The 461,373-nt window shown below is 71.8% G+C and carries 369 protein-coding genes, 3 tRNA genes, 12 pseudogenes and 3 riboswitches (2 of these 387 only partly in view); of the genes and pseudogenes, 231 read left to right on the forward strand and 153 right to left on the reverse strand.

Translation table 11 applies throughout. The features are described 5' to 3' along the window. Window positions 1-1,769 carry the 3' portion of a hypothetical protein gene (locus ACU6P3_RS22755; protein ID WP_447193889.1) on the forward strand. It extends 304 nt beyond the left edge of the window, so only the last 1,769 of its 2,073 coding nucleotides appear in the window; its start codon lies off the left edge, out of view; its stop codon occupies window positions 1,767-1,769. Between the two features lie 461 nt (window positions 1,770-2,230). Here the strand turns inward: ACU6P3_RS22755 and ACU6P3_RS22760 are convergent, their stop codons facing one another. Both ACU6P3_RS22760 and ACU6P3_RS22765 read right to left on the reverse strand, forming a co-directional pair. Then, window positions 2,231-3,070, reverse strand: a complete 840-nt coding sequence (locus tag ACU6P3_RS22760) for a transglutaminase family protein (protein ID WP_447198020.1) — start codon at window positions 3,068-3,070, stop codon at window positions 2,231-2,233. Window positions 3,071-3,096: 26 nt separating this feature from the next. Further along, window positions 3,097-4,251 (reverse strand): GNAT family N-acetyltransferase, encoded by a 1,155-nt coding sequence (locus ACU6P3_RS22765; protein ID WP_447193890.1) that lies wholly within the window; start codon window positions 4,249-4,251, stop codon window positions 3,097-3,099. A 140-nt stretch (window positions 4,252-4,391) separates the two neighbouring features. On the opposite strand from ACU6P3_RS22765, the gene fdxA reads away from it, so the two are divergent. Further along, on the forward strand, window positions 4,392-4,712 hold the full coding sequence (gene fdxA, locus ACU6P3_RS22770) for a ferredoxin (RefSeq protein ID WP_003985062.1): 321 nt from the start codon (window positions 4,392-4,394) through the stop codon (window positions 4,710-4,712). 110 nt (window positions 4,713-4,822) lie between these two features. Further along, on the forward strand, window positions 4,823-5,923 hold the full coding sequence (locus ACU6P3_RS22775; protein ID WP_447193891.1) for a bifunctional succinyldiaminopimelate transaminase/glutamate-prephenate aminotransferase: 1,101 nt from the start codon (window positions 4,823-4,825) through the stop codon (window positions 5,921-5,923). Window positions 5,924-6,080: 157 nt separating this feature from the next. Here ACU6P3_RS22775 and ACU6P3_RS22780 read toward each other — a convergent pair whose 3' ends face one another. Together ACU6P3_RS22780 and ACU6P3_RS22785 are read right to left on the reverse strand one after the other, a co-directional pair. Next, complete coding sequence (locus ACU6P3_RS22780) at window positions 6,081-6,386, reverse strand: ATP-binding protein (protein ID WP_447193892.1); 306 nt, start codon at window positions 6,384-6,386, stop codon at window positions 6,081-6,083. Window positions 6,387-6,573: 187 nt separating this feature from the next. Continuing rightward, window positions 6,574-7,734 carry a hypothetical protein gene (locus ACU6P3_RS22785; RefSeq protein WP_447193893.1) on the reverse strand — a complete coding sequence of 387 codons (1,161 nt, stop codon included), beginning with the start codon at window positions 7,732-7,734 and terminating at the stop codon, window positions 6,574-6,576. A 117-nt stretch (window positions 7,735-7,851) separates the two neighbouring features. On the opposite strand from ACU6P3_RS22785, the gene dapE reads away from it, so the two are divergent. Together dapE and ACU6P3_RS22795 are read left to right on the forward strand one after the other, a co-directional pair. After that, a complete protein-coding gene (gene dapE / locus ACU6P3_RS22790) occupies window positions 7,852-8,931 on the forward strand; it encodes a succinyl-diaminopimelate desuccinylase (protein ID WP_447193894.1) in 1,080 nt (359 codons plus the stop codon). 101 nt (window positions 8,932-9,032) lie between these two features. Further along, entirely contained in the window at window positions 9,033-9,788 is a 756-nt protein-coding gene (locus tag ACU6P3_RS22795) for an LOG family protein (RefSeq protein WP_030754795.1), read from the forward strand. A 77-nt stretch (window positions 9,789-9,865) separates the two neighbouring features. Here the strand turns inward: ACU6P3_RS22795 and folP are convergent, their stop codons facing one another. Then, window positions 9,866-10,738 carry a dihydropteroate synthase gene (folP, locus tag ACU6P3_RS22800; RefSeq protein ID WP_447193895.1) on the reverse strand — a complete coding sequence of 291 codons (873 nt, stop codon included), beginning with the start codon at window positions 10,736-10,738 and terminating at the stop codon, window positions 9,866-9,868. A gap of 146 nt (window positions 10,739-10,884) precedes the next feature. Here folP and ACU6P3_RS22805 point away from each other — a divergent pair, with 146 nt between their 5' ends. Together ACU6P3_RS22805 and ACU6P3_RS22810 are read left to right on the forward strand one after the other, a co-directional pair. After that, on the forward strand, window positions 10,885-11,238 hold the full coding sequence (locus ACU6P3_RS22805) for a hypothetical protein (RefSeq protein WP_030754799.1): 354 nt from the start codon (window positions 10,885-10,887) through the stop codon (window positions 11,236-11,238). Then, a complete protein-coding gene (locus ACU6P3_RS22810) occupies window positions 11,235-11,828 on the forward strand; it encodes a DNA-3-methyladenine glycosylase I (RefSeq protein WP_447193896.1) in 594 nt (197 codons plus the stop codon). The genes ACU6P3_RS22805 and ACU6P3_RS22810 overlap by 4 nt, the downstream gene beginning before the upstream one ends. 112 nt (window positions 11,829-11,940) lie before the next feature. Here ACU6P3_RS22810 and chcB read toward each other — a convergent pair whose 3' ends face one another. Beyond that, window positions 11,941-12,744, reverse strand: a complete 804-nt coding sequence (gene chcB, locus ACU6P3_RS22815) for a 2-cyclohexenylcarbonyl CoA isomerase (RefSeq protein ID WP_447193897.1) — start codon at window positions 12,742-12,744, stop codon at window positions 11,941-11,943. A gap of 313 nt (window positions 12,745-13,057) precedes the next feature. Here chcB and ACU6P3_RS22820 point away from each other — a divergent pair, with 313 nt between their 5' ends. Next, window positions 13,058-13,225, forward strand: a complete 168-nt coding sequence (locus ACU6P3_RS22820; protein WP_003966491.1) for a DUF3117 domain-containing protein — start codon at window positions 13,058-13,060, stop codon at window positions 13,223-13,225. Window positions 13,226-13,499: 274 nt separating this feature from the next. Here the strand turns inward: ACU6P3_RS22820 and ACU6P3_RS22825 are convergent. Next, window positions 13,500-14,163, reverse strand: a pseudogene (locus ACU6P3_RS22825) (O-methyltransferase). Window positions 14,164-14,305: 142 nt separating this feature from the next. On the opposite strand from ACU6P3_RS22825, the gene sigE reads away from it, so the two are divergent. The 5 genes from sigE to ACU6P3_RS22850 all read left to right on the forward strand — a co-directional run bounded on the left by sigE (window position 14,306) and on the right by ACU6P3_RS22850 (window position 19,577). Continuing rightward, window positions 14,306-15,064 carry an RNA polymerase sigma factor SigE gene (gene sigE, locus ACU6P3_RS22830; protein ID WP_447193898.1) on the forward strand — a complete coding sequence of 253 codons (759 nt, stop codon included), beginning with the start codon at window positions 14,306-14,308 and terminating at the stop codon, window positions 15,062-15,064. Next, on the forward strand, window positions 15,061-15,945 hold the full coding sequence (locus ACU6P3_RS22835; RefSeq protein ID WP_447193899.1) for a zf-HC2 domain-containing protein: 885 nt from the start codon (window positions 15,061-15,063) through the stop codon (window positions 15,943-15,945). Before sigE ends, ACU6P3_RS22835 begins: the two co-directional genes overlap by 4 nt. Before the next feature lie 147 nt (window positions 15,946-16,092). Beyond that, the gene (locus ACU6P3_RS22840; protein ID WP_447193900.1) at window positions 16,093-18,069 is read left to right on the forward strand and encodes a S1C family serine protease; all 1,977 of its coding nucleotides are present in this window, start codon (window positions 16,093-16,095) and stop codon (window positions 18,067-18,069) included. A 175-nt stretch (window positions 18,070-18,244) separates the two neighbouring features. Next, window positions 18,245-18,787: a sec-independent translocase gene (locus ACU6P3_RS22845; RefSeq protein WP_447193901.1), complete on the forward strand. Its 543-nt coding sequence runs from the start codon at window positions 18,245-18,247 to the stop codon at window positions 18,785-18,787. Window positions 18,788-18,905: 118 nt separating this feature from the next. Further along, window positions 18,906-19,577, forward strand: coding sequence for a hypothetical protein (locus ACU6P3_RS22850; RefSeq protein WP_447193902.1), 672 nt, complete (start codon window positions 18,906-18,908; stop codon window positions 19,575-19,577). Window positions 19,578-19,721: 144 nt separating this feature from the next. Here ACU6P3_RS22850 and ACU6P3_RS22855 read toward each other — a convergent pair whose 3' ends face one another. The 3 genes from ACU6P3_RS22855 to ACU6P3_RS22865 form a co-directional block, all read right to left on the reverse strand. Further along, window positions 19,722-20,882, reverse strand: coding sequence for an Mrp/NBP35 family ATP-binding protein (locus tag ACU6P3_RS22855; RefSeq protein WP_344270295.1), 1,161 nt, complete (start codon window positions 20,880-20,882; stop codon window positions 19,722-19,724). 81 nt (window positions 20,883-20,963) lie between these two features. Further along, window positions 20,964-21,512, reverse strand: coding sequence for a DUF1003 domain-containing protein (locus tag ACU6P3_RS22860; protein ID WP_447198021.1), 549 nt, complete (start codon window positions 21,510-21,512; stop codon window positions 20,964-20,966). Between the two features lie 55 nt (window positions 21,513-21,567). Continuing rightward, on the reverse strand, window positions 21,568-23,058 hold the full coding sequence (locus tag ACU6P3_RS22865; protein WP_447198022.1) for a magnesium transporter MgtE N-terminal domain-containing protein: 1,491 nt from the start codon (window positions 23,056-23,058) through the stop codon (window positions 21,568-21,570). 230 nt (window positions 23,059-23,288) lie between these two features. Between ACU6P3_RS22865 and ACU6P3_RS22870 the strand changes: the two genes are divergently transcribed. Beyond that, window positions 23,289-24,089, forward strand: coding sequence for a hypothetical protein (locus tag ACU6P3_RS22870; protein WP_344270303.1), 801 nt, complete (start codon window positions 23,289-23,291; stop codon window positions 24,087-24,089). Window positions 24,090-24,238: 149 nt separating this feature from the next. Here the strand turns inward: ACU6P3_RS22870 and ACU6P3_RS22875 are convergent, their stop codons facing one another. The 4 genes from ACU6P3_RS22875 to ACU6P3_RS22890 form a co-directional block, all read right to left on the reverse strand. Beyond that, window positions 24,239-24,817 carry a hypothetical protein gene (locus tag ACU6P3_RS22875; RefSeq protein ID WP_447193903.1) on the reverse strand — a complete coding sequence of 193 codons (579 nt, stop codon included), beginning with the start codon at window positions 24,815-24,817 and terminating at the stop codon, window positions 24,239-24,241. A 155-nt stretch (window positions 24,818-24,972) separates the two neighbouring features. Then, window positions 24,973-25,359, reverse strand: a complete 387-nt coding sequence (locus ACU6P3_RS22880) for a hypothetical protein (protein ID WP_447193904.1) — start codon at window positions 25,357-25,359, stop codon at window positions 24,973-24,975. A gap of 99 nt (window positions 25,360-25,458) precedes the next feature. Continuing rightward, window positions 25,459-25,854, reverse strand: a complete 396-nt coding sequence (locus tag ACU6P3_RS22885) for a hypothetical protein (RefSeq protein WP_447193905.1) — start codon at window positions 25,852-25,854, stop codon at window positions 25,459-25,461. Between the two features lie 94 nt (window positions 25,855-25,948). Then, window positions 25,949-32,461 carry an RHS repeat domain-containing protein gene (locus ACU6P3_RS22890; RefSeq protein ID WP_447193906.1) on the reverse strand — a complete coding sequence of 2,171 codons (6,513 nt, stop codon included), beginning with the start codon at window positions 32,459-32,461 and terminating at the stop codon, window positions 25,949-25,951. A gap of 360 nt (window positions 32,462-32,821) precedes the next feature. On the opposite strand from ACU6P3_RS22890, the gene ACU6P3_RS22895 reads away from it, so the two are divergent. Then, complete coding sequence (locus tag ACU6P3_RS22895) at window positions 32,822-35,914, forward strand: VCBS repeat-containing protein (protein ID WP_447193907.1); 3,093 nt, start codon at window positions 32,822-32,824, stop codon at window positions 35,912-35,914. Between the two features lie 73 nt (window positions 35,915-35,987). On the opposite strand, the gene ACU6P3_RS22900 is transcribed toward ACU6P3_RS22895, so the two are convergent. Beyond that, a complete protein-coding gene (locus ACU6P3_RS22900; protein WP_344270320.1) occupies window positions 35,988-37,106 on the reverse strand; it encodes a magnesium and cobalt transport protein CorA in 1,119 nt (372 codons plus the stop codon). 507 nt (window positions 37,107-37,613) lie between these two features. Here ACU6P3_RS22900 and ACU6P3_RS22905 point away from each other — a divergent pair. Further along, window positions 37,614-38,237: a suppressor of fused domain protein gene (locus ACU6P3_RS22905; protein ID WP_447193908.1), complete on the forward strand. Its 624-nt coding sequence runs from the start codon at window positions 37,614-37,616 to the stop codon at window positions 38,235-38,237. 86 nt (window positions 38,238-38,323) lie between these two features. On the opposite strand, the gene ACU6P3_RS22910 is transcribed toward ACU6P3_RS22905, so the two are convergent. Further along, the gene (locus ACU6P3_RS22910) at window positions 38,324-39,598 is read right to left on the reverse strand and encodes an MFS transporter (protein WP_447193909.1); all 1,275 of its coding nucleotides are present in this window, start codon (window positions 39,596-39,598) and stop codon (window positions 38,324-38,326) included. Window positions 39,599-39,784: 186 nt separating this feature from the next. Here ACU6P3_RS22910 and ACU6P3_RS22915 point away from each other — a divergent pair, with 186 nt between their 5' ends. Beyond that, window positions 39,785-40,423, forward strand: coding sequence for a DUF6758 family protein (locus ACU6P3_RS22915; protein ID WP_447193910.1), 639 nt, complete (start codon window positions 39,785-39,787; stop codon window positions 40,421-40,423). 212 nt (window positions 40,424-40,635) lie between these two features. Beyond that, window positions 40,636-41,505, forward strand: a complete 870-nt coding sequence (locus ACU6P3_RS22920) for a PHP domain-containing protein (protein WP_447193911.1) — start codon at window positions 40,636-40,638, stop codon at window positions 41,503-41,505. Window positions 41,506-41,594: 89 nt separating this feature from the next. On the opposite strand, the gene ACU6P3_RS22925 is transcribed toward ACU6P3_RS22920, so the two are convergent. Beyond that, the gene (locus tag ACU6P3_RS22925; RefSeq protein WP_344270335.1) at window positions 41,595-41,747 is read right to left on the reverse strand and encodes a DUF8834 family protein; all 153 of its coding nucleotides are present in this window, start codon (window positions 41,745-41,747) and stop codon (window positions 41,595-41,597) included. Between the two features lie 378 nt (window positions 41,748-42,125). Between ACU6P3_RS22925 and ACU6P3_RS22930 the strand changes: the two genes are divergently transcribed. Further along, entirely contained in the window at window positions 42,126-42,959 is an 834-nt protein-coding gene (locus ACU6P3_RS22930) for an NYN domain-containing protein (protein ID WP_234314965.1), read from the forward strand. 143 nt (window positions 42,960-43,102) lie between these two features. On the opposite strand, the gene ACU6P3_RS22935 is transcribed toward ACU6P3_RS22930, so the two are convergent. Continuing rightward, window positions 43,103-43,954 carry an alpha/beta fold hydrolase gene (locus ACU6P3_RS22935; protein WP_447193912.1) on the reverse strand — a complete coding sequence of 284 codons (852 nt, stop codon included), beginning with the start codon at window positions 43,952-43,954 and terminating at the stop codon, window positions 43,103-43,105. A gap of 254 nt (window positions 43,955-44,208) precedes the next feature. Continuing rightward, the gene (locus ACU6P3_RS22940) at window positions 44,209-46,242 is read right to left on the reverse strand and encodes a DEAD/DEAH box helicase (protein ID WP_447193913.1); all 2,034 of its coding nucleotides are present in this window, start codon (window positions 46,240-46,242) and stop codon (window positions 44,209-44,211) included. A gap of 506 nt (window positions 46,243-46,748) precedes the next feature. Between ACU6P3_RS22940 and ACU6P3_RS22945 the strand changes: the two genes are divergently transcribed. Next, complete coding sequence (locus ACU6P3_RS22945) at window positions 46,749-47,558, forward strand: ferritin-like fold-containing protein (RefSeq protein ID WP_447198023.1); 810 nt, start codon at window positions 46,749-46,751, stop codon at window positions 47,556-47,558. Between the two features lie 169 nt (window positions 47,559-47,727). Here the strand turns inward: ACU6P3_RS22945 and ACU6P3_RS22950 are convergent, their stop codons facing one another. From ACU6P3_RS22950 to ACU6P3_RS22965, 4 genes are all read right to left on the reverse strand, one after another. After that, window positions 47,728-47,997: a hypothetical protein gene (locus ACU6P3_RS22950; RefSeq protein ID WP_447193914.1), complete on the reverse strand. Its 270-nt coding sequence runs from the start codon at window positions 47,995-47,997 to the stop codon at window positions 47,728-47,730. Between the two features lie 208 nt (window positions 47,998-48,205). Continuing rightward, the gene (locus ACU6P3_RS22955) at window positions 48,206-48,433 is read right to left on the reverse strand and encodes a DUF3107 domain-containing protein (protein ID WP_030754850.1); all 228 of its coding nucleotides are present in this window, start codon (window positions 48,431-48,433) and stop codon (window positions 48,206-48,208) included. Window positions 48,434-48,597: 164 nt separating this feature from the next. Beyond that, window positions 48,598-49,239, reverse strand: a complete 642-nt coding sequence (locus ACU6P3_RS22960) for a TetR/AcrR family transcriptional regulator (protein WP_030754851.1) — start codon at window positions 49,237-49,239, stop codon at window positions 48,598-48,600. A 238-nt stretch (window positions 49,240-49,477) separates the two neighbouring features. Continuing rightward, window positions 49,478-49,759 (reverse strand): Rv3202a family protein, encoded by a 282-nt coding sequence (locus ACU6P3_RS22965; protein ID WP_447193915.1) that lies wholly within the window; start codon window positions 49,757-49,759, stop codon window positions 49,478-49,480. Between the two features lie 168 nt (window positions 49,760-49,927). On the opposite strand from ACU6P3_RS22965, the gene ACU6P3_RS22970 reads away from it, so the two are divergent. From ACU6P3_RS22970 to ACU6P3_RS23025, 12 genes are all read left to right on the forward strand, one after another. Next, on the forward strand, window positions 49,928-50,887 hold the full coding sequence (locus tag ACU6P3_RS22970) for an alpha/beta fold hydrolase (protein WP_447193916.1): 960 nt from the start codon (window positions 49,928-49,930) through the stop codon (window positions 50,885-50,887). An 8-nt stretch (window positions 50,888-50,895) separates the two neighbouring features. Further along, a complete protein-coding gene (locus tag ACU6P3_RS22975; RefSeq protein ID WP_447193917.1) occupies window positions 50,896-52,401 on the forward strand; it encodes a DUF3152 domain-containing protein in 1,506 nt (501 codons plus the stop codon). A gap of 56 nt (window positions 52,402-52,457) precedes the next feature. Beyond that, window positions 52,458-52,559, forward strand: coding sequence for an Ms4533A family Cys-rich leader peptide (locus tag ACU6P3_RS22980; protein WP_324604757.1), 102 nt, complete (start codon window positions 52,458-52,460; stop codon window positions 52,557-52,559). Window positions 52,560-52,937: 378 nt separating this feature from the next. Further along, window positions 52,938-54,662, forward strand: coding sequence for an ABC transporter substrate-binding protein (locus ACU6P3_RS22985; protein WP_447193918.1), 1,725 nt, complete (start codon window positions 52,938-52,940; stop codon window positions 54,660-54,662). Window positions 54,663-54,736: 74 nt separating this feature from the next. Beyond that, entirely contained in the window at window positions 54,737-55,879 is a 1,143-nt protein-coding gene (locus ACU6P3_RS22990) for an ABC transporter permease (RefSeq protein ID WP_447198024.1), read from the forward strand. Then, a complete protein-coding gene (locus tag ACU6P3_RS22995) occupies window positions 55,876-56,865 on the forward strand; it encodes an ABC transporter permease (protein ID WP_030754862.1) in 990 nt (329 codons plus the stop codon). Before ACU6P3_RS22990 ends, ACU6P3_RS22995 begins: the two co-directional genes overlap by 4 nt. Window positions 56,866-56,978: 113 nt before the next feature. Then, a complete protein-coding gene (locus ACU6P3_RS23000) occupies window positions 56,979-58,733 on the forward strand; it encodes a dipeptide ABC transporter ATP-binding protein (RefSeq protein ID WP_447198025.1) in 1,755 nt (584 codons plus the stop codon). 695 nt (window positions 58,734-59,428) lie between these two features. Continuing rightward, window positions 59,429-60,433, forward strand: a complete 1,005-nt coding sequence (locus ACU6P3_RS23005) for an SDR family oxidoreductase (protein ID WP_447193919.1) — start codon at window positions 59,429-59,431, stop codon at window positions 60,431-60,433. Further along, window positions 60,421-61,344, forward strand: coding sequence for a spherulation-specific family 4 protein (locus ACU6P3_RS23010; RefSeq protein WP_447193920.1), 924 nt, complete (start codon window positions 60,421-60,423; stop codon window positions 61,342-61,344). The genes ACU6P3_RS23005 and ACU6P3_RS23010 overlap by 13 nt, the downstream gene beginning before the upstream one ends. A 73-nt stretch (window positions 61,345-61,417) precedes the next feature. Then, window positions 61,418-62,596 (forward strand): adenylyltransferase/sulfurtransferase MoeZ, encoded by a 1,179-nt coding sequence (gene moeZ / locus ACU6P3_RS23015; RefSeq protein ID WP_447193921.1) that lies wholly within the window; start codon window positions 61,418-61,420, stop codon window positions 62,594-62,596. Between the two features lie 176 nt (window positions 62,597-62,772). Beyond that, window positions 62,773-63,720: a hypothetical protein gene (locus ACU6P3_RS23020; protein ID WP_447193922.1), complete on the forward strand. Its 948-nt coding sequence runs from the start codon at window positions 62,773-62,775 to the stop codon at window positions 63,718-63,720. A gap of 27 nt (window positions 63,721-63,747) precedes the next feature. After that, complete coding sequence (locus ACU6P3_RS23025; protein ID WP_447193923.1) at window positions 63,748-63,999, forward strand: hypothetical protein; 252 nt, start codon at window positions 63,748-63,750, stop codon at window positions 63,997-63,999. Between the two features lie 103 nt (window positions 64,000-64,102). Here ACU6P3_RS23025 and ACU6P3_RS23030 read toward each other — a convergent pair whose 3' ends face one another. Beyond that, window positions 64,103-65,713: an alpha/beta hydrolase gene (locus tag ACU6P3_RS23030; protein WP_447193924.1), complete on the reverse strand. Its 1,611-nt coding sequence runs from the start codon at window positions 65,711-65,713 to the stop codon at window positions 64,103-64,105. A gap of 283 nt (window positions 65,714-65,996) precedes the next feature. After that, complete coding sequence (locus ACU6P3_RS23035; RefSeq protein WP_447193925.1) at window positions 65,997-69,032, reverse strand: lysylphosphatidylglycerol synthase domain-containing protein; 3,036 nt, start codon at window positions 69,030-69,032, stop codon at window positions 65,997-65,999. Window positions 69,033-69,217: 185 nt separating this feature from the next. Here ACU6P3_RS23035 and ACU6P3_RS23040 point away from each other — a divergent pair, with 185 nt between their 5' ends. The 5 genes and pseudogenes from ACU6P3_RS23040 (at window position 69,218) to nudC (ending at window position 80,142) form a co-directional block, all read left to right on the forward strand. Continuing rightward, window positions 69,218-69,607, forward strand: a complete 390-nt coding sequence (locus ACU6P3_RS23040) for an MGMT family protein (RefSeq protein WP_447193926.1) — start codon at window positions 69,218-69,220, stop codon at window positions 69,605-69,607. Window positions 69,608-70,036: 429 nt separating this feature from the next. Then, entirely contained in the window at window positions 70,037-73,519 is a 3,483-nt protein-coding gene (locus tag ACU6P3_RS23045) for an ATP-dependent helicase (RefSeq protein ID WP_447193927.1), read from the forward strand. 144 nt (window positions 73,520-73,663) lie between these two features. After that, a pseudogene (locus tag ACU6P3_RS23050) lies at window positions 73,664-77,491 on the forward strand (ATP-dependent helicase); the annotation flags it as partial. A gap of 223 nt (window positions 77,492-77,714) precedes the next feature. Then, window positions 77,715-79,109 (forward strand): dipeptidase, encoded by a 1,395-nt coding sequence (locus tag ACU6P3_RS23055; RefSeq protein ID WP_447193928.1) that lies wholly within the window; start codon window positions 77,715-77,717, stop codon window positions 79,107-79,109. Between the two features lie 97 nt (window positions 79,110-79,206). Continuing rightward, a complete protein-coding gene (nudC, locus tag ACU6P3_RS23060; RefSeq protein ID WP_447198026.1) occupies window positions 79,207-80,142 on the forward strand; it encodes an NAD(+) diphosphatase in 936 nt (311 codons plus the stop codon). Window positions 80,143-80,294: 152 nt separating this feature from the next. On the opposite strand, the gene ACU6P3_RS23065 is transcribed toward nudC, so the two are convergent. After that, on the reverse strand, window positions 80,295-80,537 hold the full coding sequence (locus ACU6P3_RS23065) for a mycoredoxin (RefSeq protein ID WP_344283424.1): 243 nt from the start codon (window positions 80,535-80,537) through the stop codon (window positions 80,295-80,297). A gap of 250 nt (window positions 80,538-80,787) precedes the next feature. Here ACU6P3_RS23065 and ACU6P3_RS23070 point away from each other — a divergent pair, with 250 nt between their 5' ends. The 4 genes from ACU6P3_RS23070 (at window position 80,788) to ACU6P3_RS23085 (ending at window position 84,403) form a co-directional block, all read left to right on the forward strand. Further along, the gene (locus ACU6P3_RS23070) at window positions 80,788-83,010 is read left to right on the forward strand and encodes an ATP-dependent DNA helicase UvrD2 (protein ID WP_447193929.1); all 2,223 of its coding nucleotides are present in this window, start codon (window positions 80,788-80,790) and stop codon (window positions 83,008-83,010) included. 185 nt (window positions 83,011-83,195) lie between these two features. Next, a complete protein-coding gene (locus tag ACU6P3_RS23075) occupies window positions 83,196-83,540 on the forward strand; it encodes a hypothetical protein (RefSeq protein WP_447193930.1) in 345 nt (114 codons plus the stop codon). Window positions 83,541-83,711: 171 nt separating this feature from the next. After that, a complete protein-coding gene (locus ACU6P3_RS23080; protein WP_447193931.1) occupies window positions 83,712-84,080 on the forward strand; it encodes a WhiB family transcriptional regulator in 369 nt (122 codons plus the stop codon). Beyond that, window positions 84,077-84,403, forward strand: a complete 327-nt coding sequence (locus tag ACU6P3_RS23085; protein ID WP_030754911.1) for a putative WhiB-interacting protein — start codon at window positions 84,077-84,079, stop codon at window positions 84,401-84,403. Before ACU6P3_RS23080 ends, ACU6P3_RS23085 begins: the two co-directional genes overlap by 4 nt. Window positions 84,404-84,492: 89 nt before the next feature. Here ACU6P3_RS23085 and ACU6P3_RS23090 read toward each other — a convergent pair whose 3' ends face one another. Together ACU6P3_RS23090 and ACU6P3_RS23095 are read right to left on the reverse strand one after the other, a co-directional pair. Then, a complete protein-coding gene (locus ACU6P3_RS23090) occupies window positions 84,493-85,902 on the reverse strand; it encodes an ABC1 kinase family protein (protein ID WP_447193932.1) in 1,410 nt (469 codons plus the stop codon). A 137-nt stretch (window positions 85,903-86,039) separates the two neighbouring features. Next, the gene (locus ACU6P3_RS23095; protein WP_447193933.1) at window positions 86,040-87,200 is read right to left on the reverse strand and encodes a TOMM precursor leader peptide-binding protein; all 1,161 of its coding nucleotides are present in this window, start codon (window positions 87,198-87,200) and stop codon (window positions 86,040-86,042) included. A gap of 226 nt (window positions 87,201-87,426) precedes the next feature. Between ACU6P3_RS23095 and ACU6P3_RS23100 the strand changes: the two genes are divergently transcribed. From ACU6P3_RS23100 to ACU6P3_RS23115, 4 genes are all read left to right on the forward strand, one after another. Next, window positions 87,427-88,059, forward strand: coding sequence for a M48 metallopeptidase family protein (locus ACU6P3_RS23100; protein ID WP_037804687.1), 633 nt, complete (start codon window positions 87,427-87,429; stop codon window positions 88,057-88,059). Window positions 88,060-88,200: 141 nt separating this feature from the next. Then, entirely contained in the window at window positions 88,201-89,904 is a 1,704-nt protein-coding gene (locus ACU6P3_RS23105; RefSeq protein WP_447193934.1) for a TerD family protein, read from the forward strand. Window positions 89,905-89,917: 13 nt separating this feature from the next. Next, window positions 89,918-90,598, forward strand: coding sequence for an AIM24 family protein (locus ACU6P3_RS23110; protein ID WP_447193935.1), 681 nt, complete (start codon window positions 89,918-89,920; stop codon window positions 90,596-90,598). Window positions 90,599-90,617: 19 nt separating this feature from the next. Next, a complete protein-coding gene (locus ACU6P3_RS23115) occupies window positions 90,618-91,376 on the forward strand; it encodes an AIM24 family protein (protein ID WP_447193936.1) in 759 nt (252 codons plus the stop codon). A gap of 169 nt (window positions 91,377-91,545) precedes the next feature. Here ACU6P3_RS23115 and ACU6P3_RS23120 read toward each other — a convergent pair whose 3' ends face one another. Together ACU6P3_RS23120 and ACU6P3_RS23125 are read right to left on the reverse strand one after the other, a co-directional pair. Then, window positions 91,546-92,088 carry an NUDIX hydrolase gene (locus ACU6P3_RS23120; RefSeq protein WP_447193937.1) on the reverse strand — a complete coding sequence of 181 codons (543 nt, stop codon included), beginning with the start codon at window positions 92,086-92,088 and terminating at the stop codon, window positions 91,546-91,548. Further along, window positions 92,085-93,605, reverse strand: a complete 1,521-nt coding sequence (locus ACU6P3_RS23125; RefSeq protein WP_447193938.1) for a zinc-dependent metalloprotease — start codon at window positions 93,603-93,605, stop codon at window positions 92,085-92,087. Before ACU6P3_RS23125 ends, ACU6P3_RS23120 begins: the two co-directional genes overlap by 4 nt. 401 nt (window positions 93,606-94,006) lie before the next feature. Here ACU6P3_RS23125 and ACU6P3_RS23130 point away from each other — a divergent pair, with 401 nt between their 5' ends. From ACU6P3_RS23130 to ACU6P3_RS23145, 4 genes are all read left to right on the forward strand, one after another. Then, window positions 94,007-95,119 (forward strand): SDR family oxidoreductase, encoded by a 1,113-nt coding sequence (locus tag ACU6P3_RS23130; protein ID WP_447193939.1) that lies wholly within the window; start codon window positions 94,007-94,009, stop codon window positions 95,117-95,119. A 111-nt stretch (window positions 95,120-95,230) separates the two neighbouring features. Continuing rightward, complete coding sequence (locus ACU6P3_RS23135; protein ID WP_447193940.1) at window positions 95,231-95,689, forward strand: molybdenum cofactor biosynthesis protein MoaE; 459 nt, start codon at window positions 95,231-95,233, stop codon at window positions 95,687-95,689. A gap of 235 nt (window positions 95,690-95,924) precedes the next feature. Then, a complete protein-coding gene (locus ACU6P3_RS23140) occupies window positions 95,925-96,107 on the forward strand; it encodes a hypothetical protein (RefSeq protein ID WP_030754945.1) in 183 nt (60 codons plus the stop codon). A gap of 97 nt (window positions 96,108-96,204) precedes the next feature. Then, window positions 96,205-97,293, forward strand: coding sequence for a YlbL family protein (locus tag ACU6P3_RS23145; RefSeq protein WP_447193941.1), 1,089 nt, complete (start codon window positions 96,205-96,207; stop codon window positions 97,291-97,293). Between the two features lie 106 nt (window positions 97,294-97,399). On the opposite strand, the gene ACU6P3_RS23150 is transcribed toward ACU6P3_RS23145, so the two are convergent. After that, window positions 97,400-97,972: a PPA1309 family protein gene (locus ACU6P3_RS23150; RefSeq protein WP_447193942.1), complete on the reverse strand. Its 573-nt coding sequence runs from the start codon at window positions 97,970-97,972 to the stop codon at window positions 97,400-97,402. A gap of 149 nt (window positions 97,973-98,121) precedes the next feature. On the opposite strand from ACU6P3_RS23150, the gene ACU6P3_RS23155 reads away from it, so the two are divergent. The 4 genes from ACU6P3_RS23155 to ACU6P3_RS23170 all read left to right on the forward strand — a co-directional run bounded on the left by ACU6P3_RS23155 (window position 98,122) and on the right by ACU6P3_RS23170 (window position 104,211). Continuing rightward, window positions 98,122-101,169 carry a UPF0182 family membrane protein gene (locus tag ACU6P3_RS23155; RefSeq protein WP_447198027.1) on the forward strand — a complete coding sequence of 1,016 codons (3,048 nt, stop codon included), beginning with the start codon at window positions 98,122-98,124 and terminating at the stop codon, window positions 101,167-101,169. A gap of 42 nt (window positions 101,170-101,211) precedes the next feature. Further along, a tRNA-Met gene (locus ACU6P3_RS23160) sits at window positions 101,212-101,285 on the forward strand. A 202-nt stretch (window positions 101,286-101,487) separates the two neighbouring features. After that, window positions 101,488-104,001 (forward strand): tetratricopeptide repeat protein, encoded by a 2,514-nt coding sequence (locus ACU6P3_RS23165; RefSeq protein WP_447193943.1) that lies wholly within the window; start codon window positions 101,488-101,490, stop codon window positions 103,999-104,001. A 136-nt stretch (window positions 104,002-104,137) separates the two neighbouring features. Continuing rightward, window positions 104,138-104,211: transfer RNA gene (locus ACU6P3_RS23170), tRNA-Met, on the forward strand. Window positions 104,212-104,341: 130 nt separating this feature from the next. Here the strand turns inward: ACU6P3_RS23170 and ACU6P3_RS23175 are convergent. Then, window positions 104,342-104,758: a Fur family transcriptional regulator gene (locus tag ACU6P3_RS23175; protein WP_447193944.1), complete on the reverse strand. Its 417-nt coding sequence runs from the start codon at window positions 104,756-104,758 to the stop codon at window positions 104,342-104,344. Window positions 104,759-104,915: 157 nt separating this feature from the next. Between ACU6P3_RS23175 and ACU6P3_RS23180 the strand changes: the two genes are divergently transcribed. Continuing rightward, window positions 104,916-106,367 carry a catalase gene (locus ACU6P3_RS23180; protein ID WP_447193945.1) on the forward strand — a complete coding sequence of 484 codons (1,452 nt, stop codon included), beginning with the start codon at window positions 104,916-104,918 and terminating at the stop codon, window positions 106,365-106,367. 113 nt (window positions 106,368-106,480) lie between these two features. Here ACU6P3_RS23180 and ACU6P3_RS23185 read toward each other — a convergent pair whose 3' ends face one another. Then, complete coding sequence (locus ACU6P3_RS23185; RefSeq protein WP_030754964.1) at window positions 106,481-106,882, reverse strand: CBS domain-containing protein; 402 nt, start codon at window positions 106,880-106,882, stop codon at window positions 106,481-106,483. Between the two features lie 373 nt (window positions 106,883-107,255). Beyond that, window positions 107,256-108,062, reverse strand: a complete 807-nt coding sequence (gene hisN / locus ACU6P3_RS23190; protein WP_447193946.1) for a histidinol-phosphatase — start codon at window positions 108,060-108,062, stop codon at window positions 107,256-107,258. Between the two features lie 194 nt (window positions 108,063-108,256). Here hisN and ACU6P3_RS23195 point away from each other — a divergent pair. After that, a pseudogene (locus tag ACU6P3_RS23195) lies at window positions 108,257-108,736 on the forward strand (TetR/AcrR family transcriptional regulator); the annotation flags it as partial. A 496-nt stretch (window positions 108,737-109,232) separates the two neighbouring features. Here ACU6P3_RS23195 and ACU6P3_RS23200 read toward each other — a convergent pair. The 4 genes from ACU6P3_RS23200 to ACU6P3_RS23215 all read right to left on the reverse strand — a co-directional run bounded on the left by ACU6P3_RS23200 (window position 109,233) and on the right by ACU6P3_RS23215 (window position 112,943). Beyond that, window positions 109,233-109,556, reverse strand: coding sequence for a DMT family transporter (locus tag ACU6P3_RS23200; RefSeq protein ID WP_447193947.1), 324 nt, complete (start codon window positions 109,554-109,556; stop codon window positions 109,233-109,235). Between the two features lie 139 nt (window positions 109,557-109,695). After that, window positions 109,696-110,706, reverse strand: a complete 1,011-nt coding sequence (gene rsgA, locus ACU6P3_RS23205; protein WP_447193948.1) for a ribosome small subunit-dependent GTPase A — start codon at window positions 110,704-110,706, stop codon at window positions 109,696-109,698. A 4-nt stretch (window positions 110,707-110,710) separates the two neighbouring features. Next, the gene (gene aroA / locus ACU6P3_RS23210; protein WP_447193949.1) at window positions 110,711-112,111 is read right to left on the reverse strand and encodes a 3-phosphoshikimate 1-carboxyvinyltransferase; all 1,401 of its coding nucleotides are present in this window, start codon (window positions 112,109-112,111) and stop codon (window positions 110,711-110,713) included. A 109-nt stretch (window positions 112,112-112,220) separates the two neighbouring features. Beyond that, the gene (locus tag ACU6P3_RS23215) at window positions 112,221-112,943 is read right to left on the reverse strand and encodes a M50 family metallopeptidase (protein ID WP_420707799.1); all 723 of its coding nucleotides are present in this window, start codon (window positions 112,941-112,943) and stop codon (window positions 112,221-112,223) included. 63 nt (window positions 112,944-113,006) lie between these two features. On the opposite strand from ACU6P3_RS23215, the gene ACU6P3_RS23220 reads away from it, so the two are divergent. The 8 genes and pseudogenes from ACU6P3_RS23220 to def all read left to right on the forward strand — a co-directional run bounded on the left by ACU6P3_RS23220 (window position 113,007) and on the right by def (window position 121,466). Continuing rightward, on the forward strand, window positions 113,007-113,822 hold the full coding sequence (locus ACU6P3_RS23220) for an SOS response-associated peptidase (RefSeq protein WP_447193950.1): 816 nt from the start codon (window positions 113,007-113,009) through the stop codon (window positions 113,820-113,822). Window positions 113,823-114,131: 309 nt separating this feature from the next. Next, on the forward strand, window positions 114,132-114,734 hold the full coding sequence (locus ACU6P3_RS23225) for an alpha/beta hydrolase family protein (RefSeq protein WP_447198028.1): 603 nt from the start codon (window positions 114,132-114,134) through the stop codon (window positions 114,732-114,734). 376 nt (window positions 114,735-115,110) lie between these two features. After that, a complete protein-coding gene (locus tag ACU6P3_RS23230) occupies window positions 115,111-115,794 on the forward strand; it encodes a sigma-70 family RNA polymerase sigma factor (protein ID WP_030754214.1) in 684 nt (227 codons plus the stop codon). Then, window positions 115,791-116,132, forward strand: a complete 342-nt coding sequence (gene rsrA, locus ACU6P3_RS23235) for a mycothiol system anti-sigma-R factor (protein ID WP_447193951.1) — start codon at window positions 115,791-115,793, stop codon at window positions 116,130-116,132. Before ACU6P3_RS23230 ends, rsrA begins: the two co-directional genes overlap by 4 nt. Window positions 116,133-116,464: 332 nt before the next feature. Continuing rightward, window positions 116,465-117,808 (forward strand): annotated as a pseudogene (locus ACU6P3_RS23240) (HD-GYP domain-containing protein); the annotation flags it as partial. Between the two features lie 344 nt (window positions 117,809-118,152). Continuing rightward, window positions 118,153-119,463 carry an HD-GYP domain-containing protein gene (locus ACU6P3_RS23245; protein WP_447193952.1) on the forward strand — a complete coding sequence of 437 codons (1,311 nt, stop codon included), beginning with the start codon at window positions 118,153-118,155 and terminating at the stop codon, window positions 119,461-119,463. Window positions 119,464-119,517: 54 nt separating this feature from the next. Then, window positions 119,518-120,564, forward strand: coding sequence for a tetratricopeptide repeat protein (locus ACU6P3_RS23250; protein WP_447193953.1), 1,047 nt, complete (start codon window positions 119,518-119,520; stop codon window positions 120,562-120,564). 215 nt (window positions 120,565-120,779) lie between these two features. Continuing rightward, window positions 120,780-121,466: a peptide deformylase gene (gene def, locus ACU6P3_RS23255; RefSeq protein ID WP_447193954.1), complete on the forward strand. Its 687-nt coding sequence runs from the start codon at window positions 120,780-120,782 to the stop codon at window positions 121,464-121,466. 134 nt (window positions 121,467-121,600) lie between these two features. Here def and ACU6P3_RS23260 read toward each other — a convergent pair whose 3' ends face one another. Then, on the reverse strand, window positions 121,601-122,566 hold the full coding sequence (locus ACU6P3_RS23260) for a helix-turn-helix domain-containing protein (protein WP_447193955.1): 966 nt from the start codon (window positions 122,564-122,566) through the stop codon (window positions 121,601-121,603). A gap of 92 nt (window positions 122,567-122,658) precedes the next feature. On the opposite strand from ACU6P3_RS23260, the gene ACU6P3_RS23265 reads away from it, so the two are divergent. Then, window positions 122,659-122,880, forward strand: a complete 222-nt coding sequence (locus tag ACU6P3_RS23265) for a hypothetical protein (RefSeq protein ID WP_447198195.1) — start codon at window positions 122,659-122,661, stop codon at window positions 122,878-122,880. A 22-nt stretch (window positions 122,881-122,902) separates the two neighbouring features. On the opposite strand, the pseudogene ACU6P3_RS23270 reads toward ACU6P3_RS23265, so the two are convergent. The 3 genes and pseudogenes from ACU6P3_RS23270 to ACU6P3_RS23280 all read right to left on the reverse strand — a co-directional run. After that, window positions 122,903-123,178, reverse strand: a pseudogene (locus ACU6P3_RS23270) (ribosomal maturation YjgA family protein); the annotation flags it as partial. 55 nt (window positions 123,179-123,233) lie between these two features. After that, entirely contained in the window at window positions 123,234-124,190 is a 957-nt protein-coding gene (locus ACU6P3_RS23275) for a ribonucleotide-diphosphate reductase subunit beta (protein ID WP_447198029.1), read from the reverse strand. A 113-nt stretch (window positions 124,191-124,303) separates the two neighbouring features. After that, the gene (locus tag ACU6P3_RS23280; protein WP_447193956.1) at window positions 124,304-126,841 is read right to left on the reverse strand and encodes a ribonucleoside-diphosphate reductase subunit alpha; all 2,538 of its coding nucleotides are present in this window, start codon (window positions 126,839-126,841) and stop codon (window positions 124,304-124,306) included. A gap of 146 nt (window positions 126,842-126,987) precedes the next feature. Further along, window positions 126,988-127,112, reverse strand: a riboswitch (cobalamin riboswitch). A gap of 109 nt (window positions 127,113-127,221) precedes the next feature. Here ACU6P3_RS23280 and ACU6P3_RS23285 point away from each other — a divergent pair. Continuing rightward, complete coding sequence (locus ACU6P3_RS23285; RefSeq protein WP_447193957.1) at window positions 127,222-127,806, forward strand: Uma2 family endonuclease; 585 nt, start codon at window positions 127,222-127,224, stop codon at window positions 127,804-127,806. A 64-nt stretch (window positions 127,807-127,870) separates the two neighbouring features. Here ACU6P3_RS23285 and mctP read toward each other — a convergent pair whose 3' ends face one another. The 3 genes from mctP to ACU6P3_RS23300 all read right to left on the reverse strand — a co-directional run bounded on the left by mctP (window position 127,871) and on the right by ACU6P3_RS23300 (window position 130,737). Further along, a complete protein-coding gene (mctP, locus tag ACU6P3_RS23290) occupies window positions 127,871-129,502 on the reverse strand; it encodes a monocarboxylate uptake permease MctP (RefSeq protein ID WP_447193958.1) in 1,632 nt (543 codons plus the stop codon). Beyond that, window positions 129,499-129,756 (reverse strand): DUF3311 domain-containing protein, encoded by a 258-nt coding sequence (locus ACU6P3_RS23295; protein ID WP_447193959.1) that lies wholly within the window; start codon window positions 129,754-129,756, stop codon window positions 129,499-129,501. The genes mctP and ACU6P3_RS23295 overlap by 4 nt, the downstream gene beginning before the upstream one ends. A gap of 216 nt (window positions 129,757-129,972) precedes the next feature. Further along, the gene (locus tag ACU6P3_RS23300) at window positions 129,973-130,737 is read right to left on the reverse strand and encodes a GntR family transcriptional regulator (protein WP_344278167.1); all 765 of its coding nucleotides are present in this window, start codon (window positions 130,735-130,737) and stop codon (window positions 129,973-129,975) included. Window positions 130,738-131,135: 398 nt separating this feature from the next. Here ACU6P3_RS23300 and ACU6P3_RS23305 point away from each other — a divergent pair, with 398 nt between their 5' ends. The 4 genes from ACU6P3_RS23305 (at window position 131,136) to ACU6P3_RS23320 (ending at window position 135,887) form a co-directional block, all read left to right on the forward strand. Then, window positions 131,136-132,410: an extracellular solute-binding protein gene (locus ACU6P3_RS23305; RefSeq protein WP_344278035.1), complete on the forward strand. Its 1,275-nt coding sequence runs from the start codon at window positions 131,136-131,138 to the stop codon at window positions 132,408-132,410. Window positions 132,411-132,522: 112 nt separating this feature from the next. Continuing rightward, window positions 132,523-133,503, forward strand: coding sequence for a carbohydrate ABC transporter permease (locus ACU6P3_RS23310; RefSeq protein ID WP_344278038.1), 981 nt, complete (start codon window positions 132,523-132,525; stop codon window positions 133,501-133,503). Continuing rightward, complete coding sequence (locus ACU6P3_RS23315; RefSeq protein WP_030754178.1) at window positions 133,500-134,330, forward strand: carbohydrate ABC transporter permease; 831 nt, start codon at window positions 133,500-133,502, stop codon at window positions 134,328-134,330. Before ACU6P3_RS23310 ends, ACU6P3_RS23315 begins: the two co-directional genes overlap by 4 nt. A gap of 6 nt (window positions 134,331-134,336) precedes the next feature. Beyond that, on the forward strand, window positions 134,337-135,887 hold the full coding sequence (locus ACU6P3_RS23320; RefSeq protein WP_447193960.1) for a glycoside hydrolase family 3 protein: 1,551 nt from the start codon (window positions 134,337-134,339) through the stop codon (window positions 135,885-135,887). A gap of 82 nt (window positions 135,888-135,969) precedes the next feature. On the opposite strand, the gene nagB is transcribed toward ACU6P3_RS23320, so the two are convergent. After that, window positions 135,970-136,752: a glucosamine-6-phosphate deaminase gene (gene nagB / locus ACU6P3_RS23325; RefSeq protein WP_447193961.1), complete on the reverse strand. Its 783-nt coding sequence runs from the start codon at window positions 136,750-136,752 to the stop codon at window positions 135,970-135,972. 229 nt (window positions 136,753-136,981) lie between these two features. Between nagB and ACU6P3_RS23330 the strand changes: the two genes are divergently transcribed. Both ACU6P3_RS23330 and ACU6P3_RS23335 read left to right on the forward strand, forming a co-directional pair. After that, complete coding sequence (locus tag ACU6P3_RS23330) at window positions 136,982-138,052, forward strand: SIS domain-containing protein (protein ID WP_447193962.1); 1,071 nt, start codon at window positions 136,982-136,984, stop codon at window positions 138,050-138,052. A gap of 412 nt (window positions 138,053-138,464) precedes the next feature. Continuing rightward, window positions 138,465-139,964 carry a histidine kinase N-terminal domain-containing protein gene (locus ACU6P3_RS23335; RefSeq protein WP_447198030.1) on the forward strand — a complete coding sequence of 500 codons (1,500 nt, stop codon included), beginning with the start codon at window positions 138,465-138,467 and terminating at the stop codon, window positions 139,962-139,964. Between the two features lie 289 nt (window positions 139,965-140,253). Here ACU6P3_RS23335 and ACU6P3_RS23340 read toward each other — a convergent pair whose 3' ends face one another. Both ACU6P3_RS23340 and ACU6P3_RS23345 read right to left on the reverse strand, forming a co-directional pair. Further along, on the reverse strand, window positions 140,254-140,511 hold the full coding sequence (locus ACU6P3_RS23340) for a WhiB family transcriptional regulator (RefSeq protein WP_004937597.1): 258 nt from the start codon (window positions 140,509-140,511) through the stop codon (window positions 140,254-140,256). A gap of 329 nt (window positions 140,512-140,840) precedes the next feature. Continuing rightward, window positions 140,841-141,809, reverse strand: coding sequence for a diacylglycerol/lipid kinase family protein (locus tag ACU6P3_RS23345; protein WP_447193963.1), 969 nt, complete (start codon window positions 141,807-141,809; stop codon window positions 140,841-140,843). A 268-nt stretch (window positions 141,810-142,077) separates the two neighbouring features. Between ACU6P3_RS23345 and ACU6P3_RS23350 the strand changes: the two genes are divergently transcribed. Continuing rightward, on the forward strand, window positions 142,078-142,527 hold the full coding sequence (locus tag ACU6P3_RS23350) for a hypothetical protein (RefSeq protein WP_030754163.1): 450 nt from the start codon (window positions 142,078-142,080) through the stop codon (window positions 142,525-142,527). A 103-nt stretch (window positions 142,528-142,630) separates the two neighbouring features. On the opposite strand, the gene ACU6P3_RS23355 is transcribed toward ACU6P3_RS23350, so the two are convergent. The 3 genes from ACU6P3_RS23355 to ACU6P3_RS23365 form a co-directional block, all read right to left on the reverse strand. Then, window positions 142,631-143,734, reverse strand: coding sequence for an RNA polymerase sigma factor SigF (locus ACU6P3_RS23355; RefSeq protein WP_447198031.1), 1,104 nt, complete (start codon window positions 143,732-143,734; stop codon window positions 142,631-142,633). Continuing rightward, window positions 143,623-144,036 carry an ATP-binding protein gene (locus ACU6P3_RS23360; protein ID WP_344278052.1) on the reverse strand — a complete coding sequence of 138 codons (414 nt, stop codon included), beginning with the start codon at window positions 144,034-144,036 and terminating at the stop codon, window positions 143,623-143,625. Before ACU6P3_RS23360 ends, ACU6P3_RS23355 begins: the two co-directional genes overlap by 112 nt. 261 nt (window positions 144,037-144,297) lie before the next feature. Further along, on the reverse strand, window positions 144,298-144,558 hold the full coding sequence (locus tag ACU6P3_RS23365) for a UBP-type zinc finger domain-containing protein (protein WP_344278055.1): 261 nt from the start codon (window positions 144,556-144,558) through the stop codon (window positions 144,298-144,300). A 219-nt stretch (window positions 144,559-144,777) separates the two neighbouring features. Here ACU6P3_RS23365 and ACU6P3_RS23370 point away from each other — a divergent pair, with 219 nt between their 5' ends. Continuing rightward, window positions 144,778-146,379, forward strand: a complete 1,602-nt coding sequence (locus ACU6P3_RS23370; RefSeq protein WP_447193964.1) for a Na+/H+ antiporter — start codon at window positions 144,778-144,780, stop codon at window positions 146,377-146,379. Between the two features lie 205 nt (window positions 146,380-146,584). Here ACU6P3_RS23370 and ACU6P3_RS23375 read toward each other — a convergent pair whose 3' ends face one another. Beyond that, the gene (locus ACU6P3_RS23375) at window positions 146,585-147,538 is read right to left on the reverse strand and encodes a 1-aminocyclopropane-1-carboxylate deaminase/D-cysteine desulfhydrase (RefSeq protein WP_447193965.1); all 954 of its coding nucleotides are present in this window, start codon (window positions 147,536-147,538) and stop codon (window positions 146,585-146,587) included. Window positions 147,539-147,657: 119 nt separating this feature from the next. Continuing rightward, complete coding sequence (locus tag ACU6P3_RS23380; RefSeq protein WP_447193966.1) at window positions 147,658-148,248, reverse strand: N-acetylmuramoyl-L-alanine amidase; 591 nt, start codon at window positions 148,246-148,248, stop codon at window positions 147,658-147,660. Window positions 148,249-148,582: 334 nt separating this feature from the next. On the opposite strand from ACU6P3_RS23380, the gene ACU6P3_RS23385 reads away from it, so the two are divergent. The 3 genes from ACU6P3_RS23385 (at window position 148,583) to ACU6P3_RS23395 (ending at window position 151,720) form a co-directional block, all read left to right on the forward strand. Continuing rightward, on the forward strand, window positions 148,583-149,986 hold the full coding sequence (locus ACU6P3_RS23385; RefSeq protein WP_447193967.1) for a family 2B encapsulin nanocompartment shell protein: 1,404 nt from the start codon (window positions 148,583-148,585) through the stop codon (window positions 149,984-149,986). A 129-nt stretch (window positions 149,987-150,115) separates the two neighbouring features. After that, window positions 150,116-151,183 (forward strand): family 2 encapsulin nanocompartment cargo protein polyprenyl transferase, encoded by a 1,068-nt coding sequence (locus ACU6P3_RS23390; RefSeq protein WP_447193968.1) that lies wholly within the window; start codon window positions 150,116-150,118, stop codon window positions 151,181-151,183. A gap of 93 nt (window positions 151,184-151,276) precedes the next feature. Next, a complete protein-coding gene (locus ACU6P3_RS23395) occupies window positions 151,277-151,720 on the forward strand; it encodes a DUF6304 family protein (protein ID WP_447193969.1) in 444 nt (147 codons plus the stop codon). A gap of 179 nt (window positions 151,721-151,899) precedes the next feature. Here ACU6P3_RS23395 and ACU6P3_RS23400 read toward each other — a convergent pair whose 3' ends face one another. Together ACU6P3_RS23400 and snpA are read right to left on the reverse strand one after the other, a co-directional pair. Then, on the reverse strand, window positions 151,900-152,601 hold the full coding sequence (locus ACU6P3_RS23400; protein ID WP_447193970.1) for a polysaccharide deacetylase family protein: 702 nt from the start codon (window positions 152,599-152,601) through the stop codon (window positions 151,900-151,902). 85 nt (window positions 152,602-152,686) lie between these two features. Beyond that, window positions 152,687-153,358, reverse strand: coding sequence for a snapalysin (gene snpA / locus ACU6P3_RS23405; protein ID WP_447193971.1), 672 nt, complete (start codon window positions 153,356-153,358; stop codon window positions 152,687-152,689). 307 nt (window positions 153,359-153,665) lie between these two features. Between snpA and ACU6P3_RS23410 the strand changes: the two genes are divergently transcribed. From ACU6P3_RS23410 to ACU6P3_RS23430, 5 genes are all read left to right on the forward strand, one after another. After that, on the forward strand, window positions 153,666-154,655 hold the full coding sequence (locus ACU6P3_RS23410) for a LysR family transcriptional regulator (protein ID WP_447193972.1): 990 nt from the start codon (window positions 153,666-153,668) through the stop codon (window positions 154,653-154,655). A 408-nt stretch (window positions 154,656-155,063) separates the two neighbouring features. Next, window positions 155,064-155,501 carry a RidA family protein gene (locus ACU6P3_RS23415; protein ID WP_447193973.1) on the forward strand — a complete coding sequence of 146 codons (438 nt, stop codon included), beginning with the start codon at window positions 155,064-155,066 and terminating at the stop codon, window positions 155,499-155,501. A gap of 307 nt (window positions 155,502-155,808) precedes the next feature. Further along, window positions 155,809-156,249: a DUF5994 family protein gene (locus ACU6P3_RS23420; RefSeq protein ID WP_447198032.1), complete on the forward strand. Its 441-nt coding sequence runs from the start codon at window positions 155,809-155,811 to the stop codon at window positions 156,247-156,249. A gap of 213 nt (window positions 156,250-156,462) precedes the next feature. Beyond that, entirely contained in the window at window positions 156,463-156,600 is a 138-nt protein-coding gene (locus ACU6P3_RS23425) for a hypothetical protein (RefSeq protein ID WP_447193974.1), read from the forward strand. Window positions 156,601-156,881: 281 nt separating this feature from the next. Further along, window positions 156,882-157,370: a DUF5994 family protein gene (locus ACU6P3_RS23430; RefSeq protein ID WP_447193975.1), complete on the forward strand. Its 489-nt coding sequence runs from the start codon at window positions 156,882-156,884 to the stop codon at window positions 157,368-157,370. Window positions 157,371-157,407: 37 nt separating this feature from the next. On the opposite strand, the gene ACU6P3_RS23435 is transcribed toward ACU6P3_RS23430, so the two are convergent. Continuing rightward, window positions 157,408-158,676, reverse strand: a complete 1,269-nt coding sequence (locus tag ACU6P3_RS23435; protein ID WP_447193976.1) for an ATP-binding protein — start codon at window positions 158,674-158,676, stop codon at window positions 157,408-157,410. 707 nt (window positions 158,677-159,383) lie between these two features. On the opposite strand from ACU6P3_RS23435, the gene ACU6P3_RS23440 reads away from it, so the two are divergent. Then, window positions 159,384-160,019: a DUF5994 family protein gene (locus tag ACU6P3_RS23440; protein ID WP_447193977.1), complete on the forward strand. Its 636-nt coding sequence runs from the start codon at window positions 159,384-159,386 to the stop codon at window positions 160,017-160,019. Between the two features lie 75 nt (window positions 160,020-160,094). Here the strand turns inward: ACU6P3_RS23440 and ACU6P3_RS23445 are convergent, their stop codons facing one another. Then, window positions 160,095-161,336, reverse strand: a complete 1,242-nt coding sequence (locus ACU6P3_RS23445; RefSeq protein ID WP_447193978.1) for a PP2C family protein-serine/threonine phosphatase — start codon at window positions 161,334-161,336, stop codon at window positions 160,095-160,097. Between the two features lie 384 nt (window positions 161,337-161,720). Here ACU6P3_RS23445 and ACU6P3_RS23450 point away from each other — a divergent pair. Then, window positions 161,721-162,131: pseudogene (locus ACU6P3_RS23450) on the forward strand (class I SAM-dependent methyltransferase); the annotation flags it as partial. Here the strand turns inward: ACU6P3_RS23450 and sodN are convergent. After that, the gene (gene sodN, locus ACU6P3_RS23455; RefSeq protein ID WP_030754121.1) at window positions 162,083-162,478 is read right to left on the reverse strand and encodes a superoxide dismutase, Ni; all 396 of its coding nucleotides are present in this window, start codon (window positions 162,476-162,478) and stop codon (window positions 162,083-162,085) included. The pseudogene ACU6P3_RS23450 and the gene sodN sit on opposite strands and share 49 nt — an antisense overlap. 272 nt (window positions 162,479-162,750) lie before the next feature. On the opposite strand from sodN, the gene sodX reads away from it, so the two are divergent. Next, window positions 162,751-163,212: a nickel-type superoxide dismutase maturation protease gene (sodX, locus tag ACU6P3_RS23460; protein WP_447193979.1), complete on the forward strand. Its 462-nt coding sequence runs from the start codon at window positions 162,751-162,753 to the stop codon at window positions 163,210-163,212. Here the strand turns inward: sodX and ACU6P3_RS23465 are convergent. Further along, window positions 163,116-163,745: a CGNR zinc finger domain-containing protein gene (locus ACU6P3_RS23465; RefSeq protein ID WP_447193980.1), complete on the reverse strand. Its 630-nt coding sequence runs from the start codon at window positions 163,743-163,745 to the stop codon at window positions 163,116-163,118. The two genes, sodX and ACU6P3_RS23465, sit on opposite strands and share 97 nt — an antisense overlap. Window positions 163,746-163,846: 101 nt before the next feature. Between ACU6P3_RS23465 and ACU6P3_RS23470 the strand changes: the two genes are divergently transcribed. Continuing rightward, the gene (locus tag ACU6P3_RS23470) at window positions 163,847-164,668 is read left to right on the forward strand and encodes a class I SAM-dependent methyltransferase (RefSeq protein WP_447193981.1); all 822 of its coding nucleotides are present in this window, start codon (window positions 163,847-163,849) and stop codon (window positions 164,666-164,668) included. Window positions 164,669-164,777: 109 nt separating this feature from the next. On the opposite strand, the gene ACU6P3_RS23475 is transcribed toward ACU6P3_RS23470, so the two are convergent. From ACU6P3_RS23475 to ACU6P3_RS23485, 3 genes are read right to left on the reverse strand one after another with little or no spacing between them, the layout of a single operon-like run. Beyond that, complete coding sequence (locus tag ACU6P3_RS23475) at window positions 164,778-165,578, reverse strand: amino acid ABC transporter ATP-binding protein (RefSeq protein WP_447193982.1); 801 nt, start codon at window positions 165,576-165,578, stop codon at window positions 164,778-164,780. Continuing rightward, window positions 165,575-166,525 (reverse strand): amino acid ABC transporter permease, encoded by a 951-nt coding sequence (locus tag ACU6P3_RS23480; RefSeq protein ID WP_447193983.1) that lies wholly within the window; start codon window positions 166,523-166,525, stop codon window positions 165,575-165,577. The genes ACU6P3_RS23475 and ACU6P3_RS23480 overlap by 4 nt, the downstream gene beginning before the upstream one ends. Before the next feature lie 45 nt (window positions 166,526-166,570). Then, window positions 166,571-167,569 carry an ABC transporter substrate-binding protein gene (locus tag ACU6P3_RS23485; RefSeq protein WP_447193984.1) on the reverse strand — a complete coding sequence of 333 codons (999 nt, stop codon included), beginning with the start codon at window positions 167,567-167,569 and terminating at the stop codon, window positions 166,571-166,573. Between the two features lie 611 nt (window positions 167,570-168,180). Between ACU6P3_RS23485 and ACU6P3_RS23490 the strand changes: the two genes are divergently transcribed. The 5 genes from ACU6P3_RS23490 (at window position 168,181) to ACU6P3_RS23510 (ending at window position 174,657) form a co-directional block, all read left to right on the forward strand. Further along, on the forward strand, window positions 168,181-169,464 hold the full coding sequence (locus ACU6P3_RS23490) for an NAD(P)-dependent malic enzyme (protein WP_447193985.1): 1,284 nt from the start codon (window positions 168,181-168,183) through the stop codon (window positions 169,462-169,464). Window positions 169,465-169,813: 349 nt separating this feature from the next. Then, window positions 169,814-170,776 carry a zinc-binding dehydrogenase gene (locus tag ACU6P3_RS23495; protein WP_447193986.1) on the forward strand — a complete coding sequence of 321 codons (963 nt, stop codon included), beginning with the start codon at window positions 169,814-169,816 and terminating at the stop codon, window positions 170,774-170,776. A gap of 234 nt (window positions 170,777-171,010) precedes the next feature. Then, window positions 171,011-172,204: a Clp protease N-terminal domain-containing protein gene (locus ACU6P3_RS23500; RefSeq protein ID WP_447193987.1), complete on the forward strand. Its 1,194-nt coding sequence runs from the start codon at window positions 171,011-171,013 to the stop codon at window positions 172,202-172,204. Window positions 172,205-172,427: 223 nt separating this feature from the next. After that, window positions 172,428-173,915, forward strand: a complete 1,488-nt coding sequence (locus ACU6P3_RS23505) for a sensor histidine kinase (RefSeq protein WP_447193988.1) — start codon at window positions 172,428-172,430, stop codon at window positions 173,913-173,915. A gap of 88 nt (window positions 173,916-174,003) precedes the next feature. Continuing rightward, window positions 174,004-174,657, forward strand: coding sequence for a response regulator (locus tag ACU6P3_RS23510; RefSeq protein WP_447193989.1), 654 nt, complete (start codon window positions 174,004-174,006; stop codon window positions 174,655-174,657). 271 nt (window positions 174,658-174,928) lie between these two features. Here ACU6P3_RS23510 and ACU6P3_RS23515 read toward each other — a convergent pair whose 3' ends face one another. Both ACU6P3_RS23515 and ACU6P3_RS23520 read right to left on the reverse strand, forming a co-directional pair. Further along, window positions 174,929-175,891 carry a PadR family transcriptional regulator gene (locus ACU6P3_RS23515; protein ID WP_447193990.1) on the reverse strand — a complete coding sequence of 321 codons (963 nt, stop codon included), beginning with the start codon at window positions 175,889-175,891 and terminating at the stop codon, window positions 174,929-174,931. A 1-nt stretch (window position 175,892) separates the two neighbouring features. After that, on the reverse strand, window positions 175,893-176,804 hold the full coding sequence (locus tag ACU6P3_RS23520; protein WP_447193991.1) for a DUF4097 family beta strand repeat-containing protein: 912 nt from the start codon (window positions 176,802-176,804) through the stop codon (window positions 175,893-175,895). Window positions 176,805-177,041: 237 nt separating this feature from the next. Here ACU6P3_RS23520 and ACU6P3_RS23525 point away from each other — a divergent pair. Continuing rightward, window positions 177,042-178,017: pseudogene (locus ACU6P3_RS23525) on the forward strand (STM4015 family protein). Between the two features lie 63 nt (window positions 178,018-178,080). Here ACU6P3_RS23525 and ACU6P3_RS23530 read toward each other — a convergent pair. After that, on the reverse strand, window positions 178,081-178,260 hold the full coding sequence (locus tag ACU6P3_RS23530) for a DUF6104 family protein (RefSeq protein ID WP_014048295.1): 180 nt from the start codon (window positions 178,258-178,260) through the stop codon (window positions 178,081-178,083). Window positions 178,261-178,425: 165 nt separating this feature from the next. Between ACU6P3_RS23530 and ACU6P3_RS23535 the strand changes: the two genes are divergently transcribed. The 8 genes from ACU6P3_RS23535 to fxsT all read left to right on the forward strand — a co-directional run bounded on the left by ACU6P3_RS23535 (window position 178,426) and on the right by fxsT (window position 192,959). Beyond that, window positions 178,426-179,007, forward strand: coding sequence for a CU044_2847 family protein (locus ACU6P3_RS23535; protein ID WP_447193992.1), 582 nt, complete (start codon window positions 178,426-178,428; stop codon window positions 179,005-179,007). Further along, window positions 179,004-181,277, forward strand: a complete 2,274-nt coding sequence (locus tag ACU6P3_RS23540) for a VMAP-C domain-containing protein (protein WP_447193993.1) — start codon at window positions 179,004-179,006, stop codon at window positions 181,275-181,277. Before ACU6P3_RS23535 ends, ACU6P3_RS23540 begins: the two co-directional genes overlap by 4 nt. A gap of 280 nt (window positions 181,278-181,557) precedes the next feature. Continuing rightward, the gene (locus ACU6P3_RS23545) at window positions 181,558-182,601 is read left to right on the forward strand and encodes an AAA family ATPase (RefSeq protein ID WP_447193994.1); all 1,044 of its coding nucleotides are present in this window, start codon (window positions 181,558-181,560) and stop codon (window positions 182,599-182,601) included. A 6-nt stretch (window positions 182,602-182,607) separates the two neighbouring features. Continuing rightward, window positions 182,608-186,399, forward strand: coding sequence for an SAV_2336 N-terminal domain-related protein (locus ACU6P3_RS23550; protein ID WP_447193995.1), 3,792 nt, complete (start codon window positions 182,608-182,610; stop codon window positions 186,397-186,399). 115 nt (window positions 186,400-186,514) lie between these two features. After that, window positions 186,515-186,760, forward strand: coding sequence for an FxSxx-COOH cyclophane-containing RiPP peptide (fxsA, locus tag ACU6P3_RS23555; RefSeq protein ID WP_447193996.1), 246 nt, complete (start codon window positions 186,515-186,517; stop codon window positions 186,758-186,760). Window positions 186,761-187,183: 423 nt separating this feature from the next. Further along, entirely contained in the window at window positions 187,184-188,323 is a 1,140-nt protein-coding gene (locus tag ACU6P3_RS23560; RefSeq protein WP_447198033.1) for an FxsB family cyclophane-forming radical SAM/SPASM peptide maturase, read from the forward strand. Further along, complete coding sequence (locus ACU6P3_RS23565) at window positions 188,320-189,747, forward strand: aKG-HExxH-type peptide beta-hydroxylase (RefSeq protein WP_447193997.1); 1,428 nt, start codon at window positions 188,320-188,322, stop codon at window positions 189,745-189,747. The genes ACU6P3_RS23560 and ACU6P3_RS23565 overlap by 4 nt, the downstream gene beginning before the upstream one ends. Window positions 189,748-189,938: 191 nt before the next feature. Then, the gene (fxsT, locus tag ACU6P3_RS23570; RefSeq protein WP_447193998.1) at window positions 189,939-192,959 is read left to right on the forward strand and encodes an FxSxx-COOH system tetratricopeptide repeat protein; all 3,021 of its coding nucleotides are present in this window, start codon (window positions 189,939-189,941) and stop codon (window positions 192,957-192,959) included. Between the two features lie 79 nt (window positions 192,960-193,038). Here the strand turns inward: fxsT and ACU6P3_RS23575 are convergent, their stop codons facing one another. The 4 genes from ACU6P3_RS23575 to ACU6P3_RS23590 form a co-directional block, all read right to left on the reverse strand. Further along, entirely contained in the window at window positions 193,039-196,842 is a 3,804-nt protein-coding gene (locus ACU6P3_RS23575) for a multifunctional oxoglutarate decarboxylase/oxoglutarate dehydrogenase thiamine pyrophosphate-binding subunit/dihydrolipoyllysine-residue succinyltransferase subunit (RefSeq protein WP_447193999.1), read from the reverse strand. 311 nt (window positions 196,843-197,153) lie between these two features. After that, window positions 197,154-198,221: a HAMP domain-containing sensor histidine kinase gene (locus tag ACU6P3_RS23580; protein WP_344284812.1), complete on the reverse strand. Its 1,068-nt coding sequence runs from the start codon at window positions 198,219-198,221 to the stop codon at window positions 197,154-197,156. Window positions 198,222-198,610: 389 nt separating this feature from the next. Continuing rightward, on the reverse strand, window positions 198,611-199,348 hold the full coding sequence (locus tag ACU6P3_RS23585; protein WP_344284780.1) for a response regulator transcription factor: 738 nt from the start codon (window positions 199,346-199,348) through the stop codon (window positions 198,611-198,613). 104 nt (window positions 199,349-199,452) lie between these two features. Further along, a complete protein-coding gene (locus ACU6P3_RS23590; protein WP_447198034.1) occupies window positions 199,453-200,166 on the reverse strand; it encodes a spermidine synthase family protein in 714 nt (237 codons plus the stop codon). Window positions 200,167-200,533: 367 nt separating this feature from the next. On the opposite strand from ACU6P3_RS23590, the gene lon reads away from it, so the two are divergent. Next, window positions 200,534-202,969 carry an endopeptidase La gene (gene lon, locus ACU6P3_RS23595; RefSeq protein WP_447194000.1) on the forward strand — a complete coding sequence of 812 codons (2,436 nt, stop codon included), beginning with the start codon at window positions 200,534-200,536 and terminating at the stop codon, window positions 202,967-202,969. 175 nt (window positions 202,970-203,144) lie between these two features. Here the strand turns inward: lon and ACU6P3_RS23600 are convergent, their stop codons facing one another. Continuing rightward, the gene (locus ACU6P3_RS23600; RefSeq protein ID WP_447194001.1) at window positions 203,145-203,687 is read right to left on the reverse strand and encodes a UTRA domain-containing protein; all 543 of its coding nucleotides are present in this window, start codon (window positions 203,685-203,687) and stop codon (window positions 203,145-203,147) included. 183 nt (window positions 203,688-203,870) lie between these two features. Further along, window positions 203,871-204,848: a lysozyme gene (locus ACU6P3_RS23605; protein ID WP_447194002.1), complete on the reverse strand. Its 978-nt coding sequence runs from the start codon at window positions 204,846-204,848 to the stop codon at window positions 203,871-203,873. Between the two features lie 236 nt (window positions 204,849-205,084). Between ACU6P3_RS23605 and ACU6P3_RS23610 the strand changes: the two genes are divergently transcribed. Next, entirely contained in the window at window positions 205,085-205,552 is a 468-nt protein-coding gene (locus tag ACU6P3_RS23610) for a MarR family winged helix-turn-helix transcriptional regulator (RefSeq protein WP_030754038.1), read from the forward strand. Window positions 205,553-205,778: 226 nt separating this feature from the next. Here ACU6P3_RS23610 and ACU6P3_RS23615 read toward each other — a convergent pair whose 3' ends face one another. Then, the gene (locus tag ACU6P3_RS23615; RefSeq protein ID WP_447194003.1) at window positions 205,779-206,561 is read right to left on the reverse strand and encodes a protein phosphatase 2C domain-containing protein; all 783 of its coding nucleotides are present in this window, start codon (window positions 206,559-206,561) and stop codon (window positions 205,779-205,781) included. A 430-nt stretch (window positions 206,562-206,991) separates the two neighbouring features. Between ACU6P3_RS23615 and ACU6P3_RS23620 the strand changes: the two genes are divergently transcribed. From ACU6P3_RS23620 to ACU6P3_RS23635, 4 genes are all read left to right on the forward strand, one after another. Then, window positions 206,992-210,300, forward strand: coding sequence for a sensor histidine kinase (locus ACU6P3_RS23620; RefSeq protein ID WP_447194004.1), 3,309 nt, complete (start codon window positions 206,992-206,994; stop codon window positions 210,298-210,300). After that, complete coding sequence (locus tag ACU6P3_RS23625) at window positions 210,297-210,788, forward strand: roadblock/LC7 domain-containing protein (protein ID WP_447194005.1); 492 nt, start codon at window positions 210,297-210,299, stop codon at window positions 210,786-210,788. The genes ACU6P3_RS23620 and ACU6P3_RS23625 overlap by 4 nt, the downstream gene beginning before the upstream one ends. A gap of 122 nt (window positions 210,789-210,910) precedes the next feature. Continuing rightward, the gene (locus ACU6P3_RS23630; protein ID WP_447198035.1) at window positions 210,911-211,324 is read left to right on the forward strand and encodes a DUF742 domain-containing protein; all 414 of its coding nucleotides are present in this window, start codon (window positions 210,911-210,913) and stop codon (window positions 211,322-211,324) included. A gap of 160 nt (window positions 211,325-211,484) precedes the next feature. Continuing rightward, window positions 211,485-212,108, forward strand: coding sequence for a GTP-binding protein (locus tag ACU6P3_RS23635; RefSeq protein ID WP_447198036.1), 624 nt, complete (start codon window positions 211,485-211,487; stop codon window positions 212,106-212,108). A gap of 151 nt (window positions 212,109-212,259) precedes the next feature. Here the strand turns inward: ACU6P3_RS23635 and ACU6P3_RS23640 are convergent, their stop codons facing one another. The 8 genes and pseudogenes from ACU6P3_RS23640 to ACU6P3_RS23675 all read right to left on the reverse strand — a co-directional run bounded on the left by ACU6P3_RS23640 (window position 212,260) and on the right by ACU6P3_RS23675 (window position 222,061). Further along, window positions 212,260-213,792 carry a C40 family peptidase gene (locus ACU6P3_RS23640; protein ID WP_447194006.1) on the reverse strand — a complete coding sequence of 511 codons (1,533 nt, stop codon included), beginning with the start codon at window positions 213,790-213,792 and terminating at the stop codon, window positions 212,260-212,262. 153 nt (window positions 213,793-213,945) lie between these two features. Further along, window positions 213,946-214,284 carry a DUF8847 domain-containing protein gene (locus ACU6P3_RS23645; protein ID WP_447194007.1) on the reverse strand — a complete coding sequence of 113 codons (339 nt, stop codon included), beginning with the start codon at window positions 214,282-214,284 and terminating at the stop codon, window positions 213,946-213,948. A 145-nt stretch (window positions 214,285-214,429) separates the two neighbouring features. Further along, window positions 214,430-215,377, reverse strand: coding sequence for an AurF N-oxygenase family protein (locus ACU6P3_RS23650; RefSeq protein WP_447194008.1), 948 nt, complete (start codon window positions 215,375-215,377; stop codon window positions 214,430-214,432). Window positions 215,378-215,523: 146 nt separating this feature from the next. Continuing rightward, window positions 215,524-216,783 (reverse strand): amidase family protein, encoded by a 1,260-nt coding sequence (locus ACU6P3_RS23655; protein WP_447194009.1) that lies wholly within the window; start codon window positions 216,781-216,783, stop codon window positions 215,524-215,526. Window positions 216,784-216,823: 40 nt separating this feature from the next. Beyond that, window positions 216,824-216,982 carry a hypothetical protein gene (locus ACU6P3_RS23660; RefSeq protein WP_447194010.1) on the reverse strand — a complete coding sequence of 53 codons (159 nt, stop codon included), beginning with the start codon at window positions 216,980-216,982 and terminating at the stop codon, window positions 216,824-216,826. Between the two features lie 323 nt (window positions 216,983-217,305). Then, window positions 217,306-218,733, reverse strand: a pseudogene (locus tag ACU6P3_RS23665) (FtsW/RodA/SpoVE family cell cycle protein); the annotation flags it as partial. Between the two features lie 38 nt (window positions 218,734-218,771). Further along, window positions 218,772-220,361 (reverse strand): ATP-binding protein, encoded by a 1,590-nt coding sequence (locus tag ACU6P3_RS23670; protein WP_447194011.1) that lies wholly within the window; start codon window positions 220,359-220,361, stop codon window positions 218,772-218,774. Then, window positions 220,358-222,061: a hypothetical protein gene (locus ACU6P3_RS23675; RefSeq protein ID WP_447194012.1), complete on the reverse strand. Its 1,704-nt coding sequence runs from the start codon at window positions 222,059-222,061 to the stop codon at window positions 220,358-220,360. Before ACU6P3_RS23675 ends, ACU6P3_RS23670 begins: the two co-directional genes overlap by 4 nt. A gap of 208 nt (window positions 222,062-222,269) precedes the next feature. On the opposite strand from ACU6P3_RS23675, the gene ACU6P3_RS23680 reads away from it, so the two are divergent. Further along, on the forward strand, window positions 222,270-223,253 hold the full coding sequence (locus tag ACU6P3_RS23680) for a nuclease-related domain-containing protein (RefSeq protein ID WP_447194013.1): 984 nt from the start codon (window positions 222,270-222,272) through the stop codon (window positions 223,251-223,253). A 100-nt stretch (window positions 223,254-223,353) separates the two neighbouring features. On the opposite strand, the gene ligD is transcribed toward ACU6P3_RS23680, so the two are convergent. Then, a complete protein-coding gene (ligD, locus tag ACU6P3_RS23685) occupies window positions 223,354-224,247 on the reverse strand; it encodes a non-homologous end-joining DNA ligase (protein WP_447194014.1) in 894 nt (297 codons plus the stop codon). Between the two features lie 41 nt (window positions 224,248-224,288). Between ligD and ku the strand changes: the two genes are divergently transcribed. The 7 genes from ku to ACU6P3_RS23720 all read left to right on the forward strand — a co-directional run bounded on the left by ku (window position 224,289) and on the right by ACU6P3_RS23720 (window position 233,155). Then, window positions 224,289-225,269 (forward strand): non-homologous end joining protein Ku, encoded by a 981-nt coding sequence (ku, locus tag ACU6P3_RS23690; RefSeq protein WP_447194015.1) that lies wholly within the window; start codon window positions 224,289-224,291, stop codon window positions 225,267-225,269. Window positions 225,270-225,540: 271 nt separating this feature from the next. After that, window positions 225,541-225,612, forward strand: a tRNA-Arg gene (locus ACU6P3_RS23695). Between the two features lie 673 nt (window positions 225,613-226,285). After that, window positions 226,286-227,866 (forward strand): type I restriction-modification system subunit M, encoded by a 1,581-nt coding sequence (locus ACU6P3_RS23700; RefSeq protein WP_447194016.1) that lies wholly within the window; start codon window positions 226,286-226,288, stop codon window positions 227,864-227,866. 22 nt (window positions 227,867-227,888) lie between these two features. Then, window positions 227,889-228,662, forward strand: a complete 774-nt coding sequence (locus ACU6P3_RS23705; RefSeq protein ID WP_447194017.1) for a hypothetical protein — start codon at window positions 227,889-227,891, stop codon at window positions 228,660-228,662. Next, window positions 228,659-229,894 carry a restriction endonuclease subunit S gene (locus ACU6P3_RS23710; RefSeq protein WP_447194018.1) on the forward strand — a complete coding sequence of 412 codons (1,236 nt, stop codon included), beginning with the start codon at window positions 228,659-228,661 and terminating at the stop codon, window positions 229,892-229,894. Before ACU6P3_RS23705 ends, ACU6P3_RS23710 begins: the two co-directional genes overlap by 4 nt. Continuing rightward, on the forward strand, window positions 229,891-233,007 hold the full coding sequence (locus tag ACU6P3_RS23715; RefSeq protein WP_447194019.1) for a type I restriction endonuclease subunit R: 3,117 nt from the start codon (window positions 229,891-229,893) through the stop codon (window positions 233,005-233,007). Before ACU6P3_RS23710 ends, ACU6P3_RS23715 begins: the two co-directional genes overlap by 4 nt. Then, window positions 232,982-233,155, forward strand: a complete 174-nt coding sequence (locus tag ACU6P3_RS23720; protein WP_447194020.1) for a hypothetical protein — start codon at window positions 232,982-232,984, stop codon at window positions 233,153-233,155. The genes ACU6P3_RS23715 and ACU6P3_RS23720 overlap by 26 nt, the downstream gene beginning before the upstream one ends. Window positions 233,156-233,338: 183 nt before the next feature. Here the strand turns inward: ACU6P3_RS23720 and ACU6P3_RS23725 are convergent, their stop codons facing one another. Further along, window positions 233,339-233,662 (reverse strand): hypothetical protein, encoded by a 324-nt coding sequence (locus ACU6P3_RS23725; RefSeq protein WP_447194021.1) that lies wholly within the window; start codon window positions 233,660-233,662, stop codon window positions 233,339-233,341. A 159-nt stretch (window positions 233,663-233,821) separates the two neighbouring features. Beyond that, window positions 233,822-234,151, reverse strand: a complete 330-nt coding sequence (locus ACU6P3_RS23730; RefSeq protein ID WP_447194022.1) for a hypothetical protein — start codon at window positions 234,149-234,151, stop codon at window positions 233,822-233,824. A gap of 127 nt (window positions 234,152-234,278) precedes the next feature. On the opposite strand from ACU6P3_RS23730, the pseudogene ACU6P3_RS23735 reads away from it, so the two are divergent. Beyond that, window positions 234,279-235,022 (forward strand): annotated as a pseudogene (locus tag ACU6P3_RS23735) (type I restriction endonuclease subunit R); the annotation flags it as partial. A 50-nt stretch (window positions 235,023-235,072) separates the two neighbouring features. Here the strand turns inward: ACU6P3_RS23735 and ACU6P3_RS23740 are convergent. Continuing rightward, entirely contained in the window at window positions 235,073-235,486 is a 414-nt protein-coding gene (locus ACU6P3_RS23740; protein ID WP_447194023.1) for an ATP-binding protein, read from the reverse strand. Window positions 235,487-235,743: 257 nt separating this feature from the next. Here ACU6P3_RS23740 and ACU6P3_RS23745 point away from each other — a divergent pair, with 257 nt between their 5' ends. The 3 genes and pseudogenes from ACU6P3_RS23745 to ACU6P3_RS23755 all read left to right on the forward strand — a co-directional run bounded on the left by ACU6P3_RS23745 (window position 235,744) and on the right by ACU6P3_RS23755 (window position 238,408). Further along, window positions 235,744-236,595 carry a helix-turn-helix domain-containing protein gene (locus ACU6P3_RS23745; protein ID WP_447194024.1) on the forward strand — a complete coding sequence of 284 codons (852 nt, stop codon included), beginning with the start codon at window positions 235,744-235,746 and terminating at the stop codon, window positions 236,593-236,595. Window positions 236,596-236,604: 9 nt separating this feature from the next. Continuing rightward, complete coding sequence (locus tag ACU6P3_RS23750) at window positions 236,605-236,796, forward strand: hypothetical protein (RefSeq protein WP_447194025.1); 192 nt, start codon at window positions 236,605-236,607, stop codon at window positions 236,794-236,796. An 82-nt stretch (window positions 236,797-236,878) separates the two neighbouring features. Further along, window positions 236,879-238,408 (forward strand): annotated as a pseudogene (locus ACU6P3_RS23755) (protein kinase domain-containing protein). A gap of 17 nt (window positions 238,409-238,425) precedes the next feature. Here ACU6P3_RS23755 and ACU6P3_RS23760 read toward each other — a convergent pair. After that, the gene (locus ACU6P3_RS23760) at window positions 238,426-240,528 is read right to left on the reverse strand and encodes an AIPR family protein (protein WP_447194026.1); all 2,103 of its coding nucleotides are present in this window, start codon (window positions 240,526-240,528) and stop codon (window positions 238,426-238,428) included. 27 nt (window positions 240,529-240,555) lie between these two features. Then, window positions 240,556-241,980: a hypothetical protein gene (locus ACU6P3_RS23765; RefSeq protein WP_447194027.1), complete on the reverse strand. Its 1,425-nt coding sequence runs from the start codon at window positions 241,978-241,980 to the stop codon at window positions 240,556-240,558. Window positions 241,981-242,232: 252 nt separating this feature from the next. Between ACU6P3_RS23765 and ACU6P3_RS23770 the strand changes: the two genes are divergently transcribed. From ACU6P3_RS23770 to ACU6P3_RS23800, 7 genes are all read left to right on the forward strand, one after another. Beyond that, window positions 242,233-242,442 carry a hypothetical protein gene (locus ACU6P3_RS23770; protein ID WP_447194028.1) on the forward strand — a complete coding sequence of 70 codons (210 nt, stop codon included), beginning with the start codon at window positions 242,233-242,235 and terminating at the stop codon, window positions 242,440-242,442. Then, complete coding sequence (locus ACU6P3_RS23775; RefSeq protein ID WP_447194029.1) at window positions 242,439-242,852, forward strand: DNA-binding protein; 414 nt, start codon at window positions 242,439-242,441, stop codon at window positions 242,850-242,852. Before ACU6P3_RS23770 ends, ACU6P3_RS23775 begins: the two co-directional genes overlap by 4 nt. Window positions 242,853-243,048: 196 nt before the next feature. Beyond that, window positions 243,049-243,672, forward strand: coding sequence for a TetR/AcrR family transcriptional regulator (locus tag ACU6P3_RS23780; RefSeq protein WP_447194030.1), 624 nt, complete (start codon window positions 243,049-243,051; stop codon window positions 243,670-243,672). A gap of 642 nt (window positions 243,673-244,314) precedes the next feature. Beyond that, entirely contained in the window at window positions 244,315-246,297 is a 1,983-nt protein-coding gene (locus ACU6P3_RS23785) for a flavin-containing monooxygenase (protein ID WP_447194031.1), read from the forward strand. A 44-nt stretch (window positions 246,298-246,341) separates the two neighbouring features. Then, window positions 246,342-247,958, forward strand: coding sequence for a hypothetical protein (locus tag ACU6P3_RS23790; protein WP_447198037.1), 1,617 nt, complete (start codon window positions 246,342-246,344; stop codon window positions 247,956-247,958). 137 nt (window positions 247,959-248,095) lie between these two features. Next, entirely contained in the window at window positions 248,096-248,863 is a 768-nt protein-coding gene (locus tag ACU6P3_RS23795; RefSeq protein ID WP_447194032.1) for an SDR family NAD(P)-dependent oxidoreductase, read from the forward strand. A 220-nt stretch (window positions 248,864-249,083) separates the two neighbouring features. Continuing rightward, the gene (locus ACU6P3_RS23800) at window positions 249,084-249,749 is read left to right on the forward strand and encodes a TetR/AcrR family transcriptional regulator (RefSeq protein ID WP_447198038.1); all 666 of its coding nucleotides are present in this window, start codon (window positions 249,084-249,086) and stop codon (window positions 249,747-249,749) included. Window positions 249,750-249,782: 33 nt separating this feature from the next. On the opposite strand, the gene ACU6P3_RS23805 is transcribed toward ACU6P3_RS23800, so the two are convergent. Next, complete coding sequence (locus ACU6P3_RS23805; RefSeq protein ID WP_447194033.1) at window positions 249,783-249,926, reverse strand: hypothetical protein; 144 nt, start codon at window positions 249,924-249,926, stop codon at window positions 249,783-249,785. Between the two features lie 51 nt (window positions 249,927-249,977). On the opposite strand from ACU6P3_RS23805, the gene ACU6P3_RS23810 reads away from it, so the two are divergent. Together ACU6P3_RS23810 and ACU6P3_RS23815 are read left to right on the forward strand one after the other, a co-directional pair. Next, window positions 249,978-250,580, forward strand: a complete 603-nt coding sequence (locus tag ACU6P3_RS23810; protein WP_447194034.1) for a MarR family winged helix-turn-helix transcriptional regulator — start codon at window positions 249,978-249,980, stop codon at window positions 250,578-250,580. 412 nt (window positions 250,581-250,992) lie between these two features. After that, window positions 250,993-252,435 carry a S1 family peptidase gene (locus tag ACU6P3_RS23815; protein WP_447194035.1) on the forward strand — a complete coding sequence of 481 codons (1,443 nt, stop codon included), beginning with the start codon at window positions 250,993-250,995 and terminating at the stop codon, window positions 252,433-252,435. Between the two features lie 343 nt (window positions 252,436-252,778). On the opposite strand, the gene ACU6P3_RS23820 is transcribed toward ACU6P3_RS23815, so the two are convergent. Next, entirely contained in the window at window positions 252,779-253,408 is a 630-nt protein-coding gene (locus tag ACU6P3_RS23820) for an ATP-binding protein (protein WP_447194036.1), read from the reverse strand. Between the two features lie 189 nt (window positions 253,409-253,597). On the opposite strand from ACU6P3_RS23820, the gene ACU6P3_RS23825 reads away from it, so the two are divergent. Then, window positions 253,598-254,470, forward strand: a complete 873-nt coding sequence (locus ACU6P3_RS23825) for a helix-turn-helix domain-containing protein (RefSeq protein ID WP_447194037.1) — start codon at window positions 253,598-253,600, stop codon at window positions 254,468-254,470. Beyond that, the gene (locus tag ACU6P3_RS23830) at window positions 254,467-254,670 is read left to right on the forward strand and encodes a DUF397 domain-containing protein (RefSeq protein WP_447194038.1); all 204 of its coding nucleotides are present in this window, start codon (window positions 254,467-254,469) and stop codon (window positions 254,668-254,670) included. Before ACU6P3_RS23825 ends, ACU6P3_RS23830 begins: the two co-directional genes overlap by 4 nt. 141 nt (window positions 254,671-254,811) lie before the next feature. Here ACU6P3_RS23830 and ACU6P3_RS23835 read toward each other — a convergent pair whose 3' ends face one another. Beyond that, the gene (locus ACU6P3_RS23835; RefSeq protein WP_447194039.1) at window positions 254,812-255,999 is read right to left on the reverse strand and encodes a right-handed parallel beta-helix repeat-containing protein; all 1,188 of its coding nucleotides are present in this window, start codon (window positions 255,997-255,999) and stop codon (window positions 254,812-254,814) included. A gap of 287 nt (window positions 256,000-256,286) precedes the next feature. Here ACU6P3_RS23835 and ACU6P3_RS23840 point away from each other — a divergent pair, with 287 nt between their 5' ends. The 9 genes from ACU6P3_RS23840 (at window position 256,287) to ACU6P3_RS23880 (ending at window position 266,342) form a co-directional block, all read left to right on the forward strand. Next, complete coding sequence (locus ACU6P3_RS23840) at window positions 256,287-256,556, forward strand: type II toxin-antitoxin system Phd/YefM family antitoxin (protein ID WP_447194040.1); 270 nt, start codon at window positions 256,287-256,289, stop codon at window positions 256,554-256,556. Next, window positions 256,546-257,004 carry a type II toxin-antitoxin system VapC family toxin gene (locus ACU6P3_RS23845; RefSeq protein WP_447194041.1) on the forward strand — a complete coding sequence of 153 codons (459 nt, stop codon included), beginning with the start codon at window positions 256,546-256,548 and terminating at the stop codon, window positions 257,002-257,004. Before ACU6P3_RS23840 ends, ACU6P3_RS23845 begins: the two co-directional genes overlap by 11 nt. Before the next feature lie 63 nt (window positions 257,005-257,067). Further along, window positions 257,068-257,252: riboswitch (cobalamin riboswitch) on the forward strand. A gap of 199 nt (window positions 257,253-257,451) precedes the next feature. Next, entirely contained in the window at window positions 257,452-258,474 is a 1,023-nt protein-coding gene (locus ACU6P3_RS23850) for an ABC transporter substrate-binding protein (protein WP_447198039.1), read from the forward strand. A 236-nt stretch (window positions 258,475-258,710) separates the two neighbouring features. Further along, window positions 258,711-259,769: a FecCD family ABC transporter permease gene (locus ACU6P3_RS23855; RefSeq protein WP_447198040.1), complete on the forward strand. Its 1,059-nt coding sequence runs from the start codon at window positions 258,711-258,713 to the stop codon at window positions 259,767-259,769. Window positions 259,770-259,888: 119 nt separating this feature from the next. Continuing rightward, window positions 259,889-260,782 carry an ABC transporter ATP-binding protein gene (locus ACU6P3_RS23860; RefSeq protein WP_447198041.1) on the forward strand — a complete coding sequence of 298 codons (894 nt, stop codon included), beginning with the start codon at window positions 259,889-259,891 and terminating at the stop codon, window positions 260,780-260,782. A gap of 78 nt (window positions 260,783-260,860) precedes the next feature. Then, window positions 260,861-261,412 carry a GNAT family N-acetyltransferase gene (locus tag ACU6P3_RS23865; protein ID WP_447198042.1) on the forward strand — a complete coding sequence of 184 codons (552 nt, stop codon included), beginning with the start codon at window positions 260,861-260,863 and terminating at the stop codon, window positions 261,410-261,412. A 212-nt stretch (window positions 261,413-261,624) separates the two neighbouring features. After that, window positions 261,625-263,259: an ABC transporter substrate-binding protein gene (locus tag ACU6P3_RS23870; protein WP_447194042.1), complete on the forward strand. Its 1,635-nt coding sequence runs from the start codon at window positions 261,625-261,627 to the stop codon at window positions 263,257-263,259. Then, window positions 263,256-265,097, forward strand: a complete 1,842-nt coding sequence (locus tag ACU6P3_RS23875; protein ID WP_447194043.1) for an ABC transporter permease subunit — start codon at window positions 263,256-263,258, stop codon at window positions 265,095-265,097. Before ACU6P3_RS23870 ends, ACU6P3_RS23875 begins: the two co-directional genes overlap by 4 nt. A gap of 6 nt (window positions 265,098-265,103) precedes the next feature. Then, complete coding sequence (locus tag ACU6P3_RS23880) at window positions 265,104-266,342, forward strand: MDR family MFS transporter (protein WP_447194044.1); 1,239 nt, start codon at window positions 265,104-265,106, stop codon at window positions 266,340-266,342. A gap of 112 nt (window positions 266,343-266,454) precedes the next feature. On the opposite strand, the gene ACU6P3_RS23885 is transcribed toward ACU6P3_RS23880, so the two are convergent. Then, a complete protein-coding gene (locus tag ACU6P3_RS23885; protein ID WP_447194045.1) occupies window positions 266,455-266,826 on the reverse strand; it encodes a hypothetical protein in 372 nt (123 codons plus the stop codon). Between the two features lie 202 nt (window positions 266,827-267,028). Here ACU6P3_RS23885 and ACU6P3_RS23890 point away from each other — a divergent pair, with 202 nt between their 5' ends. From ACU6P3_RS23890 to ACU6P3_RS24010, 25 genes are all read left to right on the forward strand, one after another. After that, the gene (locus ACU6P3_RS23890; protein WP_447194046.1) at window positions 267,029-267,559 is read left to right on the forward strand and encodes a response regulator; all 531 of its coding nucleotides are present in this window, start codon (window positions 267,029-267,031) and stop codon (window positions 267,557-267,559) included. A 55-nt stretch (window positions 267,560-267,614) separates the two neighbouring features. After that, window positions 267,615-268,700 carry an ArgS-related anticodon-binding protein NrtL gene (gene nrtL / locus ACU6P3_RS23895; RefSeq protein WP_447194047.1) on the forward strand — a complete coding sequence of 362 codons (1,086 nt, stop codon included), beginning with the start codon at window positions 267,615-267,617 and terminating at the stop codon, window positions 268,698-268,700. A 171-nt stretch (window positions 268,701-268,871) separates the two neighbouring features. Next, complete coding sequence (gene lysA, locus ACU6P3_RS23900) at window positions 268,872-270,272, forward strand: diaminopimelate decarboxylase (RefSeq protein ID WP_447194048.1); 1,401 nt, start codon at window positions 268,872-268,874, stop codon at window positions 270,270-270,272. A 147-nt stretch (window positions 270,273-270,419) separates the two neighbouring features. After that, window positions 270,420-271,709, forward strand: coding sequence for a homoserine dehydrogenase (locus ACU6P3_RS23905; RefSeq protein WP_344268810.1), 1,290 nt, complete (start codon window positions 270,420-270,422; stop codon window positions 271,707-271,709). Between the two features lie 7 nt (window positions 271,710-271,716). After that, complete coding sequence (thrC, locus tag ACU6P3_RS23910) at window positions 271,717-272,787, forward strand: threonine synthase (protein WP_447194049.1); 1,071 nt, start codon at window positions 271,717-271,719, stop codon at window positions 272,785-272,787. Between the two features lie 567 nt (window positions 272,788-273,354). Further along, entirely contained in the window at window positions 273,355-274,272 is a 918-nt protein-coding gene (gene thrB / locus ACU6P3_RS23915) for a homoserine kinase (protein WP_447194050.1), read from the forward strand. Between the two features lie 388 nt (window positions 274,273-274,660). Next, complete coding sequence (rho, locus tag ACU6P3_RS23920) at window positions 274,661-276,700, forward strand: transcription termination factor Rho (protein ID WP_447194051.1); 2,040 nt, start codon at window positions 274,661-274,663, stop codon at window positions 276,698-276,700. 392 nt (window positions 276,701-277,092) lie between these two features. Then, window positions 277,093-278,193, forward strand: coding sequence for an LCP family protein (locus tag ACU6P3_RS23925; protein WP_447194052.1), 1,101 nt, complete (start codon window positions 277,093-277,095; stop codon window positions 278,191-278,193). 149 nt (window positions 278,194-278,342) lie between these two features. After that, the gene (gene rpmE, locus ACU6P3_RS23930) at window positions 278,343-278,567 is read left to right on the forward strand and encodes a 50S ribosomal protein L31 (RefSeq protein ID WP_030753907.1); all 225 of its coding nucleotides are present in this window, start codon (window positions 278,343-278,345) and stop codon (window positions 278,565-278,567) included. A 118-nt stretch (window positions 278,568-278,685) separates the two neighbouring features. Beyond that, entirely contained in the window at window positions 278,686-279,765 is a 1,080-nt protein-coding gene (gene prfA, locus ACU6P3_RS23935; RefSeq protein ID WP_447194053.1) for a peptide chain release factor 1, read from the forward strand. Window positions 279,766-279,996: 231 nt separating this feature from the next. Then, window positions 279,997-280,836: a peptide chain release factor N(5)-glutamine methyltransferase gene (gene prmC / locus ACU6P3_RS23940; protein WP_199814100.1), complete on the forward strand. Its 840-nt coding sequence runs from the start codon at window positions 279,997-279,999 to the stop codon at window positions 280,834-280,836. 137 nt (window positions 280,837-280,973) lie between these two features. Next, entirely contained in the window at window positions 280,974-281,621 is a 648-nt protein-coding gene (locus ACU6P3_RS23945) for an L-threonylcarbamoyladenylate synthase (RefSeq protein ID WP_344268484.1), read from the forward strand. Continuing rightward, the gene (locus ACU6P3_RS23950; protein ID WP_447194054.1) at window positions 281,618-282,334 is read left to right on the forward strand and encodes an arsenate reductase/protein-tyrosine-phosphatase family protein; all 717 of its coding nucleotides are present in this window, start codon (window positions 281,618-281,620) and stop codon (window positions 282,332-282,334) included. Before ACU6P3_RS23945 ends, ACU6P3_RS23950 begins: the two co-directional genes overlap by 4 nt. A 117-nt stretch (window positions 282,335-282,451) precedes the next feature. Next, window positions 282,452-283,759: a serine hydroxymethyltransferase gene (gene glyA / locus ACU6P3_RS23955; RefSeq protein ID WP_447194055.1), complete on the forward strand. Its 1,308-nt coding sequence runs from the start codon at window positions 282,452-282,454 to the stop codon at window positions 283,757-283,759. 200 nt (window positions 283,760-283,959) lie between these two features. Beyond that, the gene (locus ACU6P3_RS23960) at window positions 283,960-285,342 is read left to right on the forward strand and encodes an MraY family glycosyltransferase (RefSeq protein ID WP_447194056.1); all 1,383 of its coding nucleotides are present in this window, start codon (window positions 283,960-283,962) and stop codon (window positions 285,340-285,342) included. A 273-nt stretch (window positions 285,343-285,615) separates the two neighbouring features. Then, complete coding sequence (locus ACU6P3_RS23965) at window positions 285,616-286,053, forward strand: Cg1360 family ATP-synthase-associated protein (RefSeq protein WP_447194057.1); 438 nt, start codon at window positions 285,616-285,618, stop codon at window positions 286,051-286,053. A gap of 228 nt (window positions 286,054-286,281) precedes the next feature. After that, on the forward strand, window positions 286,282-287,100 hold the full coding sequence (gene atpB, locus ACU6P3_RS23970) for a F0F1 ATP synthase subunit A (protein WP_514414738.1): 819 nt from the start codon (window positions 286,282-286,284) through the stop codon (window positions 287,098-287,100). Between the two features lie 73 nt (window positions 287,101-287,173). Then, complete coding sequence (atpE, locus tag ACU6P3_RS23975) at window positions 287,174-287,419, forward strand: ATP synthase F0 subunit C (protein WP_030749165.1); 246 nt, start codon at window positions 287,174-287,176, stop codon at window positions 287,417-287,419. 41 nt (window positions 287,420-287,460) lie between these two features. Continuing rightward, entirely contained in the window at window positions 287,461-288,015 is a 555-nt protein-coding gene (locus ACU6P3_RS23980; protein ID WP_030749167.1) for a F0F1 ATP synthase subunit B, read from the forward strand. After that, window positions 288,012-288,827 carry a F0F1 ATP synthase subunit delta gene (locus ACU6P3_RS23985; RefSeq protein WP_344268502.1) on the forward strand — a complete coding sequence of 272 codons (816 nt, stop codon included), beginning with the start codon at window positions 288,012-288,014 and terminating at the stop codon, window positions 288,825-288,827. Before ACU6P3_RS23980 ends, ACU6P3_RS23985 begins: the two co-directional genes overlap by 4 nt. Window positions 288,828-289,024: 197 nt before the next feature. Beyond that, entirely contained in the window at window positions 289,025-290,620 is a 1,596-nt protein-coding gene (gene atpA / locus ACU6P3_RS23990) for a F0F1 ATP synthase subunit alpha (protein ID WP_447194058.1), read from the forward strand. Between the two features lie 20 nt (window positions 290,621-290,640). After that, a complete protein-coding gene (locus tag ACU6P3_RS23995; RefSeq protein ID WP_447194059.1) occupies window positions 290,641-291,558 on the forward strand; it encodes a F0F1 ATP synthase subunit gamma in 918 nt (305 codons plus the stop codon). Beyond that, window positions 291,558-293,000, forward strand: a complete 1,443-nt coding sequence (atpD, locus tag ACU6P3_RS24000; RefSeq protein WP_344268511.1) for a F0F1 ATP synthase subunit beta — start codon at window positions 291,558-291,560, stop codon at window positions 292,998-293,000. The genes ACU6P3_RS23995 and atpD overlap by 1 nt, the downstream gene beginning before the upstream one ends. A 133-nt stretch (window positions 293,001-293,133) precedes the next feature. Further along, window positions 293,134-293,508: a F0F1 ATP synthase subunit epsilon gene (locus ACU6P3_RS24005; protein WP_030749181.1), complete on the forward strand. Its 375-nt coding sequence runs from the start codon at window positions 293,134-293,136 to the stop codon at window positions 293,506-293,508. 164 nt (window positions 293,509-293,672) lie between these two features. Beyond that, on the forward strand, window positions 293,673-294,119 hold the full coding sequence (locus ACU6P3_RS24010) for a DUF2550 domain-containing protein (RefSeq protein ID WP_344268515.1): 447 nt from the start codon (window positions 293,673-293,675) through the stop codon (window positions 294,117-294,119). A 97-nt stretch (window positions 294,120-294,216) separates the two neighbouring features. On the opposite strand, the gene ACU6P3_RS24015 is transcribed toward ACU6P3_RS24010, so the two are convergent. The 3 genes from ACU6P3_RS24015 to ACU6P3_RS24025 all read right to left on the reverse strand — a co-directional run bounded on the left by ACU6P3_RS24015 (window position 294,217) and on the right by ACU6P3_RS24025 (window position 298,251). Continuing rightward, a complete protein-coding gene (locus ACU6P3_RS24015; protein WP_447194060.1) occupies window positions 294,217-296,064 on the reverse strand; it encodes a glycosyl hydrolase family 18 protein in 1,848 nt (615 codons plus the stop codon). Between the two features lie 262 nt (window positions 296,065-296,326). Beyond that, window positions 296,327-296,980: a response regulator gene (locus ACU6P3_RS24020; RefSeq protein ID WP_344268521.1), complete on the reverse strand. Its 654-nt coding sequence runs from the start codon at window positions 296,978-296,980 to the stop codon at window positions 296,327-296,329. Then, entirely contained in the window at window positions 296,977-298,251 is a 1,275-nt protein-coding gene (locus tag ACU6P3_RS24025) for a sensor histidine kinase (protein ID WP_447198044.1), read from the reverse strand. Before ACU6P3_RS24025 ends, ACU6P3_RS24020 begins: the two co-directional genes overlap by 4 nt. A gap of 118 nt (window positions 298,252-298,369) precedes the next feature. Here ACU6P3_RS24025 and ACU6P3_RS24030 point away from each other — a divergent pair, with 118 nt between their 5' ends. Then, the gene (locus tag ACU6P3_RS24030) at window positions 298,370-298,957 is read left to right on the forward strand and encodes a hypothetical protein (RefSeq protein WP_447194061.1); all 588 of its coding nucleotides are present in this window, start codon (window positions 298,370-298,372) and stop codon (window positions 298,955-298,957) included. 27 nt (window positions 298,958-298,984) lie between these two features. On the opposite strand, the gene ACU6P3_RS24035 is transcribed toward ACU6P3_RS24030, so the two are convergent. After that, window positions 298,985-299,557 (reverse strand): cob(I)yrinic acid a,c-diamide adenosyltransferase, encoded by a 573-nt coding sequence (locus tag ACU6P3_RS24035; RefSeq protein ID WP_447194062.1) that lies wholly within the window; start codon window positions 299,555-299,557, stop codon window positions 298,985-298,987. A gap of 509 nt (window positions 299,558-300,066) precedes the next feature. Between ACU6P3_RS24035 and ACU6P3_RS24040 the strand changes: the two genes are divergently transcribed. The 3 genes from ACU6P3_RS24040 to ACU6P3_RS24050 all read left to right on the forward strand — a co-directional run bounded on the left by ACU6P3_RS24040 (window position 300,067) and on the right by ACU6P3_RS24050 (window position 304,799). After that, window positions 300,067-300,915, forward strand: coding sequence for a 3-hydroxyacyl-CoA dehydrogenase family protein (locus tag ACU6P3_RS24040; protein WP_447194063.1), 849 nt, complete (start codon window positions 300,067-300,069; stop codon window positions 300,913-300,915). Window positions 300,916-301,101: 186 nt separating this feature from the next. Then, window positions 301,102-301,425: an STAS domain-containing protein gene (locus ACU6P3_RS24045; protein ID WP_030749213.1), complete on the forward strand. Its 324-nt coding sequence runs from the start codon at window positions 301,102-301,104 to the stop codon at window positions 301,423-301,425. A 497-nt stretch (window positions 301,426-301,922) separates the two neighbouring features. Next, on the forward strand, window positions 301,923-304,799 hold the full coding sequence (locus ACU6P3_RS24050; protein ID WP_447194064.1) for an ATP-binding protein: 2,877 nt from the start codon (window positions 301,923-301,925) through the stop codon (window positions 304,797-304,799). Between the two features lie 167 nt (window positions 304,800-304,966). On the opposite strand, the gene nucS is transcribed toward ACU6P3_RS24050, so the two are convergent. Next, window positions 304,967-305,638 carry an endonuclease NucS gene (gene nucS, locus ACU6P3_RS24055; RefSeq protein WP_447194065.1) on the reverse strand — a complete coding sequence of 224 codons (672 nt, stop codon included), beginning with the start codon at window positions 305,636-305,638 and terminating at the stop codon, window positions 304,967-304,969. Window positions 305,639-305,847: 209 nt separating this feature from the next. Here nucS and ACU6P3_RS24060 point away from each other — a divergent pair, with 209 nt between their 5' ends. Then, complete coding sequence (locus tag ACU6P3_RS24060) at window positions 305,848-306,240, forward strand: SCO5389 family protein (protein ID WP_030749221.1); 393 nt, start codon at window positions 305,848-305,850, stop codon at window positions 306,238-306,240. Between the two features lie 253 nt (window positions 306,241-306,493). Here ACU6P3_RS24060 and ACU6P3_RS24065 read toward each other — a convergent pair whose 3' ends face one another. Next, complete coding sequence (locus ACU6P3_RS24065) at window positions 306,494-307,636, reverse strand: LLM class flavin-dependent oxidoreductase (RefSeq protein WP_447194066.1); 1,143 nt, start codon at window positions 307,634-307,636, stop codon at window positions 306,494-306,496. A gap of 211 nt (window positions 307,637-307,847) precedes the next feature. On the opposite strand from ACU6P3_RS24065, the gene ACU6P3_RS24070 reads away from it, so the two are divergent. Further along, window positions 307,848-308,177, forward strand: coding sequence for an Rv1322 family protein (locus ACU6P3_RS24070; protein ID WP_447198045.1), 330 nt, complete (start codon window positions 307,848-307,850; stop codon window positions 308,175-308,177). A 73-nt stretch (window positions 308,178-308,250) separates the two neighbouring features. Here ACU6P3_RS24070 and ACU6P3_RS24075 read toward each other — a convergent pair whose 3' ends face one another. The 7 genes from ACU6P3_RS24075 to mce form a co-directional block, all read right to left on the reverse strand. After that, window positions 308,251-309,123: an ABC-2 transporter permease family protein gene (locus ACU6P3_RS24075; protein WP_447194067.1), complete on the reverse strand. Its 873-nt coding sequence runs from the start codon at window positions 309,121-309,123 to the stop codon at window positions 308,251-308,253. Beyond that, window positions 309,120-310,259 (reverse strand): ABC transporter ATP-binding protein, encoded by a 1,140-nt coding sequence (locus ACU6P3_RS24080; RefSeq protein ID WP_447194068.1) that lies wholly within the window; start codon window positions 310,257-310,259, stop codon window positions 309,120-309,122. Before ACU6P3_RS24080 ends, ACU6P3_RS24075 begins: the two co-directional genes overlap by 4 nt. Before the next feature lie 148 nt (window positions 310,260-310,407). Beyond that, window positions 310,408-311,187 (reverse strand): ABC transporter permease, encoded by a 780-nt coding sequence (locus ACU6P3_RS24085; protein WP_447194069.1) that lies wholly within the window; start codon window positions 311,185-311,187, stop codon window positions 310,408-310,410. A 1-nt stretch (window position 311,188) separates the two neighbouring features. Continuing rightward, entirely contained in the window at window positions 311,189-312,196 is a 1,008-nt protein-coding gene (locus ACU6P3_RS24090; RefSeq protein ID WP_447194070.1) for an ABC transporter ATP-binding protein, read from the reverse strand. 172 nt (window positions 312,197-312,368) lie between these two features. Then, complete coding sequence (locus tag ACU6P3_RS24095) at window positions 312,369-313,304, reverse strand: coiled-coil domain-containing protein (RefSeq protein ID WP_030749233.1); 936 nt, start codon at window positions 313,302-313,304, stop codon at window positions 312,369-312,371. Between the two features lie 319 nt (window positions 313,305-313,623). Beyond that, window positions 313,624-317,346 (reverse strand): polarized growth protein Scy, encoded by a 3,723-nt coding sequence (gene scy, locus ACU6P3_RS24100; protein WP_447194071.1) that lies wholly within the window; start codon window positions 317,344-317,346, stop codon window positions 313,624-313,626. Between the two features lie 172 nt (window positions 317,347-317,518). Next, window positions 317,519-317,947 (reverse strand): methylmalonyl-CoA epimerase, encoded by a 429-nt coding sequence (gene mce / locus ACU6P3_RS24105; protein ID WP_447194072.1) that lies wholly within the window; start codon window positions 317,945-317,947, stop codon window positions 317,519-317,521. A gap of 146 nt (window positions 317,948-318,093) precedes the next feature. Here mce and ACU6P3_RS24110 point away from each other — a divergent pair, with 146 nt between their 5' ends. After that, the gene (locus ACU6P3_RS24110) at window positions 318,094-319,293 is read left to right on the forward strand and encodes an acetyl-CoA C-acetyltransferase (RefSeq protein ID WP_447194073.1); all 1,200 of its coding nucleotides are present in this window, start codon (window positions 318,094-318,096) and stop codon (window positions 319,291-319,293) included. A gap of 112 nt (window positions 319,294-319,405) precedes the next feature. Next, window positions 319,406-320,377 carry a methylmalonyl Co-A mutase-associated GTPase MeaB gene (gene meaB, locus ACU6P3_RS24115; RefSeq protein WP_447194074.1) on the forward strand — a complete coding sequence of 324 codons (972 nt, stop codon included), beginning with the start codon at window positions 319,406-319,408 and terminating at the stop codon, window positions 320,375-320,377. A gap of 273 nt (window positions 320,378-320,650) precedes the next feature. Here the strand turns inward: meaB and ACU6P3_RS24120 are convergent, their stop codons facing one another. Beyond that, the gene (locus tag ACU6P3_RS24120; protein ID WP_447194075.1) at window positions 320,651-321,304 is read right to left on the reverse strand and encodes a PepSY domain-containing protein; all 654 of its coding nucleotides are present in this window, start codon (window positions 321,302-321,304) and stop codon (window positions 320,651-320,653) included. Between the two features lie 124 nt (window positions 321,305-321,428). Here ACU6P3_RS24120 and ACU6P3_RS24125 point away from each other — a divergent pair, with 124 nt between their 5' ends. Further along, window positions 321,429-322,091 carry a response regulator transcription factor gene (locus ACU6P3_RS24125; RefSeq protein ID WP_447194076.1) on the forward strand — a complete coding sequence of 221 codons (663 nt, stop codon included), beginning with the start codon at window positions 321,429-321,431 and terminating at the stop codon, window positions 322,089-322,091. A gap of 8 nt (window positions 322,092-322,099) precedes the next feature. Next, window positions 322,100-323,581 (forward strand): sensor histidine kinase, encoded by a 1,482-nt coding sequence (locus ACU6P3_RS24130; RefSeq protein ID WP_447198046.1) that lies wholly within the window; start codon window positions 322,100-322,102, stop codon window positions 323,579-323,581. A gap of 44 nt (window positions 323,582-323,625) precedes the next feature. Here ACU6P3_RS24130 and ACU6P3_RS24135 read toward each other — a convergent pair whose 3' ends face one another. From ACU6P3_RS24135 to ACU6P3_RS24150, 4 genes are all read right to left on the reverse strand, one after another. Further along, window positions 323,626-324,102 carry a MarR family winged helix-turn-helix transcriptional regulator gene (locus ACU6P3_RS24135; protein WP_447194077.1) on the reverse strand — a complete coding sequence of 159 codons (477 nt, stop codon included), beginning with the start codon at window positions 324,100-324,102 and terminating at the stop codon, window positions 323,626-323,628. Between the two features lie 114 nt (window positions 324,103-324,216). Continuing rightward, entirely contained in the window at window positions 324,217-325,005 is a 789-nt protein-coding gene (locus ACU6P3_RS24140) for an AIM24 family protein (RefSeq protein WP_447194078.1), read from the reverse strand. Next, window positions 325,002-325,652 (reverse strand): AIM24 family protein, encoded by a 651-nt coding sequence (locus ACU6P3_RS24145; protein WP_447194079.1) that lies wholly within the window; start codon window positions 325,650-325,652, stop codon window positions 325,002-325,004. Before ACU6P3_RS24145 ends, ACU6P3_RS24140 begins: the two co-directional genes overlap by 4 nt. Next, entirely contained in the window at window positions 325,652-326,245 is a 594-nt protein-coding gene (locus ACU6P3_RS24150) for an AIM24 family protein (RefSeq protein ID WP_447198047.1), read from the reverse strand. The genes ACU6P3_RS24145 and ACU6P3_RS24150 overlap by 1 nt, the downstream gene beginning before the upstream one ends. A gap of 285 nt (window positions 326,246-326,530) precedes the next feature. On the opposite strand from ACU6P3_RS24150, the gene ACU6P3_RS24155 reads away from it, so the two are divergent. The 9 genes and pseudogenes from ACU6P3_RS24155 to ACU6P3_RS24195 all read left to right on the forward strand — a co-directional run bounded on the left by ACU6P3_RS24155 (window position 326,531) and on the right by ACU6P3_RS24195 (window position 333,355). Further along, window positions 326,531-326,875, forward strand: a complete 345-nt coding sequence (locus tag ACU6P3_RS24155; RefSeq protein WP_344268593.1) for a DUF3817 domain-containing protein — start codon at window positions 326,531-326,533, stop codon at window positions 326,873-326,875. After that, window positions 326,872-327,165, forward strand: coding sequence for an MTH1187 family thiamine-binding protein (locus ACU6P3_RS24160; RefSeq protein ID WP_447194080.1), 294 nt, complete (start codon window positions 326,872-326,874; stop codon window positions 327,163-327,165). The genes ACU6P3_RS24155 and ACU6P3_RS24160 overlap by 4 nt, the downstream gene beginning before the upstream one ends. A 155-nt stretch (window positions 327,166-327,320) precedes the next feature. Next, window positions 327,321-327,863 (forward strand): MarR family winged helix-turn-helix transcriptional regulator, encoded by a 543-nt coding sequence (locus ACU6P3_RS24165; RefSeq protein ID WP_447194081.1) that lies wholly within the window; start codon window positions 327,321-327,323, stop codon window positions 327,861-327,863. 226 nt (window positions 327,864-328,089) lie between these two features. Next, window positions 328,090-328,422 (forward strand): DUF3817 domain-containing protein, encoded by a 333-nt coding sequence (locus ACU6P3_RS24170; protein ID WP_030749284.1) that lies wholly within the window; start codon window positions 328,090-328,092, stop codon window positions 328,420-328,422. A gap of 87 nt (window positions 328,423-328,509) precedes the next feature. Continuing rightward, window positions 328,510-330,210: a coenzyme B12-dependent isobutyryl-CoA mutase large subunit gene (gene icmA / locus ACU6P3_RS24175; RefSeq protein WP_447194082.1), complete on the forward strand. Its 1,701-nt coding sequence runs from the start codon at window positions 328,510-328,512 to the stop codon at window positions 330,208-330,210. Window positions 330,211-330,506: 296 nt separating this feature from the next. Then, on the forward strand, window positions 330,507-331,028 hold the full coding sequence (locus ACU6P3_RS24180; protein ID WP_447194083.1) for a DUF6232 family protein: 522 nt from the start codon (window positions 330,507-330,509) through the stop codon (window positions 331,026-331,028). Further along, the gene (locus ACU6P3_RS24185; RefSeq protein ID WP_447194084.1) at window positions 331,025-331,375 is read left to right on the forward strand and encodes a hypothetical protein; all 351 of its coding nucleotides are present in this window, start codon (window positions 331,025-331,027) and stop codon (window positions 331,373-331,375) included. Before ACU6P3_RS24180 ends, ACU6P3_RS24185 begins: the two co-directional genes overlap by 4 nt. A 2-nt stretch (window positions 331,376-331,377) precedes the next feature. Then, window positions 331,378-331,616: pseudogene (locus ACU6P3_RS24190) on the forward strand (ABC transporter permease); the annotation flags it as partial. Between the two features lie 41 nt (window positions 331,617-331,657). Next, on the forward strand, window positions 331,658-333,355 hold the full coding sequence (locus ACU6P3_RS24195; protein WP_447194085.1) for an NnrS multi-domain protein: 1,698 nt from the start codon (window positions 331,658-331,660) through the stop codon (window positions 333,353-333,355). Here the strand turns inward: ACU6P3_RS24195 and ACU6P3_RS24200 are convergent. Next, window positions 333,306-333,974: a TetR/AcrR family transcriptional regulator gene (locus ACU6P3_RS24200; protein WP_447194086.1), complete on the reverse strand. Its 669-nt coding sequence runs from the start codon at window positions 333,972-333,974 to the stop codon at window positions 333,306-333,308. The genes ACU6P3_RS24195 and ACU6P3_RS24200 overlap by 50 nt on opposite strands. Before the next feature lie 222 nt (window positions 333,975-334,196). Here ACU6P3_RS24200 and ACU6P3_RS24205 point away from each other — a divergent pair, with 222 nt between their 5' ends. The 4 genes from ACU6P3_RS24205 to ACU6P3_RS24220 all read left to right on the forward strand — a co-directional run bounded on the left by ACU6P3_RS24205 (window position 334,197) and on the right by ACU6P3_RS24220 (window position 338,655). Beyond that, window positions 334,197-335,171, forward strand: a complete 975-nt coding sequence (locus ACU6P3_RS24205; RefSeq protein WP_447194087.1) for a tetratricopeptide repeat protein — start codon at window positions 334,197-334,199, stop codon at window positions 335,169-335,171. A 735-nt stretch (window positions 335,172-335,906) separates the two neighbouring features. Beyond that, complete coding sequence (locus tag ACU6P3_RS24210; protein WP_447194088.1) at window positions 335,907-336,545, forward strand: DUF6230 family protein; 639 nt, start codon at window positions 335,907-335,909, stop codon at window positions 336,543-336,545. A gap of 99 nt (window positions 336,546-336,644) precedes the next feature. Beyond that, window positions 336,645-337,184 carry a DUF6114 domain-containing protein gene (locus ACU6P3_RS24215; RefSeq protein WP_344268618.1) on the forward strand — a complete coding sequence of 180 codons (540 nt, stop codon included), beginning with the start codon at window positions 336,645-336,647 and terminating at the stop codon, window positions 337,182-337,184. After that, window positions 337,174-338,655, forward strand: coding sequence for a hypothetical protein (locus tag ACU6P3_RS24220; protein WP_447194089.1), 1,482 nt, complete (start codon window positions 337,174-337,176; stop codon window positions 338,653-338,655). Before ACU6P3_RS24215 ends, ACU6P3_RS24220 begins: the two co-directional genes overlap by 11 nt. Here the strand turns inward: ACU6P3_RS24220 and ACU6P3_RS24225 are convergent. Beyond that, on the reverse strand, window positions 338,640-339,332 hold the full coding sequence (locus ACU6P3_RS24225) for an ATP-binding protein (RefSeq protein WP_447194090.1): 693 nt from the start codon (window positions 339,330-339,332) through the stop codon (window positions 338,640-338,642). The two genes, ACU6P3_RS24220 and ACU6P3_RS24225, sit on opposite strands and share 16 nt — an antisense overlap. A 267-nt stretch (window positions 339,333-339,599) precedes the next feature. On the opposite strand from ACU6P3_RS24225, the gene ACU6P3_RS24230 reads away from it, so the two are divergent. Together ACU6P3_RS24230 and ACU6P3_RS24235 are read left to right on the forward strand one after the other, a co-directional pair. Further along, window positions 339,600-340,484 (forward strand): helix-turn-helix domain-containing protein, encoded by an 885-nt coding sequence (locus ACU6P3_RS24230; protein WP_447194091.1) that lies wholly within the window; start codon window positions 339,600-339,602, stop codon window positions 340,482-340,484. A 5-nt stretch (window positions 340,485-340,489) separates the two neighbouring features. Continuing rightward, entirely contained in the window at window positions 340,490-340,690 is a 201-nt protein-coding gene (locus ACU6P3_RS24235; RefSeq protein WP_344268627.1) for a DUF397 domain-containing protein, read from the forward strand. Window positions 340,691-340,764: 74 nt separating this feature from the next. Here ACU6P3_RS24235 and pyk read toward each other — a convergent pair whose 3' ends face one another. From pyk to pta, 3 genes are all read right to left on the reverse strand, one after another. Then, window positions 340,765-342,204, reverse strand: a complete 1,440-nt coding sequence (gene pyk, locus ACU6P3_RS24240; RefSeq protein ID WP_447194092.1) for a pyruvate kinase — start codon at window positions 342,202-342,204, stop codon at window positions 340,765-340,767. Window positions 342,205-342,278: 74 nt separating this feature from the next. Further along, complete coding sequence (locus tag ACU6P3_RS24245) at window positions 342,279-343,556, reverse strand: acetate kinase (RefSeq protein ID WP_447198048.1); 1,278 nt, start codon at window positions 343,554-343,556, stop codon at window positions 342,279-342,281. A 179-nt stretch (window positions 343,557-343,735) separates the two neighbouring features. Continuing rightward, window positions 343,736-345,811 (reverse strand): phosphate acetyltransferase, encoded by a 2,076-nt coding sequence (gene pta, locus ACU6P3_RS24250; RefSeq protein WP_447194093.1) that lies wholly within the window; start codon window positions 345,809-345,811, stop codon window positions 343,736-343,738. 381 nt (window positions 345,812-346,192) lie between these two features. On the opposite strand from pta, the gene ACU6P3_RS24255 reads away from it, so the two are divergent. The 4 genes from ACU6P3_RS24255 to ACU6P3_RS24270 all read left to right on the forward strand — a co-directional run bounded on the left by ACU6P3_RS24255 (window position 346,193) and on the right by ACU6P3_RS24270 (window position 349,233). Further along, window positions 346,193-347,218, forward strand: coding sequence for an ATP-dependent 6-phosphofructokinase (locus tag ACU6P3_RS24255; RefSeq protein WP_447194094.1), 1,026 nt, complete (start codon window positions 346,193-346,195; stop codon window positions 347,216-347,218). A gap of 256 nt (window positions 347,219-347,474) precedes the next feature. After that, the gene (locus ACU6P3_RS24260) at window positions 347,475-347,909 is read left to right on the forward strand and encodes a hypothetical protein (protein WP_447194095.1); all 435 of its coding nucleotides are present in this window, start codon (window positions 347,475-347,477) and stop codon (window positions 347,907-347,909) included. A gap of 8 nt (window positions 347,910-347,917) precedes the next feature. Then, the gene (locus tag ACU6P3_RS24265) at window positions 347,918-348,955 is read left to right on the forward strand and encodes a hypothetical protein (RefSeq protein WP_447194096.1); all 1,038 of its coding nucleotides are present in this window, start codon (window positions 347,918-347,920) and stop codon (window positions 348,953-348,955) included. Further along, window positions 348,952-349,233 (forward strand): hypothetical protein, encoded by a 282-nt coding sequence (locus ACU6P3_RS24270; RefSeq protein WP_447194097.1) that lies wholly within the window; start codon window positions 348,952-348,954, stop codon window positions 349,231-349,233. Before ACU6P3_RS24265 ends, ACU6P3_RS24270 begins: the two co-directional genes overlap by 4 nt. Before the next feature lie 50 nt (window positions 349,234-349,283). On the opposite strand, the gene ACU6P3_RS24275 is transcribed toward ACU6P3_RS24270, so the two are convergent. The 5 genes from ACU6P3_RS24275 to ACU6P3_RS24295 all read right to left on the reverse strand — a co-directional run bounded on the left by ACU6P3_RS24275 (window position 349,284) and on the right by ACU6P3_RS24295 (window position 355,409). Next, complete coding sequence (locus ACU6P3_RS24275; RefSeq protein ID WP_447194098.1) at window positions 349,284-350,111, reverse strand: carbohydrate ABC transporter permease; 828 nt, start codon at window positions 350,109-350,111, stop codon at window positions 349,284-349,286. Window positions 350,112-350,142: 31 nt separating this feature from the next. Beyond that, on the reverse strand, window positions 350,143-351,030 hold the full coding sequence (locus ACU6P3_RS24280) for a carbohydrate ABC transporter permease (RefSeq protein ID WP_447198049.1): 888 nt from the start codon (window positions 351,028-351,030) through the stop codon (window positions 350,143-350,145). Between the two features lie 124 nt (window positions 351,031-351,154). Further along, window positions 351,155-352,519, reverse strand: coding sequence for an extracellular solute-binding protein (locus ACU6P3_RS24285; RefSeq protein WP_447198050.1), 1,365 nt, complete (start codon window positions 352,517-352,519; stop codon window positions 351,155-351,157). A gap of 269 nt (window positions 352,520-352,788) precedes the next feature. Continuing rightward, window positions 352,789-353,460, reverse strand: a complete 672-nt coding sequence (locus ACU6P3_RS24290) for a response regulator (protein WP_447198051.1) — start codon at window positions 353,458-353,460, stop codon at window positions 352,789-352,791. Window positions 353,461-353,645: 185 nt separating this feature from the next. Further along, window positions 353,646-355,409, reverse strand: a complete 1,764-nt coding sequence (locus ACU6P3_RS24295; protein ID WP_447194099.1) for a sensor histidine kinase — start codon at window positions 355,407-355,409, stop codon at window positions 353,646-353,648. Between the two features lie 154 nt (window positions 355,410-355,563). Between ACU6P3_RS24295 and ACU6P3_RS24300 the strand changes: the two genes are divergently transcribed. Together ACU6P3_RS24300 and ACU6P3_RS24305 are read left to right on the forward strand one after the other, a co-directional pair. After that, the gene (locus ACU6P3_RS24300) at window positions 355,564-356,949 is read left to right on the forward strand and encodes a cation:dicarboxylate symporter family transporter (RefSeq protein WP_447194100.1); all 1,386 of its coding nucleotides are present in this window, start codon (window positions 355,564-355,566) and stop codon (window positions 356,947-356,949) included. A 360-nt stretch (window positions 356,950-357,309) separates the two neighbouring features. After that, on the forward strand, window positions 357,310-357,957 hold the full coding sequence (locus ACU6P3_RS24305; RefSeq protein WP_447194101.1) for a TetR/AcrR family transcriptional regulator C-terminal domain-containing protein: 648 nt from the start codon (window positions 357,310-357,312) through the stop codon (window positions 357,955-357,957). Window positions 357,958-358,244: 287 nt separating this feature from the next. Here ACU6P3_RS24305 and ACU6P3_RS24310 read toward each other — a convergent pair whose 3' ends face one another. From ACU6P3_RS24310 to ACU6P3_RS24320, 3 genes are all read right to left on the reverse strand, one after another. Continuing rightward, on the reverse strand, window positions 358,245-358,985 hold the full coding sequence (locus tag ACU6P3_RS24310) for an SDR family NAD(P)-dependent oxidoreductase (RefSeq protein ID WP_447194102.1): 741 nt from the start codon (window positions 358,983-358,985) through the stop codon (window positions 358,245-358,247). Window positions 358,986-359,180: 195 nt separating this feature from the next. After that, window positions 359,181-360,389, reverse strand: a complete 1,209-nt coding sequence (locus ACU6P3_RS24315; protein ID WP_447198052.1) for a cytochrome P450 — start codon at window positions 360,387-360,389, stop codon at window positions 359,181-359,183. Window positions 360,390-360,773: 384 nt separating this feature from the next. Further along, window positions 360,774-361,043, reverse strand: coding sequence for a hypothetical protein (locus ACU6P3_RS24320; protein ID WP_447194103.1), 270 nt, complete (start codon window positions 361,041-361,043; stop codon window positions 360,774-360,776). A 218-nt stretch (window positions 361,044-361,261) separates the two neighbouring features. Between ACU6P3_RS24320 and ACU6P3_RS24325 the strand changes: the two genes are divergently transcribed. After that, on the forward strand, window positions 361,262-363,124 hold the full coding sequence (locus tag ACU6P3_RS24325; protein ID WP_447194104.1) for a serine/threonine-protein kinase: 1,863 nt from the start codon (window positions 361,262-361,264) through the stop codon (window positions 363,122-363,124). Window positions 363,125-363,195: 71 nt separating this feature from the next. Here ACU6P3_RS24325 and ACU6P3_RS24330 read toward each other — a convergent pair whose 3' ends face one another. Next, window positions 363,196-363,792, reverse strand: a complete 597-nt coding sequence (locus ACU6P3_RS24330; protein ID WP_447194105.1) for a dihydrofolate reductase family protein — start codon at window positions 363,790-363,792, stop codon at window positions 363,196-363,198. A 352-nt stretch (window positions 363,793-364,144) separates the two neighbouring features. Then, entirely contained in the window at window positions 364,145-364,522 is a 378-nt protein-coding gene (locus ACU6P3_RS24335) for a hypothetical protein (protein WP_344268668.1), read from the reverse strand. A gap of 377 nt (window positions 364,523-364,899) precedes the next feature. Between ACU6P3_RS24335 and ACU6P3_RS24340 the strand changes: the two genes are divergently transcribed. Beyond that, window positions 364,900-366,114 (forward strand): phospholipase D-like domain-containing protein, encoded by a 1,215-nt coding sequence (locus ACU6P3_RS24340; protein WP_447194106.1) that lies wholly within the window; start codon window positions 364,900-364,902, stop codon window positions 366,112-366,114. Between the two features lie 111 nt (window positions 366,115-366,225). On the opposite strand, the gene ACU6P3_RS24345 is transcribed toward ACU6P3_RS24340, so the two are convergent. After that, window positions 366,226-367,704, reverse strand: a complete 1,479-nt coding sequence (locus ACU6P3_RS24345; RefSeq protein WP_447194107.1) for a glycoside hydrolase family 16 protein — start codon at window positions 367,702-367,704, stop codon at window positions 366,226-366,228. A 366-nt stretch (window positions 367,705-368,070) separates the two neighbouring features. On the opposite strand from ACU6P3_RS24345, the gene ACU6P3_RS24350 reads away from it, so the two are divergent. After that, a complete protein-coding gene (locus ACU6P3_RS24350) occupies window positions 368,071-370,356 on the forward strand; it encodes a HelD family protein (protein ID WP_447194108.1) in 2,286 nt (761 codons plus the stop codon). Window positions 370,357-370,570: 214 nt separating this feature from the next. On the opposite strand, the gene glgB is transcribed toward ACU6P3_RS24350, so the two are convergent. The 4 genes from glgB to ACU6P3_RS24370 form a co-directional block, all read right to left on the reverse strand. Further along, a complete protein-coding gene (gene glgB / locus ACU6P3_RS24355) occupies window positions 370,571-373,102 on the reverse strand; it encodes a 1,4-alpha-glucan branching enzyme (protein WP_447198053.1) in 2,532 nt (843 codons plus the stop codon). Between the two features lie 613 nt (window positions 373,103-373,715). Next, a complete protein-coding gene (locus ACU6P3_RS24360; protein ID WP_447194109.1) occupies window positions 373,716-375,197 on the reverse strand; it encodes a maltokinase N-terminal cap-like domain-containing protein in 1,482 nt (493 codons plus the stop codon). A gap of 245 nt (window positions 375,198-375,442) precedes the next feature. Then, window positions 375,443-377,170, reverse strand: a complete 1,728-nt coding sequence (gene treS / locus ACU6P3_RS24365) for a maltose alpha-D-glucosyltransferase (RefSeq protein ID WP_447194110.1) — start codon at window positions 377,168-377,170, stop codon at window positions 375,443-375,445. Next, complete coding sequence (locus tag ACU6P3_RS24370; RefSeq protein WP_447198054.1) at window positions 377,167-379,155, reverse strand: alpha-1,4-glucan--maltose-1-phosphate maltosyltransferase; 1,989 nt, start codon at window positions 379,153-379,155, stop codon at window positions 377,167-377,169. The genes treS and ACU6P3_RS24370 overlap by 4 nt, the downstream gene beginning before the upstream one ends. Window positions 379,156-380,170: 1,015 nt before the next feature. On the opposite strand from ACU6P3_RS24370, the gene glgP reads away from it, so the two are divergent. Further along, entirely contained in the window at window positions 380,171-383,011 is a 2,841-nt protein-coding gene (gene glgP, locus ACU6P3_RS24375; RefSeq protein ID WP_447194111.1) for an alpha-glucan family phosphorylase, read from the forward strand. A 143-nt stretch (window positions 383,012-383,154) separates the two neighbouring features. On the opposite strand, the gene ACU6P3_RS24380 is transcribed toward glgP, so the two are convergent. Together ACU6P3_RS24380 and ACU6P3_RS24385 are read right to left on the reverse strand one after the other, a co-directional pair. Beyond that, window positions 383,155-383,694, reverse strand: coding sequence for an SMI1/KNR4 family protein (locus ACU6P3_RS24380; RefSeq protein ID WP_447194112.1), 540 nt, complete (start codon window positions 383,692-383,694; stop codon window positions 383,155-383,157). Between the two features lie 193 nt (window positions 383,695-383,887). After that, window positions 383,888-384,988, reverse strand: a complete 1,101-nt coding sequence (locus ACU6P3_RS24385) for a serine/threonine dehydratase (RefSeq protein ID WP_447194113.1) — start codon at window positions 384,986-384,988, stop codon at window positions 383,888-383,890. Window positions 384,989-385,037: 49 nt separating this feature from the next. On the opposite strand from ACU6P3_RS24385, the gene ACU6P3_RS24390 reads away from it, so the two are divergent. Continuing rightward, window positions 385,038-385,679 carry a TetR/AcrR family transcriptional regulator C-terminal domain-containing protein gene (locus tag ACU6P3_RS24390; protein WP_447194114.1) on the forward strand — a complete coding sequence of 214 codons (642 nt, stop codon included), beginning with the start codon at window positions 385,038-385,040 and terminating at the stop codon, window positions 385,677-385,679. 199 nt (window positions 385,680-385,878) lie between these two features. Here ACU6P3_RS24390 and ACU6P3_RS24395 read toward each other — a convergent pair whose 3' ends face one another. From ACU6P3_RS24395 to glgX, 5 genes are all read right to left on the reverse strand, one after another. Continuing rightward, a complete protein-coding gene (locus ACU6P3_RS24395; RefSeq protein ID WP_447194115.1) occupies window positions 385,879-387,906 on the reverse strand; it encodes a M4 family metallopeptidase in 2,028 nt (675 codons plus the stop codon). Window positions 387,907-388,344: 438 nt separating this feature from the next. Further along, a complete protein-coding gene (locus ACU6P3_RS24400) occupies window positions 388,345-388,851 on the reverse strand; it encodes a metallophosphoesterase family protein (RefSeq protein WP_447194116.1) in 507 nt (168 codons plus the stop codon). A gap of 54 nt (window positions 388,852-388,905) precedes the next feature. Then, window positions 388,906-390,876 (reverse strand): ABC transporter ATP-binding protein, encoded by a 1,971-nt coding sequence (locus tag ACU6P3_RS24405; RefSeq protein WP_447194117.1) that lies wholly within the window; start codon window positions 390,874-390,876, stop codon window positions 388,906-388,908. After that, entirely contained in the window at window positions 390,873-392,774 is a 1,902-nt protein-coding gene (locus tag ACU6P3_RS24410; protein ID WP_447198055.1) for an ABC transporter ATP-binding protein, read from the reverse strand. Before ACU6P3_RS24410 ends, ACU6P3_RS24405 begins: the two co-directional genes overlap by 4 nt. A gap of 422 nt (window positions 392,775-393,196) precedes the next feature. Then, window positions 393,197-395,554, reverse strand: a complete 2,358-nt coding sequence (glgX, locus tag ACU6P3_RS24415) for a glycogen debranching protein GlgX (RefSeq protein WP_447194118.1) — start codon at window positions 395,552-395,554, stop codon at window positions 393,197-393,199. A gap of 149 nt (window positions 395,555-395,703) precedes the next feature. Here glgX and ACU6P3_RS24420 point away from each other — a divergent pair, with 149 nt between their 5' ends. The 11 genes and pseudogenes from ACU6P3_RS24420 to ACU6P3_RS24470 all read left to right on the forward strand — a co-directional run. Next, window positions 395,704-396,927, forward strand: coding sequence for a L,D-transpeptidase (locus ACU6P3_RS24420; RefSeq protein ID WP_447194119.1), 1,224 nt, complete (start codon window positions 395,704-395,706; stop codon window positions 396,925-396,927). Between the two features lie 556 nt (window positions 396,928-397,483). Further along, window positions 397,484-398,644, forward strand: coding sequence for a L,D-transpeptidase (locus ACU6P3_RS24425; RefSeq protein WP_447198056.1), 1,161 nt, complete (start codon window positions 397,484-397,486; stop codon window positions 398,642-398,644). 131 nt (window positions 398,645-398,775) lie between these two features. Continuing rightward, window positions 398,776-399,552: an enoyl-CoA hydratase/isomerase family protein gene (locus tag ACU6P3_RS24430; protein ID WP_447194120.1), complete on the forward strand. Its 777-nt coding sequence runs from the start codon at window positions 398,776-398,778 to the stop codon at window positions 399,550-399,552. A 307-nt stretch (window positions 399,553-399,859) separates the two neighbouring features. Then, window positions 399,860-400,375, forward strand: coding sequence for an ATP-binding protein (locus ACU6P3_RS24435; RefSeq protein WP_447194121.1), 516 nt, complete (start codon window positions 399,860-399,862; stop codon window positions 400,373-400,375). A gap of 66 nt (window positions 400,376-400,441) precedes the next feature. Beyond that, window positions 400,442-401,365 (forward strand): polysaccharide deacetylase family protein, encoded by a 924-nt coding sequence (locus ACU6P3_RS24440; RefSeq protein WP_447194122.1) that lies wholly within the window; start codon window positions 400,442-400,444, stop codon window positions 401,363-401,365. Window positions 401,366-401,373: 8 nt separating this feature from the next. Then, window positions 401,374-402,591, forward strand: coding sequence for a YncE family protein (locus ACU6P3_RS24445; RefSeq protein ID WP_447194123.1), 1,218 nt, complete (start codon window positions 401,374-401,376; stop codon window positions 402,589-402,591). Window positions 402,592-402,793: 202 nt separating this feature from the next. Then, window positions 402,794-403,444 (forward strand): ADP-ribosyltransferase, encoded by a 651-nt coding sequence (locus ACU6P3_RS24450; RefSeq protein ID WP_447194124.1) that lies wholly within the window; start codon window positions 402,794-402,796, stop codon window positions 403,442-403,444. A gap of 117 nt (window positions 403,445-403,561) precedes the next feature. Beyond that, entirely contained in the window at window positions 403,562-403,780 is a 219-nt protein-coding gene (locus ACU6P3_RS24455; RefSeq protein ID WP_030749434.1) for an EF-hand domain-containing protein, read from the forward strand. A gap of 110 nt (window positions 403,781-403,890) precedes the next feature. Beyond that, window positions 403,891-404,913: a CopD family protein gene (locus ACU6P3_RS24460; protein WP_447194125.1), complete on the forward strand. Its 1,023-nt coding sequence runs from the start codon at window positions 403,891-403,893 to the stop codon at window positions 404,911-404,913. Between the two features lie 421 nt (window positions 404,914-405,334). After that, on the forward strand, window positions 405,335-406,384 hold the full coding sequence (locus ACU6P3_RS24465; RefSeq protein WP_447194126.1) for a lytic polysaccharide monooxygenase: 1,050 nt from the start codon (window positions 405,335-405,337) through the stop codon (window positions 406,382-406,384). Window positions 406,385-406,456: 72 nt separating this feature from the next. After that, window positions 406,457-407,563, forward strand: a pseudogene (locus tag ACU6P3_RS24470) (pyridoxal phosphate-dependent aminotransferase); the annotation flags it as partial. A 171-nt stretch (window positions 407,564-407,734) separates the two neighbouring features. Here the strand turns inward: ACU6P3_RS24470 and ACU6P3_RS24475 are convergent. Both ACU6P3_RS24475 and ACU6P3_RS24480 read right to left on the reverse strand, forming a co-directional pair. Next, window positions 407,735-408,769 (reverse strand): alcohol dehydrogenase catalytic domain-containing protein, encoded by a 1,035-nt coding sequence (locus tag ACU6P3_RS24475; RefSeq protein WP_447194127.1) that lies wholly within the window; start codon window positions 408,767-408,769, stop codon window positions 407,735-407,737. A 198-nt stretch (window positions 408,770-408,967) separates the two neighbouring features. Then, the gene (locus ACU6P3_RS24480) at window positions 408,968-409,387 is read right to left on the reverse strand and encodes a (R)-mandelonitrile lyase (protein ID WP_344268736.1); all 420 of its coding nucleotides are present in this window, start codon (window positions 409,385-409,387) and stop codon (window positions 408,968-408,970) included. 441 nt (window positions 409,388-409,828) lie between these two features. Between ACU6P3_RS24480 and ACU6P3_RS24485 the strand changes: the two genes are divergently transcribed. From ACU6P3_RS24485 to ACU6P3_RS24495, 3 genes are all read left to right on the forward strand, one after another. Next, entirely contained in the window at window positions 409,829-414,094 is a 4,266-nt protein-coding gene (locus ACU6P3_RS24485; RefSeq protein WP_447194128.1) for a LamG-like jellyroll fold domain-containing protein, read from the forward strand. A 192-nt stretch (window positions 414,095-414,286) separates the two neighbouring features. Next, window positions 414,287-421,144, forward strand: a complete 6,858-nt coding sequence (locus ACU6P3_RS24490) for a polymorphic toxin-type HINT domain-containing protein (protein ID WP_447194129.1) — start codon at window positions 414,287-414,289, stop codon at window positions 421,142-421,144. Window positions 421,145-421,152: 8 nt separating this feature from the next. Continuing rightward, window positions 421,153-421,521, forward strand: a complete 369-nt coding sequence (locus ACU6P3_RS24495; RefSeq protein ID WP_447194130.1) for a hypothetical protein — start codon at window positions 421,153-421,155, stop codon at window positions 421,519-421,521. Between the two features lie 142 nt (window positions 421,522-421,663). On the opposite strand, the gene ACU6P3_RS24500 is transcribed toward ACU6P3_RS24495, so the two are convergent. From ACU6P3_RS24500 to ACU6P3_RS24510, 3 genes are read right to left on the reverse strand one after another with little or no spacing between them, the layout of a single operon-like run. After that, the gene (locus tag ACU6P3_RS24500; protein WP_447194131.1) at window positions 421,664-422,971 is read right to left on the reverse strand and encodes a tyrosine-type recombinase/integrase; all 1,308 of its coding nucleotides are present in this window, start codon (window positions 422,969-422,971) and stop codon (window positions 421,664-421,666) included. After that, window positions 422,971-423,162 (reverse strand): helix-turn-helix domain-containing protein, encoded by a 192-nt coding sequence (locus tag ACU6P3_RS24505; protein WP_447194132.1) that lies wholly within the window; start codon window positions 423,160-423,162, stop codon window positions 422,971-422,973. Before ACU6P3_RS24505 ends, ACU6P3_RS24500 begins: the two co-directional genes overlap by 1 nt. Further along, window positions 423,159-424,892 carry a replication initiator gene (locus ACU6P3_RS24510; RefSeq protein ID WP_447194133.1) on the reverse strand — a complete coding sequence of 578 codons (1,734 nt, stop codon included), beginning with the start codon at window positions 424,890-424,892 and terminating at the stop codon, window positions 423,159-423,161. The genes ACU6P3_RS24505 and ACU6P3_RS24510 overlap by 4 nt, the downstream gene beginning before the upstream one ends. A 292-nt stretch (window positions 424,893-425,184) precedes the next feature. Here ACU6P3_RS24510 and ACU6P3_RS24515 point away from each other — a divergent pair, with 292 nt between their 5' ends. After that, entirely contained in the window at window positions 425,185-425,640 is a 456-nt protein-coding gene (locus ACU6P3_RS24515; protein WP_447194134.1) for a winged helix-turn-helix domain-containing protein, read from the forward strand. Window positions 425,641-426,041: 401 nt separating this feature from the next. Here the strand turns inward: ACU6P3_RS24515 and ACU6P3_RS24520 are convergent, their stop codons facing one another. Together ACU6P3_RS24520 and ACU6P3_RS24525 are read right to left on the reverse strand one after the other, a co-directional pair. Continuing rightward, a complete protein-coding gene (locus ACU6P3_RS24520) occupies window positions 426,042-426,395 on the reverse strand; it encodes a hypothetical protein (protein ID WP_447194135.1) in 354 nt (117 codons plus the stop codon). Then, window positions 426,392-426,871 carry a hypothetical protein gene (locus ACU6P3_RS24525; protein ID WP_447194136.1) on the reverse strand — a complete coding sequence of 160 codons (480 nt, stop codon included), beginning with the start codon at window positions 426,869-426,871 and terminating at the stop codon, window positions 426,392-426,394. The genes ACU6P3_RS24520 and ACU6P3_RS24525 overlap by 4 nt, the downstream gene beginning before the upstream one ends. 454 nt (window positions 426,872-427,325) lie before the next feature. On the opposite strand from ACU6P3_RS24525, the gene ACU6P3_RS24530 reads away from it, so the two are divergent. Next, window positions 427,326-427,625, forward strand: a complete 300-nt coding sequence (locus tag ACU6P3_RS24530; protein ID WP_514414749.1) for a DddA-like double-stranded DNA deaminase toxin — start codon at window positions 427,326-427,328, stop codon at window positions 427,623-427,625. Between the two features lie 62 nt (window positions 427,626-427,687). Here the strand turns inward: ACU6P3_RS24530 and ACU6P3_RS24535 are convergent, their stop codons facing one another. The 5 genes from ACU6P3_RS24535 to gcvT form a co-directional block, all read right to left on the reverse strand. Continuing rightward, window positions 427,688-428,374: a hypothetical protein gene (locus tag ACU6P3_RS24535; protein ID WP_447194137.1), complete on the reverse strand. Its 687-nt coding sequence runs from the start codon at window positions 428,372-428,374 to the stop codon at window positions 427,688-427,690. A gap of 172 nt (window positions 428,375-428,546) precedes the next feature. Further along, window positions 428,547-429,929, reverse strand: coding sequence for an L-serine ammonia-lyase (locus ACU6P3_RS24540; protein ID WP_447194138.1), 1,383 nt, complete (start codon window positions 429,927-429,929; stop codon window positions 428,547-428,549). A gap of 176 nt (window positions 429,930-430,105) precedes the next feature. Beyond that, window positions 430,106-431,374, reverse strand: a complete 1,269-nt coding sequence (glyA, locus tag ACU6P3_RS24545; RefSeq protein ID WP_447194139.1) for a serine hydroxymethyltransferase — start codon at window positions 431,372-431,374, stop codon at window positions 430,106-430,108. 133 nt (window positions 431,375-431,507) lie between these two features. Then, window positions 431,508-431,885 (reverse strand): glycine cleavage system protein GcvH, encoded by a 378-nt coding sequence (gene gcvH / locus ACU6P3_RS24550; RefSeq protein WP_447194140.1) that lies wholly within the window; start codon window positions 431,883-431,885, stop codon window positions 431,508-431,510. A gap of 191 nt (window positions 431,886-432,076) precedes the next feature. Next, entirely contained in the window at window positions 432,077-433,225 is a 1,149-nt protein-coding gene (gene gcvT, locus ACU6P3_RS24555) for a glycine cleavage system aminomethyltransferase GcvT (RefSeq protein WP_447194141.1), read from the reverse strand. 215 nt (window positions 433,226-433,440) lie between these two features. Then, window positions 433,441-433,538: riboswitch (glycine riboswitch) on the reverse strand. Window positions 433,539-434,101: 563 nt separating this feature from the next. Between gcvT and ACU6P3_RS24560 the strand changes: the two genes are divergently transcribed. The 10 genes from ACU6P3_RS24560 (at window position 434,102) to ACU6P3_RS24605 (ending at window position 446,278) form a co-directional block, all read left to right on the forward strand. Further along, the gene (locus ACU6P3_RS24560) at window positions 434,102-434,821 is read left to right on the forward strand and encodes an AAA family ATPase (RefSeq protein WP_447198058.1); all 720 of its coding nucleotides are present in this window, start codon (window positions 434,102-434,104) and stop codon (window positions 434,819-434,821) included. 129 nt (window positions 434,822-434,950) lie between these two features. Next, the gene (locus ACU6P3_RS24565) at window positions 434,951-435,682 is read left to right on the forward strand and encodes an enhanced serine sensitivity protein SseB (RefSeq protein WP_447194142.1); all 732 of its coding nucleotides are present in this window, start codon (window positions 434,951-434,953) and stop codon (window positions 435,680-435,682) included. 368 nt (window positions 435,683-436,050) lie between these two features. Next, the gene (locus ACU6P3_RS24570; RefSeq protein ID WP_447194143.1) at window positions 436,051-436,842 is read left to right on the forward strand and encodes an enhanced serine sensitivity protein SseB C-terminal domain-containing protein; all 792 of its coding nucleotides are present in this window, start codon (window positions 436,051-436,053) and stop codon (window positions 436,840-436,842) included. 798 nt (window positions 436,843-437,640) lie between these two features. Further along, on the forward strand, window positions 437,641-438,639 hold the full coding sequence (locus tag ACU6P3_RS24575; RefSeq protein ID WP_344285148.1) for an ABC transporter permease: 999 nt from the start codon (window positions 437,641-437,643) through the stop codon (window positions 438,637-438,639). Between the two features lie 46 nt (window positions 438,640-438,685). Further along, the gene (locus ACU6P3_RS24580) at window positions 438,686-440,443 is read left to right on the forward strand and encodes an ABC transporter substrate-binding protein (protein ID WP_447194144.1); all 1,758 of its coding nucleotides are present in this window, start codon (window positions 438,686-438,688) and stop codon (window positions 440,441-440,443) included. Between the two features lie 147 nt (window positions 440,444-440,590). After that, a complete protein-coding gene (locus ACU6P3_RS24585; protein ID WP_447194145.1) occupies window positions 440,591-441,601 on the forward strand; it encodes an ABC transporter permease in 1,011 nt (336 codons plus the stop codon). Further along, on the forward strand, window positions 441,598-442,728 hold the full coding sequence (locus ACU6P3_RS24590) for an ABC transporter ATP-binding protein (RefSeq protein ID WP_447194146.1): 1,131 nt from the start codon (window positions 441,598-441,600) through the stop codon (window positions 442,726-442,728). The genes ACU6P3_RS24585 and ACU6P3_RS24590 overlap by 4 nt, the downstream gene beginning before the upstream one ends. Then, window positions 442,725-443,951, forward strand: coding sequence for an ABC transporter ATP-binding protein (locus ACU6P3_RS24595; protein ID WP_447194147.1), 1,227 nt, complete (start codon window positions 442,725-442,727; stop codon window positions 443,949-443,951). Before ACU6P3_RS24590 ends, ACU6P3_RS24595 begins: the two co-directional genes overlap by 4 nt. 155 nt (window positions 443,952-444,106) lie before the next feature. Then, complete coding sequence (locus ACU6P3_RS24600) at window positions 444,107-445,006, forward strand: thioesterase family protein (protein WP_447194148.1); 900 nt, start codon at window positions 444,107-444,109, stop codon at window positions 445,004-445,006. A 108-nt stretch (window positions 445,007-445,114) separates the two neighbouring features. Next, window positions 445,115-446,278, forward strand: a complete 1,164-nt coding sequence (locus ACU6P3_RS24605; protein ID WP_447194149.1) for a cysteine desulfurase family protein — start codon at window positions 445,115-445,117, stop codon at window positions 446,276-446,278. Window positions 446,279-446,326: 48 nt separating this feature from the next. On the opposite strand, the gene ACU6P3_RS24610 is transcribed toward ACU6P3_RS24605, so the two are convergent. Next, complete coding sequence (locus ACU6P3_RS24610; RefSeq protein WP_447198059.1) at window positions 446,327-446,977, reverse strand: N-acetylmuramoyl-L-alanine amidase; 651 nt, start codon at window positions 446,975-446,977, stop codon at window positions 446,327-446,329. Between the two features lie 301 nt (window positions 446,978-447,278). Here ACU6P3_RS24610 and mnmA point away from each other — a divergent pair, with 301 nt between their 5' ends. Then, window positions 447,279-448,412, forward strand: a complete 1,134-nt coding sequence (mnmA, locus tag ACU6P3_RS24615; protein WP_447194150.1) for a tRNA 2-thiouridine(34) synthase MnmA — start codon at window positions 447,279-447,281, stop codon at window positions 448,410-448,412. Between the two features lie 225 nt (window positions 448,413-448,637). On the opposite strand, the gene ACU6P3_RS24620 is transcribed toward mnmA, so the two are convergent. The 3 genes from ACU6P3_RS24620 to ACU6P3_RS24630 form a co-directional block, all read right to left on the reverse strand. Beyond that, window positions 448,638-450,308, reverse strand: a complete 1,671-nt coding sequence (locus ACU6P3_RS24620) for a hypothetical protein (protein WP_447194151.1) — start codon at window positions 450,306-450,308, stop codon at window positions 448,638-448,640. Next, window positions 450,305-450,904, reverse strand: a complete 600-nt coding sequence (locus ACU6P3_RS24625; RefSeq protein ID WP_447194152.1) for a hypothetical protein — start codon at window positions 450,902-450,904, stop codon at window positions 450,305-450,307. The genes ACU6P3_RS24620 and ACU6P3_RS24625 overlap by 4 nt, the downstream gene beginning before the upstream one ends. Before the next feature lie 132 nt (window positions 450,905-451,036). Further along, window positions 451,037-451,792 carry an NPCBM/NEW2 domain-containing protein gene (locus ACU6P3_RS24630; RefSeq protein WP_447194153.1) on the reverse strand — a complete coding sequence of 252 codons (756 nt, stop codon included), beginning with the start codon at window positions 451,790-451,792 and terminating at the stop codon, window positions 451,037-451,039. A 293-nt stretch (window positions 451,793-452,085) separates the two neighbouring features. Here ACU6P3_RS24630 and ACU6P3_RS24635 point away from each other — a divergent pair, with 293 nt between their 5' ends. The 4 genes from ACU6P3_RS24635 to ACU6P3_RS24650 are packed head-to-tail and all read left to right on the forward strand — an operon-like array spanning window position 452,086 to window position 458,123. Further along, window positions 452,086-453,357 (forward strand): AAA family ATPase, encoded by a 1,272-nt coding sequence (locus ACU6P3_RS24635; protein ID WP_447194154.1) that lies wholly within the window; start codon window positions 452,086-452,088, stop codon window positions 453,355-453,357. Then, complete coding sequence (locus ACU6P3_RS24640; RefSeq protein ID WP_447194155.1) at window positions 453,354-454,241, forward strand: RloB family protein; 888 nt, start codon at window positions 453,354-453,356, stop codon at window positions 454,239-454,241. Before ACU6P3_RS24635 ends, ACU6P3_RS24640 begins: the two co-directional genes overlap by 4 nt. Before the next feature lie 41 nt (window positions 454,242-454,282). Next, window positions 454,283-456,892 carry a type I restriction-modification system subunit M gene (locus tag ACU6P3_RS24645; protein ID WP_447194156.1) on the forward strand — a complete coding sequence of 870 codons (2,610 nt, stop codon included), beginning with the start codon at window positions 454,283-454,285 and terminating at the stop codon, window positions 456,890-456,892. Next, window positions 456,882-458,123, forward strand: coding sequence for a restriction endonuclease subunit S (locus tag ACU6P3_RS24650; RefSeq protein ID WP_447194157.1), 1,242 nt, complete (start codon window positions 456,882-456,884; stop codon window positions 458,121-458,123). The genes ACU6P3_RS24645 and ACU6P3_RS24650 overlap by 11 nt, the downstream gene beginning before the upstream one ends. Window positions 458,124-458,154: 31 nt before the next feature. Here ACU6P3_RS24650 and ACU6P3_RS24655 read toward each other — a convergent pair whose 3' ends face one another. Then, window positions 458,155-458,352 carry a DUF397 domain-containing protein gene (locus tag ACU6P3_RS24655; RefSeq protein WP_447194158.1) on the reverse strand — a complete coding sequence of 66 codons (198 nt, stop codon included), beginning with the start codon at window positions 458,350-458,352 and terminating at the stop codon, window positions 458,155-458,157. A gap of 13 nt (window positions 458,353-458,365) precedes the next feature. Continuing rightward, complete coding sequence (locus ACU6P3_RS24660; RefSeq protein WP_447194159.1) at window positions 458,366-459,217, reverse strand: helix-turn-helix domain-containing protein; 852 nt, start codon at window positions 459,215-459,217, stop codon at window positions 458,366-458,368. Window positions 459,218-459,532: 315 nt separating this feature from the next. On the opposite strand from ACU6P3_RS24660, the gene ACU6P3_RS24665 reads away from it, so the two are divergent. Beyond that, window positions 459,533-460,219 (forward strand): ATP-binding protein, encoded by a 687-nt coding sequence (locus ACU6P3_RS24665; protein ID WP_447194160.1) that lies wholly within the window; start codon window positions 459,533-459,535, stop codon window positions 460,217-460,219. Window positions 460,220-460,402: 183 nt separating this feature from the next. Continuing rightward, window positions 460,403-461,373, forward strand: partial view of a type I restriction endonuclease subunit R gene (locus ACU6P3_RS24670; RefSeq protein WP_447194161.1) — the start only. Its footprint extends 2,731 nt past the window's final position; 971 of the gene's 3,702 nt are visible here — the first part of the coding sequence; it begins with the start codon at window positions 460,403-460,405; its stop codon lies beyond the right edge, outside the window.

Below are 461,373 nucleotides of genomic sequence, written 5' to 3' on the forward strand. Positions count from 1 at the left end.
GCACGGGAAGCGTTCCGCGTCCCGAGCCCGCCAAGGCCGCCCAGGCGCCCGCGGAGGCGCAGCGGCCCGCCGAGGCGGCGGAGGAGCCGAAGCCGGCGGGGGAGAAACCGACGAGCGACTGGTTCGCGCCCCGCAAGGCCGCCCAGCAGGGCCGGACGGGCTCCGGCACGGGCGCCGCCGCCATCGCGGGTGCCGCCGCCCCGGCGACCGCTCCGGGCGACCAGCACGGCCAGTCCCCGTATTACGCGGACGGCACGCGGCCGTCGGCCGGTGACGGCTCGCTCGCCGGCCTCGCCGCCGGCGCCGGGACCTCGACGGGAACCAACGGATTCCCGTCCGGTGGCCCGACCACCCCGCCGCTCGGCATCCGCACGCCCGGCGCGTCGGGCGCCCCCAACGGCCCGACCACGGGACCGGCCGCCGGTGACTCCTCGCTGGGCGCGCCCCCGTCGGCCACCCCGCCGCTGGGGACCCCGTCGCTGTCACCGATGGTCCCGCCCGCCGAGGGCGGTGGCCGGGGGCTGTCCGACGACACCGCCGAACTGACCCCGCAGCCGCCCGCGCCCGAGCCCGGCGGTCATGTCTCCGGCGCCACGCTCAGCAGCGGCATCCCCGTGGTGCCGCCGGAGCACCGCTCGCCCTTCCCGGGCCCGGTCCAGCCGGGCGGTACGCCGCAGGCCGGGCCGTCCGCCCACCCCAGCGGAATCGAGGGACCGGGCCAGGGCGACGGGTTCTCCGAACCGGACCGGCCGGGCCCGGTCGAGGGCGAGCCGCCGGCCGGCCCCGCCCCCGCGGCTTCCGCCAAGCCCGCCAAGCCCGCCAAGAAGGGCCGCTCCAAACTGATGCTGCTCGGCGTGGCCGTCGTCGTGGCCGCGGGCGGTGTCTACGGGGCCGGTCTGCTGATGAACCACTCCGACGTCCCCAAGGGAACCACCGTCCTGGGGGTCGACATCGGTGGCGGCACCCGCGACGAGGCGGTCATCAAGCTGGACTCCGCCCTCGGCAAGCGCGCCGCCGCGCCGCTGCGGCTCACCGTCGACGGCAAGACCCAGGAGCTCTCCCCGGACAAGGCCGGCCTGCGGCTGGACAGCCAGGCGACCGTCCGGGCCGCGGCCGGCAGCGACTACAACCCCGTCTCGGTGGTCGGCTCGCTCTTCGGCGGCGCCCGGGTCGCCGAGCCGGTGATCCCCGTGGACGAGGAGAAGCTGAGCGTGGCGCTGACCGACCTGGCGGGCACGTCGGGCACGGCCGCCGAGGGAACGATCAAGTTCGAACCCGGCAGGGCCGTCGCGGTCCCCGGCAAGGCGGGCAAGGCGCTGGACGTCAACCACTCGATCATCTCCGTACGGGACGCCTACCGGGCCCAGGTCCAGACCGGGCGGACGGAGAACGTCGAACTGCCCTCCACCACCCGGGAGCCGACGGTCAGCCAGGCCGAACTCGACCGGGCGATGAAGGAGTTCGCCGAGCCGGCCATGTCCGGCCTGATCACGATCAAGGCGGGCGACAAGCAGATCCAGTTCGGCCCGGCGAAGTCGTTGCCCAAGATCCTCTCGATGAAGGCGGTCGACGGGAAGCTGGTCGACGTCTACGACAGGGACGCGATCGACCAGCTGCTGGAAGGCGTCTTCGACGGCATCACGATCACGAGGGCCGACGGCAAGCAGCACCCGGTCTCCTCGGCCGACGTGGCGGCGGCGATGCGGCAGGCGCTGCGCGGCACGACGCCCGAGGAGCGCACGCAGGTGATCGATCTCGACCCGAGCTGATCGCCTGCCGGCGGCTGCGTGTCCCGGTTCCCGCCGGAGTACGGGGCCCGGTGGGTGGTGCCGGGGCGGGGCCTCCGGAGGTACATGTCCGGACGGCATGCTGTGCTTTCTGGGGGACACCCCCAGGCGCCCGTAGGACGCGCAGGACGCGTACGTATGGACTCGGGCGTACGTCGCGCGTCACAGATCACGCTTCAGTGTCCGGACACGCACCTCCTACGACCCCACCCCTCCCGCCCGGGGGTACGTGCTACGCCCGGGCCGGGCACGTCCGCTTCCCGGGCGCCCGTGACGTTCCGGTCAGGCACGTCCGCCGGCGAGTGAGCCGAAGGGGCGCGCCGCTGTCGAAAGGGAGAGCGCGCGCAGGCTCCGAGGAACGAGGAGCCGAGCACGGTCGACCGTCGACAGGGGCATAAAGCGCCCCGGAGGTGAACCGAGCCCTAAAAAAAGGGGCCGCCCGCTCAGTTCAGTCGTGCCCGGGCCGCCCGTGCGCGGGTGCGGATCGACTCCGCCGTCGTCGGCTCCACCGCCTCCACCACCCGCGCGTACTCCTCCATCTCGGCCGCTCCGAGCAGGAACTCGCCGCGCCGCACCAGCACCTGGGCGCGCTCGTAGCGCAGTCGCGCCGGGTGGGCCGGCAGGAGCAGGGACAGTTCCACCGCCCACAGCGAGACGTCGCTGCGCTCAGGGCGCGTCGCGGCCCAGGCGCGGATGTTGTTCAGGACGCGCAGGACCGTCTCCAGCGGGTCGGCCGGGACCAGCATCGAGGGTTCGAGGGCCGCCCCCGTCACGCCGCCGACCAGCCGCGCGGCGTCGGCCTCCGTCAGCGTGCCGCCACCGGCGAAGGGGTCGGCGAGCACCCGCTCGTCCGGCGCTCCGAAGCCCACGACGAAGTGGCCCGGCAGGGCCACCCCGTACACCGGCGCGCCCGCCCGCCGGGCCACCTCGATCCACACCACCGAGAGCAGGATCGGCAGCCCGCGCCCGCGCCGCAGCACCTCGGGCAGCAGCGAGGACTCCAGCAGCCGGTAGTCGCCCGGCGTGCCGTGGAAGCCGTACCGGGTGCCCAGCAGATCCGCCAGCGCGCGGGCCCACGCGCGCGGCTCCGTGAGGCCGAAGGGGAGTTCACCGGCCAGCCGGTCCAGCTCCGCCTGGGCCGCGTCGAGTCCGGCCTCGCCGCGGGCCGGGTCCGCCTCCGCCGCCACGAGCAGGCACAGCGTCGCCAGGTCGGGCCGCTCCGCGCGGGCCTCCTCGGCGAAGCGCCGGCGCCGCTCGGCGCGGCCGGGATCCCCGGGGGACATGGGTGACATAGGTGCCCCGTACCCGCTCACGGCGCGCGGAAGTGGTGGTAGCGGTGGTGGACCGTGAATCCCATGCCCTCGTACAGTGCCCGCGCCGCGTCGTTGTCGGACTCGACCTGGAGCCAGGCGGCCGACGCGCCCTCGTCCAGCGCACGGCGGGCCAGAGCGGTCATCACGGCGGTGGCCAGGCCCTCCCGGCGGCGGGCCGGGTCGACCTCCACGGCCATGAAGCCCGCCCAGCGTCCGTCCACCACGCACCGGCCGATCGCCGCGGGCGTGGGCGACGGTGCGGGCCGTCCGCCGGGCCCGCCGCCTTCCCCGGGTACGGGACCGACGCCGCTCCCGCCACCGCCCCCCGGCACGGTCGCGAACCACACCGAGGGGCCGCTGCCCAGCACGTGCAGCACATGGGCGGGCGCCGCCGATGCCCCGGCCGTGCTGAGCCGCTGGTAGCGCCGCAGCCACGCCTCGTCACAGCTCCGGTCCAGCCGTACGCCCGAGACGTCCACGTCCCGGTCCGCGAGCGGCGCGAGCGCGGCGATCCGCACCTCCGCCGTCACCTCCGCGCGCCAGCCGCGCCGCTCCAACTCCGCGCACAGCCGTTCCTGGGTGCCCTCCGCCCCGGTCGCCGCCTGGATATACGCGGGCAGGCCCCGCTCCTCGTACCACCGCCGCACCCGTGCCAGCGCCTCGTCCAGTTCCACGCCGGGCTCTCCGACGGCCAGCACCGAATTCGCCCGCCGGGTGAAGCCCACCCGTCGCCCGACCGCCACCCCCGCGGGACGTGCGTCGCCCGGCCCCTCTTCCCGCCGCCCGGCGGGCCCCGCCTCCGCCGCGGCGCGTAGCTCCCACGACCCCAGCCGTTCGCTCTCCACCGGCTGCCAGGCCCGCGCGCCCGCCCGGGCCAGCTCCTCGAAGGTCGCCGCGGGACCGCGCCGCCTGGCCGGTGCCGCGGGCACGACCTTGCCCGCGACCAGCGACGACTCCGGCACCCGCACGCTCTCCCCGGTCCGCCGCGTGATCAGCAGCACACCGGCGTCCCAGGATGTGAGAACGCCGACCGTGTCGGTGAACTTCTCCGCGCCCGCCACGCCGCCCGTAAGCCGCCGGACCGATACACGTTTTCCCACGTCAGACGGTGTGATTCGGACCTCGAACCGTCCGCCGGCAGTGAATTCCACGGCTCCGCACGCCCCTCCTGTTCGGATCCCGCTCAAGAACGGAGATACTAGATGTGGGCATCGACGACGCCGCGCTCCCGCGCGCCTGTGGACGGAGCCGCAGATCGGCCCGCCGCGCCCTATGGAGGAGGAACGACAGCGTGACCTACGTCATCGCGCAGCCTTGTGTCGACGTCAAGGACAAGGCGTGCATCGAGGAGTGCCCGGTCGACTGCATCTACGAGGGCTCCCGGTCCTTGTACATCCACCCGGACGAATGCGTCGACTGTGGAGCCTGTGAGCCGGTCTGCCCGGTCGAGGCGATCTTCTACGAGGACGACACCCCGGAGGAGTGGAAGGACTACTACAAGGCGAACGTCGAGTTCTTCGACGAGCTCGGTTCGCCCGGTGGTGCTTCCAAGCTCGGCCTGATCGAGCGTGACCACCCCTTCATCGCCGCACTGCCGCCCCAGAACGGCTGACAGTGCCGCCCCGCCCGGTCCCGTACGGCTCGCGCTGTGCGGGACCGGGGTGTTTCGTATGTACGCACCGGTACGTACGAGCGAATCCGCACGAGAAAGAGTGAGCACCCGTGTCCGCAGCCGCAGTCTCCTCGCGCCTTCCGGTCTTTCCCTGGGACAAGCTCGAGCCTTACAAAGCGACGGCCGCGGCCCACCCCGACGGCATAGTGGACCTGTCCGTCGGTACCCCCGTGGACCCGGTGCCGGAGCTGATCCGGCGGGCGCTGGTGGCGGCGGCCGACTCGCCCGGATATCCGACGGTGTGGGGGACGGTCGCGCTGCGCGACGCGCTCACCGGCTGGGTGGAGCGGCGGCTCGGCGCGCGCGGAGTGACGCACAGGCACGTCCTGCCGGTCGTCGGTTCCAAGGAACTGGTCGCCTGGCTGCCCACCCAGCTCGGCCTCGGCCCGGGCGACCGGGTCGCGTACCCGCGGCTCGCCTACCCGACGTACGAGGTGGGGGCGCGGCTCTGCGGCGCCGAGCCCGTCGTCTACGACGATCCTACGGAGCTGGACCCGGCCGGCCTGCGGCTCCTGTGGCTGAACTCGCCGTCCAACCCGACCGGGCGGGTGCTGTCCCAGGACGAGCTGACGCGGATCGTGGCGTGGGCGCGCCGGCACGGGGTGCTGGTTTTCAGCGACGAGTGCTACCTGGAGCTGGGCTGGGAGGCCGACCCGGTGTCCGTGCTGCACCCGGAGGTCTGCGGCGGTACGTACGACGGTCTGGTGGCCGTCCACTCGCTCTCCAAGCGGTCCAACCTGGCCGGGTACCGCGCGGCCTTCCTGGCGGGCGACCCGGCCGTCCTCGGCGAGCTGCTCCAGATCCGCAAGCACGGCGGGATGATGACCCCGGCGCCCGTGCAGGCGGCGACGGTCGCGGCGCTCGGCGACGACCGCCACGTACAGGAGCAGCGGGAGCGGTACGCGGCGCGGCGCACCGCCCTGAGGGCGGCGCTGGAGGCGCACGGGTTCCGCGTCGACCACAGCGAGGCGAGCCTGTACCTGTGGTCGACGCGGGACGAGCCCTGCTGGGACACCGTCGCGCACCTCGCGGAGCTGGGGATCCTCGTGGCGCCGGGCGACTTCTACGGGGTGGCCGGGGAGCGGCACGTACGAGTGGCGCTGACGGCGACCGACGAGCGGATCGACGCGGCGGTCAAGCGACTGGGGTAGGACCTGTCCCCACATGAGGGACACGAGGGAGGGGTCCGGGGAGTGCGCACTCTCCGGACCCCTCCCCTTCCTGGGCCCTGTGCCCTGTGCTTCTTGTGTCCTGTGTTGCCGGCAGCCGCGCGGACCGGACAGGACGGGTACGGCGCGGACCCGTCCGTCAGCCGATCGGCAGCTTGTCGGTCGACAGCCCGCCGGTGGACAGCCCGCCGCCGAGCGCGCCGACCTGCCCGGTGGTCTTGCCGGCCTCGGTGGTGGCCCCGCCCAGCGCCTCACCGGCGCTGCCCGCGGTCTTGCCGACGGTGTCGCCCAGGGTGGAGCCGTCGAGCGCGCTGACCGCGCCCAGGCCGGTGGACTCCGGGAGAGCCGCCGCGTGCGCGGCGCCGGCCGCGCCGAGGACGGGGGCGGCGCCCGCCGCGACGATCAGCGCGGTGCGGGCGATCCGGCGGGTGAGAGAGAGGGACATCGTGCTCCTTCGGAGGAATCAAGCGGGAATGAGAGGACAGCGCGTCGTGTCCGGCGACCGGTCCGGTGGAGGCACCGGCCGGGACGACGTACTGGCTCAACCCGCCGAGGGGCGGCGGAGGTTGCGGCGGGCCGCGGTAAAAACGTGTCGTGCGCCGCAGGTGCACCGCCGCGGGCGATGCGCCGAACTAACGTGCGGTACGGATCCGGACCTCTTCCATACCGGAAGCCGCCGTACCGGAAGCCGCCGAGCCGGCAGCCGCCGACGTGTTCGACGCGCTCGATGCGTCCGACACGCTCGACGCCCCCCTCGACGCACCGCTCGACCCCGCCGGTCCCTGGCCGCCCTTGCGCTGCCAGCCCCTGTACGACTCCTCCGCGCGCCAGAACCGGTCCGCGTAGGAGACCTCGTCGATCCGCAGGGCGAAGGAGTGCGCCACGGCCCACTGCGCCAGTTCCCAGCCGCGCCGGGCCCGCGTGCCGTCCCCGGCCCCCTCCGCGCGCTTGTCACCGGCTCCGGCCCGGGCGCCGACAGAGAGCTCGCTCATGGCCTCGACACCGGACGGGTCGCCGGTCCGGCCGGTGTCGGTGCCGTCCTCCGAGACACCGCCCGAGCCGTCGGCCACCTCCCGTACGGGTACGGCGATCACATCCCCGGCCGAGGACGTCACCGCGGCCGCGGCACCGCCCGGCAGCACGTCGGAACCGAACGCGCGCACCAGCTCCGCCCGGACCTTCGCCGGGTCGCCGGGCCGCCCGTCCGGCGCCGAGCAGGTCAGCGAGGCGGCGGACCGGCCGGTGAGGGACGCGGCCAGCAGGGCGGCGTCCGGCTCGTGCTTGGCGTACGCGTCCGGGAAGCCGCTGCGCTGCACGCGCTGTGCCGCCTCCGTGAGCGGCAGCCGGGCGTAGTCGCGGACCTCGGCGAGATGCTCGTAGAACTCGTTGGCCGCGTAGACGGGGTCCTGGATCTGCGCGGGCGTGCCCCACCCCTTCGAGGGGCGCTGCTGGAACAGTCCGAGCGAATCCCGGTCGCCGTGGGCCAGGTTGCGCAGCGCCGACTCCTGTATCGCGGTGGCCAGCGCGATCGTGACGGCGCGCTCCGGCATGCCGCGGGTGGTGCCGACGGCGGAGATCGTCGCGGCGTTCGCGGCCTGCTCGGGGGTCATCTCGTACGAGCGGCCCTTGCCGTCCGGAGGGTCCGTGGCCCGGACCACGCACCGGGGTATGCCCTCCTGGCTGGTCAGATACGTCACCGTCACATAAGCGGCCACGGCCAGGAGGACGACCAACGCGCCCCCCGTACGGAGAAGTCTGCCGCCACGGCGGCGGGGGGAGGCGGTCTCGGACACGCGCTCACCGTACTGGAGACGGAAGACCCCCACGGCCGATCTCCGGACACCCGCGCGCACGGGTGGCGGGGCGGACGCGTGAGCGGGCGCGCGGTCCGCTCGTTTAAGGTCACGAGCATGTCTGAGACCCTTCTTGACCTCACGCAGGACGGCCCCGCGCTCACCGCGAGCCTGGTCGATTTCCCCTCGGTCAGCGGTGCGGAGAAGCCGCTCGCGGACGCGATCGAACAGGCGCTGCGGGCGCTGCCCCACCTCACCGTCGACCGGTACGGCAACAACGTGGTGGCCCGGACCGGCCTGGGCCGTGCCGAGCGGGTCGTCCTGGCCGGGCACATCGACACCGTCCCCATCGCCGGGAACGTGCCCTCACGGCTGGACGAGGACGGGGTGCTGTGGGGCTGCGGCACGAGCGACATGAAGTCGGGGGTGGCCGTGCAGCTGCGGATCGCCGCGACGGTTCCCCAGCCCAACCGCGACCTGACGTTCGTCTTCTACGACAACGAAGAGGTCGCCGCGCACCTGAACGGGCTCGGGCATGTGGCGGAGGCCCGGCCGGAATGGCTGGAAGGCGACTTCGCCGTGCTGCTGGAGCCGTCCGACGGCGAGGTCGAGGGCGGCTGCCAGGGCACGCTGCGCGTCCACCTGCGGACGACGGGGGAGCGGGCCCACTCCGCGCGCTCCTGGATGGGGGCCAACGCCGTCCACGCCGCGGCTCCGATCCTGGCGAGGCTCGCCGCCTACGAGCCCCGGCGGCCGGTGATCGACGGGCTGGAGTACCACGAGGGCCTCAACGCCGTCGGCATCGAGGGCGGTGTCGCCACGAACGTGATCCCCGACACGTGCACGGTCGTCGTGAACTACCGCTACGCCCCCGACCTCGGCGAGGAGGAGGCGCTCGCGCACGTACGGGAGGTCTTCGCGGACTGCGGGGTCGACGAGTTCGTCGTGGACGACCACGCCGGCGCGGCGCTGCCGGGGCTCTCGCACCCCGCGGCGGCGGCGTTCATGGCGGCCGTGGGCGGTACGGCGCGGCCGAAGTTCGGCTGGACGGACGTCGCCCGGTTCGGCGCGCTCGGCGTGCCCGCGGTCAACTACGGGCCGGGGAATCCCCTGCTCGCCCACAAGCGCGACGAGCGGGTGGCAGTGGAGCGGATCCGGCACTGCGAGGCGCGGCTGCGCGACTGGCTCACCGGCTGAGGGATCCTTCGCCCCGGGACGACCTCGGAAATTCCGCCGGGCGTCATCTCCGTGCGCCTACGCTTGCCGGGAACGACGCACAGCAGCGGAGGGAGCAGGTCATGGGCGTGCCTGACGGAGAGCGCAAGCCGGCGGAACGAAGGCTCGGACCGGTGATCCGCCGCAGGGAGCAGATCCAGCCCGGTACGACCGATCAGCGGCTGCTGGACACCGAGGGCGACTCGGAGTGGGTGCACACCGATCCCTGGCGGGTGATGCGCATCCAGTCGGAGTTCGTCGAGGGCTTCGGCGCCCTCGCCGAACTGCCCAGTGCCATCAGTGTCTTCGGCTCGGCGCGCACCCCGGTGGGCTCGTCGGAGTACGACGCCGGAACCCGTATCGGCCGGGCACTGGTCGAGGCCGGGTTCGCGGTGATCACGGGCGGTGGACCGGGTGCGATGGAGGCAGCGAACAGAGGGGCGCGGGAGGCGGACGGCATCTCCGTGGGCCTCGGCATCGAGCTGCCCTTCGAGCAGGGGCTCAACCCGCACGTCGACATCGGCGTCAACTTCCGTTACTTCTTCGTCCGCAAGACGATGTTCGTGAAGTACGCCCAGGGGTTCGTGGTCCTGCCCGGCGGGCTGGGCACCCTGGACGAGCTGTTCGAGGCGCTCACGCTGGTGCAGACCCGCAAGGTCACCCGCTTCCCGATCGTGCTCTTCGGTACGGAGTACTGGGGAGGCCTCGTGGAGTGGCTGCGGAACACGGTGGTGGCCCAGGGCAAGGCGTCGGAGAAGGACCTGCTGCTGTTCCACGTCACGGACGACGTGGACGAGGCGGTCGCGCTCGTGACGAAGGAGACGGGGCACGACGGGTAGACGGACGGCCGGCGGGCCGGCGGGGTGGTGCGCCCCCGCGAGGCCGTCGGGGTACTCGGGCTCGGACCTCGCGTGACTCAGGCGAGGCCGCGGCGCGCCACCGACGGGTCACGGTGTCCCGCGATCGTGGCGACCATGTCCAGCACCTGCCTGGTCTCGGCCACCTCGTGGACCCGGTAGACGCGGGCGCCCAGCCAGGCCGAGACCGCCGTCGTCGCCAGCGTGCCGAGCAGGCGTTCCTTGACCGGCTTGTCGAGCGTCTCGCCGACGAAGTCCTTGTTGGACAGCGAGACGAGCACCGGCCAGCCGGTTTCGGCCATCTCGTCCAGCCTGCGGGTCGCCTCCAGCGAGTGGCGGGTGTTCTTGCCGAAGTCATGACCGGGGTCGATCATGATCCCGTCCCGGCGCACCCCCAGGGCGAGGGCGCGCTCGGCGAGGGAGAGCGTGACGCGCAGGATGTCCGCCATCACGTCGTCGTAGGAGACGCGGTGCGGCCGGGTCCTCGGCTCGGCGCCGCCCGCGTGCGTGCAGACCAGGCCCGCGCCGTACCGGGCGGCGACCTCCGCGAGGCGCGGGTCCACCCCGCCCCAGGCGTCGTTGAGCAGGTCGGCACCCGCCTCGCAGACCGCCTCGCCGACGTCGTGCCGCCAGGTGTCCACGCTGATGACCACGTCCGGGTGGCGGCGGCGGACCTCGGCGACGAAACCGACCGTGCGGCGCGCCTCCTCGGCGGCCGAGACCTCCTCGCCCGGCCCCGCCTTCACGCCCCCCACGTCGATGATCGCGGCGCCCTCCGCCACCGCGCGCTCGACGCGTTCGAGGGCCGGTTCGTCGCGGAAGGTCGCGCCCTGGTCGTAGAACGAATCAGGGGTCCGGTTGACGATCGCCATGATCACCGGCTCGTGCGCCCCGAATTCCCGCCGTCCCAGCCGCAGTGTCCCGCCGCGCATGCCCTGTGTCCTCCTCGTGTTCCGTCCGGCTGCGACCCTAGACGAGCCATTGCGGAGCCGCCCCGTCCGCCCCTCGGCGCGGCCGGGGCTGTCGGTGGCGCATGGCACGATCGGCACAGGACGTTTTCCTGCCAGGGGAGAAACTCGTGTTCTTGTTCTTGCTCATCGCGATGGTCGTGGTGGTCGCCGCGGTCACGTTGGCGGTCGTGGGCGGCGGCGACCGCGCGGTCCTGCCGGAGACCGCTCCCGAGCAACTGGTGGATCCCCTGCCCCTGAACCGCCCGCTGGGCCGCGCCGACGTGGAGGCGCTCCGGCTGCCGGTGGGCGCGCGCGGCTACCGGATGGCGGACGTGGACGACGTGCTCGGCCGGCTCGGCGCGGAGCTCGCGGAGCGGGACGCGCGGATCGCGGAGCTGGAGGCGGCACTGGCGGGGGCGCAGGCGACGGCGGTCTCGTCCGCGGACCTGTTCAAGAAGCCGGGAGAGGAGACCGACCGGTGACCGGGGGCAGCGCTCTTCCGGGGCCGGACGGGCGGCTGCGCTGCCCGTGGGGCCTGTCCGCCGAGGACTACCTGGAGTACCACGACTCCGAGTGGGGCCGTCCGGTCCACGGGGACGACGCCCTGTTCGAACGGCTCAGTCTGGAGGCGTTCCAGTCGGGGCTGTCCTGGATCACGATCCTGCGCAGGCGTGAGGGCTTCCGCCGGGCGTTCGACTCGTTCAAGATCGCGTCCGTGGCCGAGTTCACCGACGCGGACCGGGAGCGGCTGCTGGCGGACCCGGGCATCATCCGCAACCGCGCCAAGGTCGACGCGACCCTGGCGAACGCGCGGATCCTGGCCCAGTGGCCGGAGGGCGGGCTGGACGCGCTGATCTGGTCGTACGCCCCGGACCCGGCGGGCCGGCCGGCGCCGCGGACGGTGGGGGACGTGCCGGCGGTGACGGACGAGTCGACGGCGCTGGCGAAGGCGCTGAAGGGGCGGGGCGTGCGGTTCGTGGGGCCGACGACGGCCTACGCGCTGATGCAGGCGTGCGGGCTGGTGAACGACCACCTGGCGGGGTGCGTGGCGCGGGCGGAGTGCGCGGCGTAGCGGGTGTGGGGCCCCGCGTGGCCACGCCCCCCGGCGGACGGCGCGGCGAGCGGCGCGCCTCCGCCGGCCGGGGTCGGTCCGTACGCGCGGTCAGGAGCCCGCGGGGACGGGCTCAGCGGCCCACGAACCGCGGCTTCTCCTTCGCCAGGAACGCCTGGACCGCGATCCGGTGGTCCTCCGACCCGCCCGCCGACGTCTGGAGTTCGTCCTCCTTCTCCAGCGTCGCCGCGAGCGGGTGACCGGCCCCGTACGCCAGCGACTCCTTGATCGCGGCGTACGCCGACGTCGGGCCCCCGGCCAGGGCGCGGGCGGTCGCGGTGGCCTCGGCGCGCAGGGCCGCGGGCGGGACCAGACGGTTCACCATGCCCCAGCCGTGCGCCTCGGCGGCGGTCACGGAGCGCGGGAACATCAGCAGGTCCGCGGCCCGGCCGTGGCCGATCAGGCGGGGGAGGGTCCAGGAGACGCCGGAGTCCGCGGTCAGCGCCACCCCCGCGAACGAGGTGTTGAACGTCGCCGTCTCCGCCACCACCCGGAAGTCCGCGGCGAGGGCGAAGCCGAGGCCCGCCCCCGCCGCGACGCCGTTGACCCCCGCCACCACCGGCTTGGGCATCTCCGCGATCGCCCGCACGATCGGGTTGTAGTGCTCGCGCACCGTGCTCATCGTGGTGCTCGTACCGGTCTCCCGCTCCGCCGCGAGCAGCGCCGTGTGCTCCCTGAGGTCCTGGCCCACGCAGAACGCCCGCTCGCCCGCGCCGGTCAGCAGCACGCTCCGTACACCGGGGTCGGCCGACGCCGCGAGCAGCGCGTCCCGGAGCGCCACCTTGGCGGCGACGTTCAGCGCGTTCATGGCGTCGGGCCGGTTGATCGTGATGGTCGCGAGTCCGTCAGTCACCTCGTACAGCACGGTGTCGGCCATGATTCCTGTCCCCTTCGCGGCTCCGGCGGTCCTGTCCGGGCCCAGCATGGCGGAGATCGCGGGCCCGGGCATGTGACCCGCGTCCAAGAAAGTGCGGCCGCTTCCGTACGCGCGGTGGCGAAGTATCGCAGGCGGATCCCCGAATTGGGTGGTTTTGCGAAAGGGCGTTGCTCAAGCGATGCCGACCGATGTTGGTCATCGGGTCCCGCCATGCGGGATAATGGGCTGGAAGCAATGTGTTCGATGCCGGTGACACAGCGCCTGTCATGGGGCCGCCGGCTGCGATGAGCTGGTTTCAGGAAGGGGAACGAGCATGGCGGCCATGAAGCCGCGAACGGGCGACGGCCCGCTCGAGGTGACCAAGGAGGGGCGGGGCATCGTCATGCGCGTTCCGCTCGAAGGCGGCGGTCGGCTTGTCGTCGAGCTGACCCCGGACGAGGCGGACGCACTCGGCGACGCGCTGAAGAAGGTCGTCGGCTGAGCGGGACGCTCCCAGCCTTCGGGGGTCCGCTCGGGCGCCCCGGATCCAGCACCACCGTTCGCTGCCCCGGTACGGGAGACTCCGTACCGGGGCAGCGTTCCGTCGTACAGGCCCCGCCGGTGCGCCGCTCTCCGCCCGCACACCGCTCTCCACCGGCTCCCGGCGGCTGCCCGCGCGCCGCTTTCCCCCGCGCCGCTTCCGGCCACTGCCCGCGCCGCTTCCTGCCCGCGCTGCCGTTGCCGACCGGTGCGCGTTCGCTACCGGTGCGCGTTCTTTACCGGCGCACCGCGCACAGCAGGCCGTCGCCCACCGGCAGCAGCGTCGGCAGCAGATCCTGGCTCTCCCGTACGGCCCGCAGCAGCTCGCGCACCCGCAGCACCTCCGCCGGCTGGGCCGCTCCGTCCACCGTCCTGCCGTCCGCGAACATGCCCTCGAAACAGACGAGTCCGCCGGGTCTGAGCAGCCGAAGCGATTCGGCGAGATAGTCGAGGCACTCCAGCCGGTCGCCGTCGCAGAAGACGAGGTCGTACCCGCCGTCCGCGAGCCGGGGCAGGACGTCCAGGGCGCGGCCGGGGATGAAGCGGGCACGGTTCCCGGCGAAGCCCGCCGCGCGGAACGCCTGCCGGGCGAACTGCTGGCGCTCAGGTTCCGTGTCGACCGTGGTCAGGACCCCGTCCGGGCGCATGCCCAGCAGCAGGTACGTCCCCGAGACGCCGGTCCCCGTGCCGATCTCGGCCACCGCCTTCGCGTCCAGCGCGGCAGCGAGCAGACGCAGCGCGGCGCCGGTGCCCGGTGACACCGAGCGGAGCCCCGACTCCCGGGCCCGGTCACGGGCCCAGCGCAGTGCTTCGTCCTCGGCGACAAAGGCGTCGGCGAACGCCCAGCTCGTCTGCCGGTTGGCGGTAATGACCCTCTCCTTGTCCCCGTTGTCGGCGCAACGGTGACTGTATCCGCTGGGCCCGGGAACCCGCAGATGGGACCAGGCGTTATGAGGGGGTGTGGAACGCGCGGGTTCGGGGCCGGTGGCCGGGCCTAAATTCGCGTAAAGATTCTTATCCGGAGCTAACGGGCGGAGTGGCTATGGTAGGGGCTCCACTGGACACCACCAGAGCCGATAGGGGAGGTGCGGCTGCGCCTGTGGATCGGGGAGGAGTGCTGAGGCGCTTTCTCAGGTCAGCCGGCGAGCCGAAATCCGTGACCAACATCGCTGACCGTTCTCGCTCCGACGACTCCGCAGTGACCGCGACCTTCGCATCGGATGCGGAATCGCAGGCGTGGACTCCCCCCAGCTGGGAGGAGATCGTCAGCACGCACAGCGGACGTGTCTACCGCCTCGCCTACCGCCTCACGGGCAACCAGCACGACGCGGAGGATCTGACCCAGGAAGTCTTCGTCCGGGTCTTCCGTTCGCTGTCGACCTACACTCCCGGCACGTTCGAGGGCTGGCTGCACCGCATCACGACCAACCTGTTCCTCGACATGGTCCGGCGCAAGCAGCGGATCCGGTTCGACGCGCTCGGCGACGACGCGGCGGAGCGGCTGCCCAGCCGCGAGCCCTCGCCCCAACAGGTCTTCCACGACACGCACTTCGACGCGGACGTCCAGCAGGCGCTGGACACCCTGGCCCCCGAGTTCCGGGCGGCGGTGGTGCTCTGCGACATCGAGGGGCTCTCCTACGAGGAGATCGCGGCCACGCTCGGGGTCAAGCTCGGCACGGTCCGCAGCCGGATCCACCGCGGCCGCTCACATCTGCGCAAGGCCCTCAAGCACCGTTCCCCCGAGGCCCGGGCCGAGCAGCGCGCCTTCGTGGGCGTGGCCGGGGAGGTCGGGCCGGCGTGAGTGGCACAAGCCCGACCCCCGCCGAGCATCACCTGGGGGACCGACTCGCCGCGCTCGTGGACGGGGAGCTGGACCATGACGCGCGCGAGCGCGTGCTGGCCCACCTGGCGACCTGCGCCAAATGCAAGGCGGAGGCCGACGCCCAGCGCCGGCTCAAATCCGTGTTCGCCCAGAGCGCCCCGCCGCAACCCTCGGCCGGACTGCTCGCGAGACTCCAGGCGCTGCCCGGCGGCCTGCCGGGAGATGACGACGACGGAAAAGGTCTGTTCGACGGGGGGCGCTTCGGTGACGGCGTTTTCGGTGTCCGGACGGACGGTTTCGGTTATCTCCCGGCCGGTGCCTCCGCGGCGGTGCTGCCCCGTGGCTCCGGCTTCCGCATCCACGAGGTGGGTCGGCAGGAAGCGGAGCGCTCGCCGTGGCGCGGCCGACGGTTCGCGTTCGCGGCGGCCAGCGCGGTCTCGTTCGCGGCGATGGCCCTCGGCGGGGCGATGCCGCTGGGCTCGGCCGATGTGCTCCCCCGGGGCGCGGGCAACAACGTGACGCCGATGCGCGCGCCCGGCACGCTTCCCGCCTCCGTGAGCGGCGACTCGGCCCGGCGCCAGACCGGCGGCGGGGGGAACAGCGGAAGCGGCCGGGCGCCGCAGTCCGTGGACCGCCCGGCGGCCACGGCCCCGCCCGGCGTTTTCCGCACCGAGCCGCTCTCCGATCCCATGGTCCCGGCGGGGCTGACACCCGGCACGGCGGCCGGGGCGCTGATCCAGCCGGCCGGCCCCGCCGTGCAGGTCGACGCGCCGTCCGTGGTCAGCCCCACCGTCACGCCCAGCCCCACGCAGATGGCCGCCCCCACCCGGCCGGGCCTGCCGATTTCCACCCGCCGCTGACCGGGCTCCGCCCCGCGGGGCCGTTCATGGCGTGCGTCCGGCGACGACGGGGCGGTTCGAACAGGGCCCTGCGCGGACATTCGTAAACCTGGTTGAATCCTCGCAGGGGCGCCCGGTGCGGCGCGGAACGGCAGGTGCGGGGAGAGCATGGACGACGGGCAGCCCACGGGACCCAAGGCGAAGTGGTGGAGCCGTCCCGCGACGGATCCCATGGCAACGGGCGGGCCTCAGCCGTACGGTGACGGCGCGTCAGGTTCCTCCGGCGTTCGCGTTCCGGAAGACGCGGCAGCGGCGGCCGGCGCGGCGGGTGCGGCAGAGGCGACGGATCGTCAGGCTCGTTCCTCCTCGGCTTCACCGTCCGGGCCCGCCGCCGACTCGGGAGCCGGAGCGCCGCCCGAGACACCGGCGCCGTCCGAACCCCCGGCCCCTGCCCTGACCTCGGCTCCGGATCCGGCCTCGACCTCGGCCCCGGCTTTCGAGATCCCCGCTGCCCCGCCGGCTTCCGGCCCGGGCACCGCGGGGCCCGGAGACTCCCCGGCCGACGGGGGCGGCGTACCGGCGCGGCAGCGCCCGCGGCCGTTGCACGAGCCCGACGAGTACAGCACGCCGCCTTATGGCGGCCCCGGTCCCTGGGCACCCGCCCCGCCCGTCCAGTTCCCCACGCCCGCGCACGGCACCCCGCTGCCGTCGTACGCCGGTCAGTACGGGCCGAACGGCGACGGACAGCCCCCGGGCCCCTACGCGCCCCCCGCGCAGGCACAGAGCGCCGTCCAGCCACCGCGGCCGGCTCACGGCCAGATCCCCGGGCCCGCGCCGGCCACGACACAGATTCCGGCGTCCGCCCCGGCTCAGGCCGCGGCCCCGGCATCCGCCCCGGCCCCGGCTCAAGGGCAGCCGCAGTCACCGCACCAGCCCCAGCCCTCCCCATGGCTCCGGTACGACCCGTGGAGCAGCCCCGCCGCCGTCGGCCGGCAGCCCCTGACCCAGTACGGGCCCCGGTACGGCGAGCCGCGCCCCCAGCGGCGGCGGGCCGGGCTCGTCGTCACGGCGGTGCTCGCGATGGCCGCGTGCGTCGCCGGTGGCGCGGTCGGCGCGTACATCGAGCGCAACGGCGGTTTCAGTCGCGTCGAACTCCCGCAGGCCGGACGTGACGCGGGCGGCCGAGCACCCGACAGCGTCGCGGGCATCGCGGCCAGCGCGCTGCCCGGCGTCGTCACCCTCCATGTCAGCGGCGGCGGCGAGCAGGGCACCGGAACGGGCTTCGTCCTCGACCGGCAGGGACACATCCTGACCAACAACCACGTCGTCTCCCCGGCCTCCTCCGGCGGCGAGATATCCGTCACGTTCAGCGGCGGCGAGACCGCGCGGGCCAAGCTCGTGGGCAAGGACAGCGGCTACGACCTCGCCGTCGTCAAGGTCACCGGCGTCTCCGGGCTCACGCCCCTCCCGCTGGGCAACTCCGACAACGTCCAGGTCGGTGACCCGGTCGTGGCCATAGGGGCGCCGTTCGACCTGTCCAACACGGTGACCTCCGGGATCATCAGCGCCAAGGAACGCCCCATCACCGCGGGCGGCGAGAAGGGCGACGGCAGCGACATCAGCTACGTCGACGCCCTCCAGACCGACGCCCCGATCAACCCCGGCAACTCGGGCGGCCCGCTGGTCGACGCCCGGGCCCGGGTCATCGGCATCAACAGCGCCATCCGCGCCGCGGACAACGGCACCGGCCTGGGCGGCGGCCAGTCGGGGTCGATCGGGCTGGGCTTCGCGATCCCCATCAACCAGGGCAAACGCGTCGCCGAAGAGCTGATCAACACCGGCAGGGCGACCCATCCGGTGATCGGGGTCAGCCTCGACATGGAGTACGCGGGGGACGGCGCCAAGGTCGGGGCGAAGGCCGCCGACGGCGGTCCCTCCGTCACCACCGGCGGCCCCGGCGCCCGGGCCGGGATCAGGCCCGGGGACGTCATCACCGCGGTGGACGACCAGCGGGTGCACGGCGGCGAGGAGCTGATCGTCAAGATCCGCGCCCACCGCCCCGGGGACCGGCTGCAGCTCACCCTGGTGCGCGGCGGCGAGGAGCGTACCGTCACACTGACCCTGGGTTCGGCGAACAGCGGCTGACGGTGGCCGACGACGGCCGGCGGTGGCTGACGCGGCCGGGTCGCGCGGCGGCCGACGGCTCGCGTCCAGCACCGGATGGTCACCCGGAGGTACCGTCCGGACAGCTCGGGCGGGTACCGTGGTGCGGCCCGGACCCTCGACCCATTCGGCCCCAGGACGACCAAGGAGCAGCAAGGTGTTCAATGACATCGGCGGCCTTGAGCTGGTCACGATCGTGGTCCTCGCGATCCTCGTCTTCGGTCCGGAGAAGCTGCCCAAGGTGATCCAGGACGTCTCCCGCTTCATCCGGAAGGTGCGCACCTTCTCGGAGAACGCGAAGGAGGACATCCGCTCCGAGCTGGGGCCCGAGTTCAAGGACTTCGACTTCGAGGACCTCAACCCCAAGAACTTCGTGCGCAAGCAGCTGATGAGCGAGGACGACGAGTTCGGACTCAAGGAGATCCGCAGCAGCTTCGACCTGCGCCAGGAGATCAACGACGTCGCGGACGCGGTGAACGGCCGGGAGAGCGAACCCGCCGTCGCGGAGGCCGCGACGGCCGCCGCCGCGGCGGCCACGGCCGGCGGCGGCTCCTCCGGTTCGGGTACGCCGGACCTGCTCAAGAAGTCCTCGGGTACGCCCGACCTGCTCAAGAAGCCCGCGAGCACACCTGATCCGCTCAAGAAGAGCGACGAGCCGGCTCAGCCCCCCAGGACGCCTTTCGACGCAGACGCCACCTGAGCGCCGCCTATCCCGACTACTCGGGGGGCGGGTGGCTATCCTCCATCTGTCCGGCAGTCAGGCGCCCGTCAGGGGCGGGCCGCTGCCGGGCGTACGAGATCGAGGAGGCGCCGTCCAGATGGAGACGACGAGTCGGGCGGGGGCGCACAGCGCCACCACTTCACCCACCACCGGTGGCGCGCAGCCGGGCCGCCGGCCGGTCGCCGACTATCTGCGCGCGTCATTTCCCTGGTACGGACTGGACGAGGCGTTCACCGGCCCGCGCTGGCTGATGCAGGTCGGCGCGACCGCCGACGGCACGGTCCGGCACGGATCCACCGGCCACGGCGAGGAGCCGTCGATAAGACCGGACGCCTCGGGCGACGACAGGGAGCGGTTCACGGCGGTCGTCACGGTGGCCGAGGGCCCCGAGGACGACGACTGCGACGGCAGGGGCCGCCTGGACGCGACCACGGCCGCCTCGGCGGCCTGGCTGGCCGGGGCGGGGCTGCTGGCCGTCACCTGGCCCGCCCAGCTGGACCACGCCCTGCGTGACGACTGGCTGAAGCAGCAGACGGAGGCCGCGTTCGAGCTGGCCGACCAGCTGGACGGGCCGGCCTGGTCGTCGCTGTCGCTGCCGGTCGACGGGAAGCCGACGCACTTCCACTACCGGGAGTCGGAGTTCGGCTGGGTGCTGGCGGGGTCACCGGGGAACGGGGTGCACCTGGGGGCCTACGGGCGCGGGATGAGCGCGTACGGGCTCGCCTTCTCCGCGATCGCCGACATCAGGTCGTACGCGCACGACGCGTAGCACGCCCCACGAGCGCTTCGTAGGCTCGGCCCCGTACGGGTCAGGGGCGGTCGCCATGGATGTGGCGACCGCCCCTGACCCGTATACGTTTCCCCGCGTCCGGTTCACGGTCCTACGCGCTCACGCGTCCACGCCCGCACGCGCTCAGAACTTGTTGCGCGGGGTGATCCCCAGCGACATGCCCGCCAGGCCGCGCTGCCGGCCGCCCAGCTTGCCCGCGACCTCCCGCAGCGCCGTCGCCGCCGGGGAGTCCGGGTCGGAGAGCACGATCGGCTTGCCCGCGTCGCCGCCCTCCCGCAGCCGCACGTCGATCGGGATCGCGCCCAGCACCGGCACCGTCGCGCCGGTCGTCCGCGTCAGGCCCTCGGCGACCAGCGCGCCGCCGCCCGTGCCGAACACGTCGATCATCTCGTCGCAGTGCGGGCAGGGCAGGCCCGACATGTTCTCGACCACACCGACGATCTTCTGATGGGTCTGCACGGCGATCGAGCCGGCCCGCTCCGCCACCTCGGCCGCGGCCTGCTGCGGGGTGGTGACCACCAGGATCTCCGCGTTCGGCACCAGCTGGGCGACCGAGATGGCGATGTCGCCCGTGCCCGGCGGCAGGTCGAGCAGCAGTACGTCCAGATCGCCCCAGTAGACGTCCGCGAGGAACTGCTGGAGCGCGCGGTGCAGCATCGGACCGCGCCAGACCACCGGCGTGTTGCCCGGCGTGAACATCCCGATGGAGATCACCTTCACGCCGTTCGAGGACGGCGGCATGATCATGTTCTCGACCTGGGTGGGCTTGCCGTCCGTCCCCAGCATCCGCGGCACGCTGTGCCCGTAGATGTCGGCGTCGACGACCCCGACCTTCAGCCCGTCGGCCGCCATCGCCGCCGCCAGGTTGACCGTCACCGAGGACTTGCCGACCCCGCCCTTGCCCGACGCGACCGCGTACACCCGGGTCAGCGAGCCGGGCTTGGCGAACGGCACCTCGCGCTCGGCGGTGCCGCCGCGCAGCGAGGCCGCCAGCTCGCGCCGCTGCTCGTCGCTCATCACGTCCAGCGCCACGTCCACGCGGGTGACGCCGGCGACCCGGGAGACCGCTTCGGACACGCTCCGCGTGATGGTCTCGCGCATCGGGCAGCCGGAGACCGTGAGGTAGACCGTGACGGCCACGGCACCGTCGGCACCGATGTCCACCGATTTCACCATGCCGAGGTCGGTGATCGGCCGGTGGATCTCGGGGTCGTTCACCGTCGCCAGCGCTTCGCGCACCGCCTCTTCCGCGGGGACGGCGGTTCCGTACGTGTCGGTAGCCATACGGAGATGGTACGGCGCCCGCGTCCAGGTCAGGCAAGCCGTCGGCGGCCGCAGGGGGACGCCGGTGGCCGTCGGCGGTCGTCAGCGATCGGTGTCGGTGCGTGCCGGACCGGCCTCCCCGGGAGGCGGGTGCCCGCTCTCCAGGGGGAAGACGACACGGTGCTCGGCCATCTCCCGCACCATCGTCCCCAGCTCGTCACGGATCCAGTCCCGGGTCGCGACCTCGCCCAGCCCGATCCGCAGCGCAGCGATCTCCCGCGTCAGGTACTCGGTGTCGGCGATGGAGCGCTCGTTCTGCCGGCGCTCCTGCTCCAGGGTGACCCGGTCGCGGTCGGTCTGGCGGTACTGCGCCAGCAGGATCAACGGCGCGGCGTACGAGGCCTGGAGGGACAGCGCCAGCGTGAGGAAGATGAACGGGAAGGGGTCGAAGCGCAGACGGTCGGGCGCGGCGACGTTCCAGGCGACCCACAGGACGACGATGACCGTCATCCAGGCGATGAACCGGCCCGTGCCCAGGAACCGGGCGACCCGCTCCGACAGCCGTCCGAACGCCTCCGGGTCGATCTCCGGCAGCAGCTTGCGCTGCGGGGCGCGCGGCTGGTCGAGCCGGTTCCGGCCGCCGCGCGCCAGCGCGGTCGCCCCGGTGGCCGGGCCGGCCCGGGAACGCTCGACGCGGTCCGTACGGTCAGCGGCCACGGGTCACCTCCTCGGGCCCGGGACCTTCGCGTCCTCCGGGGCCGGGGCCGTGTCCTTCGGGCCCGGGGCTTCCCGGTCCGCTGTCTCCCGGACCGCCGTCCGGGCCGTTGTCTCCCGGGCCGTTGTCCCCCGGCCCTTGGTCCCCGGGCCCTTGGTCGTGGCCATTCCCCTGGTCGCCCGGACCGTGGTACCCGGTCTCGCGCCAGTCGTCCGGCAGCAGGTGATCGAGCACGTCGTCCACCGTCACCGCGCCCAGCAGCGCCCCCGTGTCGTCCACGACGGGCGCCGCGACCATGTTGTACGCCGCGAGGTGGCTGGTGACGGCGGGCAGCGCGGTGTCCGGGGGCAGCGGCGGAAGATCGCTGTCCACGATCGAGCTGACCAGTGTGTACGGCGGGTCCCGCAGCAGCCGCTGGAAGTGCACCGTACCCAGGTACTTCCCGGTCGGCGTCTCGTCCGGCGGCCGGCAGACGTACACCTGGGCCGCGAGCGCGGGGGAGAGGTCCTGCTGCCGTACCCGCGCCAGCGCGTCCGCCACCGTCGCGTCGGGGCGCAGCACGATCGGGTCGGTGGTCATCAGGCCGCCCGCGGTCCGCTCCTCGTACGACATCAGCCGCCGCACGTCGGCCGCGTCCCCGGGCCGCATCAGGGTCAGCAGCCGCTCCTTGTCGTCCTCGGGCAGCTCGGAGAGCAGATCGGCCGCGTCGTCCGGGTCCATCGCCTCCAGGACGTCGGCGGCCCGTTCCTCCTTGAGCGTCCCCAGGATCTCCACCTGGTCGTCCCCGGGCAGTTCCTCCAGGACGTCCGCGAGCCGGTCGTCGTCGAGCGCGGAGGCCACCTCCACCCGCCGTTTGGAGGTGAGGTGGTGCAGGGCGTTGGCGACGTCGACGGGCCGCAGCTGTTCGAAGGTGGCGACGAGGCTCTCCGCGCCCTGCCCCTCCTCCTCCAGCGAGAAGCCGGTGACCGCCGACCACTCGACGGTCAGCGCCTCACCCGCCCGTCGCCCGCCGCCGCTCTTCCAGGGCAGCGCGGCGCGCGAGGTCATCTGGTGCAGAGCGCCGCCCTTGCGGCCACGCCGCACGAAGACCTTGTCGATCTCCCAGTCGCGCCGGGCGGGCAGCTGCTGGACGGCGATGTCGAGGACCGTGACCTCCTCCCCGGTCTCCACGAGCCGCACCCGGCGGTCGAGCAGTTCACCGAGGACGAGGCGCTCGGTCGGCCGCTGCTGGAACCGGCGTACGTTGACCACCCCCGTGGTGATCACCTCGCCCGACTCGATGCCGGTGACCCGGGTCATGGGCAGGAAGATCCGGCGCCGGCTGAGCACCTCCACCACCAGACCCAGCAGCCGCGGCGGGCGGCGGCCGACCCGCAGCATGGCGACGAGGTCGCGGACCCGCCCCACCTGGTCGCCGCTGGGGTCGAACACCGGGACGCCGGAGAGGTGGGAGACGAAGATACGAGGGGCGCTTGCCGCCATGTCGAGCGCCTCCTCGCCCTGGTGGTGCCGCCGTGCCGGGCCGCTCCCGCGCCAGATCGTCTCCGGTCGCCGCATGTCCGGTTTTTCTGCGGGATAACGGGTTCAGGCTAGCCCGTACCGCTGTGCCACGCCTTCGCTGAGCCGACCCCCGGCTCTCTGTCGAGCGCCCCGCCGGGCCCCGGTACGCTGCGGTCTGCCACCCCCACGCGCGTTTGAGAGGCAGTGCGTCTGTGACCGTTCTCCCGTCGTCCGGCCGTACCCGCAGAGCCGTTCTGACCGCCGCGCTCTGCGTCGGGCTGGCCGGTCCGGTGGCCGGATGCGCCGAAGAAGTGGACCCGGACAAGGGGACGAACGGCGTCGGCAAGCTCACGGCCGCCGAGATCCAGAAGAAGGCGCAGACGGCGGTGGCCGGGGCGGACGCGGTGCGGCTCTCCGGCTCGCTGGTGAGCAAGGGGCAGACGTACAAGCTCAACATGAAGCTCAAGGAGAACGGCGGCCTCGGTTCCGTCACCTCGAAGAGCAGCACCTTCCAGCTGCTGCGCATCGGGGAGACCCTCTACCTGAAGGCCGACGCCGGCTTCTGGAGCCACGCGGACGGCGACGAAGGCGAGGGGTCCGGCGGGTCCGGCGGAGCCGGGGGCAAGGACGCGGACGCGTCGGCCGCGGGCAAGCTGTCGGACAAGTACGTGAAGGTTCCGCAGGACGACCCCTCGTACAAGCAGTTGAGCGGCTTCACGGACATGGAGGTGCTGCTCGGCGGTCTGCTGACGCTGCACGGCGAGCTGACCAAGGGCGACCGCGACACGCTCGGCGGCGTACGGACCATCAAGGTCAACGGCGCCAAGGGCAGTGGCGGGACGCTCGATGTCTCGCTGGAGGGCACGCCGTACCCGCTGCAACTCCAGCGGGCGGGCGGCGCGGGGACGGTGACGCTCGCCGACTGGAACAAGGACTTCGAGCTGGAGGAGCCGACGAAGTCCCAGACAGTGGACTACGGGAGCCGGCTGCCGAGTTCGGACGACAGGCGCTGAGGGCTCCCCAGGCCCGGACCGGGCCGGAGAGCCCGGGACCGGACTGCCCGGGGCCGGGGCGATCTCGACCGGATGGGCCCGGCCTGGAGCGGCAGGGCCCGGATGGGGCGGAACCGGACCAGTCGGCCTGACCGGGCAGCGCTTCCCGGTCAGGGCTTCCGGGGTTTGCCGCTCTTCCCGGTCCTGCCGCTCTTCCCGGTCCTGCCGCTCTTCCTGGTCCCGCCGCCCTTGCCCCGCCCCAGCAGCAACCGGCCCAGGGAGGCCGGGACCGGCTGCCGTGTGGTCGCGGGCGTCGGCAGGGGGACGGCGGCGCCGGACGCCTCGGGGAGGTCGGTGATCGCGTCCTTGGGCACCAGACGCAGCACCCGGCACTCCCGCGCCCAGCGCTGCGGCATGGTCTCCGCGTCCGGCGCGTTGAGCCGCTTGCCCTTGAGCTCGGCGACGGCGCTCTCCCACTCCTCCGAGCGCGGTACGAGCTCCGAGACGGCCGCCGTCCAGGCGACGAGCCGGCCGCCCTTGTCCTTGCTCCGCACGGTCACCCGCGCGTCCGCCCCGGCCACCAGCCCCGGCAGCGGCTGCTCCCCGGGCCCGTCCCCCACCAGCAGGGCCGCGCCGTCGTGCCACACGTGCCAGAGCGCCCGGGCGGGCCCCGAGCCCTGGACCCAGATCAGGCCGGACTTCTTCGTGGCCTCCTCGACGAGCGCCGGGCCGAGCTGCGGATCTGTCATGCCCAAAGCCTATCGGCCACCCGCCGCCCGGCCTGCCTCGTGAGGTGCTCCCTGCGCGCCCCGACGGGCGCCGAGCGCAACCGAGAACACAGAAGGTGCCCCAGAACCGGGGACTGCGGACACGGCCCGCCCGGGCCACCGGTTCTCTTCCGCGTTCATCCGCCGGTGACGATGAAGGAGACGACGGCCCAGAGGCAGATCGCGCAGGTGAAGGTCCACACCGCCCACGTCGGTGGCTCACCTTCTTTCCAGTCGACCTTTTCACCGGCGGCTTCGCGCCGGTTGAGCTCCTTTCTCTTGCCGCGGGGCAGTAGGAGCAGGAGAGGCAACATGAAAAAGGCACCGCTGAAGCTGAAGAGGAGCAGGTCGATCGATTCGCCTTTCCCGAGGCCGATTCCTATGCCGCCGCCCAGCGGTATGAGTATCCACAGAAGAACGGCACGCTGACCCCAGGTCACGGTCAGCAGTATGTAGATCAAGGAGAAGAAGGCGTAGCTGAGAATGAAGGTGACAAGGAGGGCTTCACGCGGGATGTCGAGCAACGTTTCCCTTCCTGGTGATCGGCAGGCGACTCGGGAGTTGGAGGGTCACGAGGCCCCGACTGTCGCCGGGGTTGAGGGTGATGAGGGCCGCCGTCGTCCTCAGCCGCCGGTGATGATGAAGGAGACGACGGCCCAGAGGCAGATCGCGCAGGCGTAGGTCCAGACCAGCCACGTGGGTGGTTCGGCCTCTTTCCAGTCGACCTTTTCTCCCGCAGCGTCGCGTCGGTAAATCTCTTTAATGATTGAAATCCTGCGACGAGGCACGACAAGCAGTACGGGGACCGTAATGAGGAAGCCGCTCAGGCTGAGGAGCAGTACGTCGATCGATTCCCCCTTGCCGAGGCCGATTCCTATGCCGCCGCCGACTGGAATGAGGCCGAACAGAAGTACCGACCGTTGGGGCCAGTTCGCTGTCAGCAGTATGTAGACCAGGGAGAATACGGCGTAGCTGAGAATGAAGGCGAAAAAGATTATTTCGCGAGGTATGTCGATCATGAATCTGCCTTGGAGGAGAGGTGGCTGAGGCGGGCAGCGGTGACCGGACGGTCGGGGAGGAAACGAGCTCCCTCCCCGACCGTCCGGTGTCGAGTCAGCGTGCCATGACGCTCCTCGCATCATCCCGGAGGCCGATCCAGCCGCCCACGTTGGCCGCTGTCGTGTGCAGGCCGATGGATGCCGCTCCGACCCCCTTTTCGAGCTTGCCGCCCGATTGCATCAACTTGCCGCCGACGCCGGCGAGTCCGTCGCTGAGCGCGGTACGTGCCCCTCGGGCGACGGCGCCGCTGCCCCTGATGAGGCGGACCGTCGAGCCGGCCCCGCCGAGCATCACGGCTGCGGCCGTGCCGGCCAGCTGGCTGACCGCGGCGGACTTGTCCCCGTCGAGGGCGTAGGCGCCGGCGGAGGCGACTCCGGTGGCCGCTGAGATCGCGCCGAACGTGGCGGCTGCCGGCGCGAGCACCGGGACCATCGCAAAAAGCCCCGCAGCAGTGCCAGTGATCGTGCTCACATGCCCCAGCACCTTGGCCACCCTGTGCAGCGTGACCTGTTTCGCCGCGGACTTCACCCCGCTCGCCGTCGCCTTCGCGACCCGTTTGGTGGCCGACGCGACCTTGCTGCCCGCGCGTTTGACCACCGACTTGGTCGCCCGGTAGGTCTTCTTCACCGCCCGGTAGGTCTTCTTCGCGTATTTCTTGACCGTGTAGGTGACGCGTTTGATGACCTTCTTTGTCACCCGGGCGACCTTCTTGACCGCCCGTTTCACCACCTTGGTGGCCTTCTTCACCACCTTCTTCACGGTCTTGACGACCTTCTTGACCGCCTTCTTGACGACCTTCTTGGCCTTCTTGGCGACCTTCTTGACCGTCTTGGTGACCTTCTTCGCGGCCTTCTTGACGGCCTTCTTGATCTTGCCCCAGAACAGGCCGTCCGGGTCGGAGAAGGTCGCCGGGTTGTTGTTGGCGTACGCGTACGCGTTCATGCGCTGCGACTCGCCGAGGTCGGTCATCGGGTCCACGCTCAGGAACCGGCCGAGCTTCGGGTCGTAGGCGCGGGCGCCCAGTTGGGTCAGGCCCGTGCTGTCCTTCGTGCCGCCCACGAAGCCCTGGTCGACCGGCCAGGTGACCGGGCTCGCCGACGGGGAGCCGCGCTCCTCGCCGAACGGGGCCGTCGAGCGGTACAGCACGTCCTGGGTGGTGGCGTCGATCGCGGTCGACGCCGTTCCGTGGTGGTCGTCGAAGAGGAACTGGACCGTGCCGCCCGTCCGCGCGGCGACCGTCTCGCCGTCGAAGTCGTAGTAGCGCGTGCCCGTCTTCGTGCCGTCCGGCTGGAGCAGCAGTTCGTTGCCGCCCGGCAGGTACAGCGTGGTCCCGGTCAGGTCCTTCCTGAGCAGCCGGCCGCCATCGGCGTCGTAGACGTACTCGACGTCCGCGCGGCCCGCCTCCTGGACCTTCACGAGCTGGTTCTCCGCGTCCCAGACCAGCGTCTGGTCCCGGCCGTCCGTCTTGCGCGTGGTCGTGTTGCCCATCGCGTCGTAGCCGAACGTGTCCGTGCTCGTCGTGACACCGCCGCGCTCCGTGCGCACCGACGTCACCGCGGCCGGCTTGGCGCCGTCCGGCTTCCCGTAGGCGTACGTACGGACCGCGTCCCCGGGGCCGTCGCCCGCCGCGCCGGCCGTGCCGACCGCGGCGGCCGAGCCCGCGGTGCCCGACGTGCCCGCCGCGCCGACGTCGTGGCGGACCTCCTTCGTCCGGTTGCCCAGCGCGTCATAGCTGTACGACAGCCAGTACGGCTTCGGCCCGCCCACGTTCGACGGGTCGGGGGCCGCCGCGCAGTCCTCCCTGGACGTCCACGCCTCGGTGAGCCGCTGGAGGGCGTCCATGGTGAAGCACTGCGTGTCCGTCTGCTTCGCGGCGTCCTGGCCGGTCACGGTGGTGATCCGGGTGACGTTGCCCGCCGCGTCGTAGCCGTATGTGGTGTCGTCCACCCGGCTCGGCGCCGCCGTGCGGTCCGTCGTCGTGCGCAGCAGCTCACCGGTGTGCTCGTCGTACGACGCGGTCCGGTACAGGCGCCGGGCCGCGTCGTTGTACTCGGTCCGCAGTGGCCGTCCGAACGGGTCGTACGTGGACGAGTTCACCAGGATCCGGGCGCCCGCCGTCAGGCCCTGCGCCTGGTCGTCCGCGCCGTAGCGGGTGACCACGCGCTCGGCCGGCATGCCTCCGAGCGGCGGCTGGTTGACCGCCGTCGGCAGGCCGGTGTACAGGTCGTAGGCGTAGCCGATGGAGTAGGTGCCGGCGAGGGCGCCCTCCGACTCGGGGACGGTGACCTCCACCTTGGTGGGGAGGTAGTCGTCCGTGTATCCGGTGATCCTCTGGGTGTAGGCGTGGCCGTCCACGTACCGCCGCGACTCGCTGATCTCGCCCTTGGCGACCGTGTCGTACGTCCACTCGGACAGAACCTTGTCGCCCTCGCGGAGCGAGGTCCTGCGGCCCAGTTCGTCGTAGCCGGCGGTCAGGGTCACGCCCCGGGCGTCCGTCGTGGACACCGGCCGGTCCAGCGAGTCGTACGACGTGCGCAGCGTGCCGCTGTCGGGGTCGTCGGCGCGGGTCTCCCGGCCGCGCCCGTCGTATTCGAACTTCCGTACGTTGCCTGCCGGGTCGGTGACCGTCTTCAGCAGACCCCGCTCGTCATAGGCGTACGTGATGGACTGCGAGGCGGTGCGCGCCTCGTTCGTGTACTCGACGACCTCCACCGGCCGGTCCTGCGGGTCCGTGACCGTGGTGCTCGCCGTCCCGCCCTTCGGGGGGATCAGCGTGGTGTGGTTGCCGTCGTACACCGTCCTCGTCCGGCGCGTCTCCGTGCCGTACTTCAGGGCGATGGCGTCGGTGGGGCGCCCGGCGGCGTCGTACACCGTGCGGACCGCGGCCGGGGCCTTGGTGTCGTCGCCGGCCACCAGCTTCGGCTCCGGGTCGCCGGTGGCGTAGTAGTCGTCGTACGACTTCCACTCCAGTCCGCGCGAGTCGTACAGGGTCTCGGTCAGCACCCGGCCGGTGCCGCTGAGCGAGGGGACCTGGGTCTGGCGTTCGCGCAGCAGACCGTCGTAGATCTCGTGACTCGTCTCCGTGGACCCGTCCCCGCGCAGCTCGCGCGTGGTGACGACGGGCGGTTCCGTGGTCGAGATCCGGTAGGAGTAGCCGGCGTCGGGGTGGTCGGGGAACCTGGCCTTGGTGCGGCCGGGCTCCCAGATGCCGGTCAGCCGGCCGAGCGCGTCGTACCCCAGCTCGGTCCGCTTGCCGTTGGCGTCCACCTCGGCGGCCGGCACCCCGCGCCGCGGGTCGATCTCCGTGGTCAGGGTGTGGCCGAGCGGGTTGGTGGTGACGATGGACGTCGGCGTGCCCGTGGCAGGGACGTACTCCGTGGTCATCGTCCGGTTCTGCGAGTCCGTCACCGCGAGCGGGCGCCCGTAGAGGTCGTACGTGGTGCGCGCCGCGGTGAAGAAGCCCGTGCCCTCCGCGTCGTTCTCGTCCTCCCGGGTGGCGTTGCCCTTCGTCGGGGCCGCGCCCAGGGTGGTGGAGCCGTCGTAGTAGCTGCGGTTCTCGGAGATCGGCTCGCCCGGCGCGGCACAGGTGCCGGCCGTGCTCTTCTCCGTGGCCTCCAGCTCCAGGATGTTGGCCGCCGTGTTCCGGGCGTAGGTGGTGGTGTCGCAGGTCTCGTCGCCGCTCTTCGACGTGTCACCGTGGTCGGTCTCGGTGACGACCATGCCGTACGCGTCGAAGGTCCGCTCCGTCTTCGTGCGCTGCCAGCCGCCGCCCTTGGCCGGGCTACGGGTGGTCTCCTGCTGTACGCCGGTCATGTCCGACTCCAGCGCGGGCAGCCCGGGGCGGGCCCGGGTGGCCGTGACCGCCGAGCGCCACGGGGTGGAGGTCTCCTCGGAGACCACCTCCGCGCCGTTGTAGGTGATCTCGGCGCGCTCCATGGCCTGGAAGGACGCGTGGTCGGCGACCTCGTTGCCCTCGAAGTCGGCGACCTTGGCGCCCGCGATGCCGCGGAAGTAGCGGGTGCGGCTGTCCAGCTTCGGGCCGTCGACGCCGTTCCCGTCCTGGGTACGGACCTCGCCGTAGCCCCGGTAGTCGCTGTACGTGCGGTGCTCGGCCTTGGTGAACTCGTCCTCGCTCTTCGCCCAGGCCGCGCCGCCCACGTACGTGTAGTCGGTCTGCTCGGTGGGCGAGCCGCCGACCAGGTCGTTCTCCAGGACCCGGGTGACGACGTACTTGTGGAACCAGTCCTTCACCGGCTTGTAGTCGGCCGCGGGGGAGTCCGCGGAGGACCAGTAGACCGGGTAGCAGCGCCGGGTGTTGGAGGTCTCGGCGGGCAGGGAGCCGGGGGTGCAGTCGGGGGCGGAGTAGGTGATTCCGAGGGAGCCGCCGGTCTCGGTGTCGATCTGGCCCACGCGGTAGCGGACCAGCGGCGGGATGCCGTCACCGGTGCTGTCCACGCGGTTGGCCAGCTGCGTGCCCTTGAAGGTGATCTCGGGCAGGGACTGTGGGCTGCCGCCCGTGTGGCCGGTCCGGGTGATGCCCGCCAGCCACAGGGAGGCGGGGGAACCGTCGCCCGGGTCGGGCAGCTCGTGGCGGAACTCCCACGAGTCGACCGGCTGGTAGGAGGCGCCGGCGCCGGATCCGGAGAGCACCGTGGTGGTGATCCTCGTCAGCCGCTTGGTGGTCCAGAAGGTGGGCGCGATCCGGTTCTTGCAGTCCTCGCCCGCCTTGCACTCCTGGTCGACCGGGACGTCGGGCCAGCGCTTGGCGTTGGCCGTGGTCATCTTCGCCGGGGCGCAGTCGAAGGAGGCGTCGGGCAGGCACCGCTCGGCGACCGTGAATTCGACCTTCGCCGCGGCGGCGTCGGCCGCGTACAGGTTGTCGGAGCGCAGACCGTACTCGATGCGGTCGGGGTGGCCGCCCCGGGTGTACTCGGTCGGGGTGCCGAGGCCGGTGGTCGCGGAGACATTGCGGCCGTAACGATTCTTCTCGGCGTTGTAGTAGTACGCCGTGGCGTTGGCGTTGGTGTCGACGACGTAGTCGAGGTTCCAGCGCCACGCCTGCCGGCACCAGGAGTCGGCGAAGACGCTCTTGTAGCAGGGCTCGCCGCTCTGGTTGCCGTACACCGGCACGGTCCAGGTGGAGTTGGTCTCCGCCTTGCCCGACGACCAGCCGGGCAGCCGGTTGTAGCCGAAGTGGTACTGCGTGCCGTCGGTCGTGGTGACGCGCCAGTGCTCGCCATCGTTGTCACCGTTGCCGCGGGCGGTGTCGGCGAGCAGTTCGATCCGGGTGCCGTCGTCGTCCTTGAGCTTCCAGGTGCCGGTCTTGTCGTCCCGCACCAGCTCGTGGGACTGGCCGTCGAGCGACATGGTGGCGTTCTCCGGGCCGTAGCACAGATCGCCGTTCTTGGCCTTGTTGTTGCCGTTCGCCATGTCCTCGTTGCACGGGAGGTAGCGGCGCTCGATGTAGTTCTCCGTCAGCGCCCAGCCGTCACCGATGGCGTTGGCCTGGTTGTTGGTGGCCGCCGTGCGGCCGTCCAGCGACTGGGAGGAGTAGCCGAGGTTCAGCTCCGGCTCCAGACCGCCCGGGACCTCCGGGGTCTGGATCTCGTACGCCCAGCCGAAGGTGCCGGAGGAGTCGCCGGCCACCCAGTTGCCGGAAGGGCTGAGCGGGGTGGCCTTGTAGTCGCCGGACGAGCCGGACGGGCCGGCCGTCGCCGCCAGCAGGGTGACGCCGGAGCCCGCGGCGAGTCCGGTGAGCGAGCGCGCGCCGCGGGCCGCGGGCCGTACCGGCGCGTCGGACGCGCCGGCCTCGGCCTCGGACCCGCCGGCCGTGGCGTCGACGGGTACGTCCGCCGTCAGCGTCCTGGCCTCCGCGTCGTTCTCGGTGGTGAGCGGCGTGCCGGCGCCGCAGTCCTCGGTCCCGGCGGATTCCAGCGCGCAGGACGGCAGCCGGACCAGGGAGAGCCGGGAGGCCCAGCCGGCGCCGAAGGCGTGCTCGAACTTCGAGTAGTCGAGGGAGACCCGCACGGAGGCGTCCTCGCCGCCGTCCTTCGCGCGTACGGCGAGCAGGACGCCGTCGATGCCGAGACGGTCGGCGGCCTTCCGGTCCAGGACCTGGACCTGGGCGGCCCCGGGCGCGGCGGCCCGTCCGGACGCGCCGGAACGGCCGGTGTCCTTGGCACGGCCGGTGTCGTCGGACCGGCCTCTGCCGCCGGGTCCGCCGGTGCCGTCGGAACGGCCCGCCGCCGTACGGGTCTTGTCGGTGGGACCGGTCTCGGTCCGGCCGATCCGTACCGGCAGCTGCCCCGCCCGCTGTGGCGTGTTCCCGCTGCCGTCGAGCCGGACCTCCGCCGTGCCGGCGGCGGGCCAGGTGACGCCGGGCGCGGCCTTGCGCGAGTCCCGCGCGGCGTCGTCCCGGCCGCCGGGGCGTTCCGTGCCGACCGGAGTGACCGGGACGGGATCGGTGCGGTCGATGTCCCGCAGAGAGAGCTTTCCGCCGACCGCGAAGGCGGTCTCGGCGCTCAGGAATCCACCGAGAAGTATGGAGGAGGTGATAACAGAAGTCACCTTTGTCCATTTTCTTCGGCGTCGGTATCGCGCGCCGTGCGCGCGTCTCGCGACGTGGCCGGAAGGGTCCTTCACGCTTCCCCCTAGGTAGTGAAGTTGCAACCAGCTGTGAAGAGTACGTGCTCATGGGGTGTTGATGGAACGTGTAAAGTCGCGTGGACAGGGGGAAGTTGGATCGCTGCCGGGGTATCTGCACAAACGGAATGCCTGAATTGACGGGGCATGCCGGGTAGATGCGCCGGTCGGCTTGCGTTGTGTTCCCCCGTCTGAATCCAGCCACCGTTCATTCACAAGGTTTTCGGGCTTCGGGGGACGCCGCTCAACGGGGGCGACCCGGCGAAGCGTCGGGGAGGAAACGTCTTGAGAACCCAACGACTCCCGCGCCGGGGGAGACCCGGTCCGCGCCGCTGGGCGGCCCGTGCCGTCGCCGTCGCGCTGGCGGCCGCCGCCCTCCCGCTGACCGGTGGGCCCACCGCGGTGGCGGACGCCCGCGAGACCGCGCCGGAGCCGACGGCGGCCGAACGCGCCCTGGCGCGCGCGGCGGAGAGCGGGGAACGGGTCGAGGTGGTGGCCGAGCGGAGCGAGTACTCCACCACCTTCGCCAACCCGTCGGGCACCTTCACCAGGGAGACCCACGTCGTCCCGATCCGGGTCCGCCAGCGGGGCCGGCTGGTGAGCGCCGACCCCACGCTGGTACGCGGCGCCGACGGCACCGTACGGCCCCGGGCGGCCTCGGTCGGCCTGGCGTTCTCCGGCGGCGGCGACGATCCGATGGCGAGGATCGAGCGCGACGGGCGCGGCATGACCCTGGACTGGCGGGGCACGCTGCCGGAGCCGCGGCTCGAAGGCGACACCGCCGTCTACCCCGAGGTCTTCCCGGGGGTCGACCTCAAGCTCCGGGCGAGCGTGAACGGCTTCCAGCAGCTCCTGGTCGTCAAGAACCGTGAGGCCGCCGCCGATCCCCGGCTGGAGCGGCTGGCCTTCCCGATGAAGACCGACGGGGTCACGGCCCGCACCGACGGCGCCGGCAACCTCACCGCCGTCGACCCGGCCGGGCGGAACGTGTTCGCCGCGCCGACCCCGGTCATGTGGGACAGCTCCGGAGTCGCCGCGACGGCCGCGCCGAAGGGCGCCGCCTCGGTCGGTGCCGCGCTCGCCGCGCCCCGCGGCGCCCGGCCCGCCGCCATCGAGGAGGAGGGGTTCGTCGCGGCCGTCGGCGCCAAGGAGGCCGCGGTCCCCGCGGTCGTCGAGGGCGGCGCGCTGAGACTGACACCGGACCAGGGGCTGCTCACCGCGCCCGACACGGTCTTCCCGGTGCACATCGACCCGTACGTCTCCGGCGGGCGCAACAACTGGACGTCGGTCGCGAAGAGTTACCCGACCACCAGCTACTGGAACAAGTCGGACAACATCGCGCGGGTCGGCCACGAGTCGGACACCGGCGGGACCTGGTTCTCCTACTTCACCATGGACACCCGGAACCTCTCGGGCAAGACCGTCGTGAACTCCACGTTCCGGATCAAGAACACGCACTCCTGGTCCTGCACCAAGAAGCCGGTGTACCTGTACGCCTCCAACCCGATCAGCTCGTCGACCACCTGGAACAAGCAGCCGGCCCTCGGGGGGCTGCTCGCCACCGTGACCGACGCCAAGGGCTGGGGGTCCGGCTGCCCAGCGGGCAACCTGGAGTTCGGCGTCAAGGGCAACGCGGCGAAGGCGGCGGCCGCCAACTGGCCCACCATGACGCTCAGTCTCCGGGCGAGCGAGACGGACACGTACGGCTGGAAGAAGTTCGACGCCTCGACGGCCGTGCTCTCCACCGAGTACAACACCCCGCCGAAGGTGCCGTCCGACCTGGACACCGTGCCCAGCACCAAGAACGGCGCCGGCTGCGGCGACACCGCCCCGTACGGCTTCATCGGCGACACGGACGTCCAGCTGACGGCCAGGGCCCAGGACCCCGACGGCGGCACGGTCAAGGTCACCTTCCACCTGTGGGCGACCGGCCACCACCCCGGCGCCGACCCCGGCGGGGTCCTGATCGTCAATCAGACGGTCGCCGTCACCTCGGGCGCGGTCGCCCGGGTCACCGTCCCCAAGTCGGTGCTCAAGCCGCACGTCGCCACGGCCGACGGGAACTTCTCCTGGAAGGCCCAGGCGAGCGACGGTTCCCTGACCAGCGACTGGAACCCGACCGCCGGCGCCCCGGGCTGCCGGTTCGTCTACCTCCCCGACCGGCCCAGCACACCCCCGTCCGTGACCTCCGCGCAGTTCCCGGACGGGACGGCCGGCTGGCCCGTGGGGACGGGCTCCGTCCGCACGAAGGGCACCTTCGCGGTCGGGCCCGGCGCCGCCACCGACATCGCCTCGTACGAGTTCTGGTCCACGATCGACCCGACCGTCACCAACCGGGCCCCCGAGGCGCTCGGCGGCGGCGTGACCATCGAGCTGACGCCCACCAAGGCGGGCGCGCACCAGCTCTACGTACGCGGTCTGGACCGGGCGGGCAACCGTTCCGACACGCGCGCCTACCTCTTCTACGCCAACGGCAGCCGGACCGCGGACAAGGCGGGCGACCTCAACGGCGACGGCCACGCCGACCTGTGGGCGGTCGACGCCGCGGGCACCCTCCAGCGGTACTTCGGCGACGGCACGGGCAAGGCCGTGAAGGCCGACCGCGCGGCCTCGGCGGCCGGCCGCTACCTGGACGCGCGGACGACCCGGCGCGGCGACTGGACCGAAGACGGCTACGAGGACCTGATCACCCTGTCCCCGGACGCGGCCCGCGGGCTCGACCGCCTCTGGGTCCACCCCAACGACGGCGCGGGCGCCGCGGACGAGGCCGGCAGCCGTGAACTGCGCGTCTGGGACCCGGAGAACGACCACTGGCAGGGCGCCACCCAGATCCTCGCCATCGGTGACGTCGACGGCCCGCTGGATCTCGACGGCGACGGCGTGATCGGCCCCGATGACCGCCCCGGCTACCCGGACCTGCTGGTCAAGCAGGGGGACCAGCTCTGGCTCTACTTCGGCTCACCGTCCGGCTATCTCGACGACAGCGTCTACTACCTGGACGACTACATCGACCAGCCGCCGGTCCTGATCGGTGACGGCGGCTGGGCGGACGTCGACCTCACGGCGCCGGGCGACACCACCGGCAACGGTCACGTGGACCTGATCTCCCGCCAGAAGGCCACCGGCGAGCTGTACCTGCACGCCGGTACGGGCCCGCACGGCGAGGGCCTCGGTGCCGTGGCGGACCGCACCCGGATCGGCACGGGATGGACCGCCGCCAACCGTCCGCTGCTCACCGCCGTCCCGGACGCGCTGGGCGACGGCAAGCCCGCCCTCTGGGCGACCAACTCCGCCGGGGACCTGCTGTTCTACCCCGACATCAGGGGCAGCGGCACGCCGGTGGGGGCCGGCCTGCCGGGCTTCCAAGCCCTGGACTGACAGGTACGGCGGGACCGGCCGGGGGCGTGGAGGCGGCTCGCGCCGCCACGGCCCCGGCCGCACCCGCCCGCGTTCAGAGCCAGCCGTTGCGCTTCAACGTGCGGTGGATCGTCAGACAGAGCAGCCCGATCGCGCCGAGCACCATCGGGTAGCCGTAGCGCCAGTGCAGCTCCGGCATGTGGTCGAAGTTCATGCCGTAGATCCCGCACACGGCCGTCGGCACGGCCACGATCGCGGCCCAGGAGGTGATCTTGCGCATGTCCTCGTTCTGCGCGACGGTCGCCTGCGCCAGGTTCGCCTGGAGGATCGAGTTCAGCAGCTCGTCGAAGCCGATGACCTGCTCGTGCACCCGCGCCAGGTGGTCCGCCACGTCCCGGAAGTACTTCTGGATGTCCGGGTCGATCAGCCGCATCGGCCGTTCACTCAGCAGCTGCATGGGCCGCAGCAACGGGGAGACGGCCCGCTTGAACTCCAGCACCTCCCGCTTGAGCTGGTAGATCCGGCCCGCGTCCGAGCCCCGGGGGCTGCCCTTCGTGGGCGCGGAGAACACATCGATCTCGACCTCGTCGATGTCGTCCTGCACGGCCGAGGCCACCGCGATGTACCCGTCGACGACATGGTCGGAGATCGAGTGCAGCACGGCCGAGGGCCCCTTGGCGAGCAGATCGGCGTCCTCCTCCAGCCGGTGCCGCAGGGCGCGCAGCGACCCCTTGCCGCCGTGCCGGACGGTGATCACGAAGTCCCGGCCGGTGAAGCACATGACCTCGCCGGTCTCGACGACCTCGCTGGTCGCGGTCAGCTCCGCGTGCTCCACGTAGTGGATGGTCTTGAAGACGGTGAACAGCGTGTCGTCGTACCGCTCGAGCTTGGGCCGCTGGTGCGCGTGCACCGCGTCCTCCACGGCCAGCGGGTGCAGCCCGAACTCGGCCGCGATGCCCGCGAACTCCTCCTCGGTCGGCTCGTGCAGTCCGATCCAGGCGAAGCCGCCGCCCTCCCGGACCCGGAGCATCGCCTCGCGCGGGGTGACACAGGACTGCTCGGTGAGGCGGCGGCCCCCGCGGTAGACCGCGCAGTCGACCACGGCGCTCGACGCCGACGGGTCGCGGGTCGCGTCGTACTTCTCGTACGCGCCGGAGGTGTTCTTGCGCAGGGAGGGGCGGACCGCTGCGCGCAGGTCACGGATCATCGACATGGCGGGCTCCTTCACAAAGAGGCCGTCAGCGAGGCGTGGCACAGCCCGGAATGGGGACGTGGTCCGTACGTCACGTCCGCAAAGCGGGCGGCACCACCGGTACGCGGTGACGGCGTTCGCTACAGAAAGGCGGGAAAACGCGAACAAAGCGAATGGCGCGAATGATGCGAACGGGATACGCGCTCTTCCGCCGTGCGAGCTGCCGTGGGCCGGGGACCGGACCGCCGACCGGGTCGGGTCGAGGCCGGCCGTCAGACCGCGAGAACCGCGATACCCGAGAGAACCGCGGAATGGCGACGGCGTGCGGAAGAGCTGTTGGTACTGGCCGGGTGACTTCGATCCACCGCAGCCCCACCTCCTCCGGCCGGTCCCCCGTAGGGGATGACGTGTTCGTCGGGACTGGAAGGGACGCTTCTGCGTGCCGTCCCGACCGGGCGCCCAACACTATCAGCTGCCCAAGGTCAATCTCTCCTCTTGCCCAATTCTCAAGAGATCTATGCTCGCCGCATGTCAGAAATTCTTGCTCTGGTCGAGAAGCGGTTGCGTACCGCCCTGGGCGAGCCGGACGCGCGCGCGGCGGTGACCTTCCTGGGCACGGACCGCATCGAGGTGCTGCGGTTCCTGGAGACCTCTGATGTCTCCGAGGCCGCTGGGACCGTGCCCGGGGCGCCCGTGGTGCGTTACGCCACACTCGGGATGTCCGCGCGGCCGATGACGGATCCCTCGGCCGTCCTCGTCGACCCGGTGAAGGGACCGCGCGCCGAACTGGTGCTCTCGTTGCGCGCGGGGGCCGTCGACACGGACCGGGTGCTGCGCCCGCTGGCGGTCCTGGCCGCCTCGCCGCAGGTCGAGGGCGTGATCGTGGCGCCGGGCGGCTCGCTCGACCTCGGGGAGCCGCTGTGGCCCGGGGCGCCCTTCGGCTCCGTGCTCGTCGGGGAGCCCGGCGGGCTGGTGCCGGACCTGGAGCTCGACGCCCCGCTGGAGCCCGTACGGTTCCTGCCGCTGCTGCCGATGACCGACAACGAGGCGGCGTGGAAGCGGGTCAGGGGCGCGCGGGCGCTCCAGGAGCGGTGGCTCGCGCACGGCACGGACCTGCGCGACCCGCGACGGCGCTCGGTACCGCTGGACTGACGCGCGTCCGCCGGAGGGCGTGTCGGGTGTCGGACCGGGCGTCGGGTCGGGTATCGCGTCGGGCGTGGGGTGGCGGGCTCGGCCGGTCAGGCCCGGTCGGCGAACACCGAGACGCTGTCCTGGGTGGCGTGCGCCGTGCGCAGTTCCTCGGCCTCATGGGTCAGGGACCCGCGCCTGGCCCGGACGATCCCCGCGCCCACGACCGCCGCCACCGCCGCGACCACGAAGGGCAGGTGGACGTCGGTCCACTCCTCGATCTTCGGGGCCAGGAAGGGCGCGGCCGCCGCCGCGAACCAGCGCACGAAGTTGTAGCCCGCGCTCGCCACCGGCCGGGGCGCGTCCGAGACGCCCAGCGCCAGTTCGGTGAAGACCGTGTTGTTCAGGCCGATGAAGGCACCCGAGACGATCGTGCCGGCGACGGCGGCGGCGTGGTTCCCGTACCCGATCACGAGCAGGTCGGCCGCGAGCAGGAGCAGCGAGCCGCCCAGCACCTTCAGCGACCCGAAGCGCTTCTGGAGGCGCGGGGCGATCAGCACGGAGAACAGCGCGAGCAGCACGCCCCAGGCGAAGAAGACCGCGCCCGACCGGTACGGGGTCATGTTCAGCACGAACGGGGTGAAGGCCAGGACCGTGAAGAACGCGTAGTTGTAGAAGAACGCCGAGGCCGCGGCCGACGCCAGCCCGCCGTGCCCGAGCGCCCTGATCGGGTCGAGCAGCCCGGTCCCGCGCGCGGGCTTCGGCTGCTCCTTGAGGAACGCGGTGATGCAGAGGAAGCCGATCGCCATCAGCGCCGCCGTGCCGAAGAACGGGTAGCGCCAGCTCGCGTCCCCGAGCAGGGCGCCGAGCAGCGGGCCGCAGGCCATGCCCAGGCCGAGCGCCGACTCGTACAGCAGGATCGCCGCCGCGCTGCCCCCGGCCGCCGCCCCGACGATCACGGCCAGTGCGGTCGAGACGAAGAGGGCGTTGCCGAGGCCCCAGCCCGCCCGGAAGCCGACCAGTTCGGCCACCGACGAGGACGTGCCGGACAGTCCGGCGAAGACGACGACCAGCGCCAGGCCCGCGAGCAGCGTCCCGCGCCCGCCGATCCGGCTGGAGATCCAGCCGGTGAGCAGCATGGCGACGGCGGTGATCAGGAAGTACGAGGTGAACAGGAGCGAGACCTGGCTGGGCGTGGCCGCCAGGCCCTCGGCGATGGACGGCAGGATCGGGTCCACCAGCCCGATACCCATGAAGGCGACGACGGAGGCCCCGGCGGTGGCCCACACCGCCTTCGGCTGGCGCAGCAGGCCGCCGCCCGCAGCGGCGGGGGGTGCGCCGGGTGCGCCGCCGGCTCGGTCGTCGAACGGATCTTCTCCGCGCATGAGGCGAGGCCCTTCTGCTCCCAGGTGATAGATGCGATATGCAGACAATAAGTTAGACGCACTAATAAATGCAAGCTACATCTATGTAGGGGGGCGGGAGCGCCCACGTCGGCCGCCGGTGGCCCGCCGGGCCGGACGGGTGATCGTCCTTGACGCGACGACGACCGGGGAGGACCGTGGGGCGCTATGAGGGGCGAACCCAGTTGCCCGAAGTGCGGTGGCCGGGTCAGGGCGCCCGGTCTCTTCGCCGACACCTGGCAGTGCGGCGTCCACGGGGCGGTGTACCCGCTCCAGCCCGTGATACCGCCCAGCGTCGAGGCCCTGAGCGTGGTGGTGCACCGTGCCCGGGTCCCCGTCTGGATGCCCTGGCCGCTGCCCGTCGGCTGGCTTTTCACCGGCGTCGCGTACGCGGGCGACGACCGCAGCGGCGGCCGGGCGACCGTCGTCGCCTGCTCCGGCCCCGGACCGCTCGGCGGCATGGGGGAGCTGCTGCTGGTCGCGGAGGAGCTCGGCGTCGGCCTCGGCGCGCGCTACGCGGGGATCGAGGGGCCCGACCCGGGGCCGCGCATCCGGGTGGACGAGCCGCCGCAGACCAAGCTGCTCGCGGCGGGCAGGCCGACCCCGCTCTGGCTCGTCCCGGACGCGCCGCAGGACCGCGCGGTGTTCGTGGGGGAGGCGCTGGGGCTGTGGCTGTGGGCGATCGTCTGGCCCGAGCGGGCGGGCATGGTGCTGTACGACGAGCTGGTGCTGACCGACCTGCGGGACGCGGGCGCCGAGGCGGAGCTGCTGCCGTGCGGGGCGCTGTCGCCGCGGCTGCTGTCCTGACGCGCCGCCGGGCGGTCCGGGGACGGCCGGGCGGTCCGGAGTCGGCAGGGCGGGTCCGGAGCCGGCCGGGCAGGTCCGGGGGGCCGGTGCGCCGCCCCGTAAGCGTGTCCCGGGTGCCGGACCGGAGGGGGCGACGGCCCCGACGCCGTCGGACCGGTCCCGTTATCCTTGAGCGGTCACCCGTCCGGCTCACGCCCTTGGAGTCCCGCGTCGTGCGCATCGACCTGCACACCCACTCCACGGCCTCGGACGGTACGGACACCCCGGCCGAGCTGGTCCGGAACGCGGCCGCGGCCGGGCTCGACGTCGTCGCGCTGACCGACCACGACTCCACCCGCGGCCACGCCGGGGCGACGGCCGCGCTCGCGGACCTCGACCGCGACCTGACCCTCGTCACCGGAGCCGAGCTCTCGTGCCGGCTCGACGGCGTCGGCCTGCACATGCTGGCGTACCTCTTCGATCCGCTCGAACCGGAGTTCCTGCGGGAGCGGGAGCTGGTGCGCGACGACCGGGTGCCCCGCGCCCGCGCGATGGTCGGCAAGCTCCAGGCGCTGGGCGTGCCGATCACCTGGGAGCAGGTGACGCGCATCGCGGGCGACGCCTCCCTGGGCCGCCCGCACATCGCCACCGCGCTCGTCGAGCTCGGCGTGGTCGAGACCGTCTCGGACGCCTTCGTGCCCGAGTGGCTGGCGACCGGCGGCCGGGCCTACGCGGAGAAGCACGAACTCGACCCCTTCGAGGCGATCCGTCTGGTCAAGGCCGCCGGCGGGGTCACCGTCTTCGCCCACCCGCAGGCGGTCACGCGCGGCGAGGTCGTGCCGGAGTCGGCCGTCGGGCGGCTGGCCGCCGCGGGCCTCGACGGCATCGAGGTCGACCACATGGACCACGACGCGCCGACCCGCGCCCGGCTGCGGGCGCTGGCGGACGAGCTGGGGCTGCTGGTCACCGGCTCCAGCGACTACCACGGCAGCCGCAAGTTCGTGGAACTCGGCGCGTGCACGACGGACCCGGAGGTGTACGAGGAGATCGCCCGGCGTGCCACCGGCGCCCGGCCGGTGCACGGCGCGGGCGTGCGCCGGTGAGCAGGGCCGTTGTGCGCCCCTCACGCCAGTGCGCCCCCGTACGGTCCGATCCGTACGGGGGCGCTTCGTCGGCGTTGGTGCTCTCGTTGTTATGAGGCCGTGGTTTCGGCCGGCCGGATGTAGATGCGCTGGCCGATGGAGGCGGCCTGCTGCACGATCCGGTTGACGGAGGCGGCGTCCACGACGGTGCTGTCCACGGCCGAGCCGTCGACGTCGTCGAGTCGCATGATTTCGAAGCGCATGGCTTCTCCCTTCGTCTGATCCTCCTGCTGGAGAACTGCTGGAGAACTGGCGGCCGACGGGAGAACCCGTCACCAGTCACAGACAGGACAACGGGTTGCCCTCTGCAAACATTCCCTACGCTAAGGAAATTTTTCAGATCACTAATTACTGGCTGGTAGGTCGTGGTGGTGCGCGAGAATGAGACCCGTATGAACGAGTGGAACGAGCCGGAGACCGACCTCGGCCAGGAGGTCGGTGCCGAGAGCGGCGCGTGGGCGCGCGCGGACACGCCCGCCGAGGAGCCCGCGGCGGCGAGCCAGGACGTCGCCGGCACGCGGGCACCCCTGGACGCCCGCTTGGACGCCCGTCTGGAGCGCACCAACGAGCTGTTGCAGCGCATGCTGGCCGAGGTCGCCAAGACCCCTTCCACGCATGCCGTCTTCGTCGACGCCGGGTACGTCTACGCCGCGGCCGGACTGCTGGTCGCGGGCACCGAGGACCGGCGCTCGTTCGACCTGGACGCCGAAGGGCTGATCGAGGCGTTCATCGACAAGGCGCGGGTCATCTTCGCCGACAGCCGGCTGCTCCGCCTCTACTGGTACGACGGCGCCAGGCGCCGGATCCACACCCCCGAACAGCAGGCGATCGCCGAACTCCCGGACGTCAAGGTCAGACTCGGCAACCTGAACGCCAACAACCAGCAGAAAGGCGTCGACTCGCTGATCCGCTCCGACCTGGAATCCCTCGCCAGGCACCGTGCCATCAGCGACGCGGCGCTGATCGGCGGGGACGAGGACCTCGTGTCGGCCGTCGAGGCCGCACAGGGATACGGGGCCCGGGTCCACCTCTGGGGCATCGAGGCCGGCGAGGGACGCAACCAGGCCGAGCCCCTGCTGTGGGAGGTCGACAGCCAGCGCACCTTCGACCTCGACTTCTGCAAGCCGTACGTCACACGCCGCCCGGTCACGACGTACGAGCACGAGGGCGAGCCGCCGCCCTCCCGCGAGCAGGTCCGCTTCGTGGGCGCGCGGATCGCCGCGACCTGGCTGGCGGAGCGCGGCAGCGAGGCGATGGCGGAACTGCTGCCGGGCCATCCGTACCTGCCGGGGCCGGTGGACCAGGACCTGCTGATCGAGGCGGAGAAACTGCTCCAGCGGTCCCTGCGAGGACACGCGATGCTGCGCCGCGCGCTCAGGGACGGCTTCTGGCAGCACCTTCAGGCGCAGTTCTGATCAACCGTGATTAATCCTGATCGATGCTGCTCAACCTCGACCGGTTCTGACTGACCGGTACCGGCTCACCGGTTTCGTCGGCGGGATCGGTGCGGGTCGGCGCGGGCGGCGAGGGCGGCGAGGGCGGCGCGTGCGGGCAACGGTCAGTGACCTCCGTAACGCCCGTCCCAGAAGTCCGTCAGCGCCGCCGCGGTCTCCCGTGGCCGGTCGGTGTTCGGCGAGTGCTGGGCGCCCGTGACGACCGTCCTGCGGGCCCCGAGCCGCTGGGCCATCGAGTCCAGTTGGGGCAGCGGCCAGGTGTCGTCCTGCTCGCCCGAGACCACGTGCTTGGGCAGCGAGACCACGGCGGCCAGTTCGTCCACCCGGTCCGGCTCCACGGTCAGCTGGCGGCCGGTGGCGATCAGCTGGGCCGGGTTGGTGAGCAGCCATCGCCTGCGCAGGTCGGCGCCGTCGACCGGGGTCTCCTCGGGCGGGTCGAGCGCGCGCATGGCCGACCACACCTGTTCCATCGAGAGGGTGGCGAGCGCGTCGCTGAGCACCCTGACCCGCTGCCGCTGCGTCTCGGAGATCGCGCCGGGCCCCGAGGACAGCAGCGTGAGCGTGAGGAACGGGGCACGGTCGACCAGGACGGCGGCGCGGGCGATCTGCCCGCCGAGCGAGTGCCCGAGGAGGTGGACCCGGGTGTCGAGGGCCTCCGCCTGCGCCAGCACGTCGGCGGCCAGCTCGCCCTGGGCGTACGCCTCCTCGGTGTCCGGCCCCTCGGTCTCGTACTGGCCGCGGCCGTCCACGGCGACGGCGCGGTAACCCGCCTCGGTGATCGGCTCCAGCAGCGCGATGAAGTCCTCCTTGCTGCCGGTGAACCCGGGCAGCAGCAGGACGGTCCCCTGGGGCTCCCCGGCCGGTCGCGCGTCGAGCACGGCGAACCGCCCGCGGCGGGTCGACAGGCCGTGGACGCGAGCGCAAGGGGGCGGGGCGAAGGTGGGTGGCCGGCTCATGTGACGAGGTTAGAGCGTGCCGGACGGCCCGGAACGCCGGGGACCGGCATCGCCCGGCCGGCCGCTCGCCCCCGCCGCACGGCCCGACAGGGCGGTGTCGCGCGAGCGTGCCCGTGGTGCCGTGGGCCCGGGGCGGAACCGTACGCCCGTCGGTGAGGCCTCGTCCCCACCGCCTTCGTACGCCGATGGCCCGGCCACCCCTCGCGGGGCGCCGGGCCATCGTGCGGTGTGCCGCGCCGGGCGCGGCGGGCGGCTCAGCCCCCGGCCGCGGCCTTACGGGCGGTGCTCCGGGTCGTACGGCGACGCGGTGCGGGTGCGGCCTCCGGCGCCTCGGCCTCGGCCGTGGTTCCGGCCGCCGATCCGGACGCGGTCCCCTCCGCCGCCGCTGCCTTCGGCTTCGTGGCGCGGGTACGACGGCGGGGCTTGGCGGGCTCCCCGGCGGTCGCCTCGGCCGCCACCGTCGCCTCGGCCGTCTCGGCGGCCTTGTCCGTCCCGGCCGGGGCCTCCACCGACTCGGCCTTCGGCTTCCTGGTCCGGGTCGTACGGCGGCGCGGCGCGGGCTCCTCGGCCGGTGCCTCGTCGGCCGGCGGCGTCACGACCGCGGCCTCCGCGACGACGGTCCCGGCTGTCTCGGTCGTCTGCGCCGCCTCTGCCGCCTCTCCCGTCCGGGCGCTCGGCTTCGCGGCACGGGTACGGCGGCGGCGCGGCGCGGGCGCCGCCTCCGGCTCCTCGGCCTTGGCCTCGGCCGCCGGTGCGGTCGCCGCCTCGACGGCGACGCTCTCCACGCCGGTCGTCTCCAGGTCCGTGGCCGGCACGGCCGCGTCGGCGGGGGCGACGGCACCCGCGCGGGTACGGCGCCGGCGGCGCGGGGTGCGCGGCCGGTCGGCCTGCTCCACGCCGCTCTCCTCGCTATCCGACGCCGCCACGGCGGTGGCGCTGGGCCCCCCCGCTGGGGAGACCGTCGTGTCCTGCTGTACCGCGTCGGCGGATTCCACCGGCGCACCGCCACGCGTACGGCGGCGCCGGCGCGGCGTACGCGTCGGCGCGGGGCGTTCCTCCCGTACGGCGGTGGCCGCGGACCTGCGGCCCCGGCCGCCCGTCTCACCGAGGTCCTCGACCCGCTCGGCCGACAGACCGGCCCGGGTGCGCTCGGCGCGCGGCAGGACGCCCTTGGTCCCGGCCGGGATGCGCAGCTCCTCGAACAGGTGCGGGGAGGTCGAGTACGTCTCCGGCGGGTCCGGGAAACCGAGGCCCAGCGCCTTGTCGATCAGCTGCCAGCGCGGGATGTCGTCCCAGTCCACGAGCGTGACGGCCGTACCGGACGCACCCGCCCGGCCCGTGCGCCCGATGCGGTGGAGGTAGGTCTTCTCCTCCTCGGGCGACTGGTAGTTGATGACGTGCGTCACGCCCTCGACGTCGATACCCCGGGCGGCGACGTCGGTGCAGACCAGGACGTCCACCTTGCCGTTGCGGAACGCCCGCAGGGCCTGCTCGCGCGCGCCCTGGCCCAGGTCGCCGTGGACCGCGCCGGCGGCGAAGCCGCGCTGCGCGAGCTGGTCGGCGATGTCCGCGGCCGTGCGCTTGGTGCGGCAGAAGATCATCGCGAGCCCGCGGCCCTCGGCCTGGAGGATGCGCGCGACCATCTCCGGCTTGTCCATCGAGTGGGCCCGGTAGACGTGCTGCGTCGTGTTGGCGACGGTCGCGCCCTCGTCGTCCGGCGAGGTGGCGCTGATGTGCGTGGGCTGCGACATGTAACGGCGGGCGAGGCCGATGACCGCGCCCGGCATGGTCGCGGAGAACAGCATCGTCTGGCGCTTGGCCGGCAGCAGCTGGATGATCTTCTCGACGTCCGGCAGGAAGCCCAGGTCGAGCATCTCGTCGGCCTCGTCCAGGACGAGGGCGCGCACGTGCGAGAGGTCGAGCTTCTTCTGGCCCGCGAGGTCGAGCAGCCGGCCCGGTGTGCCGACAATCACATCGACGCCCTTCTTCAGGGCCTCGACCTGCGGCTCGTAGGCACGGCCGCCGTAGATCGCCAGGACGCGGACGTTGCGCACCTTGCCGGCCGTCAGCAGGTCATTGGTGACCTGCGTGCACAGCTCGCGGGTGGGGACGACGACGAGCGCCTGCGGCGCGTTCGTCAGGTCGTCGGGCCCGGCCCGGCCGGACTCCACGTCCGCCGGGACGGTGACGCGCTCCAGGAGCGGCAGGCCGAAGCCGAGCGTCTTGCCGGTGCCGGTCTTCGCCTGGCCGATGACGTCGGTCCCCGAAAGGGCGACGGGGAGTGTCATCTCCTGGATGGGGAACGGGGAAACGATGCCGACGGCTTCGAGGGCTTCGGCGGTCTCGGGGAGGATTCCGAGTTCTCGGAAGGTAGTAGTCAGGGTGCTGCCTTGTCTGTGAGACGCGGCGCGAGGCGAACGCTGGGGGTCGTACCGCGCTTGGTACTCGGCCGGCCGTGGATTGGCCGGATGGCGCGGGACCACTGCCGTCGCTTCGAGCTCTCGTGCCGCTGAGGGGCCCCTCTGCGGCGGTCGTACGCTGCTGTGCGCACGGTCCGCGCGGAGGGCTGTCGGGTCGGAGCCGATCGGGCCACCGACCGGGCATCCTCATGGGCTCGTCCAGCGGCTTCCCGTAACGGAAACCCACCGGACCAACACTGCGATGGCCCGCCGGTAAACGGCAGGCGCATTATCACTGTACCCCGGAATCGCGCATGTGTGTTGGGCGAATTCCTCGAAACGGTGTCGTATCGGTGTCTGACCAGCCCCTTACGGGTCACGGTGGGCGGGCTATTCTGCGCTTCATGGAGACGCCCGACCACGCCGATCACGCCGCCGCCCCCTCCGCCGCCGCGGACCCCGCGGAATCCGCCGCCTCGTCCGCTTCCCGGCCCGACGCCGTGCGACACACCGGGATCGCCGCCCAGGACTGGGCGACGGCCTCCGCGGAGCCCCAGTACCGCGCCGCGGTGGTGGACCTGCTCGGGGCGCTCGCCTACGGCGAGCTGGCGGCCTTCGAGCGCCTCGCCGAGGACGCCAAGCTCGCGCCGACCCTGGCCGACAAGGCCGCGCTGGCGAAGATGGCCACCGCGGAGTTCCATCACTTCGAGCAGTTGAGCGACCGGCTCCGGGCGATCGACGCGGAGCCGAACGGCGCGATGGAGCCGTTCGCCAAGGCGTTCGCCGACTTCCACCGCCAGACCGCGCCCTCGGACTGGCTGGAGGGCCTGGTCAAGGCGTACGTCGGCGATTCGATCGCCAGCGACTTCTACCGGGAGGTGGCCGCCCGGCTCGACAGTGACACCCGCGCGCTGGTGCTGGCCGTGCTCGACGACACCGGGCACGGCAACTTCGCCGTGGAGAAGGTGCGGGCCGCGATCGAGGCGGAGCCCCGGGTGGGCGGTCGGCTCGCGCTCTGGGCGCGACGGCTGATGGGCGAGGCGCTCTCACAGGCGCAGCGCGTGGCCGCGGAGCGCGACGCGCTGTCCACGATGCTGGTGGGCGGGGTGGCGGACGGCTTCGATCTCGCGGAGGTCGGCCGGATGTTCTCCCGGATCACCGAGGCCCACACCAAGCGGATGGCGGCGCTGGGCCTGGCGGCCTGACCCGGGCGGACGGCGGACCGGGGCGGACCGGCGTCCCGTCCGCGCCCGTGCGGGGCTCCGCGCACCCTTCGCTCCCGCGCCGCCTTCGGGCCGGGACCGGCCTCGCGGCGCCTGGCTCCGAGGCGCCTGGCTCCGAGGCGCCGCGCGGCCTTCGGGCAGGCCGTCGCCGTCAGGAAGGCATGACCTGCCGCAGCCGGCGGCTCGTGGGCCGGATCAGCAGCGACAGCAGCACCGCACCCACCAGCAGGGCGCCGGCGAGCGTGGCGAGCACATGCCCGGGGCCGAGCGCCATGTGGGTCAGATACGCCCCGAAGAGGGAACCGAGCGGTCCCGTGGTGAACACCGTGCGGTGAGAGGGGAGCCGGTGGGGCAGGAGGCGGGCCGCGGCCCAGGAGAGACCGAGTCCGAAGAGGACCGCTCCGAGGACTTCCCAGATCACCGTTGATCACCTCATGACGCCGGGTGGGCTTGCCGGTACGGGCTTTTGTGAAGCCCAGCATGTCACTACCCGTGGCGCGGCGCGGGCAACCCTCGTACGGCTGTCCGCCGCACGCGAAGGGACGGCCCGGCGGGGGTCTCCCGCCGGGCCGTCCCGGAAATGCCGCGCCCGGGCCCCGGCACTGGTGCCGGGGCCCGGGCGGTGTGGCCTACAGCGCGCCGAAGCCGACCCGCCGTGTCGTCTGCTCACCGATCTCCACATAGGCGAGCCGCTCGGCCGGTACGAGGACCTTGCGGCCCTTCTCGTCCGTCAGGCTGAGCAGCTGCGCCTTGCCGGCCAGCGCGTCGCCCACGGCACGCTCGACCTCCTCGGCGGACTGCCCGCTCTCCAGAACGATCTCCCGGGGCGCGTGCTGCACGCCGATCTTGACCTCCACGGCTATGTCCCTCCGAACGGTCAGTGCGGTGCGCGGTCAGCCGCGCGGTACCCAGCACACATTAGCCGGGCGCGGCCCCGGGCAAGACGCCCAGGTGAACGCCCGCAGCGAACACGCGGGGCGACCCGTGCCGTGACACGCGGGGGCGGACGGGACGAGCCCGTTCAGTGCGGCTCGCCGCCGTGCAGCGGGAAGCCCGCGATACCGCGCCATGCCAGCGAGGTCAGCAGGCCGACGGCCCGCTCGCGGGGGATGCCCGACCCGCTGGAGAGCCAGTACCGGGCCACCACCTGGGAGACCCCGCCGAGGCCGACGGCCAGCAGCATGGACTCCTCCGTGGACAGGCCCGTGTCCTCGGCGATCACGTCGGAGATGGCCTCGGCGCACTGGAGGGAGACCCGGTCCACCCGTTCCCGTACGGCGGGCTCGTTCGTCAGGTCCGACTCGAACACGAGCCGGAACGCTCCGCCCTCGTCCTCCACGTACGCGAAGTACGCGTCCATCGTCGCCTCGACGCGCTGCTTGTTGTCCGTCGTGGACGCGAGGGCGGTACGGACCGCCTGGAACAGCGCCTCGCAGTGCTGGTCGAGCAGGGCGAGGTACAGCTCGAGCTTGCCGGGGAAGTGCTGGTAGAGCACGGGCTTGCTGACGCCGGCCCGCTCGGCGATGTCGTCCATCGCGGCGGCGTGGTACCCCTGCGCGACGAACACTTCCTGAGCCGCGCCCAGCAGCTGGTTACGTCGGGCGCGACGCGGCAGTCGCGTGCCCCGCGGGCGCGCTGCCTCGGTCTGCTCTATGGCTGTCACGCCGCCTCCCAAATGTCGATCCGTGCGCGCTGTGCGCAGCCAGGCCATCGTACTTTTGGGTAACGGGGGCGCGCGTGGTGAGGGCGCACAATTTCACACAGTGGTCGACGGACCGGCGGCAGGGCCCGGGCGGGCGGCGACGGGGCCCGAGCCGGCCGAGGGGCCCGGGGGCCGCCCGCCCGTGCCGGGCGGCCCTGACGCGTCCGACGGCGCGCACCGGCCTTCGGCGGTACGCGTCTCAGCGATACGCGTCCTCGTCCTCGTCCTCGTCCGCCCCGACGGCCCGCGCCTGCTCCACCGCGTCCGCCTCGTTCGCCGTCGACGGGTCGATGCGGGTCAGGGATTCCTCTTCGGTGTCCCGTACCGCCGTGCGCTGTTCCATCGCGTCCGCCTCCGGCACCTCGGCCGACAGTTCGGCTTCGGCCTGCTCGGCGGGGCGGTCGTTCGCGTCGGAGTTCGCGGAGTACTCGGCGTACTCGAAGTCCTCGGGGGGCCGGGAATCCGTGGGATCGACCGACATGCGGTGCCCTCTCTCTCGCTCTCGTGTCTCTCGTCTCTTCTCTCGCGCCTCTCCTCCGGCGTCTGCCCGTCTTTCGAGCCTAGGAGTCATGGTTCGCGTACGCCAGGCGGCTCGGACCTGTGACGGCGACCACACGGAAGGAGTGTGATCGTCTCGTAACATTGCCGCATGTCCTCGACCGAGCTGCCCGAATCCGTCGCCGCCGCCGTGGACCCCCGGGTCAGTCCCGTACGGGTCGCGGAGGGGGAGACGCTGCGGTCCGTGGTGCTGCCCGGGCTCACGCTGGCCGTCCGGTCGCGGTCCGCGACCGCGGCGGCGGCGCCGCCCGCGCTGTACGTGCACGGGCTGGGCGGGTCGTCGCAGAACTGGTCCGCGCTGATGCCGCTCCTCGCGGACCGGGTGGACGGGGAGGCCGTCGACCTGCCCGGGTTCGGAGACTCACCGCCGCCCGACGACGGCGACTACTCCGTGACCGGGCACGCCCGTGCCGTGATCCGGCTGCTCGACGCCGGCGGGCGCGGGCCCGTGCACCTCTTCGGCAATTCCCTCGGCGGTTCGGTCGCCACCTGCGTCGCGGCGGCGCGGCCCGACCTCGTGCGCACACTCACCCTCGTCTCGCCCGCGCTGCCGGAGATCCGCGTGCAGCGCACGGCCTGGCCCACGGCGCTGATGGCGGTGCCCGGGATGACCGGCCTGCTCGGGCGCCTCAGCCGCGACTGGACGGCGGAGCAGCGCACGCGCGGGATACTGGCGCTCTGTTACGGCGACCCTTCCCTCGTCTCCGAGGAGGAACTCGGGCACGCGGTACGGGAGATGGAGCGCCGGCTTCAACTGCCCTACTTCTGGGACGCGATGACACGCTCGACGCGCGGTATCGTCAACGCGTACACGCTGGGCGGTCAGCACGGACTGTGGCGGCGTGCCGAGCGGGTGCTGGCACCCACACTGCTGGTGTACGGCGGGCGGGACCAGCTCGTCGCGTACCGTATGGCCCGCAAGGCGTCGGCCGCGTTCCGCGATTCCCGGCTGCTGACTCTCCCGGACGCGGGGCACGTCGCCATGATGGAGTACCCACGGGAGGTCGCGCGGGCCTGCCGGGAACTCATCGACGACTACGACAGGAGCTGATCCGGCGCGTGGGACGACACAGCCGCAAGAGCTCCGCACCCGAGGGCGCGGCCGGCCCCCCGGCCGACGGACGCCCGCCCGATCCGGCGGCGCCCGGCAGCGGACGGCGCCGGCGCTTCAGAGCCGGGCCGGCGGCGGCGCCTCGGGCAGCGGGGCCGGGTGACACCGCCGTACGCGACATCCCGGCCGGTGGCCCGCCCGTACGCGACACCCCCGCTCACGGCACTCCCGCCCACGGCGTCCCGCAGGTGCGCGGGGGCCACCCCGAGCAGCGGGAGCGGGGCGGCGGCTGGGGCTCCGCGCAGACCCGGGAGCAGTCCGGGGAGCCCCGGATCCGGGAGCAGGTCCGGGAGCGCCACGACGGCCCGCAGGGGGCCGCCCGGCGTCCGTCCGGTCCCGGCGGCACGGCCGCACCGGCCCGTGAGACACGTCCCCCCGGACCGCGTCCTTCCGGACCGGGGTCCTCGGAGGCCTCTCCCCCCGACACCGGTGCCCCCCTGATACCGGGGCCGCGCCGGGAGTTCGTCGACGCGTTCGACTCCGACGCCTTCGGCGCACCGTCCCCGCGCGCCCTCTCCCGGGAGACCGCTCCCGCGGACTTCTCCCCGCCCGGCGGCGCCGCGGGCCGGGAGAACGCCGAACAGAACGCCGAACAGAGCGACCACGCCGCGAGCGGCAAGGGCGGTAAGGGCGGCAAGGGCCTCACGTACACGGGGGTCGTCGCCGCCGCGGTCACCACCGTCCTCGCGGTGGTCGTGGCCGGGCAGGTCGCGGACGGCGGAGGCGACCCGCGCGGTGCGCGGGCGGCCGGGGACTCCGGCCGCGGCGGTGCGAGCGAGGATGCTTCCCGCTCGGACGGCCGTGGCGCGCCCGACGGGCAGACCGGACGGCAGACCGCCGTACAGGCCCCGCCCGGCTACGCCGAGTTGATGGCGCGCCAGTTCCCGGCGGCGGCCGTGGCGAACGGCACCGGAGAGTTCGCCGCCGTACCGGGGTTCGCCGAGGCCCCCGGCAAGGGGCGGAAGGTCCGCTACCGCGTGGACGTCGAGAAGGGGCTCGACCTGGACGCCGAGCTGTTCGCGGACGCCGTGCAGAAGACGCTGAACGACGACCGGAGCTGGGCGCACAACGGCGCCATGACCTTCGAACGGATCTCCAGCGGTGAGCCCGACTTCGTGATCACGCTCGCCGGCCCGAAGACGACGGGCGTCTGGTGCGCCAAGTCCGGCCTGGACACGACCGTCGACAACGTCTCCTGCGACTCCGCCGCCACCGAACGCGTGATGATCAACGCCTTCCGCTGGGCACGGGGCGCGGAGACCTTCGGCGCCAAGGCGATGTTCCCCTACCGGCAGATGCTCATCAATCACGAGGTGGGGCACCGGCTCGGGCACAACCATGTGAACTGCCGCACGCCCGGTGAGCTCGCCCCGGTGATGCAGCAGCAGACCAAGTCGCTGGACATCGACGGGATCGAGTGCAAGCCCAATCCATGGGTCTATCCCGAGGGTTGAGACGTGCGTCTCACGATGCGTTGACATCGGCGACCCGGTCGTCCATATTTCTCGTCATGTCCACGCGCCGCGCCGTTCTTCCCGGCCACACCTTCCTGATCGAGCTGACGCTCATCGGTGTGACCGCGCTGTGCGTGGCCGACATTCACTGTCGCTGATCCCGCCGCCGGCCTCGCGTCCGGCAACCGGCCCCCGCCCCTGTTCCGGGGCGTGACGGCCTCCCCTCCCATGATGCCGCCGGCTTGTCGGCCCCGGATGCCCGTGTGCCGGGCGCTCCGGTATGCCGCGACGCGGCCGGCGCACTCGGGGGGCGGTGACCGTACGCGAGGTTGACGGCACGCGCGACCGGCCGTCCGCGGGGCGACCACAGCGGCGGACGTACGCGTGGCAGGCGTACGGAGGCGCCGTGCCCCTCCGCGGGGCTGTCGCCGTCATCGCGGTCTTCCCACGCTCCACCGGGACCCGTAAGCCTTGTTCCGCGTTTCCCGGCGTTTCCCTGAATCCAGCTCCCCCAGCCATCGAGAGGCCACCTTCCCATGCGTCAATCGTCCCGTACCTCCCGCCGCCTGGCCGCGGCAGCCGTCAGCCTGGTCGTGGCAGCGGGCGCCGCCGCCTGCGCCGGCCCCCAGGACAACGATGCCAAGGACGGCGGCGCCGGCCAGGGCGAGCCGAAAAAGGGCGGCACGCTCTCGGTGCTGAACACCGAACCGCAGAGCGACTTCGACCCGGCCCGCCTCTACACCTCGGGCGGCGGCAACGTCCCCTCGCTCGTCTTCCGCACGCTGACCACCCGCAACCGGGCCGACGGCGCGGCCGGCACCAAGGTCGTCCCCGACCTCGCCACCGACACCGGACGCCCCAACGCGGACGCCACGGAGTGGACGTACACCCTCAAGAAGGGGCTGAAGTTCGAGGACGGCACCCCCATCACCAGCGCCGACATCAAGTACGGCATCGAGCGCTCCTTCGCCGCCGAACTCTCCGGCGGCGCGCCCTACCTGCGCGACTGGCTGATCGGCGGGGCCGACTACGAGGGGCCGTACAAGGACCCCAAGGGCCTCGACTCGATCGTCACGCCCGACAAGAGAACGATCGTCTTCAAGCTGAACAAGCCCGAGGGCGACTTCCCCTTCGTGGCCACGCAGACCCAGTTCGCGCCCGTGCCGAAGAAGAAGGACACGGGTGCCAAGTACGAGGAGCACCCCGTCTCCTCCGGCCCGTACCGGGTGGTGAAGAACGAGGGTGACGGCGTCCACCTGACCCTGGAGCGCAACCCGCACTGGTCCGAGGAGACCGACGACCAGCGCCACGCCTACCCCGACCGCATCGACGTCAGGGCCGGGCTGGACGCTGCCGTCATCAACCAGCGGCTGTCCACCAGCTCCGGTGCCGACGCCGCCGCCATCACCACCGACACCAACCTCGGGCCCGCCGAACTCGCCCAGATCGGCGGCGACAAGGAACTCGCCGCGCGCGTGGGCACCGGTCACTTCGGCTACACCAACTACCTCGCCTTCAACCCGAAGGTGAAGCCGTTCGACAACGCGAAGGTGCGCCAGGCGATCGCGTACGCCATCAACCGCACCAGCGTCATCAACGCGGCCGGCGGCTCCGCCCTGGCCGAGCCCGCGACCACGTTCCTGCCCGAGCAGAAGGCGTTCGGCCACACGCCGTACGACCACTTCCCGGCCGGGAAGACCGGCAACCCGGCCAAGGCCAGGGAGCTGCTGAAGGAGGCGGGCTTCGACAAGGGCCTGACCATCTCGCTGACCCACTCCACGGTCCAGAACCGGGAGACCAGCCCCGAGGTGGCCACGGCCGTCCAGGAGGCGCTGAAGAAGGCCGGCATCACGGTCAAGCTGGTGGGCCTCGAGCAGAACGCGTTCAACGAGGCGCGCTGGAGCGGCAAGGACTCGCCCGGCTTCTACCTGTCCCGGTGGGGCGCGGACTGGCCGTCCGGCGGTCCGTTCCTGGCGCCGATCTTCGACGGCCGGCAGATCGTCGAGGACGGCTCCAACTTCAACCACGCGCTGCTGGACGACCCGGAGGTCAACAAGGAGATCGACGAGATCAACAAGCTGACCGACCTGGACGCGGCGGCGAAGCGCTGGGGCGCGCTCGACGCGAAGATCGGTGAGAAGGCCCTGGACGTGCCGCTGTTCCACCCGGTCTACAAGCGGCTGTACGGCAAGGACGTCAAGAACGTCGTGATCAGCGACTGGACCGGTGTCCTCGACATCTCGCAGGTCGCGGTCAAGTGACGACGACTCCTGAGCCACGGCTCGCCGCCGCGTCCCCGCCGGGCTCCACGCCCGCCGGGGACGCGGCGGCCCCGGTGGCGGCGGCCGCCTCGGGCGCCCGTCAGGTGTGGCGGCGGCTGCGGAGCAGGCCCTCGGCGGTCTGGTCGGCGGCCGTCCTCGGGCTGCTGGTGGTACTGGCGCTGGCCGCGCCGCTGCTGGCCGCCCTCGAGGGGCAGGACCCGGACACGTACCACGACGCGCTGGTGGACTCGGCGCGCGGCGGTGTGCCCATCGGGCCGTTCGGCGGGGTGAGCGGTGACCACTGGCTGGGGGTCGAGCCGGGCACCGGCCGCGACCTGTTCGTCCGGCTGCTCTACGGGGCCCGGGTGTCGCTGCTGGTCGCGGTCGGGGCCACGGTGGTGCAGGTGGTCATCGGCGTCCTGGTCGGCCTCGCCGCCGGGCTCGGCAACCGGCTGGTGGACTCCGTCCTCAGCCGGTTCACCGATGTGATGATCGCGCTGCCGATGCTCGTCCTGGCCATCGCGCTGACGGCCGTCGTGCCCGCCGGCTTCCCGCGCCCGGTGCTGCTCGTCCTGGTCATCGGCCTGCTCAACTGGGGTGGCACGTCCCGGATCGTCCGGGCGCAGACGCTGACCCTGAAACAGCTCGACTTCGTGGCCGCGGCGCGGCTCGGCGGCTCGGGGCGGTGGCGGGTGGCGCGGCGCGAACTGCTGCCGTCGCTCGCCGCGCCCGTCATCACCTACGCGGCGATCCTGCTGCCGTCGAACATCGTGATCGAGGCGTCCCTGTCCTTCCTGGGCGTCGGAGTGAAACCGCCGACGCCGTCCTGGGGACAGATGCTGTCGACGGCGCAGGTCTGGTTCCGGGCCGACCCGATGTACGTGCTGCTGCCGGCCGGGCTGCTGTTCGTGACCGTCCTCGCCTTCACGGTGCTGGGGGACGCGGTGCGCACGGCGCTGGATCCGCGGGCGGCCGGACGGCTGGGGGTCGGACGGCGCGGCCCGCGCGGCCCGCGCGGCCCGCGCAAGGCCGTGGCGGCGACCGGCGCGGCGCCGGAGACGACGTCCGCGACGGCTCCCGGGCCGGGGCAGGCGTCGGGCTCCGCCCCGGTCTCCGATTCCGCCGCCGCGCCCGGCCCGGCGGCCGGGCCCGCACCCCGGTCCGCGCCGGCTTCCGCTCCCCATCACCACGACGCTCCCGAGGACCCCGCTTCATGACGCGCTACCTGCTCAAACGGCTCGGCGGCGCGGCGGGCGTCCTGCTCGTGCTCTCCGTCGCCGTCTACGCGCTCTTCTACCTGGTGCCGGGCGACCCGGCCCGCCTCGCCTGCGGCGATCGCTGCTCCACACAGCAGGTCGAGCAGGTACGCGAGCGGCTCGGCCTGGAGGACTCGGTGGTCGCGCAGTACGGCGAGTTCCTGCGCGGCGTCGTCGCCGGGCGCGACTACTCCACCGGCACGGCCGTACTGCACTGCGACGCGCCCTGCCTCGGCTTCTCGTACAAGACCGATCAGCAGGTCACCCAGCTGATCCTGGAACGGGCCCCGGCCACGCTGTCGCTCGCGCTGGGCGCGATGGTGCTGTGGCTGGTCATCGGGGTGGGCACCGGCCTGCTGTCGGCGCTCCGGCGCGGCGGGATCACCGAGCGCGCGCTGACCGTGCTGACCCTCGCCGGCACCGGCACACCGGTGTTCATCCTCGGGCTGTTGCTGCTGATGCTGGTGTGCGCGTATCTGCGCTGGCTGCCCTTCCCGTCGTACGTACCGTTCACCGACGATCCCGAGCAGTGGGCGTGGAACCTGCTGCTGCCCTGGCTCACCCTCGGGCTCTACGAGAGCGCCAAATACGCGCGGCTGACGCGCGGTTCCACGCTGGAGACGCTGGCCGAGGACCACATCCGCACCTTCCGGGCCTACGGGGTCGGCGAGCGGGCGGTCGTCGCGCGGCACGCGCTCAGGGGCGCCGTACCGCCGGTCATCGCGCTCAGCGCGCTCGACTTCGGCACGATGATGGGCGGCGCGGTGCTGACCGAGTCGCTCTTCGGCATCCCCGGCGTCGGCAAGACGCTGATCGACTCGGTACGCCAGGTCGACCTGCCGGTGGTGGTCGGAGTGGTGCTGGTGGTCGGCGTGGCCGTGGTCCTGGCGAACGTGGTGGCCGACCTGCTCTACGCGGCGGCCGACCGGAGGGTGGCACTGCTGTGACGGAGCTCAACGACGCGCCGGAGCCGAACGATCCGACGGAGCCGGGCGGACCGACGGAGCCTGGCGGACCGACGCGGACGCCAACGGATCCCGGTACGGCGGCGGATCCCCTGGTGCGGGTGACGGACCTGACGGTCGAGTTCACCACCGACGAGGGCACGGCGCCGGTACGGGCCGTCGACCGGCTGTCCTTCACGCTGGCCGCCGGCCGGGCGCTCGCCCTGGTCGGGGAGTCCGGCAGCGGCAAGAGCACGGTCGCGAGCGCGCTGCTCGGGCTGCACCGGGGGACCGGCGCGCGCGTCGGCGGCACGGTGCGCGTGGGCGGCACGGACGTGGGCGCCGCCACCGACCGCGAACTGCGCGCCCTGCGGGGCGCGGTGGCCGCGATGGTCTTCCAGGACCCGCTGTCGTCCCTGGACCCGTACTACGCGGTCGGGGACCAGATCGCCGAGGTGTACCGGGTGCACACGGCCGCCACCCGGCGCGCGGCCCGCGCGCGGGCGGTCGAGGTGCTGGACCGGGTGGGCATCCCGGACGCCGCGCGCCGGGCGCACGCCCGGCCGCACGAGTTCAGCGGCGGCATGCGCCAGCGCGCGCTGATCGCGATGGCCCTGGCCTGCGGACCCCGCCTGCTGATCGCCGACGAACCGACCACCGCCCTGGACGTCACGGTCCAGGCCCAGATCCTCGACCTGCTCCACGAACTGCGCCAGGAGACGGGCATGGGGCTGCTGCTGGTGACCCATGACGTCGGGGTCGCGGCGGAGAGCGTGGACGACGTTCTGGTGATGCGGGAGGGACGGGAGGTGGAGCGCGGCCCGGTGGCGGACCTGCTGGGCGCGCCGCGCGAGACGTACACGCGGACGCTGCTGGCGGCGGTGCCCCGGGTGGACGCGCCGCTCACGCGTGGCCCGGTGCCGGCACCGGAGCCGGCGTCGGCGCCGGTGCCCGGGCCGACGAAGACGCCGACGAAGGCGAAGACGCAGCCGCCCGGCCCCGCGCCCGCGCCCGGCCCCGCGCCTTCAGCGGCGTCGGCGGGCGAGGTGCTGCTCGAAGCCGTCGACCTGCGGCGGGAGTTCCGGCGCGGCCGGCGCACCGTCACCGCCGTGGACGGCGTGTCGCTGACCGTACGGCCGGGGGAGACCCTCGGCGTCGTCGGCGAGAGCGGCAGCGGCAAGACCACCCTGGGGCGCATGCTCGTACGGCTGCTGGACCCGACCTCCGGTCGCCTGCGCTACCGGGGTACGGAGATCGGGGCGGCCTCGGAGAGGAAACTGCGGCCCGTCCGGCGTGAGTTGCAGATGGTCTTCCAGGACCCCGCCTCCTCGCTCAACCCGAGGCGCTCCGTCGGCGAGTCCGTCGCCGACCCGCTGCGGGCCGCCGGGGCGCTGGACGAGACGCGGATCGTCCGGCGCGTACGGGAGTTGCTGGAACGGGTCGGTCTCGACCCCGACCGGTACGACCGGTATCCGCACGAGTTCAGCGGTGGCCAGCGGCAGCGGATCGGGATCGCGCGGGCGCTCGCGGCCGAGCCCCGGCTGATCGTCTGCGACGAGCCCGTGTCCGCGCTGGACGTGACGACACAGGCCCAGGTCACCGCCCTCCTGGCGGAGCTCCAGCGGGAACTGGGGCTCGCCCTCGTCTTCATCGCCCACGATCTCGCCGTCGTACGGCAGGTCAGCGACCGGGTTGCCGTGATGCGGGGCGGACGGATCGTGGAGCAGGGGACGGTGGCGCAGGTGTACGGGGCGCCCGCCGACCCGTACACACGCCGGCTGCTCGCGGCGGTGCCGGTGCTCGATCCGGCGCACGCGGCGGCGCGGCGCTCGGCCCGCGGCGAACTGCCCCGGGAGATGGCCGCGGTCTGACGCCTGATGACCTGACCGTTCCGTAGCGCGACAAACGCGCCCGGTCCGGGAAAGTTACGTGCTTTCACCCCTTCCGGTGGCGCGACGGACAACCGTCCGTCGCGCCACCGCTGTATCCGCATACGGTCGTCCCGCTGTTGGTCGTCGGACCAACGACGGCCGTTCACATGGGAGATCGGGGGTGCGCGCGTGCGGACCGGACTGCTCACGGACAGTGGGTGTTCATTCGCGAAGAGTGACTCCGGGCTCCGGTGTCACCGGCTTGTGCGCGGGCTCGCGCCCGCGGGCGCGAGCCCGCGGAGGTGGTGCCGCGGTGTCGCCCCCCCCGTGTCCGGTGGCGGTGGCACGGCCCCACCCGGCCCGTCGGCCACCACACTTCCGCGCGGTGCCCGGGGCCAAACGCTTCTGCGCGGTGCCCGGGAGAGCGGGCGCCCCGGGTGGCGGGGCTGCCCCGGGCGGCGCCCGCTCTCCCGAACGGACCACCGCGTCCGGGTCCGCCGCACCCGGGCCGCCGCGTCCGGACCCCTCGGTGTCCCCGCCGTCACCTCCGGCACCGTTCCCAGGACCCCGCGCACACCTGAACACACCCGAAACCTGACAAGGAGAACGACACAGATGAACCCGCCCACCCCGGCACCGGCCTCCCGGCCGGTCCGCCGGCGGCTCCACGCCCGTCCGCACGGAAGGGCCGCACGATGAGGGTCCTCCTGCTCGGTGCCAACGGTTTCCTCGGCCGCTTCGTGGCCGACCGGCTGCTCGCCGACCCCGCCGTGCACCTCACCGCGCTCGGCCGCGGCGACGACGCCGACGTACGGTTCGACCTCGCGAGCGGCAGCCCCGGCGCGCTCACCCGCTTCCTGGACGCCGTCCACCCCGGGGTCGTCATCAACTGCGCCGGGGCCACCCGCGGCGGCGCGCGCGACCTGACCCGGCACAACACGGTCGCCGTCGCCACCGTCTGCGAGGCGCTGCGCCGCAGCGGCTGCGGCGCCCGGCTCGTCCAGCTCGGCTGCTCCTCCGAGTACGGCCCGTCCCAGCACGGCTCCTCGACCGCCGAGGACGCCGTACCGCGCCCCGGCGGTCCGTACGGCGTCAGCAAGCTCGCCGCCTCCGAGCTCGTCCTGGGCTCCGGTCTCGACGCCCTGGTCCTGCGCGTGTTCTCGCCCGTGGGCCCCGGCACCCCCGCCGGGTCCCCGCTCGGCCGGCTCGCCGAGGCCATGCGCCGCGCCATGCAGTCGGGCGACGGGGAGCTGAAGCTGGGCGGGCTCGGCGTGCAGCGCGATTTCGTGGACGTGCGCGACGTGGCGCGCGCCGTGCACGCCGCCTCCCTCTCCGCCGCCCAGGGCATCGTCAACATCGGCAGCGGACGGGCGGTACGGCTCCGGGACGCCGCCGCCGTGCTGGCGCGCGTCGCCGGCTACGCGGGCGCGCTGCACGAGATCGACCTGCCCTCCGGCCCGCTCAGGCCCGGCCACGTGCCCGGGCACGGCCACGCGTCCGGCCATGCCGCCATCGGCGCCCCGCGCGGCGAGTCCGTGGCGGAGCAGCTGGCGGCGGGCCCCTTCCCGTACCCCGACGGCTGCGGCGGCTGGCAGCAGGCGGACGTCCGCACCGCCCGGGACCGGCTGGGCTGGCGGCCCCGGATCAACCTGGAGGAGTCCCTGGCCGACATCTGGATGGAGGCCGCGTGCCGCATCTGACGAGCACGGGCGTCCGGCTCTCCGCCACGGAGGAGAGCCGGCTCGGCTTCGGCGTACCGGGATACGCGCACCCTCTGCTCGCTCCGGCCGAATGGGCCGAACTGACCCGGCCGGGCACGCCGCTGCACTGGGCCGTTCTCAATGTGGCGGACGGTCCCGGCGCCTGCCCCGACCCGCACTGTCTGGAGGCGGTGGGCCGGCTCGCCAACGCGGGCGCGCGGGTGCTCGGACATCTGGACCTCGCGTACGGGACCCGGCCCCTGGGGGAGCTGGTCGCCGACGCCCAGCGCCATCTGGACTGGTACCGGGTCGGCGGCTTCTACCTGGACCGCTGCCCCGCCGGGCGGGACGGGCTCGACGGGGTGCGCAGGACGGCGGAGGTGCTGACCACCCTGCGCCCGGCGAACGCGGCGCGGTGGCCGGCCGCCTTCCCGGCCGACGCGCCGGACGCGGGCCCGGGCCCCGTCCCGGACGGTGCCGCGGACACCGCCCCGGAGGCCGCCCGGGGCGCCGCGTCGGACCCGGCGGTCGCCGTGCGGCAGGTCAACGCCGTACGGCGGGCGGGGGCACGGCGGCCGTACCTCGTCCTCGGCCACGGGACCCATCCGTACCCCGGCTACGCCGAGACCGCCGACCAGCTCGTGACCTTCTCCGGTCCCTGGGCGGACTACCGCTGGTCCCAGGCGGCCGAGTGGACCGCCGCCCATCCGCCCGAGCGCTTCGTCCATCTCGTCCACGGGATACCGCGCCACCATCTGGAGGAGGCGATGCGGATCGCCCGCTGGCAGGGCGCGGGCACGATCTTCTTCACCGACCGTGAGGACCGGACGGGGCAGAACAGCTCATTCGAGACGCTGCCCGGCTTCTGGGACGAAATTGTCTCGCGCCTCGGACCGGGTGTCTCGGAATGAGAAGGGCCGTGGCAGTGTTACAGGGAACGCACCATCCGTATCGAATGACCGACCAACCCCTGTTGAGGTCCCTGTGTCGCTGCCACCCCTGGTCGAGCCCGCTGCCGAGCTCACCGTCGACGAGGTCCGCAGGTACTCCCGTCATCTGATCATCCCGGACGTGGGGATGGACGGGCAGAAGCGGCTGAAGAACGCGAAAGTGCTGTGCGTGGGTGCCGGCGGGCTGGGTTCCCCGGCGCTGATGTACCTGGCCGCGGCCGGTGTCGGCACGCTCGGCATCGTGGAGTTCGACGAGGTGGACGAGTCGAACCTCCAGCGCCAGATCATCCACAGCCAGTCCGACATCGGCCGGTCGAAGGCCGAGTCGGCGCGGGACTCGGTACTCGGCATCAACCCGTACGTGAACGTGATCCTTCACGAGGAACGGCTCGAGGCCGAGAACGTGATGGACATCTTCGCGCAGTACGACCTGATCGTGGACGGCACGGACAACTTCGCCACCCGCTATCTGGTCAACGACGCCTGTGTCCTGCTCAACAAGCCCTACGTCTGGGGCTCGATCTACCGCTTCGACGGCCAGGCCAGCGTCTTCTGGTCCGAGCACGGCCCCTGCTACCGCTGCCTGTACCCGGAGCCGCCGCCCCCGGGCATGGTCCCCTCCTGCGCCGAGGGAGGGGTGCTGGGCGTGCTGTGCGCGTCCATCGGCTCCATCCAGGTCACCGAGGCGATCAAGGTCCTGGCGGGCGTCGGCGAGCCGCTGGTCGGCCGGCTGATGATCTACGACGCCCTGGAGATGCAGTACCGCCAGGTCAAGGTCCGCAAGGACCCCGACTGCGCGGTCTGCGGCGAGAACCCCACGGTCACCGAGCTGATCGACTACGAGGCGTTCTGCGGCGTCGTCTCGGAGGAGGCCCAGGAGGCCGCGGCCGGATCGACGATCACGCCCAAGCAGCTCAAGGCGTGGATCGACGACAAGGAGAACATCGAGATCATCGATGTCCGGGAGCCGAACGAGTACGAGATCGTCTCGATCCCCGGCGCGAAGCTGATCCCGAAGAACGAGTTCCTGATGGGCTCGGCCCTTGGTTCACTGCCGCAGGACAAGAAGATCGTCCTGCATTGCAAGACGGGTGTCCGCAGTGCGGAAGTCCTCGCGGTGCTCAAGTCGGCGGGCTTCGCGGACGCGGTACACGTCGGCGGCGGTGTGATCGGCTGGGTCAACCAGATCGAGCCGGACAAGCCGGTCTACTGAGCACGGGTCTCGCTGACCAGCGGGACTGACGAAGCCCACGGCTCTGACCAGGTCGGATGCCGTGGGCTTCTGTCGTTGTCGGTTGGCGTCGGCTGGGCGGACGGTACCTAACGCGCATAAATGGGTTCAATAGATCAAAATGGTCGAAACATGTGCCAAATCGCGGAGGCGTGGCGATGCGCGGCAATGCCGAGAACGACGAGGGCTCCGTCGAGGACTACGACGACGAACACGGTGACGAACTCGACACCGGGAACAGTGACGAGTACGCCAATCCCGAGGCCTATGACGAGGAGGACGCAGCCGGTGCGAGCCCTGACGTCTTCCTCGACGTTCCGATCCTGAAGGTCGACGAGATCGACCTGGACGTCGAGGATCTGCGGGCGCACGTCTCGCTGCAGGCCGAGGTGCTGGATCTGCTCAAACTGAATGTGGGCGCCGACGTCTCGCTCGGCCAGGTGCACCTGGGCATCTCGGGCGTCGAGGCACAGGCCCAGCTCAAGGTGCGTCTCCACCACGTCGCGAAGATCATCGACCGCGTGCTCACCACGCTCGACCGCAACCCGGAGATCCTGCACGAGCTGGCGCGTGGAATCGGGTCCGCCGTGCAAGATGTCGGCAGCGGGGCCAGTCAGGCCGTGGGGGAGCTGGGTACGGGTGCCGGAAGGGCCGTCCAGGAGGTCGGCTACGGCGCCGGAGCCGCCGTACAGGATGTCGGTCAGGGAGCCGGGAGGGCCGTTCAGGACGTGGGCGGTGGTGCCGGGCGCGCGGTGGAGGACATCGGCCATGAGACGAGCCGGACCGTCGGAAGCGCCGGTGAGGCGGTGGGGAGCACCGCCGAAAGCGTGGCCGGACAGGCCACGGGTGTGACGAAAGCGGCAGGCGAGACGGTACGGGGCGGCGGCCACGCCGTTGCGGGCGCTGCTGAGACGGCGAACGCCACCGTTGAACGGACCGAGCCGGCCGAGCCGCGTGCGGCGCGCAAGGGCGCGGAGGGAGAGCGGGGCCGGGGCGGCGGGAGTCAAGGCGGCACCCGCACGCGCCGGGTGCGCGGAGAGGACGGGAAGCTGCCGCCAAGGTCCCATCGCCTACGTACCGCCAGGGAGTCGGAGGAGCCGCCCTGAACGCGAGGGGCGGGAGCTGGGAGCCCGGTGGGGGACATCTTGTTCCGGTCGACGGTCCACGCCGAACGGCTCTGCTTCACACAGGAACCCCAGGCAGTCGTCCGCTTCCCCGGCACCGGGAAGCGAGAGTCGACGAGCCACAGCGACCGCACCCACCTACCGGACTCGGTCACCCCCGGTCAGGAATACCAGGACGTCACGGTCGCCTACTGCTTTGCGACCCGGCTCACCAGGGAACCGGAGGCCGGGCGGAGCGGTGACGACGACACGGACGGGTGATTCGCGGTACCAAACGGTCGCGGAGTCGGCACCATGGTGATTTCCGCTTCGGGCGGGATCGGACGGTGGTGGAACCAGAGTCGGAGGAGGTCCGGGAGGGCCGTCAGCGGCAGACCGTGCCCGCCGCCGGCACCTTGCCGTTCAGCAGGTAGTCGTTCACCGTCCGCTGCACGCACGGGTTTCCGCTGTCGTACGCGCCGTGGCCCTGGCCCTTGTACGTGAGCTCGACCCCCACCCCCTTGCCCAGCGCGTTCGCCATCGCCCTGGCGCCCGCGTAAGGGGTGGCCGGGTCGCCGGTGTTGCCGATGACCAGGATCGGGGCCGCGCCCGGCGCGTGGACGTCCGGTGTCCTCCACTGGCCGGGCACCGGCCAGTGCGAACAGCCCAGCAGCCCCCAGCCCAGGAAGTCCCCGAAGACGGGCGACGCCCTGCGGAACTCCGGGAGCTTCGCCCGGGTCTCGGCGAGCGTGTAACGCTCCTTGGAATCGACGCAGTTGATGGCCGCGTTGGCCGCCTGCACGTTGCTGTACTGGCCCTTCTCGTTCCGTCCGTTCATCGAGTCGGAGAGCGCCAGCAGCAGTGCGCCGTTGCCGCCGTCCGCCTCGTCGATGCCCTGCTCCAACAACGGCCAGAACTCCTTCGAGTACAGCGCCTGGGCCATGCCGTTGGTCGCCTGCGGCTCGGTCAACTGGCGCGCGCCGATGCCCGCGACGGGCTGCTTGTCGAGCCTCTTCTGCAACCGGGTGATGAACGACTCGACCTCCTGCGGGGTGCTGCCGGGCAGCTTGCAGGCCGAGCCGCGCGCGATGCAGTCCTTCGCGAAGTTGTCCAGCGCGAGCTGGAAGCCCTTCGTCTGGCCGAGCGAACCCTGCTCGGAGTCCTGCGTCGGGTCGACCACGGCGTCGAAGACGGCCCGGCCGACGGACTTCGGGTACAGGTGCGCGTACACGCCGCCCAGCTCCGTACCGTACGAGATCCCGAAGTAGTGGAGCTTGTCGTCGCCCAGGACCCGGCGCATCAGCTCCATGTCACGGGCGGCGTTCTGGGTACCGACGTAGGGCAGCTCCGGGCCCGAACGCCGTTCGCAGGCCGCGGCGTAGCTCTTGAGGCTGTTGACGTACGACGCCTCCTCGGCGGGGGTGTCGGGGGTGGAGTCCTGCGCGTAGAACGCGTCGAGCCGCTTGTTCGTCTCGCACTCCACGGGTCTGCTGCGGCCCACCCCGCGCGGGTCGAAGCTGACCAGGTCGTAGCGCGAGCGCAGCTTCTCGTAGTCGTTCGCGAAGGACGGCAGACCGGTGACGCCGGAGCCGCCGGGGCCGCCGAAGTTGAAGACGAGCGAGCCGATCCGCCTGAACTGGTCGCGGGCCCTGGCCCGGATGAGGGCCAGACCGACCGTGTCGCCGTGCGGCTTGGCGTAGTCGAGCGGGACCTTCATCGTGGCGCACTCCCAGCTTCCGCCGCCGGGCAGCGGGGACGGCGAGGGGCCCCCGCCCTCGGCGACCGAGGGGGCCGGGCACGCCGTCCACTCCAGCCGCTGGGACGCCAGGTCGGAGGGCGTGTCCCGGACGTTCACGTTCCCGCCGGCCGGGTTCTCGCCCGAGTCCGCGCCGCCGGAGCAGCCGACGGCGGTCAGCAGGGCGGCGGCGGTGGCGGTGGACACGGCGGCGAGGAGGGTGCCGCGCCGGGCGGGGAAGGACGTCGGCAGGGTCGGCATGGCCCCATCGTGCGCCCCGACGGCACACGCCGCGCGGGGCCGCGGTCCATGCGGGTGGCGCGGGGCGGCCCGGGGGCGCCCCGCGCCGGCACACGTCCGGTTCAGGTGCGCCGCGCGCGCCGCGAGGAGTTCGCCCGCCCCGCCGCGCCGGCGGAACGCACCCCGCCGGTGGAACACACCTCGCCGGTGGCACGTACCGCGCCGGCGGAACGCACCCCGCCGGTGGAACACACCTCGCCGGTGGCACGTACCGCGCCGGTGGAGCGCGCCGTGCCGTTCCGCGCTACAGCGCGCCCTTGCGCGTCAGGTGATTGAAACTCAGCCACCCCGGCAGCACCGGCAGCCACAGCGTCAGCAGCCGGTACAGCAGCACCGCGGGCGCCGCCACCTCCTTCGGCAGGCCCACCGCGAGCAGACCCAGCGTCAGCGCGCCCTCGACCGCGCCCACCCCGCCCGGCGTCGGCGCCGCCGAGCCCAGCGCGTTGCCGGCGAGGAAGACGACCGCGATGCTCGCGTAGCTGAGCTGCTGGTTGCCGTTGTCGAACGCCCGGATCGAGGCGTCCAGGCACATCACGAACACGCCCGTCAGCAGCAGCATCCCGCCGATGCCGGTGAGCAGCTTCCCCGGCCGCTGGAGCACGTCGAGCATGCGCGGCACCACTCCCGCGAACAGCGACCGCAGCCGCGTCACCACGAACTTCCGCAGGAAGGGGATCGCGGTCACCACGAGCACCAGCACCGCGACCGTCAGCAGCCCGGCGATCACCGTCCGGGACGGGGTGAGGGACGCCGTCTTCTCCGTACCGGTGAGGTAGCCGAACGCCAGCAGGAGCAGGATGTGCGCCCCGAGGCTGAACAGCTGAGACGCGCCCACGCTCGCCACCGCGAGCCCCGGTCGCACCCCCGCGCGCTGGAGGAACCGGGTGTTCAGCGCCACCCCGCCGACCGCCGCCGGGGCGACGATCTTGACGAAGGACCCGGCGACCTGCGCGAGCACGGTCCGCCCGAAGGACACCCGCTCCGGTACGAAGCCCAGCAGGCTCATCGCCGCCGCCACATAGCTGAGCGCCGAGAAGGCCACGGCCGCGGCCACCCAGCCCCAGGACGCGTCGCTGATGACCGTGCCGAAGTCGACCTGGGTGATCTGCGTGAGCAGGAAGTACGCGGCGACGGCCCCGGCGATGAAGCTGACGAGCGTACGGGGCTTGATGCGCTCCAGCCGGACCGGTTCGACCGGGGCCTGCGGCCTGATCAGCAGCACCTGCTTGCGCATCTGGGAGAGCAGGTCCTCCTCGCGCGCCTCGTCCAGGGCCTCGTCTATGGCCCGCTTCTCGGCCTGCTTCTCCGCCCGGAGGGACTTGCGCACGGCCTTGCGGTCGCCGTCGGACGCGGCGGCCTCCGCGAGCTTGGCCCGCTTGTTCGTCTCGGACGCGGTGAGCACCGCCTCGCGCTCCCGCTGCGACCGTTCCCTGGCGAGCCGGCGGAGCGTCGCCCGGGTGGTGCGGCTCAGCGCGATCGGCTGGAGCAGCGGCAGGGCGTCCGCGACGGCGTCGGGGCCGAGCACCTCCACCGCGGCGGCCACCGAGCGCTCCGCGCCCACCCGCAGGCCGATCGTGGTGAGCAACTGGGCGGTGTCCATCCGCAGGACCAGGTCGCCCGCCGCGATCTCGCCGCCGCGCAGCTCCGTGAGGATCACGGTGCCCGACCGGTCCACGGCGAGCGCGTCACCCGTCAGGCTGCGGTGCGCGATCCGCCGTGACTGGAGGGCTCCCAGCTGGCGCCAGGCGTTGCGCACCAGGTCGTCGGTGATCTCCTCGTCCGCCAGCGAGTCCAGGGACCGGGCGCCCAGGTGCTCGTAGACGAGCATCACGGCGTCGGGCCCCAGCTCGGAGGTGGCGATCAGCTTGGGCGCGTTGGCGCCGGCGGCGATGGCCGCGTAGGCGAGGAGCGCTTCCTGCTCCAGGGCCTGGCGCAGGGACGGGATGGAGCGGCGGGTGGTGATGGTGCGCAGCGTCAGCCGGCGCCAGACCCGGTAGAAGAAGCCCTGCGCCTGCTGCTCGCGGTCGACGACGGTGACGTCGAGCGGCGGCCCGTCCTCCAGGGTGACCAGGTAGCGCCGGCCCCGGTCGCCCTGGTCGGTGGCGTCGCCCCCGGTGTCCTCGGCGCGCATGGCGCTGACCGGGCGGAAACCGACATGGCGCAGACCCGCCATCAACGTCTGCCCTGTGGGCCGCACGTTGGGCGAGCCGACCGTATAGAGCGTGCCGTACGCGACGGTCCAGCCGATCAGTACGGTCAGCATGATCGAGAACGGCGTGGTGTACCCGGCGACGAGCATGGCGAAGGCGTCGAGCAGCAGCACCACCCACAGCACCACGCGCCAGCGGGGTCTGCGGGCCATCCCCACGGCCGTCATGTAGGCGATGACGGGCGCGAGGTAGCCGTGGACGGGATCGGTCAGCCCGCCCCCGCCGGCCTGCGGCCGGGTCAGGGCGTCCTGGATCGGCCCTGGGGCGGCCCTGGCGACCCAGAGGTCGGTCGCGAGCGTCACCCCGTGGGCCAGTACGGCGGCGAGCACCCCGTCCGCGATGCGCAGCCCGTCGCGCTTGATCAGCCGCTCGATGGCGAAGGCGACCGGGACGAGCAGGACGGCGATGCTGGAGACCAGGCCGGCCAGTTTGACCATGAGGTCGGGGGTCTGCTCGGTGCCCTTGCTGATGTCCTGCTCGAGGCCCGAGGTGGTGCCGTGGGCGAAGGCGGAGAGGCCGAGGACCAGCGCGATGGCCAGGACACCGATGAGCAGGCGCAGGAGGTCGGAGGGGCGGTGGACGCGGGCGGCGAGGAGAGGTTCGTCACCGGAGACCCGGTCGGCGCGGGTGGCGCCGCCGTCCGGCGGACCGGGAGGCGTGCCGGGGGGCGTGCCGTCCGGCGGGCCGTGCGGAGGGCCGTCAGGGGGGCCGTGGGGCGGGCCGCTCCGTGGGGTCTCGCGCCGGGCGTGCCGCGAGGAGTCCCGCGGACCGTTCGGAGAGTCGTTCGACAGGTCGTTCCGCGGGGCGTCGCGTGGGGCGTGGTGTGCGTCGTCCGGCGGGCCGTCCCGGTGTCCGTCCCGCGGATCGTCGGGCGCGACGGGCGCGTGCCCGTGCGCTCTGTCCTCCGGCACGGCGCGCGGCGCGGTCTCTCCTGCCGTTTCCCCTGCCGTTTCCCCTGGTGTGCCGGGACCTGTGTCCGGGCGCGATTCAGCGCCAGAGGTACCCGCCGCCGTCGATGGCCGCACGGCCCGCTCCTCCGCCGAATCCGTCTCTTCTTGGTCTCGTATCACCAGTCACCGCCCGGATGATGGTGGCATGCGCCGCTGACAGAGGCGGGCATCAGGGTGCGTTGCGGGGAAACGGGGCAGGGGAGATCCATCCCTTCGCGGGTGCCCGCGGCGACGGCCGTCGCGCGGGACCGCCCCGCCGTCGGCGCCGTGGGCGGCTGTCGGTGGCGTGCGGCAGGATGGACCGGATGACGAACGACGAACCGGCCGGGGGGCCGGTGGACGGGGACCCGCACCGGCTGCCCGAGTACGCGGAGCGGGTTCTGGACGTCGCCGAACTGATCCCGCCCGGCCGGGTGATGACGTACGGCGATGTCGCGGAGTGGCTCGGCGAGGGCGGACCGCGCCAGGTGGGCCGGGCCATGGCGCTGTACGGCGGGGCCGTGCCCTGGTGGCGTGTGGTGCGGTCCGACGGTGTGCTCCTGCCCGGCCACGAGCTGCGGGCCCTGGACCACTACCGGGAGGAGGCCACACCGCTGCGTGAGACGCCGCGCGCCGCACAGGGGCACCTGCCGCGCCTGGACATGAGGCGGGCGCGGTGGGACGGCACGGACGCGGGCGATATGGCTCACATATGACAGCTTCGGCCATCGGAAGGCGGGACGGGAGATCCGGTGTCCCCGCCGGGGCGGGTACGGACCCGACACCGTACGGAACACGCCAGGACAGCCCGGGGGCGTACGGCCCGGACCACGCGACGAGGCGCGCGCCGCGCCCGGCGGCGCCCGCAGCGGGCCGCCCGCCGACACGCGCGCCGCGGCGCGCACGGACCCGCGCGGTGCGCCGGGCGCTCGCCACGGTGACGAGTGGCGACGAGGCGAGTGGCGCGGGACGCGCCCCGGGCCGCGGACTGGAACGGCGACCGGAACCGGTTCCCCGCCCATGGCTGTGTGATCGGCCACGGCGCGCCGGTGCCATGAGCGCGTAGCGTCGCCGACGGCGGCCACCGGCGTTCCGCGCGCGTTGCCCCAGAACCACCCTTCCAGCCTCCAGGACCGGCGATCCACGTGAGTTCCTCCTCTTCCACCGGGTCTTCCACCGCGCGTACCCCGTACCGCCGGGGACGGCAGCGGACCCCGGGCGCGTACCGGCTGGTGCGCACGCCGCCGGTCGCGGTGGGGCCCCCTGAGCTGGACGCGACGCAGCGCGCGGTGGTTGACCACGGCGCCGGGCCGTTGCTGGTGCTGGCCGGCCCCGGCACCGGCAAGACGACGACCCTGGTCGAGTCGGTCGCGCACCGGGTCGCCCAGGGCGCCGACCCCGAGCGGATCCTGGTCATCACCTTCAGCCGCAAGGCGGCGGTGGAACTGCGCGACCGGATGGCCGTCCGGCTCGGCGGCACGCGCGGACCGCAGGCGACGACCTTCCACTCGTTCTGCTACGCCCTGGTCCGCGCGCACCAGGAGGCCGATCTCTTCGCCGAACCCCTGCGGCTGCTGTCCGGCCCCGAGCAGGACGTGGCCGTACGCGACCTCCTCGCCGGCCAGATCGACCTCCAGCGCGAGGGGCGGGGGCGCGTGCGGTGGCCGGACGAGCTGCGCGCGTGCCTCACCACGCGCGGCTTCGCCGACGAGGTACGGGCGGTGCTGGCCCGCAGCCGTGAGCTGGGCCTCGCCCCGGACGAGCTGGGCGCGTTCGCGCGGCGCACCGGGCGGCCCGACTGGTCGGCCGCCGCGTCCTTCCTCGCCGAGTACCTGGACGTCCTCGACATGCAGGGCGTGCTCGACTACGCGGAACTGGTCCACCGGGCGGTCCTGCTCGCCTCGCGGCCGACGGTCGCGGCCCGCCTGACGGACCGGTACGACGCCGTCTTCGTCGACGAGTACCAGGACACCGACCCCGCGCAGGTGCGGCTGCTCCGCGCGCTGGCGGGCCAGGGCCGCACCGTGGTCGCGTTCGGCGACCCGGACCAGTCGATCTACGCCTTCCGGGGGGCCGACGTGAACGGCATCCTCGACTTCCCGTACGCCTTCCCACGGGCCGACGGCCGCCCCGCACCGGTCCGGGTGCTCACCACGTCGCGCCGCTCCGGCGCCGCGCTGCTGGCGGCGACCCGGCTGCTCACCCGGCGGATGCCGCTGCCCAGGCTGCCCGCCGAGCGGGTACGGGAACACCGCGACCTGGCGGCGGTGTGCGAGGGCGGCCGGGTCGAGACGTACACCTTCCCGACGCCGTCGACGGAACTGGACAACATCGCGGACATCCTGCGCCGCGCGCACCTGGAGGACGGCGTTCCCTGGAGGGAGATGGCGGTCCTGGTGCGGGCCGGAGGCCGCTCGATCCCGTCGGTGCGGCGCGCCCTGACCTCGGCCGGGGTGCCACTGGACGTGGACGGCGACGACCTCCCGCTGCGGTACGAACCGGCGGTCGCGCCGCTGCTGACGGCGCTGCGGGCGGTGGCGCGGGCGGCGACGCGCCGCACGACCGCCCCGCCCCCGGGACCCGGTCCGTTGTCCGGCCGTGAGCCCGGCCCGGCGTCCGAGTCCGGTCCGGTGTCCGACCGTGAGCCCGGCCCGGCGCCCGCTCCCGGCCCGGCTGCCGACCATGAGCCCGCCCCGGGGCCCCAGCCCGGTCCGGCCGCCGGCCGTGAGCCCGCCCCGGCGTCCGGACCCGCGCCCTGGCTCGACGTCGAAACCGCCCTGGCACTCCTCGCCTCCCCCCTCGGCGGCATGGACACCGCCGACCTGCGGCGGCTCGGCCGGGCGCTGCGGGACGAGGAGCGGGCCGCCGGGAACCGGGCGCCCGCCGCCTCCGACACCCTGCTCGCCCGGGCGATCGCCGAGCCCGAGCGGCTCGTGACGCACGACCCGGCGTACGCCCGGGGCGCGCAGCGGCTCGCCGGGCTGCTGCGGACGGCACGCGAACTGCTCGAACACGGCGGCACCGCCGAACAGGCCCTCTGGGAGCTGTGGCGGGGCACCCGCTGGCCGGAACGGCTCGAACAGGCCGCCCTGCGCGGCGGCGCGGCCGGCCGTAACGCCGACCGCGACCTGGACGCCGTCTGCGCGCTGTTCGACGCGGCGGCCCGCGCCGAGGAACGCACCGGCGGCCGGGGCGCGCTGAACTTCCTGGAAGAGCTCGACGCGCAGGACATCGCCGCCGACACCCTCAGCCGCCGCGCCGTACGCCCCGACGCCGTACGGCTGATGACCGCGCACCGCGCCAAGGGGCTCGAATGGCGGCTCGTCGTCGTGGCGGGCGTCCAGGAGGGTCTCTGGCCCGACCTGCGCCGCCGCGGGTCCCTCCTGGAGGCCGACCGGATCGGCCGGGACGGACTCGCCGAGCCGCTCACCCCCGGCGCCCTGCTCACCGAGGAACGCCGCCTCTTCTACGTCGCCGCGACGCGCGCCAAGGAGCGCCTGGTGGTCACCGCCGTCAAGGCGCCCGCCGACGACGGGGACCAGCCCTCCCGCTTCCTCACCGAACTCGGCGTCGAGCCCAGGGACATCACCGGCCGCCCGCGGCGTCCGCTCGCCGTGGCCGCGCTCGTCGCCGAGCTGCGCGCCACCACGGTCGACCCGCAGGCGAGCCCGGCGCTGCGCGACGCCGCGGCCCGCCGCCTCGCCCGGCTGGCCGCGCTCAGCGACGAGGACGGCCAGGCGCTGGTGCCGGCCGCCCATCCGCACCGCTGGTGGGGGCTGTACGAGCCGACCCACAGCGCGGTCCCGCTGCGCGAGAAGGACCGGCCCGTGGCGCTCTCCGGCAGCGCCCTGGACCAGTTGGCGAACACGTGCGCCCTCCAGTGGTTCCTGGGGCGCGAGGTGAAGGCGGACGCGCCGGCCACCGCCGCCCAGGGATTCGGCAACGTGGTGCACGTCCTGGCCGACGAGGTGGCCTCCGGCCGTACGCCCGCCGACCTCGACGTCCTCATGGAACGCCTGGACTCCGTATGGGACGCGCTCGCCTTCGACGCCCCGTGGAAGTCCCGGCAGGAGAAGGACCACGCGCGCGCGGCGCTCGAACGGTTCCTGCGCTGGCACGTCACCGACCGCGGCAGCCGCTCGCCCGCCGCGACCGAGCACGCGTTCGACGTCACGTTGGCGGCGGGCCCGTACGAGGTACGGATCCGGGGCTCCATGGACCGGGTCGAGAGCGACCCGGCGGGCCGTGCGTACGTCGTCGACTTCAAGACCGGCAAGCAGGCCCCCACCAAGGACGAGGTGGCCAACCACCCCCAGCTCGCCGTCTACCAGCTCGCCGTCCGCGAGGGGGCCCTGGACGAGGTCTTCGACGGTCACCGCCCCGAGCCCGGCGGCGCGGAACTCGTCCACCTGCGGCAGTCCGCGCCCAAGAAGGAAGGCGGCGACGCGCTCCCCAAGGTCCAGGCCCAGGAACCCCTGACGGGCGAGTGGGTGACCGGCCTCCTCACCACGGCCGCCGGCCGGGTCCTGGACGAACGCTTCACCCCGACGACGGGCGGCCACTGCGCGAACTGCGCCTTCCGCGCGTCGTGCAGCGCGCAGCCGGAGGGACGCCAGGTGGTGGAGTGATACGGAAGGTACGTGCCCACCGGCGAGGACGTCCGCCTGACGCCGACCCGGGCGCGCCTGACGCCGACCCGGGCGCGCCTGACCGATCCGGACACAGGTGACACGCCCGCTCCGGTGTCGGTGACGGCCGATAGCCTCTCCAGGGTGTCCGCGCATCTCACCGATCCCGAGCAGCTCAAGGAACTCCTCGGGATCCCCTTCACCCCGGAGCAGACGGCCTGCATCACCGCGCCGCCCGCCCCGCAGGTCATCGTGGCCGGGGCCGGGTCGGGGAAGACCACGGTGATGGCCGCCCGGGTGGTGTGGCTGGTGGGCAGCGGGCAGGTCGCCCCCGAGCAGGTCCTCGGGCTCACGTTCACCAACAAGGCGGCGGGCGAGCTCGCCGAGCGGGTCCGCACGGCGCTCGTACGGGCCGGGGTCACCGACCCCGACGTCCCGCCGCCGGTTCCCCGTACCGCCCGGGCCGCCATGCCCCCCGCCGGCCGTGCCGCCGACCCCGGCGGTCACCCGAGCCCCGACGGCCAGGCACGCTCCGACGGCCGTCCGCACCCCGACGGTCAGCCAGGCTCCGGCAGCCGTCCGCATCCCGACGGTCCTTCGCACGGTCATTCGCACCCCGACGGCGACGCGCCCGGCGAGCCCAGCATCTCCACGTACCACGCCTTCGCGGGCCGGCTGCTCACCGACCACGGCCTGCGCATCGGGCTCGAACCGACCGCCAGACTCCTCGCCGACGCCACCCGCTTCCAGCTCGCCGCCCGCGTCCTGCGGGACGCCCCGGGGCCGTACCCCGCCCTCACCAAGACGCTGCCCTCCCTGGTCAGCGACCTGCTCGCGCTCGACGCCGAAATGGCCGAGCACCTCGTGCGGCCCGCCGGGCTCGCGGCGTACGACACGGACCTGCTGCGCGCCCTCGACGGCGCCCCGCTCAGCAACGCCGAGCTGCGCAAGATCCCCGAGACCGCCGCCGCGCGCCGCGAGCTGCTCGACCTCGTCGGGCGGTACCGCGCCGCCAAGAGCGCCCGCGACCTGCTCGACTTCGGCGACCAGATCGCCCTCTCCGCCGAGCTGGCCGCCACCCGGCCGGAGGTCGGAGCCCTTCTGCGCGAGCAGTTCCGGGTCGTCCTGCTCGACGAGTACCAGGACACGTCCGTCGCCCAGCGGCTCCTCCTCTCCGGCCTCTTCGGCGGCGGCACCGGCCACGCCGTCACCGCGGTCGGCGACCCCTGCCAGGCGATCTACGGCTGGCGCGGCGCTTCCGTGGCCAACCTGGACGACTTCCCCGAGCACTTCCCGCACGCCGACGGCGCCCCCGCCGCCCGCTTCGCCCTCAGCGAGAACCGCCGCAGCGGCGGCCGCCTCCTCGACCTCGCCAACGGCCTCGCCGAGCCGCTGCGCGTCATGCACGAAGGCGTCGAGGCGTTGCGCCCCGCACCCGGCGCCGAGCGCGACGGCACGGTCCGCTGCGCGCTCCTGACCACCCAGGCGGAGGAGATCGACTGGCTCGCCGACTCGATCGCCCACCTGGTCCGTACGGGCAAGGAGCCGGGCGAGATCGCCGTCCTGTGCCGCACGGCCGGGGACTTCCCGCAGATCCAGGGCGCGCTGGTGGCCCGTGACGTGCCGGTCGAGGTCGTCGGCCTGTCCGGACTGCTCCACCTTCCCGAGGTCGCCGACCTCGTCGCCATGTGCGAGGTGCTCCAGGACCCGGGGGCCAACGCCTCCCTCGTCCGGCTCCTCACCGGCCCCCGCTGGCGCATCGGCCCGCGCGACCTGGCCCTGCTGGGGCGCCGGGCGCGGCTGCTGGTCCACCGCGAGACGGGTCCGGACGCCGCCGGTGACCTCGCCGCCCGGCTCGCCGCCGCCGTCGAGGGAACCGACCCGGCCGAGGTCGTCTCGCTCGCCGACGCCCTGGACACCTTCCTGGACCCGTCGAGCGCCCCGGAGGACGGACTGCCGTTCTCCGCCGCCGCGCGCGTACGGTTCGCCCGCCTCGCGGCCGAGCTGCGCGACCTGCGCAGGTCGCTGGCCGACCCGCTGATGGACGTGCTGCACCGCGTGCTGGCCACCACCGGCCTGGAGGTCGAGCTGTCCGCCTCCCCGCACGCGCTGGCCGCCCGGCGCAGGGAGACGCTGAACAACTTCCTCGACATCGCCGCCTCCTTCGCCGCGCTCGACGGGGAGGCCGGCCTGCTCGCCTTCCTCGGCTTCCTGCGCACGGCCGCGCGGTACGAGAAGGGCCTGGACAACGCGCTGCCGGGCGGCGAGAACACGGTGAAGGTCCTCACCGCCCACAAGTCCAAGGGCCTGGAGTGGGACGTCGTCGCGGTCCCGGGCCTGGTCGCCGGGCAGTTCCCGAGCGGCCGGGCGCGCGAGGCGTGGACCTCCCAGCCGAAGGTTCTCCCGCACGCGCTGCGCGGGGACGCCCCGACGCTGCCGGAGATCACCTCCTGGGACGCGAAGGGGCTCAAGTCCTTCAAGGCCGCCATGAAGGAGCACCAGCACACCGAGGAGCTGCGCCTGGGCTACGTCACCTTCACCCGCCCGCGCACCCTGCTGCTCGGCTCGGGCCACTGGTGGGGCCCCAGCCAGAAGCGTCCCCGGGGGCCGTCGGACTTCCTGCACGCCCTGTACGCCCACTGCGCGGCCGGGTACGGAGAGATCGAGGCATGGGCGGACGCGCCGGCCGAGACGGACGAGAACCCGTCCCTGGGCGCGGACACGGCGCCCCACCCCTGGCCGCTCCCGCTCGACGAGGAGTCCTTGGAACGCCGCCGCGCGGCGGCGGACACGGTCCTGGCACACCTGGAGGCGTTCCGGACGGGCGAGGCGGACGCGGCGGCGGCCGGCCCGGAGCCCGACCCGGAGCCGGAGCCGGAACCCGTCCCGGAGCCCCACCTGGAGCCGGAGCCGGAACCCGACCCGGAGCCCCACCTGGAGCCGGAGCCGGAGCCGGAACCCGACCCGGATGCCGGCCAGCACGACCCGTCCGACCTGGCCCATCCGCCCGACCTGGCCGACTGGGACGCCTGGGACACCGCTCGCCCGGCAGCCCACCCCCGTACGACCATGGCGGCCCCGCTCCCCGGCCTCGGCCCGGGCGGCCCTCGCCCTCCTGGGGAGGAGCACCACCCCGGGGAGGAGCCGACCGCCGCGGCCGGTCCGCGCGTCCCCGGCCCCCGTGGCGCCCCGGACGCCGCTCCTGGACCGTCCGCAGTGGACCCACGCCGGACCGCTCCGGACCCACGCCGGACCGCCGCGGACCCGAGACTCACCCCCGAGGAGGCGCGCACGCTCGCTTCCTGGGACCGGGACCTCGACGCCCTCGCCGGCGAGCTGCGGCGCGCCCGCGCGACCGTACGGGACGTGCTCGTGCCGCCGTCCCTGACCGCCTCCCAGCTGCTGCGGCTGGCCGCCGACCCCGACGGCTTCGCCCAGGAGCTGGCCCGGCCCATGCCGCGCCCGCCGCACCCCGCGGCCCGCCGGGGCACCCGGTTCCACGCCTGGGTGGAGTCCCGGTTCGAGGAGCTGCCGCTGCCCATGCTCGGCCCCGACGAGCTGCCCGGCGGCGCGGAGGACGAGCCGGAGATCGCCGACGAGCGTGACCTGGCGGAGCTCAAGGCCGCCTTCGAACGGACGGCGTACGCCCGGCGCACGCCGTACCGCGTCGAGGAGCCGTTCCACCTGACCCTCGCGGGCCGGCTCGTCCGGGGGCGCATGGACGCGGTCTACCGCCGGGCGGAGACGGACCCGGACACCGGCGAGGAGACGTACACGTACGAGATCGTCGACTGGAAGACCGGTCGCCCGCACACCGCCGACCCCCTCCAGCTGGCCGTCTACCGGCTGGCCTGGGCCGAGCAGCACGGCCTCCCGCTGTCGTCGGTCACGGCCGTGTTCCTCCATGTCCGCACCGGAGAGGTCGTCCGCCCCGACCGCCTCCCGGGCCGGGCGGAGCTGGAAAGCATCCTCACGGGCGCGTCTTCCGATCACCGGGCCACCGCCGATCACCAGGCCACTCTCGGTCACCAGGCCATCCTCGATCAGCCCGCCGACGGTCCCCGGGCCGGTCAGGACGACGCCCATACCGGCAGGGACGCCCACCACGGCGCCGAGAGCGGTGATCTACCCACGGACGAGGGATCCCCGCGACCGGCGGACGAGACCGCTCGCCGACCCCGTTAGGCTCGATGTCATGAGCGACACCCCGGACAGCGTCGTCCACACGTACATCCAGGCCCACCGCGGGACCTTCCTCGACGACCTCGCGGAGTGGCTGCGCATCCCGTCCGTGTCCGCGCAGCCCGACCACGACGCTGACGTGCGGCGCAGTGCCGACTGGCTCGCCGCGAAGCTCAAGGAGACCGGCTTCCCCGTCACCGAGATCTGGGACACACCCGGCGCCCCCGCCGTCTTCGCCGAGTGGCCCTCCGCCGATCCGGACGCCCCGACGGTGCTGGTCTACGGCCACCACGACGTGCAGCCGGCCGCCCGTGCGGACGGCTGGCTCACCGACCCCTTCGAACCGGTCGTGCGCGACGGCCGGATATACGCGCGGGGCGCCGCCGACGACAAGGGACAGGTTTTCTTCCACACCCTGGGGGTACGGGCGCACCTCGCCGCGACCGGCCGCACCACCCCCGCTGTTCACCTGAAACTCCTGGTGGAGGGCGAGGAGGAGTCCGGCTCGCCGCACTTCCGCGCCCTGACCGAGCGGTACGCCCACCGGCTGGCCACCGACGCGGTGATCGTCTCCGACACCGGCATGTGGTCCGAGGACACCCCGACCGTCTGCACCGGCATGCGCGGGCTCGTCGAGTGCGAGATCGACCTCCGGGGACCCGACCGGGACATCCACTCCGGCTCCTTCGGCGGGGCCGTGCCCAACCCGGCCACCGTCGCCGCCCGCCTGGCCGCGGCCCTGCACGACGAGGACGAGCGGGTCACCGTCCCCGGCTTCTACGACGGCGTGGCCGACCTGTCCGCCGCCGAGCGCTCGCTGATCGCCGAGCTGCCGTTCGACGAGTCGGAATGGCTGCGGACCGCGAAGTCGCACGCCACTCTCGGCGAGGCGGGGTACAGCACCCTGGAGCGCGTCTGGGCCCGGCCCACCGCCGAGGTCAACGGCATCGGAGGCGGCTACCAGGGCCCCGGCGGCAAGACGGTCATTCCCTCGTCGGCCGTGCTGAAGCTCTCGTTCCGGCTGGTCGCGGGCCAGCGGCCGGAGAGCGTCGAGCGGTCCGTACGGGAATGGGCCGAGGCCCGCGTCCCGGCCGGGATCCGGCACGAGATCACCTTCGCCGGGGCCACCCGCCCCTGTCTGACCCCGCTGGACCACCCCGCGCTCCAGTCCGTCGCCCGTTCCATGGGCCGCGCGTTCGGGCGGCCGGTCGGCTTCACCCGCGAGGGCGGTTCGGGACCGGCCGCCGACCTCCAGGACGTGCTCGGGGCGCCGGTGCTCTTCCTGGGGATCTCCGTACCGTCCGACGGATGGCACGCGCCGAACGAGAAGGTCGACGTGGACCTGCTGCTCAAAGGTGTGGAGACCACCGCCTACCTCTGGGGCGACCTTGCCACCGCGCTCCGCTGACGAGCCCTTGCCCGGGGCTCCCGGGCACTGCCCCGCCGAACACCTTGCTGAACCGAATCCCGAGCACCCGGGGGAGTTGGAAGTACCTGTGACCACCATCGACAGCGACGCCACCGCACACCGTCCCATCGGCCTCACGGCCCCCAGCGGGATCGACCGTGCGGCGCACCACCGCCTCGACGAGGCGTGGCTGGCGGCGGCCTGGAGCCACCCCACCACCCGGGTCTTCGTGGTGTCGGGCGGGCAGGTGCTGGTCGACGACGCCCCCGACGGCCGTACGGAACTGGTGATGACGCCCTCCTTCGAGGCACCCCTCACCGAGACCCACCGCTACTTCCTCGGCACGGACGAGGAAGGCGTGCGCTACTTCGCGCTCCAGAAGGACTCGCTCCCCGGCCGCATGGACCAGTCGGCGCGGCCGGCCGGCCTGCGCGAGGCCGGGACGCTGCTCTCGGCGCGCGACGCGGGCCTGATGGCGCACGCCGTGGCCCTGGAGAACTGGCAGCGGCTGCACCGCTTCTGCTCGCGCTGCGGTGAGCGCACGGTGATCGCGGCAGCCGGTCACATCCGCCGCTGCCAGGCCTGCGGCGCCGAACACTACCCCCGGACCGACCCCGCGGTGATCATGCTCGTCACGGACGAGGAGGACCGCGCCCTGCTCGGCCGGCAGGTCCACTGGCCCAAGGGCAGGTTCTCCACCCTGGCGGGCTTCGTGGAGCCGGGTGAGTCGATCGAGCAGTCGGTCGTCCGCGAGGTCTTCGAGGAGGCGGGCGTGACGGTCGGCGAGGTCGAGTACATCGCCAGTCAGCCCTGGCCGTTCCCGTCCAGCCTGATGCTGGGGTTCATGGCCCGCGCCACGTCGTCCCGGATCACCGTGGACGGCGAGGAGATCGAGGAGGCGCGCTGGTTCTCGCGCGAGGACCTGCGCGCCGCGATCGAGTCGGGCGAGATCCTGCCCCCCGCGGGCATCTCGATCGCCGCACGCCTGGTGGAACTCTGGTACGGCAAACCCCTCCCGAAGCCCGCGCCCTGACCCTCGCGCCCTGACCGCCGCCCGGGCGGCGGTCGCCGGGCCCCGCACAGCACGAAGCCCCTGCCGGCCGCCGGAACTCGAGCGGCCGACAGGGGCTTCCCCCCTGCTGTCGCGCCGGGGTGCGCCCCGGCGTACCGACGCGACGGCGTCGGTCACACGCCGAGCGTCTGCTTCACCTGGGCGAGCGACGGGTTCGTCAGCGTCGTACCGTCCGGAAATAGTACGGTCGGCACGGTCTGGTTGCCGCCGTTCGCCTTCTCGACGAAGGCCGCCGACTCCGGGTCCTGCTCGATGTTGATCTCGGTGTACGCGATGCCTTCGCGGTCCATCTGGCCCTTGAGCCGACGGCAGTATCCGCACCATGTGGTGCTGTACATCGTCACAGTGCCCGGCATGGTCGTATGCGCTCCTCTGGTATCGGTCTCGCCGTGTGCGTCGGACGCCGCACCCGTTCTTCAGGTACGGCGTACGCCGCCCGCGCTCTGTCGAACGTACGTGACCCGGCGGTCATTCCCGACGGCGGGCGCATGTCGACCGGGCTCCCGGGCAGGCGTCTCGGCGGCTCCCGAGATGCTCATATGACCGATATGGCTGCCCTGTGGACAACCACCGCACGCGTCCCGAGCGACCTGGCAGCATGGCGGGGTGACAGCAGCAACGCACTCCTCACTGTTCCCGCTCGACTCCGGCGGCGGCCGGTCCGGCGGCGGCCAGATCGTGGCTCCGCCGCGCGACGCCGACGCGGTGCTCGACGGGCTCGACCCCGAGCAGCGCGAGGTGGCCACCTCGCTGCGCGGCCCGGTGTGTGTGCTGGCCGGGGCCGGCACGGGCAAGACGCGCGCCATCACCCACCGGATCGCCTACGGGGTGCGCGCGGGGATACTCCAGCCCGCGAGTGTCCTGGCCGTCACGTTCACCAACCGCGCGGCGGGGGAGATGCGCGGGCGGCTGCGGCAGCTCGGCGCGGGCGGCGTGCAGGCGCGCACGTTCCACGCGGCGGCGCTGCGCCAGCTCCAGTTCTTCTGGCCCAAGGCGGTGGGCGGTGACCTGCCCCGGCTGCTGGACCGCAAGGCGCAGCTGGTCGCCGAGGCCGCGGCCCGCTGCCGGGTCCGGCTGGACCGCAACGAGCTGCGGGACGTCACCAGCGAGATCGAGTGGGCGAAGGTCACGCAGACGGTGCCCGCCGACTATCCGGCCGTGGTGGCGAAGTCCCACCGCGACGCCCCGCGCGACCCGGCCGAGACCGCCCAGATCTACGGGACATACGAACAGCTCAAGCGCGACCGCTCCGTGATCGACTTCGAGGACGTGCTGCTGCTCACGGTCGGCATCCTCCAGGACCGGCACGACATCGCCGATCAGGTACGGCGCCAGTACCAGCACTTCGTGGTGGACGAGTACCAGGACGTCAGCCCGCTCCAGCAGCGGCTGCTCGACCTGTGGCTGGGGGAGCGGGAGAGCCTGTGCGTCGTCGGCGACGCCAGCCAGACGATCTACTCCTTCACCGGGGCGACCCCCGACCACCTGCTGAACTTCCGCACCCGCCATCCGAACGCCACGGTGGTGAAGCTGGTCCGGGACTACCGCTCCACACCGCAGGTGGTCCGGCTGGCCAACGGGCTGCTCGGCCAGGCGCGCGGCCGGGCCGCCGAGCACCGCCTGGAGCTGGTCTCCCAGCGCGACCCGGGTCCCGATCCGGTCTGTACGGAGTACGGGGACGAGCCCGCGGAGGCGGAGGGCACGGCCCGTCGGATCCGGGATCTGATCGCCGCCGGCGTGCCGGCCGGCGAGATCGCCGTGCTCTACCGCGTCAACGCCCAGTCGGAGGTCTACGAGCAGGCACTCGCGGACGCCGGAGTGCCGTATCAGCTGCGCGGTGCCGAGCGCTTCTTCGAGCGGCAGGAGGTACGGGAGGCGGGCGCGGCCCTGCGCGGGGCGGCCCGGTTCGGGGGGAACGACGCGCTGCTGGACGACGTGGAGGAGCTGCCCGCCCAGGTGCGGGCCGTGCTCTCCACGAAGGGCTGGACGCCGGAGCCCCCGGCGGGCTCCGGCGCGGTGCGGGACCGCTGGGAGTCCCTGGCCGCCCTCGTCCGTCTCGCCGAGGACTTCGTCCGGGCCAAGCCGACGGCGACGCTGGCCGATCTGGTGGCCGAGTTGGACGAACGTGCCGCCGCCCAGCACGCGCCGACCGTCCAGGGCGTCACCCTCGCTTCCCTGCACGCGGCGAAGGGGCTGGAGTGGGACGCCGTGTTCCTGGTGGGGCTCACCGACGGCATGATGCCGATCACCTACGCCAGGACCGAGGAGCAGATCGAGGAGGAGCGCCGCCTCCTCTATGTGGGGGTCACCCGTGCGCGGGTGCATCTCTCCCTCTCCTGGGCGCTCTCGCGTGCGCCGGGCGGCAGGGCCTCCCGGCGGCCCACGCCCTTCCTCAACGGGCTGCGCCAGGGGTCCACGGTTCCGGGTGCGCGGGGCGTGGCGGCGGGCCTGGGCAGTGCGGTGGAGCGCGGGGGCGGCGCCCGGCGCAGGCAGCGAGGGCCCGCGCGCTGCCGGGTGTGCGGCAAGACGCTCACCGACGCCGGCGAGATGAAGCTCATGCGCTGCGAGGACTGTCCCTCCGACATGGACGAGGCGCTGTACGAGCGGTTGCGGGACTGGCGTGCGACGCAGGCCGAGCGGCTGAGCCAGCCGGCCTATTGCGTGTTCACCGACAAGACACTGATGGCCATCGCCGAGGCGGTCCCGGCCGACGCGGGTGAGCTGGCGGGCATCTCCGGCGTGGGCCGCCGCAAGCTGGATCGCTTCGGCGCCGACGTTCTGGCCATCTGTGCAGGTGAGGAGGGGGCGGGGCAGGACGGGGACGGCTGATGCGAACTCGTCGGAAAAATAGTTTGCGCCCGCCCCGCACATCCCCATAGGTTCTTAACCGACGGAAACGACGGCTTCTCGAAAGCCTCGTTTCCGTGCTGTACTGACCGAAGCGGTACGGCAACCAGAATACGCGCGACTGGCCTTCGGGCCGGTCCCCGAGACGCCGAGAGGAGGCGATTCCAGTGATCAGCATCAACAGCAGCTTCATCAGCACCGTCAAAATGACCGATCGCTCGGTCGTCTCCGCATGCACGCTCGGCTTCTCCGGTTGCGAGCTCATCGCCAGTGGTCTGTCCGGCGTCGCCGCCGCACGTCCCGCTGTCGCCCTGTCGGGTCTGCCCGTCCGGGAGCGCGCCCTCGTGGAGCGCGGCAATGAGCGACCGACCAAGGCACTGGAAGCAGGAGTAGCGGCGGCACAGGCCCTGGCCTATGCCTTTGCGGCGACCGGTGCCGAAACGAAGCAGCAGACGCAGCACCACTCGATGTGGGCCTTCCGTGGGCTCGAACCCTGGAGTGATCCAGCCTGATCCATGATCAGGCCGGCGCCTTCAGGGCCGCGGAACCCCACCCGGGATCCGCGGCCCTTCTGTTTGTCCCGAACGGGAGAGACGGAGCGAAGGAGCCTCGGAACAAGCACCGCCCGGTACCAGCCGACAGCCGGCCAACAGGCCGGACCGAACAGACGAGGAACGACACCCGTGCAACTCGAAGCGCACGCCCCGTCCGTACCGCCTTCCGAATCGATCGACCCGCCCGGCTCCACGGAGGACTCCCCCTTGACCCCGCTCACCGCGCTCACCGCGCTCGACGACGCCATCGAGAACCTCGGCGTCCCGGTTCCCTGTCGCGCCTACGACCCGGAGGTCTTCTTCGCCGAGTCCCCGGCCGACGTCGAGTACGCGAAGTCGCTCTGCCGTACCTGCCCGCTGGTCGAGGCATGCCTCGCCGGCGCCAAGGAGCGGCGTGAGCCGTGGGGCGTCTGGGGTGGCGAGCTCTTCATCCAGGGGGTTGTCGTGGCCCGCAAGCGGCCGCGCGGCCGTCCGCGCAAGAACCCGGTCACGGCATGAGCCTCATCGCCGGAACCATCGACCGTCCCTTCACGCACGATCCCAAGAAGCAGGCTCCGATGACCTCTTCCCCGAGCGAGCCCCACGGCTCCGCCACCCCAGCAGTCACCACCACGGACGCGAACGACTCGCGTCAGAACAGGACCCGCGAAATGCAACTCATCCCAGAAGCCCTGGCTCGTGCGCATATGGAGCAGCGCATCCGAGAGGCCGACGCGGAGCGCCGGGCGGTACGTCTGGTCGCCGCGCGGCGGATGCAGCGCCGGGCCGAGCGCGTGTCGCTGCGCGCCCGCCGCGCGCTGGCCATGGCGGTCATGCAGTGATCAGGTCAGGTCCGGTCGGACCTGACCCCGTCCGAGAGCCCGCCCCTCGGGCCTTGCCCTGACGGGCGGGGCCCGGACGGGCCGTCGCTTCACCCCGCGGGGGCCGGTCCTGTTCCAGGGCCGGCCCCCGCCGCCATGGCCTCCCCGTCGTCCGGCTCTCCCGCGAAACCCGGCAGCCAGTCCTCCAGTTCGTCCCGCAGCCGGACCGTCGCGTTCAGCTGGCACAGCACCCCGATCGTGCTCAGCGTGACGCGGTGGATCAGCAGGTACGACGGCGGCAGATTCAGCTGCTTGCCCAACTGGTAGGCGGGCGACCGGGGATCGGCGATCCGGGCGGCCTGGTCGCGCATCCAGCCACGGGTGAACGTGAACTCCTCCACCGCCGCCGGTTCGATGATCGGCAGCAGGTAGTCCAGCACCGCGTCCGGGTCGAGTTCGATGGACTCCCGGACGAAGCCCTCCCCGCGCAGCCGGTCGTAGACCGCCTCGGCCTCGCCCACCAGCGACATCCGCAGCGCCTCGCCTATCGTCTCCGGCAGTCCGCCCGGCAGCCGGTCCACGGTGCCGAAGTCCAGCACACCGAGGCGGAACTCCCCCGTCGGCCCGTCCTCCTCGGCGTCCGGAGGGGGCAGCAGCCGGAAGTTCCCGGGATGGGGATCGGCGTGCAGCAGGCCCGTGCGCGCCGGGCCCGAGAAGAGGAACCTCGCCAGCAACTGCCCCGCCCGGTCCCGTTCTTCGGCCGAGCCGTCGGAGATCACCTCCGCCAGCGGCACCCCTTCCATCCATTCCGTCACGATCACCTGCTCGCCCTGGTACACGACCTCCGGCACCACGACGTCGGGGTCGTCCGCGAACTCCGCCGCGTGTGCCCGCTGCGCCTCCGCCTCCAGCCCGTAGTCCAGTTCCTCGGCGACCCGGTCCCGCAACTCCGTGATCAGCGGCTTGATGTCCATGCCGGGAATCAGCGGCCCCAGCAGCCGTGCGAACCGGCCGAGCTGGGCCAGGTCCGACAGCAGCGCCTCCCCGGCCCCCGGATACTGCACCTTGACCGCGACCTCGCGCCCGTCGTGCCACACGGCCCGGTGCACCTGCCCGATCGACGCCGCGGCCGACGGCTTGTCGTCGAACTCCAGGAACCGCTCCCGCCACTCCTCGCCCATCCGCTCCGCCAGCACGGCATGGACCGTGCGGACCGGCATCGGAGGGGCGGCCTCCTGGAGTTTGGTGAGGGCCGCCCGGTAGGGGCCGGCGATCTCCTCGGGCAGCGCGGACTCGAAGACGGACAGCGCCTGCCCGAACTTCATCGCGCCGCCCTTCAGCTCACCGAGGACCTTGAAGAGCTGATCGGCCGTGCGCTGCTGCAGCTCCCTGGCGACGATCTCCGCGGACCTTCCGCCGATCCGCTTCCCGAGGCCCCAGGTGGCCCGTCCCGCGAAGCCCAGTGGCAGCGTGGCCAGCTTCGCGGTACGAGTGACCGCCTTCCGGGGAAGATCAGACATAGTGCCCCTCCTAGAGTGCCCCTCCCGGCGAGGTCCGCCCCGTCGTGCCGCTCCTTGAGGGGCGAACCCTGCCGGTCGCGGCACCGACCTGGACAGCCGTGCCGCGTGTGCCTGACGGCATCCTCCGTCGATGCCGGTTACCCGGCCATTGTGTCCTGTGTCGCCCCCGTTGCCCCGAGGCGCTCCCGGCCCGGGCGCCCGGCCGCTCCGCACGGACAGTCCGGGTGCGGCGCGAGTCGCTCCGCGCGCCAGTCGAGCAGAGGCAGGGACGCCTCCCACCGTGCGCCCGTGCTGGCGGGCAGTTCCCCGTCCAGGAACGACAGGGCGTGCGCGGCCGCCAGCCCCGCCACCGTCGTGGCCAGCCCCAGATCGCAGGCCGGCACGGTCGCCGGACCGTGTCCCGAGCGCCACTGGGCCAGCATCCGGGGCCAGCCCGGATCGCGGTCCGCGCGCGTCCCCGCGAGGCATCCCGCGCAGGCCGTGCCGCCGGGCAGCACCAGCGGCCCCACCACACCCGTGGCCTCGATCACTCCGGCGTACAGATGGGGCGTGCCCGCGCTGACCCAGGGCTCCGCGGCCGCGGGATCGGGGACATAGGCGGCGAAGCCGTCCCGGGGCGCGAGGATCACGAGCGAGAGAGGCGGCTCGCCCTCGCCGGGTGGCTCCGCCCGCCGCGCCCGGTCCGCCGTGGTCCTCGGGGCCGGGCCCGGCGCGCTGTGCCGCACCAGCCGACGGGCCGCCGCGTCTCTGCGCTCGCCGACGGACCGCTCCGGCAGGCCGCCCGGTGACACGTCCCACGCCTGGGCGTGACCGCCGTCCAGCACGTCGACCCGGCCGACCCCCGACGCGGAGAGCACCGCGGCCAGCGCCGCCCCCACCCGGCCCGCGCCCCGGACCTGGACCCGCAGCGACCGCCGGGCCCCGAGCCGCCGCATCCCCGCCCCGGGCTCCCGGCCGAGGACCGACAGCGAGGCCAGATCGGGCCGCAGCCGCTCCAGGTCCGCCGGCCGCTCCCGCAGCGCTTCGGCCGCCGGGCCGCCGCCGCCCGGATCATCGATCAGCCCGGCCGCCGTCAGCCGCCGCACCAGCTCGTCGGCCACCGACTCCGGCAGCCCCATGGCCCTGGCCTCCTCCCGTAACAGCGGCAGCCCCCGTGTCCCGTCGAGCAACTGGAGGAAACTGCCCGTGGCCGTGTCCACCGGGCCCACCGTCACCGCGTGCGCGGGCGTGACCCCGAACTGCACGGTCTGCCGCTCCCGCCAGGCGCGCCGCAGCGCGGGCTTCACCGTCGGACGCATGTCGTCCACCCCGTTCCCCGTCGAGTTCGTCGTGCTCCGTCGAGTTCCGTCGTTGATCTCGTGTTCCGCTCTCCTCGACCAGGATGCTGGGCGACGCGCGCTCGCGCCGAAAGTTATCCACAGCGAGTGGCGTTAATCGTTCAAATACGGACCGGCAGGGAAGGGAACAAGCTCGAACCATTCCGGAGCCGGGACTTCCCCCGTGCCTACCGGGTAACGTCATGGCGTGTCCGCCGATCCTTCTCCTCGCCTGGCGGGGGAGGCCTCCTCCTCGCGCGCCGAAAACGAGCAGGGCAGCGCGGCCAGGCGCCCGGAGCGCCTCCCGCGCTCCCCGGCGACGAGTGCTGTCGAGGTGCGCCGGAGCGCGCGCCGGAGCAGAACGGTTTCCGCGTACCGCGAGGGTGACCGGACCATCGTGCTCATCCCCGCTCGGATGTCGGAGGCGGAGGAGCGGCGCTGGGTGTCGGTGATGCTCGACAAGCTCGCCGCGCAGGAGAGCAGGCGCCTGCTCGGCGACAGTGAGCTGACCGAGCGCGCCGAGCGGCTCTCCGCCCAGTACTTCGAGGGCCGGGCACGGCCCGTCTCGGTCCGCTGGGTGACCAACCAGAACACCCGCTGGGGCTCGTGCACCCCCGCGGAGGGCAGCATCCGGCTCTCCCACCGGCTCCAGGGCATGCCGGAATACGTCGTCGACTACGTACTCGTCCACGAGCTGGCGCATCTGCTCGTCCCCGGGCACGGACCGCGGTTCTGGCGGCTGCTGGAGGCGTATCCCCGTACCGAGCGGGCCCGTGGCTATCTGGAAGGTGTCGTGGCCGCCGACCGGCTGCCGCACCTGCCCGTCGCCCGCGCCGAATGACGCCGGGTGACGTCCGCCGCCGTCGAATGTGACGGAAGCGTTGATCGTGTACCGAGTGTGTACCGGCTTGGCCACCCGTCCGGCACAGCCGTTAGCCTGGCGCGACGCGAGCACAATCCGGATGGGGGACGGTCGTTACGCATGGCCAGGGAATTCCAGCGCGGCCACAAGGCCAAGGTCAGTGATCTCACGGCGGGGACGGATCTGTACGTGGGCGTGCAGATTTCCGGCCCCGGGCTGACCTTCGACATCAGTTGTTTCGGTCTCGACGCCGACGAACGGCTCTCGGACGACCGCTATTTCGTCTTCTTCAACCAGCCGAAGTCACCTGAGGAATCCATTCAGTTGCTCGGCGCGCAGGCCGGGGACACCGAATCCTTCCGGGTCACGCTGGACCGGGTTCCGGCCGCCGTTCACAAGCTCTCGTTCACCGCCGCTCTCGACGGCGCGGGGCAGATGTCCCAGATCGGCCCTGGCTACATCCGGATCGTCGCGGGCGGCGAGGAAGTCGTCCGGTACTCCTTCACCGGCTCGGAGTTCAGCACCGAGCGGGCCGTGATGCTCGGTGACTTCTACCGCAAGGACGTCTGGCGGTTCGCCGCCGTGGGCCAGGGCTTCGACGGCGGGCTGGAAGCGCTCCTGAAGAACTTCGGCGGCGAGGTCGCGGAGGAGGAGCAGCCCGCGCCGCAGCAGGCAGGGGCCCAGCCCCCGGCCTTCGCCCCGCCGGCGCAGAGCACGCCTCCGCCGGCTTTCGGTGTCCCGGCCGCGCCACAGGAACCCCAGCCTTCGCAGCCGCCCCAAGCACCACAGCGCGCGCCGTCGTTCGGTGCCCCGCCCGCACCTGCCGCGCCCGGCCCGGCACCCGCCTCGCCCGTGCCCCCGGCCCAGCCCGTGCACGCCGCGCCGACCCTCGCCGCCCCCGTGGCCCCGGCCCCGTCCGGCGGTACGGTCCCGCCGCCCGCGCCCTCGCCGTACGGGCAGCCCCCGCAGCACGGCGCGTACGGACAGCCCGCACCGGCGGCGTACGGGCAACCGGCCCCGTCGCCGTACGGGCAGCAGCCGCCGGGAGCGTACGGACAGCCCGTCCCCGCCCCCTACGGCCGGCAGCCGGCGGTCCCGCCGCACCAGGGCGCGCCGACGGGCGCCCCGATGATGGGAGTCCCGCAAGGAGCCCCGCCGGGCGGTGGCGGCCTTCAGGCGGCCCTCCAGCCGTACAAGGAACTGCCCACGGGCCAGCGCTGGACCGCGCAGAACGGCCAGCTCGTCCGGGTCGACCTCGGCACGGACGGCACCCCGGTCCTCGCCCGGCAGGGCAGCATGGTGATGTACCAGGGCAAGGTCGACTTCGGCTACAAGGGAGCGGGCTTCACCGGCAGGATCGTCGGCAACGCCACCGGCCAGGAGATGCAGCTGATGCGCTGCACCGGCCGCGGCCAGGTGTTCCTCGCCGAGGAAGGCGCCCACCTGCACCCCGTCGAACTGCAGGGCGACGGCATCTGCGTCTCCGCGGAGAACGTGCTGGCCTTCGACGAGAGCCTGACGTACGAGGTCCGCCGCATCGAGGGCCACGGCATCCCCGGCGGCGCCCTGTTCACCATGCTCTTCCAGGGCACCGGCACCGTCGTGGTCAAGACCCACGGCACCCCCGTCGTGCTGCCCGTCACGCCCACGACCTTCGCCGACAGCAACGCCGTGGTCGCCTGGTCGGCCGCGGCCCAGGTGATCATCTCCAGCCAGGTCAGGCTGCGCCGCAACGCGTACCCGGGCCACAGCGGGGAGACCGTGAACCTCCAGTTCCGGGGAGCCCCCGGCAACTTCATCGTCGTCCAGCCGTACGAGGTCTGAGGGAGCCCGGACCATGAACCAGCAGCTCGCGGGCTACGCCCCGACCCCCGTCGCGGCCCGGATGGAGAACCACGGCCGCGCCATGCTCAAGGTCGCCATGGCCTCGGGCCAGGACCTCTTCGCGCGCACCGGCTCGATGGTGGCCTACGAGGGATTCATCCAGTACGAGCCCAACCCGCCCGCCATCCGGCAACTGGCCTCCCAGTGGGTCACCGGCGAGGGCGCGCCCCTGATGAAGTGCTCCGGTGACGGCCTGCTCTACCTCGCCGACTACGGGGCCGATGTCGTCGTCGTCAACCTCGACAACGACGCGATCTCGGTCAACGGCACCAACCTGCTGGCCTTCGACGCCCACCTCCAGTTCGGCGTCGAGCGGGTGAAGGGGCTGGCCAAGTTCACCGGCCAGGGCCTGTGGAACGTGCAGATCGGCGGGACCGGCTGGGTCGCCCTGACCTCGCGCGGCACCCCGGTCGTGGTGGACTGCGGCCGGGGCGAGGACGAGACGTACGTCGACCCGGACGCGCTCGTGGCCTGGTCCCCGGCGCTCAAGGTGAAGGGGAAGCGCAGCTTCAAGGCGTCCTCGCTGATCGGCCGGGGCAGCGGGGAGGCCTACCAGATGGCCTTCTCCGGCCAGGGCATCGTCGTCGTACAGCCCAGTGAGGACAGCACCGACCGCCTGCGGGCGCGGGGCTGAGGGGGAGCGGGAACACACCATGCAGAGTCCACTTTTCGCCTACGCCGAACAGCAGTCCCAGGACCGCTACACCATCCAGAACCCGCAGCTGCTGCGGGTCGCCCTGGGCGGTCATGACGACGTCCTCGCCCGCAAGGGCGCCATGGTCGCCTACCAGGGGCTGATCGAGTTCGACGGGGAGTACGAGTCGCACGAGCGGCGCCGCGGCCGGGCGCGCACCGGCGAGGGACTGGACCTGATGCGCTGCTCCGGGCAGGGCACGGTCTACTTCGCCAACCTCGCCCAGTACATCCATGTCGTGGACGTCGACCACGAGGGCCTGACCGTCGACAGCGCCTACGTCCTGGCGCTCGACTCCGGGCTGCACACCGAAGTCATCGCCGTGGACAGCCAGTACGGCGTCTCCGGATCCGGCAAGTACCAGCTGAACATCTCCGGCCAGGGGAAGGTCGCGCTGATGACGTCGGGCCTGCCGCTGATGATGCGGGTCACGCCCGACACGTACGTCAGCGCCGACTCGGACGCCGTCGTCGCCTGGTCCGCCTCGCTGCGGGTGCAGATGCAGGCGCAGACGCACTCCGCGAACGTACGGCAGCGGCGCGGCAGCACCGGCGAGGGCTGGGAGCTGAGCTTCCTCGGGGAGGGGTTCGCGCTCGTCCAGCCCAGCGAGGTCATGCCACCGCAGCACGCGGAGATCGGACAGGGGCTGGCCGCGCAGTTCGGGGCGGGCCGGCACGGCGCGCACGGCCAGAACCGGGCCAACGACTGGAGCAGGTGACCCGGGCCCCAGGAGTTCTCCCGACCCTGGTGACGGAACGGGACGACGACACGGGACGACGACACGGTGTAAGGGGCGGTCACCCATGGCGGCCGCCCCTTGCATCCGCTCACATCCGCGTCGCCCGCGTCCGCGCCGTGTCGTTCCTCGCGCCGGGCCGCCTCACGCCTCAGCCGTCGAGCGCCGCGCGCGTACGGTCCACCAGCCGGGCCACCGAGCCGTCGGCGACCCGCGCCACGTCGTCGTAGGCGAACCAGCGCAGGTCCAGGGACTCCTCGCTGATCTCGGCCACCGCGCCGGCGGGCGCCAGCGCCGCGTACTGGACGTCCAGATGCCAGTGGCAGGGCGCCGGGATGGCATGGCGGTCCAGCTGCACGGGGCCACCGGGCAGCAACGACAGCCCGTGGATCCCGGATTCCTCGGTGGCCTCCCGCAGCGCCGCGCCCGCCACGGACGCGTCCCCGGGCTCGCAGTGGCCGCCCATCTGGAGCCATATGCCGAGCTTCCTGTGCAGGGTCAGCAGCACCCTGCCCCGCGCCGGGTCGATCACCAGCGCGCTGGCCGTCAGATGTCCGGCGCCGCACGCCTTCCACATGCCGTCGGGGTGGGTGTCGAGATGGTCGAGGTAGACCTCGCGCAGCTGGAGCTGCTCCTCCTCCCGCCGTCCCTCGTACCGCTTCAGTACGAGGACGGCGTCATCGTGCAGGCTCACCGGTCGGTGTCGCCCTTGTCGTCCTCGTCGCCCGCGCTCTCCGGGCCCCCGGTGTCGCGGGTGTCCCGCGTGCCGCGCCCGCCCGCGTCGTCCTTCGCCGGACCGGACTGCGTCGGACCGTGCTTCGCCGGTCCGGGACCGCGGTCGGCGGCCTCTCCGAGCATCTTGTCCAGCTCCGAGAAGTCCGGCTGCTCGTGATGGACGAAGCCGTCCGGGTCGTCCAGGTCCGAGGCCGTCGGCAGCATGTCGGGGTGCTCCCACAGCCGGTCGCGCCCGTCGACGCCGCGCGCGTCCGTGAGCGAGGCCCACAGCCGCGAGGCGTCCCGCAGCCTGCGCGGACGCAGCTGCAGTCCGATCAGCGTGGCGAAGGTCTGCTCGGCGGGGCCGCCGGTGGCCCGCCGCCTGCGCAGCGTCTCGCGCAGCGCGTCCGCCGCCGTGAGCCTGGACTTCGCGGCCTCGTGCACCACCGTGTCCACCCAGCCCTCGACCAGCGCCAGGGCCGTCTCCAGCCGGGCCAGCGCCGCCTTCTGCTCGGGGGTGTCCTCCGGCTGGAACATGCCCTGCTGGAGCGCCTGCTGAAGCTCCTCGGGATGGGCGGGATCGAACTGGCCGACCACGTCCTCCAGCTTGGTCGTGTCGACCTTGATGCCGCGCGCGTACCCCTCGACCGCGCCGAACATGTGGGACCTCAGCCACGGCACATGGGCGAACAGCCGCTGGTGGGCGGCCTCACGCAGCGCCAGGTACAGCCGGATCTCCTCCTTGGGCACCCCGAGGTCGCGGCTGAACCCCTCGATGTTCAGCGGCAGGAGCGCGGCCTTGCCGGCCGGCCCGAGCGGCAGTCCGACGTCGGTCGAACCGACCACCTCACCGGCCAGCACGCCCACCGCGTGACCGATCTGCTGGCCGAACATGGCGCCGCCCATGGAGCGCATCATGCCGATCAGCGGACCCGCCACGGACTGCATCTCCTCGGGCAGCACCTCGCCCATGGCCGTGCCCACGCGCTCCGCGACCGGGTCGACGAGCTGCTGCCACGCGGGCAACGTCGCCTCGACCCACTCGGCACGGCTCCACGCCACCGCCGTGTTCGCCCCGGAGGGCAGGGAGGTCACGCCGTCGAGCCAGAGGTCGGCCAGCCGTACCGCCTCGTCCACCGCGGCGCGGTCGCCGGGCCCGACGCTCGCGTCCTTCGTGCCGTCGGGCGTGCCCTGCGCGACCGTCTGCCGCGCGATCTGCTTGGCCATGTCCCAGTTCACGGGACCGCCCTCATAGCTGAGCATCTGGCCCAGCTGCTGGAAGGCCGCCCCCAGGTCGCTCGGGTTCAGCGAGCCGAACATCGCGGCGAACGGATTGTCCGCACCGCCCGCGCCGCCCGGGAGCCCGAAACCGAAGGGATTGGCGGGACCGCCCTGGCCACCGGCACCCTGACCACCTCCGGCGGGGTCCTTCTTCTTGCCGTCGCCGTCCTCCGGCTCCTCCGGCGGAAGGCCGAATCCGAATGGGGTGTCACTCACGGGGTTCCTCGGCTCGTAGGGCCACCGGCTTCCTGCCGGTGGCGGCTGCCCACTACACCACCAGCCTAGGCCCTGTGCCCCCGGTCCTCGTGGGCCCGGAACGCCTGGCGGACACACTCGCACGCGGAGCGTCGGAAGCGGCGCACGTACCTCCGTGGTACGACGCCGGCTCCGCCGCCTCGCGGGCGCACCCACCGGACGACCCGGGCCCACGAGGACCGGGGCACAGGACCCCCCGGGGCGCGCGGGCGGCGGTGGCGTCCCGGAAGCCGCCCGCGCCGACACCCGGTCGGCTTCCGGGCTCGGTGCTTCGTCGGCTGCCGGCCTGCGGCAGGATGGACGTCACCTGGTACGTACGCGTCATTCACGTACGTATGGAAGACAACCGCTGGAGACACCTGGTGAGTTCCCGAGATCCGCAGGTTCGCGCAGCGCGAAACCGCTCAACCACGCACCCGTCGCGCGGCCCCGTCGTCGCCGTCACGGGTGCCGCCACGGGCGTGGGCGACCTGCTCACCCGGCGCCTGGCCGAGTCCGAGGAGATCAAGCAGGTCATCGCCATCGACGAGCGCAGAGGGGACGTCTCCGAGGCGCAGTGGCACCTGCTGGACGTCCGGGACCCGGCCATCGCCGAGAAGCTGCGCGGCGTGGACGTCGTGGTGCACCTGGCGCTGGACCTGGACCTGGAGACGGACCCGGCGGCTCGCACCGCCTACAACGTGCGCGGCGCCCAGACCGTGCTCACGGCAGCTGCCGCGGCCGGGGTCCACCGGGTCGTGCTGTGCACCTCGGCCATGGTCTACGGCGCGCTGCCGGACAACGACATCCCGCTCTCCGAGGACGCGGAGCTGCGGGCGACCGCGGAGGCGACCGGGGTCGGCGATCTGCTGGAGATCGAACGCCTGGGCCGCCGCGCGCCCCGCGCGCACCCCGGCCTGAACGTGACGGTCGTACGGCCCGCCATCCTGGTCGGCGGCACGGACACCGCCCTCACCCGCTACTTCGAGTCGCCCCGGCTGCTCGTCGTCGCGGGGTCCCGCCCGACCTGGCAGTTCTGCCATGTCGACGACCTGGTGAGCGCCCTGGAGTACGCCGCGCTGGAAAAGACCGACGGCGAGTTCGCGGTCGGCTGCGACGGCTGGCTGGAGCAGGAGGAGGTCGAGGAGCTCAGCGGGATCCGCCGGATGGAACTGCCGTCCGCCGTCGCCCTCGGAGCCGCGGCCCGGCTGCACAGGATCGGCCTGACCCCGTCGCCGGCCGGCGACCTCGCGTACACGATGCACCCGTGGGTGGTCAGTGTCAGCAGGCTGCACGACGCAGGCTGGCGGCCGCGCTGGACGAACGAGGAGGTCCTCGCGGCGCTCCTGGAGGAGGTGGAGGGCCGGCACACGGTCGCCGGCCGCCGGCTCGGCCGCAAGGACGCCACGGCGGCGGGCGCCGCGGGCGCCACGGTCGCCCTGCTCGGCACGGCCGCGCTGGTGCGGCGGGCACGCAAGGCCAGACGAAGGCTGTAGGCCCGGGGCCCGGCAGGGCAGGGGCAGGGACAGGGCCGGCGGCGGCGACGGCGCCCGCGTGCGCCGGGTGCGCGTTCCGGTACGTCGGTGGCGTACGGCACGATGGACCGCATGGTGAACACCCATTCCGGTCCCGGCGAGCAGGTGGCGGACGACCCCATCAGGCTGCTGGCGATCCGCGACACCCCGCTGAGCGTCGACGAGGTCTTCCGTGCGGTGGGAGACGACGCGGCGGGCGGCACGGCGCTCTTCGTCGGCACGGTGCGCGACCACGACGGGGGTGCCGGGGTCGACTCCCTCGGCTACTCCTCCCACCCCTCGGCGGAGGCCGAGCTGCGCCGGGTCGCGGAGAAGGTCGCGGCGGGTTTCCCGGTGCGCGCGATGGCCGCCGTCCACCGAGTGGGCGATCTGGAGGTGGGGGACCTCGCTGTCGTCGTCGCGGTCTCCTGCCCGCACCGGGCGGAGGCGTTCGAGGCGTGCCGGCAGCTGATCGACGACCTCAAGAGCGAGGTCCCGATCTGGAAACACCAGAAATTCTCGGACGGCACAGAAGAGTGGGTGGGCGCGTAGCGCCTCGTTGTGGGGTGGTGGTCGGGTGACGGGAGGGCGGGTGGGCGCGTAGCGCCTCGTTGTGGGCGTCCCGCCTTCGTTGATTCGCCCGTGAGTTGGGGAGGAAACGGAAAGCCTTTCAGTCCCCGTTCGGCCCGATTTGCGTAACCGTCCCCCGGACCGCAGCGTTGGATCGGCAGATGGTTAATCTGCTGATCGGTCAGTTTCAGACGCTCACTGCGCTCCGGAGGTCGGTATGGCCGCACTTGTCTGGTTGCTGATTCCGTTCGTCGCCGCCGTCGGCGCGGCGATATGGGGGAGCTGGGCCGCGAGAGACCGCACGATGGGCGACATAGCCGAGCTCAACGGCTACGCCCGCTTCCGCGACGCGATGGAGAAGGCGCCCTCTGGTTCGGACGTCGGTTCGGACGTCGCCTGACCCGGCCGGTCCGTACATGGCCGCCGGGGTCCTGCCCCCGGCCCGTACGGACCGGCCCCAGGGGTGTACTGACAGACCCTTCCCGTACTGTCGTTCCATGCCACGCCGCACCGCGACGATGCTCGCCTCCACCCTCGTCCTCATCGCGCTGCTCTGCGCGGGAGTGCTCATCAAGGTGCCGTACTCGGAGATGAGCCCCGGGCCCACCGTGAACACACTGGGCGACGCGGGCGGCGAGCCGGTGCTGCGGATCTCCGGTCACAAGACCTACCCGACCTCCGGTCATCTCAATATGACAACGGTCAGGGTCACCGGCGCGGACTACAACATGAACGTCGCCGAGGCGCTCTACGGCTGGCTCGCGCACGACAGCATCGTGGTGCCGCACGAGACCCTCTATCCGGACGGCAAGACGGAAGAGCAGTCCTCGCAGGAGAACGCCGAGGAGTTCAGCCAGTCCCAGGAGAGCGCCAAGGTCGCCGCCCTGAAGGAGCTCGACATCCCGGTGACCTCGCGTGTCGTCGTGGCCTCCGTCGTCAAGGACAGCCCCGCCGAGGGCACGCTGCACGCCGGTGACGTGATCAAGGCCGTGGACGGGACGGCGGTCAAGGCGCCGCAGGACGTCGCGAAGCTCGTCACGCGGCACAAGCCGGGTCAGGAGGCCGCCTTCACCATCGTCCCGGCCAAGGAGGCGCGGGCCGCGGAGAAGGCGGGCAAGGAGCCGGAGGGCACGGAGGAGGTCACGGTCACCACGAAGAAGTCCGACGAGGGCGACCGGGCGATCGTCGGCATCCAGGCGGGGACCGATCACACCTTCCCGTTCGAGGTGGACATCAAGCTGGCCGACGTCGGAGGCCCGAGCGCGGGGCTGATGTTCGCCCTCGGCATCGTCGACAAGCTGACGCCCGGCTCGCTGACGGGCGGCGCGTTCGTCGCCGGGACGGGCACGATCGACGACGACGGAGGGGTCGGCCCGATCGGTGGCATCCAGATGAAGCTCGTCGGCGCGCGGAAAGCGGGTGCGAAGTACTTCCTCACGCCGGAGGGGAATTGCGCGACAGCCGCCTCGGACACCCCCGCGGGTCTCACTCTGATCAAGGTGAAGACGATCGACGACGCCACGAAGTCACTGGCCAAGGTCCGGGCCGGGGACACGGTCGGCCTGCCGAGCTGCTCGACGGGCTGACCGTGCGGCGCGCGTGCCGGAGGGCGGGGCGCGTGCCCGGCGGACGGACGACGGGGAAAGGTCCGGACCGCCCGGAGGGTCCGCCCCGGGCCGTCCGGCCCCCGGGTCACTCCTCGAAGGTGGCGGCGAGCGCCTCCGCCAGACCCGGGACCAGGCCGGACCCGGTCAGGACCTCGTTCGGCGAGTCCTTCTCGCGCAGCCGCAGCGCGGACTCCCGGGCGCCGTCACGCAGCACGGCGACCGTCATCCGTACCTCCTGGCGGTCCGGGTGGGCGGAGACCCACTCGGTGAGCGCGGTCTCGTCCAGGCCGTCCGGTACGGACGCCTCGGCGGACGGCGGCAGCATCAGCCGCTCCACCGTCAGCGCGCAGCCCGCCACCGCGCCCGGCCAGGCGATGGTGCCGAGGAACTCGTCCAGCGGTGTGCCGGCGGGGATCTCGTCCTGCTCGATCGGGGTGAGCGGGGCGGTGGCGCCGTCGTCGACGAGGCCCAGCTGGGCCGCCAGCTCCGGTTCGTCGGCGCGCAGCCGTTCGGTGTCGACCAGGGCGAACAGCCGGGCCGGCTGGTCCCAGCCGAGCCCCGACGCGTATTCGTCGATCTCGAGGACCGCACGGGTCAGCGGACCGGCGGCCATGGGGGTGCCTGATGAGTCTGATGAGGGGGGAGAGACATTGGACATGGTCAATATCCTGCCTCCTTCGGACCCGGATGCGGGAACTAGGTAAAGGCTCAGTAAGTTGCATCATTGGGCCCTACGATCGCGGGGCCCGCTGTACACGCTGAAAACACACGACCGCGAACTTCGAGGTGCGCACGTTGGCTTTCCAGATGCCGGACCGCGGCGGAGGCCCGACCGGGCCACGGATCAGAGTGGGCCGGCCGTCCCGTCGGGCCCGGACCCTGCTGATGACATTGGGCGTGCTGGCCGTGCTGGCCATGCTCTTCGTCATGTTCGCGGGGTTCTGGACCGACTGGCTCTGGTACCGCTCGGTGAAGTACTCATCGGTTTTCACCACCACCCTGTGGACCAAGATCGGTCTGTTCGCGGTCTTCGGACTGCTGATGGCGCTCACCGTGGGGCTGAACATCTGGCTGGCGCACCGGCTTCGGCCGCCGCTGAGCGCGATGTCGATGGAGCAGCAGAACCTCGACCGCTACCGGATGGGCATCGCCCCCTACAAGAAGTGGGTGCTGCTGGCGATCACCGCGCTCGTCGGGCTGATCGCGGGTGCCTCCGCCGCCGGCCAGTGGCGCACCTGGCTGATGTGGCTGAACGGGGTGCCCTTCGGGCAGAAGGACCCGCAGTTCAAGATGGACGTGGCCTTCTACGCGTTCGATCTGCCCTGGTACCGCTTCCTGCTCGCGTTCGGTTTCGCGGCCACGGTGCTGTCGCTGATCGCCGCCGCGCTGACCCACTACCTCTACGGCGGGCTGCGGGTCACGAGCCCGGGCGCGCGCGCCACGGGCGCCGCCACCGGCCACCTGTCGGTGCTGATCGGTGTGTTCGTGTCCCTGAAGGCCGTGGCGTACTGGCTCGACCGGTACGGCCTGGCCGTGAAGTCCAGTGACTTCAAGGCGGCGGGCAACTGGACGGGGCTGCGGTACGTCGACGCCAACGCGTACCTCCCGGCGAAGACGATCCTCTTCTGCATCGCCGTGATCTGCGCCCTGCTGTTCTTCGCGACGCTCTGGCGCCGCACCTGGCAGCTGCCGGTGATCGGCTTCGGGTTGATGGTGCTGTCCGCGATCCTGATCGGCGGGCTCTACCCGGCGATCGTGCAGAAGTTCCAGGTCGACCCCAACGAGCAGGCCAAGGAATCGCCGTACATCCAGAAGAACATCGACGCCACGCGCAGCGCGTACGGCATCGACGATGCCAGCGTGCAGGACTACGGCGGCAAGGGCGACCCGGACAAGAAGTCCGAGCAGCGCCAGGCGGCCGACACGGCGGCCAGTTACCGGCTGGTCGACCCGAATGTCGTCTCGCCGGCGTTCCAGCAGCTCCAGCAGGAGCGCAAGTACTACCAGTTCCCGTCCACGCTGGACGTCGACCGCTACAAGGACGCCGACGGCAAGCCGCAGGACACGGTCGTCGGTCTGCGTGAGCTGAACATCACCGGCATCCCGAAGCGGAACTGGATCAACGACCACTTCACGTACACCCACGGCTACGGTCTGATCACGGCCAAGGGCTCGAACACGGTGACCGACGAGAACGACGGCACGGTCGGCGCCCCGGACTTCACCGAGTCCGGACTGCCGACCTCCGGCCAGTTCAAGTCGTACGAGCAGCGCGTCTACTACGGCGAGAAGACCGAGCAGTACTCGATCGTGGGCGGGCCCCAGAAGGAGCTCGACTACGAGAAGAACGGCGAGCGGACCACCAGTTACCGGGGCAAGAGCGGGGTGGACCTGTCCAACCCGCTGAACCGCGCGGCCTACGCCGTCGCCTTCAGCGAGCCGCAGATGCTCTACTCCGGCGCCATCGGCGACGGTTCGCGGATCCTGTACAACCGCACGCCCAAGGAGCGCGTCGAGGCGGTCGCACCCTGGCTGACGATCGACGGTGACGCCTATCCGGCCGTGGTCGACGGGCGGATCAAGTGGATCGTCGACTCCTACACGACGACCAACGGCTATCCGTACGCGTCCCGTACGACCCTGGGCGACACGACGGCGGACTCGCTGACGGACAACCAGCGCGCGGTGGTCGCGCAGCAGAACCAGGTCAACTACATCCGCAACTCGGTGAAGGCGACCGTCGACGCCTATGACGGCACGGTCGAGCTGTACCAGTGGGACGAGAAGGACCCGGTCCTGAAGACCTGGATGAAGGCGTTCCCCGGTTCGGTCAAGCCGAAGTCCGACATCGCGCCCGACCTGATGGACCACCTGCGCTACCCGCAGGACATGTTCAAGGTGCAGCGCGAACTGCTCACCCGCTACCACGTCACGGATCCCGCGCAGTTCTACAGCGGCAGTGACGCGTGGCAGGTGCCGGACGACCCGACCACCAAGGACAGCAACTCGGTCCCGCCGTACTACCTCAGCCTGAAGATGCCGGGGCAGGACGATCAGAAGTTCTCGCTGACGACGACCTTCACTCCCAACGGGCGCCCCAACCTGGGCGCGTTCATGGCGGTGGACGCCGATGCCACGAGCCCTGACTACGGCAAGATCAGAGTCCTGAGGGTGACGTCCACCGTGCAGGGCCCGCAGCAGGTGCAGAGTGAGCTCAACGGTGTGCCGGAGGTCGCCGAGTTCGTGCGGAACCTGCGGGGAACCGACTCGGACATCGAGTACGGCAACCTGCTGACGGTGCCGCTCGAAGGCGGGTTCCTGTACATCGAGCCCGTGTACGCGCGCGGTGGCAGCGCCAACTACCCGCTCCTGAAGAAGGTGGCCGTGTCCTACGGCGGCAAGCCCGTCTTCAAGGACAGCCTGCCCGAGGCGCTGAACGCGGTGTTCGGGTCGGAAGGCGGGGAAACGACGCCTCCGCCGGGCGAGACGACCAAGCCGCCGGCCACCGGCGACAAGGCGCAGGCCCTCCAGCAGGCCATCGACGACGCCCAGAAGGCGTACGAGCAGGGCGAGGAGGCGCTGAAGAAGCAGGACTGGGAGGCGTACGGCAAGGCCCAGAAGGACCTCCAGGACGCCCTGGAGCGGGCCGCGCAGGCGGAGTCCGGTGCGGGGTCCGGCGGTTCGGGCCAGGGCGGTTCGGGCTCCGGCTCCGGTGCCGGTGACAAGGAGCCCGGCTCGGGCTCGGGCTCCGGTGACACGGGCTCCGGCGCCGGTTCCGGCTCGGCGTCCCAGGCGTCCGCACGGCCGTCCGAGGGAGCGCCCGAGCGGCCGTCCGAGGAGGCCGCGAGCGGCTGAACGAGCCCCACCCCGCGCCGTGATAGTGTTGCCGCACAACGACGCGGGGTGGAGCAGCTCGGTAGCTCGCTGGGCTCATAACCCAGAGGTCGCAGGTTCAAATCCTGTCCCCGCTACGGCGAGAACGAGGGCCCGGATCCATCAGGATCCGGGCCCTCGTCGTGTGTCCGCATCAAGTGCGTTTCGAGACCGCCCTCTTGGCCCCAGTCGTGTTTGACTTGTCTCTCTGTGGGCATGTCGACAAAACGCTGAAGTGATGTCGCGGGGGTGCGGTATACCAGCTGTACGTGGGTAGCAGGTGGTGCGACGATGGACAATATGGGGGATAGGGCAACTCTGTTGGAGACAGGGCGGTATGTGCGGCTGCACCTAGAAGAGCCTGCCGAGGCTGTTGAGACCACCAAGGCAACCGGGGCTGTCGGTACCCCCGGAACCGCCCCGGCCGCGAGTACCGCCGGCACCACCGATACCGCGGCCGGCCCGGATCCCGCCGGCACCGGCAGCGCCCTGCGCGCGGCCGACGCCGGGGACCCCGCGGACACCGAGGCCGAGACCGAGGCGCGCCACCGGCGCGCCGCCGACGCCGGGGACACGGCGTCGATGAGCGTGCTCGGCGCGCTCCTGCTGCGCCGGGGCGACCTGGACGCGGCCGAACCGTATCTGCGCTCCGCCACCTCCGCGGGCGAGCGTGCCGCCGCCAACAATCTCGGCGTCCTCCTGCACCAGCGCGGCTACAAGGACGAGGCGGCCGGCTGGTGGCGCGTCGCCGCCGTCGCCGGCTCCGCCGCCGCCGCGCACGCCCTCGGCCGCTACCACCGGGAGCTGGGCGACGATCCCGCCGCCGAGTACTGGCTGCGCCAGTCCGCCGAGCAGGGGCACGCGCTCGGTGCCTACGCGCTGGCCGAACTGCTGGAGCACCGCAGCGACGTCGGAGCGGAGCGGTGGCTGCGCGCCGCCGCCGAGCAGGGGCACCGTGAGGCGGCCTACCGCCTCGCCCGCTCGCTGGAGCGCCGTGCCCGCGAGGCGGCCCGCACCGGGGCCGACGCCGTCTACCGGCGAACGGCCCTCGGCGTCCGCCACGGGCACCAGGGTCCGGGCACCGCGCCGACCCGCTTCCCGGACACCGGCGCCCGACCGCGTTCCGGCCGGGTCCCGGGAAGCCGTGGCACCGCCGGCAAGGGCATCGACTGGGACACGGAGACCGGCCGGATGACCGGCGCGGGCCGCGACCAGGACACCGGTCACGGCAGCGGCACCCGTTGGCACACCGCGGCGCGCGGATCCCTCGGCGCCGGCACCGAAGCGGACACCGGCACCCGTGCGGGCACCGGCCCCGGCACCTCGTCCCCGTACCCGGGCGCGGGTACGGGGACGAGGTGGCGCGACCGTAACGGCGCGGGCCCCGACACGGGCACCGGCCGTCACACCGGCACGCGCCGGCGCCCGGACTCCGGTACGCGCTGGACCGCGGACGACACGGGCACGGACACGGGCACGAGCTGGGCGACCGGTACCGGCAGGACCGGCGGGGCCACGCCGGGCGACGTCGACTCCGGCACCAGGTGGACCACCGGCACCGGCGCGTGGTCCACCGGCACCGCCCTGCCCACCGCTTCCGCCCTCATCAGCGAGGCGGCGCAGTGGTACCGGCAGGCCGCCGCACGCGGGCACCGCCGCGCCGCGCTGCACCTCGGCGCGATCCTGGAGAAGCGCGGTGAGCTGAAGGAGGCCGGCCGCTGGTACCTCTCCTCCGCCAAGGAGGGCGAGCCCCGTGCCGCCTGCGCCCTCGGCTTCCTGCTGCGCGACGCGGGCGACGAGGAGAGCGCCGCCGTCTGGTGGCTGCGTGCCGCCCAGGAGGGCGACGGGAACGCCGCCAACGCGCTCGGGGCGCTGCACGCGGCCCGGGGCGAGCAGCAGACCGCCGAGCGCTGGTACCGCGCGGCCATGGACGCGGGCGACGTCAACGGCGCGTACAACCTGGGGCTGCTGTGCGCTGCCCAGGACCGCACGGCGCAGGCGGAGCAGTGGTACCGCCGCGCCGCCTACGCCGGGCACCGCGAGGCCGCCAACGCGCTCGCCGTCCTGCTGCTGCAGGCCGACGACCCGGTGGGCGCGGAGCCCTGGTTCTCCAAGGCCGCGGAGGCCGGCAGCGTGGACGCCGCGTTCAACCTCGGCATCCTGCACGCCGGACGCGACGACGATCGGACGGCTCTGTACTGGTACGAGCGCGCCGCGGCCGCCGGGCACACGGAGGCGGCCCTCCAGGTCGGCATCGCCTGCCTGCGGGACGGCGACGAGCAGTCGGCCGAGCGGCATCTCCGCTGCGCGGCCGGCGGCGGCAGCGCGGAGGCGGCCTTCCGGCTGGCCACCGTGCTCGACTCGCGCCGGCCGCCGCCCGGCGCGCCGGCGCTGGGTGAGCCGTACGGCGGCGTGAAGAGCGAGTGCGAGCAGTGGTACGAGCGCGCGGCCGAGCAGGGCCACCGCCGCGCCCAGGTGCGGTGCGGGATGCTCGCCGCCGAGCGCGGGGACATCGCCGACGCGGGCCGCTGGTACCGGGAGGCCGCGGAGGCGGGCAGCCGCAACGGCGCCTTCAACCTCGGCCTGCTGCTCGCGCGCGAGGGCGGCGAGCGCGAGGCCGCCCTGTGGTGGACCCGCGCCGCGCAGGCCGGGCACGGCCGGGCGGCCCTCCGCCTGGCGCTGCTCGCGGCCCGCAGGGGCGAGCTCAGCGAGGGCCAGCGCTGGTGCGCCCGGGCGGTCGAGCTGGGCCCGGCCGAGGTGGCGGAGCGCGCGGCCCGGCTGCGCGAAGCCCTCCACCAGGAGCTCACGGCATGAGGCGGCGGGGGCGGTAGGGGCCGCCGAGGGAGGTGGCAGCGGGACGGCCGCCGGTCACCGCCGCCTCGTGTCCGCCGCCTCGCGCGGAAGGAATTTGCACCGGTCGGTGGGTGTCACGTAGTGTTGCATTCACCGACGCGGGGTGGAGCAGCTCGGTAGCTCGCTGGGCTCATAACCCAGAGGTCGCAGGTTCAAATCCTGTCCCCGCTACTGAAACCGGAGGGCCGGATCTCGGAAGAGATCCGGCCCTCCGGCGTTTTTTCCGTATGTGCTCGGCTGTCGCCGCCCAGGCCCCCGGCCCCGGTGCGCGCGGGTGCCGGGGCCGGGGCGGGCGCCGGGATCAGGCCGAGGCGCACTCCGGACAGACGCCGCGGTACGTCACCTCGACGTTCGAGACCATGAACCCGAAACGCTCGCCGGCGGGCAGGTCGGACAGTGGGTCGCCCGTCGGGCGGACGTCGCGGATCGCGCCGCACCGGTCACAGACCAGGTGGTGATGCGGCCGGTGCGCGTTCGGGTCGTAGCGCTTGGCGCGGCGGTCCGTCGTCACCTCGATCACTTCGCCGAGCGTCACCATTTCGCCCAGCGTGTTGTAGACCGTCGCCCGGGAGATCTCCGGAAGCCTGGTCACGGCGCGCGCGTGCACCTCGTCGGCCGTCAGGTGTACGTGGTCCCCGTCGAGGACCTCGGCCACGACACGCCGCTGGGCGGTCATGCGCCAGCCGCGTCCGCGCAGGCGTTCCAACAGGTCACTCATGGAAACCAGCCTAGCAGTGAGGGGGCCCGGGCCCCGAACGAGTGTGACTTTGGATGTTCGCTTGACTTAGACAAAGTCCATTGTAGGATCGAGTTCGGCGCAAGCCAAGGGCACGAGCCAAGGGCCGGAACGGCCACAGACGACGCAGGAGGCGCACGTGACGCAGGGACCGCTCACCACGGAGGCCGGCGCGCCGGTCGCCGACAACCAGAACAGCGAGACGGCGGGCGTCGGTGGTCCCGTCCTGGTCCAGGACCAGGCTCTGCTGGAGAAGCTCGCGCACTTCAACCGTGAGCGCATCCCGGAGCGCGTCGTCCACGCCCGTGGGGCCGGGGCGTACGGCACCTTCACGCTGACCCGTGACGTCTCGCGGTGGACGCGTGCCGCGTTCCTCTCCGAGGTCGGCAAGCAGACCGAGACGTTCCTGCGTTTCTCCACCGTCGCGGGCAACCTCGGCGCGGCGGACGCGGTGCGCGACCCGCGCGGCTTCGCGCTGAAGTTCTACACCGAAGAGGGCAACTACGACCTCGTCGGCAACAACACCCCGGTGTTCTTCATCAAGGACGCCATCAAGTTCCCGGACTTCATCCACACCCAGAAGCGCGACCCGTACACCGGCTCGCAGGAGGCGGACAACGTCTGGGACTTCTGGGGCCTGTCGCCCGAGTCCACCCACCAGGTGACCTGGCTCTTCGGCGACCGCGGCATCCCGGCCTCGTACCGTCACATGGACGGCTTCGGCTCGCACACGTACCAGTGGAACAACGAGGCGGGCGAGGTCTTCTGGGTCAAGTACCACTTCAAGACCGACCAGGGCATCAAGAACCTGACCTCCGAGGAGGCCGCGGTCCTGGCCGGCCAGGACCCGGACTCGCACCAGCGCGACCTGCGCGAGGCCATCGAGCGCGGGGAGTTCCCGAGCTGGACGGTGCAGGTGCAGATCATGCCGGCGGAGGAGGCGGCGGCCTACCGCTTCAACCCGTTCGACCTGACCAAGGTCTGGCCGCACGCGGACTACCCGCCGATCGAGATCGGCAAGCTGGAGCTCAACCGCAACCCGGAGAACATCTTCGCCGAGGTCGAGCAGTCCATCTTCTCGCCGGCCCACTTCGTGCCGGGCATCGGCCCGTCCCCGGACAAGATGCTCCAGGGCCGCCTCTTCGCGTACGGCGACGCCCACCGCTACCGCGTGGGCGTCAACGCCGACCACCTGCCGGTGAACCGCCCGCACGCCACTTCGGCGCGCACCAACAGCCGTGACGGCTTCCTGTACGACGGCCGCCACAAGGGCGCGAAGAACTATGAGCCGAACAGCTTCGGCGGCCCCTTCCAGACGGACCGGGCGCTGTGGCAGCCGGTGCCCGTCACGGGTGGCACGGGCACCCACGAGGCCCCCCCGCACGCCGAGGACGACGACTTCGTGCAGGCGGGCAACCTGTACCGGTTGATGTCCGAGGACGAGAGGGAGCGTCTGATCGGGAACCTCGCCGGGTTCATCGCGAAGGTCTCGCGCGACGACATCGCCGAGCGCGCGGTGAACAACTTCCGCCAGGCGGACGGTGACTTCGGCAAGCGGCTGGAGACCGCGGTCCAGGCCCTGCGCGGCTGACGGCCCTCGCCGGGACGACAGGGGCCGGACCCTTCGGGGCCCGGCCCCGCGTCGTACGTCGTACGGGACTCATGCGCCCGTCCGGGGTGCTCACGGGCCTGGTGTGAGGCCCCTCAGCCGGTCAGTACCGCGGCCTCCCGCCGCGCCGGGGCCCAGCAGCGGATGATGTCGCGGACGGAGACGATGCCGACGGGCTCGTGGTCGCCCAGGACGATCAGATGCCGGAACCCGCCGTGCGACATGGCCGCCGCGGCTTCGGCCAGCGTCCACGAGGGGGCGGCGAAGACGACATCGTTCGTGGTGTGGGAGCCGGCGGTCTCGGTGTCGGGGCTCTGGCCCGCGCCGACCGAGTTGAGGATGTCCCGTTCGGTGAGGATGCCGATGCCGCAGTGGTCGGTGTCGAGGACGACGGCGGCGCCGACGCGGCGCGCCGACATCAGCCGGGCCGCCTGGCGGAGCGTGTGTGTGGGGCCGATGGTGAGGACCACCGAGCTCATGGCGTCGCGGACAAGCATGGGATGGGGCCACCTCCTGGGTGAAAGCGTCTTCCGGAACTCCTGGGGACGGGCGGGAGCGCCAGGAGAAACGTTTCACAAATTCACAAATGGGGGGACTCTCAGAGTGACACCGTTGGGGGAAGTCAACAAGGGGGCGGTAGGGGTAGCCCCGGAGCGTGCAAAAAGCCGACTAACAACCCCCGTGTTGGGGGCCTCGGTTCGCCTCGGGACCGGTGATCGGTAACCCCCGAAAGGGGCTGGGGCGTCTCGGTGACCGCCGCGGCACAGCCTCCCTTTCGACAGCGGCCGCGCCCCCTTCGGCGAACTCGCCGGCGGACGTGGGCACCCGGGGGTATCAGGCACCCCGGCGGGTGGGGACAGCCGGGACGTATCAGGTCCCTGTCCCCGTCCGCAGGTAGCCCAGCAGCTCCTCGTGCAGGATCCCGTTGGACGCCGCCGCGTTGCCGCTGTGCGGGCCCGGGGCGCCGTCGAGGCCGGTGAACGTGCCTCCCGCCTCCTGCACGACGATCGCCGGGGCCGCCATGTCCCACAGGGACAGCTCCGGCTCCGCGCACAGGTCCACCGAGCCCTCGGCGACCATCATGTACGGCCAGAAGTCGCCGTAGCCCCGGGTGCGCCAGCAGGCCCGGGTCAGGTCCAGGAAGCCGGGCAGTCGGCCCGTCTCCTCCCAGCCGCTCAGCGAGGAGTACGCGAACGAGGCGTCGCTGATCCGCGCGACCTTCGAGACGCCCAGCCGGGTCGCTGAGGACAGGCTGCGGCCCGTGTAGGCGCCCCCGCCCTTGGCGGCCCACCAGCGGCGGCCCAGCGCGGGGGCGGAGACCACGCCGACGACCGGCTCGTAGCCGCCCTCGCCCGCCACCATCAGGGAGATAAGGGTCGCCCAGACGGGCACGCCGCGGACGTAGTTCTTCGTGCCGTCGATGGGGTCGATGACCCAGCGGCGCGGGCCGGAGCCCTCGACGCCGTACTCCTCGCCCAGGATCGCGTCGCGCGGCCTGGCCCGCTGGAGGTTGCCGCGGATGAGTTCCTCGGCCGCCTTGTCGGCCTCGCTCACCGGAGTCATGTCCGGTTTCGTCTCGACCTTCAGGTCGAGGGCCTTGAACCGGTCCATCGTGGCGGCGTCGGCGGTGTCCGCCAGGACATGGGCGAGACGCAGGTCATCGTGGTAGTCGGGCATGGTCGTCACAGTATCCACCGCCGGCCGCGCGGGGCCACGGGGCCCGTTCCGGAGAGTGACCGGTTCCGGCGGGCGAGGTGTGTCCGGCTCCCCGGCCCAGGCCTCGCGCGCCATGGCTGATCCATGGCCTTGACAGTGCGCTACCGCCCGTCAACCCTGTGCCCAGGGCTCACCCGGTCCCCGAGGCGGCGACTATGTCTACTGCGTCTACTGCGCGTGAAGCTTTGCTCAGTGCTGCTCTCGCGGCGCTCACCGAGCTCCCCTGGTCCTCGGTGCGCATGGTCGACGTGGCGTCGGCGGCGGGGGTGTCCCGGCAGACCCTCTACAACGAGTTCGGCAGCAAGGACGGCCTCGCCCGCGCGCTGGTGCGCAGGGAGGCCGATCTCTATCTCCACGGGGTGGAACGGCTGCTGGACGGGGGCGAGGACCGCCCCGCTCCCGACCGGCTGGTGGCCCTGGCCGAGTGGACCGTGGGGCAGGCGAGGGCCCGGCCGCTGCTGCGGGCCCTGCTCACCGGGTGCTGGGGGGAGTGGCTGCCCGCGCCGCGCCCCGTGCGGGCCGGGGCCGCGCAGTCGCCCGTCCCGGCCCAGCGCCGGGCGGACGCCGGGGCACCCGCGACCACCGACCTGGTGGCGCTCGTACGGGACAGAACCGCGGCGGCGCTGCGTCACTCCCGTACGGGAGACCACGCACGTCCGGGAGATCGCTCGCGCACCGGCGACCGGTCCTGGGCCGCGGACGGGGTCCGGCCCACGGAGCACTCGCGGGCGGCGGACCGTACGGCGGAGCCCGCCCGCCTTCCCAGACGGCCGGTCCGGGGCCGGACGGCCCCCTCCCCGCCTCAGACACCGGCCCCGCCTCCGGCGGTTCTGGAGTCGGCCGGGAAGGACACGCCGGGTTCGTGGGGACCTCTCGGACACCAAGGGTCACAGGGGCAGCAAGGGCTACGAGGGCTGCAAGCGCTACAAGGGCAGCAAGAGGCTCAGGCGCCGCAAGGGGTTCAGGGAGCGCCAGGGACTCAGGGAGCGCCGGGGGCGGAGGGCTCGCTTTCTGGCCGGGCCGACCTGCTCCACCGCTGTGAGCTGGCCATACGGCTCGCCCTCGCTCATGTGATCGCGCCGGGCACGGAGCCGGTCGGGCCCTTCGTCCGTACGGCCGTCACCGCGCGGATCAGTGCGCCGACCCCGAGAGCTGGAGCCCGATGACGCCGACCACCACCAGGGAGATGGAGACGAGCTTGAGCGTGGACACCACGTCCCCGAGGAAGACCATCCCGTAGATCGCGGTACCCGCGGCGCCGATGCCCGTCCAGACCGCGTAGGCCGGACCCACGTCGAGCTTCTTCAACGAGAGCGTCAGCAGGCCGAAGCTGCCCAGCGCGAAGGCGGCGAAGGCGATCGTGGGCCACAGGCGGGTGAAACCGTGGGAGAGCTTGAGACAGACCGCGAAGCCCGTCTCCAGGAGACCGGCGACCACCACCAGCAGCCACGCCATTGTGCAAGACCTCCCCGTTCGTGACCGCTCGGTCCGTCCCGCCCGGTCCGATCGCCGACGTCCCGTTCGCTCCGTCCCGGCTGGGTGCGATTATGCCCTCACCAGCCCTTGGGGGCGGCGATCTCCGCGGTATTCGGTTTCAGTCGCCCTCGCGGCGCTCCCGCGTGGCGAGAAGGCGCCGCAGTGAGTAGAGCCTGGCGGGATCGGCGTGCCCCTCGGCCACCCAGTCGTCGAGCGCGCAGTCCGGTTCGTCGTGGCCGCACGCCCGCGGGCAGCCCTCCGTACCCGGTACGAGATCCGGGAAGGCGAGGATCACCCGGGACGGGTCGACGTGGTGCAGCCCGAAGGAGCGGATGCCCGGGGTGTCGATCACCCAGCCGTCACCCTTGGCCAGCGGCAGCGCGAGAGCGGAGGTGGTGGTGTGCCGACCGCGTCCCGTGACCGCGTTGACATGGCCGGTGACCCGCCGCCGGTCGTCCGGCACCAGCGCGTTGACCAGCGTGGTCTTGCCGACACCGGAGTGCCCGACGAAGGCGGTGACCCGGCCGTCGAGGTAGTCGCGCACGCGGTCCGCCGCATCCCCGCTCTCCAGCTCGTCCCGCCGGGTGACGACATAGCGGATGCCGAGGGGCCGGTACGTCTCCAGGAGGGCGTCGGGCGGGGCGAGATCGGACTTCGTCAGGACGAGCAGCGGTTCCAGCCCGCCGTCGTAGGCGGCGACCAGACAGCGGTCGATCAGCCGCGGGCGCGGTTCCGGGTCGGCGAGCGCGGTGACCACGGCGAGCTGGTCGGCGTTGGCGACGACGACGCGCTCGTAGGGGTCGTCGTCGTCCGCCGTGCGGCGCAGCACCGAGCGGCGCTTGCCGATCCGTACGATGCGCGCCAGCGTGTCCTTGCGGCCCGACAGGTCCCCGACGAGATCGACCTCGTCGCCCACCACGGCGGCCTTGCGGCCCAGTTCGCGGGCCTTCATCGCGATGACGGGCCGGTCCTCGACGAGGCAGGTGATCCGGCCGCGGTCGACGGTCAGCACCATGCCCTGGGACGCGTCCTCGTGCTTGGGCCGGATGTTCGTGCGCGGCCGGTTGCCCTTGGGGTTGGGGCGGGTGCGGATGTCGTCCTCGTCGGGGTTCTTGCCGTAGCGCCGCATGCCGTCAGGCTCCCGATCCCGCCAGCATGTCGGCCCACATCCGCGGGAAGTCGGGCAGGGTCTTGGCGGTCGTGCCGACGTTCTCGATCTCCACCCCGTCCACCACGAGCCCGATGATCGCGCCGGCCGTGGCCATGCGGTGGTCGTCGTAGGTGTGGAACACGCCTCCGCGCAGCGGGCGCGGGCGGATGTGCAGACCGTCGGCGGTCTCCGTCACATCCCCGCCCAGCCCGTTGATCTCCTTCGTCAGCGCGGCGAGGCGGTCCGTCTCGTGCAGCCGCAGATGGGCGACGCCGCGCAGGGTGGAGGGCGAGTCGGCGAGCGCGGCGACCGCCGCGACACCGGGCGTCAGCTCGCCCACCTCGCTCAGGTCCACGTCGATCCCGCGGATCCGGCCCGTCCCCGTGAAGGTGAGGCTGGAGCCGCCCGCCGTCACGCTGAACTCGCAGGAACCGCCCATCTCGGTGAAGATCTCGCGCAGCGCGTCGCCCGGCTGCGTGGTGCGCTCGGGCCAGTCCGGGACGGTGACCCGGCCGCCGGTCACCAGCGCGGCGGCGAGGAACGGCTGGGCGTTGGACAGGTCCGGCTCCACGGTCAGATCGCGCCCCAGCAGCGCGCTGGGGGAGACCCGCCAGACGTTCGGCTCGCCGCCGGTCTCGGGCTCGTCCACCTGCGCGCCGACGCCGCGCAGCATGTCGACGGTCATCCGGATGTGCGGCAGGGAGGGCAGTACGGCGCCCACGTGCCGCACCTCCACGCCCTGGTTGAAGCGCGCGCCGGAGAGCAGCAGCGCCGAGACGAACTGGGAGGACGCGGAGGCGTCGATCTCCACCGGACCGCCGTCCAGGGCGCCGCCGCCGTGCACGGTCAGGGGGAGCGCGCCCCGGTTGTCGTCGTCGATCCGCGCGCCCAGGGCGCGCAGGGCGTGGATGACGCTGTGCAGGGGGCGTTCGTACGACCGCGGGTCGCCGTCGAAGCGGACGGTGCCGTCGGCGAGCGTCGCGACCGGGGGCAGGAAGCGCATCACCGTACCGGCGTTGCCCACGTCGACCGCGGCCGGCCCGTGCAGCCCGGAGGGGATGACCCGCCATGCCTCGCCGGTGCCGGTGGGCTCGGGGCCGGAGCCCATGCCGCCGGTGGTGGCCGCGCTGGACGACGAGACGGTCTCCTCGATGCCCACTCCCATGGCCCGCAGCGCGTCGGCCATCAGGAGCGTGTCGCGGGAGCGCAGCGGGCGGCGCAGCCAGCCGGGCTCGGCGGCGAGCGCGGCGAGGACGAGGCCACGGTTGGTGACCGATTTCGATCCGGGCACGGTGACCGTCGCCTCGACGGCCCCCTTCGCGTGGGGGGCGGGCCAGAGGGCGGGCTGCACGGACCCGGCGGGCTGCACGGAGCTTTCGGTCATGGCCTTTACTTTAGTGGTTCCCGGATCGCCGCGATCGTGATCAATTGCGGGGAAACAGGGGCGTAATCAGTGAGTGGTAGAGGGTGGGCGGTGGCCGCCGGGCGTGCGGTCACAGCCCGAGCAGCCAGCGGCCGCCGCCGATCAGCGAGCAGAGCGACACCGCGTGGAAGAGGAACAGCCACAGCGCGGGCGGGACATGCGTCAGCCGGCCCAGCTGGTCGGCGTCCGAGTCCCCCGCGTGACCGTACCGGCGCTTGGACTGGAGCTCGAACGCCGGGCGCACGCCTCCCAGCAGCAGGAACCAGACACAGGCGTACGCGAACGCCGCCTGCACGTCCGGGCCGGTCAGCCAGGATATGAGCAGGAAGGCGGCGCCGGTGAGGATCACGGTGAGCGCCCCGTACGCATTCCGGATCATCACCAGCATCGCCAGCAGCAGGGCTGTCGTCACCCACAGCAGCAGCGTGATGTGGTGCGCGGCCAGCAGCCAGGCGCCGCCGAGGCCCAGCAGCGGCGGAGCGGTGTAGCCGGCCGCCGCGGTGAGGATCATGCCGAGGCCGGTCGGCTTGCCACGGCTGACGGTCAGGCCCGAGGTGTCCGAGTGCAGCCGGATGCCGTCGAGCCGGCGCCCGGTGACCAGGGCGATCAGTCCGTGGCCGCCCTCGTGGGCGATGGTGATCGCGTTACGGGAGAGCCGCCACAGCGGGCGCGGGACGACGACGAGGAGTGCGACGGCGGCGGTCACGTACACCAGCCAGGCCTCAGGGGCGGGCTGTGTTCCGAAGACGCGGGCCCACAGATCTCCGATCGGGGTGGTGTCGATACTGACCATGTGTCGGGCGTGCTCCTCACCTGTGTGCGTCACCTGTGTGCGCGTCGTGGCAGTGTGGCATCCATGTGCGGACGTTATGCGGCGAGCCGGAGACCCGAAGACCTCACCGGCCTGTTCGGGGTGGAGAAGTGGGAGCCCGAGGAGACCCTCGCCCCGGACTGGAACGTGGCCCCGACGAAGGAGGTCTTCGCGGTTCTGGAGCGTCCGTCGAAAGACGCGGCCGAGCCCCGTCCGGTTCGCCAGCTTCGGATACTCACCTGGGGCCTCGTACCGTCCTGGGCGAAGACCCCCGAGGGCGGGGCGCGGATGATCAACGCGCGGGCGGAGACCGTGCACGAGAAGCCGTCGTTCCGCAGGGCCTTCGCCTCCCGGCGCTGCATCCTGCCCGCCGACGGGTACTACGAGTGGGTCACCGGCTCCGACGAGCGGCGGCTGGAGGAGCGGGGCAAGCGGAAGCGCCCGCGCAAGCAGCCCTATTTCGTCACTCCGGCCGACGGTTCCGTCATGGCGATGGCGGGCCTGTACGAGTTCTGGCGCGACCGGACCCTGCCGGACGAGCATCCGCGGGCCTGGTGGGCGACCTGCTCGGTGATCACCACGGAGGCGGAGGCCACCCCGCTGGGCGTGGCCCCGGCCGAGGGGCCCGCGTCCCTGGCCGACATCCATCCGCGGATGCCGCTGATGCTGACGCCGGACCGCTGGGACGACTGGCTGGACCCGTCCCGTACGGACCCGGACGACCTGCGGGAACTGCTCGCGCCACCGCCGGCCGGACTGATGCGGGCCTATCCGGTGACGACCGCCGTCAGCGATGTCCGCAACAACGGCCCCGAGCTGCTGGCGGAACTGCCGGCTCCGGAGGAGGCCACGCTGTTCTGACGGCGGTGTCCGTGTGCGTGTGGTGCGTGCGGCGCTTCGTCGGCGGTACGTCGGCGGTGCTCCGACGACGGCCTCGGTGGGCGCCCTGTGGCGGCGGGGTGTGTGCGGGCGCCCCCGGGGCGCGCCACCCGGCAGGATGGCCGTGTGACGAGCGAGACAGCAGGCGAGAGCGGGAAGGCGGCCGGCGGGCGGTCGGAGCCGCAGCCCACTGACACCGACACCCCCGAGCCCGACACCCCCGAGCCCGACACCCCCGAGAGCGACACTCCCGACACCGAGACCCCTGACACCGAGACCCCTGACACCCCCGTGGGACCGGCCCGGATCACCTGGCACCGGGCGGCGCGCCCCCGGCTGGTCCTGGCCCTGGGGCACGGCGCGGGCGGCGGCATCGAGGCGCGCGACCTGGTGGCCCTCGCCGGGGCGCTGCCCCCGCTCGGGGTGACCGTGGCGCTGGTGGAACAGCCCTGGCGGGTGGCGGGGAAGAAGCTGGGGCCCGCGCCCAAGACCCTCGACAACGCCTGGCGGGCGCTGTGGCCCGCCCTGGAGCGAACGGGCCTGCCGGTGGTGGCGGGCGGGCGCAGCGCGGGGGCGCGCGTGGCCTGCCGCACGGCGCGCGAGCTGGGCGCACGGGCCGTCCTCGCGCTGAGCTTCCCGCTGCATCCCCCGGGCAGGCCCGAGAAGTCCCGGGCAGCCGAGCTGCTGGGGGCGGGCGTACGGGCCCTGGTCGTCCAGGGCGGGAACGACCCGTTCGGGAAGCCCGCCGAATTCCCCGACGAGGCCGGGTACGAGCTGGTGGAGGTGGCGTACGGCGATCACGGGTTCGCCGTACCGAAGAAGGCACCGCTCGGCCAGGACGAGGCGCTGCGGGTCATCACGGGCGCGGTGGCCGCCTGGCTCGACGGCCTGTAGAGGCGCGAGGGTCCCGAGCCGCCGGGGGCCCGACGGCCTCCAGGGTTTCGGCGGGCAGCCCGGCCCGGGCGGCCCCCGCGGTGCGGCTCGGCACCGGGAATGTTACGGGCGGGGTCCCTGTTGTGCTGATCGTCGGTACCGGAATCGGTATCGGCTTCGGCAGGCAGGAAAACGAAAGGGAGTCCGTCGTATGGGTTCGACCATGTGCCCGCGTCGTTCGGAAGCCGCTGACCTGGAATGGACGGTGCTTTCCGCGGGCAGGAGCGCTTCCGCCCGGACGTCCGGCGGGGCGAACCGAGAGGCCTCCGGACAGCAAGGTCGACTATTCTCCGACTCACGTGGGTCCGCTTTCGGCCCCGCCACAGCGTTGGAGGAGGTGGGTCAGGTCACTGGGAGCGACGGAGCGACCGACGACGGCCGCGGCGAGATCGAAGAGACGGCAGAGGCGACCGAGACGACCGCCGAGCGCAACGCGCGGTTCGAGCGGGACGCCCTGGGCTACCTCGACCAGATGTACTCGGCGGCGCTGCGCATGACGCGCAACCCGGCGGACGCCGAGGACCTGGTGCAGGAGACCTACGCCAAGGCGTACGGCTCCTTCCACCAGTTCCGCGAGGGCACGAACCTCAAGGCGTGGATGTACCGCATCCTCACGAACACCTTCATCAACTCGTACCGCAAGAAGCAGCGGGAGCCTCAGCGCAGTGCCGCCGAGGAGATCGAGGACTGGCAGCTGGCGCGCGCCGAGTCGCACATGTCGACCGGTCTGCGGTCCGCCGAGTCGCAGGCTCTCGACCACCTGCCGGACTCTGATGTGAAGGAAGCGCTCCAGGCGATTCCCGAGGAGTTCCGCATCGCCGTGTACCTCGCCGATGTCGAGGGGTTTGCCTACAAGGAGATCGCGGACATCATGGGGACACCCATCGGTACGGTCATGTCGCGACTGCACCGCGGCCGCCGTCAGTTGCGCGGCATGCTGGAGGACTACGCCCGTGACCGCGGGCTGGTTCCGGCGGGTGTCGGAGAGTCGTCGAACGACGGGAAAGGCTCGGGCTCATGAGCTGCGGAGAGCCGCACGAGACGGATTGCGCCGAGGTTCTCGACCACCTCTACGAGTTCCTCGATCATGAGATGCCCGACAGCGACTGCACCAAGTTCGAGGTGCACTTCGAGGAGTGCTCGCCGTGCCTGGAGAAGTACGGCTTGGAGCAGGCCGTGAAGAAGCTGGTCAAGCGGTGCTGCGGGCATGACGACGTGCCGGCCGACCTGAGGTCCAAGGTGATGGGCCGGATCGAACTGATCAGGGCGGGGCAGACCGTGCCCGAGCATGACGTGACCGCGACAACGGGCGTCGATTTCCCGGCGTCGCCCGGGGAACGGGGCACGGGCGCGGCGTAACGGGGGCGCGGGCACGGTGTAACGGGCCGCGGGGCGCGTGCAGCGGCGTGTGACAGGGGCGGATCGCATCGTGTGCGGTCCGCCCCTTCCGCGTGTCCGTCCCCACTCCGCCGCTGTTCGCCGGCGTGCCGTCCCGCCGCATGCCGTCTTCTGTGCGCCGTCTTCGCCGTCTTCTGTGCCCTGTCTTCTCCACGACGTTGTTGTGCTTATAGCACCGCATGTCGCGGTGTATGTCACTCGAAGGTGCTAATCACCGCTGTACACCGGTTCCTGATCGCACAACTCGCTAGCCTGACCGTCTGTTTGGGCCCGGCCGAGAGGGGCGAGGACGCGTGAGGGCCATTCCGGGCGTGGCACGGGCGTACATCCTGCTCACCGCCGTATGCGCCGCGGCCTGTGCCGGACCGGCGCTGCGCCCCGGCACACCCTGGGGGACGGTGGCCCTGCTCGCCGCCCTCTACGCGATCTGCGAGCTGCCCGTACGCCGTCGGCTCCTGGGGCGGGTGCTCGGCGGCGCGGCGCCGGTCATGACCGGCGCGTTCTTTCCCGTCCTGCTCGCGGCGGCCTTCCTGCTGCCGTCCGCCGCCGCGGCGCTCGTGGCCGTGCCCGGGGCGCTCCTCGGCCGCGTCGAGCGGCGGCCGAAGGGCGCCCGGCGTCTCTGGCGGGCCGCACAGCTCTCCGTCGCCACCTGGGCGGCCGCCCGGGCACAGGCGCTGTGCGGCGGGCCGCCTCCGCTCGGCGGAGACGGCGACGGCGCCGCGGTGCCCGACTTCCCGTACGTCCTGCTGCCCACGGCCGCCGCCGCGCTGACCTTCTGGGCGGTGCTGACCACGCTGGACCGCGGCATCCTCGTCACCGCGGAACGGATGCCCCCGGCCGCCGCCCGGCGCGGGCCGCTGTTGCACTCGCTCGTCCCGCACGGCGTGCACGCGCTCGCCGGGCTGATGATGGCGGTGCTCTGGCGCGGTCCCTACGGCCCGTTGTCCGCGTTCTTCGTGCTGCTCCCCATGTACATCTCGTGCTGGGTCCTCGCCCAGTACCACCACGAGCGCGCCGCCCACCAGGCCACCATCAGGGCGCTGGTCCAGGCGGTCGACATCAAGGACGCGTACACGCGCGGGCACAGCGAGCGCGTGGGCCACGCCTCCGTACTGATCGCCCGCGAGCTGGGCATGGGGAGGGGGCGGATCGAGATGCTCCGCTTCGCCGGGATCCTGCACGATGTCGGCAAGCTCGGCGTGCCGACCCGGGTGCTGCGCAAGGACGGCCCGCTGACGCCGGAGGAGCGGCGGGTGATCGAACTGCATCCCGAGTACGGGCACGAGATGGTGCGCGGAATCGACTTCCTGGGCGAGGCGCGGGCGGCGATCCTGCACCACCACGAACGGCTGGACGGCAGCGGCTATCCGCACGGCCTCGCGGGGCGCCGGATCCCCGAGTCCGCGCGGGTGGTCGCGGTGGCGGACGCCTTCGACGCGATGACCTCGACCCGCTCCTACCGGCGGGGGCGCCCGGTGGCCGCGGCGGTGGCGGAGCTCCAACGGTGCGCGGGGACGCAGTTCGACCCGGAAATGGTGGGGGCGCTGGCGCGGGCGCTGGACCGGCACGGCTGGCGGCCGGAGGTGACGGCGGACGAACCGCGGGGCGCGGGGCCGGTGCCGGGATCGGGCGGGGCAGTCTGGACTGTCGGGGGAGTGGGAGCCGTGGGGAGCGATCGGTACGGCGGGTCCGGACGGGCCGGGGGGCCGAGAGGAAACGTCCCGGCGGACTGTGCCGCTCCCGGGGTGGCCGAGGACCGCCGCGCCGTCCGCGGCGGCGCGGCGGTCGCGGACGACGGTCGCGCCGGGAACGGCGACGCGGCGGCGAACAGCGGTGCCGCCGGGGACAGCGGTCCGGCCGAGGACATCGGTGCCGTCCGGAACGGTGGCGCGGCCCGGAGCGACGGGGCGGCCAGGGGCGGTGACGCGGTCGCGGCCCGTCGTACGGCGGCGGGCGGACCCGCTCCCCACGGAGGACCGCGATGAGCGCCGCCCTGCTCGGGACGGTGCCCCGGCGCGGGCGCCGGCGCGCTGTCCTCACGGTCGTCACCGTCCTCACCCCGCTCGGCGTGTACTGCGCCGCCGGCGCGCTCGCCGTCGCCGCGCTCACGCACACCCTCCGGTACGGGCTCGTCGAATCCCGGGCCGCCCTCGCCTTCGGCGTACTGATCGCCCTCGGTGAGCTGGTCCGCGGCGGCGCGCTTCCCGGGGAGCGGGAGCCCGCGCCCCTCGGCGCCGCCGGGGCCCTCGCGTACACCCTGCTCGGTCAGAACGCCGGGCAGCCGACCGGGCACGGCGTGTTCCAGACCGTCGCCGTCGTCCTGGTGGGCTCCCTCGCCGGCGCCGCGCCGCACGCCGTCCGGAGCCGTGGACGTGGCCTCGACCACCTGGCGCGACGGCTGATCGCCGTCGGGTTCGCCGCGGTGTGCTGCCGGCCGCTGTACGGCGCGGCCGGTCTGCGGGAACGGTTCGGCGAGGGCCCCGGCCATGCCGCCGTGCTGCTTCTGCTGCCGGCCCTGACCGCGCTCTGCGATACCGTACTCACCGCGCTCCTGCTGCGCGCCCGCACCCGCCACCCCTACGGGCCGCTGCTCCGCGACGAGCTCAGGGCGCTGCCGCACCTCGGTTCCGCGGTCTGCGCGACGAGCGTGGTGATCGCGCTCGGCGTCGCCGTCGCCGGGCTCTGGGCGCTGCCGGTGTGCTGTGTCCCCCTGCTGGTGACCCAGCTGTCCTTCCGGCGGTACGCCGCGGTGCGCGCGACGTACCGCCAGACCATCGCGTCGCTGGCGCGGGCCACGGAGATCGCCGGCCACACCCCCGAGGGCCATGCCCGCAGGGTCGCCGACCTCAGTCTGGCCGTGGGCCGTGAGCTGGGACTCTCGGGGACCGAGCTGACGGTCCTGGAATACGCGGCCCTCATGCACGACATCGGCCAGCTCTCCCTGGTGGACCCCGTTCCGAAGGGCGCCACAGCCCTCCTGCCCGTCGTCGAACAGCGGCGCATCGCCCTGCTCGGCGGCGCGGTGGTCCGGCAGACGGGAGTCCCCGCCGCGGTGGCGGTGGTGGTGGAGCGGCAGGCCGACCCGTACCGGGAACAGCCGTTGCCGGCCCGGATTGTCCGCGTCGTCAATGCGTACGACGACCTGGCCGGGGAATGTGCCTCAGCGAGCGGCCCGCTCAGCGCGCTGGAGCGGCTGCGCCTCGGGACGGGGTACGACTATCAGCCCGAGGTGGTGGAATCTCTTGCGCGCGTCCTGTCCCGAGGCGGTCCGGCCCCAGGTGGGACGGGTTGACCCATGGGTAATGAGCGGGCGTCCGACCGAGCATGGTTGGATGCGAAGAAGAGGATGTCCGGGGGCACTGACCCGAGCGACCGGCAGGCGGGAATCGTGAGGATCTTCGGGAAGGTACGGCATCGGCCCTCCGCCTCGTGGCGGCAGGCCACCGACCGCGCGTTCACGCTGATCGGTGACGGCCGGTACGAGGACGCGGGGGCGTTGCTGACGCGCGCGGCGGACCTGGAGCCCTGGCTCTCCGAGTCCTGGTTCAACCTGGCGCTGCTGCACAAGTTCCGGCACGACTGGGAGCAGGCACGCGCGGCGGGTCTGCGGGCGGTGGCGCTGCTGGACCGGGAGTCCGGCGCGCCGGACTGGTGGAACGTGGGCATCGCCGCCACCGCGCTGCAGGACTGGCCGCTGGCGCGGCGCGCCTGGCAGGCGTACGGCCTGAAGGTGCCCGGCAACCCGCACAGCGAGGAGGCCAACGGCGAGCCCCTCGGCATGGAACTGGGCAGTGCGGCCGTCCGGCTGTCGCCGGAGGGCGAGGCGGAGGTCGTCTGGGGCCGCCGGCTCGATCCGGCCAGGATCGAGGTGCTGTCGATCCCGCTGCCGTCGTCCGGCCGGCGCTGGGGCGAGGTCGTCCTGCACGACGGCGTGCCCAACGGCGAGCGCACGACGGCCGCGAGCGCCGACGGGGCCACCCGCGCGTACCCGGTCTTCGACGAGATCGAGCTGTGGGCGCCCTCGCCGGTGCCGACCTGGGTGGTGCTGCTGGAGGCGGCCACGGAGGAGGACCGGGACGCGCTGGAACGGCTGGCCGCCGACGCGGGCTTCGCCGCCGAGGACTGGTCGTCGTCGGTGCGGCTGCTGTGCCGGGCCTGCTCGGAGAGCCGGATGCCCAGCGCGGAGGGCGACGGTGAGCACCTCGACCCGCACGACCACAGCGAGCCGGGCCACCCGGGCCCGCTGGGCCACCGCACGCCGGGCGAGCTGTGGGCGCCGGAGCGGGAGTGCGGGATCGCGGCGCCGCCGGGCCTGGTGCGGGGGCTGCTCGACGGATGGGTGGCGGACAGCCCGGACACCCGGGAGTGGCGGGACCTGGAGGAAGTCTGCTGAGACGGGCCGGCCGACCGGCCGTGCCGGGTCGTGAAGCCGGTACGACGGGCCGCCGCCCACCGGGGGAGAGCCGGCCGGCCCGGCGCACGCCATGACGTTCGGTGATACCGCGAACCCGCTGAGCGCCCCCGAGCGCTCCCCGTAGGCTGTACCGACACCCCACCGATCGTGCGGGTGGCAGCAGCATCGGGTACCGAGGAAGGCGTACTGCGGAGATGGCGCAGCAGGAGACGGACCAGCGGATGGACAGTGAGGCCCCAGAGGCTCCCGTGACCGGGGCGGGGGACGGGACAGCCGTGGACGAGGACGGGTTCGTCGTGGACACGGAGGACGCCGAGGCGCGTGAGCTGGCGCACCGCGAGCGCGGCACGTCACGGCCGATCACCGTCGTCGGCAACCCGGTCCTGCACCGGGAGTGCCAGGACGTCACGGAGTTCGACGACAAGCTCGCCGCGCTGATCGACGACATGTTCGCCAGCCAGCGCACGGCCGAGGGCGTGGGGCTCGCCGCCAACCAGATCGGCGTGGACCTGAAGGTCTTCGTCTACGACTGCCCCGACGACGACGGCGTACGGCACGTGGGCGCCGTCTGCAACCCGGTCCTGGAGGAACTGCCGCCCGAGGCGCGCAACCTGGACGACTCCAACGAGGGCTGCCTGTCCGTGCCGACGGCGTACGCGGCGCTGCCGCGCCCCGACTACGCGGTGGTCCGCGGCCAGGACGCCCACGGCAACGCGATCAAGGTGCGCGGCACCGGCTACTTCGCCCGCTGCCTCCAGCACGAGACGGACCACCTCTACGGGCGGCTGTACATCGACCGGCTCTCGAAGCGCGACCGCAAGGACGCGCTGCGGCAGATGGCGGAGAACGAGCCGCGGTACGAGACCGTCCCCAACGACTGATCCCTGAGCCCCGAGGACTGGGCCGGGCCCGGCGTGCGCCGGGCTCCGCGTGCGCCGCGTCCGGTACGGCGTGTGCCGGTCCGGTTCCGTGTGCGCGGTGTCCGGTGCGGCGTGCGCGGCGCGCCGCACCGGCGTCACGCGGCGTGGGACGGGCCCCGGAACGTACGCCGGTACGCGTTCGGCGTCGTCCCCAGCGTCCGCAGGAAGTGGTGGCGCAGCCCGGCCGCGGTGCCGAACCCGGCACGGCTCGCGACGCTGTCCACCGTCTCGTCCGTCGTCTCCAGCAACTCCTGTGCCAGCAGCACCCGCTGACGCAGCAGCCAGCGGTACGGAGTGGTCCCCGTCTCCTGCTGGAAGCGGCGGGCGAACGTGCGGGGCGACATATGGGCGCGGGCCGCGAGCTGCTCGACGGTCATCTCCTGGTCCAGATGCCGCTCCATCCAGCCGAGGACCGTACCGACCGTGTCGCACCGGTCGCGCGGCAGGGGGCGCTCGATGAACTGGGCCTGGCCGCCGTCGCGGTGCGGCGGGACCACCATGCGGCGGGCGACGGCGTTGGCTGTCTCGGGGCCGTACTCCTGCCGCAGGAGGTGCAGGCACGCGTCGATGCCGGCGGCCGTACCGGCCGAGGTCACGACCGGCCCCTCGTCCACGTAGAGCACGTCCGGCTCGACGATCGCGCGTGGATGGAGCCGGGAGAGCTCCGCCGCGTACCGCCAGTGGCTGGCGCAGCGGCGCCCGTCCAGCAGCCCGGCGGCGCCGAGGACGAAGACGCCGGAGCACACGCTGAGCACTCGCGAGCCCCGGTCCACGGCCCGGCGCAGGGCGTCCAGCAGCTCCGGCGGATACTCCCGCCGCCCGTAGTCGGCGCCGGCGGGCACGGCGATGAGGTCGGCCTCCTCCAGCCGGTCGAGGCCATGGAGATCGCCGATGGTGAACCCGGCGTGTGTACTCAGCACGGGCCCTTCGGCGGAGACGACCGCGAAGTCATGGACGGGCAGGCCCGCGTCGCTGCGGTCGAGCCCGAAGACCTCGCAGACCACGCCGAGTTCGAAGGGATGCACTCCGTCGAGGAGGACAGCGGTGACGTTCTGCAGCATGAACGTAGTCTGCCACCGAACTGGCAGCAATTCGAGGTTCGATGACAGTCCTGCCACTGCCCTGCGGCGCTCGCAGCGGCGACAGTAGAGCCATGGACATCCAGACGATTCCCGCCCTCGCCGCCATCTTCGCCCTCCTGACGGTGCCTTCGCTGATCTGGTACCTCAAGGAGCTGTCGATCGACCGGGCGCTGCGCGCCGCCGAGACCCCCGACCTGCCGAAGCAGCCCGTACCGGCCGCCGCACGCACACCGCGTGTGCCGTCCCCGCGGCTGCCGCACCGAGTGCGTACCACAGCAGGTCAGGCGCACTGAAAGTGGAGCCGAGGACGAGCCGGGCGACGACACTCCGCCCGGCCAGGTCCGCCGGTATCCCCGTCAGCTGGAACAGTTCGACCGCGCAACTGAAGGCCAGCGCACCCGCCGCCGCGCCCCAGGGCCGCACGCGGGGGAGGGCCAGCACGATGAGGACGTGGACCAGCACGGTGTAGAGCGCGTCGCCCCCGTACTTGGCCACGTCCCCCGCCCCGAAGGCCCGGATCCCCAGGCCCGCGGCCACCGTCAGCACCGCCGCCCCACCCGCCGCCAGGCGCGTCCGCGCGAGAGCACTCATGACGAGCACCTTAAGCGGCGGCCAGGGCAGGGTCGTTCGCGCCGGTCGGCCAGACCTAGAAGTCGTCGTCGAAGCCGACCGTTCCCTCCACCGCCACCTGATACGCGGACGGCCGGCGTTCGAAGAAGTTCGTCAGCTCCTGGACGCCCTGGAGCTCCATGAAGGAGAACGGGTTCTCCGATCCGTAGACCGCCGGGAAGCCCAGGCGCGTCAGGCGCTGGTCCGCCACGCACTGGAGGTAGGCGCGCATCGAGGACGTGTTCATGCCCGGCAGCCCGTCCCCGCACAGGTCGTGCGCGAACTGGAGCTCGGACTCGACGGCCTCCTTGAGCATGTCGGTGACCTGGTGGCGCAGGGTGTCGTCGAACAGCTCCGGCTCCTCCGCGCGGACGGTGTCCACGACGTCGAAGGCGAAGTTCATGTGCATGGTCTCGTCCCGGAACACCCAGTTGGTCCCGGTGGCCAGGCCGTGCAGCAGTCCGCGCGAGCGGAACCAGTAGACGTACGCGAAGGCGCCGTAGAAGAAGAGGCCCTCGATGCACGCCGCGAAGCAGATCAGGTTCAGCAGGAAGCGGCGGCGGTCGGCCCGGGTCTCCAGGCGGTCGATCGATTCCACCGAGTCCATCCACGTGAAGCAGAACCGCGCCTTCTCGCGGATCGACGGGATGTTCTCCACCGCCGCGAAGGCCGCCGCCCGGTCGTCGGGGTCGGGCAGATACGTGTCCAGCAGCGTCAGGTAGAACTGGACGTGCACGGCCTCCTCGAAGAGCTGCCGGGACAGGTACAGGCGTGCCTCGGGCGAGTTGATGTGCTTGTAGAGCGTCAGCACCAGGTTGTTCGACACGATCGAGTCGCCCGTCGCGAAGAACGCGACCAGCCGGCCGATCATGTGCTGCTCGGCGGGGGAGAGCTTGCCGAGGTCGGCCACGTCGGAGTGGAGATCGACCTCCTCGACGGTCCAGGTGTTCTTGATCGCGTCGCGGTAGCGCTCGTAGAAGTCCGGGTAGCGCATGGGGCGCAGGGTCAGTTCGAAGCCCGGGTCGAGCAGGTTCTTCGCTGTGGCGGGGGCCGTCGCCGTGGTGGGCGTCGGGCCGGGCGTCGTGGTGTCGGTCGTTCCGGTGGTCATCACTGGCAGGCCTCGCAGGACTCGGGGTTTTCCAGGGAACAGGCGATCGCGTCCGCCTCGGGCGCGGAAGCGGGTGCCGCCTGCTGGGCGGGTACGGGTACGGGTACGGGCACGGCGGGGGCGGAGGCCGGGGTGGCGGCCCGGGCCGCGCGGGCGATGCGCGTCGCCGGGCGCGACCGCAGGTAGTACGTCGTCTTCAGGCCCTTCTTCCAGGCGTACGCGTACATCGAGCTGAGCTTGCCGATGGTCGGGGTCTCCAGGAACAGGTTCAGCGACTGGCTCTGGTCGAGGAACGGCGTGCGGGCCGCCGCCATGTCGATCAGCCCGCGCTGCGGGATCTCCCACGCCGTGCGGTACAGGGACCGGACCTCCGCCGGGATCCAGTCGAAGCCCGCCACCGACCCGTTGGACTCGCGCAGGGCCTCGCGGGTCCGGGCGTCCCAGACCCCCAACCGCTTCAGATCCCGCACCAGGTACGCGTTGACCTGGAGGAACTCCCCGGACAGCGTCTCGCGCTTGAAGAGGTTGGAGACCTGCGGTTCGACACACTCGTACGCGCCCGCGATCGAGGCGATGGTGGCTGTCGGAGCGATCGCCAGGAGCAGCGAGTTGCGCATGCCCGTGGCGGCGACGCGCGCCCGCAGGGCCGCCCAGCGCTCGGGCCAGGCGAGTTCGACGTCGTAGTGGTCCGGGTGCAGTACGCCGCGCGCGGTGCGCGTCCGCGACCAGGCGGGCAGCGCGCCGTGGCGTTCGGCGAGATCGCAGGACGCCTCGTACGCCGCCAGCATGATCCGTTCTGCGATACGGGTGGACAGCTCGGCGGCCTCGGGCGAGTCGAAGGGCAGCCGCTTCGTGAAGAAGACGTCCTGGAGGCCCATCACGCCCAGGCCCACCGGGCGCCACCGGGCGTTCGACCGGGCCGCCTGCTCGGTCGGGTAGAAGTTGATGTCCACCACCCGGTCGAGGAAGGTCACGGCCGTGCGGACGGTGGCGTCCAGCCGGTCCCAGTCGATCTCGCCGGAATTCAGGACGAACCCGCCGAGGTTGACCGAGCCGAGGTTGCAGACGGCCGTCTCGCCGTCGTCCGTCACCTCCAGGATCTCCGTGCAGAGGTTGGACGAGTGCACGACGCTGCCGGGTTCGGCGGTCTGGTTGGCCGTGCGGTTCGACGCGTCCTTGAAGGTCATCCAGCCGTTGCCGGTCTGCGCGAGCGTCCGCATCATCCGGCCGTACAGCTCCCTGGCGGGCAGGGACTTCAGGGCCAGGCCCGCGGCCTCGGCGCGCCGGTACGCGGCGTCGAACGCGTCGCCCCACAGGTCGACCAGCTCCGGCACGTCGGACGGCGAGAACAGCGACCAGTCGGCGTCCGCCTCGACCCGGCGCATGAACTCGTCGGGGATCCAGTGCGCGAGATTGAGGTTGTGCGTGCGGCGCGCGTCCTCACCGGTGTTGTCGCGCAGCTCCAGGAACTCCTCCACGTCCGCGTGCCAGGTCTCCAGGTAGACGCAGGCCGCGCCCTTGCGTCGGCCGCCCTGGTTGACGGCGGCGACGGAGGAGTCGAGGGTGCGCAGGAAGGGGACGATGCCGCCGGAGTGCCCGTTCGTGCCCCGGATCAGCGAACCTCGCGCGCGGATACGGGAGTACGGCAGGCCGATGCCGCCGGCGTGTTTGGAGAGCCGGGCGACCTGGTGGTAGCGCTCGTAGATCGAGTCCAGCTCGTCGCGGGGGGAGTCGAGCAGATAGCAGGAGGACATCTGCGGGTGGCGCGTGCCGGAGTTGAAGAGGGTCGGCGAGGACGGGAGGTAGTCCAGCCGGCTCATCAGCCCGTAGAGGGCGGCGACGGCGTCCACGGCGCCGCTGTTTCCGGCCGTGCCCAGGCCGGCCGTGCGCCGGCCTGCCGCGTCCGCCACGCCGCCGTCGTTCCCGGACGCGGCACCGTCGTCCTCGGCGAGTCCCGAGGCCACGCGCAGCATGAAGTGCTGCGGCGTCTCGATTACCTGGCGGGTCAGCGGGTGACGGAGCAGGTAGCGGCTGTAGAGCGTGCGCAGGCCGAAGTAACCGAAGCGGTCGTCGGCCGCCGGATCGATCAGCGCGTCGAGGCGGTCCGCGTGCCGGGCCACGAAGGCGGCCGTGCGGTCCGCGATCAGGCCCTCGCGGTGGCCGGTCGCGACGGACGTGGAGAAGGACACCGCGCCCTGCCCCGTCGCCTCCTCGGCGATCGTACGGGTCAGCAGCCGCGCCGCCAGCCGGGAGTAGGCGGGGTCCTCGGAGATCAGCCCGGCGGCGGCCTCGGTGGCGAGCTCGCGCAGCTCCGCCTCGCCGGAGCGGGCGTGCCGGCCGCGCAGCGCGGCGGCGGCCACCCGGCCCGGGTCGGTGTCCGGCAGATCGGCGGTCAGGTCCGTCAGCGTCCGCAGCAACGCGGTCCCGGGCCCGTCGCCGGCCCGCGCCCCGGCAACGGGGGCCCCGGCGGCGGGGGCCCCGGCGGCCGGGGGTGTGACGGTTGTGCCCGGCACCGGACCGGCTGGCGCGATGGTCACGTGATGCTCTCCCTCGCTCGGCTCCGGAACGTCGGGAGGAGCAGCGGAGGGCACGCGCGGCCGTGCCGCCCGCGTCGGGACAGCACACCGTACGGCGTCCACCGGCCCATCCACGAGGCCCGGACGTCCACGCGCCCGGAACGGTCGGACCGGGCGCGCCGTCGGCAGGTGCTCGGACTCGCGGGTGCGCCGGAGCGCACCACTGCTCACCGTTGCGGGACAGTCCCGGACTCGCACCGGGTTCCCCTGCGTCGACAGCGGGTCGAGCATACATCTGGTGTCCGGGTGCCATGACACCCCCCAGATATTGTGTCCACGGCTGTCGCGAGGCTCGGCTGTCGGCCCCATCGGCTATGGTCGTGACCACTAGGAGGTGCCCCATGATCGCCGCCGATTACGAGTCCCAGATCCTCCCCGAAGAGTTCGACGAGGCCGCCCGCATACTGGCCCGCTCGATAGAGAGCATCCGGCTGGAACTCATCGACGGGAAGATTCGGAGCAGGGTCCTGCCGGACGGGGACCATGGGCGCGTCATCCAGTGGCTGATGCGTATCTGTATGCAGTCCCGCCCGGAGTTGTGGCTCCACCCGGACCAAGGGCTGAAAGTGCAGGCGTACCGGAAGGGACGCGCTCGGCCGGATGCCTCACTCGCGCCGATGGACTATTTCGTGGGACAGGGCGAGTGGGCGGAGCCCGGCGGGGTTCTGATGGCCGTCGAGGTCACCTCGTACGACGCGGACACCGACAGCCGGGACCGGGTGGAGAAGCCGCGTGCCTACGCGCAGACCGGTATCCCGGTCTATCTGCTGATCGACCGGGAGAACGGCGAAGTGCGGGTGCACAGCGAGCCGGACGGTGTGCGGTACGAGACCGTGCGCATCGTGCCGTTCGGCAAGGAGATCACGCTGCCCGAGCCCGTGGGCATCCACCTGGAGACCGAGGAACTCAAGAACTGGGTGCGCTGACACCGGCAGCGGGCCGCCGGATCGTCCGGCGGCCCGCTGGGGCACACGGGTGGTGCGGGGGTGGTCAGTGGACGGGGTCGCCCGCCGTGGCCGGCGGGAGTTCCGTCTGCACGCCCGGGTCCCCGGCGTCCGCCGTGTAGTCGGACGGGCTCGTCTCGTCCACGCCGTCCGGGGCCTTGACCGCCCGCAGGACCAGCGTCACCACGACGGTCACGACCAGGTTCAGCACGAACGCGGTCAGGCCGATGTAGCCGATCTCCCCGAGTCCGGGGATCTCCGCCGACGAGCCGCCGAAGTGCTTCTGCGTCGGGCTGGCCACGCCGTACGCCGCCGCCGTGCCGTACAGCATGCCCACCGCCCAGCCGGCGAGCAGCGCCCAGCGGTGGAACCAGCGGGTGAACAGACCGCCGACCAGGGCCGGCATCGTCTGGAGGATCCAGATGCCGCCCAGCAGCTGGAAGTTGATCGCGACCGTCTTGTCCATGGTCAGGACGAAGACCAGCGCCCCCACCTTCACCAGCAGCGACACCAGCTTGGAGATCTTGGTCTCCTGCTCCGGCGTCGCGTCCGGCTTGATGAAGTCCTTGTAGATGTTGCGGGTGAACAGGTTCGCCGCGGCGATCGACATGATCGCGGCGGGCACCAGCGCGCCGATGCCGATCGCCGCGAACGCCACGCCCGCGAACCAGTCGGGGAACATGTTCTCGAACAGCTGCGGGATGGCCAGCTGCCCGTTGTCCACCTTCACCCCGGCCGCGATCGCCATGAAGCCGAGCAGTGCCAGCAGGCCCAGCATCAGCGAGTACAGCGGCAGGATCGTCGTGTTGCGCCGGATCACCTCGCGGCTGCGGCTGGACAGCGTCGCGGTGATCGAGTGCGGGTACATGAAGAGCGCGAGGGCGGAGCCCAGCGCCAGCGTCGCGTACCCCCAGTGCCCGGCGTCGCCCGGCGCCAGCGCGCCGCGCGGCTGGCCGGTGGCCGGATTGGTCTCGGCGAAGGCGTCGCCCGCCTTGGCGAAGATCTCGTCGAAGCCGCCCAGCTTGATCGGGATGTAGATGATCGCCACGACGATCACGATGTAGATCAGGGTGTCCTTGACGAACGCGATCAGCGCGGGCGCCCGCAGCCCCGACGAGTAGGTGTACGCGGCGAGCACGCCGAAGGCGATCAGCAGCGGGAGGTCCTTGATGAACCAGTGCGTGTTCTCGCCGCCGCCCACGCCCATCACGTCCAGCACGGCCTGGATGCCCACGAGCTGGAGCGCGATGTACGGCATCGTGGCCAGGATGCCGGTGAGCGCGACCGCCAGCGACAGGCCCTTGGAGCCGAACCGGCCGCGTACGAAGTCCGAGGTCGTCACGTACCCGTGCCGGTGCGACACCGACCACAGCCGGGGCAGGAAGGTGAAGATCAGCGGATAGACCAGGATCGTGTACGGCACGGCGAAGAAGCCGGCCGCTCCCGCCGCGTAGATGGCCGCCGGGACCGCGACGAACGTGTACGCCGTGTACAGGTCGCCGCCGAGCAGGAACCAGGTCACCCAGGTGCCGAAGGAGCGCCCGCCGAGTCCCCACTCGTCCAGGCTGTGCTCGTTCTCGGCCTTGCGCCAGCGTGCGGCCATGAAGCCCATGGCCGTCACGGCGACGAAGAAGAAGACGAAGACGGCGAGCGCGACGCCGTTCACACCGTCGTTCATCGGCGCTCACCTCCGTGCCGGGCGCGCTGGTCGCGCTTCCAGAGCTGGTACGCGGTCATGGTCAGCGCGGTGGAGATGAGGACCCACAGCAGCTGGTACCAGTAGAAGAACGGGATGCCGATCAGGGTGGGCTCGATCCTGGCGTACGAACTCACCCAGAGCATCGCCACGAAAGGCGCGAGGAGACAGAGACCGATCACCACACGTACGGGCGTGATCGTGGGTGGCGGTTTCTCTTCTGGAGCTTCTGACACGGCGGCCCGTCCCCTCGCTGTTCTTCTGGTTGACGCGCAGGAAATCTAGGCGAGGGGTTTGATCACCGTCACCCCCCTGTCCACGTATCGGTACCGAAACGCGACAAGCGCGGGCGCGGACACGTGACGACTTCAGGTCGGGGGGCGGACGCCGGCCGCCGGGTCACGGTGCCGGCGGCCCTGTGACGGTGCCGGCCGCCGGGGCGCGGCGCGGGGTCACGGTGCCGGCCGCTTCAGCCGCGCCACGAACTTGTACCGGTCCCCCCGGTACACCGACCGCACCCACTCCACCGGCTCGCCCCGGCCGTCCAGCGAGTGCCGCGAGAGCATCAGCATCGGCAGCCCCACGTCCGTGCCGAGCAGCCCGGCCTCGCGCGGGGACGCCAGCGACGTCTCGATCGTCTCCTCGGCCTCGGCCAGTCGGACGTCGTACACCTCGGCCAAGGCCGTATACAACGACGTGTACTTCACGAGCGAGCGGCGCAGCGCCGGGAAGCGCTTCGCCGACAGGTGGGTGGTCTCTATGGCCATCGGCTCCCCGCTGGCCAGGCGCAGCCGCTCGATCCGCAGCACCCGGCCGCCCGGGGCGATGTCGAGCAGCCCGGCGAGGCGCTCGTCGGCGGTGACGTAGCCGATGTCCAGCAGCTGGGACGCCGGTTCCAGGCCCTGGGCCCGCATGTCCTCGGTGTACGAGGTGAGCTGGAGCGCCTGGGCGACCTTGGGCTTGGCGACGAAGGTGCCCTTGCCCTGGATCCGCTCCAGCCGGCCCTCGACGACGAGTTCCTGCAGCGCCTGCCGCACGGTGGTGCGCGAGGTGTCGAACTCGGCCGCGAGCGTGCGTTCCGGGGGTACCGGGGTGCCGGGCGGCAGTGTGCGCGTCATGTCGAGCAAGTGCCGCTTGAGCCGGTAGTACTTCGGTACGCGTGCCGTACGGGTGGCGGGTCCGCCCTCGGTGTCCGTACCGCTCGCTTCCGTGGCCATCGCCTGTCTCCCCGACTCCTGTGCTGCCGTCACCGGCTCCTCCGTCTGTCGCGGCTCACATGGTGGCACGCTACGGCCACGGATCGTCGCCGCCCTCCGCCGGTGTCCGGTTACCGGGCCGCCCACGGCCGTCCCACGGCTTGCTTCCGGCCCGTGTTCCGGCTCGTGTTCCGGCTCGTGTCCGGTCCGTCCTCGGTCCGTCCCGGGGCCTTGAGATGTCGGTCCGGTAACGGACCTGACGCCCCTTTCTTGTAGCCCTTGACACCCATAAAGGCCTAGGCCAAGCTCCCGTCTACTGGTCTAAACCATTATTGACCAGGTCCCGGCCCCGGCGGTACCCGGCGTTGAGTCTTCGCGGTGGCAGGGGGGTTGCATCATTCCCTGAATTGGAGGGTGGCGTGAAGCGCAAGCTCATCGCGGCGATAGGTGTCGTCGGCATGTTGGCCGGTGTCGCCGCGTGCGGTTCCGGTGACGACGGGGACGCGAAGACGGGGGCCGACGGGTTCAAGGGCCAGACGCTGACGGTCTGGGCCATGGACGGTTCCACCCCGGACGGCTGGACCAAGGATGTCACCGCCGCCTTCGAGAAGAAGACCGGTGCCACGCTGAAGTTCGAGGTCCAGCAGTGGAACGGCATCCAGCAGAAGCTGACCACGGCGCTCTCCGAGGCGAACCCGCCGGACGTCTTCGAGATAGGCAACACGCACACCCCCGCCTACGCGGAGACCGGCGGACTCGCCGACCTGACCGACCTCAAGAAGGAGATCGGCGCCGACTGGACCGAGTCCCTCAACGAGTCGTCGGTCGTGGACGGCCGGCAGTACGCCGCGCCCTGGTACTTCGCCAACCGCGTCGTCATCTACAACAAGTCGGTCTTCAAGGAGGCCGGCGTCACCGCGCCGCCCAAGACCCGCGACGAGTTCTTCGCGGCCCTCGACGCGATCAAGGCGAAGGGCAAGGCCGAGCCGGTCTACCTGCCCGGCCAGAACTGGTACTTCTTCGACGGCCTGCTCATCGGCAAGGGCGCCGACCTGGTCAAGAAGGACGGCGACAAGTGGGTCTCCAACCTGGCCGACCCCAAGGTCGGCGAGGCCATGGCCCTCTACAAGAAGTACGCCGACTACTCCAAGGCGCCCAAGGACAAGGACGAGGCCACCCCGCAGCAGGCCGACGTCTTCGCCAAGGGCAAGACCGGCGCCTTCTTCGGCATGGGCTGGGAAGCGGCCACCGCGATCAAGGCCAACCCGGCCATCGAGAAGGAGATCGGCTACTTCACCATCCCCGGTGACACCGCCGACAAGCCCGAGGGCGTCTTCCTCGGCGGCTCCAACCTCGCCGTCGCCGAGGGCAGCGAGAAGAAGGAACTCGCCAAGGAGTTCCTGAAGATCGCGCTCTCCGACACCTTCGAGGGACAGCTCGCCAAGGAAGGCGGCGTCATCCCGAACAAGGACGCGCTCCAGGACCAGCTGGCGGGCAACGCCGCCGCCGAGGCCGCCGCTCCGGCCGCCAAGGTCGGCGGCACCACGCCGCTGATCCCGGAGTGGGCCGCCGTGGAGAACGCCCCCAGCCCGATCAAGGCCTACATGACGGCCTTCCTCAACGGGAAGTCGCACGCGGAGGCCGCCGCGCAGGTCGAGGGCGAGTTCAACAAGCGCCTCGCGCAGAAGCAGTGACCCCTCCCGCCGCCGGGACGGTTCCTCACCCGGACCGGCCCGGCGGCGGGCTTTCCCCGATTCGTCAGGTACCGACACGCGTCCCGTACCGACTGGTGAAGAGATGGCGAGCATGACCGTGCAGACCGAACGGCCGCCTGCCCGGCCGACGGAGGACACGCAACGCGCCGACGGCGGCCCGCACCCGCGGGGCGCGCGGCGCAGACCCGCGGCGTTCGCGCCGTACCTCCTGCTGCTGCCCGCGGTGGTGGCGACGCTGCTGCTGCTCGGCTGGCCGCTGGTCAAGAACGGCATGCTGTCGTTCCAGAACCTCAACATGAGACAGCTGATCCAGCATCTCACCGAGTGGAACGGCGTCGACAACTACACCGAGGTCCTCGGCAGCTCCGACTTCTGGCGCGTCACCGGCCGCTCGCTGCTGTTCACCGCCACCAACGTCGTACTGATCATGGTGCTCGGCACCCTGACCGGGCTGCTGCTGGCCCGGCTCGGCCGGCGGATGCGGGTGACCCTGCTGATCGCCCTCGTCCTGGCCTGGGCCATGCCGGTCATCGCCGCCACCACCGTCTACCAGTGGCTGTTCGCGCAGCGGTACGGCGTCGTCAACTGGCTGCTCGACCGGGCCGGCTTCCACTCCATGGCGGACTACAACTGGACCGGCGACCAGTTCTCCACGTTCTTCGTGATCACGGTCCTGATCGTCTGGCAGTCGATCCCGTTCGTCGCGATCAACCTCTACGCCGCCACCACCACCATCCCCAAGGAGCTGTACGAGGCCGCCGCGCTCGACGGGGCGGGGGCCTGGCAGGGCTTCACCTCGGTCACCCTGCCCTTCCTGCGGCCCTTCCTCTACGCGACCACGTTCCTGGAAGTCATCTGGGTCTTCAAGGCGTTCGCGCAGGTCTTCGCCATCAACCAGGGCGGCCCCGACCGGCTCACCGAGATCCTGCCCGTCTACGCGTACATCGAGGGCATCGGCAACCAGCACTTCGGGATGGGATCGGCGATCGCGCTGCTCACCATCGTGATCCTGCTCGCCATGACCTCGCTCCATCTGCGGATCGTTCTCAAGCAAGGGGAGGACGAGCTGTGAACCGCTCGCTTCTCGGCCGCATCTGGCCCAACGCGACAGCCGTCGTCCTCGTCGTCCTCTGTGTCTTCCCGGTCTACTGGATGTTCGCGACGGCCTTCAAGCCGACGCCCGACATCGTGGCCGAGGACCCGGTCTTCTTCCCGACGGACATCACCTTCGAGCACTTCGAGACGGCGGTGAACGCCGAGAACTTCCTCACGCTGGTGGGCAACTCGCTCACCGTCACGGTCCTCGCCGTGCTGTTCTCCCTCGTCCTGGCGCTCGCGGGCTCGTTCGCGCTCGCCCGGATGCGGTTCAAGGGCCGCCGGGGCTTCGTCGTCGGTTTCATGATCGCGCAGATGGCGCCCTGGGAAGTCATGGTGATCGCGATCTACATGATCGTGCGCGACGCCGACATGCTCAACAGCCTGGTCCCGCTGACACTCTTCTACATGGTGATGGTGCTGCCCTTCACGATGCTCACGCTGCGCGGCTTCGTCGCCGCGGTGCCCCGTGAGCTGGAGGAGTCCGCCATGGTCGACGGCTGCACCCGGCCGCAGGCGTTCGTCCGGGTGATCCTGCCGCTGCTCGCCCCCGGTCTGATGTCGACCTCGCTGTTCGGCTTCATCACCGCCTGGAACGAGTTCCCGCTGGTGCTCGTCCTCAACAAGCAGGCCGAGGCGCAGACGCTGCCGCTGTGGCTCTCCCAGTTCCAGAGCCAGTTCGGTGACGACTGGGGTGCCACGATGGCCGCGTCCTCACTCTTCGCGATTCCGGTCCTGGTGCTCTTCGTCTTCCTCCAACGAAAAGCGGTCAGCGGTCTCACCGACGGCGCGGTGAAGGGATAGCCCGGCATGACGACTGTGGCACGCGGTACGGACACGCTCACCCGGGACGCCCTCGCCGTCCTCCAGCCCGGCTTCCGCGGCACCACGCCGCCCGACTGGCTGCTGCGGCGCATCGACGAGGGCCTGAGCTCCGTCGGCCTGTTCGGCCGTAACGTTTCCTCGCCCGAACAGGTCGCCGCGCTCACCGCGCGGCTGCGCGCCGGGCGGGCGGACGTCCTCGTCGCGATCGACGAGGAGGGCGGCGACGTGACCCGCCTGGAGACCCGGCAGGGCTCCTCGTTCCCGGGCAACTACGCGCTCGGGACGGTGGACGACCTCGCCCTGACCCGTGCCGTCGCCCAGGAGCTCGGGCGGCGGCTGGCCGCCTGCGGGGTCGATCTCAACTGGGCCCCTTCCGCGGACGTCAACTCCAACCGGGACAACCCGGTGATCGGCGTCCGGTCCTTCGGCGCGGACCCGGAGCTGGTCGCCCGGCACACCGCCGCGTACGTCGGCGGACTCCAGAGCGCCGGGGTCGCCGCCTGCACCAAGCACTTCCCGGGGCACGGCGACACCGCCACGGACTCCCATCACGCGGTGCCCCGCATCGACGTGGACCCGGCCACGGTGCACGCCCGTGACCTGCGGCCGTTCCGTTCGGCCATCGAGGCCGGCTCCAAGGCCGTCATGAGCGCGCACATCCTGCTCCCCGCGCTGGACCCGGACCGCCCGGCGACGCTGAGCCGGCGGATCCTGACCGGTCTGCTGCGCGAGGAGCTCGGGTACGACGGGCTGATCGTCACGGACGGCATGGAAATGCTGGCCATCGCCGAGACGTACGGCATCGAGCGCGGCTCCGTCCTCGCGGTCGCCGCGGGCGCCGACGCCATCTGCGTGGGCGGCGGTCTGGCGGACGAGGCGACCGTACTGCGCCTGCGGGACGCGCTGGTCGCCGCCGTGCGCGGCGGCGACCTGCCCGAGGAGCGGCTGGCCGACGCGGCCGCGCGGGTGCGCGCCCTCGCCGACTGGACGCTCCGGGCGCGGGGGGCCTCGGGGCCGGGCGCGGCCGGACCGGAGGGGAGCCCGTCCGGCCCCGGGATCGGCCTGGTCGCGGCCCGGCGCGCGCTACGCGTGACGGGCTCGGCCGGCCCCCTCACCGAGGCGCCGTACGTCGCCGTCCTCGCGCCCGTCGCGAACATCGCGGTGGGCGACGAGACCCCCTGGGGCGTCGCGGCGGAGCTGGAACGGCTGCTTCCGGGTACGGAGACGGGCTCGTACAGCGGCGGCGACGGCGCGGCCGCGGACCCGGAGCGGGAAACGGACCCGGACGCCCTGGCCGCGCGGGTCCTCGGGGCGGCCGGGGAGCGCCCGGTCGTGGCCGTCGTACGGGACCTCCACCGGCACGCCTGGATGTCCCGCGTACTGGACCGGCTGCTCGCCGGGCGCCCGGACACGGTGGTGGTCGAGATGGGGCTGAACGGGGCCGGACCGAGAGGCGCCCTGCACATCGCCACCCATGGCGCGGCACGCGTCTGCGGCCGGGCGGCGGCGGAGGTCATCGCGGGTCACGGCGGGTAGCCCCGTGCGGGCCCGGCTCCGGACGGGGAACCCGCCCCGGAGCCGGAGCCGGAGCCGGAGCCGGAGCCTGGCCGGCGTCGGCTCAGATGCCCTGCCAGTCCGGCTTCGCCGCGAACGTGGCGCGGAAGTAGTCGGCGAGCTTCAGCCGGGACGCCGCCGCCTCGTCCACCACGACCGTGGCGTGCGGGTGCAACTGGAGCGCGGAGGCCGGGACGAAGGCGGCGACCGGGCCCTCGACCGCCTGGGCGACCGCCTCGGCCTTGCCCTCGCCGGTGGCCAGCAGGACCAGGTGACGGGCCTCCAGGATCGTGCCGATGCCCTGGGTGATCACGTGGTGCGGCACGTCGTCGAGGTGGTCGAAGAAGCGTGCGTTGTCCTCGCGGGTCTGCCGGGTCAGGGTCTTGATCCGGGTGCGGGAGGCCAGCGAGGAGCAGGGCTCGTTGAAACCTATGTGTCCGTCCGTGCCGATGCCGAGCAGCTGGAGGTCCACCCCGCCGGCCTCGGCCAGTGCCCGGTCGTAACGCTCACACGCGGCCTGCACGTCGGTGACGCTGCCGTCGGGGCCCATGAAGGCGTCCGGGTCGAGGCCCAGCGGCTCGACCACCTCGCGCTCCACCACCGAGCGGTAGGACTCGGGGTGGCCGGGCGCCAGGCCCACGTACTCGTCCAGCTGGGCGATCCGCGCGCGGGACACGTCCACCGCGCCGTCCCGGACCCGCGCCGCGAGCGCCTGGTAGACGGGCAGCGGGGTGGAGCCGGTGGCCACCCCGAGCAGCGCGTCGGGCTTGCGGCGCAGCAGGTCGGCGATGCTGTCCGCGATGAGCTGGCCGCCTGCTGCGGCGTCCTGAACGATGACGACTTCCACGCTGGGCCTGCCGATCTGATCAGAGGGCTCGTACGACTCTTCCCACGATGTGGTATAGACCAATTCTACCAGAGGGGCGGCCGTCCGGCAGGGGGGTGGCGTCCCACCGCCAGGCCGCGGCCCCCGGCGGCGCACCGGGGCGGCCCGCCCCGGCCCGGTGGCGGCCCCCTTGGCTCCATGGTCGACTGGGAGGGCCCGTGCCGTCGCCCGATGTGGAGGCACTCAAGCCATGACTGCCGCCTTTCCGGCCGGAGCCAGCGAGCGGCCGGGCCGGATCCTGGCCGCCGAGGTCGCGGAGCAGCCCGACGTCCTGCGCCGGGTCCTGACGGACGGGGCGGGTCCCATCAGGCGGACGGCGGAGGCGATCGCCGCCAGGCACCCCAGGTTCGCGCTGCTCACCGCCCGGGGCACCTCCGACCACGCGGCGCTCTACGGCAAGTACCTGCTGGAGATCCGGCACGGCCTGCCGTGCGGGCTGGCCTCCATGTCCACGGTCACCGTGTACGGGGCGCGGCCGCGACTGACCGACGTACTGGTCATCGGGGTCAGTCAGTGGGGCGGTTCGCCGGACCTGGTGAGCACGGTGTGGGCCGCCCGCAACGCCGGCGCCATCACGCTGGCGCTCACCAACGACCCGGACTCGGCGCTGGCCGGGGTGGCCGAGTTCCACATCGACGTACGGGCCGGCCAGGAACGGGCGCTGCCCGCCACCAAGTCGTACATCGCCTCGCTCCTCAGCCTCTACCTGCTCAGCGAGGGACTGCGCGGCGGCGACGGGGCGGCGGCCCTCGCCCTGCCGGACATCGCCGAGCGGATCCTGGCCCGCCGGGACGAGGTGCGCGCACTCGCCAACCGCTACCGCTTCGCCGAGCGGATGGTCGTGGTCTCCCGGGGCTACGGCTACCCCACCGCCCGGGAGGCGGCGCTCAAGCTGATGGAGACCTGCTACCTGCCCGCTCTGCCCTATTCGGGCGCGGACCTGCTGCACGGCCCGCTCGCGATGATCGACCACCTCACTCCGGTGATCGCGGTCGTCCCGGATGGCAGGGCCCGCGACGCGCTGCGGCCGGTCCTGGTCCGGATCCGGGGCAGGGGAGCCGATCTCGCGGTCGTCGGGCCCGAGCCCGAGGTGAACCGGGCGGCGGCGGGGTTCGTCCTGCCGACCGAGGGGATCCCCGAGGATCTCCAGCCGGTGCTGGAGATCCTTCCGCTGCACGTCCTCGCGTACGAGCTCGCACTCATCCGGGGGCAGGACCCCGACGTGCCGCGCACGATGGCCAAGACTCCGCAGACCCGCTGACGCCCTGAACCGCTGACGGCCCGAGCCCGCCGCCGCCCGCATCCGCCGCCGCCCTGGGCCCGCCGACGTCCCGAATCCGCTGGTCACCACGCACACCCGCGGGCCGCGGCGCCGCGACGGGACCCTCAGCCCGTACGGCACCGCAGCCCGGAGTTGCTACGGCCGTCGGGTGTGCGGTCCCGTGCGGCCGTGGAGGAGGTCCCGTCGCAGTCAGGGCAGAGAGCGCCGGATCCTCGGTCCGCTCTCCTGTGCGGGGAGGGCGGAGGCTTCTGTGACCATTGTGGACTAGACCACTTCGTGGTGTCCATGCTTAGGTCGAGCTTATTTCGCCTGGCCCCGTGGAGAACAGCCCCCGGAGGGCCGTGGTTCGTACCCGTTTCGCGCCGCGGGTACGCTCGCCTGTGTGCCCTCCATGAACGACCTCGTCCGCCAGCACACGGCCCTCGGCGAATCCGACCTCGAATGGCTGCACCTGCTGGTCTCGGAGTGGCAGTTGCTCTCCGACCTCTCCTTCGCCGATCTCGTGCTCTGGGTCCCCACGCGCGACGGCACCCGCTATGTGTCCGTCGCCCAGATGCGCCCCAACACCGGGCCCACCTCCTACCAGGACGACATGGTCGGCCACCTCGTTCCGCGCGGACGCCGGCCCCTGCTGGACGCCGCGCTCGACGAGGGGCGGATCGTCCGCGAGGGCGATCCGGAGTGGCGGGAGGAAGTGCCCGTACGGGTCGAGTCCATCCCCGTGCGCCGCGAGGGCCGGGTCCTCGGCGTGATCGCCCGCAACACCAACCTGCTGACCGTCCGTACCCCCAGCCGGCTGGAGCTCACCTACCTCCAGTCGGCCTCCGACCTGGCCCAGATGATCGCCGCCGGGTCGTTCCCCTTCCCCGGGCAGCAGGTCGACATGGACGCCTCGCCCCGGGTCGGTGACGGACTGATCCGCCTCGACGCCGACGGCGTGGTGCAGTACGCGAGCCCCAACGCGCTGTCCGCGTACCACCGCCTCGGCCTCGCCTCCGACCTCGTCGGCCACCACCTGGGCCGGACCACCGCCGAACTGGCGCCCTCGCGCGGCCCGGTGGACGAGGCCCTGGTCAAACTGGCCAGCGGCTACGCGCCCCGGGAGACCGAGGTGGAGGGGAGCGGTGGCGTGATCCAGCTGCGTGCCATCCCGCTCAAGCCGAAGGGCGACCGGATCGGTTCGCTGGTGCTGCTCCGGGACGTCACGGAACTCCGCCGCCGCGAGCGGGAGTTGATCACCAAGGACGCCACCATCCGGGAGATCCATCACCGGGTCAAGAACAACCTCCAGACGGTGGCGGCGCTGCTCCGGCTCCAGGCCCGGCGCATGGACTCGCCGCAGGGCCGGGAGGCGCTCGACGAGGCGGTACGCCGCGTCGGTTCCATCGCCATCGTGCACGAGACGCTGTCTCAGAATCTGGATGAGCGGGTCGAGTTCGACGAGATCGCCGACCGGGTGCTGGCCATGGTCACCGAAATCGCGCCCGGCACCGTGGTCTGCCGCCGGACCGGGAAGTTCGGCATCCTCGACGCCGAGGTGGCCACTCCGCTCTCGATGGTGCTGACCGAGATCCTGCAGAACGCCCTGGAACACGCGTTCGCGCCGGGGGAGCAGGGCCGGGTCGACGTCATGGCGGTCCGCAGCGGGCGCACCCCGGCGAAGGCGAAGCGCCGCGCCGGTGTTCGCGAGGGGGCCCGGCTGATGGTCACGGTCCAGGACGACGGGCGCGGGCTGCCCGAGGGCTTCGACCCGAAACGGGCGGGGAACCTGGGGCTCCAGATCGTCCGCACCCTGGTGGAGGGGGAGTTGGGCGGCAGCTTCGACATGGTGGCCGCCCCGGTGAGCGGCACGCGCGTCATCCTGGAGATCCCGGTCGAATCGGAGAAATGACGTTTTCCCGGCGGCGGTCGCCGGGGCGGCCACCGAGAGCCGGCCCGCCGCTTCGAGAACGTTCCCGCCGGCGCCCGCCCTTGACACAGCAGCGAGCCCCGGACCGTGGTGACGGCCCGGGGCTCGGCTCGAAGCTCACGTTGCGATGCGCATCGGGGGGTACTGCGCGCTGCGGTTCGGGGGCGGGTCCATGCGTACACGCTGTACGCTCCGCCGGCCAGGCTCCGCCTCCTCGGTTCCTCGGGGTGAGGACCGGTGAGAGCGAGGCCCTGGGCTCGTGGCAGGGGCCTCAGGCGGTCGCGTTGCGCGCCCGGTTGCGAGCGGCGCGGCGCTTCATGGCGCGGCGCTCGTCCTCGCTGAGGCCACCCCAGACGCCGGAGTCCTGGCCGGACTCGAGCGCCCACTGCAGGCACTGCTCCATGACGGGGCAGCGACGGCAGACGGCCTTGGCTTCCTCGATCTGCAGCAGCGCAGGACCGGTGTTGCCGATGGGGAAGAACAGCTCGGGGTCTTCCTCGCGGCAAACGGCGTTGTGACGCCAGTCCATGGCTGCTACCTCTCTTGGTATGACGTGCATATGTCGTGCGGATTGCTTGTGAATGTGAACGCTTTCACGAATCCCCCGACAAGTGAAGGGCCGACCACCAGCTGAGACAGGTGTGGTCCTTGTGTTTGAGGAGGGGTTCTGGCTCTCAAGGAGGCCGGTGGTGCGGGCCGTCCCGATCGCCATGTAGAGATTCGCAAACCTCGGCGGCGGATACAACCCCTTCTGGAAAGTTTTTTTTGATTCCTCGGTGTCGACTAGGTCACAGCCGTACTTCCATGGGGTGGAGTCCAGGGTAAACGTTCGAGTGAAAGGACTTTTGCCCCTTCTACTCACACAATCACACGCAGTGCACGGCGTACGCCTGTGAACGTCACGCTCGTACGCACTCCGAGGTGGTCGCCGTCCATCTGGAACGGGAGGGGCGCCTTCGAATGCAAGGTGAAGTCCGTCAAATCGTGGAGGGAGACGGCGTGACGTCCCTGGGGGCCCCTGGTCGGGGTCGATGTGAGCAGTTGCGTCCCATATCGGGCCGCCGCGGACGTCGACATTCTGGACAGCCCGAGCACGTCGAGCGCCGAGTCGAAGGACGCCGTGGGGGAGGAGTAGAGCGGCCGGTTGCCCAGGTAGGTGTAGGGCGCGGTGTTGCAGATTATGGACAGCACCAGGTCCTCGACCGGCTCCGCGCCGGGGCGCTCCAGGGTGATCAGGCCGTGCCGGCGGTGGGGCTCCTCCAGGAACTGGCGTATGACCTGGCGCACATAGAGGGCGTGCGTCGAACGCTTGCCGCGTTCGCGGTGCTGTTCGACCCGGCCCACCACTCCCGCGTCGAAGCCGAAGCCCGCGTTGAAGGTGAACCAGCGTGCGGGGACCGCCTCGTCGTCCGAACCGGGGGTTCCGGCCGCCAGTCCCAGACCGATCGTCCGTTCGCTCCGGGTGGCCAGCGCGTCCAGGATCGCGCCGGTCGCCTCGACCGCGTCGTTGGGCAGCCCGAGCGCGCGGGCGAAGACATTGGTCGAGCCACCGGGGACCACCGCGAGACGGGGGAGGAGGCCGGGGTCGGGGCCGTTGTGCAGCAGGCCGTTGACGACCTCGTTCACCGTGCCGTCCCCGCCGAGGGCGACGACCAGGTCCATCTCCCCGGACTCGGCGGCCCGCCTGGCGAGGTCCCGCGCGTGGCCCCGGTACTCCGTCGTCACGGCCTCGAGCTTCATCTCGCTCGCGAGCGCGTGGATGAGGACGTCCCGGGTGCGGGCACTGGTGGTGGTGGCTGCCGGATTGACCACGAGAAGCGCGCGCATGCTCAGCAGGTTACCGGCAGGGCGTCGGCGGGTCGCGCCCGGTCGTGCCGCCGGCCGCGGGGCATCACCGCCGGTCGCGCGGGGTGGCGCGGCGCGCGGAGCCGCCCGGCCGTACGGGCGGGCTCGTCGCGCGGGGCGGTCCGGCCGCGGGGGTCTTGTCCGTACGGGGGCGCCGCGTCGGCCGCGCCGGCTTCGGTGGGACGCGGCCGTACGGTGACCGGGCGGGACGGGCCCCGGCCCGGGGGCGCGGTCCGGCTACCCTGCAAGGGTGAGCAGCAGCCAGCGGACCACGCAGCAGTCCACGCCCGAACCGGCCCCCCGCCCCGGCCGCCTGACCGCCGCCGCGGCCGTGTGCGGCCTGGAGGCGCTCGCCCTGGTCGTCGGCGGGGTGTACCTGCTGGTGATGGGGTTGCTCGGCCGGCCCGACAGCCCGCAGCAGGCGGAGACCGGCGGCGTGACCCTGATCGTGCTGGGTGCCTTCCCGCTGTTCGCCGCGCGCGGCCTGCTGCTGCGCCGCGGCTGGAGCCGGGGGCCCGCGCTGATCACCCAGATCATGGCCCTGCCCGTCGCCTACACCCTGCTGACCTCCGAGGGCGCGTTCGTCCCGGCGGGCATCGCCCTCGCGGTGGTCGCCGTGTCGGGGCTGGTCCTGATCCTCAACCCGGAGACCACCGAAGCCCTCGGCATCCGCGGTCCGGGCGGCGACTCCCGCCCGTAGGCCCGTACGACCCGAAGGCGCCGTACGCCCGAAGGCCTTGCGCCCCTGCCGCCCCGTACGGTCCTGTCCGCCTTGTTGCCTTGCTGGGGGAGCTTCTCGCGTCCTACTCCTCCACCAGCAGCCGCTCGCGCAGCTGCGCCAGCGTCCGCGCCAGCAGCCGCGAGACGTGCATCTGCGAGATGCCGACCTCCTGCGCGATCTGCGACTGGGTCATGTTCCCGAAGAAGCGCAGCAGCAGGATCCGCTTCTCGCGCGGCGGCAGGTCCTCCAGCAGCGGCTTGAGGGACTCGCGGTACTCGACGCCCTCCAGCGCCTCGTCCTCCGCGCCCAGCGTGTCCGCGACCGCCGGCGACTCGTCGTCCGTGTCCGGGACGTCCAGCGACAGTGTCGAGTACGCGTTGGCCGACTCCAGGCCCTCCAGGACCTCTTCCTCCGAGATGCTCAGCCGCTCCGCCAGCTCGTGCACCGTCGGCGAACGGCCGTGCAGCTGCGAGAGCTCGGCGGTGGCCGTCGTCAGGGACAGCCGCAGCTCCTGGAGGCGGCGCGGCACCCGCACCGCCCAGCCCTTGTCGCGGAAGTGCCGCTTGATCTCGCCGACGACCGTCGGCGTCGCGTACGTCGAGAACTCGACCCCGCGCTCCGGGTCGAACCGGTCCACCGACTTGATCAGGCCGATCGTCGCGACCTGGGTGAGGTCGTCCAGCGGCTCGCCGCGGTTGCGGAACCGCCGCGCGAGATGCTCGACCAGCGGAAGATGCATGCGCACCAGCTGATTGCGCAGGTCGGCGCGCTCGGGCGAGCCGTCGGGCAGCTTGCGCAGCTCGATGAACATCGCCCGCGCCCCGCTGCGATCCTGTGGATCGTGGTGTTCTTCGCTCATAAAGGCCGCCCGCTCTGCCTGCGCCTGCTCCACCGCGGCCATCCGGTCCGCCGCGGTCGTCTGGCCCTCAAACCCGTCCTCCGGGTGGGGACGGGCCTGCTGCTCCGGGAAGCCCGCGCGGGTGAGCACCGGCTCCGCCGCCGGAGCCTCGTGCCCGCCGCGCGGGTCCCGTTGGATGCGCCCCTCGTCACGCACCGGACCGCCCCCGTTCTCCATCACGTCGGCCCAGGGCCGGCGCCGCGCTGCTTGTAGAGGCTGATGGCGACCGTGTTGTCGTCGGCGACGGTCGAGTCGACCTTGCCGGCCAGTGCGGAGAGCACCGTCCAGGCGAAGGTGTCGCGCTCGGGCGCGCGCCCGTCGGTGGTGGGGGCCGAGACGGTCACCTCCAGCGAGTCCTCGACGAGCCGGAAGACGCAGCTGAGGACGGAACCCGACACGGCCTGCTGGAGCAGGATCGCGCAGGCTTCGTCCACCGCGATGCGGAGGTCCTCGATCTCGTCGAGGGTGAAGTCCAAGCGCGCCGCGAGGCCGGCCGTGGCCGTACGCAGCACGGACAGGTAGGCACCCGCAGCGGGCAGCCGGACTTCCACGAAGTCCTGGGTCCCGGGCTCGCCTGCGATCTGGGACACCCTCACCTCCAAGGTGGCACAAGCTCTTCAGGGCTCCGGGACGGGGAATGTCCCGGGCCTCGCGGTACGCGTCGGTACGTAGCCGGTCTGGACTGGCGACGCTATCGCGATCGACGGTGCCGTGTCGCCGGGACCCCCATTCGAGACCCGTCACTCATGGTAAGCATATGGGCACAGAACGTGGCTAGGGGTCGGTCGGGCCCAATTATGAAGAACTGGCGGAGGGTTGATGTACCCGCAGGGAGTTGACGTACCCAGCCATCACACGATCGAACCGTCCTCGTAGCACCAGCGCCAGCGTTCCCCCGCCTCGAAACTGCGCATCACCGCGTGCCCGGTTTCCTCGAAGTGCTGTGTCGCGTGCCGGGACGGCGAGGAGTCACAGCACCCGACGTGCCCGCACACCAGGCACAGCCGCAGCTGCACCGGGTGGCTGCCGGTCGCGAGGCACGCGGCGCAGGTCTCGCCCAGTGGTGCGGGCTCGGGGCGCGGCAGCTCCGTGACGTGGCGGCACTCACTCATGATGACCAGGTTACGACGCCTCGGGGGGCCGCGAGGACGGCTCCGGACGCTGTTCCCCGCACCCCACACGCCCGTCGCCACACCGCTCGGGACGCTGATCGACTCGGTGATCGGGCATGCTCGGGGGCCGACTCGGGTTACCGCCCGGGAGAGGGTCCGGGGTGCGGCCCACGGGATGGGCCCACGGGATGGGCCCACGGCACGGTGAGGGACGGTGTGATGGACGTATTGCCGCTGGTGGCCCTGGTGGCGGGAAGCGCGGCGACCGCCGGCGCGGCCCGCCGGACCCCGGTGCCCGCGCCGCTGCTGCTGGTGGCGGTCGGGCTCGGTGCGTCCTACGTACCGGGGGTGCCCGCCTACACACTCGACCCGCACGTCGTGCTGCCGCTGATCCTGCCGCCGCTGCTGTACACGGCCGCGGTGGACAGCTCGTACCTCGACCTGCGGGCCAACCTCCGGCCCGTCGCGCTGCTGTCGGTGGGCTACGTCCTCTTCGCCACGGTCGCGGTGGGCTGGCTGGCGTACGTCTTCGTGCCGGGCCTGCCGCTCGCCACCGCGCTGGTGCTCGGCGCGGTGATCGCGCCGCCGGACGCGGTGGCGGCGACGGCCGTCGCGCGGAGACTGGGGCTGCCGCACCGGCTGACGACCATCCTCCAGGGCGAGTCCCTGGTGAACGACGCGACCGCCATCACCGCGTTCAAGGTGGCGCTGGCGGCGGCGGTGGGCGCGGGCGCGGGCTGGGGCGCCGGGATCGGGGAGTTCGCGCTGGCCTCGCTCGGCGGTGTGGGAGTGGGGCTGGTGCTGATGGTGCCGCTGCACTGGCTGCGGACCCATCTGCGCGAGGCGCTGCTGCAGAACACACTCTCGCTGCTCATCCCGTTCGTCGCGTACGCGCTGGCGGAACAGGTGGGTGCGTCGGGGGTGCTGGCCGTGGTGGTGGTCGCGCTCTACCTCGGCCACCGTGCCTGGCAGGTGGAGTTCGACACCCGGCTCCAGGAGGCCGCGGTGTGGAAGATGATCGCCTTCGTCCTGGAGTCCGTGGTGTTCGCGCTGATCGGCCTCCAGCTGCCGGTCGTCCTGGAGGGGCTGGGCGCGTACGGCGTGGGGAAGGCGTTCCTCTACGCGGCCGGCGTGTTCGCGGCGGTGGTGGTGGTCCGGTTCGTCTGGGTCTTCCCGGCGACGTTCCTGCCGCGCGCGCTGTTCCCGCGGCTCAAGGAGCGCGAGCCGGACACCGACTGGAAAGCTCCGGTGATCATCGGATGGGCCGGCATGCGCGGGGTGGTGTCCCTGGCCATCGCGTTCTCCATCCCGCTGGTGACCGAGGACGGCAGCCCCTTCCCGGGGCGGAACCTGGTGCTGTTCCTGACCTTCACCACGGTGATCGGCACGTTGGTCGTGCAGGGGCTGACCCTGCCGTCGCTGATCCGGCTGCTGCGCCTGCCGGGCCGCGACCGGCAGGCGGAGACACTGGCCGAGGCACAGGCGCAGAACGCGGCGTCGACGGCGGCGGAGCGGCGGCTGGAGGAACTGCTGGCCGACGAGCGCAACGAGCTGCCGCCCCCGCTGGCGGACCGGCTCCGGGCGGTCATGGAGCGCCGCCGCAACGCGGTGTGGGAGCGGCTGGGGGCGGTGAACGCGGTGACGGGGGAGTCGGCGGACGCCACCTACCGGCGGCTCTCGCGGGAAATGATCGCGGCGGAGCGAGCGGTGTTCGTGGAGCTGCGGGACCAGCGCCGGATCGACGACGAGATGATGCGGACGCTGCTGCGCAGGCTGGACCAGGAGGAGGCGGTGGCGTACCGGGAGGAGGAGACGGACTGAGGCGCGGGCGAGGGTCCCGGGCGGGGAGTCTCGGGAGGGAGAGGGAGGTCCCGGACGGGGAGTCGGGGCCGGCCGTGGGCGTCGCGCCGCATGGGGGAGGGGCGCGACGGGCGGCGCCACCGGGTGAACGGGGTGGCGGCACGGGGCGGACGACATGGCGTCACGGGGCGTGCGGGCGGGTCGTCGGGCCGGTCCCGTACGGCCGTCACGCACCGTGTGCGGCGCCCGGCTCCGGCGGTCCCGTGACGACGGCGGCCACGGCGGTGCCCGGCGCGAAGGCGCCCTCCCGGGCGAGCACACCGAGGCCGTAGAGCATCTTGGCGACATAGAGACGTTCGACCGGGAGGCCGTGCCGGTCCTCGAACTCCTCGGCGAACGCGTCGAGCTCCCCGGTCGTACGCGCGAATCCACCGCAATGGAAGCGGCCGTCCAGCCGCCAGTCCCCGGCCGGGCCGCCGAAGGCGGCGCGCTGGAGGCCGCGTACCTCCCCCTCCAGGAAGTCCCCCTTGAGCACGGGGAATCCGAGCGCCCGCCGGCCCGCGCCGAGCCCGGCCGCGAGCCCGGCGAGCGTCCCGCCGGTCCCGCACGCCACGGCGACGGTGCCGGCCGCCGCGGGCAGTTCCCGCTCCAGCTCCCGCCCCAGCTCGGCGCACCCGTGGACGGCGAGCGCGTTGCTGCCGCCCTCCGGTACGACGTACACGTCCCCGGACGCCAGTCCGAGCCCGGCGAGCAGGCCGGCCACGACCCCGGGCTCGCCCTTGCGGCGGTAGGTGGCACGGTCCACGAAGGACAGCCGCATCCCGTCGGCGGCGCACCGGGCGAGCGAGGGGTTGAGCGGCCGCCCGGCCAGCTCGTGCCCCCGTACGATCCCGACGGCGCGGAGCCCCAGCAGCCGCGCGGCGGCGGCCGTGGCCCGCAGGTGGTTGGAGTAGGCGCCCCCGAAGGTGACCAGGGTGCCGCGCCCCTCCGCCGCGGCGGCCCGCAGGTTCGGCACGAGCTTGCGCCATTTGTTGCCCGGGATCTCCGGATGCGCCAGATCGTCCCGCTTGAGCAGCAGGCGTACGCCGTGCCGGTCGAAGCGCGCGTCCCTGACCTCCTGGAGCGGGGACGGCAGCCGGGGCCGGAGCGCGGCGGCGGGATCTGCGGACGGACGACTCACCCGGCCATTGTCGCCCGCCCCGGTGCCGCTCGCCCGCCCCCGTGCCGCCCGCCCTCCGGTGCCGCCCGCCCTCCGGTACGTATCGGACGGCGGGCGGCACCGGGCGTCGCGGTCGGGGGTCACTTGAGCCGGTCGCGGACGCGGCTCCTTATCTCGTCCATCGTGAAACCGCGCGGGTCGATCTTGCCGGGCTGCCATTCCAGATGACCGATCACGGAAGGGGCGCCCCAGCCGTGGAATCGGCAGATCGCCGCCGCGGCCCGTTCGACGGCTTCCCGCTGGGCCTCGGGCCACGGGTCCTTTCCGTCACCCAGGTTTTCGCATTCGAAGCCGTAGAAATGGCGATTTCCGTCGGTGTCGGCCGTGTTGTCGGGGGGAAGGGCTTTTTCCGCTATCACGGCCCGCAGGACGTCGGAATCACCGGATCCCGCGTGGTTGGCGCGGCCGTGTCCCACCAGGTGTACCGTGCCGTCCTTGGCGATCACGCCATGGCACAGTGGGCCCGGCAGGTCCGCGTGGCCGTCCCGGCACAGGCGTACGGTCGCGGCGGTGCCCCGGGTGACCGTGTGATGGATCATCACCCCGTGCACGGGGCCCCAGGCGCCCACGTGGTTCCGGTTGTGCGTACGCCAGTCGCCGACCTCGACGACGGTCAGTCCCTCCTCCTTGAGGGCCTTGAGGAACGTGCTCGCGGACATGGGTGGGGCCATGGCCGACTCCTTCTGTTCGAGTGTGCGCGCGTGCGTGTGCAAGTGCGTCGGTGGTGGGCGGACAACGCGTTCCGCCGGTGTTCCGGAGAAACGGGCAAAACCAGAGGATCCAAAGAACCCGAAGAAAACCCGCAAGGCGTCATACGTCATCCGTAACGGCGTTCGAACCGTTCCGGACAGTGTGCCGTCCGTTTGAGCCGGGCGGGCGAAAATACGTTTCTTGTGCCCCGTCACACGCGATTCAGTCCCACTCCTTCGTGTAATGGCGCCCGCACGCCACCCGCTGGAAGTGTTCTCCGAGCAGGTCAGCACAAGGATTTGAGAGGGAGACTCCATGTCGGTTGGCGACGAGGTTCGCGAGGTGCGGCTCCCCCAGCAGAGTCTGGGCACGGCCGCGGCCAGGAACCTGGCGACCACCACCAAGTCGGTACCGCAGATGCAGGAGATCAGCTCTCGGTGGCTGCTGCGGATGCTGCCGTGGGTCCAGGTCCAGGGCGGCACGTACCGGGTGAACCGCCGGCTCACCTACGCGGTCGGTGACGGGCGCGTGACATTTGTGCAGACCGGGGAGCGGGTGTCGGTCGTCCCCGCGGAGCTGGGCGAGCTGCCGCCCCTGCGGAGCTACGGTGACGAGGGCGTGCTGGCCGAGCTGGCGCGCCGCTGCGAGCAGCGGCAGTTCGCGCCCGGCCAGGTCCTGGCCACGGCGGGCGAGGTGGCGGACCGGGTGTTCCTGCTGGCGCACGGCCGGGTGGAGAAGGTCGGCGCGGGCCCGTACGGGGACGAGGCCGTGCTCGGAGTCCTCGCGGACGGGGCGTACTTCGGCGACGGGGCCCTGGTGGACGGGGAGGCCACCTGGGGGTACACCGCGCGCGCGGCCACGGCGTGCACGGTCCTGGTCCTCACCCGGGCGGACGTGCGAAACCTCGCGGAGCGCGAGGCGTCCCTGAGCGAACACCTGCGGGCGGTGGCCGCCGTGCCGCACCAGCGGACGAACAAGTACGGCGAGGCCGAGATCGACCTGTCCGCCGGCCATGTCGGCGAGGCCGTCGTACCGCACACCTTCGTGGACTACGAGGCGGCGCCCCGCGAGTACGAACTGAGCGTCGCGCAGACCGTGCTGAAGGTCCACAGCCGGGTCGCCGACCTCTACAACCAGCCGATGAACCAGACCGAGCAGCAGTTGCGGCTCACGGTCGAGGCGCTGCGCGAGCGCCAGGAGCACGAGCTGGTCAACAACCGCGAGTTCGGACTGCTGGCCAACTGCGACTACGGGCAGCGGCTCCAGCCCCACGCCGGCGTGCCGAGCCCGGACGACATGGACGAACTGCTCTCGCGGCGCCGGGGCTCGAAGCTCTTCCTGGCGCATCCGCGGGCCATCGCCGCCTTCGGCCGCGAGTGCAGCAGGCGCGGGCTGTACCCGGACACCGTGGAGGTCGGCGGCCACCACGTGCCCGCCTGGCGCGGGGTGCCGATCTTCCCGTGCGACAAGATCCCGGTCTCCGAGTCCCGGACGACCTCGATCATCTGCATGCGTACGGGCGAGGCCGAGCAGGGCGTCGTCGGGCTCCAGCAGTCCGGTATCCCCGACGAGATCGAGCCGAGCCTGTCCGTCCGTTTCATGGGCATCGACGAGCAGGCGATCATCTCGTACCTGGTCACGGCGTACTACTCGGCGGCGGTCCTCGTGCCCGACGCGCTCGGCGTGCTGGAGAACGTCGAAGTGGGCCGCTGGAGGTGACCTGACCGACCGGACGGCGCCCGGGCGGGCGGCCGAACTGAGCCCCGGCCGCCCGCCCGGGCCCGCCCTCCCTACAGCAGCCCGCCTCTCCTCCAGCCCTGCCTCCCCACGCGGGAAAGGAAGCCGAACGTGACCACGACGACCAGCACGGACACCGCCATCGAGGGGCGCGGGGCCACGGCGCTCCTGGAGCGCACCCGCGGTGTCGTCCAGCCCGAACTGCGCGCCGCCGTCGCGACGTTGCCCGGCCCCATACGCCGCGTGGCGATGTACCACTTCGGGTGGGAGCACGCCGACGGGACGCCGGCTTCCGGGCGGGAGGGCAAGGCCGTCCGGCCGGCGCTCGTCCTGGCCGCCGCGCGTGCGCTCGACGGCGGCCGGGCGGGCGACGACGCCGTACGGGACGCGATCCGGCCCGCCGTGGCCGTCGAACTGGCCCACAACTTCACCCTGCTCCACGACGACGTGATCGACGAGGACCCGACCCGGCGCCACCGGGCCACGGCGTGGACGGTCTTCGGCACCCCGGACGCCATCGTCGCGGGCGACGCCATGATGGCCCTCGCCGTGCGGCTGCTGGCCGAGGACCCGCACCCCGCGGCGGCCGCCGCCTCCGCCCGGCTCGCGGCCTGCGTCGTGGAGCTGTGCGCGGGCCAGCAGGCGGACTGCGCCTTCGAACGGCGAGACCCGCGGCAGGTCTCGGTGACCGAGTGCGTGACGATGGCGACGGCCAAGACGGGCGCCCTGCTCGGCGCGTCCTGCGCGCTCGGCGGTCTGTACGCGGGCGCGACCGCCGAACAGGTCGCCGCGCTGGACACGTTCGGCCGCGAGGCGGGGCTCGCGTTCCAGCTCATCGACGACCTGATGGGCATCTGGGGCGACCCCGCCAGGACGGGAAAGCCCGCGGGGGCCGACCTGGCCGCGCACAAGAAGTCCCTGCCGGTCGTGCACGCCCTGGCCTCCGGCACCCCGGCCGGCGCGGAGCTGGCCGAGCTGTACCGGCGGCCGATGGACGAGACGGCGGTCCGGCGCGCGGCCGACGCCGTGGAGCGGGCAGGCGGGCGCGACTGGGCGCAGGAGCAGGCCGCCGACCGGATGGCCAGGGCCGTCCACCAGCTCTCCAGGGCCGTGCCGGACCTCGCGGCCGGAGACGACCTGCTGGCGCTCGCGGAGTTCGTCACCCGCCGTACGAGTTGAGCGACGGCGCGGGCGCGAACAACCTGCCCTGGTACGACCGGAACTGACGACCCGTGCTGCGGCGGAAGCCGCGCTACCGCTACAGTCCGCGCCATGACAGCGGAGTCGACGGATTCGTGGGCGGGTTGGTATCGCGACGGCCAAGGTGCCGAAGCGATCACCCTCGTCGCGGGTGGGCGCCATGTGCGCACCCGAATAAGGGGAGTTGAGTACGAGGGGGCGGACTTCGCCGCCCTGGAGGCAGTGGGTGCGGGCGAGACCCTGGCGTCCTGTGTCCTGGAATGGGACATGCCACTGCCGTTCAGCGCGGACGGTACGACCGAACAGGCCACGCTGAGCTGCCTGCTGGCGCTCGGTGACCGTACGGACGAGGGTCCCGTGGGACGTGCCGAGCTGAGCCTGACGCTGCACTGCGGGGGAGCGGCGTACGCGTCGGGGATCGCCGGGGGCGGCTTCGAGGACGCGCTCGACCGGATCCGGCGTCAGCTTCCGCCCGGCACGGAACTGGGCGGCAAGCAGCTGGTGGGGGCGCCCTGAGCAGCGGTGTCCGTGTGCGGACGAACGGGCGCGTGCAGGTCGACGCGTATGGCTGACGCGGCTGACACGTACGGATGATGTGGTGGCGCGGGGCGGGATCCGCGGGGCGCGGGGCGGGGTGCGCGGGGGCGTGTGCCGGGGGCCGGGCGCCGGGGAGGCGGGTACTGAGGGGCGGCCCCTCAGCCCGGCCGTCCGTCCCCCGGCGGCTCCGGCGCCGTGGACTGTTCGGCCGGTTCGGCCGGCTCCACCGGTTCTTCCGACCAGCCGCTGTCCACCGCCGGGTTGTCGTCGTGGAGCACGAACTCCTCGCTGACGTCGACGGGCCGGAACCCGTCCGCGATGAGCGCGTCGATCAGCGCGTCCAGCCGGGCCCGTGCCGAAGGCCGCCCGGCCGACCGTACCCGCTGGATGACGCATCGTTCCTGGGTTCCGCCCGGCAACACCTGCCGCGCGGTGCGCGCCACGTGCGCGTGGTGCCGTTCGGCGACCGCGGCCAGCCGTCCGGTGTCGTAGGGGATGGACAGCCGGACCGTGGCGCGGTGCTCGAAGTGGAGTTGCGCGGGCAGCGCCGCGGCCTCGGCGTCGGTCCGCGGCACGTCCTCGTTCCACGGGGCCGCCTCGATCCGTGTCCGTACGACTGTGAAGCCCGCCCCGGCCAGCAGCCCGGCCCACCGCTCGGCGGCGCTCCGCTGTTCCTCGAACGTGCCCCTGGAACGCCGGGTGAGCACCGGCCCGGCAGGGGTGCGCCCGCGGTCCAGGACCGTACGGGTGAGCTCGAGGCCCTGGGCGGCGGCCCACTCGTGGAGGGGGACGGCCGTGACACCGCGCCGTCGAAGGGTCCGTACCGTCAGATGGGTCGCGAAGTCACCACGGAAGTCCACCGAGCGACGTTACCAAGGCGGACACGGCAGGGGCGCCCCGCACACGAAACCGGGGCGCCCGTGAGGCCGGTGCGGAAGCCGGAAGTCAGGAGAGCTTGGCCATGGCGGCGGCGAGGCCGTTCGCCCACAGGGAGTTGACCCGGGAGCGCTCGGCCGCGTTCGGCTGGGCGTTCTGGCAGGAGGTGCCGGGGCCGCCGCCGGACATCAGCTCGCTGCACGGACCGGAGTAGTGGTCCGGCAGGCCGAGCACGTGCCCGGTCTCGTGCGCGGTGACGCGCGTCGAGTTGTACTGCTGGTTCTGCGCGTAGTCGAGGAAGATGTAGCCGCGGCCGTGCCCGTCGGTGCTCGCGTACGAGCCGCGCGAGTCGTTGCCCTCGCGGTAGGTGAAGTCGGCGTTGCTGCCCGACTGGAGCTTCACGTTCGTGACGGCGGCGTTCCAGATCGACGTGCTGGAGGCTATCTGGCTGCGGAACGTCGGTGCGCTGGAGGCGTTGTAGACCACGGTCACGGCCTGGACGCCCGGGTTCGCGGCGCGCTTCTCGGCGACCGACTTCAGCACGGCGTCGAAGAACGCCTTGGTGTTGGCCGCCTCCGCCGCGGAACCGCTGTACGCGGCGTACGACGAGGTCGCGGCCGGCGCGGCGGGGGCCGGGCCCTCCGGGGCGGGGGCGGCGGAGGCGGGCGCGGCGCCGAAGGCCGTCGCGAAGGCGAGTCCGATGCCGAGGAGGCCGGAGAGCGCGGTCTTGGGGTGTCTCATGTGGGGGGACTCCTACTCGTCCGTGGACACGGATTGGGGATACCGCAGAGTCTCGGGGAGCCCGTCCCCGTACGGATGATGTCAACCGCCGATAACACGGGCGCATCACCGCGTGACACGCTTCGACGGGCATGGCGGCCGGTTGGCGCGGTGCCTGCTGCCGGTATGCGTGCCTGTATGCCAGCTTGTATGGGGCAGAAGGCGGCGCAAGTTGCCGGATGTCGGCCACAGTCGGTCATAACTCGTCGTCAATTGGCGTGTTTTGGCTATCTGGTGCGGCTCAGGAGGCCGCTCTACTCTCGGGTTCATGGAGCTGGAGGTGAGGCATCTGCGCGCCCTGTGCGCGATCGCCGACGCCGGCAGCCTGCACAAGGCGGCCAGGCAACTGGGCATGAGCCAGCCGGCCCTGACGACCCAGCTGCGGCGCATCGAGAACTCCCTGGGCGCGGAGCTGTTCACCCGCGAACGCAGTGGCTGCCGCCCCACCTCGCTGGGCCGCTCGGTGGTGAGCCGGGCCCGGCCACTGGTCTCCGGCATGGCCGCGCTGGTCGCGGAGGCCACCTCGGCGGCCGACCTGGTGGGCGGGGAGCGGCTGCGGATCGGCTCCACGGCGAGCCGGGCGCTGGTGGGCTGGCTGCGCAGGCTCCGCCGCCGCATGCCCGGTACGGACATCTCGCTCCACATGGACGTCTCGGCCGGCGCGCTGCTGCGGACGGTCGCCGCGGGCCGGCTCGACGTCGCCTTCGTGCACGAGGTGGAGGGCTGCCCGCTGAATGTCCCCGACGGGCTGGAGAGGCGGGTGGTGGTGGACCGCGAACCGCAGTTCATCTCCATGTCCCGGGACCACCCCGCCGCCGCCCGCCCGGTGGTGGAGCTGGCGGACCTCGCGCAGGACCGCTGGATCCTCGACCCGACGGTGGACGGCGAGTGGGACGGGGTGCGCCGGGTCCTGAGCGCGGCGGGCATCGATCCGCCCCTGGTGCACGGGGACTACCAGACGGCGGCCTCGCTGATCGCGGTGGGCGAGGCCGTGGCCCCCTGCCAGCCCACCTCCGACCCACGGGACGACCTGGCGATCCGGCCGTTGCGGGACGACCCGCTGGCCGTACGGCTGCTCTTGTTCTCACGGCCGGGCGTCGCCCCGGGGGCGCGTGTCGGCGAGGCCGAGGAGTCCGTCGGCGCCCGGGTGTTCGGGGACCTGACGGACGCGTACCGGGAGGCCGCGCTGCGGGCGGTGGACTACCGCCTGTGGCTCACGCGTAACAAGAGCCCCTTGCTCCATGCGGAGGCGGCCTGACGCTCGTCGCGCCGACGCGTGGGAGACGCCGGGCGGACCGGGACTGTGGCAGGTGCCGGGCGGGCCGGTACTACGGCGCCGCAGGGATACGCTCCTTGGACCGTCGCCCCTCTTTGATCAGTACGCCGCACGGCTGAGCGTGCGGGGGCTCGCCTCCGTACTTCCTACCGGTAAGAGGTCGCGCGGATGGGTGGGGTGGAGGAAGGAGCGGGTCGAGGGGCAAGTCCGGCAAGGCGGAGGAGGGAGGCGACGCGGAGGGGGCACCTCCCACGCCCTTGAGGCAGTGGGGGAGTCGTGGACCGACGACAACGCCGCCGGGCGCCGCCCATCGGCACGCGACGCCACCCCAGCCATCCGCGCGACCTCTAAGTGACAGGTCGAGGGCGACACAGCCTGAAGGAGCGACAGATGGCCCATCGTATGACCGTGCCCGGCTTGTTCCCGCCGCCGGACTACGCGCACACAGCGGTGGTCGAGACGGGCCGGCGCCTCGCCTTCCTGGCCGGGGCCGTACCGCTCGACCCGGACGGCAAGCTGGTCGGTCCGGAGGACTTCGTCGCCCAGAGCGAGCAGGTGCTGGCCAACCTCGGTACCGCGCTGGACGCCGTCGGGTGCGGGCTCGCCGATGTCGTGGCCACGACCGTGTACGTGGCGTCGTCCGACCCGGCGGACCTCAGCCGGGTCTGGGAGGTGGTCCGAGCGGGCGGTCTCACCCTCGGCCCGCACACCTCCACCCTGGTCGGCGTCGCCTGCCTGGGCTACTCGGGCCAACTGGTCGAGATCACCGCCGTGGCGGAGATCCCCGAGGAACCCGGGGAGCCGACCGCCCCGGAGAACGTCTCCTGACCGGCCGGCCACCCGGGCCACGGTGGGTCCGGGTGGCCGGCCGGGTCCGCACCAGGATGCGGACGCCTGGTCATCCCCGGCTTATCGGGCCGGTGAGCGGAGGGGTGTGCAGACACCGGGAGTTCTTCGCGCACCGGCTCCGCCGCGGGTGCCGTTTCCGGTGATCGACAGCGCCGGGCCGCACCCACGAGCCCGGGGACAGGCCCACGCCATGGCCGTGACCATTGACCGTACGGCATCGAGCAGACGCGCGCCGCCGCAGCCGGCTCGGCTGTCCCCGACGCCCGCGCCGGGCGGGCTGGACGGCATGTGGTGGCCTCGCTCCCGTGCCTTCATCCGTGAGCTGCCGTCCTTGACGGCCGCATTGGGCGATCTCCGGGGTCGTATCACGGGTGTCACCGTGCACCCGGCCTCCTGGCCCGTCCTGCCGCATTGGGTGTCTGACGCCGGGCGCATCGTGCGGGTGGGCTGGTCCACCGAGGAGCAGGATCCGCACAGGCTCACTCTTTTCTCCGCTGATGGCCGCCGTGACGTGCTGGTGATTCCGCCGGAAACCGGTTCGGATGCCGCCGCGCGGCTGATGGCCGGCGACGGCTTCGACGCCCCGGCCCGGGAGGCAGCAGCGGACAGGATCGATGCCCGAAACAGGGAAGAAGTGTGGGAGGCAGACGGCGGAGCGGGCCGACCGTCGTCTCTGCCCCGGCCCATCGGCTCGGCAGGGCCCTCGCCCGCCGGTCGGCGGAGGTGAGATCCCATGCTCGTCATCGCCGTGGCCGTGCCGCTCGTCCTAGTGCCCCTCCCGGCAACGCTTGCCCCGTCGCGACGCCCGGCACGCGCGCTCGCCGCGTTGGCCACAAGCCCAGGTAGCTCCGCTACATGGACTGCTGCCCGCCTTGCGATCACACGCACCGGACGCCGCTCCTTGACGGGCAAACCTTGCCGGTCGCGGCACTAGCAGGCCATGGCCGCTGCCTGTATGTACGTGGCGGGCGAAGGCCGGGCCGTCGTGGACTGGGGGAGGGGCAACACGCCTGCGATGATCACGCTGACGCACCGGGGGATCCGGCAGATGGAGGCGGAAGAGGAAGGGCGTGGCTGAGCCACCGCGTCGGCTTCTCGGACCGAAGCGAACCCCACAAGGGTTGTTCCTGTCGGATTGATCCCTTTTGTGTAATGTGGAAAGCGGGTCGGCGCACTCTCACGTGCAATGACCCGGAAGGGCGGCTCCGGCGGGTATACGCCGGAGCCGTTGCCTGTCTCCGGAACCCGCCTGCGGCGAGGCGCTCGCGCGGGCGTCGTGCGGAGTACGGTGAGGCAGCGGGGTCGTATCGCGGTCGCATGCTCTGCGGTCGCACCGATCTTTGCGGACGGGCGGACACCATGGCCGACTCACACACCCCCGACCACCTCCCCAGGCTCCTGCCGGACGCCGTCCACCGGTCGGTGAGCCCCGGCACGGCCCTGCTGAGGCTGGAGACGACACACGCACGCGAGGGAGTCCTGGACGGCGCGTGGTGGCCGCGGTCCCGGGACGTAGTTGCCGAGCTACCCTCACTGATCACCGCGTTGACCGAGCATCTCGGCCCTGTCACCCGAGTCGGGCTGGACGGCAGTGCGTGGGACGGACTGCCGACTCGGGTGATGGTCCACGGCCGAGTCGTGCACATCGATTCCTTCCCGGTCGGTGACGACACCGTCCTCATCACCCGGGGCGACCGGGACCACTTCTCGCTGTTGCTGGTCCCTCCGGACACGACACTCGACGCGGCACGGGCCGCGATGGCCAGGGCTGTACGGGCCGACAACGTCACCGAGGCCAAACAGATCCTCATCGACACGGGCAGCGACACGCCGTCTACGCCGGCCTGACACGTCCGTCGCAGAGCGACTCCTCGCTGGACAGCCCTTAGAAGCGGGCGAACTTCTGCGTTTGCTGGGCGAATTCCTGGGCCATGGCGGCGCTGACCGTGGGCGTGGTGTCGCGGATCGTGTCCAGGTAGTCGTCGGTGGTGGGGGTGGTCCGGGTTCCGGTGTCGAAGGTGCGCTCGAACTGGGCCTGGGAGACGGTTCGCGCCGCGTGGGCGATGTCGGCGGGGGTGAACCCCTCGCTGGCGGACGCGAGTACCGCGCTGTCGGCCCGCGCGCCCGCTCGGTCCAGGTAGCTCTTCCACAGCGCGGTCCTGGCGGTGTGGTCGGGAGGGCCGATCGGCAGCACGTAGTCGAAGCGGCCGTGCCGCAGGAACGCGGAGTCGAGAGTGGTCACGTTGTTCGTGGCGCAGACGAGTAGCCGTCCGTCCTGGCTTCGGAACCGGATGATCGCCTTGAGCAGTTCGTTGACGACGCCGACAGCGGTCGCGTCCGCGCCGCCGCGTTCGCCGGCGATCTCCTCGACCTCGTCGATGAAGACGAGGACGTGGTCGAGCCGGGTGATCTCGTCGAAACGTCGGTTCAGCCCGGTCGCCAGGCCGTACTCGGCGGCCAGACGGGCGGGGAACAGTTCGAGGAAGGGCCATCCCAGGCGGCTGGCGATCGCGTGCGCGAACGTGCTCTTGCCGGTCCCGGGCGGGCCGAACAGCATCACCGCACGTGGCAGGTCCACTCCGTGCTGTGCGGCCAGTTCGGGATGGGCCAGCGGCAGGACCAGGCGCCGCTCGATGAGCCGCTTCTCCCGTCGCATGCCCGCGGCCTTCTGCCACAGTCCCCCGGGCGGCAGCTCCGCTCCGAGCGAGGACAGCGTGCCGACGGACTGTGGAGTCACCGGCCCGCGCTTTTCGAAGAAGACCAGCCCGGGGCGGGCGCCGAAGTCGCAGTTGCTCAGGGCGGTGGCACCGGTCTCGCCCTCGGGCAGGGCGGCGTGCACCGCCCGGACGCCGGCGGCGAAGAGCCGTTGCTCAAGAGCGGTGATGAGGGCGCTGCCCAGTCCGCGCTGCCGCCAGGTGGGCGCCATGCAGATGCGCAGGATCCATGCCCGTTCGCCCTCCACCCTGCTCACCGCGGCGCCGATCAGTACGTCGTCGGCCGTGGCCACCACAGCCGGGTGGCGGGCCTGGAGGGCGGTGACGGCGTCCGAGAGCGGGAAGAGCGGCGGCTCCTCGGTCGTGCCGCTCTCCATGTCGACGCGGATCAGCGCTTCGAGATCGTCCTGGGTGTAGTCCCTGACGCGCCAACCCGTCATGATCAGCTCCGCGTGTTCGGCCGTACTCCCATCATCAGCCGATGTCCGGAGGGCGCGCGCGACGAGCTTCGGCCACGAGTCCGCCCTGGCGGCACGGATCGCTCGCCCGCACCACCACCCGCCGGTCGAAACCCTGCGGGTGACTGGGCCGGTTCGTGAGGCAGGGCCGAAACCCGTAGGTACGGGCCGCGCCGGTGGTCGGTGCGCGGGGCGGACATCGCCCCGTCACCCGTGGTGAGTGGTGCGGTCGCGGCGGCGGCGCGGGAGGAAGCGGCCGCGGCCCCCGTCACGGTGGTCATGTCGTTCGCCGACGGTCGGCGACTTGGACAGCGGTGGTCGCGCACGGGGACGTGCCGTGTCGGTGCCGCGACGTGGGCCGCCGGGCAGGACGCGACCGTACCGGTGCACGGCGATCCTTTCCGCGTGCTCGGTATCGAGCCGGAGGGCGCCGGGGCATGTCGTATGCCGGCTACCGGACCGGTCTCACGCACGATGGTTCGCGTGCCCTGGCCCAGCGCTCCTTGGCTGTGGGACGTGTTCCTCGTGTTCCGTTCAGCCCGCCGCTCCCCATCGGTCCGCCGGGCGTCGGCGAGGAGTATCCTGGTGATTACCGAGAGCTTCTCGTACACCGGCTTCCACGCCGGGTCGTTCTCGGCGATTCATGGCAACCGGGCCGGCCGTGACCGGCCCGGGGTTGGGTTCGCATCATGACCGCGACCATTCCGTCGACGCCCGCGGTCGAGGAGCGGACCCCGTCTTCGCTGTCGGCCCGACTCGTGCTGGCACCCGTCGACACCGCACCGGCCTTGATCGATGGTGCCTGGTGGCCCCGCTCCCGCGACCTGAAGGCGGAGCTTCCGGCGCTCATCGAGGTCCTCGACCCGCTGTGGGGGCGGATCACCCGGGTAACGGTGAACCCCACGTACTGGCCGGTCATCCCGCGAAAGGTGCCCGTTCACGGGCACGTGGTGCACGTCGGCTGGTTCGAGGCCGAGCAAGACCCGCACAAGCTTCTGCTGCTCTCCTACACCGTCGGCCGCTGGGACCTGCTGGTGATCCCACCGGAGACAGAGCCGGCCACCGCGGCCCGGCTCATGGCCACGGCCACAGACTCATCGCGGGCCCTCACGGCGACCGGCCTGATCCATGAGGCCGAACTCTTCCGGGCCGAGGCAGAGGCCGACTCGGACTCGTTCCGGGAGGCGATCTGGGATTCCGAAGGCGGGCATGACGCCCGCCACCCGGCGGTTCTCGCCATGGCGCCGCACAGAGAAGTGGACCCGCACCCGCCCCAAGGGGGATCCCCGCCCCGAGGAGGATCGCGGAGCCGGCTCCGCCGGTAGGGCGTTCGCGGGCAACGGCGGGAGTGGAAGGGTATGCGTGTCGTCGGCCCTGTCCATGGTGGTGCGGCTGTCCGCTCACTTCAGGAGGGCGAGGTGGTCGGCGGTGCCCCCGCGCCATTCGACAAGGAAGAGGGTCGCGTCGTCGCTGGTGCGGTCGCCCCGTTGCTGCTTCAGGGCGTGGGAGAGTGCGCGCACCACCGCGCGTACCCCCTTCTCCGTGTGTTCGACGCGGTTGACCCAGTGGATGAGTTGCTCCTCGCCGAACTGCTCTTCGCCGGCTTCGTGTTCCTCGATCAGGCCGTCGGTGAAGCACAGCACCCGGTCGCCGTGTTGGAGCATCTGCTCGCTGACCTGGGGCTCTTCACCGCCGAAGCCGACGGGCAGGGTGGTCGGGCCTGTCAGTTGCCGGACGACCTGGTGATTGCGGATCAGCAGCGGCGCGGGGTGGCCCGCGTTGACCCACTGCAGATGGCCCGTTGCGATGTTCAGACGCATCATCTGCGCGGTGACGAAGTGGTCGGGCCCGAACTGGTCGGCGATGGCCCGGTCCATGAACGCGTAGATCTCGGACAGGCCGATGTCGGCACGTCTGGCGTGCCGGTAGGCCCCGACGGCGACGGTCGCCATCGTGGCGGCGTCCAGGCCGTGGCCCATCGCGTCGACCATGGCCAGGTGCAGGATGTCCTCGTTGAGGGCGTAGTCGAAGCTGTCGCCTGCGACGCTGTAGGCGGGCTCCAGGATTCCGGCCACCGCTGCCTGCGGGACGGACATGGCCAGCGGCGGCAGCAGAGACCACTGGATCTCGGCGGCCACGCTCATCGGTTCGCGGCGCCGGGCGAGGAAGAACTGGTCGGTGTAGCTGTGCTTGGTGACCAGCATGTCGGCGACCAGACCGGCGAGCCTGCGCAGTAGCCGCCGGTCGTCGTCGTCGACGGCGTCCAGGGTGAGGGCGAGCACTCCCACCTGGTCGCTGCCGTCCAGCAGCGGCAGGTACATCCGGATGCCGTCGGGCCGCGGCACCTCGACAGTGGTCGCCTGCAGGAAGGCGGTGCCGGCGGGAGAGTCACCGATCGGCTCAGGCTCGCCGGCCATCAGCCGCCGACCCGGCAACGGCACCAGCACCAGCTGGCCGTAATCCTGCAGGAGGATCGAGACGTCACGGCCACCGACCCTGGCCACCTCTTCCGCGATCAGCGGGGCGATCAGCTGCGGCGGCATCTCGTGTGCCCGGTCCAGCAGCACCCCCAGCAGCCGCTCACCGAACCCTTCCGAACGGTCCGTCATGCCGTTCTCCGGCCGCCGCTCACCTTGTGCCATGGCCGCGCCCCTGCATCCTCGTCCTCAAAGTCCAGGTCACCGTGTCCCGGCTACCCAGGGCTCCTGACACGACCGTGATCAACTCTTCCAGAGTGACGCGGCCGACCAACCCAACGTGCCCATTACGCCAAACATGGCATGTCGCACCTGATCAGGACAGGTGGCTTTCAACCCCGTCATGCGTCATATCGGCCAGGAGCGGCACCGCACCTCGGGGCTGTCCGAACGGCTCCAGCGCAGGGCCGTCCTTGCGGCTGCCCCCTGCCGCCCCTCCGGAGTTGCCGACGTGACCGACCTGTCCGCCGCACACGACGCCGCCGTCACCGACCGGGGCCGCCTCGCCGGAGGCGCCTACAGCTCTGATCGGCCGCTGTCGCGGACGCCACCCGCTTGCCACTGGCCACGGGCGGCACCAGTGCCGCCTTGGCGCCGCACATGCTCCACCACGTCCCGGACATCCCTCAGGCAGTGGGGGAGTTGTCCCGCGTGGTCGCCCGTGACGGGCTGGTGATCGTCTCCGCCGCGGGCGATCGGGACAAGGTCGAACTCGACGACCTGTGGCGCCATCACGGTTTACGATCCCGAGCCGGTCATCGCGCACCACGCTGCGGACGCGCACCTGCGGCCGGGCGAAGAAGACCGCACCCGGACCGTCAGGGGCGCCGTGTTCGGCGGCCTGCGGACCGGGTGCGGACCGGAAGACCAAACGACCAAGGAAATCGCAGGTCAAACGGCGTGATCGAAGATCAAGCCTTCTTGGTCTCCCAGAAGATCTTGTCGACCTGGGCGATGTAGTCCAGAGCCTTCTGGCCCGTGGCCGGGTCCGTCGAGCCCTTCGCCGTCGACAGCGCCTTCAGGGTGTCGTTGACCAGCTGGTGCAGCTCCGGGTACTTCTCGAAGTGCGGGGGCTTGAAGTAGTCGCTCCACAGCACCGAGACGTGGTGCTTGGCGAGCTCGGCACGCTGCTCCTTGATGACGGTGGCGCGCGCCTGGTAGTGGGCGTCGTCGTTGCCCTGCATCTTCTCCTGGATGGCCTTGACCGACTCGGCCTCGATGCGGGCCTGGGCCGGGTCGTACACGCCGCAGGGGAGGTCGCAGTGGGCGCTGACCTTCACCTTGGGGGCAAACAGGCGGGAGAGCATAGAGCCGTCCTTCCTCGTGATCGTCTTCTCGGGTGCGACATTACTCCGTGAGAAGCGCGTTTTCGCGAGTGCCCCCTGGGGCTTACGTCAAAAGTCCGGGTGGATACGGGACCGGTGGCGGAACGTACGGTGGGAGCGGGACCGTGGGAGTGGAGCCCCGGGCGCGAGGCATCGGACAGCGGGCCCTGGGACGGGCCCGGGAACGGACCCGGGACGAGAACCGGCCCGGGAGCGGGGGCCGTGGGAACGGGCCGCGCGGTGGGAGGTGGCGTATGACGACGCAGGACGGGCGTCCGCAGGAGGAGCGGGTCGCGCGGGGCGGACGGGACGGCAGGGAGCCGCGAGTGCCATTGGGACTCGCCGAGGTGACGGGGCCCTCCATGTATCCGACACTGAGGCACGGGGACCAGCTCCTGGTGCACTACGGGGCGCCTGTGAAGGCCGGTGACGTGGCCGTGCTCAGGCATCCGCTCCAGCAGGACCTGCTCATCGTCAAGCGGCTGGTGGAGCGGAAGGACGGGGCCTGGTGGGTGCTCGGGGACAATCCGGGGGCCGAGGGGGACAGCCGGGTGTTCGGGCTGGTGCCCGAGGACCTGCTGCTCGCCCGGGTCAGGGCGCGCTACCGGCCGCTGGGCGATCAGCGGTCCGCACGGGCCGTGCTCTCGTGGCTGCTCTCGGCGCTGCGGCCGGTGTCGCCGGACCGCTCGGTCTCCCGGCGTTTGCGGGCGCGGTAGGCGGCGACGTTGGCACGGGTCGCGCAGCGGTCCGAGCAGTAGCGGCGGGAGCGGTTGGTCGAGGTGTCCAGGTAGGCGTTGCGGCAGGGCGCCGCCTCGCACAGGCCGAGCCGGTCGACCCCGTACTCCGTCAGGTGGAAGGCGAGGCCCATGGCCGCGGTCGCCGCGTAGCCGGCCGTCGCGTTGGAGGGGTGGTCCGCCAGGTGCATGTGCCAGCGCGGTCGGCCCGCGTCGTCCAGGAAGTCGTGCCCCGAGATCTGCGGGCTGACCGGGAACTCCAGCAGCAACGAGTTGAGCAGGTCCACCGCGTGGGTCTCCTCGCCCCCGTCGGCCGCGGTGAAGACCGCGCGCAGCCGCGCCCGCACCGAACGGAACCGGGTGACGTCCGCCTCCGTGGCGCGGCGCGCGGCCTGCGAGTTCGGGCCGAAGAGCGCGCGCACGGCCTCGACCGAGGTCAGGGTGTCGGTGCCGCGGGCCGGTTCCTCGGTGTTGACCAGGCGTACGGCGGAGTCCGAGTAAGAGGCCAGTTCCACTTGTAGTCCTTACGGCGGCGGTCTAGGGTCGGTCGTCAAGGGTGTTGGTAATGACTGACAGGCTATTCAGGGTATTACGGCAACGACGGAGGTGGCTTTCCGTGACGGAGACGGAGACGGGTACGCAGGCGGATACGGGCACGCGGACGGATACGGGCACGCGGACGGCGACGGAGACCGGGGTCGACTGGGCGGCCTGGCAGGAGAGCTGGGACCGCCAGCAGGAGTGGTACATGCCCGACCGCGAGGAGCGCTTCCGGGTCATGCTGGACATGGTGGAGGCGTTCGCGGGCCCCGAGCCGAGGGTGCTCGACCTCGCGTGCGGTACGGGGAGCATCACAGGGCGGCTGCTGCGCCGGTTCCCGCGCGCGACGAGTACCGGCGTCGATCTCGATCCCGCACTCCTCACCATCGCGCGCGGTACGTTCGAGGGCGACGCGCGAGTGACCTTCGTGACCGCCGACCTGGCCGCCCCGGTCTGGCCCGGGCTGCTCCCGTACGAGACGTACGACGCCGTCCTCACCGCCACCGCCCTGCACTGGCTGCACGAGGATCCGCTGGCCGCGCTGTACGGGCAGCTCGCCGCGGTGCTCGGGGACGGCGGTGTCCTCATGAACGCCGACCACATGACGGACCCGGCCACCCCTCGGATCAACGCCGCCGAGCGGACCTTCCGGCACGCCGGCATGGACCGGGCCAAGGCGGCGGGCGCGCTGGACTGGGCGCAGTGGTGGGAGCTGGCCGCCCGGGAGCCGGCGCTCGCCGAGCCCGCCGCCGAGCGCTTCCGTATCTTCGGTGAGCACGCGGACGGCGACACACCCTCCCTCGACTGGCACGTACGGACCCTGCGGGCCGCCGGGTTCGCCGAGGCGCGGGCCGTGTGGGCGTCGCCCTCGGACTCCCTCGTGCTCGCCCTGAAGTAGCCGCGCGCCGGTACGGGACCGGTACGGGGCTCCGCGCCGCTCCCGTACCGCCGTCGCCACCGCGCCGCGGCCCCCGGTGACGGGGGCCGGGTCCCGATTGCGCCGCCGTCTACAGCACCTTCGACAGGAACGACTTCGTCCGCTCGTGTTGGGGGTTGGTCAGGACGTCCCTCGGGTGGCCCGACTCGACCACCACGCCGTCGTCCATGAACACCAGCGCGTCGCCGACCTCGCGCGCGAAGCCCATCTCATGGGTGACGACGATCATCGTCATGCCGTCCTCGGCCAGGCCGCGCATCACGTCGAGGACATCGCCCACCAGCTCCGGGTCCAGCGCCGACGTCGGCTCGTCGAAGAGCATCAGCTTCGGCTCCATCGCCAGCGCGCGGGCGATCGCGACCCGCTGCTGCTGGCCGCCGGAGAGCTGCGAGGGGTAGTTGCCCGCGCGGTCCGCGAGCCCCACCCGGTCCAGCAGCCGCTCGGCGCGGGCCCGGGCGGAAGCCTTCGTCTCGCCCCGCACCTGGACCGGCGCCTCCATGACGTTCTCGAGCGCCGTCATGTGCGGGAAGAGGTTGAAGCGCTGGAAGACCATGCCGATGTCGCGGCGCTTCCTGGCCACCTCGCTGTCCTTGAGCTCGTACAGCTTGTCGCCCCGCTGCCGGTAGCCGACCAGCTCGCCGTCGACCGACAGCCGCCCCGCGTTGATCTTCTCCAGGTGGTTGATGCACCGCAGGAAGGTCGATTTCCCGGAGCCGGACGGGCCGATCAGACAGAACACCTCGCGCGGCGCGACCTCCAGGTCTATGCCCTTGAGGATGTGGGCCGTGCCGAAGGACTTGTGGACGCCCTCCGCCTGCACCATCGGCCGGCTCCCGGTGGCGGCCGGGGTCGTCATGCTCGTGGTGGTCATGCCATGCCTCCCTTGGGGCGGCCGAGGGACAGCAGATTGGCCCGGACCCGCTGGAGCGGCGTCTGCGGCAGGCTGCGGCTGGAGCCGCGCGCGTAGTACCGCTCCAGGTAGTACTGCCCGACGCTCAGGACCGAGGTCAGCAGCAGGTACCAGGCCGCCGCGAGGAAGAGCATCTCCACCGGGGAGCCCGAGGTCTGCCCGATGTCCTGGGCGTACCGCAGCAGCTCGTAGAACTGCACCGTCGCCACCAGGGAGGTCGTCTTGAGCATGTTGATGACCTCGTTGCCGGTCGGCGGCACGATCACCCGCATCGCCTGCGGGATCACCACCCGGCGCAGCGTCTTGGCGTGGCTCATGCCCAGCGCGTGCGAGGCCTCGGTCTGGCCCTCGTCGACCGAGAGCAGACCGGCCCGGCAGATCTCGGCCATGTACGCGGCCTCGTTCAGCCCGAGGCCCAGCAGCGCCGTCAGGAACGGCGTCATGAAGCTGGACCAGTAGTCCTTGTAGATCGGGCCGAGGTTGATGTACTCGAAGACCAGCCCGAGGTTGAACCAGACCATCAGCTGGACCAGGACCGGGGTGCCCCGGAAGAACCAGATGTAGAACCAGGCGACCGAGGAGGTCACCGGGTTCTTCGACAGCCGCATCACCGCGAGCAGGACGCCGCCGACCACACCGATCAGCATCGAGAGCACCGTGAGCAGCATGGTCTGGCCCACGCCACGCAGGATGCGGTCGTCGAAGAAGTACGCGGGCACGGCGGCCCAGTTGATCTTGCCTTGTGCGAAGGCGTAGACGATCGCCGCGAGCAGGCCGATGGCCACGGCCGCGGAGACGTACCGCCCGTAGTGCCGGACGGGAACGGCCTTGATGGCCTGCGGCGCGGCGGGCGCGGCGTCGCGTGGCGCGTCCGCCGGCCCGTCCGACTTGTTGATGTCAACAGACACGGAGGTTGCCTATGCCTTTCAGATGCCTTTCAGGAGCGGGCGCCGTCAGGAACCGCCGTTGATCTCGGCCTTCCTGACCGCGCCGTCCTCGACCCCCCACTTGGCCATGATCTTGTCGTACTCACCGCTCTTGATGATCGCGTCCATCGCGGCCTGGAGCGGCTTCGCCAGTGGGTCGCCCTTCGCCACGGCGATGCCGTACGGCGCGGCCTCGACCTGGGCGCCGACCAGCTGGAAGTCCTTGCCGCCGCCCGAGGTCTTCACGGCGTACGCGGCGACCGGGAAGTCGCTGGCGCCGGCGGCGGCGTCGCTGCTGCGCAGCCGGGTCTGGGCCTGCTGGTCGTTGTCGAAGGCCTCGATCGAGATCGCGCCCTTGCCGCTCCTCTCGCAGGTCTCGCTCTCGTCCTTGGCCAGGTCGTGCGAGACGGTGCCGCGCTGGACGACGATCTTCTTGCCGCACAGGTCGGACCAGCTGTTGATGCCGTCGGCCGCGCTCTTCCTGGTGTAGAGCGAGACACCCGCGGTGAAGTAGTCGACGAAGTCGACGCCCTCGCCGACCTTCTTGCCGGTGTCGGGGTCCACGCCGTCCTGGCGCTCCTTCGTGTCCGTCATGGCCGACATGGCGATGTCGTACCGCTTGGAACGCAGACCTGTGAGGAGAGTGTCGAAGGTGCCGTTCTCGAATTCGAAGCGCACGCCCAGTTCCTTGCCGAGCGCGTCCGCGAGGTCCGGGTCGATCCCGACCGTTTTTCCTGAGCTGTCCTTGAATTCCACCGGCGGGTACGCGATGTCGGAACCGACCTTGATGACGCCCTTGTCCTGGATCGGCTTCGGCAGCTGGTCGAAGAGCGGTGCCGCCGAGGCCCCGTCGGACGCGCCCTCCTTCTTGCCGCCGCCCGCCGTGCCGCCGCCCGTCTGGTCCCCGCAGCCCGCCAGCAGCAGGGCGCCCGTGACCGCGAGCGCGCCGACCGCGGCGATCCTGGACTTCGCGCCTGCCGTACGACGGGTGGTGCTAGCCGTACGACAAGTGGTGCTTGCGGTCATGATCGGGGCCTCCGGCGAAGAGATAAGGCTTATTGAAGCGGCTACCTGGCCGACGAGCACGCGTCTTCGAGTGTCGCGACCGTGTGTGACGAGTTGCATCCTCCCATTTGGACGGACCCCTCCAGGGGTCCGGGCATGTCAAAATCGGGTAACGGGACACCCCCGCAGTGGCATGGCGGCACGTCAAAGCCGGACCGTCTGCTGGAATACCTCCTTCCGGCCGGAAAATCTCCGGCCTCGCCCCACGTTCAGATGGGTTCATATACATAGCCGGATCTTTCCGAACTGTTCAGATATGACCCATCTCACCGACGGACAATGGACGCGTGAGCGTGGACCGATGAGAAGCGCGTGACCGTGGACCGATGAGGACACGTGAGCGTGGACCGGCGAGAACGGTCTCGTGGTCGACGGGGTCCGTCGGGTAGGAAGAGACGATCACACCCCTCATCCGGGGGCCAGGACGCGTGTGCGGCGCGTCCGCGCGTACGTATCACTCCGCGGGGGCGGCACACCCGCCCGGGCGGCGACCGTACGCGGTGCCCACCCACACCTGCTCGACCAGGAGCGGACACCCTCAACCGATGACTTCCTTAGGGGTTCAGAGACACATGGCAGCGGAGATCGTCAATCAGATCGGCGGCACGGACGGCACGGACGGCACGGGCGGCGACGCCGGGACCGGGGGCGCGGGAAGCGCCGGCGTCGTCCCTGAGCAAGGGGCCGAGGAGCCCTCGGACACGGGCTTCGACGCGGCTTTCGCGCTGCACCGCGGCGGCAAGATGGCCGTCCGGGCGACCGTGCCCGTCCGGGACAAGGACGACCTGTCCCTCGCGTACACGCCCGGCGTCGCCCGGGTGTGCAGCGCCATCGCGGAGCGCCCCGAGCTGGTGCACGACTACACGTGGAAGTCGCAGGTCGTGGCCGTCGTCACGGACGGTACGGCGGTCCTCGGGCTCGGCGACATCGGCCCGGAGGCGTCGCTTCCGGTGATGGAGGGCAAGGCGATCCTCTTCAAGCAGTTCGGCGGGGTCGACGCGGTGCCGCTCGCGCTCGGTACGACCGACACGGACGAGATCGTCGACACCGTCGTGCGGCTCGCGCCCTCCTTCGGCGGGGTCAACCTGGAGGACATCGCGGCGCCGCGATGCTTCGAGATCGAGCGCAGGCTCCAGGAGCGGCTGGACATCCCCGTCTTCCACGACGACCAGCACGGCACGGCCGTCGTGACCCTCGCCGCCCTGCGGAACGCGGCGAAGCTGACCGGCCGCTCGCTCGGCGACCTGCGCGCCGTCATCTCGGGCGCGGGCGCGGCGGGTGTCGCCATCGCGAAGTTCCTGCTGGCGGCCGGCATCGGGGACGTGGCCGTGGCGGACCGCAAGGGCATCGTCAGCGCGGACCGCGACGACCTGACCGACGTCAAACGCGAACTGGCCGGCCTCACCAACCGCGCCGGGCTCACCGGCTCGCTGGAGTCCGCGCTGGCGGGCGCCGACGTCTTCATCGGCGTCTCCGGCGGTACGGTCCCGGAGGCGGCGGTCGCCTCGATGGCGCCGGAGGCGTTCGTCTTCGCGATGGCCAACCCGAACCCGGAGGTGCACCCGGACGTGGCGCACCGGCACGCGGCGGTGGTGGCGACGGGGCGCAGCGACTACCCGAACCAGATCAACAACGTGCTGGCCTTCCCCGGGATCTTCGCGGGGGCGCTCCAGGTGCGGGCCTCCCGGATCACCGAGGGCATGAAGATCGCGGCGGCCGACGCGCTGGCGGACGTGGTCGGTGACGAGCTGTCGGCCGACTACGTGATCCCGTCGCCGTTCGACGAGCGGGTGGCCCCGGCCGTCACGGCGGCGGTGGCCGCGGCGGCGCGCGCGGAGGGCGTGGCGCGGCGCTGACGGCACGGCGGGCCGCGCCTTCGCGCCCTCCGGGTTTCCCGGACAGGGGCGGGGCGCGGCCCTTTCGTATGTATCGCGAAGGTGGGTCTCCCGTACGGACGCCCCCGTACGGACGCCCCCCCGTACGGACGTCTCGCCGTGCTCGCGGGCGCGTGCGTACGGAGTACGGTGACCGGCCCACGGCGACCGGCTCATGCCCCACGGCGACCGGCGTTCGGTGACCGGAGGCGGGTGGGCGGCGCACGGCGGACGGCGTGCGGAGACCGGCGTTCGGCGACCGGGGAACGGCGGGCGGCGCGGGCCGGGCGTGCGGTTCCGCCGCGACCGGCCCCGCCGTATTGTCACCGTCATGTTTGCCGCATACGCCGAAAGCCTCGACTTCGCCGAACCCCTCAAGGGTCTCGCACTGGGCGAGCGCCCGGCCCCCCAGGCCCGCCCCGGCTGGACCACGGTCACGGTGAAGGCCGCCTCCCTCAACCACCACGACCTGTGGACCCTGCGCGGGATCGGGATCACCGAGGACCGGCTGCCGATGATCCTCGGCTGCGACGCGGCCGGAATCGACGAGGACGGCAACGAGGTCGTCGTGCACTCCGTCATCGGCGCCACGGGCCACGGGGTCGGCCCGCGCGAGCCCCAGACCATCCTCACCGAGCGCTACCAGGGCACCTTCGCCGAGCAGGTCACCGTGCCCGCCTGGAACGTCCTGCCCAAGCCCGCCGAGCTGAGCTTCGAGGAGGCCGCCTGCCTGCCCACCGCCTGGCTCACCGCGTACCGGATGCTCTTCACCAACGCGGGCGTCCGGCCCGGTGATTCGGTCCTCGTCCAGGGCGCGGGCGGCGGCGTCGCGACCGCGGCGATCGTCCTCGGCAGCGCGGCCGGGCTACGGGTGTACGCCACGAGCCGCACCGAGGAGAAGCGGGCGCGGGCGGTGGAGCTCGGCGCGACGGACGCCTTCGAGCCGGGCGCGCGGCTGCCGCACCGGGTGGACGCCGTGATCGAGACGGTCGGCGCGGCGACCTGGTCCCACTCCCTCAAGTGCCTGCGGCGCGGCGGCACCCTGGTCATCTCCGGCGCCACCAGCGGCGATCGCCCGGAGCATGCCGAACTGACGCGGATCTTCTTCCTGGAGCTGAGGGTCGTCGGCTCGACCATGGGCTCGAAGGACGAGCTGGCGGACCTGCTGTCGTTCTGCGCGGCGAAGGGGGTGCGGCCGGTGATCGACGAGGTGCTGCCGCTGGACCGGGCGCGGCAGGGGTTCGAGAAGATGGCGGCGGGCGACCTCTTCGGGAAGGTCGTACTGCAGCCCTGACGGCACCGGTACCGGCACCAGCACCGGCAGTTGGCGGTGAGCGCCCGGCGGTGGGCGGCGAGCCCGGCCGGTCGGGCGAGGGGGTGTGGCCGGTCGGACATCGGGTGTGGCCGTTCGGCCGGGACGCGTGGCCGGTCGGCCGACGCGGCGGGGCGGCGCCCGCGTCTAACGTCGTGCACACAGCAGGTCACCGCACCCCGAGGCCGACCTCCGACGGAAGAGCGACTTACGCCCATGATGGACACCGACAACCCCCTCATCCCCGGCACCTCGGTTCACGCGACCGAGTTCGAGGACGACGTCATCGAACTGCTCGCGGAGACCCTGCGCCGCGCCGTCAAGCGCGAGCGGCGGACCGTGGGCACCGAGGACCTGCTGTCGGAGCTGGTCATGGGGGACTCGGAGGCCGGCGAGGCGCTGACCCCCGGCATGCGCGCGGCAGGCGCGCTCAGCGGGTTGATCGCCGGCCGGTCGGACGCCCCCTGGGCCCACGACGACGAAGGAAACCCCGACGGACCCGCGGCCGAACCGAGCGACGAGGCGGAGGCCGTCGCCGTATGGCGGGAGGCGCGGTGGCGCGTCGCCCACGGTGGCCGTGGGCTGAGCCCGGCCGATGACGGGGCATGGCCCGAGCCGACGGGGGCGCTGCGCCAGAGCCTGCTGCACGCCCTCGCGCTGGCCCGCCGGGAGGGCACGCCCAGCGTGCGGTGCCGGCACGTGGCCCGGACCCTGGTGGAGACACCCGGTACCCGCGCGGCCGAGGCGCTGGCCCTGCGGAAGATCTCCACGGCCACGGCGTCCGCCGCGCTGGACACGCTGGACGCGCGGTTGACCGACGAGCCCGCGCCCGCCTCACGCGCCCTCGCCCTGCTGGTCCACGCGGGAACGCTGGGCAAGGAAGGCCGGAGCGGCCGGCTGATGCGGGCCGTGCTGTCCTGGACGGCCGGCATGGACGGCACCGTCCTGACCGCCGTATCCCTGGAGGCCAGGCGCCGGGCGGTGCGGTGCGGACGCGCCGCGGCGGAGCCGGTGGACCTGCTGCTGGCCCTGCCGGCCCTGGACCGCGCCCTGTCGGTCGCCGGCCGGTCGCTGCCCGCGGACGTCGCCCCCGCCAACGACGCCGCCCGGCTGCTGGGCGCGTACGGGGTGCGGCCCGACTCGCTGGCCCGCCGGACCGTCATGGCCACCGCGGCGTTCGGTCCGGTTCCGGCCGACAGCGAACGGCCGCTCTCGCCGCGCACCGAACAGATCGTCGCCCGGGGACGGCTGCTGGCGGCGGAACAGGGTGACGACTCCTCGTTCGGAACGGTGCACGTCCTGGCCGCCCTCCTCGACGACGAGGCGGGAGAGGCCGCCACGCTGCTTCGCGAGGAGGGCGTGGACGTGGCCGCACTGAGGGAGCGCCTGCCCCGCCGACCGGGCGCGTGACGCGGGGACCCGCCCCGGTCCGGCCGGTGCGGCGGAGGTTACGGTCCTCCGGGGCGGCGCACGGCGCCACGCCCCGCGACGCCGCCGGGTCACGGCAGGTCGCCGGGTCACGAAGGGCCGCCGGGACCGGGGACGCCGCCGGGACCGGGCGAGGGCCGGCGGCCCGGCGGTGCGCAACGAGGGGCGAGAGCGGAGACGGCTGGTGACACGGATACTTCGGCGTGTGCGGCGGGCTGTGCAGCGTGAGGCGGTGGAGTGTCTGGCCGCGGTGCGCGCGGCTCCACCGCGCACGGTGGTGGCCGAGTCGCTGGCCTGCCTGGCCGCGGCCGTCGTCGGGCTGCTACCGCTGCTGATCGTGGAGGAGCGGGAACAGCCGGTCCTCGTGGCCCTGGCGGCGCTGTGGGTGGCACTGCTGGTACCCGCCAGGCGCCGCCGGCCGGTGGCGACGGTGCTCGGCACCGTCCCCCTGATCGCCGGGCCGAGCCTGGGGGCGATGCTGATGGTGCCGCTGATCGTGGGCTCCGCCACCCGCCGTATCCACCCGGCACGCCGCGCGTGGTACGCGGTGGGGGCGGCCTGCGCGCTGGGCGGCGCCCTGACCGTGGTCGTCGCACTGTTCGAAGCCGACGTGTCGGCGCCTGAGCTGGCGGTCGGCGCCACCGCCGCGGTACCGCTGCTGGCACTCCCGGCGCTCGCCGGGACGCTGCTGGGCCGGCGCCGGCCGCTGGTCAGCCTGTTGCGGGAGCGCAACGCCTATCTGGAACAGGCGCGTTCGCTGAGCGCCGCGGCGGCGCGGACGGAGGAACGGAACCGGATCGCGGGGGAGATGCACGATCTGCTCGGCCACCGGCTGAGCCTGATCTCCGTACACGCCGGAGCGCTGGAACTGGCGGTCCGGCGGCAGGCCGCGCCCCTCGCCGAACAGGCCGAGCTGCTCCGCACCACGGCGGGCTCGGCGATGGACGAACTGCGCGAGATCCTCGGGGTACTGCGGCACGGGGACGTCGGGGACGGCGCGGGGGAACACGACGGCGGCGAGGGCGGCCGGGGGACACGGGAGGACATCACCGCCCTGGTGGCGGAGACCCGGCGGGCGGGCGTCGAGGCCGGACTGGACTGGTCGGGGCCCGATACGGCCGATGCCGCACCGCGCACCCGCCAGGCGGTGCACCGCGTGGTGCGCGAGGCGCTGACCAACGCGCTGAAGCACGCGCCGGGGGCGCCGGTCCGGGTGGAGGTCGGCGTCGCCGACGGCCGGATCGGGGTCGTCGTGACCAACGGCGCCCCGGGCGCCAAACGCCGGCCGGGGGCGGGCAACCGCAGCGGGCTGGCCGGCCTGGAGGAGCGGATCTCCCTCCTGGACGGCTCGTTCGCCGCGGGGCCGCTCGCGGGCGGCGGCTTCCGGGTGACGGCCCTGCTGCCCGCCCGGCCCCAGGGTGCGGCGCCGTCGGTTCCGCCGGTCGCGCCGGCCTTCCCCGGTGTCCCGGCCGCCCCCGTCGCCCCGGCGGTCTCCGGCCCCCCGGCGGTCCCCGCCGCGCGGGCCGGGAAGCGGGCCGGCCCCCCGTCCGGGACGCACGACCCGCTTTCGGCCGAGGCCCTGACCTGGCCACGGGTGCTCGGCGCGGGGTGCGCGGCGGCGCTCGCCATCCTGCCCACCGTGGTTTTCCTCATCGTGCTCGTGGTGCTGGCCCTGAGCGGGCAACAGCTGTGATCGGGACGGTACGGCCGGCGGCGCACCGCGCCCGACGCCGCGCGCACCGGCCTCCGGGCGGTGCGGGGACGGCGTCTACGATGAGGCGATGATCCGAGTTCTCATCGCCGACGACGAGCGGCTGATGCGCGTCGGCATCCGACTGGTCCTGGAGAACGCGGACGACATCGAGGTGGTGGCCGAGGCGGGCGACGGACGCGAGGCGGTCGAGGCATGCCGGGGCCAGGACATCGACGTGGCGCTGCTCGACATCCAGATGCCGGGCAAGGACGGGCTAGCCGCCGCCGAGGAGATCGGTCAGGCCTCGCCCCGCACCCATGTGGTGATGCTGACGGCCTTCGGCGAGGAGCGGAGCGTGAACCGGGCGCTGCGGGCCGGCGCGACGGGGTTCCTGCTCAAGGACACCGGCCCCACGGAGCTGATCCGCTCGGTGCGCCTGGCCGCCGAGGGCGAGCCGGTCCTGGCACCCCGGATCACCCGGCAGCTGCTGGACCGTCATGTACGGTCCGGCCAGGGCACCGAGGCGGCCCTGCGCAGGACGGCGGACCTCACCGACGCCGAGCGGAACGTGCTGCGGCTGCTCGGCACGGGTCTGTCGAACGCGGAGATCGCCGATCAGCTCTACATGAGCGCGAGTACGGTCAAGGCGCACATCAGCCGCATCCTCACGCGCACGGGCTGCGCCAACCGCGTACAGGCCGCGGTGCTGGCCCACGACGCGGGAATGCTCACCGACCGCTGACGGCCGGCCGTCGGACGGCCGGCTGCCCGCCGGGGGCCGTCGGCCGGGGGCCACGCCGCCGTCGGTCGCCACCGGTCGGCCCGTAACGGCCCCGGTCGGCGTACGGTGACGACCCCATGCCCGGCCACCCGTCGTCCGGCCCCCGTCGCTCGTCGCAGGTCACCCGTCACCCGTCACCTGTGACCCGTCGTCCGGCACCGGTCAACCGCCGCCGGTCACCCGTCACCTGTGACCCGTGACCCGTCGTCCGTCACCCGTCACCTGTCACCTGTCACCGGTCGCCCGTGCGCAGCACCGCGCCGATGTGGGCCGCCGCCGTGGACAAGTGGCGCCGTACCTCGGCCAGTTGCTCGGCCGTCACCCCGTTGTCCCGGGCCGCGTCCCTGATGTCGTCGCGGAAGCGGTCCAGCAGCCGGTCCAGGTCCCGGGCCGGATCGCCGGTCTCCGGGGTGTCCTCCGCCCAGTCGGCCGCCCCCGCCGGTTCCGGCTTGACGTACGGCGGCCAGGCCGAGCCCGTCAGGCCCCCCAGCCGGCCGGCCAGTTCGGACAGGCCCTCCCGTACGCCCGACGGCCAGTCGCCGCGCGCGAAGTGGTCCTGGACCTGGTCCTGGACCTGCTTCGCTATCCGCTGCATCTCGCGGCGCGCCGTCTCCTGCGCCTCCTGTGCCTGGCGGCGGGCCTGTTGCGCGTCCTCGCGGGCCCGGCGGGACTCGTCCTTCGCCCGGCGGGCCTGTTCCTTCCACTCCTGCTTCGCGCGCCGCAGCTCCTCCTTCGCCACGCGCCAGGACTCGTTGTCGGTGAGGTTTCCCTCCCAGTCCGGCCGGCCGCCGGTCCGGGTGCCGGACGTCTTACGGGTCTCGGTGGCCGCCGCGCGCATCTCGCTGCGCAGCGCGCCCGCGGCGCCCCGGACGTCATCGCGTATCTCGGCCGCCAGTTCGGACACCGATTCGCGGATCTCCAGCTCCAGGTCGGCCAGCTCGCCGCTGCGCCCGGCCAGTTCCGCGCGGCCGGCGTCGGTGATCGAGTAGACCTTGCGGCCGCCTTCGGTGGCGTGGGTGACCAGCCCCTCCGCCTCCAGCTTGGCCAGCCGGGGGTAGACGGTGCCGGCGGACGGCGCGTACAGGCCCTGGAAGCGCTCCTCCAGCAGCCGGATCATCTCGTAGCCGTGGCGCGGTGCCTCGTCCAGGAGCTTGAGCAGGTAGAGCCGGAGTCGGCCGTGGGCGAAGACCGCCATGTCAGAGCTCCTTCGAATGGGTCGGTACGGCGTCGTCGGCCGCCGGTACGGCGTCCGTCCGCGCGGCGTCGGCGGGCACCCGCTCGCGCGGGTCCTCCTCCGACGGGGGCCGCCGCAGCAGGGCGATCGCCCCGGACACCGTCGTCGCCTTGAGCGTGCCCGTGCCCGCCCCGAGCGTGCCGGTGATCCGCTTCGCGCCCCACCGTCCGCTCACCCGCAGGTCCTCGAACGCGTTGGAGACCGTACCGCTCGCCGTGTTCGCCTCGACCCGCGCGTCGGCGGGGTGCGGCAGGCGGATCGCGACCTCCCCGGAGACCGTGTTGAGCTGGATGTCCGTGGGCCGGTCCGTCGAATGGAGATCGACGACCATGTCGCCGCTGACGGAATCGGCGTGGACGGAGGAGCCCGCGCCCTCGACGACCGTCAGATCGCCCGACACGGAGTGGAAGCGCAGGTCGCCGGTTACCGCCTGGGCCTCCAGATTGCCGGACACCGTCTCGGCGTTGACCCTGCCCGACATGCCGACGAGCGTCGTGTCACCGCTGACCCCCCGGACGTCCGTGGGCCCGCGCACCCCGGACACCACGGCCCCGGCGCCGACCACCCCGACCTCGACGGCCGTGCCGGCCGGGACGGTGAGGGTGACGACGGCGTCGCGCCGCCAGCCCTTGGGGTCGAGCCACTTGAGGAAACCCTTCCAGGGCAGGTCCTCGTACGCGACGGTCAGTGTCGAACCGGCGAGGCTCACGATCAGCGGAGGCCCCTCGACCCGGGACACCTCCAGCCGGGCGCCGTCGCTCTCCGCGCCGACGACGTTCACCGTCCCGTTGACGACGCGCACGTTGAGGGCGGTCACCGGGGTGTCGAAGGCGAGTTTCCGGGGCTCGGCGACTTCCCACGTCGACTCGGTCATGGGTGACCTCCTTGGGTGGTCATGACGCAACATATCGCGTTCCTGTGAACACGATATATCGCGCCTCCGGGAAGTCAAGGCCGGGGCGGCGGGGCGAGGGAACTCCGGCGGGCGGTGGTCCGCCGGGCCGGGGGGACCGGATTCGTCCCGCGGGTGTCGGCGGCGGTTGGTGGAAAAGCGGTGCACGGGCCGGCGCCGACCCGCCGCCGGCCACCGAACGAGCCCGGGGCGCCCACCTTGACCATCGAGCACATCACGGAACTGCACGGCCTGCCCGTCTTCGACTTCCCCCTCCCGGACGAGGGCGAGGAGCCGTTGCCGGAGGCGGAGTCGGTCGCGTGGAAAATCGCCCGGGCCGACGGCGACGAGGACTTCGACGACGCTTGGGAACGCTTCCTCGACACCGTCGATCCGGCGCGCGTTCGCGCCCTCGTCCTCGGCCAGGGGGCGTACGGCTCCGAATACGACGGCGGCGGCCCCCAGGAGACGGCCGAACGGCTCGACGCCGCGAAGGAACGCCTCACGGGTCTCGACGCCCTCTATCTCGCCGACCTGGAGTTCATGGAGTGCGAGTTGTCCTGGATCGTCCAGGGCGACGTCTCCCCGGTCCTGGCCGCGTACCCGCGCCTGAAGGAACTGGCGGTCCGCGGCTCACTCGGCGGCCACGGCGGTGTGCCCGGCCTGGAATTCCCGCCGCTGCGCCACACGGGCCTGCGCACGCTCCGCCTGGAGAACGGCGGCCCGCCGGGCGCGGTCGTCCGCGGCATCGTCTCCTCCGACCTGCCCAACCTGGAACACCTGGACCTGTGGCTGGGCGTCGAGGCCTACGGCCGCACCACCAAGGTGGAGGACCTGGCCCCCATCCTGGACGGAAGTCGCCTGCCGGCCCTGCGCCACCTCGGCCTGCGGAACGCCGATGTGCAGGACGAGATGGCCGCCGCCGTGGCCACCGCCCCCCGTCGTCGCCCGGCTCACCTCCCTGGCCCTGGGGCTGGGCACCCTGTCCGACGCGGGGGCCGAGGCGCTGCTGCACGGCCAGCCCCTCACCCACCTGCGCCGGCTCGATCTGCGCCACCACTTCCTGTCCGACGCGATGATGCGGCGCGTCCGGGACGCTCTTGAGCCGTCCGGTGTCGTGGTCGACCTCTCCGAGCAGGAATGGCCCGACGAGGACGACGAGGAGCGAGGCCGGTACGTGGCCGCCGGTGAATGACGCGGGCGCGGACGTACGGGAATGGCGGGCGGCCCGTGGCGGGCGGGCCGCCCGGTCGTCGTACTACTCGTCCTCGTCGTCGTCCAGCCGGGCCAGCCAGGTCGCCAGCCGTTCGACCGGGACCTCGAAGTCGGGGTTGAGGTCCACGAACGTACGCAGCTGTTCGGCCAGCCACTCGAAGGTGACCTCCTCCTCGCCGCGCCGCTTCTCCAGTTCCTCGATCCCGCGGTCGGTGAAATACATGGTGCTCAGCTTAATGCGGGGTGAGCGGTGTCCCGCGGCTGCTCGGCGCGGTCCGGAGCCGTTGCCGAGAACCGGGAGGGCGACATCCGTCGTCCTTCCTCAGACACCTCGCATCCGCACCGTACTGGCGCTAATCTGCGGGGAATTGGGGGAACAGGGGTTGCCATGGGTGAGGACGAGGTCCGCGTCACACGCATCGAGATGCCGGACGGCACGCCCGTATGGGCCCGGATCTCCGGTGCCGAGGAGTTGCGGCGGCCCAGCGGTGGCCTGGTCTATTCGGACACCGGGTTCGGCGACCAGGTCCAGGCCCGGGTCGAGAGCCTGTACGGCGTGGTGACCAGCGTCGCGCGGTCCCTCGCCGGACCGTTGCGCGCGGTCCGGCCCGACGAGGTGAGCGTGGAGTTCGGGGTCGAGCTGACCGCCAAGTCCGGCAAGGTCGTCGGGCTGCTCGCGGACGGCGAGGCCAAGGGCGCGATCAAGGTCACGCTCACCTGGAACGACGGCGGACCGCCCGCCGACCTCACCGCCCCGCCCCCGGTCCCGCCGCAGACCGCCGCGTCTCCGTCGGCCCCCAGCGCCCCGGCCGCCCCGGCCGCCCCGCCCGCTTCCGCCGCACCGGCGGTGCCCCCGGTCCCGGCCATGCCGCCCGCGCCGCCGTCCGCCTCTCCCGCGCCCGGGGGCGCACCACCCGGCGCAGCGGCGCATTCATACCGGCCCGAGCCTCCGGCCGGGAGTGCCCCATGATCGATGGCCTCGGCCGGGGAGCGCCCGGAGTCCCGGCCGAGACCCGGCGTGCGCTCATGGACCTCGTCATGGCGGCGACGGTGCGCATCCATGCCCCGACGCCCGGGTATGCCCCTGATGAACAGGGCGGGAAGTTTCTGGGGAGCGGCTTCTTCATCGCCCCGAGCTGGGTTCTCACATGTGCGCATGTGGCGATGCAGGGGGAGGGGCGGGACGTGACCGTGGTCTTCGAAACCGGTCCCGGCAGCGGCGAGTCCGCGGTGCCGGGCACGGTCGTCGCCGCGCTCCCCGAGCACCCCTCGGGCGTCACGGACACCGGGCGCCCCTCGTACGCCCCGGAAGCCCCGTACGGCACGACCGGCGCGTACGGCACGGCCGATCCGTACAGCACGGCCGATCCGTACAGCACGGCCGACCCCTACGGCACAGTCGGCGCGTACGCCACAGGCGACTCGTACGGCTCGTACGCCACGGGCGATCCGTACGGTGCCGCCCCGCCGCCTCCCGCCGGCGGCTGGGCCGCGCCCGACCTCGCCCTCGTCCGGCTCCGCCGGCCCACCGACCACGCCTGCGTCTACGTGACCGAGCGCCCCGCGGCCTTCTTCGGCGGCGGCGAGGTGTTCTACGCGGGCTGGACCGAGATCGGCGGGCGGCTGAAGCGGCTCAACGGGCAGTGCACGGTGCAGGGCACGGTCGGCGGCTGGGCGGACCCCGACGAGCAGATGCGGCTCGGCGGGGACGTGCTGCCGCCGGGCGTGTCCGGCGGCCCGACCGTGGACATCGCGCGCGGCGAGGTCGTCGGGGTGCTCAAGTCCCAGCTCGTCGGCGCCATGGGCGGCACCTCCATCGGCGTCGAGCGGCTGCGCTCGCTGCCCGTGCCCGCCACGATGGCCGGGGCCGAGTCCGACGACGACTACCAGGCGGTCTTCCACGCCCACGACCGCTACCACGCCTACCAGCACACGAGCCCCGTCGGCACCGGCCGCACCTGGACCGACGTACAGAGCTCCCTGGGCGCCTCCATCGACCGCGCCCTCAGCCCCCCGCAGCGCGTCACGCTGCTCGGCAAGCTCGCCCAGCTGCCGCCGCCGGTCTCCACGCGCGGGCTGCTCGACCTGCTCGTCCGGCTGCCGGGCGTCCACTCGGTCGAGCGCTACCCGGCGCCGCGCGGCTGGCGCGACGGGCTCGGCGCGCTCTACGAGACGAGGGGCGGCGAGGCCGCGCTCGAACTGCTGCTGCGCTATTGCATGAGCGTCATCGCCGCCGAGCGCCCCTATGTCACCCCCTCCACCCCGGAGGCGGAGGAGGAGCTGTGGGAGTGGGTGAAGCGGGTCGCCGACGACGGTCTCTCCCGGGAGTTCCGCAACGAGATCACCCGGCTGTGGGCCGCCGCCCGGCTGCGGACCGACCGGGAGCAGCGGCGCGCGGCGCCCGCGTACGGGGAGCGGCCCGCGGACGGCGAGGCGCCCTTCGTCCTGCTGGAGCTGGAGCCACGCGGCTGGGAGCGGGACAGCTACGACTGGCGGGTCGGCGTCGCCCGGCACACCGGTGAGGTGCAGCCCGTCGGCGAGGACAGCCGGGGCACCCCGGGCCACGCCCTGCCGGCCCGGCTCACGGCGTCGCTGACCGAGGCGTTCCGGCGCTGCGACGAGCCGGACAGCCCGGCCGTCCTCCAGGTCGCCGTGGTCCAGTCCCAGCTCGGGATGGCCGTCGACCGCTGGCAGCTGGCGCCCGACGAGCCGCCGCTCGGCGTCACCCGCCCGGTCGTCGTGCGCCGTTCCGACCACGAGCCACCGCTGACCGAGGACGACACCCGCGAGCGCATGGCGCGCTGGACGCGCGCCACCACCGCCGCCGTCCGCGCCGCCGTCGTGGACTGCGAGGACGGATTGCGGGTACCCGTCCCGACGGAGGAGGAGCTGCGGGCCCTGGCGTACGAGACGGTGCCCGTGCTCTGCCGGTACGGCGACCGGACCGACGGTGAGACATCGGCCGGACTCGCCCGCGTGGTGCGCGGCGGCTTCCACATCGCCCTGCTGCGCCGGGGCAAGGACCGCCCCGAGGCGGTGTGCGCCGATTTCCACCGGCGGGCGGCCGACACCGTCGCCGAGGCGCGGACCGCGGACCAGCTGCCGCGCAAGATCCACGAGCTGAGGCAGGGCGTGCGCTCGGGCCGTGCGGAGATGTACTGGTCCGAGGGGGTGGCGCTGTTCTACGACGATCCGCACCACCCGCTGCCCGGTTCCGGCCAGTTGCTGGAGGCACCATGACCGGCCTGCCGGGTGCCGTGAGCGGACGGCCGGGCGGTGTGACCGGTCCGTCGGGCGGCGTGGGCGGACGGCCTGCTGCCGTGGCCCCGCCGGCGGGTGCCGGCAGCGGCCTGCCGGGTGTCACGACCGGGCCGGCGGGTACGCGCGCCCGGCGCCGCGTCGTACGGCACGGTCCCTCGTACCCGCGGCAGTACCCGCGGCACGTTCCGTACTTTTCGCATCCCCCGCATCTCCCGCCCCTCCGGTACCTGATCACCGCGGACGAGACGAGGAACGCGCTATGAGCGAACCGGGCGAGTGGCTCATCTACCGAGGCGCCGGTGAACCGCACGACGGCATCACCCAGCTGCCCCCGCCGCCGCCCTGGCGGGACTTCGCGAACCGGAGCGAGGTCTGTCCGGACGGCTCGGTGCGCGGCGGTGACGGCGACGGCTCCGCCGACCGGCGGCTGGGCGGTTACCGGCACGAGGCCGAGCTGCACCGCCCCGGCGCCGAAGAGCTGGAAATGGTCAACGCCGCGCTCTACCTGCGGCGTCCGCTGCTGGTCACGGGCAGTCCGGGGGCGGGCAAGAGCACCCTCGCCCACTCGGTCGCGCACGAACTGGGGCTGGGCCGGGTGCTGCGCTGGCCCATCGTCAGCCGGTCGACCCTCCAGGACGGGCTGTACCACTACGACGCGATAGCCCGCCTCCAGGACGTGCAGATCGCCGCGCACGGTGCCGCGGCCGGCGCCGAGCCGCAGGACCCGTCGACGGGCATCGGCAGCTACATCCGGCTCGGCCCGCTCGGTACCGCGCTGCTGCCCTCTCAAGAGCCCCGGGTGCTGCTGATCGACGAGATGGACAAGAGCGACATCGATCTGCCGAACGACCTGCTGAACGTGCTGGAGGAAGGCGAGTTCGCCATTCCGGAGCTGGAACGGATCGCGGACCGGCTGCCGGACGGCGTGGCGGAGGTGCTCACGCACGACGGTACGAAGGCGCGGATCCGGGGCGGCCGGGTGCAGTGCACGGCCTTCCCCTTCGTCGTTCTGACCAGCAACGGAGAGCGCGACTTCCCCGCGCCCCTGATGCGCCGCTGCATCCACCTGGAGCTGGGCCGCCCCGACCGGCAGCGGCTGGCCGCGTTCGTACGGGCCCATCTCGGCGACGAGGCGGCCCGCGCGGGCGACGACCTCATCATCCACTTCCTGGAGCGCTCCCGCAGCGAACTGATCTCCACCGACCAGCTGTTGAACGCCATCTACCTCACCGGCGCGGCCGCCCCGGCGGGCCGCGACCGCCTCGCCGACCTGCTCATCCAGCGACTCGACCGGCCGAGGTGACGCGCGATGCCCGAGGTCACGGCACGACACGGGCCGGACGACGAAGCGCCGGAGCCTGGACGCGAAGCGCCGGAGCCTGGACGCGGGCCCTCCCCCAAGGGGTCCGCTCCCGAACCGGCCGGCCGGCCGGGCGCCGGGGCGCGCGGGCGGGAGCCGGGAGCGGACCCCGCCCGTCCGCGCGACCCACAGGCGGACCCCGCCCGCCCGCGCGACCCGCGGGAGGACCTGGCGCGCCCGCGCGATCCACGGAGGGACGGCCCGGCCCCCGCGCGCGCTCGCCAGGAGGACGGGCCCCCGGCATACGGTCCGTCTCGGCCATCCGGTGGCGCGGACCCGGGCGCCGCGGCGGGCGAGCCGATACCGTACGACCGTGCCCTGTTGAGCGCGCTCGTCGCACGGCTGCGCGAAGCCGGCCTCGACCCCGACGCCGAGCAGCTCTGCGACGCCCTCTGGCTGGCCCGGTGGACCGGCGGTGGGCGGCGGCCGGAGCAGCGGGGCGACGAGACCGGCGCACCGCCGCGCGCCGGGACGGAGCGAGGGGGCCCCGGCCGGACGGACGTCACACCGGCCGCCGGTCCCCACCGTACGGAGGAGGCCGAGCCGGTGGACAAGCCAGCGCAGCGACCGGACCCGGGCGAGGACCGCCGGGTCGCTCTCCATCCCGTACCGCGTCACCAGGCGGTTCGTACCCGCGTCGGCGGCCCCGCGCCGGTCACCGTCGGCGTGCCCGCGGCCCCCGCGCTGCCCGCCCCGCTCGAACTCCAGCGGGCCCTGCGCCCGGTCCAGCGCTACCGGCCGGCCGCCCCGCCCCTGCGCCGCAGCCTCGACGAGGTGGCGACGGTCGACCGGAGCGCCCGGGCCGGCGGGCTGATCATCCCGGTCTTCCGGGGCGCGGCGCGGGGCGAGGCGGTGCTCCAGATCGTGCTGGACGCCTCGTCCTCCATGCGTGTCTGGGAGCGGCTGTTCGACGAACTGCAGCAAGTTTTCGGCCAATTGGGCGCCTTCCGGGACATGCAGGTGCGCTATCTGCACGAGGGGCCGGACGGGGAGCCCGCCGTGAGCCGGAGCGCCGACCCGGCCGCCGCGCCGCTGATCTCCGCCGACCGGCTCAGCGACCCCACCGGACGCCGGGTCACCGTCGTCGTCAGCGACTGCGCCGGCCCGCTCTGGCACACCGGGCAGGCGCACCGGCTGCTGCACCTGCTCGGCCGCCAGGGACCGACCGCCGTGCTCCAGCCGCTGCCCCAGCGGATGTGGAACCGCACCCGGCTGCCCGTCACCTACGGGGTGCTCTCGCGCGGAGAGGGGCTCACCGGCGCGACGGTGCTCAAGGTGACCGGCGAGGGCACCGGCGCGCCCGCCCACCATCCGGGCGCGCTCGCCGTCCCCGTCCTGCCGCCCGTCGAGGGCGCGCTCGGCGCCTGGGCCCGGCTGCTCTCCGGCACGGGCGCGGGCCGGATCTCCGGAGCGGTCGGCTGGGTGCGCGCCGACCAGCCGCCGGCGCCCGCGCCGCGCGTGGGCGAGCGGATGTCCTCGCTCCAGCTCGTGAGCAGGTTCCGCTCGGCGGCCTCGCCGGTGGCCGGCCGGCTGGCCGTCTACCTCGCGGCGGCGCCGCTGTACCTGCCGGTGATGCAGCTCGTACAGCGCACGATGCTGCCCGACTCCGGCCCCTCCGAGCTGGCCGAGGTGCTGCTCAGCGGGTTGCTGACACGGAGCAAGGGCGACGGGGACGGGACGGACGACGGGCCGTGGTACGAGTTCGCGCCGGGCGTGCAGGAGGCGCTGCTCGGACCGCTCGGCCGCGACGAGGCGATGCTGGTCCTCAAGCACTGTTCGGAGTACATAGAGCAGCACTTCGGCCGGGGCGGGCCCAACTTCCCCGCCTTGGCGCTGGCGCAGCTGGGCGACGCGAGCCACGGTCCGCTCTCCTCGAACGGCTCGGCGCACGGCGGGACGTTCGGCGGCGCGGGCGGCGTCGCGCTCGGCGACGACGGTGACGGAGGGGACGACGGCGACGAGGGTGACGAGGGCGCGCACGGCGCGGCCGACGCCATCGGCGAGCGCGGGCTGTTCGGTGAGCACGGCCCGCTCGGCCGGTACGGCGCCCGGGGACCGCGGGTCCCGCACCCCTTCGCCGAGGTCGCCGCCCGCGTGCTGGAACGCTTCATGCCGCTGCCGGAGCAGTTCGCGCCGTACGGCGACCGGGGCGCGCGCGGGCTTCCCGGACCGGCCACGCACGAGGCGGTGGGCAGCGCCCGCGCCCTCGTGCGCCGGTTCGAGTCGGACGGCATGGTGCAGTATCTGATCGACGCGGTCCAGCTGCTGCGGGGTGCCACCGAGCGCGAGCGGCCGGGCGGCGGCAGCGACCCGGAGCTGTGGTCGGAGTTCGCCCGCTGCCTGTTGCGGCTGTGGGAGGTCCAGGGCGGCGGCGAGCTGCTGCTCGACGCCCGGCGCGCGGCCGAGCGCGCCACGGCCCATCCCCGGGCCGTACGGGAACGGGCGGTGCTGGCGAAGGTGCTGCACGCGGCGGCCGACGACCGGCGCGGGCACGGCGACCGGCGCGGTGCCCTGGAGCTGCTGCGCCGCGCGGACCGCGAGTACACGGTCGCCTGCGCGGCGCCCGGCCTCGACCCCGGCGAGGCGCTGCGGCTGACACTGGAGCGGGTGCGCGCGCTGGAGTCGCAGTGGCGCCTCGGCGGGGACAGCGCGCTGCTCCAGGGGGCGATCGGCATGCTGGAGGCGTTCGCCGACGTCTGGCCCGACCAGGAGAACCGGCCCGCCGGGCTGCCGCTCGCCCACGGCCGCACGCTGCTGCGGCTGTCGAGCGCCACCAGCGATCCGGAACAGGCGCAGGTGTACGCGGGCCAGGCGGCGCGTTCGCTGCGCACGGCGATGGCGCCGGGCGCCGGTGGCCACACCGTCGGCACGCAGGCCCGCATCCTGCTGGACCTCGTGGACGCGCTGCTGCGCTCGGGCGAGGGCGGCCTGGAGGAGGCGGCGACCCTGGTCGCGCAGGCGCTCGCGACCGTCCGCGACGACCGGCAGCTCGCCGCGCTGCGGATCAGGGCCGGCCGGGTCAGGCTCGCCCGGTACGAACGCTCGGGCGACACGGCGGAGTTGGAGGAGGCCGCCGAGTTCTTCGCCCAGGCGACGCGCGGCACGGCCCGCGACACCCGCGCGCACGCGGACCTGCTGGAGGAGTGGGGCCGGACGCTGCTGCGCCGGGCGACGGCGCCGGACGGCGAGCCGTTCCTCGGCTCGGCGGTCCGGGTGCTGCGCGACTGCCGTACGGAGACGCCACCCGGCCAGGTCCGGCTGGCGGGACGGCTGCTGATGCTCGGCCAGGCGCTGATGGCGCGGCACCGGCTGGCGGGGGACCGGGTCGACCTGCGCGAGGCCGAGCACCTGTTCGGGCTGGCGGCCCAGGAGGCGCGGGAGCCGCTGACGGCGGCGCGCTGCTGGCTGGAGCTGGGCCGCGCCCACCTGGAGGCGTCCCGCGCCCTGCACCGGCCGGCCCGGCTGGACGACGCGGGCGAGGCGTTCCGCGACGCGGCGGACGCGGCGCGGCAGGTGGAGGCGGACGAGGGCAGTCAGGCGAGTCCGGCGCGGCGGGTGGAAGCGGTCGCGCTGCGCGCCGCCGCGCACCACTGGCGGGGAATGACGTACGAGGACGCGGGCCGCCCCCGGGCCGCTCGCGAGGCGTACCGGGCGGCGCGTACGGAATGGAGCAGACTGCCGGACGGCGGCGGCGAGGCGGCGAGCGAGACCAGGAAGCGCCTGGCCGAGCTGGACCGCTGAGGGGCCGGACGGTGCCCGACGGAACGACACCGGGCCGTACGGGGCCGGGCGCCGTCCGACGGCACCGGCCGGGCACGGGAGCGGACAGGGACACGACGGGGAGGCGTGGGACGCGATGAGTGGCGACGTACGCGAGGGGGCCGGGGCCCCGGACAAACCGGACGCGGCCGAGGGCCCCGGCGTCCCGGCCGGCGCGCCGGTGCCGGCCGGTGACACCGGGCCGTTGCCCGACCTGCTGGAGCTGGACCTGGCGACACTGCGCACACTGGACCACCCCGTACTCGCCGAGGTGGTGGCGGAGTTGCGGGCCCGGGCCGAGCAGCCCAGGGAAATGCTCTGGGGCTTCAACAACGCGTTCTGAGCCCACCGAACGCGATCCCGAACGCGATCCCGGACGCGATCCCGGACGCGATCCCGAACACGGTCCCGAAGGCGACCTTCAACGCGACACCGGACACAAAACCCGTGTGACAACGCGCGTACGGACCCGGCCCGTACCACCTCGCGTACCGCCCACTGCCCGCCCCCGCACGCCCCCGGGCCGCTCGTAAGGATCAAGCCCAGTTCGGCCCCGGACGCCCGTCGAACCGGACAACATCCCTCCGCACGCGTTTGCCTCCCCGGCCCGACCGGGAAACACGCCGTCGGCCGGTCCGTGCGCGCATGGGGGTGCCGAGTGTCTCGACAGGCGATTCCGCCCGCGCAAGGCCCGGGTGCGGGGACGCCGGGAACAGCGGTCGTACCGCGGGTACCGGGGGCCGCCCCCGTCCCCTTCGGGCAGTTCATCGTCAAGGCGCACGGCCGCTGCAACCTCGCCTGCCGTTACTGCTACCTCTACGCGGGCCCCGACCACACCTGGCGCACCCGGCCCGCCACCGCCTCGCCGGCCGTCCTGGACCGCACGGCTGACCGGATCGCCGAACACGCCGCCGCACACGGGCTCGACGCGCTCTCCCTCGTCCTGCACGGCGGGGAGCCCCTGCTCGTGGGCGCCGAACGGCTCGGCCGGTTCGCCGCGCTCGTACGGGACCGGGTCGGCCCCGGCCGCGCCGTCCACGCCACCGTCCAGACCAACGCCACCCTGCTCACCGAGCACCGGGCCGCCGTCCTCGCCCGGTACGGCGTCCGCGTCGGCATCAGCCTCGACGGCGGCCTGCCCGCCCACAACGCCCTGCGTACCGACCACGCGGGCCGCCCCTCCTGGCCCGCCGCCGCGCGCGGCGCCCGGCTGCTCGCCGCGCGCCACCCGGAGGCGTACGCGGGGATCCTCACCGTCGTCGACCCGCGCACCGACCCCGTCGAGCTGTACGAGTCGCTGCTCGCGCTCCGCCCGCCCGCCCTCGACCTGCTGCTCCCGCACGGCAACTGGACCGCCCCGCCGCCCGGCCTGCCCGGCGGCGACCCCGGCCGCCACACTCCGGGCGCCGGGCGGACCACACCGTACGGGGACTGGCTGTGCGCCGTGTTCGACCGGTGGTGGCGGGCGGGCCGCAGGGAGGTACGGGTCCGGCTCTTCGAGGAGTGTGTCGCCCTGCTGCTGGGGCTGCCGGGCGCCACCGAATCCCTCGGACTCGACCCGGTCAACGCCGTCGTGGTGGAGACCGACGGCTCCATCGAGCAGGTGGACTCGCTGAAGTCCGCCTACGACACGGCCGCCGCGACCGGGCTCGACGTCTTCCACCACACCTTCGACGACGCCCTGCGCCACCCGGGGATAGCCGCCCGGCAGGCCGGGGCCGGGGCACTCGCCGCCACCTGCCGGGCCTGCCCGCTGCTGACCGTCTGCGGCGGCGGGCACTACGCCCACCGCTACCGCGCCGGACACGGGTTCGGCCACCCGTCCGTCTACTGCGCCGACCTCGACCGCCTGGTGCGCCATGTGGCCGCCGCGCTCGACACCGCGCTCGGCGGAGGTGCCCGGTGAGCCCCGCGCCCGCTCCCCCGGCCGACGCCGTCCCCGGGCGGATCCTGCGCGAACTGGGCCGCACCCAGGGCGGCGACGAGGCCCTCGCCCTCCTCGTACGCGACCAGCACACCCGCCGTCTCCTCCTGCTGCGCGCCCTGCTCGACGCGGCGGAGGCCGGCCCCCGGGACCCGCGCCGGCTGCCGCCCGGCGCGCTCGCGCGGCTGCGGGAGAACTGGGCGCTGCTGGAGGCCGCCGAACGCGCCGACCGGGCCGCCGTGCGCACCGTCCTGCTCTACCCGCTGGCGGGCCCCTGGGCCGAACGCTGTCTGCGCGGCCTCACCACACCGGCCGCCGGACCGGACCTGCGCCACGACCTCGACCACTTCGGCGCGCTCGCGGCGGTCGCGGCCCTCCGCGCCCGCCTGCCCTTCCACGCCCGCCTCGCCGCCCACGACGGGCTCCTGGCCCTGCCCGGCCTGGGCGCGCTGCGCACCGATCCCGGCTCGCGTGTCCCGGTCCCCGTCGACCTGTCCTTCGACGGTACGGAACTGACGTTGTGCCAGGGTGGCGCCCGCCCCGTCTCCGTACTCGTCCACGAAAGGCTCCCGCACGGGACGTGTTCCGGCGACCGGCGCTGGCAGCCCGTCCGCACCCTGCCCTCCCTGCTGCCCGGCGCCACCCCCGTGGTGCTGGACGACTTCGACCCGCACCGCACCGCGGGCACCGGCCTGGAACGGCACGGACTGTCCGCCGCCACCCGGCTGGACGACGAGGCCCTGGCCGCCTGGGAGCGGTCCTGGGCCGGCGTGGAGCCCCTCCTGCGGATCGGCGGGGCACACCGAGCCCAGGAGGCCGCCGCCCTCCTGCGCTGTCTCGTCCCGCTGTCCCCGCCGCCCGGGTCGTCCCCCACCGGCGACGGACCGGCACACTGCAGCGGCACCCGCCGGGAGGCGTTCGGCGCGGTGCTCAGCAGCCGGCCCGCCACCCCCGCCTTCCTCGCCTCCACCCTCGTGCACGAACTCCAGCACGCCAAGCTCGCCGCGCTCGCCGCCCTCACGCCCCTGCACCACGAGGACGCCACACCCCGGCACTTCGCACCCTGGCGTCCCGACCCGAGGCCGTTCGACGGGCTGCTCCAAGGCGCCTACTCCCACCTCGCGCTGGCCGACTACTGGCAGCGCTTCGCGCTCGGCGCGGACCGTCCGGCCCACCGTGACCCGGCCTGGGCCGAGCACGCCCGCTGCCGCGAACAGGTCGGCGCCGTCCTCCCGGTACTGGCCGGGTCCGGCGCGCTGACCACCGAGGGCCGGACGCTGGTGAACGAGATGATCGCGGTCTACCACCGGCTCGCCGAGAGCCCCCCGCCGCCCGGCCAGCTGGCCCGCGCGGCGGCCTACGTACGCACCGCCCGGACCATCTGGTGCCAACGCAACGGCTCCTGACGCCCCATGGGCGAAAATGGCGACCGGCACCCACCGGGCTTCGCCACGGAGCGTGACACCACACACGCGGGAAGCGGAGCGTCGCGCGGCACGGATGCGTAACAGAACGTGACGCGGGCGCGTGTGAGGGTCGATCCGTGGGGCTCACGGGTATGTTAAAAGGCGTATGACGACGCAGGGAGAACGGTCGAATGCCCGCAGAGCGCAAGCCAGTTGCCAAGACCGTGCCACAGACCGTCACCATCAGCTTCGCCGGTTTCAACCGCGCCTGGGCGGCCTGGATCGGTGACCGGCTGGAGCGGCGCGGACACACGGTCTCCTACCAGCGCTGGGACCCGCCGGTGGAGATCCCGCTGGAGGAGTCCTTCCAGGACCTGCTGCTCGCGCCGGGACCGATCCTCGTCGTCCTGAGCGACTGGTACTTCCAACTCGGGCCGCGCGGCTACGAGGAGTGGAACAGGGCCCTGCGGGGGGTGGTCGCCTCCCACGCCGGCCGGTTCGCCGCCGTCACCGTCACCACCTCCGCGCTGCCCGCGGCCACCGCCGTCTTCGCCGCCGCCGACCTCACCACGGTCGGCGAGGCCGAGGCCGAGCGGCGGGTGCTCACCCGGCTCGGCCTGCCCGTCGAGCCGCTGCCCGACACCGAGGACACGCGCCGCGGCCCGCGCTACCCGGCCGACACGCCCGACGTGTGGGGCGGTGTGCCCCGGCGCAACACCCGCTTCACCGGCCGCGAGCGGCTGCTCGACGAGGCGTACCACGCCCTCCTCCAGGCCGGCCGCGGCGCCGGGGTGGTGACCCTGCACGGCATGTCGGGCGTGGGCAAGACCCAGCTGGCCGCCGAGTACGTGTACCGCTTCGGCGCGGAGTACGACGTCGTGTGGTGGGTCTCCGCCGACAAGCGCGTCACCTGCCGGCAGCGGCTCGCCGAACTCGCCCCGGCGCTCGGCCTGTCCACCGGCGCCGAGTACGGCGAACGGCTGCGCGCCGCGCGGGACGCGCTGCGCAGGGGCGACCCGTACGCCCGCTGGCTGCTGGTCCTCGACGGCGCCGACGACCCCGAGGACATCTGGGACCTGGTGCCCACCGGACCCGGCCACGTACTGATCACCTCGCGCAACCCGGAGTGGAGCGAGCACAACAGCAGCCTGGTCGAGGTGCGGGTGTACGACCGTGACGAGTCCGTCGCGTTCGTACGCCGCCGCGCCCCGCGCCTGACCCACGACGAGGCGAACCGGCTCGCGATCGCCCTGGAGGACCTGCCACTGCTGCTGGACCAGACCGCCGGCTGGCTCAACGACTCGGACATGTCGGTCGAGGAGTACATCGACCTGCTCGCGGACGGCATCGACCAGGACGTCGTCCGGGTCTCCGCCGACTTCCCGCTCGCCTTCCAGACCGGCTGGTCGATACTCCTGAACAAACTCCGCGAGACCGTCCCCGAATCCGTCGACCTGCTCCGGCTGTGCACGTTCTTCGCGCCCGGCGCCATCCCCGTACGGCTGGTGCGGGACCTGCCGCCCGAGCGGCTCCCCGAGAAGCTGCGCGGACTGGTGGACGACCCGGTGCGCTGGGCGCGCGCCATCAACAAGCTGCGCCAGTACGCCGTCGTCCGCGCCGCCGGGGTCGGCGAGCGCGAGGTCCACGACACACTCGGGGACACGGGCGCCGCCGGGGCCGCCGGCGACACCCTCTACATGCACCGCATGGTCCACCAGATCGTGCACCAGGACATGCCGGAGCGGGACCACCGCGAGTTCATCGAGGTGGTGCGCGGGGCGCTCGTCGCCGCGGACCCGGGGCGCCCCACCGACACCCGGCTCTGGCCCCGCTACGCGGAGATCACCCCGCACCTGAAGTGGGCCGAGGTGCTGGAGTCCACCGACCCCGCGATGCACACGCTGGTCCTGAACTGCCTGCGGTACATGTACCTGTCGGGCGAGTACCAGGCGGGCATCAAGCTCGGCCGGCGCGCCCTGGCTGCGTGGCGCCGGATCCTCGGCGAGACCCACTCCCGGATCTGGGACCTGAGCTACCACTACGCCAACGTGATGCGCGCCGTCGGCGACTACGCCGGTACGGAAGCCATCGAACGCGCCGCGGTGGAGCACCTGCGCGCCGAGCGCGGGCCCAAGGACCTGGAACACCTGCGGGCCGCCGGCGGGCTCGCCGCCGACCTGCGCGGGCTCGGCCGGTACCGCGAGGCGTTCGACATCTCCGAGTGGACCCTGGCCAGTTACCGGGAACTGCTGGGCGACCAGGACTCCCGCACCCTCAACGCGCAGAACAACCTGGCCATCTCGCTGCGGCTGCTCGGCCGCTACGAGGACTCCCTGGAGCTCAACCGGCGCACCCTGGAGGCCCGGCGGCAGCTGCTGCGCCCGCGGCACAGCTGGACCCTCTTCTCGGAGCTCAACTACGCGACGGACCTGCGGCTGCTCGGCCGCTACAGCGAGGCCGAGTCCCTCCAGTCGCAGAGCGTGCGGGTGCACCGGATCGTGCTGGGCCGGGACAACCCCCAGACGCTGCGCGCCGAGCACAACCTGGCGCTGTGCCACCAACGCTCGGGCGAGCGCGGCCGGGCCGCCGCGCTGTTCACCCAGATCCTGGAGAGCTGCGAGCGGGTCCTCGGCGAGCACGACCCGCTGACCATGATGTTCGCGGCGAGCCTGAGCTGTTTCGCCCGGGAGCACGGCGATGTCGACCGGGCCCTGGAGATGAGCGACCGGGTGGTCCACGGCTATCTGGGCATGCTGGGCGAGGACCACCCGTACGTGGCGGGCACCCGCGCCAACCACGCGCTGGTCCTGCGCAACGTGGGGGAGCGGGAGCAGGCCCACGCCCTGATCGAACAGGCCCTGGGCGACATGACCGGGGCCGTGGGCCGGGACCACCCCTGGACGCTGGGCTGCGCCGTCAACGCCTCGGCCCTGCGGAACATCGTGGGCGACCCGGAGGGCGCCGCCGAGCTCACCGGTGACACCATCACCCGCGCCACCGAGTCCCTGGGCCGGACCCACCCCCTGACGCTCTCCGCGCGGATCGCCCACGCGGCGGACCTGCGGGGGCTGCGGGAGAGCCGGCGGGCGGAGAAGGTCGAGCGGGAGGCGCTGGACGACCTGGCGGCCACGCTGGGCCCGCAGCACACGCACACGGTCACGGCCCGCTCCCGCAACCGCCCGTACTGGGACTTCGAGCCCCAGATCATCTGAAAGGAGGAGGGCCCGGTGTCGCGCACAACGTGCGCGACACCGGGCCCTCCGGCCGTACGTACGGAACAGGTCCGGCCGGTCAGGCCTCGAAGACCTCGTTCACCAGCTGCTGCTGCTCCGCCTGGTGGCGCTTGGCCGAGCCGACCGCAGGCGAGGACGAGTGCGGGCGCGAGATGCGCCGCAGCCGCTCGCCGTGCGGGATGTCCGCGCCGACCGCGAGGTCCAGGTGGTCGATCAGGTTGAGCGCGATGAACGGCCAGGCACCCTGGTTCGCCGGCTCCTCCTGGGCCCACAGGTACTTCTCGGCGTTCGGGAACTTGGCGATCTCCGCCTGGAGCTCCGCGCCCGGCAGCGGGTAGAGCCGCTCCAGCCGCAGGATGGCGGTGTCCGTGGCGCCGCGCTTGGCCCGCTCGGCCGCCAGGTCGTAGTAGACCTTGCCCGAGCAGAAGACGACCTTGCGGACCGCGGCCGGGTCCACGTCGGCGTCCCCGATCACCGGGCGGAAGCCGCCGCTGGTGAACTCCTCCGCCTTGGACGCCGCGGCCTTCAGACGCAGCATCGACTTCGGGGTGAAGACGACGAGCGGCTTGTGGTGCGGGTTGTGCACCTGCCAGCGCAGCAGGTGGAAGTAGTTCGACGGCAGCGTCGGCATGGCGACCGTCATGTTGTTCTGCGCGCACATCTGGAGGAAGCGCTCCGGGCGGGCGGACGAGTGGTCCGGGCCCTGGCCCTCGTAGCCGTGCGGCAGGAGCAGTGTGACGCCGGAGGTCTGGCCCCACTTCTGCTCGGCCGAGGAGATGAACTCGTCGACGACGGTCTGCGCGCCGTTGACGAAGTCACCGAACTGGGCCTCCCACATCACCAGCGCGTTCGGCCTGGCGAGCGAGTAGCCGTACTCGAAGCCCATCGCCGCGTACTCGCTGAGCAGCGAGTCGTAGACGTTGTAGCGGGCCTGGTCCTCGCTCAGGTACTGGAGCGGGGTGTAGTCCTCGCCCTTCTCCTGGTCGACCAGGACCGCGTGGCGCTGGCCGAACGTGCCGCGGCGGGTGTCCTGGCCCGAGAGCCGGACCGGGGTGCCCTCCATCAGCAGCGAGCCGATGGCGAGGGTCTCGCCCATGCCCCAGTCGATCGAGCCGTCGTCCACCGACGCCGCGCGGCGCTGGAGCTGCGGCAGCAGCCGCGGGTGGACGGTGACCGAGTCCGGCAGGTTGACCTGGGACTCGGCGATCCGCTTGACGACCTCCTGGGAGACGGCGGTCGTGACGGCGACCGGGAACTCGGCCTGCGCGTCCGGGACGTGCGCCGGAGCGGGCTGCGAGGTGGCCTCGCGGACCTCGGCGAACACCTTCTCCAGCTGGCCCTGGAAGTCCTGGAGCGCCTGCTCCGCCTCTTCCAGCGTGATGTCGCCACGGCCGATCAGCGACTCGGTGTACAGCTTGCGCACCGAGCGCTTCTTGTCGATCAGGTTGTACATCTGCGGGTTGGTGAACTGCGGGTTGTCGCCCTCGTTGTGACCGCGGCGGCGGTAGCAGATGAGGTCGATCACGACGTCCTTGTTGAACGCCTGGCGGAACTCGAAGGCGAGCCGGCCGACCCGGACCACGGCCTCCGGGTCGTCACCGTTCACGTGGAAGACCGGCGCCTCGATCATGCGGGCCACGTCGGTCGCGTACATGGACGACCGCGAGGACTCCGGGGCGGCGGTGAAGCCGACCTGGTTGTTGATCACGACGTGGACCGTGCCGCCGGTGCGGTAGCCGCGCAGTTGCGACATGTTCAGCGTCTCGGCGACGACGCCCTGGCCGGCGAAGGCCGCGTCGCCGTGCAGCGCGAGCGGCAGGACCGTGAAGTCCGTGCCGCCCTTGTTGATGATGTCCTGCTTGGCGCGGACCACGCCCTCCAGGACCGGGTCCACCGCCTCCAGGTGCGAGGGGTTGGCGGTCAGCGAGACCTTGATCTGCTCGCCGTCCAGGCCGGTGAAGACGCCCTCGGCGCCCAGGTGGTACTTCACGTCGCCGGAGCCGTGCATCGACTTCGGGTCGAGGTTGCCCTCGAACTCGCGGAAGATCTGGGCGTACGACTTGCCCACGATGTTGGCGAGGACGTTCAGGCGGCCGCGGTGGGCCATGCCGATGACGACCTCGTCGAGACGCGACTCGGCGGCGGCGTCGATGACCGCGTCGAGCAGCGGGATGACGGACTCGCCGCCCTCCAGCGAGAACCGCTTCTGGCCGACGTACTTGGTCTGGAGGAACGTTTCGAACGCCTCGGCCGCGTTCAGCCTGCGCAGGATCCGCAGCTGCTCCTCGCGCTCCGGCTTGGCGTGGGCGCCGCGCTCGATGCGGTCCTGGATCCACTTGCGCTGCTTCGGGTCCTGGATGTGCATGAACTCGATGCCGGTGGTGCGGCAGTACGAGTCGCGCAGCACGCCGAGGATGTCGCGCAGCTTCATCATGGACTTGCCGGCGAAGCCGCCGACCGCGAACTCCCGCTCCAGGTCCCACAGCGTGAGCCCGTGCTCGGTGATGTCCAGGTCGGGGTGCTTGCGCTGGCGGTACTCCAACGGGTCGGTGTCGGCCATGACATGGCCGCGCACCCGGTAGGAGTGGATCAGCTCGAAGACCCGGGCGGGCTTGGTGACGTCCTCGTCGTGCGAGGCGTCGATGTCCTTGAGCCAGCGGACCGGCTCGTAGGGGATCCGCAGCGACTTGAAGATCTCGTCGTAGAACTCGTTCTCGCCGAGCAGCAGTTGGCTGACGATCCGCAGGAACTCGCCGGACGCGGCGCCCTGGATGACACGGTGGTCGTAGGTCGACGTCAGCGTCATGACCTTGGAGATGCCCAGCTTGTTCAGGGTGTCCTGCGAGGTGCCCTGGAACTCGGCGGGGTAGTCCATCGAACCGACGCCCATGATGACCGACTGACCGGGCATCAGCCGCGGCACCGAGTGCACGGTGCCCAGGCCGCCGGGGTTGGTCAGGGAGACCGTGACGCCGGTGAAGTCGTCCATCGTCAGCTTGTTGTTCCGGGCGCGGCGGACGACGTCCTCGTACGCCTGCCAGAACTCGAAGAAGTTGAGCGTCTCGGCCTTCTTGATGCCCGCGACGACCAGCTGGCGGTCACCGTTCGGCTTCACCAGGTCGATGGCCAGACCGAAGTTGACGTGCTCCGGCTTGACCAGGGTCGGCTTGCCGTCCTTCTCCGTGTAGGAGTAGTTCATCGACGGCATGACCTTGAGCGCCTGCACCATCGCGTACCCGATGAGGTGCGTGAAGGAGATCTTGCCGCCGCGCGCCCGCTTGAGGTGGTTGTTGATGACGATGCGGTTGTCGAAGAGCAGCTTCACCGGGACGGCGCGCACGGACGTGGCCGTGGGCAGCTCCAGCGAGGCGTTCATGTTCTTCGCGACGGCGGCGGAGGGGCCGCGCAGCGTCACGTACTCGGGGCCGACGGGGGCCTCGGCCGCCGTGCCCTCGGCGGCGGGCGCCTTGGCCTTCGCCGCGGCCGGAGCCGGCGCGGCGGCCTTCGGGGGTGCCGGGGCGGCGGCCGCCGGCTTGGCGGGCGCGGCGGGAGCCTGCTGGGCCGGCGCCGCGGGCGCGGCGGGCTTCGCCGGCGCGGCGGCCGGAGCGGTCCGGGTGGCGGTGGGCGGCGTGGGCGCCGCGGCCCCCGCGACCGCGGGCTTGTCCGCCGCGCCGGGGGTGCCCGGCTTGTAGTCGGCGAAGAAGTCCCACCAGGCGCGGTCGACGGAATTCGGGTCCTGGAGGTACTGCTGGTAGATCTCGTCCACGAGCCATTCATTGGCCCCGAAGGCCGCGGCAGGGTTCTTCCCTTGCCCGTCTTCGTCGGTGGAGATGCTCGCGTTACTGGGGGACTGAGACGACACGGCGTGAACCGCCCTCTTCCGCTTCACAAGGTGATGGACAGCGGGAATCAAGGCTACGCCTACCTGGCCGGAAGGTGCAGGCCGGGCGGGCCATCGTCGCGCACGTCACATCCGATGAGGGGTTTCACCGTACGAAATGGCGGGAAACAAGCCTGGCTCCGCTGCGGCGGGCCGCATGGCCCGCTCCTCGGGGCACACGATCCGTCCTCACCGCGATCCCTACCCGGGGATCGCGACGCCATGGCTCCGACTTCACTTCTCCCTGCTTCGAACCCTACGTCAACCGCGTGCCGGCCGCGTTGAACCCGGCGTCAATCCCGCGCCCGCGCGATCCCCGGCAGGCTGACCCGGATCAGACAGCCCCGAGCCGATTCGGCCACTCCTATGCGCCCGCCGTGCAGATCGACCGCCCAGCGGGCGATCGCCAGGCCGAGCCCCGTACCGCCGTCGCTGCCCGGCCCGTGGGGCGCGGCGACCGTGCCTCGGTTGAACCGCTCGAAAACCTTGTGCCGCTCCTGCTCCGGGATGCCCGGGCCCTCGTCCTGGACCTCCAGCAGCAGCGACTCGGGCCGGGTGCCGCGCCGGGCCCGGACCGTGACCCGGCCGTGCGGCGGGCTGTGCTTGACGGCGTTGTCGATGAGGTTGGCGACGACCTGGTGCAGCCGCTCCTGGTCCGCGTGGGCGGTCAGCTCGGGCGGGAAGACGTCCAGGTGCAGATGGACGTCCGTACGGGTGTGATGGCCGGACCCGGAGCTCAGCCGCCGCTGCGTGGCCGCCAGATTGGCCTCCTTCAGCACGCCCGAGAGGTACGGCCACACCTCGAAGCGGCTCGCCTTGAGCGGCACGACGCCGTTGTCCAGCCGGGACAGGTCCAGCAGCGTCTCCGTGAGCCGGCCGAGCCGCTCGGTCTGGCGCAGGGCCGTCAGCATCATCTCGGGGTCGGCCGCGACCACCCCGTCCACCACGTTCTCCAGCACCGCGCGCAGCGCGGCGATGGGCGTGCGCAGCTCGTGCGAGACGTTGGCGACCAGCTCCTTGCGGTGCCGGTCCACCGCCTCCAGGTCGTCCGCCATCCGGTTGATGGTGGCGGCGAGGTCGCCCAGCTCGTCGCGGCGGTCGGCGCCGCTGACGCGCCGCGTGTAGTCGCCGTGCGAGATGCCCTTGGCCACTGTGCTCATCTCGTCCAGCGGAGCCGTCAGGCCGTGCGCCACGAACTGGGTGATGAGCAGGGTGGCGATCACCGAGAAGACCGTGATGAAGCGCAGCTCGGTCTCGGTGCGCACGGCGACCAGCAGGAGGCCGGTGGTGATGAAGACGGAGACGACGACGAGGGTGCCGAGCTTGGCCTTGATGGAGATCTTGATGGCGAAGGGCCGGATGCCGGTGCCCGGGAGGACGGCGTAGCGGGGGCGCCGTTTCGGGCGGGGCCGGGGCAGGCGCGCGAGGCGGTCGTCCGGGCTTGCGTCGGCTGCGTCTCGGGCGTGGTCCTCCGCGCTCGCGCCGGCCGCGTCCCGGGCGTGGCCCCCCGCGCTCGCGCCGGCCGCGCCTCCGGAGCGGTCCTCCGCTGGTCCGTCCGATCGTCGCGGGGCCGGGGCCTTCACCTGCCCGTCGGTCCCGCCCCCGGCGCCGGGCCGCGGCCGGTCGCCGCTCCGGGGGGTCTCCTCGCGACGGCCGCCGCCCCGCTCGTCCACGCGATGCCCTTCCCGGCGGCCCGCGCCGCCGCCTCCCGTACCGTCGATCCCGCCGCCGGCGCCGTACAGCGGTGGGGTCACGGGGCGGGCGTCTCCAGCGCGTACCCGACGCCGTGCACCGTGCGGATCCGCTCCGCGCCGATCTTCCGGCGCAGCGCCTTGATGTGGCTGTCGACCGTACGGGTGCCCGAGGCGTCCGCCCAGTCCCACACCTCGGCCAGCAGCTGCTCCCGCGAGAGCACCGCGCGCGGGGTGTTCGCCAGGCAGACCAGCAGGTCGAACTCGGTGGGCGTCAGGTGCACGTCCTCGCCGCGCACCCGCACCCGGCGCTGCGCGTGGTCGACCTCCAGCTCGCCCAGGCGCAGGATGCCGCTGCGCGGGGTCACGGCGGCGAGCGCCGCCCGCTCCACCCGGCGCAGCAGCACGTGCACCCGCGCCGTCAGCTCCCGCATGGAGAACGGCTTGGTCATGTAGTCGTCGGCCCCGACCCCGAGCCCGACCAGCATGTCGGTCTCGTCGTCCCGGGCCGTCAGCATCAGCACCGGCACCGGGCGCTGCGCCTGCACCCGGCGGCACACCTCCAGCCCGTCGAAACCGGGCAGCATGATGTCGAGGACCATCAGGTCCGGCTGCCACGCCTCGGCGGCGTCCACGGCCGCCGGGCCGTCCACCGCCGTCTGTACGAGGAATCCCTCGGCCCGAAGCCGGGCGGCGATCGCTTCCACGATCGTCGCGTCGTCCTCCACGACCAGGACCCGGCGCTGGGCGCCGGGCGTGGCCGCGACGCCGTTGTGGCTGGTATGTGTCTGCTCCATGGCCCCGCCCCTGGTACGCGTTCCGCGATCCTTGCTCCGTGATCCGCATGGCGTATGCAGATCCGTGTGTCGGGAGCAGCGTAGAGGCACCGGCAGGGTATCGGCTACGCAGTGCGAACAGCGAGATGGACGACGTCGGGTACGCCTCGGGCAACCGGCACCTCTTCCTGCTTTACCCCGGTGAATCCGGCATTCCGCAATGCTTCACCAAATACGGGGGAGGGTCGCGCGGACCAAACGGCCAGTACACCGCCGGGGTTGAGGCGCGCTCGACAGGCCGCCAACCCCTCTGCCGAATAAAGGGATTCATTGCCTTCCGTCACGGTCCAGTCCGGCCCGTTGTCGATGTCCAGACAGAGGGCGTCGTAACTGTCCGTCGCGGTCCTTACGTACTCCACCAGGTCCGTGTGCAGGATCACGGTGCGGGGATCGGCGAGCGCGGCGGCGGAGATCCGGGCGAGGGGACCGTTCCGGTGCCAGTCGATGACGGCCTCCTCGCGCTCGACGACGGCGATCCGCCCCCAGCGGGGGTCGGCGGCGGCGTGCGCCAGCGAGAAGCCCACCCCCAGGCCGCCGATCAGTACGGATGGCCGTCGGCCGGCGGTGGGCGCGGGCGGTCCGCCGGCGGTGGGCGTGGTGAGCGCGGCCAGGGCGGCGTCGACGAGGAGCCGTTCGGAACGGCCGTCGGAGGTGTCCATCAGGAAGCAACCGTTGGCGATGATTTCCAGCCGTTCCCCGCGCTCGCGCAGCACGACCTCGCCGTACGGCCCCTCCCGCCGGTCGAGCGTGACGGGCCGCTCGTCCCCGGCTCCGGGCAGGCCGGCGAGGGAGGCGAGGACGCCGGGTGTGCCGGGTGTGCCGAGGGTGCCGGGTGCGCCGGGAGCGGCGTGAACGGGGCCGTCGGCGCGGGCGGTGGGGTCGGGCAGCGGGGACATCGGGGCCTCTCGTCCGGTGGCGGCTGACCGGGCCATCCTGACCGGCCGGGACGAGCCGGTGCCACTCCGTTCCGCGCGGTCCGCGCCGTTCCGTGCGCGGCGGGTCTTGCGCCTGGGGCGCGGGGCCCGGTCGTTCGGGCGCACCGTACGGGCGCTGGGCATCGCTCAGAGCGAACACCGTCCGGGGAACATCCTCGGGCTCAGAAGCATTGAGTCGGCATAGCTCAATTTGACTGCCGAAGGGGAGATCATGGCTGCCACCTCCACACCGCTCACGCTTCCCGTGCTGCCGCTCGACGACGAGGTCGTGCTGCCCGGCATGGTCGTGCCGCTGGACCTGTCCGACGCCGAGGTGCGCGCCGCCGTCGAGGCCGCACAGGCCGCCGCGCGGGACGGGTCCGGGGGCGGCGCCGGGGACGCGGGCGCGGGCAAGCCGACCGTGCTGCTCGTGCCCCGCGTCGACGGGACGTACGCCGGGACCGGCGTGCTCGGGACCGTCGAACAGGTCGGCCGGCTCTCCGACGGCGATCCCGGCGCGCTGATCCGGGGCCGCGGCCGGGTGCGGATCGGGGCCGGTACGAGCGGGCCCGGCGCGGCCCTGTGGGTCGAGGGCCTGAGCGTGGCCGAGGTCGTGCCGGACCCGCTGCCCGGCGCGGTGACCGCGCTGGTCAAGGAGTACAAGGCGCTCGCCACCGACTGGCTGAAGAGGCGCGGTGCGTGGCAGGTGGTCGACCGCGTCCAGCAGATCGACGACGTGGCCGCGCTCGCCGACAACTCCGGCTACTCGCCTTTCCTGTCCACCGCCCAGAAGCTGGAGCTGCTGGAGACCACCGACCCGGTGGCCCGGCTGAAGCTCGCCACCCAGCAGCTGCGTGAGCACCTCGCCGAGCAGGACGTCGCCGAGTCCATCGCCAAGGACGTCCAGGAGGGCGTCGACAAGCAGCAGCGCGAGTTCCTGCTGCGGCGCCAGCTCGACGCCGTGCGCAAGGAGCTGCGCGAGCTGGGCGGCGAGGGGGACGAGGACGAGGCCACGGACTACCGGACCCGGGTCGAGGCCGCCGACCTGCCGGAGAAGGTGCGGGAGGCCGCGCTGAAGGAGGTCGACAAGCTGGAGCGGGCCTCCGACCAGAGCCCGGAGGGCTCCTGGATCAGGACCTGGCTGGACACCGTGCTCGAGCTGCCCTGGAACGAGCGGACCGATGACACCGGCGCGTACGACATCCGGGGCGCCCAGGCCGTCCTCGACGCCGAGCACGCGGGCCTCCAGGACGTGAAGGAGCGCATCACCGAGTACCTGGCCGTGCGCAAGCGGCGCGCGGACCGCGGTCTCGGCGTGGTCGGCGGCCGGCGCGGCGGCGCCGTGCTGGCGCTGGTGGGCCCGCCCGGCGTCGGGAAGACCTCGCTGGGCGAGAGCGTCGCGCACGCGATGGGCCGGAAGTTCGTCCGGGTCGCCCTCGGCGGCGTACGGGACGAGGCGGAGATCCGCGGCCACCGGCGTACGTACGTCGGCGCGCTGCCGGGCCGTATCGTCCGGGCGATCAAGGAGGCCGGTTCGATGAACCCGGTCGTCCTGCTGGACGAGATCGACAAGGTGGGCTCCGACTTCCGCGGCGACCCGGCCGCGGCGCTGCTGGAGGTCCTGGACCCGGCGCAGAACCACACGTTCCGCGACCACTACCTGGAGGTCGAGCTGGACCTCTCCGACGTGGTGTTCCTCGCCACGGCGAACGTCCTGGAGGCGATCCCCGAGGCGCTGCGCGACCGGATGGAACTGGTCACGCTCGACGGCTACACCGAGGACGAGAAGGTCGTCATCGCCCGGGACCACCTGTTGCCCCGGCAGCTGGAGCGGGCGGGCCTGGAGACCGGCGAGGTCACGCTGGACGACGCGGCGCTGCGCAAGCTCGCGGGCGAGTACACCCGCGAGGCGGGCGTGCGGAACCTGGAGCGCTCGATAGCGCGGCTGCTGCGCAAGGTCGCGGCCGAGCACGAACTGGGCGACCGCGAGCTGCCGGCCGCGCTCGGCCCGGAGCACCTGCGGGCGCTGATCGGCCGGCCGCACCACGTGCCGGAGTCCGCCCAGGACCCGGCCGAGCGCCGCACGGCCGTGCCGGGCGTCGCGACGGGCCTCGCGGTCACGGGCGCGGGCGGCGACGTCCTGTTCGTCGAGGCGTCCCTGGCCGACCCGGAGACGGGCGGCTCGGGCCTGACCCTGACCGGCCAGCTCGGCGACGTGATGAAGGAGTCCGCGCAGATCGCGCTGTCCTTCCTCCGCTCGCACGGCGCGGAACTGGAGCTGCCCGTGGCCGACCTCAAGGACCGCGGGGTGCACATCCACTTCCCGGCGGGCGCGGTGCCCAAGGACGGCCCGAGCGCCGGCATCACGATGACGACGGCCCTGGCCTCGCTGCTGAGCGGCCGGCTGGTCCGTACGGACGTGGCCATGACCGGCGAGGTCTCGCTGACGGGCCGGGTGCTGCCCATCGGCGGCCTGAAGCAGAAGCTCCTGGCCGCCCACCGGGCGGGCACCACGACGGTCGTGATCCCGAAGCGCAACGAGCCCGACCTGGACGACGTCCCGGCCGAGATCCTGGACACGCTGGAGATCCACCCGGTCACGGACGTCCGCCAGGTCCTGGAGATCGCGCTCTCCCCGGCGGAGTCCCTGGTCCCGGCGGCGGCCTGACGCCCCGGGGACGGGGGCGGTCCGGCCGTTCCCGCCCCGGTGGGGACCCGTCGGCCCGAGCCGGCCTGTCGCTTCGGCGGCCCGTCGCCCCGGGGTCCCGGTGGCGAGTGGGCCACCCAGCCCGTCGAGCGGCTCCGCCCGGAACCACCGGTCCGGGCGGAGCCGCTCCGCGCGCTCACTCGATCCTGAGGTCGTAACGCAGCCGCCGGGCGTGGGCGGGCATGGTCATCAGGTCGGCCTGGATCGGCCGGTCCGCGCTGTCGAAGGTGACCCGGGCCAGCCGCAAAACCGGTTCGTCCGGCGCGGTGAGCAGGGTCTCGCGCTCGGTCGCGTCGGGCATCCGCGCGGTGACGTCCTCCCGCACGCGTACGCCGGCGTATCCCAGCTCGGCGAGCAGGGCGATGGCCCCGCCCGGGATCTTCGCGGTCCCGGCGAGGCGGGTGCCACGGGCGATCGGCGCCGGGTAGTACGTGTCGGTCAGCTCGCTCGGCCGGTCCTCCACGTACATCACCCGGCGGCGGACGACCACGACCTCGCCCTCGGCCACGCCCAGCAGCCCCGCCGCCTCCGGCGGTGCCGCGACCTCCCCGGCATGGACGATCCGCTGGCTTCCCCGCCGCCGTTGTGCGGTCAGCTCCGCGCTCCAGGCGTCGGGCTCGCCCGCGCCGCGCGGCGCCAGGTAGGGCATCGATGTGCTGACCCACTCACCGGAGCTCATGACGTCCTCCTGCCGCTGCTCTGCCGGCCGCGTCGGCCGACGCCGGCTCACACCGTACGGCCTGGGTGGCGGGCCGGGCAGACGGTAACGGCCCCGACCGGGGCGGCGGCGTGCCGGTCGGGGCCGTGGGTGGGGCGGCGGCCCGGTGCCGGGCGGGGCCGGCCGGGGGAGTCGGGGACGGAATCAGCCGTTGGCCAGGGCCTGGACGCGGTCGTAGGCTCCGTTGAACCTGTTGTGGTCGCCGACGATCGGGCCGGTGGACGTGTACTGCCAGATCGTGTGGAAGCCCCAGCCCGCGGGCAGTTCGCCGACCGTCGTGTTGTAGCGCGCGATCCACAGCGGGTTCGTGCTCGCGAAGCCCGCGTAGTTGCCCGTGCAGTCCTTCCACCAGCTCGTCGCCGTGTAGATGACGGCGTCCCGGCCGGTCCGGGACTTGTACGTGTTCAGGAAGTCGCGGATCCACGCGACCATCTCGCTCTGCGACTTGCCGTAGCACTGCGCGCCGTACGGGTTCCACTCGATGTCCAGCACGCCCGGCAGCGTCTTGCCGTCCCGCGACCAGCCGCCGCCGTTGTCCACGAAGTAGTTGGCCTGGTTCGCGCCACTGGAGTCGTTGGGGGTGCCGAAGTGGTACGCGCCCCGGATCATGCCGATGTTGTACGAGCCGTTGTACTGCTGCGCGAAGTACGGGTTCTTGTAGTAGTTCCCCTCGCTGGCCTTCACGTAGGCCCACTTCACTCCGCTGTTCCACAGGGCGGCCCAGTCCACGTTCCCCTGGTGGCTGGAGACGTCCACGCCTTCCGTCTGGGCCACGCGGTCGTCCCGCGGTGCGCCGCCCTGGCCGTCGTGCTCGATGACGCCCATGCCCATATAGGCCGAGCCCCGGGTGGGAACGGGGCCGGAGGGGGAAGCGGCGGCGGGAGTGGAGGGGGCGGTGGGTGTGGGGCCGGACGTGGCGGCCGGAGTGCCGGGGGGAGTGGGGTCGGCGGTGGGGGAGGGGGTCGGGGAGTGGGTGGCGGTGGGCGGGTCCGCCGGCGGGTCGGTGGGGGCGGCGTGCGCCGCGCCCGGCAGTGTGAGGAGGAGCGCGAGAGTCGCGAGGAGAGCGCCGGCCGCGGCGGTCAGGGAGCGGCGGCCTGTCGTTCCGGATCTGTGCACGGGCATTGCGTGCCTCCGAAGACCTCGGTGGGGGGCATTCTCTGACGGTGCGGCATGCGGTGGAATGAACATGCCAGCGCTGACGCTACGCACGTAGACCGGCGTGACGGAAGCCTGCCACGCTGCCGCCGTTGGTATAAACCTGCGAAATACTGGCAGAGCTGCGGCAACGGTCGCGGCGCAAAAGAAACTTTCAAGGGGTGGAAAAGCGCGCGATGGGTTCTGACGTGCACGGAAGTGGTATGGGGAAGGGACCGAATTCCGGCTCGGGGAATGGTGTGCACCGCGAATTCCTCGCGCTGGAGCGGGAACTGGCGGTGTTTCTGCGGCGCGCCCGCGCCAACTCGGGAGAGATGGCCCGGGAGGTCCACCCGGACCTCGAGCCCGCCGCGTACGGACTGCTCGTCCGACTGGAGGAGACGGGCCATCAGCGGGCCACCGAACTCGCCGGGTACTTCGGTGTCGGCAAGGCCACGATGAGCCGCCAGCTCCGGGCGCTGGAGGAGCTGGGCCTGGTCACCCGGGAGCCCGACCCGGCGGACGGCCGCGCATCCCTGCTCCGGATCACCGACGAGGGCCGCGTCCGCTTCCGGCGTGTCCGGGACGCACGGCGCGCGCGGTACGTACAGAAGCTCGCCGACTGGGACCGCGCGGAGATCGCGGAGCTGGCCCGGCTCCTCCACCAGCTGAACGCCAGCGCGGAGAGCTGACGGACAGGCGCCGGGCCTCCGGCCGCCGGCCGGGCGCCGGGTGAGGGTCGTGTGTCCGGCGGTGTGCCGGTCACCGGCGGGGCGTCGGTGTCGGCCTCGGCGGTGCGTCGTCCCCCGACGCGAGACCCGCACCCCGCACCCCCGCGCCTCCCACGCGGCCGTCGGGCGGCTCCGGGGGCATCGAGCCCGGCGCGCTCCCGCGCAGCCCCGCGCCGCGGCCGGGCCCTCACAGCTCCACGTACGCCACCGTCGCGTCGTCGCTCGTCTTCCCCCGCCGGAACGCCCGGCCCTCCGGGTCCGCCGACTCCGCCGCCCGCACCCGGTCGATCAGCTCCTGCGCGCCGTTCTTGCGGACCAGCGCCAGGCAGTCCGCCCAGCCGCCCTCCCGGAAGACCTCCACCCAGCGCGCCGCGCCGTCCGTCAGGGCCAGCAGGGCGCGTACCTCGGAGGCCGGGGTGCGGCCCGTGACAGCGCGCTCCGCGACCGCCGGGTCCGCGGCGGCCGTGAAGAAGCCGTTCTCCGCGTTCCGCAACGCGTCCGCCGAGGCCGCCGAGCGCAACAGGGCACGCGGGATACGGGCCAGCCGGTCATCCAGGACCGCCCGCACCGTGCCGTCCGGGGACTCCATCAGAAGGGTCGAGTCGGACAGCACCAGGTGTTCGACCACGTCGGCGTCCCAGCGCGCCAGAACCACCGTGGCCTGCGGTGTCCGCACGTGAGAAAGTTCACAGGTGCCCTGGTGAGCGGCCGCGGCGCGGCGGATCGACAGGGAAAGGATCTCCGCCAGGGACAGGTCGCGTCGTGAACCGGACAGTTCCACGAGTGCCCCGCCCAGCCGCGCGGTGAACCACGGCACACCGTGCACACAACCGTCGTCCCCGGCCGGTGGTGTCACACCGTCCAGGACGACGAGCGTCCCACCGTCGCCACCGGCGGGCAGGGCCACGCTCGTCCAGTCCTCGTTGGGCCGCGAGGCGACGCCGGGGGCAGTGTTGAGCTCGATGCGCATGAGGTTCAGTGTGCACGACGACGCAGGTCACCCCCCACGACTTCCTCACGACGCCCACACAACGCGCGGTGGGGGACGCGGTGTGGGGCGACCGGCGGCATTCGGTCAGAGTGCGGACCCCATGACGTCTCCGCGACGTCCCGGTGAGGTTCGAAGGAGGCCGGAATGAACATCTCCGGCGAGGTGCGGGCGGGCATCTTGCCAAAGCGGGCCCGGAAGGTCCACCCGGAACACCAGGTTCGAGGACCGCTTCGAGTGGGAAGAGTTGTTCGTCAACTCGTTGGTGATGTTCACTCGTTCAAGTGGCGGGGCGGCCGATGTGTGTTTCCCTCCTGGAAGCGCTGGAATGGTCGGGTGCCGTGCCAGGGGTGGGGGTTTGTCGCATGCGTGACCGGTCGTCACCTCTGCTTCATGGGCGGACGAGTCAAGAATGCGAGCACCGGTGCAGAAGAAGCGGCCTCGGGGTAACGGTGTCACGCGCGGTGAGGTCACCACGACCGGCACCTCCGACACCACTGGGACCTCTGACACCACTGGGACCCATGCGGCGGCCGCCGCGAGCGGGCACGCCGGTACGGGTACGGGCGCCACGGGTACGGCCGGTGTCGCCGGCGCGGCCGCCGACAGCCGTACGACCGTAGACCCCGGCGACACCGCCGACACCGAGACCGACGCCGGTACGAGCACGAGCACGGGCCCGAACACCGGCCCGGCCACGGACCCCGGCCCCGCCGGCCCGGGGCCCGGTGCGGGCGCCTCCGCCGCGGGAACCGGCGCCGGTGGCCCGTCCACCGTCCCCGACCAGCCCCGAGGCCGTCGCGTCCGCGTCCGCAGCCGCCTCGTCGCGGGCGTCGCCGTCCTCGGTGTCACCGTCGTCGCCGCCGGGACCCCCGCCGTCCTGGCCGCCTCGGCCGAGCTGAAGGACGCCCAGAACCTGGTCACCCTGGCCGAGCTCAACCGGCAGGCCGTGACCCTCGCCCACTCCCTCGCGGACGAGCGTGACGAGATCGTCGTCCACATCGCCGCGGGCCGCGAGGACCGGCCGTCGGGCGACGAGGGCGGCAGCGACGCGAACGACAACGATGGCGACGAGGGCGGGCTCGACGGCAGCCGCAGCGCCCGCGTCGACCGGCAGATCGACGAGATGCGGGAGACCGCGTCGGCCTCCCCGGGCCTGCGGCGCGACCTCTCCACGATCCCCTCCATCCGCCGGACCGCCCTCACCGGCAAGGGTTCGGCCATGGACGCCTACCGGGCGTACTCCGAGGTCATCGCCAAGCTCGAGGCCCTCTCCGACGAACTGGCCGAGCGGACCCCCGCCGAGGCAGCCGACGGCAGCCGCGCGCCCGCCGCGCTGGCCCGGGCCGTCGAGCAGGCGTCCGCGACGCGCGGCCTGCTGCTGGCCGCGCTCTCCGTACCCGACGCCGGCTCCGGCGGTACGCCCACGATCGACCCGATCACCGGGCTCCCCGTACCGATCACCGATCCGGCCGCCGAGAAGAACGACACGCTCCGCGACGCGCTGAGCGCCGACGCCCAGAAGTCCCGCGTACGCGAACTCGCCGCGCTCGCCGACTTCGACCAGAACGCCTCCGCCAAGGCGCGCGACTCCCTCGCGGGCACCGTCACCGGGCCCGAGGTCAAGAGCGCCGAGGACTACCTGGCCAAGCTCACGGACCGCCCGGAACTCACCTCGTCCGACCGGCAGACCGACCCGGAGAAGCTCGACGCGGCGCTGTCCGCCCGGATCGACCAGATGCGCGGCGTCGAGTCCGGCCTCGGCACGGGCCAGGTGGCACGGCTGGAGAAGCTGCGCGACGACGCCGTCACGGCCCTGGAACTGCGCGTCGCGCTGCTCGGCGGCTGTCTGCTCGTCGCGGTCGGGGTCTCCGCCGCGGTCGCCCGTACGCTGACCAGGCCGCTCGCGGTCGTACGGATCGGGGCGGCGCGGCTCGCCGAGGCACCGCTGACGCAGGAACCGGTGCGGTTCACCGGCCGCAACGACGAGTTCGCCCAGGTCGTACGGTCCGTCAACGCCCTGCACCGGCAACTGCTCGACCTCGGCGCGCGCGCCGAGCGGCTGGACGGCGACCGCACCGGCCTGATCGAGGCCAGGGAACAGGTCGCGGCCCAGCGCGCCGAGCTCCAGGAACGTACGGCCGATCTCACCGCCCAGCTCCAGCGGCTGCGCGACACCGTGCACCACGCGTTCGTGAACCTCTCGCTGCGCACCCTCGGCCTGGTGGAGCGTCAGCTGGACGTCATCGAGGACCTGGAGGAGCGCGAGCAGGACCCGGAGCGGCTCGCCACCCTCTTCAAGCTCGACCACATGGCCACGGTCATGCGCCGGCACAGCGAGAACCTGCTGGTGCTCGCGGGCCACGAGCACTCCCACGGCCCCCTGGGCCCGATCCCGCTCGTGGACGTGGTGCGCGCGGGCGTGAGCGAGATCGAGCGGTACGACCGGGTCACGATCCTGTCCCTGCCGTCCCACGCGCAGGTCGCGGGCTTCGCCGCGGACGACCTCAGCCACCTCGTCGCCGAACTGCTGGAGAACGCCACCGCCTTCTCGCCACCGGAGGCCGACGTGCGGCTCTCGGGCCGGGAGCTGGAGAACGGCGAGGTACTGCTCTCGGTCGAGGACCAGGGCATCGGCATGTCCGCCGCCCGGCTCGCCCACCTCAACGCGCGGCTGGCCGACGAGCTGACGGGCCGCGACGGCGGGAGCCACCGGACCCGCGCCGAACGCGCCACCCGCGAGATGTCCGGCGGGGGCGGCGAGGGCGACGGGCTCGGGCTGCGTGTCGCCGGGCTGCTCGCCGCCCGCCACGGCATCCGGATCGAACTGCGCGAGCACGAACAGGGCGGGGTGGCGGCCGTCGTCGTCCTGCCGAAGTCCCTGCTCCCCGAGCTGTCGCCGGCGGACCCCGCGCCCGCACAGCCCGCGGGCGCGGGCGGGGACGCCGTCGGGAGCGAGCCGGCCGGACCGGTGGGTACGGCGGGTGCGGTCGGCTCCCACGCCCTGCCCGTACGGGAACACCCCGTGGCCGGCGGCCCCGGCACCGGCGACGCGCCCGACCCGCTCGTGGCCGCGGCGGAAGCGGCCATCCGCCGGGCGGAGCAGGCCCAGGCGGCCGCCAGGGCCCAGGCGGCGGAGGCGGAGCGGTCGGCGGCCGCGGGATCCACGCCGGAGTCCGGGGCCGGGGCCGGCTCCCTGATCGCGAGCCCGGACGGTGGCGCGTACGCCATCGGCCCCGAGCGCCATGAGCGCGTGCCCGACGGTGAACCGGAGACCAACGGTCCCGATCAGGACACCTTCGCGATGCGGCTGCCCCCGCAGCCCGAGCCGCGACCGCAGCCGGGGACCATGGCGGAGCCGACGGACCCCGAAGCACCGCAGGCCACGACAGCCCCGCAGACCACGGGGACGCCTGGGGAAGCCGAGGCAGAAGCGGCACCGGGTCGTATCACCGACAAGGGGCTGCCCAAGCGCACCCCCCGGAACGTCGCGCCCGCCGCGCCCGCCGAACGCACCGGCAGTGTCGACGCCGAAGCCCTGCGCCGCCGGCTCGGCGGCTTCCACCAGGGGGCCATGGCGGGTCGGCGTGACGCCGAGGCCGAACTCTCCGCGGAAGCGTCGGCGGAGAGAGCCGCGGGGCAGACCACGGACAGGACCGCGGGACGGACCGACGTATCCACGGAAGACACGGGGGACACAGGCGAGGAGGCACGCACGTGACCACGACCGGAACATTCGGGCTGAGCAGCGAGGCCCGCAACCTGCACTGGCTGCTGGGCAACCTCGTCGAGGAGGTGCCAGGGGTGCTCTCCGTCGCCGTGGTGTCCTCCGACGGGCTCCTGCTGCTGTCCTCCGACCCGGGACGGAACGGCGCCGCGGCCGGTCCGGAGGCGGACGGCGCGCGCCCCGCCGGCCCCCGCGGTTCCAGCGCGGATCTCGCCACCATCGTCTCGGGCATCGGCAGCCTCACCATCGGCGCGGCCGGGCTCATGGACACCGGCGAGGTCAAGCAGACCATGGTCGCCATGGACCGGGGCAGCCTCTTCGTCATGGCCATCAGCGACGGCTCGCTGCTGGGCGTGCACGCCACGGCGGACTGCGACATGAGCGTGGTGGCCTACCACATGGCACTGTTCGTCGGCCGCGCCGGCCATGTCCTGACCCCGGAACTGAGGGACGAACTCCGTAAAACCAGGGAGGGCGCCTGATGGCCTCCGCGGCGGGAGCCGCAGGCAGGCTGCCCGTGCGGTCCGTACGTTCCGTGCGGTCCGCAGGGCCGGCGCGGTTCGTGGGGCACCCGGACCCCGCGGGGGCCGCGGAGCCCGCCGAGATAGTCGAACTCGCCGAGACCGCCGAACTCGCGGGAGGCGACGACGGCCGGTCGGCCCGGGTCCGGCCGTACTCGCTGACCGGTGGGCGCACCCGCTCGGGACACGTCCTCCTCGTCGAGACGTTCGTCGCCGCGCTCGACGCGGCGGACGAACGCCGGGAGCCGGCCGACGGCGGGGGCGCGCCCCGGCTCATGCCGGAGATGCGGGCCATCGTGGAGCTGTGCCGGCGCATGCGGACCGTCGCCGAGATATCGGCGCTGCTCAAAATGCCGTTGGGCGTGGTCAGGGTGCTGCTGAGCGACCTGGCCGATCAGGGAAGGATCCGTGTGTACGGGACAGGGACCGGGCACAGCACCGGCCATCCCGACCACGCTCTGCTGGAAAGGGTGCTGAGTGGACTCCGTCGTCTCTGACGTCGCTGGCGTCACAGATGTCTCTCGTGTGTCCGGTGCGTCGGGCTTCTCGGCCGCGACCGCAACCGCCGGGCCGGGGATCGCGCGCGAGAGAGCACGCGACGGGAGCAAACGCGGGGCAGGTGGCCGGGCGGCGCCTTACCTCCCCCCTGCCACCGGCCTGGCCGTCGCCCCCGTACCGGGGGACGAGCCGGACGAGTCGCTCAGGCCCTGGCAGAAGGACCGCAGCCGCGCGCCGATCGCCACCAAGATCGTGATCGCGGGTGGCTTCGGCGTCGGCAAGACCACCTTCGTCGGCGCGGTCTCGGAGATACCCCCGCTCAAGACCGAGGCGCTGATGACCCAGGCGAGCGCCGAGACCGACGATCTCAGCGCCACGCCCGACAAGACCACCACGACCGTGGCCATGGACTACGGCCGGATCACGCTGGACGACGACCTTGTCCTGTACCTGTTCGGTACGCCGGGCCAGCAGCGCTTCTGGTTCATGTGGGACGACCTCGTGCGCGGCGCGATCGGCGCGATCGTGCTGGCGGACACGCGCAGGCTGTCGGACTGCTTCCCGGCGCTCGACTACTTCGAGAGCTGCGGGCTGCCGTACGTCGTCGCCGTCAACCGGTTCGACGGGACCGAGGAGTTCGACCCCGCCGACGTGCGGGACGCGCTCTCGGTCCCGGAGAGCGTCCCCGTACTGATCATGGACGCGCGGCGCCGGATCGCCGCCGTCGAGACGCTGCTGGCGGTGGTGAGGCACGCCCTGGAGGTCTCCAAGCGGACGGGATAGTCACCGGATGGTCACCGAGTGATCCCGGCGGCGTTTCGCGGGCCCCGGACGGTCCCCGTCGACCTGTTCCCGGCGACCCGGGTCCGGCGGCCTGGGTCCGGCGGCCCGGGTCCGGCGGCCCGGGGCCGGTCACCTCGTGAGGGGACGAGCGCTACGGCGCGGTCGCCTCTCCGTAGCCCGTGTCCGCCCCGTCCGTGGCGCCCGCGGGCAGCGCCGGCGGCCGGTACCCGGCGGGATCCAGCGACTCCGCCCGCGGGTCCGGGCGTACGGCACCGAGCAGCGGGTTCGCCGCGATGGGCGAGACCTTGACCCGGGTGCCGGGTCGGGGGGCCTGGATCACCATGCCCTCGCCCAGGTAGATCGCGATGTGCGTGGCCTTCTCGAAGTAGACGACGAGATCGCCCGGCCGCAGCTCGCGCAGCGGGATCCGGCGCAGTTGGCGCCACTGCTCCTGGCTGGTACGGGGGATGGTGAGCCCGGCGTACGCCCACGACTGCATGGTCAGGCCCGAGCAGTCGAAGGTGTCAGGGCCCTCGGCTCCCCACTCGTACGGCTTGCCGATCTGCCGGACGGCGTAGCGCAGGGCGAGGTCGCCGTAGCGGGAGGGGGTACGGGCCCCCTCGCCGGAACCACCGGACTGGCCGTCGCTCCGTACGCCGGCCCCCGGGCCGGGCCGCCCCGGAGAGCCGGAGGCGCCAACGGAGCCCGGGGACCCGCCGGCACCTCGGACCCCGGAGGAGGGGACGGGGAGGTCGCCGAGGGCGCCGGACTCGAGCAGGTCACGTTGGGCCTGATCCGTGCCGGCCCGCTCCAGTTCGGCGAGGGCCGCGATCTCCTCGCGGCTGAGCGAGGCGAGCAGCTTCTCGACCGCGCGCAGCCGCGCCCGGACGGTGTCGCGCTGCTTGCGCTGTTTCGCGGCGAGCGAGCGCTGGGTGGCGAGCGCCGCACGGGAGGCGGCGGCAAGGGCGTCCGCGCGTTTCTCGCCGCCCGCGAGCCGGGCCAGGATGCCCGCCCTGCCCCGGACCGCGTGCTCCAGCAGGTAGTTCTCGTCCAGGGCGCGCTGCGGGTCGCGGGCGAACAGCAGCCGTAGGTAACCGGAGAGCTCGGTCCGCCCCTGGTACTGCTCCCGGGCCAGCCGGCCAGCGTCCACCCGGCTGAGCGCGAGCGCGCTCCTGGCCTTGGTGAGGTCGGCCGTGAGCCGCGCGACCTCGGCGCGCTGCCGCTTCAGCCGGGCCTCGGTGGCGTTGTACGCCTCGGTGGCCTCCTCGGCCTCGCGGTAGAGCCGCTGGAGCCGCATCAGCATGCCCGCGACGGTGGTGGGCGCGAACGGAGTGCCGGGGGCGGGGCCGACGGCCCCGACGCCGGGCCTGTCGGCGGGACCGGCGGCCGACGGACCGGCGGTCCCCGACGGCGGACCGGGCGTCGGCGGACCGGGCGTCGGCGGATCGGACGGAAGGGGAACGGACGCCGAGGGAACGGACGCCGCGGCCGAAGGCGTCCCCGGCGCGGACGTCGTGAGCGTGGGTGCGGGCGACGGGCGGGCGCCGGGCAGGAACACCGCGTACGGAGTCGTGTGGGCCGTCGTGTGCGCGGTGGCACGCGAGGCGGACGGCACCGCGGTGAGTACCGTCGCGGTGGCCAGGGCCGCCCCCGTACAGGCGGTCCACAGCACCCTTCCCGACATGCCATCACCTCCGCAGCTGGGCCGGACCGGAGGGTCCAGTCCTAGGCGATGGCGCGGTGATCGATGGTAGGACGAGCTGATGAGCGGTGAATCGGCCCGACGTCGTCACCCGGTCGGACCGCTGCCGGGTCAGTTGTCGGGTCGGCCGTTCGGTCAGTTGCCCGGTCGGTCGTCCGGTCGGCTGTCCAGGCCGCTGTCCGGCTTGCCCCCCGTTCCGCCGGTCCGGCCGTCCGGCTTCGACCAGGGCCACTTCAGCGCGCGGCGCTCACGGCCCTCGGCGACGTACTCGTACTTCCAGCCGCGCTGGATACCGAGGCGCTTGCTGTATCCGGCCGGCTCGCGTCGGTAGGCGTGGACGGTGGGCGGCCCGCCGTGGGGGTCGGGCACCGGGATCTCGTACCACTTGGGCGGGTTCCCGGTCGGCCCGGTCAGGACGGGCAGGACGCGCCCGTCCATCGGTCCCCCGACGAAGGGGGTGTTCTCGCTTCTCACGCCCCCCAGTCTCGGTCATGACCACCGGGGACCGAGGGGTGCGGGTGCGGGGGCCGGCGGGAGCGCGGGGCGCTGGGGCGTGGGGCGCGGCGGGTGTGGGGCGCGGCGGGTGTGGGGGGTGTGGGGGCGCGGGCCCGGTCGTCACTCAGGCCAGCAGCCCCGAGGACTTCCACAGTGCCCGCCCGGCTCCGCGCAACACCCCGATGTCGTCCAGGAAGTCCGTCAGCCGCCGCGCGCCCGACCGCATCACCTCCCGGCGGTGGCCGCTCGCCCGTACCTGGGCGACGGCCTCCTCGCGCCGCAGGCCGACGTTCTCGTACACCGCCGGGTTGATGAAGCAGAGCGAGAACACCCGCGCCGTCTGACCGCAGGTGATGCGGGTCAACTCCCTTTCCCAGCGCGGGGACGTGACCATCTGCCGTCGCAACTCCTCGCGCGCGTAGCGGACATGGCGGGCCTCCTCGACGACATGGATGCGCGTGACGCCACGGACCAGGGGCTGTACGCGCTCGTCGGGGAAGGTGAGCCGTTGCATCCAGTCGAGGATCTCCTCGCCGAGCAGGGTGGCGGCGAACGAACCGGGTGTGGTGGAGACGGTCTTCATGACGCGCGCCATGTCGTGGTAACGCCGGGGCACGGGGTACGCCGGCGTGCCGTTCCTCCCGATCAACCGCGCGAACATCATCGAGTGGCGGCACTCGTCCGCTATCTCGGTCAGCGCGTAGCGGACGTGGTTGCTGGTCACGGACTTGTCGTAGATGTGCCGGACCAGCAGCTGCATCAGGATGATCTCGAACCAGATGCCGAGCGAGGCCAGTGACGCGGCCTCGTGCCGTGCCAGGTCCATCCGCTGCTCCTCCGGCATCCTCCGCCACAGGGGCGTGTCGTAGAGGGAGACCAGCTCCGGGGGCCAGAACCATTTGCCGTCCTCGGCCGGTGCGTCCCAGTCGAGTTCCCGGTCGGGGTCGAAGGAGTGCTTGGCGGACGCTTCGAGCAGCCGCGCGGCGACCTGTTCACGCTCGCGGAGCGGCCCGAGCGCGTCGTGGAGAATCCGGGCGTCGCCTCCGGTCGCGGACGCGGTGGTGGTCGACACGGCTGAGCACCCCTCACGGCTGTACGGGTTACCGATGGTTACGCGGCGGCCTTTTGTTATGAGACAGCGTGTCAGCAAGGCCGTCAACCCCCTGCACGAAGCCGGGGAACCGAAGAGCAGGCCCTCCGGCTCCGCCGGGCCGCCTATTACGTCACGCCCGCCCGGTGGGTCGTGCCGCCCGCCAGGCCCGCTTCGACCGCGAGAGCCACGTCCAGCAGCGCGACGTCCGTGCCCCGCTGCGTCACGAGCTGGAGCCCGACCGGACAGCCGTCCGCCGTGAAGCCGGCCGGGATGCTCGCCGCGGGCTGGCCGCTCACGTTGAACGCCCAGGTCAGGGCCGTGGAGTAGCGCTCGCCCGGGCCCTCGTGGCCATGCGGGCGGTTCGGGGTGACCGGAGTGAGCAGCAGTGGCGTACGGGCGAACAGCACGTCGAGGCGCCGGTCGTTCTCCGTCCGTACGTCCTCCGCCGCGGCCCTGGCCGCCGCGTCGCCCCCGCCCCGCAGGGTCAGCCACGCCTCGCGGGGGTCGAGCAGTGTGAACGGGCGCGGTGTCGCCCCCGGCCGTTCCAGCCGTACGACCCCGGCCTCCTCGAGCCGGGCCACGGCCGCCCGGACCACCGCCACGACGTCGTCGTCCGGCGCCGCGAAGCCCAGGTCGGGGGAGAAGACGGCGGGTATGGGGAGCCGCCCCTGCGGCGGCGTCAGCACGTCAGCCGCCGCTGCCCGTGCCGCCGCCGCTGCCCGTGCCGCCGATGCCGCCGCCGACCCCGTGGTCATGGGCGCGATGCTCGTCCCCGACGCGTCAGAGGCGCCGTCCGGGCCGAGCACACACCGCAGATACGCGCGCGCGTCCGTCACCGTCCGGGCCAGGACCCCGGCCGCGGCCAGGCCGGTACGGTCCGGGGACGGCAGCAGCCCGTTGGTCGTCTTCAGCCCGAACACCCCGCACCAGGCCGCCGGTACCCGTACCGACCCCGCCCCGTCGCTCCCCGTCGCCAGCGGCACCATGTCCGCCGCCACCGCGACGGCCGACCCCGCCGAGGACCCGCCGGGCGTCCGGTCGGCGCGGTACGGGTTGACCGTACGGCCGTGGCGGCCCTGTCCCCAGGTCTGCCAGAACGTGCCCGGCCCGGGTACCGCCGTCGAGCCCACCGGTACCGCACCGGCCGCCATCAGCCGCCCCGCCGCGTACGAGCGGATGCCGGACGGCCCCTTCACCGCGAACGGCACGCCTGCGAGCGGCAGTTCGCCGTCCACCGTCCGCGCGTGTCCGGGCGTGCGCCCGCGTGCCACTGCCCGGGTCCGCGCACGCGCCCGGTCCCCCCACACGTCGATGAAGGCGCACAGCCGCGGATCGAGCCGCTCGATCCGGGCGAGTGCCCGCTCCACGTCGTCCGTCGCTGCCATGGGCCGCCCCCTTCGTGTCGTCACGCCATGACGTGGCCCCTCAGTCTCGCCGCTCCGTCGTCGGAAGGGTGGAGCGTCGGTTGGCGGGGTTCTCGTCGAGGGAGCCGGCCTGGAGGACCTGCACGCGGAGGGCGTTGAGGAGGAGGGCGACGAGGAGAAGGAAGCAGAAGAGGGACACGTGCCGGATGTGACGGGTCATCGGCGGTCCTCGGATCGGTCCACGGGCTGGTCGTCGGTCCTGTCGTTCGTGGGTCCGGGCGGATCCGGTGTGGCTCCGGGCGGCTCCGGCGTGGGGTCGAGCGGGTCCGGATGGCGGTCGAGCGGGTCCGGAGCGGGGTCGGGCGGGTCCGGAGCGGGGTCGGGCGGGTCCGGAGCGGGGTCGGGCGGGTCCGGAGTGGGGTCGGGCGGATCCGACGGGGGGCCGGGCGGGCCCTGCACGGGATCGGTGGGTCCGGGCGTGGGCCCGTGCGCAGGGCCGGGAGTGCGGCCGGGAGCGGGGTCGGGAGCGGGGTCCGGCGGTCTTCGGTCCGGACCGGCGGGAGCGATGACGCCGGGAGCCACGGCCCCCGGGTGCGGGCCACGGGCCGACGCGCTGAGCCGGACCAGCAGCGCCACCATGATCCAGTTCGTGACGACGGACGAACCGCCCTGCGCCAGAAAGGGCATCGCCATACCCGTGAGCGGGATCAGCCCCGTCACCCCGCCCGCGATGACGAAGACCTGCACGGCCAGGATCGACGCCAGCCCCACCGCGAGCAGCCGCCCGAAGGGGTCGCGCAGGGCGAGGCCCGTCCGCAGGCCCCGCGCGACCAGCAGCGCGTACAGCAGCAGGATGGCCGTCAGGCCCACCAGTCCCAGCTCCTCACCGGCCGTGGCCAGGATGAAGTCCGATTTGGCGGCGAAGCCGATCAGGATGGACCGCCCCCGGCCCAGACCCGTGCCGGACAGGCCGCCGGCGGCGAACGCGAACAGGGACTGGGCGAGCTGCCCCGGGCCGTGTCCCGCCTCGATGGACGCGAAGGGGTGCAGCCAGTCCTCCACGCGCCGGTGGACGTGCGGCTCCAGCGAACCGGCCACGAACGCGCCCACCGCGGCGAGCAGCAGCCCGACGGCGAGCCATCCCCTGCGCCCGGTTGCCACGTACAGGAGGATCACGAACAGGCCGAAGAAGAGCAGCGAGGTCCCCAGATCCCGTTCCAGGACCAGGACGACGACGCTGATCACCCAGATCGCCACCAGTGGCCCGAGAACGCGGCCGGTCGGCGGCCCGCCGGGCCGGACCGCCCGGCCGAGCCTCCGGACCGGATGTCCCCGACCTCGCCCCGGCCTCCGGACCGAACGGCCGCCGAACGTGAGGGCGTCGCGGTTGGCGGCGAGGTACGCGGCGAAGAAGACCGCCAGCAGGATCTTGGCGAACTCTCCGGGCTGGAAGGAGAAACCGCCGAACCTGATCCAGATCTTGGCCCCGTTCACGGCGGGGAAGAAGATCGGCACGATCAGCAGCACCAGGGCGGTGACGACCGAGAGGTACGCGTACCGCCGCAGCACGCGGTGGTCCCGCAGCAGCACGACGACGGCGATGAACAGCCCGACGCCGAGCGTCGACCACACGAGCTGCGCCGGTGCCGCCCGGTCGTCCGGGGTCTCCAGGTCGAGCCGGTAGATCAGGACGAGGCCCAGGCCGTTGAGGAGGACCGCGATGGGCAGCAGCAGCGGATCGGCGTACGGGGCGCGCAGCCGGACGGCGAGGTGGGCGAGGAGCGCGAGCAGGCCGAGCCCGGCTCCGTGGCGGGCGGTGTCCGGCGGCACGGAGCCGGAGTGGCCGAGGCCGACACCGACGTAACCGAAGACGGAGAGGAGGACGGCGCAGATGAGGAGCGACAGCTCAACGCCCCGGCGCTGGGGGAGGCGTAGCACGGGCCGGGAAGGGTCCGCCGTCGGTGCGGTCATGCGGGGAAGGTAACAAGGCGGGGCGCCACCGGGGCGCTTTATGTGCGCAAATGTGTGTTGATATGTGTGGCCACGGTCTTTTTATCGGCGTCGTGCTTGTCATCGGCGCTGTGAGCGCTGTAAGCGCTGTGGGTGTCGTGAGTGCCGTGCGGCGAGGGTGACGTGGGTGGCTCATGGAGCGCACGGAGCCCGGAACCTCCGTCCGTGTCCATGCCCTCTCCACCGCCCGGGAGCGTGACACGGGCGAGCGCGCCGCCGTCCGGGGCATTGCTGAACACCAGCTCGGCGCCGATCACCGCAGACTGCCCGACGGCGATGGTCAGTCCCAGCCCGTGCCCCTTGCCGCCACCCTCGGTGCGGAACCGCTGGGGCCCGTGTTCCAGCAGGTACGCCGGGTATCCCGGGCCGTGGTCGCGCACGGTCACGGTCGGCCCGTCCACGGTCAGTACGACGGGCGGGCGGCCGTGCCGATGGGCGTTGGCGACGAGATTGCCGAGCACCCGCTCCAGCCGCCGCCGGTCGGTCTCGACGCAGGCGTCCCGGACGACGCGCAGTTCGAAATGCGAGCCGGACGCCACGCCCGGCCCCGGCACGCCTGGCCCCGGGCCTGACGCCAGACCCGGCCCCTGCGCACCAGGCGTCGGCATACCCGGCCTTGGCACGTCCGGGGCCGGGCGTGCGGCTGCCGGAGTCCCCGGCCGCGGGTCGGTTCCGGACCGGGGCGGCGCGTACGAGGCGCGGGCGGCGCGCACGACTCCCTCGGCCAGGGGCGCGAGCGCGTGGACGGCCAGATCGACCTGTTCCGTACGCGCGTCCAGCCGGGAGATCTCCAGCAGATCCTCCGTCAGCGTCCGCATGGCCCGCACGCGGTCCCGTACCAGCTCGGCCGGCCGGCCCTCCGGCAGCAGCTCGGCGGCAGCGGACAGGCCGGTCAGCGGGGTACGGAGCTCGTGTGCCACGTCGGCGGTGAAGCGCTGCTCGCTCAGCAGCTTGCCCTGGAGCGTGGAAGCCATCGTGTCGAGCGCCCCGGAGACGGTGGCGACCTCGTCCTGAGGGCGCGACGGCACCTTCGTACGAGGGTCGTTGACGCGCGCGTCCAGATCTCCCGCGCTGATCCGCCGGGCCACCTGCGCGGTGAGGTGCAGCCGTCGCGTCACCCGGGTGACCGCGCACGCCCCGACGAGGAGTGTGGCGACGGTGGCGAGCACCGAGGAGCCGATGATCGAGCGGTCCAGGTTGGTGATGGTGGCCTGGCTGAGGGTGTAGTCGACCCGCGCGACCAGCGCCCGCCCGTCGGCGGGCCCGGCGGCCCACATCGTCGGCCTGCCGTGGAAGTCGGCGACCATCGTGCCGCGCCGCCCGCGGACGGCGAGCGCGCGCAGCCGCTCGGGCAGACCGGGCGCGTCCACGGCGGCGAACCGGGGGAGCGGCCGGCCCGCCTCGTACGCCCGGGTGACGGCGTCCAGCCGGGACAGCGCCTTCTCGCGCGCCGAACTGACGGTCTGACGGGTCACGGACACATGGACGAGCACGCCGAGCAGGGCGGCGAGGGCACAGCACATGACGGTGATGAAGACGGCCGCCTTCCACGTGAGGGTCGCGGTCCAGGCGGGCAGACGGGGCGTCACGACGGACTCGCCGCGGCTGGGGCCACGGCCACGGCGGTGGAGGCGGCTACGGCGGTGGAGGCGGTGCCGATCGAGGTGGCCGGTGCGGCGACGGGCGCGTGGCAGCCGACGGATCCGTGAGATCCGGAAGATTCCGAGGCCCCTGGAGCCCTCGGCGACCCTGGGGGTCCTGACGAGCGAGGACAGCCGGGGGCGCGCGGGTTCGACATGCGGACGTGCGTACGAGCGCCAGGCGGGGACGCGACGCCGTGCGGCACGGGGGACGGCCTGTTCGCGGGGCCCGGTGGCTCCGTCTTCGGCTCGGCAGGGCGGACGAGGGACGTATGCCCGGCGGACGCCACCGCGGCGGTGGCGAGTGCGGGCACCGCACCCGACGCTGAGGCACTTGTCGACGACGCTGACGCCGAGGCGAGTGCGGGCACGGCACCGGCCGATGACCTGCCCGCCGCCGACGCACCCGCCGCCGACGCACCCGCCGACAACGTGCCCGCCGACGACGTGTCTGCCGATGGCGTGCCGGCCGATACGCCGTCGGTCGGCGACGTTTCGGCAGGCACGTCCGTGGCCGGCGCGCCGGCGGACGGCGTCCCCGCCGAGGAAGTGAACGTGGCACGGGTGGCTCCGCGCGCCCACGGCCATGGCGGGACATCGCTCGCGCCAGGAGTGCCGCTCGTGGCCGTGGGGCCCGCGGGACGGGCGGTGTGCGCGGGGGACGTGGGATACGCCGTACCCGCCGACGCGCCGGTGGCCGACGTGGGGCGGCGCACGGACCCGGGCGGGGCGGCGGTCCTGGCGGGGACGATCTCGTCCCGGGCGGGCAGCATCACCCCTTGCCGGGAGTCCCAGCTCCAGGCCGTCCGGTACTCGTATCCGGGGATCCCCGCCGAGACGACCCGCACGATCAGGTCCCGGTCGGCCAGTTCGACCCCGACGACCTGGTCGGAGGTGGACATGATCCGGGTCAGGCCGTCGTTCTCGGCGCGGTAGCAGCGGACGGTCAACTGCTGGGCCGGCATGGCGATGCCGACGATCAGCTCGTCCCGGCCGTCACCGGTCAGGTCGTGGTGGTACGCGCGCAGGACCGGACAGCCCGCCTCGCCGCGGCCGGAGACCTCCGGCATGGCGGGCGCGGCCGGCGCGGCCGGCGTCGCGGTGCCCCGGCCGGCCCCGGAGCCCTCGCCCCTCGGCGGACGCTTGATGTCCGCCGGGTCCTTGACGTCTCCCGTGCCCTGCGCGTCTGCCGGGTCCTTCGCGCGCGCCGACGCCGTGGGGCCTTCGGGGCGCGGGGGGCCCTTGGAGCCGGCCGGGCCCTTGGCCTCCGCCGGGCCTTTCGCGCCTCCCGGGCCCCGGCACTCGGTGAGCCGTGCGACGACGCCCTGCGGCAGCCCTCCGGGCCCCGCGGCCTCGTTCGGACGGGCGGTCGCCTCGGCTCGCAGGACGGCGACCGGGTTCAGCTCGTGGATGTCCCCGGGGGCCACCTTGATGCCGGGGACCCGGACCGTATCGCCCTCCCCGAAGTCGAGGGGAGGCGCGGAGATGACCGGCAGCCCCGGCCACAGCCGCACCGGGCCGATGGCGGTCGGCGTGGGACCGGCGCTCTTGAGTCCGCTCTCGTCGCCACAGGCGGACAGGACCAGGGACAGCGCGGCGGTGGTGGCCGCCGCCAGGACGGGGCCGACTGCGGCACGGCGAGTGGTCACGGCGCTCCTGGGACGGTCGGTCGTTCCCTCACCTTATGGGCCCGAACGCCGCTTTCCCGGCGTTGGCCGGTCCGGCCGGGAAAGCGGTGACCCGGTCGTATGAGTGTTCGTTGCTACCCGCGCGTATTCCTGATCGCTCCTGGGCTTTCGCGTATTGCCCGCGGAGTGGGTGCCTGTTCCCATGGTCATGAGGATGGTGAGGTGTGCGATGACCCGATTACGCGTCACGCCGGTGCGCAGCCGTGGCCGGGACCGCCTGTACGTGAGTCTGCCGAACGGCACGACCGTCGCCTGGTACGACGCGGAACCGGCCGCCGACGGCCTCGGGCCCGGCGCGGGCGGGCGGAACGGCCGGGTGAGCGTGCTCCCGGGAACGGACACCGAGGCCGTGCTGGCCGCGCTGGCGCCGTACCTCACCGGTGACGTGGCCGTCGGACCACCTCCCGTGCCGACACCGGCCGAACTCGACCGGTTGTCCCTCCACCCCGACGACGACCTGGCACCCAACCGCCCGGGCGAGGCCCTGCGCGGGGAGCCGGAGGCGGGGGAGGCGAGGGAGGTGGGTGAGGCGACCGGCCGGTGGTCGCACGGGGGCGGGCCGCGCTTCGGCTTCCCGTTCGGCTTCCGGTTCGGCTTCCGGTCCGGCCGGGGTGCCGACCGGCGCGTGGAGGATCTGCGCGCCCAGCAGATCGTGGGCGGACACCTGGACCGGCTCGAAGACGCGGGCTGGCGGATCCTGCACTCCGTGCCGTTGCCGGGCGCGGCCCGTATCGACCACCTGGCGATCGGGCCGGCGGGGGTCCTGGCCGTCCGGACCCTGGCCGCCCGCGATCGGCGGGTACGGATCTCCGACCCCATGGTCCGTACGGGCCGGGCCGCCGCCGAGCCCCACCTGCGCTGGGCCCGCCGTGAGGCGGAGCGTGCCTCCCACGCCCTGGCGGTGGCGGTGGCACCGGCGCTGGCCGTGGTCGGGGCGGCGGGACACGTCGTACGGGAGCGGCCGGGCGAGCCGGAGGCATACGGCGGTGCGGGGACGGACGAGGCCGCGCGGACGGCCGCGCGCCAGGACGTACGGATCATGACGGACGCCGAGATCCCGGCGCTGGCGCCCCTCGGTGGCGTACTGAAACCGGCGGACATCGAGGCCCTGTACGCGACGGCGAGGGACCGCCGTACGTGGCTGCGCGTGTAAGGGGACGGAGAGGAGCGTCCGGCCGTCGAATCGGCACCGGGCGACGGCCGGGCGGCGGATCAGGGGGCGTCGGGGGCAGCGGGCCGGGGGCCGGCGGGTGTCAGGGCAGCCGACCGGTGTGCTCGGGGTCGAGCAGCGGGGCGAGGAGGTCGCCGTACCGTTCCAGCCGCTCGTCCATGGATTCCATACGGAACGCCAGCCGCGCCGCGTCCGCGGACTCCGCGCACTCCTCGACCTCGGCCCAGGAGACGGGCGCGGAGACCGTGGGCTCGGGGCGGGCCCGCAGGGTGTAGGGGGCGGCGGTCGTCTTCGCCGCGGCGTTCTGGCTGTGGTCGACGAACACCTTCCCCGGGCGCAGGGAACGCCGCATGCGGTGGACCACCAGGTCCGGCAGCGCGTTCTCGGCCTCGACGGCGAGGCTCTTCGCGTACGCGGAGACCTCGGACGAGGGGGCGGGTTCCAGCGCGGCCAGCAGGTGCAGCCCCTTGGCGCCGGAGGTCTTGGCGTGGGCCTCGATGCCGTCCTCCGCGAGCCGGTCCCGTAGCCAGAGCGCGACGGCGCACGCCTGCACGACGGTCGCGGGCGCCCCGGGGTCCAGATCGAGGACCAGTCGGTCGGCGCGGTTCGGGGCGGCGGCGCGCCACTGGTGCGTATGGAACTCCACGACCAGGTTCGCCGCCCACATCAGCGTCGCCAGATCCCCGACCACGACCTGCTTGCCGCTGTCGGCGGTCTTGCGGGGGACATCGGCGATCCGCACCCAGGAGGGAGTGCCGGGCGGCGGGTTCTTGGTGAAGAACAGCTGGCCGTCGGGCCCGTCCGGATAACGGAGGAAGGAGACGGGGCGGTCGGCCAGATGGGCCAGCAGGGGGTCCGCCGTACGGGCGTAGTAGTGCAGGACCTCGCCCTTGGTGGTGCCGGTGGCGGCGTAGAGGACCTTGTCCAGGTTCTTGAGCGCCAGTCGCCGCCCCTCCACCTCTGTGATCGGCGTCATACCATGAGAATCCCACGAAAAGCGGATGAAAGGGGTGGGTCGTGCGATCCATATGGAACGGCGCGATCTCCTTCGGGCTGGTCAGCATCCCGATCAAGCTGGTGAACGCCACGCAGAACCGTTCGATCTCCTTCCGCCAGATCCATATGGCCGACGGCGGCCGCATCCGCTACCGCAAGGTCTGTGAACTGGACGAGCAGGAGGTGCCGGCGTCGGACATCGGCAAGGGGTACGAGTACCCGGACGGGTCGATCATCCCGATCACCGAGGACGATCTGGCGGAGCTGCCGCTGCCGACGGCGAGGACGATCGAGATCGTGGCGTTCGTGCCGGGGGACACGATCGACCCGCTCCAGTTGGACGCCGCCTACTACCTCGCCGCGGGCGGCGCCCCCGCCGCCAAGCCGTACGTCCTGCTGCGCGAGGCGCTGAAGCGCAGCAAGCAGGTGGCCATCGCCAAGTTCGCGCTCCGGGGCCGGGAGCGGCTGGGGATGCTGCGGGTGGTGGACGACGTGATCGCCATGCACGGCCTGCTGTGGCCGGACGAGATCCGCGCCCCGGAGGGCGTGGCGCCGGAGGGCGACGTCACCGTGCGGGAGGCGGAACTGGACCTGGCGGACGCCTTGATGGACACCCTCGGCTCGGTCGACCTGGACTCGCTGCACGACGACTACCGGGAGGCGGTCGAGGAGATGATCGCGGCGAAGACGGAGGGCGAACCGGCCCCGAAGCGGGAACCGGCCGCGGGCGGGAAGGTGATCGACCTGATGGCGGCGCTGGAGAACAGCGTGCGCGAGGCGAAGGGCGCGCGCGGCGAACCGACGGAGCCGGCGGAACCCGCGGAGGTGAAGCGGCTGTCCTCCCGTACCCAGCAGGCGAAGAAGACGACGCCCCGGAAGAAGACGGCCCCGGCGCGGAAGGCGGCGTCGGCGAAGACGTCGGCGAAGAAGGCGACCGGGGCGAAGAAGGCCGCGCCGGAGAAGAAGGCGGCGTCCCCGGGCCGGAAACGCAGACCGGCGTAGCGTGCTCGCGGCGGTGCGGGGCGCCTGCCGCGACGACCGTTACGCCGACCCTGGGCCGGCGAGAACCCCGGCGAGAACCCCGGCGAGAACACCGGCGAGAACACCGGCGAGAACCGGGGCGCCGCCCGCCGCCGAGCCGCCCCCGGCCGCCCCTTCTCCCGCCCCGCCCCGGCACCCCCACACCCCACCCGGCCCCTCTGAATTACCTGTTCACGGGCACCCCGTGGAAGCTGGTAAGGTTTTCCCCGTCGCCAAGGAAAACAGACGACACGCCCCCGTAGCTCAGGGGATAGAGCAACGGCCTCCGGAGCCGTGTGCGCAGGTTCGAATCCTGCCGGGGGCACCCTGTATGAGGTGCCCAAAGACCCCGTCACCAGCGGAAACGCTGAGGCCGGGGTCTTCGCGTATGTGCAGGCGGATGCAGCCCAGAGCGGCCGTATGCCGGGGTCTGTGGACGAGGCGTGGACGGGATCTTGAAGCATCGCCGCAGGCGAAACCCAGGAAACGGCGAGGCCCGAAAAGCCGAGCAGACGCGGCCCATGGCGTCCAGGTCGTTCGTGCAGTGGCGCGCTCCATCTGGACGCCATGAACCACGCCCGCTCCACGATGTGTGGGTCGACGGCGGACGGGATGGGAGCTGGGGAAAGTGGAGGGTTGAGCAAAACGCCATCACGGCGCCGCTCAGGGAGTGAAGATGGGCCCGGAAAGGCTCGTATGCCCACAGCAACAAGCGGCAGGCTCCACGGCCGACCCCGGCGGACCGGATCGGCCCCCTCGCTCCGCAGCGCGGTGACGAGCTTGGCGCCGGTGCCGTGATCACGCCAGCGGCGACAAGATCATCTCAGTCGTGACCAGCAGTTACGGGACACCGTCTGGGCCCCGAACCTGTCACCCGTAACGGCAGGTCACCCCATCATGATCGGAACTACAGCTGCCGTGACTGTGTCGCCGGTACCCTAGGTGCGCACTTCGAAGCAACGTGATCGCGCCGTGGCGCGGAGGAGAATAGCTGCAACATGGCACCGACCACCAAAGAAGGCCAGCGGGCAGAGCTGCACAAGACGATCTGGCGTATCGCGAACGACCTGCGCGGCAGTGTCGACGGCTGGGACTTCAAGAGCTACGTGCTGGGCATGCTCTTCTACCGCTTCATCTCCGAGAACCTAACGGCGTACATCAACCGCGGCGAACATGAAGCTGGAGATGAGTCGTTCGACTACAAGGTGCTTCCCGACGCGCAGGCCGAGTTCGCTCGTGACGAGGTGGTGGCAGAGAAGGGCTTCTACATTCTGCCGTCGGAACTGTTCGCCAATGTCCGCGAACGCGCCGCGCGGGACGAGAACCTCAACGAAACGCTCGCTCGGGTCTTCAAGAACATCGAGGGCTCGGCGCTGGGAACCGCCAGCGAGGACGATCTGAAGGGGTTGTTTGACGATCTCGATGTCAACAGCAACAAGCTCGGAGGAACGGTCGCCAAGCGCAACCAGAAGCTCGTGAAGTTGCTCAACGCCATCGGCGATCTGCCGCTGGGGCGGTTTGAGGACAACTCGATTGACCTGTTCGGCGATGCCTACGAATACCTGATGCAGATGTACGCGGCCAACGCGGGCAAGTCCGGTGGCGAGTACTACACGCCGCAGGAGGTCTCGGAACTGCTGGCGCGCATCACGGTCGTCGGTAAGAAGCAGGTCAACAAGGTGTATGACCCGGCGGTCGGGTCGGGCTCGCTGCTGCTGAAATTCGACAAGGTGCTCGGCAAGAACAATGTCCGTCGTGGTTTCTACGGTCAGGAGATCAACCTGACCACGTACAACCTTGCCCGGATCAATATGTTCCTACATGACGTGAACTACTCCGACTTCAACCTCGCGCACGGCGACACTCTCATCGACCCGGCGCACTGGGACGATGAACCGTTCGAGGCGATCGTCTCCAACCCGCCGTACTCGATCAGGTGGGAAGGTGACGCGAACCCGCTGCTGATCAACGATGAGCGGTTTGCGCCGGCGGGCGTGCTGGCGCCGAAGTCGAAGGCCGACCTGGCCTTCACGATGCACATGCTCAGCTGGCTCGCGGTCAACGGCACGGCCGCGATCGTCGAGTTCCCTGGGGTGCTATACCGCGGAGGTGCGGAAAAGAAGATCCGTAAGTACCTGATCGACAACAACTACGTCGACACGGTCATCCAGTTGCCTGCCGACCTGTTCTTTGGAACCACGATCGCCACGTGCATCCTCGTGTTGAAGAAGTCGAAAAATTCCAGCGACGTACTCTTTATCGACGCCTCAGCCGAGTACAAGCGTGTCGGCAACAAGAACAAGCTGTTCGAGGAGCACCAGGCTAAAATCCTCAATGCGTTCACCACGCGTGAGCCGGAAGATTACTTCTCCACGCTCGTCAGTATCGAGGACATTGCCACGAACGACTACAACATCGCTGTGTCCTCTTATGTGGAGTCGGAGGACACGCGCACGGAGGTCGACATAGTCGAGTTGAACGCCGAGATCGCCCGCATCGTGGCGCGGCAGGCGGGGCTGCGCACGTCGATCGACGCGATCGTTTCAGAGCTGGAAGCGGGGGGAAATGCGCTTGTCTAAACTCCTCTCCGACGCTCCCGCTGTGGCAACCATGCAAGTGGATGGATTTCTCGACGGCCACGTACTGAAGTGGGGCAAGCACAAGAGGATCAAGGTAGGGAAAGTCCACCGGAATTTCCATTGCCGTGACTGTGACGCTCAGCGAACCTTCATGTCAGGAGATGAGCTGTCATGTTTGGGCCTTGGCGGCAATCAGATCAGTATCGACGCCACACTGCAGTGCATCGAGTGCCGGTCATCCGTGGAGATATGGTTCCTGATCGGCAGCAACAGCGATATTTCCAGTGTTGCGCCGGAAGTGCGTGTCGAGCGCTACACGGAAAATCTTCGTGACCGCGCTGACAGGGTCGATAGCCATCGTGGCCCATTCTCGGATCTGGTCAAGCGAGCGCAGCTCGCGTATGAGAATCAGCTCGGTGCCGGGTCGATCATCTATCTTCGTAAGATTTTCGAGCTCGTTACGTTTGAAGTGGCCGAGATTGCCAAGATCGAGACAAAGAAGGATAACGGGCGAAATGAGCCCTTCTCCGTAGTGTTGGAGAGGGTGAATCAAGTTCGCAACATCATTCCGCGACGTTTCTCAAGTGACGGCTACCAGCTATTTCGCGAGCTCAGTGAAATTATCCATGGCGAGTCAAGCGAAGAGGAAGCGCTCCAGAAATACAAACCCTGCCTCCAGCTGGTCCTAGGCGTTGTTGACGAGGTAAGCCGTGACAACGAATACGCGCGAGCGATCGAAGAGCTAGGCTGGAACGTCGAGAATATTAGTGACATCACAGGAGGAGGCGCCGCGTGAGTGGTATCAGTAAAATGTCTCAGCAGTTGTCCTCCGTCGGGGTCGAATACCGCGCGCTCGGCCAAATCGGCGAGTTTATGCGTGGGCAGGGGTTGCAGAAAGCAGATCTGCGCGATGAGGGCGTCCCCGCAGTGCACTACGGCCAGATCCACACCTCCTATGGCGTGTGGGCCACCGAGACAAAGTCATTTACCGACCAGGTCATCGCAGCCAAGCTTCGCCACGCGAAGCCGGGCGACCTCTTGATCGCGACAACCAGCGAGGACGACGACGCCGTTGCCAAGGCAACCGCTTGGCTTGGCAAGGTGGAGGCCGTGCTGAGCGGAGATGCTTACATTTTTCGGCATGGACTTGATCCGAAGTACGTCTCGTACTTCTTCCAGTCGACGTCTTTCCAGAAACAGAAGCGTCGCTTTATCTCTGGGGCGAAGGTCCGTCGTATCTCCGGCGATTCGCTCTCGAAGATCCTAATTCCCGTCGCACCCCTTGAAGTGCAGCGGGAGATCGCGGGAGTGCTGGATCATTTCAGTCAGCTGGAGGCGGAATTGGAGGCGGAATTGGAGGCGGAACTGGAGGCGCGCCACCGCCAGTATCAGTACTACCGAGATAAGCTGGTGAGCGAGGCTGTCGGGGCGGAGCATCTTCGCCTAGGTGACGTTGGTTCGTTTGTGCGTGGACGTCGTTTCACCAAGAATGATGTGGTCGATTCTGGAATCCCAAGTATCCACTACGGCGAGATTTATACCGAATACGAAACCTCTACTAATGAGGCCGTTAGGCAGGTCCGTGTTGAGCTTCGCGATCAACTCCGGTATGCAGAGCCTGGGAGCGTAGTATTCGCCGGCGTTGGCGAGACGGTTGAAGACGTGGGTAAAGCTGTTGCGTGGCTAGGAAACGAACCAGTGGCGACGCACGACGACACATTTGTGTTTACCTCTCCGTTGAATCCTAAGTATGTCGCTTATGCGGTGCAGACAAGGGATTTTCATCGCCAGAAGGAACGCCATGTGTCTCGGGCTAAGGTGAAGAGGCTCTCGGCGGCTGGGCTCGCCGATATCAGGATCCCAGTCCCGAATTTGGCAGTGCAGGAAGAGATCGTTGAGACGCTCGACAATTTTGATGCCCTCGTCAAGGACATCAGTCTCGAGCTATCTCCCGAGATCTCATTTCGCCGCAAGCAGTACCAGCACTACCGTGATCGGCTTTTCTCGTTCAAAGAGGCTGCGGCATGAGGGAAGCGCAGGCGCGCAAGTACGACCCGATCGCCGTCTCGGCTGAAAGTACCGTCGTTGCTGAGTACGTCCCCGATGCCTCTGGAGCCGCGGCATACCAATCGGAGGCGGCGCTTGAGCGGGAGATGATCCGTCTGCTGGAGTCGCAGGCATATGAGTACCTCCCGATCACATCAGAGGTGCAGCTTGTCGCTAACCTGCGGATGCAGCTTGAGGCGCTAAACCACGTGTCGTTCTCGGATTCCGAGTGGGAGTCGTTCTTCTCTACCAGGATTGCCGGACAGAACGAGGGCATCGTCGAGAAGACGTTGCGGGTCCAGGAAGACCACGTTCAGATTCTGAAGCGTGACGATGGTTCGACGAAGAACATCACTCTCATCGACAAGAAGAACGTTCACAACAATCGTCTGCAGGTCATCAACCAGTACGAGGTTGACCGGGGCGAGGGCGGTGCGAGCTTCACGAACCGGTACGACGTGACAGTGCTAGTCAACGGTCTACCGATGGTGCATGTCGAGCTCAAGCGCCGTGGGGTGGACATCCGTGAGGCGTTCAACCAGATCAACCGGTACCAGCGCGATAGCTTCTGGGCAGGCTCTGGGTTGTTCGAGTATGTGCAGTTGTTCGTGATCAGCAACGGCACGCTGACGAAGTACTACTCCAACAGCACCCGTTCGAAGCACTTGAAGGATAACCAGAAGGCTGCCGGCGCGGGCAAGGGCAAGAAGTCAAGCAACTCGTTCGAGTTCACGTCGTGGTGGGCGGACGCGCGAAACAAGCCGATCGCGGAGCTGACCGCGTTCGTCAAGACGTTCTTCGCCAAGCACTCGCTGTTGAACGTGCTGACGAAGTACTGCGTGCTGACAGCCGACCGTGACCTGCTAGTGATGCGGCCGTACCAGATCGTGGCGACGGAGCGGATCTTGCGGAAGATCGAGTGCTCGACGAACCGCAGGACGCTCGGCACCGTCGAGGCGGGCGGGTACGTCTGGCACACGACCGGGTCGGGCAAGACGCTGACGTCGTTCAAGGCTGCGCAGCTGGCATCGAAGCTACCCGATGTCGCGAAAGTGTTGTTCGTCGTCGACCGCAAGGACCTCGACTACCAGACGATGCGCGAGTACGACCGCTTCGAGAAAGGCGCCGCCAACTCGAACGCGTCCACGGCGATCTTGAAGAAGCAGCTGGAGGATCCGAATGCAAGCATCATCATCACGACGATCCAGAAGCTGTCGACGTTCATCAAGGCGAACCGGGGACACGAGGTGTTCTCGGGCCACTCCGTGATCATCTTCGACGAGTGTCACCGGTCGCAGTTCGGCGACATGCACACCGACATCACGCGAGCCTTCAAGCGGTACAACCTGTTCGGTTTCACCGGTACCCCGATCTTCCCGGTCAACTCCTCGAGCGGCGGGAACCCGCTGTTGAAGACCACTGAGCAGGCTTTCGGCGACAAGCTGCACACGTACACGATCATAGACGCGATCACGGACAGGAATGTCCTGCCGTTCCGAATCGACTACATCAACACGATCAAGGTCGGCAACCCAGACGATAAGCAGGTCTCGGCGATCGACCGGGAGCGCGCTCTGTTGGATGTGCGCCGACTCCGCGACATCGCGACGTACATCCTGGAGCACTTCGATCAGAAGACGAAGCGGCAGACGAGCTATGAGCACGCGGTTGTCGCCAATGTAGCGGAATCGACCCGGACGAGACGTCAGGTAGAGGCGCTTCGTGAGAAGAAGCGAGTCCGCGGCTTCAACGCCCTGCTCGCCACCGCCTCAATCGAGGCAGCGCAGCGCTATTACTCGCAGTTCAAGCATCAGCAGGAGGCGCTCACCCCGGATCAGCGACTGAAGGTGGGCATCATCTTCTCCTACGGCGCGAACGAGGCCACCGATGACGGGATTCTTGACGACGAGGCGTTTGACACTGACGCCCTGAGCGGAGACGCGCGCACGTTCCTGGAAGATGCGATCCGGGACTACAACGCGATGTTCGGCACCAGCTACGACACCGGCGCCGACAAGTTCCAGAACTATTACAGGGACCTGTCACAGCGAATGAAGAATCGCGAGATCGACTTGGTCATCGTGGTGAACATGTTCCTCACCGGCTTCGATGCGACCACGCTCAACACGCTGTTCGTCGACAAGCATCTGAAGATGCATGGTTTGATCCAGGCATACTCGCGCACCAATCGGATCCTCAACTCCGTCAAACGCCACGGGAATATCGTCGTCTTTCGTGACCTTGAAGAGGAGACGAACGCGGCGCTTGAGCTGTTCGGGAACAAGGACGCCAAGGGCGTCGTCATCGTGCCGTCCTACAGCGAGTACTACAGCGAGTACGTGGAGAAGGTCACCGAGCTGCTACAGACTTTCCCGCTTGGCACCCCTATCATCGGGGAGCAGGCCCAGAAGGGCTTCATCAACCTTTTCGGTGCCGTACTGCGGCTGCACAACATCCTGACCGAGTTTGACGACTTCGCCGGCCAGGACCTGTTGACAGATCGCCAGCACCAGGACTACCGCAGTGTCTACCTCAACTTGTACGCCGAGTTCCGTGCGGAGACCGCCACGGAGAAGGAACGCATAAACGAGGATGTCGTCTTCGAGATCGAGCTGGTCAAGCAGGTCGAGATCAACGTCGACTACCTCTTGATGCTCGTTGAGAAGATGCGGGCCGAGCGTGGGGACGGTGAGGACAAGGAGATTCGTGCCCAGATCTCACGTGCGGTCGACGCTAGCCCGAGCCTGCGGAGCAAGCGCGACCTTGTTGAACACTTCGTGAACTCGCTGTCTGTGCACGGCGCTGTCGATGAACAGTGGCAGGCATACGTGGAGGCGAAGCGAGATGCTGAACTCGCGGCGATCATCGAGGAGCAAAAACTCAAGCCCGAGCAGACCCGGGCGTTCATCACGGCCGCGTTCCGTGACGGGCAGATCCGTACGACTGGTACGGAGATTACAAAGATCCTGCCCCCCGTCTCTCGTTTCAGTCGCGATGGCGGCCACAGCGACAAGAAGAAGCGTGTGATCGAAACATTGACACAGTTCTTCGAGCGGTTCTATGGGCTGGGTGCTGGAGGAGACGACTACCAGTAACGGCTCTTTCGTCTTTGTCGAGCAGGGGCAGCAGAGCCGCGACAAGTTCATGTCCTCTGGCCAGAACGTCGCGATCAAGGGTCAAACCGTTGGCTTCTACCTCTTCAGGCGCTGTGAAGAGAACCGTCGCCAGCCGACCGAACGGTAGACCCAACACACGACCGCTGAGAGCTGATCTTGTCGTCAAACTCGTCCGCAGTCAGAAATCGTGGACTATTTGTGGACGAGTTCCGAACCATCGCGCTGTGGGGGAGCGCTGACCTGTGCATACGCCAGGGGCCGAAGCGGCCTCCGGAGTCGTGTGCGCAGATTCGAATCCTGCCGGGGACACTCACAGTGTGGGAATGGACATGCGGTGTTTGCCGCGTATGTCCGCCCCGAGTGCCTTGATCGGGCACCCGCACGTTGGTGTTGGTGCCCCTTTTTGCTCCTGCCGGCGGAGCTCCACCCAGGCGTCCACCGTGTCCGGTCGCTTCTTCGCCGGCAGGGCGGCGAACCCCAGGGCGGTGCCGATGCGCCGCCAGTCCGCGAGGTCCGGGCCCGTCGCATAGGCCAGAAACTCCGGGCGGCCCGCCTTCGTCTCGCGCATGGGCGGCACGGACGTACGCGCCTGCGGGACCGTGCGGTCCTTCAGGACGTCGAACAGGGTGTACACCAGCGCCGGCTGGGGGCGCCATATCTGGGCGAGGACCGGTCCGAGCGCCAGTGCCCCGGTGCGGGACCGTGCGCAGTCCTTCGTGGAGAGCCACCGCCTTCGCCTTGCGGTCGGCGAGAGCGATGAGCATGCCGGTGTCGTAGACCGGCACCCGTGCGCTCACGCGGCGTGTCCCGGACGGCGGCCTTGCCGGTCCCGGCCGTGGACGAGCCCCAGGGCCTCCTCGGCCTCGCGGCGTTCCTGCTCCGTCAGTTCCGTGCTCGGTTCCGGGGCGGGTTCAGCGGGCAGCCCATCCGCCGCTCGCTCCGCTCGGGCGATGAGTGTGTCCACCTCGGCGAACTGTTCCTCTATGGCATCGCTCTCGGCCATCTGGCGCGTTGCGGCATGCGCCAGATATGCCGAGACGTCCATGCCTGCCCGTTCCGCGTGCTGCCTGATGCGTTCGGCCTGGACTTGCTCCAAGCTGATGGTGATGCGTGCCTTTGCCATGAAGCCATCGTGATACGTGTATGACGACAGTGCGAGTGTGGTCGAGGTGAACAATCAGGCACGCCCCCGGCACTCCCGTTCGTACCGCCCGCGCCCATTGGTATCCGCCGCCCGCTCCGCGCAGCGGGCGGCGGCTCGCTGGGGGAAGCTCCACGCGGAGCTGTACCGGCATCTCGGCCCCGCCGTCGGGCGGTTCACCGAGTTGCTGGATCGCAAGGACGAGGCCGGCGACCCGGACGAGGAAGCCGGCGCTGCCGCCGAGCAGTTCCGTGCAGAGCTCAACGACTACGTGCGGAAATACGGCTTCCTCTCTCAGATCGTGCCCTATCGCGACGCCGACCTCGAATGCCTCTACCTCTACGGCCGCCACCTGCTCAACCGTCTGCCGCGACGCGGAGACGGCGGCGGCGTGGACATAGGGGACGTCGACCTCAGCCACCTGCGCATTCAGAAGACAGGCGAGCACGACCTCGCGCTGACCGCCGAGGGAGCGGCGGAGCTGCGCGGCTTCGGCGAAGGCACGGGCGGTGCCAAGGAGCAGGAGAAGTCGCTGCTGTCCGAGCTGATCGAGAAGTTCAACGACAAGTTCGGCACCGACTTCGCGGAACAGGACGTGCTCACGCCGTTCGACGAGGCGAAGGCGGACCCGAAGGTCCGCGCCGCCGCCGTCAACGACGAGGAGAACTTCGGGCTCGTCTTCGACGAGGTCTTCGAGGACAAGATGGCCGAGCACATCGACACCATCGCCGACATGGGACGCCAGTACTTCAGCCACGACGACAGCTTCAAGCAGTCGCTCAACCAGAGTGCGCGCCAGGCGGCCTGGCGGATGATCCGTCGGGAGGAGAACATCGACGACGAGGCGGCCTGACCGACCCCGCCCTTCTGTGCCCGCCCCGCCCGGCTCACCGTTCCGCCTGGTCATCCTCCCTTATGGAGCGAGAGTCCCGCGATCACGGACGTTCCGCGCGCGGGGCGGGGGCGGACGGTCCAGGCGGTGGCGAGGCTGTCGACGAGGATCAGGCCCCGGCCGCTCTCGGAGTCGGTGTCCGGGTGGGCCAGTGCAGGCTTGCCCGTACCCGGGTCGGAGACAGCGAGCCAGTAGTGCCCGTCTGCGGGCCACAGGACGAGTTCGATCAGGTCCTCGTCCTCCCGGCAGACACCGTGACGGATGGCGTTGGTGACCAGCTCGGAGGTCAACAGGCCGAGGTCGTCGCCGAGGTGAGGGCGGAGGACATGTGGCAGCGATTCGGCGACGGCGTGCCGGGCCCGTCGCACGGAGGTGGGGTGGGCGGGGAAGCACCAGTGGACGGGTACGAGGGGGATCTCGGGCATGGCGAACTCCGTTGCTGTGGTGAGGGGTTCGAGGTCGCCGGTGGCCTACCGCCCTGGCCGCGAGCGCACCCGTCCAGGGCAGGCGGGCATGCTCGCGCGGTGCGCTTCCGGCATTGCGGTGTGTAACGTGCGCGTGACCCAACGCTAGCGGCTTTCTGTGGCGTGGCGCCACAACTTCGATGGCAATTTGCCACGATAGAGTTTGGACCGAGGGTGAGAAGCGCGGCAGACTGACGGGGCCGGGCAGAGAGGACAGCATGTCGATGCGAAGTGCACCCACTGAACGCCAACAACGACTTGGCGCTGAACTGCGCAAACTCCGCGTCGCGGCAGGTGCGAGCACGCAGTACGCGGCTGGCCTGCTGAGCCTGGACCGCGCGAAGATCTCCAACATGGAAGCAGGCACTCGGATCACGAGCCCGGAGCGAGTGCGGACGCTGGCCAGCAACTACGACTGCTCCGACCATATCTACGTCGACGCCTTGGCGGCCATGGCCAACGAAACGGAATCCGGCTGGTGGGAGCAGTACCGCGGCACCTTGCCGTCTGGAATGCTCGACATCGCCGAGCTTGAGTGGCACGCCAAGCGCCTGCTCACCGGGCAGATTGTCCACCTGCCCGGCCTTCTGCATACCGAGGAGTACGCCCGTGCGGTGTTCAACTCCGGGCTACCGCGCATGTCCCGTTTTGAGGTCGAGTTGCGCGTGAAGCATCGGATGGATCGACAGCAAGTGCTGGATGAGCCGATCTCGCTTCCGTACATCGGGTATATCCACGAGGCGGCCCTCCGTATGCGGTTCGGTGGGCGCAAGGTCACTCAGGCCCAACTCGATCACCTACAGGTCATGTCAGAGCGCGACAACATCACTCTGCGGATCATCCCCGTCAGCTGCGACGGCTTTCCGGGAGCGGGGCACGCCCTCCTGTATGCCGAAGGCCCCGTGCCGCAGCTCGACACAGTCCAGTTGGATTCCACGCACGGCCCCGAGTTCCTCCATGCCGACGCGCAACTCGCCAAATTCCGCGCCCACCTCGACTGGATGGACGCGCACTCTCTGAGCCCCGAAAAATCCCGTGAGCTCATCCACGCTGTCGCCCGCGAACTCTGAGGAACCCTCATGCCTGTCATCACGTGGGAAGCCCCCTACTGCGCGGAAGGCAACAACTGCTTCCGCCTCGGCACCGACGCCGACGGCAACGCCTACATAGCCGTCAACGGCCAGGAGGACCACTACCTCACCGACTCCCTCGAAGCCCTGCGCACCCTCATCACCGACATCAAGGCCGGCAAGGCCGACCACCTGCTGTAGTGCCTGCCGCGCGCGCTGTCACCAGTGGGTACCGTGTACAGCGATCGACTGACGTGGCATCCGGACGACGGGGGCGCGACGCGTGGCGCAGGCACGGAGAATCGGCGAGCAGGGCCGCTATGAGCTGATCGAGGAGATCGAGTCCGGCGGCATGGGCACGGTCTGGCGCGGGTACGACGCCGTCCTCGACCGGGAGATCGCGGTCAAGCTCATTCGGCCCGACGTCGTCGCATCGCCCGCGCAGGCGGGGGAGTTGACCCGCCGCTTCGAGCGCGAGGCGCGGGTCACCGCACGCATCGGCCACCCCACGGAGTGCCGCAGGTGTTCGACGCGGTGCTGGACGAGGCGTCGTACGACCGGCTGTACCTGGTGATGGAGTACGTGCGCGGGGTCCCTCTGCGCCGGGTGCTCACGGGTACCGAGGACGGAGCGGCGGTGGGGCTCCCGGTGAGCTGGGCCGCGTCGATCGCCGCGCAGGTCTGCACGGTCCTGTCGTACGCCCACGCCATCCCGGTCGTGCACCGCGACCTGAAGCCGGACAATGTCCTGATCGCCGCCGACGGCACGGTCAAGGTGCTGGATTTCGGCATCGCGAAGCTGCTGCGCACGGACGTCACCCGGCTCACGGCCACCGGCAGCCGGATCGGTACCAGCCGTTACATGCCGCCCGAGCAGATCGACTGCGCGCAGATCACACCGCTGAGCGACCTCTACGCGCTCGGTTGCGTGCTGCACGAGCTTCTCGCAGGTGAACCGGTCTTCAGCGGCGACAACGAGTACCAGCTCCTGCACCGCACATGAACGTGTCGCCGAAGCCGCTCCGCACCCTGCGTCCCGAGGTGCCGGAGGACCTGGAGTCGCTGACCCTGGACCTGCTGGCCAAGGCGCCCGAGCAGCGTCCGGCCGACGCGTACGTGGTGTACGAGCGCCTGTCGCCCCATCTGCCGCAACCGGGTTCAGCGGCTGTCCCCGTAGTCTTCCCCGACGGTGACTCCTCTTCCGTGGCTCCCGACCCGACGGTGATCTACCGGCAGCCGAACGCGCCCCTGCGGCGGACCACGGCGCCAGGTCCGCGGACCTCGCGGAGAGGGGGCGGTTCGCCCAGGCCGAGGACGTTCTCAAGGCGGTGATCGCCACGGCGGCCACCGCCCTCGGCGCGCACAACTCCCGAGTGCTCGGCCTTCGACGGCAGCGCGCGGCGGTCCTCATGGCCGGCAAGGACTTCCGGCGTGCCTTACCGGAGTTCGACGCGCTGGCCGCCGTATACGCCCGTACGGCGGGACCCGCCGGCGGCAGCGCACTGGAGTGCCGCCGGCACGCTACCCACTGCCGGGCCAACCTCGGCCAGGCCACGGCCGCCCTGCGGGAGTTCCAGGAAGTCCTGGAGGTCGTGGCCGACACGGATGGAGACGCCTCCGAGACCGCGCGCGACCTGCGCCGCAGCATCGGCGTCCTCTTCTTCTCCGAGGGCCGCCGCACCGAGGCCGAGGGCGTCCTCGACGCCCTCCACGAAGACATGTGCGTCCTCTTCGGCGAGGACGACGAGGAGACCCGCGAGATCGCCGACCTCCTCGCCCGGCTGCGCGGCCCGGAGGGGTCAGGCTCCTACTGACGGCCCCACCGGTACCGTCAGACCTCGTCCTCGGCCTCTTCGCTGTGGATGCGCTGTGCCAGATCCCACAGACTGCGGCCATCCGCGAGGAACCAGCGGGCTGTCCCCTGGTTGGCCACCGGCCGATCGACCCATTCGGCATCCGCCCACATCTTCAACACCAGCCCGGACGGCGAGTACTGCTGCTCGTCGTACGCCCACAGAATCGGCTTGGTCCTGTGATTGACCCAGGTCGCCTGGCGTCGCCTTTCGTCTCCGACAAGCCACTCTTCCATGGCGTCACGCTCAGGCTCGTTGAGAGCCACGTACTGAAGGGGTGCTCCGTTCTTGATGACACGGCGGTCGACCAGGAGCGGCACGGTGTTCGGGCGACGCGGCTTGCGCTCCTTCACGGGAGGTTCGGGAACGGCGACGCCATCGGTCAGGTCGCCGAGGACACGGTTCGCGAGCTCCCGGCATGTCTGTGCGGTCTGGAAGGCGGTCCTGATCTGAGGTCGCGGCCCGTAACGAGTGACGATCTGGTGGGTCAGCCGACGCACCAGGTCCGGTACGAGGGCAGGGATCTTCTCCAGGACCTCGCTGTCCCAGTCGAAGTCGGGGTCATCGATGCTCGTGGCATCGAGATGCTGGAAGAGCAGGTGGGTGACGAGAAAGCCACCGTGCTCCGCGGTCGCCGCCTCGCGGCTGTTCTGCCCACTGCCCAGTTCGTAGACCGCGCTCCGTGCCGCGCGCAGCGTGAGCACCGAGCGCCACACCTTCTGTGGCGAGGGCTCGCGTTTGAACAGCAGGGTGTGGCTGCCCGTGGGGCCCTGCTCCCAGAGGTTCTCCGTGGAACTGGCGGCCCTGGCGGCCTGTTCCGCATCCGGGTGCAGGCACGCGAGTGCGAGAGCGAGTTCGTCCAGTGAACAACCGGTCTCGGGCGCGACCGGCTCACCCCGCTTGATCACGTACTGCTTGCGCAGTTCGGCGCGCAGGTTGGCCTTGATCGCCTGGTGCACGGGTTCCAGCGCCACGTGATCGCGCTGCTCGATGGCGTTCTGCCGGTTCGCCGCCTGCGAGACCTGGACGCCGAATTCCCGGTCCTCATGCGTGTTGATGACCTTGATGCTCAGGGTGGCGTTGGCCGCAGCCTCACCATCGTCGTGCATGGCCCTGGCGACAGCCCGTACCGTCTGAGCGCCGTTCACGATGCTCGCCCCGGCGACGGTGAGGGTGGTCGGCCTGCTCTGCGGTGCCTTGGCACTGTCGTGCTTCGCCGTGAGCGAGTTGCAGATCATGGTGATGCCGTTGTTCAGGTGCCAGAATTTCGTGGGATCGGACGTAAGGGTCTGACCGATCTCCGCATTGGTGACGGTGGTGCCGAGCGGGGCCCGGAGATTCTGCTCGAACAGACCGGTACCGTGCTTCTCGTACCACCCGGCGACGCTCTCGGCGGAGACCGTGCCCTGATAGGCCTCAAGTGGTCCCTTCTGCTGATACCAGTCGTCAAGGCGTACGGCCAGACAGATCGGATCCGGCCGAAGATCCGCATGGATCTGGTCATGGAAGTCTGCGGCGTACAGCACCTTGACGCGCATGCGGGCGCCGTGCTTGTTGAACTCGTCGAGAGCGTTGTCGAGAACCTCGCGTGCGGGCGGAGACGGCTCCACAGTGCCCATCAGCGCGATGACCAGAGTGGCTCTCTCGTTGACGATGAACGGCCTGGCCTCCAGGGCGAGGGCGCCGGCCCGCTGGTTGAACTGGTCGTACAGCTCGTTCTCGATCCGGTTGAGGCCGTCCACCATCGCCTTGGCGGCGTCCACGTCGAAGGTCGCCGTGCCCTTGTCGCTCCACTTCGCCTGGACGAGCAAGGCCTGTCCGCTCTCCGGGAGGGGGGCGATGGCGTCCAATCCCTGGTCAGCGATGCCGTCCGTGACGAACCGGGCCGCCTCAGCCACACTGCACTTGGCCAGGCGCCGTACCGCGAGTGCCGCGAGAGCGCGGGAGAGAAAGCGCTGTTCGTAGTTGCCCCCGCGGAAGTGGGCGATGTCGCTGTCGTCTATCACCCCGTCGAATGTCTCGTGCAGCTGCTCGCGCACCTGCGTGACCTGGCGAGGTGTGTCCGCCCCCGAGGTGGCCATGAATGGTTTGCCTTCCCACTGGTGGTGTCATGTGATGCCCTGAGCCCGCATCCCGATCCCTGAGCCGTTGCCACGCGGCCGACCGCTGAAGTCGACGACCATCAAAGCGACACCGACCGTTTCGACAGTGGCCTCCACCCAGTCCAAGGCCACTTCGAAGGACACGTCGCGCGCACCGAACCAGCCGTCGCGCACCAAGCGGGCGAAGTCGGTCGGCACCAGGTGGCGAGTGAGCACGTCGGTGGAAAGGCCTGGGAGACCACGCGCTGTGCCGGTCGAGACCGCTGCCGCGATCTGTTCGTAGGGGTAGATCGCGCCGGCGCTCGTCCGGTGCAGAGTGGCGGTGAAGGGCACCTGTTCGTGAACGCGGAGAAAGAGAGGGTCGTTCAGCAAGCCGTAATCGTCGGCGCTGCGTGGGGCGGGTCTCGGTAGGCGGTGAACACGGCCGAGGAAATCGTCCAGACTGTGCCGGGCGTCGGACGACAAGAGCCCGTTCGGGCCAGGACTCAGGTAGCGCAGTACGACGAGCGTCCGGGTGGCGACGTGGTAGTAGTAGGCGTCGAGGGAGCCCTCCCCGCCGTCGACCACCCACCGATCGGTTATCGACGTGGCCTCGAAGTCGTAGCGTTGGCGGCCTTTGCCGTTCGCGAACGCCTGGACGACGGTCTCACCGACCCCCTTGAACCTCTCCGCCGCCTGGCCTCGGATGTCGTCGAACATCGGCTGAACCGCGGTCCCGGTGAGGCCGCTGAGGAAGCTTGCCCGGGCGGCTTTCCCGTCCCAGCCCCGTACCGACGCGAAGTCATTCGGAGTCAACCCGGCCATCTTGGCGAAGAGCAGCAGAGCGTCACGCTCATCGCGCCAGCGGAGTTCCCGGTCGCTCCAGCCCTCGCCGTCGTCGAGCAACGGCAGCAGCCTCTGGACTTCCCTCTCGACATCAGGGGAGATGCGCCGCAGTTTGGCGAACACGACGTCCGCGCCGACGGTGACAGGACCGCTTTCCGGTAACGACCTGGCGAGTGCGCCGTCCCGCTCGCCGTCGGCGCGCCAGAGGCCCGAGAACGGCACCAGGTCTCGGAGCCTCCGTACGCGGGTGACGACGACCTTCCGGTCCCGGTCGGTCTCGCGAGCAGGACGCACGATGCCCAGCCCCCAGATCCGCTCCGGTTGCTCCCGGGCACCTTCGTCACCCTGCTGGTCGGCAGGAGCAAGCAGGATCGCGAGGTGCGACTTGACCTCGGGCCAGTCACGGCAGGGTTGGGAGTAGGACCTCTCCTTGGTGAGGTCACCACCGAGCAGACGAAGGAAGCCATGGTCAGGGCGCAGAATCGCCAGCCGTGGCGACCGCGCCGAAGACGGGAAATCCCCCCGCCTTGGTTGTGCGAATGCCATCCACTCCCCCAAATCGCCTGCCACCATACCGAGCCAGGCACCGGGGATGGTAGCGCGCAAGCTCCAACCTCTGGCTCACGCGCCCCGGCTCTCACCGCTTCCGCCGGCTTACGTCAAGCTGCGCGCCGGTCGCTTCCCCCACCTGAAACGGCCAACCATGGGATCGACATTGTCCCGCAAGGTCGTCGAGCCGGTCACCCCTCGACGCGCTTTCGGACGCGGTCCTCGACAGGCGAGCCGGCTCACCGGACGGCGGACACGGCCACGAGGGCGAAGGCGGCGACGGCGAACACCGTCCGTATGCCGTGCAGGGTGTTCCATCGGGCCTCGAACGCCTTCCGCGGCCGACTCGTCGACGCTTTCGCCGTAGCCCGCCAGATCGAACGGGACAACCTCAACGAGCTCATCCAGGTTGCCGAGGCGGAACACGGCCCCGTCACGGACGAGGAAGTCCAGGCCCTGCGTGACCAGCTCCACCAGGCGCGGCGCGGGGGGACGGCGGGCGGGGCGAACGCCGCGTGACCCGCTCCACCGCCATGCCCGGCGGCACCCTCGTCCTCGACAGCGAAGGGCTGGCCAAGGCCGTCCTGCGCGACCGTACGGTCACCGGCTGGCTCGCCCTGGCCCGCGCCGACGACCTGCGCGTCATCACCTCCGCGGCGACCCTCGTGGAAGTGGTTCACCCGCGCGTCAACCGCCCGGCCCTGGAGTGGACGCTCTCCCGCCTCGTCGTCGAACCGGTCACCGAGGCCGTGGCCCGTCACGCCGCCGTGCTCCTCGCCGACAAAGGGACGCACGGTCCCAAGTACGCCATCGGCGCCGTGCTCGGAGCCACCGCCCTCGCCGCCCCCGGGCCGGTCACGATCCTCACCTCGGATCCCGAGGATCTCACCGCGCTGTGCGGCGGACGCGTCACCGTCGTCAAGATCTGACGGCGAGTCACTACGAGGGGTGTGTGGTGCCCCGCGGGCCGTCGGACGCTCGTCACCGCTCGGGTACTTGGGACGTGCGTCCGGCGAACGGGCCGGGGGAGGCGGTCGGGGCGGGTGAGATGGACGGGCCGGGGAGGCGGTCTGGGCCGGTACGAGCGCGGGGTCGTGTTCGGCCAGGTGACGTACGGTCTTACGGGTGAGCAGTCAGCGAAAGCCCCGGGGCCCGTACCGCAAGAGCGCGGAGCGGCGCGAGCAGATCCTCCAGGCTGCCTATGAGGCCGTGGACGAGCACGGGGAGCGCGCGTCCCTTCAGGACATCGCGGCCCGGGTCGGGGTGACGCAGCCGGCTCTGACGTACTACTTCCCCACGCGTGACGAACTGCTCGTCGCGGTTCTGGAGCGGCGGGACGTCGTGGGCAAGGCCCTGGCCAGTGCGGCCGGGGAGGGGGAGGGCCTGGTCAGGGCCCTGGCGGCCAGTGCGAGCCTGACCACCGACCATCCCGGGGTCGCCAAGCTGTACGTCACGCTCTCGGCGGCGGCCACCGACCCGGAGAGCCCCGCGCACGCCTACTTCGCCGAGCGCTACCGGCGCCTGGCGTCCGAGGCCGAGGAGGGCGCGGCGGTGCAGCAGCGGGTCGGCGGGATCCGGGCCGACGCGCCCGCCGACCACCTGTCCAGGGTGATCATCGCGGTGATGGACGGACTCCAGCTCCAGTGGATGCACGACCCCACGGTGGACATCGCCGCGATCGCCGAGACCTTCGCGCTGCTGCTGGTGCCTCCGGCCGACGCCGAGCCGGAGGCGAAGCCGGCCGAGTGACTGTGCGCGGGGGACGGCCCGTGGGGGAGGCGTAGGCCGTTCCCCGCGGGCCTCTTTTGTGTCGGGGTGTGCGTTGTGGGCAACGGACGGCACGGAATTCTCACCCGCGGCAGCCGCTCCGCGCGGGACCCGGACGCCGCGGGCGGGCCGGCCGGCCGTCGAGCGGACCCAGGAGGCGGGGCGGTAGGCCCCTCCGGGCATCCTCCGGGCTTCCTCCGGCGCCTTCCTTCGGGCCTCCTCCGGGCCTCCTCCGCGTGCGTGTGCGCGTCCGGCGAGAAGTCCTCGTCAGCCCTCGTCCTCGCCCTCGTCCTCGTTGACAGCGCGGCTCGCCGGACGGGCTGGCCCGTAAATTTTTTAAGTGATAGATTTTAAATCCGGAAGGGTCGCCTCGGGGCGGGCTCGCCGCGAGGCCGCCGCCGCGCCGTCGGAGAGTGGGCCCGGCGCCCGGGGAACGCCCCCTTCCTGCGAAGACCTGACGCAGACCTCACGAAGACCCCGAGGAGGCCCCCGGGACGACCCCGGGCGCGAGCCCGGCACGAGCCCGGGGCGACCCCGGTCCCTCGGGCAGCCCCCCCCCCAAGAAAGCCAGGCGACCGTCCGGCGGGATCCGGACGGGAACCGGTCAGGAAGAGGACCCACGTGATGCCCGCCCCCCAGTCCGCCCCCCAGCCCTCCAGTCCCTCCAGCCAGCCCTCCAGCACCACCCCCGGCGCCACCGATCCGCAGGACCTCGCCCAGGACCTCGCTCAGGACCTCGGCTTCGACCCCGAAGCCCTGCGCGCCCGCTACCGCGCCGAGCGCGACCGCCGGATCCGCCCCGACGGCAACGCCCAGTACCGGGGCGAGGGCGGCGAGTTCGGCTACTACGCCGACGACCCGTACGCCGACCCCGAGTTCACCCGCGAGCCCCTGCACGACCGGGTGGAGGCGCTGGTCATCGGCGGCGGATTCGGCGGCCTGCTCGCGGGCGCCCGGCTGCGCCAGGCGGGCGTGACGTCGATCCGCGTGATCGACAAGGGCGCGGACTTCGGCGGCACCTGGTACTGGAACCGCTACCCGGGCATCCACTGCGACATCGAGTCGTACATCTACATGCCGCTGCTGGAGGAAGTGGGCTACGTCCCGAAGTGGCGGTACGCGCCGGGCGAGGAGATCCGCCAGCACGCGCGGGCGATCGGCCGGCACTTCGGCCTCTACGACGACGCCTGCTTCCAGACCGCCGCGACCGAACTGCGCTGGGACGAGGATGCGTCGGAGTGGATCGTCTCCACCGACCGGGGCGACCGGATACGGGCGCGCTACGTGGTCGTCTCCACCGGAACGCTCAGCCAGGTCAAGCTCCCCGGCATCCCGGGGATCGAGACCTTCAAGGGGCACACGTTCCACACCAGCCGCTGGGACTACGCCTACACCGGCGGTGACGCGGACGGCGGCCTGACGGGGCTCGCCGGCAAGCGGGTGGCCCTCATCGGCACCGGCGCCACCGCCATCCAGGTCGTGCCCCACCTCGGCCGGGACGCCCAGCACCTGTACGTGTTCCAGCGCACGCCCTCCTCCGTCGACGTACGGGACAACCGGCCCACCGACCCGGAGTGGGCCGCGTCGCTCCGGCCGGGGTGGCAGCGGCACCGCATGGAGAACTTCCTCAAGGTCGTCACCGGCGTGCGGACGGACGAGGACCTGGTGAACGACGGCTGGACCAGCAGTGCCCGGCTCCAGGAGAAGATGATCCCGACCAACGCGTACGAGCACATCCCGGCCGAGGAACGCGAACGCGCCTACGAGATCGTCGACTTCCAGAAGATGAACGAGATCCGCGCGCGCGTGGAGAGCGTCGTCGAGGACCCGGAGACGGCCGAGAAGCTCAAGCCCTGGTACCGCTACATGTGCAAGCGGCCCACGTTCAGCGACCACTACCTCCAGACCTTCAACCGCCCCAACGTCACTCTGGTCGACACGGCCGACACCCACGGTGTCGAGCGCATGACCGAGAACGCCGTCGTGGTCGGCGGCACCGAGTACGAGGTCGACTGCGTCATCTTCGCGACCGGCTTCGAGACGGGCGTCTCGGGCGTGCTGTCCGGCGGGCTGCCGGTGTACGGGCGGGGCGGCGAGAACCTGCTGGGCTCCTGGCGGTACGGCCCGAAGACGCTGCACGGCTTCTACAGCCACGGCTTCCCCAACCTCTTCCTGCTGGGCCCGCTCCAGAACGCGGCCTCCGTGAACTTCGTGCACGTCCTGGACGAACAGGCCACCCACGTCGCCGAGGTCGTCGCCGGGGCGCGGGAGCACCGGGCCCGGTACGTCGAACCGACCCCCGAGTCCCAGGAGGACTGGGTGGCCGCGCTCCGGGAGAACGCGCCCGACCTGTACGCGTTCCACGCCGAGTGCACCCCCGGCTACTACAACAACGAGGGCAAGCCCCGGGAGAGCAACGAGAGGTACGCCGACGGGCCGGTCGCCTTCCACGAACTGCTCAGGGACTGGCGCGCGAACGGCGGCATGAGCGACGTGCTGGTGACGGCGGGGACGTCCGCGGCAGCGGAGGCGGCCGGGTCGTCCGGGTTGTCCGGGGCGCCCGGGACCGCCGTCGCGGCGAAGGCGAAGGAGGGGGAGGACGCGTGAACGCCACGTATCCCAGCCGGTTCGACGCGGCCGGGAGCCGGCCCGTGGCCACCGCCCCCGGGAAGGCCAGGCGGCTCAACCCGCCCAACCGGCTGTGGGGTTCGAACGGAGTCGCGTTCGGCCCCGACAGCCGGCTCTACGTCGCGGAGTTCCTCGCCGGGCGGATCAGCGCGGTCGACCCCGCCACGGGGGACGTCGAGGTGATCGTGCCCATGGACGGCCCGGTCGCGTCGCCGGACGACCTCGCCTTCGGCGCGGACGGCTCGATGTACATCGCGGACCTGGCCCCCGGCCGGGTGTGGCGCCGTACGCCGCGGGGCGACTACAGCCTCGTCTCGGACCAGGTGATCATGCCCAACGGGATCACCTGCGTCGGCGACCGGCTGTTCGTCAACGAGATGCGGCCGGGCGGCCGGCTCATGGAACTCTTCCCCGACGGCGGCGACCCGAAGGTGCTCACCGAAGGGCTCGCGCTCGGCAACGCGATGCAGCTCGGCCCGGACGGCCACCTGTACTACCCGCACATGATGACCGGCCAGGTCTGGCGGATCCCCCCGGACGGCGGAGTGCCCGAGGTGGTCGCCGAGGACGTGCACGAACCGGTCGCGGTCCGCTTCGACCAGGGCGGTGTCCTGCACGTCCTGTCACGGGGCGTGGAAGGCATCGTGACCCGTATCGACCTGCACGGCACCGGCTCCCGGACGCTGGTCACCAGCGGCCTGGTGGGGCTGGACAACGCGGCGTTCGACGCGGAGAACCGCATGTTCGTCTCCAGCTACGCCAGCGGTGGCATCACCGAACTGCACGCCGACGGCCGCACCCGCGAGATCGTGCCCCGCGGCCTCGACGGGCCCTTCGGCCTGACGGTCGACCTCGGCGGCACGGTGTACGCGGCCGACCACTACCGGCTGGCGAGCCCGGCGCCGACCGACGAGGGCGAGCCGGTCACCGTCTCCGCGGCGAGCGAGGAGGGCGGCGTCACCTCGCGCAACCTGCGGCCCTTCGCGCACGGCGTCGCCCACGCGGACGGGCTCGTGCACGTCACGTCGCAGTACGGCGACGTCCACACCTACGACCCCGACCGGGGGACCACGCGGGAACGGTCGTCGGGGCTGGAACAGCCCATGGGCATCACGGTCGGGCCGGACGGCTCGCTCGTCGTCGCCGAGGCGGGCGCCGGCCGGGTCGTGGCCATCGACGGGAGCGACACCGTCACCGTGCTCGCCGACGGGCTCGACCATCCGGTGGACGTGGCCTTCGACACCGAGGGGCGCTGCTACGTGAGCGACGACCGGCTCGGCGCGGTGCTGCGGCTCGACGGCGGCGAGGCGGTCGTCGTGGCCGAGGGGCTGGACGCCCCGCAGGGCCTGGTCGTCCGTGACGACGAACTGTGCACGGTGGAGGTCGGACACCGGCGGCTGCGGGCGATCTCGCTGACCACGGGGGAGAGCCGGATCGTCGCCGAGGGCCTGCCGGTCGGTCCGCCGCCCGGGTCCCGGAGTGCCGGGGACGGGCGTGCCGGGACTGTGCGTGCCGGGGCCGGTTCGGTCCTCGTCGTCCCCGACCCGCCCCTCCCGTTCGCCGGACTCGCGCTCGCCCCGGACGGTTCCCTGCTCGTCTCCGGCAACGGCGAGGGCAGCGTCTGGCAGGTGGAGGCGTGAGCGGGGGCCGGCCCCACCGCCCTCCGGCAACTCGAGCGACAGCCCCGACAGCCCGAACAGCCCGAACAGCCCGGACAGCCACGCTCCGGCACGGATGACCGACGTACACCCCAGACATCAGACACAAGGAGCGTCACATGAACAGCACGGGTCTTGAGGGCCGGGGCGTCGTCGTCACCGGCGCGGCATCGGGCATAGGCAGGGCCGCCGCCCTGAAACTCGCGAGGGAAGGCGCGAGGGTCCTGGTGGCGGACCTCGACCGGACGGGAGCCGAGGCGGCGGTCAAGGAGATCGAGGCCGCCGGGGGCGTCGCCCTGTCCGTGGTCGGGGACCTGAGCGAACAGCAGGTCGTGGCCGAGGTCGTCGAGCGGGCCGTCGACGCCTTCGGCGGCGTGGACGTCCTGGTCAACAACGCCGGGATCATGGACCGGATGTCCGCGCTCGGCGAGACCGACGACGCCGAGTGGGAGCGGGTGATCCGGATCAATCTGACGGCGCCGTTCCTGCTCACCCGCGCGGTCCTGCCGCACATGCAGGCCGCGGGGCGGGGCTCGATCGTCTTCACCGCGTCCGAGGCCGCCCTGCGCGGCAGCGCGGCGGGCGCCGCCTACACCGCTTCCAAGCACGCCGTCGTGGGCCTGGTGAAGAACCTCGCCGTGATGTACCGGGGGCAGGGCATCCGCGCCAACGCCATCGCTCCCGGTCCCACCGCGACCAACATCCAGGTGGACACGGGCCAGGACGCCCACGGCCCCGCCGTCGTGGGCCGGTTCATCGGCGCCAACATCGGCCGGATGGGTACGGCGGAGGAGCAGGCCGCCGCCATCGTCTTCCTGGCCTCCGACGCCGCCTCCTTCGTCAACGGCGCCGTCCTCCCGGTCGACGACGCCTGGGCCGCCGTCTGACGGACGGGGCCGCCGGCCGGCGGACGCCCGGGGCGCGGGCCGGAAGGCCGAGTGGCGCGCGCGGGACGGACGGCAGCGGCCTCGACGGGGCGTCGCGCATGTGCGGCGGGTCGTTGCGTACGCTTCCGTCGTTCGACCTCGCCGACTCGGCCGGGGGCTGCGGTGGCCTGTGGGACCCGGCCGTCGCGGAGGAGCGCGATGTCCCGAGGTGGTGGCGATGATGGCAGGCAGGACGAGACGGGACGAGCAGGTCAACGCGACGCGGGAGGCGCTGCTGACCGCGGCCGAGCGGCTGTTCGCCGAGCGCGGTGTGTACGCGGTGGCCAACCGCCAGATCAGCGAGGCGGCGGGGCAGGGCAACAACGCCGCCGTCACCTACCACTTCGGGACCAAGGTCGACCTGGTGCGCGCGATCGTCCGCAAGCACGCCGTGGGGATGGAGGACATCAGGGCGCGGCTGCTGGCCGAGATCGGCGACTCCACCGAGCTGCGGGACTGGGTGGCCTGCGCGGTCCGCCCCGTCACGGAGCACCTGGAGGCTCTCGGCCGGCCCAGCTGGTACGCCCGGTTCATCACCCAGGTCACGGCCGACCCCGCACTCCGCGCGATCGCGTCCGAGGAATCCGCGGACGCCGGCCCGTCGATGCGGATGATGCAGGAGGGGCTGAACCGGTGCCTGCACGAGCAACTGCCCGACCTGCCCGCCGAGGTGTACGCCGAGCGCGGCACCATGACACGTCACCTGATCTCCCAGATGGCCGTCGAACGGGAACGCGCCCTCGCAGACGGCACCCCGACCTCCCGCGCGACCTGGCGGGACACCGCCACCGGACTCATCGATGTGATCGTCGCGCTGTGGCAGGCGCCGGTCACGCGTGAGGAGTGATCGCCGTCCGGGCCGACGGGTGACGTCCGGTGGTCACCAGGACACGGGGAGGGACTTGACCCCGTAGGCGGTCCCGGTGTGGTCGAACTCCAGGTCCGCGATGTCGACGGCCGGCCGTAGCGTGGGGGTCCGGCGGCGTACCCGGGACGGCGGCGCCGGGGCCTGCCGGACGCACACGACCGCATCCCGATTTGCTTGACTTAGGCAAGTTGCGGATATGGTGGTCGCATGCCCACACCGTCACCCGCAGCAGAACCCGTTCCCGCGGCCGTGAGCGACATCGAGCGGGCCCTCTCCCGCGTCTCGTACCTCGCGGGCCGGGCCCGGCAGCACGAGCGTCTGATGGCCACGGCCGGGCTGGCGTTCGACAGGGCCGCCGTGGCGATCCTGCGGAACGTCGCCGAGGCCGAGCCGCTGCGCCCCGGGGAGCTGGCGGCCCGGTTGTCCGTGGAAGCGTCCCATGTCACCCGGCAACTGCGGCAGCTGGAGATCGGCGGCTACGTGACCCGCGTCCCGGACCCGGACGACCGCCGCGCGCAGCGCGTACGGCTCACCGAAGCGGGGCTGGCCGCGGTCGACCGCGTTCGGGAGGCGAGCCGCCGGGGGATGGAGATGGCCCTGGCGGACTGGTCGGCCCAGGACCTGCGGCAGCTCGCCGGGCTCTTCCACCGGCTGGTCGACGACTTCGTCACGCACTCCGAGAGAAATGGCGACACCCGGCTCTCCGCCCGGACGGAACCGGAACCGGGACCGGGGGCGGCACCGGGGTCGGTGCCCGGACCGGCGCGAGGACCCGGGCCGTCAGGCAGTGAGCCGAGGATGAGGCCGTAAGAGGCCGTGATCGGTCACCGGCAGGGGCGCGTTTCCGGCGCTTGAGGCGCCGGTCCGCGGCCGGGCGCCGGTCCCCGGCCGCGGACCGGTCCGGGTCCCCGGTGCGCTACGGCTCGGTTCCGACGTCTCGGTACGGCCGCCCCGGGTGCTCGACAGGTAGTGGGCGACGTCGGTCGGGGTGATGCCACCGACGGGACGTGCGGGTGAGGTGGGGGCCGGGTGCGCGCCCCGCACGCCCTCCGCGGGCCCGCCCACCGGCCGTTACGCCGCTGCGGGGCGCCGGAAACCGGGCGGGGGACGATTTCTTGGAACTCCGTTTGAACACACCGTGGTTCGGCTCCGTATGAATACCCGAAGCATTCTTCGTCTGCTGCCGGCGAGCGGACTTTCGTCCCCCACAGGAGGTCTTGAGTTGAGCCACAAACGCATACCCAAGCGGAAGCTCGTTTTCGCCGGCGGTGGCGCCGCGGCCATCGCGGCGGCTGCGATTCTGCTGCCCAACGCCAACGCCTCCCAGGACGCGCCGGACACGTCGCCGAAGGCTTTGAGTGCCGCATCCGCGAGTGACCTCGCCTCGCAGCTCGCCTCGCAATTGGGCGAGGCTTTCGCGGGCTCGTATTACGACAAGGACAAGCAGCAACTCGTCATCAATGTCGTCGGGGACAACAACAAGATCGAACTCCGGGCACAGGAGGCCGGCGCCGTCGTCAGAAACGTCAAGAACAGTACGGCGCAGCTGAAGTCCGCATCGCAGACGCTGAAGCAGCAGGCGACCATTCCCGGCACCGCCTGGTCCGTCGACCCGAAGACCAATCAGATCCAGGTCACGGCGGACCGTACGGTCACCGACGAGAACTGGACGAAGCTGGAGTCCACCGTCCAGTCGCTGGGCCAGGACGTGGCCCGGGTCAAGCGGTCGCAGGGCGAGTTCACGACGTTCGCCGAGGGCGGCGACGCGATCTTCGGCGGCGGCGCGCGCTGCTCCCTCGGCTTCAACGTCACCACGCAGGACGGCGCCCCCGGCTTCATCACGGCGGGCCACTGCGGTGTCGCCACCGAGGCATGGTCGGACGCCCAGGACGGGGAGCCGGTGGCCACGATCCAGGCCGCGACCTTCCCTGGCGAGGGTGACTTCGCGCTCGCCACGTACGACGACGCCGCGACCGAGGCCACGTCCACGGTGAACACCGGCGACCAGGTCGTGGACATCAACGCGGCGGTCGAGGCGCAGGTCGGCCAGGACGTCATCCGCATGGGCAGCACGACCGGCCTGAACGACGGTACGGTCACGGGCCTCGACGCCACCGTCAACTACGCGGAGGGCACGGTCACCGGCCTCATCCAGACCGACGTCTGCGCCGAGCCGGGCGACAGCGGCGGTCCCCTCTTCACGGCGGACGGCGGCGCCGTCGGCCTGACGTCGGGCGGCAGCGGCGACTGCACGGTCGGCGGGGAGACCTTCTTCCAGCCGGTGACGACGGCCCTGGCGGCGGTCGGCGCCCAGATCGGCGCGGGCGACGCGGGCGGCGGCGCCGGTGAGGGCGGCGCCGGTGACGAGGGCGCGAACGCGGGCGCGGGCGACGAGGGCGCCAACGCCGGTGCCGGCGACGAGGGCCTGAACGGCGGCGCGGGCGCGGGTGACCAGGGGCAGGGCCAGGGTGACGCGGGAGCGAACGCCGGCATCGGCGACCAGGGCCAGGGGCAGGGCCAGGGCGACAACGGTGAGGGAGCCGTCGGCAACAACGGCGGCGCCGCGGGCAACAACGGCGGCGCCGCGGGCAACGACAGCGGCAACGGAGTCGGCGACGCGGGCAACGGAAGCGGCAACGGCAGCGCCTCCAACAACGGTTTCTGACCCGGCGGGCACCACCCACGCCCACCGAGTGGCATCAGCACACCGATGACGGGCGAAGACCTCCGTGTGCGGGAGTCCCACGACTCCGGCACACGGAGGTCTTCGTCGTTCGCCGGCAGGACGGGCGGCAGCAGGACAAGGAGGTGGCAGCGTTGTGCCTCAGTCGGCGACGCTCCGCTCGTACGCGGTTTCATCAGCTGCCTCGAAGGCGTCGGCGAGATCGTCGGGCAGCGCGCCGAAATCGTCGGAGAAATGGACACGCCCCCGAAGGCATCCCCGGCCGGTCCGCTTCTGCGCGGGTCGGTGACGGCGCAGTGCTGACCGGTTCCGCCGATCTCGCGGGTCACCGCCCGCTGTTCTGTACGGTCAATGGCGAATCTGCGGAGACCCGAAGGCCCGGCCCGTCGTCCAGGTGGAGTACGACGTGGGCCTCGCTGTCGGCGGCGTGCTGTTCGGCATGCAGGCCGCGAACGGTGTGCCACTCGCCCCAGACCCGCACGCGCTGCCCCGCCCGGACCGCGATCGCCGCGACCTCCGTCCCCTCCGGCTCTTGCGTGATGTCCGGCGCCTTGAGTTCGGCCCAGACCGTCTTTCCGATGCCGCTCGGTCGCGGCTCGTATCCCCAGCGGTGGGCCAGTGCGTCCACCAGCAGCAGCCCGCGTCCGCCCGTCTCGTCCTCGGAGGGTGTGCGGACCTCGGGCTTGCCGCCGCCCGCGTCGCCGACCTCCAGCCGCAGGACCCCGTCCTCGGGGAGCCGGGCGATCCGTACCTCCACCAGCCGATCGCCCGGCACCGGCACGCGTAAGGCGTTCGTCACCAGCTCCGAGAGCACCAACTCGGCCTCGGCCAGTGTCTCCTGTCCGATGCTCCAGTCGCCGGCGACGGCGTGCAGGAGGTTTCGGGCCCTGCGGACGCTGCTACGGCGTCGTGCGACGCGAAAGACGACGTCACTCGGATCGGACTGCGTTGCCATGGCGCCCCCTGGGGCTCGGTAGCGGCCGGTCAAGTTCCACTGTGGCGGCGGTGGTTCGCCGCTCGCCGGGCAGCAGCGTGCCCGCGATGCGCGTACTCGTGCAACGTTGACTGGAGTTTTCAGTGCTTAATTCACTCGTTCGTGAAAGGTGGCGGCAATGCGCGGCGAGGTCCTGATAGGGAGTGACGTATGCCATCCATCAAGCCGTCCACCGTTCTGGGCCGCCAACTCGGCGACGAACTCCGCCGCTTCCGCGAGAACGCGGGCCTCTCCACCGCTGCGGCTGCCGAAGTTCTCGACTGCACCAAGGGCAAGATCAGTCGCATGGAGAATGGCCATGTGCCGGTGCGCACCCCTGATCTGACCGCCCTCATCCAGGCGTACGGGGTTGAGGAACCGGAGGCGCGTGAACGTCTGAGTGCTCTCGCGCAAAGGGCCAACCGACGTCGGCGGGAGGGCTGGTGGCACCAGTACGGGGCTGTGCTCGGCGAGGCCTATCGCGATCAGATCGCGATGGAGGCGATCTGCGACAGCATTCGTACGTATCAGGTGCAACTGGTGCCAGGGCTGCTGCAGACCGAGGAATACGGTCGCGCGGTGACTGTCGCCTCACGTGCCTGGGAGACGCCTGAAGAGATCGATCAGTTTGTCGAGGTGCGACTGACACGGCAGAAGCGCCTTGTCGGTGAATCGCCCATGGAGTTCTGGGCTGTTCTCGCAGAGGGGGTTCTTCGCCAGGAGGTGGGTGGGGCCGACGTGATGCGAGCACAGTTGGAACACATGGTCGCCATGGCGGAGGAGCCCAACGTCACCCTCCAGGTTCTGCCGTTCTCGCGCGGTGCGCACTCGGGTATGTTCGGTCCATACCTGCTGCTCAGTTTTCCGCAGGTGGCATCGCTGGACCTCGTGCTGTCGGAGACTCCGACCGGCAACGTGTGGTTGGAGCGTGAGGAGGAAGTGGCCCGCTACCGGGCGCTCTTCGACGATGCGCGTACGACAGCGCTGCCGCCGACGGAATCGCTGGCACTGATCCGTCGCGCTGCCAAGGAGTACCAGCCATGAGCCACGGAGCCCACATATCGGCCGGCGTGCACGGCGTGAAATGGCGCCCGAGTAGCTACAGCGGTGGACAGGGCGACTGCGTCGAGGTCGCCGACGGCGTTCCCGGTCTCGTTCCCGTCCGCGACAGCAAGCGTCCCGCCGGGCCCGTCATCGGTTTCGGCCGCCCCGCCTGGCGCGCGTTCGTCGCGCGGCTGCGCTGAGCCGGGCCCGTACACGACACGACGCGGCCGGTGGATGGGGCCCGCCGGGCACGGCCGGTTCATCCGGGCGGACCTGATGAACCGGCCGGCGTCCCCCGTGTTCGGTGCGCTCGCGCACGTCCGTCCGGGCGACCGGACGGGCTACGGCGTCAGGCGCTTGCCGCCGAAGGTCACGACCAGACGGCCGTCCGAGGCGAAGGACCAGGACGGGGCGCCGGGGTACGACGAGCACCGGGAGCCGTTGGAGCCGGTCCAGAACTGGTTCGAGCTGTTGACGTCGCCGACGGTCTTGTCGTTCGTCCCCTTGCCGCTGCGGCAGGAGACGTTGTCGCGGAACACCGAGGTGCCGCCGTCGAACGAGAAGTTGCGCTCCTTGTTGTTGATGCTGATGTTGTCCGAGACGGACATCGTGCCGAGGTTCCTGTTGTAGGTGAATCCGTGCTTGCCGTTGTTGTAGGCGATGTTGCGCCGGATGACGTGGTTGACCTTGATGTCCTCGCCGCCGAGCTTGTAGCCGTTGCGGTCGCCGCTCGAGTTCTGGGTCCCGTCGCTGAGGGTGCCGTTGTTGTAGGCGAAGGAGTCCTCGATGGTCACCGGGCCGATGGCGCCCGTGTCGCTCTTCGTGTAGAGGTCCCAGCCGTCGTCGATGTTGTTGTGGGAGACGGCGTAGCGGAAGACGTTCCCGGAGCCGACGGTGAGCTTCGCGGCGAAGCCGTCGGCGTCCTCGCCGTCGGAGTCGGCGTTGTCGTGCGACTCGGCGCTCAGGACGAGGTTGTTGGCCGGCCACTGGTCGCGCGGCGTGTCGGAGGCGATCCGCGAGAGCTGGAGCCCCGTGTCGCGGTTGAAGCGCGTCACGGTGCGCTCGATGACGTTGTTGCTGCCGCCGACGAAGATGCCGTTGTCGCCGGCGCGTTCGACGACGAGGCCGGAGACGCGCCAGAACGATCCGTTCACCGCGAGCCCGCGATTCGCCGTGTTCTCGCTCATCGCCGAGAAGTTCAGTACGGGGGTCTCGCCCGGGTAGGCGGACAGCTCCGTGCGGTCGGCCGAGGTGCCGTTGTTGCCGGGCGGGATGGTGACCGTTTTCGACAGGGCGTAGGTCCCGCCGCGCACGTAGATCGTTCCGCCGGGGGAGATGCGGCTGATCGCCGAGGGCAGCGTCGTCGGGGCGGACTTCGTTCCGGCCGCGCTGTCACTGCCGTTCGGTGCCACGTACAGCTCGGTGACGGCCTGGGGCGCGGCCGTCGCCGTGGCGGCCGGGAGCGCCACGGCCGCGCCGGCCATCAGGGCGGCGCAGGCCAGTAAGGACAGCGGGGTTTTCGGTTTCATGGGGGTTTCGTCCTTCCTCGTCCTTCTCGTGGTCGCCTGCCGGGTGGGCAGGCAGGGAAGTGCGGCTCTCCATGAATAGAAAGCGCTTACCAAGCTAGAAGCGCGCCATGAGCGCGTCAATAAATGAAGTGCAAAGGAAAGGTCGGGGTGGCCGTGTCGCGGTTCAGTTCCTCGGCTCGTGGTGCCCTTTGGCTCGCCCGGGCCCGACGGTCTCTCCTTGTGTGCGGAGAGTCAGGGCGCGTGGCACTTGGTGGCGCGGTGTGGCACGCCCCGCGTACGGTGGCTGTGTGACCGGACAGCCTGAGATTACTCAGCGTGACCTTCGTAACAGGTCCAAGGAGATCATGGATGCCGTTCAGCGTGGACAGTCCTTCACCGTCACACGCGACGGGCACAGTATCGGTGAGTTGATTCCTCTGCGCCGACGCAGGCGGTTCGTCCCTCGCGAGGAGTTCGCCGCGATGTCGCGCACCGCTCCCGATATTTCCCTCGACGCCTTTCGGGCCGATCAGGACAGCATTGCCGAGCAGGAGGCGGACGACCCCTATGCCCGCTGATCACCCGCAGGGGCTGCTCGACACCAACATCATGATCCTTCGGAAGTGGCTGGATCCGCAGGAGCTGCCCGCCGAGATGGCGATCAGCGCCGTAACTCTGGCGGAGTTGTCCGCGGGACCGCACGGGGTGCGCAGGAATGAGGAGCAATCCGATTACGACGAGCACGCCGAAAGGGCCAGGAGGCTGGACGTGCTCCAGAGGGCGGAGAGCGAGTTCGACCCCATCCCCTTCGGCGTGGAGGCGGGCCGCGCCTACGGCAGGGTGTGTGCGGCAGTGATCTCCATCGGCCGCAAACCTCGGCACCGGATCGCGGACTTGATGATCGCGGCGATCGCGGTGGCAGAGGATCTGCCCTTGTTCACTACGAATCCCGACGACTACAAGGGCTTGGACGACCTCCTCGCGGTGGTACCCGTAACGCGCCCGAACGTGCTGCACGACGGATGACACCTGGCACGATTTCCGGAAGCGGCCGGTTGTTGTGACGGGAGTGGCGGCAGGCGTCCCCTGTGATAGCTTGCCGGGGCCAGTCGAACCCATGTACGTGGGTCAGGGAATCCGGTGCGAATCCGGAACTGACGCGCAGCGGTGAGGGTGACGGGCGGGGCATCGGCCACTGGAGCGAATCGGCTCCGGGAAGGCGCCTCGTCCGGGGGATCCCGAGTCCGAAGACCTGCTGGCGGCCTCCGCCTCGTACGTCGTGGCGGGGGGACACCGTACGACTGGGCTCCGCGCATGAGCCCGCGACACAGAGGATCTTCCGTGCCGATCGCGCGTGCCGTCCCTTCCGCCGGCTCCCTCCGCCGCACCAACTCCAGGCGCTCCCTCCGCCGCACCAACTCCAGGCGCTCCCTCCGCTCCGTCCGTTCCGTCAGCTCCGTCCGTTCCGTCGCCCTGTTGTTCGCGGGGGCCGCCGTGTTGCTGACCGGTTGTGGCGGGGGCCCCGCCGGAGGCGAGGACAAGGGCGGGGGCGGCGGAGCGGTCGCCGGTTATCTCCGTACCGTCGACAACTGCGGCGAGAGGGTGCGCCTCACCGCGCCGCCCGAGCGGGCCGTCTCCCTCAATCAGGGCACCACCGAGATTATGCTCTCGCTCGGTCTCGCCGACCGGATGGCCGGGACCGCGACCTGGACGGATCCGCTGCCGGCGGGGCTGCGCGGGGCCGACTCCACGGTGCCCCGCCTCGCGGACAACGCCCCTTCCTTCGAGAAGGTCCTCGACACCGAGCCCGACTTCGTCGCCGCCTCCTTCGAGTCCACCCTGGGCAAGGGCGGCGTCGCCACGCGCGACCAGTTCCGCGAGCTCGGTGTGCCCACGTACGTCTCGCCCTCCGACTGCTCGAAGAACAACGAAGGGGACGGCGACGGAGCCCGTACGAAGCCGCTGACCATGGAGGACGTGTACGGCGAAGTGCGCGACCTGGCAGGGGCCTTCGGTGTGGAGAAGCGCGGTGAGAGGCTCGTCGCGGACCTCGAGGCCCGCATGGCCGGGGCCACCGAGGGGATCGACGCGTCGAAGGCGAGGACCGTCACCGTCCTGTACTGGTTCGCCAACTCCGAGTCGCCCTTCATGGGCGGCTGCTGCGGTGCTCCCGGCATCATCACCCGGGCGGTCGGCGCGAAGAACGTCTTCGACGACACCCACCAGGAGTGGCCCCAGATCAACTGGGAGACGGTCGCCGACCGCGACCCCGACGTGCTGGTGATCGGCGACCTGACCCGGAAGTCGCAGACCGCCGAGAGTGCCGCGAAGAAGATCGAGTTCCTGGAGTCCGACCCGGTCACCAGGAACATGGACGCCGTAAAGCACAAGCGGTACGTCCTGCTGAGCGGGCAGGCGATGAACCCCACCATCCGTACCGTCGAGGGCGTCGAGAAGGTGGCCGCGCTGATCCGCCGGATCGCGCCCGCGACATGAGTGCCGTTACGGGCACGGGCACGGGCACAAGCGCGGGCTCGGGTTCGGGTTCCGGCTCGCGCTCGGGTTCGGGCGGGGGAGCGCGGCGTGCCGTCGACCCGGCCGACGCCCGAGGGGGCCCGGAGCCGGTGTCGGAACCGGGGCCGGCTCCGGTGTCGGAACCGGGGTCCGTGCCGGAGCCGGAACCCGAACCCGAGCCGGAACCGGGGCCGGTGTCGGAACCGGGGCCGGCTCCGGTGTCGGAACCGGGGCCCGTCCCGGCGTCGCGCCCGCACACCTCGCGTCGCCTCCGGTGCGGCCTCCTCTGGGCCGGTGGCCTCGCCGCCCTCCTCCTCTCCGTCGCCGTGGCCATCACCATCGGCCCCGCCGACATCCGCGTCGGCGACGTCTGGTCCGTCGTCGCCGCGCACCTGGGGTGGGGCGGCTCAGGGCTGACACCCATCCGCGACGGGATCGTGTGGAACCTGCGGCTGCCCCGTACCCTCCTCGCCGCCGTCTGCGGCGCCGGGCTCGCCCTGTGCGGCGCGGTCATGCAGTCCCTCCTCCGCAACCCGCTCGCCGACCCCTTCGTCCTCGGCGTCTCCTCGGGTGCCTCGACCGGAGCCGTCCTGGTCGTCGTCCTCGGCGTGGGCGGCGGTGCGCTGTCGGTGTCCGGCGGGGCGTTCCTCGGCGCGCTGGGGTCGTTCGCGCTGGTCCTGCTGCTGAGTCACACACTCGGCGGCACGATGGACCGGGTGGTGCTCTCGGGCGTCGCCGCCATGCAGCTCTTCTCCGCCCTCACCTCCTTCGTCGTCATGACGTCCGCCGACGCGGAGAGCACGCGCGGTGTGCTCTTCTGGCTGCTCGGTTCGCTCAGCGGCGCCGGCTGGACGGACGTGTGGATCTGCCTGGCCGTGCTCGCGGTGGCGCTGCTGGTGTGCGTGGGATACGGGCGCACCCTCGACGCGTTCGCCTTCGGCCAGGACGCGGCGGCCGCCCTGGGCGTGTCCGTGACCCGCACCCGGATCGTGCTGCTGTGCGTCACGGCGCTGCTGACGGCCGCGCTGGTCAGCAGCGCCGGTGCGATCGGCTTCGTCGGGCTCGTACTGCCGCACGCGGCCCGCGCCCTGGCCGGCCCCGGCCACGCCCGGCTGCTGCCGCTCACGGCGCTGACCGGGGCGGTCTTCCTGGTCTGGGTGGACACCCTGGCCCGTACGGTGCTCGACCCGCAGGAAGTACCGGCGGGGGTCGTGACCTCGTTGATCGGCGTCCCCGCGTTCGTCCTCGTTCTCCACCGCACCCGGAGGCCCCGGTGAACGCGTCACGTGACACAAGAGAGCGGCGCCCCGCCAGGTCGGCGGAACACACGGAACACACGGAACACACGGAACAGGGGCTCAGGGCCGACCGGGTCAGCCGCGCCGCCGGCGGGCGCATCGTCGTGGACGGCGTCAGCATCGCGCCCCCGCCCGGCGCCACGGTGGGCCTGCTCGGCCCCAACGGCTCCGGCAAGTCCACCCTGCTTCGCCTGCTCTCCGGCGTCCTCGCCCCCGCGTCCGGCGTCGTCACGCTCGACGGCCGCCCGCTGCCCGGGTACGGCCGCCGGCCGCTCGCGCGCCGGATCGCCGTCGTGGAGCAGCAGGCCGACACCCAGGTCGAGCTGACCGTCCGTGACGTCGTACGCCTCGGCCGCGTCCCGCACCGCCGCGCCTGGCCGCTCGGCGCCGGCGGCGGGCTCGGAGCGTCCGGTACGTCGTCGGAGGACGAGGCCGTCCGTACGGCACTGGCGCGCACCGGCCTCGCCGACCGGGCCGACCAGTCCTGGCACACCCTCTCCGGCGGCGAGCGCCAGCGGGTGCAGATCGCCCGCGCGCTCGCCCAGGAGCCCCGCGAACTCCTCCTGGACGAGCCCACCAACCACCTCGACATCCAGCACCAGCTCGACCTGCTGACCCTGGTCGCCGAGTTGCCCGTCACCTGCGTCATCGCACTGCACGACCTCAACCTGGCGGCGATGTACTGCGATCAGCTCGTCGTCCTGAACCAGGGGCGCGTGGTGGCGGCCGGGCCCCCGGAGGACGTGATCACCGAGCGCCTGATCGCGGAGGTGTACGGGGTACGGGCCGCCGTCACGCGCCATGCACCGGACGGGCCCGACACACCACGCGGACCGGGCGACGACGCGCCGCGAACCGCGAACCGCCCGTACGTGCGCTTTCTGGGGACCCTGCCACCGTCGCCCTCGTCGTCGCCGACACCACCGACACCACCGACACCACCGTCGCCCTCGTCGTCGCCGACACCACCGACGTCCTCCGCGACCACCTGAGTCTGGGTCCGCCGTTACGCGCCCGTCCCCACCTGCCGGCTCGCGATCCTTAATGCATATGATGCGCAAGTGCCTCATGTGTCTGATTACCGCATCCGACCCGCGACCCCCGATGACGTCGACGCCGCCCGCGCGGTGATGCTCGACACCGTCTACCGCGACTTCGGTACGGGGTACGTGCCCCGGTGGCACGCGGACATCATCGACCTCTCCGCCGCCTATCTCGTACCCGACCGGCACGCCCTGCTGGTCGCGGTCGACGAGGTCACGGGCGAGGTCGCCGGGACGGCGGCGCTGGACTCCCGGGGGCCACTCCACCCGCCCAACCCGCGCTGGCTCGCCGAGCGCTATCCGTCCGGCGAGACCGCCCAGCTGCGCCGGGTGTACGTGCGTGAGGCCCACCGCCGCCGGGGGCTGGCCCGCCGGATGGTGCGCGCGCTCCTCGACTTCGCCGTGGCGGACGGCGGTTATCGCTCGGTCTACCTGCACACCGACCCCGCCGTGCCGGGCGCGGAAGGGTTCTGGCGGTCGCTGGGCAAGGTGGTGTGCGACGAGCGGGAGGAGCCCGGTGGCCCGGAACAGGGCGTCCCGCAAGGGCGCACCGTCCATTTCGAGGTCCCCATGGCGTGATCCGGCGCGACGGGCGTGAGCCTGTGGCAGGGGCGAGCCTGCGCCACGGCGTGAGCCTGTCCCCACGGCGTGAGCCCACGCGGTGCTGCGGGCCCGTGTCCCGCGTCCATCACCCCGCCACCCTTGATGGAAATGATTTTCAGGTAATCTCTCGTCCGTCTGCCCGCTCACCCGAACGCCTTGTCCACCGCGTAGAGACGAGAACGAGGATCATGCGCTCTGTCCGTCGCCGCCGGCCGGCCGCCGGCCTCCTGTCCGCTTCCCTGACCGTCCTGTCGGCGGCCCTCCTCACCGGTTGTTTCGCGTCCGGCGGCGCCGATGGCGGTTCCGGTGGCTCCGACGGCCCGCCGTCCGGCTCCTCCTCCGGAGGGCGACTGCGCGTGGCCCTCGCCTTCCCGCCGACCGAGAACTTCTCGCCGTACGGTGCCGACGCCACGCTCCTCAGCCGTCTCGGCGTCACCGAGGGCCTCACCCGGCTCGACGGCAACGGGGCGGCGACGCCCGCGCTCGCCGAGAGCTGGACCCGGGAGAACGCCCGGACCTGGCTGTTCACCCTGCGCGAGGCCCGCTTCCAGGACGGGACCGAGGTCACCCCGGCGGCCGTCGCCGCCTCCCTCACCCACGCCACGCGGGCGACGCCCCTGCCCACCGCGCTCTCCGGCGTCTCGCTCACCGCCACGCCGTCCGGCGACCACCGGGTCCGCGTCACGACCGAGGCCGCCGACCCCGCCCTGCCGCAGCGGCTGGCCGGCCCGAGCCTCGCCGTCCTCGCCCCGAAGGCGTTCAAGGCGTTCACGGCGGACGGGGCGGACGGGGCGAACGTGAAGCGGGGCGCGGCCGGCGGCGGTGCGAAGGCCGGCGAGGGCGTCCGCCCCGACCTCGTGGCCACGGCCACCGGCCCCTTCGCCCTCGCCAAGGTCAACGGCTCCGCCTCCGCCACCCTGAGCCGCTTCGACGACTACTGGGGCGGCCGGGCCCACGCCTCCGGCGTCGACGCGAAGTTCATCGCCGACGGCACCGCCCGTGCCAACGCGCTGCGCAGCGGCGACGTGGACATCGCCGAGGCGATACCCGTCTCGCAGGCCGCCTCCCTCACCGAGGGAACCGCCCGCGAGGTCCCCACCGCCCGTAACACCAGCCTCGTCCTCAACACCCGGAGCGGGGTGTTCGCCGACCCGGCGATCCGCGCCGCCGCCCGCGCCGCGATCGACACCCCCGCCCTCGCCAAGGGGGTGTACGAGGGTCACGCCGACCCCGGCCAGGGCCTCTACGGTCCCGCCCTGACCTGGGCCGAGGGCAAGCGCGTCCGGCCGGCCGGACGCGCGCGGCCGGCCTCCGCCCAGGACGTCAGGGCCGCGCTCGAGGGCAGGGCCGTCACCCTCGCCACGTACGACAACAGGCCCGAACTGCCCGAGACCGCCCAGGTGCTCCAGCAGCGGCTGGAGAAGGCCGGCTTCACCGTGAAGCTGACCGTCCGCGAGTACGGGCGGCTGGAGAGCGACGCGCTGGCCGGGAAGTTCGACGCCGTCGTCGCCGCGCGCAACAGCATGCTCGACACCGGCGACCCCGTCTCGATCCTCTCCTCGGACTTCACCTGCGACGGGAGCTACAACCTGGCGCTGCTCTGCGACAAGGCGGTGGACCGCGCCGTCGCCACGGCCGACGCCGTCGCGGACCAGGGCGAGCGGCAGGACGCGGCGATGGCGGCGGAGGCGCGGATCCTCGGCACCGACGCGGTGGTCCCGCTGGTGCACCAGCGGATCATCGTCGGTGTCGCGCCGTCCGTACGGGGTGTGGACCTCGACCCCTACGAGCGCTCGCTGGTGACCGCCGGCACCCGGCGATGACCGGCGTACCCACCGCCCGTCCCGCCTCCGCCGCGCTCACCGCCCTCTGGCGCCTCACCCTCGCCGGGCTGCTGGTCTGCCTCGTCGGCCTGCTGCCCTGGCTCTCCCGTACCGACCCCGCGCTGACCGTCCTCAAGGCCCGGTCGGCCGAGCGTGACCCCACCCCGGAGGCGCTGGCGGCCGTACGGGACCAACTCGGCCTGGACGCGGGCCCCTTCCGCCTCCTCGGGGACTGGCTCGGCGCCCTGGCGCAGGGCGACGCCGGGCATTCGTGGATCTCCGGGTCGGCCGTCCTGCCCGCCGTGGGACAGGCCCTCGGCGTCTCCCTGCTGCTGATGGCCGGGGCCATGGTGGTCTCGCTCGGCACGGCCGCGGCGGTGTGTGCCCGGCCCCTGTGGCTCGGCGCGCGCCGCCGGCTCGGCAGCCCGCGCGCCGGTGGTACGGCCGCGATGCTCGCGGCGCTCCCCGAATTCCTGACCGCGTCCGTCCTGGCCACCGTGGTCGGCGTCCAGCTCGGCTGGCTGCCCGCGCTCGGCTGGTACGGGCCGCGGTGGATGGTCCTGCCCTCGCTGGCGCTCGGACTGCCCGCCGGGGCGCTGCTCGGCCGGCTGCTCGCCGACGCGCTGCCCGGCGTCCTCGCGCAGCCCTGGGCCTCGGCCGCCGCCGCGCGCGGGCTGTCGGGCGGGCGCGTCGCGCGCCAGGCGCTGCGGCACTGCGTGCCCGGCCTGCTGCCGAACCTCGGGCTGTTCGTGGTCGGCCTCACCGGCGGCGCGGTCGCGGTGGAGCAGATCTTCGACATTCCGGGGCTGGGCCGGCTCACCCTGGAGGCCGCGACCGCCCAGGACCTGCCCGTACTCCAGGCCGGCACGCTCGCGCTGGTCCTGGCCGCCGCCGTCGCGGGCGGCCTCGCGCGGGCGGCGGCGCGCCTGCTGCTGGGCCCGGCGCTGCGCGACGGCGCCGTACAGTCGCCGCCCCGGCCCGCCCCGCCGGGACGCCGGACGGCGCCGCTGGTGTACGGGGCGCTGCTGGTCGCGGTGGTGGCGTTCGGGCTGGCCCGGGATCCGCTGGGGCTGGACACGGCCGCCCGGCTGGCCGCGCCGTCCTGGGAGCATCCGTTCGGCACCGACGCGCTGGGGCGCGACGTCCTGGCGCGCGTCGCGCACGGGGCCCTCGGCACGCTCGCCGTCGCGCTGGCGGTGAGCGCCGCCGCGCTGGTGGCCGGGGTGCTGCTCGGACTCGTACCGAGGGTGTCGGGCGCCGTCGTGGACACGGTCAACGCCGTACCGCCGGTACTCGCCGGGCTCCTCGTCGCCGGGATCGCGGGCAGCGGACCGGCCACCCCCGCGCTGGCCGTGGCCGCCGTCGCCTGGGCGCCCCTTGCCGCGCACGCCGGCGCGCTGCTGGAGCGGGAGAGGGCCGCCACGCACATCACCGCCACCCGCGCGCTGGGCGCGAGCGAGGCGTACGTGCTGTGGCGCGAACTGCTGCCCGCCGTCGTCCCGCCCGTCCTCCGCCACGCGCTGCTGCGCCTGCCCGGGGTGGCCCTGGCGCTGGCGGCCCTGGGCTTCCTGGGGCTGGGCGCGCAGCCGCCCTCGCCCGAGTGGGGCCTGCTGCTCGCCGAGAACCTGCCGTACGCGGAACGCGCGCCGTGGTCCGTGCTGGCACCGGCCGCCGTGCTGGCCCTGCTGGGCGCGCTCGCGGTGACGGCGGCGGGCGGGGTGCGCCTTCCGCGGTTCGTACGGGGACGGGGACAGGGCTCGGGGTGGCGTGCGCGTATGGACGGGCCGACGCCGCGACGGCGGCGGCCCGAGCCGGGACGACCCGCGACGGAGGAGTGAGGAGGAGTGCGTACCGCGCCCACCTGGCGCACGTGGCAGAGCCTCTCCCCGCTGCTGCGCCTGCTGATCCTCACTCAGCTCGCCTTCAATCTCGCCTTCTTCGCCGTCCTGCCCTTCCTCGCCGACCACCTGGGCACGGCGATAGGCATGGCCGGCTGGCTGGTCGGGCTGGTGCTCGGCCTGCGTACGTTCAGCCAGCAGGGCCTGTTCGTGGTCGGCGGCGCGCTGACCGACCGGTACGGCGTACGGCCGGTGGTCCTCACCGGCTGCGCCCTGCGCGTCGCCGGTTTCGTCTGGCTCGGCCACGCGGAGCGGACCTGGGCGGTCATCGGCGCGGTCCTGCTGATCGGCTTCGCGGCGGCGCTCTTCTCGCCGGCCGTGGAGTCGGAGGTCGCCCGGCAGGCGGTGGCCAGGGAGGAGGCGGGCGAAGGCCCCAGGACCGAGATCCTGGCCCTGCTCACGGTGGCGGGACAGGCCGGCGCGTTCGTCGGGCCGCTGCTGGGCGGCCTGCTGCTCGCTGTGGACTTCCCGACGGTCTGCCTGGCCGGTGCCGGGGTCTTCGTGCTCGTCCTGGCCGGACACTGGCGGCTGCTGCCCCAGCGCATCCCGGGCCGTGTCCGGGTCCGGCCCGGCGGCCTGCGGCTCATGCTCGGCAACCGCCGGTTCCTCGCGCTGTGCCTGGCGTACGGCACGTACCTCCTCGCGTACAACCAGCTCTACCTCGCCCTCCCCGCCGAGGTGGGGCGCGCGGCGGGCTCCCAGGCGCCGCTGTCCTGGCTGTTCGCGCTGTCGTCGCTGCTGGTGGTCACCGCGCAGTTGCCGGTCACCCGCCGGGCCGACCGGCTCGGCCCGCGCCGCTCGATGGCCGCGGGGCTGCTGCTCATCGCCGTGGGCTTCGCCGTCGTGGCGGCGGCCCGGCCGGCCGGGTGGACGGGAGCGGCGGGCCTGCTGCCCGGGGCGGGCTTCGTCGTCCTGCTCACGCTCGGCCAGATGCTGGTCGCCCCGGCCGCCCGAGCCTGGGTCCCCGACCTCGCCGAACCCGGCCGGCTCGGCCTCTACACGGGCGCGATGTCGTCCGTCTCGGGCCTGATGGTCCTGCTCGGCAGCTCGGCGACCGGCACCCTCCTCGACGCCGGCCTCCCGGTGGCGGTGCCCTGGCTGGTCCTCGCGGCGATCACGGTGGCGGCGGTGGCGGTGCTGCCACGCCGTCCGCGCCGGGCGGGAGACGAGGACCGGGCCGCGTGACGCCCTGCCACGCAGGCCATGCGGGCAAGGGCGGGGCCGGCCGTGGAGCGGCCGCGGGCGTCCTGACGCCCGTCGGCGCACGGGTCTGTGCGCCGAGGGCCCCGCGCACCGGTCACACCGCGTCGCCCGCGCGCGACATCCGCAGCGCCAGCTCCCGGAGCAACTGCTCCGACGTGATGTCCGTCCGGCCGCTGTCGTGGGCCTCCGCGAGTTCCGCGAAGACGTAGGTGAACGCCCCGATCAGCCGCATCACCGAGGGCAGCGCCGCCTCGGTCACCGCGTGGGCGGCCTCCAGCGCGGTGGCTTCCTCCCGCACCGGGACGGACGGGAAGACCTCGGCGAGCAGCGCGGCGATCTGGCCCGTGCCCGGGTCCTCCCCGAGCGGGTCGTCGCCACCCGCGTCACCGGCCTCCACCTGCCGGCGCCACTGCGCGGACCGGGTCAGGATGCCGATGGCCCTGAGGACGACCTCGTTCTGTTCCACGGACCGAGGTTGATGCGGCCCCTCGGCCCGGCCCACGCCGTTCCCGCACCCGCGGGGCCGCTCCCGGCGCGGACCGGCCGCTCGCCGCCGGTTGTGGCCTCCGTCCCCGAGTGGGCAGCGGTGTCGCCCCGACCGTGGGGCCGTGTCGGTGGAAGTGGGGAAAACCCGGACGCGGCAAGGGAGTCGGACCTACTCTCGAGTTGTGTCCGGCGCGTCGGGGCGGGTGCTCGTTGTCGACGACAACAGAGTCATCCGACAGCTGATCAGGGTCAATCTCGAACTTGAGGGCTTCGAGGTCGTGACCGCGGCCGACGGTGCCGAATGCCTGGACGTGGTGCACCGGGTGCGGCCCGACGCCGTGACGCTCGATGTCGTGATGCCCCGCATGGACGGGCTGGCCACCGCCGCCCGGCTGCGCGCCGACCCGCGGACCAGCGCGGTGCCGCTGGCGATCGTCAGCGCGTGTACGCAGTACGAGACGGAGGCCGGCCTCGCCGCCGGGGTGGACGCCTTCCTCGCCAAGCCCTTCGAGCCGTCCGAGCTGGTCAGGCTCGTACGGCGGCTGATCCGCCGGGAGCGGCCCGAGCGGGCGGAGACGCCGGGCAGGCCGGGCGGCGGGGAGCGGCCGGGGAGCCCGGACGGGCCGGGGAATCCGGCGCGGCCGACGTCCCTGGAGGGCCGGCCGGGCGCCGGCCGGACAGCGGGCAGCGCAGGCGGCCGGCCTCTCATGTGACCGCATGGCGAAACCGGTTCGCCGGACCACCCCCCTCCTCCCATACGCTGGTCCCGTGACCCCCGCCGAGCTGTCCCGCACCGTGCTGCACGCCGTCTCCCGCGCGGTCGAGGACGAAGCCCTCCCGGGGCCCGTGCCCGAACGCGTCGTGGTCGAACGGCCGCGGCCCGGCGGCACCGGGGACTACGCCAGCAATGTCGCCCTGCGCATGGCCGGATCCGCCGGACGCACGGCCCGTGAGGTCGCCGAGATACTGCGCGCCGAGATCGTGCGCGCCGGGACCCTGCACCCCCGCATCGCGCGGGTCGAGGTGACCGGTCCCGGGTTCCTGAACTTCACCCTGGCCCACGACGGCCACGCCGACCTGGTGCGTACCGTCCTCGCGGCCGGTACGCGCTACGGGCACGGCGACGCGCTGGCGGGGACGATGGCCGTCTTCGCCCCGGCCGGCGAGCTGCGCGCCGACGTGTGGACCGAGACCGTCGTCCTGCTGCTGCGCTCGCAGGGCGCCACCGCGGTCGTCCACCCGGGCGGCGACGAGGTCACCCGGGTCGTGCCCGCGCGCCCCGGTGACGACCTGGCCGTCGGCGGACTCTTCGACCGGCTCGGGCCCGACGCCGCCCGGTGGGCACTGCTGCGGCCCGCCGCACACGACCGTCCGTACGGCGGCGACGGGAACGACGCGAGCGGCGGCCGGAGCAACGGGGGAGTGTCCGGAGGAGCGGGGAACGACGGCCTGCTCGTCCAGCGCGAGAGCAACCCCCTCTTCCGCGTGCGCTACGCCTACGCCCGCACCCGTGCCCTCGCCCGTAACGCCGACCGGCTCGGCATCGCTCCCCGGTACACGCCCCACACCACGTCCCACGACCCCGCCGCGGCCCCCCTCCTCACCGCCCTGGGCGACCACCCCGCCGTCCTGGAGGCCGCGGCCCGGCTGCGCGCACCCGACCGGCTCGCCCGCCACCTCGAACACACGGCGGACGCGTTCCTGCGCTTCCAGCAGAGCAGCCGGCCGCTGCCCCTCGGGGACGAGAAACCCTCGGCCGCCCACGGCTCCCGGCTGGCGCTCGCCGACGCCGCGGGGACCGTGCTGGCCGGCGGCCTGTCCCTGCTCGGCATCGACGCCCCCGAACACCTCTGAGCCGCACCCGGCACCTCCGGTCCGCTCCCGGCCGCCGGGGCCCGGATCCCCGTACCTCACCGGGGCCCGGGTCCCACCGGAACACGGTGGGGACACCGACGGGACACGCCGGGACCGGAACACCGCCGAGCGGCGCGGAGAAAGCACGAGAGAGTACGAGAGAGCAACGAGATGAGCCGTTCCGCACACCCCGCAGGACCCCGGCACGCCGATATCCACCCCGAGGGCCACTACACCGCCCCGGCCGAGGACCTGAACGCGCTGGACGAGAAGGTCTGGTCGCGCACGGTCCGCCGGGCCGACGACAGCGCCGGTGTCGTGTCCGTCGCCGGCATCGAGGTGACCCGGCTGGCCGAGGAGTTCGGCACCCCCGCCTACTTCCTGGACGAGGCCGACTTCCGCGCCCGCTGCCGCGCCTGGGCCGAGGCCTTCGGCCCGGACGCGGACGTGTACTACGCGGGCAAGGCGTTCCTGTCCCGCGCGATCGTGCGCTGGCTGACGGAGGAGGGGCTCAACCTCGACGTGTGTTCCGGTGGCGAGCTGACCACCGCGCTGGCCGCCGAGATGCCCGCCGAGCGCATCGCCTTCCACGGCAACAACAAGTCCGCCGCCGAGATCGAGCGGGCCGTCTCCGCCGGCGTCGGCCGGATCGTGCTGGACTCGTTCGAGGAGATCGTGCGGGTCGCGCACACCGCGCGGCGCCTCGGCCGCCGCCAGCCCGTGCAGATCCGGGTCACCGTCGGCGTCGAGGCGCACACGCACGAGTTCATCGCCACCGCCCACGAGGACCAGAAGTTCGGCATCGCGCTGGCCGGCGGCCAGGCCGCCGAGGCCGTCCGGCGGGCCCTCGGCCTGGACGGGATCGAGCTGACAGGCATCCACTCGCACATCGGCTCGCAGATCTTCGACATGGCGGGCTTCGAGGTCTCCGCCCGCCGCGTCGTCCAGCTCCTCGCCGAGGTGCGCGACGAGCACGGCGTCGAACTGCCGGAGATCGACCTGGGCGGCGGCCTCGGCATCGCGTACACCTCCGAGGACGACCCGCGCGAACCGCACGAGATCGCGAAGGCCCTCCGCGACATCGTCACCCGTGAGTGTGAGTCCGCCGGACTCGCCACCCCCCGTATCTCGGTCGAGCCCGGCCGCGCGATCGTCGGCCCCACCGCCTTCACGCTGTACGAGGTCGGCACGGTCAAGCCGCTCGAGGGGCTGCGGACGTATGTCAGTGTGGACGGCGGCATGTCCGACAACATCCGCACGGCCCTGTACGACGCCGAGTACAGCGTGGCGCTCGTCTCCCGCCGGTCCGACGCCGAGCCGATGCTCACCCGCGTCGTCGGCAAGCACTGCGAGAGCGGTGACATCGTCGTGCGGGACGCGTTCCTGCCCGCCGACCTCGCACCCGGTGACCTGGTCGCCGTGCCCGCCACCGGTGCGTACTGCCGTTCGATGGCGAGCAACTACAACCACGCGCTGCGGCCGCCCGTCGTCGCCGTGCGGGACGGTGTGGCCCGGGTGATCGTCCGGCGGGAGACGGAGGAAGATCTTCTGCGACTGGATGTCGGAGACTGAAATACACGTCTCGCAATCTGGACGGAGGGCAGAAACTCCCGTTCGGTGCGTGAGACTGGATCGCGACACGACGATCGCGACATGACGACGGCCGCGAACGACGGCCGCGAACGACGGCTGTGTGGGATGAAAGGCGTGGATCGGATGATGCGTACGCGTCCGCTGAAGGTGGCCCTGCTGGGCTGTGGCGTGGTCGGCTCCGAGGTGGCGCGCATCATGACGACGCAGGCGGACGATCTCGCCGCGCGGATAGGCGCCCCGGTCGAACTGGCCGGAGTCGCCGTCCGCCGTCCCGACAAGGTGCGCGAGGGAATCGACCCGGCGCTCGTCACCACCGACGCCACCGCCCTCGTCAAACGCGGCGACATAGACGTGGTCGTCGAGGTCATCGGCGGCATCGAGCCCGCCCGTACGCTCATCACCACCGCGTTCGAACACGGCGCGTCGGTCGTCTCCGCCAACAAGGCGCTGCTCGCCGAGGACGGCACGACCCTCTACGCGGCGGCCGAGCGGCACGGCCAGGACCTCTACTTCGAGGCCGCCGTCGCGGGCGCCATCCCGCTGGTCCGGCCGCTGCGCGAATCCCTCGCAGGCGACTCGGTCAACCGGGTCCTCGGGATCGTCAACGGCACGACCAACTTCATCCTCGACCGGATGGACACGCTCGGCTCCGGCTACTCCGAGGCGCTGGACGAGGCCACCGCGCTCGGCTACGCGGAGGCCGACCCGACCGCCGACGTCGAGGGCTTCGACGCCGCCGCCAAGGCCGCCATCCTGGCCGGGATCGCCTTCCACACCCGGGTGGGCCTGGACGACGTGCACCGCGAGGGCATCACGGAGATCACCACCGCCGACCTGGCCTCCGCGCAGCGCATGGGCTGCACCGTCAAGCTGCTGGCGATCTGCGAGCGGGCCGCGGACGGCCGGTCCGTCACCGCGCGCGTCCACCCGGCGATGATCCCCCTCGGCCACCCGCTGGCGTCCGTGCGCGAGGCGTACAACGCGGTGTTCGTGGAGGCCGCCGCGGCCGGACAGCTGATGTTCTACGGACCCGGCGCGGGCGGCGCGCCGACGGCTTCCGCCGTGCTCGGCGATCTCGTCGCCGTCTGCCGCAACAAGGTCGCCGGAGCCGTCGGGCCCGGCGAGTCCGCGTACACCCAGCTGCCCGTGAGCCCCATGGGCGAGGTGGTGACGCGGTACCACATCTCGCTCGACGTGGCCGACAAGCCGGGCGTGCTCGCCCAGGTGGCGACGGTCTTCGCCGAGCACGGCGTGTCGATCGACACGGTCCGTCAGACGGGTAAGGACGGCGAGGCGTCCCTCGTCGTCGTCACCCACCGCGCGCTGGACTCGGCCCTCTCCGGGACCGTCGAAGCGCTGCGCGGGCTCGACACCGTGCGCGGTGTCGCGAGCATCATGCGTGTTGAAGGGGAGTAAGGGACCCATGACCAGCATTGGCACCCACCAGTGGCGGGGCATCATCGAGGAGTACCGGGACCGCCTCCCGGTGACGGACACGACGCCGGTCGTCACGCTCCGCGAGGGCGGCACGCCGTTGGTGCCCGCGCAGGTGCTGTCCGAGCGCACGGGCTGTGAGGTGCATCTCAAGGTCGAGGGCGCCAACCCGACCGGCTCGTTCAAAGACCGTGGCATGACCATGGCCATCACCCGGGCCAAGGAGGAGGGCGCGCAGGCCGTCATCTGCGCCTCCACCGGCAACACCTCGGCCTCGGCGGCGGCGTACGCCGTACGGGCCGGGATGGTCTGCGCCGTCCTCGTCCCCCAGGGCAAGATCGCGCTGGGCAAGATGGGCCAGGCGCTGGTCCACGGCGCGCGGATCCTCCAGGTCGACGGCAACTTCGACGACTGCCTCACGCTGGCGCGGTCGCTGGCCGACAACTACCCGGTGGCGCTGGTGAATTCGGTCAATCCGGTCCGTATCGAGGGGCAGAAGACGGCCGCCTTCGAGATCGTGGACGCGCTGGGCGACGCGCCGGACATCCATGTCCTGCCCGTCGGGAACGCCGGCAACATCACCGCGTACTGGAAGGGTTACACCGAATACGCGGCGGACGGCGTGGCCGGCCGCACCCCGCGCATGTGGGGCTACCAGGCGTCCGGCTCGGCGCCGATCGTGCGCGGCGAGGTCGTCAAGGACCCGCGCACCGTCGCGACCGCGATCCGGATCGGCAACCCGGCGTCCTGGAGCTACGCGCTGGCGGCACGGGACGAATCGGGCGGTTTCATCGACGAGGTGACGGACCGACAGATTTTGTCCGCCTACCGGCTGTTGGCCGCGCGGGAGGGCGTCTTCGTGGAGCCGGCCTCGGCGGCATCCGTCGCGGGCCTGCTGAAGGCGGCCGAGGAGGGCAAGGTCGACCCCGGCCAGCGCATCGTCTGCACGGTCACCGGAAACGGCCTCAAGGACCCGGACTGGGCGGTCGCGGGCGCCCCGCAGCCGATCACGGTCCCGGTCGACGCGGTGGCGGCGGCGGAACGCCTCGGCCTGGGGTGACATAACTCACGACCGGCCGGCAGTGGCACGGCGTGCCCCGCGCGGCCACCGCGCCCGTTCCCCGTCGACGGCCGGCACCGGGCGGGGTCCGTCCGGCCCCGCCCGGTGCTGTCCGGATCCGCCCGCCAGTAGGGCGTACGGCCGGATCCTTGTCCTCCCGCTCCCGTCCGCGGGGGTGCTCCGGCGGCGGCCGGCGGCGGACAGGGCGTCAACAGCCGTGTCCCTGGCCCGTTCCGGGCCGGGGGCGGCGCCGGTCCGGCGGCTGTCCCCGCCAGATTCCCCCAGCCCCAGCGGGCGCGGGTGCGGGAGCGGACGGGCCGGAAGGTCGGACGACGGGACTCGGCGCACGCCAGGAGTGCGACACGCATCGTGCGCCTCCTGTGCGCCCTATGTCGCCATGCATCCATCCTTAGATAGGCTGTACCTAACCCGCCCGCCGCATATGCCGCGGTGTTGTTGCCTCCCGTGGCCCTCGGGTGTCCCGTACATCGTCGGACAACCCGCGGTTCACCACGTCTCGCAGTACGCAGTCCCCACCACGCAGCCACAAGGAGAGTCGTCGAAGCGATGGCCGGTCCCGCCTTCCGCGCCGCCGCCGTACGGGTGCGCACCCCCGCCACCAGCGCAAATCTCGGTCCGGGCTTCGACGCCTTCGGACTGTCGCTGGGGCTCTACGACGACGTGGTCGTCCGCGTCGCCGATTCCGGCCTGCACGTCGACATCGCGGGTGAGGGCGCCGACACGCTTCCCCGTGACGAGTCCCACCTGCTCGTACGTTCCCTGCGCACGGCCTTCGAGCTCCTCGGCGGCCAGCCCCGTGGCCTCGAGGTCGTGTGCGCCAACCGCATCCCGCACGGCCGCGGCCTGGGCTCCTCCTCCGCCGCGATCTGCGCCGGGATCGTCGCCGCCCGCGCCGTGACCATAGGCGGCGACGCCCGGCTGGACGACGCGGCGCTGCTGGAGCTGGCCACGGAGATCGAGGGCCATCCCGACAATGTCGCGGCCTGTCTGCTCGGTGGGTTCACGCTGGCCTGGACGGACGGCGGAGCGGCGCGCGCGATCAGGATGGATCCGGCCGAGTCCATCGTTCCGGTGGTTTTCGTGCCGGGGAGCCCGGTCCTCACGGAGACCGCCCGCGGCCTGCTGCCGCGCACGGTCCCGCACGTGGACGCGGCGGCCAACGCCGGCCGTGCCGCCCTGCTCGTCGAGGCGCTGACCAGGCGCCCCGAACTGCTGCTGCCGGCCACCGAGGACCGTATCCACCAGGACTACCGCTCCCCGGCGATGCCCGAGAGCGTCGCGCTGGTGAGCAGGCTGCGCGCGGACGGCGTACCCGCGGTGGTCTCCGGCGCCGGCCCCACGGTCCTGGCGCTGGTCGAGGACGGTGCGGCCGACAAGGTCGCACGGCTGGCGGGCGAGGGATGGGCGGCCAACCGGCTCACCCTCGACGACGCCGGTGCGAGCGTTCTGCCGCTCGGCTCGTAGCCCCAGGAGATTGCCGGTCAGGGAGAGGGGGAATGTTTGTTGGAGCCGGTAGTGTTAACCTCAAGTCTGCAACCGCCGTCATCGCGACGCGGTGCTTCGTGTCCCGATTCGGGACCACCCTTCTTCCGGGAGCCTCCTCAACTGCCTGTGCAGCCTGCCTGAGCAGTTTTGAGCACGCACCGGAACCGGCACGACACCCCCCGTTCTGTCCCAGCGGAGGGCCGAGCAGGGGGATCTCGGGCCGGAACCCATGGCACGTACGCATGTTTCTCCGCCGTACCCGGCGGGACCACCGCCCCGGCACGGTCCACAAGATGGGATCGCCGTCGGACAGCACAACCGGTCGCCGAGCCAGAAGGCCGACGTCCGCTCCAGGGAAGGACCCTTCGTGAGCGACACCACCGATCTGATGGGCGTGACTGCCGACAGCAACGTCGACAATTCCGCGCCCGCCGCAGGTGCTGCCACTGGCACCACCGCACGGCGCCGCCGCTCCGGCACCGGCCTCGAGGGCATGGTCCTGGCCGAGCTTCAGCAGGTCGCGTCCGGCCTCGGGATCAGGGGCACCGCGCGGATGCGCAAGAGCCAGCTGATCGAGGTCATCAAGGAGGCCCAGGCCGGAGCCTCCGCCGCGCCGAAGAGCGAGGCGGCCGGCGGCTCCGAGGACGGCGCCGCCAAGCCGAAGCGGCGCGCAACCTCCAAGGCCCGTACGGGTGAAGCCGCCGAGAAGAAGGCCGGCGAGCACCAGGTCGCGGAGCAGGAGCAGCAGGCCACCGCACAGCAGCAGATCGACATCCCCGGTCAGCCGGCCAGCGACGACCAGCCCACGGGCGAGCGCCGCCGCCGTCGGGCCACCGCCCAGGCGGGCAGCCCCGAGTCCAAGGCCGAGGGCCGGGCCGAGGCCGCCGGTGACGTCAAGGTCGAGGCGCAGCCCGACACCAAGGCCGAGTCCGCTGTCGCCGCACCCGAGCGGGGCGACGGCGAGGGCCGGCGCGGCGACCGCCAGGACCGCGGCCAGCGGGGCGAGCGCGACGGCCAGGGCGGCCGGGACCGCGGCGAGCGCAGGGACCGGCAGCGCGGCCGGGGCAAGGGCGACGACCAGCAGGGCGGCCAGCAGCAGGGCGGCGGCCGGCAGGGCGGTCGCGGGCAGCAGAACGCGCAGGACGACTTCGACGAGGACGGCGGCGGCCGGCGCGGCCGGCGCGGCCGTTACCGCGACCGCCGCGGGCGCCGCGGCCGTGACGAGTTCGGCCCCGAGCCGCAGGTCGCCGAGGACGATGTGCTGATCCCCGTCGCGGGCATCCTCGACATCCTCGACAACTACGCGTTCATCCGCACCTCCGGTTACCTGCCGGGCCCGAACGACGTCTACGTCTCCCTCGCCCAGGTCCGCAAGAACGGCCTGCGCAAGGGTGACCACGTCACCGGCGCCGTGCGCCAGCCCAAGGAGGGCGAGCGCCGCGAGAAGTTCAACGCGCTGGTGCGGCTGGACTCCGTCAACGGGATGGCGCCCGAAAGCGGCCGCGGCCGCCCGGAGTTCCAGAAGCTGACCCCGCTCTACCCGCAGGAACGGCTCCGGCTGGAGACCGACCCGGGCGTGCTGACCACGCGGATCATCGACCTGGTCGCCCCGATCGGCAAGGGCCAGCGCGGTCTGATCGTGGCCCCGCCCAAGACCGGCAAGACCATGATCCTGCAGTCCATCGCCAACGCGATCACGGTCAACAGCCCCGAGTGCCACCTGATGGTCGTCCTCGTCGACGAGCGGCCGGAAGAGGTCACCGACATGCAGCGGTCGGTCAAGGGCGAGGTCATCTCCTCGACCTTCGACCGCCCGGCCGAGGACCACACGACGGTCGCCGAACTGGCCATCGAGCGCGCCAAGCGCCTGGTGGAGCTGGGCCACGACGTGGTCGTCCTGCTGGACTCCATCACCCGCCTGGGCCGTGCGTACAACCTGGCGGCCCCGGCCTCCGGGCGCATCCTGTCCGGCGGTGTCGACTCGACCGCGCTGTACCCGCCCAAGCGCTTCTTCGGCGCCGCGCGCAACATCGAGGACGGCGGCTCGCTGACCATCCTGGCCACCGCGCTCGTCGAGACCGGCTCGCGCATGGACGAGGTGATCTTCGAGGAGTTCAAGGGCACCGGCAACATGGAGCTCAGGCTCGACCGGAAGCTCTCGGACAAGCGCATCTTCCCGGCGGTGGACGTGGACGCGTCCAGCACCCGCAAGGAGGAGATCCTGCTCGCCGGCGACGAGCTGGCCATCGTCTGGAAGCTGCGCAGGGTGCTGCACGCGCTCGACCAGCAGCAGGCGATCGAGCTCCTGCTGGACAAGATGAAGCAGACGAAGTCGAACGCGGAGTTCCTGCTCCAGATCCAGAAGACGACGCCCGGCGTCGGCAACGGGAACAACGGCAACGACTGAGGCGGGGCTGTCGCCGTACGGTGCGTACGGCGACAGCGGAACCCGCACCCGAACCGCCCCGGCGCAGCGCGCGCCGGGGCGGTTCGTCGTTCCCGCGTCCCTTAAGGGACCCTTATGCCCTCTACGTCATCGTTCGCCCGCCGCCGAGACCTTTGCCACAGGCCGAGGACGGCCGCGGGGGCGCCACTGAGCGGTCCGTACGGACAAAAGCGCAGGTGAGGACGGAAACGGCCGCCAGTGGCCGGACAGCGCCGCGTACGCGGACGCTCAGGAGCCGTTCAGGGTGCTGTGCCACGCTGCCTGATGCTTCACTGTCTGTACACGAGGTGACGGAGCCCGCCTCACCACCACGACAGGAGGCAGCCGGACCGGACCACGGACTGAGGGAGACCATGAGCCAGCGGATCAGCGGCCGAATAAACGGCGGCGGCAAGCGCCGCAGGACGCCCAGCAGGCGCCGACGTGTGACCACCGTCGTGGCCTGGTCGGTGGCGGGCCTGATACTCGTCGGCGGATCCGGGCTCGGTTACGTCTACGCCAAGCTCGACGGCAACCTGAAGGGCATCGACATCAACGCCCAGCTCGGCGGGGACCGCCCGGCGGACGCCGACAACGGCTCCCAGGACATCCTGGTCCTCGGCTCGGACTCACGCGCCGGCGCGAACGCCCGGTACGGCCGGGACGGCGGCGGCGCCCGCTCCGACACGGCGATGATCGTGCACGTCTACGAGGGCCACAAGAAGGCCAGCGTCGTCTCCGTACCGCGCGACACCCTGATCGACCGGCCCGCCTGCACGGACGCGGACGGCAAGACCGTGCCGGGACAGCGGGAGGCCATGTTCAACACGGCGTACGAGGTCGGCGGCCCGGCCTGCGCCGTGAAGGCCGTCGAGTCCATGTCCGGCATCCGGATGGACCACTACATCGAGGTCGACTTCACCGGCTTCAAGAAGCTCGTCACGCAGCTCGGCGGTGTGAAGATCACCACCACGCGGGCCATCGACGACCCCAACAGCCACCTGAAGCTCGCCCCCGGCACCCACACGCTCGACGGCGAGCAGGCCCTCGGGCTGGTACGGACCCGGCACGGCGTCGGCGACGGCAGCGACCTCGGCCGGATCCAGCTCCAGCAGGCGTTCGTCAAGGCCCTGATCGACCAGGTCAGAAGCGTCGGCGTATTCAGCAACCCCAAGAAGCTCTACGATCTCGCGAACACCGCCACCACCGCCGTCACCCCCGATTCCCAGCTCGACTCGGTCGACAAGCTGGTGGGCTTCGCGGGCGGCCTCAAGGACCTCGGGCCCCATGACGTCCAGATGGTCACGATGCCGGTGCGCTACGACCCGAACGACCCCAACCGCGTGCTGCCGCTCGACGCGGCGTCCCAGCGGGTCTGGTCCGCCCTGCGCGCCGACCGGCCGGTTCCGGCCTCGGCCGTCAAGAACTCGGCCGGTGACAAGGGCAGCGCGAGCCAGGTGGTGAAGGAGCACTGAGGACGGCCCGAGCCGGGTGGAATATCTCCGGGCGTCCCCCCGTTTTGGGAGATACGGCCGGTCCTGGCAGACTGGTACGTCGGTCCCGGTTCACGTACGCGCAACACGGCGCGTGCGACCCGGAGCCCTCCCGGAACTAGGAGAATCCCTTGAAGCGCGACATCCACCCCGCGTACGTCGAGACCCAGGTCAGCTGCACCTGCGGCGCGTCGTTCACCACCCGGAGCACCATCGAGAGCGGCACCATCCGCGCCGACCTGTGCTCCGAGTGCCACCCGTTCTACACGGGCAAGCAGAAGATCCTCGACACCGGTGGCCGCGTGGCCCGCTTCGAGGCCCGCTTCGGCAAGGCCGCCGGCTCCGGCAAGAAGTAGCGAGCCGCCCGCGCCGGTCCTCGGCGCCCCGTTCCCCGGGGCGCCGAGACCGGCGCTTTGGCGTGGTCGTGGGAAATACTCCCTCCGCAGCACCTTCGTACGAACCCAGGAGCCCCCGATGTTCGAGGCGGTCGAGGAACTGGTCGGTGAACACGCCGACCTGGAGCGCAGGCTCGCCGATCCGTCGGTCCACGCCGACCAGGCGCACGCGCGCAAGCTCAACAAGCGGTACGCGGAGCTGACGCCGATCGTCGCCACATACCGCGCCTGGCGGCAGGCGGGCGACGACATCGGGACGGCCCGCGAGTTCGCCGCCGCCGACCCCGACTTCGCGGCCGAGGTCAAGACGCTGGAGAAGGAGCGCGAGGAGCTGACCGAGAAGCTCCGCCTGCTGCTCGTCCCGCGCGACCCGAGCGACGACAAGGACGTGATCCTGGAGGTCAAGGCGGGCGCGGGCGGCGACGAGTCCGCCCTGTTCGCCGGCGACCTGCTGCGCATGTACCTGCGCTACGCCGAGCGCGTCGGCTGGAAGACCGAGATCATCGACGCCACGGAGTCCGAGCTGGGCGGCTACAAGGACGTCCAGGTCGCGGTGAAGACCAAGGGCGGCAACGGCGCCACGGAGCCGGGGCAGGGCGTCTGGGCGCGGCTGAAGTACGAGGGCGGGGTGCACCGTGTGCAGCGCGTGCCCGCCACCGAGTCTCAGGGCCGCATCCACACCTCCGCCGCCGGGGTCCTGGTGACCCCCGAGGCCGAGGAGATCGACGTCGAGATCAACCCGAACGACCTGCGGATCGACGTCTACCGCTCGTCGGGGCCCGGCGGCCAGTCCGTCAACACCACCGACTCCGCCGTCCGGATCACGCACCTGCCGACCGGCGTCGTCGCCTCCTGCCAGAACGAGAAGAGCCAGCTCCAGAACAAGGAGCAGGCCCTGCGCATCCTGCGCTCGCGGCTCCTCGCGGCGGCGCAGGAGGAGGCGGAGCGGTCGGCCGCCGACGCCCGGCGCAGCCAGGTCCGCACCGTCGACCGGTCCGAGAAGATCCGTACGTACAACTTCCCGGAGAACCGCATCTCGGACCACCGCGTCGGCTTCAAGTCCTACAACCTGGACCAGGTGCTCGATGGGGACCTGGACGCGGTGATCCAGGCGTGCGTCGACGCCGACTCCGCCGCGAAGCTCGCCGCGGCGCAGTGAGCGGCGGCGGTACGGTACGGAGCCGCCCGGACCACCGGCCTCACCAGGGCCACGTGCACCGCTCCGCACCCTCCCCGGTCCACCGGCACCACCCGTAGCATCCGCAGCGCAAGCAGCACCCGCACATCCCACACTCGCCGTCACTCGCAGTCCGGAGGAACCAGCGTGCAGCCACATTCCGGTGGGCACAGCGACCTTCAGCGGCTCCGCCGAGGCACCGTCCCCCGCAGCCTGCTGCTCGCCGAGGTGGCCCAGGCCACCCAGCGGCTGGCCGACGCGGGCGTGCCCTCACCGCGCTTCGACGCGGAGGAGCTCGCCGCGTACGTGCACGGCGTCAAGCGGGGCGAGCTGCACACCGTCGAGGACGGCGACTTCGACGCCCGGTACTGGGAGGCGGTCGCCCGCCGCGAGGCCCGCGAGCCGCTCCAGCACATCACCGGGCGGGCCTTCTTCCGCTACCTGGAGCTCCAGGTGGGGCCCGGCGTGTTCGTGCCGCGCCCGGAGACCGAGTCGGTCGTCGGCTGGGCCATAGACGCCGTACGGGCCATGGACGTCGTCGAGCCGCTGATCGTGGACCTGTGCGCCGGCTCGGGCGCGATCGCGCTGGCCATGGCCCAGGAGGTGCCGCGCTCGCGCGTGCACGCGGTGGAGCTGTCCGAGGACGCGCTCCGGTGGACGCGGAAGAACGCCGAGGGGTCCCGGGTCACCGTGCACCAGGGCGACGCGCTGAGCGCGCTGCCGGAGTTCGACGGCCAGGTCGACCTGGTGATCTCCAACCCGCCGTACATCCCGCTCACCGAGTGGGAGTACGTGGCGCCCGAGGCCCGTGACCACGACCCGGAGATGGCGCTCTTCTCCGGGGAGGACGGCCTGGACACGATCCGCGGCATCGAGCGCACCGCGCACCGGCTGCTCCGGCCGGGCGGACTGGTGGTGATCGAGCACGCGGACACGCAGGGCGGACAGGTGCCGTGGATCTTCAACGAGGAGTCCGGCTGGGCGGACGCGGCCGACCACCCGGACCTGAACAAGCGCCCCCGGTTCGCGACCGCGCGCAAGGCGACGCCGTGAGCGCCGCCCCCGCGGCCCCGGGCCCGCCCTTCTCCCGCCGACCCCTGTCCACCCCCGCCCCTTCCGTTTCTTCTTCCGCCTTGAGCACCCCGACCTCGACCACCTACACCGTGTACACGCACGAGGAGGCCCGTTAAATGGCACGGCGATACGACTGCAACGACGCGACCGACCGTTCCACGGGTCTGCGCGAGGCGGTGTCGGCCGTACGCCGTGGCGAGCTGGTCGTCCTGCCCACCGACACCGTGTACGGGATCGGCGCGGACGCCTTCAGCTCGGAGGCGGTCGCCGACCTGCTGGACGCGAAGGGCCGGGGCCGCAACATGCCCACGCCCGTCCTGATCGGCTCACCGAACACCCTGCACGGCCTGGTCACGGACTTCTCGGAGCAGGCGTGGGAACTCGTCGACGCGTTCTGGCCGGGCGCCCTGACGCTGGTCGCCAAGCACCAGCCGTCGCTCCAGTGGGACCTCGGCGACACCCGGGGCACGGTCGCGATCCGGATGCCGCTGCACCCCGTCGCCATCGAACTGCTCACCGAGTTCGGCCCGATGGCCGTCTCCAGCGCCAACCTCACCGGCCACCCGGCGCCGGAGAACTGCGACGCCGCCCAGGACATGCTCGGCGACGCCGTCTCCGTCTACCTCGACGGCGGCCCGACGCCCGGCAACGTGCCCTCCTCCATCGTGGACGTGACCGGCCGGGCGCCGGTACTGCTGCGCGCGGGGGCCATCGACGCGGAGGAGCTGCGCAAGGTGGTACCCGACCTCGAGGTGGCCAATTGACCGCCCCTGAGGGGCGTGGCATAGCGGAGACAGCACACACGGGCGCCGGGCACCACGGCGCCGGGGCCGACGCCTCCACCCGGACCGCCACCGGTACCGGCGCCGGCGCCGGAAACACCTTCCGCATCCTCCACGTCAGCACCGGCAACGTCTGCCGCTCGCCGATCACCGAGCGGCTGAACCGGCATGCCCTGAGCGCGCGCCTCGGCGAACGCCTCACGGGCGGCCTGATCGTGGAGAGCGCGGGCACCTGGGGGCACGAGGGCGCGCCCATGGAGGCCAACGCGGAGACCGTCCTCGGCGACTTCGGGGCGGACGCCTCCGGTTTCGTCGGCCGCGAACTGCTCGACGAGCACGTGATCCGCGCGGACCTGGTCCTGACCGCGACCCGGGACCACCGCGCGCAGGTGATCTCGATGGGGCACTCGGCGGGGCTGCGCACGTTCACGCTGAAGGAGTTCACGCGCCTGGTACGGGCCATAGACCCGGCGACGCTGCCGGACCCGCTGGACGACGGCGTGGTCGAACGCGCCCGCGCCCTGGTACGGGCGGCGGCGGCGCTGCGCGGGTGGCTGCTGGCGCCGACGCCGGAGGCGGACGAGGTGTACGACCCGTACGGGGCGCCGATCACGTTCTTCCGGTCCATCGGCGACGAGATCCACCAGGCGCTGGACCCGGTGGTGACGGCGCTGACGGGCGTCCCGGCGGCCTGACGGGCTCCCGCCGGGCAGGCGCGCGGCCCGGCCGCGTCCCACGGGGTACGGCCGCGCGGCGCGGCTCCGGCGCGCCTACATTGGATGGCAAGTACCTCCCGAGGTCCGGAGTTCGCCATGCCGGTCGTCAGCCCCGCCAGCGCCCCTCCCGACGCCCCCGCCGGCCCCCGTCCGCCGGGCGGCCCGGCCGGCGCGGACCTGTTGCTGCGGGCGGATCCGGAGATGGCCGAAATCATCCTCGGGGAGGCGCACCGGCAGGCGGAGGGCCTCCAGCTCATCGCCGCCGAGAACTTCACCTCGCCCGCCGTCCTCGCGGCCCTCGGTTCACCCCTCGCCAACAAGTACGCCGAGGGCTATCCCGGCGCCCGCCACCACGGCGGCTGCGAGCTCGTCGACGCGGCCGAGCGCGTCGCCGTGCGCCGGGCGAGCGCGCTGTTCGGGGCCGAGCACGCCAATGTGCAGCCGCACTCCGGCTCCTCCGCCGTGCTGGCCGCCTACGCCGCGCTGCTGCGGCCGGGGGACACGGTGCTGGCCATGGGGCTGCCCTACGGCGGGCACCTCACACACGGGGCGCAGGTGAACTTCTCCGGGCGGTGGTTCGACTTCGTCGGGTACGGCGTCGACCCGGTCAGCGGCCTCATCGACTACGACCGGGTCCACGCCCTGGCGCGCGCCCACCGGCCCAAGGCGCTCGTCTGCGGATCCATCTCGTACCCGCGCCACATCGACTACGCGGCGTTCCGGGCGATCGCGGACGACGTGGGCGCGTACCTGATCGCGGACGCCGCGCACCCGATCGGCCTGGTCGCCGGGGGAGCCGCGCCCAACCCCGTGCCGTACGCGGACCTGGTGTGCGCGACGACGCACAAGGTGCTGCGCGGGCCGCGGGGCGGGATGATCCTGTGCGCGGAGCAGTACGCGGCCCGGGTGGACCGCGCGGTGTTCCCGTTCACCCAGGGCGGCGCGCAGATGCACACGATCGCCGCCAAGGCCGTCGGCTTCGGTGAGGCGGCCACACCGGCGTTCACGGCGTACGCGCACCAGGTCGTGGCCAACGCCCGCGCGCTCGCCGCCGCGCTGGCGGCGGAGGGCGTACGCATCACCACCGGTGGTACGGACACCCATCTGATCGCCGCCGACCCGTCACCCCTGGGGGTGGACGCGCGGGCGGCCCGTGGCCGGCTCGCGACCGCCGGGCTGGTGCTGGACACCTGTGCGCTGCCGGAGGCGACCGGGGCGTCCGGCCGGGGCGTCCGGCTCGGCACCGCCGCCGTGACCACCCAGGGCATGACGGAGACGGAAATGGCGCGAATCGCTGCCCTCTTCGTCGCGGCGCTGCGTGCGGACGGTGAGGACGCGTATGGCGTCCGTGCCGAGGTGCGTGAGCTGGTGGGGCATTTCCCGCCGTATGGAAGGGTTCCCTGAAGGGCCGAGCGGGCCGTCGCGTCAGTACGGCCGGATGTTCCCGTATGCCAAGGGCGTGGCCGGGAAGACGTGCAACCAAGCTCTTCGGCCACTCGTCCTCTTTGATATCTCGTTCATATGGTGACTCCGAATCCGACCGGGGCTCCCGCGCGGGCTAGGGTGTGGGGCTGAGATGGCCAGCGATTCCTGTGGGGCAGCCCGTGCGTGATTACCTGCTGACGCTCTGCGTGACGGCTGCGGTGACCTATCTGCTGACCGGCCCGGTGCGTAAGTTCGCCATCGCGACCGGAGCGATGCCGGAGATCCGCGCCCGAGACGTGCACCATGAACCGACACCGCGGCTCGGTGGCATCGCCATGTTCTTCGGGCTGTGCGCCGGACTGCTGGTCGCGGACCACCTGCAGAACCTCAACGGGGTCTTCGAGCTCTCCAACGAGCCCCGCGCGCTGCTCTCGGGTGCCGCGCTGATCTGGCTGGTCGGCGTCCTGGACGACAAGTTCGAGATCGACGCCCTGATCAAGCTGGGCGCGCAGATGATCGCCGCCGGTGTGATGGTGATGCAGGGTCTGACGATCCTGTGGATCCCGGTGCCCGGCGTCGGGATGGTCTCGCTGACCGACTGGCAGGGCACCCTGCTCACGGTCGCGCTGGTGGTGATCACCATCAACGCGGTGAACTTCGTGGACGGTCTCGACGGCCTCGCCGCCGGGATGGTGTGCATCGCCGCCGCCGCGTTCTTCCTGTACACGTACCGGATCTGGTACGGCTACGGGATCGAGGCGGCCGCCCCCGCCACCCTGTTCTCGGCCATTCTGATCGGCATGTGCGTGGGCTTCCTGCCGCACAACATGCACCCCGGGCGGATCTTCATGGGCGACTCGGGGTCGATGCTGATCGGACTGGTGCTCGCCGCGGGCGCGATCTCGGTGACGGGCCAGGTCGACCTGGACGCGCTGAAGGTCTTCGAGGGGTCGAGCCGGGAGGCCACGCACGCCGCGCTGCCGGTGTTCATCCCGCTGCTGCTGCCGCTGACGATCATCGCGATCCCGTTCGCGGACCTGGTGCTGGCCGTCGTGCGCCGTACCTGGAACGGCAAGTCGCCGTTCGCCGCCGACCGCGGCCACCTGCACCACCGGCTGCTGGAGATCGGCCACTCGCACAGCAGGTCCGTGCTGATCATGTACTTCTGGTCGGCGCTGATCGCCTTCGGTGTGGTCGCGTACTCGGTGCACTCGGCGTCGATGTGGATCCTGCTGATCGTCGTCATGCTGAGCGCGGTGGGCCTGGTGCTCCTGCTGCTGCCGCGGTTCACACCGCGGGTGCCGCTCTGGGCGCAGCCCTTCGTACCGCCGCGTTACCGGCGCCGGGCACGGCCGCTGGAGGGCCAGGAAGCCCAGGAGTGCCAGGAGCCCGGTGAGGCCGGTGAGCCTGGTGCGGCCGTCGCCGCGGGCGAGGTGGCGACGGGAGCCCCCCGGGCGCCGCACGGGGAGCACACACATGTTCCAGCGGGCGTCAACGGAGCGACCGCCCTGAGCGCCCATTCGCGTTTTCCCGACCGCCGGAAGGCCGGCTCCCGCCCGTGAGTGAGGGTCATACGCCTCAGCAGGCCCCTCTACCACACAACTCTCCGTTGCGTGGCGCACACACGCGCAGGATCACCCTCATGTGTGACGGTTGGCACACCTCGATGGTAAAGTCCGCATCAAATAGTTTGTGATACTGTTCACGAAGCCCGGCATCGACGCCGAAGAACTTGTGTACGACGGTTCGTTGGCCCGGGAAACTTCCTCCCGGACCGGGCCTACGCTCGTCCATGACGACACCATCTGCCCCACCCATTCAGCGGAGCTGCCGCCATGCCGTCCAACGACGTCCGGAACCTCCTCCACACCGCCGTGCCCACTGCCGCCGTCGGCGCTGTCGCCGCCGTGATCAGCGGGGTCGTGGCGGGCGGCAAGGGAGCTCTGGGCGCGGTTGTCGGCGCGCTGGTGTGCATCGTGTTCATGGGCATTGGGATGGTGGTGCTCCAGCGGACGGCGAAGTCGCTGCCGCAGCTCTTCCAGGCGATGGGGCTGATGCTCTACACCGCCCAGCTGCTGCTGCTCTTCATCTTCGTGGCGCTGTTCAAGGACACCACGCTGTTCCACCCGAAGGCCTTCGCCTTCACCCTGATCGCGGCCACCGTCGCCTGGGTCGCCGCACAGGCGCGCGCCCACATGACGGCCAAGATCGCTTACGTCGAACCCGAGTCCTCGACGGCCAAGAGCGCCGAGAAGACCGGAACGTCGGCGTGAGAGGTAGGGCCGGGATAAGTGCCTGTTCGGGAAACTGCTATCGTCCGGTGCCAACTGCGGCATTGCGGGCGCGGGCATCCGAGCTGACGCCTGTACTCACGCGAGGCTTGGAGCCCGAGAGCCGCCGCCCCCACACCTGTAAGACCTGTCCGGTGCCGACCCGCGGCCGTGCGCCGCACCGACACAACGAGGTTGCCGTACCTATGCGCCACGCTGAAGGAGCCCGCGGTGAGTGCTGACCAGACGACGCTCGCCTTCGACTGGAGTTGCCGCATCATGGCCGATAACGGCTGCGGCTTTCCGGCTCCGGGCCTGCACTCCTTCCTATTCAAGCCGATCTTCGAGGCCGGCGGCTTCTACTTCAACAAGACGATGCTGCTGGCGCTGCTGACCTCGCTGGTCGTGGTGGGCTTCTTCTGGATGGCCTTCAGCAAGCCGAAGCTGGTGCCCGGCAAGATCCAGATGATCGGCGAGGCCGGCTTCGACTTCGTCCGCAAGGGCATCGTCTACGAGACGATGGGCAAGCGCGAGGGCGAGAAGTACGTCCCGTTCATGGTCTCCCTGTTCTTCTTCGTCTGGGTCATGAACATCTGGTCGGTCGTGCCGCTGACGCAGTTCCCGGTCGCGTCCGTCATCGCCTACCCCGCCGGCCTCGCGATCATCGTCTACCTGATGTGGATGTCGGTGACCTTCAAGCGCCACGGCTTCGTCGGCGGCCTGAAGAACGTCACCGGCTACGACAAGTCGCTCGGCCCGGTCCTGCCGCTCGTCGTGGTCATCGAGTTCTTCTCGAACGTCCTCGTCCGGCCGTTCACGCACATGGTCCGGCTCTTCGCCAACATGTTCGCCGGTCACCTGCTGCTCGTGATGTTCACCGTCGCCAGCTGGTACCTGCTGAACAGCTGGTTGATCCCGGCCGCCGGCGTCTCGTTCGTGATGACCATGGCGATGATCGGCTTCGAGCTCTTCGTCCAGGCCATCCAGGCGTACGTGTTCGTCCTCCTGGCCTGCACCTACCTCCAGGGCGCGCTCGCCGAGCACCACTGAGCCCCCTCCCACACACCTCCAGTCGTCCGGTGGCCAACCCCCACCGGTCCGTGAAAGAGAAGGAAGAACCGGCATGTCCGCTCTCTCGAACCTGGCCGCCGTCTCCGGAGACCTCAAGGCCCTCGGCTCCATCGGTTACGGCCTCTCGGCCATCGGCCCCGGCGTCGGCGTCGGCATCATCTTCGGTAACGGCACCCAGGCCCTGGCCCGTCAGCCCGAGGCCGCCGGTCTGATCCGTACCAACCAGATCCTCGGCTTCGCCTTCTGTGAGGCGCTGGCGCTGATCGGCATCGTCATGCCGTTCGTCTACGGCAGCTGACGTTCTGGGACTCATAGCCCATTACGACGAAAGGCACTGATGTGAACGCGCTGGTAACCCTGGCGGCGGAGGAGCAGCAGAACCCGCTCGTCCCGCCCGGACCGGAGCTCCTCGTCGGGCTGATCGCCTTCGCCATCGTCTTCTTCTTCCTCGCCAAGAAGCTCATCCCGAACATCAGCAAGGTTCTGGACGAGCGCCGCGAGGCCATCGAGGGCGGCATCGAGAAGGCGGAGGAGGCCCGCACCGAGGCGCAGAGCGTCCTGGAGCAGTACAAGGCCCAGCTCGCCGAGGCCCGCCACGAGGCCGCGCGGCTCCGCCAGGAGGCGACCGAGCAGGGCACCGTCATCATCCAGGAGATGAAGGCGGAAGGGCAGCGGCAGCGGGAAGAGATCATCGCCGCCGCGCACGCCCAGATCGAGGCCGACCGCAAGGCCGCGGCCAGCGCGCTGCGTCAGGACGTGGGCAGGCTCGCCACCGAACTGGCGGGCAAGCTGGTCGGTGAGTCCCTGGAGGACCACGCCCGGCAGAGCCGCACCATCGACCGCTTCCTCGACGAGCTCGAGGACGGCGCATCGAAGGCCGAGGCCACGCGATGAACGGAGCGAGCCGCGAGGCACTGGCCGCCGCGCGTGAGCGTCTCGACGCGCTGACCGACAGCACCTCGGCCGACGCCGCGAGGCTCGCCGAGGACCTGGCCGCCGTCACCGCGCTGCTCGACCGCGAGGTGTCGCTGCGCCGGGTCCTGACCGACCCGGCGCAGGCCGCCGAGCGCAAGGCCGAACTGGTGCGGCAGCTGCTGACCGGACAGGTCGGCGGCACGGCCGTCGACCTGGTCGCCGGCATGGTCCGCTCCCGCTGGTCGCAGCCGCGCGACCTGGTCGACTCGACGGAGGAGCTGTCCGCCACCGCCGAGCTGACGCAGGCCGAGCGGGTCGGCGCGCTGGACGACGTGGAGGACGAGCTCTTCCGGTTCGGCCGGATCGTCGAGTCCAGCCCCGAGCTGCGCTCCGCGCTGACCGACCGGTCGGCGACGTCGGCCGCCAAGACCGGCCTGCTGAGGGACCTCCTCGGCGGGCGCGCGAACCCGGCCACCGAACGCCTGGTCGAGCGTCTTGTGACGCGGCCGCGGGGACGTAGCCTGGAAGCGGGCCTGCAGGCCCTGTCCCGGCTCGCCGCGGCGCGCCGGAACCGGCTGGTCGCCGTCGTCACGTCGGCGGTGCCGCTCACCGACCGGCAGAAGCAGCGCCTCGGCGCCGCCCTGTCGAAGCTGTACGGCCACCCGATGCACCTGAACCTGGACGTGGACCCCGAGGTCCTCGGCGGGATCTCGGTCCGCGTCGGTGACGAGGTCATCAACGGCACGGTCGCGGAGCGCCTCGACGAGGCGACCCGGCGGCTGGCGGGCTGACGGCACACGGACGTACGGCGCCGACGGCGCACGGCACGGGATCGCGAGCGGGCCCGGACCGGCGGACACCGGCAGGCAACAGAAATACGGCAAGACAGCGGCCCGGTTGGGCCGTGCAGAGATTGCAGAAGATTCCTGGGGTCACCCCCAGACCCCCAAAGAAACTTCGGGCCCAACAAGGAGAGCAGGGAACCCAGATGGCGGAGCTCACGATCCGGCCGGAGGAGATCCGGGACGCGCTGGACACCTTCGTCCAGTCGTACAAGCCGGACGCGGCCTCGCGCGAGGAGGTCGGTACGGTCAGCGTGGCCGGCGACGGCATCGCGAAGGTCGAGGGACTGCCCTCGGCCATGGCGAACGAGCTGCTGAAGTTCGAGGACGGCACCCTGGGTCTCGCCCTCAACCTCGAGGAGCGCGAGATCGGTTCGATCGTCCTCGGTGAGTTCAACGGCATCGAGGAGGGGCAGTCGGTCACCCGTACCGGCGAGGTCCTCTCCGTCGCTGTCGGCGAGGGATACCTGGGTCGCGTCGTCGACCCGCTCGGCAACCCGATCGACGGTCTCGGCGAGATCGAGACCGAAGGCCGCCGCGCCCTCGAGCTCCAGGCTCCGGGCGTCATGGTCCGTAAGTCCGTGCACGAGCCGATGCAGACCGGCTACAAGGCCGTCGACTCCATGGTGCCGATCGGCCGTGGCCAGCGTCAGCTGATCATCGGTGACCGCCAGACCGGCAAGACCGCCCTGGCCGTCGACACGATCATCAACCAGCGCGAGAACTGGCGCTCGGGCGACCCCAAGAAGCAGGTCCGCTGCATCTACGTCGCCATCGGCCAGAAGGGCTCCACCATCGCGTCCGTACGCGGCGCCCTGGAGGAGTCCGGCGCGCTGGAGTACACGACGATCGTCGCCGCCCCCGCGTCCGACCCGGCCGGCTTCAAGTACCTCGCCCCGTACACCGGTTCGGCCATCGGCCAGCACTGGATGTACCAGGGCAAGCACGTCCTCATCATCTTCGACGACCTCTCGAAGCAGGCCGACGCCTACCGCGCCGTCTCCCTGCTGCTGCGTCGCCCGCCGGGCCGTGAGGCCTACCCGGGTGACGTCTTCTACCTGCACTCGCGTCTGCTGGAGCGCTGCGCCAAGCTCTCCGACGACCTGGGCGCCGGTTCGATGACGGGTCTGCCGATCGTCGAGACGAAGGCCAACGACGTGTCGGCGTTCATCCCGACCAACGTCATCTCCATCACCGACGGCCAGTGCTTCCTGGAGTCCGACCTGTTCAACGCCGGCCAGCGGCCCGCGCTGAACGTCGGTATCTCGGTCTCCCGCGTCGGTGGTTCCGCCCAGCACAAGGCCATGCGGCAGGTCTCCGGCCGACTGCGCGTGGACCTCGCCCAGTACCGCGAGCTGGAGGCGTTCGCGTCCTTCGGCTCCGACCTGGACGCGGCCTCCAAGGCGTCGCTGGAGCGCGGCAAGCGCATGGTCGAGCTGCTGAAGCAGCCGCAGTACTCGCCGTACCCGGTGGAGGAGCAGGTCGTCTCCATCTGGGCCGGCACCACCGGCAAGATGGACGACGTCCCCGTCGAGGACATCCGCCGCTTCGAGAGCGAACTGCTGGAGAACCTGCGCCGCGAGCGCAAGGAACTGCTCACCAGCATCGCCGAGGGCGCCAAGATGTCGGACGACACGATCACGGCCATCGGCGACGCCGTCGCCGCCTTCAAGCGTCAGTTCGAGACGTCGGACGGCAAGCTCCTGGGCGACGACGCGCCGGCCGCCAACGCCTCGAAGTGACGACGGAAGGGACCTGACTCATGGGAGCCCAGCTCCGGGTCTACAAGCGTCGCATCAAATCCGTCACCGCGACCAAGAAGATCACCAAGGCGATGGAGATGATCGCCGCCTCGCGCATCGTCAAGGCGCAGCGCCAGGTGGCGGCCTCCACCCCGTACGCCACCGAGCTGACCCGCGCGGTCACCGCGGTGGCGACGGGATCGGCGACCAAGCACCCGCTCACCACCGAGGCGGCGTCCCCGTCCCGGGCCGCGGTCCTGCTCATCACGAGCGACCGCGGTCTGGCCGGCGGCTACTCCTCGAACGCCATCAAGTCCGCGGAGCAGCTCACCGAGCGGCTGCGCGGCGAGGGCAAGGAGGTCGACACGTACATCGTCGGCCGCAAGGGTGTCGCGTACTACAGCTTCCGCGAGCGCGCGGTCGCGGACTCGTGGGGCGGGTTCACCGACAACCCGACGTACGCGGACGCCAAGCGGGTCGCGGAGCCGCTGATCGCGGCGATCGAGCGGGAGACGGCCGAGGGCGGCGTGGACGAGCTCCACATCGTCTTCACCGAGTTCATCTCGATGATGACGCAGACGCCGGTCCAGAACCGGCTGCTGCCGCTCAGCCTCGACGAGGCGGCGGAGGAGAGTGGCACGAAGGGCGAGATCCTTCCGCTGTTCGACTTCGAGCCGTCGGCGGAGGACGTCCTCGACGCCCTGCTGCCGCGCTACGTCGAGAGCCGGATCTACAACGCGCTGCTCCAGGCCGCCGCCTCCAAGCACGCGGCCACCCGCCGCGCGATGAAGTCGGCGACCGACAACGCCGGAGAGCTCATCAAGACGCTCTCCCGGCTCGCCAACGCGGCCCGCCAGGCCGAAATCACCCAGGAAATCAGCGAGATCGTCGGTGGCGCCAGCGCCCTGGCCGACGCGACCGCGGGGAGTGACAGGTAATGACGACGACAGTTGAGACGGCCGTAGCCACGGGCCGCGTCGCCCGGGTCATCGGCCCGGTCGTCGACGTGGAGTTCCCCGTCGACGCGATGCCCGACATCTACAACGCGCTGACCGTCGAGGTGGCCGACCCGGCCGAGGACGGCAAGCTCAAGACGCTGACCCTGGAGGTCGCCCAGCACCTGGGTGACGGCCTGGTCCGCGCCATCTCCATGCAGCCCACCGACGGTCTGGTCCGCCAGGCCCCGGTGACGGACACCGGCGACGGCATCACGGTCCCGGTCGGCGAGATCACCAAGGGCAAGGTGTTCAACACCCTCGGTGAGATCCTGAACAAGCCCGAGGCGACGGCCGAGGTCACCGAGCGCTGGGCGATCCACCGCTCCGCCCCGACCTTCGACCAGCTCGAGTCGAAGACCGAGATGTTCGAGACCGGCGTCAAGGTCATCGACCTGCTGACCCCGTACGTCAAGGGCGGCAAGATCGGTCTGTTCGGTGGTGCCGGTGTCGGCAAGACCGTGCTGATCCAGGAGATGATCTACCGCGTCGCCAACAACCACGACGGTGTGTCGGTGTTCGCGGGCGTCGGTGAGCGTACCCGTGAGGGCAACGACCTCATCGAGGAGATGACCGAGTCCGGCGTCATCGACAAGACGGCGCTCGTCTTCGGCCAGATGGACGAGCCGCCGGGGACCCGTCTCCGCGTCGCCCTGGCCGGTCTGACCATGGCGGAGTACTTCCGCGATGTCCAGAAGCAGGACGTGCTCTTCTTCATCGACAACATCTTCCGGTACACCCAGGCCGGCTCCGAGGTGTCCACGCTGCTCGGCCGCATGCCGTCCGCGGTGGGCTACCAGCCGAACCTGGCCGACGAGATGGGTCTGCTCCAGGAGCGCATCACCTCGACCCGCGGTCACTCGATCACCTCGATGCAGGCGATCTACGTCCCCGCGGACGACCTGACCGACCCGGCCCCGGCCACCACCTTCGCCCACCTCGACGCGACGACGGTGCTCTCCCGTCCGATCTCGGAGAAGGGCATCTACCCGGCCGTGGACCCGCTGGACTCCACGTCCCGGATCCTGGACCCGCGGTACATCGCGCAGGACCACTACGAGGCGGCCACCCGCGTCAAGGGGATCCTGCAGAAGTACAAGGACCTCCAGGACATCATCGCGATCCTCGGTATCGACGAGCTCGGCGAGGAGGACAAGCTCGTCGTCCACCGGGCCCGTCGCGTGGAGCGCTTCCTGTCGCAGAACACCCACGTCGCCAAGCAGTTCACCGGCGTGGACGGCTCGGACGTGCCGCTCGACGAGTCGATCGCCGCGTTCAACGCGATCTGCGACGGCGAGTACGACCACTTCCCCGAGCAGGCGTTCTTCATGTGCGGTGGCATTGAGGACCTCAAGGCCAACGCCAAGGAGCTCGGCGTCTCCTGACCGCCGCGTTCCGTCGCGTTCCGAGGAGGGGGGCGGGTCGCAACCCGCCCCCCTCCGACGCACCCGACGACACCCCATAGAATCAATCCCAACACCCGGCGAAACGGCCGGGTGGTGACCCGAGGAGCCACCCTTGGCTGCTGAGCTGCATGTCGAGCTGGTCGCCGCGGACCGCAGTGTGTGGTCCGGCGAGGCCACCCTGGTCGTCGCGCGCACCACGTCCGGCGACATCGGCGTCATGCCCGGTCACCAGCCGCTGCTCGGTGTGCTGGAGTCGGGCCCGGTGACCATTCGTACGAGCGACGGTGGGACGGTCGTGGCCGCGGTGCACGGCGGTTTCCTCTCGTTCGCGGACAACAAGCTGTCGCTGCTCGCGGAGATCGCCGAGCTGGCGGATGAGATCGACACCCAGCGCGCCGAGCGTGCGCTGGAGCGCGCCAAGTCGGGTGACGACGACGCCGCGGAGCGGCGCGCCGACGTCCGGCTGCGTGCGGTGGCGGTGCGTTAGCGCACGGCGCCGATAGCGTTACCGCCGTACGGCCCGGGTCCGCCCGGGGCGTGCGGCGTCCTCAGCCGCGGCTCGTTCCGGACTCGTCCGGACCGGGTCGCGGCTGAGGCGATGGAGGTGCGGTTCCTGTTCGGTACGTGGACGAGGCGAGGAGGTCGGTGGTGATGGTCCTCGCTCTGCTTGTCTGCGGACTGGTCGTCGTGGCTGTGGCGGGAGGTCTGTTCGTCTTCGGACTGCGACGGCGCCTCATCCAGCGCTCCGGCGGCACCTTCGACTGCAGCCTGCGCTGGAACGTGCCCGAGGAGCCCGACCTCTCGGGCAAGGGCTGGGTGTACGGCGTGGCCCGCTACAACTCCGACCGGATCAACTGGTTCCGCGTCTTCTCCTACGCCCCCCGCCCGCGCCGCACCCTGGAGCGCTCCGCGATCGAGGTCCTGGCCCGCCGCGCGCCGCAGGGCGAGGAGGAACTGGCGCTGCTCTCCGACGCCGTCGTCCTCAGCTGCGCGCACAATGAGGTACGGCTGGAGCTGGCGATGAGCGAGGACGCGCTGACGGGCTTCCTGGCCTGGCTGGAGGCGGCGCCCCCGGGCCAGCGGGTGAACGTGGCCTGACCCGGGCCGAACCCGGGGCGTGCGCGGCGAAGGGCGGCGCCGATGGTGCCGGCGCCGCCCCCTTGGTGTCACACGGGTGCTGTGTCGTGCCGCGCGGTTATCCGAGGCCGCCGTTGATCGCGCTCACCAGCTCGCCGTTCGCCGTGTCACCGGTGAAGTCCCAGAAGAACGCGCCGCCCAGGCCCTGCTGTTTCGCCCAGGCCATCTTCGAGGTGACCGTGGCGGGCGTGTCGTAGCTCCACCAGTTGCTGCCGCACTTGGCGTACGACGTGCCGGCCACGGTGCCGGTGGGCGGACAGGTGTTCTTCAGGACCTTGTAGTCCTCGATGCCCGGCTCGTACGTGCCCGGGGCCGGGCCGGTCGCGGTGCCGCCCGGTGCCGCCTGGCTGACGCCGGTCCAGCCGCGCCCGTAGAAGCCGATGCCGAGCAGCAGCTTGCTCGCCGGCACGCCCTGGGCCTTGAACTTGGCGATCGCCTCCGCCGAGTTGAAGCCCGCCTGCGGGATGCCCGCGTACGAGGTGAGCGGGGAGTGCGGGGCCGTCGGGCCCTGGGCGGCGAACGCGCCGAAGAAGTCGTACGTCATCACGTTGAACCAGTCCATGTACGGGGCCGCGCCCGCGTAGTCGGACTTCTCTATCTTGCCGCCGGCCGAGGCGTCGGCGGTGACGGCGGCCGTGACGAGGTTGTTCGAGCCGAACTTGGCGCGCATGGCCTGCATCATGTTCTTGAACGCGGCCGGGCCGCTGGAGTCGCAGGACAGGCCGCAGGCGTTGGGGTACTCCCAGTCCAGGTCGATGCCGTCGAAGACGTCCGCCCAGCGCGGGTCCTCCACCAGGTCGTAGCAGGACTGCGCGAAGGCCGCCGGGTTCTGCACCGCCTGGCCGAAGCCGCCGGACCAGGTCCAGCCGCCGAAGGACCACAACACCTTGATGTGCGGGTACTTGGCCTTGAGCTTGCGGAGCTGGTTGAAGTTGCCCTTCAGCGGCTGGTCCCAGGTGTCGGCGACACCGTCGACGCTCTGGTCGGCGGTGTACGCCTTCTCGATCGCGGCGAAGGAGTCGCCCATCGCGCACTTGCCGCCGGTGACATTGCCGAACGAGTAGTTGATGTGCGTGATCTTCTCGGCCGAACCGGAGCTCGCCACGTTCTTGACGTGGTAGTTCCGGTTGTAGATGCCCCACTCGGTGAAGTAGCCGAGCTTGATCTTGCTTCCGGTACCGGGGTCGGTGTTCCCGGTGGTGCGCACCGCGCGGGCGCCGCTGACGGGGCCGGTCTGGTCGGCGGTGTCGCGCGCCTGGACGGTGTACGAGTAGTCCGTGCCGGCCCGCAGGCCGGTGTCGGTGTAGGTCGTGCCGGTGACCGTGGCGACCTTCGCGCCGTCACGCAGCACGTCGTAGTTCTTGACGCCCTTGTCGTCGGTGGCGGCGCTCCAGCCCAGGGTCACCGAGGTGTTGGTGACGGCGCTCGCGGTGGGGGTGCCGGGCGCGGAGGGCGGGGCGTCACCGGGCACGCTCGGGCCGCCGTCGCAGGAGGCTCCGTTGAGCTTGCAGGACGCGGGGGAGCCCGTGCCGGTGCCGTTGAAGCCGAAGCTGATGGAGGCGCCGGGGGCGAGGGTGCCGTTCCAGGACTTGTTCTTGGCGGTCCAGTGGGTGCCGGAGCCGGTGATGTCGGCGTCCCAGCCGGAGGTGACGGCGGTACCGGAGGGGAAGTCCCACTCGACGGTCCAGGAGGCCAGGGAGGTGGTGCCGGTGTTCTTCACCGTCCACTTGCCCTCGAAACCGGTGCCCCAGTCGGAGACCTTGGTGTACGTGGCGGTCGCGGAGGCGGCGGCCTGTGCGGGCGTGGCCAGCCCCACGAGGGCGGCGAACGGCAGCAGCAGCGCGGTGAGGCCCGCGACGGTTCGGGATCTGAGACGGCGTCCGTGGGGGACTGATCGGGTGTTCACGGGTGTGCTCCTCGTGACATGAGTACAGGACAGGAGAACGGGGATGGTCCGTGCACTGCTCACACCGGGTCGGCGTACGCCGGTGTGTGCCGCGAGAGTAAAGAGGTCTGGACCACTCGTCAATAGGTCCAGACCATGTCGGGGTGGGTTCGGACCGGGCCGGAGCGTGCCGGGCGGGCCGTGGCCACACCGTCCGGCGGCCGGGGACGGCCCGCTGGACGGCCGCCGTCCGCCGTCGGTCAGGCGCCTGGCGCCGGGCCCCTCAGAGGCCCAACTCCTGGGCCAGCACCGCCGCCTGGACACGGCTGCGCAGGTTCAGCTTGCCGAGCAGCCGGCTCACATGCGTCTTCACGGTCGCCTCGGCCATCTCCAGGCGTACCGCCGTCTGCGCGTTCGACAGTCCCTCGCCCAGGCAGGCCAGCACCTCGCGCTCCCGGCGGGTCAGCGGGTCCAGCACCGACAGGTCCGGCGCGTCCTCGTCGCGCGCGGGCCGCGCCGGGGCGGCGAACTCCGCGATCAGCCGGCGCGTGACGGCGGGCGCGATCAGGCCCTCGCCGCGCGCCACCGTCCGTACCGCCGTGAGCAGGTCCGCGGCCTCGGCGTTCTTCAGCAGGAAGCCCGCCGCCCCCGCCCGCAGCGCGCCGAAGACATACTCGTCCAGGTCGAACGTCGTCAGCACCAGCACGTCCGCCAGCCCCTCCTCGACCACCCGCCGGGTCGCCGACACCCCGTCGAGACGGGGCATCTGCACGTCCATCAGCACCAGATCGGGCCGCAGCGCGCGGGCCAGCGCGACCGCCTCCTCGCCGTCCGCCGCCTCCCCGACGACCTCGATGTCCCGCGCGCTGCGCAGGATGAGCACCAGCCCCGCCCGTACCGCCGACTGGTCCTCCGCGACCAGCACCCGGATCGTCATGCCGTCTCCCACGCCTCGTCGACGGGCAGTTCGGCCCGCACCCGCCAGATCTTCCCGCCGTCGCCCCCGGTGACGGCACCCGCCTCGAACGCCCCGTGCAGCAGTTCGACCCGTTCGCGCATCCCCACCATCCCGGACCCGGAGCCGGGTGCGCGCGGTCCGGGCCGGTCGCCGAACGGGCTGTCGACGCGTACGGTCAGGGCCCGCCGGGACCGCGTCAGCGCGACGGTCACCGTGCCCGGCACCGCGTGCTTGAGCGCGTTGGTCAGGGACTCCTGAACGATCCGGTACGCGGCGAGCTCGACCGGCGCGGGCAGGGGGGCGGCCGTGTCGCGCCGGTCGTCCAGGGTGAAGCTGAGCCCGCTGGACGCGCCGTTGGCACCGGCCTGCTCCAGCAGCGAGTCCACCGCCGCCAGTGTCGGGGCGGCCGACGGCTCCGCCTCGTCGCCGGGGTCCCGCAGCAGCCCGATCAGCCGGCGCATCTCCGCCAGTCCCTCCACACTGTTCGTCCGGATCACCCCGAGCGCGTCCCGCGTGGTCCGCTCGTCGTCCAGGGACAGCGCTGCCGTGGCGTGGATGGCGATCGCCGAGAGGTGGTTGGCGACCATGTCGTGCAGCTCCCGGGCCATCCGAGCGCGCTCCGCCGTCACCGCCTGGGCCCGGTCCGTCTCCGCCAGCAGCGCGGTCTGCTCGGCCCGCAGCCGCGCGGTCTCGGCGGCGTCCCGGTGGCCGCGGACGGCGGAGCCGGTGATGGCGGGCAGAAAGCTCACCACGCCGGTGGCCACGCCGATCAGCAGGCTCTCCGGCTTCTGGAGCCAGCCGAGGAAGCCGATCGTCATCGCGATCGTGATCAGCCCCGTGGTCCACGGGATGCGGCGGGCGGCGGCGGGTGTCCCGTACACCACCGCCGCGTACATCAGATCCGTGAACATCAGTACCGTCGCCACGCTGCCGGTCGTGAACAGATCCGCGACGAGCGCGACCGTGCCCACGAGCAGCGCGGGCGACGGCATGCTCCGGCGCAGCAGCTCCAGACAGGCGACGACGACGAGCGGTACCAGGACCCAGGGCCCGGGGAGCAGCGTGCCCCCCTGGGTGTGCAGGCCGAGGGTCCACAGGGCGAGGCCGCCGAGCAGTCCGAGCACGGCGATGGCGATGTCGTCGCGGTGCGGCCTGACCGGTCGGAGCGGCCGGAAGAAGGCGATCACCCGTCCATCAAACACGTCCCGCCGCGCGGGGGCCTCCTCAGTGGGGGTGAGGGCGCGCTGCATCGAAGGGTGCAGTCCCGCGCCGTCACGTTTCGGCACCGCCGACGACGACAGGCGGCCGGGCGGGCGGGAGCCTGGAGGCGTTGTACGGGGAGACGGGGGAGAGGGAGGGAGCACAGCCGTGATCGTCACGCTGATCGTGATCTGCGAGGTCGGCTTCTGGGTGCTGCTGGCGCTGGGGCTGGCCCTGCGCTACGTCGCACGGATGCCCCGGCTCGGCGCGGGGGTGCTCCTGCTGGAGCCGCTGCTGGAGGTCGTCCTGCTGATCGTGACGGCGATCGACCTGAAGAACGGCGCGGAGCCCGACATGAAGCACGGTCTCGCGGCGCTCTACATCGGCTTCACCGTCGCCTACGGCCACTACACCGTCAGCTGGGCCGACGCCCGGGTCGCCCACCGCTTCTTCGGCGGACCGCCACCGGTGCCGGCCCCGGCGTACGGCAGGGCCCGCGCCGTGCACGAGGGCAAGCTGTGGCTGCGCACGGTCCTGGCCGCGGCCGTCGCGACCGCCCTGCTCCAGCTCGCGGCGTGGTACGTGGGTGACGCGGGCCGGACGGGTTCGCTGACGAGCTGGCAGCTCACCGCGGCCCGTGCGGCCGGGATCCACGGCCTGATCGCCCTGACGTACGCGGTCTTCCCGAAGAAGGCCCCGAAGGAGCCCGGGGAGCCGGTACGGGTGGAACGGCCACCGTCGGGAACGAAGCGCTGAGCGGCGGTCGCGGCGCTCGTCGCGGTGTCAGCGTTCGCCGCCCGGGACCCAGAGGACGTCCCCGACCTCCTTGTTCGCCGCGCGCGCCAGAATGAACAGCAGGTCGGAGAGCCGGTTGAGATACGTCGCCGTCAGCTCGTTCATGGTCTCGCCGTGCGACTCCAGCGCCGCCCAGGTGGAGCGCTCGGCGCGGCGCACGACCGTGCACGCCTGGTGCAGCAGGGCGGCGCCCGGCGTGCCACCGGGGAGGATGAAGCTGCGCAGCTTGTCCAGGTCCGCCAGATAGCGGTCGCAGTCCGCCTCCAGCTTGTCGATGTACGACTGCTCGACGCGCAGCGGCGGGAACTCGGGGTTCTCGGCCACCGGCGTGGACAGGTCCGCGCCCACGTCGAAGAGGTCGTTCTGGACGCGGACCAGCACCTTCACGATGTCCTCCGGGAGGTTCCCGAGGGCGATCGCCGTGCCGATCACCGCGTTGGCCTCGTTCGCGTCGGCGTACGCGGCGATGCGCGGGTCGGTCTTGGCCGTACGGCTCATGTCGCCGAGCGCCGTCGTGCCCTTGTCCCCGGTCCGGGTGTAGATGCGCGTCAGATTGACCATGGGGCCAGCCTAGTCGGGGGAGGAGCGCCAGCCAGGCGCCCGCCCGTGGGAAGACCTTCGGCAGATGGTGCGGGGACGCGAGCCCGAGGCGGTGTCGCGGGAAGCCCTCGTGCTGCTCGACGGCATCGAGGACGTCCTGGGCGAGCCGGTTCGTACGTACGGAGTGCGCGAGGGCTGACCGGCGTCCCGGCGGCCGGACCGGTGTGACGTCCGTCATGTGAGACGTGACGCGCATCTCTACACCGTTACAGCAAGCACTTGCTGACGCTAATCTCCGCTCTGGAGGGCAGAAGTGAACAGGCGTTACGACCTGTGCCGGACCGTGCGCGCCCGCACGCGGCCCGCGCGTGGCGTGACGTCCGTCGCGCGGCTCCCCGCCGAGTGACCCGCGCGCGGGGGCCGTTCGCGCCACTCGTCCTCCGTGCCGGCCGGGCTCCGCTTTCCCTCCCGCTCGATCGCTCGCTCAGCCGCAGTCCGAGAAGAACCGAAAACGAAACGTGGGGTGCGTCGTGGCCAGGAAACTCGCCGTCATCGGGGCCGGACTGATGGGATCCGGGATCGCCCAGGTCGCCGCGGTGGCGGGCTGGGAGGTCGTCCTGCGCGATGTCACCGACGCGGCCCTGACCAAGGGGACGGACGCCATTCGGGACTCGCTCGCCCGGTTCGTGGGCAAGGGCAAGCTGGAGGAGGCCGACGCCGACGCCGCGCTCGCCCGCGTCAGCGGGACCACCGACCTGGACGCCGCCGCCGACGTGGACATCGTGGTCGAGGCGGTCTTCGAGCAGCTCGACGTGAAACACGAGATCTTCCGTGCGCTCGACAAGATCGTGGGGGAGCGGACCGTGCTCGCCTCGAACACCTCCGCCATCCCGATCACCAAGATCGCGGCGGTGACCGGGCGCCCGGAGCGGGTCGTCGGTACGCACTTCTTCTCGCCCGTGCCCATGATGCGGCTGTGCGAACTCGTGCGCGGCTACAAGACGAGCGACGAAACGCTCGCCACCGCACGGGAGTTCGCCGAGTCCCTGGGCAAGACATGCGTCGTCGTCAACCGCGACGTGGCGGGCTTCGTGACCACCCGGCTGATCTCGGCGCTGGTGGTCGAGGCCGTCAGACTCCACGAGTCGGGGGTCGCGTCCGCCGAGGACATCGACACCGCATGCCGACTGGGGTTCGGCCATGCGATGGGGCCGCTCGCCACCGCCGATCTGACCGGCGTCGACATCCTGCTGCACGCGACCGGCAACATCTACGCGGAGACCCAGGACGAGAAGTTCGCGCCGCCGGAGCTGATGCGGCGCATGGTGGACGCCGGTGACATCGGGCGCAAGAGCGGACAGGGGTTCTACACGCACTGAGCCCGCGAGGAACACTCGCTGACCCGTCACGCGCCGGCCCGGCCGCGCTGCCGCGCCGCCCTTCGCCCCTCTGGGTGAATTCGGTATCGGTTCGCTCACGGACGGCAACTTCTTCGGTCGCGTGACAGTCAGTTGTTGAAAGACAGAACAGACTACGGAGAACAGCAGCACTCTCGGGGAGCGCATATGCACATCAGGGGCGACCACGCCGAGCTGGTCGTCGGGGGCCGCCTCGACGTACGCAGCGCGGCGGACGCCCGTACGGTCCTGCACTCGGCCGTCGACGACGGCGCCGGCGACCTGGTGCTCGACCTGACCGAACTGGACTCCTGGGACGCCACGGGACTCGGCGTCATCATGGGAGCCCACCGACGAGCGGGGCGGTGCGGCCGGAGGCTTGTGCTGCGCGGCGTTCCGCCGCAGATGCAGCGTTTGCTGGTGGCCACCCGGCTGCACCGCATCCTCGCCATCGAGGGCGGGATCGCCGCGGAGTCCCTGCCGTGGGTCTGACCGGCCCGCTCAGGGAAGGACGGCTGGTGACCGGGCCGCTCGACACGATCCTCACGGGACCGTGACCTTCAGGACCCCGCGGGCCCCCCGCTGTTCATGGATACTGGGCGCACGTCTAGTGCCGCGACCGGCAGGGTTTGCCCGTCAAGGAGCGGCGTCCGGTGCGTGTGATCGCAAGGCGGCCACAAGCCCAGGTAGCTCCGCTACCTGGGCTTGTGGCCAACGCGGCGAACGCGCGTGCCGGGCGTCGCGACGGGGCAAACGTTGCCGGGAGGGGCACTAGGGTCGGCGTGTCCGCAGACCGACGGACCGACCGACAGAGCAGGCACCGGACCAGAAGCGACAGATGGGCGTGCGCGGCCGGGGGGCGACCGTATGCCACGATCTGGGGGGCTTTCACCATGGACCCGATAAGCCGGGGACCTGAAGAGTACGGCCATGACGGCGGTCACGGCGACGAGCGCCCCGGGGGCGAACGTCGCGATGGCGAACGCCTCGTGGGGAGCGAGAGCGGGACATCGGCCGCGGACACCGGCACCGGCCCGGCGGCGGGTTCACGTGCGGACGCCGCCGGGCACGACGACTCCGCGGCGCGGGAGCGACACGGCGCGAGCGACCCGTACGGCACGAACGCTCCGCACGGCGCGGACGGCAAGAACGCCTCGTACGGCGCGGACGCCTCGTACGGTACGGGCTCCGCGTTCGACGCGGGCGACTCGCACGGTACGGGCGTCCCGAACGACGTTCTCCGCGAGGGCGGTTCGGGCGCGGAGGCCGACGCGGACACCGACCCGGAGCGACCGCCGCGCGCGCTGATCATCCCCGGTGTGACGCCCCTGGCGCCGCCCGCCGCGCCCGCCGTCCCCGCCGGGAGCGGACTGACCCACCTCGCGGGAGCCGTGCCCCCGCCCGTCCGCACCCTCCAATTGGTCTCCGGCGACTTCCTGCTGACCGTCAATCCCGTCGACGGCAGCGAGATCGAACTCTGCCCGCCCGGCCGCCGGCCCGGCGCGCCCGCCCGGCGCACCGCGGAGGAGCGCGCCGACCACCAGCGGGCCGGCCGGCCGCCGGTGCCCGCGGGGCCCGTCGCCCCGCCGCTGCCCCTGCTGGAGCGCGCCGAGGAGCGGGAGCGGCTGGTCGGCCTGGTCTCGCGCGGCCGTTCCGTCCGGCTGGTCGGCCCCGCCGGTTCCGGACGTACGGCGCTGCTCGACGCCGTCGCCGCGGACTGCGCGGATCTCGCCCCCGACGGGGTCGTACGCCTCTCCGGCCACCACCGCACCGCCACCGAGCTGCTGTACGAGCTGTACGCGGCCGTCTTCGACTCGGCGCTGCGCCGACCCGACCGCGCCGTACTGCTCGAACTGGTCGGCCGGATCGGCGCGGTGGTCGTCCTCGACGACCTGGAGCTGGGCGGCGAGGCGCTGGACGAACTGCTCGCCGCCACGCCCGAGTGCGCCTACCTGCTGGCGCCCGCCCCCGACGCCGATCCGCCCTCCGCCGACGCGGGCCTCGACGAGGTCGCCCTCGGCGGGCTGGGCCGCGGGGCCTCGCTGGAACTGCTGGAGCGCGCCGTGGACCGGCCGCTCACCGACGAGGAGGCGAACTGGGCGGGCGACCTCTGGTTCGAGTCCGAGGGGCTGCCGCTGCGCTTCGTCCAGGCGGGCGCGCTGCTGCGCCAGCGCGACCAGCTGCGCGGCGCGGCCGACGCCGCGGACGAGTTCGAACCGTTCGAACGCCCCGCCGACGACGCGAAGTTCGGCGCGCCCGAGTCCTACGACACACCGCTGCCGAGTGTCGGCGAGGGCGCCGCGCCCGCCGCTCTGCTCGCGTCCCGGCTGAGCGAGTCCGCCAGGGCCACCCTGCGTTTCGCCGTCGCGCTCGGCGGCGAGGTCCCGCACCAGGCGCACCTGCCGGCCCTGACGGGCGACACCCACGCGGACGCCGCCGTCGGCGAACTGATGAGCTGTGGGCTGCTGACGCCGGTCGGCCCGCGCTACCGGCTCGCCCCCGGGGTCGCGGGACAGCTGGAGCGGGACGGGTACGGCGACGACGCCGTGGCGCACGCGCTGACCGCCGCGCAGCACTACACCTGGTGGGCCGGGCACCCCTCGGTCACGGCCGAGCGGGTGTGCGCGGAGGCGGACGCGGTGCTCGCCACACTGGCCCCACTGATCGCCGGGCAGGAGCCGGGGCGGGCGAGCGCGGCCGTACTGCTGGTCCGCAGCGCCGCGCCCGCGTTCCTCGCCGGGCTGCACTGGGGCGCCTGGGAGCGGGCGCTGCGTTCCGGCTGCGAGGCGGCGCGACTGGCCGGTGAGGTGGCCGAGGAGGCGTACCTCCACCATGAACTGGGCGTCCTGGCACTGTGCGTGGGCAACCCCGAGCGGGCGCGCGCGGAGCTGGAGGCGTCCATCGGCATGCGCGGTGCCGTCGCCGACAAGAGCGGTACGGTCGCCGGCCGGCGGGCGCTGGCCCTGGTCACGGACCGCGAGAACGCGGCGGCCGGTCCAGGCGGTACGGGCGCCCGGTCGCCGGCGGTACGGCTCGACGAGCGGGCCGCACCGGCCGTGGCGGCCCTGCCGGGGCCGCCCGCCTCCCTCGGCCCGGCCGGCGCGCCGGGGACGGGAGCGACCGGGGCGGACGACACCGGTTCCGGCGCGGACGTGACCCTCGTGACCAGGCGCGACATCCCGGTGGTTGCTCCGGCTGCCGCCGCGACCTCCGCCATGAGGTCCGGCCCGGTGCCGCACACCCCGGCCGGGCGGCGGCCCGGTGCGTCCCGGCGCGGCGCGGCGTTCACCGGAGCCCGCCGCAACCTGGTGGCGGCCGGCGCGGGAGCGGTCCTCGCGGCCGTCCTGGGCACGGTCGTCACCCTGGGCGCGACCTCCGGCAACGACAACGCGAAGAACGACAAGGTCCGTACGGAACAGTCCACCGGCACCGACGAGGGCGAGGGCGGCCTGCCGGCCGAACAGCCCGTGGACGACACGACGTCGGGCCCCGGCGACCTCCTGCCCGAGCCGGGCGCCACCGGTGTGGCGAGCCCGAGCGGTGGCACCCCCTCCGGCTCGCCGTCGCCGTCGGACAGCCCCGCGCCGAGCGGTTCCTCCGAGGACGGCGACCCGACGACGCCGGACACCCCGGCGGACCCGCCCGAGGACCCCGCGTCGCCGTCCGGCCCGGCGGAGCCCTCGGACCCGAAGCCGACCTCGGAGGACCCGCCGCCGTCGGGGGAGCCGTCGGACCCGGAGCCCACCCAGTCCGAGGAACCGCCCCCGTCCTCCCCGGAGACCACGGCGAGCGGTACGTCCCCGAGCCTCACCGCGGGGGCGACGGAGACGGCGACGGAGACGGCACCGTCCGAGCAGGTCGTCTGAGCCAGTTCGTCCGAGCCGGGGCGTCCGAGCCACGGCTCCGGAGCGACATGACACGGCGACAGGCCCCCTGCCGGTGTTTCCACCATCGGCAGGGGGCCCGTCGCTTTCTGGCGCCGGGAGGGGCACCAGCTCCCGTAGGACTACAACGTGAAGGACCGCTCGGAACTCTAGAACAGCTTCAGCTTGTCGTCCTCGATGCCCCGCAGCCCGTCATAGTCCAGCACCACACACCCGATTCCCCGGTCCGTGGCCAGCACCCGGGCCTGTGGCTTGATCTCCTGGGCCGCGAACACCCCCCTCACCGGGGCCAGATGAGGGTCCCGGTTCAGCAGCTCCAGATAGCGTGTGAGCTGCTCGACACCGTCGATCTCGCCGCGTCGCTTGATCTCCACGGCGACCGTCGCGCCGGCGGCGTCCCGGCACAGGATGTCCACCGGGCCGATGGCCGTGGGGTACTCGCGGCGGATGAGGGTGTAGCCGTCCCCGAGTGTCTCGATCCGGTCCGCCAGAAGCTCCTGAAGGTGCGCTTCTACGCCGTCCTTGATGAGACCCGGATCGACGCCCAACTCGTGCGAGGAATCGTGGAGAACTTCCTCCATCGTGATGATCAATTTCTCGCCCGCTTTGTTCACGACCGTCCAAACGCCGTCATTCTCGCCCGCACCTTCTTTGAGCGTGCACGGCGGTGACATCCAGTTGAGGGGTTTGTACGCCCGGTCATCGGCGTGGATGGACACACTGCCGTCGGCCTTGACCAGGATGAGGCGGGGGGCGGAGGGCAGGTGGGCGGTGAGACGACCCGCGTAGTCGACGGAGCAGCGGGCAATGACGAGGCGCATGGGCGGCACGCTACTCGACCTCCGCCCCGGCGCGCGATTCGCCCCGGAAGCCCCGTTCGTTAATGGCCGGTTGTGTTCCCAATCTCCTGGTGCGGTCCGGACAGCGCGCATAACGTGGCAGCTGCAGGTCGCCGCCCGTGCACGCTGCGTGTCGGTGCCTTCTTCCCTGCCCGTAAGGCCCCGCCCCCGGGGTCGCGAGAGGAGAACCCATGTCGCTCGACGTCTCACCGGCACTGTTGGAGCAGGCCGAGCGAGGCGAGGTCGACGAAGCGGACTTCGTCGACTGCGTCCGGACCTCCCTGCCCTATGCATGGGAGATGATCAGTTCTCTGGTGGCACAGCTGAAGGTGGACGGTGGACAGTTCGCCGACAACCAGACGCCCCCGCCGGACGAGCAGGCACGTGGTCAACTGCTGCGCGCGCTCGCCAGCGACGCGATCCGCGGCGCGCTGCAACGGCACTTCGGAGTGCGTCTGGCGTTCCAGAACTGCCACCGTGTCGCGGTGTTCCCGCTGGACACCTCGGTCGACGAGCGGCTGGGCCGCTTCACCTCCGTCCGGGCCCAGCTGCTCAACCAGTCGCCGGAACTGCGGGACTGCTGACGCGCGGGCTCGCCGGCGCGTGTGACGTATCGTGCTGCCGCTCCGCATCGCCGAGGCACCCGGGTGCTGGAGCGGCAGCGTCCCGGAGACGGACATCCGGGCGGGACACACTTCGGCCGGCACTCTCGGCCGGGACACTTCGGCAGGGAACTCGCGGGGCCGAGCCCTGAGCGGGACTCCGGCACCGCGCCGTCCGCCGGCCAGGAGGCATTTCGCGACGCACTCCGCGCGCCGGTCCAGGGACGGCCGCCGCTCAGCCGAGCAGGGGCAGGACCTCGGCTCCCAGCCGCCGTACGTTCTCCTCCGTGGCCGCCAGGTCCCCCGAGCCCTCCACGAGCAGCGCGAAGCGCCGGATGCCGGTGCGTTCGGCCGTCGTCGTGAGGCGGTCGGCGGCCAGCCGGGGCGTCCCCACCGGATGCAGGCCGCACAGCAACTCCGTGTAGGCCATCGGGTCCCGCATGGTCCGCGCCCGGCCGTCGACCGTGACATGGGCGCCGAGGCCCTGCCGCAGCCAGCCGGGCATCGACTTGGCGAGTGCCTCCACCGCCGCGCCCCGGCAGTCCGCGATCTGCGCGACACCGGCCGAGACGTGCGGCGCGTCCGCGATCTCCCCCGGCGAGCGGCCCGCGGCACGGGCGTGCCTGCGCCACAGGGCGACCATGTCCGCCTTCTCCTCGTCGCCACAGTGCATTCCGAGCAGCATCGGCAGGCCGCGCTCGGCGGCCAGCTTCACCGTCCTCGGCGAGGTGCAGGCGATCAAGGTCTCGGGGCCGGAACCGGCGTCGGACCGTGCACCGGCGTCGGACCGTGCGCCGGGGCCAGGGCCGGGTCCGGAGCCCGGGGCACCGCCGGCGCGGGCGACGGCCGGGCGCGCTCCCGTCCCGTCCGCCCACAGCGCGTCCAACTCGTCCGGGCGCGGTACGACCGGTACCTCACGGAAGCTGAATCGTTCTCCCGAAGCCGACACGCGCGGTTCCCGCAGCCAGCGGATCAATAGATCGAGCGATTCGGGGAAGTCGTGTTCGTACGCCCGCAGGCCCGTGCCGAACACCTCCAGATCGACCCAGGGGCCGCCCCGGCCCACGCCGAGCGTGAACCGTCCGCCGGACAGGAGGTGCAGCAGCGCCGCCTGCTCGCCGAGCGCCACCGGGTGCACGTTGGGCAGCACGCTGACCGCCGTGCCGACCCGGATCCGGCGCGTACGGCCGAGGAGCACCCCGGCCAGGGTCACGGCCGACGGGCAGACGCCGTACGGCACGAAGTGGTGCTCCGCCAGCCAGACCGAGTCCAGCCCGGACGCCTCGGCGACCTCCGTGGTGCGCACCGCCCGGTGCAGCGCCTCCCCCTGTCCCTGGCCCGGGAACTGGGCGGCCAGTACAAAAGCTCCAACGCGCATCGCCTCTTGCCTCCTCGCGGCCGACGCGGCTCCCCCTACGGGCAACAACGTCTGACACGTGCCAAAGGCACGGCCAGGCCCTGAAGTTCTTGCGATTGTCCGGTAAGTGCCTTCTGCGTGCTGCGGTATCCCCCGATCCGGGCGGCGCCTGCCCCCGCGATCGCGCCGTACGCTGGAGTGGAACCGTGCCGTCTGCCCCGTGAGGTGTCCTGTGTCCCCGCGCCGCAACCGCCCCCGAGGCGGCGACAAGACGCCCGGCCGAGCCCCGGAGCCGGGGGACCGGTACGGGGGGTTCCAGCGGACGGAGTCCTGGCAGGGCGAGGAGTGGGCCGTTCGCCATGTCGCCGGCGCGAGCGCGGCGGGCAAGCGCTACCGCTGCCCCGGGTGCGACCAGGAGATCCCGTCCGCCGTACCGCACGTGGTGGCGTGGCCGGAGTACGGCGGCGTGGACGACCGGCGCCACTGGCACCAGGCGTGCTGGAACGCGAAGGACCGCCGCACCACCCGGGTGCAGCGGTCCAGGAGCGCGCCCCGGTACTGAGCGGCGGCCGCTGAGGATCCCTTACGGGAGCCGTGGCCGTGTCGGACGCTCACGTGGTCAACGGCCCGTACCCTCACGCGTCGCGTCGGTGGAGCGACCACAGCGCGCCGGCCATGGCGGCAGCCGTCGCCGCGATCATGAGCCACAGCGACCACCAGCCGGACGGGCTCGGCAGACCGGTGGGGTTCTCGTACAGGGACACGAGCAGCATCGGGATCGAGTACTGGTACAGGAAGTCGCGCACCGCGACGAGCGAGGGACTGCTCGCCATGAACAGTGCCAGCACGGGCGGCAGCAGGACGAGACCGATCATGATCGTGACGGCCCCCGCGGAGTGCCGGATCAGCGTGCCGATCGCCAGGGCGAACAGGCCGAGGGTGGCCAGGAACAGGCTGACCCCGACCGTCGCCTGGAGCCATTCGCCCCCGGTGGGCGGCGGCCCGTTCAGGATCGAGGTCTGGAGCGCGCCCGTCAGCGTCGTGGTCATCAGCGAGATCACGAACACGAGCACGAAGTAGACCACCGACTTGGCGCCCAGCACCCTGGCCCGGCTGGGGCACGCGGTCAGGGTCGTGCGGACCAGGCCCGTGCCGAACTCCGACGTCATGGTGATCACACCGAGCGTGATCACACAGATCGAGCTCAGCATCACCCCGAAGAACCCCAGGGGGAGCACGGTCTGCTCCGGATACCCGCTATCCGTCCAGGCGAGCGACAGCGCGATGAACAAGCCGAGGCCGAGCATCAGGGCGACCATGACGCCCAGGGTCCAGAGAGTGGACCGGACAGAACGGATTTTGGTCCACTCGGCGAGCAGCGCATCGCCGAAATGGGCCCGGCGGACGGGGATCGGCGAGGTGTAACCGTCGGCGGGAGCGCCCTCCGCCCGCTGCCGGTATGGGGGCGACGGGGTCGACGGGACGGACGGGATCGGCGGGGTGGTCATCGGGGGTCCTCGTCGCTGTCGCGGCCATCGTGTCGCGTCGGGTCTCCGCCGGCGGGCGCGGCCGTGCCGTTCGAGTACGGCCGCGGCACAACCGCTCCGGGCGGCGGCGGGGCGTAGAAGCCCTCGTGCGGTACGTCGGGCACGGGGGTGGGACCGTACCCCTGGGGCACCCCGCCGTACGGGCCGAGGTCCGGCGGTTCGAACCCCGCCAGTTCGTCGGCCGTCGAGCGGTAGTCCACGGCGCTCTGCGTCAGCCGCATGTACGCCTCCTCCAGGGACGCCTGGTGCGGGGAGAGCTCCCACAGCCGTACGTCCGCCGCGTGCGCGAGATCGCTGATCCGGGGCAGCGGCAGCCCCGTGACGCGCAACGCCCCGTCCGGCTCGGACAGCACCCGGCCGCCCGCCTCCGTGAGCGACGACGTCAGCTTCTCCCGCTCCCGCGGGTCGGTCCCCGGCGTGCGCACCCGCGCGAAGTCCGCGGAGTTGGCAGATATGAAGTCCTTGACGCTCATGTCGGCCAGCAGCCGCCCCCGTCCGATCACGATCAGATGGTCGGCGGTGAGCGCCATCTCGCTCATCAGGTGCGAGGAGACGAGGACCGTACGGCCCTCGGCGGCCAGCTGTTTCATCAGGTTGCGGACCCAGAGGATGCCCTCGGGGTCGAGGCCGTTGACCGGTTCGTCGAACAGCAGCACCTGCGGGTCGCCCAGCAGCGCGGCGGCGATGCCGAGCCGCTGGCCCATGCCCAGCGAGAAACCCTTCGTACGCTTCTTGGCGACGTCCCTCAGACCGACCACGCCGAGCACCTCGTCGACCCTGGTGGCGGGGATGCCGGAGAGCTGGGCCAGCGAGAGCAGGTGGTTGCGCGCGCTGCGTCCGCCGTGCACGGCCTTGGCGTCGAGCAGGGCGCCGACCTGGCGCGGCGCGTTGGGCAGCAGGCGGAACGGGTGCCCGCCGACCGTCACCCGGCCGGACGTCGGATTGTCGAGACCGACGATCATCCGCATCGTGGTGGACTTGCCGGAGCCGTTGGGGCCGAGGAACCCGGTCACGTGCCCGGGCCTCACCTGGAAGGAAAGGTTGTCCACGGCCGTCTGGGCGCCGTAGCGCTTCGTCAGGCCGACTGCCTCGATCATTCTCCAGCCCCATCGACAGGTCAGGTCGTCCGGGACCGTGGCCGGAACCGACCGGGCGGGCCCCCGTAAGAGTTACGAGGATATCCACGCGCCGACGGTTCCGGCCACGTCGCTCCGTTCCGGCCGGGCCGGAGCCGTCCGGACCCGCTCAGGCGTCGCGCTTCTTCAGCACCACGTAGCCGCCCACCAGGGCCGCGACCACCCACAGCGCCATGATGCCCAGGCCGCCCCACGGACCGTACGGCGCCTTGGCCGAGTCCATGGCGTCGGGCAGCACCTGCATGATCTTGGATCCGGCCTGGTCGGGGAAGTACCGCGCCACCTTCTTCGCGACCGGGACCGCCGACAGGATCTGCGAGACCAGGAAGAAGAACGGCATGAGGATGCCGAGCGAGAGCATGGAACTGCGCAGCATCGCCGCGACGCCCATCGAGAAGACGGCGATCAGCGCCATGTAGAGCCCGCTGCCCACGACCGCGCGCAGCACGTTCGGCTCGCCGAGGGTCGTGCCGTGGTCACCGAGCAGCGCCTGGCCGAGGAAGAACGCCAGGAACCCGGTGACCAGCCCGGTGACCAGGGCCAGCACGCCCGCCACCAGGATCTTGGAGAAGAGGAAGGTGGCGCGTTGCGGGACGGCGGCCAGCGAGTTGCGGATCATGCCCGAGCCGTACTCGGAGCCGATCACCAGGACGCCGAAGACCACCATGGCCAGCTGTCCGAGGGCCATCCCGGAGAAGCTGGTGAACGTGGGGTCGAAGGTCGCCTGCTGGGTGGGCGGCAGCTCGTCGAAGCTCGAACGCAGCAGTGCCGAGAGCGCCGCGCCCAGGGCCACGGTCACCACCAGGGCGCTGATCAGGGTCCAGGTGGTGGAGGAGACGGTACGGATCTTGGTCCATTCCGAGCGGAGGACCGCGGGTATCGATGCCATGTCAGGCCCCCTCGTCCGGTCGCCGCTCGCCCCACCGGGGGCCGGCCGCCGGCTGAGGCTGTCCCCAGCCCTGTACCGGTCCCGGACCCGGCCCGTGGGCCCCGTTCGAATGCGCGTGGTACTCGACCGACTGCGCCGTCATCCGCATGAACGCCTCTTCGAGGGACGCGCGCTGCGCGCTCAGCTCGTGCAGCACGATCCCTTCGCGCGCCGCCAGTTCCCCCAGCTCCTCCGTGGTCGCTCCGTCGATCTCCAGCACCCCGTCGGCCGCCTCGACCGCGGTGAATCCCGCCGCGTGCAGGACGTCCCTCAGCCGTTCCCGGTCCGGCGAGCGCAGCCGCGCGAAGCTGCGGGAGTTCTCGTGGATGAAGTCCGCCATCGAGGTGTCCGCCAGCAGCCGGCCCTGACCGATCACGATCAAATGGTCCGCGGTCAGCGCCATTTCACTCATCAGATGACTGGAGACGAAGACCGTGCGGCCCTCGTGTGCGAGCGCCTTCATAAGATTGCGGATCCAGTGAATTCCCTCGGGGTCCAGCCCGTTCACCGGCTCGTCGAACATCAGGATCTCGGGATCACCGAGCAGCGCGGACGCGATTCCGAGCCGCTGGCCCATACCGAGTGAGAAGCCCTTCGTCTTCTTCTTCGCCACCGCGGTCAGCCCGACCATCTCCAGGACCTCGGAGACCCGGCTCGCCGGGATGCGGTTGCTCTGGGCCAGACAGAGGAGGTTGTTGTACGCGGTGCGCCCGCCGTGCATGGACTTGGCCTCCAGCAGGGCACCGATGTGTTTCAGCGGCTCGGCGAGCTCCCGGTAGTGCCTGCCGTCGATGCGTACCGAGCCGCCCGTCGGGTTGTCGAGATCGAGCATCATCCGCATCGTGGTCGACTTGCCCGCCCCGTTGGGGCCGAGGAAGCCGGTCACCACCCCCGGTCTGACCTGGAACGAAAGATCGTCGACCGCCAGCTTGCGGCCATAGCGCTTGGTCAGCCTCTCTATCTCGATCATGCCGCCAACCTAAAGCGGCACAAAGCCCCCCGCCACCGGAGTGACGGGGGGCCCGTACGATCGTTATTCAATCGAACTTTTCCGGCTGGAATCGTTCAGCTCCGGCCGGATCCGCTCAGCGGTTTCCGAACCCGGACGACCCGCTCGGCGGACTCCCGGCCGGACAACCGGCTCAGCGGGACTGCTGCGCCGGCACGCCGCGCGAGATCGGCTCGTCCTCGGGGGAGCCGGCGGCGGCCACCGCGGCACCCGTCAGCGTGGCCAGCATCTCGCGGACGTTGGTCAGCTGCGCGTTGATCGAGTCGCGGCGGTTGGTGAGCGCCGCCAGCTCGCGCTCCGACTCGCTGCGGATCCGGTCGGCCTTGGCGTTGGCGTCGGCCACGATGTCCTCGGCCTGGCGCTGTGCCGTCTCCACCGTCTGCCGGGCGCGGCGCTCCGCGTCCGTCCGCAGCTTCTCCGCCTCCAGACGCAGCTGCTCGGCACGGTGCTCGATCTCCGCCAGCCGCTTCTCCGCCTTCGCCTGACGCGCCGCCAGATCGCGCTCGGACTGCTCACGCCGCTTCGCGAGGTTCGTCTCGAAGTCCGCGGCCGCCTGGGCGGCCTTGGCGCGGGTCTCCTCGAACAGCGCGTCCGCTTCCTCGCGCTTGGACTGCGCGTCCTTCTGCGCCTCCGACCGCAGGTTCTGGGCGTCGCCCTTCGCCTTCTCGACGATGCGAAGGCCCTCGTCCTCGGCCTTGGCCTTGCGCTCCGAGGCGAACTCCTCCGCGTCGTGCCGCACCTGCTGGGCGGCCGACTCGGCCAGCTCGCGGTGCTGTTCGGCGGCGTGGCGGGCTTCGTCGCGGAGCTCCTTGGCCTCCTCCTCGGCGAGGCGGAGGATCTTCTCGACACGGGCACCGAGGCCGGCGTACGACGGCTCCGCGTCGGCCACCTGTGCCTGGGCGTTCTGCGTTTCGAGGTGCAGTTCCTCGATGCGCTTCTCAAGAGCGGTGATACGGGTCAGAGCGCTGTCACGGTCGGCGACGAGTTTGGTAATGCGGTCGTCCACCTGACCGCGGTCGTACCCACGCCGCACGAGCTCGAAGCCGAATGGGGAGGAAGTGTCGCTCATGGGGTTCCTGTCGAATGAGACCGGTGAGGTGATAGGGGGAATCCTAGGGGCCTGAGCGGCGTGTAATCGAGTGGATGCGGGTTTGATCTGAGGCTGTTCTGTAGTTGATATGCAGTCGGGGGAGCGTCGATCTGCGCCGACCACGCGTCAACTGGGTGACGCCCAGAGGAAATACCCTCACTCTTTCGGGTGAACAGATGTCATCCGGCCGCCTCGCGGCGGACCACACCGCCGGATCGCCGGAGGCGGACAAAGACCGGAAGGGGCCCCGGACGGGATCCGGAGTCGACGCGAAGTCGATCCGACGCCGGGAGGGGCACTAGTTCCCCGAACTCTTGCCACTCGGACGGGCGTTGCCCGCCGCCGCGCCCGCCTTGACGGGGTTCTCCTTCGTGGAGGCTCCGGGTGTCTCAAATGACTCCAAGGCTTCGAGTACGTCCTGGACACGGGAGATCTCGGCCTGGATGTCCTCGCGCCTGCGGACCAGGACGTCGAGTTCGCGCTGCCCCTCGTCCACCGTCCGTTTCGCCTCCCGATCGGCTGCGGAGCGCAGCTTCTCGCCCTCCCGGATCAGCTCGGCCTTCTTCTGCTCGGCTTCCTTGAGCAGCCCCTCGGCCTTCTTCACCGCGGCGATACGGACCTTGCTCGCCTCCGAATTGGCCTCCGCCAGCAGCTCCTTGGCCTTCGCCTCGGCCTCGGCGCGCTGCTCGTCGGCGGCCTTCATCAGCTTGTCCACGCGCTCGCCGGCCGTCCTCAGCTGCTCGGACGTCTCCCGGCGGGCCCGCTCGTGCAGTTGCTCGATCTCCCGCTCGGCACGCTCCCGCAGCTCCTCCGCCCGGCTCCGGGTGGCCGTCGCGTCGCGTCGAGCGCCCACCAGCAGCTCGTCCGCGTCCGTACGGGCCTTCTCCACGAGGGAGTTGCCCTCCACGGTCGCCTCGGAAGTGATCCGGCCGGCCTCCTTGCGGGCCGCCGCCACCATCGTATCGGCCCGCTTCTCGGACTCGGTGGCGACCCTCAGCGCTTCCTCCCGCGCCTTGTTGATGAGCTGGTCGGCCTGCTCGGCGGCGTCGGCACGGCGCTTGGCCGCGTCCTTGCGCGCCTCGTCCAGGAGCCAGTCCGTCTCCTCCTGGGCCTCGGCCCGCAACCGCTCCGCCGCGGCCTCGGTGTCCCGCTTGAACTGCTCCGACTCGGCCCGCAGCCGCTCCGCGGCCTGCTGCGCGGCAGCCACCGTCTCGGCGGCCTCGGCGCGCATCCGCTCGGACTCGCCGCCGGCCTCCGCGATCAGCCGGTCCGCCTGGGCCGCCGCGTCCCCGCGCATACGGTTGGCGTCCTCGCGGGCCTCGCCCCGGGCCCGGGACGCGTCCCGCTCCGCCGCCGCGAGCGCATCCGAGGCCTCGGTCCGCACCCGCTGCGCGTACTCGGAGGTGTCCGCGCGCAGCCGCTCCGCCTCCGCCAGCGCGTCGGCCACGGTCCGTTCGGCCAGCTCGCGCGCGGCCTCGGCCTCCTCGCGGGACCTGGCCAGCACACGACTGGCGTCCTGCGCGGCGCGCTCCCGCTCCGCGTAGGCGTCCGCGCGGAGCCGCTCCGCCTCCTCCCGCGCCTGCGACGTCGTGCGGTCGGCGGCGGCCTCGGCCGTGGCGCGCCGCTCGGCGATCTCCTGCTCGGCCTGCTCGTGCAGCCCGGCGACGGCGTCCCGTACCTGCTGCGCCGTCTGCTCGGCCGCGGCGACCAGCTCCGTGGCCCGCCGGTCGGCCTCCTCGACCAGCCGTACCGCCTCGGCCTGCGCCTCCTCGACCCGCTTGCGGGCGGAGGCCAGCAGCTCCTCGCTCTGCTCGCGGGCGCGCTCGCGCTCCTGGTCCGCCTCCGTACGGGCGGACCTCAGCGTCTCGTCGGCCTCGCGGCGGCGGCGGGTCGCCTCCTCCTGTGCGGCGGTCAGCGCCTCGGCGGCCTCCGCGGCCACGCGCTCGGCGGCGGACGCGGCCTCCGCGCGGACCCGGTCGGCGGTCTCCTGCGCCTCGGTCTTGAGCCGCTCGGCCTCGTTGGCGGCGTCCGAGCGCAGCCGTACGGCCACGTTCTCCGCCTCGGCGCGATACTGCGAGGCGTCCGCCGCGGCCTCCGTGCGCAGCCGTTCGGCCTCCTCCGCGGCCTGCTGCTGGAGCGTACGGACCCGCTCCGCCGCCTCCGTACGGAGCCGGTCGCCCTCCTCCGCCGCCTCGCGGCGGATCCGCTCCCCCTCGGCGCGTGCGTCGGTCAGCGCCTCCTCGGCGCTCGCGAGACGCTGCTCGGCCTCCGTGTGGAGACGGGCCAGCTCCTCGGCCGCCTCCGACTTGCGGGCCGCGACGCCGCGTTCGGTCTCCTCGCGCAGCTCGGCCGCGGCCTGCTCGGCGGCGGCCTTGGTGGCCTCCGCCTGCTCCTCGCTCTCCGCCCGCAGCCGCTCGGCCTCGGCGCGGGTGCGCTCCAGGGTCTCCTCGGCCTGCCGGCGCAGCGTCGTGGCCCGCTCGATGGCGTCGGTCCGTACCCGCTCGCTCTCGGTGGTGGCCCCCGAGCGCAGCTCGTCGGCGTCCGCCTTGGCCTTCGTCAGCAGCTCCTCGGCGGACCTGGCCGCCTCCTCGATCTGCTGGACGGCCTCCCGGCGCGCCTCGCCCCGGATCCGCTCGCCCTCGGCGACCGCGTCGGCGCGCAGCTGCTCGGCCTCGCCGCGCAGCCGGCGCGCCTCCTCCTGGAGCTCGACCGTCTTGGCGCGGTACTCCTTGGTGTCGTCCTTGGCCGCGCCCTTGAGCTGGTCGGCCTGCTCGGCGGCCTCGCCGCGCAGCCGGTCCGCCTCCGCCTCCGCCTCGCGGCGGATCCGCTCGGCCTCCTCGCTCGCCGCCTTGATGGTGTCCTTGGCGTCGTCGGACGCCTTGGTCAGCACCTCCTCGGCGGTACGGGCCGCCTTGGCCAGCTGGGCGGCCGAGTCCTCGGCCGCGACCGTACGGGCCCGCTCCGCGGCCTCCGCGACCAGCTTCTCGCCCTCGGCGCGGGCGTCCGCGAGTACTTGCTCGGCCTCGGCCTTGGCGGCCTCCGCCTCCTTGGTCGCCTCGCCCACCAGCCGGGCGATCTCCGACTTGGCGGTCCGCGTGCGCTGTTCGGTCTGCGACTCCACCCCGGCCAGCCGCTTGGCGGCGGTCTCCTTGGCCTCGGTGACGACCTTCTCGGCCTCGGCGCGCGCCTCGCGCAGCCGCTCGTCCGCCTCCTGCATCCGCTGCTCGGCGGCGCGGGCGAGCTCCGTGGCCTGCTGGCGGGACTGGTCGGCCTCGGCGGCCGTGGACGTACGGAGCTGTTCGGCGTGGTCGGTGGCCTCGCGGGCCTGCGTGGAGGCCGCGTTCAGCATGCGTTCGGCGTCCCGGCGGGCCCGCAGCAGGATCGCCTCGGCCTCGGAACGAGCCGTCTCCGCCTCCGCGCCGAGCCGCCGGCGCGCCTCCTCGGCGACCCGCGCCGCCTCCGCGCGGGCGGCTGCCAGGGCCTGTTCCGCCTCGGCGCGCGACTCGTCCAGCAGCCGCCTGGCCTGGGCCTCCGTACGGGCCCTGAGCTGCTCGGCCCAGGCTACGTTCTCGTTGACATGCGACTCGACGGTCTGCCGGCGCTCCGCCAGTTCCTGGTCCAGCCGCTGGCGCCGCTGTACGGCCTCGGCGTGCAGCTCCGCCTGGAGCCTGGCCTGGTGCTCGGCGTGCTCCTGGAGGATGCGCTGCGTCTGCGCCCGGGCCTCGCGCAGCTCGCGCTCGGCGTCCGCGCGCATCTGCTCGGCCTGCATCTGGGCGTTACGGAGGTGCTGTTCGGCCTGGTATCCGAGATCGCCGGCGTCGTACGACGACGACGGCCGGGTGGCCAGGGCGCGGCGTGCCTCGTGCAGCTTGGCACGCAAGACCTCGACCTGGTAACCGAGGTCCTCGGCGTGCTGGACGGCCTTCTCCCGAGCGGTCTTCAGCCGGTCCATCTCGGCTTCGAACCGCGAGAGGTGGTCGTCGTCAGCTCGGTGGCTCTCCTGGCGTTCGTAGCCCCGCACTGCGCGGTCCCATCCGTCCCCTGGTCGCAACTGCCCAACTGAGCACCGTTCCTGGCGAACGGCCCCCCGGGGAATGGTGACAGATCGACGACGGGGGCGCGGCCCCGGCCCGGCCCCGGCCCGGAGCGCCCCACTCTACCGGGCCGGGAATCCTTCGGGCGGAAACCTTCAGTCACTGCTCGGGGGCGGAGGTGACCAGTTCCGTGAGGACGCCGTGGCAGTCCTTGGGGTGGAGGAAGGTGATGCGGGACCCCATGGAGCCGGTGCGCGGCTCGTCGTAGAGCACCCGGACGCCCTTGTCCCGTACCGCCCGCGCGGCACCGTCGACGTCCGGCGTCCCGAAGGCGATGTGATGGACGCCCTCACCGTGCCTGGCCAGCCATTTGCCCACGGGTGAGTCGTCCCGTACCGGCTCCAGGAGCTGGAGGTACGAGGCACCGCCGTCGGACGTCTCGTTGATCTTGAGCATGGCCTCGCGGACGCCCTGCTCCTCGTTGACCTCGACGTGGAACACCTCGAAGCCGTACGTGGCCCGGTAGAACTCGACCGTCGCGTCGAGGTCGAAACAGGCGATTCCGATGTGGTCGATTCGCGTCAGCATGAGGACAGTGCAGCGCTCGCGGATCGGTTACGCAACGTGCGCGCCGTCACACGCACTGCCTGGTGACCCCCGCGATACTGCTCAGTACGCTGAAAAGTAAACCGTCGTTCACTCCCGCACGCCGCTCGCAAAGGGGATCGCGTCTCATGTCGGACCCGAACACCACCACCTCCGTCATCGTCGCCGGGGCCCGCACCCCCATGGGACGGCTCCTCGGCTCGCTCAAGTCCTTCTCCGGCGCGGAGCTCGGCGGCTTCGCCATCAAGGCGGCGCTGGAGCGGGCGGGCATCGCCGGGGAGCAGGCGCAGTACGTGATCATGGGACAGGTGCTCCAGGCCGGGGCCGGCCAGATCCCGGCGCGCCAGGCCGCGGTCCTGGCGGGCGTCCCGATGAACGTGCCCGCGCTGACCGTCAACAAGGTCTGTCTCTCCGGCCTCGACGCCATCGCGCTGGCCGACCAGCTCATCCGCGCGGGCGAGTTCGACGTGATCGTCGCCGGTGGCCAGGAATCGATGACCAACGCACCGCACCTGCTGCCCAAGTCCCGCGAGGGGAACAAGTACGGCGCGATCGAGATGCTCGACTCCATGGCGTACGACGGCCTCACCGACTCCTTCGAGCACATCGCGATGGGCGCGTCCACCGAGAGGCACAACACCCGGCTGAAGATCGCCCGTGCGCCGCAGGACGAGTTCGCCGCGCTCTCTCACCAGCGGGCCGCCGCCGCCCGGAAGAACGGTGTCTTCGAGGCCGAGATCACCCCCGTCGAGATCCCGCAGCGCAAGGGCGACCCCGTGCTCTTCGCCCAGGACGAGGGCATCCGCCCGGAGACGACGGTCGAGTCCCTGAGCCGGCTGCGCCCCGCCTTCGACCGGGACGGCACGATCACGGCGGGTACGTCCTCGCAGATCTCGGACGGCGCGGCGGCGGTCGTCGTGATGAGCCGGGCCAAGGCCGAGGAACTGGGCCTCACCTGGATCGCGGAGATCGGCGCGCACGGCAATGTGGCGGGCCCGGACAACTCGCTCCAGTCCCAGCCGTCGAACGCGATCCGGCACGCGCTGAAGAAGGAGGGGATCGAGGTCGAGGACCTCGACCTGATCGAGATCAACGAGGCGTTCGCGGCGGTCGCCGTCCAGTCAATGAAGGACCTCGGGGTCACCCCCGAAAAGGTGAACGTGAACGGCGGGGCCATCGCCCTCGGCCACCCGATCGGCATGTCGGGCGCCCGGCTCGTCCTGCACCTGGCACTGGAGCTGGGCCGACGCGGGGGCGGGACGGGCGTGGCGGCGCTGTGCGGGGGCGGCGGGCAGGGGGACGCGCTGATCCTGCGCGTGGCGGGGTAACGGGGTAACGGGTCGGAGCGGGTGGCCCGGCCGGCGGGGTCGCCGGTCGGAGCGGGTGGCCGGTCGGCGGGGTTGCCCGGTCGGCCGGAACCGGATGACTACAGGAGTGTCTATGCAGGACGTCCCCCAGCTCGTGGCCCAGGCACGGGCCGGCCGGCCGCGCGCCGTGGCCAGGCTGATCTCCCTGGTCGAGGGGGCGTCCCCGCAACTGCGCGAGGTGATGGCGGCGCTGGCCCCGCTCGCGGGCCGGGCGTACGTGGTCGGGCTCACCGGATCGCCCGGCGTCGGCAAGTCGACGGCGACGTCGGCGCTGGTCACCGCGTACCGGAAGGCGGGCAAACGGGTCGGCGTCCTCGCCGTCGACCCCTCGTCCCCCTTCTCGGGCGGCGCGCTGCTGGGCGACCGCGTCCGGATGTCCGAACACGCCTCCGACCCGGGCGTCTACATCCGTTCGATGGCCTCCCGCGGCCACCTCGGCGGCCTCGCCTGGGCGGCGCCCCAGGCGATCCGGGTGCTGGACGCGGCGGGCTGCGACGTCGTCCTCGTGGAGACGGTCGGCGTCGGCCAGTCGGAGGTCGAGATCGCGGCCCAGGCCGACACCTGCGTGGTGCTGCTGGCGCCCGGCATGGGCGACGGCATCCAGGCGGCGAAGGCGGGCATCCTGGAGATCGGCGACGTCTACGTGGTCAACAAGGCGGACCGGGAGGGCGCCGACGCGACGGCCCGGGAGCTGAACCACATGCTGGGCCTGGGCGAGGCCCGTGCGCCGGGCGACTGGCGGCCCCCCATCGTCAGGACGGTCGCGGCGCGGGGCGAGGGCGTGGACGAGGTCGTGGCGGCGCTGGACAAGCACCGGGCCTGGCTGGAGGAACACGACGAGCTGACGGCCCGCCGGACCCGGCGGGCGGCCCGCGAGGTCGAGACGATCGCGGTCACGGCCCTGCGCGAGCGGATCGGGGACCTGCACGGGGACCGGCGGCTGGGGTCGCTGGCGGAGCGGGTGGTGGCGGGGGAACTGGACGTGTACGCGGCGGCGGACACGCTGGTGGCGGGGGTGACGGGCGTCTCGCGACGGGGCGGGTAGGTGGGGGCGTCGCGCCTGCGGGGTCCGCCGCGCGGGGCGGGTGCGTGGTCTGCTTGGTGGGTGGTGCCGGGGGCCGCGGTCTTCGGAGGCGCGTGTCCGGACGGCATGATGTACGGCGCTGTGCGGCTTTGTTGTTCGGCTGCGGGTCGGCTGTGCGCCACACATCACGCTTCAGTGTCCGGACACGCACCTCCTACGGCCCCGGCCCCCTCCCGCCGGTGGTCACCTGCGGGCCCACGGTGGCCCCGCCGGCGGGGGGCGTTCGCGCACCGCTCAGTCGTCGTCACCGTCGTCGTCGCGGTCCGCCGTCACCTTCGCCGTCCTCGCGTCCACGTGCAGTTCGTGCGACCGGCCGTCCTTGCCGCGTACGTCGACCTCCCAGCGGTTGTCGCCGTCGTCGTCCAGTTCCGCGGACGTCACCGTCCCGGGTACGGAGCCCAGGGCCGTGGACGCCGCTTGCTGTGCGGTCACCGTGGCGGACCGCAGGGCGGCGCGGTCGTCGTCATCGGAGTCGTCGCCGTCGTCGTCGGAGTGTGCGCGGACGGAGCCGGTGGTGGCGTTCACGTCCAGTTCGTACCAGCGGTTGTCCTTGCCGAGGAGGTCGACCTCCCAGCGGTCCTTCCGGTCGTCGTCCAGGTCGACGGACGTCACGGCGCCCGGGTGCTGCCGGAGCGCCGCCGCGGCGGCGTCGCTCGCGGTGAGCTTCGTACCGCGCTCTCCGGGCGTGCTCCGGTCCCGGGAGTCGTCGGACGGGTCGTCGGACGGGGGCGCGGACGCGGTCCGCGTGGGTGTCGCCGTCAGGGTCGCCACCGGCGGCGCCGCCACTCCGTTCCCCGCCGAGCCCCGGTCCATCGAGACCGCGGTGTACGTGCCGCCGCCGATCAGCGCCGCCGAAGTGATGGCCGCGATGACGAGGTTGCGCTTCATGTGGGGTCCTCCCGAGTCGGTCGAGCCGGTTCCTTGCCAACGCCCTCACTGTGGCCGCCGGGAGCTGAAGCCGGGCTGAAGCCACCTGAAGAGACTTTCAGGTTCCGTTTGGGAGGGTGGGGACATGCGCCTGTTGATCGTGGAGGACGAGAAGCGGCTCGCGGTGTCGCTCGCCAAGGGGCTGACGGCCGAGGGCTTCGCCGTGGACGTCGTCCACGACGGCCTGGAGGGGCTGCACCGGGCGGGGGAGGGCGTCTACGACCTGGTCGTTCTCGACATCATGCTCCCCGGCATGAACGGCTACCGGGTCTGCGCGGCGTTGCGCGCCGCCGGCAACGAGGTGCCGATCCTGATGCTCACCGCCAAGGACGGCGAGTACGACGAGGCGGAAGGGCTCGACACCGGGGCGGACGACTACCTGACCAAGCCGTTCTCTTACGTCGTGCTCGTCGCGCGCGTCAAGGCGCTGCTGCGTCGCCGTGGTTCCGCCGGTGCCTCGCCCGTGCTGCGGGTGGGCAGGCTCAGCGTGGACACGGCGGCCCGCCGGGTCTTCCGGGACGGCGCCGAAGTGGCGCTGACCACGAAGGAGTTCGCGGTGCTGGAGCAACTGGCGGTGCGCGCGGGCGAGGTGGTCGGGAAGCTGGAGATCATGGAGCACGTCTGGGACTTCGCGTACGACGGCGACCCCAACATCATCGAGGTCTACGTCTCCACCCTGCGGCGCAAGCTCGGCGCCGGGCTCATCCAGACCGTGCGGGGCGCGGGCTACCGGCTGGTGGCGTCGTGATGCGGTGGCTGTCGTCCGTACGGGCGAAGGCGGCGCTCGGCGCGACGGCCGTGGTGGTGGTGGCGCTGGTGGCCGCCGGGACCGCCGTCCTGCTGTCGCTGCGCGCGAACCTCACCGACCAGGCGGACCGGCAGGCCGACTCCGTGGCGCGCGAGGTGGCGCTGGACATCGCCGCCGGGGTCCGGGGCCCGGCCGCGTACGCCGGTCTGGACCTGCCGGACGAGGAGGACCACCCGGTGCAGGTGGCCGACGAGGACGGGCGGCTCCTCGCGGCGAGCGAGAAGCTGGAGCGCATCAGCGGTACGGGGGTGAGCGCCGTGACTCCGGGGCGGCCGGGTGCCGTACGGGGCGGCGAAGACCGCGAGGACGACGACGGGGAGGATGACAAAGGGGGTGACAGGGACGACGACGAACCCGGTGTCGGGGAGATCGGGGACGTCCTCGGGCACACGACCGGTACCGCGACGGTGGACGGTGCGGCAGGGGACTACCGCTTCGCAGCCTCGGAGGTGACCGACCGCTCGGGCCGTACGGTCGTCGTCCACGCGGGCGCGTCGCTGACGGCCCGGGACGACGCGGTCGGCACGGCCGCCGTCGCGATGCTGATCGGCCTGCCCGTTCTGCTGGTGGTGGTCGGCGGGGTGACCTGGCTGGTGACCCGGCGCGCGCTGCGGCCGGTGGAGGGGATCCGGAGCGAGATGGCGGCGATCACCGCCTCCGCCGACCTGTCCCGGCGGGTGCCGGAGCCCGCGACGCACGACGAGGTGGCCCGGCTGGCCCGAACGACCAACGAGACGCTCGCCGCGCTGGAGGCCGCCGTCGAGCGCCAGCGCCGGTTCGTCGCGGACGCCTCGCACGAACTGCGCAGCCCCATCGCCTCCCTGCGCACCCAGCTCGAGGTCGGCGACGCGCATCCGGAGCTGCTGGACGTCCCGGGCGCGGTCGCGGACACCGTACGGCTCCAGCGGCTGGCCGCCGATCTGCTGCTGCTGGCCCGGCTGGACGCGGGGGAGACCCCCGGGGCCGGCCGGCTGGATCTCGCGGCGCTGGTCCGCGAGGAGGTCTCCCAGCGGGCCACGGACCGGGTGCCCGTGGCATCTGAGCTGCCGGACCCGGCGGACGCGGCGGCCGAAGTCACCGGTTCGCGCGGGCAGTTGGCGCGAGTGCTGGGCAATCTGCTGGACAACGCCCAGCGCCATGCCCACGCGTCGGTACGGGTGTCCGTGACGCGTGGGGCGGACGGCCGGGTGGTGCTGGGCGTCGCGGACGACGGCTCCGGGGTGCCGGATGCGGAACGGGAGCGGATCTTCGCTCGGTTCGTGCGGCTGGACGACGCCCGCAGCCGGGACGACGGCGGCGCCGGCCTGGGCCTGGCCATCGCCCGCGACGTGGCCGAACGGCACGGCGGCACGCTGACGGTGGGGACGTCCCCGGCCGGCGGCGCCCTGTTCGAACTGCGCCTGCCGTCGGCGGGCGCGGCCACAGGCTGATCCGCTCCACGACAACCGGCCGGCCATGACCCGGCCGGTGTGTCTCAGCCCTTGCCGCGCCGCCCGCGCAGGTGCTCCGCCACCGGGGTCAGCGAGGCCCGCAGGTCCGCCAGCGCCTGTGGAGTGAGAAGGTTGATGAAGTGTTTGCGCACCGATTCGACATGGTGCGGTGCTACCTTCTGCATTGTCTCCATCCCCTGGTCCGTGAGCACCGCGTACAACCCGCGCCGGTCGGACTCGCAGTTCTCCCGGCGCACCAGGCCCGCCGTTTCCATCCGCGTGATCTGGTGGGAGAGACGGCTCTTGGACTGGAGCGTGGTGGCCGCCAGGTCGCTCATCCGCATGCGCCGCTCCGCGGACTCGGAGAGGTTCACCAGGATCTCGTAGTCGTTCATGGTCAGCCCGAACGGCTGGAGGTCCTTCTCCAGTTGATGCGTCAACAGCTTGTTGACATCCAGGTGGGTGCGCCAGGCGCGCTGCTCCGTGTCGCTCAGCCAGCGCGTGGCCGTCTCGGTCTCCATGTATGGATTCTACCTAAGATGTTGAATTCTGGACGAAGTAGGGGTGTGAAGCCCGCCGCACCCGGCCGCTCGCGCGGGCGCAAGCGTTCGACGTCACACTCCGCAGGGTACCGCTCACAGACCGAAGCGACGCTGGAGGTCCCCGAACTGACCGGGCATCCGGGGCAGCGCCCCCTGCTGGCCCGGCCCCGAGCCTCCCGGTGCCGGTCCACCGCCGGGCACCCCCGGCTCCGGTGTCACCGCTCCTGTCGGCTGCTCGGCCATGAGCATCTCCGTGGACTGCAACAGCACCGTCCCGGCCCCCACGAACTCGAACTGATGCTCCTCGCCCGAGGTGCCCCCGAGGCCCGTCAGCGAACGGACGCCGCCCAGCACGCCGGTCATATAGCCGTGATCGTAGTGGTGGCAGGGTGACGGGCAGTCCGCCCAGCCCACCAGCGCCTGAGGATCCACCCGGATCGGTGGTTCCATGAACACCACGGGGCCGTTGGACGCCGCCACGAACTTCCCGGTACCGATCAGGGTCAGGAAGCCCGGCACGATCGACTGCTTCAGCGCCAGGGAAGGCTGGTACGCGAGCAGGTTCCCCGAGCGGATCGTCAGATTGCCGTCCTGAAGGTCGTAGGAGTTGACGTCGAAGGCCCGGTCGGCGAGCAGCATCTTGCCGCTGCCCTCCGCCACCACCCAGTCCGCCGCGTGCAGCGGCGAGTGGAAGCTGGTGCGCAGCAGCCGCTCGAACCGGCCGTGGCCTATTCCGTCGAATTCGATCTGCCCGTAATAGGCGATCATCTTCCCCTTCTGGAGGAACCACTGGCTCCCCGCCAGCTCCACGCAGAAGGTGTACGGGTTGACGTTGTCGTCGCTCGGCAGCGTCAACGGGTCATGAATGACGGGCGCGCTCACAGCTTCTCCTCCGACGCCTGGACGTACACCGCACCGCTGCCGCTCAGCTCCAGCTGGAACGCCTCGCCCGAGCCCCGGCCCACCATGTCGCGCCAGCCCAGCGCCGTGGAGAGCTTGTTGCGCACGTCACCGTGGTGGGCGACATACGCCTGCGGGTCCACGTGGACCGCCCGCCCCGGGGTGACGGGCAGCTCGATCACCCCGCCGTGCGCCATCACCGCGACCGAGCCGTGGCCCGTCAGCGTCGTGGTGAACAGGCCCTGGCCGGTGGCCTGGCCCCGCACCATCCCCATCACCCCGCCCTGCGAGCCCATGAACATCGTCCCCTGCTGGAGCGTCCCGTCGAAGGCGAGCAGCCGGTCCGCCTCCACGTACAGGGTGTCCCCGGCGAGGTTGACGACCTGGATGTGGTGGCCGCCGTGGCCGAACATCACCGTGCCACTGCCCTCCACCGTCATCAGCGGCGTCGCCTCGTTCGCCACGCGCCGGCCGATCATCGACATCAGCCCGCCCCGGCCGCCCTGGATGTTCGGCGTGAAGGTGACGTCGCCCCGGTAGGCGAGCATCGCTCCCCGCTGGCTGAACATCTTCTGGCCGGGCGCCACCGTCGCCTCGACCATCTTCGAGTTGATCTCCCGGAACGGCATCAGACATCGCCCCCGATCGTGTTCCGCTCGCTCGGCTGTACGTAGACGAGCCCGTCACCCTCGAAACGGATCTGGAACGCCTCGCCCGAGCCCTCGCCCATGAGCGTGCGGAAGTTCACCCCCGCCTGGAAGTGCTGCCGCACCTGGCCCTGGTGCGCGATGTAGGCGCCGGGGTCCACGTGCAGCGGGTACTGGGGCGACACGCGCAGCACCACCGCCGGGCCGTCCGACATGAGGGCGGCCTGGCCGGTGCCCTCGACCGTGGTCGTGAACAGGCCGTTCCCGCTCGCCCCGCCGCGCAGGCCGGTGAAGCTCGTGCCCGTCCGCAGACCCGCGTCCGCGCAGAGCAGATTGCTCGCCTCGGCCCAGAGCTTGTCGCCGTGCAGCGAGACCAGGTTGATCTCGCTCGCGCGGTCGGCGAAATAGCAGGTGCCCTCCCCCTTCACCTCCATGACCTCCATCTGTTCGCCCGTGAGGCGGCGGGTCACCATCCCGCGCAGGCCCTCACCGCCGCCGGACATCTTCTTGAAGGTCATCCGGCCGTCGTACGCGACCATCGAGCCGTTCTTCGCCTTGACGGCGTCGCCGGACATGTCGACGGCGAGCACCTTGCTGCCTTGCAGTCGGAACTGAGCCACGGATCGAAGGTAACCGGCACCACTGACAGCGAACAGGGGCGGGCGCGCGTACCGGCCGTACCGGGCCGCGCTCCGCGCTCCGCCGGTTCGTCCCGCCGTCCCGCCGTCGCGCCGGGGCGCCCGTCCGGCGGCTGAAGACCCCCCGGATCACGGTCCGGCAAAGTCCGGCTGTCACAATGGGGCAACGCTTGTGCGCGCATTCACAAGATCGCGTCCCCCCGATGACGAAGGTGTTGCCTCGTGGACATCAAGACCGCCTCCTCCCTCCACCGCCTCCGCCTGGTCTCCGCACCGGAGGCCGTCTCGTTCCTGCTGCTCCTCGTCTGCTCGGTGCTCAAGCGCACGACGGACTTCAACGCGGTCCCGGTGATGGGTGCGATCCACGGCGTGCTCTTCATCCTCTACGTGGTCTTCTGGCTGGACGCCTGGAACCGCACGAAGTGGTCCTTCGGCACCGCCGCCCTCTACTTCGTCCTCTCCGTCCTGCCGGCCGGCGGTTTCTTCGCCGAGCGCAAGCTCAAGCGCGCCGCCGAGGCCGAGATCATCGCGGCCCGCGCCCGTCGCGAGGGGACGGTCAACGCGTGATCGTCGCCTTCTCCGTGACTCCCCTCGGTGTGGGGGAGGACGTCGGCGAGTACGTCGCCGACGCCGTCCGGGTGGTCCGCGAGTCCGGGCTGCCGAACCGTACGGACGCCATGTTCACCTCCGTCGAAGGTGACTGGGACGAGGTGATGGACGTGGTCAAGCGGGCCGTCGCCGCCGTGGAGGCCCGGGCGCCGCGCGTCTCGCTCGTCCTCAAGGCCGATGTCCGGCCGGGCGTGACGGACGCCCTCACCTCGAAGGTCGAGACGGTGGAGCGGCATCTGTCGGCCTGACCGCCACACGTCCGTCCCCGGCCCCGTGCCGTGCTCCCGGCACGGGGCCGGGGGCTGTCGGGCGGCCTGAGTGCCCGGGGGCCGGGGTCGGCCGCGCGGACCGGAGTGCGAGACGGGTGCTGACCCCGTTGTGACCAGTGGGTAAGGTCGATGCCGTGTCCAAGCCGCTCAGCCTTCCCTTCGACCCCATCGCCCGCGCCGACGAACTCTGGACGCGGCGCTGGGGGTCCACGCCGTCCATGGGCGCGATCACCTCGATCATGCGCGCGCACCAGATCCTGCTCGCCGAGGTCGACGCGGTGGTCAAACCGTACGGGCTGACCTTCGCGCGGTACGAGGCGCTCGTACTGCTCACCTTCTCCAAGGAGGGCGAGCTGCCGATGTCCAAGATCGGTGAGCGGCTGATGGTCCACCCGACGTCCGTCACCAACACCGTCGACCGGCTCGTCACCTCCGGTCTGGTCGACAAGCGGCCCAACCCCAACGACGGCCGGGGCATCCTCGCCTCCATCACGGACAAGGGCCGTGAGGTGGTGGAGGCGGCCACCGAGGACCTGATGAAGATGGACTTCGGGCTCGGCGCGTACGACACGGACCAGTGCGCGGAGATCTTCTCGATGCTGCGGCCCCTGCGGGTGGCGGCCCAGGACTTCGAGGACGCGGACCGAGGGAGCGCGGACCGAGGGAGCGCGGACTGAGCGAGCGCGGACCGACCGGTGCCGGGGGCCGGGATCCGTCGGCCGCGCGGGGCCTGGATCGCACGGCGAACGGGACCTGGACCGGTTGGCGGACGGCGCACCCGTCCCGGGTGGCCTCGGAGCGCTTTTCTCCGCGTCGCCGGGCCCTCGACCGCACCCGCCCGGCCGGCCGACGGCACGCTCCCCGGCGTCCTGCCGCGAATTCCGGACGGTTACGCTCGTAGCCATGAAACAAACCGTGCTGTCCCGTTATCGGGTGATGGCCTACGTCACCGCCGTCTGGCTGCTCGTCTTCACCGTGGCGATCATCCTGAAGTACGGGTTCGACACCGGCGACACGATGCTGATCTCCCAGATCCACGGGGTGCTCTTCATCATCTACGTGATCTTCGCCTTCGATCTGGGCTCCAAGGCGAAGTGGCCGTTCGGGAAGCTGCTCTGGGTTCTGGCCGCCGGCTGTATCCCGGCCGCCTCGTTCTTCGTCGAACCGAAGATCACCCGGGAGACGCGCGCGCTGATCGCGGACGCCGACGCCGACCCGGAGACCGCCAAGGCCTGACGGCCGTCCCCTTCCGCCCGCACAGTCGTGCGGGCGGTCCGCTGTCCGCTGTCGACAGGTAGTAGGACGTCCAAGTAAATTTGGCGCATGGACGCTGACGCCATCGAAGAGGGTCGCCGCCGCTGGCAGGCGCGGTACGACAAGGCCCGCAAGCGCGACGCGGATTTCACCACACTTTCGGGTGATTCCGTCGAGCCCGTCTACGGGCCCCGGCCCGGTGACACGTACGAGGGGTTCGAGCGCATCGGCTGGCCCGGTGAGTACCCCTTCACCCGGGGCCTCCACCCGACCGGCTACCGCGGCCGCGCCTGGACCATCCGGCAGTTCGCGGGCTTCGGCAACGCCCGGCAGACGAACGAGCGCTACAAGATGATCCTCGCCGCGGGCGGCGGCGGCCTGTCCGTCGCGTTCGACATGCCGACGCTGATGGGCCGGGACTCCGACGATCCGCGCTCGCTCGGCGAGGTCGGCCACTGCGGTGTCGCCATCGACTCGGCGGCCGACATGGAGATCCTCTTCGGGGACATCCCGCTCGGTGACGTCACGACCTCCATGACGATCAGCGGTCCCGCGGTCCCCGTCTTCTGCATGTACCTGGTCGCGGCGGAGCGCCAGGGGGTCGACCCGGCCGTCCTCAACGGCACGCTCCAGACCGACATCTTCAAGGAGTACATCGCGCAGAAGGAGTGGCTCTTCCAGCCCGAGCCGCATCTGCGCCTGATCGGCGACCTGATGGAGCACTGCGCGCGCGAGATCCCCGCGTACAAGCCGCTCTCCGTCTCCGGCTACCACATCCGCGAGGCCGGCTCGACGGCCGCGCAGGAGCTGGCGTACACGCTGGCGGACGGCTTCGGCTACGTGGAGCTCGGGCTCAGCCGCGGCCTGGACGTGGACGCCTTCGCGCCCGGCCTGTCCTTCTTCTTCGACGCCCACCTCGATTTCTTCGAGGAGATCGCGAAGTTCCGCGCCGCGCGCCGGATCTGGGCGCGCTGGATGAAGGAGGTGTACGGGGCGCGCACGGACAAGGCGCAGTGGCTGCGTTTCCACACTCAGACCGCCGGCGTCTCGCTCACCGCGCAGCAGCCGTACAACAACGTCGTACGGACGGCGGTCGAGGCGCTGGCCGCGGTCCTCGGCGGGACGAACTCCCTGCACACCAACGCGCTGGACGAGACACTCGCGCTGCCGAGCGAGCGGGCCGCCGAGATCGCGCTCCGCACCCAGCAGGTGCTCATGGAGGAGACCGGCGTGGCCAATGTGGCGGACCCGCTCGGCGGCTCCTGGTACGTGGAGCAGCTGACGGACCGTATCGAGGCGGACGCCGAGAAGATCTTCGAGCGGATCAAGGAGCGCGGCCTGCGGGCCCACCCCGACGGCAGGCACCCGATCGGCCCGGTCACCTCCGGCATCCTGCGCGGCATCGAGGACGGCTGGTTCACCGGTGAGATCGCCGAGTCGGCCTTCCGGTATCAGCGCTCACTGGAGAAGGGCGACAAGCGGGTCGTCGGCGTCAACGTCCACCAGGGTTCGGTCACCGGCGACCTGGAGATCCTCCGGGTCAGCCACGAGGTCGAGCGTGAGCAGGTGGGCGTCCTGGCGGCCCGCAGGGGCGCCCGGGACGACGCCCGGGTGCGGGCAGGGGTGGCCGCCATGCTGAAGGCGGCCCGGGACGGCTCGAACATGATCGGGCCGATGCTGGAGGCCGTACGGGCGGAGGCGACCCTGGGCGAGATCTGCGGCGCGCTGCGCGACGAGTGGGGAACGTACACGGAGCCGCCCGGGTTCTAGGGCCTCCCGGCAACGTTTTGCCCTGACCCGTGCGGGAGCGAGACAGATTGGCCGTATCTCGTCTGCCGTCCCACGACGCCACACGGGCTTAATGAGGCTCCCGCGCCGCGCATTGCGCGCCGCGCGAATGGTCGTGACGGCAGTACGGGGGGACCATGGATCACACAGGCGGCATTGGCGTACCTCCTCCCGGGCCTCCTCCCGGGCCTCCTCCCGGGCCTCCTCCCGGGCCTCCGTCACAGCTTCCGCCCCGGGCCCCGTCCGAGCCGCCGCAGCCGCCTCCTCGGATACCGCCGATGCCGCCGCCTCCCCGCAGGGGAAAGCCGCTGGAACTCCGGGTCCAGCGGCAGATCCTGTGGGTGGGTTCGGCGGCGGTTCCGTTGCGCAATGTCACCTGGGTCGAAGCGTTCAGGCTGAAGCCCGCCTGGGGCAAGGCCGGCGCCTACTTCCTGCTGTTGGTGGTCTTCGCCTCCTTGGTCTCCGCCCGGCTCGACTCCACGGACGGGGGCGGCGGGGAGGGCGGGGGCGGCGGCTATGCCGCGGGCGTCCTGACCCTGTTCATCCTGGTCTTTGTCTGCATCGTCCTGCTCTGGTCGAGGAAGCCGGTGCTGGTCGTCGAGATGAACAGCGGTTCCAGGGTGGTCCTGACCCTGCCGACCATGGACGAACTGCGGGCGATCGCCGGGCAGATCGTGTACGCGATCGACGACCCGGAGTACGAGTTCTCCGCCGTCCTCGAGCAGCACAACACGACGAACAACTTCGGTTCCGTCGTCAACATGAACGGCGGCAGGGGAAACACGGGGATCACACTATGAGCGACACATCGAACTACTACGGAGACGTCGTCAACGTGAACAACGGCGAAAAGGTCATCGGCATCAACCACGGCACCGTCGTCCACAACGACGGCACCGCTCAGGACGCCGATCTCCAAGCCGCCGTGACGGACCTCACACGCCTCCTCAAGGATTTGCGCCCGGAACTCACCCCGGAACAGGCCCGGACCGTGGAGAACGCGCTGCCCGAGCTCACCCCCGACCGGGCCGCCCTGCGGGAGCGCGGTATGACCCTGGCGTCCGTCTCGCAGATCGCGGCGACCGTGGGCGAGGTGGGCAGGCCCGTCATGGAGGCGCTGGGGCGACTGCTCGCGCTGCTGGGCTGACGGGCCGGGCCATCACCATGCCGCTGTTCTTCGCCTCAACGCCCTCTGGCCGGTGGCGATCAGGCCGGCCTGGCTCCTGGCGGTCAGCAGGGCGAACCCGCTGAGCTACCAGGTGGACGCCCCGCGCGGACTGTTGCTCGGCACGCCGTCCCATCTGCTGCTGGACTACGGCGTGTTGCCGGCGGCGGCGGTCACGGGCATGGTGGCGGCTTCGTCGTTGCTGGGCCGACGGGCCGGATGACGACGCGCGCCGAGGTGCGAGGACCGGGGGAACGGGGGCGTATGACAGGGCGTATCGCACGGGCACGCTACGACCAGCGGGTGCTGGCGCTGGTCGAGGTGCGGGGCGGGGACCGCGACTGGGCCGAGGCCGAGCAGGTCTTCGAGGCCCACGGCTGGCTCGTCCTCGACCACTCCCCGCCCGGCGGCGCGAGCGGTCCCGGCGCGGCCCTGCGCCCGGACCCCGCCGCCCGGCTCTACCGCGTCGAGGTACGGCTGTACGGCTCGGCCCGCCGCGCCGAGCGGGGGGCCGCCTGGCACGTGCGCCGCGCCGCGCGCGCCGCGCAGCTGGAGATGTACGTACGGCGGGCCGACCGGCTGGAGCGCGACGTCGACCTGCTGCCGGAGTGGCTGGCCCACTCGGCGCCCCGGCGCACCGCGCGCCCCCCGGGCTCGCCCGCCAGGGGCCCGCTCGTCACCCGTGTGAGGCGCCGGCTCGGACGCTGGGCCGCCCGGACGGGCGCGTACGACGCGGGCACGATGGTCTCCGGCGCCCCGCTGGAGGCGTTGCGGCTGGCCCGCGCGGATCTCCCGGGCGGCGCGGGCGCCCGCGGCGACGTCTCCGTACGGCCCATGGACGGGCGCAGGCGGCGGCCCCCCTCGTCCCGGCGTCCCGAGGGCCAGCTCGACCGGCGCCTCGCCCGGCTGGCGCTGTCGTTCTTCGTGATGGCGATGGCCGCGGTCATCGCGGTCCACAGCACCGGCGCCACCCGCTACGGCTGGGCGGGCGTGGCCCTGACCGCTCTCGGTGTCGGCACGTGGGCCGGGCTCACGATGGACCGGGTCGGCGAGCGCGCCACCAATCTGCTGCTCACCGTGTTCCTCGGTGTCGTGTTCCTCGGCATCTCCTTCTCCGACGGCGGCCTGTCCACCTCACAGGCCGCGACCAACCTCTACGGACTGGTCCTGGCCGCCGGGCTGTGGCTGCTGGTGCGGCAGTGGAGCTGGGGCGAGTGGGCGACCTGGGTGGTGCCGCTGGTGGTGACGCTGGTGTTCTCCTCCTTCGTCGGGGCCGGTTCGGTGCTGCACGCGCTCTACGCGGACGCGCTCTCGCTCTCGCCCGGGGACCTCGACGTACCGCCGATCTGGCAGTTCGCCTCGGCGCTCAGACTGGTCTCCTTCCTGCTGCCCGTCCTGCTGTTGCCCGCGGTCTGGGGGATCGCGAAGCACTTCCACTACGTGAAGCCGGACGAGCGTATGAACGGGCTGATGTACCTCGCGCTGCTCGCCGTCTTCCTGGTCACCGCGGGCGGGATCGCCGTCGACGACGCGACCGGGGCCGCGCGCCGGACGGCGGAGGCCGCGCGGAAGGGCGACCCGGCTCCCTCGTACTTCGGTGTCGAGCCGGAGTGGGCGTGCGTGGAGCCGACCGTCCCGCTCGCCTCGCTGCCCGGTGAGGGCGGGCGGCTCGATCCCACGCGCCCTTATCTGTCGTTCGGGGTCGCGGGCGGCGACGCGGTGTTCCGGGACCGGGAATCCGGTGACACGGTCAAGGTCCCGGCGGGCAAGGTGCGGATCGTGCCGGTGGACACGGGACGGGGGCGCTGCGCGGGCGGCGGCCCCACCATCGACTCCGGCTCCGACACCACCGTCGACTCTGCCACCGATTCAGCCGATTCAGCCGATTCAGCCGATTCCGCCGGCTCCGGTGTCAGCCCCGCGCCCCCGTCGGCGACAGGCCGTCCAGCAGCAGCGCGGTGAAGGCGCGCGTCCAGCTCTCGTCCACCGGCCGCGCGCTGACCAGCGCGCGGTGCAGCACCGCCCCGGCGATCACGTCGAAGACCAGGTCCGCGGTGCGGCCGGCTGCCTCCGGGTCCGGCTCGTACGGCAGCTCACCGCGCAGCCGGGCGCGTTCCCGGCCCAGCAGTACCAGGCGCTTCTGGCGGTCCACGATCGAGTGACGGATCCGCTGCCGCAGTGCCTGGTCGCGCGTGGACTCCGCGACCAGCGCGAGCAGCGAGGCCCCGGCCTCCGGCCGCGCCAGCAGCGCGGCGAACTGGAGCACCACTCCTTCGACATCGGCCGCGAGACTGCCCCGGTCGGGGAGTTCGAGATCGTCGAAGAGGACCGCGACCGCGTCCACCACCAGGTCGCACCGGCCGGACCAGCGCCGGTAGAGCGTGGTCTTGGCGACTCCGGCGCGTTTCGCCACGTCGCTCATCGTCAGCTTGGACCAGCCCAGCTCCACCAGCGCGGCCCGGGTCGCCGCCAGGATCGCGGAATCCGTCTCCGGCCTGCGCGGGCGGCCGGGGCGGCCCACGGGGGACGGCTTTGCCGCGGGTGCGCGCGCGTCGTCTGCGGGATGGGTACGGCGGGGCATGACGACCGACGATAGCGGGCGGCGGCCGATGTGTTGTGAGCCAGGTCACCGGGTGCCCCGTGTCCCGGCCCGGGGCGGCACGTTACGCTACGAGCCGTAGCGTATGCGTGTGGGGACGCGCACCGTGCGGAAGCCGTGTGGCGGAAGCCGTCGGCCGACTCGCGAAACGTCGGTGAACGCACCGCTTTTCTCAAGTGTGCGCGGAAGGGGGAGGATGTACTCATGCAGCCTAGGAACATGTCCATGAGCGGCGTCGTCGACCTCGCCGCGGTGAAAGCGGCCGGTGAGGCCAAGGCGAAGGCGGAGCAGGCCCGCGCGGAGGCGGCCCGCCAGGGCGGGACCGCCGCCGTGTCCCCGTCGAACCTGGTGATCGACGTCGACGAGGCGGGCTTCGAGCGCGATGTCCTCCAGCGCTCCACCGAGGCCCCGGTCGTCGTCGACTTCTGGGCCGAGTGGTGCGAGCCGTGCAAGCAGCTGAGCCCGGTGCTGGAGCGGCTGGCGCGGGAGTACAACGGCCGGTTCGTGCTCGCCAAGGTCGACGTCGACGCCAACCAGATGCTGATGCAGCAGTTCGGGATCCAGGGCATCCCGGCCGTCTTCGCGGTGGTGGCGGGCCAGGCGCTGCCGCTCTTCCAGGGCGCGGCGCCGGAGGCCCAGATCCGGCAGACCCTGGACCAGCTCATCCAGGTCGCCGAGGAGCGCTTCGGGCTGACCGGCATCGCGGTGGACGCGGACGCGGACGCGGCGGCCGGCGCGGAACCGCAGGCGGCGCCGCCCGGACCGTACGACGCCCTGCTGGAGGCGGCCGTGCGCGCGCTGGACGCCGACGACTTCGCCGGCGCGGCCCAGGCGTACCGCAACGTCCTGTCCGACGACCCCGGCAACACGGAGGCCAAGCTGGGCCTCGCGCAGGCCGAACTGCTCGGCCGGGTCCGGGACATGGACGCGCAGAAGGTGCGCGACGACGCGGCGCGGCGGCCGGGCGACGTCCAGGCGCAGATCGCCGCCGCCGACCTCGACCTGGTCGGCGGGCATGTGGAGGACGCCTTCGGACGGCTGGTGGAGGCGGTGCGCCGGACGGCCGGCGAGGACAGGGAGGCGGCCCGGGTGCGGCTGCTGGAGCTGTTCGAGGTGATCGGCCCGGACGACGTACGGGTGACCGCCGCCCGCTCGGCGCTGGCGAGGGTCCTCTTCTGACGGCCCGGCGACAGCCCCGGCGACGACCCGGGCGACAGCTCTGGCCCGCTTTTCCGACAGCCCCGGCGGGGCCGGGACCGGTGGTGGGGGCGGCGTGGCGGCGGTGCGGAGGGCCTGACATAGTGTCGGGCGCCGACGTTTTCGCCCCGTAGCGCCGTCACCACCGTGACACCGCCATGGATTTGGCGACAATGTGACATCGGCGTCCGCACTTTACCGAAACTTGGTAAAGTGCGGCACTGTTACTCGCAGTAAATCAACCCACTTCCTCTGTCCTGCTGTGGGGGACCTTGCCGCTTTTGTCGCCGCGAGGGGAGGCACCGTGCGTGCTTGCCCGATATCACGGGGTCGTGCCCCGGTTGTCAGGCCGTTACTAGCCAGTAACGAACCCCCTTGTGTCCTGGGCGCGAATGCACCACGATCGGCGACGCTCGGTTCCATCACCGCGCCGGCGCGGCAGCCAGCCGCGGTCGCGGTCCTGGGGTCCCCACCGGGCGGACCGGTGGCACGTCCGCCGGCCCGGACAGGGGGGTCCTTGCCCATGGGGCAGGGCCTGTCCAGAGGTTGCGCGAAGGCGTGGCCAGTGGTTGTCGCTCGGGGGTGATCGCCGGTGCTTTCGGACGCAGTCGCGCCTGAGGGGAACGGGCGCTCTCCTTACCGAGGACGTAGCACTTCTCCCATCCCAGGACGGGCTCCGGCCCGACCGGAGATGTACGTCCGAGAAGGAGGACATTCATGGAGTCCCAAGTTCGTGGCGGGACCAGATGGCGGCGGTTCGCCGTCGTCATGGTGCCAAGTGTCGCCGCCACGGCAGCGATAGGTGTCGCGCTCGCGCAGGGGGCGCTGGCGGCGTCGTTCAGTGTGTCGGGCCAGAGCTTCAAGGTGCGGGCCGACAAGCTCGTCGGTCACGACTTCGTCCAGTACGGCGGGGTCGCCGAGGGCACGGACATGGAGGGCAAGAAGGCCATCCACCCGGTCGCCGTCTCCGGTTTCAAGACCGCCGAGATCACGAGCATGTGCCAGTCCGTGGTCACCCCGCTGCCGGTTCTCAACACGAGTGTGACACTCGTGCTGAACGCCGGTGACAAGGGCCGGGACATCGAGGCGCAGAACCTGTACCTCGACGTCGAGTCCCTCGACGCCGACGCGGAGTTCAGGAACATCAACATCGGCGTGGCCGCCGGTCAGAACAAGTCGCCGGGCATTCAGCCGGGGACGAGGGCCAACCCGAACGGTTTCAGCCAGGAGTCCGAGACCGCCACTCTGACCGATGTGAAGCAGACCGCCTGGGCCACCACCGCGGGCACGTTCAAACTGCCTGACCTGAGCCTGCGGCTCAAGGTCGGCGATCCCAAGAAATACGAGTGCTACTAGGCACCCTCCGGGCGGGGCGGGCGACCCGGACGAGTGGCTCGCCCGGCCCGCCCGGCCCTGTCTCTCACCGCAACACCGCTTTCCAGGGAGCTGTTTTCCATGAGCGCCGAGTCCACAGGTTCCCGCGGATTCACGTACTGGCGGCTTCGGTTCCGCGCCTGGCGAGGCACCCGGCCGTTCTGGGCGGGCCTGTTCACCCTGCTCGGCGGACTGCCGATCGCCTACTTCCCCTACGCGCAGCTCCATCTCGGCAACCTGACCCTGGCCATGTCCACCACGGCGGGCGCGGGATCGCTGATCATCGGCGTCCTGCTGGTGACACTGGGGCTGACGATGTGGTTCCAGAGCATCGTCCGCGTCTTCGCCGGTGTCGCCGCGATCCTGCTCGCGCTGGTGTCGATCCCGGTGTCCAACATCGGCGGTTTCCTGCTCGGCTTCCTGTTCTCCCTGATCGGCGGCGCGCTCTCCATCTCCTGGGCCCCCGGCGAACCCGTCAGACCGGCGGCCGGGCCGGACACCCCCCGCGGAGCGCCGGTCCCCGACGACGACCCCTTCTTCCCCGAGCCGCGCGACGGGGAGGCCCCGAACGTCCCGGATATGACTGCCCAAGCGAACGGCGGGAGGAAAAGTGCGGGGTGACGGCGCGCCGCGCGACGCGGCCGGGGGCGAGACGCCCCGTACGAGAAAGGGGCCGCGTCACGCGGCACCGAGAAAGTCGCTCCTGACCAAGCTCCAGATACCCGCGGGCAAGGCGATGGCCCTGGCCGCGATGCCGACGGCGGTCTTCGTGGGGATGGGGCTCACCCCCCGGCTCGCGCTGGCCGAGGACAGCAAGGACATCCCCTTCGCGCCGGGCCCGTGCGTGACGCGCTCGGACGGGCCGGACGCTTCCGGGTCGCCCTCGCCCTCGCCGTCCGCTTCCGGCAGTTCGAAGCCGGACGGGTCCCCGTCCGGGAGCCCGGCCCCGTCGGGCAGCGGGCAGGACGAGCGGCCGGACGGGGAGCGGAGTCCCTCGGGTGACGGCGGTACGGGGGGCACGGGGGGCGCGGCCGACACGGGCGCGTCGCGGCCGGGGACCGCGCCGTCGCCGTCACCCTCGGGGAGTCCCGCACCGACGCCCACGCCGACACCGGCACCCACCCCGACGAAGACCAGGAATCCGCTCGATCCGCTGGGCCTGGGTGACGCGCTGGGCGGCCTGTTCGGCGGTGACGGCGCGAAGGAGACGGCCGACCCGGAGCCGAGCGCCACGGCGGACCGGCCCGCGGACACGGACCCGGGCACGTCATCGGGTGAGGCTGCCGACAAGGCCGGAGCCGAGGACGCCGACAAGGCCGCGGACAACGGCGCCGACAAAGCCGCCGACAAAGCCGCCGACAAGGGCGTCGGCAAGGCCGCGGGCAAGGGCGTCGGCAAGAAGAAGGACGGCTCGGACCGGGCCTCCGACGACACGGCCTCCGACGATACGGACGACGCCGCCGACGACGCGGCGGACGAGACCAGGAAGTCCATCGAGGAAGCGGCCCGGAAGGCCGGCGTCTCCGTCGAGGAACTGGACGACGCCGCCAAGGGCCTCGAAGCCCGCAAGGACGACGACATCCCCTCCGCGGCGAGCGGCAAGGAACCCTTCCCCTGCCCCACCCCGGACCCCGAAGCCCTCGCCGCGGCCGAGGAGGAGCCGGGCATCCCGCTGCTGCCCGACGACCCCTGGACGCTGCACAGCACGCTGCTGACGCTGCGCGGGCTCGACTACAAGGGGATCGTGGAGGTGCGGACGGCCGGCGGAGAGGTCAAGAAGGCGCTGAAGTTCACGTCCACCTCCATCGACATCAAGGACCTGCACCAGACCGTCGTCTACCCCGAGGGAAAAACGGGGAACGTGAAGGCGGCCGAGGGCTCGACGTCCACCTTCCGCGACGGCGAGGTGACGATGTACACGGAGAAGCTGACGGGCAACCTCTTCGGCATCGTCCCGATCACCTTCAGCCCGGAGACCCCGCCGCCGCTGAACGTCCCGTACGCCTTCTTCACGGACGTGGAGGTCATCCAGGCGGGCCAGTTCGGCGGCACCCTGACCATCCCCGGCCTGCGGAACTACCTCACGGACTGACGTCCGGCCGGCTCGGCCCGGGCGGACGCGCGGGCCCGCGCCCGGTGCTCTGCCGGAACCGGCGACATGGTTGTGGTCCACACCGACCGGTCGGTGTGGACCACAACCACGTCGCCAACTCGCCTGCCCGAGCGGGAGGTTCGGGCGCCTTTTGCGTCCCGCGTCGCGTTCGGCGGGCCCCAGGGCGCATCAGAGCCTGGGGGGCCCTTTCCTCGTGCCCCGTCCCGGGGTGCCGCCACCAGTACGTCGATCTCCGCGTAGACCGTTTTGCCGACATGCCGCGGTTCGACGCCCCAGCGATCCGCGAGCTGCGCGACGATCAACAGCCCCCGGCCGAAGCATTCGTCGTCGTCCGCGACGCGCGGGGCGGGCAGGCGTTCCCCGCGCGGGTCGCTGACTTCGATGCGGAGGGCGCGGGGGTGGAGGGCGACGCGCACCTGGAACAGGCGGTCGCGCAGGCAGCCGTGCAGGAGCGCGTTGCTGCCGAGTTCGCTGACCAGCAAGGCGGTGGTCCAGGCGAGTTCGGGAAATCCCCACTCGGTGACGAGGCGTTCGGCGCGGCGGCGGGCGAGACGGACGCTGCCGGCGGTGGGGGTGTAGTTCAGCCGGTCCTCCCGGAGGACGGGCGGACTTTCCTGTTTCGGCCGGGAATCGGGCGCCTCTGGGGAAGAGGTCATGACGCGCACCTCCGTGTGCGGTCGGGGGTTGCCCGTACGGGGTGCGCCCGGCGGTGGCGGTGCCGCGCCCACGGCTGCGGCGGTTCCGACGCAGGGCAGGGCGGTGCACTTCCGCCGTTTGGCGCCGCTGTGCGAGCGGTTGGATGCTGAACGTAGCCATCGCATTGGCGGGTAAGCACCCTCACGGGGAGAAATATCCCCGCGAGGGTGATTGCCCCTGCTGGGTGGCTCTTGCAGACTGACCCCGGCACCAGGAGGAGATGGGCGATGGCACAGCTGCGAGCGAACATGGGGAACCGCGTAACGACGGTTCTGGCACGGCAGTTGGGCAACCAGTTGTTGGCCTTCAGAGTGGCCGCGGGGCTCAACCAGTCGCATGCGGCGGAGGCGCTCAGCTCGCAGACCGCGAAGGTCGGCAAGATGGAGCAGGGATGGGTGCCATTTCGTGATCCCGACGTCATCGCGCTGTGCAAGCTGTACGGCGTCGCGGACGAGCAGGTTGTGGAGGGCCTGCTCGGACTGGCCAAGCTGGACCGGGAACGCAGGAAGGCGAAGGGCTGGTGGGCGAGCCTCGACCCGGGAAACCTGCGGGAGTACATCGCGATGGAGGACACGGCACTCAAGGTGCGACTGTGGCAGCTCGCGCTCATCCCGGGGCTGTTCCAGACGGCTGACTACATCCGTGCCCAGAGCGTTTCCGCCGTCTCGCCCGACAACATCGACCACATTGAGCGGATCGTCGAGGTGCGGCTCAGGCGTCAGGCACGCCTGCTCGCTGACTGTCCGCTCCAGGTGCACGCGGTGATCTGGGAAGCGGCGCTACGACAGCTCGTAGGTGGTCCACACGTGATGGGAGAGCAGTTGGCCCATCTGCGTGAGGTGGCCGAACTGCCGAACGTCCGAATCCAGGTTCTGCCGTTTCGCGCGGGTGGCTACCCTGGCAACGGAGGCCCCTTCAACATTCTCTCGTTTGCCGAGGAGGGTGCGGTGGACGTGGTACACATGGATGGCCTCGGGTCCACGGCCTGGGTCGAGGGTCTGGAAGAGAGTGCCGAATACGCAAACCTCTTTGGACGTCTGTGCGCTGTCAGTCTCTCGCCTTTCGACTCGGCGCAGCTCATCGAGAGCATCGGCAAGGGAATGAGTGACTGACTGGCATGTTCCGGTTCGAGAAGTCCAGTTACAGCAACCCGACGGGCGAGTGTGTCGAAGTCGCTCTCAACCTGCCGGGCGTCGTCGCCATAAGGGACTCGAAGAATTCGGCGGGCGCGGTCCTGCGTCTCGCCCCCGCCGCCTGGGCCGCGTACATCGCGACCGCCCGAGGCGGCACGGCCCTGGCGCCGTCGCCACAGGACTGAGAACGCGCTCGGCCCCGTCGGCGCCGGGGGCGCAGGCGGGGCCGACGGGAGCCTGAAGGAGCGTCAGGCGGACGTCAGGCGGTCGCGCTGTCGGATCCGCCGCCCAGGTGGTGCACGCGCACCATGTTCGTCGTGCCGGGGACCCCGGGGGGCGAGCCCGCTGTGATGATCATGATGTCGCCCTCGCCGTACCGCTGGAGCTTGAGCACTTCCTCGTCCACGAGGTCGACCATCTCGTCCGTGCTGGCCACCCACGGCACGATGAAGGACTCCACGCCCCAGCTCAGCGCGAGCTGGTTGCGCGTCGCATGGTCCGTGGTGAAGGCCAGGATCGGCTGCGTCGCGCGGTAGCGGGACAGCCGGCGGGCCGTGTCACCGGACTGTGTGAAGGCGACCAGCGCCCTGCCGCCCAGGAAGTCCGCGATCTCGCAGGCGGCGCGGGCCACGGAACCGCCCTGCGTGCGCGGCTTCTTGCCCGGGACCAGCGGCTGGAGGCCCTTGGCGAGCAGCTCCTCCTCGGCGGCGACGACGATCTTCGACATCGTCTTGACCGTCTCGATCGGATACGCGCCGACCGACGACTCCGCCGAGAGCATGACCGCGTCCGCGCCGTCCAGGATCGCGTTCGCGACGTCGGACGCCTCGGCGCGGGTGGGGCGGGAGTTGGTGATCATCGACTCCATCATCTGGGTCGCCACGATCACCGGCTTGGCGTTGCGGCGGCACAGCTCGATGAGCCGCTTCTGCACCATCGGGACCTTTTCGAGCGGGTACTCGACGGCCAGGTCGCCGCGCGCCACCATCACCCCGTCGAAGGCCGCGACGACGGCCTCCATGTTGGCGACCGCCTGCGGCTTCTCCACCTTGGCGATGACGGGGACCCGGCGGCCCTCCTCGTCCATGATCTTGTGGACGTCCGCCACGTCGTGGGCGTCCCGGACGAACGACAGGGCGACCATGTCGCAGCCCATCCGCAGCCCGAAGCGGAGGTCCTCGACGTCCTTGTCGGAGAGCGCGGGCACGTTGACGGCCGCGCCGGGCAGGTTGATGCCCTTGTGGTCGGAGACGACCCCGCCCTCGATGACCATCGTCCTGACCCGGGGGCCCTCGACCTCGACCACCCGCAGCTCGACGTTGCCGTCGTTGATCAGTACCTGGTCGCCCTTGGAGACGTCACCGGGCAGGCCCTTGTAGGTGGTGCCGCAGATCGACTTGTCGCCGGCGACGTCCTCGGTGGTGATGGTGAACTCGTCGCCCCGCACCAGCTCGACGGGACCCTCGGCGAAGGTCTCCAGACGGATCTTGGGCCCCTGGAGGTCCACGAGGACGCCCACGGCGCGGCCGGTGTCCTGCGCCGCCTCCCGCACGCGGCGGTAACGGTCCTCGTGCTCCGGGTGGCTTCCGTGGCTCATGTTCAGACGGGCCACGTTCATACCGGCCTCGATGAGCGACTTCAGCTGCTCGTACGAGTCGACGGCGGGGCCCAGCGTGCAGACGATTTTGGAACGGCGCATGAGGCGGATCCTATCGGTTTGTTTCGACTCGGAATATTCCGTCTGGCGGAAGATACAAATGGGCGGGGGGCCGCTCAGGCGTCGTCCGCCCGGCCCGTGCGGGCCCGGTCCGCACCGCCCGCGCGGTCCCCGCCGACCAGTGCGAAGGTCTGCGCGGCGATCTCCAGCTCCTCGTCGGTCGGGACCACGGCCACCACGGTCCCGGCGGAGTCCGGCGAGACGATCCGGGGCTCGTCGGACCGTACGGCGTTGCGCTCGGCGTCCACTGCCAGGCCCAATGCCTCCAGACCCGCGACGGCGGCCTCCCGTACGGCAGCCGCGTTCTCCCCGACGCCCGCCGTGAACGCCACCGCGTCGACCCGGCCGAGCACCGCCGTGTAGGCGCCGATGTACTTCCTCAGCCGGTGGATGTAGATGTCGAAGGCGAGCGCGGCCCGCGGGTCGCCCTCGTCGATCCTGCGGCGTATCTCGCGCATGTCGTTGTCCCCGCAGAGACCGACCAGACCGCTTTTCTTGTTGAGAAGTTCATCGATCTCGTCCGTGGACATCCCCGCCACGCGCTCCAGGTGGAAGGTCACCGCGGGATCGATGTCCCCGGAGCGCGTACCCATCACCAGCCCCTCCAAGGGGGTCAGTCCCATCGAGGTGTCCACGCACCGGCCGCCCGCGACCGCCGACGCCGACGCCCCGTTGCCCAGGTGCAGCACGATCACGTTGACGTCGGCTGGGTCCTTGCCCAGCAGTTCGGCGGTCCTGCGGGAGACGTACGCGTGCGAGGTGCCGTGGAAGCCGTAGCGCCGGATGCGATGGGCGTCGGCCGTCTCGACGTCGATCGCGTAGCGGGCCGCGTGCTCGGGCATCGTCGTGTGGAAGGCGGTGTCGAAGACGGCGACCTGGGGCAGGTCCGGCCGCAGCTCGCGCGCGGTACGGATGCCGGTCAGGTTCGCCGGGTTGTGCAGCGGCGCCACCGGCACCAGCCGCTCGATCTCCGCGCACACGGCGTCGTCCACGACGGTCGGCTCGCTGAACTTGAGCCCGCCGTGCACCACCCGGTGGCCGATGGCCGCCAGCTCGGGGGAGTCGAGCCCCAGCCCGTCCCGGGCCAGCTCGTCCGCGACCGCCTTCAGCGCGGCGGTGTGATCCGCGATCGGGCCCGTGCGCTCGCGCCTGCCCGCCCCGTCGGGACCGCCGGTCAGCGGGGTGTGCACCAGCCGGGAGGTCTTCTCGCCGATGCGCTCGACCAGCCCGACCGCGAGGCGCGAGCTGTCCGCCATGTCCAGGAGCTGGTACTTGACGGAGGAGGAGCCGGAGTTGAGGACGAGGACTCGGGTGGGTCGGGAACGCTCGGTCACGGAGGTGGCGCCTTCTGTGCTGGTGCTGGAACGGGTGTGGCTGGTGGTACGGGTACCCACGGAGCGGGCGGCAATGGCGCCCCCGGCCGAGGCGGTGGTGTCGCCCCTGCCGGCCGTGCGGGCGCCCGAGGGCCGGGCAGAGGTGAGGGCGGGGCCCACGGTGTCGTCGGCCGACGCGCTCACGCCGGCTCGCCCTGCGCCTGGATCGCCGTGATCGCGACCGTGTTGACGATGTCCTGCACCAGCGCGCCGCGCGAGAGGTCGTTGACCGGCTTGCGCAGCCCCTGGAGCACCGGGCCGACCGCGACCGCGCCCGCCGAGCGCTGGACGGCCTTGTAGGTGTTGTTGCCGGTGTTCAGGTCCGGGAAGACCAGTACGGTCGCCTGCCCCGCCACCTCCGAGTCGGGCAGCTTCGTGGCGGCCACGGACGGCTCCACGGCCGCGTCGTACTGGATCGGGCCCTCGATCCGCAGATCGGGCCGGGCGGAGCGGACCAGCTTGGTCGCCTCGCGCACCTTGTCGACGTCCGCGCCGGAGCCCGAGGTGCCGGTGGAGTACGAGAGCATCGCGATGCGCGGTTCGACACCGAAGCGGGCGGCGGTCGCGGCGGACTGGACGGCGATGTCCGCGAGCTGTTCCGCGTCCGGGTCCGGGTTCACCGCGCAGTCGCCGTACACCAGCACCTTGTCCGCCAGGCACATGAAGAACACGGACGAGACGATCGACGCGTCGGGGCGCGTCTTTATGATCTCGAAGGCCGGCCGGATCGTCGCGGCCGTCGAGTGCACCGAGCCGGACACCATGCCGTCGGCCAGGCCCTCCGCCACCATCAGCGTGCCGAAGTAGTTCGGGTCCGAGACCACGTCGTACGCCAGCTCCACCGAGACGCCCTTGTGCGCGCGCAGCGCCGCGTACCGCTCGGCGAAGCCCTGGCGCAGCTCGGAGGCGACCGGGTCGGTCAGCTGGGTGTCGCCCAGGTCGATACCGAAGTCCGCCGCCTTCTTCCGGATGACGTCGGTGTCGCCGAGCAGGGTCAGGTCGCACACGCCCCGGCGGATCAGCACGTCCGCCGCGCGGAGCACGCGCTCCTCGGCCCCCTCGGGCAGGACGACCCGGCGGCGGTTCGACCGGGCCTGTTCCAGCAGGTCGTGCTCGAACATCATCGGCGTCACCCGGCCGCTGCGCGCCACCGACGTCCTGGCCACCAGATCCGCGGTGTCGACATGGCGCTCGAACAGGCCGAGGGCGGTCTCGGCCTTGCGCGGCGTGGCCGCGTTCAGCTTGCCCTCCAGGCCGAACAGCTCGGCGGCGGTGGGGAAGGAGCCGCCCGGCACCGAGATCACGGGCGTGCCGGGCGCGAGTCGCGCGGCCAGGGCCAGGACGGACTCGTCGGGCCGCTCGTCCAGGGTGAGGACGACCCCCGCGATGGGCGGGGTGCTCGCCGAGTGCGCGGCGAGGGCGCCGACCACCAGGTCGGCCCGGTCGCCGGGGGTGATCACCATGCAGCCGGGGGTCAGAGCGGCGAGGAAGGTGGGCAGCATCGCGCCGCCGAAGACGAAGTCGAGCGCGTCGCGGGCGAGCCCGGAGTCGTCGCCCAGCAGCACCTTTCCGCCCAGCGCGTGGGTGACCTGCGCGACGGTCGGCGCGGACAGCGCCGGCTCGTCCGGCAGGACGTAGGTGGGGACGGGCGGCTGGTCGGTCAGGGCCTCGGCGATCGCCGACCGGTCGCCCGGGGCCACCCGGTTGACCACCATGGTCAGGACGTGGCAGCCCAGGGCCTCGTAGGCGCGGTAGGCGTTGCGGGCCTCGGCCGCGACGGACTCCGCGCTCTGGCCCTTGCCGCCGACCACGGCTATCACCGAGGCGCCGAACTCGTTGGCGAGCCGCGCGTTGAGCGACAGCTCGTCGGGCAGCTGAGTGGCGGCGAAGTCCGTGCCGAGGACGAGCACCACCTCGTAGTTCCGCGCCACCCGGTGGAACCGCTCGACCAGCCGGGACACCAGCGCGTCCGTGCCCTCCTCGGCCTGGAGGGCGGACGCCTCGTGGTAGTCGAGTCCGTACACGTCCGCCGGGTCCTGCGAAAGCCGGTAGCGGGCGCGCAGCAGCTCGTAGAGCCGGTCGGGCCCGTCGTGGACGAGGGGCCGGAACACCCCCACCCGGTCCACCTGCCGTGTCAGGAGTTCCATGACTCCCAGCTCCACGACCTGGCGGCCGTCCCCCCGGTCGATCCCGGTCACGTACACGCTCCGCGTCACGCGCGCTCTCCCGTCCGTACTCGTGGGACGGCTCGGCGAGCCGTACGGGGGCGCGCCCCGAGGCCCGGGCGAGGTCCCGGTATATGCGAACTCATGTCTGGACAAAAATTTCCATTAGGGTGGCGATGCCCCCTTGACAATACCTCTGGGGGTGATAAGGCACCTTGTGGTGTATACCCCGCGCGGTACGGGGGTACGAGCCGGGCCCGGGCCTTCGCGCCGGTACGTGGTGCGCATCACCCGTGGGAGGATCGGAAAGCGGCTCATGCGCGGGGACGGTTCATACGCGAGGCCGGCTCATGCGCGGGGCCGGACCCTGTGCGGGGGCCGCGGCCCCGCCCCCGGGAATCCACAGCACTAGCGAGCAGGAGATACAGCACGATGCGTATCGGAGTTCTCACCGCAGGCGGCGACTGCCCCGGCCTGAACGCAGTGATCCGGTCGGTCGTGCACCGGGCCATGACCGGGCACGGAGACGAAGTCATCGGCTTCGAGGACGGGTTCAAGGGCCTGCTCGACGGCCACTTCCGCCCCCTCGACCTCAACGCCGTCAGCGGCATCCTCGCCCGTGGCGGCACGATCCTGGGCTCGGCCCGGCTGGAGCGCGGGCGGCTGCGCGAGGCCGCGGAGAACTGCGCCCAGCTCGCCCGCCGTTACGGCATCGACGCGCTCATCCCGATCGGCGGCGAGGGCACGCTGACCGCGGCGCGACTGCTGTCGGACGCGGGGATGCCCGTCGTGGGCGTGCCGAAGACCATCGACAACGACATCTCCTCCACCGATCGCACCTTCGGTTTCGACACCGCGGTCACGGTCGCCACCGAGGCCATAGACCGCCTCAAGACCACGGCCGAGTCCCACCAGCGGGTGATGGTGGTCGAGGTCATGGGCCGGCACGCGGGCTGGATCGCGCTGGAGTCGGGCATGGCGGGCGGCGCGCACGGCATCTGCCTGCCGGAGCGGCCGTTCGAGGTGGACAGCCTGGTGAAGATGGTCGAGGAGCGCTTCTCCCGGGGCAAGAAGTTCGCGGTGATCTGCGTGGCCGAGGGCGCGCACCCGGCGCAGGGGGCCATGGAGTACGGCAAGGGCGAGATCGACCAGTTCGGCCACGAGCGCTTCCAGGGCATCGGCAACCGCCTGGCCGCCGAGCTGGAACGCCGGCTGGGCAAGGAGGCCCGCCCCGTGATCCTCGGCCACGTCCAGCGCGGCGGCACCCCGACGGCGTACGACCGCGTCCTGGCCACCCGCTTCGGCTGGCACGCGGTGGAGGCGGTGCACCGGGGCGAGTTCGGGAAGATGACGGCGCTGAAGGGCACGGCGGTGGAGATGGTGCCGCTGGCGGAGGCGGTGACGCAGCTCAAGACGGTGCCGGAGGACCGGATGTTCGAGGCGGAGTCCGTCTTCTGACGGTTCGGCGCGCCTGTTGAACCGTCGCGTCGTCATGTGCCGGTTCCGTGCTCCTGCTGAACGGTCGGTTCGTCTTGTGGCGGTTCGGTGCACCTGTTGAACGGTCGGTTCGTCTTCCGGCGCGGTGGTCGAGGGTGCTCCCGGGGAGTGTGCGCCCGAACGGATCATCGGGTTACGGTGCATGGGTATGCGTGCATCCGCCACGCAGCTGTGCTGTTCGAGGCGGACGCACCGTAGCCGGACGAACGGGGGACTGATGTCTTTTGACGAGGAATGGGCCCGGCACAAGGCCGACGCCCAGGCGGAGCAGGACGTGGGAACGCGGCTCAACTCGGCCGGTGGCGGCGACCGGGGAACGAAGAAGAAGCTGCATGTGACACCTTCCGTGCTGCGCGGTCGCGCGGGCAAGGCCGAGAACAAGGCGGCCAAGGAGTTCCGGGACGCCCACAAGAGCGCCGTGACGACGACGTCCGAGGTGCCGGGCTCCATGAGGGGATTCTCGTGTGACGAGGCCTTCGCGGACTTCATCGCCTCCTGGAAGAAGGGCGCCGCGTACGTGGCCGGCCAGATCGGCAAGGACGGGCTGGCGACGGCCCTGCGGTCGGCGGCGGACTCCTTCGACGACGAGGAGGACGAGCGCAAGAAGTCCTTCAAGAAGGAGTACACGTACAAGCCCGGCGACGTCATCTAGGGGGAAGCGTGACGCTGACGTACAAGGACGTGAGGGGCGTCGACCTCGCGACGTTCTCGACGGCGGTCGACGCCTGGGGCAAGCTGCCCGGGCAGATCGGAGAGGCCGGCAGCACGTTCCGCACCGAGGTGGCCAAGGGGCTGCGGGAGTCCGACTGGAAGGGGGACACGGCGGAAGCGGCGTGCACCGAACTCGAGGCCCTCGAGTACGAGATCGACCACGCGGCATCCGAAGCGAAGAGCATCCACACCTTCCTCCATGCCTGCCTCAAGGAGTTCCGCAGGACGAAGAAGGCGCTGGACGACATCGCGGACGAGGTCGCGGGCCACGAACATCTCTCGCTCAACGCGGCCGACGGTTCGGTGTACGTGGACGCCGACAAGGTGGAGCCCGAGCAGCTGGGGACGCTGAACAAGTCGTACCAGCCCACGGTCGAGTCCTACCGGACCAGGACCCGGCAGGCCGTCGACGACGCCGAGGAGGCCGATACGACCCTCCGCTGGTCCCTGCGCGAGCTGAGCGAGTGTTACGGCACGGGATTCTTCCCGGCGGCTCCGACGGGTCTCGCGGAGGCGCGGCGGATCCGTGAACAGAGCGCGCGCCAGACGGGTGAGAAGATCTCGCTGAAGGAGATCTCCGACCAGGAGATCCAGACCAGGCTGGACAACGCCTCCAAGGGCAAGTTCGGCAGCGGCACCCTCAAACCGGCGGCCGAGTTCCTCGGCTACCGGTCCTGGCTGAACAGCGCGGACAGCCTCCAGAAAGGCAAGTGGGCCGACGCCAAGACGTACTTCCTCGGCGGTATGCCGGCGTACCTGGCGGGCATGGAGGCCGAGTTGTTGGCGACCTCCGGCGGCGGCGGACGGCACCGCAAACCGACCCTGATGAACAAGGTGGGCAACGTCGGAGGGAAGGTCTTCGGCTTTCCGGCCGCCGTGGTCGCGACCGGGCTCGACTTCTACTACACGCCTGCCCAGCACGCGTCCGAGGGGCCCGACGCGAAGATCATGGCCCCCAAGGATCCGGGCAAGGTGCATTGGAAGTGAGCGAACACATGGGACCCCGAGGCGACCGGCCGGACGCCGGGCCGGCGAACAGAACGTTTTTCGAGGCCTTCCTCAGCAATCACCGGACCCTCGTCCTGGGCATCCTCGCGTCCGTCGCGGGCATCACGGGCGCCGTGGGCGGCGCGGGCGCGGGGGCGGACACGCGCGACGTCCTCGCGGGCGCGGGGATCGGGGCGCTGGGGCTGATCCTCACCGTCGCCTCCGTGACCGCCCTGGCGAGGAAGCCGCGCCGGGGGGCACCGAAACGTCCCCGCTGAGGGGCGAGGGCCGAGGGCCGGTGGCCGGCCGGGATGCCGTTTCCCGGCTCTCAGCCCTTCACCGCGCCGCCCAGGGCGAAGCCCCCGCCCAGGCGGCGCGAGATCAGTACGTACAGCACCAGCACCGGCGCCGAGTACAGGACCGAGAACGCCGCGAGCTGCCCGTAGATCACCGACCCGTAGTTGCCGAAGAACGTGAAGACCGAGACGGACGCGGGCAGTTGCTCCGGCGTGAGCAGCAGCATGAACGGGACGAAGAAGTTGCCCCAGAGCTGGATGAACGTATAGATCGTCACCACCGCGAGGCCCGGCCCCATGAGCGGCAGCACCACCCGGGTCAGCGTCTGGAGGCCGGACGCGCCGTCCGTCCTGGCCGCCTCCTCCAGGACCGTGGGCACGCCGTCCATGAAGTTCTTCATCAGCCAGATGGAGAACGGGAGCTGGGAGGTGGCCAGGAACAGCGCCGTGCCGTGGAGTGTGTCGACCAGATCGACCTGGACGAACAGTCCGTACACCGGGACCATGACCGCCGTGATCGGCAGGCAGGTGGTGAACAGGATCGTCAGCAGGTACGGCCGGGTCAGGCGCGAACGGTAGCGGGAGAGCGGATAGGCCGCGAGGGCCGCGCAGACCACCGTCAGCAGGGTCGCGCCGCCGCACAGGATCAGGCTGTTGAGCATCGGCGTGAACGTGATCTCGTCGGTGAGGACGGCCGCGTAGTTGTCCGTGGTGGGGGAGGCGGGCGCCCGTACGCGCAGGTCCGCTTCGCCGTCCACGGAGGCGAGCACCAGCCAGAGGAGCGGCAGGGCGAACGCCGCCGCGGTCAGCAGCAGGGCCCCGTCGGCGGCGAGGCGGCCGCGGCGGTGCCGGTTCGGCAAGCGTCCGCCCCCGGCGCGTGGGCCCGGCACGTCACACCTCCACCTTCATCAGCCGCAGGTAGACCAGCGAGAACAGCGCGCCGACGAGCAGCAGGAGCAGCGCCACCGCCGTCCCGTAACCGATCAGGCTCTTGAGGAACGCCTGGTCGTACATGAACACCGGCAGCGTCTGGCTGCGGTTGCCGGGGCCGCCGCGCGTCATCGCCCAGATCAGGCCGAAGACGGAGAGCGTCGAGAGGGTGTTGAGCATCAGGTTCGTGCCGATGGAGCGGCGGATCAACGGCAGGGTGATGTGCCAGACCCGCCGCACCCCGCCCGCTCCGTCCACCTGCGCCGCCTCGGTGACGTCCCGGGGGATCTCGGCGAGCGCGGCGGAGTAGATCAGCATCGAGAACGCCGTGCCGCGCCAGACGTTGGCGAAGGACACCGCCAGGATCGGCAGGGTGAACAGCCAGTTCTGGGAGGGGAGATGGAGCTGGTCCAGGATCGCGTTCAGGGTGCCTTCCCGGCGGAAGAACGCGTAGAGGAGGAACGCCGCGACGATCTCCGGCAGCACCCACGCGGCGATCACCAGCGCGCCGGTGAGCGTACGGACCGGGCGCGAGGCGGCGCGCATCAGCCCGGCCAGGGCCAGGCCGAGCGTGTTCTGGCCGAGGATCGAGGAGACGACGGTGAACACGAGGGTGAGCAGGACCGCGTTACGGAAGTCCGCGTCGGCGAAGGCGCGCCGGAAGTTGGCCAGGCCCACGAAGCCGGCACCGGCGGAGCCGGTCAGCTGGGCGTCGGTGAAGGCGATCCAGACGCAGTAGACGATGGGGCCCGCGAGGAAGAGCAGCAGCAGGACGGTGGCGGGCGCGAGGGGCAGCCAGCGCAGGAACCGCCACCGTGCGCGCCGGGCCCCGGCGGGTCCGGTGGTCAGCGCGCCGGCGTCGCGCGCCGGGGCGGCGGCCCCCGTCACGCGCGTCCCACCGCGGCGTCCCCCCGCCTCACCGCACCACCGCGACGTCCTCCCGCCTCACCACCGTGGATGGCGCCCTGCCGCCTCACCGTTTCACCACCGCGCCATCCACCAGCGTCGTCAACTGGGCGTCGTACTCCTTCGCCGCCTGCTCCGGCGAGCCGTCGCCCGTCGTCACCGTCTCCATCGCCTCGCCGATCGCCGCCGAGACCTGCGGATACACCGGAAGCGCCGGGCGGTAGTGCGTGTGCCGCACCAGGCCGGTGAAGAACTCGATGCCCGGCATCGACGTCTGGTAGCGGCGGTCGGCGGCCACGTCCTCGCGCACCGCGACCTGCGCGTCGACGATGTCCCACCGGACCGCGTTGTCCTTCGTCTGCATCGTCTTCAGGAACTCCCACGCCAGATCCGGGTTGTTCGCCCGCCGCGGGATCGCCCACGCCCAGCCGCCCGACATCGACACCTTCCCCGGCGGCCGGCCGGTGCGCGTGGGCATCGCCGCCTGCCCCAGCTCCTCCGCCCAGTCGGGCCAGCCCTTGGATCCCCCCTCCAGCCAGAACTGGCCCAGCCAGGAACCGTCCAGCGAGATCGCCAGCTTCCCCTCCGGGAACCACTCCGTGCCCACGCGCGTACCGACATTGGGGTCCAGCGCGTCGGAGACCTCGGGGCCGAGCTTCTCCGCGTACACGGTGCGGACGAACCCGAGCGCGTCACGGAAGCCCTTGCCGCCCACCACCCACTTCTTGGCCTTCGCGTCGTACAGCGGGTCCTCGCCCCGCTCCCCGGTGCCGTACAGCAGCATCTCGAAGCCCTGCATGACGGCCGCCTCGCCCGCCGCCTTGCCGGTGTAGACGTTCAGCGGGATGACGCCCGGAACCTTCCGCTTGACCGTGCGCGCCGCGTCCAGGACCTCCGCCCAGGTCCTGGGCCGCCAGTCGGCCGGCAGGCCCGCCCGCGCGAAGATCTTCTTGTTGAACCACAGGCCCCGCGTGTCCGTGCCGTCCGGCACGGCGTACGTCTTGCCGTCCCGCGCCCGCGCCGCCGCCTTAGCCGTGTCGACGAACTGCCCCCAGGCGGGCCACTTCGCCAGGTAGTCGTCCAACGGCCGCAGGTAGCCCGCCTCGATGTCGGCGTTGACGCGGAACGTGTCCTCGTAGACCAGATCCGGCGCGGTCTTCGGCGACCGCATCATCTGCTGCGCCTTGGTCGCGTAGTCGTTGTCCGGCGCCTGGATGGGGACGAGCCGGACCTTCTTGCCCGGGTGCGCCCGCTCGAACTGCTTCTTCACGGACTCCAGAAACGCGTCCTTGAACCGGACCTTGTTGTCGGTGGAGCGGTTGTACGCGACCTTCACCGTGTCCGGATCGCCGCCCGACCCGCCACCGCACCCGGTGGCGAGGGAACAGGCGGCGAGCACGCCGGCGAGGAACAGTGGGGCGGTGGGGCGCACGGGCACGACGTCCTCCTGAGCCGCTGGGAGCCGCCCGCCGAGCCGCTGAGCCGCCACGGGCCGCTCGGCGACCGTAGGACCGGGCCGGGAGGAAGGTCAATCCCCTTGCAGGGGAGAGGAGTTGCCGCCCCCTGGCGCACCGGTCCCGCCGTGCGCCGCACGGGTGCACGCGGCACGCACCCGTGCGTATACCGCGCCGTCCGGGCCGGGGGAGGTCAGTCAGGTCCGCGCGGATCCGGTCGGCGCGCGCGTCGGCTCAGCGCCTCGGTTCAGCGCGTCGTCGAGACCCACCGGTACTGCAACTCGGGCCGCCCCACGTGCCCGTACTGCGGACTCCGCTCCGCCCGGCCGCTCGCGACCAGGTGCTCCAGATACCGGCGTGCCGTGATCCGTGAGATCCCCGCCAGGGCGCCCGCCTCGGCCGCCGTCAGTCCCTCGACCGACGAGCGCAGCGTCCGGGTCACCGCCTCGAGCGTCGGCGCGCTCAGGCCCTTGGGCAGCGAGGACGGCTGCGGCGCGCGCAGGGCGCCCAGGGCCCGGTCCACTTCCTCCTGACCGCTCGCCTCCCCGGCCGCCGCGCGGAATTCGGCGTACCGCGTGAGCCGGTCCCGCAGGGTGGCGAAGGTGAAGGGCTTGAGGACGTACTGCACCACGCCCAGCGAGACCCCCTCCCGTACGACCGTGAGGTCCCGCGCCGAGGTCACGGCGATGACGTCCGCGTGGTGCCCCGCCGCGCGCAGGCTGCGCAGCAGCTGGAGGCCGTGGCCGTCGGGGAGGTAGAGGTCGAGCAGGATCAGGTCGATGTCGGTACGGTCCAGCAGCCGGCCGGCCGCCACGCGCGAGTGGGCGACGCCCTCGACGCTGAACCCGGGTACGCGGCCCACGTACAGCTGATGGGCGTCGGCCGCGACCGGGTCGTCCTCGACCACCAGCACCCTGATGGGGCTGCCGGAGGGCCCCGAGGGCCCGGGGCGGCCGGGCGCGTTCGACGCGCCCGACGGTCCGGCGGCACCCTGCGCACCGCTCGACGGTCCGGCGGCACCCTGCGCACCGCTCGACGGTCCGGCGGCACCCTGCGCACCGCTCGACGGTACCGACGAGCCCGACGGACCCTGCGCGTCCATGCTCATGGCCGCACCTCCGTACCCGCGCCGTCCACCTGCGCGCCGTCCGACCCGTCCGTGCCGTCCGACCCGTCCGTGCCGTCCACGTGCGCGCCGCCTGTTTCCGTCATGCCGGCCGCGGCCGCGGCCGCGGTTGTCACGGTCGCGGGCGTCGCCGCGCCGGACGGAACGGTCGCCGCCGGTCCCCGGCGGCCGTCCAGCGGCAGCCGTACGGTGAACTCCGCACCGCCCTCCGCGCCCCGCGCCAGCGTCACCGTCCCCCGCGCCCTGTGCACGGCCTGCCGGACGAGCGCCAGGCCCAGCCCGCGCCCGGGTCCCCTCGTCGACCAGCCGCGCCGGAAGACGTCGTCCATCGCGGCCGGTTCCACCCCCGCGCCCGTGTCCCGCACGCCCAGCAGCAGCTCCCCGTCGTCGGCCAGCGCGGTCACCGTGACCCGCGCGCCCTCGCTGCCCTGCGCCGCGTCCACCGCGTTGTCGATCAGATTGCCGAGGATGGTCACCAGGTCGCGGTCCGGCAGCGACGCCGGCAGCACTCCGTCGTCGATCCGGCTCTCGTCCGTCAGCACCAGCTCCACCCCGCGCTCGTTGGCCTGGGCCGCCTTGCCCAGCAGCAGCGCCGCGAGGACGGGTTCGCCGACCGCCGCGACCACCCGGTCCGTGAGCGCCTGCGCCAGCTCCAGCTCCGCCGTGGCGAAGTCCACCGCCTGCTCCACCCGGCCCAGTTCGATCAACGAGACGACCGTGTGCAGGCGGTTGGCCGCCTCGTGCGCCTGTGAACGCAGTGCCTGGGTGAAACCGCGCTCGGAGTCCAGCTCGCCGGAGAGCGCCTGGAGCTCGGTGTGGTCGCGCAGGGTGACCACCGTGCCGTGCCGCTCGCCGCCCACCACCGGACGCGTACTGACCACCACGACCCGGTCGGCGGTCAGGTGCACCTCGTCCGTACGCGGCTCGGAGGCCAGCAGCGCGCCGGTCAGCGACGCGGGCAGGCCCAGCTCCGCGACCGGGCGGCCCACGGCGGACTCGTCCAGCCCCAGCAGCTCCCGGCCCCCGTCGTTCATCAGCGCGATTCTCCGTCCGCCGTCGAGCATCAGCAGTCCCTCGCTGACGGCGTGCAGCGCGGCCTCGTGGTAGTCGTGCATCCGGCTCAGCTCGGTCGCGTTCATGCCGTGGGTGTGCCGGCGCAGCCTCGCGTTGATCACGTACGTACCCGCGCCGCCGAGGACGAGCGCCCCGCCCGCCATCAGCGACACCATCTTGACCTGCCGCGTCACCTGCGAGGACACCCGGTCCACCGTGATGCCGACGCTGACCAGGCCGGTGATCCTGCCGCCGTCCCTGACCGGTGTCACGGCCCGTATGGAGGGGCCGAGCGTGCCGGTGTAGGTCTCGGTGAAGGTCTTGCCGCGCAGCGCCTGCTCCGTACGGCCCAGGAAGCGCATCCCGATCTCGTCCGGGTCGGGATGAGTCCAGCGGATCCCCTTCGGGTTCATGATCGTGATGAAGTCGATGCCGGTGTCGTGCCGCACCCGCTCCGCGTACGGCTGGAGGCGGGCGGTCGGATCGGGCTCGCGGATGGCCTCCCGTACAGAGGGGGAATCGGCCAGCGAGTGCGCCGCGGCGAGCACCTCCTTGCGCGCCGAGTCCTCCGCCTGGTCGCGGCCCGTGAGGTAGGCGAACAGAGCGCATCCGGCCACCACGGCCGCGACGAGCACGACCTGCATGGCGAACAGCTGACCGGCGAGGCTGCGCGGTCGGGGCAGGTGCATGCAACAAGAATGCCTGGCCGGATTCATATGAACGAAATGAACGTAAGGGTGACCGGCGTCACAACTGTGGTGGATAGTCCTCGGGACCCCCTTCGGGACAGGGAATCCGGGACAGGGACCGGGGGTCACGCCAGGGACGAGTCAAGGAGGACCCGTGGCCGCTGCAAAACGGGACCGTACCCACTACCTGTACATCGCGGTGATCGCCGCTGTACTGCTCGGCATTCTCGTGGGCTTCACGGCTCCCGGTGTGGCTGTCGAGCTGAAGCCGCTCGGTACCGGCTTCGTCGACCTCATCAAGATGATGATCTCCCCGGTCATCTTCTGCACCATCGTGCTGGGCGTCGGATCGGTCAGGAAGGCCGCGAAGGTCGGCGCCGTGGGCGGGCTCGCCCTCGGCTACTTCATGATCATGTCGACCGTGGCGCTCGCCATCGGCCTGGTCGTCGGCAACATCCTGGAGCCGGGCTCCGGCCTGCACATCACGGAGGCCGCCCGGAGTGCGGGCGCCGCCCAGGCGGGCGGCGCGAGCGAGTCCACCGCGGACTTCCTGCTCGGCATCATCCCGACGACGATGGTCTCGGCCTTCACCGAGGGCTCCGTCCTCCAGACGCTGCTGATCGCGCTGCTCGCGGGCTTCGCCATCCAGGCCATGGGCTCGTCGGGCGAGCCCATCCTGCGCGGCATCGGGCACATCCAGCGGCTGGTCTTCCGGATCCTCGCCATGATCATGTGGGCCGCGCCGGTGGGTGCCTTCGGCGCCATCGCGGCGGTCGTCGGCGAGACGGGCCTCGACGCGCTGAAGTCGCTGGCCATGATCATGATCGGCTTCTACGTCACCTGTGCCCTCTTCGTCTTCCTCGTGCTGGGCGCGCTGCTCCGGGTGGTCTCGGGCATCAACATCCTCTCGCTGCTGAAGTACCTGGGCCGCGAGTTCCTGCTGATCCTCTCCACCTCCTCCTCCGAGTCGGCGCTGCCGCGTCTGATCGCGAAGATGGAGCACGTCGGCGTGAGCAAGCCCGTCGTCGGTATCACCGTGCCGACCGGCTACTCGTTCAACCTGGACGGCACCGCCATCTACCTGACGATGTCCTCCCTCTTCATCGCCGAGGCCATGGGCGACCCGCTCTCCATCGGCGAGCAGCTCTCGCTCCTGCTGTTCATGATCATCGCGTCCAAGGGTGCGGCGGGCGTCACCGGCGCCGGCCTGGCCACGCTGGCCGGCGGCCTCCAGTCGCACCGGCCGGAGCTGGTCGACGGCGTGGGCCTGATCGTCGGCATCGACCGTTTCATGAGCGAGGCGCGCGCCATGACGAACTTCGCGGGCAACGCGGTCGCCACGGTCCTGATCGGCACGTGGACGAAGGAGTTCGACAAGGAGCGGGCGGAGCAGGTGCTGGCCGGGAAGATCCCGTTCGACGAGAAGACCCTGGTGGACGACGGTCACGGCGGGCCCGCCGAGGCCGACGCCCCCGCCCCGGTGGAGCCTGCCGGCGCCGACCTGGACAAGGGCAGGGGCAGGGACAAGGCCGGGGTCTGAGGCCCCGGGTCCCGGACACACCAGTCCCGGACAACCGCATGAACCTTCGCGAATGAGCGGGGTCGGGTGCTTTCCCCACACCCGTGGCCCCGCCAAGGACCGGCCCGCACGGAGACGCTTCCGTGCGGGCCGGTCCGCGTGATGGCCTGCGCGCGGTCGTCCGCTCCGTCCAGCCGTGACGTCCACCGCCGCCGCGGCCCCGGGCCCCGCCGTCCCCCGCGCTGCCGTCCCCCGCCCTGCCGTCCCGTGCGCGGGCGGATACGTGACCGAGAGCCCCGACAGCCGTTCGGCCGGGGCCCGGTGCATGCGTGACCTCTCTTGGTCGGTGACCAATGATGGCTGTGACAGTAGACTAGGTCAGTGACCAAAAGGCAGTCGACCGCCTCCTCGGGCGCCTCGGCCAAGGCGCGGCTCGACACCGCCACCGTGGTGCGGGCGGCGCTGGAGCTGCTCGACGAGAAGGGGATGGACGCGGTCTCGATGCGCGCCATCGCCGAGCGTCTCGGTGTGCGGATGAACACGGTGCTCTGGCACGCCAAGTCGAAGGCACGCCTGCTGGACCTGATGGCGGACGCGATCGTGGCAGGCGTCTCGCTGGACGACCTGCCCGAGCCGTGCGAGGCGCGGGTGCGCGAACTCGCCCACCGCTACCGGCGTGCCCTGCTGGCCCACCGCGACGGTGCGGCGGTCGTGGCCGGTACGTACGTCGCCGAGCCCGCCACGCTGGGCGCGGCCGAGGAGGTCGTACGGGCGCTGCTCGACGGCGGACTCTCCGAGCGGGAGGCGGCGTGGGCCTGCTTCACCGTCATCTACTTCGTCCTGGGCCTGGTCCAGGAGGAGCAGGCCGCGCCGGAGGCGGGCGGCCACCGGCTGGGCGGGGCGGTGGGGCCGGTGAGCTATCCCGCGCTGAACCGGGTGGTGGGCCACTTCGAGAGCGGAACGTTCGACGAGCGTTTCGACTACGGTCTCTCGCTCATCCTCCGCTCGCTGTTGATGCGGGGCGCCTGACGGCACCGTCGGGCGACGGACCGGCTCCCGCGCCCGGTGTGCCGGCCTTCTAGTGCCCCTCCCGGCACTAGGGCGCGTTTCGAAAGTCCCGCCTGGCTCGCGACGCCTGGCACGCACGCTCGCTGCGTTGTCGGAGTCGTCCAAGTACGTCCGGTCCATCGACGACGCCGATCCTCCGCCTCGCGATCGCACGCACCAGACGCCGCGAGCCCGCCCTACGGGCGGACGGCGCTACTTTCGAAACACGCCCTAGTGCCGCGACGGGGCAAACGTTGCCGGGAGGGGCACTAGAGTCCGCCGGAGACCCGCATGACCGTACCCGTGGTGTACGAGGCGTCCGGCGAGAGCAGCCAGGCCACGGCCCCGGCGATCTCGGTCGGTTCGCCCGCCCGGCCGAGCGGGATGCGGGACGCGACCCGTGCGGGACGGTCCGGGTCACCCATCGCGGCGTGAATCCCGGTGTCGATGACGCCGGGAGCCACCCCGTTGACCCGGACGCCCGCCGGGCCGAGTTCCTTCGCCAGACCGACCGTCAGCGCGTCCGTCGCCGCCTTGGTCGCCGCGTAGTGGACGTACTCCCCGGGGCTGCCCAGCGTCGCGGCGGCCGAGGAGACGTTGACGATCGCGCCCATGCCGAGCGCCGTCATGTCCCGGGCGGCCCGGCGGCAGCAGAACAGATAGCCCAGCAGGTTCACCTCCACGACCCGGCGCAGGTTCTCCGTGGTGGCCTCCGCGAGCCCGCCGAGCGGGCCGGTCACGCCCGCGTTGTTCACCAGCCCCGTCACCGGCCCGAGTTCGGCCGCGGCGGTGGCGAAGAGCCGTTCCACGTCCGCCTCGTCGGAGGTGTCCGCCCGCACCGTGACACAACGCGCCCCCGCCGCCCGTACGGCCGTCGCCGTCTCCTCCGCCGCCGCGCTGTTCGCGATGTGGGCGAGAACGATGTCGTGCCCGTCCGCCGCCAGCCGGCGGCAGGTCGCGGCGCCGATACCCCGGCTGCCGCCCGTGACGACGGTGATGGGCCGTGACATGTGGTTCGTTCCCTTCGACGCCGGGTGCTCGGCGGCCCCGCCCCGCGGGATCTCCGGAATCGCCTGCCGGACCGCGGTGCCGGACCTGCCCAGATCGTAGTCGGCCCGCTGTCCGGCGGGACCATCGGGCCGATCACCCGTACGAGCCCCCGGCCCCGCCCCCGGCCGGCTGCCTGCCGGCTCCCGGCCGGCGTCCTACCAGGCGACCGGCAGCTCGTGCGGGAAGCGCCGGATCGTCTCCGTGTCCCAGCGCACCTCCTCGGCGGGCACCGCGAGCCGCAGCGCGGGGAAGCGGGCCACCAGCCGTCCGATGGTCGTCTCCAGCTCCGCCATGGCGAGGGGGGCGGCGATGCAGCGGTGTCCGCCCCAGCCGAACGTCATGTGCGGGCTCGGCGGCCGGTCCACGTCGATCACGTCCGGGTCGGCGTACCGCTCCGGGTCTCGGTTGGCCGTCAGGTACGAGACGTGCACGAAGTCGCCGGCCTTGATCCGCGCGCCCAGCAGCTCCAGGTCCTCCAGGGCCACCCGCGGGATCCCCACCCCCTTGCGGAAGGGGATGTAACGCAGCAGCTCGTCCAGGACCTGTGTCAGCGTCTCGGGCCTCTCCCGCAGCCGGGCCATCAGCTCGGGGCGGGTCAGCAGCAGGTACGAGATGTTGCTGATCTCGCAGGTCGCCGTGTCGTGCCCGCTCAGCATGAGCGTGAGCGCCATGACGGCCAGCTCCTGGTCGTCGAAGACGTCGTCCCCGTCCTTGGCGGCGGCCAGCGCGCTGAGCAGGTCCTCACCCGGGGCGCGCCGGCGCTCGAGCACCAGCTCGCCGAAGTACTCCCGCAGACTCGCCTTGGCGCCCGCCGCGGCCTTGCGTGCCTCGGGGGCCGTGGCCAGCAGGCGGTGCGCGTAATCCTGCATCAGGGGCCGGTCCTGGGCCGGGATGCCGAGCAGTTCGCAGATCGTGTGCTGGGGCAGCCGGTCCGACAGGTGGTGCACGAGGTCGGCCGGTGCGCCCCGCTCGGCCATCTCGTCGAGGAGCGAGTCCGCGATGGACTCGATGGCGGGCCGCATCCGGTCCACATGCCGCTTGGTGAACGCCTGCGAGGCCAGTCGGCGCAGCCGGGCGCTGCGCGGCGGGTCCATCACGTTGACCGACTCGGGGGAGACGATCGGCTCCGGCGTCAGCCGCGGATAGTCGTGTCCCATGATCCCGGCCCGGCTGAGCCGGTGGTCGGTCGTCACCTGCCGGACCCCCTCGAACCCGGTGACCAGCCAGGCGTCGGCCGTTCCGTAGGGCAGCCGGATGCGAGTGATGGGGCGCTGGGCGAGGTCGGCGAGCACCGGATCGAAGTCCAGCCCCTCGCTGAAATCGAACGGACAGGTCGGGGCGGGTGTTTCGGTGACTTCGGTCATCGCGTACTCCAGGGCGGGCGGGTGAGCGCGCACGTCGACGAGGGGCAGATGCTGAGGGGACAGGTACCCGGGCATACGTACCGCCCTCGATTCCCGTATATGCCGGTCCGTGCGCGAATGGCTACGACTCGTCGGAGATGACGTGGTCGAACCATATGGCCGCCTGGTGGCCCCGCACCGGATCGTCACCCATATGGGCGAATTGAGGCAGAGTCGGCGCGAGCCGCACCGGCACGACTCGGCATCGTGCTGGTTCCGGCCGGAGCGGGACCGGACGGACACGCGTGTGTCCGATCAGCCCCCTGACGCAACACACCACACCAAAGGCACGGGCGGCGACACCCGGCCGGGCGCCGCCGCGACGTTCCGACGGGCTGTCCGCGCTCAGACCTTGACGTACAGGCTGACGTAGTCGCCGACCTTGCCCGCTTCGACCTCGCAGGTGTAACTGCGCCACTTCTTCGCCTTGACGCCGTTCGCTCCGAAGTCCTGGCACAGGCTGTATGCCTTCTTGACGGCCGCGGAGTCGGTGAACGGGCCCCAGGACCTCGCGGGCCCGGCGGCGAAGGCGGCGGGCGCGGCGGCGGCGATGCCCGCCGTGCCGATCGCGGCGAGCGCGGTGATGCTTGTGGCTGTCCGCTTCCAACGTGTCATGCTTCCCCCTGCGGTTGGCGTGTGACAGCGGAGACGCGGTACCGGGCCGGAGCAGTTCCGGACGACGGCGCGTGATTCGCGCGAGTTCTCCGGCTCCGGGCCGTACGTGTCGAAAGCCGCGCCGCCGCGCACCTCGCCGACGCCATGGCCGTGCCCGCACCGAGCTTCGGTAGGCTCAGCGACCTAAGCGGCGAATAAAGAAAAACTCGGGGGAGACCATGACGGAACATCAGCGGGAACCGCTGCGCGCCGACGGAGGGGGCGCCTCGGCCGGGGATTCGGAGGTGTTCCAGCCACTGGGCGAGGACGATCCCCGTACCGTGGCCGGGTACGTGCTCAGTGCCCGGCTCGGCGCCGGTGGCATGGGGAAGGTGTATCTCTCCTACACGCCCGGCGGGCGCCCGGTGGCGATCAAGGTGATCCGCCCGGAGTTCGCCGAGGACGCGGAATTCCGCCGCCGGTTCCAGCGGGAGGTGCGGGCCGCCCAGCGCGTGCAGGGCCTCTACACCGCGCCCGTGATCGACAGCGACACCGAGGGCCCGCACCCCTGGCTGGCCACCGCCTACGTACCGGGGCCCTCCCTGCACGCGGCGGTCGAGGCGCACGGCGCGATGCCGGTGGCGAGCGTTCTCCTGCTCGTGGCCGGGATCGCCGAGGCGTTGCAGGTCATCCATGGCGCGGGCATCGTCCACCGTGACCTCAAGCCCTCCAACGTGCTGCTCGCGGCCGACGGCCCGCGCGTCATCGACTTCGGTATCGCACGGGCCGCCGACACCACCGCGCTCACCGGTACGGGCGCCAGTATCGGTACCCCGTCCTTCATGTCGCCCGAGCAGGCGACGGGCGCGAACTGCACCGAGGCGACCGATGTGTTCGCGCTCGGCCAGATCGCGGTCTTCGCCGCGACGGGCGCCGCCGCCTTCGGCGACGGGCCCTCGCACGGGGTGCTCTACCGGATCGTGCACGAGGACCCGGACCTGTCCCGGCTGCCGGACGAACTGCGCGAGATCGTCACCGGGTGCCTCAGCAAGGACGTGACGCTGCGGCCGTCCCCCGCCAGGATCATCGAATGGTGCGGCCGGGCGTCCCAGGATCCGGCGCTGCGCCGTCCGGACGGCTGGCTGCCGTCCTCCTACGCCGCCGACCTCACCCAGGCCGCGGCCCCGACCCCGCCGCCGCAGCCGGTTCATCCGCCGACGCGGGCGGCGGCCCCGACCCCGCCGCCCGCTTATCCCCAGACGCAGACGGCCGGGCCGGCGAACACCCCCCGCCCACCGGCGGTTCATCCGCCGACCCAGCCCGTACCCGCGCAGCCGGTAGCTCCCCGGCCAGCACATCCGCAGTCCGCGCGTCCCGCTGTGGCGGGCGGTCACACCTACCCGTCGGCCGCCGGGTATCCGGCGCCCGGTGCCTTCCCGGGGTACCCGGGGACGGTGCCGCCCCAGCCCTCCCGCAAGCGGAACCGTGCCGGGCTGATCGTCGCGGCGGTGGCCGTCGGCGCGCTCATCGGCGGCGGCGCCTACGCAGCCGGGCAGTACGGTGCCGACAACGGCTCGGAGAGCGCGAAGGACAGTGGGCGGGGCGGCGCGTCGCAGCCCGGCGGGACGGCTTCCGGGGAGGCTTCGGGAGCGGCTTCGGACGCTGGTGACTCCGGCGGAAAGCCCAAGGCTCCGGCGGATCCGAAGGGGGCCGTGTACAAGAACCTCAGCATTCCCGAGGGCTACTCGGTGACCTTCGCGGACGAGCCGCCGCGCCCGGAGGACGTTGACGTGAACTACGAAGGGGACTTCGGGTACTCGATCGACCTCTTCGAGGATGAGACGGTCGCCACCAACAGGTCCGACAACACCATGGCGCTGCTGGACTCCGGTGAGCCGGGTTCCCTGGCCGGCTGCCGCGCCAACACCCGGTACACCACGGCCATCCCGCGGGAAACCCTCAGCAAGGGGTCCCGGATCTGCGTGAAAACCGGCTCGGGGCACTACGGCCTGGTCACCGTGCGCGAGTTCGCGCCGAAGGAGTCACCGAGCCGGTTCGTCAGCGTGGACCTCACCGTATGGCGCAACGCCGCCGCCTCCTGAGCGGCCGAGTGGCGGCGGGCGTTCCCACGGGCCCGGCCGGCTCCGTCCGGCCGGTGCCCGCGGGGCGGCTGCTACCCGGCGGCCGCCGGCCGGTAGATGCACACGTTCGCGCCCGTGTCACTGGTGGTCGTGGAGACCAGCTCCAGCGTGCGCAGCGTGGCGTCGTCGGGCCAGATCGTCTTGCCGCCGCCGAGCAGCACCGGCATGACCACGAGCCGGAGCTCGTCCACCAGACCCTCGCGCAGGAGGGTGCGGACGAGCGTGGGACTGCCCATGACCACCAGGTCGCCGCCTTGGGTCCCGCGCAGTTCCCGGATACGGGCGACGGCTTCGGCGCCGGGGACGCGCGTGGTGTTGTTCCACGTCAGCTCGTCGTCGCCGAGGGTGGTGGACACCACGTACTTCGGGATCGCGTTCATCCGGTCGGCGAACGGGTCACCGGCCCGCTCCGGCCAGGCGGCGGCCATCGTCTGCCAGGTGCGGCGCCCGAACAGCAACGCCTCGGCGTCGGCGAGCGCGCCGTCGAACGCGCCGCCCACCACCTCCGGTTCGAAGAAGGCGTGAGACCAGCCACCGTGCGCGAATCCGCCGTCGGTGTCCTCGTCGGGCCCGCCGGGTGCCTGCACGGCACCGTCCAGGCTGATGAACTCGGTGATCAGGATGCGCATGGGAACGGCTCCTCTTGCTCGCGCTGCTCGCGCTGCTCGGCGGTTACGGCAAGGGAGACTGTCATACGGGTCGGACATCATCGGTCAAGCCGCGGCCGCCTCGATCCGGTGCGGGCGCGGGGCGGCGGCCCGGCCGGTGATCGGGCCGGTGGCGGGCGCCGCCATCACCCCATGACCTCATGGTGCGGACGCGCGAAACCCGCCACCGGAAACGGCGCCGCCGACGCGCGGTCGCGCCGACGACGCCGCCGTTCAGGCAGGCCCGATGGGAGCAATCGAGCCCGGATCCTTCCCGCGTCGCCGGATTGTCGTCACTAGTGCCGCGACGGGGCAAACGTTGCCGGGAGGGGCACTAGCACCGCGGAGTTACCGGGTCGTCCTTGACGAGCGAGGCGCGAATGTACCTGTCCGGCCCCTGACCGGAGATACGGAACCACTTGATCTTGTCCCGGATCACATGGCAGTCCAGGTTGACGAACTCCTGGTCGAAGATGATTCCCCACTGCTCGCCGTCGCGGGTGGGGGTCTTGCGGACGATCGCGTTCGGCCCCTTCTTGATCTGGGCCCTGACCGCTGCCGTGTGCTCGTCCGGCTGTGGCGCCGAGACGGTACGGGGGGCGTCGGAGGCCGGTTCGGCCGTGGCCGAGGTGGCCGCCACGACTCCGCCGCTCGCGACCGCGAATGCCGTGACGACGGCGAATGCCCTGGCCTTGTTCCGCAGTTCGTACATTGTTCCCTCTCTCTTCTGGGCGGGGAAAATGTTCTTCTCCTTTATCCCGGGTCGAGTGGTGCGAAATCCAGAGAGATCGGGTGTTCTCACCCGTGCGGGTACTCAATGGCGCCTTCATGTCAGGGCGTTGTCGCTTGGCGGACGTTCACGCTCGAATTAAAAAATGGTGGCGGCAATGTAAATAGGATTGGGGAACGTTCAGTTCAATGGTGGAGGCCGTGGTCCTGTGCCCCGTCGCGTCGCCTGTAGAGAGCGCCGCCCCGGCCCCCTGCCCCCGGCACTCCCGGGGCGGTAGGGTCACGGGCGGAAAAGGGCATGTTCACAGCTCAATCGACGCTCTGGGGGGAGACGCGGTGTTCTCGCGCGTACGTGCTCGTATGACCGCTTTGGGATCGGCTCTGGTGCTTGCCGCCGTCGGGCTCGGGGCCACCGGCCCGGTGGCCCGGGCCTCGGCCGCTGATGTACCGCCGATGGGGACCGTCTTCAACGATCCGACCTCGGCGGACGCGGCCCGGCAGAACGCGATCCGTGACCGGGTCCGCGATCTGATCGCCGCCGCCGACGAAGGGTCCACCATCCGCATGGGGCTGTACCACCTGTGGGACAACACGGTCGCCCAGGACCTCGTGGCCGCGCACCGGGACCGCTCCGTCAAGGTGCAGGTGGTCCTGGACGAGTCGACGGTCAGCGCCGACGTCGCGAACCCGGCCGTCTCGTACAACACCCTCAAGGCCGCGCTCGGCACCGACATCTCGGCGTCGTCGTACGTGAGGCTGTGCGCCGCCGGACGGTCCTGTCTCGGTTCGGCGGGCGGCGGCATCAACCACAACAAGTTCCTGCTCTTCAGCAGCGTCGGCGGCGGCGCGGCCCGGCAGGTCGTCCTCCAGACGTCCTCCAACCTCACCCCGTCCAACTACGCGCGCTACTGGAACAGCGCCGTCGTCGTCGCCGGGAACGCCGCGCTCCACTCCGCGTACAGCGACTACTTCGTCAAGCTCGGCAGGCAGGACCGGGCCAACTGGTCGTACACGTACGCCAACGCCGGCGACTACAAGGTCTACTTCTTCCCGCGCGCCGGTACGACGGACGCCAGCGACACGGTCGTGAACACGCTGGACAACGTGGGCTGTACGTGGACGGACTCGGCCGGCTCGCACCGTACGGTGATCCGCGCCGCCATGCTCAAGGTCACCCGGCAGGGCGTGGCCGACGCGCTGCGCGCCAAGGCGGCCGAGGGGTGCGCGGTCGATCTCGTCTACAGCGAGACCGACAGCGGGACCTGGAACGCCCTGCACGGGCAGAGCCGCCTGACCGTCCGCTGCTACCAGCACGACCACGACGCGGACAAGGACACGCCCAACCGGATCGTCCACTCCAAGAACATGATGATCGACGGCATGTACGCGGGGGAGCGGTCGAAGCTCGTGTTCACCGGCAGCCACAACTGGAGCGGGCCCGCACTGCGCGACAACGACGAGGCGATGCTGCGCGTGACCACACCGTCCGTGTACGACGCGTTCCTGGCGAACTTCACCCAGGTGCGGGCGGCGGCCAGTCCCGGCACGGCGGACGACGTCGCCGCGTGCCGCTGACCGGCGCTCCCGACGGCGGCGGGCCCGAGCCGCCGCACCGGGCGAGGGCCGGTACGGCCAGTACGGGCGGAGACGTCCCGTACCGGCCGGACCGGCCCGTCGGTCCGGCCGTCAGCCGAACGGGATGCGCACCACCGACTGGTTGCCGATGCCCAGTGTGCTCGCGCCGTTGCCGATCGCGTTCCACACCTCCACCCGCACCTTGCCGTTCACCAGGTCACCCTGCGACCCGGTGGCCGACGCCTGCCCGCTCGCCTGCGTGTAGTGCTCGTATCCGGGTTCGGGGTCGGTGGCGAAGTACCGGTACGTCTCCGTGCGGTCCCACGTGCCGTCGCCCGTACGGTCGTAACTCACCCGGACCTGCTGTCCGTTGCCCACGGTCCTGCCCGCGTCCACGAAGAGGTCGAACTGCGTCGCGCCGCCGTTGTACTTCCGGGTGATCGGGCCCGAGGTGAAGACCTGCGGGTTGTGCGCCGTACCGTCGTAGTTCCCGCCGCCCGCCGAGGCCAGGGAGGCCGTCGACGCCGAGCCGGTGGAGTCGCCCAGGCCGCCTCCGGCGCGCGCGTACAGCTGCGAGGACCCGGACGGCGGCGGGTCGGTCGGCGGGGGCTCGGACGTGCCGCCGCGCGACCACACGGCCACGTAGTCGACCAGCATCGGACGGCCGGGCACGGTCTCGGCCGTCGGGGTCTGGCCGCCCAGCGCGTTGGGGAAGGCACCGCCGACCGCCACGTTGAGGATGATGAAGTAGCCGGCGTGGTCCGTCATGTTCGCCCAGCTCGCGGCGTCCATCTGGTTCTGCCGTACGGTGTGGAAGAGCTGGTCGTCCACGTACCAGCGCAGCTCGTTCGGGGTGGCCGCGCGGTCCCACTCGAAGCGGTAGGTGTGGAACGCGGACTGGCAGCTCGCCCCCGGGCAGGCGCGGCTGGCGCCGAGGCCGGTGGACTCGTTGCAGGGGCCGCCCGGGCTCACCCCGCAGTGCAGGACGCCCCATACGGAATTGATGCCGTTGACATTCTCCATGATGTCGAATTCACCGATGCCGGGCCAGTTCCAGTAATTGCCCCGGTACGGTGAGCCGAGCGCCCAGAAAGCGGGCCAGTAGCCGAGCGCGGCGTTCCCCGTCACATTCGGCATCTGGATACGGCTCTCGATGCGCAGGGTGCCGCCGGCCGGGGGCTTGAAGTTCGAGCGCTGCGTCTCGATCCGGCCCGAGGTCCAATTGCCCGCGCCGTCCCTGAGCGGGGTGATACGGAGATTCCCGTTGCCGTCGAGGCTCAGGTTGTCGGGGTTGGCGGTGTAGCTCTGGACCTCGCCGGTGCCCCAGTTCGCGGGACCGCCGGGGTAGCTGTGGCCGGTGTCCGTGATCCAGTTGGCGGCGGAGGGCGGGGTGCGGTCCGCGCCGTTGAAGTCGTCGCTCCATTGCAGGGTCCAGCCGGGAGCCGGCGGTACGGCGCCGCGCGCGGTTCCCGCGCCCGTCACGCCGACGAAGCCGGCCAGGGCCACGGTCAGGGCGAGCAGGGTGGCGAGGACCGGTGTGCGCGCGGTACGGCGGGACGGCCGGACGGGCCAGGTGGGGGTCGATCTCAAGGAAACACCTCCGGTGCGGTGCGGATGGTGCCGAGGGGACGAGAGGTCTCGTGTCCGAGGCCCCACGTCTCTGAGAGCGCTCTCAGAGCGCGTCAGTACGTCTTGTAGCGGGGGCCGGTGCCGCCCGTCAATGGCGCCGTGCCGCAGAGGGGACCCTCGCGCGCCCACGGCCCGCCCGGGTGCACGGTTTCACGCGGCGCCGATCACACAAAACAACCCCGGTCCGAATTGACGGCCGGGGTTCTTCCCTGCGTATATTGGATGGTTGCCGCACGCCTTTCGCGTGAAACCAGGACCAAATCGCTCTGAGCAGCGTATCGAACAGGGGCTGAATTGTCAAACGAGGAATTGCGGGAAGCGCGGGAATTGCGACACGAACAGCAATTCGTCTCGGTCCTCTACGAGCGCCTCGACGCACTCCGCGAGCAGGCCGAGGCCGCGGTCGAGGTGTCGGCCGGCCAGGTCAGTACCGTGCGGCAGGCACGCGTCGAGCGGGACATCAGCGTCGCCGAGCACTCCGGACGGCTGGCCACGCTCAACGCCGTGGAATCCGGGCTCTGTTTCGGCCGGATCGTGTCCGCGGACGGCGTCAGCCACCACATCGGGCGCCTCGGAATGCGCCGCGACGACCAGGAGCGCACCCCGCTGCTGATCGACTGGCGGGCCCCCGTGGCACGCCCCTTCTACCTCGCCACCGGCTACACCCCGATGGGGCTGCGCAGGCGTCGCCACATCACCACCCGGGGGCGCGAGGTCACCGCGCTGCACGACGAGATCATGGATCTCGCCGACACCACCCGCACCGGCTTCGAGGACCCCGACGGCGACGCGGTGCTGCTCTCCGCCCTGAACTCCGCGCGTACGGGCCGGATGAGCGACATCGTGCAGACCATCCAGGCGGAACAGGACCGCGTCATCCGGGCCCCGTACCGCGGCGTCCTGGTCGTGGAGGGCGGCCCCGGCACCGGCAAGACCGCCGTCGCGCTGCACCGGGCGGCCTACCTGCTCTACGCGCACCGCGAGCAACTCGCCCGCCGCGCCGTGCTGATCGTCGGGCCGAACCCCGCCTTCCTCGGCTACATCGGCGAGGTGCTGCCCTCGCTCGGCGAGACCGGGGTGCTGCTGGCGACGGTGGGCGAGCTGTTCCCCGGCGTACGGGCCACCGGTACGGACACCCCGCGCGCCGCCGAGATCAAGGGCCGCGCCGAGATGGCGCGGGTGCTGGCCGGGGAACTGGCCGACCGGCAGACCCTGCCCGATCCCGTCCTGGAGATCGCGCACGAGGACCACGGCACGCTCGTGCTCGACCGCGCCACGGCCGAGGAGGCCCGGCGGCGCGCCCGGGACACCGGACTGCCGCACAACCTCGCCCGCCCCGCCTTCGCCTTCCGGATCATCGACGCCCTCACCGAGCAGCTCGCGGACCGGATCGGCGCCGACCCGCTCGGCGGGCCCAATCTCCTCGACCCCACGGACATCGCCCAGCTCGGCAAGGAGATCGCGGGCAGCCCCGAGGTGCAGGCCGCGATCGACGCGCTGTGGCCGAGCCTGACCGCACAGGAACTCGTGGCCGGCTTCCTCGAGGACCCGGCCCGGCTGGACCCGGAGGACGCCGCCGCCGTACGCCGTCCCGCGCCCCGCACCGGGGCGGACGCCAGGGTCGACTGGACCCCCGCCGACGTGCCGCTGCTGGACGAGGCGGCCGAACTGCTCGGCGAGGACGACAGTGCCGCCCGGGCCGCGGCCGCCCGGGAGCGGCAGGAGCGGATCGAGTACGCCCAGGGCGTGCTGGAGCTGTCCTACGGCTCCCGCACCCAGGAGTTCGAGGACAGGGAGGACGAGGACTCGGAGGTCCTGGCCGCGCACGACATCATCGACGCCGAGCGGTTCGCGGACCGGCACGAGGAGATCGACACCCGCAGCGCCGCCGAACGCGCCGCCGCCGACCGCACCTGGGCCTTCGGCCATATCGTCGTGGACGAGGCACAGGAGTTGTCCGCGATGGCCTGGCGGCTGCTGATGCGCCGCTCGCCGAGCCGGTCCATGACCCTCGTCGGGGACCCGGCGCAGACCGGCGACGCGGCCGGCTGCGACACCTGGGAGGAGATCCTCCGGCCGTACGCGGGGGAGCGCTGGGAGCTGACCAAGCTGGGCGTCAACTACCGTACGCCCGCCGAGATCATGGCGGTCGCGGCCGAGGTGCGGCGACTGGCCGAGCCGGGCTTCGAGCCGCCCCGGTCCGTGCGCTCGACCGGCGCGCACCCGGTGGTCCGCGCCGTCCCCCGGTCCGAACTCGTCCACGCGGCAGCGGAGCTGACCTCTGATCAGGTGAAGGAACAGGCGGCCGAGGGGCGCGAGGGCCGGCTCGCGGTGATCGCGCCGGAGGGCCTGCTGCCCGCGCTGGCGGCCGAACTGCCCGACGCCTCCTGGGGCCGCACGCCCGACCTCACCCGGCGGGTCGTCCTGCTGGACGCGCGGCAGGCGAAGGGCCTGGAGTTCGACACCGTCGTGGTCGTGGACCCGGAAGGCATCCTGGACGGCTCGCCCCGCGGGATCAACGACCTGTACGTGGCACTGACCCGGGCCACCCAGCGGCTGGGGATCGTCCGGGACCGCGACGTGCCGCCCCGGCCGGCGTCCCTGGCGCCGTAGACCGTGTGTGAGAACGCCGCCCCGCCCCGGCGCACCGGTCGACGGAAATTCCGCTTTCGGGACATTCCGCTCGCGGGGAGGAGCGGGGGCCGATTCCGCACCTGGGCCCGTCGGCGAGCGGAACCGACGGGGCCCAAGTGCGGACTGATGGTACGTCAGTGCGGACGCGGGGGGTCGCCGGCGGGCCGGCGCCGGCGCCGACGGGCCGGCGCCGTCAGGACACCGGCCGCAGCCACACCGTCGCCAGCGGCGGCAGCGTCAGCCGGATGCTCGCCGGCCGGCCGTGCGCGCCCACCGACTCCGGCTTCAGCGCCTCGTCGTTGAGCACGTCGCCGCCGCCGTACCGCGCCGCGTCCGTGTTGAGGACCTCCGCCCACGCCGCGAACTCCTCCGGCACCCCGAGCCGGTACTGGTGGCGCACCACCGGCGAGAAGTGCGAGACCGCCAGCAGGGGCGCGCCCTCGGCGTCGTAGCGCAGGAACGCGAAGACGTTGTCCTCGCTCGCGTCGCCGGCCACCCACGCGAAGCCCTCCGGCGCGGTGTCCCGCTGCCACAGCGCGGGCGTGGCCGCGTAGGCCGCGTTCAGGTCGCGGACCAGGTCGCGCACGCCCCGGTGGTCGGCCTCGGCCTCGTACGACGGGTCCAGCAGCCACCAGTCGGGGCCGTGCCCCTCGGACCACTCCGCCCCCTGGGCGAACTCCTGCCCCATGAAGAGCAGTTGCTTGCCGGGGTGGGCCCACATGAAGCCCAGATAGGCCCGCTCGTTGGCGCGCTGCTGCCACCAGTCGCCGGGCATCTTGGAGACGAGCGAGCGCTTGCCGTGCACGACCTCGTCGTGCGAGATGGGCAGGACGTAGTTCTCGCTGTAGGCGTAGACCATGGAGAAGGTCATCTCGCCGTGGTGGTACTTGCGGTGCACCGGCTCCTTGGAGACGTACTCCAGAGAGTCGTGCATCCAGCCCATGTTCCACTTGAGCCCGAAGCCGAGGCCGCCGAAGCCGTCGGGGCCCACGTGGTGGGTGGCGCGGGTGACCCCGTTCCAGGCGGTGGACTCCTCCGCGATGGTGACCACACCGGGGCAGCGGCGGTAGACGGTCGCGTTCATCTCCTGGAGGAAGGCCACGGCGTCCAGGTTCTCCCGGCCGCCGCGCTCGTTGGGCACCCACTGGCCCTCCTGGCGCGAGTAGTCCAGGTAGAGCATCGAGGCGACCGCGTCCACCCGGAGCCCGTCCACATGGAACTCCTCGCACCAGTACACGGCGTTGGCCACCAGGAAGTTGCGCACCTCGGGGCGGCCGTAGTCGAACTCCAGCGTGCCCCAGTCCGGGTGCTCCGCCCGCCGGGGGTCGCTGTGCTCGTACAGCGGCGGCCCGTCGAACCGCGCCAGCGCCCACTCGTCCTTCGGGAAGTGCGCGGGGACCCAGTCGACCAGCACGCCGATGCCCGCCCGGTGCAGCGCGTCCACCAGGTACCGGAAGTCGTCCGGGGTGCCCATCCGGGAGGTCGGCGCGTAGAAGCCGGTGACCTGGTATCCCCATGAGCCGCCGAACGGGTGCTCCGCGACCGGCATCAGCTCCACATGGGTGAAGCCCAGGTCCTTGACGTACGCGGGAAGCTGGGCGGCGAGCTGGCGGTAGGTCAGGCCGGGCCGCCAGGACCCGAGGTGGACCTCGTACACGGAGAACGGCGCCTCGTGCGCGGGCCGCCGGGTCCGCCCGGCCATCCACTCGTCGTCGTGCCAGACGTGGTGGGACTCCGTGACGACGGACGCGGTCGCGGGCGGCACCTCCGTGTGCCGGGCCATCGGGTCGGCGCGCAGCGTGTGGCTGCCGTCGGGACGGGTGATGTCGTACTTGTAGAGCGCGCCCTCACCGACCCCCGGGACGAACAGCTCCCACACCCCGGTCGAACCCAGCGAGCGCATCGGCAGGGCGGTGCTGTCCCAGTACGTGAAGTCCCCGGCGATCCGCACGCCCAGCGCGTTGGGCGCCCACACCGTGAACCGGGTGCCCGTGACGCCCTGGTGGGCCATCGGCCGGGCGCCGAGCGCCTTCCACAGCTCCTCGTGCCGGCCCTCCCCGATCAGGTGCAGGTCCAGCTCGCCGAGTGCGGGCAGGAAGCGGTAGGGGTCGTGCACCTCCAGCTCGTCCCGTTCCCCGGCGGGCGCGTCGTCGTCGCCGTAGCGGACGAGGAGGGTGTAGTCCGGCACGTCGCGCAACGGCAGGACCCCGGAGAAGAAGCCGTCCCCCTCGTCGTTGAGCAGGGCCCGCGTGTGCGGCTGCCGGACGACGACGGTCACGGCCCGCGCGTACGGCCGCAGCGTCCGGACGAGCACACCGCCCGGCACGGGGCGCGCCCCCAGCAGCGCGTGCGGGTCGTGGTGTGCTCCGGACAGCAGGCGCCGCCGGTCGCCGTCGGCCAGCGGGGCCGCCGCTCGTACCGCTCGTACGGGGCGGCCGGCCGAAGCGGAGGCGGACGCCGGTGCCGGCGTCGCCGCCGCGGGTGCCGGTGCGGCGACCGGTGCCGGTGCCTTGCGGGGCCCGGGCGTGCCGGAGGCCGCTCTCGTGCCGGTCGCGGCGGTCGTAGCGGAGGCGGCGGTGGCCGGGCCCGTGCCCGAGGCGGCGCGGACGGGCGCGGGCGCGGACGCCTTCGTGCTCTTCGAGCGGGCCCGGGCCGGGGCCTTGTCGGGGGTGTTGGGAGCCTTCTTCGACGCCCTGGACGCGCTCTTCGTGGCGCTCTTCGGCATGGTTTTCGGCGTGGTCTTCTTCGGCGGCTTCGGCGGCTTGGCCGCGGGCTTGCTCTCGGCGGCCGGTGCGGGCATCGGTCCCGGGACGGAGTCACGGGGTGTGCCGGGCTCGGACGGGCGGTCCGACGGCTGGTCGGACGGCGGGCGGGCGGTCACGGGGTGCTGCCTCCTCGGCGGGCTTCACTGCGGGGCGGTCGGAGCGGGGCCGGTGAGGGCCGGACGGTACGGGGGGCGGGGGCGGTGCGGTCGGGCTGACGGGCGGGGCCGGTTACGGGCCGGGCGTGGGCCCGGCGTACGTCCCGGTCGTGCCCGTCCGCCGGGGGCACGGCGGGACGGTTGCGGCGGACGGAACCCGGCCGCCGGTCCCCGGGTTCCGCCACCGGGGCCCGTCGCTCCGGGACGGGCCCCAGGGCGTAACGCACGTACCGCCCGACGGTGGCGGTCCGACCGGCCAACCGTGGTGATCCGTCCCTCCGACGGTGGGGGAGCGGCACGGTCGCGTCGCGCCGGAGCACACGCCGGGCGGACCGCCCGCGTACGCGACCGCGGTGGGCCCCGACGTCCGTCGTGTGCACGACCACCGTGGCCGCCGCCGCGACTCCCGGACACCGGATCAGGCACCACCGGCCAGCCGGCTGATCGCCGCCATCGGCACCGGCAGCCAGTCGGGCCGGTGCCGCGCCTCGTACAGCACCTCGTACACCGCCTTGTCCGTCTCGTAGGCCCGCAGCAGCTCCGGTTCGGCGCGCGGATCGGTGCCCGAGGCCGCCGCGTACCCCTCGCAGTACGCCGCCCGGCAGCGCGCCGCCCACTCCGGGCGCCACGGCTGGTGCGAACGCGCCGCGTAGTCGAACGACCGGAGCATGCCCGCCACATCGCGGACCGGCGGCTGCGGGCGCCGTCGCTCGGCGAGCGGTCTGGCCGGTTCGCCCTCGAAGTCGATGACCGACCACTCGCCGTCCGGGGTGCGCAGGGCCTGGCCGAGGTGCAGATCGCCGTGCACGCGCTGGGCCGGCCTGCCGCGGCCCGCCTCGTCGAGCCCGGCGACCGCGGTGAACGCGGTGCGCAGCCCGGGGACGTACGGTTTGAGCGCGGGCACCGCGCGGGCCACCGCGTCCAGGCGCTCGGCCATGCCGCCCGCCAGTTGCGCGGTCTGCCGGCGGCCCAGGGTGACGGTGGGCAGGGCGGTGGCGAGCGCGGTGTGCACCTCGGCGGTGGCCCGCCCCAGCGCGTACGCCTCGTCGGTGAACTCCCGGCCCAGCGCCAGCGCCGCCAGGGCCAGTCGCCAGCCGTCCTGGGACCCGCGCAGGAACGGCTGGAGGACCCCGAGCGTGAGGGTGTCCCCGCTGCCCGAGGGGGCGGCCGCCTCGAACCAGCCGACCGGGGCCGGTACCCGCCCGCAGCCCTCGGCGGCCAGCGCCAGCGGCAGCTCCAGGTCCGGGTGCGGGCCGGGGAGGACCCGGCGGAGGATCTTGAGGATGTACTCCTCCCCGTACACCAGCGAGGAGTTGGACTGCTCGGCGCCCAGCGGTCGGCCGGGGAGTCCCGCGGACACGGTGCCCGAGCCCTCGAAGCGCAGCGGACCCAGTGTGCCGGGTGTGCGCAATCGTTCCAGCAGGAGGTCCGCGAGGCGTGGGTCGTACAGCGCCTCGTACAGCGTGCGGCCGGTCAGCGGGCCCTGGGTGACGTGTCCGATCAGCGCGGGCGCGAGCCGGGGCGGGAGCGCCTTGCGCACGCCCAACAGGAGTTGGTAGCAGTCGCCCGCGGGATCGGGGGCGGGGGTGGAGGAGGGGATCGGGGGCGGGACGGCGGGCGGCGGCCCGGCGGGCCCGCGCTGTTCGACGCGCACGAGCAGATGCAGCAGCCCCGGACCGCCCGTGTCCGACGGCAGCAGCTCGGTGACCGCCACCGGGGCGAATCCGGTGACGGGGCGGCCCTTGCCCGCGAACCAGCGCCGGCCGGGCAGCCAGTCACGCAGTAACGGGGCGATCGAGCCGACCAGCACCCTCGCGTCGTGGGGCGGGAGGGAGGCGGGTACGGCGGGTGAGGCGGTGACGGGACGCGGCGTGATCCGGGTGGATGCAGCCTTCGACATGGCCTCGCGTCCTTTCCCCGGGCACACCACAGGATGCGCAGAGTGTCCCGGATTGCGGCAATGGCTGTCCGGCTGTGCGGGACGTGTCGGGTGAGGATGATCCGTACGGATCTTTTTCGTACGAATGAGTGCGCGGGTGATCGAGCAGATCCGTGTGAATCGAACCGATGTCGGGGAGAGTGCCCCGTTCGAGGCATGGAAAACGCCTCGAACAGGGCCCACAGGTCAACTCCGTGTAACGCCCGTCATCCGAGAGGGGTCATGTCTCTCCTGAGCCGGAACCAGTAGAAGCCGTGTCCCGCGAGCGTCAGCAGATACGGCCACTCCCCGATGGCCGGGAAGCGCACGCCGCCGATCAGCTCCACCGGATGGCGTCCGCTGAACTCCCGCAGGTCCAGCTCCGTCGGCTGCGCGAAGCGCGAGAAGTTGTGCACGCACAGCACCACGTCGTCACCGTCGCCCTGCGGGGAGGGCGCCTCGCGCAGGAAGGCGAGCACGGCCGGGTTGGACGAGGGCAGTTCGGTGTACGAGCCGAGTCCGAAGGCCGGGTTCTGTTTGCGGATCTCGATCATCCGCCGGGTCCAGTGCAGCAGCGAGGACGGCGAGGCCATCGCCGCTTCCACGTTGGTGACCTGGTAGCCGTAGACCGGGTCCATGATGGTCGGCAGGTAGAGCCGGCCGGGGTCGCTGGAGGAGAAGCCCGCGTTCCGGTCCGGCGTCCACTGCATGGGCGTGCGCACGGCGTCCCGGTCGCCCAGCCAGATGTTGTCGCCCATCCCGATCTCGTCCCCGTAGTACAGGATCGGGGAGCCGGGCAGCGACAGCAGCAGGGCGGTGAACAGCTCGATCTGGTTGCGGTCGTTGTCCAGCAGCGGGGCGAGCCGGCGCCGGATGCCGATGTTGGCGCGCATGCGCGGGTCCTTGGCGTACTCCGCGTACATGTAGTCGCGCTCTTCGTCCGTGACCATCTCCAGCGTCAACTCGTCGTGGTTGCGCAGGAAGATGCCCCATTGGCAGCCCGTGGGGATGGCCGGGGTCTTGGCCAGGATCTCCGAGACCGGGTAGCGGGACTCGCGCCGCACCGCCATGAAGATGCGCGGCATGACGGGGAAGTGGAACGCCATGTGGCACTCGTCGCCGCCCGAGGCGTAGTCGCCGAAGTAGTCGACCACGTCCTCCGGCCACTGGTTGGCCTCGGCGAGGATCACCGTGTCGGGGTAGTTGGCGTCGATCTCCTTGCGTACCCGCTTGAGGAACTCGTGGGTGGCGGGCAGGTTCTCGCAGTTGGTGTTCTCCTGCTGGTACAGGTACGGCACGGCGTCCAGCCGGAAGCCGTCGATGCCGAGGTCCAGCCAGAAGCGGAGCGCGGAGACGATCTCCTCCTGCACCGCCGGGTTCTCGTAGTTGAGGTCCGGCTGGTGGGAGAAGAAGCGGTGCCAGAAGTACTGCTTGCGGACCGGGTCGAAGGTCCAGTTCGAGCTCTCCGTGTCGACGAAGATGACGCGCGCGTCCTGGTACTGCTTGTCGTCGTCGGCCCAGACGTAGTAGTCGCCGTACGGTCCGTCGGGGTCCTCGCGGGACGCCTGGAACCACTCGTGCTGGTCGCTCGTGTGGTTCATGACGAAGTCGATGATGACGCGCATACCGCGCTGGTGCGCGGCGTCGACGAACTCGACGAAGTCGGCGAGGTCCCCGAACTCGGGCAGCACCGCCGTGTAGTCGGACACGTCGTAACCGCCGTCGCGCAGGGGCGACTTGAAGAACGGGGGGAGCCAGAGGCAGTCGACCCCCAGCCACTGGAGGTAGTCGAGCTTGGCCGTCAGACCCTTGAGGTCGCCGACGCCGTCTCCGTTGCTGTCCTGGAACGAGCGCACCAGGACCTCGTAGAAGACGGCCCGCTTGAACCAGTCGGGATCGCGGTCCTTGGCCGGGGTGTCCTCGAACGTGTCGTGGACGGGCTCATTGACGATCATGATGTGGGTGACCCTCCGATCGGCGGGGACGGTCGCAGCACCAGGATGTGCGCGGGCGTGACACCCGGCTCGAGGCGCACATAGTTGGCACTGCCCCAGTGATAGGTCTCGCCGGTGAGCTCATCGCGCACCGTGACGGTCTCGTCCGGTCCGAGGCCGAGCCGTTGCATGTCCAACGAGAGCGTCGTCTCCTGGGTGTGGTGGGGGTCGAGGTTCACGACCGCCAGAACGATGTCCGTGCCCGACCGTTTGCTGTACGCGATGACCGCGTCGTTGTCGGCGTGGTGGAAATGGATGTCGCGCAGCTGCTGCAGGGCGGGGTGCCGTCGTCTGATCCGGTTGAGCGTGGTGATCAACGGGGCGATCGAGCGGCCTTCACGCTCGGCCGCCGCCCAGTCCCGGGGGCGCAGCTGGTATTTCTCGGAGTCAACGTACTCCTCGCTCCCGGCTTTCGCGGGTACGTTCTCGCAGAGTTCGTATCCCGCGTACACTCCCCACGCCGGTGACATCGTGGCGGCCAGTACGGCCCTCACCTCGAATGCGGGGCGCCCTCCTTCCTGGAGATAGGCGTGCAGGATGTCCGGCGTGTTCACGAAGAAGTTCGGCCGCACGCAGGCCGCCGACTCGCCGGCCAGTTCCGTCAGGTACTCGGTCAGTTCGTGTTTGGTGTTCCGCCAGGTGAAGTACGTGTACGACTGCTGGAAGCCGATCGCGCCGAGCGTGTGCATCATGGCCGGCCGGGTGAATGCCTCGGCCAGGAAGACGACATCGGGATCGGTTCGGTTGATGTGCGCGATGACCTTCTCCCAGAAGACCACCGGCTTGGTGTGCGGATTGTCGACGCGGAAGATCCGTACCCCGTGGGACATCCAGTAACGAAGAATTCTTGTCGTCTCGCGAACGATTCCGCGCATATCGCGATCGAAAGCGATCGGATAGATGTCCTGGTATTTCTTCGGGGGATTCTCCGCGTACGCGATGGAGCCGTCGGCCCGATGATGGAACCAGTCGGGACGCCGGGTGACCCAGGGGTGGTCGGGTGAGCACTGGAGCGCGAAGTCGAGGGCGACCTCCATGCGCAGGGTGCGCGCCGTCGCCACGAAGTGGTCGAAGTCCTCGATGGTGCCGAGGTCCGGGTGGATCGCGTCGTGGCCGCCGTCGGTCGAACCGATCGCCCAGGGCACGCCGACGTCGTGCGGACCCGGTGTCAGCGAGTTGTTGGGGCCTTTGCGATGGGTGGTGCCGATGGGGTGGATCGGTGGCAGATACACGACGTCGAAACCCATGGCGGCCACGGCGGGCAGCCGCTTGGCCGCCGTCCGGAACGTGCCGCTGACCGGCGGTTCGCCCTGCCTGACCACGGCGCCCTCGGAGCGCGGGAACAGCTCGTACCAGGAGCCGTACAGCGCGCGCCGGCGCTCGACCAGCAGGGGAGCGGGGCGCGAGGCGGTCACCAGCTCGCGCAGCGGGTGCCGGGCGAGCGCCGCGTCGGCGTCGGGGGCGAACGCGGCCGCCAGCCGGTCCGCGGCGGTCAGCGAGGTGTCGCGCAGCCGGTCGGCGGCGGCCAGCACGGCCTCCCGCCCGTCGTTCTTGGGGACGCCCGCCGCGGCCCGTTCGTACAGCTCGGCTCCCTCGGTGAGCACCAGCTCCGGTTCGATGTCCGCGGGGATCTTGACGCGGGCGGCGCGCCGCCAGGTGGTGACCGGATCGCTCCATGCCTCGACGGTGAAGCTCCAACGGCCCTCCTCGGTGGGGGTGACCTCGGCGCCCCAGCGGTCCGTGCCGGGAGCCAGTTCGCGCATGGGGGTCCGGGGGCCGGGTCGGCCGGCCGGGTCCACAAGGACGACGTCGGCCGCGACGGCGTCGTGGCCCTCACGGAAGACGGTCGCGGTGACCTGGAAGGTCTCACCGCTCACCGCCTTCGCGGGGCGTCTGCCGCCGTCGACCGACGGGCGTACGTCCAGGACGGGAATGCGACCAATCAGTGGTTTCACTGGATCACCTGACGAGGGTGGTACGGGCATGACAGATGGGCCGGGCGAGGCAGACGTGGCAGATGTGGCAGGCCCGCCGGGGGAAGCGGAGGCGGCAGGCGTGAGGGGTGTTGCGGTGATGGCAGGCGTGGCAGGCGTGGCGAGCAGAGCGGGGCCGGTGGGGGATCGGGCTGGGCACGGGTGGCAGGCCGAGCGGAATCGGCCCGCGGACCGGCTCCGGTGTGATGGCCGGGTGTTCTTTGTAGCTGCTCGGTAGACGACTGGGAGGCTGCGGGCATGGCCGCTCCTGTCCGCGTTCACTCGAATAGCGGTGGAATTGTGTGGTGACGCGCTCGTATGCCGTACACACGAATCGCGTCGTCGTGTCGCGTGCTCTCGTGCGCTGTCGCCGTGCGGGGCGTTGTCGTGCGTCGTGCGGGGCGTTGCCGTGCGTCGTGCCGTCGCGCGAGGGGTCGCGCGTGGTGTGTTCGCGCGCCGGTCCGGTGCCGTGTGCGCCGTGCATATGAGCCCTGGGCGTGCCGTGCGGCAGTGCCGTGCGGGTGTGCGGCACGAGCCGTGCGTGTGCGCCTGAGCGTGCTGTGCGCCGTGCGTACCGGAGGAGCCTTCCCACTCTGTTCGGGTGGGCAATCCGGCGGTTTGTTAACTACTAGGACGTAATGATGATCACCCGGTAACTGCTCCGGGGGACCGTGGGCCGAGCCGTGGGCACGGGGCCGAACGCGACCCACTGCTGTGTCGGTTGCCCCGGAAGGGCGCGAAGACCCGGGGGTGAGTGCGCGAATGCGCCGTGTTTGCGCAGGGCGGGGTGAGGCTAACGTCGGACAGACGGCGGGCGCACAACGGGGTGCGCTCCCGCGCTCGTATGCGTGCCCGTGCCCGCACCCGCACCCGTGCCCGCGCTTGTGCTTGTGCTCGTGTCCGGGGCGCGTCCGTGTGGCCCCGCTCGATTCATATGTCCCGCTCATATGTCCGCTGCGACTCGTATGTCCTTGCGAAGGTGGAACACGTGAAGGCAATTCGTCGGTTCACCGTCCGCCCCGTCCTGCCGGCACCCCTCCAACCGCTCAGCGACCTCGCCCGTAACCTGCGCTGGTCCTGGCACACGGAGACCCGTGACCTGTTCGAGTCGGTCGACCCGGCCGGCTGGCGGGCGGCCGACGGGGATCCGGTGCGGTTGCTCGGCGGTGTGTCCGCCGCCCGGCTCGCCGAACTGGCCGCGGACCGCCGTTTCCTGGAGAGACTGGCCACGGCGGCGGCCGGGCTCGACACCTACCTGCGCGGCGACCGCTGGTACCAGCGGCGCGACGGCGAGGGCGGGGAGCTGCCGGCGGCGGTCGCCTACTTCTCTCCCGAGTTCGGGGTCACGGCGGCCCTGCCGCAGTACTCCGGCGGGCTCGGCATCCTCGCCGGTGACCATCTCAAGGCCGCCAGCGACCTCGGCGTTCCGCTCATCGGCGTCGGACTGCTCTACCGGCACGGATACTTCCGCCAGTCCCTTTCGCGCGACGGCTGGCAGCAGGAGCAGTACCCGGTCCTCGATCCGGACGAACTGCCGCTGACGCTGCTGCGCGAACACGGCGGCGCTCCGGCGCAGGTGGTGCTGGCCCTGCCCGGCGGCCGGTCGCTGCGCGCGTGCGTCTGGCAGGCGCGGGTCGGACGGGTGCCGCTGCTGATGCTCGACTCGGACGTCGAGGAGAACGGGCCGGGTGAGCGGGACGTGACCGACCGGCTCTACGGCGGCGCCAGTGAACACCGGCTGCTCCAGGAGATGCTGCTGGGCATCGGCGGGGTGCGGGCGGTACGGGCGTACTGCCGGCTGACCGGCCACCCGGCGCCCGAGGTGTTCCACACCAACGAGGGGCACGCGGGGTTCCTGGGCCTCGAGCGCATCCGGGAGCTGGTGACCGGCGGAACCGCCGGGGGCGGCGCGGGTGCCGGAGGTGGTACGGGGACTACCCGGGCTACGACGCCCACCGGGGCGGAGGACGGGCGCGGCGGTTCCGGTACGGCCCCGGCCGCCGGACTGGGCTTCGATGCCGCGCTGGAGGCGGTCAGGGCCGGGACGGTCTTCACCACGCACACGCCCGTGCCCGCCGGGATCGACCGCTTCGACCGCGCGCTGGTGGCCCGGCACTTCGGGGACGACGGCGAACTGCCCGGCGTGGACGTGGACCGGGTGCTCGGCCTCGGCCTGGAGACCCAGCCCGGCGGCGACCCGAGGCTGTTCAACATGGCCGTGATGGGAATGCGGCTCGCCCAGCGGGCCAACGGTGTCTCCACGCTGCACGGCGCGGTGAGCCGGCGGATGTTCGCCGGGCTCTGGCCGGGCTTCGACCCGGAGGAGGTGCCCATCACCTCCGTGACCAACGGGGTGCACGCGCCGACGTGGGTGGCACCGGAGATCGCGGCACTGGGCACGCGTGGTGACGGGACGGCGCTGGGCAGGCACGGCGACGGGGCGGCCGGGGCGCCTCGGGCGGCGGAGGGCGGACCCGCGGACGCCCCGGAAGCGCCGGGCCCCGGGCCGACGGACGCGCTCGCCCGGGTCCCCGACGCCGAGATCTGGAACGTACGCCGCGAGCTGCGGGCCCGACTGGTCGCCGAGGTACGGGAGCGCCTGCGCGCGTCCTGGCGGCTGCGCGGCGCACAGGACGCCGAACTGGGCTGGATCGACGGCGTACTGGACCCCGACGTCCTCACCATCGGCTTCGCCCGCCGGGTCCCCTCGTACAAACGGCTCACGCTGATGCTGCGCGACCGGAGCCGCCTGATGGACCTGCTGCTGCACCCCGACCGGCCGGTCCAGATCGTCGTCGCCGGCAAGGCGCACCCGGCGGACGACGGCGGCAAACGGCTGGTCCAGGAACTGGTGCGGTTCGCCGACGACGCCCGGGTGCGGCACCGCATCGTCTTCCTCCCCGACTACGGCATGGGCATGGCGCAGAAGCTCTACCCGGGGTGTGACGTGTGGCTGAACAACCCGCTGCGCCCCCTGGAGGCGTGCGGCACGAGCGGCATGAAGGCCGCGCTCAACGGGTGTCTCAACCTGTCGGTGCTGGACGGCTGGTGGGACGAGTGGTTCGAGCCGGACTTCGGCTGGGCCATCCCCACCGCCGAGGGCCTCTCCACCGACGAGAACCGCCGGGACGACCTGGAGGCCGGCGCGCTCTACGAGTTGATCGAGGACCGGGTCGCACCCCGCTTCTATGACCGCGACGAGACGGGACTGCCCGGCCGCTGGATCGAGATGGTGCGCCGTACCCTCACCACTCTGGGGCCGAAGGTCCTGGCGGGACGCATGGTGCGCGAGTATGTGGAGCGGCTGTACACTCCCGCCGCCCGCGCCCACCGGGCGCTGGACGCCGGCACGGCCGCGGAGCTGGCCGCCTGGAAGTACCGTACGCGCACGCTCTGGCCGCGTGTCTCGGTCGACCACGTCGAGGCGGTGGCGGCCGGCACACCCGGTGGCGGGCCCGGCGGCTGCGGTGGTTCGTCCGGTGGCGCGGCGGGCGGGGCCGAGCTGGGCTCCACGCTCTCGCTGCGGGTCAGCGTGGGCCTCGGTGAACTGCGCCCGGAGGACGTGGAGGTGCAGGCCGTCGCGGGCCGGGTGGGCTCGGACGACGCGCTCGCGGAGGCCCGCACGTTCCCCCTCAAACCGGCCGCCGGGCCCGACATGGAGGGTCGCTGGGTGTACGAGGGCCCGCTCGCGCTGGACCGCACGGGCCCGTACGGCTACACGGTCCGGGTGCTGCCCACGCACCCCCTGCTCGCGACGGGGGCGGATCTGGGCCTGGTGACACTGCCGACGGAGGCGACGGGGGAGGGCGCGGGCGTCCTGCTGAGGTGAGGGGGCGCGGCCTCGAAGCCGTGCCGTGAGCGCCGGCGGCCGCCGGGCCCGTGGTGAGCGCGCGGTGCGGCGCGCTCGACCACGGGGCTTCCGTCAGGGACGGGGAGACGGCGCGACCGCGTGTCGCCGCGCCGTCCCCGAGTTCACACGAAGGCGGAGCTGGGTCGGAACTCGTGTGAACCGGCCGGGAGTTGTCCGCAGTAGTCCGACGCCACGCTCCCGGTCAGCAGGACGCCTTCCAGGAACTCCCCGCACGCCATCTCGTGGGTCTCCCATTCGGGGCCGTGCGCACCGTTGAGGATGACGGTCCACTCGTCCGGCTTCTGCCCGGGGCGCACGAGCCAGTACAGATACGACCCGGCCTCCGTCAGCGCCCAGGCGATGACACGGGTGCCGTCCTCTTCGAGTTCGGGAGGCTTCGGCTCGCCGAACGACCAGAGGCGCTCCAGGACGTGCGGGCGTTCCTTGTTCTCGGTCACCAGGTCGTAGTACTTGTTGGCGCACCACGGTTCCAGGAGCCACACCGTGCCGTCGAACACCCCGCCGCCATAGGCGTCGACCAGCTCCTTGTAGTCGTTCGGCAGCGAGGCGCCGATCTGGGTCTCGACCTGCTGCCAGTCCTTCGGCTGCGGGGCGGCGGATGGGGGAATGGCCTTGACCAGGCGGGAGACGGGTGAGTTCATCAGGTGCTCCTTTCAGCCCGGCCACGCTACGTGACACGTGTCCTGACAAGCCAAGTGGCCGGAAGCCGCCTGCGGAGCCGTTCGCGCGGGGCGGCCCTCACGCCGTCGGTCAGGCCTGGTGCGCCACTTGTCGCGTCTCTCGCGTCTCTCGCGTCTCTCGCATCTCTCACATCTTTCGCGTCTCTCAGGTCTCTCACGCCTCTCGCGCCAGCGAGGTCACATCCGTATTCGCGCCGCACAGCACCACGCACACCCGCTCCCCGGGCTCCGGCCGGTACGCGCCGCTCGTGAGGGCCGCCAGGGCGGTGGCCGCCGCGTGTTCCACCGCCAGCCGACGGTCGTCCCACAGGGCGCGGCGGACCGCGGTGATCTCCGGGTCCCGTACGAGGACGGAGCGCACGTCTCCGTGGAGCGCGGCGGCCAGCGCCGTGGGGGAGGCGTGCGAGGCGCCCAGCGAGTCCGCGGCGACCGAGTCGACGGGCACCTCCACCACCCGGCCCGCCTCGACCGCGGCGTTCAGGGCGCGGCAGTTCTCCGGCTCGGCCGCCACCACCCGTACGCCGTGCTCGCGCGCCGCCGTGGCCACGCCCGCGAACAGGCCGCCCCCGCCGACCGCGACCACGACCGTGTCCAGGTCCGGCAGCCGTTCGTGGATCTCCTCCAGCAGGGTGCCCGCCCCTGCCGCGATCAGCGGGTGGTCGTACGCGTGCGAGCGCAGCGCGCCCGCCGTCGCGGCGAAGTCCTCGCACGCGGCCAGCGCCTGGGCGTAGGTGTTCCCGGCGAGCCGTACGTCCGCGCCGTACGCGCGCAGGCGCCCGACCTTCACCGCGGGAGCCGTCTCGGGCAGGAACACCGTCGCGGGTACGCCCTGCTGCCGCGCGGCCCAGGCGCAGGCGAGCCCCGCGTTGCCGCCCGAGGCGATCGTCACCCCGGCGTCCGGCAGGGCACCGGCCTCGCGGTGGGCGCGCAGGAAGTTCTGCGCGCCGCGCGCCTTGAAACTGCCGGTGTGCTGGAGGTGCTCCAGGGCCAGCCAGAGCCGGGCCGGGGCCCCGGGCCCGTCTTCTGCCTCCCCCGTCGCGTTCCCCCGGCCGACGGACGCGACAGGCGAGCCGCCGCCGGACGCGCCCCCGGCCCCGCCTCCGGCATTCGGATCGCCGGACCGGCGCCCCGTCCCGTAGGCCCCCGTCCCGTAGGCCCCCGGCTCCACTGGCGCGACGGTCACCGGCCGCACCTGTCCGGCGATGCGCCCGACGGCCCTCCTGACCTCGTCGTAGGTGAGTTCCCAGCCCTGCATGAGACCGCTCCGTTCCGTCTGCGATACGGTGTACCGTACGCTGGCTCGCATGACCGGGCAAATGGCTTCCACCGACCCTGCCGCCCCCGAGCGCATCGCCGCCGCGGCCCTCGCCCTCCTCGACCGGGACGGCCCGGGAGCGCTCAGCTTCCGTACGGTGGCCGCGCGGCTCGGCGTCGCGCACGCCACCGTCCAGCGCCGGTGCGTCGACCTCGCCGGCCTGCTCGACCTGTGCGCCGACCAGCTCGCGGCCGAGCTGCCCGACATCCCGCCGGGCACGGGCTGGGCGGAGGCCACCGAGGAGCGGTTCCGCAGCCTGTACGAGGTGCTGGTCGCCCACCCCGGCCTGCTCGCCCTGCGGGGCGCCCGGCCCTGGCTCGGCCCGCGGCTGCTGGGCCGGCTGGTGGAGCCGCAGCTCGCCGACAGCCTCGCCGCGGGCATGACGGCCGGGGAGGCGATCGCCGCCTACCGGCGGATGTACCTGCTCACGCTGGGGAGCGCGACCTTCGTCGACCACCGCGACCCGAAGGGATCGATGGCCCTGACCCGGACGGCGCTGGCCTCGCTCGATCCCGAGGAGTTCCCCGTACTGACCGGGCACCTCGCCGCGATCGTGCCCGCCGTGACCGACCACGAGGTCTTCCACGGCGCGCTGCGTCAGCTCGTCCGGGCCGCGGACCCCGGCCGCTGACCGTGGTATCGCGTAAGAGAAATCGTGCGGGAAGCGGAATGCCGCACACGCGATTTCCCGGCCATGGACGCGAGGCCGCCCGGGGTGTCCGTACACCCCGGGCGGTTCCTCGCGAGAGGGAGATCCGGCAGAGGGCCAGAAGGCCGGAAGGCCGGAAGGCCGGAAGCTCCGAGCGTCAGAACGTCTGAGCGTCCGAGCGTCAGAAGGTCAGCTTGAACCCGTTGATCCGGCCGGTGTCCTGCGACGCCACATCCTGGACCTTCAGCTGCCAGGTGCCGTTGGCGACCTCGGACGAGGCGTTGACCAGGTAGGTCTCCACCACGTCGTCCGCCGAGTCGCTGCCGCTGTTGGTCTTCAGACGGTACGTGGCGCCGCTCGGCCCGACCAGGTCGATGACCAGGTCACCGCGCCAGGTGTGGGTGATGTCGACGTCGACCTGGAGGGAGGACGGGGCGTTGCCGGTGACACCGCTGACCGTGAGGGACGAGGTGACCGCCGCGCCGTTGTCCGGGATGGCGACCTGCGTGGTGCTCTCGAAGGTCTGGCCCGTGCCGGTGCCCCCGCCCGGGCGGGCGCCCACGGCGATACCGGCCCAGGCGTCCTGGACGGACTTGTACTCGGCGCTGGTGGTGCCGTACAGCTCGGCCGCGACCGCGAGCGTGCCCGTACGGGCCGCCGCGTAGTTCGTGGTGGAGGTGAACTTCGTGGCGAGCGCCTTGAACCAGATCTGCTCGGCCTTCGCCCGGCCGATGCCGGTCACCGGCAGCCCGTCGGAGGTCGAGGAGTTGTAGGAGACTCCGTTGATGGTCTTCGCGCCGCTGCCCTCGGACAGCAGGTAGAAGAAGTGGTTGGCCGGGCCGGACGAGTAGTGCACGTCCACGCCGCCGATGCCGGAGTACCAGGAGTCCTTGGACGCGCCGTCCTTGCTCGGCTTGTCCATGTAGCGCAGCGGCGTGCCGTTGCCGTTGATGTCGATCTTCTCGCCGACGAGGTAGTCACCCGGGTCGCTGGGGTTGGCGGCCCAGAATTCCACGGCCGCGGCGAAGATGTCGCTCGTCGCCTCGTTCAGGCCGCCGGACTCGCCGCTGTAGACCAGCTTGGCGGTGTTGGCGGTGACACCGTGGGACATCTCGTGGGCGGCCACGTCGATGGACGTGAGCGGCTTGGCGTTGCCGGAGCCGTCGCCGTACGTCATGCAGAAGCAGCTGTCCTGCCAGAAGGCGTTGACGTAACCGCTGCTGTAGTGGACGCGGGAGTACGCGCCGACGCCGTCGCCGCGGATGCCGGTCCTGCCGTGCACGTTCTTGAAGTAGTCCCAGGTCAGACCCGCGCCGTAGGCGGCGTCGGCGCCCGCGGTCTCCAGGTTGGAGGCGGCGCCGTTGCCCCAGGTGTCGGTGGACTTCGAGAAGAGGGTGCCGGTGCCCGACGTTCCGCGGTTCAGGTTGTAGGTCTTGTGGTTGCCGCGGCCGCCGTCGGTGAGGTTGTACGTCGAGCCGGACAGCGTGGAGCCGAGCGTGACCTGGCCGCTGTACTGGGTGTTGCCCACGCCGTTCTGGACGGCCTGGTACTCGTAGAGCTTCTCGCCGGTGGCGGCGTCGGTGACGACGTGCAGCTCGTTCGGGGTGCCGTCGTGCTGGAGGCCGCCGACGACGGTCTCGTACGCGAGGGTGGGGGAGCCCTGCGCCATCCAGACGACCTTGCGCGGCGCGCGGTCGGCCTCGGTCCTGGTCGAACCCTCCGCCTTGGCGGCGCCCAGCGCCTGCTTCTCGGCGGCGGCCGGGGCGATGTCCGCCGTGGTGTCGACGTCTCTGAGGACGGCCGTGGACGCCTTGCTCACGGACTCGGGGGCGCCCGCCTCGGAGGAGGCGACGACGAGGTCGCCGCCGAGGACCGGCAGCCCCTGGTACGTGCGCTCGTACCGGGTGTGGGTGGTGCCGTCGACGTCCTGGACGACGTCGCGTACGACGAGCTTCTCCTGCGCGCCGAGGCCGAGCTTCCTGGCGGTCTCGGCCTTGGCGGTGTCGGCCTCGCGGATCAGCGCGGCGCGCTGCGCGGGCGACAGGTCGCGCGGCAGGGCCCCGGGGTCGGCCTTGCCCGCGACCGGCGCGGTGGGCGCGCGGTCCGGCTGCGCGGTGGCGGTGCCGGCCTGCACGCCGACGGAGAGCAGGGCCGCTGCGGCGATCAGAGCGCCGGTCGCGGTGGCGCGACGGCTGGGCGTGGGTCTCACGCGGACTCCTTCTGCGAGGGGGGGGACCGGGCGGCTCGGTGGGCCGCCCGGACGGTGCACGCGGTGCCGGTGGAGCGGGGCGGAGCGAAGGACGGGGGAAGAGTCGCAGCAGGAACGCACTCATGTCAGGGGCGCGTCAATAAGTTGGCCGGAAATGGTTCGCTGCCCGAAATTGCCTGTTCGTTAAGCGGACGTTTCGTCGATCATCACGTGTGCGCCGACGGGCGTTCATCGCGGGCCGAAGAGGCGAGGGTGCGGCAAGTGGGCTTGCCGTGGCGTGGGTTGACGATTGTGAACGGGGCGTTGAGCGGGGCGGCGGCGCGGTACGGGTCGGCCGCTCGGCTTTGTGGCGCGTTTCGTCCGGTGGTTCGTCGCGCACTCGACCGGGCGGTGTGCCGTGTGTTCCGTGGCCACGCGCCGGCCCGCGCGGGCCGGTGTTCAGGGGTGCCGGGGCGGCAGACGGTGCAGCGTGACCTCGGTGAGCCGCCCATCGGCCACTTCGGCCGTCATGTAGGTGCGGAACGGCTGACTGCGCCTGTCCGTCGGCGAACCGGGATTGAGCAGCCGTAGCCCGCCCGGCGCGGTCGTGTCCCAGGGGATGTGGCTGTGGCCGAACACCAGGACATCGAGGCCGGGGAACCGCTCGGCGCACCGCCGCTCGCGGCCCTGGGCGGGCCCCGTCTCGTGTACGACACCGAAGCGCAGCCCGCCCAGCTCGACGCGCGCCACTTCGGGCAGCCTGGCCCGCAGCTCCGGGCCGTCGTTGTTGCCCCACACCCCGACCAGCCGCCGGGCCCGTGCCTCGAGCAGGTCCAGGGTCGCCACGTCCACCCAGTCGCCCGCGTGCAGGACGACGTCGGCGCGCTCGGCCCGTGCGAGCAGTTCGTCGGGCAGGCGCCCCGCGCGCCGGGGCAGATGGGTGTCGGACATCAGCAGCAGGAGCACGGGAACGCGCCTTTCCTCGTACCGCACCGCCCGGCGAAGCCTCTCACCACGTCGTCACGCCAGGCTCTCGCGCCAGGCGCGGTGGAGGCCCGCGAAGCGGCCCGTGCCCGCGATCAGTTCCCGCGGCGGGCCGTCCTCCACGATCCGGCCGTGCTCCATCACCAGCACCCGGTCCGCGATCTCGACCGTCGAGAGGCGGTGCGCGATCACCACCGCCGTGCGGCCGCGCAGAACCGTGTCCATCGCGCGCTGCACCGCGCGCTCGCCCGGGATGTCGAGCGAACTGGTCGCCTCGTCGAGGATCAGGACCGCCGGATCCGCGAGCAGCGCCCGGGCGAACGCGACGAGCTGGCGCTGACCGGCGGAGATCCGGCCCCCGCGCTTGCGCACGTCCGTGTCGTACCCGTCGGGCAGACCGCTGATGAAGTCGTGGGCGCCGATCGCGCTGGCGGCCCGCTCGATCTCCTCCCGGGTGGCGTCCGGGCTGCCGATCGCGATGTTCTCGGCCACCGTCCCGGAGAACAGGAACGCCTCCTGTGTCACCATCACCACCCCGCGCCGCAGCTCGGGCGTCGACAGCGCCCGCAGGTCGACACCGTCGAGCAGGATCCGGCCCGCCGACGGGTCGTAGAAGCGGGCCAGCAGCTTGGCCAGCGTCGACTTGCCGGCGCCCGTCGAACCGACCACGGCCACGGTCTGCCCGGCCGGGATCGTCAGGTCGAACCGGGGCAGGACCTCGCCGCCCGTGCGGTACGCGAAGCTCACGCCGTCGAAGACGGCCGTGCGGCCGGGCAGGTCCCCGGCGCGCGGGGGCAGCGGCCGGGGCTCCTTCGCCTCCGGGACCGAGGGCCGCTGGGCCAGCAGTCCCGCGATCTTCTCCAGGGACGCGGCGGCGGACTGGTACGAGTTCAGGAACATCCCCAGCCGGTCTATCGGGTCGTACAGCCGCCGCAGGTACAGCACGGCGGCGGCCAGCACGCCGAGGGCGAGCGTGCCCGTCGCGACCCGGTACGCGCCCCAGAGCACGATGGCGGCGACGGCGGTGTTGGCGACGAGGCGCGAGCCGACCACGTAGCGGGCCATCTCCAGCAGCGCCCCGCCGTTGGCGCGTTCGTGCGTGTGGTTGAGCGCCCGGAAGTCCTTGTCGTTGGCGCTCTCGCGGCGGAAGGCCCGTACGGGCCTGATGCCGTTGACGGTCTCCGCGAACTTCACGATCACCGCCGCGATGGCGGTGGAACGCAGGGTGTACATCCGGCCCGCCCGCCGCTGGTAGAGCCGTACGAGCAGGTACAGCGGCACGAACGAGAGCACCGCGGGGGCGCCGAGTCCGACGTCCAGGTAGAGCAGCATCGCCGAGATGTACACGAACGCCAGGACAACGCCGATGAGTTCCTGCAGCCCCTCGCTGAGCAGCTCGCGCAGTGACTCGACGTCGGTGGTCGAGCGGGAGATCAGCCGTCCGGAGGTGTAACGCTCGTGGAAGTCCACGCTCAGGGCCTGCGCGTGACGGAAGATCCGGCCGCGCAGATCGAGCAGCACGTCCTGGTTGAGCCGGGCCGAGGCCCGGATGAACGCGTACTGGAAGACGCCGGAGCCCACCGCGCAGATCAGGTATCCCGTGCCGACGGCGATCAGCGGACCGTGGTCGCCGTGGCGGAAGGCGGGTACGCCCCGGTCGATGGCGTACGCGACGAGGAGCGGGCCCGCCTGGGCGGCGGCCTGCTGGAACAGCAGGAGGACGGCGGCGACGATCACCTTCGCCCGTCGTGCGCGCAGCAGCGACCGGAGGAGGGCGCCGGTGGCGCCCGGGGGAGTGGGCAGATCGTCCCGGTCGAACGGGTCGCCGGACGCGGCCGGGGCGGTGGCCCCGGTGGCACCGGTTGTCCCGGTCGTCCCGGCGGCTTCGGCCGTCTCGGTGGCCTCGGCGGCCCCGGTGTCGGCGGCCGCCGCGGACGTCGCCCGCCCGGCGGGGGCGGAGCCCGGGCCCGAGCCGGGGCCCGGCCCGGTGGTGGCCGGTGTCGTCATCGCACGCTCTCCTCTACCGCCGAGTCGTCCGCGGAGCGGTCCGCCATGTCATCGGCGTCCGGGGCGGTGACGGCGGCCGGGGCACGGTCCGCCGCGGTCGCGGCCCCGGGCCCCGCCTCCCCGTCGTGGCGCGCGCCGGACATCAGCCACGCGTACTCCTCGCTGCTCCGCAGCAGCTCCTGGTGGGTGCCCACCGCCGCGATCCGGCCGCCCGAGAGCAGCGCGACCCGGTCCGCGAGCAGCACGGTCGACGGCCGGTGGGCCACGACCAGGGCCGTCGTCTCCTGGAGCACCTCGCGCAGCGCCGCCTCGACCAGGGCCTCCGTGTGCACGTCCAGCGCCGACAGCGGATCGTCCAGGACCAGGTAGCGCGGCCGTCCCACCACCGCCCTGGCCAGGGCGAGCCGTTGGCGCTGGCCGCCCGACAGACTCAGCCCCTGTTCACCCACCTGGGTGGCGGTCCCCTGGGGCAGGTCGTGCACGAACCCCGCCTGCGCCACCCGCAGCGCCCGCGCCAACGCGTCGTCGCCGGCGTCCGCCGCACCCATCAGCACGTTGTCCGCGACGCTCGCGGAGAACAGCGTCGGTTCCTCGAACGCCACCGAGACCAGCTTCCGCAGCCGCGAGCGCTCCATCGCGGCGATGTCCTCGCCGTCCAGGGTGATCCGGCCCTCGGTCGCGTCGTACATCCGGGGTACGAGCGCGGTCAGCGTGGTCTTGCCCGAACCCGTCGCGCCCACCAGGGCCATCGTCTCGCCGGGCCGGACGTGCAGATCGACGCGGGCCAGGACGGGCGCCGTGGCCGCGTCGGCGTCCGGGTAGCGGAACGTGACGCCCTCGAACCGCATTCCGTCCCGCTCCGGGCGCGCGCCCTCCTCCCGCCCGGGGGGCCGTTCACGTGGCCGCTGGTCCGGCCGCTGGTCCGGCAGTTCGTCCGGCCATGTCCCCGGCCGTTCGTCCGACTCCTCCGCCACGTCCATCACCTCGAAGAACCGCTCGGTCGCCGTCGCCGAGTCCTGGCTCATCGCCACCAGGAAGCCGATCGACTCCACCGGCCACCGCAGCGCCAGCGCCGTCGACAGGAACGCGACGAGCGTGCCCGCCGAGAGGTCGCCGTCCGCGACCTGGATCGTGCCCAGCACCAGCGCCGCGCCGATCGCCAGCTCCGGGATGGTCATGATCAGCGCCCAGATGCCCGCCAGCAGCCGGGCCTTGACCAGCTCGGTGGCGCGCAGCCGCTCGGCCAGCGCGTGGAAGGCGAGGGACTGGCTGCGGTGGCGGCCGAACCCCTTGACGACCCGGATGCCGAGAACGCCCTCCTCGACCACCGTGGTCAGATCACCGACCTGGTCCTGCGCCCGGCGCGCGACCAGGGAGTACCGCGCCTCGAACAGCGACAGCAGAACCACCAGGGGGACGGCCGGCGCCAGGAGGACCAGCCCGAGCGACCAGTCCTGCATCAAGAGGATGACGAATCCGACGACAATGGTCGTCCCGTTGACCAGCAGGAAGGTCAGCGGGAAGGCCAGGAACATCCGCAGCAGCATCAGGTCGGTCGTCCCGCGCGACAGCAGCTGCCCCGATGGCCAGCGGTCGTGGAAGGACACCGGGAGCCGCTGCAGATGGCGGTAGAGATCGGCTCGCATCGCCGCCTCCACACCGGCCAGCGGCCGGGCCACCAGCCACCGCCGAAGGCCGAACAGCAGCGCCTCGGCGATGCCGAGCAGCAGCAGGATCAGCGCGCCGAACCACACACCACGCAGGTCCCGGTCCGTGACCGGCCCGTCCACCATCCACTTCAGGACGATCGGGATCACGAGCCCCAGGCAGGACGCGACGATGGCGACGAACGCCGCGCCGAACAGCCGTACCCGCACAGGGCGTACGTACGGCCACAGCCGCAGCAGGGAGCGGAAGGAGGACCGACGAGGGGCCTGCTCGCCGGGCGGCGCGCCGGGCCCGTCCGGCCGCTGGGCCGGGCGTCCGTCCGCAGGCCCGTCGGGCCCGCCCGGACATCCGTCCGGACATCTTCGGGCCTGGTCGTGGTCGTGGTCCTGGCCCGGGGCTCGGTCCCGGCCTGTCGGGCCTCTCTCGTTCGTCTCCGCGTCTGTGGTCGTCATCACCCGCGAGCCTACGGTTCGCCACTGACATCGCCCACGCGTTTTTCCCGGCCGGCGCTCGTGGCCGTACCGCCATATCAACCGATCGGCTGAGCGGGGTGAGGCATTCGCCGTGCTCGGCCCGGCCCGGCCCGGCCCGGCTCGGCCCGGCCCGGCTCGGCCCGGCTCGGCCCGGTCCGGCTCGGCCCGGTCCGGCCGGCCTACCGCCGCACCCGGAACAGTCGTACCGACCGTTCCGGTACCGTCACCGTCGTACCCGCCGGGCACACCGTCCCCGGTGCCTCCTCCTGCTCCTCCCGCGCCGTGTCCACCACCAGTTCGTACGTCTCCGCCCAGGGCGGCCCCGGCAGCGTGAACTCCACCGGTTCCGCCCCCGCGTGCAGCACCGTCAGGAAGCTGTCGTCCACGATCCGCCGTCCGCGCGCGTCCCGTCCCGGGATGTCCCGTCCGGACAGGAAGAACGCGATGGTCGAGGTCGGCGCGTACCAGTCCCGCTCCGTCAGCTCCGTGCCGCGCGGGGTGAACCAGGCCAGGTCCCGCAGCCCGTCCGGTGCCTGCGGCCGGCCGGAGAAGAACGCGCTGCGCCGCAGCACGGGGTGGGCCCGCCGCAGGGCCAGCAGCCGCGCGGTGAGCCCGTACAGGCCCCGTCCGCCGCCCTCCTCGTCCGGCCGGTCCAGCAGCGACCAGTCGAGCCAGCTCACCTCGTTGTCCTGGCAGTACGCGTTGTTGTTGCCGTGCTGCGTACGGCCCATCTCGTCGCCCGCGACGAGCATCGGCACCCCGGTCGACACCAGCAGGGTGGTGAGCAGGTTGCGCAGCTGCCGGCGGCGCAGCGCGGCGACGCCCGGATCGTCCGTCCCGCCCTCCGCGCCGCAGTTCCAGGAGCGGTTGTCGTCCGTGCCGTCCCGGTTGCCCTCGCCGTTCGCCTCGTTGTGCTTGCGCTCGTACGACACCAGGTCGCGCAGCGTGAAGCCGTCGTGCGCGGTGATGAAGTTGACGGAGGCGTACGGCCGCCGGCCGCCCCACGCGTACAGGTCGCTCGACCCGGACAGCCGGTAGCCGAGGTCCCGTACGTCCGGCAGCGCGCCGCGCCAGAAGTCCCGCACGGCGTCGCGGTAGCGGTCGTTCCACTCCGTCCACAGCGGGGGGAACGCGCCCGCCTGGTAGCCGCCGGCCCCCACGTCCCACGGCTCCGCGATCAGCTTCACCCGGCGCAGCACCGGGTCCTGGGCGATCACGGCGAGGAACGGCGAGAGCATGTCGACGCCCTGCCCGGACCGGGCCAGGGCCGCCGCCAGGTCGAAGCGGAAACCGTCCACGCCCATCTCCGTGACCCAGTAGCGCAGTGAGTCGGTGATCAGCCGCAGCACCTGCGGCCGGCCCACGTCCAGCGTGTTCCCGCAGCCGGTGTAGTCCGCGTAGCGCCGGGCGTCGGCCGGCAGCCGGTAGTAGGCGCGGTTGTCGATCCCGCGCAGGGAGAGCGTCGGCCCCCGCTCGCCCGCCTCCGCCGAATGGTTGTAGACCACGTCGAGGATGACCTCGATCCCGGCCGCGTGCAGCGACCGGACCATGCCCTTGAACTCCTCGACCTGCTGCCCGCGCGTGCCGCTCGCCGCGTAGGCCGCGTGCGGGGCGAAGTAGCCGATGGAGTTGTAGCCCCAGTAGTTGCGCAGGCCGCGCCGGAGCAGATGGTCCTCGTGCGCGAACTGGTGGACGGGCAGCAGTTCCACCGCCGTCACCCCGAGCCGCCGCAGATGGCCGACGGCGGCGGGGTGGCCGAGGCCCGCGTACGTGCCGCGCAGCTCCTCCGGCACGCCCGGGTGGCGCCTGGTGAAGCCCCGCACGTGCAGCTCGTAGATGACGGTGTCCGCCCACGGCGTCTTGGGCCGCCGGTCGTCGGCCCAGGCGTCTCCGGGCACGCCGTCGTGCACGACGACCCCCTTGGGCACGTACGGGGCGGAGTCGCGCTCGTCGCGCACGGTGTCCGCGACGTGCTGCTGCGGCCAGTCGCGCACATGGCCGTAGACCTCCGGCGGCAGGGCGCCGTAGTCATTGCCCCCGGCGGCGTCGACCGCGCGGGCGTACGGGTCGAGGAGCAGCTTCGCGGGGTTCCAGCGGGCGCCCGTCCAGGGGTCCCAGCGGCCGTGCACCCGGAAGCCGTACCGCCGGCCCGGCCGGACGCCGGGGACGAAGCCGTGCCAGATCTCGTCGGTCAGTTCGGTCAGCGGCAGACGCGTCTCGACGTCCTCGCCGCCCGCCGGCCCGTCGCGTTCGGTGAACAAGCACAGCTCGACGGCCTCGGCGCCGCCCGCCCAGAGCGCGAAGTTGGTGCCCGCCACGCCGTCGGGGCCCACGCGGTAGCGCGCGCCCAGGGGAGTGGGCGAGCCGGGCCGGACCACGGGCGGGGCCGGCCTCTGCCGGATCACCCGGGGCGCTTCCCCTTCCTCCCTCGGCTTCCCGATGTCCACGGCGTGGCCCCCGACGACCCCACCGGCCGATTCCCGTACCGCCCCTCGCAGTGCCTCCGGCACTGACCGACGCTCGGCTGCGCTCGCCACCTTCCGGCCTCCCGCGGCTCGCGGACCCCGCGGATCGGTGCCTACGGCGTCCCGGCCGTCGCCCCCTCGCGCGGTCCTCCTCCCTGTTCTGCCCGCAAGGAGCGCCCCGCTCACGTTTCCCCGGGAGGGGGGTGGTCGTTGGGCGGGGCGTGAGACACGTACTGAAGCGGGCCGGCGCCCGCATGGCCGTCGTTCTGACATGGGCAGGACTGATGACCGGGGTGGTCGCCTGCCTGGCGGGCTGCTCCCAGGGGCAGACCCTCAGCGAGGGCAAGGCAAGCGCTCCCGGTGACACGATCCGGGTCGTTCCCGAGGACGGCGCCCGGGGCGTAGGCCGCACCGACCGGATCGAGGTCAGGGTGGCGGACGGCCGGCTGGAGCGGGTGGAGGTCCGGCAGATCGAGAACGCCACCCCCGAGGACCTGCCCGGGCGGCTCTCCGCGGACGGCCGGTCCTGGACCCCGGAGCCCGGCGCGAGGGTCGCGCTGGCCGCCAAGTACAGCGTCGACGCGGTCGCCGTGGACCGGCAGGGCCGTCGCTCGGCCCGCCACACGACCTTCACCACGCTCGTGCCCACCGACCGGTTCATCGGCTACTTCGCGCCGGAGAACCGGTCCACGGTCGGTACCGGCATGATCGTCTCGTTCGACTTCAACCGCAGGATCCAGGACCGCGCGGCCGTCGAACGGGCCGTCAGCGTCACCTCGGAGCCCCCCGTGGAGATCGTCGGCCACTGGTTCGGCGACGACCGTCTCGACTTCCGGCCCCGTACGTACTGGCGGCCCGGCACCCGGGTGACCGTCGAGCTGCGCCTGCGCGACGTCGAGGCGGCGCCCGGCGTGTTCGGGATCCAGCGCAAGACCGTCGGCTTCACGATCGGCCGCTCCCAGGTGTCGCTCGTGGACGCGGCGGAGCACACCATGCGGGTGTGGCGCGACGGGACGCTGACCTCGACGCTGCCGATCACGGCGGGCGCGCCCGGAACCACCACGTACAACGGGAAGATGGTGGTCTCCGAGCTGTTCGACGTCACGCGCATGGACGGCAGGACGGTCGGTTTCGGCGGCGAGTACGACATCAAGGACGTGCCCCACGCGGTACGGCTGACCACGTCCGGGACGTTCCTGCACGGCAACTACTGGGCGTCGGCCGAGACCTTCGGGACCAAGAACGTCAGCCACGGCTGTGTCGGTCTGCGCGACAGCAAGGGCGGCGGAACGGACACCCCGGCGGGATGGTTCTTCGAAAGGACTCTGATCGGAGACGTGGTGGAAGTGGTCAATTCCCAGGACAGTACGGTCGCTCCGGATAACGGGCTGGGTGGCTGGAACATGAACTGGGAGGAGTGGACAGCGGGTTCGGCGCTCCGCTGAGCGGACGCCTGTCGCACCTCTTCCGCACGACGCCCCCGGCCCTCGAACCCCACGCGCAACGCCCGCCGTTCTCGTCCTCCCGCCCGGTTCCGTCCTCGCCCCATAGCTGACCTGCGCCGTCCCGGACGCGACCACCGGGGCGGTACGGGGCGTCACGGGACGGGAGGAGACGGGTGTTGGGACCGAACGGTGACATTCCGGAGCACTCACCCCTGCTCGCGGTGTGATTATCTTGCGCCATACGCGCGCACTCGACGCGCGGGAGTACGGGCCGTGGCGGGGCCAGGCCGTGCGAGGGGAGAAGAACATAGTGAACGGGCTGCCGATACCGGGAACACCGGGAATACCTGGGACAGCGGAGACGGCGGATACGGCGGGGACGGCGGAGGCGGCAGGCGCCGAGCCGGGCACACGGGGCACACGGGGCACACGGGGCGTACGGGGGATACGGCCGGGACCGCGGGGGCGGCAGGACGAGCGGGGACGGGGAGAAGAGCAGGGACGGCGCGCGCGGGCGCCCCGTACCCTCGCCGCACTGGCGACCGGAGCTCTGCTCCTGGTGGTGACCGCCTGTGGCGGCGGCGGGTCCTCCGAGGAGGGCGGCACGCCCGGCAAGAACGGCGACAAGGGGGCGTCCGAGGTCAGGAACGCGGCGTCGGCGGCCGTCGTGACCATCGCCCCCGACGACAAGGAGAAGGGCGTCGCCACCACCGGCGCCCTCAAGGTCACCGCGGACAAGGGCAGGCTCACCACGGTCACCGTCCAGGACGACAAGGGCAACCCGGTCGACGGCAGGCTGTCCGCCGGGGGCGCGAGCTGGGAGCCGCTCCAGCATCTCGCCGGCGCCACCCGGTACAAGGTGCACGCGGTCGCCAAGGACTCCGAAGGGCGGGAGTCCGCCAAGGACACGAGCTTCACCACCCTCGTCCCGAAGAACACCTTCATAGGCCAGTACACGCCGGAGAACGGCGCGACGGTCGGCGTCGGCATGCCGGTCTCCATCAACTTCACCCGGGGCATCACCGAGCCCGACGCGGTGGAGAAGGCCATCAAGGTGACGGCCGAGCCGTCCGTACCGGTCGAGGGGCACTGGTTCGGCAACGACCGGCTCGACTTCCGGCCCGAGAAGTACTGGGCGCCCGGCACGAAGGTCACCGTCGAACTCGACCTCGACGGTGTCGAGGGCCGTCCGGGGGTGTACGGCGAGCAGGCCAAGAGCTTCTCCTTCACCATCGGCCGCAGCCAGGTCTCCACCGTCGACGCGAGCGCCCACACGATGAAGGTCGTGCGGGACGGCAAGCAGATCAAGAACATCCCGATCACCGCCGGGGCCCCGTCGACCACCACGTACAACGGCCAGATGGTGATCAGCGAGAAGTACTCCGTGACCCGGATGAACGGCGCGACCGTCGGCTTCGGCGGCGAGTACGACATCAAGGACGTGCCGCACGCCATGCGCCTGTCCACCTCGGGCACCTTCATCCACGGCAACTACTGGGCGTCCTCCGGCACCTTCGGCTCCGCGAACGTCAGCCACGGGTGTGTGGGACTGCGGGACCTGCGCGGCGGCGGGAACAACGGCACCCCGTCGGCGTGGTTCTACAACTCCTCGCTGATCGGTGACGTCGTCATCGTGAAGAACTCGAAGGACAAGCAGATCGCCCCGGACAACGGCCTGAACGGCTGGAACATGTCCTGGTCGGAGTGGACCGAGTAGGAGCACCCGCCCCGGCCGGGGCGTACACCGGCCGGGAACGGACCGGGACGGGAACGGATCCGGACGGGCCCGGCGCACGGCGGCACGCCGCGCCGGGCCCGTTGTCGTGAGCGGCCGTTAACCTGCTGTGTATGGCTCAGGCATACGTGACCCTCGAAGTCTCCGGCGGTGTCGGCACGATCCGGCTCGACCGCCCTCCGATGAACGCGCTGGACACCGCGGTCCAGGACCGGCTGCGCGAGCTCGCCGAGGAGGCGGGGCGGCGCGAGGACGTGCGCGCCGTGATCCTGTACGGCGGTGAGAAGGTCTTCGCGGCGGGCGCCGACATCAAGGAGATGCGCGCGCTGGACCACGCCGCGATGGTCGTGCGCTCCCGGGCGCTCCAGGAGTCCTTCACCGCCGTCGCCCGGATCCCCAAGCCCGTCGTCGCGGCGGTCACCGGCTACGCGCTGGGCGGCGGCTGTGAGCTGGCGCTCTGCGCGGACATCAGGATCGCCGGGGCCGGTGCGAAGCTCGGTCAGCCCGAGATCCTGCTGGGGCTGATCCCCGGCGCCGGCGGCACCCAGCGGCTGGCCCGGCTGGTCGGCCCCTCGCGCGCCAAGGACCTCATCTTCACGGGTCGTCAGGTGAAGGCCGCGGAGGCGCTGGCGATCGGCCTGGTCGACCGGGTGGTCCCGGACGGGGAGGTGTACGAGCAGGCGCACGCCTGGGCCGCCAAGCTCGCCCAGGGGCCCGCGCTCGCGCTGCGCGCGGCCAAGGAATCGGTCGACGCGGGGCTCGGGACGGACCTGGAGACGGGGCTCGCCATCGAACGCAATTGGTTCGCCGGCCTGTTCGCGACCGAGGACCGCGAGCGCGGAATGCGGTCGTTCGTCGAGGACGGTCCTGGGAAGGCGAAGTTCCTTTGACCCGCGACCAGTTGTGACCTCTCGGAATGTCTCGCGGGCACACCGGGGCGCCCTCCGTCGTCCGCGGACACCCGTGCGTCAACCAGGTGCACGGCTCGGTATGGCCTTAAGGGAGCATTAAAGAAATCGGATCCGATCGGCATCGGTGATCATTGAATCAGAGGGCGTCGACGCAGCTCAGTGTCATCACCGGGGGCATCCAGTGCCTTGGGCATATGCCTTCGCGCCCCTTGGAATGATTCATTCCGCAGGGGCGATTCCCATGGAACGGCCACGGGGGAGGCGCTGGGCGGCCATGATGGTGCACATGGCGGGCCTGGAGGGTAGGGAGCAGCCGCGGCAGTGCGGTGATGCGGCCACTGTGCGGTGGATACCGTCCGTCGAAGACGAACTGGGCCGTAAGGCCCTGGAATTGTACGGAAATCCGACAGACGCCGAAGTCCAGCTCCCGTCCCGCCCGGAATCCGCCGCCGCCGCTCGTCGCATCACCCACAGTGTTGTTCTGCGTCAGTGGGCACTCTCCCCGCAGACGGCGGAATCCGCTGTGCTGCTCGTCTCGGAACTCGTCGGCAATGCCGTGCGGCACACCGGCGCCCGGGTATTCGGGCTGCGGATGCTGCGCCGCCGCGGCTGGATCAGGATCGAGGTCCGGGACCCGTCCCGCGGACTGCCGTGTCTGATGCCCGTACAGGAACTGGACACGAGCGGGCGAGGGCTTTTCCTGGTGGACCGGCTGTCCGACCGCTGGGGCGTGGATCTGCTGCCGCGCGGCAAGACCACCTGGTTCGAGATGAGGGTCGCCGCGGACCGCCAGTCCACCTGACGACCCGCAGGATCCCCTATCGGGTCAATCATCACCTTTTGACATGATCCGCCCTTAAATGGGGGCGTGATCGACGACGACCGCCACCGTGCCGAACGCGCAGACCCCCCGGACCGCCGCCGCGCGCTGCGCGGTGCGGCCGGAGCGGCTCTCGCGGGCGCCTTCGCCACCGGCGGCACGGGAGCCGTCGTCGCCGGCTGTACGGGCGGCGGCCGTACGGCCACCGGCCACGAGCACACCGGCCCAGCCGCCACCGGCCACGCGGACACCGGTGGCACGGGCGGCGGCAGTGGTGGCACGGGCAGCGGGCGCGGTACGGACACGCCCGGCCGTGCGGACACCGGCCGCCCCGCCGCCCGGTCCGCCCCGTCCCCCCGCCGCTTCCCCGGACAGCCCGTCGAGATCGCGCACGGCCCCCGCGACCGCGGCCAGGTCGCCCTCACCTTCCACGGCCAGGGCGACCCGGCCACCGCCACCGCCGTTCTGAAGGAGGCGGAGCGGGCCGGGGCCGGGATCACCGTGCTCGCCGTGGGCACCTGGCTCGACGAACATCCCTCACTCGCCCGCCGGATCCTGGACGGCGGCCACGACCTGGGCAACCACACCCTGCACCACACCGACATCTCCGCGATGGACGAGGACGAGGCGTTCGCGGAGATCACCGGGTGCGCCACGCGGCTGCGGCGGCTGACCGGCTCGATCGGCAGCTGGTTCCGCCCCTCGCGCACCCGGTACGCCACCCCGCTCGTCCAGCGGCTGGCCCGGCGGGCCGGTTACCCGCACGTCCTGTCCTACGACGTCGACTCGCTCGACTTCACCTCGCCGGGCGCCGCGGCCGTCACACGTACCGTCACCGGCCGTGTCCGCGACGGCTCGATCGTGAGCCTGCACTTCGGCTACGCCGACACGGTCGCCGCGCTGCCCGCCCTCCTCGACGCACTCGAACGCCGCGACCTGCGCGCGGTGACGACCACGGAGCTGCTGACCTGATGCACCGGATGTCTCCCCCCACGCGCCGCACCACCGTCCCGGCCGCCGCCCTGCTCGCCGGTGTGGCGCTGCTGTCCCCGCTCGCCGGCTGCGCCGGTTCGGACGGGCCGCGACCGGACCGTACGGCGACGGACGCCGCCACCCGGGCGGCCGCCCGGCCCGTCACCCCGGAGCGGTCCGAGCCGTCCAGGTCCGCCGCCCTCCCGGGCATGCCACCGGTGCGCGACCCCAAGGACATCTACGCGGCGGACCGGCCGGGCATGCTCTCGCCCGTCGTGCGCAAGTTCCCGTCCCGGGTGTACGTCCCCAACACCAACTCCGACACGGTCTCGGTCATCGACCCGAAGACGTACAAGGTCATCGAGACCATCCCGGTCGGCCGCCAGCCGCAGCACGTGGTGCCCTCCTGGGACCTGAAGACCCTGTGGGTGAACAACAACCGCGGGCACACCCTCACACCGATCGACCCCGCCACCGGAAAGGCGGGCGAGCCGGTCGAGGTGCACGACCCGTACAACCTCTACTTCACGCCGGACGGCAAGTACGCCGTGGTCATGGCCTCGCTGGACCGCGAGCTGGTCTTCCGGGACCCGCACACGATGAAGGTGAGAAAGACGGAGCCCGTCGACTGCGCGGGCGTCAACCACGCCGATTTCTCCGCCGACGGCCGCTACTTCATCGTCTCGTGCGAGTTCTCCGGCGAACTGCTGAAGGTGGACACGGCGAAGATGAAGGTCCTCGGGAAGCTCAAACTGCCCTTCGAGGGGGCGATGCCGCAGGACGTGAAGCTCTCGCCCGACGGCAAGAGGTACTACATCGCCGACATGATGGCGCACGGGGTATGGGTGCTGGACGGCGCGAAGTTCACCGTCCCCAAGCTGCTGCCGACGGGCGAGGGCGCCCACGGCGTCTACGTGAGCCGCGATTCCAAGGTCATGTACATCTCCAACCGGGGCGAGGGGACGATCTCCGTCTTCGACTTCGCACGCGACCGCCTGGTGAAGAAGTGGCGGCTGCCGGACGGCGGCAGCCCGGACATGGGCGGGGTCTCGGCGGACGGAAAGGTGCTGTGGCTGTCCGGCCGGTACGACTCCGAGGTGTACGCGATCGACACCAAGGACGGGAAGGAACTGGCCCGTATCCCGGTCGGCGGAGGCCCGCACGGGCTGGCGGTGTACCCCCAGCCCGGCCGTTACTCGCTCGGGCACACGGGGGTCTTCCGCTGAGGCCCGGGGCCCGGGGCCCGCGCCCCGGAACGGGCCCAGAGGGCCAGGCCTTTCGGGCGTTCGGGCGTGCGGGGCGCTGCGGGGGCGCCATCCACGCGCAGGACACCCCCGGCGGCCACGAGCGGCGGAACGGCGGTCTGACACGCCCCCATTCGGGTGACGGTCCACCGCCCGTCGCCGTGCGGCGTGAAAGGTGCTCCTCATGACCATCTCTCGCTCTCGACGCCGGGCCGCTGCCGTCACCCTGTCCGTCGCCGCCCTGCTGGTGCCCGCCGCCGCCACCGAGGCCGCGCCCGCGCCGCCCTCCGGAGCCACCGCCCCCGCCCCGGCCCCCGCCCACGCCTCCGTCCCCGGCAAGAAGAGCGAGCGCTGCCCCGCGGTCGCCGACCCCATGTTCGCCGCGGCCGACCACGGTGTCGAAGTGGCCCGGATCAGCCCGAAGCCCGCCTGGCGCACCGACTGCAAGCAGCTCTACCGTGCCGACAGCCGCGGCCCCGAGGTCGTCTTCGAGCAGGGCTTCCACCCCAAGGCGCCGATGGACGGGCAGTACGACCTGGAGAAGTACGTCCTGGTCAACCAGCCGTCGCCGTACGTCTCGACCTCGTACGACCACGACCTCTACAAGCAGTTCTCGAAGAGCGGTTTCAACTACTACATCGACGCCCCCGGCGGGATCGACGTCAACAAGACGATCGGGACCACCCACAAGTACGCGTCCCAGGAGGAGGTCGCCTTCCCGGGGGGCGTCTCGCGGGAGCGCATCGTCGGGGTCTGCCCGGTGGACCGGCACAAGAAGATCGAGATCATGGCGCAGTGCCTCGACAATCCGCACTACGACCCCTGGCGCGGCTGACGTTCGCGCGCATACGGCGGTGGCCCGGCATCCCCCTGGTGCCGGACCACCGCCGTACGAGTGAACGCGAGCGGATAATCTGACCCCATCGGAACAGCACCACGAAGGGGCGGGACAGTGGCGGACATCGACGAGGCGCGCAAGGCGTTCGAGCGGTTCGACGTGAACGGCGACGGGCTCATCACGGCCACCGAGTACAAGAGCGCGATGGCGCAGCTCGGGGACTTCCACGTGACCGAGACCGTGGCGCAGGCCGTCATCAACGCCCATGACGCCAACGGCGACGGGCTGCTGACGTTCGACGAGTTCTGGGCCGCTCGCAACAAGGAGCAGTGAACGGGGGAGCCGGGAGATCCGGGGGCCGCGGCGCCCGCCCCCGCGGCCCTGGCGACGGCGGTGGCTTTCGCGTTGGCGAGGGTGGTGGCGCCGGGCTCCGCACGACGGCCGTGACACGGGCCGTACTCGTGGTCGGCGGTACGGCGACCGCCCTCCTCGTCGCGCTGTTCGGCGCGGGGATCGCCGCCCGGGGCACGGGCGAGCTGCGGATCCCGGCATCGGGTGCCACCACCGCACTGCGCACGGTGGTCTTCGTGGCCCTCGCCCTCCACCTGGGCGAGTTGGCCGGACGGCGGTTCGCCGGGGCGGGGCCGCTACCGCGTGGCCGGTCCGTCGCCGCCGCGGGCGTCGGGGCCCTCGCCTCGGCCGGGCAGATCGGGCTGCTGGCGCGGGTCAGCGCACTCGATCTCACATCGGTGTACGGCACGGCCGAGGGCCGTCTCCTGCTGGTCATGGCCAACGGCTTCCTGCTGGCCGCCGCGTGCGCCGCGACCCGCCGGCCCTGGACGGCCGCCGTCCCGCTGGCCGTGGTCGTGGGCGCGGAGGCGCTGCGCGCACACCCCGAGGCGTACACCCCGTTGCTCGGCGCGGCGCTCACCGTCGTACACCTGACGGCGGCGTCGCTGTGGACGGGCGGGCTGCTGTACGTGCTGCGCACCCTGTGGCTGCGCCGGGGCGATCCGGCCGGTGCCAGGGAGGTGCTGCACCGTTACGCCCGGCCGGCCGGGTGGCTCTTCGTCGCCCTGGCCGCCACGGGAACGCTCTCCACGCTGCGCAGACTCCCCGCGGACGTCGTGTTCACGACGGCGTACGGGCGGGTGCTCATCGCGAAGCTGCTGCTGGTGGCGGTGGCGAGCGCGCTGGCCCTGAGGGCCGGGGCCCGGCTGCGCGGAGCGGCCGGGGCGCGTACGGCGACAGCGGGCGCCGGGGAGGCGGGTGCCGGCGCGGCGGGCAGCGCGGGCGTGGCGATCCCGGGCGTGGGCACGGGGACGGCGGAAGCGCGGCCGGACGGGACGGGCGTCGCCGGGGCGGCCCGGCTCGCGCGGGCGGAACTGGTCGTGCTGGGGATGGTCGTCGTGGTCTCCGCGGTCCTGACGGTGGTCCCCGACCCGCACTGGCTCAGCACGCGCTGAGGCCGCGACGGACGCGAGCGGCGTACGTCCGCACACGGACCTGCTGGTGTGCGGACGCGCCCGCACACACGCGCCCGGTGTGCCGTGCCGTGCCGTGCCGTCCGTTCCGGGGCGGGCGGGACGGGGCCGGCCCAAGTTTCCGCCGGCGTGCTGAACGCCCGGCGGGCGGACGCCGTAATACACGGCAGGCTGCCGGGTCCGAGGCCGCCCGGGTCGCCGAGGAGGTCTGTCACGGATGTTCCGCCACCGCACCGCCGCAGCTGTTCCCGCGACCGCTGGCGGCCCCAGGGCTCGGGACGGTGGGCCGGCCGCTCTCAGCACCGTCGGGACTGTCAGGGGTGTCAGGGCCGTTACGGCTGCCAGTGCGGTCCGGGTCGTCCGCGCCGTCCGGGCTGTCCGGGCCGCCTCCGCGGTCCTGGCGGTGACGGTGCCGGCGGCGACCGCTCTGGTGGCGCTGACCGCCAGCCCGGCGTACGCTCACGGCGCGCCCACCGACCCGGTCAGCCGGGTGGCCGCCTGCGGTTCCCAGGGACAGCTCGCGCGCACGGACGCCTGCCGGGCGGCCGTCGCCGCCAACGGCGGGCGGGGCTTCGAGGAGTTCGACAACCTGCGCGTCGCCGGTGTGAACGGCCGGGACCGCGAGGTCATCCCCGACGGCAGGCTGTGCAGTGGCGGCCTCGACGCGTACAAGGGGCTCGACGTCGCCCGCGCCGACTGGCCCGCCACGCGGCTGCGCGCCGGGGACGCGTTCACGCTGACGTACGTGTCCACCATTCCCCACGAGGGCACCTTCAGCCTCTACCTCACCACGGAGGGCTACGCCCCGACCGCCCCGCTGACCTGGGCCGACCTGGCCCCGCAGCCGTTCCTCACGGTCGACAACCCGCCCCTGGACGACGGCGCCTACCGCGTCTCCGGCACGCTTCCCACCGGCCTGACGGGCCGCCACATGCTCTACACGATCTGGCGCAACACCAGTACGCCGGACACGTACTACTCCTGTTCCGACGTCGTCTTCGACGGTGCCGGCGACGACGGCGCCGCGTCCGCGGGGGGCGACGGTACCGGGAACGGAGCCGGCACCGGAGCGGGCACCGGCACCGAGGGCGCGGGGAACGGTATCGGCGGCGTCGGCAACAGCGCCGCCGTCACCGGTACGGTGTCGCCGCCGCCCGACGCCTCCGTCACGCCCTCGTCCGCCGCCTCCGCCCCGCCGTCCGTCCCCGAGGCGGACGGACCCGGGAACACCGCCTCCGGATCGTCCGCCGAGGCCGCCGCTCCCCAGGCCGACGCCACTCCCACCTCTCCCCAGCAGGCCACGCCATCCTTCCCCGTAGCCGCCGGTACCCAGCTCGACTACGTGGTGATCGCGGCGGGCGGTGCGCTGGTGGCCGCGGGCATCGCGGTGTTCGCCTCGCGTCGGCGGCGCGCGTCGGCGGCCGTGGGCCCGTCCCGTAAGCACCGACCGTAAGGAGACTTCGCCGTGTCCCAGTCCCCCGAAGCGGGCATCCTGCGCAGTGCCGCGCACAGCCCGTCCTGGGCCATGCTGAGCCGCCTCACGCCGAGCGCTCCGAGCATCCCGGCCGAGGTTTCCGAACCGCAGGCGGGGCGCGAGCTCCGGGCTCACACTCCCCAGCCGCCGCGCGAGCGGGTCGACTTCTGCATTCCGTGCAACCCGTACTTCCCGACGCCGGACATGTTCGCCCGCATGCGCGGCTCTCTGGAGACGATCCTCAAGTACTACCCGAGCGACGCCGACACGGTCACCGCCGAACTCTGCTCGGTGCTCGGCCTCAACCCGCAGACGGTGGTCATGGGCAACGGCTCCACCGAGCTGATCACCTGGATCGACCACCTGCTCGTACGGGAGAGCCTGGCCATCCCGATCCCCACCTTCGGGCGCTGGACCGACCAGCCGCTGGAGACCGGCAAGCGGGTGGACATGTTCCCCCTGCACGAGGACCAGGACTTCACGCTCGACCTCCAGGAGTACGTCCGCTTCATCCGGCGCCGCGGCTCCCGCGTCGCCGTGATCTGCAACCCCAACAACCCGGACGGCGGCTACCTGCGCCGGCACCAGGTGGTGTGGCTGCTGGACGAGCTGTCGGACCTGGACCTGGTCGTGGTGGACGAGTCGTTCATCGACTTCGTGGACGCCGAACGCGCGCCGTCCGTCGCGGACGAGGCGGCGATCCGGTCAAATGTGATCGTTCTGAAGAGCCTCGGCAAGAACTTCGGTCTGCACGGCATCAGATTCGGCTATATGGTCGCCAACCCCGCCCTGGCGGCGACCGTGCGCAAGGTACTGCCGAAGTGGAACCTCAACTCCTTCGCGGAGTACGTCGTCTTCATGCTCAGGGAGTACGGCGTCGAGTACCACCAGAGCCTCGCGCTGCTCTCCCGCGACCGCGCCAACATGGCCCAGGCGCTGGCCGCGATCCCCGAACTCGTCGTCTTCCTCTCGCAGGGAAACTTCCTGCTGGTCAAGCTGCCCGACGGCATCGACGGCGCGGTCCTGCGCGACCGGCTGCTCACCGAGCACGGTGTCTTCATCCGCGAGTGCGGCAACAAGCTGGGCAGCAGCAGCCAGTTCCTGCGCCTGGTGGTCCGCCCGCACGAGGACGTCCAGCGCCTGCTCACCGCGCTGCAGGCATGCATGCCGACGGGCCCGACCGGTCTGGCCCGCCGGTCCGAGCCCAGACACGTCGCGGCGGCGCCGGCCCCGTCCCCGTCCCCCCAGGTCCCGGCGCTGATCCCGGCGCGGTGACGCCGTACGACCGGCTCCGCCGGTGCCGTACGACCGGTGGCCGGTCGCCCTTGGTCAGGGAGTGAGGATGACCTTGAGCGCTTCCCGCTGGTCCATGGCCCGGTAGCCCTCGGGGGTCTGCTCCAGGGGGAGGGTGCGGTCGAAGACGCGGCCCGGTTCGACGGTGCCGTCCAGGACGCCGGGCAGCAGGGGCTCGATGTAGGCGCGGGCGGGCGCCGGGCCGCCGGTGAGGGTGACATTGGGGCCGAAGAGGCTGCCGAAGCCAATGGGCGCGTCCTCGTACTGGGGCACACCGACGCGGCTGATGACGCCGCCGGGCCGGACGGCGCCGACAGCCATCTCGTAGGCGGGCATGTGGCCGACGGCCTCCAGGACGGCGCGGGTGCCGTGGCCGCCGGTCAGCTCACGGACCCTGGCGATGCCTTCCTCGCCGCGTTCGGCGACGACGTCGGTGGCCCCGAAGTAGCGTCCGAGGTCGGTGCGGTCCTTGTGCCGGCCCATGAGGATGATGCGCTCGGCCCCGAGCTGCTTGGCCGACAGGACGGCGAGCAGGCCGACGGCGCCGTCGCCGATGACGGTGACCGAGTCGCCCGGCTCGACGCGGGCCCGGTGGGCGGCGTGGTGGCCGGTGGCGTACACGTCGGCGAGGGTCAGCAGGGACGGCAGCAGCCTCTCGTCGACGTCCTTGGGGAGCCGGACCAGGGTGCCCTGGGCCTGGGGGACGCGTACGGCCTCGGCCTGGGCGCCGCCGACACCGGCGGCGAAGAAACCGCCCTGGGGGCAGGAGGTGTGCAGGCCCTCGCGGCAGAACTCGCAGGTGTTGTCGGCGAACGCGAACGGCGCCACCACGAGGTCGCCGCGCCTGAAGCCGGAGACCTCGGAGCCGACGTCCTCGACCGTGCCGAGGAACTCGTGTCCCATGGGCACGGGCCCGTCGGCGGCGGACATGGTGTGGTACGGATGCAGGTCGCTGCCGCACACGCAGGAGCGCACGACGCGCACGATCGCGTCGGTGGGCCGCTCGATGACCGGGTCGGGCGCGTCCTGGACGCGTACGTCGCCGGCTTTGTACAAGAAGGTGGCTCGCATGGGGACGACTCGCTTTCTTCTCGTGTGGGTTCTCGGCGCTCGGCCGTCGGGACGAGCACGTACGGGCGGCGGTGCCGGGCGGCGGACCGCCAATGATCTCTGACGTGCCCCGTATTCCTCGCAGTTGGCGCTCGAGTCGCAGTCGACGCCCGAGCGGAACCGGACCGGCCGGAACCGGACCGGGCGGGGCGTGGTGGCTCAGTGGTCGCGGGTGCGCGCGGCGCGGTACTGCTCGTCGGTGACCTTCTCCAGCCAGGTGGTCTCCGGCCGGTCGTCGCCGGGCGCCGGGGCCTCCCACAGCGCCAGGTGCTCCATGAAGCGGTCCGCGACGGCGCCGTGCCAGTGATCCTCGCCGGGCGGACAGGTCACCGTCTCGCCGGGACGGGCCTCGAACACGGTGCCGTCGCGGGTCCCGATCAGGGCGGTGCCCGCGACGACGTGCAGGGTCTGGCCGACGGCGTGCCGGTGCCAGGCGGTGCGGGCGCCGGGGGAGAAGCGGACCATGTTGGCCCGCAACCGGGACGGCTCGGTCCCGGCGTGGAGGACGTCGAACCACACGTCCCCGGTGAACCAGTCCTCCGGGCCCTTCCCGGTGGCCTGCCGTTTCACGAATTCCATCGCGCACCGTTCCTTTCCGGCGTCACATCACCCAGCGCCTTCCGCGCCCTCCGCGCCTTCCGGGCGGGGGATTCCCTTTCCGTCACGGCTGTTTTTCCTGACGGTCGCTGTTCCAGGATCACACTCGGGCGGGCGGGCTGCCGTGCAGGGGACGGTCCCCTCCCGGGCGACCTCGTCCCTGCGCAGCCCGACCACCCGGCGCCGACCAGCATCTTCCGGCCGCCCCCTCGGAGGGACGGGCGCGTGGAGAGACAAATTCCGCCATCCTCTTGATCGCTATTGACAACTCTGTGCTACCCCGCGATAACTCCGCGAAGTTGTGTGATTTGCGTGAAGGCTGGGGCGGGGTTCGTGGGTGAGGTGGGGGAGATTCGTGCTGTCCGGGTGCGGAGACGTCAGGGCGGTCGGTCGAGGTGGGGAGCGGTGGCGTGTGGTGTGGTGATGGCACTGTCGGCAGCGCTCGTGCCGGCTACCGCCCTTCCGGCCGTGGCGGCGCCGCAGCCGGAGCGTTCCGAGAGTTCCGCTCGCAGCGCTGGGGGGAGCGGTGAGGGGAGCACGGAGCCGGCCCTGACCACCGACGAGGCACTCGCCGAGGCGAAGCGTTCCGGAAAGCCTGTCGAGGTCGGCTCGGCCAGGGGCGAGCGCCGAGACCTGTTCGCCCAGCCGGACGGCTCGCTGGAGGCGCGGGAGTACCTGCGTCCGGTGCGCGCCCGGGTCGGCGGCGAGTGGAAAACGGTCGACACCGAGCTGGCGAAGAGCGTGGACGGAGCGGTCGCCCCGCAGGCGAGCACGGTGGGGCTGCGGTTCTCCGGGGGCGGTGACGGGCCCCTGGTACGGATGGAGAAGGCCGGACGCGAAGTGGCACTGTCCTGGCCGGACGCACTGCCGGCACCGGAACTGGACGGTGCGACGGCCACGTACCGCGAGGTGCTGCCGGGAGTGGACCTGCGGATGGGGGCGCAGGAGGACGGCTTCACGCAACTGCTCGTGGTGAAGTCGGCCGAGGCGGCGGCCAGTGAGAAGCTCGCGGCTCTCCGTCTGGGACTCGCAGCCGAGGGTGTGGACGTGCGGGAGACGGCGGAGGCCGGTCTGGAGGCGGTCGACCAGGGCGCGAAGGGCGCGGTGTTCGAGGCGCCGAAGCCGATGATGTGGGACTCCAGCGCCCCTGCCGACGAGGACGCCCGGTCCGCCCGGACGGCCACGTCCGAGAATGCCACCGCCACGGATGCGGGCACGGGAGCGAGTGGGGCGGACAGTGCGACGGAACCTGGGGCGGGCGAGACGGGCAAGCTCGCCGCCGTCGACGTGGACGTTCCCGCCACCGGCGACGCGCTGGTCCTGACCCCGGACGCGGATGTGCTGACCGGTGAGGACACGGTGTATCCGGTGTTCATCGACCCACAGTGGTACTCGCCCAGGGCCTCGGCCTGGACGATGGCGTCGGAGTACTGGGCGTCGTCCCCGCAGTGGAAGTTCAACGGCGAGTCGACCGCCGGCATGGGCTTCTGCAACTGGTCCTACTGCAAGCCGAACGACACCAAGCGGCTCTTCTACCGGATCCCGACATCGCAGTTCGCGGGGAAGTCCGTCCTGAGTGCCGAGTTCGTGGTCCGGAACACCTGGTCCGCCTCGTGCGACGCGCGCTCCGTGGAGCTGTGGCGGACGAAGGACATCTCGTCGTCCACGACATGGAACTCGCAGAAGGCCGCGGGCTTCTGGATCAAGGAACTGTCGTCGCGGTCGTTCGCCCACGGCTACGAGGGCTGCTCGGCCAAAGATGCCGAGTTCGACGTGAAGTCCGCCGTGCAGGAGGCCGCGAACGGCAAGTGGTCGACCATGACGTTCGGGCTGCGGGCGGCGAGCGAGTCCGACGCCTACGGCTGGAAGCGGTTCTCGGACAAGGCGTTCCTGCGGGTGAAGTACAACCGGCCGCCGCCGCAGATCAAGATGGACCAGCTGGCGATGGAGTACGGCGGTACCTGCAAGAAGCCGGCGAGCGCCGCCCGGGTGCGCACCCTCGGCAAGATCTACGCGAACAACGTCACCGACCCCGACGGGGACAACGTCTCCGTGCAGTTCCAGGCGTCGTGGGACACCGGGGACGGCAAGGGCATGGTCGCCCGCTGGAGTCCGTCCCGTACCTCGGCCAAGAAGTCCGGTTCGAGCTTCGTGGTGAGCCTGCCGTCCTCGATACCGAAGAACAAGCAGGTCGCGTGGTACGCGCGCTCCTACGACGGTGCCCAGTACTCACCCTGGTCGACCGCCGGTGACCCGACAGGCTGCTACTTCACCTACGACACCAGCGTTCCGAAGGCCCCCACGATCAACTCCGGTGACTATCCGGCCTCCGACCCGGAGAACCCGGAGGATCCCTGGCTGGACGGAGTCGGCAAGTACGGTGCGTTCGAGCTGAAGGGCGCCGACGGTGACGTAACGAAGTACTGGTACGGCGTCAACGGCGACCCGACGTCGAAGAACACCGTGACCACCACCGGCGGCGCGGCGAAGACCGTGCGGGTCCTGCCGTCCGAGCCGGGCCTGAACTTCCTCACGGCCCAGGCCTTTGACACGGCCGGCAACGGCAGTGAGATCCGCACGTACCAGTACCGGGTCAAGGCGGGTCAGCCGGAGAAGGCCACCTGGGCGCTGGACGATCCGCCCGGCGCGGCAGAGGCCCAGGGCGTGGGCGGTACGCGTGTCGCCGAGTTGCGCGGCGGCGCGACCCCGGGTGTCCCGGGCCAGATCGGAACGGCGGTGTCGTTCGACGGTGTCGACGACTACGCGCAGACCGACATTCCCACCGTGGCCACGGAGACCGGATTCTCCGCCGCGGCGTGGGTGAAACTGTCGAAGATGCCGGACGCCGCCGCGATCGTCGCCGCGCAGCCCGGTAACCACAGCCCCAGCTTCGAGCTCTACTACTCCAAGTCCTACGACCGGTGGGTGTTCAACCAGTACACCTCCGACTCACCGACCGCGGGCGCCGTACGAGCCATGAGCGCGACCCCGGGCGACGCGAAGGCCGGGGAGTGGACGCACCTGGCGGGCACCTACAGCTCGGCCTCGAAGGAGCTGAAGCTGTACGTCCAGGGCAAGCTGGTCGGCACCACCACACACTCCACTCCATGGGACGCGCGACGGGGCCTGCAGATCGGGTCCGGTTCCTACAGTGGGAAGCCCGACTCGTTCTTCCCCGGAACCATCGACGACGTACGGATCTACGACAAGCCGATCTCCGAGACCGAAGTCGCCAACCTGCACCAGAAGCAGCCCATCGGCGCGGGCCGTCCGGCCCGCGCGGTCTTCCCGATGGACGAGCCTGCCGACGCCACCCGGATCACCGGCCGCGCCGATGTGTATCCGGCGGTCCTCAAGGGCGGTGCCACTCCGGGACAGCCCGGTGTGGCCGGTAAGGCACTCACTCTCGACGGCAAGGACGATCACGCCGTCGCCGGCGCGCCGCACCTGAACAACCAGCGCAGTTTCACCGTCTCGGCCTGGGCGAAGCTCCCCAAGGCCAAGCCCGACCACGCCGCGATCATCGCGACGCAGGCAGGAGTGCACAAGTCGGGGTTCGAGCTGTACTACTCCAGCGCCTACGACCGGTGGGTCTTCAACCAGTTCATCTCCGACACCTCGGACTCGGGCGCGATCCGGGCCATGCAGGCCGAGGGCAAGACCGCGTACGGCGGTGAGTGGACCCACCTGGTGGGCGTGCACGACACGGTCGCCGACCAGCTGACCCTGTACGTCAACGGGGTCGAAGCGGGGCGGGCAGACGTCTCCCAAACCTGGTACGCCGGGGGCCCGGTCCAGATCGGCGCGGGCTCCTACGAGGGCAAGCCCGGCTCGTTCTTCCCCGGTCAGATCGACGACGTACGGCTCTTCGACCGGCCGGTCTCGGCGGACGAGGTACGGCAGCTGTTCAAGCGCAGTGCGGTGCTCAAGGGGCGGTGGAGCTTCGAGGAAGCCACCAGCGGTACGTCGCCCACCACGCCCGACCTGTCCGAGGAGAAGAACCCCATGACGCTCTCCGGAGGAGCGGCGCTCGGGGCGGGAATGATCGGCGACGGGGGGCTCCAACTGGACGGGGTGAACGCCTCAGCGGCGACAGGCCTCGTGCCCGTCGACACCAGCGCCAGTTTCACGGTCACCGCGTGGGCGCAGGCCGCGGCACTGCCCGAGCGCCCCACCGTGGTGGTGAGCGGCGAAGGCACGAGCCGCAGCGCGTTCTCGGTGCGTTATGTCCCGGACGGGAAAAACACGGAAGGGCAGGGACGCTGGGAGCTGGAACTGCCGGACGAGGACAGCTCCAAGGCTTCCGTGAAGCGCGTGGGCAACAGCGAGTTCTTCGACCTGCGGGACTGGAACCACCTGGCCGTGGTGTACGACGGATTCGCCAAAGAGGCCCGCCTGTATGTCAACGGCCGGCTCCAGGAGAGCGCGTGCGGCGACCAGGACGGCGACGGCCAGGCAGACGACGTCGCATGCGAGGACCTGATCGCGTGGGCCGATGACGTGCTGACGTTCAAGGCCGGCAAGTCCCTCCAGGTGGGCAGGGCCAAGACGGACGGCGCCTGGGGCGAGTACTTCTCGGGCTCGGTCGACGACGTCTGGGCGTTCCAGGGTGCCCTTGAGGAGCGCCAGATCGAGCAGCTGGCCAGGACATGGTTCGAGCTGCCGACCGAGGTGCCCTCCGGCGACTGACCTCAAGTGGCCGCGCCCGGCAGGTTTCCGGGCGCGGCCAGTTCAACATCCCGTTCCTTTTCATTGACGGTCCGCGTCGGGCCTGCCCCATGGGCTTCCGGCGCCCGGCAGCGATGGATACCACACATGAGAAGAACTCGCTTCGCCCAGTTCCCTCGATCCAGATCCGGCTCTCTGCTCCGACGCACGTCCATGGCGCTGTCCGTGGTCATGATCGGCACCATCCTGCAGAACGCCGCGATACCCGCCCCGGCGGTGGCGGACAGCAACCTCCCCGGCCCGCCCGCGTCGGAGAAACCGGTGCCCGGGACGTACGGCGGCAAGAGCGTCCCTCGTGAGACTCCGCAGGAGCCCAAGGGACCCAAGGCGCCTCCTCGCGCGGAGTGGCCGGGAGCCGTCACCCGGACGGTCACGGTGACGCCGGCGGAGAACGGCGGCGCCGCACGGTTCACCGAGGTCAAGAACACGCCTCTGGGTATCGCGGCGGCCATGCGATCCGGTGCGGCAGCGCCGAGCTCGGCACGAGGCACCCGCGAACAGACCGAGCCTGCCGCTGTCGAAGCGCGCGTCCACGATCGCGGGGAGGCTGAGAAGGCCGGTGTGAAGGGCCTGCTGTTCTCCCTTCAACTCAAGCCGGCTACGGCGGCCACGGCGGAGAAACGAAGCGCGACCGCCCCCGCCCCCGACTCCACGCCGACGCCCACCTCCGTGGCACTCACCGTTGACTACGGGGACTTCGCCGGCGCCTTCGGCGGCTCGTACGCCTCCCGGATGCGGCTGGTACAGCTGCCCGCCTGCGCGCTGACCTCCCCGGCCAAGGACGCCTGCCGTACCGCGACACCCGTCGCCGCCACCAACGACACCGTCAAGCGGACACTCACGGCGAAGTCGCTCAGCCTCCCGGCCGGTACGCCGACGGTTCTCGCGGCGGCGGCCGACACGGACGGCGACAAGGGGGACTACAAGGCCACCTCGCTCGCGCCCTCGGCCTCGTGGAGCACGAACCTCAACACCGGTGACTTCAGCTGGTCGTACGACATGCCGACGCCGGACGTGCCCGGCGGCCTGGCGCCGACGGTCGGTCTCTCCTACTCGTCGGCCACGATCGACGGCCGCGCGGGCGGCACCAACAACCAGGCGTCCTGGGCCGGTGACGGCTTCGACCTCTGGCCCGGTTTCATAGAGCGCCGGTACAAGCCGTGCGCGGACGACGGGCAGAAGAACGCCGACGGCAACAAGCCGGGTGACCTGTGCTGGGCGTACGACAACGCCTTCCTCACCTTCAACGGCAAGGGCGGTGAACTGGTGCCGCTCGGCGGTGACGAGTTCAAGCTGAAGCAGGACGACGGCACCAAGATCACGCGCCTGAAGTCCACTGACCGTGGCAACGGGGACAACGACGGCGAGTACTGGCGGCTGACCGTGCCCGACGGTACCCGCTACTACTTCGGCTACCACCGGCTCCCGGGCTGGACCGAGGGCAAGGAGGCCACGGACTCCACCTGGACGGTCCCCGTCTACGGCAACAATTCGGGCGAGCCCTGCCACGCTTCCGACTTCGCCGGCTCCTGGTGCCAGCAGGCCTGGCGCTGGAACCTCGACTACGTCGTCGACCCGCACGGCAACGCGATCGGCTACCACTACACCAAGGAGTCCAACTCCTACGGCCGTAATCTGAAGAAGGACGACGACACCCCGTACACCCGTGGCGGCCACCTCGACCGCATCGACTACGGCGTGAAATCCGACCGGATGTACGCGGACAAGCCGCAGGCCCAGGTCGTCTTCGGCAACGCCGAACGCTGCCTCCCCGTGTCGGGTGTCACCTGCGCCGAGTCCACCATCGACGACAAAGCGCCGTATTGGTACGACACTCCCTGGGACCTGAACTGCAAGGCGGGTACGGCCTGCGACGACGGCCGGCTGTCGCCCTCCTTCTGGACCCGGAAGCGCCTGACCGACGTCATCACGCAGACCCTCAAGGCCGACGGCACCTACGCGCAGGTGGACTCCTGGAAGCTCGGTCACAAGTGGGGCATGGCGGACACCGACTACCAGCTGCTGCTCGACTCCGTCCAGCACACCGGCCAGTCCGCGACCCCGGCCATCACCCTTCCGAAGACCACCTTCGCCTACACCCAGCTGGAGAACCGGCTGGACAAGACCGGCGACGGATTCGCGCCGTTCATCAAGGACCGCCTGTCCACGGTCGCCGACGAAATGGGCGGTCAGGTCGACGTCAACTACTCGGCTCCGACCTGCGACTGGAACGCGCTGCCGACACCGCAGACGAACACGACCCGCTGTTTCCCGCAGTACATCGGTGGCGACAGCTCGGACGACCCCGAGCGGCAGTGGTTCAACAAGTACGTCGTCACCTCCACGACCACCACGGACCGCATGGGCGGCGCACCCGACGCGGTGACCACGTACCAGTACCTGGGCAGCGCGGCCTGGCACTTCGACGACGACGACGGCCTGACCAAGGAGAAGCACCGCACCTGGTCCCAGTGGCGCGGATACGGTCAGGTCCGCGTCCAGACCGGCGGCCAGGGCGGCGCGTCGGCTCTGAAGTCCCAGCAGGACACGTATTTCCTGCGGGGCATGGACGGCGACCGCAAGGACACGAGCGGTGGCACCAAGGCCGTGACGGTTTCCCTCGCCGAAGGGGAAGGCGACCCGATCACCGATCACTCATCGGCGGCAGGCTTCAGCTACAAGACGGTCACCTTCGACAAGCCCGGCGGCAAGGTCCTCGCCAAGTCGGTCAGCCGCCCCTGGCACCACGAGACGGCGAAGAAGGTACGCGACTGGGGCACGGTGACCGCCAACTTCACCGGCTCCTCCAGCACCAAGGAGTGGACGTCCCTCGACAAGGGGGCGGGCAGTGCGTGGCGCACCACCTCCACTGCGACCAAGCAGGACACCGTCGCGGGACGCGTGATCCAGGTCGACGACTTCGGTGACACGACCACGTCGGACGACAACCAGTGCACCCGCACCACCTACGCCACGAGCGCCGACGACACCATTCTCACCCTGCCCTCCCGTGTCGAGACCGTCGCGAAGGCGTGTGACGCCACGGTCGACCGATCCAAGGACGTGATCTCCGACGTCCGTACCGCCTACGACGGCGGTGCCTACGGGGCCGTACCGGCCAAGGGCGACGTGACGGCGACGGCGACGCTGAAGAACCACGACGGGACCAAGGCCACCTACCTGGAGTCCGGCGCCACCTACGACGGATACGGGCGTGGGCTGACGAGCACCGACCTGACCGCCGACGTCACCGTCAGCGGCGACGGCGCGCCCGTACGCACCGCACGCGCCGACGGCCGTACCACGACCACCGCCTACACACCGGCCACCGGTCTGCCCACCCAGGTCAAGACCACCACCCCGCCCGCGAAGGCCGGTGACGCGTCAACCGCGCTGACCACCACTCAGGACCTGGGACCTCGTAACCTTGTGCTGACGGAGACCGACGCCAACGGTCGTGTCACCAAGTCCTCGTACGACGCGCTCGGCCGCACCACCAAGGTCTGGCTCGCGGACCGGCGCAGTGACCAGACTCCCAGCCGCGAATTCGTCTACCGCGTCGAGGAGGGCAAACCCGCGGCGGTCGCGACCAAAGTTCTGAACAATAACGGTGGTCAGGTCACCTCGTGGACCATCTACGACGGTTTCTTGAGGGAACGCCAGACTCAGACTCCGGGGCCGGACGGTGGAAGCGTTCTGACGGACGTCTTCTACGACGAGCGTGGCCTGGCCGCCAAGACATTCGCTCCGTACTACGCGACCGGTAAACCGACCTTCACCCTGTTCAAACCCGAGAACGCGCTGTCGGTCGAGACCCAGACCCGCACCAGCTTCGACGGCCTGGGCCGTCCGACGGAAACCCGTCAGATCGCCGGCAACGGCGACGGCGGCACCGTACTCGCCACCACCACGACCAGCTACGGCGGCGATCGCACGACTGTCATCCCGCCGGTCGGCGGGATCGCCACCACCACGCTGACGGACGTCAGAGGCCGCACCACCGAACTCCGCCAGCACCATGAGCGCAGCGCGAGCGCGCCGTACGACACCACGTCCTACGCGTACACAGCCCGCGGCGAGACGGAGAAGGTGACCGGCCCGGCCGGCAGCACCTGGAGCTACACGTACGATCAGCTCGGCCGGAAGATCAAGGACGTCGACCCCGACAAGGGCACCACGACGAGCGCGTACGACGACCGTGGACAGCTGACGTCCACGACCGATGCTCGTGGCACGACGCTGGTCAACCTCTACGACAACCTCGGTCGTAAGACAGCGCTCCGCGAGGGCACGTCGACCGGCACTCTGCGCGCCGCATGGGTGTACGACACCGTCAGCAACGCCAAGGGACAGCTCGCCGAAGCCACGCGGTATGTGGGAGGCGAGGCGTACACGTCCCGGGTCACCGAATACGACAGGCTCTACCGGCCCAAGAAGACCGCGGTGGTCATTCCGGCCGCTGAAGGAAAGCTGCAGGGCACCTACCAGACGGGGATGGCGATTGAGCCTTCCGGCCTGCTCGTTGCCACCAGTTACTCGTCGGCCGGGTCGCTCCCCGGTGGCTCGATCCTCTACGACTACGACGACGCGACACTGCGGCTGAACGCCGTCCGCGGCGACGGGTCGGTGGGTGCCATCAATTACAGCCTGACCGGCAAGCCGTTGCAGTACTCCATGTACCAGTCCGGTGGCGGCAAGAAGACACAGGTCACCAACACGTACGAGTGGGGGACGCAACGTCTGGCCACGTCACGGGTGGACCGTGAGGAGCAGAACGGCGTCGATCGTTTCCTCACTTACCGGTACGACGAGGTCGGCAACGTCCTGTCCCTGTCGGACGTGTCGCGCACCGGAACCGACAATCAGTGCTTCACCTACGACTACCTCGCCCGCCTGACCGAAGCCTGGACCCAGAACACCACATCCTGTTCGCCGACGCCGGCAGGGGGTGCGATCGGCGGCCCGGCTCCGTACTGGCACAGCTACACCTACGACAAGGCGAGCAACCGCGCCACCGAGACACAGCACAGCACGACCGGTGACAGCACCAAGGACGTCAAGCGGGCCTACACCTACCCGGGCCAGGGCAAGCCGCAGGCCCACTCCCTGACCTCGGTCACCACCACCGGCGCTTCGGGCACCACCACCGACGCGTACGCCTACGACAAGGCCGGCAACACCACCGCCCGGCCCGGCCAGCAGCTCGACTGGGACGCGGAAGGCCACCTGGCCAAGGTCACGGAGGGCACCAAGACCACCGAATACCTCTACGACGCCGACGGCAACCGCCTCATCGGCCGTACCCCGACCGAGACCACGCTCTACCTCGGCCACACCGAAATCACCCTCACCAAGGGCGCCGACAAGCCCAAGGCCACCCGCTACGCCGACATCAGCGGCGGACACACGGCCGTCCTCAACGACGACCGCACCACCACCTTCACCATCGGCGACCACCACGGCACCGGCCAACTCGCCGTCAAAGCCGCCGACCTGAGCATCACCCAGCGCCGCACACTCCCCTTCGGCGCTATCCGAGGCGACGCGCCCACATCCTGGCCCGGCACGAAGGGCTTCGTCGGCGGCACCGACGACACCAAGGCCACCGGCCTCACCCACCTCGGCGCCCGCGAGTACGACCCCACCACCGGCCGCTTCATCAGCGTCGACCCGCTCCTCCAGACCGACATCCCGCAAACCCTCAACGGCTACACCTACGCGGCCCAGAACCCCCACACCAACACCGACCCCAGCGGCCTCGGCCTTGCCTGCGGTGGTGCCGGCGGATCGACCGAGGCCTGCCCCACGACCGCAGAGGGAAAGCCCGGCAACGGACGTCCCGGCGAAGCTGTCAAGTGCAAATGGGAATGTGGAAGCTGGCAGTCGGAAGGTAATTCGGCGGCGGACCTCAACAATGACGGATATGTGAATGTGTTTCCGGGGGTCACAATCCCCAAGAAGTGGGAGTGGTCCCCGAAGATCACGCGAGCTTTCATCGCGGATTTTTACTCCCGTATTGAAAACGTGTGCAGCGGATTCGGTGGCGGGGTAAACTGCATGGTCGAATATCCGGACGGATATCAAATTGCTATTAACGCGTTTTTCGCGTGCGGCGCCGCTCATTGTGCCAACAGGCGAGAGTTGTGGGCGAACGCTAAGCGTGCTGTGACGCCGGAGATGGCGGCGATGGGGCCGGGGGCTGGCGTAAGGGGAATCGGAAGGAAACTCGGGTCCAGGGCGGGCTGCACTCAGTGCTTCCTGGCCGGTACCGACGTCCTCATGGCCGACGGAAAAACCAAGGACATTGAGGACGTCGAAATCGGGGACAAGGTCCTCGCGACGGACCCTGAAACCGGCGAGTCGGGTTCCCGTACGGTAACCCGGTTGATCGTCACCGAGGATGACAAGCACTTCAACAAGCTGTCGATCGCCACAGGCGACGGAATCGAAACCCTGACGGCTACGCACGAGCATCCCTTCTGGTCCCCCTCGGAGCAAGATTGGGTCGAGGCATCTGACCTCACACCTGGCATGACCCTGCTCGCCGATGACGGCACAACCGTCATCGTCACCGCCAACCGCGCCTTCACCAAGCACGCCCGCACTTACAACCTCACCGTGGAAGACCTCCACACGTACTATGTGCTGGCGGGCTCGACGCCGGTCCTGGTTCACAACAGCAACTGCGATGTTCCCTCAGGTTCTCTTCAGGGGCAGAAGCTCGCCGACCAGTTGCGTAAGGAGTCGGCCAGCTCTCCCTTCACCCCAGGTGGGTTCTTGGAGCCTGAAGCCATCGCGAACTCCAGGATGATCATGCGTGGGAGTGAGATGAATAATAAGGCCCTGAGGGCGAGATTCGAGGAGCGTGGCGGTATTTCGCAGTGGGGCAAGTACAGTACCGACACCCACCAGAGCCCCTACGGCGACTATCAGGTGCATTACTACATGAATCGCACATCGGGTGAGGTCATGTACGGGTTCGACTACAAGGTCGTCATGAATCGCCGCTAGGAGGCCGCGTGAAGGTGAGATTCGTCGGTGCTGAAGGGGCTGACCGCAGCATTCGCCAAGGCTCGCACGTCCTGCGTCCTGGTCGTGAGTACGTAGTTCTGGGCGTTGAATGCCAAGCAGATGGTCCGAATTATTTCCGGATTGAGTCCAGGCCGGACGAATTGCCTCCGCTACTCGACTCTCGCCTCTTCGAGGTGGTCGATGCGCAAATTAGCACGCTCTGGACCGTTCGAATCGGATGGGACGGCTCGGTGTCGATGGAGCCGGACGAGTGGCAAGGAGAGGGCTTCTGGGAAGACTTCACCAATCATGATTCGCGCGCTATAGAGATTTACGAGCGCTGCAGAGATCACCTGCTGGCAAGTGGGGGAAAATAGCCCAATCCCCTGTCGGGTTCACGCCGAACCTTGGGTAGGTCGATGAAACCGATGGCGATTCGCATATGCGAATCGCCATCGGTTTGGCTTGGGTGTTTTAGGTTAGTTCGTTCCTGCCTGACGGCAGTAGTTGACGGCAACGTCAGCGGACAAGGGCCGCGCAGGGCGGCCGTTCGTCACCGTCGGCGCTGACCGTTTCGGCGATCGCCGGGCTGCCGAGGGTGGTGCTGAGGGTGTCGATGGCGTCTCGCTGGAGGCGGAGCCGGACGTGGGCGTAGACGGTGGCTGTGACGCCGATGTGGGCGTGGCCGAGGAGTTCCTTGATGACGACGAGTTCGACTCCCTGTTCCAGGAGCAGGGTGGCGGTCGAGTGGCGGAGGTCGTGGAAGCGGATGCGGCGGAGGCCGGCCTTGCGGAGGAGCGTCGTGAAGGTCCGGGTGAGGTTGGTCGGGTCGATCGCCCTTCCCTGCGGCGTGGTGAACACGTACCCGTTGTGCTGCCACTCGGCGCCTGCCGTGTCACGGTCGCGCTGCTGCTCTTCGTGGTGGCGTTTCAGCGAGCGGAGGCAGCGGGCGGGGAGGGCGATGCGGCGTTCGGAGGCCCGCGTCTTGGTGGGCAGCGTGGTGAGTCCGCCGGTGCCGGTGCGCTGAAGGGTGCGGCGGATGGCGGCGGTGCCCGTGTCGAGGTCGAGGTCCTCCCAGCGCAGGCCGAGGAGTTCGCCCTTGCGGAGTCCGGTGTGGAGAGCGAGTTCGAACAGCGCGTGCAAGCGGTGTTCGTGCGCGGAGGTGAGGAACTGGCGGGCTTCGTCGGCGGTGAGGGGTTCGAAGCGGCGGGGGCGAGGTGTGCCGGTACGGACGTTGCGGGCGACGTTGCGCGGGATCTCCTCCTCACGTACCGCGTGCTCCAGGGCGGACTTGAGGACGGAGTGCACGTAGGCCAGGGTCAGCGGTGAGAGCCGCCTTGCGCAGCATCTTCCGGCGGCGCAGCAGAGGGGCTCATCGCGGTCGGTGTCGAGGCCACGCGTGCAGCACTGGCAGGTGGTGCGGAGCTGGTTGAGCCAGGTGCGCACGTCCTTGGCGGTGAGCTTGGCGAGCTTCTTCCGCCCGGGGCCGGGGATGAGGTAGAGCCGGGCGACGGCGGTGTAGCGGGTGTGGGTGTTCTCGCGGAGCTGGTGAACGGCGACAGCGTCGAGCCAGTACGTCAGGTACGCGGCCACGCTGCCCTGCGCGGAGGGCACGGGGAGGCCGCGGTTGCTGGCGGCGATCTTCTCCGTGAGCTTCGCCAGGGCCTCCTTTCTGGTGGTGCCGTAGACACGGACGCGCTTGCGGGTGTTGCCGGGGGCGAGGACGTATCCGGCGGCTTCCCAGCGGCGGTCCTTGCGCTGGTAGACGGTTCCGTCGCCGTTGGCGCGGACGCGGCGGGAGGCGGGGGTATCGCGGGGTGTGGCCATCAGGCGGCGGCTTCCTGGTCGAGGCGGGTGTGGATGAAGTCGGTGAGGGCGTGGGCGGGGATGCGGCGGGCGCGGCCGAGGGTGATGGAGGGGAGTTGGCGGGTGCGGATGAGGTCGTAGACGGCGGTGCGGCCGAGTTGGAGGCGTTGCATGACCTGGGGGACGGTGAGGAGTTCCGTGCCGGCGGTCACGTGACGGCGCCCGTCAGGTCGGCACCGGTCGGCCGGTCAGTGGAGTGACCGACCGGGTGACCGGCGGAGTGACCGACGCGGTCACCGGAACGCGCCGAGCGCCGAGTTCGGAGCGGTTGCCGGGGCCGGGTTTGTCGCGTCGCGGTCAGGAGGTTGGCGAGGTGTTCGAGTTCGGGCAGGAGGCCGGTTCCGGCGTACTGCCAGTGGGAGACAACCAGGGTCGTGTCCGAGTCCACGTGCTGACCGGCGATGTTGCGGTGACCGGGGGGCAGGTCAGTGGGGTGTCCGGCGCGTTCACCGACCGGCCTGCCGTCCGTCTGACCGGCCTGCGGCTCAGCCGACGCCGGGGCTGGGGTCTGGGTGTCGGGTCGGCGGGTTCGCCAGGCGGTGCGTTCGGCTCGGAGGTGGGCGAGGGTGGTGGAGTAGTGGCGGGTGCGGGTGGAGAAGTGGCCTCGGAAGCCGAGCATGTGGGCCCATTGGCGCAGGCGGAGGTGGGCGTGCCGGCGGTTGGTGGCGAGGTGCCAGGCTGTGTGGATCATGCGGCGGGCGTGGTCGGTGATGTCGTACTTGGCGAGTTCGGCGAGGAGGCGGAGGCGGCGGTCGAGGGTGCCGGTGGTGGTCTCGGCGCCCTTGGTGGCGTACTTGGCGATGTAGGCGGCGACGTGTCGGTCGGTGACCGGGCCGTCTCCGGTGAAGTCCGTGCCGCGGATCGCGCGGACGTCGATCTGCCGCCCGAACCGGAACACCAACCGCCCCGCCGAATTGGAACCTTGAGGCGAGGAGGCGGGGATGTGTCCGACGGGTTCCGGGTGCTTCGGCGGTTCGCCCTCGTGGTGGACGCGGGTGCGTGTGGCGGCGGCGCGGACGGCGTGGTCGAGGAGCTGGACGGTGGCCCAGGCGGGCGGGGTGCTGCCGGGGCCGGTGGGTCCGTCGAGTCGGATGACGGCGTGGAAGTGGACTTGGCCGCGTTTTTGGTATTCGGCGACCTTGGCGTAGGAGAGTGTGGCGTGGTGACGCAGCGTGCGCTGGGTGAGGCCGGCGGCCTTGGCGATCTCCCGGCGCAGGTGGGTGGTGAAGCGGGCCCACAGGGCCGGGGCGTGCGCGTTCCACAGCACCGCGCCCGTGTAGTCGTACCGCTCGGGGTCGAGCGGGGTGCCCAGCAGCCGGTCGTCGTCGGAGTGGACCTGGGCGCAGTGGCAGCGGTCGGTGTCGGGCTGGTTGTGGACGGGCCCGAAGCCGGGCGCGGTAAGGGTCGCGAACACGCGGGGGTGCGCGGCCACGCTGGTGGGGACGGTTTTTCCGCCGCGCAGTCCGGCGGCGATGAGTTGGTAGGTGTCGTAGCGGTAGACAGTGGAGCAGGCGGGGCAGCGGGTGGCGCGGCGGTTGCCGCAGCGGACCAGCAGTTCGCCCGCCGGAAGTTGACCGGAGTCGAGGTGGTCGAGGATCTCGCCAGTCGCGCTGTCCAGACGGGTGCGGTGCCCGGCGAGGCGGATCGGGAGCGCGCACCCGCCGAGCGTGCTGATTTGTCGTGCGAGGGGTGCGAGGTGGCCGGTGGCGGCGAGCTTCGCCAGCTTGGCGGTGAGCCTGGCGCGGCGCTCCAGTGCCGAATGCCGACTGGCGGACGCGTCGGTGGTGCCGTGTGGTGGGGTGGGCGGCGCGGTTGGTGCGGCGTACCTCCAGGCGGCAGACAGTGTGCTTGCGGGGGGCGGGAGTTGGAGCTGTGCGGGCATGGGTGGATAGCCTTTCGGCGGAAGGCGGAACGTGAGAGGGGCGGCGCGGGGTGCGTGGGCAGGCCGAAGCGTTCGGCTCACAGGGAAACGGGCGCCTCGTGGGTGGGCGCGGACGCCGACCGGCGGGGTCTGGGCGGCGTGGGCGCGGTGGTGATCACCGGCGGGTGCGTGACGTTAACATCGGCCCCCGGGCGCATTTAAGTGCATCCCTCCTCATTCCTTTCTGTGGGCGGCGGGACGCGGGTAGTGTGGGGCCGGTTTCCCGGTTGGGACGGGCCGGAAATAGCTGATAGTGGGCACGGAAGGCGGCGGGGTGGCGGGCGTAATGGCGACGCGGCGCGGGCGCAGGCCGGCGGTCGGTGGGGTGCAGTTGACGTTCGAGGTCATCGCCGAGACCCTGCGGGAGCAGATCCACTCCGGGCGGCTGAAGCCGGGCGACGCGCTGCCGACGCAGACTGCGTTGATGCGGAAGTTCGGGGCCTCCAGCCTGACCGTGCAGAAGGCCATGGCCCTGCTGAAGCAGGACGGCTGGGCGGTATCGCGCCCCGGCAAGGGCGCCTTCGTCGCCCATTACGACCAGGCCGACGCGCATGACCTCGATCACGAGGAAGTGACCGCCCCCGCCGCCGGGACGGCGGCCCGCATCGAGACGTTGGAGCTGGCGCTGGCCGAGGCTGTTCAGCAGATTGCCGACCTTCGTGGCCGCGTTGAGGCCCTGGAGTCGGGTGGCGGCGGGCGGGGCCGCTGACCTGCCACATCGGCGGGCCGGGGGGCCGGGGGCGTGCGTTCAGATTTTCTCTACGAGGTTCAAGGCGGGCCCCGCCCGCCGAGGCTGGCCGCTGTCGCCGACGAGCTCGCCGTTCAATCGGGAGGCCAGCTACGCCGCAGGTGGCGAGCCGCCCCAGCAGCCGGGTGTGATCCAGAACTGCCGGAGCGGCAATCTGCTTGGTGGCCGGACTGACCGACGCACCAGCCCCGCCGCACGTCGACCGAGGGCCGCCCCGGAAGTCGAGCGCCGAGCCGCTGAAAGCCCCCGGGCCGCCCACTTGCCCGCGGCGGGGCCCTCGATCGGGCAGGCCACCGGCCCAAGGCCGCGCCAACACCCGCGCGGATCGTGGCTGCGGCAGGTGGACAGGAGGTGAAGGGCGATCAGTCGGTGGCTTTGGGGTGTCCGGTGCCTGCGTAGGTGATCCAGGCAGTGCGGTTGGCGTCGTCGACCAGGTACCAGATGCGGCCGCCGCCGGTGACCTCGTACTGCCATCGCTCCAACGTCTGTCCCTTCCAGGCCGTAGCGCCGAGCTTGCCCTTGAGGCGGTGGTGGCGCTCGGGGTCGTCGGCGGCCCGCGGGGCGGATCGGATCTTGTCGAAGGCGCGGCGGAGGTTGCCTGCGGCGTGGCGGGAGAGGTGGTCCCAGCCGTTGGCCGCCTCGGTGTTGGCGAAGCGGAGGTCGAATTCGTCGCCGTTCGGGGGTGGGGCCGCGCGGTCACCGCGCTTGGGGCTCACTCGGTGGTCTCGCCTTCGGGGACGGGGACAGGGCCGAGGTCGCCGTCGGGCTCGCGGGTGAGGAAGGCGTGCAGGGCCGGGTCGGCGTAGATCTCGGCACTGTGCCGCCACTGGGCCAGCAGCAGCGCGATGGGAGCCAAGTTCTCCAGCGCAGCAGCCCCGCGGGCAGTATCCACGAGTTCGCCGAGCATCGCCTCGACGTCGTCCTCCGGGAGGAAGACCGACCAGGGCAGGGCATCAGGCAGGGCCTGTCGCAGTGCGGCGAGGTTCTCGGTGCGGACCAGCCCGGCGAGCAGGCGGGCGGTGAAGTCGACCACGGTGGAGTCCTGCGCCAGCTGGTCGGCGTGAATGAGCGCTAGGTCGCCCGCGTCGCGTCGGCGCAGGCGTAGTGCGCGGACCGCGTCCAGGCGCCGGGCGGTGGCAGCGGGGTGGTGGAGCAGCTCGCTGAAGGGTACGTCCTCGTAGGCCGTCGTCATGACATCCACAGTAGCTCGGATGTCCTGGCTCGGGTAGCGGGTAGCGGGTAGCGGGTAGCGGTCCGGGCGCTGCTCTACAGATGACCAGAAACGGGCTGTCGGTGCGTCGCCTCCGACGGGGAGCGAAGCCTGCCCCTCCGGGCGGCGCACCCTTCCCACCCCGCCCCGGCCCGCACTGCCGAACCGGCGGACGGCCGAGCCGCCGCGGGGCCCCAACCCTGCCTGATTGGTCAAGACCCTTGACGGCAGTAGTGACGGCAACAACCACGAACAAACCCGGCCGAACCGCACCTCAGCGGACCGCCGAATATCACTTGACCTGCGAAAACGCAGGTAGAGAGAGGTCGCGCAGCACACGTACTATGTGCTGGCGGGGGCTACACCGGTCTTGGTTCACAATTCAAATTGTGGCCCGGCGTTGAAGGATTTGCAGAAGGACTACCCTCGGCGCACAGTGGGAATCCTTGATGTCGGAAACGATCAGCTTCCGATGATCAGTGGTCCAGGCGGGCAGTCAGGGCTCCTCAAGAATCTTCCGGGCAGGGCGAAGGCCAACGGAGAGCATGTGGAGACGCGCGCGGCAGCGTTCTTGCGCATGAACCCAGGCATCAGAAAGGCCGTGCTCTACATCGACTATCCGACGGGGGTGTGTCCAACATGCAAAAGTACCTTGCCTGGCATGTTGCCCAAGGGTGCTCAACTGTGGGTGATATCGCCACGGAGGACTGAGAAATTCACCGGACTTCCTGACTGAGTCAAGGGAATTAATTGGCGGCCGATCCGGTTGGACCGGCCGCCAATTAATGTTCTGGTTACCTACCAGGGGAGTGGCTCATCGGTTGTGTAGTCCTGAACCCCAGAGTAGGAGCGCCACTTGACTCCTGCTAGGTTCTCTGCCCAAGCAAGATCCCCTGGCGCAATCGCTGCCAGGGTGATGTCCTGACCCGCCTCAGGGTCGTCGCTCGGGTGGACGAGAGCAAGCCAGCTCTCGCCGATGAGGATCCGTGAACCGGGGGCTGGCCAGTTCCATGCAGGGAAGGGGAATTCACGAACCCCTTCCTGGGACCAGAGCCAATACGCTTGTACTCCTTGCGTGATCTTCGTTGCAGGAGCACCCAGGATGGCTTCCAAGACTGTGGCGTGAATCAAGAATTCTGAGAGCCGCTCGCCGGTCCGCTTCCAAGGGGCCGGTTCGTCGGACGGTTCTCGCTCGTACACGGAGTGATCTTCGTCGTTCGGGTCGAATGCCCAAACCCGAGTTCCTTGGTTCTCAACCCAGAACGGAACCTTTCCGTCTTCTACTGCTAGTTCCGTCAGAGGGATGGCGTAGTTGTATGATGCGATCGCCCCGTTCCACTGGGCGGAGATTTCATGCCACTCGACAAGCTCTCTAGGTGTTTCAGGTGATTCCTCTAATCTAGGATTGGGTGATTTAGGAGCGCCGTACCATCTCCGCAGAAAACGCAGTAGGCCCTGATTGTCTGTGGGGGCGAGAGAGGTCATGTGAGACATTATGCGCTACACGCCAGACGGGGCTGGCAATTCAGCCCTCTGAGATGAGCGGCCTGCTCGTCGCCACCAGTTACTCGGCGGCCGGCTCGCTGCCTGGCGGGGCCGTCAGATGGGTCAGTCGATTGGGGCATGCGTAGCTATTCGGCTGCTGCGGCGCGGGGGCTCAGCATTCGATGATGTTGACCGCCAGGCCGCCGCGGGCCGTTTCCTTGTACTTGACGGACATGTCCGCGCCCGTGTCCTTCATCGTCTTGATGACCTTGTCGAGGGACACCTTGTGGCTGCCGTCGCCGCGCAGGGCCATCTTCGCCGCCGTCACGGCCTTCACCGCGGCCATGCCGTTGCGTTCGATGCAGGGGATCTGGACCAGGCCGCCGACCGGGTCGCAGGTGAGGCCGAGGTTGTGTTCCATGCCGATCTCGGCGGCGTTCTCGACCTGTTCCGGGGTGCCGCCGAGGACCTCGGCCAGGGCGCCGGCGGCCATGGAGCAGGCCGAGCCGACCTCGCCCTGGCAGCCGACCTCCGCGCCCGAGATGGAGGCGTTCTCCTTGAAGAGCATGCCGATGGCGCCGGCCGCGAGGAGGAAGCGGATCACGCCCTCTTCCTTCTCCTCCTCCGTGGCACCGCCCGCCGCGAAGTTCATGTAGTAGTGCAGGACCGCCGGGATGATGCCCGCCGCGCCGTTGGTGGGGGCGGTCACGACGCGGCCGCCCGCCGCGTTCTCCTCGTTGACGGCCATCGCGTAGAGCGTGATCCACTCCATCGCGTGGGTGCTCGGGGCGCCCTCCGCGCGGAGCTGGCGGGCCGAGTGGGCGGCGCGGCGGCGGACCTTCAGACCGCCGGGGAGGATGCCCTCGCGGGACATGCCGCGCGAGACACAGGCGCGCATCACCTGCCAGATCTCCAGCAGCCCGGCCCGGATCTCGTCCTCCGTGCGCCACGCCTTCTCGTTCTCCAGCATCAGCGCGGGGATCGACAGGCCCGTCTCCCGCGCCAGCCGCAGCAGCTCGTCGCCGGTGCGGAACGGGTACTTGAGGACGGTGTCGTCCAGCTTGATCCGGTCCTCGCCCACGGCATCCTCGTCCACGACGAAGCCGCCGCCCACCGAGTAGTACGTCTTCTCCAGCAGCGTGCCGCCCTCGGCGTCGTGGGCGCGGACCGTCATGCCGTTCGCGTGGTACGGCAGGGCCTTGCGCCGGTGCAGGACCACGTCCTCGTCGGCGTCGAAGGCGATCTCGTGCACGCCGAGCAGGTTCAGCCGGCCGCCGGCGCGGATGGCCTCGATCCGCTCGTCGGCGCCCTCCACGTCCACCGTCCTCGGCGACTCGCCCTCCAGGCCGAGCAGGACCGCCTTCGGGGTGCCGTGGCCGTGGCCGGTCGCGCCGAGCGAGCCGTACAGCTCGGCCCGTACGGACGCGGTGTGCGCGATCAGGCCCTCGTTCTTGAGCCTGGCGGCGAACAGCCGAGCCGCGCGCATCGGGCCGACCGTGTGCGAGCTGGACGGGCCGATGCCGACCGAGAACAGGTCGAAGACCGAGATGGCCACGGGATGACTCCTTGCTGGTGGGTGGAACGCCGCCGGCCGCGGGGGTGGAGCGGCCCGGCGGGTGCCGGTCGGTGCGTGGTGCCGCGCGGACCGGGTGTGCCGCGCGGACCGGGTGTGGTGCCGCGCGGACCGGGGTACGGTCCGCGCGGCGCGCGGCTGCCGCTACCGCCCGCCGGTCACAGGTTCGGGTACAGCGGGTGCTTCTCGGCGAGCGCGGTGACCCGGGCCGCCAGCGCCTCGCGGTCGAACGACGGCTTCAGCGCCGCCGCGATGATCTCCGCGACCTCGGTGAAGTCCCCGGCCGTGAAACCGCGGGTGGCCAGCGCCGGCGTGCCGATGCGCAGACCGGAGGTGACCATCGGGGGGCGCGGGTCGTTCGGGACGGCGTTGCGGTTGACCGTGATCCCGACCTCGTGCAGCCGGTCCTCGGCCTGCTGCCCGTCCAGCTCCGAGTTCCGCAGGTCCACGAGGACCAGGTGGACGTCCGTACCACCGGACAGGACGGACACGCCCGCCTCGGTGACGTCCGGCCGGCCCAGGCGCTCGGCGAGGATCCGGGCGCCCTCCAGCGTGCGCTGCTGGCGCTCCTTGAACTCCTCCGAGGCCGCCACCTTGAACGAGACCGCCTTGCCCGCGATGACATGCTCCAGCGGGCCACCCTGCTGACCGGGGAAGACGGCAGAGTTGATCTTCTTCGCCAGCTCCTTCGTGGAGAGGATCACACCGCCGCGCGGGCCGCCGAGCGTCTTGTGCGTCGTGGTGGTGACGACATGGGCGTGCGGCACCGGGTTGGGGTGCAGACCGGCCGCGACCAGCCCGGCGAAGTGCGCCATGTCGACCATCAGGTACGCGCCGACCTCGTCCGCGATCCGGCGGAAGGCCGCGAAGTCCAGCTGGCGCGGGTACGCGGACCAGCCGGCGACGATCAGCTTCGGCCGGGACTCCTTGGCGAGGCGCTCGACCTCGGCCATGTCGACCTGGCCGGTCTCGTCGTCCACGTGGTAGGCGACCACGTTGTAGAGCTTGCCGGAGAAGTTGATCTTCATGCCATGGGTCAGATGGCCGCCGTGCGCCAGGTTCAGGCCCATGATCGTGTCACCGGGGGACAGCAGCGCGAACATCGCGGCGGCGTTCGCCTGGGCGCCCGAGTGCGGCTGTACGTTCGCGGCCTCGGCGCCGAAGAGCGCCTTGACGCGGTCGATCGCGATCTTCTCGACGACGTCGACGTGCTCACAGCCACCGTAGTAGCGGCGGCCCGGGTAGCCCTCGGCGTACTTGTTGGTCAGCACGGAGCCCTGCGCCTCCATGACCGCGACCGGAGCGAAGTTCTCCGAGGCGATCATTTCGAGGGTGGACTGCTGACGGTGGAGCTCGGCGTCGACGGCGGCGGCGACGTCGGGGTCGACCTCGTGGAGCGAGGCGGTGAGAAGCGGCTTCGAAGACATCTCAGTCCCTGGGTGTCTGAATGCTGATGCTGATGGGTACCGGGGGCGGTCGCTGCCGCGCCGGGGGCGGTGGGCTGCCGCGGTGGGCTGCCGCGGTCGGCTCTCGTGGCCGGCCGCCGCAGCCCCCTCGCGGTCAGCCGTTGGAGAAGGCCGTGTACTCGTCGGCGGAGAGCAGGTCCTTCGGCTCGTCCGCGACGCGCACCTTGAACAGCCAGCCGCCCTCGAAGGGAGCGGTGTTCACCAGCGACGGATCGTCCACGACGTCCTGGTTCGCCGCGGTGACCTCGCCGGTCACCGGGGAGTACAGGTCGCTGACGGACTTGGTCGACTCCAGCTCGCCGCAGGTCTCACCCGCGGTCACCGTGTCGCCGACCTCCGGGAGCTGGGCGAACACGACATCGCCGAGGGCGTTCGCCGCGAACTCCGTGATACCGACCGTCGCCACGCCGTCCTCGGCGGTCGACAGCCACTCGTGCTCCTTGCTGTAACGCAGCTGCTGGGGGTTGCTCATGACCTGAATTCTCCTGTACGCGGGGGTGTGGTGCGGAATTACGGAACGGCTGTCTCACGAACCGAGACGACGACCGACCTCTCGGCCGGCATCGGCGGCCACGAGGGACACGGCGCCGGCCGCGGGCGTCGTGCGCGTGCACGGCCGCGGTGTCAGCGGTGTCATCGGCCGCGGTGTCATCGGTCGCAGTGTCATGTGCGGCGCTTGTAGAACGGCAGTGCCACGACCTCGTACGGCTCGTGCGAGCCGCGGATGTCGACCGTGACGCCCGCCGTGCCGGGGGCGGCGTGCGCGGCGTCCACGTACGCCATGGCGATCGGCCGGCCCAGCGTGGGGGAGGGGGCGCCGGAGGTGACCACGCCGACGGTCGCGCTGCCGGACATCACGTGGTACCCGGAGCGCGGCACCCGGCGCCCCTCGGCGACCAGGCCGACCAGCTTGCGCGGCGGGGAGACCGCCGCGAGCTCGGCCGCGGTCGCGAGGGCCATCCGGCCGACGAACTCGCCACCGTTCGTCGTCTTCTCGAACTTGACCACCCGGCCGAGGCCCGCGTCGAAGGGGGTGAGGTGGGTGCCCAGCTCGTTCCCGTACAGCGGCATGCCGGCCTCCAGCCGCAGCGTGTCCCGGCAGGAGAGGCCGCAGGGGACCAGGCCCACGCCCTCGCCGGCCTCGGTCAGCGCCCGCCACAGCCGCTCGGCGTGCTCGGGCGCGACGAACAGCTCGAAGCCGTCCTCGCCCGTGTAGCCGGTGCGCGCGATCAGCGCGGGGACGTCCGCGACGGTGCCGGGCAGGCCCGCGTAGTACTTCAGACCGTCCAGGTCGGCGTCGGTGAGCGAGGCCAGGATGCCGGGGGACTCGGGGCCCTGGACGGCCAGCAGCGCGTACGCGTCACGGTCGTCGCGGACCTCGGCGTCGAAGCCGGCCGCGCGCTCGGTCAGCGCGTCGAGCACGGTCTGCGCGTTGGAGGCGTTGGCGACGACCAGGTACCTCTCGTCGCCGAGGCGGTAGACGATCAGGTCGTCCAGGATGCCGCCGTCCTCCTGGCAGATCATGGTGTAGCGGGCCCGGCCGACGGCGAGGGCGCCGATGTTGCCGACCAGCGCGTAGTCGAGGAGCGTGGCGGCGGCGGGGCCGGTGACGGTGATCTCGCCCATGTGGGAGAGGTCGAACAGGCCGGCCCTCGTACGGACCGCCTGGTGCTCGTCCCGCTCGCTGCCGTACCGCAGGGGCATGTCCCAGCCCGCGAAGTCGGTCATGGTCGCGCCCAGCGCGCGGTGCACGGCGTCGAGCGCCGTCCTGCGGGGGGTACGGGGGGTCGGGCTCGGGGGGACAGTGCTCATCGGTGGGGCTCCCAGGGCGTGAGGCGAGAGTCGGGATGACGGGCGACGGGGCGACAGGCTGCGATCGGCCCTCCCCATCTGTCATCGGAACCTGAGAGGTTCGTCACGACCACGGGGACACACGTGGTGTACGCCGGACACGTACACCGTCGCGGGGCGGCGTGACTTGCACCTTGGGTGGGGCCACGAGAGCGCGGCCCGCTTTTCAGATCTGCCTCATCCACGCGGTACGGGGCCTGAGAGATTCAAGGGAGGTACTTGCTCCTTCGGCGCCCGGCGCACACGGCGACCGGGACTCTCCCGCGTGGATTCAAACGGCCGGTATGCAGTTGGCGGGCACATCATCGCATGTGCGGGGACGGAGTGGTGAGGCCGGTGGGAAACGGGCGGAATCCGCCGGTCGGTGAGGGCGGCGCGAGGCGGCGGGCCGCCGGGAACCCGGCGGGAACCACGGACGGCGGGCCGGCGTGTGGAACGGTGCGAGGTGTTCGTGGCGTAGGGGCGCCACGGCCGGAAAGGGTTGTGGCGCATTGCCATTTCTTTACACTTCGGGGGAAGGGTTCTGGGGACCAGGTCGACTGAGCTGACAGGGGGACGGCGATGATGTCGCAGGGGTCCGGCGCGTATGTGACGGAGGCGGGGGCCGGGGAGGGGGCCGAGGCGGAGACGGACGCGGGGGACACAGCGGGCGGGGCGCCGGCGGGTGGCGTCGGTGTGCCGGTGGCCTCCGGGGGATCGGCCGCGCAGGGCGCGAAGGCCGTGCTGTCCGCGCCGCTGCCCGCGCCGTCCGCTGCCGCCTCGTCCGGCGCGGTCCCGTCCGCTGCCCCGGTGTCGTCCGCTGCCGCCTCGTCCGGCGCGGTCCCGTCCGCTGCCCCGGTGTCGTCCGCTGCCGCCTCGTCCGCCGCGGTGCCGTCCGCTGTCGCCTCACCCGCTGCCGTGCCGGGCGGCGCCGGGCGGCCCGAGGGCGTGCCGGCCGTGGTCCGGGACCTGCGCGGAAGCGGGAGCGGACGCGGCGGACGGAACGGACGGGGCGGACGGAGCGGACCGCCCAAGGGACTGGCGTTCGCGCAGGGGGACCTGGTCGTGGTCTCCGGTCTGCCGGGCAGCGGGAAATCGACGCTGATCCGGCGGGCGGCCGAGGGACGTGCCATCGATTCCCAGGACACCAGGGACCGCTGGGAGCGGCGCCTGCCGGCCGTGCTGCCGTACGCGGTCTACCGCCCCCTGGTCCGGATCGCCCACTACGCGAGGCTGTGGCGCGCGCTGCGCTCGGGCGGGAGCGTCGTCGTGCACGACTGCGGCACGCAGTCGTGGGTACGGCGCTGGCTCGCCCGCGAGGCCCGTGCGCGCGGGTCCCGCCTGCACCTCGTCCTGCTGGACGTCCCCGCGGAGGTGGCCCGAGCGGGGCAGCGGGAGCGCGGCAGAGGTGTCTCCGGTTACGCCTTCGCCCGCCATCGCGGAGCGGTCGGCCGTCTCCTGGCGGACGCGGAGGAGGGCCGCCTGCCGCCCGGCTGCGCCTCGGCCGTGCTCCTGGACCGGGCCTCGGCGACGGCCTTGGCGCGCATCATGTTCCCGGCCCCGGGCACGCGGCGGTGAACGAGGCGGACAGTGGGGCGGTCAGCGGGGCGGTGTGGTGCGGACGCCCGGGCGCCCGCCGGGTGGCTGCACCGCTCGCACGCGCGGCGTTAGGGTGCTCCGGCAGGTTTCGGCGCGGAGGGGTAAACAGTGAACACAGCGTGGCCGGGCAACGAGTTGGAAGAGGTACTGGTCGCCTCGCTCGGCAGTGACGCGGCGGGCGGACGGCTCGTCGAAGTGCTCGGACGGAGTCGGATCTGGGTGCCGCTGCCCAACGGCGGTGGTCCCGACAGCCGCAGTCTCGACCTGCCGACGGTCGACATCGACGGCGCCGCGTACGTGCCGGTGTTCAGCTCGGAGGAGCAGTTCCGCCAGTGCGTGGGCCCCCACATGTCCTTCACCGTGGCCCCGGCCCGGGACTTCGCCCGCGGCCTGCCCCCGCAGCTCGGAATCGCGGTCAATCCCGGCGGCGCCGTCGGCGTGCCGCTGCCTCCCGGGGCCGTCGCCGAGCTGTGCCGGGTCGGGCGGACGCCGCTCGACGGTCCGGCCAGCGGCGGCCGGGTGCGGCTCTTCGAGCCGGACTGGCAGGAGGACCCGGTCGACTTCCTCTCCGCCGCCGCGGCCGAGTTCGAGGCGACCGGGATGGTGGTCAGCGCCCGCCGCGCCCTCGCCAGCGTCGAGGGGGAGACGCCGGTCCTGGTCGTCGGCGTCCAGCTCTCGTCCTGGGAGGCGGGCGACCGCAACGCCCCGATGGACGCGCTCGGCCGCGCGCTCGGCCGCGCGCAGGTCGCCTGGCCGGTCAACCTGGTCCTGCTGGACCTGGCCCAGGACCCGGTCGCCGACTGGCTGCTGGCGAAGGTGCGGCCCTTCTACCAGCGTTAGCCTCGGACAAGGCGGTCGTACGGTGAGGGGGCGTACGGCGAGGGTACCTACGGCGCTGAGGTGGCCGTCTCGGGGAGGAACCGCGTAGATCCTGCGAAGGTATGGACCACTTCCGGCCTCCGTCACGGATACCGTCACGCGTCGCGGGTACGTCTGCGGCGGACCGTCCGTCCCGTTCCGCCTACGCGGCGGGCGCATCCGGCGTCAAGTCGGTGCCGTGAGGGCCGCCTAAGCTGGTTTCATGACGGGGGCGTGCCGCGAAAGCGGTGCCGCCGCGCCGTACACCTTGGGGACTCCTGCCGTCGTGCGGGCCGGCGGAGGCCCCCGCGGGGGCGGACATGGTGGAACGAAGAGGGGCGGGACCCAGAGTGAGCGCGTCAGGCACCGCGGCGGCCGGGCAGGTCGAGCACATGCTGCGCCAGGTGACCCCAGGCCGCTACGACGCGTACGAGGCGCTCCTGCACGCCCTCGCCGACGGCGGCGTCTGGATGCTGCTCTGGCACGGCCAGGCCGGCTCCCCCGACGCCCAGTACGGGAACATGGAGGTCGACGGGCTGGGTTACGCCCCCTGCGTCACCTCCGGGCAGGAGCTCGCCGCCAGTGGCTGGACCCGGGCGCACGAGATCGTCTCCGGCCGGGACATCGCCCGGATCCTCTATCCCGACCGGTGGGGGATCTGGCTCAATCCGCACGCCGCCGGCGGTGGCGTCGGCATCCCGTGGCTCGATCTGCGCCGTATCGCCACCGGCCTGGACCGGATGCCCGCCGGGCCGCTGCGGCTGTCCGAGCCGGCCATCCAGCTGCCGCAGTTCTACGCCCTGCTCACCCAGAACGCGCACCGCACGCCCGCCGTCCGCTCGTTGCGCCGCGCCTGGGTGCAGCCGTCGCTCGGCGCCCCGTACCTGGCGATCGGCCTCGACCTGTACGACACGAGCCCGGCGTCCGTCGACTCCGTGCGCTCGATGATGAGCCAGTCCGTCTCGGCGGTGCCGGACGGACTGCCCGTCTCCACCGTCGCGATGTCCGACGAGTACGACCCGGTCACGATGTGGCTGCGGGCCAACTCCCGGCCGTTCTACGACCGCGAGGCGCATGTCGCGCCCGCCGCCGCGCCCGCCCCGGGCTATGGCTACCCGCCGCCCGCGTCCCACGCGTTCTGAGCCGGGGCCGCGGGCGCCCGGGGCCGTCTCGCTCGTGCCCTCGCCCGGTCTTGACCCCGCCGGGGCCTTGGAGCGTCCCGCTCTCGGCCGTCCGCCCCTCGGCGTTCCGTCGCTCCTCGGCGTGCGGCCTCTCGACGTCCCGCCCTCGGCGCCGCGGCCACCGGCATCGCGACCTTCGACGCCTCGGCCCGTGGTTCCCGGGCCCCGGCAGCCCGCCCTTGATGTCCGCTCCTCGCGCCGGAGGGTTCCCGCCGCGCGATACGGGTCCGCTCCGGCGTGGCGAGGACGCCGTCGCGGCCCCTCGGCCCCTCCACCCGTACCGCTCCCGCAGCGCACATTTTGAGCCGCGTCCCGACCCGCACACCGCACCCGTGCGCCGATGGTCCGGACCACATGCCTCGGGCACTCACGGCGGCGACGCGATGGCTGGGCGTCACGTAAAAGGTCGTCAGGTGCGGTAATTCGCCCCTTTTTCAGGCTCTCTGGAAGTATCTGCGCCCGATGTTTGATGTGGGGGAATAGTGGCCGGGTTGGTCCGCTGACGTGATTTCCACGTCCGCATAACGGTAATCCTCTGATCGCATCACGGTTGGGCAACCATTCCCCGTGAGGGCTGGCGGGTGATCGCGCCGTGGCAGAAGACTCCGTCAAGCAAGTTGTCCCGGCCTTGTGTGCGACGCGCTGACAGAACACAGTTCCCGCCGTGGTGGGGTCACTTGCTCCACACGGACAGCGAACGAGCCGCTACAGCGGCGGTCATGGGCCGGCCACCGTCGGCCGAGAGGGGTCTCCAGCGTAATGACGGCACCTATCGAGACCACCGGGTCGGCGGCCACGGCGCAGCCGGAAGCGGTCCTGGAGGGCGCCGGGAGCAAGCAGATCGAGGGCCGCTCGCTCGGCCGGATCGCGTGGACGCGGTTCAAGCGGGACAAGGTCGCCATGGCCGGCGGCGTGGTCGTGGTCCTGCTGATTCTCGTCGCCGCGCTCTCCAAGCCGATCCAGGCGGTCTTCGGGCTCGACCCCAACGCCTTCAACCAGGATCTGGTCGATCCCACCCTCCTGGCCCCCAAGGGCAGCTTCGGCGGCATGAGCTGGGACCACCCGCTCGGCGTCGAGCCGCAGACCGGCCGCGACATCCTGGCCCGCATCATCGAGGGCTCCTGGGTCTCGCTCGTGGTCGCCGCCGGCTCCACGCTGCTGTCGGTGGTGATCGGCGTGATCATGGGCGTCGTGGCCGGCTTCTACGGCGGCTGGGTGGACAGCGCGATCAGCCGGATGATGGACACCTTCCTGGCGTTCCCGCTCCTCCTCTTCGCGATCTCCATCTCGGCCTCCCTCCAGGGCAACGCGTTCGGCCTGGAGGGCCTGCCGCTGCGGATCGCCGTGCTGATCTTCGTCATCGGCTTCTTCAACTGGCCGTACATGGGGCGGATCGTGCGGGCGCAGACGATGAGCCTGCGGGAGCGGGAGTTCGTGGAGGCGGCCAGGTCGCTGGGCGCGCGCGGCCCGTTCATCCTCTTCCGCGAGCTGCTGCCCAACCTGATCGCGCCGATCCTCGTCTACTCGACACTGCTGATCCCCACCAACATCCTCTTCGAGGCGTCCCTGAGCTTCCTCGGCGTCGGCATCGCGCCGCCGCAGGCGTCCTGGGGCGGCATGCTCTCCACCGCGGTGGACCTGTACCAGGTCGACCCGATGTTCATGATCATCCCCGGCATGGCGATCTTCGTCACCGTGCTGGCCTTCAATCTGCTGGGGGACGGGCTGCGTGACGCGCTCGACCCGCGTGGCAAGTAATCGCGGCCCTGCCGCAACCGGTCAACCGAGGGGGCTTTCCTCAGAGATGAACAACAGAAAGACGGCATCGGCCATCGCCGTGACGCTCGCGTTGGCCCTGGGTGCCACCGCCTGCGGGAGCAGCGACAAGGACAGTGACGGCAAGGGGGGCGGCTCCGCCAAGGCCGACGCCGGGCTGACCGGCATCGTCAACGCGTCGGACAAGAAGGGGGGCACGGTCACCTACGAGCACTCCAGTGGCCCCGACTCCCTGGACCCGGGCAACACGTACTACGGCTGGGTGCAGAACTTCTCCCGGCTCTACGCGCGTACCCTGGTCACCTTCAAGCCCGCCCCGGGCAAGGAGGGCCTGCAGGTCGTCCCCGACCTCGCGACCTCGCTCGGCAAGGCCAGCCCCGACGCCAAGACCTGGACGTACACGATCCGCAAGGGCGTGAAGTTCGAGGACGGCACGGAGATCACGGCGAAGGACGTCAAGTACGCCGTCGAGCGCTCCAACTTCGCGCCCGAGGCCCTGTCCAACGGCCCCACGTACTTCAAGGCCTACCTGGAGGGCGGCGACAAGTACAAGGGTCCCTACAAGGACAAGTCCGAGGCGGGCATCAAGTCCATCGAGACCCCGGACAAGTACACGGTCGTCTTCAAGCTGGCCAAGCCGTTCGCGGACATGGACTACCTCGCGGCCTTCTCCCAGACGGCCCCGGTGCCGCGGGCGGCCGACAAGGGCGCCGAGTACGTCCAGAAGATCGTCTCCTCGGGCCCGTACAAGTTCGACTCGTACAGCGAGAGCCGGGGCGCGACCCTGTCGCGCAACCCGCAGTGGGACCCGAAGTCGGACCCGATCCGCAAGGCGCTGCCCGACAAGATCGAGCTGAAGTTCAACGTCAACGCCACCACGGTCGACGAGCACCTGCTGGCCGACACGAGCACGGCGGACATCGCGGGCACCGGCCTCCAGTCGAAGACGCAGCCGAAGGTGCTCGTCAAGCCCGCCGAGAAGGCCAAGACGGACAACCCGTACGCGGGTGCCACGCAGTACCTGGCGCTGAACGTCAACGTCGAGCCGTTCAACAACGCGGACTGCCGCAAGGCCGTGCAGTACGCCGCGGACAAGGCCGGCATGGTCAACGCCATCGGCGGCGAGGTCAAGGGCGAGGTGGCGACCACGCTGATCCCGCCGTCCGTGAGCGGGTACACGAAGTTCGACACGTACCCGACCGCGGGTGGCAAGGGCGACGCGGCCAAGGCCAAGGAGCACCTGACCAAGTGCGGTAAGCCGAACGGCTTCAAGACCGTGCTGACCGCGCGCTCCGACCGTCCCGACGAGGTCACCGCCGCCACCCAGCTCCAGGAGAGCCTGAAGAAGGTCGGCATCACCGCCGAGATCAAGACCTTCCCGGCGGACAAGTACTTCACCGACTTCGCGGGCTCGCCCAAGTGGGTGCACGACAACAAGGCCGGCATGATGATGATGGCCTGGGGCGCCGACTGGCCGTCGGGCTTCGGCTACCTCGACCAGATCGTCAACGGTTCGGCGATCAAGCCCTCGGGTGGCACCAACCTGATGGAGCTGGACGACCCGAAGATCAACAAGGCGCTGCAGGACGGCATCGGCACCATCGACGACGCCCAGCGCCAGGCCAAGTGGGGCGAGGTCGACAAGCTGGTCGCCGAGAACGCCTCCGTCGTGCCGCTCTTCTACAAGAAGAACCTGCTCTACCGTCCCGAGTCCGCCACCAATGTGACGGTCGCCGAGGCGTACCTGGGCATGTACGACTACGTGCTGATGGGCTCGGCCAAGTAAGGGCCGGCTCGGCCGGTAACGGCCGTCCCGTCATCACGTACCTCTCGTAACACGCACCTGTACATCAATCAGCACCCCCCGAAAGGCAGGTGAAGGTGTCGGGTCGCGCGGGCGTATCCCGCCCGCGCGACCCGACACCGCACGGCTGTGGCTGCGTACATCATCCGACGCGTCTTCGCCGCGGTGTTGCTGCTGCTGGTGGTCAGCGCAGTCACGTTCGCGATCTTCTTCCTGGTCCCCCGCCTCGGCGGGCAGACCGTCGACTCGCTGGCCGCCCAGTACGTGGGCAAGGGCGCCGATCCCGACGCCATCGCCGCGATCAAGAAGAACCTGGGGCTCGACCAGCCCGTCTACCTCCAGTACTGGCACTTCGTCAAGGGCATCGTGGTCGGCGCCGAGTACAACTTCGGCCCCAACCCCTCGGTGTGCAACGCACCGTGCTTCGGCTACTCGTTCAAGACGCACGTCGAGGTCTGGCCGGAGATCCTCCAGCGCGTCCCGGTCACGCTCTCGCTGGCCATCGGCGCGGCGGTCGTCTGGGTCCTGTCCGGTGTCGCCATCGGCGTGCTCTCCGCGCTGAAGCGGGGATCGATCTTCGACCGCATCGCCATGGGTGTCGCCCTGGCCGGTGTCTCGCTGCCGATGTTCTTCACCGGCATGGTCTCCATGGCCCTGTTCGCCTTCCACTGGACGATCTGGGAGGAGCTGACGTTCGTCCCGTTCACCGAGAACCCCGGTGAGTGGGCCTGGAACCTGATCCTCCCCTGGTGCACGCTCGCCTTCCTGTACTCCGCGCTCTACGCCCGGCTCACCCGGGCCGGAATGCTGGAGACGATGGGCGAGGACTACATCAGAACCGCGCGGGCGAAGGGCCTCAGGGAGCGCCAGGTGGTCGTCAAGCACGGCCTGCGCGCCGCGCTCACGCCTCTCGTCACCATCTTCGGCATGGACTTCGCGCTGCTGCTGGGCGGCGCGGTCATCACCGAGACGGTCTTCTCCTTCCAGGGCATGGGGCAGTACGCCATCCAGGGCGTGACCCGCAGCGACCTGCCCATCGTCATGGGCGTGACCCTGGTCGCCGCCTTCTTCATCGTTGTCTGCAATCTGCTGGTGGACCTCGTGTACGCCGCGATCGACCCCCGGGTGAGGCTCTCATGAGCGACGTGCGCAAGACGGACACGGACACCGGCGAGGGAACGGACACCGGTACGGGCGCGGGCGCGGGCTCGGAGACGGCCGCCGCGAAGCCCGCGGGCGCCCCCTCCGACGCGTTCCTGTCCGTACGGGACCTGCGGATCCACTTCGACACCGACGACGGCCTGGTGAAGTCCGTCGACGGCGTCAGCTTCGACCTCAAGGCCGGCCAGACCCTCGGCGTCGTCGGCGAGTCCGGCTCCGGCAAGTCCGTGACCTCCCTCGGGATCATGGGCCTGCACAACTCCCAGCGTGCCCGGATCTCCGGCCAGATCTGGCTGGACGGCGAGGACCTGGTCGAGGCCGGCCCGGACCGGGTGCGCGAGCTGCGCGGCCACAAGATGGCGATGATCTTCCAGGATCCGCTGTCGGCCCTGCACCCGTACTACAGCGTCGGCGCGCAGATCGTGGAGGCGTACCGCGTCCACAACGCCGTCGACAAGAAGACAGCGAAGAAGCGGGCGATCGAGATGCTCGACCGGGTCGGGATCCCCGAGCCGGCCCGGCGCTTCAACGACTACCCGCACCAGTTCTCCGGCGGCATGCGCCAGCGCGCGATGATCGCGATGGCGCTGGTGAACAACCCCGAACTGCTGATCGCGGACGAGCCGACGACCGCGCTGGACGTGACCGTCCAGGCGCAGATCCTCGACCTGATCCGGGACCTCCAGAAGGAGTTCCACTCGGCGGTCGTCATCATCACCCACGACCTGGGCGTCGTCGCCGAGATCGCGGACGAACTGCTGGTGATGTACGCGGGCCGGTGCATCGAGCGCGGCTCCGCCGAGAAGGTCTTCTACCAGCCCCAGCACCCCTACACCTGGGGTCTGCTGGGCTCCATGCCCCGGATCGACCGGGAGCAGACCGACCGGCTCGTCCCCGTCAAGGGCACCCCGCCCAGCCTGATCAACGTCCCGTCCGGCTGCGCCTTCCACCCGCGCTGCCCGTACGCCGACGTCCCCAAGGACAACATCACCCGCACCGAGCGTCCGGAGCTGCGGCTGGTCACGGACGGACACCACTCCGCGTGCCACATGTCGCCCGCGGAGCGGGAACGGATCTGGACCGAAGAGATTGCGCCGAAGCTGTGACTGAGCCGAAGAAGACGATTCCGCAGCAGGGGGCCCGGGGCGGCGACCAGGACGGCGGCCGGGACACGGTCGAACCGCTGCTCAAGGTCACCGGCCTGGTCAAGCACTTCCCGATCACCAAGGGCGTCCTCAAGCGCAAGGTGGGGGCGGTCCAGGCGGTCGACGGGCTCAGCTTCGACGTACGCCCCGGGGAGACGCTGGGCGTCGTGGGCGAGTCGGGCTGCGGCAAGTCGACCATGGGCCGGCTGATCACCCGGCTGCTCGAACCGACCGGCGGCAAGGTCGAGTTCGAGGGCCGGGACATCACGCACCTGTCCGCGGGGGCGATGCGGCCCATGCGCCGCGACGTCCAGATGATCTTCCAGGACCCGTACGGTTCGCTGAACCCGCGCCACACCATCGGCGGGATCGTCGGCACCCCCTTCAAGCTCCAGGGCATCGAGCCCGAGGGCGGGGTGAAGAAGGAGGTCCAGCGGCTGCTGGAGCTGGTGGGCCTGAGCCCGGAGCACTACAACCGCTACCCGCACGAGTTCTCCGGCGGCCAGCGCCAGCGCATCGGCATCGCCCGCGCCCTGGCGCTCAACCCGAAGCTGGTGGTCGCGGACGAGCCGGTCTCGGCGCTGGACGTGTCGATCCAGGCGCAGGTCGTGAACCTGCTGGACGACCTGCAGGACGAGCTGGGCCTGACGTACGTGATCATCGCGCACGACCTCTCGGTCATCCGGCACGTCTCGGACCGGATCGCGGTGATGTACCTCGGCAAGATCGTCGAACTGGCGGACCGCACCTCGCTGTACGAGTCGCCCAAGCACCCGTACACGAAGGCGCTGCTGTCGGCCGTGCCGGTGCCGGACCCGAGCCGGCGCGGGGGCAAGAGCGACCGGATCCTGCTCAAGGGTGACGTGCCGTCGCCGATCTCGCCGCCGAGCGGCTGCCGGTTCCACACCCGGTGCTGGAAGGCGACGGAGGTCTGCCGGACGACCGAGCCGCCGCTGATCCAGCTGGCACCGGGCCACCAGGCGGCCTGCCACCACCCGGAGAACGCGCCCGAGCAGGCGCCCGGGGCGGGCGGCGCGGGCGCGCGGGAGACGGTGGAACTGGCGGAGGCCAAGGAGTCCCCGAAGGCCGAGAAGTCCACGAAGGCCGAGAAGTCCACGAAGGCCGAGGGGGACACGAAGGCCGAGGAGACCGAGGCGTCCGACGGCGGGAGTGGTGGCGAGTAGTCGCCAGTCGGGCGGGCGCGCGGTCGCTGCGAAGATCGAGGGCCCGTGGGTCCGGTGTTCACACACCGGACCCACGGGCCCTCGCCGTATGCGTCACATGATGTTCATCAGCCTAAGCTACCGCTCAGTAAAGCCGTGTTGTAGCGTGTTCTGCCATGGCACAGACATCCAGCGCCCCGACGTCGGTCACCCACGCACCGGTCGGTGAAGGCGAGTTCGACCGGAGCACGGTCGTCACCCGTCGTGAGACCGTGGAGAACGCGGCGGGAGAGAACACGGCGAGGGAAGGCGTGTACGACACCGACCTCTCGCCGGGCTGGACGGTGGCGAACGTCCTGAACGGCGGTTACCTGCTGGCCGTCCTGGGGCGCGCGCTGGCGGACGCGCTGCCGCATCCCGACCCGTTCGCGCTCTCCGCGCATTACCTGTCGCCGTCCGTACCGGGGCCCGCCGTCATACGGACGCAGACGGTCCGTGCCGGGCGCACACTCGCCACCGGCCAGGCGTCGCTGTTCCAGACGGGCGAGGACGGCCGGGAGGTCGAGCGGATCCGGGTGCTCGGCTCGTACGGGGATCTGGCCGCCCTGCCCGACGACGTACGGACATCGGCGACCCCGCCCGTGATGCCGCCGCCGGAGCGGTGTGTCTCGCCCGACGACGGTCCGCCGCTGCCCGGCGACTTCGCGTTGGCCGGCCGGCTCTCGCTGCGGCTCGACCCGGCCACCGTCGGCTGGGCGCTCGGCGAGCCGTCGGGCCGGGGGGAGGTACGGGCCTGGTTCGACTTCGCGGACGGGCGCGCCCCGGACCCGGTCTCGCTGCTGCTCGCGGTGGACGCGCTGCCGCCGACCGCGTTCGACCTCGGCCTGCTGGGCTGGGCCCCGACGGTCGAGCTGACCGTGCACATCCGCTGCCGCCCGGCACCCGGCCCGCTCCGGGTGGCGATCACGACGCGCAACCTCGCGGGTGGCTTCCTGGAGGAGGACGCGGAGGTCTGGGACAGCGCGGACCGGCTGGTGTGCCAGTCCCGCCAGTTGGCGCGGGCACCGCGCGCCTGAGCCGACGGGGCGGCGAGGGCGGCGGCCGGGGGCCGGGCGGGCCCGGTCCGGGGTCCCGGCCACCGGCGGCGTCACCGTGCGCGTACGGCTCGTAGAATCGGGATCACCATGGCTTACCTCGACCACGCAGCGACCACTCCGATGCTGCCGGAGGCGATCGAGGCGATGACCGCCCAGTTCGCCCGCGCCGGCAACGCGTCCTCGCTCCACGCCGCCGGGCGCCGGGCCCGCCGCACCGTCGAGGAGGCCCGCGAGACGCTCGCGGCGGCTCTCGGCGCCCGGCCCAGCGAGGTGGTCTTCACCTCCGGCGGCACGGAGGCCGACAACCTCGCGGTGAAGGGCCTGTACTGGTCGCGCCGCGCCGCCGACCCCGCCAGGACACGAGTGCTGGCCAGCCCCGTCGAGCACCACGCCGTCCTCGACGCCGTCGACTGGCTCGGCGAGCACGAGGGCGCGACCGTCGAGTACCTGCCCGTGGACGCGTACGGCAGGGTACGGCCCGAGGCCCTGCGCGAGGCGATCGAGCGCGACCCGGACAGTGTCGCCCTCGCCACCGTCATGTGGGCCAACAACGAGATCGGCACCATCCTGCCCGTGCCCGAACTCACAGCGGTGGCAGCCGAGTTCGGGGTGCCGACGCACTCGGACGCGGTCCAGGCGTTCGGCCAGACCGAGCTGGACTTCGGCGCCTCGGGGCTCGCCGCCATGACCGTGTCGGGCCACAAGATCGGCGGGCCGTACGGCATCGGCGCGCTGCTGCTCGGCCGTGAGCACAGCCCCGTACCCGTACTGCACGGCGGCGGCCAGGAGCGGCACGTGCGCTCCGGGACCCTCGACGTCCCCGCGATCGCCGCCTTCGCCGTCGCGGGCGAACTCGCCGCACGGCGGCGCGCGGACTTCGCCCGGGACATCGGGGCGCTGCGGGACGAACTGGTCGAGGCCGTCCGGGCCGCCGTGCCGGACGCGGTCCTCGGCGGCGACCCCGAGCACCGGCTGCCCGCCAACGCGCACTTCAGCTTCCCCGGCTGCGAGGGCGACTCCCTGCTGCTCCTGCTCGACGCGCAGGGCATCGAGTGCTCGACGGGCTCCGCCTGTACGGCCGGGGTCGCCCAGCCGAGCCATGTCCTGCTGGCGACCGGCAGCGATCCCGAACTGGCCAGGGGCACCCTGCGCTTCTCGCTCGGCCACACCACCACCAGGGCCGACATCGAGGCCGTGGCGAAGGCCATCGGCCCGGCGGTGGACCGCGCCAGGAACGCCGGGCTGAGCTGAGTACGCGGGTCGAGCCAGTAAGAGGTCGCGCGGACAGGCGGGGCGGGCCTACGTCGCCCCGGGGGCCGTCGCACCGTCCCGGGGGAGTCGCACCTCCCGTACGAGCTTCAAATACCGGCCCCAGTCCCAGTGCGGCCCCGGGTCGGTGTGGTCCGTGCCCGGCACCTCCACATGGCCGACGATGTGCTCCCGGTCCACCGGTATCCCGTACCGCGCGCAGATCCCGGCCGTCAGCTCGGCCGAGGCGCGGTACATCGCGTCCGTGAAGGATTCCGGCCGGTCCACCCAGCCTTCGTGCTCGATGCCGATCGACCGCTCGTTGTACGGGCGGTTCCCCGCGTGGTACGCCACGTCCAGCTCGCGGATCATCTGCGCCACCTGGCCGCGCTTGCCGACCACGTAGTGCGTGGCGGCGCCGTGCGTGGGGTTGCGGAAGACCTGCTGCGCCACCTCGTAGCTGCCCTGGACGACATGGACCACCACGCGGTCGATCGTGTAGTCCTCCGGGCGGTCCGCCCGGCGGTAGTTGGCCCGGGAGGCCGCGACCCACTGGGCGCCCGCGTGGTCCAGCTCGCCCTCCTTGCGCGGCTTCTCCACGCCCGGTATCAGGTACCAGTACCGCTCCAGCTCGTCACGGGCCGCCACACCGCCGCCGACCACCGCGGCGGCGCCGCCGATCAGCACCGCCCGGCGCCCGATCCGCCGCCGGCCGTCCGCGGGCGCACGCCGCCGGCCGCCCCGGCCGCCGCCACCGGAGCGGCTCCCGCCGGGGCCGCTGTCGCCCGGGCCGCCGACGGTGCCCCCGAGGCCGTGACCACCGGCGAATCCGCCGTCGGCGCGGCCGCCGGCAGCGCTGTCGGGCCCGGCGGCCGGGCCGCCGGCAGCCGTCGCGCGGGTGGCCGGGTTCATCCCGGCGCGCTCGTCCACGTGCTCGTCCATATGGACGACAACGCATACTCACACGCATGTGGTTCCCTCCGGGCCGTACCCTGGTGGAGCTATGACTGAGAACTCCCAGCGCCCCCTCCGTGTCCTGGCCGCCATGTCCGGCGGCGTGGACTCCGCCGTCGCCGCCGCCCGCGCCGCCGAGGCGGGACACGACGTCACCGGAGTGCACCTGGCGCTCTCCGCGAACCCCCAGTCCTTCCGCACGGGCGCGCGGGGCTGCTGCACGATCGAGGACTCCCGCGACGCACGCCGGGCGGCCGATGTCATCGGCATCCCCTTCTACGTGTGGGACCTCGCCGAGCGCTTCCGCGAGGACGTCGTCGAGGACTTCGTCGCGGAGTACGAGGCGGGCCGCACCCCGAATCCCTGCCTGCGCTGCAACGAGAAGATCAAGTTCGCCGCGCTCCTCGACAAGGCGCTCGCGCTCGGCTTCGACGCCGTGTGCACGGGCCACTACGCGACGATCGTCACCGGCCCGGACGGCGCCCGGGAGCTGCACCGCGCCAGCGACATGGCCAAGGACCAGTCGTACGTCCTCGGGGTGCTGGACGAGCGGCAGCTCGCGCACGCGATGTTCCCGCTCGGGGACACGCTCACCACCAAGGACGAGATCCGCGCGGAGGCGGAGCGGCGGGGCCTGGCCGTGGCGAAGAAGCCCGACAGCCACGACATCTGCTTCATCGCCGACGGCGACACCCAGGGCTTCCTGGCGAACCGGCTGGGGAAGGCCGAGGGCGACATCGTCGACGAGTCCGGTACGAAGGTGGGCAGCCACGACGGCGCGTACGGCTTCACCGTCGGCCAGCGCAAGGGCCTGCGCATCGGCCACCCGGCCGCCGACGGCAAGCCGCGCTACGTGCTGGACATCTCGCCCGTCGACAACACGGTCACGGTCGGCCCGGCCGCCTCGCTGGACGTCACGGCGCTGACGGCCGTCAAGCCCCGCTGGTGCGGCACCGCCCCCACGGGCCCCGGCGCCTACACGGCCCAGCTGCGCGCCCACGGCGGTGAGACCGCGGTCACCGCGGAGCTGCGGGACGGCACGCTCCACGTCCGCTTCGCGGAGCCGGTACGGGGAGTGGCCCCGGGCCAGGCGATCGTGCTGTACGACGGGACGCGCGTGGTCGGCTCGGCGACGATCGCGACGACGGAGCGGAGGACGCGGGCGCGGGCACTGGCGGGGTGAGGCGGGGGCGCGGTGGGTGAACCCAGGGGAGCCGCGTGACGGCGCGGTGGCGTCGAGTGCGACGTCACGCTCCCTCGGAGAGCCAATGAGCGCGCACACAGTCGCACTCGACGCCTTGCCCTTCACCGGCCGGGGCGGCCCCGTGCACCAGCGCCGCCGTCCCACCGGGGTGGTACCGGTCTTCTTGGGCCCGAGCCCCTCGGGACCGGTCTCGCGGCACCGGCCCTACTCCACCGCGTCCCCGGCGTCCGGCGCCACCGGCCGTCCTCGCCGCGCCCGGCCCCCGGCCCCGGCCCGGATCAACAGGGGTGCGGCGACGGCGACCAGTACCACGACCACCAGCACCGGTACGGAGTCGAACGTCTCGACGACCGAGACGGCGATGTCCCGTCCCGGCGAGCCGGACAGACAGAGGGGCACGGCCCGGTTCTCCTCGGCAGCGCAGCCGAGACGAACCCCCTGGAGCCGCGCGGCCCACGTCCACAGCAGGGCGAACAGCCAGCCGCCCACCACGGACACCGCCGGTACCGTCAGGGTCAGGAACGCCGGCATACGGGTCGCGCCCGGATCGGTGCGGTGGTGGAGCGCGCCGAGCGCGGTGGTCCAGGCGCAGAGCAGCAGCAGACCGCAGAACAGGCCCGCCAGGAGCAGCGGGTCCAGCGGGTACCCGGCCTCGCTGAAGCCGGACACCTGTGTGAACAGCGCCAGATGACTGCCCCCGACCACGCCTACGGTCAGCACGCCGGCGGTCGCCACGAGCCGTCCCGGGCCGGTGCGCCCGGCGTACCAGTGGTGCCGCCACAGGGCGAACGCCAGGAAGAGCGTCAGCGGCAGTCCGACGGCCACCCCGGTCATCAGCGTGGTGGCCGGTTTCCCCGCGGCGTCCGCGGTGCGCCGGAGCATGTCCTGGAGGGTCTCGAAGAGCACCCCGGCGACCGTCGCCCCGAGAAACAGCCGGCCGGGCGACGACGCCAGGATCCGATCCGGTGCCAGCGCCACACCGAGCCGCTCCGCGCCGAGGGGATGATGCCGCAGCCAGGCCCCGAGCCGGGCGGTGCCCTGCCCGGCCACACCGCCCCGCACCGCGGCGATCAGCGCCTCGCGGTCCGCCGCGCCGCCGCGCAGATCGGCCTCGTGCTCGCGCAGCCGCAGGAACGCGCGGGCGATCAGCTCGCCGAGCAGGGTGAGCAGGACGACGCGTGAGACGGCGGCCAGCAGGTCGGACGCGGTGGCGCCGTTGCCGTAGCCGAGGTCGAGGATCACGGTGAAGAGGGCGAAGGCGCCGGCGTACACGTTCGACCAACGCAGCACGGTCACCATGAAGTGCAGCCACAGGTCCCGCGCCTGGAGATGCGCGAGTTCGTGCCGGACCACCACGTCGAACACCCGGCGCGCGGACCCGCCCTTGTCGTGCATCGCCAGCAGTTCGGGGCCGAGGACCAGATGGGGCCGGCCGGGCGGCCCGGCGACGTGGGCGCCCGCCCGCAGCCGCTGTCCCACCAGCAGCGTGGGCGACGCGGGCAGCGCGGCGGCGGCGACCAGCGCGCGTACGGTCTCCGCCGCTCCCCGGAAAGGGCTCGTCTCCAACGGCACGTGCCGCCGGATCCGCAGCCGGGAGGCGAACGCGAATCCCGCGATGCCGGGGAGCAGTACCTGGACGAGGACGGTGAGCGTGCCGGTGAAGACGGCTCCCGCGTCCTTCGGACAGGAGGCGACCAGATTGCCCGCCGCGTAGGAGGCCCCTGAGCAGTCCACCGGGGCCCGCGATTCGGCCAGCCAGCGGGCGAAGAAGAAGTCGCCTGCCAGCACGCTCGCCGCGAGCAGCAGGAGGAGCAGAGTGAGGTCGGAGGGGAAGGCGCGGACGTCGACCCGCCCGTCCGCGTCGTGGCGCGTCACCGAGGTGACCCCGGTAACGCCCCGGGGTTGGGGTCCGCCGCGTTCCGGCCGTCGCGCGCCGTGCGCTCGTGGTCCCTGTTCTCCCCCCGCTCCCCGCTCTCCTCGCGCAGCAGGGCCAGTTCTCCCACCACGGCGTCGGCGAGCACCGCCGCCCGGTCCGGGCCCACGCCCAGCGCCTCGGCCTTGGCCCGTACGGCGTCGCGTACGGCGCCGAGCCGGCCGGGGGCCAGCTCCGCCACGGGGACACTGACCGCGGCGCCGCCGGTCCGGGACCCGCGCCGGAACCGGTCCAGGAGGGAGCCGGTGAGCCGGGCGCCCTGGTTGGTCAGCTCGGCGGCGGCCCCCTGCGCGAGCGCCCCGAGAGCCCATCCGGTGACCACCACGACGGTCGGTGTGAGCGCACCGGCCAGGTCGAGCCCCGACGCCAGCGGGGGCCCGCCACGCCCCCGGCCAGGCGCCGCCCGGCCGCCGAACGACGGATCGTCCAGATACGGCTGGGCGATCAGCTCGAACGAGGCCGTCTCGTCGGGGGCGAGCCGCTCCACGACACTGCGGGCGAGTTGAGCGTGCGAGATGGCGACGGCTGCGTCACGCATCGGCGACTCCTCGGGGTACGGATGGCCGGTCGCCGCGGTGGGCGCGACACGGGTACGTTCCGGAGCGTATCGCCGAGGAGCTGTCCGTAACCGGTGGTTCGTGGCATGTGCTCCGGCAGGGCGAAGCCCGGATCAGGAGTGGAGCGCGGCGTCGGCCGGCCCGACGACGAGTCTGTCGCTTTCGCCGCACTCGCCGGTGGAGGTGATCCGGAGTTTGACGACACCCGTCACGTCCACGGCCACGGCGCGCGGCCGGTTGATCTCCGCGTTCACGGCCTTCCGGTTCACGCCGTCGCCCTGGATCGTCACGTTGATCACTTCGGCCACACCGTTGTCGTCCAGTCCGACGGTGAACGTGAGTGACGTGTACCGCTCGTTGATGCTGTAGTCGATGGGGGCTCCGGAGCAGGGCAGGGCCAAGACCATGGCACTCTCGTAGGAATTGGACCCCATGGTCACCGATCGGAGGGTGAACGCGTCGCCGCCGCCCACCGGGGAGAGATCGGTCAGCGGCACGGAGCCCGAGGGCAGCGGCGCCGGAGCAGGCGGCTTCGCCGTGCCGTCGTTGTCGGAGCCGGACGCGGGCGGGGCGGGCGCTGTCACCGTGACCGTCGCTGTCGCCGTTGCCGTCGTGGCGGGTGGCGCGGTCTGCGCGGTGGGCGAGTCGACCACCGCCGGCAGGCCGAAGAAACCGAGCAGCACACCGGCCACGGCCGCCAAGGAGGAGATCAGCGCCGCGACGTCACCCAGCTTGCGGCCGGGGGACGGCGGTGCCGGATCCGGCACCGGTGCCGGGGGAACCGGCGGGACCGGCACGGGGCCGGTCGAGGGGGCGGGGGGATCCACGGGAACCGGCGGTATCCCGCTCGGTGGTAATGCCTCGCTCACGTTCTGCCCCCTTCAGACGCGGCCGGATCGCTCCATAGTGAACCCGATCGCACCCCGGAGAAACAGGGCATCGCAGGGAAATGCTCGCGTCTCGGGCGGTGCGTCGTAACCGGCGGTTCGTGGCATGTGCTCGGGGCGGGACCCGGCCCGCCGGCCGGTCGTCGCCGCGGCTCGAGCCCGCCGAGATGATCAGCGGGCTGGCAACGGATCACCGCTCGTCATAGGCTGCGGGTGCGGAACGTCCGCATGTACGGCACGAGGGACGAGACGTTCGGTCCCATCAGGAGGTCGAAGTGCTCCTGCGATTTCGGGTGGCCAACCACCGCTCGATTCGCGACGAGCGCGAGCTGTCGCTGATCGGCACCGCGCTGGGCGACGGCGCGGCTCGTGACAGCGGTCTGCGACACGACGGCGCCGAGGTAGCGGCTCTTCCCGTGATCGGTGTCTTCGGCCCGAACGCCTCCGGCAAGACGAACCTCATGAGCGCGCTGCGCGACATGCGCGCGGCGGTGCGGACCTCTTTCGCCGACTGGACGAAGACGCCCGGAGTCCCCAGGAAGCCCTTCAAACTCGACCCCGACAGCGCGGACGAGACCAGCCTCTACGAGGTCGACCTCACTCTCGGGCGCACACCCGTCCGTTTCACCTATGGCTTCGAGCTCTCCGACGACCGGGTGGAGGCCGAGTGGCTGCACGCCTATCCACGGGGCGAACGTGAAGTCTGGTTCGACCGGGAGGCCGACAGGCCGGAGGAGGAGGGGGGCGAGTTCGTCTTCGAGAGTGACGGGTTCACCGGCCAGCGCGAGGTCCTGACCAAGCTGACCCGGCCCGACGCGCTGTTCCTCTCCACCGCGGCCACGCTCAACGACCCGCAACTGTCCGCCCTGCACCGCTGGTTCATGGACAACCTGTGGCTGGTGACCCCGGGCGAGGACGTCGTCCACCGGACCAAATGGACCCAGGATCTCCTGACGGACGCCGGCTCCAGGAACGAATACGCCGATCGGATTCTGCGGCTGCTGTCCGTGGCGGACCTGGGCGTCACCGGCATCGAGGTCGACCGTGAGACGGGCGCGATCCGGCTGCGGCACCGCACCACGGACGGCGCGGATGTGCCGCTGGAGTTCCTCACCGAGGAGTCGTTCGGCACGCATGCCTGGTTCGCCTTCCTCGGACCGATGCTCACCGTGCTCGATCGGGGAGCCGTACTGCTGGTGGACGAGCTGGATTCGAGCCTGCACCCCACACTCGCGGCGGAAGTCGTGCGCATCTTCCAGGACCCACGGGCCAATCCGAAGAACGCCCAGCTGATCTTCACGACCCATGACGCGACCCTGCTGGGCAGCGAGGTGCTGGACCGGCCTCTCGGCCGCGACCAAGTGTGGATCACGGTGAAGGGCCGGTCGGGTGCCACCGACCTCTACCCGCTGACAGCGGCGCACCCGGCGGACGGCGAGAACCTGGAACGCGGCTATCTGCGCGGCCGGTACGGGGGCGTGCCGCGCGTGAGTGCGGGCGAGATCGCCCGCGAAGTGTCCTGGCAGGAGGCGAAGGCGACAGCGTGAGCGGGCAGCAGGAACAGCGCCACGGCGGTCAGCCGCAGGGAACCGGGAAACGGAAGGGCAAGCGCCGGAGCAACAAGGACGAGGCGCAAACACTTCTCCCGCCCCCGCCGCCACCGCCGGACGAATCCCGCGCGGAGCGCGTGCTCTACGTGGGCTGCGAGGGGGAGTCCACAGAACCGGACTATCTCAACCACCTCAAGGCCCAGTTCGGGGACGGCAGCGGTTACGAGGGGCAGCGGTTCCGTATCCAGCCCGTCTATGTCAAGAACGGCATGACACCCGCCGAGGTGGTCGCCTCCGTGCGTGGTACGGCGAAGGAGGACGAGGCCTGGGCGCTCTTCGACCGCGATCAGCACCATGACATTCCGAAGGCACTTGCGGAGGCCGCCGAGGAGTCCACGGAGGTCTGCTTCTCCCATCCCTCCTTCGACCTCTGGCTGCTGTTGCACTTCCAGGCATACGGCGGACGGCAGAGCGGCGATAGCAAGGACATCGTGGACAAGCTGCGCAAAGCCCACCCGGCGTTCAAAAGGTTCGACAAGCGGAACGACAAGAGCATCAAGGACGACCGATGGGCCGCTCTGAGCGACAAGGACGCCCTGAAGGCCGCCGTGGCCCATGCCAAGAGTCTCGTCACGCAGTGCGAGCACGGTTCGTGCAGCGGGAACAACGGCAAGACGTACGCGTACGACCGGGACAAGCCGGCGAAGTCCACCGAAGCCTGGGCCGCCCGCTCCGGACACGCTCTCGACTGCCCGGTGCTCGGGCGTGATCCGTCGACCGATGTGTGGCGGCTGGTGGTGAGTCTCGGTATCGTTCCCGACTCCACACGCTCGGTGACGGGACGGGGACACGGTTACCGTCACCAGACCTCGGGCGTCTAGGCTGCCGTAGCACTCCGGTCCCCGTCGTACAAAGGAATCGCGTGGCCAGAATCACCCTGCCCGAGCTCGAACGGCACCTCTTCTCGGCCGCCGACATCCTGCGCGGGCGGATGGACGCCTCGGAGTACCGCGACTACATCTTCGGGATGCTGTTCCTGAAGCGGGCGTCCGACGAGTTCGAACCGGAGTGGGAGCGGGAGTACGCGGCGGCACTGGAGAAGACGGGCGATCCGGTCAAGGCCCTGAAGCGGGCGGACAACCCCGAACGCTACACCCGGGTCTTCTACGTGCCGCCCAGGGCGCGTTGGTGGAAGCGCGCGCACGTCCTCGACCCTGAGAGCCCCGACGTCACCGTGCCCGGTGTCGGGCAGCTCACCAGCCAGGTGGGAGAGGCGCTGGACAAGGCGCTCGTGGCCCTTCAGGACGGCAACACACGGCTGGCCGGCGTCACCTCACACATCACGTTCAACGAGGTCGTCGGCACCAAGCCCCGGTTCACCAACTCCGAACTCCGCTCGCTGATCCGGCACTTCAGCCTCTACCGGCTGCGGAACGAGGACTTCGAGTTCCCCGACATGCTGGGTGCGGCATACGAGTACCTGCTCGGCCGGTTCGCCGACTCCGCCGGCCAGAAGGGCGGCGAGTTCTACACGCCGCGCTCGGTCGTCCGCATGATGGTACGACTGGTCGATCCCCAGCCGGAGGAGTCCGTCTACGACCCGTGCGCCGGATCCGGGGGCATGTTGATCGCCGCGCGGGAGCACGTCGAGGAACACGGCCACGACCCGGAACAGCTCGGGGTGTACGGGCAGGACAAAAGCGGGCCGTCCTGGGCGATGGCCAGCATGAACATGGTCCTGCACGGCATTCGTATCTTCGAACTGGAGCATGGCGACACCCTGACGGAACCGCTTCACCTGACCGGGGACAACCGGCTGCGGAAATTCACCAAGGTCCTCTCGAACCCGCCGTTCTCGCTCAACTACGACGCGGGACTGGTGGCCAAGGCCGACCAGGACCACGGCACCCGGATGCGGTGGGGCTGGGCCCCGGAGAGCAACAAGAAGGCCGACCTGATGTTCGTCCAGCACATGGTGTCGGTGCTGGAGGAGGACGGTGTGGCGGCGATCGTGATGCCGCACGGAATCCTGTTCCGGGGCGGCAAGGAGCGGGACATCCGCGAGGGCCTGCTGCGGGACGACTGCATCGAAGCCGTGATCGGTCTGGGCCCGAACCTCTTCTACGGGACCGGTATCCCTGCGTGTGTCCTGGTCCTGCGACCGCCGCACCGCAAGACCGGGGACCGAAAGAGGAAGGTCCTCTTCATCAACGCGGACCGTGACTACACGGCGGGCAGAAACCAGAACGAGCTGGGTCCCGAGCACGTGGAGAAGATCGTCACGGTCTACCACGGCCGGCGTCAGATCCCGGGCTACTCACGTGAGGTGGAGACGGCGGACCTGCTCGGGGCGGAGGCCAACCTCAACATCCGCCGCTGGGTGGACAACTCGCCACCGGCCGAGACGCAGGACGTACGCGCGCACCTGTACGGCGGGGTGCCGGTGGCCGAGGTCGAGACCAAGCGGAAGCTGTTCACGGCGTATGGCCTTGAGGCGTCGGCGTTGTTCGCCGAGCGGGACGACGACCCGGAGTACTACGACTTCTTGGAGGAGGGGCCGGAAGCTACGGCGAACCGCATCCCGGCTCTCACTCTGGAGCGGGAGACGCGGCTCTGGGACGCGTACGGGACGTGGTGGGCGGAGCAGGAGCCACGATTCGCGGAACTGGTGGCGAACCGGCGGCTGATGGAGTTGCGCGGTTCGCTGGTGAGCGGTTTCACCGGTGCGGTGGGAGGGGCCGGTGTCCTGGACGAGTACCGCACGGCCGGAATCATGGCCGACTGGTGGACGGCCAACAGGTACGACCTGAAGGCTCTGGCGGCCGGCGGTTACAGCCGGGTACTGGAGGGCTGGGTCGACTCGGTCGAGGCGATCGTCGATCCCGCGTTGCCACCGACGGAGGAGGGCGACGCTCCCGCGAAGAAGCCCTCGGTGTCCGGAGCGGACCGCCGCCGTGCGATGGACCACCCGGTGGTACGCGCGCTGATCCCGGAGTTCCTGGACGAGGTGGCCGCCGCCGACAAGGCGGTGACGGAGGCGGACGCGGCGCAGCGGACGGCGGCGGAGGAACTGGCAGAGGCGAAGCCGGCGCCGGTGTCCGAGGACGCTGACGACGCGGCAGGCGCCGACGGCGCGGAGGAGCCGGGCGAGGGCGGTGAAACGGCGGAACCGGCGTCGCCGGAGGAAATCACCCGCCTGGAGGTGGCTCTCGCCCGCCGGAAGCGGGAACTGACGGCGGCCAAGAAGAAGCGCAAGGCGCTGGACGACCGTTTCCTCAAAGACCTGCGCGCGGCGGCGGACGTCACGAACGCGGCGGATGGCGAGGCGAAGCAGGTGGTCCTGACGGTCCTGGACGGCGACCTGTCCGGCCGCCTGGTCGCGGCGGTCGCGGCGGGGCGGCGAGAGCTGGTGGCCGTCTTCCGTCGGTGGGCGGAGAAGTACGAGGTGTCGCTGGCGGCGCTCGAGGCGGAGAGCGAGGGGGCGGCGGGGGAGCTGACGGGGTGGCTGAAGGAGCTGGGTTATGCGCGGTGAGGCGGTCGAGGTGGGCGGGGAGCGCTCTTGGCCGACCGGGTGGCAGCGGCTCAAGCTCGCCGACGTAGGGCGGTGGCTGTCCGGCGGCACGCCGAGCACGTCGAATGAGGCCTACTGGGGTGGTGACATTCCCTGGATCAGCGGCGCGAGTATGAAGGACTTCCATATCAAGGAGTCCGACCGTCGGCTGACACCACTTGGCGCGAAGAACGGCTCTCGCCTCGTAGGTAAGGGCACCACGCTTTTTGTGGTGCGAGGGATGAGCCTCAAGTCAGAATTTCGAATCGGTGTGACGCAGCGGGAGGTGGCGTTCGGGCAGGATTGCAAGGCGGTGATTCCGAAGGACGGGATTGACCCGCATTTCCTGGCGTACGCCATCCGGGTCCGCACACCTGAGATCCTTCGTATGGTGGAGGAAACCAGTCACGGTACGGGGCGGCTCGATACGTCGCGGCTTCAGGAGCTGGAGATCGGTGTCCCCGCGATGGCGGAGCAACGCCGGATCGTCGCCGCGCACGCCGCCTTCGAGCGGCGTATCGCCGCGCTGCAAGGGGTCCTGGGCAAGCTGACTGCAACCGAAAGTGCGCTGGCTAGAGCAGCGTTGGCACAAGAGGACATTGACCGTTGGGAGCAGGTCCTTTTGCAAGCGGTTGCATCTGTCGCAGCCGGCGTCACTCTGGGGTCTGAACCAGTTGGGGACGGCACCGTCGAACTGCCGTATCTGCGCGTGGCCAATGTGTTGGATGGGCGAATCGACACCACTGACGTCAAGAAAGTGCGGATTCTTCGCTCACGTTATGAGCGGTTTGCTCTGTGCAAAGGTGATCTACTTCTGACTGAAGGTGGCGACCTCGACAAGCTCGGTCGTGGCGCGGTTTGGGACGGTCGCCTCGACTCATGTCTTCATCAGAACCATGTCTTTCGGGTTCGATGCGGGGAGCGTATTTTGCCGGACTTTCTCGCCTTGTGCACGGCATCGGCTGAAGGGCGGGCTTATTTCCAGCGCGTCGGCAAGCAGACAACGAACCTTGCGTCGATCAATTCGACGCAAGTGAAACAGATGCCGGTCCCCTTGCCCGGTGTTGAGGAGCAGAAGCGCATCATCGCGCCGATCCAGGCGATTCGTTCGCGTCGGACGGCACTGGAGCGACAGATCGCGAAGCTGCGGACCGTGCAACAAGGCGTGGTCGAAGACCTTCTCCGCGGGGCGGTGCGCCTTCCGGCGGCGTGAGCCGGAAGGCGGCTGCAAGTGAGCCAAGACGTCAGACGGACGGATGGGTCAGCCGAGTCTTGAGTTCCTGTATGAAGGTGCTGAAGGCCGTCCGGCTGGTGGATACGGTCCGATTCGGCCGCGTGCTGTCCCGAAGCGCTACGAAGCCCTGCCCCCTCGTGGTCACCTCTACACAGTTGTTACCCGAAGCCTCGGAGTATGAGGACTTCTGCCACTTCGAGTCAGCCAACGCGGTCTACCTCTTACAGATCTCCGGCGATTCCAAGGATAAGGTCCCTCGACTGGCTTGGAGTCAACGCCACTTGTTCCACCGCGTCCAGTCGTGCGCCGAAGTTGACCAGTTGCGTGGGGGAGTCGAAGTAGACGGCGCCGATCGGTGAGTCCACCTGAACCGTGTCGAGATGGTGACTCGCTCCTGCGGCGTACATGACGGAGTCGCCGGCCATGGGGAAGCCGCCGGATGCGAACGGGATCACCAGAAGCGTCACGTTGGGACGCTCGCTCTCTTCCAGCAACTGGTGCAGCTGCGTCTTCGCCACCTTTCGGCCGCCCACCTGCATCCGCAGCGCGGACTCATGGATCAGACCTTTGTACGGCACGGACCTGGGAGCGGCGATGACCGCGCGGCGGGCCATGCGCTGTGCGATGCGCAGTTCGATCTCAAGCCGGGGGAGCGCCGGCATGAACAGGTCGAAGAGCGCTCGCGCGTGATCTTCGGTCTGGAAGATGCCTGGTAGATGCGCCGTTTGTAGCGTCCGAAGCCCCGAGGCGTAGTGCTCCAGTTCGGATACGTCGAGAAAATCCGGCGGAATCTTTCCGCGATACTCGTCCCACCAGCCGGCCTTCCGGCCGCCGGTCATGGACGCCAGCGCATCGACGAGCGTGGGGTCGCCGCATTCGTAGATGCTCGCCAATCGGCGTAGTCGCTCCTCGCTGATTCCGAAACGGCCGGCCTCCACGTTGGAAATCGTTGTGCGGTCGGTGCCCAGCAGGTCAGCTGCCTTCGGGGCCGACAGGCCGGCAGCCTCTCGAAGCCGACGAAGCTCGGTGCCGAAGCGGCGCTGCCGGATCGTCGGTGCTTGACGTGGTGCCATGCTCCCTCTCTTCATGCGTGGTCAGGGCCCGGCAGAGCCCGACGACTTCTGTCCACTCAGGGGCAGCGATTCAACCCGTTGATGTCACCCAGGTCTCACGGGTTGAAATATACGCTACAGTCTGAAGCGATCCAATTGCTGTGTGTCACTGGAAGCGCACCGGTTCCCCCTGCCCGCCCGGGACGGCAGGGCCCGTACCGGCATTGCCACCGTCGACGCCGGGTCGTACCCGCGCACCGCGCGACTCCCGCACCCGCCCCGCTCAACTCCACCCACCCATCTCACGTCACGTACTCGCACCCCAGGAGGTGCCTCGTGAGCAAGAACAGGCAACAGCGACAGGAAGCCGGTCCGGTGCCCTCACCGAGCCCCGCCCCCGCCACCGCCGCCACTCGCACCGAATTCCAGGCCGCACCCGTCCCCGGCCCCGACACCGACGGGCACACCCCTCGCCCTCACCCCACCCCCATCCCCTTCGCCGACCCCTGGCACTACGAACTCCGCTTTCCCTGCGACCCGCGCGGGCCCCGCATCGCCCGTGCCACCCTGCGGGCCGCCCTTGCCGCGCATGGTCTGACCGAGCTGACGTACCGCGCCGAGCTGTTGGCGTCGGAGCTCACCACCAATTCCGTTCGTCACACCATGGGGCCGGCTTCCATCCGGCTGCACTGGCTGTTCCCCGTGCTCCGCGTCAGCGTCTGGGACATGAGCCCCGACCTGCCCCAGCCCCTCCGCGCCACACCGGACGCCGACTCCGGCCGAGGGCTGGCGATCCTCGACCTCGTCGCGGACCGATGGGGCGGGTGCGCCATAAGGGAAGGACCGTACGGCCCCGGCGGTAAGACCATCTGGTTCGAACTCGCCCTCACCGTGGACCCTTCGCCGCCGCTCGGTGACGGGCCCGAGCCCGGGGCCGACCTCGTCGGCGCCGCCGCTCCGCATCCCTGCCCCTGCCATACGCCTGACATCGGTCCGAGTGGGGGAGCGGCACTCGTCGCCTGAACCGTGGACCGGCCCTCGCCTTTTGGCCTTGCCCCACTCCCGACCGCTCCCGGCCGCCGCCACTTGGCCGTGCTGTGCCCTCCGCCCGCGCCCAACTCGCCCCGCTCGTACGAAGGTAAAGTTTCGTACACGTCCTTGCGGGGCGCGGGGAACGTACGGTGACAGCGGGCGGGGAGACCAGCGATGGGGCAGCCGGAGTACGACAGGACCGAGAAGCCGCTGATCGACCAGTTGGTCGCCATGGGGTGGGAGCACCTTCAGGGCGCGCCGCCGGACGAACCCGCCACCAGCCCCGCCGCCTCCGGCCGCTCGTCCTTCACCCAGGTCGTCTACGAGGACCGGTTCCGTGCCGCCGTCGCCCGTATCAACCCCGGTCCGGACGGCCGTACCTGGCTGTCCGACGCCCAGGTGAACCGCCTGCTCGCGCGCGTTCGGGGCACGGCGCCCGGTCAGGGACTCAGCGCGCGGGGAGCGGCGGGCAACGACGAGGTCACACAGCTGCTGCGCAACGGGATCAACGCCCGTACCGTCCCCGGCCGGCGCAGGGGGGACCCGGAGCACATCCGGCTGGTCGACTGGGACGGCGAGTTCGGTCCGGCCCCGGGCCAGGCACACGGGCAGGGCGGGAACGACCTGCTCGTCGTCTCGCAGTTCCGCGTCGAACGCAAGGGCCTCGAGCCCGTCACCCCCGATCTCGTGCTGTTCGTCAACGGCTTGCCCTGGGGTGTGATCGAGTGCAAGGCACCCCTGTTGACCGGAACGGACAGCCGCGCGGCCCTGGACGCGGCGGTGGATCAGGTCATCGGCTACGCCGGCGTCGGGTCGAAGAAAGCCGTCGCCGAGTTCACCCGGTACGCGCAGGTGCTCGTCGCGACCGACCGTGACCACGCCGAGCTGGGTACCGTCACCGCCCAGCCCGAGCACTTCGCCCCCTGGCGGACCGTACGCCCCGCTCCCGACACCCAGGTGCTGAGGGAAGCCGGCAAGGGCCCGGACGTGCCCCTCACGGCGCAGGACGTACTCGTCGGCGGCGTACTGCGCCCCGCCCATCTGCTCAGCCTCGTGCGGGACTTCACCACCTGGACCGGGCAGGGCGGTGGCACCGTCAAGGTCATCGGCCGTTACCAGCAATTCAAGGCCGTCCACGCGCTGTC

The organism is Streptomyces hebeiensis, assembly GCF_052983195.1.

Excerpts from the sequence above, each read along its gene's own strand:
- ACU6P3_RS22760 (WP_447198020.1), bottom strand. The coding sequence starts at position 3,070 with ATGTCCCCCGGGGATCCCGGCCGCGCCGAGCGGCGCCGGCGCTTCGCC.
- ACU6P3_RS22780 (WP_447193892.1), bottom strand. The coding sequence starts at position 6,386 with ATGTCCCTCTCTCTCACCCGCCGGATCGCCCGCACCGCGCTGATCGTC.
- dapE (WP_447193894.1), top strand. The coding sequence starts at position 7,852 with ATGTCTGAGACCCTTCTTGACCTCACGCAGGACGGCCCCGCGCTCACC.
- ACU6P3_RS22795 (WP_030754795.1), top strand. The coding sequence starts at position 9,033 with ATGGGCGTGCCTGACGGAGAGCGCAAGCCGGCGGAACGAAGGCTCGGA.
- folP (WP_447193895.1), bottom strand. The coding sequence starts at position 10,738 with ATGCGCGGCGGGACACTGCGGCTGGGACGGCGGGAATTCGGGGCGCAC.
- chcB (WP_447193897.1), bottom strand. The coding sequence starts at position 12,744 with ATGGCCGACACCGTGCTGTACGAGGTGACTGACGGACTCGCGACCATC.
- ACU6P3_RS22820 (WP_003966491.1), top strand. The coding sequence starts at position 13,058 with ATGGCGGCCATGAAGCCGCGAACGGGCGACGGCCCGCTCGAGGTGACC.
- sigE (WP_447193898.1), top strand. The coding sequence starts at position 14,306 with ATGGTAGGGGCTCCACTGGACACCACCAGAGCCGATAGGGGAGGTGCG.
- ACU6P3_RS22840 (WP_447193900.1), top strand. The coding sequence starts at position 16,093 with ATGGACGACGGGCAGCCCACGGGACCCAAGGCGAAGTGGTGGAGCCGT.
- ACU6P3_RS22850 (WP_447193902.1), top strand. The coding sequence starts at position 18,906 with ATGGAGACGACGAGTCGGGCGGGGGCGCACAGCGCCACCACTTCACCC.
- ACU6P3_RS22855 (WP_344270295.1), bottom strand. The coding sequence starts at position 20,882 with ATGGCTACCGACACGTACGGAACCGCCGTCCCCGCGGAAGAGGCGGTG.
- ACU6P3_RS22865 (WP_447198022.1), bottom strand. The coding sequence starts at position 23,058 with ATGGCGGCAAGCGCCCCTCGTATCTTCGTCTCCCACCTCTCCGGCGTC.
- ACU6P3_RS22875 (WP_447193903.1), bottom strand. The coding sequence starts at position 24,817 with ATGACAGATCCGCAGCTCGGCCCGGCGCTCGTCGAGGAGGCCACGAAG.
- ACU6P3_RS22885 (WP_447193905.1), bottom strand. The coding sequence starts at position 25,854 with ATGATCGACATACCTCGCGAAATAATCTTTTTCGCCTTCATTCTCAGC.
- ACU6P3_RS22900 (WP_344270320.1), bottom strand. The coding sequence starts at position 37,106 with ATGTCGATGATCCGTGACCTGCGCGCAGCGGTCCGCCCCTCCCTGCGC.
- ACU6P3_RS22905 (WP_447193908.1), top strand. The coding sequence starts at position 37,614 with ATGTCAGAAATTCTTGCTCTGGTCGAGAAGCGGTTGCGTACCGCCCTG.
- ACU6P3_RS22910 (WP_447193909.1), bottom strand. The coding sequence starts at position 39,598 with ATGCGCGGAGAAGATCCGTTCGACGACCGAGCCGGCGGCGCACCCGGC.
- ACU6P3_RS22915 (WP_447193910.1), top strand. The coding sequence starts at position 39,785 with ATGAGGGGCGAACCCAGTTGCCCGAAGTGCGGTGGCCGGGTCAGGGCG.
- ACU6P3_RS22925 (WP_344270335.1), bottom strand. The coding sequence starts at position 41,747 with ATGCGCTTCGAAATCATGCGACTCGACGACGTCGACGGCTCGGCCGTG.
- ACU6P3_RS22930 (WP_234314965.1), top strand. The coding sequence starts at position 42,126 with ATGCTGGCCGAGGTCGCCAAGACCCCTTCCACGCATGCCGTCTTCGTC.
- ACU6P3_RS22935 (WP_447193912.1), bottom strand. The coding sequence starts at position 43,954 with ATGAGCCGGCCACCCACCTTCGCCCCGCCCCCTTGCGCTCGCGTCCAC.
- ACU6P3_RS22940 (WP_447193913.1), bottom strand. The coding sequence starts at position 46,242 with ATGACACTCCCCGTCGCCCTTTCGGGGACCGACGTCATCGGCCAGGCG.
- ACU6P3_RS22965 (WP_447193915.1), bottom strand. The coding sequence starts at position 49,759 with ATGTCGGTCGATCCCACGGATTCCCGGCCCCCCGAGGACTTCGAGTAC.
- ACU6P3_RS22970 (WP_447193916.1), top strand. The coding sequence starts at position 49,928 with ATGTCCTCGACCGAGCTGCCCGAATCCGTCGCCGCCGCCGTGGACCCC.
- ACU6P3_RS22980 (WP_324604757.1), top strand. The coding sequence starts at position 52,458 with ATGTCCACGCGCCGCGCCGTTCTTCCCGGCCACACCTTCCTGATCGAG.
- ACU6P3_RS22985 (WP_447193918.1), top strand. The coding sequence starts at position 52,938 with ATGCGTCAATCGTCCCGTACCTCCCGCCGCCTGGCCGCGGCAGCCGTC.
- ACU6P3_RS22995 (WP_030754862.1), top strand. The coding sequence starts at position 55,876 with ATGACGCGCTACCTGCTCAAACGGCTCGGCGGCGCGGCGGGCGTCCTG.
- ACU6P3_RS23005 (WP_447193919.1), top strand. The coding sequence starts at position 59,429 with ATGAGGGTCCTCCTGCTCGGTGCCAACGGTTTCCTCGGCCGCTTCGTG.
- ACU6P3_RS23020 (WP_447193922.1), top strand. The coding sequence starts at position 62,773 with ATGCGCGGCAATGCCGAGAACGACGAGGGCTCCGTCGAGGACTACGAC.
- ACU6P3_RS23030 (WP_447193924.1), bottom strand. The coding sequence starts at position 65,713 with ATGCCGACCCTGCCGACGTCCTTCCCCGCCCGGCGCGGCACCCTCCTC.
- ACU6P3_RS23040 (WP_447193926.1), top strand. The coding sequence starts at position 69,218 with ATGACGAACGACGAACCGGCCGGGGGGCCGGTGGACGGGGACCCGCAC.
- ACU6P3_RS23055 (WP_447193928.1), top strand. The coding sequence starts at position 77,715 with ATGAGCGACACCCCGGACAGCGTCGTCCACACGTACATCCAGGCCCAC.
- ACU6P3_RS23065 (WP_344283424.1), bottom strand. The coding sequence starts at position 80,537 with ATGCCGGGCACTGTGACGATGTACAGCACCACATGGTGCGGATACTGC.
- ACU6P3_RS23085 (WP_030754911.1), top strand. The coding sequence starts at position 84,077 with ATGAGCCTCATCGCCGGAACCATCGACCGTCCCTTCACGCACGATCCC.
- ACU6P3_RS23090 (WP_447193932.1), bottom strand. The coding sequence starts at position 85,902 with ATGTCTGATCTTCCCCGGAAGGCGGTCACTCGTACCGCGAAGCTGGCC.
- ACU6P3_RS23095 (WP_447193933.1), bottom strand. The coding sequence starts at position 87,200 with ATGCGTCCGACGGTGAAGCCCGCGCTGCGGCGCGCCTGGCGGGAGCGG.
- ACU6P3_RS23105 (WP_447193934.1), top strand. The coding sequence starts at position 88,201 with ATGGCCAGGGAATTCCAGCGCGGCCACAAGGCCAAGGTCAGTGATCTC.
- ACU6P3_RS23110 (WP_447193935.1), top strand. The coding sequence starts at position 89,918 with ATGAACCAGCAGCTCGCGGGCTACGCCCCGACCCCCGTCGCGGCCCGG.
- ACU6P3_RS23115 (WP_447193936.1), top strand. The coding sequence starts at position 90,618 with ATGCAGAGTCCACTTTTCGCCTACGCCGAACAGCAGTCCCAGGACCGC.
- ACU6P3_RS23135 (WP_447193940.1), top strand. The coding sequence starts at position 95,231 with ATGGTGAACACCCATTCCGGTCCCGGCGAGCAGGTGGCGGACGACCCC.
- ACU6P3_RS23140 (WP_030754945.1), top strand. The coding sequence starts at position 95,925 with ATGGCCGCACTTGTCTGGTTGCTGATTCCGTTCGTCGCCGCCGTCGGC.
- ACU6P3_RS23145 (WP_447193941.1), top strand. The coding sequence starts at position 96,205 with ATGCCACGCCGCACCGCGACGATGCTCGCCTCCACCCTCGTCCTCATC.
- ACU6P3_RS23150 (WP_447193942.1), bottom strand. The coding sequence starts at position 97,972 with ATGTCCAATGTCTCTCCCCCCTCATCAGACTCATCAGGCACCCCCATG.
- ACU6P3_RS23155 (WP_447198027.1), top strand. The coding sequence starts at position 98,122 with ATGCCGGACCGCGGCGGAGGCCCGACCGGGCCACGGATCAGAGTGGGC.
- ACU6P3_RS23165 (WP_447193943.1), top strand. The coding sequence starts at position 101,488 with ATGGGGGATAGGGCAACTCTGTTGGAGACAGGGCGGTATGTGCGGCTG.
- ACU6P3_RS23175 (WP_447193944.1), bottom strand. The coding sequence starts at position 104,758 with ATGAGTGACCTGTTGGAACGCCTGCGCGGACGCGGCTGGCGCATGACC.
- ACU6P3_RS23185 (WP_030754964.1), bottom strand. The coding sequence starts at position 106,882 with ATGCTTGTCCGCGACGCCATGAGCTCGGTGGTCCTCACCATCGGCCCC.
- hisN (WP_447193946.1), bottom strand. The coding sequence starts at position 108,062 with ATGCCCGACTACCACGATGACCTGCGTCTCGCCCATGTCCTGGCGGAC.
- ACU6P3_RS23200 (WP_447193947.1), bottom strand. The coding sequence starts at position 109,556 with ATGGCGTGGCTGCTGGTGGTGGTCGCCGGTCTCCTGGAGACGGGCTTC.
- rsgA (WP_447193948.1), bottom strand. The coding sequence starts at position 110,706 with ATGCGGCGCTACGGCAAGAACCCCGACGAGGACGACATCCGCACCCGC.
- aroA (WP_447193949.1), bottom strand. The coding sequence starts at position 112,111 with ATGACCGAAAGCTCCGTGCAGCCCGCCGGGTCCGTGCAGCCCGCCCTC.
- ACU6P3_RS23215 (WP_420707799.1), bottom strand. The coding sequence starts at position 112,943 with ATGGTCAGTATCGACACCACCCCGATCGGAGATCTGTGGGCCCGCGTC.
- ACU6P3_RS23220 (WP_447193950.1), top strand. The coding sequence starts at position 113,007 with ATGTGCGGACGTTATGCGGCGAGCCGGAGACCCGAAGACCTCACCGGC.
- rsrA (WP_447193951.1), top strand. The coding sequence starts at position 115,791 with ATGAGCTGCGGAGAGCCGCACGAGACGGATTGCGCCGAGGTTCTCGAC.
- ACU6P3_RS23245 (WP_447193952.1), top strand. The coding sequence starts at position 118,153 with ATGAGCGCCGCCCTGCTCGGGACGGTGCCCCGGCGCGGGCGCCGGCGC.
- ACU6P3_RS23250 (WP_447193953.1), top strand. The coding sequence starts at position 119,518 with ATGTCCGGGGGCACTGACCCGAGCGACCGGCAGGCGGGAATCGTGAGG.
- def (WP_447193954.1), top strand. The coding sequence starts at position 120,780 with ATGGCGCAGCAGGAGACGGACCAGCGGATGGACAGTGAGGCCCCAGAG.
- ACU6P3_RS23260 (WP_447193955.1), bottom strand. The coding sequence starts at position 122,566 with ATGCTGCAGAACGTCACCGCTGTCCTCCTCGACGGAGTGCATCCCTTC.
- ACU6P3_RS23265 (WP_447198195.1), top strand. The coding sequence starts at position 122,659 with ATGGACATCCAGACGATTCCCGCCCTCGCCGCCATCTTCGCCCTCCTG.
- ACU6P3_RS23275 (WP_447198029.1), bottom strand. The coding sequence starts at position 124,190 with ATGCGCTACCCGGACTTCTACGAGCGCTACCGCGACGCGATCAAGAAC.
- ACU6P3_RS23285 (WP_447193957.1), top strand. The coding sequence starts at position 127,222 with ATGATCGCCGCCGATTACGAGTCCCAGATCCTCCCCGAAGAGTTCGAC.
- mctP (WP_447193958.1), bottom strand. The coding sequence starts at position 129,502 with ATGAACGACGGTGTGAACGGCGTCGCGCTCGCCGTCTTCGTCTTCTTC.
- ACU6P3_RS23300 (WP_344278167.1), bottom strand. The coding sequence starts at position 130,737 with ATGGCCACGGAAGCGAGCGGTACGGACACCGAGGGCGGACCCGCCACC.
- ACU6P3_RS23310 (WP_344278038.1), top strand. The coding sequence starts at position 132,523 with ATGACCGTGCAGACCGAACGGCCGCCTGCCCGGCCGACGGAGGACACG.
- ACU6P3_RS23320 (WP_447193960.1), top strand. The coding sequence starts at position 134,337 with ATGACGACTGTGGCACGCGGTACGGACACGCTCACCCGGGACGCCCTC.
- ACU6P3_RS23330 (WP_447193962.1), top strand. The coding sequence starts at position 136,982 with ATGACTGCCGCCTTTCCGGCCGGAGCCAGCGAGCGGCCGGGCCGGATC.
- ACU6P3_RS23335 (WP_447198030.1), top strand. The coding sequence starts at position 138,465 with ATGAACGACCTCGTCCGCCAGCACACGGCCCTCGGCGAATCCGACCTC.
- ACU6P3_RS23340 (WP_004937597.1), bottom strand. The coding sequence starts at position 140,511 with ATGGACTGGCGTCACAACGCCGTTTGCCGCGAGGAAGACCCCGAGCTG.
- ACU6P3_RS23345 (WP_447193963.1), bottom strand. The coding sequence starts at position 141,809 with ATGCGCGCGCTTCTCGTGGTCAATCCGGCAGCCACCACCACCAGTGCC.
- ACU6P3_RS23365 (WP_344278055.1), bottom strand. The coding sequence starts at position 144,558 with ATGAGTGAGTGCCGCCACGTCACGGAGCTGCCGCGCCCCGAGCCCGCA.
- ACU6P3_RS23370 (WP_447193964.1), top strand. The coding sequence starts at position 144,778 with ATGGACGTATTGCCGCTGGTGGCCCTGGTGGCGGGAAGCGCGGCGACC.
- ACU6P3_RS23380 (WP_447193966.1), bottom strand. The coding sequence starts at position 148,248 with ATGGCCCCACCCATGTCCGCGAGCACGTTCCTCAAGGCCCTCAAGGAG.
- ACU6P3_RS23385 (WP_447193967.1), top strand. The coding sequence starts at position 148,583 with ATGTCGGTTGGCGACGAGGTTCGCGAGGTGCGGCTCCCCCAGCAGAGT.
- ACU6P3_RS23395 (WP_447193969.1), top strand. The coding sequence starts at position 151,277 with ATGACAGCGGAGTCGACGGATTCGTGGGCGGGTTGGTATCGCGACGGC.
- snpA (WP_447193971.1), bottom strand. The coding sequence starts at position 153,358 with ATGAGACACCCCAAGACCGCGCTCTCCGGCCTCCTCGGCATCGGACTC.
- ACU6P3_RS23410 (WP_447193972.1), top strand. The coding sequence starts at position 153,666 with ATGGAGCTGGAGGTGAGGCATCTGCGCGCCCTGTGCGCGATCGCCGAC.
- ACU6P3_RS23415 (WP_447193973.1), top strand. The coding sequence starts at position 155,064 with ATGGCCCATCGTATGACCGTGCCCGGCTTGTTCCCGCCGCCGGACTAC.
- ACU6P3_RS23420 (WP_447198032.1), top strand. The coding sequence starts at position 155,809 with ATGTGGTGGCCTCGCTCCCGTGCCTTCATCCGTGAGCTGCCGTCCTTG.
- ACU6P3_RS23425 (WP_447193974.1), top strand. The coding sequence starts at position 156,463 with ATGGCCGCTGCCTGTATGTACGTGGCGGGCGAAGGCCGGGCCGTCGTG.
- ACU6P3_RS23430 (WP_447193975.1), top strand. The coding sequence starts at position 156,882 with ATGGCCGACTCACACACCCCCGACCACCTCCCCAGGCTCCTGCCGGAC.
- ACU6P3_RS23435 (WP_447193976.1), bottom strand. The coding sequence starts at position 158,676 with ATGACGGGTTGGCGCGTCAGGGACTACACCCAGGACGATCTCGAAGCG.
- ACU6P3_RS23440 (WP_447193977.1), top strand. The coding sequence starts at position 159,384 with ATGACCGCGACCATTCCGTCGACGCCCGCGGTCGAGGAGCGGACCCCG.
- ACU6P3_RS23445 (WP_447193978.1), bottom strand. The coding sequence starts at position 161,336 with ATGGCACAAGGTGAGCGGCGGCCGGAGAACGGCATGACGGACCGTTCG.
- sodN (WP_030754121.1), bottom strand. The coding sequence starts at position 162,478 with ATGCTCTCCCGCCTGTTTGCCCCCAAGGTGAAGGTCAGCGCCCACTGC.
- sodX (WP_447193979.1), top strand. The coding sequence starts at position 162,751 with ATGACGACGCAGGACGGGCGTCCGCAGGAGGAGCGGGTCGCGCGGGGC.
- ACU6P3_RS23475 (WP_447193982.1), bottom strand. The coding sequence starts at position 165,578 with ATGACCACCACGAGCATGACGACCCCGGCCGCCACCGGGAGCCGGCCG.
- ACU6P3_RS23485 (WP_447193984.1), bottom strand. The coding sequence starts at position 167,569 with ATGACCGCAAGCACCACTTGTCGTACGGCTAGCACCACCCGTCGTACG.
- ACU6P3_RS23490 (WP_447193985.1), top strand. The coding sequence starts at position 168,181 with ATGGCAGCGGAGATCGTCAATCAGATCGGCGGCACGGACGGCACGGAC.
- ACU6P3_RS23495 (WP_447193986.1), top strand. The coding sequence starts at position 169,814 with ATGTTTGCCGCATACGCCGAAAGCCTCGACTTCGCCGAACCCCTCAAG.
- ACU6P3_RS23500 (WP_447193987.1), top strand. The coding sequence starts at position 171,011 with ATGATGGACACCGACAACCCCCTCATCCCCGGCACCTCGGTTCACGCG.
- ACU6P3_RS23510 (WP_447193989.1), top strand. The coding sequence starts at position 174,004 with ATGATCCGAGTTCTCATCGCCGACGACGAGCGGCTGATGCGCGTCGGC.
- ACU6P3_RS23515 (WP_447193990.1), bottom strand. The coding sequence starts at position 175,891 with ATGGCGGTCTTCGCCCACGGCCGACTCCGGCTCTACCTGCTCAAGCTC.
- ACU6P3_RS23520 (WP_447193991.1), bottom strand. The coding sequence starts at position 176,804 with ATGACCGAGTCGACGTGGGAAGTCGCCGAGCCCCGGAAACTCGCCTTC.
- ACU6P3_RS23530 (WP_014048295.1), bottom strand. The coding sequence starts at position 178,260 with ATGTATTTCACCGACCGCGGGATCGAGGAACTGGAGAAGCGGCGCGGC.
- ACU6P3_RS23535 (WP_447193992.1), top strand. The coding sequence starts at position 178,426 with ATGGGTGAGGACGAGGTCCGCGTCACACGCATCGAGATGCCGGACGGC.
- ACU6P3_RS23540 (WP_447193993.1), top strand. The coding sequence starts at position 179,004 with ATGATCGATGGCCTCGGCCGGGGAGCGCCCGGAGTCCCGGCCGAGACC.
- ACU6P3_RS23545 (WP_447193994.1), top strand. The coding sequence starts at position 181,558 with ATGAGCGAACCGGGCGAGTGGCTCATCTACCGAGGCGCCGGTGAACCG.
- ACU6P3_RS23550 (WP_447193995.1), top strand. The coding sequence starts at position 182,608 with ATGCCCGAGGTCACGGCACGACACGGGCCGGACGACGAAGCGCCGGAG.
- fxsA (WP_447193996.1), top strand. The coding sequence starts at position 186,515 with ATGAGTGGCGACGTACGCGAGGGGGCCGGGGCCCCGGACAAACCGGAC.
- fxsT (WP_447193998.1), top strand. The coding sequence starts at position 189,939 with ATGCCCGCAGAGCGCAAGCCAGTTGCCAAGACCGTGCCACAGACCGTC.
- ACU6P3_RS23585 (WP_344284780.1), bottom strand. The coding sequence starts at position 199,348 with ATGGAGCAGACACATACCAGCCACAACGGCGTCGCGGCCACGCCCGGC.
- lon (WP_447194000.1), top strand. The coding sequence starts at position 200,534 with ATGGCTGCCACCTCCACACCGCTCACGCTTCCCGTGCTGCCGCTCGAC.
- ACU6P3_RS23600 (WP_447194001.1), bottom strand. The coding sequence starts at position 203,687 with ATGAGCTCCGGTGAGTGGGTCAGCACATCGATGCCCTACCTGGCGCCG.
- ACU6P3_RS23605 (WP_447194002.1), bottom strand. The coding sequence starts at position 204,848 with ATGCCCGTGCACAGATCCGGAACGACAGGCCGCCGCTCCCTGACCGCC.
- ACU6P3_RS23610 (WP_030754038.1), top strand. The coding sequence starts at position 205,085 with ATGGGGAAGGGACCGAATTCCGGCTCGGGGAATGGTGTGCACCGCGAA.
- ACU6P3_RS23615 (WP_447194003.1), bottom strand. The coding sequence starts at position 206,561 with ATGCGCATCGAGCTCAACACTGCCCCCGGCGTCGCCTCGCGGCCCAAC.
- ACU6P3_RS23620 (WP_447194004.1), top strand. The coding sequence starts at position 206,992 with ATGCGAGCACCGGTGCAGAAGAAGCGGCCTCGGGGTAACGGTGTCACG.
- ACU6P3_RS23640 (WP_447194006.1), bottom strand. The coding sequence starts at position 213,792 with ATGTCGGGAAGGGTGCTGTGGACCGCCTGTACGGGGGCGGCCCTGGCC.
- ACU6P3_RS23655 (WP_447194009.1), bottom strand. The coding sequence starts at position 216,783 with ATGGCAGCGACGGACGACGTGGAGCGGGCACTCGCCCGGATCGAGCGG.
- ACU6P3_RS23660 (WP_447194010.1), bottom strand. The coding sequence starts at position 216,982 with ATGACCCGTCACATCCGGCACGTGTCCCTCTTCTGCTTCCTTCTCCTC.
- ACU6P3_RS23680 (WP_447194013.1), top strand. The coding sequence starts at position 222,270 with ATGACCCGATTACGCGTCACGCCGGTGCGCAGCCGTGGCCGGGACCGC.
- ligD (WP_447194014.1), bottom strand. The coding sequence starts at position 224,247 with ATGACGCCGATCACAGAGGTGGAGGGGCGGCGACTGGCGCTCAAGAAC.
- ACU6P3_RS23700 (WP_447194016.1), top strand. The coding sequence starts at position 226,286 with ATGGCACCGACCACCAAAGAAGGCCAGCGGGCAGAGCTGCACAAGACG.
- ACU6P3_RS23715 (WP_447194019.1), top strand. The coding sequence starts at position 229,891 with ATGAGGGAAGCGCAGGCGCGCAAGTACGACCCGATCGCCGTCTCGGCT.
- ACU6P3_RS23730 (WP_447194022.1), bottom strand. The coding sequence starts at position 234,151 with ATGGCAAAGGCACGCATCACCATCAGCTTGGAGCAAGTCCAGGCCGAA.
- ACU6P3_RS23740 (WP_447194023.1), bottom strand. The coding sequence starts at position 235,486 with ATGCCCGAGATCCCCCTCGTACCCGTCCACTGGTGCTTCCCCGCCCAC.
- ACU6P3_RS23745 (WP_447194024.1), top strand. The coding sequence starts at position 235,744 with ATGTCGATGCGAAGTGCACCCACTGAACGCCAACAACGACTTGGCGCT.
- ACU6P3_RS23750 (WP_447194025.1), top strand. The coding sequence starts at position 236,605 with ATGCCTGTCATCACGTGGGAAGCCCCCTACTGCGCGGAAGGCAACAAC.
- ACU6P3_RS23760 (WP_447194026.1), bottom strand. The coding sequence starts at position 240,528 with ATGGCCACCTCGGGGGCGGACACACCTCGCCAGGTCACGCAGGTGCGC.
- ACU6P3_RS23785 (WP_447194031.1), top strand. The coding sequence starts at position 244,315 with ATGCCCGCCCCCCAGTCCGCCCCCCAGCCCTCCAGTCCCTCCAGCCAG.
- ACU6P3_RS23795 (WP_447194032.1), top strand. The coding sequence starts at position 248,096 with ATGAACAGCACGGGTCTTGAGGGCCGGGGCGTCGTCGTCACCGGCGCG.
- ACU6P3_RS23800 (WP_447198038.1), top strand. The coding sequence starts at position 249,084 with ATGGCAGGCAGGACGAGACGGGACGAGCAGGTCAACGCGACGCGGGAG.
- ACU6P3_RS23810 (WP_447194034.1), top strand. The coding sequence starts at position 249,978 with ATGCCCACACCGTCACCCGCAGCAGAACCCGTTCCCGCGGCCGTGAGC.
- ACU6P3_RS23820 (WP_447194036.1), bottom strand. The coding sequence starts at position 253,408 with ATGGCAACGCAGTCCGATCCGAGTGACGTCGTCTTTCGCGTCGCACGA.
- ACU6P3_RS23825 (WP_447194037.1), top strand. The coding sequence starts at position 253,598 with ATGCCATCCATCAAGCCGTCCACCGTTCTGGGCCGCCAACTCGGCGAC.
- ACU6P3_RS23830 (WP_447194038.1), top strand. The coding sequence starts at position 254,467 with ATGAGCCACGGAGCCCACATATCGGCCGGCGTGCACGGCGTGAAATGG.
- ACU6P3_RS23835 (WP_447194039.1), bottom strand. The coding sequence starts at position 255,999 with ATGAAACCGAAAACCCCGCTGTCCTTACTGGCCTGCGCCGCCCTGATG.
- ACU6P3_RS23845 (WP_447194041.1), top strand. The coding sequence starts at position 256,546 with ATGCCCGCTGATCACCCGCAGGGGCTGCTCGACACCAACATCATGATC.
- ACU6P3_RS23870 (WP_447194042.1), top strand. The coding sequence starts at position 261,625 with ATGCGCTCTGTCCGTCGCCGCCGGCCGGCCGCCGGCCTCCTGTCCGCT.
- ACU6P3_RS23875 (WP_447194043.1), top strand. The coding sequence starts at position 263,256 with ATGACCGGCGTACCCACCGCCCGTCCCGCCTCCGCCGCGCTCACCGCC.
- lysA (WP_447194048.1), top strand. The coding sequence starts at position 268,872 with ATGAGCCGTTCCGCACACCCCGCAGGACCCCGGCACGCCGATATCCAC.
- ACU6P3_RS23905 (WP_344268810.1), top strand. The coding sequence starts at position 270,420 with ATGCGTACGCGTCCGCTGAAGGTGGCCCTGCTGGGCTGTGGCGTGGTC.
- thrC (WP_447194049.1), top strand. The coding sequence starts at position 271,717 with ATGACCAGCATTGGCACCCACCAGTGGCGGGGCATCATCGAGGAGTAC.
- thrB (WP_447194050.1), top strand. The coding sequence starts at position 273,355 with ATGGCCGGTCCCGCCTTCCGCGCCGCCGCCGTACGGGTGCGCACCCCC.
- ACU6P3_RS23925 (WP_447194052.1), top strand. The coding sequence starts at position 277,093 with ATGAGCCAGCGGATCAGCGGCCGAATAAACGGCGGCGGCAAGCGCCGC.
- prfA (WP_447194053.1), top strand. The coding sequence starts at position 278,686 with ATGTTCGAGGCGGTCGAGGAACTGGTCGGTGAACACGCCGACCTGGAG.
- ACU6P3_RS23945 (WP_344268484.1), top strand. The coding sequence starts at position 280,974 with ATGGCACGGCGATACGACTGCAACGACGCGACCGACCGTTCCACGGGT.
- glyA (WP_447194055.1), top strand. The coding sequence starts at position 282,452 with ATGCCGGTCGTCAGCCCCGCCAGCGCCCCTCCCGACGCCCCCGCCGGC.
- ACU6P3_RS23965 (WP_447194057.1), top strand. The coding sequence starts at position 285,616 with ATGCCGTCCAACGACGTCCGGAACCTCCTCCACACCGCCGTGCCCACT.
- atpE (WP_030749165.1), top strand. The coding sequence starts at position 287,174 with ATGTCCGCTCTCTCGAACCTGGCCGCCGTCTCCGGAGACCTCAAGGCC.
- ACU6P3_RS23985 (WP_344268502.1), top strand. The coding sequence starts at position 288,012 with ATGAACGGAGCGAGCCGCGAGGCACTGGCCGCCGCGCGTGAGCGTCTC.
- atpA (WP_447194058.1), top strand. The coding sequence starts at position 289,025 with ATGGCGGAGCTCACGATCCGGCCGGAGGAGATCCGGGACGCGCTGGAC.
- ACU6P3_RS23995 (WP_447194059.1), top strand. The coding sequence starts at position 290,641 with ATGGGAGCCCAGCTCCGGGTCTACAAGCGTCGCATCAAATCCGTCACC.
- atpD (WP_344268511.1), top strand. The coding sequence starts at position 291,558 with ATGACGACGACAGTTGAGACGGCCGTAGCCACGGGCCGCGTCGCCCGG.
- ACU6P3_RS24010 (WP_344268515.1), top strand. The coding sequence starts at position 293,673 with ATGGTCCTCGCTCTGCTTGTCTGCGGACTGGTCGTCGTGGCTGTGGCG.
- ACU6P3_RS24020 (WP_344268521.1), bottom strand. The coding sequence starts at position 296,980 with ATGACGATCCGGGTGCTGGTCGCGGAGGACCAGTCGGCGGTACGGGCG.
- ACU6P3_RS24025 (WP_447198044.1), bottom strand. The coding sequence starts at position 298,251 with ATGCAGCGCGCCCTCACCCCCACTGAGGAGGCCCCCGCGCGGCGGGAC.
- ACU6P3_RS24035 (WP_447194062.1), bottom strand. The coding sequence starts at position 299,557 with ATGGTCAATCTGACGCGCATCTACACCCGGACCGGGGACAAGGGCACG.
- ACU6P3_RS24045 (WP_030749213.1), top strand. The coding sequence starts at position 301,102 with ATGCACATCAGGGGCGACCACGCCGAGCTGGTCGTCGGGGGCCGCCTC.
- nucS (WP_447194065.1), bottom strand. The coding sequence starts at position 305,638 with ATGCGCCTCGTCATTGCCCGCTGCTCCGTCGACTACGCGGGTCGTCTC.
- ACU6P3_RS24060 (WP_030749221.1), top strand. The coding sequence starts at position 305,848 with ATGTCGCTCGACGTCTCACCGGCACTGTTGGAGCAGGCCGAGCGAGGC.
- ACU6P3_RS24065 (WP_447194066.1), bottom strand. The coding sequence starts at position 307,636 with ATGCGCGTTGGAGCTTTTGTACTGGCCGCCCAGTTCCCGGGCCAGGGA.
- ACU6P3_RS24075 (WP_447194067.1), bottom strand. The coding sequence starts at position 309,123 with ATGACCACCCCGCCGATCCCGTCCGTCCCGTCGACCCCGTCGCCCCCA.
- ACU6P3_RS24080 (WP_447194068.1), bottom strand. The coding sequence starts at position 310,259 with ATGATCGAGGCAGTCGGCCTGACGAAGCGCTACGGCGCCCAGACGGCC.
- ACU6P3_RS24085 (WP_447194069.1), bottom strand. The coding sequence starts at position 311,187 with ATGGCATCGATACCCGCGGTCCTCCGCTCGGAATGGACCAAGATCCGT.
- ACU6P3_RS24090 (WP_447194070.1), bottom strand. The coding sequence starts at position 312,196 with ATGATCGAGATAGAGAGGCTGACCAAGCGCTATGGCCGCAAGCTGGCG.
- ACU6P3_RS24095 (WP_030749233.1), bottom strand. The coding sequence starts at position 313,304 with ATGAGCGACACTTCCTCCCCATTCGGCTTCGAGCTCGTGCGGCGTGGG.
- mce (WP_447194072.1), bottom strand. The coding sequence starts at position 317,947 with ATGCTGACGCGAATCGACCACATCGGAATCGCCTGTTTCGACCTCGAC.
- ACU6P3_RS24110 (WP_447194073.1), top strand. The coding sequence starts at position 318,094 with ATGTCGGACCCGAACACCACCACCTCCGTCATCGTCGCCGGGGCCCGC.
- meaB (WP_447194074.1), top strand. The coding sequence starts at position 319,406 with ATGCAGGACGTCCCCCAGCTCGTGGCCCAGGCACGGGCCGGCCGGCCG.
- ACU6P3_RS24120 (WP_447194075.1), bottom strand. The coding sequence starts at position 321,304 with ATGAAGCGCAACCTCGTCATCGCGGCCATCACTTCGGCGGCGCTGATC.
- ACU6P3_RS24125 (WP_447194076.1), top strand. The coding sequence starts at position 321,429 with ATGCGCCTGTTGATCGTGGAGGACGAGAAGCGGCTCGCGGTGTCGCTC.
- ACU6P3_RS24135 (WP_447194077.1), bottom strand. The coding sequence starts at position 324,102 with ATGGAGACCGAGACGGCCACGCGCTGGCTGAGCGACACGGAGCAGCGC.
- ACU6P3_RS24145 (WP_447194079.1), bottom strand. The coding sequence starts at position 325,652 with ATGCCGTTCCGGGAGATCAACTCGAAGATGGTCGAGGCGACGGTGGCG.
- ACU6P3_RS24150 (WP_447198047.1), bottom strand. The coding sequence starts at position 326,245 with ATGTCCGGCGACGCCGTCAAGGCGAAGAACGGCTCGATGGTCGCGTAC.
- ACU6P3_RS24170 (WP_030749284.1), top strand. The coding sequence starts at position 328,090 with ATGAAACAAACCGTGCTGTCCCGTTATCGGGTGATGGCCTACGTCACC.
- icmA (WP_447194082.1), top strand. The coding sequence starts at position 328,510 with ATGGACGCTGACGCCATCGAAGAGGGTCGCCGCCGCTGGCAGGCGCGG.
- ACU6P3_RS24180 (WP_447194083.1), top strand. The coding sequence starts at position 330,507 with ATGCCGCCGCCTCCCCGCAGGGGAAAGCCGCTGGAACTCCGGGTCCAG.
- ACU6P3_RS24185 (WP_447194084.1), top strand. The coding sequence starts at position 331,025 with ATGAGCGACACATCGAACTACTACGGAGACGTCGTCAACGTGAACAAC.
- ACU6P3_RS24195 (WP_447194085.1), top strand. The coding sequence starts at position 331,658 with ATGACAGGGCGTATCGCACGGGCACGCTACGACCAGCGGGTGCTGGCG.
- ACU6P3_RS24200 (WP_447194086.1), bottom strand. The coding sequence starts at position 333,974 with ATGCCCCGCCGTACCCATCCCGCAGACGACGCGCGCGCACCCGCGGCA.
- ACU6P3_RS24205 (WP_447194087.1), top strand. The coding sequence starts at position 334,197 with ATGCAGCCTAGGAACATGTCCATGAGCGGCGTCGTCGACCTCGCCGCG.
- ACU6P3_RS24210 (WP_447194088.1), top strand. The coding sequence starts at position 335,907 with ATGGAGTCCCAAGTTCGTGGCGGGACCAGATGGCGGCGGTTCGCCGTC.
- ACU6P3_RS24215 (WP_344268618.1), top strand. The coding sequence starts at position 336,645 with ATGAGCGCCGAGTCCACAGGTTCCCGCGGATTCACGTACTGGCGGCTT.
- ACU6P3_RS24225 (WP_447194090.1), bottom strand. The coding sequence starts at position 339,332 with ATGACCTCTTCCCCAGAGGCGCCCGATTCCCGGCCGAAACAGGAAAGT.
- ACU6P3_RS24230 (WP_447194091.1), top strand. The coding sequence starts at position 339,600 with ATGGCACAGCTGCGAGCGAACATGGGGAACCGCGTAACGACGGTTCTG.
- ACU6P3_RS24235 (WP_344268627.1), top strand. The coding sequence starts at position 340,490 with ATGTTCCGGTTCGAGAAGTCCAGTTACAGCAACCCGACGGGCGAGTGT.
- pyk (WP_447194092.1), bottom strand. The coding sequence starts at position 342,204 with ATGCGCCGTTCCAAAATCGTCTGCACGCTGGGCCCCGCCGTCGACTCG.
- ACU6P3_RS24255 (WP_447194094.1), top strand. The coding sequence starts at position 346,193 with ATGCGTATCGGAGTTCTCACCGCAGGCGGCGACTGCCCCGGCCTGAAC.
- ACU6P3_RS24260 (WP_447194095.1), top strand. The coding sequence starts at position 347,475 with ATGTCTTTTGACGAGGAATGGGCCCGGCACAAGGCCGACGCCCAGGCG.
- ACU6P3_RS24295 (WP_447194099.1), bottom strand. The coding sequence starts at position 355,409 with ATGCACCTGCCCCGACCGCGCAGCCTCGCCGGTCAGCTGTTCGCCATG.
- ACU6P3_RS24310 (WP_447194102.1), bottom strand. The coding sequence starts at position 358,985 with ATGTCACGGCCCATCACCGTCGTCACGGGCGGCAGCCGGGGTATCGGC.
- ACU6P3_RS24315 (WP_447198052.1), bottom strand. The coding sequence starts at position 360,389 with ATGACCGAAGTCACCGAAACACCCGCCCCGACCTGTCCGTTCGATTTC.
- ACU6P3_RS24320 (WP_447194103.1), bottom strand. The coding sequence starts at position 361,043 with ATGACACGTTGGAAGCGGACAGCCACAAGCATCACCGCGCTCGCCGCG.
- ACU6P3_RS24325 (WP_447194104.1), top strand. The coding sequence starts at position 361,262 with ATGACGGAACATCAGCGGGAACCGCTGCGCGCCGACGGAGGGGGCGCC.
- ACU6P3_RS24330 (WP_447194105.1), bottom strand. The coding sequence starts at position 363,792 with ATGCGCATCCTGATCACCGAGTTCATCAGCCTGGACGGTGCCGTGCAG.
- ACU6P3_RS24335 (WP_344268668.1), bottom strand. The coding sequence starts at position 364,522 with ATGTACGAACTGCGGAACAAGGCCAGGGCATTCGCCGTCGTCACGGCA.
- ACU6P3_RS24340 (WP_447194106.1), top strand. The coding sequence starts at position 364,900 with ATGACCGCTTTGGGATCGGCTCTGGTGCTTGCCGCCGTCGGGCTCGGG.
- glgB (WP_447198053.1), bottom strand. The coding sequence starts at position 373,102 with ATGCCGAAGAGCGCCACGAAGAGCGCGTCCAGGGCGTCGAAGAAGGCT.
- ACU6P3_RS24360 (WP_447194109.1), bottom strand. The coding sequence starts at position 375,197 with ATGTCGAAGGCTGCATCCACCCGGATCACGCCGCGTCCCGTCACCGCC.
- treS (WP_447194110.1), bottom strand. The coding sequence starts at position 377,170 with ATGATCGTCAATGAGCCCGTCCACGACACGTTCGAGGACACCCCGGCC.
- ACU6P3_RS24380 (WP_447194112.1), bottom strand. The coding sequence starts at position 383,694 with ATGAACTCACCCGTCTCCCGCCTGGTCAAGGCCATTCCCCCATCCGCC.
- ACU6P3_RS24385 (WP_447194113.1), bottom strand. The coding sequence starts at position 384,988 with ATGCAGGGCTGGGAACTCACCTACGACGAGGTCAGGAGGGCCGTCGGG.
- ACU6P3_RS24390 (WP_447194114.1), top strand. The coding sequence starts at position 385,038 with ATGACCGGGCAAATGGCTTCCACCGACCCTGCCGCCCCCGAGCGCATC.
- ACU6P3_RS24405 (WP_447194117.1), bottom strand. The coding sequence starts at position 390,876 with ATGACGACACCGGCCACCACCGGGCCGGGCCCCGGCTCGGGCCCGGGC.
- ACU6P3_RS24430 (WP_447194120.1), top strand. The coding sequence starts at position 398,776 with ATGGCTCAGGCATACGTGACCCTCGAAGTCTCCGGCGGTGTCGGCACG.
- ACU6P3_RS24435 (WP_447194121.1), top strand. The coding sequence starts at position 399,860 with ATGGCGGGCCTGGAGGGTAGGGAGCAGCCGCGGCAGTGCGGTGATGCG.
- ACU6P3_RS24445 (WP_447194123.1), top strand. The coding sequence starts at position 401,374 with ATGTCTCCCCCCACGCGCCGCACCACCGTCCCGGCCGCCGCCCTGCTC.
- ACU6P3_RS24450 (WP_447194124.1), top strand. The coding sequence starts at position 402,794 with ATGACCATCTCTCGCTCTCGACGCCGGGCCGCTGCCGTCACCCTGTCC.
- ACU6P3_RS24475 (WP_447194127.1), bottom strand. The coding sequence starts at position 408,769 with ATGCGAGCCACCTTCTTGTACAAAGCCGGCGACGTACGCGTCCAGGAC.
- ACU6P3_RS24480 (WP_344268736.1), bottom strand. The coding sequence starts at position 409,387 with ATGGAATTCGTGAAACGGCAGGCCACCGGGAAGGGCCCGGAGGACTGG.
- ACU6P3_RS24485 (WP_447194128.1), top strand. The coding sequence starts at position 409,829 with ATGGCACTGTCGGCAGCGCTCGTGCCGGCTACCGCCCTTCCGGCCGTG.
- ACU6P3_RS24490 (WP_447194129.1), top strand. The coding sequence starts at position 414,287 with ATGGCGCTGTCCGTGGTCATGATCGGCACCATCCTGCAGAACGCCGCG.
- ACU6P3_RS24500 (WP_447194131.1), bottom strand. The coding sequence starts at position 422,971 with ATGGCCACACCCCGCGATACCCCCGCCTCCCGCCGCGTCCGCGCCAAC.
- ACU6P3_RS24510 (WP_447194133.1), bottom strand. The coding sequence starts at position 424,892 with ATGCCCGCACAGCTCCAACTCCCGCCCCCCGCAAGCACACTGTCTGCC.
- ACU6P3_RS24525 (WP_447194136.1), bottom strand. The coding sequence starts at position 426,871 with ATGACGACGGCCTACGAGGACGTACCCTTCAGCGAGCTGCTCCACCAC.
- ACU6P3_RS24535 (WP_447194137.1), bottom strand. The coding sequence starts at position 428,374 with ATGACCTCTCTCGCCCCCACAGACAATCAGGGCCTACTGCGTTTTCTG.
- glyA (WP_447194139.1), bottom strand. The coding sequence starts at position 431,374 with ATGTCTTCGAAGCCGCTTCTCACCGCCTCGCTCCACGAGGTCGACCCC.
- gcvH (WP_447194140.1), bottom strand. The coding sequence starts at position 431,885 with ATGAGCAACCCCCAGCAGCTGCGTTACAGCAAGGAGCACGAGTGGCTG.
- gcvT (WP_447194141.1), bottom strand. The coding sequence starts at position 433,225 with ATGAGCACTGTCCCCCCGAGCCCGACCCCCCGTACCCCCCGCAGGACG.
- ACU6P3_RS24575 (WP_344285148.1), top strand. The coding sequence starts at position 437,641 with ATGACGGCACCTATCGAGACCACCGGGTCGGCGGCCACGGCGCAGCCG.
- ACU6P3_RS24580 (WP_447194144.1), top strand. The coding sequence starts at position 438,686 with ATGAACAACAGAAAGACGGCATCGGCCATCGCCGTGACGCTCGCGTTG.
- ACU6P3_RS24590 (WP_447194146.1), top strand. The coding sequence starts at position 441,598 with ATGAGCGACGTGCGCAAGACGGACACGGACACCGGCGAGGGAACGGAC.
- ACU6P3_RS24600 (WP_447194148.1), top strand. The coding sequence starts at position 444,107 with ATGGCACAGACATCCAGCGCCCCGACGTCGGTCACCCACGCACCGGTC.
- ACU6P3_RS24605 (WP_447194149.1), top strand. The coding sequence starts at position 445,115 with ATGGCTTACCTCGACCACGCAGCGACCACTCCGATGCTGCCGGAGGCG.
- mnmA (WP_447194150.1), top strand. The coding sequence starts at position 447,279 with ATGACTGAGAACTCCCAGCGCCCCCTCCGTGTCCTGGCCGCCATGTCC.
- ACU6P3_RS24625 (WP_447194152.1), bottom strand. The coding sequence starts at position 450,904 with ATGCGTGACGCAGCCGTCGCCATCTCGCACGCTCAACTCGCCCGCAGT.
- ACU6P3_RS24650 (WP_447194157.1), top strand. The coding sequence starts at position 456,882 with ATGCGCGGTGAGGCGGTCGAGGTGGGCGGGGAGCGCTCTTGGCCGACC.
- ACU6P3_RS24660 (WP_447194159.1), bottom strand. The coding sequence starts at position 459,217 with ATGGCACCACGTCAAGCACCGACGATCCGGCAGCGCCGCTTCGGCACC.